This window comes from Alistipes sp. D31t1_170403_E11, from assembly GCF_015553985.1.
GTDB classification, from domain to species: domain Bacteria; phylum Bacteroidota; class Bacteroidia; order Bacteroidales; family Rikenellaceae; genus Alistipes; species Alistipes montrealensis.
The window spans coordinates 345,516-694,033 of record NZ_JADNHQ010000003.1; the positions used below are offsets into that span (position 1 = coordinate 345,516).

A 348,518-nucleotide genomic window follows, 5' to 3' on the forward strand; every position below is an offset into this window, starting at 1 on the left:
GCGGACGTACTCCACGAGGTCCGAAAGCAGCGATCCGCTGCCGAAAACCGCCCCGCCCGAAGTGTTGTCGGAGAGCATCGACGCCTCGTCAACGATGAAAACCGCCCCGCGCTCGGCATTGAGGTTCAGCGAAAATTTCGATTCATAATCGGCATTCGTCCGCTGGCGGTAGATACGTTTATGAATGGTAAGTGCTTTTTCCTGAGCGTATTGAGCCAGCACCTTGGCGGCCCGGCCCGTAGGGGCCAGCAGCACGGGTTTGATTCCCAACTCCTTAAGCGCACCGACGAGTCCGGCGATCAGCGTCGTTTTTCCGGTTCCGGCATAGCCGTTCAGCACGAAAATCTTCGAAAAATCGTCATCTGCAAGATATTCGGACAATTTTTCTATAATTTTTTTTTGTCCGGGAGTTGTTTCGAAACAAATTTTAGCGTAAATTTGGGTCGCGATACGTGTACTGAGCATGCGTCGGTTTTTTGCTGCACAAAATTAATAACAAATATTTATTTAAAATGAAAAAACTCTTTCAAATCATTCTTGCCGTAGCGATCGTGGCCCTGATCTACGTCATCTATGTTCAGATCTCGACACCGATCCGGTTCGAACAGGAAACGAAGGCGAAGAAAGCCAAGGTTATCGACCGCATCAAGGACATCCGTACCGCGCAGCGCTCCTTCAAAACGAAGTATCAGCACTTTACCGCCAGCTTCGACTCGTTGCAGTCGTTCATCCTGAACGACACCCTCGAATTGGAGCGCAAGATCGTCGACGAGGACGACTCGGCAGCTCTGGCTATGCTGCTGAAATCGGGCAAGAAGAATGTGGAAAAGTTCAAGATCGCCGTTATCGACACGATTTTCGCGCCTAAAAAACTCTCGCGTCAGGATGTCGAGAACCTGCGTTTCATCCCCGGAACCGACAACAAGGCCCAGTTCATCATGGAGGCAGGCATCATCACTACCGAATCGAAAGTCGTGATTCCGGTCGTGGAGGTTCGCGCACCCTACAAGATGTTCCTCGACACGGTAGCCTACCGCCAGGAAGTGATCAACCTGATCGACGACGAGCAGAATAACTTCAACCGTTATCCCGGCGTCAAGTTCGGATCGATGGAAGCTGGTAACAATGAGGCAGGCAACTGGGAGTAAAACTCCGCAAACAAATAATAAGGTGTCCATTCAGCTATCGTTGGATGGACACTCTTTTTCGGACCCGGCGCTCTCGGAGCTTCCTGTAAGCGGAGCTTCGGTGACAGTCGAATTGCTGCTGCCCCGTACGATGCTCGTTCCGGCCGAACTCTTCGACGCAGAAAAAGGGGCGGACCTGCTGGCTGCGAACGGCATGCCGCCCATGGCGGAGGAATGCGTGGTCCACAGCGACCCGGAAGCGGCATTCGTCGCCGTCACGGCCATCAACCGCGAGGCGCTGCGGCAGGTAGAAGAGAAACTGGGCGACAGGGCACGGTTCACGACCCCGCTGCTCCATTCGCCCGCAAATACGGCTAAAACCGTATGGATGAGCCGCAGGGCGGGCATCTTATATATAAAGGTATACGATGCCGGCGAATTGCAGTTGGCCGAAGCTTTGCCCGCAGTGACGGAGACCGACATGGCCTACTTTTTCGAACGGCTGGACAGCAGTTTCCCGCTCAAAGGTTATGAACTTCGCATCGCAGGCGACGATCCGAAAGCGGCACGCAAACTGCTCGGCAAACGATTCAAACAGGTGATATGCGAATAGTCAGCGGAAAATACAAGGGCCGGGCGATCAATCCGCCCAAGAACCTGAGGGCGCGGCCTACGACCGATTTCGCCAAAGAGAACCTTTTCAACGTATTGGGCAATCTGGTTGATTTCGACGAATGCGACGTGCTGGACCTCTTTGCCGGGACAGGATCGATCAGTTACGAGTTTGCATCGCGCGGGGCGCGGAGCGTCACGGCTGTCGAGATCAACGCCGTACACTACAACTTCATCAGGCAGACGGCGGCACAGTTAGGAATCGAAAACCTCTATCCGGTCAAAGCCAACGTTTTCCTCTACCTGAAAAGCTGTGCCAAACAATTCGACCTCATCTTTTCTGACGCCCCCTACGACCTGGAGGGCAGCCAGGAGGTCGTAAAATTGGTCCTGGAGCGCAATCTGCTCCGTCCGGGCGGCATCCTGATTTTTGAGCACTCGAAAAAAATGGATTTTTCAGATTATAATGAGTTCTGGCAATTAAGAAGTTACGGAAGCGTACAATTTTCTTTTTTCAAAAAACCGTAAAACCATTTGCTGATTAAAAAAATTACACTATCTTTGCACTCGCAATAACCAGAATGGTGCGTTAGTTCAGCTGGTTAGAATACGTGCCTGTCACGCACGGGGTCAGGGGTTCGAGTCCCCTACGCACCGCAAACCACTCCGGGAGCCGGGAGATGGAAAGGTCGAAGCGAAAGCCGGGGCCGCAAGTGAAGTTCACGATAATACGGGAACTTTGGCTCAAACCAGAAATGGTGCGTTAGTTCAGCTGGTTAGAATACGTGCCTGTCACGCACGGGGTCAGGGGTTCGAGTCCCCTACGCACCGCCAGCAAAGGAAACGAGGTAGTCGATGACTGCCTCGTTTTTGTTTTTATCCCGTCACCATGCACTTCCGGCAGCCCATATATCGTAGTCCGGCTTACAAAAGGTCATGAAATCCTCGTGTGATTTCCCCGCGGTTTTGTATCTTTGTCAGAGGTAACAAGAATCGCAAATGGCAGACAACTATTTAGAACGGAAAATGGAAGAGTACCGGACCCGGACAGCCGGCCAGTCCGGCCGCCGCCCGCTGGTGACGTTAAGCCGGTTGTTGCAGAAAAACCGCAGCTATCGCGGGTACGACACGAGCTTCACCGTACGCGAAGATCAACTCCGGCGCATTATCGAGGTCAATACGAAAACACCCTCGGCCCGCAATCAGCAGGTATTGCGCTTCCGGCCCGTCCTGTCGGACGAAGCCCCCAAAGTGCTGAAGCATATCCGCCTTGGAGGCGCTCTGCCCGAGCTTCACCTACCCTTTCCGGGCACAGAGCCGAATGCCTTTATCATCATCTGCTCGACGGTCGAAGAAGACCGCTATGTCGATATCGATTTGGGCATTTCGGCACAAAGCATGCTCTTGCAGGCAACAGAGATCGGGCTGAACGGCATCTGTATCGGGGCTTTCGACAAAGAATCGATCAAACGGGAATTTAGGTTGGAACCGGACCCGCTACTGATCCTGGCCATCGGCCGGGGTCTCGAAAAAATCGAACTGACGCCCATTCGTGAAGGAGGCAGTCACGCCTATTACCGCGAAAACGGAACGCATTACGTCCCGAAGGTTTGCCTCGACGACCTGATGATCAAGGGATAAAACGACTTTACAAAATTATTCACGCAGAAAAGTTCCGCCATGCGATCATATTACTCAAATAACATCCGCAAATTTTGCCAAGAAACACCAGACTCCATATTAGGCTCCTTGTGCCGCAATCACTCTTTCAATGTCGAGGAGTTGCAAAAAAATGCATGGATTGAGCAAGTGCAGTTATTGCAGCAAACACTAGCAGATTTTCCTCAAGCACAGCTAATGTTTGAATACTCAATTCCACGTATGGGCAAACGAGTCGATAATATAGTACTTTATCGCGGGATTATTTTCGTAATCGAGTTTAAGGTCGGAGATACTGCGTATCACGCACATGCGATTGATCAAGTAATGGATTATGCCACCGACCTCAAAAACTTTCACGCAGGTAGTCATGATCGACTCGTTATCCCAATTTTAGTTGCAACAAAAGCCTCTCAATTTTCGCAAACCATAATCATAGGTCAAAACCGAGTTTCGGAAGTTGTTCTTTGCAATAAGCATAATTTTAGAGACCGAATATCACAAATTGCAACAGTTCATGCGCAACCAGAAATAGATCCAACCGCGTGGGAAAATGCACTTTACAAGCCAACACCCACCATCATTGAGGCTGCACAAGCACTCTATCGCGGACACGATGTATCAGAAATATCGCGATCGGATGGCGGTGCTATCAATCTCAGTAAAACAGCCCAGGCAATAAACAAAATAATCGAGCATTCGAAATCGAGCAACCGAAAGTCAATTTGTTTTGTAACAGGTGTCCCCGGAGCAGGTAAGACGCTCGCTGGGCTCAATATCGCAAACGAACGACACAAATTTGAAGAAGAAGAACACGCCGTGTTTTTATCAGGAAATGGGCCCTTAGTAGATGTTCTTCAAGAAGCCTTGGCTCGTAACGAAATCGAACACAGTGGAATAAAAAAAAGAGATGCGCTAAAAAAAGCAAAAGCGTTCATTCAGGCAATTCACCATTTTCGGGACGACGCTTTGAGTGTTACTACCCCACCCATCGAAAAAGTTGTTGTTTTCGACGAAGCGCAAAGAGCTTGGACACTCGAACAGACTTCAAACTTTATGAAGTCAAAAAAAGGTATTTCCAACTTCAACCAATCAGAGCCAAATTTCCTGATTAGTATTATGGATCGGCATCAGGATTGGGCTACAATTATATGCTTAGTAGGAGGTGGACAAGAGATCAACAAAGGCGAAGCTGGACTTCCGGAGTGGTTCGCGGCACTACGTACCAACTACCCCGATTGGGATATCTACGTATCTCCAGAAATCTCCCAAGAAGAATACACTCGAGGCGAGCAAATCCAGCAGATGGTCGTAGGATTAAATGTGACTTACATAAACGACCTACATCTCAGTACCTCCATTCGTTCGTTTAGGAGCGAAAACGTCTCTAATTTCATAAAAGCACTCTTAGACAATCAGATTCAGGCTGCCCAATCCATTTTTGCAGAACTTACGGATAAATACCCCATCGTTGTTACGCGGAATTTGGCCCAAGCTCGCCAATGGTTAAAACAGCAGGCGCATGGTACAGAACGCATCGGAATCATTGCCAGTTCGGGAGCGATGCGTTTGAAACCTTATGGACTGTGCACGCAAATAAAAATTAATGCCTGTAATTGGTTTCTGAATGATAAAGACGATGTTAGATCATCCTACTACTTAGAAGATGTTGCCTCGGAATTTGATGTTCAAGGGCTCGAACTCGATTGGGTGTGTGTTGCTTGGGATGCCAATTTACGCTACAACAACGAGTGGATATATAAGCAATTCAAGGGTACTAAGTGGTTAAATGCGAATAAAGAAGAAGTCGTACTCTACCTTAAAAACGCATACCGCGTATTGTTAACTCGCGCAAGACAGGGCATGGTATTGTTTATCCCTGAAGGATCTACGACAGACAAAACCCGGCTCCCCGAATTCTACAATGGATTGTATCAGCTACTCACAAACAAAATCGGAATCCCGGAGATATAATCGTTTTTTGATACATCCGATTTCAACAGACCTAAAAACAGCTAAGCAACAAGACCGCTGGCAGTTCGGATTTTTTCGTAACTTTGTAAGACAAGCATACAACGATATGGCAAAATACGATTTCGATGAGATCATTCCGCGCCGGGGCACAAACTCGGTGAAGTGGGACGAGGAACCAGCCGCCGACATCCTGCCGATGTGGGTCGCCGATATGGATTTCCGCACGGCTCCGTGCGTTGTCGAGGCACTGCACCGGAAAGTCGACCACGGCATTTACGGCTATGCAACAGTCCCGAAGAGCTATTACGACGCAGTTACCGGATGGTTTGCGCGGCGGCACGACTGGGCCCCGGAATCCGGCTGGATACTCCCCGTCACGGGCGTGATCCCGGCCCTCTCGGCTATTCTCCGGGCACTGACCCGTCCGGGAGACCAGGTATTGATGCTGACGCCCGTTTACAACCACTTCTTCATCGCCATCGACAACAGCGGATGCAAACCCGCCGAGTGTGAACTGATCTGCCGAGACAATACGTATACGGTCGATTTCGACGCTCTGGAACGTCAGGCGGCCGATCCGGGCGTGAAACTGATGCTGCTCTGCAACCCGCACAATCCTGCAGGAAGGGTCTGGACGCCCGAAGAGCTGCGGCGCATCGGCGACATCTGCCTGCGTCACGACGTATTCGTCGTAGCCGACGAAATCCACTGCGAACTGGTCATGCCGGGATTCCGCTACACGCCGTTCGCCTCGCTTTCGGAGGAGTTCTGCCGTCGTTCGGTCACCTGCGCCTCGCCCAGCAAGGCATTTAACCTCGCCGGATTGCAGGTTGCGAACATCTTTGCGGCCGACGCTAAAATCCGGGAGAAGATCACGCGGGCGCTCGAAATCAACGAAACGGGCATGATCAGTCCCTTTGCCATCGAAGCCCTGACCGCGGCTTACAACGAAGGCGCAGAGTGGCTCGACGCCCTGAATGCTTATCTCCGGGAGAACTACCTCGCGCTGCGGGATTATTTCGCCCGCAACCTGCCGCAATTCCCCGTGCTGCCGCTGGAAGGCACTTACCTCGCCTGGATCGACTGCCGGGCCACGGGATTGTCGTCCGACGCCCTCACCGAAAAGCTGCTCGGCGAAGGCCGCCTGCACGTGAACTCCGGTGCAATGTACGGGGCTGCGGGCGAAGGTTTCATCCGCCTGAATATCGCCTGCCCGCGCAAACTGCTGGACGAAGGTCTCGAACGCCTGAAGAGAACGTTGCTGGACTGACGAAAGATTGCCATTCCGAAAAATATTCCTAACTTTGTAAAGTAACTACATCCATAACCCAATGAAGAAAATAACACTTCTGCTGCTGCTCGCAGCCTGTTTCTCGATGCCGGCATTCGCCGGAAACGGCGCAAAGCCGATCAAACTAATCTCCTACAACCTGCGCAACAGCGGCGGCAAGGACGGCGACAACGCCTGGATGAAACGCCGCCACGCCACGCCGCAGATGATCAGCCAGGAGGCTCCCGACGTATTCGGCGTACAGGAAGGGCTCATCGACCAGTTGCAATACATCGACGCCGAATGTCCGCAGTACGCCCGTGTTGGCGTAGCCCGCGACGACGGCGCCCAGCAGGGCGAAACCATGGCCGTCTACTATCTCCGCGACCGCTTCGACCTCATCGACAGCGGCACGTTCTGGCTCAGCGAAACGCCCGACAAGGTGTCGCGCGGCTGGGACGGAGCCTGTAACCGCACGGTGACGTGGGTCGAACTGAAGGATAAGGAGTCGGGCAAGGAGTTCTTCTACTTCAATACCCACCTCGACCACAAAGGCAAGGTAGCACGCGAAGAGGGCGTAAAACTACTCGTCGAAAAAATCCATGAAATTGCGGGTAAGAAAGCCCCGGCAATCGTCGGCGGCGATTTCAACACCCCGGTCGACAGCCCGATCTTCAAGCCGCTGACCAAATACATGGCTTCGGCCCGCGCCAAGGCCGCGACGACCGACCACAAGGGAACGTTCAACGGGTTCGGCTCGGCGCCCGACACCATCGTCATCGACCACCTCTATTTCCGCGGCAAGCTCAAATGCACGCTTTTCGCCACGCTCGACGGCAACTACGGAGCGCCGTTCATTTCGGACCACTACCCGATCGCAATGGTCTTCACGCTGTAAAACACAAAAATCCCGGAGCGCAAAACTCCGGGATTTTTCATGCCTGCCCGAAACCCTTACGCCTCGATGCCGGTCACGGCTTTCAGCAGGTAACCGATCAGAAAACTGATTCCGGCCACCGAAAAACTCAGCACAGCCATCTCGGTAAACCGGCGGCGGAAACTCTCCCGACGCGCCACGGCGTAATAATAGTTGAACAGTGCGATAATCAGCAGCGCCGCCGCCAGCATAACAGCCAATGCGACAAGTGCATTCGGAATCAGCACGAACGGCAGCACGAGGGCGACGACCGTTATGACGTAAGCAATACCGGTATAGACTGCGGCCTTGACCGGATGCTTGCCCGGGGCGTTGTCGGACTTGGTCGAAAGGTATTCCGACGAGGCCATCGAAAGCGCCGCGGCAATGCCTGTGATACTTCCTGTCAGGGCGATCAGCCGCGAATCGCCGAGCGCCAGCGTGAAACCCGCCAATGCGCCCGTAAATTCGACCAGCGCGTCGTTCAGCCCCAGTACGACCGACCCCATGTACTCCAGCCGCTCTTCGTTGATCATTCCGATCAGGTCCTGCTCGTGCCGCTCTTCGTCACGGGCCATCTGCACGAAATCCGCCATGTCCGGATACCGCGCATAGACCTCCGCGGAAGCCGTCTCGTCCTGCTCCATCCGCCGCACGGTGAAGGTCAGTCCCAGCAGGCGCACCAGCCACATGTAGAGCCACACTTTCCGCCGTTCGGGTGCGACCTCGCGTCCCGTACGAGCACGCAGCAGGGCGTAATGGTGTTTCTCGTCCGCTGCAATGCGGAGCAGCACGTCGCGGTTCGCCGGATCTTTCTCGATGGCCGCCAGCCGCCGGTAGACCTCGTAAGAGGTCGCCTCGTCACGCTGGAGACCGGCTACGTTTTCCAATATCGCATCCATATCATCGGTTGTTTTGAAATTCGGCTACTCTTTGCGGCTCCGCAGGACGACAATCGACACCGCCGCCACGATCAACAGTATCCCCGCCGCACCCTTCGCCGTGAAGGGTTCGGCAAAGACCCAAATACCGATCACCACGGCCGTGACCGGCTCCATGGCCCCGAATATCGAAGTCAGCGTCGGTCCGATGCTCTTGATGGCCTGCACCAGCGCCATGTTCGAAACGGCTGTCGCCGGGATGGCTACTCCGAGGATGTAAAGCCACGTGTGCGGGTCGGTTTCGAGCCGGATGCCGCCTGTCAGGAATCCGCCCGCGGTGAAGAACAGCGCGCCGAAAGCCATCACATAACAGGTCAGCACCGTCGAATTGATCTCTACCGCCCGGCTCCGGCGCACCCCCACGATATAGCCGCCGTAGGAGACGACCGAAACGATCGCCGAAATGATTCCCAGCGTCGTGTCGCCGCGCGTGAAATCGACATTGCCCAGCGACAGCAACACCGCCCCCACGATCGACATGCCGATCGCCGCAAAGGTCCACACCGAGCCGCGCTCGCGGAAAAAACAGATCATCACGCAGGCCACGACGAGCGGATACATGAAGTGAATCGTGGAAGCCACTCCGCTGGCGATGTTCTGATAGGCGAACACCAGGCTCAGCGACGTTACGGCACGAAACAGGCTCAGGAAAAACACCGTGCGCAACTGGGGCCCCGCGAGGCGGAAATTACACCCGGCCAACAGGCCGTAAGCCCCCAGGCAGAGCGAGGCGACTCCCCAGCGGTAGGTCAGCACCTCGAACGAGGAATAACCCACGCCCAGCAGCAACAGGGTAAACAGCGGAGCCAGCCCGAATGTCGACGAGGAGAGGGCCGCCCAGAGAATGCCTTTTATACGATTCATAACTGATTTCGATTTCAGCGCAAAAGTAGGAAATAAATCGCCATTCGATGCTGCCGCGGCCCGAAAACAGCAGGCAGGGAACGGTTTTTGCGCCCTACCCGGCAAAACGTTTCAAATTTTACCGCTATGAGCAGTTTACCCGTCCGGGACCCGAAAAAAGACCGGCTCCTGACTCCCGAAAATTCGGTTCTCGTGGTCATCGACTACCAACCGGCGCAGATCGATTCGGTCAACTCGATGAACCGCGCCGAACTCGTGCGCAACATCCTGCTGGTGGCGCGCATCGCCCGCAACTACCGCCTTCCGGTGCTCCTTTCGACGGTCAACGTCGCCGGCGGCAGCAAGGACACCATCCCCGCCCTGAAACGCATACTGGGCGGCATCCCCTCCTACGACCGCACGTCGATCAACGCCTGGGAGGACATGGAGTTCTACGAGGCCGTCAAGGACACGGGCCGCAGCAAGCTGATCATGACGGCGCTGTGGACCGAGGCGTGCCTCACCTTCCCCACGCTCGACGCACTCGCCGAGGGCTACGAGGTCTACCCCGTCGTCGACGCCGTAGGCGGAACCTCGCGCGCGGCGCACAAGGCGGCCCTGAAACGCGTCGCCCAGGCCGGAGCGCACCTGACGGGCATCGCCCAACTGGCATGCGAACTCCAGCGCGACTGGAACCGCGAAGCGACCGCCCCCGGAATGGTCGAAATCTTCAACGACGCGGGAATTTTTCTCAACCTGGGCAAGTAGATCCGCGGATTTTTTCGCACCTTTGCATCGGTACAACGACGCAATGGACAAGCAGGATATACGATTCCGATTCATCACGCCCGCAGCGGCCCCGGAACTCCATGTTCCGGCGGCCGGCGGCAGTGTGACGGCCTGCGTCGCCGCCTATCCAGAACCCCGAGCCTTATGCTGAAAAACCTCACCGGAAAAACCGCCTTCGTCACAGGCGGAGCCCACGGCATCGGCCGCGGCATCGTCGAAGCGCTGCGCCTCGCAGGCGCCCGAACGGCATTCTGCGACATCAATACAGAGTTGGGCGAAGCGACGGCCCGCGCCGCCGGAGCCGACTTCTATCCTGCCGACGTAGCCGATGCCGACGCCCTGCGCAATGCGCTGGAAGCAGCCTGCGAACGCTTCGGCGATGTCGACATCCTCGTCAACAATGCCGGGATCAGCGAATTTTCACCCCTCGCGGAAACCTCCCTCGAACAGTTCGACCGCATCCTCGCGGTCAACCTGCGGCCCGTATTCGTCACGGCACAGTGGATGGCCGCACGGCGCAATACGCCCGAAGGCCGTACGCGCTACGGACGCATTATCAACATCGCCTCGACGCGCTGGCTTCAGAGCGAACCCGGCTCGGAGGGTTACGCCGCTTCGAAAGGCGGCATCGTATCGCTGACGCATGCGCTGGCCCTCTCGTTTTCCGACTACAACGTCACGGTCAACTGCATCAGTCCCGGATGGATCGACAACGGGAACTTCGGCTCCATCTCCGAGCAGGACCGCCGCCAGCATCCGTCGGGACGCGTCGGGCGGCCCGCCGACATCGCCCGCGCATGCCTGTTCCTGGCCGACCCCAAAAACGACTTCATCAACGGGCAGAACCTCGTCGTCGACGGCGGTATGACCAAGAAGATGATCTACTGCGAATAGGCAAACACATCGGATATCCGACGACATCTCCGGCCGGACCGGCGCACGCTGCAACCAACGTGCGAATCATTTGGAGGTGCGGAATTTAATCGTATCTTTGTTAATCTAAATCCGGATTCGTATGAAATGGTATTCGAAATACCTTCCCGTCTATGAAAAGCCCTTCGCCGAGGTCCCCGCGGATGTCGTCGCCGAAGTGCGCACAAAACTCGCCGAACGACAGTCGGACAAACCATTGGTAACCGTGTCGATCATCGCCTACAACGAAGAAAAGCGGCTGACGGCGTGCCTCTGGTCGCTCGCCGAACAGCAATGCCGTTACCCAATGGAGATCATCGGCACGGACAATATGTCGAAAGACCGCACGGCGGAGGTGTTCGAAGCCCTGGGACTGCCGTGGAAACGCGAAACGACGCCCGGATGCGGCCATGCACGCCTTTGCGGACTGGGCCGCGCCCGCGGCAAATACCACATCAATATCGACGCCGACACGATGTATCCGCCGCGCTACGTCGAAACGATGGTCGAAGCGCTGGAACGCAAGGGCGTCGTAGCCGTCAGTTCGTTGTGGAGCTATATTCCCGACGCCGCACACTCGGCCCTCGGGCTTTGGTTCTACGAACTGGCCCGCGACATGCACCTGTGGCTTCAGTCGTTCAAGCGCCCCGAACTGAGCGTGCGGGGACTGGTCTTCGCTTACAACACCTCCCTGGCCCGCAAAGTCGGCATCCGCACCGACATTATCCGCGGCGAGGACGGATCGCTGGCACTCGGTCTCAAACCCTACGGCCGCATTGCCTTCGTCCGCAAACGCCGGGCACGCGCCGTAACGGGCTACGGAACCGTCTCGAAGGACGGGTCGCTGATGGACAGCTTCCGGGTGCGTGCCGTCAAGGCGTTGAAAAGCCTCGGCGGGGTTTTCACATCGAAATCGGAATACAAGGACGAGGACGACAACCTGCTGAAATAACACATTCCCCGGAAAGAGCCGTATCCCGGCGCTAATAAAAACTCCCGACCTCGAAAGGCCGGGAGTTTTCAGTCAGAAACGCTTGGTGTAAGCGTGACAGTAAGGCTGCGTTCCTTTGCGGTCGTAATAGTCCTGGTGATACCCTTCCGCAGGCCAGAAGGTCGTAGCCTGCGTGACGTGCGTCACGACATCGTAGCCCTTCGCGCGCAGCTCGGCAATCAGTTTTTCGGCCGTTTCACGCTGGGCCGGCGTCGTATAGAAAACCTCGGAGCGATACTGATCGCCGATATCCGGTCCCTGCCGGTCGACCTGCGTAGGATCGTGAATCTCGAAAAAGAGCTTCGCCAACCGCTCATAGGAGACCTTCGCAGGGTCGAACGTCACCCGCACCGCCTCGGCATGTCCCGTACGGTGGCTGCAAACCTGCTCGTAAGTGGGATTTTCGGTGTGACCGCCAATATAACCCGATTCGACATCGAGCACGCCGGGCTCCTTCGAGAGCAGGTGCTCCACACCCCAGAAACAACCTCCGGCGAAGATCGCCGTCTCGGTCTGCTCTTTTTTGGCGGGCTGGAACGCCAGCGACACGGAATTGACGCAGTGGCGCGTGTTCTTGGGCGTAAACCCCTCGCCTGCAAAAACATGCCCCAGATGGCCGCCGCACCGGGCGCAGGTAATCTCCGTCCGCCGTCCGTCGGCATCCACGCTCCGCTTCACGGCTCCGGGAATTTCGTCGTCGAAACTCGGCCAGCCGCATCCCGCGTCGAACTTGTCCGACGAACGGTACAACGGCGCGCCGCACTGCCGGCAGAGATAGGTTCCGGCCTCGTTGTGCTTGTAATAACGTCCCGTGAAGGGGGCTTCGGTCCCCTTGTCCACGATCACATGCTTCTCTTCCGGTGTCAACGGTTTCATGTTCTGTCCATTTACGGCCCCGCACGCAGCGAGGCAAATTATCCATAATAAAATACGCATACGCTTCAACAGTCAAAAATTACGCCGTATACCCTGCCCGCATGCCTGAATTTACACGAATCGGCGTCGCGAAAACCGGGCCGGACGCAAGGTCTGTCCCTGCACTACAAACTGTTTCCCGAGCCGTACTCTTCCCCGCGCAGGAACACCCGGCGGATCAGCGGCGTCTGATAGGCATACGAGAAGAACTCGACGGAAGGCATCGGTTTGGTTATGAAAAAGTTGGCTACCTTACCTAAAGTAATGCTTCCGTATTCGCGGCTCAATCCCATGGCATAGGCCCCGTTGAGCGTCGCGGCGTTGATCGCCTCCGCAGGAGTCATCTTCATGCGGATCGAGGCCAGCGAAACCACCATGCGCATGTTGCCCGAGGGCGACGATCCGGGATTATAGTCCGAAGCCAGCGCCACGCCCAGCCCAGCCCCGATCATCGCGCGCGCCGGGGGATAGCTCATGCCCAGGAAGAAAGCCGCTCCCGGAAGCAGCGTCGGCATGGTCACCGCGCCGTGCAGGGCGCCGATCTCCTCGTCCCCCATGCGTTCGAGGTGGTCGACCGACAGGGCGTTGTACTCCACGCCCACCTGCACGCCGCCCGAAACGGCCAGTTCGTTGGCGTGGATTTTAGCCCGCAGTCCCAACCGACGTCCGGCCTTGAGGATGCGGGCCGTCTCTTCGACGGTAAAGAATCCCTCGTCACAGAAAACGTCGACAAAATCGGCCAATCCTTCGGCCGCCACGGCGGGCAGCATCTCGTTGCACACCAGGTCGACGTACTCCCCCTGCCGGCCGCGGTAGGCGCGCGCCACGGCATGCGCCCCGAGGAACGTGGCGCGAACCTCCAGCGGCGACGTTTCGCGGATGCGGCGGATTACGCGCAGCATCTTCAGTTCGTCTTCGGTCGTAAGGCCGTAACCGCTTTTGATCTCTACGCAGCCCGTACCCATCGCTGCAATCTCCCGCACGCGCTCCATCGCCTGTGCGTAGAGTTCGTCCTCCGAAGTTTCGTGCAGCAGGTCGGCGGAGTTGAGAATACCCCCGCCCCGCCGGGCGATCTCTTCGTAGCTCAGGCCGTTGATCTTGTCGAGAAACTCCTGTTCGCGACTTCCGGCATAAACCAGGTGGGTGTGCGAATCACAGAACGACGGAAAGAGCATGCCCCCTTGTGCATCGACGACTTCGTCGGCGGCAATGTCACCCAGTTCGTCCATGCGTCCGAATGCGGCAAAACGACCGTTGTCGGCCAGCAGCCACGCATCCGCAAGCGTGTCGAGCGTATTCATCTCGGCGCCGCAGACCCGCATACGGCCTGTCGACTCGATGCCGACGATGCGGGCGATGTTCTTTACCAGTAATTTCATAGGCTTTGCAGGAATCGGACCGAGGCTTCGATATGGGGATACATCACCTCGTCGTTATCGATAAAGGGGACCTGTTGGCGGTAATCGGCCAGAATTTGCTCCAATACGGGCGACGTGTGCGCCGGACGGCGGAACTCGATGGCCTGCGCGGCGTTGAACAGTTCGATCGCCAGCACCCGTTCGGTGTTGCAGACCACCCGCCAGAGTTTCGTGGCGGCATTCGAACCCATGCTTACATGGTCCTCCTGCCCCTGCGACGAAGGGATCGAATCGACCGAAGCGGGCATGCAAAGCCCTTTGGACTGGCTCACGATCGAAGCCGCGGTGTACTGCGGAATCATGAAGCCGCTGTTCAGCCCGGGATTCGCCACGAGGAATTTCGGCAGTTCCCGGGCCCCGGAGATCAGTTTATAGGTGCGGCGTTCGGAGATATTGGCCAGTTCGGCCAAGGCAATGGCCAGGAAATCCATCACCAGGGCAATCGGCTGGCCGTGGAAATTACCCGCCGAGACGACCATGTCCTCCTCGGGGAAAACCGTCGGGTTGTCCGTCGTAGAGTTGATTTCGGTGGTCAGCACGCTCTCGACATAGTCGATCGTGTCCTTTGAAGCCCCGTGAACCTGCGGCATACAGCGGAACGAATAGGGGTCCTGCACATGGTGCTTGACCCGGCCGATCAGTTCGCTGCCTTCGAGCAACCGCCGGATATTGCGGGCCGTCGTGAGCTGTCCTTTGTGGGCGCGGATCAGGTGGACCTCGTCGCAGAAAGGCTCGATGCGGCCATCGAACGCATCGAGCGACAGCGCTCCGATACGGTCGGCCCATTCGCTCAGGCGGCGGGCATTGATCAGCGACCAGACGCCGTAGGCGCTCATGAACTGCGTACCGTTCAGCAGCGCAAGCCCCTCTTTCGACTGCAACCGGATCGGTTCCAGCCCCAGCTCGGACAGCACCCCGGCCGAGGGGCGCACTTCGCCCTTGTATTCCACCTCGCCCAACCCCAGCAGCGGCAGGCTCATGTGGGCCAGCGGCGCGAGATCGCCCGAAGCACCCAAGGAGCCCTGCTGGTAAACCACAGGCAGTATGTCGCGGTTGAAAAACTCTACGAGGCGCTCCACCGTCGCCAACTGCACCCCCGAATGGCCATACGAAAGCGACTGGATTTTCAGCAGCAGGATCAGCTTCACGATCTGCGAGGGGACACGTTCCCCGGTTCCGCAGGCATGCGACATCACGAGATTCTGTTGCAGGAGCGACAATTCGTCGCGGCCCACCGAAATGTCGCACAGCGACCCGAATCCCGTCGTGATTCCGTAGATCGGCCGCTCGGTGTTCTCCATCTTGCGGTCGAGGTATTCGCGGCAGCGGACGATGCGCATGCGGGCATCGTCGCTCAGCGCGAGCGGCAGGCGGCGTTCCAGGATTTCGCGGATACGCCCGACGCAAAGGTGTTCCGCAGTGATATGGTGATGTTCCATTTGAAGTAATCGGAATTTAATTAGTCAACTATTTATACCGCTCATCATCCCGGAGGACCTTACTCGCCGCCTGATCATTCAGCGCATTTCGCACCACATCCTCGTCGGCGAAACTGGGGAGTGTAACCCGCAATCCGGGCGTGCGGTCCATTTCGCGGCGGATGGCCTCGACGGCCCCTTCGTTGCGGGCCCAACTGCGGCGGGCGATGCCGTTGTTGACATCCCACAGCAGCATTTCGCGGATATGGCGGTCCGACTCCTCCGAACCGTCGATCACCATGCCGAAACCGCCGTTGACGACCTCGCCCCAGCCTACGCCGCCGCCGTTGTGGATCGAAACCCACGTAGCGCCGCGGAACGAGTCGCCGATGACGTTCTGCACGGCCATATCTGCCGTCAGGCACGAGCCGTCGTAGATGTTCGAGGTCTCGCGGTAAGGCGAGTCGGTTCCCGAAACGTCATGGTGGTCGCGCCCCAACACCACGGGAGCCGTAATGCGCCCGTCGGCAATGGCACGGTTGAAGGCCTCGGCGATCTTCGTGCGGCCCTCGCAGTCAGCATAGAGGATGCGGGCCTGCGAACCCACGACCAGCCTGTTACGCCCGGCCTCGCGAATCCAGTGGATGTTGTCGTCCAACTGCCCCCGAATATCCCCGGGAGCCGTCTTCCGAATCTCTTCCAACACTTCGGCGGCCAGCGAATCGGTCGTTTCGAGGTCCTCGGGAAGCCCCGAGGTACAAACCCAGCGGAACGGCCCGAAGCCGTAGTCGAAGAACATCGGCCCCATAATATCCTGCACATAAGAAGGATAGCGGAAACGTCCGCCCTCGCCCATCACCGCCGCCCCGGCGCGCGAGGCTTCCAGCAGGAAGGCATTGCCGTAGTCGAAGAAATACATTCCCTTGGCGGTCAGCTTGTTGATGGCGTCCACCTGCCGCCGCAGTGACTCCTGCACGCATTCACGGAAGCGCCCGGGTTCCTCGGCCATCATCTTGTTCGAAGCCTCGCAGCTCAGCCCGACAGGATAATAACCGCCTGCCCAGGGGTTGTGGAGCGAAGTCTGGTCCGAGCCCAGATCGACGGCGATCTCTTCCGCAGCCAACCGTTCCCAGAGGTCCACAACATTGCCCACATAAGCCAGCGATACGACCTCTTTTGCCTTGACAGCCTGCCGGATACGGGGAATCAGTTCATCCAATGCTTCATGCAGTTCGTCGACCCACCCCTGCTCGTAGCGTTTCTGCGCCGCCTTGGGGTTGACCTCGGCAATAACGCTCACCACTCCCGAAATGTTACCCGCCTTGGGCTGGGCTCCCGACATACCGCCGAGGCCCGACGAGACGAACAGCATCCCGCGCGTATCGGTGCGCCCCACCGTGAAGCGTTTGCGCGCGGCGTTCATCACCGTGATCGTCGTGCCATGGACGATGCCCTGCGGCCCGATATACATATACGATCCGGCGGTCATCTGCCCATACTGCGACACTCCGAGGGCGTTGAGCCGCTCCCAGTCGTCGGGCTTCGAGTAGTTGGGGATCACCATGCCGTTGGTCACCACCACGCGCGGGGCGTCGGGGTGCGACGGGAACAACCCCAGCGGATGCCCCGAGTACATCACCAGCGTCTGGCGGTCGGTCATCTCCGACAAATACTGCATTGCGAGGCGGTATTGCGCCCAGTTCTGGAACACCGCGCCGTTGCCGCCGTAGGTGATCAGCTCGTGGGGATGCTGGGCGACCTTCGGGTCGAGGTTGTTCTGGATCATCAGCATGATGGCCGCCGCCTGCCGGCAGCGGGCGGGATACTCGCCGATGGGCCGCGCATACATCTCGTAATCGGGACGCAGGCGGTACATATAGATACGGCCGTATTTGCGCAACTCCTCGGCGAACTCCTTCGCCAGAACGGCGTGGTGCTTGACGGGGAAGTAACGCAGGGCGTTTTTCAAGGCCAGCACCTTCTCTTCGTCCGAAAGGATATCCTTGCGCTTGGGCGCATGGTTGATCTGCCGGTCATAGGGTTTCGCGGCGGGCAGCCGGTCGGGAATACCCGCGCGTATGTCATTCTGGAATTCTTCGCGTGTCATATCATCCGATTTTCTGTTCGACGATCTTCAGTATTTCGGCCTCCTCGCGCCGGGCTTCGGTCGCCAGGGCATCCGCCTCGGCGACGAGCGCGTCGGCCTTCGTGCGGTCCTTCAGCCCCGCGGCGTTGATCTTCACATTGAGACAAGCTCCCAGCACGGCGCTGCGGGCCGCCAGCGCGCCCACTCCCGCGTCGGAGACCGAATTGGGATTGCCCTCCGAGGCCATCGCACGCACGATTTCGAAAACCCGCGACGCGGCCTTCATCGTTCGCAGCGGAACCTCGGTGGCATAGAGCGTCGCCTGTTGCAGGGCCGCACTGCGCGCCGCCTTCTCCTCGTCGGTCGATTTGGGCATGGCAAAGACCGCCATAATGCGGTTGAACGCCGCGGTGTCTTCATCCACGAGGTGCAGGAGTTCCGCGAGGACGGCCTGTCCCTTTTCGGCCCAGTCGGAAAACTCTTCCCAGCGGTCGTCCCAGCCCGCCTTGTGCGACGAGAGGTTGGCGACCATCGTGCCGAGGGCCGCGCCCAGCGCACCCATATAAGCCGCAATCGAGCCGCCGCCAGGAGCGGGCGATTCGCTCGCCGTCTCCAAGGCGAACGATTTGCAAGTCATATCGATAAGCCGCTTTTGTTCAACCTCCGCTTCAAGCAGGTATTCGATAACCTTTTCGGCCGGATCGAACGGTTTCAGATCGTCGAGCCCCATCGACTTGACGGCGATGCGGACGATCTCCTCCTCGGCGATACCCGTCGAGCGGTGCTGTTTGCGGAGGTAGTATTTGCCCGCCTCGATAAGGGCGCGCTTCGGAACCAGGCCCACGATCTCAGTCCCCGTAACACGCACGCCGCGGGCGTCGGCCTTACGGCACACCTCGTCGAAAGCGACGTGCAGGGGCGTCGCGGCCAGGTCGGTGATGTTCATCGAAACCTGCGCGATGCCGTACTCCTCGATAAACCACCCGATCGCTTTCGTGGCCGGAAGCGTCCCGGGCTGCATCAGGGGATTGCCGGCGGCATCCTTCACCACCCTGCCCGTGATCGGGTTGCCCTCGCGGACGGGACGGCCCTTCTCGCGCACGTCGAAAGCAATAGCGTTGGCACGGCGCGTGGAGGTGGTGTTCAGGTTGAAATTGACAGCAATCAGAAAATCGCGGGCCCCGACAGTCGTGGCGCCCGTACGGGCTATGCCCTCGTCGAAGGGACGGGCCCCGAAATCAGGCGCAGACTCCTTGCAGGCCAGTTTTTCGGGCAGGGCCTCGTATTCCCCGGCACGGCAGACGGCCAGGTTTTTCCGCTCGGGCCGAAAGGCCGCGGCCTCGTAGGCGTAGGTCGGAATCCGCAGCTCGTCGGCAATGCGCCGGGCCAGCCCGCGCGCCAGGTCGGCGCACTCTTCGAGCGTAATGCCCGCAATCGGGATCAGCGGCAGCACGTCGGTAGCCCCCATGCGGGGATGCGCCCCCTTGTGGCGGCGCATGTCAATCAGTTCGGCGGCTCGCTTCACCCCTGCGAAAGCGGCCTCGACAACCGCTTCCGGTTCGCCGACGAAGGTTACGACCGTACGATTGGTCGCCTCGCCGGGGTCTACGTCGAGCAATTTGACGCCTCCGGAGGCCTTGATGGCTGCGGTGATTTGCCGAATTACGGTTTTATCGCGCCCCTCGCTGAAATTGGGGACGCACTCGATGATTCGTTTGGACATAGGATCGGCTCTTTAAAATTCTTATACTTCCAAAGATAGAAAATAATCGGGATAATTCCGATAAATTCGTAACAAAACAGGCAGTTTTCGCGAAAAACAGAAAGGTCCGGCGCAACAATGCGCCGGACCGGGATTGCAGCCGGACGGGGACGGGAGGCATTCCGCAAACGGACATGTCCCGCCCCCGGAAGCGAAGATTACCTGCCGAGGGTCAGCACCACCCCGCCCGTGCACCAGAAGCCCGGCAGGGGAATACCGCCGATATCGCAGTAGCGCGTATCGGTGATGTTCGTTGTGTCGACATAGAGGCGGCAGATGCCCTTTTCCCATTGCAGGCGTCCGTCGAGCAGGAAATAGGGCTTGTAGTCGCGGTCCTCGCTAAGGGACGCATTGCCCGGCTCGGGATAATGCGTATAGCTGCCGTTGCGGTCGTAGACCGAACCGGTCAGCGCTAGCGACATCCGGCGCAGGAAACGCACCTCCACGGCCAGCGCCGCCTTATGGCGCATGAAATCCATGGCGCTTTTGGCGATGATGTCTGCATTCCGGTCGGTCGTAATATAGCCGTAGAAAAGTGTGATGCGGCGCAGGAAACCCGTCGCTGCGGTGTAACCGCCCGCGAGTTCGACGCCGTAGGTATCGAGGCGGCTCGACTGTTCGGAATGCCATTTGCCGTCCATGTCTTCGCGCCGGACCCAGTCGATGATGTCGCGTCCGGCACGGTAGTAAGCCTGCGCCGAAACGTTCCAGCAACGCTTGAGGTAATCAGCCCCGAAACGATAAGTAACAGCATGTTCCGGTCCCAGATCGAGATTGTTGATCTGGGCCGGGGAAGTGTAGTAGAGGTCCGTGAAGGTCGGCAGGCGCATTGACTGCCACGCCCCGGCTTCGACGCGCAGCCCGGCCGCAGGGACATAGCCCGCCGAAAGGCTCCACAGGGCCGAAGTGCCGTAAGGCGTGAGGCTCACGCCCGCGGAAGCCGCCGCGTCGAAACGCCGCCACTGTTTCGTGTGCCGCAGCCAGAGATTGCCCGTATGGCGCGCTTTGGCATGGGTGTAGTGCCCCTCGGGACGCCGCAATTTCTCGCCGAGGTTGGTACTGTAAATATGATTGAAAGCGTAATCGCCTCCCAGCGAGGTCGTTCCTGCCGCCCAGCCGCAGTCGGCCCAGAACTTCGCCCCGGCATTATCGGTGTTGTGGCGGTTCATGGCCGTGCCGCGGGTCCAGTCGTAGCGGTCGAAGTTCTTGCGGTAACTCGCCGCAGTCCCGAAGGAGAACCGCCCCGCGGTTTTCAGCCACCGCAGCGACGCCAGCGCCGTTGCGGTATGCTCCCACTGGTCGGGATTGTAGGCGGCGTAAAAGCCGTTGGAGCCGAAATCGCGGTCCTGCCACCCGGCCTGCAAGTCGAAAAAACCGGCCCGCCCGCCGTCGCAGGTCGCCCGCACGAAGGCATTGTAGTTGGAGAAATCGGTATTGTGCCGGTAGCCGTCGCTGCGGCGGTACGAGGCCGCACCGAGCACCGAGAAACGGCCCGAGGTCACCGCACCCGAAAGGTTCGTATAGGCGTAGCCGTACTGGCCGCCCGAGCCTTCGAAACGCAGATAAGTCGGGCGCAGCGGCGCGGTACGGATGTTTACCGCTCCGGCATAAGCCCCGACGCCGGGCACACCGTCGATCAGTTCCACGGACGAGATGCAGTCGAGATCGACCGGCAGCGCGTGGGACTGATGCCCGGTGCGGGCGTCCGTAAAATCAATACCGTTGAGAAGGACCATGGTCTGGTCGAAAGAGCCTCCCCGGATGAAGATGTCGGCCTGCGTCCCCTTGCCTCCGCGTTCGCGGACATCGACCGAAGGCGCAAGGCGCAGGGCGGCTTCCAGAGTCTGGACAGGCGCCGGGGCCTGGGCTTTCCGGTCGAAAAGCGGGGTGTGCGACTGGGCGTTGCGCGCGGGAGCCGCCTGGCTCCCTGTAATGCCGACCTCCCGGATCCGCAATGTCCTGAGGACAGCGGCCGTGTCGGCACTCTGCGCGGACGCACCTTGCGTCGCCAGCAGCAGGATCGACATCCCGACAGAGAGAACCCCGATGGTCACGTAGCGCCGAAGGCTCGCAAAGACCGACCAGCCCTTACGGTTCCAGCGCCTGAAGCAGGGGTACTGCTTTGCTTGGATGTTTTCCATGTGTTTAAATTTGGATTAAGAATAAAAAAACAGCGTCTGAACCAGGGTCCGGCTGCAAGTCCTCCCTCATTCAAACGCGGCAAAGGTAACAAAAAAAACGGGCCTGTACAGCCCGTTTTCGGTAAATTGCGACCGCAACACACCGGAAATAACCGGCGAGCGACGATCTATCTTTCAATCCGGCGCAGCCACTCGGGATACTTTTTCAGCACCTTATTGCCCCACGTGCCGTACCACGAGTAGCCCACACGCCGTTCGGCAGGGACTTCGCGCAGGTCGTAGACCTTCACCCCCTCGCGCGTGGCGAAGAAAGGACGGTTATCGGCCAGTTCGCTGTAACGCGGCCACATCGGGGCGGCCCCGGGATCGTCGACCACCACGCGGTCCCTCTTGATCTTCCGGTCCTCCTCCAGCCCTTCGGGCACGGAGACCGTTACGACCTTTTTACCCGTGATTTTCGTACGGTCGAACCACGCGGCGGCGGCTTTGACCGCTTCGACGACCTCGGGCGAAGGTTTTTTGATACGCATGAGCAGCATCGTGATGTCGGCACTCTCGCCGGCCGACAGCGCAGGGAGTTCATAGGCCCGGGCCTTGACGGGCTGCAGCGTCTCATGGTCGTACTGCTGGGCCCAGACGGTCCGGACGCCGTCCTGCACCCACTGGGTTTTCAGAATCAGCTCGATTCCCCGATCCCACGAAGCACGGATGCGGGATTTCAGGGAGTCGTCGACCCACGCATAAAGGGATTTTCCGGAGAGCACCTCGTTCCACGTCGAAAGCACGCCGTAGATGATGCCGTCGTTGAACGTCACGGCGTCGGCGTCCCAGCCCCGCCAGCCGCCGTTGGGATACTGCGCCGCAAGCATGTATTCCATACCCCGGCGGGCTGAATTGCGGAAGAGGGTATCCCCGGTCAGCGCATAGACGTTCGAGAGGTATTCGACCTGCGTGTAGACATTGGCGTTGTCGAGCGTCGAAAGGCGGTGGCGCGGCTTGAGGGCGGCCTTCACCGAATCGGGATCGAGCCTGGCCAGCATGTCGAGATTCTTGGGCCAGCCGCCGTCGGCGTTCTGGTAAGCGACGATGTTGCCGGCGATCTCACGGAACTGATCGGGCTTATAACGCTCGTAAGCCTGCGCGCCGTGCTCCTTGTTCCAATGGTTTACGGCATCGGCGAAACGCCCCGTAGGAACAGGCTGCTGAGCGCCTGCGGAAAAGGTGACTAACGACACGGCTAAAGCAATGATTGTCTTTTTCATAAGCCCGGTTATTTAACAAATCAGTTGAACAGCGCTTCGACTTTCTCCACGACATCGTTTTCGTCGGGGACAAGCGGGAAGACATGGCTCGGTTTGAGATACCACAGCTCCTTGCCCTCCTTGAAATGCTCCTCGCCGCCGCCCGTGATGTTGAGCATGACGGTAGCGTCTTTCTCGATCTTGCCCGCAGCGACCGCATTGACGAGCGAAGCCAGCGCGACGCCCGCCGCCGAGTAGATGTCGACGCCTTCGAGTTCGTGGAACAGTTTGCGGGCCTTGCGGGCCATGGCGTTCGTAGCCACGAAAACCTCGCCGCCGGTAGCTTTCAGGGCATCGAACAGACCGCCCGTGATACTGTAAGGGGGACGGCGGTTCGAGAGCACCTTGGCGTCGATAATCTCCGCATCGCGGCGCGCCTTATCGTCGTCGTAGTGCAGCAATTTGCGCGAATCGGCCTGCCAGGCGTCGTACATCGGAACGAACGGAGCGTTCTGCGACACCATCAGTTTCATCGTATTCTGCCCGAAACGGCCGTCCTCCACGAGACGCATATTGGCCTCCCAGGCGGCGATAGCGCCCGTGCCGCTGCCCACGGCCTGAAAATAGTAGTCGGGAATGCGGCCGATGGTCGTCACGGCAGAAAGCACCGTGCAGGCCATGCCGTCGCGGCGTGCGATGTTCTTGGCGCCGCCCTCGGCGTAGAAACCGGGGCCTTTCAGTGCGATGTCGCTCAGGTTGATGGCATCGAAATAGTCGCCGCCCTTCTCGCAGGAAATGAGTTTCACGCAGGGGTTCAGCGGCTCGTCGAACCACAGGGCCCCGATATTGTCGAAGGGAACCGAAAGCAGCAGTTTGATGTTGTTATCCGAGCAGACCTTGGCGAAGGCACGGGCGGTATTTCCGGCCGAAGCCACCACCAGCACGCGCTGTTCGTCGGCAGCGGCACGGCCGCAGACGCTGTAAGCCTCGGTCTCCTTGAACGAACAGGTCGACATCGTCGCGCCGATGGCCGGATAGTAGCCGTTGAAGGTGATCCAGAGGTTTTCCAGCCCGAGATGTCCGGCAAGTCCCTTGCTCTTATAGGTCACGGGAGCCGACGAACCTTTGAGGATGCGTCGCACGGGCATCCAGTCCGAGAAACGGTACAGACCCCAGTCGGCAGGTTTCACGTCGATCTGCTTGCGGGCGTATTTGGCGCGGACAAGCGACGGTTCTTTGCACTGCGGGTCGGCAAGCATCCAGCCGGCGTCTTCGAATTCGCGGCCCGTGGCAACGCATTCCAGCGTGTAAGGTGTAGGTGTAAAATCTTTCATGAAAAGGTTTGGGATATCTTTGTATAGTTGTTTACGACATGCGGTTTTTGAAATCCTCGTAGCCGAATTCGCGGATGATGTCCGCGCGGCCGTCGCGGCGCACGATGACGATGGCGGGATGGTGAACGCCGTTGAACATCGTAGTCTTGACCATCGTGTAGTGGATCATGTCTTCGAAAACGATGCGCTCCCCTACTTTCAGGTCATGATCGAAAGCCCAGTCGCCGTAGTAATCGCCCGCAAGGCAGCTCGTACCGCCCATGCGCCAGCGTTTTTCACCCTCAGCAGGCTCGTGCGCGCCGACGATAGCAGGTTTGTAGGGCATTTCGAGACAGTCGGGCATGTGGCAGGCGAACGACACGTCGAGCATAGCCGTCGTCACCCCGCCGTTCTCGACGATGTCCTCGACGGTCGAAACCAGATAGCCCGTGCGCCACGTGAAGGCACTGCCGGGTTCGAGGATCAGCCGCAGGTTCGGGTGGCGGGACTTGAAACCGCGGAGCAGGGCGATCAGGCAGTCGCAGTCGTATTCGGCATGCGTCATCAGGTGGCCGCCGCCCATATTGAGCCACTTTACCCGATCGAGCAGATGTCCGAAATGCTTCTCGACGGCCTCCAGGGCCAGCCGCAGGTGCTCGGGGCGCGATTCGCAGAGGACATGGAAATGAAGTCCTTCGATACCTTCCGGAAGGCCGCCGTACGCCGCCAACTGCTCGGCCGTGACGCCCAGCCGCGAGCCGGGAACGCAGGGGTTGTAGAGGTCCGTTTCGACAGGCGAATACTGCGGGTTGATCCTCAGGCCGCACGAAATGCCGTTGATAAGGGCCTTCTGGCCGAAGCGCTCGAACTGAGATACGGAATTAAAAGTGATATGGTCGCTGCAACGCAGGATTTCGTCGATATTGGAGTCCGTGTAGACCGGGGCGTAGGTATGGGCGGGACGCCCGAACTCCTCGAAAACGAGGCGCGCCTCGGCGGCGGAACTTGCAGTCGCACCGTCGGAATGCTTCGCCAACTCGGGAAAAATGCTCCACATGGCGCAGGCCTTCAGGGCGACAATAATTTCCGCACCGGATTCCCGGCGCACACGGCCGATAGTCGCCAGGTTCCGGTCCAACAATTCCTCGTCGAGGACGTAGCACGGTGAAGGCAGTTTCAGAAAGTCAATCATCGAATTGTTTTTAGCTCAAAACAGTTGCAAAAATAGCAAAATCATTGCGAATAACAGCCCTGCGTGGGCTGGTTTTTGGGAGAAATACGCATTTATACTTACACGCAGACCGCGCAAAACGGCAAAGGCCGCAGGTTTGTCCCTTAACAGAGCAGAGCGCGGACGGGACGTATTTAAACGCTCCATTCGCGCCCTGCGAAAGCAAGTGCAGAAATGCCCTATAAAACCGGAGAACTACACTTCGAGGTTCACATCGAACAACTCGTGCCACGGCAAACCCTGTTCGCCCAGTTCGGCGAGGAAAGGATCGGGATCGAACTCCTCGACATTGAACACCCCGGCGCCGCGCCACAGCCCCTTGGCCCACATCGAAGCGCCCAGCGCCGCGGGAACGCCCGTCGTGAACGAAACGGCCTGCGTGCCGGTCTCCTTGAAAGCCTGTTCGTGGTCGCAGTTATTATAGATGTAGTACGTGCGCTCCTTGCCGTCCTTGAGGCCCTTGATGCGGCAGCCGATCGAGGTCTGGCCGTGATAGTTGGCGCCCAGCGACTTGGGATCGGGCAAGACGGCCTTGAGGAACTGGATCGGGACGATCTCGACGCCGTTGTAGATGATCGGGTCGATACGCGCCATGCCGATGTTCTGGATCACACGCAAGTGCGTGAGGTACTCCTGGCCGAAAGTCATCCAGAAGCGCGCCCGCTTGATCGTAGGATAGTTCTTCACGAGCGACTCCAGCTCCTCGTGGTAAATGACGTACGACTCGCGCTCGCCGATACCGGGGTAATTGAGCGGCCGGTGAATCTGGTGCGGCTCGGTCACGACCCACTGGCCGTTCTCGTAGTAGCGGCCCTTCTGGGTCACCTCGCGGATATTGATTTCGGGATTGAAGTTCGTAGCGAAGGCCATGCCGTGGTTGCCGGCATTGCAGTCGACGATATCGAGGTAGTGGATCTCGTCGAAATGGTGTTTGGCGGCATAGGCTGTGAAGATGGCCGTCACGCCCGGGTCGAAACCGCAGCCGAGGATGGCCGTAAGGCCTGCAGCCTTGAAGCGGTCCTGATAGGCCCACTGCCACGAATATTCGAAATGCGCCTCGTCTTTCGGCTCGTAGTTGGCCGTGTCGAGGTAGTTGCAGCCGCATTCGAGACAGGCGTCCATGATCGTCAGATCCTGATACGGAAGCGCTACGTTGACCACGATGTCGGGTTTGAACGAGCGGAACAACTCGCACAACTGCGGCACGTTGTCGGCATCGACCTCGGCGGTCTTCACGCGGTTGCCGCCGATAGCTGCCGCCACGGCATCGCATTTGGATTTGGTACGGCTGGCCAGCATCACGTCCGTAAAGACGGGATTGGCTGCAATTTTCTGCGTCACCACCGTTCCGACGCCTCCTGCACCGATTATTAGCGCTTTACACATAGAATTATTCAGTTTTAAAAGTTTAAATTCATTTTAATGCCTACAAAAATATCTTTTTATTTCGGCAAATCAAAATCCGCGCATCAAATTTCCCGCCCCATCACGTCCGGGCCTGCCGCAAGCAGGAAAATGATTCGCCCGCCGAAAGCAGGAACAGCTAATCGGAAAGAGAAAAAACACACTTTTGCGCAAAAATTGCAGGTCGGGTGTTGCATATTAAAAATAAATCCGTACATTTGCACCACCAAAACGGAAGCGATTCCCATTTTGGTATCGGAGATTCCGTAGCTCAGCTGGTAGAGCACAACACTTTTAATGTTGGGGTCCTGGGTTCGAGCCCCAGCGGGATCACAAAAAAGGAAGGTTAACACCTTCCTTTTTTCGTTTTCGGGAGGGAGAGGCAAAGTCCCTCCAGCGGGTTCCCGCACGTCTGCCGCGTCAGGTTAACGCCCCTCGGAAAGCAGGTCGATGTACTCCCACTCCCGACCACCGGCACGCTTTAGTTTCGGGGGATCGCTGCAACATTGACCGATCACCGAACTACTTATATTGTATTTGGCGGCGGCTTCCCGAAGCGTATCGAATACCTCTCCGGTAGTGATACACCTTACCTTCCTGCTCTGATCATGGGTTCTGCGTGTTTTATTCGAACATCTCGGACAGCCGGTCCTGTCCGACTTCGACACAAGATGGATCGGAGAAACAAGCCATTCATATCCGCATGCTTTACATCTTATCGTTACCTTGGTTTTCATGTTGATGTATTTTGTCAGTGGAATCATGCCGGGTTGCAATAAGTTTAATCTTTCAACGAATTGGTCATGCGTAAGTTGCAAAGTACCGGTACATTTGCGGCATCCCGAGCCCCGGCGTAAAGTAGTCGGCGCCACAGACCATTCATGGTTGCAGACCTTACACCGCACTTTGATTTTATCGTTGGCTTTCGTATATTCGCCGATAACTTCAATTTTATCATTGATCCCGGCCAACTCCGCCTTGAATTCTTCGGTGGTTATCCGCCTTGAATCTTTTTTAGCGCATCTTTTGATCTTCTCCCATTCGCTTATATCGAGATTTGAATCCAGTCCGAATTCGGCAAAGAGGGTTCTTGTCATCTCGATCAGCCGATCCATATTCCGGCGGGCGGCAAGATCGCAAGGCGTCACAAGGCAATCTTCAAAAGGGACAGTCGCAGCGTCATAGTGATCATATACGGTTATAAGCCGGATTCCTCGATCCTTGCACAGCAACTGTTTTTCCAGATCCCTCGCCACCAGATTCTTGTGCCAATACCACGAACCGGGTTCTACGGCCGCCTTCAAGGCAGGGATATAGATGTCCAATTCGGCCCCTATGGCGGTCTTATCCCGCGACAGAACTTCCGATTCGCCGAGCATACGGACAAAGGCGTGGTAAATAAACTGCTCCGGAAAAGAGGTACATGCTCTGTGACAGTTAGGACAACCACGACTGTTCAAAACATCGCTCGGTTTTATTTCGTATTCATATTTGCAGACAGCGCAGCGGAGAGGTATGGATGTAGTATAGTTTATATACTTCCCGCCTTCCCTAACAACAAGATTTCGGTCGATTTTATGCAGACGTTTCAAAAATGTTTCTATTGTCAAGCGCTGAGAGGCTCCCCGGCGGGAATGTCCACATAACGGACATCCCCGGCCGCTGAGGATATGCGCAGGAGTGATATCGCATTCGTGCCCACATTTCAGAAATTTGAATCTGGTTTTTTCGAGCGCTTTCACATACGGGCCGACAATAATCACGTCATCCCTTTTGGATTTCAGGTCCTCTACGAATTCCGCGTGGGACTTCTGCATTGTCCCTCCACATTTGGGACAACCGTGTCCGCGCAATAAACTGCCTCCAATCGGCGCCCACTCCCAACCGCATACATCGCATTTCACGGCAACTCTGAAGAGGCTATTCCGATATGTTCCGAAGACAGTGATTTTGGGCTTCTGCGCTTTCAGCGCACGCACGAATTCCCTGTGGCTCATTTTCTTTACCATACTATCCGATTATGTAGTAAAAAAAGAGCCGGCAAAAGCCGACTCCCGGAATCAGTTCGCTCCGATGGATTGCGGGCGTTTGAGGTGGGCCCAGACGGAACGCACAAAAGCACCGGCGAGGCTCTCGTTGAAGACGATCCGGTGTTTCCAGCGGTTTGTCCACCAGCGGCGGGTCTTGAACCAGACGACACGCAGCAGGCCCGACGGCGCTCTATCCGAAAATGCGGGACTGAGGATTTCGTCCAGCACACGCTCTTCGAGATCGGCATTGCGAACCATACCGGGAACTGCCGCGGGGTCGAGCCCCAGGTAATCGACACAAATGGCATTGAGGCAGTTCAGGAACTCCGTCATCCCGGCATCCCGGGCAGCAGCGTACAAAGCCTCCCAGTCGATCCGGTCGTGGCAGTGCGCAACGAAGACATGCCAGTCGATCACATGCCGCAGTCCGATGTTGATCGCAGCAAAGTGGACGGCAGCATGGCGCAGCAGGAACAGGGCGTTGAGTTGCTCCGAAGGCAGGTATACGGCGACCCCGGCGACGGCAACCGACTCGCCGGGCTGCGCTGCATATTGTTTGAACAGCCGTTCGAGGCGCGCGTTCGAGGCATGCGTCAGCGTGTTGACGAAATCGTAATGGTTTTCGATCATGACGCCATCGATGTCGAACGTCGTATGATGCTCCTTATGTACGTCGACCGGAGCGCCCCACTCTTTGGCGACCAGTTTGTCGGCCTCGGGCTGGCGGCCGAAAAGCCAGATGTCGATGTCCCCGTAGGGGCGGTGCTCCGGAACGGGATAGAAAAGACTCAGTCCATAGCCTTTGAGCACCATCATCGGGATGGCGTGTTCCCGGTAGAACGAGGCGAGTTTGGCGATGACCTTCTCCTGCAGGCGGTAGACCTTTTCGATCTGGTCGACATTGACAGCCCATTGCAGGCGCAGCCCTTTGGGAGGCTGCATCGTTTCAGGCAGGAATTGCAGCCCGTCCCATGCCTGGGCCAGCACGCCCTGGGCCGACGAAAGGTCGTAAATCCCGCGCCAGAGCCCTGCATCGCAGTTTTCGAACAGCGTAGCGTCGTCCATACGGCCGTGCAGCGTCGCCCGCAGCAGGGCGAACAGATTTTCAGCGGCCCGCGTCATCGCACCATGTCCTCCGGCGCCAACGGCGTATAAGGACCGTCCTTGACCTCGAACAGCACCGTGCCGCTTTCGAGAACCTCCAGCGTATGCCACTGCCCTTTCGGAACGTGGATGCCGTATACGCCTTTGCGCGGATCGAGGGCGAAGCGTTCGGTCTCGTTGCCGCGTTGGTCGCAGAAAATCACATCGAAGCGGCCGCGCAGAATAACGTAGGTTTCAGCCGTATGGGGATGGCGGTGAACGGGCAGCACCGTGCCCGGTTCCAGCGCGTTGAGCAGGCGCTGGGCCTTGGCGTCGAGCGAGTCGTGAAGGTTGAAATTCATCCGCAGGCGTTCGCTGTCCTTTGCCCGGGCAGTTACTTCGTCCAGAAGTTTATCGTCGAGAATCATCGTGTCGAGGATTTGAATTAGTCCCGGTAAAGATAGCGATACTTTGCAAAAAAACGGACACGGGAATCGGAAATTCGCAAAAAAAGCGTACCTTCGATCAAAATTATCCGCTTTCCAGCCCCGCAGGACGACCGCGGGGCAGTATAACGACGCAAGGAGATGAAAGGTATCGTTTTAGCAGGAGGCTCGGGAACGCGCCTCTACCCGATAACGAAGGGAGTCAGCAAACAACTGCTCCCGATATACGACAAACCGATGGTCTACTATCCGCTGTCGGCGCTGCTGCTGGCCGGCATCCGCGAGATACTGATCATCTCGACGCCGGCGGACCTTCCGGGCTTCCGGCGGCTGCTGGGCGACGGCTCGGATTACGGCGTACGCTTCGAGTATGCCGAGCAGCCTTCGCCCGACGGGCTGGCGCAGGCTTTCCTGATCGGCGAAAAGTTCATCGGCGACGATTCGGTATGTCTTGTCCTGGGCGACAACATCTTCCACGGGTCGGGATTTACAGGTATGCTCCGGGAGGCCGTGCGCAATGCGGAGGAAAAGGGCTGTGCAACCATCTTCGGCTACCGGGTCGAGGACCCGGAGCGTTACGGCGTCGCAGAGTTCGACGCCCAGGGCAACTGCCTCTCGATCGAGGAGAAACCCGCACAGCCCAAATCGAATTACGCCGTAGTCGGCCTGTATTTCTATCCGAACAAGGTCGTGGGGATCGCCAAGTCGATCGAACCGTCGGCAAGGGGCGAACTGGAGATAACCACGGTAAACCAGGAGTTTCTCCGGGCCGGGGAGTTGAAGGTGCAGACCCTCCAGCGGGGTTTCGCGTGGCTCGACACAGGCACGCACGACTCGCTGGCCGAGGCCTCGATCTTCGTGGAAGTGATTGAAAAACGGCAGGGGCTGAAAATCGCCTGCCTCGAAGGCATCGCCTACCGCAACGGCTGGATCACGGAGGAGAAGATGCGTACGCTGGCCGAGCCGATGCTCAAAAACCAGTACGGCCGATATCTGTTGAAAGTAATCGAAGAATCGAAACGATGAGAGTGATGGAAACGGCGATCCCCGGCGTCGTGATCTTCGAACCGCAGGTGTTCGGGGATGCGCGGGGTTATTTTTTCGAACGCTTTTCGCAGCGGCAGTTCGACGAGGCGGCAGGTCCGGTGCGGTTCGTGCAGGACAACGAATCGAAATCGCACTACGGCGTACTCCGGGGACTGCATTTCCAGAAGGGGGACTTTGCGCAAGCCAAACTGGTATGCGTCGTACAAGGCCGTGTACTCGACGTAGCGGTGGACATCCGGCGCGGGTCGCCGACCTTCGGCAGGCATGTCGCCGCAGAACTCAGCGGCGAAAACAAACGGCTACTCTTCATCCCCCGGGGATTCGCCCACGGATTCGCCGTGCTGAGCGAAGAGGCCATATTCCAATATAAGTGCGACAACTACTACGCTCCCGGCAGCGAGGGCGGCATCGCGTGGGACGACCCTGCGCTCGCGATCGACTGGCAGCTTCCGGCCGGCGACATCCTCCTTTCGGAGAAAGACCGCCGCAACCCGCTGCTCGAGGACGCCCCGGAACTATTCGAATACTCCCAATTATGAATATACTCGTAACGGGCGCCAACGGCCAGTTGGGCCGTGAAATGCAGCGGCTCAGCGCCGTATCGCCCAACAACTACCTGTTTACCGACGTAGCGGAACTGGACATCACCGACGCCGGGGCCGTGCGGCAGGCCGTCGGACAAAACGCCGTCGAAGTGATCGTCAACTGTGCGGCCTACACCAATGTGGAGCGGGCCGAAGAGGACGAAGAGGCCGCCGGACGGCTGAACTGCAAAGCCGTGAAAAACCTTGCGGAAGCCGCGGCTGCGGCCGGGGCGACGCTGATCCACGTCTCGACGGACTACGTCTTCGACGGCACGGCCCACCGCCCCTACGCCGAAGAGGCGGCGACCTCGCCGCTCGGAGCCTACGGGCGTACGAAACTCGCGGGGGAGAAGGCCGTCGAAGCGTCGGGGTGCAAATACCTGATCTTCCGCACGGCGTGGCTCTACTCCGAGTACGGGAACAACTTCCTGAAAACGATGCTGCGCCTGACGGGCGAAAAAGAGCACATGAACGTAGTCTTCGACCAGGTGGGAACCCCGACCTATGCCGGCGACCTGGCCATGACGATCTTCTCGATCATCGAGGGCGGTTATTTTGCCGGAAACGAAGGACTTTACCACTTTACGAACGAGGGCGTATGCTCGTGGTACGACTTCGCCGTGGAGATTGCGGCCGCCGTCGGGCACGACAAATGCCGCATCATGCCCTGCCACACGTCGGAATTTCCGACCAAAGCCGCCCGCCCGGCCTACTCGGTGCTGGACAAAACCAAGGTCAAAACCACGTTCGGCGTCGAAATCCCCCACTGGCGGGAGTCGATGCTCTACTGCCTGAAAAACATGCTGCGATGAAACGCGAAAACCGAATACCCAAGATCATCCACTGGTGCTGGCTGAGCGGCGAACCCGTTCCGGCATTTTTACAGGAGTGCATGGCGAGCTGGAAACGCCGCCTGCCGGACTACACGCTCAAATGCTGGACGCAGGAGAACTTCGACATCCACGCCGTCAAATGGGTCGAGGAGGCCGTAGAGGGGCGCAAATGGGCCTTTGCTGCGGATTACATCCGGCTCTACGCCCTCTACACCGAGGGCGGCATCTACCTCGATTCGGATGTCGAGGTGCTCAAGTCGTTCGACAAACTGCTGGGCTACGACTTCTTCACCGCAGGCGAATACAGCCCGATCCACTATAAGCGCGCCGAGGTCCCGGTCGACGCACAGGGCATCCCCTTCGACCGCGACGCTTTCGTCCCAGCATACGGGTTGCAGGCTGCCATCATGGGCGCGGCGAAAGGAAGCCGGTTCATCCGCGAGTGTATGGACTATTACGAAGGACACCATTTCCGCGAGCCGGACGGCACGCTGCGCGTGGACCTCACCATGCCGCTGGTCACGGCCAAGATCGCCGAACGGCACGGATTCCGCTATCTGGACAAAACCCAGATACTCGACACGGACGCCGGGGAGAAACTATACATCGGCCGGAACAGCCTGCTGCCGAGCTGCATCCACCTGCTGCGCCTGCGCACGATGGCTTTCCACCACTGCGCGGGAAGCTGGCTCGACCCGAAAGACCGCCTGAAAAGGCAGGCGATCGGAAACCAGCGTCTTTTCCTTATTTTGAAATACGCGGCAAAGATGCGATGGTGGCGTTGGCGCCGCTGGCGGGAAAAACGCGCAGAAAACAAGAAAACAACCAAATAACCGGCTATGAAACGCAGTATCCTGATCACCGGCGGCGCCGGATTCATCGGGTCGCACGTCGTGCGGCTGTTCGTCGAAAAATACCCCGATTACCGCATCGTCAACCTCGACAAGCTGACCTATGCGGGAAACCTCGCAAACCTCCGGGACATCGAGGACCGCCCCAACTACACCTTCGTCAAGGCCGACATCTGCGATTACGACGCAATGTGCAGCCTGTTTGCAAAATACGATTTCGACGGGGTGATCCACCTTGCGGCCGAAAGCCACGTCGACCGCTCGATCCGCGACCCGTTCACCTTCGCACGGACCAACGTGATGGGAACGCTGGCGCTCCTGCAAGCCGCCAAAGAGCATTGGAACGGCGCATGGAAAGGCAGACGTTTCTACCATATCTCGACCGACGAGGTCTACGGAGCCCTGCAATTCGACGGGACGCTCTTCACCGAACAGACCCGTTATGACCCGCACTCGCCCTATTCGGCGTCGAAAGCTTCGTCGGACCACTTCGTGCGGGCGTTTCACGACACGTACGGACTTCCGGCTGTGGTGACGAACTGCTCGAACAACTACGGACCGTACCAGTTCCCCGAGAAACTCATCCCGCTGTTCATCAACAACATCCGGCACGAAAAGCCGCTGCCGGTCTACGGCAAAGGCGAGAACGTCCGCGACTGGCTCTACGTCGAGGACCACGCGCGGGCCATCGACCTGATTTTCCACAAAGGGCGCGACGGCGAAACGTACAACATCGGCGGGTTCAACGAATGGCGGAACATCGACCTGATCCGGGTAATCATCCGGACGGTGGACCGTCTGCTGGGACGGCCCGAGGGCACTTCGGAGAAGCTGATCACCTACGTCACCGACCGTGCGGGACACGACCTGCGCTACGCGATCGACTCGCGCAAACTCAAGGAAGAATTGGGCTGGGAACCTTCGCTGCAATTCGAGGAAGGCATCGAAAAGACCGTGCGGTGGTATCTCGCCAACCAGAAGTGGATGGATAAAATCACCTCCGGGGAGTACGAACGGTATTACGAAGAAATGTATACCGGGAGGTAGTCCCGAAAACATCCGTATGGCACTTTCGCGGGAACGTCGCCCGAAAAATGCAGGAAACTCCGGATTTCTGAAAACTATCCCTCGCGGCTGATGTCGGCCAGCGTCGCCCGTACATAGGCCGCCAGGTCGGAAGGGGCGATTTTGAATTGCAGCCCGCGCACGCCCGCACTGATGTAGATAAAGGGATGTCCGGCGGCCGTGCTGTGAATGTAGGTCGGGAACGGCTTTTTCATGCCGACGGGCGAGCATCCGCCGCGGATATACCCCGTCACCGGCAGCAGGTCCTTCATCGGGATCAAATCCACTTTTTTATTCCCCGAAACCTTTGCGGCGGCTTTCAGGTCGACTTCGTGGTGGCCGGGCACGACACAGACGAAATAGCCCGTGCGGTCGCCCCTGAGCACGAGAGTCTTGAAAACCGACTCGATGTCTTCGCCCAACTGCCGGGCGACGTGCGTTGCGGCCAGGCGTTCCTCGTCGACCTCGTAGGGAACCAGTTCGTAAGCAACCTTTGCACGGTCGAGCAACCGTGCGGCATTCGTCTTTTCAACTTTCGTATGTGCCATATTGTTCCTTTTATCTTCTTATCTGCCGCAAAGGTAGTTTAAATTACCCGAATATGCGCTTTTTTGCTACATTTGCCGGGTCATGCAGCTACGGATAATCATATTACTGGCCGGACTTTTCTGGGCCGTCGGCGCTTCGGCGCAAACGACGCGTGTGCGCGGACAGGTGACCGATGCCGCGGACGGAAAACCCCTGCAATTCGTCAGCGTCGTATTTCCGGGAACCACAATAGGAATCACGACCGACGAACAGGGCATCTACGCACTCGAAACCCGCGATACCGTGAGCCGCGTGCAGGCCTCGATGGTCGGCTACGCCACGCAGACCCTGCCGCTGACACCGGGAAGTTTCAACCACGTGGATTTCGCCCTCGAAGCCGTGGAATTCGGCATCGGGCAGGTGGTCATCACCCCGGGAGCGAACCCCGCCTACCCCATTCTCGACGGCGTTATACGCAACAAACCCCGGAACGATCCCGATCAGTACGACACGTACAGCTGCCGCACCTACACCAAGATGGAACTGGACCTCGCGAACATCAAACCGCAGTTCCGGAGCCGGCGGCTCCAGCGCAACTTCGGGTTCGTCTTCGACTACGTGGACACCTCGGCGCTCACGGGACAGGCCTACCTCCCGGCGATGATCTCCGAAGCCACGGCCGACCTCTACCGCAGCAGCCGTCCGGCATTCAAACGCGAGGTGATCCGCGCCAGCCGCATCTCGGGCGTCGAGGACAACTTCGCCATGGCGCAGTTCACGGGCGGCATGCACGGCGACGTGAATTTCTACAACAATTTCATCGACATCTTCAACGTGCGCTTCGCCAGCCCGCTGGCCGACGGCGGACGGGCGTTCTACAACTATTTCCTGGTGGACAGCGTGGTGACCGAAGGACGCAAGGTCTACAAAATCCGGTTCCATCCCAAACGCCTTACCACCCCGGTGCTCGACGGCGAAGTCAACATCGATTCGGCGACCTATGCCCTCCAGTCGGCTTCGGCGCGCATGCCCAAAGGCGTTAACGTCAACTGGGTCAAACACCTGATGCTCGACAACGAGAACCGCCCTACCGCAGAAGGCCGCTGGTTCCGTGTCCGCGACCGCGTGGCGGCGGAGTTCTCTATCGCGACGGCCGATTCGTCGAAACTCACCTCGTTTATCGGCACGCGCGAGGTAGCTTATTCCGACGTACGTATCGGCCAGCCGCTTCCCGACGAGATTCTGCGCATGGACAACAACGTCGTGGTACGGGACGAACAGCCCGAACACAACAAAGAGGAGTTCTGGGCACAGATACGCCCCTACGAACTGAGCGAAAAGGAGAAAGGAATCTACGCCATGGTCGACTCGGTACAGCACGTACCGCTCTACCGGAATATCTACACGTTCATCAACACGGTGATCGTCGGCTACTGGAATACGAAATACATCGGTATCGGCCCTTACTACAAACTGGCCAGTTTCAACAAACTCGAAGGCTTCCGCATGCAACTGGGAGGCCGCACGACGACAAACGTGAGCCGCACGGTGCGCGTCGGGGGCTATGTGGCCTACGGCACGCGCGACGAGGACGTGAAGGGCGGAGGCAGCGTCGAACTGGCCTTCAACCGCCACCTGACCCGCAAGCTGACCTTCACGGCCAGGCACGACGTGATGCAGTTGGGCGCCGGGCAAAACGCCCTGACCGAGAGTAATATACTTTCGTCGATCCTCTCGCGCGGCGACCAGCGGCTTTCGATGGTCAACCGCGGAGAAGCGGTCTACGAACACGAATGGTGTCACGGCGTAAGCACCTTTGCCGGAGCACGCATGCAGCGTATCTTCGCCAACCGCTACGTGCCGATGCTGCGGCCCGACGGCACACTCGTCAACTCGGTGTCCGACGCCGCGGTGCACGTCGGCATCCGCCTCTCGAAAAATGAAACCGTCTACCGCATGCCCTTCGACAAGCAGCACATGGGTTCCGTCTATCCGATCCTGACACTCGGATTCTCGGCCGGGATTCCCGACGTGCTGCGCGGCAGCTACGAATACTACCGCCTCGAAGGAGCCCTCCGCTACCGCCCCGAACTGCCGCCGATCGGCTATTCGGACATCACGGTGCAGGGCGGACGCATCTTCGGCAAAGTTCCCTACCAACTGCTCAAACTCCACGAAGGCAACGGAACCTATTTCTACGACCCTTATGCCTTCTCGTGCATGAATTTCTACGAGTTCGCCTCGGATACGTGGGTGTCGTGGTTCTGGGAGCACCATTTCAACGGCATCCTGCTGGGACGCCTGCCGCTGATCAAGAAGCTGAAATGGCGCGAAGTACTGGTATGCAAAGGGGTCTGGGGCACGCTATCGCGCGAAAACAACGGGTCGCTGGCCGCAACCGAGGCCGACCTGCTCTTCCCCGTGGGCATGACTTCGGTGTCGGACCCGTATGTCGAAGCGGGGTTCGGCGTGGAGAATATATTCAAACTCTTCCGCGTGGACTGCATCTGGCGAATCACCCACCGCGATCCGAAACCCGGGCAGGACATCCAGAACTTCGCCGTCAACCTGAGCCTGCGACTCAAATTCTGACAGGCCGCAGCCGGCGTGTCGGGGATTTTGCCTATCTTTACGGCTCAAAACTCTGAACCACGATGAAGAAAGCAGCTATATTCGATATGGACGGCACACTGGTCGACAACTCCCCGGTGCACGTCCGGGCGTTCGAAATCTTTTGCGCCCGCTACGGGGTAACCGGCTGGAAAGAGAAACTCGACAACGGCTTCGGCATGGGCAACGACGACATCATGCGCCTGGTAATGCCCGAGGAGGTGATCCGCGAAAAAGGACTCGCGGCACTGGCCGACGAGAAGGAGGCCATCTACCGCGAAATATACGCCCCGGATATCCGCCCCGTCGACGGGTTGGTCGAATTGCTCGAAAAACTCCACGCCGCGGGGATTCCGTGCGCCGTGGGTTCGTCGGGCTGCAAAGCCAACGTCGATTTCGTGCTCGATAAGTGTGGCCTGAATCCCTGGTTCGGGGTGAAGATTTCGGGCGACATGGTAGCGCACTGCAAGCCCGATCCGGAGATTTACCTGACGGCGGCCGCAGCGCTGGGCGTATCGCCCGCCGACTGTGTGATCTTCGAAGACGCCAGGGCCGGATTCGAGGCGGCCCGGCGCGCAGGCGCAGGCCGGACCGTAGCCCTTACGACAACCCTTCCGCGCGAGGTACTGGAGGGCGAATCGCTGGCCGACATCGTCGTCGACACCTTTGCCGACATCACCGACATCGACGCGCTGCTGGCCTGAAAGGGCGCCCATCCGGAGCCTGAAAACGGGTCGCAATAATTTTCGCGGCAGAAAGAACGCCGTATGCAAAATTTTGCTACTTTTGCGCGGTCAAAAACGCGTGTCATGTTCAAGGGAATTACCACCATTTTGCTGCTCGTCGTCTCCAACGCCTTCATGACGCTGGCATGGTACGGCCATATCGCCTTCAAATCCAGACTCGAACGGTTCGGAATCCTCGCCATCGTCCTGCTGAGCTGGGGCATCGCGTTGTTTGAATACTGCTTCCAGGTCCCGGCCAACCGCATCGGAAGCGCCGAATTCGGCGGTCCGTTCTCGCTGTGGGAGCTTAAAGTAATACAGGAGGTGGTGTCGCTTACGGTATTCGCTCTCTTCGCGTTACTCTTTATGAAGTCCGATACCTTCCGGTGGAACCATGTCGCAGGGTTCGTCTGCCTGATCCTGGCCGTCTATTTCATTTTCCGCAAATAACGACAGTTCGCCGACGGCCCCGCTGCGGATAAACGGCAGGGCTTTACGGATTTTTCCGGCCGGCCACTCCCACCACCGGATTTCGAGCAGGCGCCGGATCGTGTCGTCGTCGAACCGGTATTTGATCACCTTGGCGGGCACACCGCCCACAATGGCATAGGAAGGTACGTCGCGTGTCACGACAGCCCGCGAAGCGACGATCGCCCCGTCGCCGATCGTAACCCCCGCCATCACGACGGCCTCGTAACCGATCCACACGTCGTTACCGACGACGATGTCGCCCCGGTTATCCCACGCCGAAGCCACTTCCGACTTGTCGATCCCCCACTCCTCGCCCCAGAAAATCGGGAACGGATAGGTCGACAACGACCCCAGCGTATGGTTGGCGCTGTTGAACAGGAACCGCACGCAGCAGGCCAGCGAGCAAAAGCGGCCGATAGCCAGCCTGTCGCCGTTGACGGGATAATGGTAAAGGACGTTGTTGCGCTCGAACTCCTTGGGGTCGTTCACAAAATCGTTGTAAATCGTATATTCCCCGACCTCAATATTCGGATTGCGGACCACCTCTTTCAGATAGACGGTTTGCAGGTCCCCTTCACGGGGATAAATTCTGTTTTTTACCATTGTTCTCAATAAATTTAGCGCAACGATAACAAAGGTAGCAAAAGCGCATTTAAAAACACCTGCCGATCCCGGAGATTTTTTCGGTCAGATGCAGCCGGTTGTAAGTAAGATCAAAAATACTATACAAAAAGAAATCCCATCATGTGAAAGATTGATGGGATTTCTTTTTGATCTTAGTCTTTTGAATGCCTGTCAAAATATTTTTGACCAAACATTTTCTACATTTTTTCGAATATAGAAGGGGCAAAGCAAGCGTATTAGTCAAATATAGATCGGGGAAGAGAATTATACGTTTCATTGTAATAATAGTCCTCCGCGTCATTATCCCACAACGGGTCATGTTCCCGAATAATATCGATAAAATAATATATCAGCATACTATCTGTAAAAGTCATATCATTATATTGAATGGGAGACCGTGGAAAAGCATCAGTTGCAAGAGTATCGATCCGGTCTTTAAAATGTAACAAGACGGCTATCGATGTGTCGACATAATCATTTACTTTAAGACGAGAAAATTCGGAACTATTTATGATTTCAGAAATATGCCGCAATGAATCCTTATCTGCCAACACTAATTTACGCAGATTGAGACTATCTTGAAGAAAATCGCCGACTGAAACATCAATAACTTTCATTAGCCCCCACGGAACCGTATTAGAATTGTAATAAATAATTACTTTCTCGAAATTTTTATCACCGACATTCTTCTCGCGGCAACTTACAGCAAGCAAAAAACAGATCACCGGGATTATATAAGCTATTAGTTTCATCATGCGAACTTAGTTAATTATGTATTGATTATTTGATTCATATATTTTTTTTGAGATTTCGCCCGGTTTCATATTAGAAACATTCAAATTAGCTTGTGTTCCCTTATGATTTTTTCGCGTTGTTTGTTTTGCATTTATATCGCCATGTTTACGGGCTGCACTTTGTTCTGCCCCTTGAATAACACGTCTTTCTTCTTTAGTTGAATATTGGTTATCGGAATTAGGTTTTATCGAATCATTATATTCTTTTTTAGCAGAATCATCATTCTCCCGCACAACCTTATCATATCTCTGAGCATGATCAGCTTCATGTGCCAATGCTGTAGCAGGAGACATTAGAATACCTTCGTCTGTTAATACCAAATGATTAGGATCCCAATTTATAGTTTTAGTCTTAGTATTAAAATTTGTTTTATATACAGATTTAGCTTCGTTTATGTAATATACATTCTCCGAAGCTTCTAATTTTGCCATATTCCCCGAAGTTCCTTTACTATTCATGTATCTGATTGTAGCAGTAAATTTATCTTTAAATTCTTGAGATACCCCATCTGCAAAATAAACTTTTCTACCATCCGGATCAATAAGACGAATTGGATTATTCAAACAAAAAACATACGGACCAACCGGATAATATTTTTCCGCCGACGGATCTACGCTTCCCCAACCGAGCCGGTATTTCGGATCGTACATCCGTGCGCCGTAATCGGTATAGGGAACATTTACAAATGCCTGCTCTTCTTTGCCGTTGTAGCGGTAACGGTTGTCGGAGATCGGAGATGCGGAATTGTCCCAGCGAAGACCGAAGGCGTAGTAGTCGTTGCGCTCGAGGATTTCGCCGTCGGCATCAAACACGACACGAACGCTGCCCAGATGGTCGGTCAGATGGTAGACAGGCGACAGCCCCGAAGCCGTCGCGACAAACCGGCCCCCGCCGAAAGACCCGCTTTCAAGCGAAAGTTTACCGCCCTGTTTCCTATATACCAAAGAACCCAGATAAAACAACCCATTGCCGGAGGCATCCGTCGCCGAGAGTTTCGTGCCATCCGAAAGATACGAATAGTTTGCCTCAATTCCATCCGATCCGCTAACTTTTTCGGTCAGATTCAGCAGGTTGTACGTAAGATCGAGGTTATTCGCTCCGTCGTACGTCATATTTCCGTTGGCGTCGTAAGTGTAGTCGAAGGGAGAGATCGTGCCGGACAACGCAGTCAACTGATTGCCCGAGTAACTATAGACAAGGCTGTCGGCAATCACACCGCCGGAGGTCCGCTTTAGCGTCAGTATATTGCCGTTACGATCGTAGGACAGACCTTTTTCAACAAACCGGTCGTCCGGAACGCCCGCAATATACTGCCGGGTATCCGTCAGTCGCGACAGAGCGTCGTAAGCGAAGCAATAGGTGTTTGGCTGGGAGTCGGCAATGTCGGGTCCCCGGTGCTGCCAATCCCACTCGGTGATATTACCCGTATAGCTCGGCTTCGTATCCGAATGCTGCGGATCATAGTAACGGAGCCGCATTCCGAACCTGTCGCCGCGCTGCTCCGAGAGCCAACCCTGAAGCGTGTACCCGAACTCTTCGGTCAGACCCGCGCCGGTGCTTTCCCGATACACGTCCACTTCCGAGAGCCCGACGCCTGCGCCCGGGAACGGAATCGTAACGACTTCGAGCCTGGGCGATTTGTCCCATGTAAAGTCGCAGTACATCGCAATGGCCCAGGAGACGATCTCCGAATTGAGTTTCTCCATCTGCGGAAGATAGTAATATTCGATCCGGCTATTGGAGGCGTCCGTACAGATAAAGTATTCGGGATTGATTACGTCGCTGTCGTCTTCGATTACAAAATCGTAAATATCGTAATCGGAAAAATGGGAGGAAGAGCCGTAAACCATAATGTCCGAAACCGACCAGTTCGTTTTCAGGGGTTTGGACGTATCGACCTTCAGCCAACGGGTACTGTCTACCCGGACTTTGGCGCTGACGCTCGTTTCGCCACACGTCTTGGTAACGAGACGCCCCTGATCATCATAACCGTACCGCACAACAGCCGGAGCGCTGCCATCGAGAATCGAAACCTCGGACAACAACCGTCCCCGAAGATCGTAGCCGAACCGGGTGGTCTTCGTATCCGGCGGCGTATCACCGGCTTCCGTTTGATGCGATTCGCACTGCGCAAGGATATTTCCCACGAAATCGTACTTGACGCTCGTCCGGCTGATGCCGCCCAGGTGGTTTCGTTCGACCGTCTGAACAACCCGGCCTTTGCTGTCGTAATAATAAGCCCGCTCGACATACGCCTGCGAAATCCCATCGTTTGCAGGGTTCAGCATTAATTGTCTGTCATAGACCTTCAGGCCTGTCGTACGGTTGTCGACATCTGAATCGATAACTACGTCATCCACAGGAGAAAACGCCAGATAAGAGGGAATTTCGAACGCCGAAATACCGGACTGGAACGGACGGACGGATGCCCCGCTCCAAACGGGCAGATACTCATAGCCCCCGTATCTGTCGTCGGACAGAATGTCGATCAATACGAATTCGTTTGTCGGAAACGGTTTGTAGGGATTATCCGATCCTCCCAAAACCGGATAGGAATTATCGAAGTCCGCGGCATCGTAACGGGCTTGCAGGACCGCCCTCGACAACGAACCGCCATTCCGGACCAGACTTCGGGAAACGAAGCGGCCCAGTTTGTCATAAACACAATAAGTCCACTCGTTCCGGAGCCGCTGCTCCCCGTCTTGAGTCAATACAAGACGGTCGGCGTTATCGTAAACCTGATAAATCCATCCGGCTCCCGGAAGTTTGCGTTCCACGACACGATTATAGGGATCATACCTGTACGCATAACCGTATTGCGCGAACTTCGGATCGTCGACACTCATATCAATCCGACTCCTGAGCAAAGAATCCAGCGCCGGAGGAAAGACCATGGCGAGATTGCCCAATTCGTCATACACATAATAGGTATCGAAATACACGCCGCCATCCCCGATCCTTCTCGAAAGAACATCTCTCCCCAGTTGATCCCTGAAAAGGAAACTCTTCCGGCCGTCTTCATCCGCCGATCTGCTCGCAACAAGCTCGCCCGACCCATAATATCCGTCGATCCGGACGCCGTCGGCAGCTTCATTCAGCGCCAGTTTCACGCAATTCCAACCGCCGTCGTTAAGTCCTTCGCTGAATTCCGCAGAATGCCCGGGATGTGCCGGCAATTTTTCGGACGGTATTCCCGACAAATCTTCGGGATCGGGATGCTCATAACCCGTATTTATCGCCACATCGCCGTCATACGGCCCTACGTACGAGAATTCATTTTTGGTGAACAGGTTCCACAGATCGGGCTTCTCGGAGGCTGTGGAAACGTAAAACCGATCTCTGATTTCATACATCATATTGAGCGAAGTAGAGACCTCGCTCTTCCCGGACACTTTACCGGAGTTGTCATAGGTAAAATAAATCAAATTACCGTCAGACGGACAGCCGTCTGCAGAATACAGGACGACCTGGCCGGCTTTGTTATAAATAATCACGGTCCATACATCCGTTCCGGGTACTTTTTTCTCCGTTATCCGATTATACCGATCATAGACATAGGCATAACCGGATGATGCCCGTTCCATATCAGAAGGATCCATATAAGTATATTTTTTAAGAAGCGGAACCAGTTCTGGCGTAATGACCAGACTCGGACCGGATTCATTATAAACATAATAAGTATCCAGAGATTCTCCATTCTCTCCAAACATTCTCGACATCACTATTTTCGACGACAGGTCTTTGTATACAAAAATTTCTTTTCTGTTTTCACCTTCCAGTTTACTCACGGTTAACTCTCCGGGAGAAAAGCAATCTTCGAAATAAGCATAATAGCCGTTTTCAGCTGATTGAATCCTCAAAATATCCGCCTCCGTATTACCCCCGATCGGCTGCCAGACAGATAACTCTCCGGGCTGTGGAATCATATGCTCTTCGTCGGTAAACGTATCGTACCCGGGCTTGTACTGCGCCACGGGATTATTTCCCGGAGAGGCTTCGTAATAGGTCGTCGCAAACGGCGCCGAATCGCCGTGATAGTCACAGATACTCTCCTTCAACGGGGAGGTCAGCGTATTGAACGCGCCGTTTCCTTGCATGATCCACGGCAGCCATTGCGTATCTTTCGCCAGGGATTGCGTGCGCAGATACTCGTTGAAACAGACTGCGTCCCGACCCTCGGGAGTGAACTTCATCTCGATCGTCTGGGAAAGCCGGCCGAAAGCGTCGTAATAACTGATCGTATTTATGGGATTTCCGGCCTGCTTTGCGGTGTATCTCTTTTGAAGCACATAGTTACGATCGCCGGAAAGGGATAAAGACGGCGAAGCGGCATAGACTGCACTCCTGCCGAGGGAATCGGTCGCCGGTGACGGGCAAACGACTGCTGCCGAGACTTCCACACTCGCCCCTATCGGCAGGCTGAGCATGAAAAATGCAATATATCTTTTCATGGTATTATTGGCAATAGTTGTATTGGTACTCTTCCAGAATGTTGTTTTCATGATCCAGGACTCTACTCAATCGTCCCGCATGGTCGTACTCGTAGTTTGTGCATTTCCCCCGGGGATCGGTTATACGGCTGATACCCACGGAAGGTTTGTATTCAAGGGTCGTTACCAACGCGCCGGGAAGCCGGGTCCTCAAATCATTGAGGCTGAGCAGATCGCTGACGCCCGGGAAGAGTCCGGTAAGCATGCGGTTTATCACAGACTGGCCCAACGAGGCGCTTACCTCTGCATAGGTGGCATTCTGTATCTCGGCGATCAACCGGCGGCCACCGTATCCCCACAGGTAAACGGACGTTTTCTCATTGTCGGTGATCTGCACGGGATTCCCCATCACGTCGAATTTGTCGACACGCTGTTTCATGCGCAGTCGATTCAATCCGGGCCCCTCCGAAATGCTCACGGCACGGGGTATCGGATTGCTGTCCGTATTCAGGTATTTCGTTTTGGTAAACCACGTTTTACCGGAAACGGATTTTTCGGCCAGCAACACGGTTGAAAGTATATTATTGTTTATCAACCCGGTACGCCCCGCCTCTTCCCGGGAATCGGCGAACGTCAGATCCTGGGGATACTTGTAGTCCATCACCACGGGATAGGGATCGGCCTGCACCGTTTCTCTCGTAGGATACATGTGATCCGGATTGCCGTATACATAGACAATACTTTTGGTCGAAGTCTTGTTCTCGTCGAACGTCCGGATCGTCTGTTTAGTCAGCCTGTTGCAGCCCGTCGAAATCGAATAAGACGCATAATAGGACAAGCCGTACTCTCCGGGAAGGACATAGCCTTCGCTTTTGAGCACATTGTCGGGGAAATCCGGGTATCTCGACCTCGCCGCAGCATAACACATTCCGAACGGAATGGATTTGTTTTTGTAGAACGCGTATTCGTTCGTCTCCATTCTGATAGGACAGTAGTCGCTCGTTTTAGGATTGTACTTATATTCGGTTTTTTGCAGCAATTTGCCACGCATCCATCCCGACTCGATATCTGCGACCAGCGTAGTGCCGGGAATCCGGGACGAAGAGGAACCTCCTCCGACATCATAAACGTATTCCGTTTTCCCTTTTCCGTCCACGTATTCCGTAACATAGTCGTAACAAACGACCGCCCCGTTCTGAAAAAACAGGTTGTTCAAAGGCGTAGGGGTATAAATCCTGATCCGGGTAATATCCGCCAGCGTATAACTTTCCATATCGCTCGGATATCCGTAATTAAGGTATTCATACATATAATCGTCCAGCGTTACTTCACGACTAAGATACCCTCCTCCGTCCTCGTTCTGGCCGTACTTGAAGGTTCGCGTCACGGTAGCGCCGCTCACCGGATCGAACTCCTCGATCTTCCCGATACGGTTCCCTCCTGTTAACTCCACAGCACCGTCATAATCCTTTCGCCGGTTCTGCTCGTAATGGAAAGTCGATTTTCGTCCGGTCGGAAAGGTCACCGACTTCAAAAGACCGTATTGGGAGCAGTCATTCGGAGATTTGCCGGCGCTCCCTATTTGCAAATGGCGCGTATCGGACCCCGCCCAACCGCCGTCCTCGTGGTAATACAGGCAGTCGATCTCCTGTAAGGGTACTGCCGTGGATGGATTGATGCCGGTGTAATACCCCCAATGGTCGACGCCCCTGCAATTGGCCGCCGGAACACCTTGGGGATTATAGTAATCGAAACTGTACGTTTGATCCAACCGGTGATTTTCGCCGTAAATACGTATTTCGTCCAATTTCTTTTTCGAATACGGGTTCTCTGCGGGCGGATTGAAGGCGGAGTGGGTAAACTCGATCGTTTTAATAACTTTATTGGTCGCCTTGTCGGTAACGGTTATCTTTTCAATGTGATTGGTAACCGAGCCCGCAGCCTTAAAAATATCTACTCGCACGGTTCTGGATTCGACAGAGGTAAGATACCTTTCATGCGACAAGGTATTGGCCGAAGGGGTGGCATATTCGGGCGGTGAATAACAGCTAACCTCATTTTTTTCGTCTTCCAGGATATTGGACACCCGTACCCTTGAAGCCCCGGTCCGCTCGGTCATGAAAGGAAACTTCAGATACTGAATACCGTAATATTTAACAGCCCTGTCCATATCTATATACCCCGGGGTCGCCTTATAAATATCTTCCACTGTAACATAGTCGTCGATCGACGGCAGGTAGATGTTGTAATCCTCCTTGGTGTATCCGAACGAAACGGTGTCGGCCTTGTCCGGAGAGACCACCTCCATGATTTTCCAGGAAGTGCAGAGGGACGAAGCATTCCGGTCGTAGGCATAAATACCCGAACCTTTCAACGACACTCCGAACCGGTAAAAATAGCCTTTGTCATCCCAGATATTGAAAGCCGAAAGATCGGTATTGTTATTGGCGGTAGTTACTTTCACCGGCTCGAAGGGAATAGTCTCGATGACCGGATCCTTATAGTCCGAGGAAGATCCCCGGTTGAAGACGAATTTTCCCGAGTTGGACAACAGTTTGTAATAATATACGTCCGGATACTCGTCTTCCACCCCTTCGGCAAGGTATCTTAGATAGGTAAGGCGATCGCGGTACTTCTTCCAGCCGCCATTACGCATATAACAATAATCATCGGGCATACTGTTTATCTTACGGCCCAAGGACGGTCCGAAATCAAGGCTCCAGCCCGAGCCTATCCGGTTGTTCAGTTCATTCACCTTAAGTCCCGCTCCGTGGTATTTTATCGAGAGGGGAATTTCGATATCGCCCTGCTTGATGACGTACAGGGGTATCTCGACGCTTGCAAGACCATAGGCGAGATCGACCGGATGGTCAATAAACTTGATGATTTCCGCCGTCGCGGGCGGAATTACGGTGGGCGAGAAAGCCTCCGATTGAGAATAAGCCTCCTTGCCTGACAGGCAGAGACAGATAAAAACGGCGATTTTTCTCATGGGTCAAGAATGAATTTTATGGATACGACATATCGGCAGAGCGGGAAGATACCCCATCTGTCTACCATACCAAAAATAATTTATTATTCCGTTCGCCCGACGAAAACAGCCGCTAACAAACAACACGACAAATACTTGACAATCAGCAATATTAGCGCACAAAAATCCTAACAAACACTTTCAAGGGTTAAATGAGGGATTTCGAGGTTGCAAAACCTCAAAAAACATAATTATTCAGCGATTGCCTCTTTGTATCCGTCCCGTTATCCGCAGAGAAGGTCAAGTAAAAAAACTGGCATCAGGATGTGAAATAGTAAAAAAGCGCAGACCGTGCGTTTCTTGGACGCACGGTCAAATGATGTTGCAGGCAAAACTTGTTAGCGGATAAGCCCTATACCGTTCACTGATTTATCGTGACGCCGCCGGTCACGAAATTTAATAAATGCCCTGTTCAGCGGATTGGCAACCGCAAAATTACCGTTACAGCGGGAGTTCCGCCCAGAATGTAGAACCTTTGCCGACCTCGGAATCCACCCCGATGTTCCCGCCCTGCGCATCGACAATCGCTTTGCAGATAGAGAGTCCCAATCCGGTTCCCTGGGCGAAGCCGTTCAGCTTCTCGAAGCGGTTGAATATTTTTTCCCGGCTCTCTTCCGGAATGCCGATTCCAGTATCGGTACAATAAACCCTCAATCGACCACCGTCAACGGTATATCCGATTCGGATGGAACCGTTCTTCGTGAATTTAATCGCATTGTTGACAAAGTTGGTCACAATCTGGCTCAGGCGCCCTTTATCCAGGCAGACATTGTAATTCCCGTCCGGAATCTCGCAGGCAAAAGAAACCCCGGGATTCATCTTCTGGCTGTAAACAGCACCCAAATCCCCGAACAGACCGGCCAAATCGAACTCATCCTTTACCAGGTCGACATAACCGGCTTCGATCTTGGAAAGATCGAGAATATCGTTGATGAGCGTAAGCAGCAGATCGTTATTGGTAGAGATGATTTTCCAGAACTCGTCTTTTTCCTCCTCGCTTTCCGCCGTATGGAGCAACTCGGAAAAGCCGACAATGGCATTGAGCGGAGTCCGTATTTCATGGCTCATATTGGCTACGAAAACCGATTTGAGTTTATCCGACTGTTCCGCTTTTTCCTTGGCCGCAAGCGCTTCGTTACGGGTCATTTCCAACTCATTCTGAATCTGCTTGCGATGGGTAATATTGTCGATACGGAGAATGACACCTTCCACGTCGCCCTGTTCATTCAGCACCGGATTGGCATAGATTTCGAAAATGCCTTCCGGAGTAGTAAATTCGGCATGCTCGACATGCTTGGACGCCATTGCCCGCATCATGGCGCAGCCCTGGCACGGAACGTCCGCGTCACGGCTGCTTCGGTAGCACAATTTTCCGGCCTCGTAGTATCGCTTGCCGTCCGCCTGGGCCGGGAAGATGGAAGAGACATTTTCCCAGATGACCTTATAATCAGGTGAAATATACACCAACCCAGAATTGATATTATTGAGGATCAGCGCATTCTGCTTATTGATCTTTTTAAGTTCCTGGGTCATGCCATACCATTCGGTAACATCCTTCTGCGTACCGGTGAGGCATATTATCTTACCGTTCTTCTTCCTTGGAATAATCTGGCTTTCGTAATAACGGTATTCTCCGTTCTCCGACAAATAGCGGAATACGGCGATCCCTTTTTCCTTTTCGCCCCGAATCACAGCTTCCAACAATTCAATCTGCATCCGGTGATCGTCGGGATGGAGCCTGTTCAGGTTTTCTTCAAAAGTGAGTCCTTCCCCGGCAAGGGCATTGCCCAGAACGGTGTAGAAAATCCGCTTGTCTATATCGTACATCCAGGCAGCCATATCCCCGGCATCCAAAGCCAAAGTCAGGTTCTGGTGGGCTTCCTGCAACTCCTGGTTTTTCTTTTCATAATTGGTCGCATCGGAGACGAGCAGCATGATAGCCTGCACGCCGCCGTTGCTGTCTTTTATTTTCCGGACTTTGCAGTTCAGGAAAATCGATTCGGACAATCCGGTTTCGAAATAGCGTTCCCGGGCCGCGGTTTGCAGGTTGTATTCGAGACTTGCCTCCGTAAGGTCGTTGGTGCGAATCTCGGCCTTGAGGTGGTCGGGAATAATCGGGTCTTCGAACAGATTGATGTGTTTGGCCAAATGGGCCCCGATATCATCTACGCCGAAAATAGAGGCCAGCGCAGGGTTGATGAATTGCTGATAGCCGTCTTTATCGTATATGGCCAGTCCGACAGGAAGCGTTTCGGCAATGGTTTCCCGCTCCCTGTGCAACTGTTCGTAACGGGAACTCAGGTTGGACTCTTCCGTAATGTCCCGGGTGGAAATAATCGTCCCTTCGATTTCGCCCCGTTCGTTCAATATCGGTTTTATGTTGTTCTGGATCCGGATCTTGCCCGAACGAGTACTGTTCGAATAATAATTCTCCTTTTTAAGCAGGTCGAAATCGTAATAGAAATCACAGACACAGGGGCGATACCTGTCGGACTCGTCCTTTATCTGCGATTTGTAGTTCGGGTTGTCATAAAGACATATCCGGCTTTTCAATAAATGCTCCTTGTCCCCACAGCCATAAATCTGCAGCGCGCTTTCATTTATATCGACCAAAATGCCGTCTTTGTCATAATATTCCAAACCGACAGGGCTTGCATCGAAAACCGCATTGTAATCCAATGCGGTTTTCGCAGTTTCCCGATCGTCGTCTCTTCTGTAGTCTGCTTTCCGTGTCGCCATAATTCATTCAAGACCGCCATATGGCATATACGACGCCCTCTTCGTTTGGATATTAGCAAATATACGATAAAATAATCGACTTTTCTATCGTACGGCCTAAAAACAATAGGTCGAATTCGGACGGAGCAGGATAAGGCATTGACAGAGAACCGACAGTAAATCGAACAAGATCGACAGAGGCACATACAATAAACTATATAGCATTAATTATTAAGGTATAATGCCATCGTAATTCTGCATTGAGTAACAAAATAGCAACAAAAAAATGCAATAAAATAGGCAGAAATCAGGGAAGCCGGACAACGGTAACAAAAGATGGAGAATCTGCAAAAACAAGGTATAGCTTTGGTCATCACTTCATCTTCTTGCATTTTCCGCTTATTCGCTCAATATCGAGCCGCAGAATAGCTGTGCGGTGAAATGATTTTTCGGCATATTTCAGCCCCGTGACCTCGAAGTCCGCAGAGTATTTGCCAATTAGGTATTTCAGGGCTTGCATCCGCTCGGTATCGTCGGCAACGACTGCGATTCGTCCGAAGATCAGGACACTCTCATATTCCGTGGTGAATTGTCCGGGCTGGGGCGCCGTATGCCCCACGATGCAAAATGAGGCTCGGTCGCAATGCGCAATGCGTCGCAGTTTCTCGCCCTCGGGGGCGCAGTGAAAGTAAATGCTTGTGCCATGCAGCACGAAATTGATAGGAAGTCCGTAGCCGCTCTTACCGCCCAAGGCGAGAAATCCGTATTCGCCACCGCGAAGTAATTCCAACGCACGATCGAAACCGAGCAGGCGATCCTGACGGCGGACGCCACTATTATCGTAGAGTTTTTCGAGTTCCATGTCGGTAAAGTTAAGGCGCACAGGTGCCAGAAAGCGTAACAGATGTTACTATCCGTAAACATGTACGCTGGCCTGTGCCGAGGGAAGGTAGTTGACGCCGATCCACGTGATCATCAAAAGGATAAACGCCACAGGCAGCACCCAGAGTGTCAGACGCGGATGGTCACTCCGCAGGCGCAGGTGAATATACGCCAGATAAGCTCCCGCCGTGACGAACGCCCATGTTTCCTTCGGATCCCACGCCCAGTAGTGTCCCCAGGCAGCCTTGGCCCAGAAACACCCCATCAGCATGCCGAGCATCAACAGGCCGTAACCGATGTAGACGAGATTATCGGTCAGGGCGTAAAGTTCGGCATCTGGTTTTCCGCGATAGAGTCTGCGAAGCTGGAGCACCGAGGCGATCGTCGCAGCTCCCAGCATGGCGTAAGAGAGGATATAAACCGTTACATGAGGCACAAACCAATAGCTTTGGAGAGCCGGCATCAGACTCTTGGAGTGGATTTCGGGTTTGAAAAGATTGACGCATACGAAGACTGTGGCGACGACAGCCGAGAACGACAGCAGCCACGGGTAACGCCATCGTTTATAGGTAACAAAACCGACAGCAGCGAGGAAGAACGAATACCACAGCCTCGTTTCGCCCATCGTGCGCAGGGGCGGACGTTCGAGCGCCACCCAGAACAGGACGATAAACAGCGCGAAGCCCCCAATACCGGCCAGCATCAGGTAGTCGGCCATGCGGCGCACCTTTGTGTAGACGACCGTTCCGGCTGCCAGCCACAGCACTACAGCCGGGAGTGCGAACCAACCGAATTCATGCCACGTCATTGCGTCTCCTCCTTTCTGCGGCGACCGCTCCAGAGCATTGCGGCCGAACCGGCCATCAGCATCGCAAGGCCTACATACGCCGGCACAAGCCACGGGTCGTAGACCAACTCGAAGCTCGAATAAGCGGACATGCGCCCGGCTTGTTTGTCGTAATCGTACTGGTAGATCATCCAACTGTCGATACGCAACGGACGATTGACTTCCAATGTAGTTTGCACAGTCTGTCCATTCTCGGTATAGGCTTCGATGTCGGAGAGGAATTTTTTAGGTTCGGCGACGGTCATCGCCACGGCATACGTTGCTTCGAGGTTGAGTGTCATGGGAAGTTGTGCCGAATTCCCGGCACAAACCCATCCGTCGCACTCTGCACCCGTCTGTGCGTTGCGGATGCTCACCCTCGCCGCAGGTGATGCTCCGGGCATAAAGACCTGGTGATAGGTGCTGTCGCTGTTGCGGACGGCATCGTGGATATATTCGTCAAGCCGAAATTCCCAGTCGCCGATACGGCCCTCGGGGGCGTCGTCGAGGGCAAAATAGTGCGGCTTTCCGGCCGGAAATGCCTCGCCCGTCGTGCGGTCAATGACGGCTAACTTGGGCGGATACTCTTCGAGACGGAAATCTTTCAGCGAAATGGCTATCGGCAGGTCGAGAATATCACCTTGCTCGTTGTAGACCCGCCATTCGGTCTCGCCCTCACGAACGTGCATCACGTAGCGCTTCATGTCGGCCGCTCCGGCCGCTGCGGCAAAGAGTGCAAGCCACAAACCCAAATGGTTCAAGTAAAATGCATAATCTTTGATTCGAAAGTGAATCAGGCGATGGAGCGCCACTGCACCGAGCGAAAGTAACAGCATGCCATAGATTAGCACGAACGCCCACGAAGCGGTCATGTGGTCGAAGCCCAGCTGTGACGGAATACCTCCCTGCTGTTCGGCACCGAGGAATATCTGAGGCGTAAGCCCCATCACCACGCCCAGCACGACAAAAACCCCTGCGAGCGTCACGGCCAACGGCGTTCCCGCCAGCCAGCGGCAAAAGGCATTACCACTTTTAACCGCCACCAGCACAGCCGCAAGCAACAGCACACCGCCGCAGATCAGATTCGCAGGCCAGCGCAGCAGGCCAATGTCGAACGACCCGGCAGTGAGTTGCAAACTCCACCCGACGGCAACAACGCCCGTCACCACGGCGATACTCTCGCCATAGCTCCACGGGAGTTGCCACATCGCTCGCTTCTGTCGATCAGCCACCGGAGCTACAATAATTTTCCGGTTTCTTTGGCCTTGGCGACCCATTGCGGCAGGACGGTCTGCTTCCATTTATCCTTGTCGGCACGCAGTTTCGCCATATCGAGCCCGATGTAGGCCTGCGCTTTCTCCTTGGTCGAAAGGTCGGGCATCGCCACATCGTTCACGCCGTGTTTGAACAGCACCTTTTGCAGCGCCAACTGTGCCTGTAACGACTTATCAAGGCTGTGGGCCAGAATCCGCTGGATCTCGACCGGAGCGTGGAACGATCCGCCGTGCGACGCCACGCCGAAGTCCCAGCGCCATTGCGCCTGACGCAGCAGTTTCTGTGCATCCTTCATTTCAGCCTCCGTAGCACCGTTGTCCCACGCGGCTTTGGCCATAATATGGGCTTTGGAAAGCTCCTGCTCGATGCGGACGCGGATCTCGTTGGCCTTGTCCTGATACTCGTAGACGTAGCCGCGGAGTTTCTCCTCGCTGTCGCGATGACAGGTCTGGCAAGTCGACGAAATGTTCTTCAAAGGGCTCATCACCTGATGGTTCGAGTATTTGATGCCACCCTCGGCCACATAGGGCATATGGCAGTCGGCGCACCCCAGCCCGCGCTTGGAGTGAGGCCCCAAGAGGAACAGTTCGTAGTCGGGGTGCTGGGCCTTGAGCATCGGCGTGCGGCTCAGCGCGTGCGTCCAGTCGGAGAATTCCGCCTCGTCGTAATATTGCTCCATCGCCTCGACGGTCATGCCCTTGTCCCAGGGGAAGGTGAGGTATTTGCCCTCGCCCTTGAAGTAGTACTCCACGTGGCACTGCGCACAGACGAGCGTGCGCATCTCCTGCGGCGTGGCGTCGTCCACGGAACGGCCCTGACGCTCGAACGCCTCGACAAGAGCCGGACGCGTGATCGTGAGGCTCATCGTCTCGGGGTCGTGGCAGTCGGCACAGCCCAGCGGGTTGACGATCTCCGTGCCCAGTTCGCTCCACTTATGTTTATAGAACTCGGCGATCCCCTGCTCCTGCATCACGCGAGGCACGTCGGGACTTTTGCACGTCCAGCACGTTCCGGGCTGCATGTCGGGCGATATACCATCGGGAGTTCCGGTGCGGAGCGTCGCGCGAATGTCTTCGAGCGTGTAGGCATGACCACGCGGAGCGTCGTAATCGCGGGCAAAAGCATAGCCTGCCCACAGCACCACCATCGCGGGACGCTCGGCCAGGACATCCTGCGGAGCGTTACCCAAGTGCTTGCTGCGGAAATCAGTTTCGGAGGTCTTCTTCCAGGTGTCGTACTCGCGGGGGTAATTCTGACCCCACAGTTCGTTGTGCGGTTCGATCCCGGTGATCTTCACCTTGACGTTGTTGTACAAGGTCGCAATCTCGGCGCGGCGCTCCGTGATGGAGGCGGCCAACAGTCCCAATAGGAATACGCCGCACATGACAACAGCAAGAATCCCCCATCCGATAAGGGGTTTGCGCTTGATCGCTTCGGCTAATTTCTTGAACATAAATCGGGTTATTTATCGGTTTTTTGCATCATTTTCTTCAGCCATGTAGGCACGGGCGACGCAGGCAGCGGCGTAATACCCGGGGCGGGCGACGACGAGAGGTTGCTGATATTCGTATGAGGCACCTGCGCATGACACTCCCAGCAGGCTTTTCCCGCTCCGGCCTCGGCTTCGGTGTAGGAGATCATACCTATTTTGACAAACTCGGTATTGAGCTGCGTATGGCAGCGCACGCAGTTGTTCATGATGACGTTCGAACTGCCGCTGCGCGGGCGGATCGTCTGCGGCTCGGCACGGAAAGTGAAAACCGCGGCGTGATAAAGGCCGTCCATGGCCTTGAAACCATAGGTGTGTACCAGGTTGTCGTGCGGGATGTGGCAGTCGTTGCAGGTGGCCCAGGCCGCGTGGGAAGAGTGATTCCACGACTGGTAATAAGGCGTCATGATGTGGCAGTTGACACAGGCCGCAGGATTGTCCGAGAGGTAGGAATGGGGACGCGACATGTAGATGGCATAAGCCCCCAGACCCGCCAAAACACCACCTATAATAAAGATAGGCAGGATCATCGAATCGGGCAGCAGGGCTAACAACTTCTTCATTCTTGACGGGCTGATTGCTTGTTGTTACAAAATTAACAACATTGTCTCACAAAACTAGTCACCGATGTTACGCTTTTCAGTGAATTTAGCGGCAGACCAACTGAATCAGATCGGTTTTGCGCAGGATCGTGATCCGACGGCGCTCCGCCGCGATCAATCCCTCCTGCTGCATATTGGTCAGCTCGCGTTCGAGCGACGGGCGCGAGACGCCGAAATACTCGGCCAGCGAAGCTTTGGTTTTGATAAGTTCGACCGTGTCCGACTCTTGCTTTCGGGATTGCTCGATGAGGTACATGGCAATCTTCTGTCGGATGGTGCGGAACGACATGAAATGGAGCTTGCGGCTCAGGCGTGCCGCGAAGTCGGCCGAGATGTCGAGGTAGTTTTTCAGAATGAGTTCATTGGCTGCAAGCAGCTGCAAGACACATTGCTTGGGAATGATAACGGCTTCGACCATCTCCCTGGCCGTGGCCTGCACCGGGAAACGGTTGTGGTTACCGAACAGAAAGAGGATAGCCAGCGGATTAGGCGCTTCGATGTCCTCGACCTTGATGAGTTTGCCCGACGGATCGGTCATCTCAGCTTTGACGCTGCCCCGGGTCAGAATGATCAGGCGGTTGACCAACTCATCCTGCATAGCCAGCATCTCGCCTTTGCGGAAACAGCTCTTTGAAATATTCAGGACAGCAAAGATCTTCTCCAGTTCTTCGGCCGGAATGCCTTGAAAGAGCGGGGTTTGGGCAAGTATCGTAAAATCCATAAACTTTGTAAATTGGGTTCGGTACAAACATACGACTTTTTTTCGAGTGTAACAATAGTGACGGTCAGCATGCTGCGATGGTTGTAAATTTGCATTACTTATAAACAACCAAAAACCGAAAAATCATGGGAATGTTCTGTTTTCAATGCCAGGAGGCGGCCGGAGGAAAAGGCTGCACCGTACAGGGCGTCTGCGGCAAACAGCCGCAGACGGCCGGACTGATGGATGTACTGCTCTATGCCGTGCGGGGCACGGCGCTTGTCAACCGCGCTCTGCGCGAGAAGGGCGCGGCGGACAAAGCCGCCAGCCGTCAACTGCTCGACGCTTTATTCTGCACCATCACCAATGCCAACTTCGATGATGACGCAATTCTGCTTCGCATCGCACAGGTGCTGGCGACCAAGAACGAGTTGATCGGCACAGCGAAGAAACACGGCGTCGAGCTGCCGGAGTTTTCCGAAGTATCGTTTCACCCTGCTCCCGCGGAATACGAGGCTTTTGCGGCGCATGTCGGCGTGCTGTCGATGCACGACGAGGACATTCGTTCGCTCAAACAGCTGGTGATCTACGGTGCGAAGGGCGCAGCGGCTTATACGGAGCATGCGCTCAACCTGGGATTCGAAGATGAGGATATTTATGAAATGCTCGAGAATGCGCTGGCCGAAATTTGCCGTCCCGATATCGACGCCAATGAGCTTACAGCGTTGGTGCTTAACGTCGGTGAATGCGGCGTGAAGGCGATGGCACTTCTGGACAAGGCCAACACCACAGCCTACGGCAATCCCGAGATTACAAAGGTCAATATTGGCGTTCGCAAAAATCCGGCTATTTTGGTCAGCGGTCATGATCTCAAAGATTTCGAAGAGTTACTGGAACAGACCGCCGGAAGGGGTGTGGATATCTATACCCACAGCGAGATGCTCCCGGCCAATTATTATCCGGCATTTAAGAAATACCCTCATTTTGTCGGCAATTACGGCAATGCGTGGTGGAGGCAACGCGAGGAGTTCACGACCTTCAACGGTCCTATCCTCTTCACGACTAACTGCATTGTCCCGCCGCTCAAAAATGCAACCTATACGGATCGTATCTACACTACCGGTTCGGCCGGACTTCCTGGCGCGACTCATATCCCTGCACGCAAAGAGGGTAAACCAAAAGACTTTTCAGCACTTATCGCCCACGCCAAGCGGTGTGCGCCGCCCACTGAGATCGAGCATGGGGAGATTGTCGGCGGATTCGCCCATGCACAGGTGTTGGCTTTGGCTGACAAAGTGGTCGAAGCTGTGAAATCGGGCGCCATCCGCAAATTTATCGTTATGGCCGGATGCGACGGCCGCATGAAGTCGCGCGGCTACTACACCGACTTTGCGGCAGCACTTCCCAAGGACACCGTGATCCTCACGGCCGGATGCGCCAAATACCGCTACAACAAACTACCGCTGGGCGACATCAGCGGCATTCCCCGCGTGCTCGATGCCGGGCAGTGCAACGACAGCTATTCGCTGGTGGTGATCGCCCTCGCGCTGCAAAAGGCATTCGGGCTGAAGAGCGTCAACGACCTGCCGATCGTCTACAACATTGCCTGGTACGAGCAGAAAGCCGTTATCGTTCTGCTGGCATTGCTCTCGCTGGGCGTGAAAAACATCCACCTCGGACCGACGCTTCCTGCATTCCTTTCACCCAACGTGACCAAGGTGTTGATCGAGAGATTTGGTATCGGATGCACTTCAACTGTGGAGAAAGATATGGCCGAATGGGTCGGCTAATCATTTCAGACATTCAAGCCGGCGGCCGGGACTTTATCTCCCGGCCGTCGGTTTGTCTTATCCGAAAGGTTTACCTACCTTTGTATGTCAAAGGAACTCTACATTGCTATGACACTCGATATCATCCCCAAAGAAACCACCGAGATCTACGACACGCCTATCGTCCAACAGACTGCGTTCTGGACAAAAGTCAAACAGCGCCTGGGCGTGAACTCCCGTGCATTCGATTTCAAAGCCTACAACCGCGACCTCTATCTGGATGTGGGCGGTTATTCCTCGACACGCAGTGACGTGATCTTTTTCCTGCAACGCCTCAATGCCAACGAAAGCATCGCTTACTTTCCCTATGGCCCCGAGGTCGAACCTTCGGAAGAGAATCAGGGACGGTTTCTTGAAGAACTTTCCGAGTCCCTGCGTCCCTACCTGCCCCATGAGTGCATCGCCCTGCGTTACGATCTCAATTGGCGGTCGCATTGGTGCAAGGAGGGCGACTTCGACGAACAGGGACATTGGAAGGGACTCCCCGAAACCCCGGTTCAGGAGTTTCAGATGAATTACAACACCTGCACATGGAATCTCCGCAAATCGAACAGCAATATCCTGCCTTCGAACACGATCCTGCTCGATCTGCAATGCAGCGAGGAGCTGATATTGGCCCGGATGAAGCCCAAGACGCGTTACAACATCAAAGTCGCACAGCGCAAAGGAGTGCAAGTGCGATCCGAAGAGATCGGAAAACTGGGAGTATGGTATAAATTATACCGGGAGACTGCGGCCCGCAACGGACTCAACATCAATGACGAATTGTATTTCCAGTCGGTATTCGCGGCCCGCATGGAAGCAGTCGGCGACGTGCAGGTGAAGCTGCTGATCGCCTATGCCGACGATGTGCCGCTGGCAGCGATGTTTTTGGTTATGTCTGCTCACCGGGCAACCTACCTCTATGACGCGTCGTCGTCGGAGAAACGCAACCTGATGCCCACCTATGCTCTGCAATGGGAAGCAATCCGCACAGCCAAAACAAACTCCTGTGCCGAATACGATCTGTTCGGTGTGGCTCCATGCCCCGATCCGTCGCACCCCATGTACGGACTCTACAAGTTCAAGCAGGGATTCGGCGGCGAATTGTTCCGCCAGATGGGCTGCTGGGACTATCCGCTCAATGAGGAGCGCTACGATGTACTCCGTGCCTGCGAGATGCGCAGCAAAGGCTATTACCGATAACAATGGGGAGGCTGAATACCTCCCCATTTCGTTTATCAGTCACAGCAGACGCCGCCCGAGGCTGCCGCCGACACATGGGCTGTGCCGTCGATCCAGCTGTGGATACCCTCGATAGTATGCACATAATCCACATATGCGCGCACATATTCGCGTCCTTTCGCAGGTGAAAGATCCTTCTGCCTGGCCAATACCTCTGCCTTGGCATACTTTTCCCGAACAACCTTGGCGATATGTCCGGTCAATTTGGCCAGCAGGCCGTCGATATTGCCCGTATCGAGCGCTTCATCGCTCATCTTAACGATGGGTTTCACGCTCCCTGCCGCTTTCAGCCCGGTATAGGGGACACCCTCCGAGGCGCGGTGCAGACGCACGAGGGTTTCGAGAAAATGTTTTTCGACGATGGCATAAATCTCCGCATCGCCGCCGCGCAGAGCGTAGGTCTTATCGAAGAGCGCGGTGATTTCGGCTTCGTCGGCCGGTGTGATCCATTTGTAGAGCAGCTTCACCTGGTTGGTCTGCAAAGCTTTTTGCGCCTCTTTGATAACCGGCCCGTCAAACAAGTCACAATGGGCAGAAGCCGCTCCAGGCAGCAGAAGGAATGCTGCAGCCATCGCTGCGACGGCACCCCGCATCACAAAACGATTCATAGTCTTCTTCATGGTTTTATGGATTTTGGTTTTATAAAGATCCGAAACCTTTGCGGGAACAACCGTCACATTTGTTACATTCGATTCGGTGCGGAGTTTGTAGCTTTGTCGAAACAATCGACAAAGCTATGAAAGACTACACACAAATGACCGTCGGCGAGATCGTGGCCGACAACTTCGGCAATGCCGCCGTATTCGACCGTTACGGGATCGACTTCTGCTGCAACGGAGCGCGTTCACTGCCCGATGCCTGCCTTGCGGCGGAAGTAGATAGGGAGCAGGTGGTTGCTGACTTGACCACAGTGACTTCGAGGGAATCCGTATTTGCCGATTTCAAATCGTGGGACACCGACCTGCTGGCCGACTACATTCTCAAATACCACCACCGCAACATTCGCACACAAGGGCCGGCTATCGAACACCTGCTTACGAAGGTTTGCAACGTGCACGGAGATAAACATCCGGAACTTTTTGAGGTGCAAGCTCTTTTTCTGAGTTCGCTGGCCGATCTGGAAAGTCATCTCGAAAAAGAGGAGGTGATGCTCTTTCCTTATATTTACGAACTCTGCGATGCCGAGCGTACTCACGGTTACGTCGGAGGCTTCCATTGCGGCACGGTCGAAGCTCCCATTCGCGTGATGATGGCCGAACACGATGCCGAGGGAGAACGGTACCGCGAGATCAGCCGCCTGCTGAACAGCTACTTCGCTCCGGAAAATGCCTGTGCCAGCTACCACCTGCTACTCAAGCACCTGAAGGCTTTTGAGCAGGCGCTCCACCACCATATCCACCTGGAGAATAACACCGTCTTCCCGCGGGCAATCGCACTGGAGGCGAAATTAAAAGCATAACATGGCAACAATCCGCATCAAACGCGTCTACGAAGCACACCTGGCGACGGCTATCGGGTGCTCGTCGACAGGCTCTGGCCGCGGAGATCCGCCCATGCGACACCGTAACCCTGCTTTATGCGGCAAAATCGCCCGACCGCAACCATGCGCTGATACTGCAACGTTTCCTCGCAGATTATTCGTAGCTTTGCGCCCGATGAACCGCATTGAACGCGAAAAAAAGACGATCGGCCAGATGGTCTCACTCTATTGCCGCCGCAAGGAGCACAATCGGGAGTTGTGCATCGATTGTGCCGGGCTGCTGGTCTATGCGCACAAGCGGCTCGACGCCTGCAAATTCGGCAACGCAAAACCCGCGTGTCAGAAGTGCCCGGTACATTGCTATTCCCCCGCACGCCGCATCCAGATTAGGACTGTCATGCGCTACGCCGGGCCGCGGATGCTGCTCTGCTATCCCCTTGCCGCGATTCGGCATTTGCTGAACATGTGATCTCCACACAGCATTTAAGTGACCGTTAGAAAATTTATATGTGGATGAGGTGCATTGCTGTTACGATACTGGTCAATTGCCATACTATTATCATTGGTTTTACCACTTCATCCCCCTGCCTATATTTTGCCGTTGTGGTTCTTTGACCTGTGGACGTGGGTATTGCTCCTCGCATTTTTGCTTGAGCCAACGGGAAATACTGATCCCGTCTATCATCAACCGCAGCTTGGGTACTCGCTTCAATCTTGGCCGTTGAATGATCCGTCTTTAGCCATTTTTCATATTCCGGCGAATAGAGCGAACCTCTAAATCCGACGGATTCCCTGCGTAAAATCTGCGTTGTTAAATCCGCACCGAAACGCACCGCCTTGCAGATTTTCTCGATCCGCAGTAACTCTCCCAACTACCACATCAGGCTGTTTTCGCACAGAATCAGAGATAAAAAAACCGGAATAAATTGGAATACTGCTCTATAAAGGCTATATTTGCAAAAATACATATTAAAGCAGACCCGCCCCAGCAGGGGACTTTTTTTGATGCGACTGGTCTAAAAGCGGGATAATCGTCTTGTGATTATCCGTTTCGGTTGCCTTGTCTGTTTGCACTATTTTATTATTAACCGGTACGGAGACAGCCCTCGTTGTCACCGTATATAAATTCATTATGGTATGATGTGTAAACACCGAACGCTGTTTATTCTTTTTGTTTTAATTTTTTGTGTACTCCAGACAGTATTGGCTGGAGAAAAGCCCAAAGCCCATCTGGGAGGAGCCTTGCGGTTCAACTACAACTACTCCGACTGGAAAGAGGGAAACAAACATCGCGGAGGCGATTTTGGGTTCGATGTTTTTCGGATCAACGTCAATGCCTCCTGGAAAAAGATTCGGCTCGATGCAGAATACCGTTTTTATGCCCGCACCTCGGGCGGAGGTATGCTCAAATACGGCTGGGTGGGCTATCAGTTCAATGACAACCACGTTTTACAGCTGGGACAAAACACCGTGTCGTTCGGAGCAATGCCGTTCAATTCGAATAACTATTTCTTCAGCATCAACTATTATCTCGGGTTAGAAGATGATGCCGACATGGGACTGAAGTATTGTTTCCGAAAAAAAGGCTGGGAACTCGATGCCGCCTTTTATAAGAATGCCGATCTGCTCGATTTCAGCGAAGGAGTCGAAACTTCCGATTCCCGCTATGCCTACGACATCGCAGGGCGCAACAAGGAAGTCAATCAGGGAAATCTGCGAGTCGCTTACAATTGGGGCGAGCGTTGGAAACACCAGATCGGAGCTTCGGCCATGTACGGCGGTATTTACAATCTAGATACCGAAAAAATGGGATCTCGCTATGCCTTTGCCATACATTATACGCTGAACTGGAAGCGTTGGAATCTCAAAGCGCAGTACACGACCTACAAATTCTCGCCAGAGAATAAGGAGGATGAACCTCGGAATCAGATTACCATGACCGCCTATGGCGCGCCCTATGAGATCGCAGCCCATGCCGACACCTATACCGCCTCGCTATGCTACACTTTTCCGATCGACAAGGGCATTCTTGACGAGATACGGCTCTACAATGACTTCAGCATGATGCATAAACGCAAGGCCGGATTCAACGACAGTTTCCAGAACATCACCGGGTGTATGTTGGGCATGGGACCTGTTTTAGTCTACGTCGACTATGCATTAGGGAAGAATCAGCCCTGGTTGGGTAATGATTGGAACGAGGCCTTTACTTCGGCAACGCTGGAAAAAGGCTGGAACGCCCGGCTTAACGTAAATATCGGTTATTATTTTTAAACTATGAGTAAAATAGAGATCAAAAATTTGTTTCTTGTCTTCGGACATGAGAAACAAAAGGCGCTTCGGCTGTTGTCCGAAGGAGTAGGGAAAGACGAAATCCTAAAAAAGACAGGATGCACGGTGGCTGTAAACAACGCTAATCTGCAGATTGCCGAAGGAGAGATATTCGTCATCATGGGGCTGTCGGGAAGCGGAAAATCGACCCTCCTGCGGTGTATCAACCGGTTGATAAAGCCCACATCGGGGCAGGTGGTCATTAATGGTCAAGATATATCGGCGCTCTCCGACAAAGACATGCGCAACGTTCGTCGCAAGGTACTGTCGATGGTGTTTCAGAATTTCGGTCTACTCCCCCACCGGACGGTACTGCAAAACATAGCTTTCGGACTCGAATTGCAAGGCGTACCACGTATCGAGCGCGAAGAAGATGCACTGGTCGCTATGGAACAGGTCGGACTCGCTGGCTATGAAAGCCAAATGATCCGACAGCTTTCGGGCGGAATGCAGCAGCGCGTGGGATTGGCCCGCGCTCTTGCCAGCAACCCCGAGGTGTTGCTCATGGACGAAGCTTTTTCGGCCCTCGACCCCTTGATTCGCATCCAGATGCAGGACGAACTGCTGGCTTTGCAAGCCAAGATGAAAAAGACAATCGTCTTTATTACCCACGACCTGAACGAGGCGATCAAACTCGGCGACCGCATCGCCATCATGAAAGACGGTGAGATCGTACAAGTCGGAACCTCGGAGCAGATACTAACCTCCCCGGCCAACGAATATGTCAAGCGTTTTGTGGAGAATGTCGACCGTACCCGGATCGTGACCGCCTCTTCGATCATGATCGAAAGACCGCATATCGTGCAACTCCGGATGAAAGAAGGTCCCGAGGGCGCGATCCGCAAGATGCGTGAAAACGATCTGAAAGTACTTCCCGTTGTGGACGATGACGGAACATTGCTGGGCGACGTGCAACTGAAAAGTCTGCTGAAGTTGCGCAAAGAACACAATCCGTCCCTTGACGACGCGTTGCGGACCGAAGTGCTTTCCGTAACCGAAGAGGCCATTCTTGAGGATATTCTGCCACTAACTACCCGCACCAACTCCCCGATCTGGGTTGTCGACTCACATCGCAAACTCAAAGGCGTGGTACCTCTGCCATCGCTGATTGCGGAAGTGACAGGTAAAAACCCCGAGGAGATCGACTCCATCATTCAAAATGCTATCGAATTATGATAAACATCGGAAAATATATCGAAATGCTCATCAATTGGCTGACAGAACATTTTGCGCCGTTCTTCGATGCCATGGACTCCGCCATCGGAGGATTTATCAATGGGTTTCAGCACCTGCTCTACCTGATCCCGTTCTACATCACAATTCCCCTGCTGGCGGCGCTGGCCTGGTGGAAAGCCGGACGAGGCACGGCTATTTTCACCTTACTCGGGCTGGGGCTGATCTACGGGATGGGATTCTGGGCCGAGACGATGCAGACTTTGGCGCTGGTGCTTTCATCGACCTCTCTGGCGCTGTTGCTCGGCATTCCGCTGGGAATCTGGAGCGCCCGCAGCCCGAGGTGCAATCAGGTGTTGCGCCCGATACTCGACCTGATGCAGACTATGCCGGCATTTGTCTACCTGATTCCCGCCGTGCTGTTCTTTGGTCTGGGAACAGTTCCGGGAGCATTCGCTACTATTATTTTCGCGATGCCGCCCGTGGTTCGTCTCACAGGACTGGGGATTCGGCAAGTGCCGCGCGAAGTGATCGAGGCTTCACACTCGTTCGGAGCGACTTCGTGGCAACTCCTTTACAAGGTGCAACTGCCTCTGGCGTTACCAACCATTCTCACAGGTATAAACCAGACGATTATGATGTCGCTGTCAATGGTCGTGATCGCCGCCATGATCTCGGCAGGAGGTCTGGGTGAGGTGGTGCTCAAGGGAATTACCCAGATGAAGATCGGGCTGGGATTTGAAGGCGGCATTGCTGTGGTGATTCTGGCCATCGTGCTCGATCGCATCACGCAGGGCTTTGCACAAATGAAAAAATAAAGACCTCTTTAAACAATGAAAAATATGCTTATGAAACGAATGAAATTAGCCGGAGCAGTGCTCCTTACGGCCCTACTCACTGTGGCTTGCGGCCCGAAAACGGACGAAAAGAAGATCGATATTGCCTATGTCAACTGGTCGGAGGGCATCGCCATGACCAATTTGGCCAAAGTGATCTTCGAGGAACAGGGCTATCGGGTTAACCTACTCAATGCTGACCTTGCGCCTGTATTTGCATCGCTGTCGCAAAAGAAGGCCGATGTCTTCCTCGATGCCTGGCTGCCGGTAACGATGGCCGACTATATAACTCAATATGGTGATAAATTGGAAACACTCGGAACGGTCTATGACAATGCCCGTATCGGATTGGTTGTTCCGGAATATGTAACTATCAACTCAATCGAAGAGCTGAATCAGGTTCGGGCGCGCTTCAAAGGCGAGATCGTCGGCATCGACGCCGGAGCTGGAATTATGAAGGCCACCGACAAAGCGATACCCGACTATGGGCTGGATTACAAACTGCTCACGTCGAGCGGTCCCGCGATGACAGCCTCGCTCAAGAAGGCGATAGACAAAAAGGAGTGGGTCGTCGTGACGGGCTGGACACCGCACTGGATGTTCGATCGCTTTGATCTGAAGATCCTCGCCGATCCGAAGGGTATCTACGGCGGTGCGGAGAAGATCCAGGTGCTGGCATGGAAAGGTTTTTCCGAGAAAGATCCCTTTGCCGCCCGATTGCTGAGCAATATGCATTTGACCGATGCTCAGATCAGCTCGCTGATGGCTGCCCTTGAAGAGCCGGGAATAAATGAGACTGATGCTGCCCGCAAGTGGCTGGAAACAAATCGAGATGTGGTGAGCAATTGGTTACCTCAGATAGAATAAGCCCGATATCGCAACTCCTATTACAAAAAGAACGTGCCAGTTGGCACGTTCTTTTTAGTTTAATCTGTCAGATTTGGTATCAAACCGATCGCCTCCTCTTTCTTTTTATCCACGATCTTGGCATAAATTTGAGTGGTCGCAATATTCTCCTTGCGGATGACATCACCCGTATAATAATCCAAGTAGATAGATTGGTTACCGTTGGCAAGCTGCTTGAACCGATCGGCTAAAACAGGAAAACGGCGAAAACAAGAGAAAAGATAGCAAATAAAATAAGATATTGCTTATTAGTTGTTTACAATCAATTTATTCGACTTTCTTTGTCCTTTTTCCACAACTGATACGAATTCACAAAGTTCTGCCAGACGATGTAAGCCGTGGGCGCGATCGAGGCGATCGGGTCGAGGAACGACTGGGCCATCCACACCGCAAGTACCGTGTTTTTCTGGCCCAGCGACTGGCCGCCCGCCGGAGCGTCGCCGTAACGGCGTCCCAGCATGCGGCCCACCTTGAACTGCGCAAGGCAGATCACAAGCGCCGCAAAGGCCAGCCACAGTTCGGTCGAAAGCGAAGCGTCGTGCAGGTCGATGATGAAAGCCGTCGTGCGGCCGATGATGACCAGCAGCGAAGCCAGCCACATGTAAAACGAAATCTGACTGTGGTCGCCGACCCATTTCGCAGCCTTCGGAATGACCATACGGCAGAACTGCGCCGCAGCGAACGGCATCACCAGCAGCGGCGCGATACGGGCCAGGATTTGCGCGAAGGTGCATGCACCCGTTCCCGTAAAGGTCAGGATCACGGGCGCCAGCAGGGCAACGGCCATGTTGCAGAGAAGGCTGTACGTCGCCATCGTAGCGACATTGGCCCCCAGCATGCCACCGATAACCACCGCGGCCATCGCTACGGGGGCCAGCACGCAAACCATCGCCCCCTGCGCCAGGATACCGTTCAGGGGCCGCAGGAGCAGGAAAATCCCGACACAGGCCACGACCTGAACCAGCAACAGCCAAAAATGAAGCATCGAAGGCTTCATCTGGCTGGGTTTCACGCGGCAGAAGGTGACGAACAGCATCAGGAAGATCAACGTCGGGGTGATCATCTGCCCCGTCCACACCTCCAGCGCCGCGATCGGGCGGCACAACAGCGCACCGACGATCATGGCCGAAGGCATGGCAATGGTCTTCACATTGCGGTGCAGGTGTTCCAGCAGGTGCATTTAGGACAGCAACTCCTTGACCTTGGCCGAAATGTCCTTGCCGTCGGCACGGCCTGCGAGGCGTTTCGAAGCCACGCCCATCACCTTGCCCATCTCCTTCATCGACGATGCGCCGACCTCGGCGATAATGGCCTTCACTTCGGCGGCGAGTTCCTCGGCGCCCAGTTGTTTGGGCAGAAACTCCTGGAAAACGGCCACCTGGGCCAGCTCCTCCGACGCCAGGTCGGAACGGTTCTGCTCGGTGAAGATCGCCGCCGAATCGGTTCCCTGCTTGGCGAGTTTGGAGATGATTTTCAGCACGTCGGCATCGGGCAGTTCGGCGATTTCCGGACCCGCGGTCTTGGCCTCGATGATGTATTTCTTCGCATTGCGCAGGGCGCTCAGGCGCACCGTATCCTTGGCCTTCATGGCCTCCATGATTCCTTTCGAAATCTGTTGTTCCAACGACATAATCAATTTATTTGGTTAAGATTAAACTCAATTTTCAATCTGCGGGCCTGCGTACGACGACAATTTCGTCGAAACGCGCCTGCGACGCCGTGCCGCGAACTTTCTCCTTCGCGGGAAACTCCCGGTCGAAAACCTCGGCGGCAGTTTCGTCGACCTCGTAAGCCAAATCCTCGACGTAGCGGCCCCGGACACCGGAAAGGGCCCCTTCGTACAGTTCGCAGACATGGAGCGCCATGGCATACATGTCATCGGCAGTCCGGATGCCGAGCAGTTCGGCCGGGACGAAACCCTGATACAGGTAGTAGTCCGGATCGCCGCAGAGCAGCACGGCCCGGAATCCCATCTCCCGGGCCAGTTCGCGGGTGCGCCCGATCAGCCTGCCGCCGATTCCCTTGCGCTGGTACTCCGGCAGGACCGAAATCGGCCCGAGACTCAGGACCTCGTATTTCACGCCGTCGTCACCCTGGATAACTCCTTTCATGCAGACGACATTGCCGACGATCCGCCCGTCGTGCTCCGCCACAAGATCCAGTTCGGGCACGAAGGCCGGGCTGTCGCGCATGACATGCAACAGGTAGTGCTCGTTGCATCCGGGTGAAAAGTGGTTCCAGAATGCCTCCCGCGTAACGTTCTCCGTTTCCCGGTAATCGGCGGGCTGTTCGGTTCTCAGTTTTATCTCCATATTTTTTATTTTCCAGCCGACAAAAATCGCAGCACGTCACGCATCAGCCGGTCGCGCTGCACCTCGTCGGAGATCGACTCGAACGGGAAACCCGTCACGAAAGTACGTCCCCCGGCGTCGCACGCTACGCCTGCCGTACGGCCGTTGTCGTCGTAACGCATCACGGCAAAAGCCCCGGCGCCCACGGGCTTCAGGGCATCGGCCTGTTCGACGATGTAATGGTGGCGGCCATACCCGGTATTGAACCGGTATTCGCCGCGCGAAAAGTCCGGATGCGAAGTCATGACCCGTACCCTTCCGCGGCCGGAGGCATATCCGCCGTCGGAATCGAGGTGGAGCACCTCGCGGGCAAAGGTGCGGTCCCGGTCCGAAGCCCCTTCGGCCAACAGGTCGGACGCAACATAGCTGCCCGACGCAAAGAGCGTTCCGCCATCGGCGAGATAATGCCTCAGAACAGCCTGGAGTTCGGGCGAAAAGGTCGCGAACGCGGGTTCCTGCACGCCGCGGCCGATCGTCGTCGTGCGCTGTTTGCCGAGGATCAGATCGACCGCCGGATATTGTTCGAGTGCCGCCTCGCCACGCTCTACGGCTTTCAGCGACGCTGAGCAGAAGGAGTACCCCGCCGCTGCCACGGAACGCCCGTGCAGGGCCGGATAGTCGAAGGTGTTGCCGCCGATCACATCGGTCTCGAAATCGCACCCGCAGGCCCCGAGGGCGAGGCTGTCGACATTGCAGCGGGCCTGCGCCAGGTCGAAGACGTGCTGCGCCCCAACGAATGAGATGTCCTGCCGGTCGGGAACGCCGCCGTCGAGGTCGGTACGGAATCCAGCGAGCGAATCGTTCCGCTCGCTCAGCGGAGCGCTCACGCGGTCGAATCCGTTAACGATCAGAACCCTGCCCTTTTCATCGGGCATCCGGCACACGGCAAGGGTCTCGCTCGGAAAACTCTCGCCGCCCTCATTCACCGCCGTCACCCGGTAACTGTAGATACGGCCCGGCTGCTGTTCGACGATCAGGTAGGGCTTATCGACCGGACGGCCGTTGTCGAAACCGCCGTCGTCCACGCGCGTATAAACCACATAACCCGTCGGCGCGGCGCTCTTTTCCAACGGGTCCATCACCGGACTCCACGACAGCGCCACATGATCTGCGGCGGTAAATTCCGCAGCGAACGCCTCGACGGGCAGCGGCTGCACTACATAAGGTAAATCGTATTGCGAGCTGATATAGCGCAAGATACCCTTATAGATCGCACGGCTCACCACAAACTTGAACCGCGGGTCGCTGCCCAGCCGCATGTCGGCGAAATTCTGGTGCGAGAGCAGCTCCAGCAGCATCGTCGGGACACCCGGGACGCGCGCTTCGTAATAGGCCCTGTTCCACAGTCCGCGGCGCTGCCAGCCGGGCTCGAACGTACGGCGGATATCCTCGACGACCTGCGCCTGCACGAGGTCCGTCAAATCACGCGAACGGTAGCGGTCGGCCCCGCCCTGGAATTTACCCTTGTTCTCGCGGGTGTAGTAGATACCCAGCGTGCCGACAATGCCGTCGCCGTCGCGGACGCCCGCATCCGAGTGGAACGCCAGCGCCATATCGACCGGAATATGCAGTCCCGCGGAATCGGGCAGGCGTTCCGAACCGCCCATCAGGGCGTTGACCCAGTGGGCGCGCGACATATAGTCGTCCTTATAGTCGTCGGTATTGTTCTTCGGCGTGTAAACCCCTTCCGGGAATCCGGCCCACTGGAGCCAGTAGCGGGCCCCCTCGCAGAAACGGGGATAACCGCTCGTCTCCTCGATATACTCCGTATCGGGCAGGCGCAGCGAGTCGCAGGGCGTGCGGGCGACGTTGCCGTAACCGCCGCCGATCTTCACGGCATCGGCCGAAACGATGCGCCCGGCCTGCCGCGAGCGGTTCGAGAGGGTCACGACCTCCCGATGCCCCGGAGCGAAAGAGAAACGCCCCAGATAGATCCACGTGCCGCCGCCCATCGTCTGATTGACGGCGAACGAAGTCTCCCCGCCGAGGTGATGCACCGTATAGTGCGCGTCGTCGGCGCTTCCGGGCGTCGATTCGTAGCTCACATAGACCGCATACTCACCCCGTTCGGGGATGTCGGCAAACCATGCGGCGCGGCTCGTGTCGCCGTCGGCAACGGTATGCGCACGGCGCGTCGTGCCCTCGCGAAAAGGATTTTCACCCGTATGATAGACCTGCCGCAGGTGCGCGAACCCCGGACCTCCCGGCTCCCAGGCCCCCTGTTCCGCATATTGCCCTTCGGAATCGTTGTCGGCCAGCACTTCGTGCTTCTGCACGTCGCGCTCGCGCGGCAACAGGACGTTCGCCCCGGCGTTTTCAAGCATCGGGACCAGATACGGCAGCACGTAGCTCTGCGTATAGAGGTCCTCGCAGGTCTGCCAGAGCATCGAACGCTGCCATTTCCAGCGGTTCTCAGTCTGGTCGAAATAGCGTCCGTGACTCTGCCACAAGGCGATATGCCGCTCCGAAAGGCCATGCGCGGGAGTTGCGGCGGCAGAAAGGCGCGTCACAAGCGGCCGCTCGGAACGGTTGGTAAAGAGGACTATTTTTTTCTTGTCGACGAGTTTACGCAACTGCGTGGCATTGCGGCAGGCCAGCGGGATGAGCTCGGAGGCCTCGCGGTTGTCGGTATAGAGTTCGATGTCGGCTTTGCGGAATTCAGACGGCAGCAGGGCCCGCACCGAGTCGCGCATAGCCCGCAGATTATCCTCGCGAAAAGGATAGTAGGACAACCCTACCGAGGTGTAAATCCGCACCCGGCCGCGCGAGGCCTTGACGGCCTGAATCCGTACGTTGGTCGGCTCCGCCTTCTGATAACCGCCCGTAACCTCACGGGAGACGATGCGCGAAAGGGTTCGTCCGATCTCCGCACGCGTTGCGGGAGTGATTTCGGCAGCAGAAACCGCACTTACAGTAAAGAGTAAGGTAATAAGGTATAACAGTCTATTTTTCATGTCGTTTAACGAGCAATAGCATGCCGGCCACGGTAAAGGCGGCGTTGTAAATCAAGAGTTCGAATCCGATCTGGTAATCCCACGCTTTCAGCGCCCACCACTGCACCAGCGCACTCAGCACCGGGGCTGCGAGAGCCACCAGCGGGACCCAGCGGTCGCGAACCTTCAGGCGCGTGAACATCCCGAAGGCAAACATGCCCAAAATCGGGCCGTAGGTATAGCTGGCGACCTTGTAGACCAGGTTGATAACGCTGTCGTCGGCCCAATATTCGAAGGCCAGTATCACACAGGCCATGAGGAGGGCCATCGCAATATGAACCCCTTTGCGGAGGCGTGTGAGGCGCACGTCGCCGTAGCGTTTCGTGCCTTCGAGAATATCCACCGTAAAGGAGGTCGTCAGGGCCGTGAGGGCCGATCCGGCTGCTGAATAAGTACTTGAAATAAGTCCCACAACAAACAGGATACCAACGATAAGCGGCAGTCCTCCTTCAACGGCGACCAGCGAAAAAACCTGGTCGCTCTTGGCGGGCAGGGCCATGCCACTGCGCTCCATATACAAATAGAGCAGCACGCCCAGCACGAGGAACAGGAAGATCACGAAAATCTGGCTGACAGCGGTCAGCACGATGTTCTTCTGCGAATCGCGCGGCGTGGCGCAGCTCAGATTACGCTGCATCATATCCTGGTCGAGTCCGGTCATGGAGATCAGCAGGACGATACCCGCAGCGAACATCTTCCAGAAATAGCGGTCCGAGGCGGGGTCGTCGAAGAAGAAAATTTTCGACATCGGCGAAGCCGAAACTTCACGCGCCGTCTCTGCAAGCGAAAGATTCAGCCCCTGCATGATGAAAACGATCGACAGAATCAAGCTCGCCACAAGGCAGAAAGTCTTGAGCGTATCGGTCCAGATGAGCGATTTGACGCCGCCCTGCTGCGTATAGAGCCAGACGAAAAGCATCGTTATCAAAGCGTTGGCCCAGAACGGGAACCCATAGTGCGAAAAGACCAGCAACTGCATCACGGCACAGACGACGTAGATGCGCAGCGCAGCTCCCAGCATCTTCGAAATAAAGAAGAACCACGCTCCGGTACGGTGGGACTTTACGCCGAAGCGGTCGTCGAGGTATTCGTAAAGCGACACCACCTTCAGGCGATAGAACATAGGAATCAGCACGAAAGCCACGACCATCTGCCCTACCGTGAAGCCTGCGACCATCTGCATGTAGGAAAACGAGTCGGCGGCAACCGAACCGGGAACCGAAATGAAGGTCACGCCCGATATAGCAGCGCCGATCATGGCGAAGGCCGCCATATACCACGGAGTGCGGCGGTTGCCGGTGAAGAAGCCGGCGTTGTCGGCACGGCGGCCCGAGGCCCACGCGACGGCGAAAAGGACGGCTATGTAGCCCAGAACGGTGGCAATAACGGCAGCAGGAGTCATGAATGCGTATTTGGGTTCGATTTACAAAGATACAAAAAAGATGGACACTGCGGCGATCCGGGCCGCATTTTATAAATCCGAAATGGGGATACGGAAGATCGTATGTTTTATTGGACTTTTGGAAAAAATGTTTATTTTTGTTCTCAATTAAAACATTAAACCCTAACGATATGGCATTTTTCAAAGAATTCAAGGAGTTTGCCCTCAAAGGCAACGTGATGGACATGGCCGTCGGTGTGATTATCGGCGGTGCGTTCGGCAAGATTGTATCGTCGCTCGTGAACGACATCCTGATGCCGCCGATCGGCGCACTGATCGGAAATACCGACTTCTCGCAGTTGAAACTCGACATTTCGAAGGTTCGCGACGTTACCTCGAGCGCCATGCAATCGGTGGAAGGCATCGTAGCCGGCGGCAGCCAGGCTCCGACTGCAGCAGCGGAGCCGATTTACTGGAACTACGGCGCATTTATCCAGCAGTGTGTGGATTTCACGATCCTGGCCCTCTGCGTATTCCTGATGGTCAAGCTGATGAACCGGCTGATGCAGAAAAAGGAGGAGGCTCCGGCCCCGGCTCCCGAACCGCCTGCACCGACAAAGGAAGAGCTGCTGCTCACGGAGATCCGCGACCTGCTCAAAGAGCAGAAAAAATAAGCGGAAGTAATTCCCGAAACGAAAAGTCCGGCCTTACGAAGCCGGACTTTTTCGGTTATTCCTTTTTATGGGTATATTCCTGCAGGACATAGGTGGTGAAGATCGGAAAGAACATCATACCCAGCGAGGGAAGCATCACGCAAAAAACCTTACCGACGGCCGTGACGGGGAAAATCTCGGCCCCGACAGTCGTGACGTTCATCCACGCCCACCAGAGTGCATTGCCGAAGCCGTGGAGTTTAGGATTGACAAGCACCTCGTAGTCGTAGAAGACGAGTCCGGAAATATAAGTGAAGACCACGACGGTGAAGATATAGGCGACGAAGAGCCTCCGCATTTTGTTTTTGGAGACCAGCCACCGCACGATGATCACCATGGCCAGGAAGGCCCGCAGCAAGGGCATCAGGCCGACGAGCATGCCCCAGTCGTGGGTCATGTCGGCTCCGCTCCACGCCAGAATGTTCAGGTAGGGAATGGAAATCAGCAGGAAGAGCAGGTTGTGCCAGAAAAAGCGGTTCCGGCGCTCGGCAGCGGCCCAGCGGACGAAAAAATCGCACAGGAAAATCAGACAAACGATGAACTGGATCGTGAGGTAGGCAGAGGAGATGTGAATGTGATCGCCCGCGATAATCTCCCACGAAACCGCCGTGAGGAGCACCAGTCCGGCAATGAGTTTGACGACGCCGAGCGTGTTACGGATATCGGCGCGCGCCGATTCGGAAAGAGACATAGATTTCTGTTTTTCCGTAGCACGTTCAAAATCAATGCCACAGCCCCGGGCGGCAAATTTTGCGGTGTTTTTTTGCCGAAAGATTTTGCACGATTAAAATTTTCTATTACCTTTGCACTCGCTTTTAGCAATGGCGGGTTAGCTCAGCTGGTTAGAGCGCATGATTCATAATCATGAGGTCCCGAGTTCAAGTCTCGGACCCGCTACCAATTAAAAACCAAGCACTTACAACATAGTAAGTGCTTTTTTTGTGTCATTATTTTGTTCTTTCTATATTATTTCAACACCTTTGTAGTGCGCTGTGGGGTATCTTCACAGCAAAACTCTTTTCCTTACTTGCCAACAACCTCTCGTTTATCTCCCGAATGATGCCTCTGCAAGTATCATGCTGCCCAATGGTGTAAGCACATTTCACAGTCATCCCAGCGGCAATGTAGTAGTCGGATCGGGAGCAAATACGCAGGGAGGTACAACTACAACATACGGGTTCACCCAATCACCTTCCCCGGAGAAAGGCAGCAGAAGAGCACGAGTTATGACAGGTTTCATGCCGTTCCATTTTATGTAGTTCAAAATCAGCGACACGGAAAACATGCCCCCTTGTTAGAAATCACCAGTACTTTTTTTGCCGGTGATTTTTATTTTCCTGTTTGCCGTTACGAGGCTGTGATCAAAGCAGGAAGCCGGCAAATATTGGACTAAAAGAAGTATCTTTGACACTCGAAGACGATTTATTGATTCGATAAAAGCAATCAGATTTTGAAAACTGCTGCGAAAGAAAAAAAGGGACGACGCCCGATAGTGTTTTCGTCGGCATTGTGCGCCGGAGTGGCCGCAATGGTAACACTCAGCGGCTGCTCACGGGGATTCAAGACGGATGAAAAAACCATAATAAATGCCGGCGACGGGGAAATCATGCGCGTGCTGACCATCGGCGACCGAGCCGATTCGCTGGTACTGCGCGGCAAAGCCGTCGCGATGACGGCGAAGATGCTCCGGACGGACGACTATGCAACCCTGCGGCGCAGGATGCTCGCGACGGTACAGGACCCGCAGAATACAGGTGTGGGGATTGCCGCGCCGCAGGTGGGGATTCTCCGACGGATAATCGCCGTACAGCGGTTTGATAAGCCCGGCGAGCCGTTCGAGTTCTACATCAACCCGGAGATTGTCGAATACTCGTCCGAGACCGCCCCGGGACGGGAGGGATGCCTCTCCATTCCGGGACTGTCCGGCACAGTAATCCGGGCACGGCAGATCGGCCTGCGTTACCGCGACGAGCAGTTTGCCGAAAAGACGGAGACGATCAGCGGATTCACCGCTGTTATCTTCCAGCACGAGGCGGACCACCTGGACGGGATTCTCTACACCGACCGGACGGAAGAAGAGCCTATGCGGGACGTATAGCGCACCCGGAGTAAGCCCGGACGGCAGCCTCCCCCAGAAAAGCAAGGCCACACAGGGAAAGCGCCGAAAGCCGTTCCGCCGCCCGGTCCGGCAGTCAGACCAGTTCGCGAAGGTGCTTCAGGTTGCTTTTTGCCGTAGCAATAACCTCGTCGGTGCGGCCGGAGAGAATCAGTTTGGTCATCGCCAGCGCAAAGCCTTTCATCTGCGCAAACTCCACCTTCGGGGGCATGGCCAGCGCATTGGGATCGGTCTGGACACTTACCAGGACAGGTCCCGGCGTGTCGAAGGCCTCGGTCAGCACCTCCTCCGCACGATCGGGATCGTCGACCGTAAATCCCTTGATGCCCATCGCCCGGGCGATCATCTCGAAATCGGGATTGCACATATCGGTCTGCCAGTCGGGAAGCCCCGCAACCTCCATTTCCAGTTTCACCATACCCAGCGAACGATTGTTGAAGACGACGATCTTCACCGGGAGTTTCTGTTCGACGATCGTCGCCAGGTCGCCCAGCAGCATCGTGAATCCTCCGTCGCCGCACAACGCCACGACCTCCTGGCCGGGACGCGCGAGGGCTGCGCCGATGGCCATCGGGAGGGCGTTGGCCATCGAACCGTGGTTGAACGAACCGAGCATCCGGCGGCGGCCCGTGGCACGCAGGTAGCGCGCTCCCCAGACACAGCACATGCCGGTATCGACCGTGAAAATCGCGCTGTCGGAGGCCAGCGAGTCGATCAGCGTCGCCACGTATTCGGGGGCGATATTGCCTGCACTACCCCGCTTCGAAGCCACGACGGCCATCGTGTCGCACAATTCACGGTAGATTTTCAGTTGACGGTCGAGGAACGAACTCCCGGAACGCTCCTGCAACATGGGAATCAGGGCTTGCAGGGTATCTTTCACGTCGCCGGCCAACCCCAGCTCAACGCGGGCGCGGCGGCCGATGCGCTCGGGGCGGAGGTCCACCTGCGCGATGCGGCACTCCTGCGGCAGAAAACAGTCGTAGGGAAAATCCGTGCCCAGCAACAGCAGTAAATCCGACTCGTGCATGGCGGTATAGGCCGAAGGAAGGCCCAGCAGGCCCGTCATGCCGACTTCGTAGGGATTGTCGTACTGCACCTCCATTTTCGCCTTGAAAGTATATGCCACGGGAGCTTTGAGCAGTGCGGCGAGCCGCACGACCTCGTCGTGGGCCTCGCGGGCTCCGATGCCGCAGAAGATCGTGATGCGTTCGGCCGAGCCGATCATCGCGGCCAGTTGCCGCAATTCACCGTCCAGCGGGCGGTAGAGGCTGTGCGACGGCAGTGGTCCGGATGCCCCGGGACTTTCGGCACAAGGGCCGGCGGCCACGTCGCCCGGCAGTCCGATCACGGCCACTTCGCGTTTGTGGACGGCATGCTGCAACGCTGCGGGCAGCATCCGCGCAAACTGCGCGGAGGTGACGGCCATCTGGTTGTAGCCGCTGCAATCGTCGAAGAGGCGGATCGGATTGGTCTCCTGAAAATAGCCCGTGCCGAACTGGTCGGAGGGACAGGTCGAGGCGATGGCCAGCACGGAGCAGTTGCTCCGGTGGGCGTCGTAGAGTCCGTTGATCAGGTGGACGTGCCCCGGGCCGCTGCTGCCCGCACAGCAGGCGATTCCGTTGAGTTCGGCTTCGGCGGCGGCGGCGAAGGCTCCGCTCTCCTCGTGGCGCATATGAATCCACCGGACGGTTCCGGCACGCCGCACGGCGTCGTTGACCTCGTTCAGGCTGTCGCCCGTAACGGCATAGATATGGCGAATGCCTGCCCGGTAAATCGTTTCGACCAGTTGATCAGCTACTTTCTTTCCCATAGTGTTTGGATTTTTCGAAGGTTTGGATTTTTCGGACGGGGAGGTTCAAGATCGATGCCACACCTCCGAATAAAAAGTTCCGTCCGCAACACATTCAGGCGCTGCGGACGGAATCGGATTCGGAAGCGATGTATCGTGCTATTCGATCTCCATCAGGACAGCGTCGGTAGCGACGGTCTGTCCCGGACGAACCAGTATCTGTTTTACCGTACCGGCAAAATCGGTCGTAATGGCATTCTCCATCTTCATCGCTTCGAGGATGGCAACTTCATCGCCGGCCTTGACCGGATCGCCGACGTTCACCTTGAGCTCGATGACACGGCCCGGCAGCGGAGCCGTCACGGTATTGCCCGTAATCACGGCCTTCGCCTCTTCGACCGGCTTCTCCTCGGTTTTGACCGCGGGTTCGGCAGGTTTCGAAGCCTCGTATGCCTTCACCTTCATATCGGTGAGGAACGTTTTGGCAACCGCCGGGAAGAGTTCCAGCAGCAGCACCTCCTTTTCGTTGGCGGCAAGCTTCACGCCTCCGGCCTCGGGCAGTTCGGGATTGGGCTGCATCTGGTATTTCGAAGTGTCGTAGGGAGTCTCCTCGCGCACGCCGCAAATCTTGAAACGGAATTCGGGATCGATCTGCACCGGGGTCTTGCCGTATTCGCCCTTCACCAGGCCGACGAACTGCGACGACTTGTTGGTGTACATCGGGCGTCCGGCCTTCTCGTCGAGGGCGCAGTTGACGGCCTGGGCTCCCACGATCTGCGAGGTGGGCGTCACCAGCGGCGGCAGGCCTGCGGCCAGGCGCACCGAAGGAATCAGCTCCATGGCGCGGGGCAGGATTTCCTCGGCCTTGAGCTGCTTGAGCTGGGCGACCATGTTCGAATACATACCGCCCGGGATTTCAGCCTTCTGGACCAGTTCGTTCGGGGCCGGGAAGCCGAAGTAGGCCTCGATCCTGCGGCAGGCGTCGATCGTAGCGGCCTCGTCGTCGCGCTGTGCGGAGGCGATCGCCTTGTCGAACAAGGCGTCGATCTCGGCGGGCAGCGTATCGGTCAACGGGTTGAACGCCTTCGGTTCGGGTTTGTCGGCGCCGAAGACCGACAGGTTCAGTTCCCTGCGGATGTCGCGCAACTGGGTATTGATCTTGGCGACAGCCTCCATGTTCACGCCCGTATCGATACCCAGTTTCTTGCAGAAAACATGGATCAGCTCGATGGCTGGGGCTCCCGTGCCCTCGGCGAAGTACCAGCAGTTGGTGTCCACGATGTCGGCGCCGGCGATAATGGCCGAAAGCACCGACGCCAGTCCGTAGCCCGGGGTGCAATGGGTGTGGAAATCGACGGGAATCGAAATGTTCTTTTTCAGCAGGCGCACGAGCGTAGCCACGCGGCGCGGCGGGATGAGGCCCGACATGTCCTTGATGGTGATCATATCGGCGCCCAGTGCAGCCATCTGCTTGGCCTTGTCGAGGAAATAAGCGTCGGTGAAGACCGGCTTGGGATTCGACTTGCCCGTCAGGCGGGCCCAGAAGCCCAGTTCGGGATATTTCGGGTCCACGGTATAGCAGACCGCACAATCGGCGATGCCGCCGTACTGCTTGACGTATTTGATGGTCGACTTCACGTTGTTCACGTCGTTCAGGGCGTCGAAGATACGCATGATGCCCAGACCGCTCTGGATTGAGTTACGGCAGAAGCCGTCGATGATTTCATCCGTGTAAGGCGCATAGCCGAACAGGTTGCGGCCGCGTGAAAGGGCCGTCAGTTTCGAGACATTGCCGACTGCTTTGTAGATCGTTTCGAGGCGCGTCCACGGATTCTCGTTCAGGTAACGCATCACCGAGTCGGGCACTGCGCCGCCCCACACCTCCATCGCATAGAAATTGGCATCTTTGTAGAACGGCAGGCAGCGGTTGATCTGCTCCTGGTTCATACGCGTTGCAAAGGACGACTGCTGGCCGTCGCGCAACGTAAGGTCTCTGATTTTGAGATTTCTCGCCATTTTGTAATATCAATTTAAGGGTTCTTTGGCATGAATCTATTGTTATTCCAATAACAAAGGTAATAAACCCTCACAAATATACAACTATTTTGCAGGGAATTTTCAGGAAAAGCACCGCATCCGGTTACTTTCTGTAAAAAGAGTCGAAATATCGAACAATCAACCGCCGGATTTACGGCCGGGCACGAACAACTCCTGGTCGGGAAGCCCGTCGAGGTACTTGCGTTTAAAGACATTGACGCAGAAAACGAACATCGCCAGCATCAGCGGACCGAAGATTACACCCATGAATCCGAACAGCGAAAGGCCGATGAATACCCCGAAGATCGTGATGAGCGGATGCGTGTCGGCCATCTTCTTCTGCATGACCATGCGCACGAGGTTATCGACCTGCGTGATCACCAGCGTGCCGTACATCACCAGCCCCACGGCCTGCCCCCAGTTGCCGTCGAGGGCCATATAGGCTGCGAGCGGCAGCCACACGAGGGCTGTGCCGATGATGGGCAGGATCGTCGCGAAGCAGGTCAGCACGCCCCAAAACAACGGCGCGGGAACCCCGAAAGCCAGGTAACCGATATAGGCCACGACACCCTGCGACACGGCCAGCAGCGGAATGACGATAGCGTTCGAACGGACGATCATGTGGATTTCACGCATCACACTGCGTGCTACGCGGCGGTCGAACGGCAGGATTTCGCGGCAATAGGCCTCCATGCGCAGCCCCCCGATAAGCATGAAATAGAGCACGAACAACAGCACGACGAGGTTGACGGCGAAATCCATAATGCCGCCTACGAGCCACTGCCCGGCCTGGGGGATATAGCTCAGCAGCGCACGCTGGTTGCTCTCGGACCAGAGGTCGTAACCGATTTTATGCTGGATAAGGTCGGCAACATGCCTGACGGGCGTAAGAATCGACTGGGGCTCGAGCGCTGCGCCCTGGATTTTGTCGACGATCATCCAGGCGATCAAACTGATCGGAATGAGAAAAAAGAAAATCGCTTCGCCGAGCAGCATCGAGGCTGCAAGGCTCCGCCGCCACCGCCGCCGCTCGCACAGGAACCACATCTGGCGCCGCAGCAACACGTAGATCGTAACAGCCCCGAGCAGGCCGCCCAGGAATGGGGTCATCTCGATGAAAATCGTGACGCCCAACCCTGCAATGAGTATGAAAAGCGAATATCGCCAATATTTTTCCCGTACAGAAAGCATACCGCAGCCCCGCGCAAGGAACGTGCCGCAAGCCCCGGAACAGATTCTCCAAAATGTTGAAACATTGTCAACTAAAAAATTTCAGTGTTCTATTGCGGCGCACAAATATTTGATATATATTTGCCCCATGGAAATTATGGTCGAAATCGTTTATACGAAAACTACAAAAATGAATACCTTCCATTGGCGAAAGCCGCACATAGGGCATATATCATGAATAACGAGGGATGTTCCTGCCGAAGGAGCGTCCCTCGCGGTTTTTGACAATACGGTTAAATTCGAGGTCCGGCACTCCTAAATACAAAGATTGACAATATATTTACACCGAAAAAACTCAAAAATTTTCTTTTATTAACCAAATTCAAAGTCTATGAAGAAACTTTTCCTTCTCATGCTCACGGTCTTCGCCTTCTGCGCAGCCAACGCCCAGGTGACGACTTCGGGAATGAACGGTACGGTAACCGACCAGAACGGAGCACCGCTCGCCGGCGCCACGGTCATTGCCGTACATACCCCTTCGGGAACGCAGTACGGCGCCGTAACGAATAAAGACGGACGCTACAACCTCCAGGGTATGCGTACCGGAGGCCCGTACACCGTGACTTTTTCGTTCGTCGGCTACCAGACCGTCGAGTTTACGGGCATCAGCCTCCAGCTCGGTGAGTATCTGACGCGCGATGCCAAACTGAAGGACAGCCAGGAACTCGAAGCAGTCGTTGTAAGCGGCGTAGCCAACCAGTTCAACTCGAACAAGACGGGCGCAGCGCAGAACTTCAACAGCGCCGTGATCGCTACCGTGCCGACCATCAGCCGCAGCATTTACGACGTAGCCAAACTCACCCCGCAGGCTTCGTCGCCCAAAGGCGGCGGCGTTTCGCTCGGAGGAGGCAGCAACCGTTACAACTCGTTCCAGATCGACGGTATCGTCAGCAACGACGTATTCGGCCTGACCTCGACGGGAACCAACGGCGGACAGACCGGCGCAAACCCCATTTCGCTCGACGCCATCGAGGAGATTCAGGTCGTAGTGGCTCCGTTCGACGTACGCCAGAGCGGTTTCACGGGCGGCGGTATCAACGCCGTGACCAAGTCGGGAACCAACCAGTTCAAAGGATCGGCCTACACCTATTATAACAACGAAGGGTTCTACGGCACGACCCCGGGCAAGGACGTTAAGAAACGCGAGAGCCTCTCGGAGCAGTCGACCCAGATTTACGGCGCCACGATCGGCGGTCCGATCATCAAGGACAAGCTCTTCTTCTTCGTCAGCGGCGAATACTCGAAAGAGACCTACCCTTCGTCCTATTACGTCGGTTATTCGGGCGCCCACGTCAGCAAAGACCTCGCCGAACAACTGGCAAACAAGTACAAGGAGTACACCGGCATGGACGCCGGAGGTTACGGACAGCGCGACATCGACACCAAGTCGGGTTCGGTGCTGGCCCGCGTGGACTGGAACATCAACGCCAACAACAACCTCTCGGTGCGTTACAACTTCCTCGACGCCAGCAAGGACAAGTTCGCCAACTACTCGAACACCTTCAACTTCGGAAGCGCAGGTTACAAGCAGGTCAACCGCACCCACTCGCTGGTCGCCGAGTTGAACTCGCGCCTGTCGGAGAACATCTCCAACGAGCTGCGTTTCGGCTGGACGATGGTTCGCGACTACCGTGACCCGTCGGCCGTCGGCGCTCCGCTGGCCATCATCAAGAACGCCGGCGACGACAACAACACGACGATCAACATCGGAACCGAGGCGTTCTCGGGCGCCAACCGCCTGAACCAGGATATCTACACCTTCACCGACAACCTGACCTTCTACAGCGGCAAGCACGCCATCACGGTAGGTACGCACAACGAGATTTACAACATGTATAATCTCTTCATGCGTAACTCGACGGGTACGTGGACCTTCAACTCGGTGGACGATTTCATGAACGACAAGGCTTCGCAGTACACCTATAACTACTCCGACGAGAAGCTGACCGGAACCCCGGTATGGGGCCCGAGCTTCAAGGCCGGACAGTTCGGCCTCTACGCCCAGGACGAGTGGCGCGCATCGAAGAACTTCACGCTGACCTACGGCCTGCGTATCGACCTGCCGGTGTTCTTCACCCAGCCCACTACCAACGTGGAATTCAACCGCAGCGAGTTCGCGCAGAAGAACGACGTACGCACGGGCGAAACCCCGAACACCAAGGTGCTCTGGTCGCCCCGTCTGGGCTTCCGCTGGTATCTCGACGAGAGCCACAACACGCTTCTGCGCGGTGGCGTCGGCATCTTCACGGGCCGCGTGCCGTTCGTCTGGATTTCGAACAGCTTCACCAACACGGGTGTCGAGATGCTTAGTTCGACCATCTACGGCTCGTCCACCGCAACGGCATACGGATTCGGCAAGGCTCCCAATATCGAGGGTAAAAAATCGAACCCCGAGGTGAACGTGACCTCGAAGGATTTCAAATACCCGCAGGTATTCCGCGCCAACCTCGCCCTGGAGCACAACTTCGGCGCTGGCTGGAGGGGAAGTTTCGAGGCCCTCATCTCCAAAACGTTCAACAACATCTACTACCAGAACCTCGTAGCCGAGGACAACGGCAAGAAGGTTTACGCGGTCAACGAGGCCAATTCCAACGCAGCCAACACGACGACCTACTACGACTCGCCGGGATACACGGACTACTACGGCATCTATTCGCTGACCAACAGCAACAAGGGCTACTCCTACTCGCTGAGCGTAAGCATGCAGAAGCATTTCGACTTCGGTTTGGACCTGATGGCGTTTTACACCTACGGCCGCACGAAGGCTATCAACGACGGTATGTCGTCGCAGGCCGCCAGCAACTGGGGCAAGAACTTCGCACTGCGCACCAACTCGCCCGAACTGGCCTGGTCGTTCTTCGACATTCCCCACCGCGTGACGGCACAGGTAAGCTACACGAAGCGTTACGCACGGTTCTTCGGCTCGACGATCTCGCTGATCTACCAGGGCTACTCGGGACAGCGTTACTCGCTCGCCTACAACGACAATACGGACTTCAACGGCGACACCTACCGCGGCAACTCGCTGATGTATATCCCGACAACGGCCGAACTGGAGGCCATGAAGTTCACGGACATCATGGACGAAAAGGACAAAACGAAGGTCAAAGTCGACGTAGCTACCCAGAAGAAGAATATGGAAGCATGGATCGAGGGCGACAAGGACCTGCGCGACACCCGCGGCAAGTTCACCAAGCGCAACCAGTTCCAGTCGCCGTTCGAGCACCACCTCGACCTGCACTTCGCTCAGGACTTCTACTTCGGAGCCATGAGCGGCCGCAAACTCCAGGTTACGCTCGACATCATCAACTTCGGCAACATGCTCTGCCGCTCGTGGGGTGCTTCCTACACCGACGCGTGGAACCTCTCCCCGGTTACCGTCGCCAAGATCGACAAGGACGCCAACGGCAACGCTACCCCGACCTATCAGTACAAGGGTCAGGAGAACATTCCGAGCGACATCTTCTCGCGCTGGCACATGCAGCTGGGCGTACGCGTGGTGTTCTAACCGGCAACACGCAGACCAAATAAAAAAGAGACCGATTTACATCGGTCTCTTTTTTATTTACAGAGTCGTCGCAGTTAGAGCAGGCGGCGGCGAAGTTCGTCGCACGCTGCGGCAGGATCGTGGTGGTCGAAGACGAAACCGCGGATGCCCTGGGCGGCGGCGGCTTCGATGTTCATCTCCCGGTCGTCGATGAAAAGCGTCTCGGAAGGCGTGAGGCCGTAACGTTCGAGCAGAATCTCGTAAATGCGCGGCTCGGGTTTTACGGTGTGCTCCTCGCAGGAGACCACTTCGCCATCGAAAAGTCCGTAGACCGGAAAGCGGCGCAGGAAATCAATAAATTCGCGCGACATGTTCGAAAGCACATAGAGCTTATACCCCGCTGCTTTCAGGTCACGAACCAGGCTCTCGGTCGGCTTCACGGGTTCCTGCAGGTCGACGGCCAGTTGCAGGACGGCGGCGCAGGATTCATAGGACCGGCCGGTCATCCCGCTGATGGCCCGGGTCACCTCGCTGAGCGTCGACGTGCCGCGGTCGTATTCCTCCCAGAAAAGAGGCATGCGCGGAGCGCGGAGGAAGCTAAAAAATTCGAGCAGTTCAGGGGTGCATTTGCTTTTATCGCGGGCAAAAAGAACCCCGCCGAGGTCAAAAACGATATTTTTCATAGCTGCAAAGATAGTGTAAGACGAGAGGAATGCCAAATTTATTTGAGCCTTCCCGAACCACAGCCGGTCCGGGGCAATGCCGCAGACAGCACACGACGAGGATAATACCGGCTGCCGGGAAGCTCCGCCCGAACCGGAATTTCGGGTTGGTGCGGGATTTGCAGGAGTCAGGATAAACATAAACCTATGAATCACGGAATAAGTATCCTCTTCCGCGCCATTCCCCTCGCAATGGCCGCTTTCTGCTTCGCTTACGGAGCCTATATTTTCTCCGCCGGGACCGATGCGGCACGCCTGACGGCAGGTCCCGTGGTCTTCTACCTCGGTTCGATCTGCATCGCGCTCTACTGCACCGCCGCAACGATCATCCGCCAGATCATCGGCACGTATTCGGCGGCGGCGAAGTATCTCTTTCCGGCGATCGGTTACACCTTCGCCGTACTGACGCTCGTCAGCGGGGCATTTATCATCTCCTCGCAGTGGTCCGGAGCGCTGGTCACCGGGCACGTCGTCTGCGGACTGGGACTGATCACGGCCTGCGTGGCTACGGCGGCAACCTCGTCGACGCGTTTCAGCCTGATTCCGAAAAACTCCGCCGACAATACCTTCTCGGTCAACCCGGCAGGATTCACGCGGGCGCAATCGTCGCTGCTGATTTTCATTGTTTCGGCGGTAGCCGCCATAGCCTGGATCTGGTGTATCCTGCTCTACGTGCGGGGAACGCTGCCGGCCCATATCGTTGCGGGCAGCGTGATGTTCGGCATCGCCTGCGTCTGCACATCGCTCATAGCACTCGTCGCCAGCATTGCCCGGCAGGCCCGCGGGAGTTACTCGATGGAAGAGAAACGCAAGTGGATGGGTCTCGTGCTGACGATGGGTAGCCTGGCGTTCGTACTCGGACTGCTGCTGATCTTCCTGTACTGGGGCGAAACGATCAACTTCGTGGGGTTCGTGCTGATCGGGCTGGCGCTGATCTGCTGGAGTATTTCGAGCAAGGTGATCCTGCTGGCGAAGATCTGGCACGCCGATTTCCCGCTGGCCAACCGCATTCCGATCATCCCCGTGCTGACGGCGCTCACCTGCCTGTTCCTCGCCGCATTCCTTTACGAAGGGGCGCTGTTCGAAGCCAAGTATTTCGTTCCGGCGCGCGTATTGTCGGGATTCGGAGCCATCTGTTTCACGCTCTACTCCATCGTCTCGATCCTCGAAAGCGGAGCCAGCAAGAAATAATTACAGGCTTTAATTATCACAGGGCCAATCTGTTTTTGATTTTAAGCGAGCAAGTTTCGTGCATCCCTCGAACGGGGCGGATGGATAGTACATGAGGTACATTCCATTCGCCCCGTTCGAGGGATGTGCGGAAATAGCCGTTTAAAATCGGAAACGTCAGAATAAATGGAAGGCGACGGTCAGGCCCGCCATCACGATCGCAACCATCGACATCAGCTTGATGAGGATGTTGAGCGACGGACCCGAAGTGTCCTTGAAGGGATCGCCGACGGTGTCGCCGACGACCGTAGCCCGATGACAATCGGAACCCTTGCCGCCGAAATGGCCCTCTTCGACCATCTTTTTGGCATTGTCCCAGGCGCCTCCGGCATTGGCCATGAAGACCGCCAGCACGAAGCCCGAACTGAGGCCGCCGACCAGAAGACCCATTACGCCCGCCACGCCGAAAACCAGTCCGACGACAATCGGGGCGGCAATGGCCAGCAGACTCGGGAACAGCATTTCACGCTGTGCGCCGCGGGTCGAAATCTCGACGCAGCGGGCATAGTCGGGCGTACCTTCGCCCGTGAGGATGCCTTTGATCTCGCGGAACTGGCGGCGTACCTCCTCGACCATACTCTGGGCGGCGCGGCCTACGGCGTTCATCGTGAGGCCGCAGAAGAGGAACGACATCATCGCGCCGATAAAAACACCGATCAGGACCGTGGGATTCATCAGCGACACCCGGTAATACTCCATGAAATCGAGGATCGAAGCATCCTGAACGAAACGCATGGACCCGTCGGACATTTCGAGCATCGTCGTACCGTTGTGGATCAGCCCGATGCGGATTTCTTCGATATAGGAAGCCAGCAGTGCAAGGGCTGTCAGCGCCGCGGAACCGATGGCGAAGCCCTTGCCCGTGGCGGCCGTGGTATTGCCCAGCGCGTCGAGCGCGTCGGTGCGCTGGCGTACTTCCTTGCCCAGGCCGCTCATCTCGGCATTACCGCCCGCATTGTCGGCGATCGGTCCGTAGGCGTCGGTAGCGAGGGTGATGCCCAGCGTCGAGAGCATGCCGACAGCGGCGATACCGATGCCATAAAGACCCATCGACATATTTTGCGGAGCCATCATGTTCTGCACATCGAAACCAATGGCGCAGAGGTAGGCAAGGATGATCGCCACGCCGATCGTCAAGACGGGAATGGCCGTGGAGATCATACCCGAACCGATACCCGCGATGATAACCGTAGCGGGGCCCGTCTGGGCGCTTCCGGCGATCTTCTGCGTCGGTTTGTAGGAGTGCGACGTAAAGTATTCCGTGGCCTGGCCGATAACGATACCCGCCACAAGGCCCGTGATGACCGAGCACGACAGCCCGACCCAGTTTTCGACGCCCAGCAGGTAGAGGATGCCGAAGGTGGCGGCGGCAATCAGCAGCGAGCTGAAATTGACGCCCACACCCAGCGAGCGAAGCAGTTCGCGCATCGTGGCTCCCTCCTTGGCGCGCACGAGGAAAATGCCGATGATCGAGAGCAGGATGCCCACGGCGGCGATCAGCATCGGGGCCAGCACGGCCTTGATCTGCAAAGCCTCGGAACCGGTCGATGAAAAGGCCGCAGCGCCCAGCGCCGCAGTAGCGAGAATCGAGCCGCAATAGCTCTCGTAGAGGTCGGCGCCCATGCCGGCCACGTCGCCCACGTTGTCGCCCACGTTGTCGGCGATGGTCGCCGGGTTGCGCGGGTCGTCCTCGGGAATACCGGCCTCGACCTTACCGACGAGGTCCGCACCGACATCGGCGGCTTTGGTGTAGATGCCGCCGCCGACACGCGCGAAGAGCGCCTGCGTCGAAGCTCCCATACCGAAGGTGAGCATCGTCGTCGTGATGACCACGAGTTTCTGCGGCCCGGCGACTTCGACGAAATGGTTCAGGATAAGATACCAGAACGAAATGTCGAGCAGGCCGAGGCCCACGACCACCAGTCCCATCACCGCGCCGCTGCGAAAAGCGACCTTCAGGCCGCGGTCGAGCGACTGCCGTGCGGCGTTGGCCGTACGGGCCGAAGCGTAAGTAGCGGTCTTCATGCCGAAGTAGCCCGCCAGACCCGAAAAGAAACCGCCCGTGATGAAAGCGAAGGGAACCCAGCCGTTCTGCACACCGGCGCCATAGGCCAGGTAGGCAAAAAACAACGCCAGCACCACGAAGACGATACCGACGACTTTGTACTGCTGCCGCAGGTAGGCCATAGCGCCCTTACGGACGTGCGCAGCAATTTCGCGCATGCGCTCCGTACCCTCGTCCTCGCGCTTCATCAGGCGGTAAAACGCCCAGGCGAAAGCCAGGGCGACGATGGACGCGGCAGGTACGATCCAAAAAATCGAAGGAATGTTCATATCATGAATAAAGTTAGTTGGTTGGTCTTTTTTTGCCAGCGACGGCTTCCCGGCCGGCCTTAGCGCCCGGGCTAAGAACAAATATACAAAAATATCCCGGTCGTTGTTACGGCCGGGATGCTAAAATTGTCGGGATCAACGCTATTTTGCGCTTTTCGGTACACGAAACTCCACGACGACCGGGCGGTGGTCCGAAGCCTTGTCGGTGAAGGGATCGCAGACCGTCACGACATGTTTCACGCCCTCCCAGATTTCATCCGTACAATAGATAAAGTCGATGCGCGCTTTGCCGCCCGTGGTCGAAGGCACGAATTCGCCGGAGAACCAGTCGCCCACGACATCGTGGGGATAGGCAAGGCGCACGAGGTTATGTACGTCGTAGTTGCGCACTCCGTGAAAGGGTTTGTCGAGGGGCGAATGGGAATTGAAATCGCCCATCATCATCCAGTGTTTCTCACCGGCAAATTCGGGATTGAGGATCGTGGCTTCGAGAATCCGCCGCATCTCCCCGACGCGGAACGCTTCACCCCCGTTGTCCTTGCGGGTTTTGTCGCCCATCGAGTAGCGCTGGGGCCAGAGATGCAGCACCACATAGTTGATACCGTTGATCTTCACATGCAGCGCGCCGTGGGAAAGCCCTTCGCCGATGCGCTGCACCACTTCGATCGGATATTTCGAGGTGAAGGCCACCGGATAATTGTCCTGGTAAGGACCGATTGCAGTATAGGGATGTCCCCAGCGCTGCGCCAGCAGGTGCAGGCTGTCGGGCAGGTAACGCGGCATCTGCTCCTTGCTGACGGTCTTCTTCTGCTCGTTCCAGTGGGTAGCCCCCTCGCAGATGGCGAAAACGTCGGGGTCCTGCGTCCGGACCCATTTGGCAAAGCGGTCGTAGTTGTTATACTGGTCGTACCACATGCCGTCGGCAATGTTGTAATCCATCAGGCGCACCGTCTGCGCCTTTTTCTTTGCAGGCCGTTTGGCCTCAGCCGCAGGAGCCGCGGCAAAAACGCCGGCCAGCAACAGCAGCGCGGCGATTTTCAGTTTGGGATTGATCATATCGTAAGGTTTTGAGTCGTATTGTCCGTCGTTCCGTTCAGGCCGATCAGTTGCACGCGCTGCTCGAAATCGCCGATGCCGGGACGCGCATGGCGCTGGGTGACCGAGCGGTAGTTGTAGACGGTGCGGATCGAACAGTGCAGCAATGCGGCGATAGTGGCCGTGTCGGTGATACCCAGCCGGATCAGCGCATAGATGCGCAGCACAGTGGTGAGTTCGCCATCGTGGCGCCCTTCGGTGCGGGCCTCTTCGGTCAGCAGGCCGTTCATCTCGTCGATAAACGAAGGAAAAAGCCCCAGGAAGGTTTCGTCGAAAAGCGTATAAAACTCCTTCAGTTCGTCGTTGCGGACGTTGCTGCGGGCATATTCGCGGCGGAGTTCCGCGATCCGGTCGTCGCGCAGCATCTTGTTGACATACTGATAGGTGGCCGACAGTTTATTGATATACTCCGAGATGGTTTGCAGGAAGCCCCCGATATAAACCTCCTTGATTCGGTTGGCATCGGCGATACGGATGTTCTGGCTGCTCAGGCGGCCGTTCGTCTCGCGCAGGCTCCGGGCCAGCTCGTTCAGTTTGTCGTTCGACATGCGGAGGGTCTGCTGCACGGCATAAAGCCGCCGGTTCTGCGACAACACGTAAAACACCGCGGCGGCCGCGGAAATAAAGAAAAGCAGCACGACGACAATCAGCACGATGTACATCGTGTGCAGCCGGGCGTTGCGCTCGCTGTAAGCCGCTTCGATCTGCGGCAGGATGGCCATATCGCGCCACGAACGGCTCGGGGAGTTGAAAAAACGGGTATCGCTGATCGCCACGCGGATATAGTTCATCGCCCGGTCGACATCGCCGCGGTTGAAAAGTTCCTCGGAGACGGCGCACAGCGACCCGTGGTCACGCACGGCAGACTGGATGTCGGCCAGCGCCGAACGCACGAACCAGGCGAGTTCCCGGTCGGCGTGCCCCGCCTTTCCTTCGAGCAGGGCCTTGTGGTTGGCGGCTTTGGCGTAGGCGTGGGAATCGGAAGGGACGGAGGCCAGCAGGCTGTCGCAGAGGATCGAGGCTTCGGTCCAGTCCTCGCGGAGGATCGCATCCATATACCCATAATAAAGGCCCGTATAGACATCGTCGCTGACTTTTGCCGCATTCACCGCATAGTAATGCTCGCGCCGGCGGAAAACGTCGCGGCGGTCACCCGGTTCGGTCAGGTAGCAGAGTTCGCGGTTCTTGCGGTGCTGGGCGACGTAGTAAGCCAGCAACGTCCGGCGGCTGACGTGCACCGTATCGCGGATACCGCCCAGTATCTCCTCGGCCTCGTAAAAACGGCCGCTGAGGCTGTAACACAGCGCAATCGCGGAGCGGGTCCGCATGATCAGGTCGTTGTCGCCGATCTGCTCGGCCAGCGCGAGGCTCCGCCGCAGGTAGAGCAGCGCGAAATCGCTCTGGTAAGAACCGTAATTTTCGGCGAGCTGCTCGGTCAGGTCGAAGCGCGTGCGCAGCGAAAGCCCGTCACGGGCCAGTGCGCGCTTGAGCGAGTCGATGCGCGCTTCGCGCCGCGCCGTGAACTCGCCGCTGCGGGCGATCACATGGTCGAGCTGACGGAACAGGGCTTGCAATTCGGCCTTTTCATTGCCCGAAACCGGGACCGTCCACAAGGCGGAAAACAAGACGATGAAGGTTGGAAGGATTTTCATTTCAGGTTTCGGTTTAATGCAAACATAGCACTTTAATAGCGCAAAAACAAATTATCGGAAACCGCCTGCACATTACAAATGTATTAAAAAGCAAAATTCGAATACATCGGCATTTACATAACGCATAGGGGTAAAAAAATACAAAAGACTGATAATAAAGCAACTAAGATTTACAAGTATTTACATTTTCATACAACGTCCTTTTTCGAAATTTATTAAGGACTATCTTTGTAATGAAAATATTTTCAATATCCGTCCGAAATTTAACAAAAATTCTTCAAATCTTTTCAGACCAATTAACCTAAATGCTATGAGAACAACTCTATCTCAGAAAATCCCGAAAAGGAGCCTCGCCTCGCTGATCGCGGTACTGCTGCTGGCAGGCACGGTATCGCTGGGCACAGCCTGTGACGACGACAAGGACTTCTCCCGCAGGGAACACATCGAATGGTCGACCACGCCGGACTTCGACTTGCCGGCCGGGACGCTCCATGTGCCCGTCCGAGCGTCCGAGACGGACCCGACGGCGGGATATGTGACACAGATTTACATCAAGGCCAACGTGGAATACGAAGCGATTTTCGAGACCGACGAGGAAGAGACCGAACCCGACTGGATCCGCATCGCCGGAATCAACCGCAATGTCCGCCCGGGAATCGACGAACTGAAACTCGAAATCAAAGCCCACCCGGGAGCGTACGAAGAGCGCAAAGGCTGCATTTCGCTGATCACCGGAGCCGAATACCTGAACGACTTCATCTCGATCGTGCAGGGATTTCCGGCCCGCGTCGAAGGGGATTTCGACTGGCTGAAATACGGTTCAACCAGCCCGCTGGAGACCAAGGGAGAGGCGCTGATCAGCAACTGGACCGCAGAACAAAAGGACAAAGGCTGGGAATCGAATCCCGCCGAAGAGGAGGGCACGGCCTACTGCTACGGCAAAAACGGATACGTCAAACTCGGTGACGGCGACGGACACGGCGCCAGCCTGATGACGCCCTACAAGCCGGACATCCGCGTGGACACGGCGGTCCTGGTACGCTTCAACGCCGTAGCCTACGCCGCGGCCGACGGCACGAAGGACAACAACAAACTGACGGTCAAAGTCGTCGGAGGCGGTGAATTTTTCGACGGTACAACCTCGAAAGACATTACGCTGAACTACATCGACCCCGCGGCCGAAGAGCTTGAAACGGCCATGTGGGAGAACTCCCAGCAGGAGTTCATCCTCGTCTCGCACCCCAAAAACAAGTTTTCGAGCGAAACGCGCGTGGAGGTCATGGCGGGCGACTACGTCATGGAATCGGGCAACACACGCATATTCATCGACAATTTTTACATTTTCCGGCTCCGGTGGTACGACTACCAGTACTTTTTCGATGCTTTTCCCTGGGCGGAAAGATAAAGTGACCCATTAAATCCTAACTGCAATACATACAATGAAAAACTTCGGTACAAAGCGCTTCAGTCTGATCTGCGCCTTCGCCGCCTCGGCCTTACTGCTCGGGGGGGGGTGCAGCGACGATGATACTGAGCCGGTTATAGGTTCAAAGGGCGTCAGCAGTGCGGTCTACGTCGCCAGCGACGCAGGTTCCCGCACCATCAAAGTAGAGGCCAACGGCCCGTGGCAGGTACGGCTCACCCCCGACACCAAACTCTGGGCCTCGGTCGACGGCGCGGACAGCGGCGAAACGGGCGGATCGTTCACCGTCAATTACAGAACCAACAACACGCTTCCCCGCAAGGGAACCATCCTCGTCTCCTCGGGACGCCAGCAGGTCATCGACACGGTTTACCTGATGCAATACGGCACAACGCCGCTCCTGGAGTTCAAGTACATCGGAAAACAATATTCATCCGTAGAAACAATCGACTCTGTCGCAATAGACACCAATATCCCGCTATCCAAGAAAATCTACTGGTCGGTTGCTTACAGCGAAAATTCCGCCGCCGAGCCGTGGGCCGACAGCGTCAGCTACGCACAGGATTTCAAATATTTCCGGTTCCGGATCGCCGACAACAAGAACTTCGAGCCACGCGCGGTACGGTTTCGTCTGCGGTTCCGGGATGACTGGGGCGAAGATCACACAACCGATTTCACAGCCTACCAGGGTATCCCGGGCGGTACGGCGGAAACCCGCGAGGTGACCTTCGAGGAACTGCGCGGGCTGATCGCCGATGCGGAAGGCGAGATCGAGATCGGGCAGGACATCGCCGTAAGCGGCGTGGTCGTCAGCGACCGGAACTCGCCCAACATGGCCGGCAGTCCCATGCTCAAGGCCGCGACGCGGCCCGACCTGGGCATCAACGACCGTACGGCCTACATGCAGAATGCCGACGGTTCGCTGGGGCTCGCACTCCTAACCACCGACGCGCAGCAGAACAACCTGCAACGTTACGACAAACTCAAACTCTGGTGCAAGGGACTCACGCTGACCAAGCAGAGCAACCCCGAGCGCTACACGCTCAGCGGCGTGACACAGGACCACATCGTCACCAAAGAGGCCGGCACGGCCGAAGAACTGCCCGCCAAGCGCCGCTTCATCGACCAACTGACCGACGCAGACCTCTACACCCAGGTGACGCTCAAACGCTGCCAGATGGCCGTACGCACCGGACGTTTCATTCCCGTGCATATCAACTACACCAACAGCTTCAACAACTACTACCCTGCGGCCGTACTCGACCGCCACGGCGACATGATCTACCTGATGACCAACCACGGCTGCGACTGGCGGTTCAAGGAGATGCCCGACGGCGAAGGCACGATCACGGGCGTCATCGTACACGAACCCTACACCTTCTTCGACCGGGGCGGCGACATCGGCCGTTACCAGATCCGCAACGTAACGCGCGAGGACATCGCACTCGACGAATCGGCCGACAACGTCTTCTCGGCCGTGGCCGTAGAGTGGAGCCCCGACGGCAGCAAGGACCCCCGCGCCTATGCGTTCCCGCAGTACCCGCATCCGGGCGTATCGTCGGGACAAGCCCACTGCGTGGCCGCAACGACGGGTTCGGGTCTCTCGTTCATGAGCACCTACGCCTGGCTGGCCGTCGGCAGCGCCTACCGCGCCAAGGAGGACGGACTGACCATCAACAACGCCTCGTGGGGCCACAAACAGTTGTGGGATACGGCCAACAATACGGGACACTCCCTGCTATTCGAATTCTCGACGCAGGGCGTCAGCTCCACGCAGTGCTCCTTCGTCTTCACCTGCCGCTACCACTCGGCACAGGGCGGACTGCGCTACTGGACGGCGGAATATTCGCTCGACGGCGACAACTGGAAGAAACTCACGGATTTCACGGTTCCCGATGCAGGCAACTGGAACAACATGCAGCCCGAACAGCTTTCGGGCGACAAAAGCGTCTGGATGCAGGTTCCTACGGAGATCCTGGGACAGAGCGTGGCCTGGATCCGCCTGCGCCCCGTGAGCAACAAGATCGGCACGGCAACGACCTACGACACGGCGACGATCGCGGCCAACGGACAGGTCGCCAACGCGTTCACCGTCTCCTACGCAGCACTGCGTTACAACAAATAAACCAGCTAACGACATGAAAACATACGATATGATACAGATTCTGCGCCGGCTGGCCTTCGGAGCGACGCTGCTGGCCGCAGCAGCCCTGCTGCCCGCCTGCGACGACGACCCCGCCGCACCGGACGAGGAGCTCAAGACCGACCCCGGGACGAGCGTCCAGCCCGAAACCCTGCGTTTCATCAACTACAACATCCTGGAGGGCATGAAGCTCGACAAAGCCCAGAACTTCGACAATTTCGTGGCCTGGGTCAAGGAGAAGGACCCCGATTTCATGGCGCTCTGCGAGTGCAACAAATTCACCGAAGAGTCGCTCACGGCCCTCGCCAACCGCTACGGACACCCTTACGCCATCCTGTGCAAAGAGACCGGCTACCCGGTGGGGCTGACATCGAAGTACCCCATCGAACTGCGTAACCGTCTGCTCGAAGACGTGCCCCTCTGGCACGGGGCGCTTCACCTGCGTATCAAGGATATCAACGTCGTGGTGCTGCACCTCTACCCGTTCGGGACCTACCCCAACGGTCAGGGCGCGGCAGGCACGGGCGACGCCTACCGCGATACGGAGATCAACTGCATCCTCGACAGCACCATCCGCCGCTACCCGGTGGAACCGCTGTGGCTGATGTCGGGCGACTTCAACTCCTACTCACCCAAGGATGCCGACGTGATGCCCGCGAACACCTACTACCAGACCCACACGACAGTGCTCCGAAGCGGTTATTCCGACGCGCTGCGCGACCGCCACAGCCAATTCTTCCACACCGTTCCGACGGCGTACAGCAGCGGGGACGGCAGTGCGCTGCGGCGCATCGACTACATCTACGCTTCGCAGGCCGTGATGCGCGAAATAACCTATTCGGGCGTCATCTACGACGAATTCACCGCCACGCATTCGGACCACTACCCGGTCATGATCGAATTCCGCCACTACCCTTCGGGGAAATAAGCACAGGAAGTCGCACCTAAAAAATTATTCGCATGAAACAATATATCATAATCCTGATTCTGCTGGTTTCGGGAGCGCTGACGGCAGCGCCTGCCTTCGCGCAGAAAAGCGGAACCAAACACACCGTAACGGGCAAGGTTACGGACCAGAGCGGCGAACCGCTGATCGGCGCGACCGTACTGGTGACGGGCACGCTGACCGGCGCCAGCACCAACGCCACGGGTGAATATTCGATCCAGGTTACCGAAGGCGCTTCGCTGACGTTCCAGTATATCGGCTATGAATCCAAGACCGAAAAGGTCGGTACACGCACGAAAATCGACGTGAAACTCGAACAGAGCAAGCAGACCATCGACGAAATCGTCGTGATCGGCTACGGCGCGGTAAAGAAAACCGACCTGACGGGTTCGGTGGCCAACGTCAAGATGAGCGACATCAAGGACATTCCGGTGGTATCGGTGGACCAGGCCCTGCAAGGCCGTATCGCCGGAGCCGACATCATGGCCACGACCGGAGAGCCGGGCGCCACGACCTCGATCCGTATCCGCGGCACGCGCTCGATCTCGGCTTCGAACGAACCGCTGATCATCGTCGACGGCATTATCGACGGCATCCACGACCTGAACGACATCAACTCGGCGGACATCGAGTCGATCTCGGTGCTGAAGGATGCCTCGTCGACGGCGATTTACGGTGCACGCGGCTCGAACGGCGTCATCGTGATCACGACCAAGAAGGGACGCGGCGTCGACGGACGGCCCAGCATCACCTTCAAGACCGACCTGGGATTCTCGCAGCTTCCGCGCCAGCTCGACATCATGAACGCCACGGAGTTCGCCCGCTACCGCAACGACTACGCCTATTTCTTCGCAAGCGCCGACGGCAACGATAAAATCGAACCCGACTCGCCGATGTCGAAATACCCCTACCCCAATCCCGAAGCCAAAGGCAAAGGCACGAACTGGGTCGACGCCATCACACGCACGGCACTCTACCAGAACTACGACCTGTCGATTTCGGGAGCCACCGCCAAAAGCTCCTACTACGCCTCGGCCGGATATAACGAAACACAGGGCATCATCGACAACAGCGGTCTGAAACGCTACTCGGTACGCCTCAAAGTCGACCACGAGTTCGCCAAATGGATCAAAGGAGGCTTGAATCTGAGCTACTCCTACCGCGACCAGGACGAGAATCTGGCTACGATCGGCGGAACCAACTGGTGGAACGCCGCCGTCTTCCTCAGCCCGTTCCTCACCCCCACGTCCAGCATGAACGACTTGTGGTACTCGGGACAGAAATTCAACAACCCGCGCATCATGCTCGACCACTGTCTCAAAAACGCACGGCGCATTTCGCTCAACAACAGCGCCTACGCCGAAGTTACGCCCGTCAAGGGGCTGAAAGTACGGAGTCAGTTCACCTACTACTCCTACCAGCGCCACGGACGTTACTACGAACCCGGTTACCTGCCCGCCAAGAAGGAGAACGAAGGCGGCTACGCCTCGCGTGACGAGTACGACGAAACGAGTTTCCTGAACGAAAACACCGTCTACTACGAACTCCGGCCCCAGAGCGGCCACAATTTCGACGTGCTGGCCGGCTACACCGCGCAGATCAAGTACGACAACAACCTGAGTGTCACGGGCCGCGGATACACCCTCGACGAACTCACCTGGAACAACATGGCTGCGGTTCCCGACAAGCAGAACACCTCGATCAGCTCCAACCACACCGATTGGACCAAGATGTCGGTACTGGGACGACTGAACTACAACTACAAGGAGCGTTATTACATCACGTTCACGGCCCGTTACGACGGCGCCTCGAACTTCGCGGCCAACAAGAAATGGGGTTTCTTCCCCTCGGCGGCCATCCGGTGGAATATCGCCAACGAGAAGTTCCTGCAAAAAGCCAAATGGATCGACGAACTGGCCCTGCGCGCCAGCCTCGGACGCACCGGAAACGACGCCATCTCGGCTTACCGTTCGCTGGCGGCCGTCGGCAACTCGACGAGCGGCTACCTGCTGGGCGGCACGCAGCAGTTGGCGGTCTATCCCTCGCGCCTCGCATCGCCCGACCTGACGTGGGAGACCTCCGACCAGTATACGGTGGGAACCGACATCTCGTTGTTCGGCGGCCGGTTCAACGTCACGGCCGACGCCTACCTGATCAAGACCCGCGACCTGCTGCTGACCGTACAGGTCGCCTCGCAGACGGGTTACACCAACTACTTCGCCAATGCGGGACGCACGACCAACAAAGGCTGGGAGCTCACGTTCGAGAGCCGCAACATCGTCCGTCCGAAGTTCCAGTGGTCGACGAGCCTCACCCTTTCGCGCAACAAACAGATGGTAGACGATATCGCCTCGGAGGATTTCGTGACCGCCTACTCGTCGCCTTCGTCGTCGGGAACCACCTACATGATGTACGGCTACAAGAAAGGCTATACGCTCAATGCACTCTGGGGATTCCGCTACGGCGGCGTATGGCACAACGAGCAGGAGGTCAACCGCAACAAAATAACCAAGGCCTACGCCTCGGCCAGCGGCAACACCTTCAAGCCCGGATACGCCCGCTACCAGGACATCAACCACGACGGGGCACTGAACAGCGACGACCTGGTGTACCTCGGATCGGCCGACCCGGACGTTTACGGCGGTATTCAGAACACGTTCAACATCCACAACTTTACGCTGGGCATCTACTTCAACTACTCGATCGGCGGCAAGATTTACAATGTCGCGGAACTTTGGATGGGTAACGGTTCGCCCTACACCAACCAGTACCGTTACATGCAGAACGCCTGGCATCCGGTCCGCAATCCGGATTCGAACCTGCCGATGGCCGGCAGCTACGACGCACTGCCCAGCGACCGCATGGTGCACGACGCCTCGTACCTGCGACTGAAGAACATCTCGGCGAGCTACACCTTCGACCTGCGCAAGGCGACTAAGAACCGCCTGAAGGACATCCGGATAAGCGTCAGCGGCGAGAACCTCTACCTGTGGAAGAAATACAACGGATTCGATCCCGACGTTTCGACTTCGAGTTCCAATTCGGCCCTGAGGCGCGTCGACATCGGTGCATACCCCAAGCCCCGGACCATCATTTTCAGCCTTCAGTTAAGATACTAACACTGCCAAAACCATGAAAACATTCTGTTTCCTGAAAAAATACCTGCTGATGCTGGCGGCAACGGCCGCCCTGCTGCTCAGCGCGTGCGACCTGGACGAACACCCCACGTCGTTCGTAGGGCCCAAGGATTACTATAAGACCCGGGCGCAGTGCCTGGCGGGCCTGAACGCCTGCTACATCCCGATCAACAGCATCTACGACTACTGCTTCCTGATCATGACCGAAGGCGTGACCGACCTGATGTACATCGCCTCGGGAACCAAGGACGCCCAGCTCGACATATCCCCCGCAAAACCGCTCAACGGCGCGAAGATATGGACCCAGTGCTACAAAGGCGTGATGTACTGCAACTCGACCATCGCCGCCATCGAACGTTCGCCCCTGAGCGACATCGAAGAGGCGTCGGAGGCGGATAAAAAACCGCTGCTGGCGGAAGGCATGGTGCTCCGGGCCTACTACTACTGGCTGCTGACCTGCGTCTTCGGCGACGTGCCCTTCTACACCAAGGAGGTCTCGGACAACAAGGTGATGATGGAGATCGCCCACATGGGCCGCATGCCGGCGAAGGACACCCGCGATTACCTGATCGACGAATTACAGCGCTACGTGCCCTCCATGGACCAGGTGCGTTCGTCGGAGATCAGCGACAACCGTATGGGCGCCGCGATGGGCTGGATGATGATCGCCAAACTCGCGCAGTGGAACCATCGTTGGGAAGACGCCCTCGAAGCGCTCGGCGAACTGGAGAAAATCTACGGCGACCTGCAACAGTATCCGCTCGAAGACATCATGTTCCGCAACAAGAACACCCCGGAGTCGATCTTCGAAGTGCAGCGCACCTACACCCCCGGCGGACTGGCCGTCACGACCAACGTAGCGGCCATCACCACCCCGAGCCACAACGGCAAAGGCGTATACGACGGCGTGGAGATTCCCGAAATGGGCACGGCCATGACCACCTGGACCTCCATGCGCCCCAACAGCTACTTCTGCGACGGTCTCCAGACCAAAAAGGGCAACGACAAACGCAAAACGCTGAACATGGCGTGGGAATACGACGGCAAGCCTTTCAGCAACGTGGGAACCCGTCCGTGGCTCGGCCCCAAATTCTGGTGTCCGGGCATGCAGAACACCGCCGACTTCACCAACCAGAAGATATTCCGCTATGCCGACGCCATCCTGATGATGTCGGAGTGTTATGCCGAGCAGGAGAACGTCGACGAGTCGATCCGCTACCTGAACATGGTCAAGGAGCGCGCCGGAATCACGGCTTACACCTACAAGAACATGGAGTCGCTCAAGGAAGAGATCCAGAAGGAACGCGGCCGCGAACTGCTGGGCGAGTTCCAGCGCAAATTCGACCTGGTGCGCTGGGGAATCTGGTATCAGATAACTTACGACTACACCAACTACGCCACGCTCAAGGACAACATCCTTCCCTGCCACGAATACTACCCGATCCCCGACAAGGAGGTCGTCTATTCGGGCGGTGCGCTCGACAACAAGGCCTACAACCAATACGGCATGTAAGCCCCCGGAACGAATAAAAAAGCACAACGATGAAAAATAGACTTACAGACAGCATCTACAAAGCGTGGCGCACGGGCATCCTGCCCCTTGTCACGACGCTGCTCCTGCTGACCGGATGCGAGATGGATTCGGCCATGGACCTTCCGCTGAATGTGGATTCCAACAAATACACGCTCACCGCGGACGCCGGTTCCACCCAGGTGCGGATCTACTCCACGGGCGAATGGTCGGCCCACCTGTCGGAAGACGTGGACTGGGCGACGATCGACCGTCTGGGCGGCGAAGGCAACGGATGGATCACCTTCAAATACGCCGCCAACTACGGCGTACCCCGCACTGTGGACATCCTCTTCAACCGCGGCGGCGGCGAACAGGTAATCCGCATGACGCAGGAGGGCAAAGACCCCATCCTGTCGCTCAAGGAGAGCCGCATCGAGATTTTCAGCAACCCGTGGGACCTCAGCGTCGGCATGGAGAACAACCTCAAGGAGGATTACAGGCAGATCAAGGATACGATCGTCTATTCGGTGATCCCCGACGAGGACGACGACGAAACGCCCGAGCCCGACCAGGAGTGGATCGAAAACCTCGAAATCGGCACCGACGCCGTCACGTTCAGCACGCTGGAGAACACCTCGCCGCGCAAGCGACAGGCTGAGATCACGCTGACCTACATCGACGCCAAAGAGAAGAAACACGCCGTTACGCTGACCGTCACGCAGGCGACCGAGCAGGCCTTCATGACCTTCACGCCCGACCGCGCCAAAACCACGCGCAAGGCCACGACCATCAAGGCGGAACTGAAGCACAACCTGGGCAGCCTGCTCGCCAGCGTGGTTTGCACGCCGACCTACAACGAGGCGTCGACAGGCTGGATCGAGAACATCACGCTCGAAGACAAAACACTGTCGTTCGACGTAAAGGAGAACGACTCGGAGGCTCCGCGCAGCGCGTCGATCGCCTTCACGCTCCCGAACGGGACCGGAACGCTCACGCCCGTCGCGCCGTTCGTCGTCGAGCAGACCTACGAGGCCGACTACCGCACGCTGATCAAGGGCGAAAGCGGCCAGGTGGTAATCAACAACCCCGAGGCCTTCTTCGAGGGCATCGTGATCAGCGACAAGGACAACGCCAACGTGGAGTCGACGCCCAACTCGGCGCCCAACGCCACCGACTATACGGTAAACGCCAAGACGGCCTACGTGCAGATGCTCGACGGCAGCTACGGCTACCGGTTGCAGCTCAATTCGGCCGCAGACAACACGCTGGAACGCTACTCGCAGGTAAAGATCGCACTCAACGGCGTGACCCTCACCAAGGAGGCCAACCCCGAGCGGTATACGCTCAGCGGACTTACGGCGGCCAACATCGTCAGCCAGACGCCCGGCACGGCCAGCGATCTCATCCGCAAGGAAAAGTCGATCGGCCAGCTCACCGACGAGGACATCTACACCTACGTTTCGCTCAAGGAGGTCGAATTCGCCCTGCCCGACGGCAGCTACACCAACGTCAACGAAGGCTACTTCGGCACGGCGAACTTCGTCAGCTGCGTACCCCGCGCGCTCTGCGACAAGAACGGCGGCACGATCTCGATGCTGGTCAACAACAAGACTCCCTGGCGCCGCGACGGAAGCGGCATGCCCAAGGGCAAAGGCACGCTCAGCGGCATCATCGTCCACGACCTCCAGCCCCGCTACGGCTACACCAACGAGGGGTACATCGGCCGTTACTCGGTCCGCGTATTGGAAAAGGAGGAGATCGAACTCGCCGCCTCGGAATCCTCGTCCAACCGCAAGACACTCGTGGAGTGGAACTGGAACGACGCCGCGATCAAGACCAATACCGACGGCACGATCGCCCCGGACCTGGGCAGCGGATCGCTCTGGTGCACCGACCCTGCGGCTACCAATGCGCTGGACAACGAGTATAACGGACTCACGACAGGCGCCGGACTGAACAGCAAAAACGCCCTGAAATTCGAAAACACCTACTGGTGGAATTTCAACGAAAACACGGGCTATGCCGTGGCCCTGAAATTCTCGACCGAGGGCGCCGGCGAGAACCTCTCGCTCAACTTCACCAACTCGCAGGGCAACGCCGGCGGCACGAGCATCTACGGCCCCGTTCACTGGCAGGTGGAATACTCGACCGACGGGGTGAATTTCACCGTAGTGCCCGAATCGGGCTTCTGCGCCCGTCCGTTCGTCTTCTGGGCGTCAACGATGACCTACTGCGCGACGCCGGGTTATGCCGACCGCGTGTTCATCCTGCCGGACGCCCTGCGCAACCAGCCGGAAGTCACGCTGCTGATCAAGGCCCGAAGCACGCAGTGCATCGCCTCGAACACCGCCACGGTAGACCAGGGCGACACAGGCACGATCACCTCCGGCATGGCGACTAACAAGCGTTCGCCCATGCGTTTCGGAACCATAGCCGTAAAGAGTAACAAATAAATCGCCCCGGCGGGGAGGGAACGCCCTCCCCCGCCGAAGCGGTAAAACCTAATTTCGAACATGATGAAACAGATAAAATCACGCTGCCGGAAACTGCTGCTCCCGCTGCTGGGCGGACTGATGCTCACGGCCTGCGAAAAGGACAACGGCGAGGAGACCCGCGTCTCCGAATTCGGACCCGTCAAGAAAGAGATCATAGGCCCCTGGAAAAGCGGCACCGTAAACATACCGGTACTCTCCAACCAACCCTACGATATCGCTTTGATCAACCCCGACAACGGCTGGCTCACGCTCGACACCGAAGGCCGCGGAACGCATTTTACGGGCGACGACCTATTCAAGGTCCACATCTCGACCAACGACGGATTCCCCCGCATGGAGGGCATCCGCCTCTGGACCCACGACCGTGCCGACACCGTATATATCAAGCAGGAAGGCTTCATCAGCCCGGAACTGAGCTTCTCGACCCGCAGCATCACGGTGCTCGGCGACGGCGGGCAGGCAACGGCGCAGCTCACCACCAACCTCGAACTGGAGGACCTCGGGCAGCAGATCGTCTACACGAGTTCCGACGAAGGCGGATGGATCTCGGACCTCGACATCAGCAACGGATTCCTGATCCTTCAGGCCGCTCCCAACGCCGACCCCGAGGCCCTGCGCAATGCGCGTATCACGCTCAGCTACCGCGACGGCTGGAACCGCACCACCGAGTCGACGGTCTACATCACGCAGGCCAACGCCAAGAATGAATTCGGCCACGAAATTTCGTTCGGCGAGGTGCGCGACATGGTAGGCCCCGTCAATCGCGACGTTTTCATCGAGGGACGCGTCATCAGCGACATAGGCAACGGCAACAACGGCGAGAATTCGATGAAGACCATGACTTCGATCGACTACACGGAGACCTACCGCACGGCCTACATCCAGAGCCTCGACGGTTCGCAGGGCTTCATGATCAAGACCGCGACCGAAGACGACAACATCTTCGAACGTTACAGCAAGGTCCGCATCCTGCTCAAGGGCGCGACGGTAACGCAGGAGGTAGACCCCGAACGCTACATCATCAGCAACGTTACTTCGGCGATGGTCATGTCTTCGGTTTCGGGATCGGCTTCCGACATCCCGCAGAAGCGCAAGTATTACAACGAACTGACCGACATGGACATCTACACGTGGGTGACGCTCGCCGACTGTGAACTGCCCGTACGCAAAGGCAGCCTGACGCCGATCAACGAAGGCTACGCACGTAGCACCAATGCCAACCGCGAAACGAAATACCCGATGCTGGTGCGCGACAAGAACGGCGACAGCTTCTACATGCTGACCAACACCACCTGCAAATACCGCCGCGACGGACAGATGCTGCCCTACGGTTCGGGCGACATCTCGGGCGTAGTGGTACACGAAACCCACGACCGCTTCGTCTGGATGGGTTCGCAGGGCATGGGCGACATCGGCCGCTACCAGATCCGCCACCTCACGCGCGAGGATATTGCGCTGGAGAAAGATTTCGCGAACAGCTTCTCGGCCCTTCTGACCGAATACCGCTACGGCAAACTCGAAAGCCGCGTCTTCCGCCCCACGACCGGAGACAACGGCTACCTGACCTTCACCCATCCCGACGAGAAATCGGGCGACGCAGGCTCGGGAGTAAGCGACCCGAGCTACCTCGGCCCCATCGGCAACGAATACAACCTCGACAAAGAGAAACCTTGGGGCGGCACCAATAAAGGCAACATCAACGGAAACGGCGTCGTCGAAAACGGCAAACAAATGTGTACTGACCCCGGAACAAACCACGACGGCAAAGGAAATCTGACGAGCGCGGAATTCTCTGCCTGGACCAACAAGTGCCAATGGTGGAACACCGAAACCGACCGCAGCGAAGCATGGCTGCTCCACTTCTCGACGCAGGGCATCTCGACCAACGTGCTCTCGCTGCAAGTGGCCATTCAGAACCGCGTCATCGGAGGTCCCCGCTACATCAAGGTCGACTGGTCGGAACACGGCGACAACAACCGCGACGACTGGAACCCGATCACCGAATTCCAGGTTCCCGACATCGTGAACTGGTCGCTGACCCTGTACTGGCAATGTGCCGGCTACAAGTACATCAACGTACCCCTGCCGCTCGAACTGCTCGGTAAGGAGGATGTCTGCATCCGCTTCTCGGCCGCCAACCAGAAAGCCGGCGGTAAGGAAGACGACGAATTCGACAACCAGATCATCTCGACGGGAGAGATCGCCTTCTCCTACATCGGCGTCCGCTACAACAAATAAAATCAACCGGAAGCACCCCGCCTGCAAGCCTCTTACAGGCGGGGGCTTTTAAACCGCTCAACCAGAAACAAAATCGTGAAATACCTTTTATTCCTGATCCTTGCCATCCAGGCCGTCCTGCCGGGTTTCGCCGCCTGCGACAGCCGTATCCGCATCGTTCCGCGCCCCGCCTCGGTCGAAGAACTGCCGGGCTCGTTCCGTCTGACGCCGCGCACCCCGATCGTCATCGCCGACGAGCGGCTGCGCACTCTGGCGGAGATTTTCGCCGTTGCAGCCGGGAAACTCACCGGAACAATTCCAGCCGTCACCACCGCGCCCGTAAAACATGCCGTGACGCTGCAACTGCAACCCGGATACGAAACCGAGGAATACCGGCTCGAAATCACCAAACGGGGCATTTCGGTCACCGCATCGACCCCACAGGCTGTACTGCACGGCCTGCGGAGTCTCCAGCAGCTGATCGCAGGCGGCGAAATTCCCGCCTGCATCATCCGCGACAAGCCTTCGTTCGCCTACCGCGGAGCGATGCTCGACGTTTGCCGCCATTTCTTTCCGGTCGAAGACGTAAAAAGCTACATCGACATTCTCTCGTTGCACAAGATCAACCGTTTCCACTGGCATCTGACCGACGACCAGGGCTGGCGGATCGAGATCAAAAAATACCCGTTGCTCACAGAGGTCGGGTCCCGGCGTGCCGAAACGCTCGTCGGCCGTTACGACAAGAACAAGGAAGGTGTTTATGACGGTAAGCCCTACGGCGGTTTCTACACCCAGGAGGAGATTCGCGAGATCGTCCGCTACGCCGCAGATCGCCATATCGAGGTGATTCCCGAGATCGAAGTGCCCGGACACGGGCTGGCGGCCCTGACGGCCTACCCGTGGCTCGGCTGCACGGGAGGGCCCTATGCCGTATGGACCCACTGGGGTATCAGCGACGACGTATATTGCGCAGGCAAGGAGACGACGTTCGAATTTATCGAGAACGTGCTTACGGAGGTGCTCGAACTTTTCCCTTCGAAACTCATCCACATCGGCGGCGACGAATGCCCCAAAGGCCGCTGGAAAGCATGTCCCCACTGCCAGCAGCGCATCCGCGAGGAGGGGCTCAAAAACGAATACGAGTTGCAGAGCTACTTTGTCCACCGCATCGAACGCTGGATGCACGCCCACGGCCGGGAAATCATCGGCTGGGACGAGATTCTGCAGGGCGGCATCTCGAAAACCGCGAACATCATGTCGTGGAACGGCATAGAACCGGGCATCAAGGCGGCCCGAAAGGGAAATCCCGTGATCATGACGCCCAAATGGTACTGCTATTTCGATTACAGCCAGACCTCCGATCCCGAGCGTTACGAACCGCTGGGCAATACCCGTTACGTCTCGGTACGGCAGGCCTACCGCCTCGACCCCTGCGATCAACTGACGCTCTCAGAGCGGAAACAGATCATGGGTGTGCAGTGCAACCTCTGGACAGAGTACATCGCAGACATCAAACACGTCCAGCACATGGTCCTGCCGCGCATGGCGGCCCTTTCCGAAGTGGGCTGGGCTTATGACCGCAAGGATTACAACGATTTCGTACGGCGGATTCCCGCGCTGGCAGCCATCTACAAAGCCGAAGGATACAACTACGCGCCCTATCTGTTCGAGGGTATCGAGTAGCGTATTCTGCATTTCACACGGAACACCCCGCAGGTCGCAGGACCCTGCGGGGTGTTTTCGGATGCACTGCACCGACCGCCGGAGACTCGGCGCTGCTCCCGACGGGGATATACAAGGTCCGAGACCCGGAATCGCCGCGGACGAAAGCGGTTATTTTTCAGACACGTAAAACCACCGGCCCCCTTCGAACTCGGCTTTGACCTTCCGGTTCTCCCAGCGGACGGAAAACACGAACAGGTAGTCCCGCCGCCCTGCGGCGGTTTCAATCGGCAACGATATCTCTATCCGGGTGAGCTTATCCGCATCCCGCAGCAGATTCTTGAATACCCACCGCCGGAGGTCGTAACTGTAAAAAACCCGGCTCTTAACGGCGATCGACTCCGAAATGCCAGTTCCTTTCACGACCACGGAAGGAACCTGTGCATCGTGTCTGTCGAGCAACCTCACGCCCCGGTGAAATACGCCCTCCCCGGTATTCGAAATTCCATCCACGAAAACGGCGTCATCCCAGATGATCCGGAAATTGGAGTCGCTTTCATTGGACAGAAAAAAATCGACATGCGTAGGTTCAAAGGTGAAAACGATGCGGATTACGGAATCCCGGTACACGGGCGTCGTGAAACCCTGCTCATTCCCGGGATTGCCGATAACGCCTTCCGGGGCGTTCGCGACCTCGACAGACTCCAAACAGACCCGATAATAGTCCATTTTATACCTCTTCGGCTTGGCCTGCGAGGATAGAGGGAGCGCCAGCAACAGCATGACGAACGGTAAGAAAAGTCTCATAGCTCAATATTCGGAATTCTTCCGAATTTACGGTTTTATTTCCGGTCCGCCAAATTTGGAAACCTCCAAAAATACATCCGGATCCCACTTCGCCGGAAACCGCACCGCCACCGCCGCTTTTTACGCCGCCGTCTCCGTCCGCGACAGCCCCGCTCCGGGGCTTCGGCGGCACGCGGCTATGATCTGCAAATCCCTACGGGGATAAATAAACGAAGAGGAGGGAAGTCTCCGAAAAAATTCAAAACTTCCCTCCTCTTCATTTACACGCCTGCGGCGTTTTGCGAATCATCGTCCCCGTTACGAACCGAAGTTGTCGTAGAGGATATTCTCCGGCGGCACGCCGAGGTTGTCCAGCATCTTGACAACCGATGCGATCATCATCGGAGGTCCGCACATGAGGTAGATGCAGTCCTCGGGAGCCTGGTGGTTCTTGAGGTAATTCTCGTAAAGCACGTTGTGCACGAAGCCCGGCGTATATTTCACCCCGGCGGCGTCTGCCGCGGGATCGGGACGGTCGAGCGCAAGGTTGAACTTGAAGTTGGGGAAATCCTTCTCGATCTGGTGGAACTCGTCGAGGTAGGGAACCTCCTTCAGCGCACGCGCACCGTACCAGAACGACACCGGTTTGCCGGTCTTCTCGGTCTTGAACAAATGCATCAGGTGGCTGCGCATCGGAGCCATGCCCGCACCGCCGCCGATGAAGATCAGCTCCTGCGTATCGGGCAGGTTGTCCGGCAGGAAGAACTCGCCGTAGGGGCCCGAAATGGTCACCTTGTCGCCCGGTTTGCGCGAGAAGACATACGACGAGCAGATACCCGGGTTGACCTTCATGAAGCCGCCCGTAGCCTTATCGAACGGAGGCGTAGCGATACGGATGTTGAGCATGATGATGTTGCCCTCGGCCGGGTGGTTGGCCATCGAATAGGCGCGGAACGTCGGTTCGGGGTTGGTGGTCACCAGGTCCCACATCTTGAACTTGTCCCAGTCCTCACGGAACTGCGGCTCGATGTCCATGTCGGAGAACTTGATGGCGTCGTATTTCGGAATGTCGATCTGGATGTAACCGCCGCTGCGGAACTTGAGGTTCTCGCCCGCGGGCAGTTTCACGACGAACTCCTTGAGGAAGGTCGAAATGCTGCGGTTCGAGACCACCTCGCACTCCCACTTCTTAACGCCCAGGACAGCCTCTTCGACGTGGATTTTCATATTTTCCTTCACCTTCACCTGACAGCCCAGACGCCAGTGGTCCTTGGCCATCTTACGCGAGATGAAGCCCGTTTCGGTGGGCAGGATGTCGCCGCCGCCTTCGAGCACCTGGCATTTGCACATGCCGCACGAACCGCCGCCGCCGCAGGCCGAAGGCAGGAACACCTTGTTGTTGGCCAGCGTCGCGAGCAGCGTCGAGCCGCTTTCGGTCGTGATGACCTTCTCGCCGCCGTTGATGTCGATCGTCACATCGCCCGAAGAGGTCAGTTTCGCCTTCGCATAGAGAAGCAGTGCGACCAGCACGAGCGTGATCACCAAAAAGGCTGCGATCGCTATTAAAATCGTTGTAGTCATTTTTTCAGAATCTCTTTTTAAAGGTTAGAACTGAATGCCCGAGAAGATCATGAAGGCAATGCCCATCAGACCGGTGATGATGAAGGCGATGCCGGGGCCCTTGAGCGCCGCGGGGATATGCGAATAGGTCGTCTTCTCGCGGATGGCGGCCATCATCACGATCGCCAGCCACCAGCCCAGGCCCGAGCCCAGACCGTAGACGATCGACTGCCAGAGCGTCGAAAGCTCGCCGCCGTCGACCTTCTGCTGCATGAACAGCGAGCCGCCCATGATGGCGCAGTTCACGGCAATCAGCGGCAGGAAGATTCCCAACTGGCTGTAAAGCGTCGGCGAGAACTTCTCGACGATCATCTCCACCAACTGCACGAAAGCCGCGATGGTGGCGATGAAGACGATGAACGACAGGAAGTTCAGGTCCACGCCTTCGATGAGCGCATTGGCCTTCAGCACGTATTCGTACAAGAGGTAGTTCAGCGGGACGGTCATCACCATCACGAACGTAACGGCAGCGCCGAGTCCCAGGGCCGTCTTCACGCTTTTCGACACGGCGATGTAGGAACACATGCCGAAGAAGAAGGCGAAGACCATGTTGTCGATAAAGATCGACCGGATAAAGATATTCAATGATTCCATACGTTATCCTCCTATTTTTCCTGTAAGTCCTTGTTACGCGAACGGTGCACCCAGATGATGCAGCCCACGATGATCAGCGCCATCGGCGGGAAGAGCATCAGTCCGCAGTTCGAATAGAAGCCGCCCTCGGCCATGTACCAGCTCTCGGGGATGATGCGGAAGCCCAGAAGGCTGCCCGAACCGAAAAGCTCGCGGAAGAAGGCCACGATCACCAGAATCAGGCCGTAACCGAAACCGTTGCCGATACCGTCGAGGAACGAAGCCCAGGGCTTGTTGGCGAGGGCGAAAGCCTCCACGCGGCCCATGACGATACAGTTGGTGATGATCAGGCCGACGTAAACCGACAACTGCTTCGAGACTTCGTAAACGAAGGCTTTGAGCACCTGGTCGACGAGAATTACCAGCGCGGCGATAACGACGAGCTGAACGATGATGCGGATACGCGAGGGAACGCCGTTGCGCAGCAGCGACATCACGAGGTTCGAGAATCCCGTAACGACCGTAACGGACAATGCCATAACGATGGCGGGCTTGAGCTGTACGGTGACGGCCAGCGCCGAGCAGATACCGAGGATCTGCACGATGACCGGGTTGTTCGCAGAGAACGGTCCCGTCAGGAATTTCAGGTTCTTAGCCGAAAACAAAGGCTCTTTTTCCATCTTACTCATTGTTTTCTACATTTTCTTCGTTAGACACTTCTGCCGAAACGGGAGCCGCAGCGGTACGCTTGGCCTCCAGCAGGGGCAGGTAGTTCGAGAGGCTGTTCTGAAGCATCGCCGTCACGCCGTCCGAGGTCTTCGTACCGCCCGAAATGGCATCTACCTCGTGCGCGAGGTCCTTGGCGCCGCCCTTGCGGAGCTTCACCGAGACGAACTTGTCGCCGTCGAAGATCGTCTTGCCGACGAAATTGGCCTGGTACTTGGGCGTCGAAATCTCGGCGCCGAGGCCCGGGGTCTCGCCCTTGTGGGCCATGATGATACCGGCTACGGTATCCATGTCCTTCTCAAGCGCCACATAGCCCCAGATCGGGCCCCAGAGGCCCATGCCCGTTACGGGAATGACCACGCGGCCGTCCTTGGCCTCGAAGACCGGGAACTTGCCCGCTTCGAAGGTTCCCGGCAGGTCGTTGAGCAGCGCGAAAACGTCTTCGCCGTCGATCCGCTTACCGTCCTTGTCCACGACATAGGCGTCGATATACTCGTCGTAGGACTGATCCTGTGCCGAGAGCGACGCGAGGATGTTCTGCTTCTTCTCGTTCAGGTCGTTAGCATCCTGACGGGGTTTGAGGGCAAGGGCCGCCACGGCCAGTAACACGGCCACGACGACGACCATCACCGTCGAGTACATAATAATATAGGCGTTGCCGTTCTTGTCGCTCAGCAGACCCTTTTTCTCCTGCTTCAGTTCCGTGAACTCCGAAGCGGGAACTCCGCAGACAGGGCAGTTAGCGGGCGCGGCGTCTCCTTCGTGGATATAGCCGCAGACATTGCATCTGAATTTTTTAGTTGCCATAGTCTCCCCTATTTTACGAGTTTAACACGTTTCTTGCGGCGCGAAATATTGGCCTCGACCACGTAGTAGTCCACCAGCGGCGCCAGCGCATTCATAAAGAGGATCGAAAGCATCATGCCTTCGGGATAGGCCGGGTTCACCACGCGGATCAGCACGGCCAGCGCTCCGGTCATCAGACCCACGATATACTTGCCCTTGTTGGTCTGGGCCGAGGTCACGGGGTCCGTAGCCATGAAGACCGCACCGAAGGCGAAACCGCCGACGATCAGATGCCACCAGGCGGGATAGGTCGTCACGCCGAGCGCCTGGAACAGGTAGCCCATCGCCAGTCCGCCGACGAATACCGAAACCATCGTACGCCACGAAGCGATGCCCGTGAAGAGAAGGATCGCAGCGCCGATGAGGATGGCCAGCGTCGAAGTCTCGGCGAACGATCCGGGGATAAAGCCCAGGAAAGCGTCCAGCGGCGAGTAGGCCATGGCGCCGGTCGTCGAGAGCTGCTCGAGGGCCGTTGCGCCCGTGATGCCGTCGACATGTGCGCCCATCATCGTCCAGTCGGAATACCAGACCGTCTCGCCCGACATCGAAGGAGTGTAGGCGAAGAAGGCGAAGGCACGCGCCAGCAGCGCGGGATTGAAGACGTTCATACCCGTACCGCCGAAAACCTCCTTACCGAAGACCACGGCGAAAGCCGTCGAAAGTCCCACCATCCAGAGCGGAGTCGACACCGGCATGATCATCGGGATCAGCAGACCCGAAACGAGGAAACCCTCGTTGACCTCGTGGCCGCGCGCCTGTGCGAATCCGAACTCGATGCCCAGACCCACGATATACGAAACGCAGACCATCGGCAGCACACGCACCAGACCGTAGAAGAAAGCCGTGAAGCCCTCCAATCCGACCTGGATACCCGTATTGTAGCAACCGAAGAAGAACGCCGGCATCAGCGCCACGACGACCATGATCATCGTACGTTTCATGTCGTTGCAGTCGCGGATATGCGCGCCCTTCGAGGTAGTGGTGTTGGGTACGAAGAGGAACGTTTCGAATGCATCGAACGTCGACTCCAGAAAGCCCAGTTTACCTCCTTTGGAGAAGGTGGGCTTGATATTATCCATTAATTTACGCAGTCCCATCTTTATGCCTCCCTGATCATTAAGTTAATACCGTCGCGGATGATCTGCTGAATCTCGATCTTCGAGGGATCGACGAACTCGCACAGCGCGAAGTCCTCTTCCGTGACTTCGTAAATGCCGAGGTTTTCCATCTTGTCGATGTCGCCGGCGAGGCAGGCCTTCAGGAGATACATCGGATAGATGTCCATCGGCAGGTACTGCTCGTAGAGCCCCGTCACGACGAACGGGCGTTCGCCGCCGTTCAGGTTGGTGTCGAGATCGTAAGCTTTCTTCGGGCAGATCCACGAGAAGTAGGCGCGCGATACGGAGAACTTCCCGAAACGGGGCAGCGCCCAGCCCAGCAGTTCGTACTTGTCGCCCTCGGGGATTGCAGTCAGCTGATTGGCGTAGAAGGCGACAAAACCGTCGGCCGGGGTCTTCGTGCCCGTGAGCACATTGCCCGAAATGATGCGGACATGGTCGCCCTCCTTCTGTTTCTTGACATTGCCTTTGAGGATCGAGTCGACCTTGGCGCCCGCAACGACGCGGACGTACTGCGGACGCTCGATCTCCGAGCCAGCTACGGCGATAATCTTCGTCATGTCGACACGGCCGTCGTTGAACAGGCGGCCGATGATGGCCAGATCCTGGATATTGACCGTCCACACCACTTCGCCCTTGTTTACGGGATCTACGTGGTGAATCTGCACACCGACGTTGCCGACGGGGTGTTTTCCGGCAAAGGTGTGCAGCTCGGCGCCCTTGAGCGAAGACATCTGGCCTTCGGCCTTGGCGCGCACCGAGAGGTGCACTTTACCCGGGGTGAGCTTGCGCATCACGTCGATACCCGTCTGGAGGTTCTTCTGTTCGGCCTTGAGGACGAAGTTGTAGTCCGGGGCCAGCGGTGCGGAGTCGAAGGCGGAGATGAAGACCGCTTTCGGCGTGTCGCTGGGATCGGCAATAATGCCGTAAGGACGCTGCACGATCATCGGCCAAAGGCCCGACCGGAGCAGCAGTTCGACGATCTGGTCGCGCGAAGCCGACCCGAGGTCGGTCTTCGGAAACTCCTCGTACTCCTGGGTGGCGTCGGGAGTCACCGTCACGCTGAGAATCTTGCGTTTCTCACCGCGGTTGACGGCGGCCACCGTGCCGCTGACGGGCGACGTGAAAAGCACACGTTCGTTGGTCTTGTTGAAGAACAACGGCGTGCCGGCTTTCACCCGATCCCCCTCCTTAACCAGCAGCTTGGGAGTCACGCCCTCGAAATCGAGGGGCGAGAGGGCATACTCCGAAGCCTGCGGTGCATCCGCGAGCGACTCCTGGGGTTTGCCCACCAGATTGATGTCTAAACCCTTGCGTAGTGTAATGATTTTCGACATGGTTAATGATTTTGATTGTTATGTTTGGAATTTAAGTTCGGCTGTTAGTGTACTAACAATTAATTCGCGTGCGAAAGTACAAATTTTTTCCCGAAATTCCCTATGCATAAACCATTATTTCTTAAATTTACTTAAGATTTAAAACGGCTGCTTTCGGGTCAAAATAAGAATCTTTCGAATGCTTGCGATCCGAAAGAATAACGGAAGAATCCGGGACAAAAACGACCGCCGGAAAGTCTGCCGGAGAGACGACGGCCGGACGGCCGGGTCCGGCGTTAAAAAATTGGCCCCAAATTCGCAATGCTCCCGTTAAAATTCCTAAATTTGCCTGCGCTATGCTCCCCTATGTCAACATACACACCCATCGCCCGACCGGTTCGGGAATCGAACTCCGTACGGAGGGAATACACCCTTGGAATGCTGACATGCAGGATATTGCGACGCTCGGCGAACGCTTAGGCGAGGCGCAGGCCATCGGCGAAACAGGGCTGGATTTCGTACGCGGCGCCGACCGCGCAACTCAGTTGGAGGCCCTGCGCGCCCAGCTCCGGCTGGCCCGTGAGCGAAACCTGCCCGTAGTGCTCCATTGCGTAAAGGCTTTCGAACCCCTGATGCGCGAACTGGCAGCATGCAGCCCGCGTGCCGTAATCTTCCACGGATTCATCGGTTCGCCCGAGCAGGCCCGCAAAGCGCTGGCAAAAGGGTATTACCTCTCGTTCGGGGAACGGGCGTTCGCTTCGCCCAAGACCCTCGCGGCGCTGCGCGAAACACCCCTGTCGCAGCTTTTCCTCGAAACGGACGACAGCCCTGTCCCGATCGAAGACGTATACGTCCGTGCGGCGGGAGCAAAAGGTGTTACGACGGAGGTGCTGCAACAGGCGACACTGGAAAACTACAAACGGATATTCGGATAACTACATGGACAACTGGCTGGAAAGAACGGATTTACTGCTCGGCGGAGAGAAACTGGGCCTCCTGAAAAATGCCCGCGTGCTCGTGGTCGGACTGGGCGGCGTAGGAGCCTATGCCGCGGAGATGATCGCCCGGGCGGGCGTGGGCCGCATGACCATCGCCGACGCAGACGTGGTGAACGTCACCAATATCAACCGCCAGTTAGTGGCCCTCCACTCGACCATCGGCCGGTCGAAAGCCGACGTGCTGGCCGAGCGCCTGCGCGACATCAATCCCGGGATCGAACTCACGGTGGTCAACAAATATATCAAGGACGAGGAGACCTATATCCTGCTCGACGCCGCACGGTACGACTACGTAGTGGACGCCATCGACACCCTTTCCCCCAAGCTGGCGCTGATCGCCGCCGCACTGGAACGGGGCCTGCCGATCGTCAGTTCGATGGGCGCCGGGGCCAAGACCGACCCCACGAAACTCGAAATCGCCGATATTTCGAAAACCCACCACTGCCCGCTGGCCCACATGCTGCGCAAGCGGCTCCACAAAATAGGCATCCGCAAGGGTTTCCGGGCCGTATTCTCGCCCGAGCCGATGCGCGAGGGGGCGATGATCCTCTGCGAAGAGCAGAACAAGAAGTCGAACGTCGGGACGATCTCCTACATCCCGGCGCTTTTCGGCATCGGATGCGCATCGGTGGTGATCCGCGGTCTGATCGGGGAACTGGAATAACCGACCTCCGATTACCGGCTACATTCTTCGAAAGGCATCAAGGGCGCAGCCGGGGCCGAAAATAAAATAACGAACTACAAATAACTGACAATAATCATGGAAGCAAATATTGTTTTTCTGGACGAATCGAGCCTCGGAAGCGCCGACCTCGCACCGCTCCGGGCATTGGGCAGCTACACGGGCTACCCGGCCACCCGCCGCGAAGAGGTGCTCGACCGCTGCCGCGAAGCCGACATCGTAATCACCAACAAAGTACCTTTCCACCGCGAAACCATGCAGGCCCTGCCCCGGCTGCGGCTGATCTGCATTGCGGCGACGGGCATGAACCACATCGACCTCGAAGCCGCCGCCGAACTGGGCGTCACGGTAAAAAATGCCGTGGGTTACTCGACACACGCCGTTACGGAAACCACCATCGGCGCGGCAATCGGACTCCGCCGCCAAATTCTCTATTACGACCGTTACGTCAAGGCGCAGTACGCTGCGAGCGGACAGCAGTTCCACTACGGACCCGCCACCCACCAGCTTTATGGTTCGAAGTGGGGCATCGTCGGCATGGGCAACATCGGCCGCAACGTGGCCCGCATTGCCGAGGCACTGGGATGCGAAGTCCGTTACACCTCCACCTCGGGCATTGCCCGCCGGGAGGACTACCCCGCCCTGCCGCTCGGCGAACTGCTGGCATGGGCCGACGTGGTGTCGATCCACGCCCCGCTCACCGAAAAGACCCGCGGACTGATCGGCGCACGCGAACTGGCGCAGATGAAACCCTCGGCCATCCTGATCAACGTGGCGCGCGGCGGCATCGTCGACGAAGCGGCGCTGGCCGAAGCCCTCGACAACGACCGGCTGGCCGGAGCCGGACTGGACGTTTTCGCCCACGAACCGATCGAACCGGGAAACCCGCTGCTCGCGCTGCGCAATCCCGACCGCCTGCTGCTCTCGCCTCATAATGCCTGGTCTGCCATCGAGTCGCTCAAAGTACTCGTAGACTGCATCGCGCAAAATATCAAGGACTTCTACACCCAAACCCCTAACTGACAAATGGCCCAACCCGAACCCAACCTCACTGTCGTCATCCCGGTCCACAATGCAGCGCGCTACCTCGGCACATGCGTGGAAAGCCTGATGGAGCAGAGTTACACCGATTTCGAACTGATTTTGGTCGAAAACGGCTCGTCAGATGATTCGCGGGAATGCTGCACTCGTTATACCGCAAAATACCCCGGGCGTATCCGGACCCGGACGCTGGATGAAGCGTCGGTATCCGCAGCCCGCAACGCCGGCATCGACGACGCCCGCGGACGTTTCATCACCTTCATGGATGCCGACGACTGGGCCGAAAAGGAATTCCTGGCCGAGTTTTTCCGCGGTCACACCCCGCAGCCCGACATGGTCGTTATACAGGGTATCCGGCTCGACTTCTCCGAAGCTGAGCCGCCCGGACCGGACCAGATACTGTTCGGTTACGACGATGCCGCCTTCACCATCGGGGACAATTCCACCGCGGCCATTGGCCAGCGATTCCTACAAGACGGATGCAGTGTCTGCAAACTCTACCACACAGAAACGCTTCGCCGCCTCGGAATCCGCTTTATCGAGCACCTCTGCTCCCGCGAAGACCATCTCTTCTTTTTCACCTGCATCAGCCGGATGCAGTCGGTCGTCTGGCGCAGCGGCATCTACATGCACTATATGCGCCGTGACCGGAACACACTCAGCACAAGGCCTATGCCGGCCTGGAAACTCATCGATGCCGCCGAACGGCTGGATCGCTTCATACCGCAACTGGCCGAACGTTTCGGCATCGAGGACAAGGCATATCTGTTCGCCCTGCGGCAGAGCCTGGTCCGGGATACGCTGCTCCGGGCGGTGAACAACATCCGTTTCAGCAACCGCAGGAAGGTCCTCGAAGCAATCGCTGCGCGCCCGGAACTGTTCGGCGCAGAAACCTATACGCCCCGCTACCACCCACTGCTGAAACGCACTTTACTGGACTGTATTTTACGGGGAGGATTACCCTGCACACTACTTTATTTCCGAATCGCGCTGCGCAGATCGTCCCTGCGCCTGCGCGGACGTTTTAATGCCTGAACCATGGACCGCAAACAACCTGTTTTCGATTTTCTCGACGCCCACGGCATCCGATACGAGTGGTACGAACACCCCGAAGCCCCGACCATCGAAATAGCCCGTCAATGGTGGCGCGACGACGGCTCGAAGCACTGCAAGAACCTCTTTTTCCGCAACCACAAGGGCAACCGCCACTACCTCGTCTCATTCGATTCGGAGCGGTCGCTGGCCATCCACGACCTCGAAGCGCGCCTGCGGCAGGGCAAACTGTCGTTCGCCTCGGAGCAGCGCATGGAACGCTGGCTGGGATTGCGTCCCGGCTCGGTGTCGCCCTTCGGGCTGATCAACGATCCGGACAACCACGTCCACCTGTTCCTCGACGCCAACCTGCGCGACTGCCCCGCCTACTCGTTCCACCCCAACGACAACCGGGCGACGGTAGTCATCCCGCGCGAAGAGTTCCTGAAATACCTCACGGCCGTCGGCAATTCCTACGAATTCATCGAATTATACGAACAGTAAGCCGCTATTTTCTGAGCACAAAACCCATCAAAACGAAAAATATGAAGAAATTATCACTCGTTCTGCTTCTGCTCGCCGGAACGTTTTTCACACTGCAGGCACAACAGAGCACACAGGACATCATCCGCTCTTATCTGAAAAGCGAAGGCTACACCCCGACAACCGACGAGGACGGACATATTGCTTTTAAAGTACAGGGAATTACCTGCTACGCGATCGCAAGAGAGGTCGGGCTCGGCTGCAACGTTGTCCAGGTAACCACAGCTTTCAAGACGGAAATCCCATACGAAAAATTGCTGGAAAAATCGAATGCCTTCAACCGGAACAAATTTATCGCCAAGTGTATAGCTTCCCGGAGTAACCCGGAAAACTACTACTCCATCAGCATGGAGTTCATCTCCGACAACCAGGCGAATACGGAAACCCAAATTGCATATTCCTTGCAACTGATTCCGATATGGGTCGAAGAATTCAAAACAATGGTTGCCGAAGAGTAACAGACGCACATAATCCGTCGCCTGTTCATTCCGAAATGGCCCGGCAAACAAAAAATCCCGCTCTTTCCGAGCGGGATTTTTTCAGGCAGGAAGGGTTTCCTGTTATTTCAGTTCCACCAGGGCTTTTCCCGTCATCTCGGCAGGCTGCTCCAGCCCCATCAATTTCAGCACCGTAGGAGCTACGTCGGCCAGGATGCCGTCGTGCACGGCCTTCACGCGGTCGGAAACCACCACAATGGGCACGGGGTTGAGCGAGTGCGCCGTATTGGGCGTACCGTCGGCATTGACGGCATTGTCGGCGTTGCCATGGTCGGCGATCTGCACAACCTCGTAACCGTTGGCCTTGGCGGCCTCGACAACCTTCGCCACACATTTGTCGACAGCTTTCACGGCCGTCTCGATAGCTTCGTAGATACCCGTGTGGCCTACCATGTCGCCGTTGGCGAAGTTCAGGCAGATGAAATCGAACTTCTGCTCGTTGAGAGCGGCAACCAGTTTGTCAGCCACTTCCGGAGCCGACATTTCGGGCTGGAGGTCGTAGGTAGCCACTTTGGGCGAAGCTACCAGAATCCGCTCCTCGCCTTCGAACTTCTCCTCGCGGCCGCCGTTCAGGAAGAACGTCACATGGGCGTATTTCTCGGTCTCGGCGATGCGCAACTGGCTGAGACCCTGCTTCGAAACGTACTCACCGATGGTGTTGGGCACGTTGTCCTTGTCGAAAAGGATGTGCAGGCCCGTGAACTTGGCATCGTAGGGAGTCATACAGCAGTAGTAAAGCGGCAGGGTGTGCATTCCCTCGGCGGGCATATCCTCCTGCGTCAGCACGACGGTAAGCTCTTTGGCGCGGTCGTTGCGGTAGTTGAAAAAGATGACCAGATCGTTCGGACGGATCATGCCGACAGGCTGTCCGTTCTCGTCGATACGCACGAAAGGCTTGATAAACTCATCCGTAACGCCCTCGTCATAGGACTTCTGGACAGCTTCGACCATGTCCGACGAGCGCTCGCCAACGCCGTTCACCAGCGCGTCGTAAGCGATTTTTACACGCTCCCAGCGCTTGTCGCGGTCCATGGCATAGTAACGGCCGATGACAGTAGCGATTTTGCCCGTCGATGCCGCCATGTGTTTTTCCAGGTCGGCAACGAACCCCTTGCCGCTGCGCGGGTCGGTATCACGGCCGTCCATGAAGCAGTGCACGAAGGTATTTTCAATTTTGTACTCGGCAGCGATGTCGCAGAGTTTGAAGAGGTGTTCCAGCGAGGAGTGCACGCCGCCGTCCGAAACCAGTCCCATGAAATGAACGTTCACGCCGTTCTTTTTGGCGTACTCGAACGCGGCCTTCACCTCGGCGTTCTGCATGATCGAGTTGTCGCGGCAAGCGCGGTTGATCTTCACGAGGTCCTGGTAAACCACGCGGCCGGCCCCGATATTGAGGTGGCCCACCTCCGAGTTACCCATCTGTCCGTCGGGCAGACCGACGTTCTCGCCGTCGGTACGCAGTTCGGCATGGGGATATTTCGCCGTCATGGCCGAAATGTATTCGGGATGTACGGTCGAAATAACGTCCGCTTTATCGTGACGGCCGTTTCCCCAGCCGTCGAGAATCATAAGTAATACCTTGTTATTCATATCTTGCTCTGTTTTAATTACTACCGTTTTATTGCCTCCGGAGGCTGTATTCGTCGCCTGTGGCGCCGTTTACAAGTCTGACCCCATCCCAAACCCTTCCCTCGGGAAGGGCTTATCGCATCGCGACCGGAATGCGGACGGAAACCACACAATTATTTCACCTGCGCCCCGATCAGCTCCACAGCCTTGTCGATGGCGGCCTGCAAGCCGTCGGGATTCTTGCCGCCGGCCGTTGCGAAGAAAGCCTGTCCGCCTCCGCCGCCCTGGATGAGTTTTGCGGCCTCACGTACGACGGCTCCGGCGTTCACGCCGTGGGCCGTGATCTCGTCGCCCAGCATCACCGTCAGCGTCGGCTTCTCCTCCCAGACGGAACCGACGACAAAGACCAGTTTGGGCGAACGCTGCCGCAGGTTGTAGGCCAAATCCTTCACAAAGTCGGGACGGCGATCGGTCTGCGTGGCGAAAACCTGCATGCCGTGACGCTCGGGCGTCGAAGCAGCGATCTTGTCGGCCCACTGGGCCACCTGCTCGCGGCGCATGGACTCGACCTCCTTCGAAAGGGTCTCGTTGCTTTCGAGCATCTTCTTCACAGCCTGCATGATCTGCGGGTTATTGAGGTACTCGGCGATATTGCGCATCGTATCTTCGGCGGCGTAGAGGATCTTCTCGGCCTGCTCGCCCGTAACGGCCTCGATGCGGCGCACGCCGGCCGAAATGGCGCTCTCCGAAAGGATCTTGAAGAGGCCGATATTACCCGTAGCACTGGTGTGCGTACCGCCGCACAGCTCGACCGAAGAGCCGAAACGGACCATGCGGACCTTGTCGCCGTATTTCTCGCCGAAGAGCATCATCGCGCCGCACTTCTCAGCCTCCTCTTTGGTTGCCTCGCGGTTCTCCTCGAGCGGATAGTTGGCGCGGATAGCCCGGTTGACAAGCTGTTCCACTTCGCGCAACTCCTCAGTCGTAACCTTCTGGAAATGCGAGAAGTCGAAGCGCAGGATTTCGGGCGTAACCATCGAACCCTTCTGCTCGACATGCTGACCGAGCACTTTGCGCAAAGCCTCGTGCATGAGGTGCGTAGCGGTATGGTTGTTGGCCGCGGCCTGTCGTTTCTCGGGGTCTACCTTCGCCGTAAACCCGGCCTCGGGATTCTCCGGGAGCTGGTTGACGATGTGGATGATCAGGCCGTTCTCCTTCTCGGTGGCGACGACCGGGATGCGCTCGTTGGCGCTCTCGATAAAGCCGATGTCACCGATCTGGCCACCCGAATTGCCGTAGAACGGCGTACGGTCGAAAACCAGTTGGTAAGAAGTTTTACCCTTCGAGGTAACGCGGCGGTAGCGGGCGATACGGACCTTTTCGGTCAGCGTGTCGTAACCCGTGAAAACGCTCTCGCGGATCGGGAACAACTCCACCCAGTCGTCGGTATCGACGGCGGCGGCGTTGCGCGAACGCTCCTTCTGGGCCTGTAGTTCCTTCTCGAACGCAGCGAGGTCCACACCGACCCCCTGTTCGCGGGCGATCAGTTCCGTCAGGTCGATCGGGAAGCCGAAAGTATCGTAAAGTTCGAAAGCGTCTTTGCCCGAAATGAGCTCCTTGCCTTCGCTTTTGGTCTTGGAAATCACGCCGTCCAGCAGGTTGATACCCGTGGCCAGCGTACGCAGGAAGGAGGATTCCTCCTCCTCGATCACCTTCTCGATCAGCGACTGCTGCGCCTTCAGTTCGGGGAACTGGCCGCCCATCTGCTCGACCAGTCCGGGGACCAGGCGGCAAAGCGCCGGCTCGGTAAAGCCGAGATACGTGTAGCCGTAACGTACGGCGCGGCGCAGGATGCGGCGGATGACATATCCCGCCTTGACGTTCGACGGCAGCTGGCCGTCGGCGATCGAGAACGCAATGGCACGCAGGTGGTCGGCGATCACGCGCATGGCCACATCGGCCTTCTGGTCCTCGCCGTATTTCTTGCCCGACATCGCGGCAATGCGGCCGATGGTGGGCTGGAAAACATCGGTGTCGTAATTCGATTTCTTGCCTTGCAGGATCATGCACAGGCGTTCGAAGCCCATACCCGTATCGACATTGCGCGCGGGCAGGTCCTCCAACGAACCGTTGGCTTTGCGGTTGAACTGCATGAAGACGAGGTTCCAGATTTCGATCACCTGCGGATGGCTCGTGTTGACCATCTCGCGGCCCGGCTTGAGGGCCACCTCCGCTTCGTCGCGCAGGTCGAAGTGAATCTCCGAGCAGGGGCCGCAGGGACCCGTTTCGCCCATCTCCCAGAAGTTGTCGTGCTTGTTGCCGCGGATGATGTGGTCGGCCGGAAGGAACTGGAGCCAGTAGTCGTAAGCCTCCTGGTCGAACGGCACTCCGTCCTCCTGAGAACCTTCGAACACCGTGGCGTACATTCGCTCCGCGGGCAACCCGTAGACATCGTGCAGCAACTCCCAGGCCCATTCGATCGCCTCTTTCTTGAAGTAATCGCCGTAGGACCAGTTGCCCAGCATCTCGAACATCGTGTGGTGGTAGGTGTCGTGGCCGACCTCCTCCAGATCGTTGTGCTTACCCGACACGCGCAGACATTTCTGCGTATCGGCCGCACGCGGATATTTGCGGGGCGCATTGCCCAGGAAAATATCCTTGAACTGGTTCATACCCGCATTGGTGAACATCAGCGTGGGGTCGCCCTTGACGACCATCGGGGCCGAAGGCACGATAACGTGCCCCTTCGACTCGAAGAAGTCGAGAAAAGCCTGGCGAATTTTATTCGATTCCATGATATATTGATTTATCCTATTTTTCCGTTATTCGATTCGGGTTGCAAAATTACACATTTTAAACTAAATTTGCATCTTAGAATCGGTTTAAATTTATTAAATTCATTCTGTTTATGCTCTTTCACCACTCTTTTTTACTCCTGGATTCGTTAAATAGGAACCACTATTCGCCTCATTCAGGAGTAAAAAATAGCAGTAAAATAGCTATAAAATAATTTCGTTAACAAATTTACACAGATTCTTTAAAGGAGATATTTTCCGCGATGGGGCAAAAACGGCACAGATTCGGGACCGAAACTCTTCGGTCCGGCGCAGGAGAACTGACGCACGAGGCGCAGGCTCTCACGCGCGGCGTGGTGACGGCCCCGTTCCGGCTGCGGACCTACCGCCTGATCCGTAAAATCCTGATCGGATTTATTCTCGTGTCGATCGTCAACGTCGTCTTCTCCTATTTTTTCTACACCCCTAAAATGTACCGCATCCTGCGCGACAACCGCGAGACGGTGATCAAATACCGCATCCTGCAGGACCGCATCCGCACCGCCCAACAGCGTGTCGACGAAATCCGCCACCGCGACAATTACGTCTACCGTTCGCTTTTCTCGACCGATACGCTCTCGATCCCGGGCGTGTGGCAGCCCTACCCCGATTCGAAATACGCCTCCCTGGCCGACGACGACTACGCACCGCTGCTGGTCGGGACCTGGCGGCAACTGGACGCACTGGCGCGGATGATCTATCTCGAATCGGTCTCGTTCGACGAGTTGCAGCAATTCTCGAAAAACAAGGAGCAGCTCTCGGCGGCAGTTCCGGCCATCTGGCCCATCGACCGCTCGGCATTGCATAACAACCACATCGGCGCTTTCAGCGCACGCCGCATGCACCCCGTATTGGGTTACATCCGGCCGCACACGGGCATCGACTTCGGCTGCGACCGGGGAACCCCGGTCTACGCCACGGGCGACGCCGTCGTCGAAATCGCTTCGGCCAACAGTTTCAACGGCGGTTACGGCAAGCAGGTACTGCTCAACCACGAATTCGGCTACAAAACGCGCTACGCCCACCTGAGCGAGGTGCTCGTGGAGCCCGGCGAACGCGTTACGCGCGGACAGATCATCGCCCGGACGGGCAATACGGGCCGTTCGACGGGGCCTCACCTCCACTACGAGGTGATCCACAAAGGCGTGCCCGTCAACCCGATCAACTATTTCAACCGCGACATGAGTCCCGAGGAGTACGAACGCCTGATGGAGAACATCCGCGAAACCAATTTCGAAAAGCTCTGACATGGCAGGAAAGAAGGATTTAGAGCGTCTGCGCAGGCGCAAGCGGCGCAAGCAGCGGATTATCCGCGCCACGGTCCACCTCTTCGTGTGGCTGGGCATGGCCGTGCTCTACTACGTGGGCTTCTCGATCTTCTTCGACACGCCGTTCGAATACCAGATGAAGCACTCGACCGACCGCCTGCGCCGCGAATACGAAACGCTGGCCGAACGCTACGACTCGCTGCAAACGGTCCTCGGCAACCTCTCGGAGCGCGACCGGAACGTCTTCCGCATCCTCTTCGAATCGGAGCCTTACGACTTCGACTCGGAGCACGAAAAACGACTGAGTTCGACCTACGAAAAGATCGTGGGCCGTTCGACGCGCCAGCTCAAACGCGAACTGCGCGAAGGCGTGAACGAGATGGAACAGCGGCTCGAGGCGCTCAACGCCTCATACCTCGAGTTGCAGGCGCGCATCGACACGGCGGGCCGCAAATGCGACAACATTCCTTCGATCCAACCCGTGATCAACAAGCAGCTGACGCTGCTCACGGCATCCTACGGCATGCGTATCCACCCCTTCTACAAGACGCTGCAATCGCACCAGGGCGTGGATTACACCATTCCCGAGGGTTCACGCGTCTTCGCCACGGCCGACGGCGTGGTGCGCGACGTGGGGCAGCGCAATTCGACGCAGGGCCAGACCGTGGTGATCGACCACGGCAACGGCTACGAGACCTCGTACAGCCACCTCTCGAAGATCAACGTCCGCAAGGGCCAGACCGTGCGGCGCGGCGACATCATCGCCCTTTCGGGCGATACAGGCCTCTCGCTGGCCCCCCACCTCCATTACGAGGTGCGGCTGGACGGCATGCGCGTCGACCCGATCCACTACTTCTTCATGGAACTGACCCCCACCGAATACCAACGCCTGATGCGCATTGCCCAGACCGGTATGCAATCGTTCGATTAAAACACGGTCGATATGGACAACGAATGGATTCGGAATTTTGGCTTTTCGCACGAAGAGGTCTTTCGGAACGCACAGACGCAACAGGTAATCCGGCACATCCGCGCCACATGGGGCGACGAGCCTGAATTCCTCTGGGAAAAGTTCCCGGAAAACGCAGTCTTCCGGCGGCAGGACAACGCCAAATGGTATGCGGCGCTGCTGACGGTACAATCGGACAAACTGGGCTTCCCGACGGCAGAGCGAATGGAGATCCTCGACATTCGGGCCGATGCGGAAACCATGGCGCGGTCGCTCGACTTCGAGCGTTACTTCCCCGGCTACCACATGAACAAGCGCACGTGGCTCACCGTCCGGTTGGACGGCGTCGTACCCTTTGCGGAGATCGCCGCGCTGATCGCCCGCAGCTACGAACTGGCGGCCAAAAAATAGGATTCCATGCAGATACGCCTTCTCTTGCTCGACTTCGACGGCACGCTGGCCGACACCCGGCGGGCCAACACGCTCTCCTACGTCGCCGCCCTCGGTGAAGCGGGTTACACACTCACCGAGGAAGAGTATGCCGCCAACTATTTCGGGATGCGGTGCAACGAGTTTCTCACGCGGATCGGGATCGCCGACCCCGCCGAACGCGAACGGCTGCGGCTGCGCAAGATCGCCCTCTACCCCACGTTTTTCGACACCGTGCGGCTCAACGAACCGCTGTGGGAGTTCTGCCGACGGTTCCGCGCCGACGGAGGCCGCGTGTGGGTGGTCTCAACGGGCAGCCGGGCCAATATCGACAACGTGATGCGCCACCTGGGAATTACGGACGGCGTGGACGGCATCCTCTCGGGCGCCGACGTGGAGCACCCCAAACCCGCCCCGGACTGCTTTCTGGAAGCCATGCGCCGCGAAGGCTGCACGCCCCGCGAGACGCTGATCTTCGAAGATTCCGAAATCGGCATCGAGGCTGCGCGCCGCAGCGGCGCGTCGTATTTCGTCGTGAAATTATAGTTTCCGGATCACCCGGCAGGGATTTCCCACTGCGAGGACATTCGCAGGAAGGGATTTCGTGACCACACTCCCCGCACCGACCGTCGTCCCGTCGCCGATCTCGACCCCGGGCAGGATAACGCTCCGTCCCCCGATCCAGACATTGCGGCCGATCGTGACAGGCGCCGTCTGCGACCGCCACAACGGACTCTTTTCCGAAAGCCGTTCGGCAGGTTCCGTAGGATGGAACACGGTGTAGATATGTACCCCGGGGCCTATTCCCGAATAATCGCCGATCGTGATCCGGTTGCAGTCGAGAAAGACGCAGTTCATATTGATCTCGACATTGCGCCCCAAATGAATATTCTCGCCGTAATCGACAAAGAAAGGAGCGGCGATCCAGACATTCCCGCCCCGCGAACCGAGCAGAAGATCGAGCAGTGCGGACAAACGGAGCGTATCGGTCGTCGGCGTAGCATTGTACTGCGACTGCAAACGCTTGGCTTCGTGCCAGCGCGCCAGCAACACGGGGTCCGTACAGTCATACGGCCGCCCGAAAGCATCTTTTCCTTTTCAGTCATCGGTCGTCTTATCGTTTACAGATCAGGTTGAAATCGCAGAACTTGCAGGTGTCGGCGTCCTCGCATTGGCGGAACGGCACGGCCGGGTCGTATAACTCGGAAAGGGTCTCGCGGACAAGCTGTTCGAAAGGTCCGGCGTAGAGCGTATAGCGACCGCCGCGGACACCGGTTTCCCGGTCGTCGAGCGTCGGCAGGTAGTCGGGGCGGTTCATCGCCCGCACGTAGTAAAGCGCAGGCTCGGCGTCGACGCCCCGCGTCCGGTAAAGCATCATGGCATAGAGAAGCGTCTGGAGGATGTTCGAAAGCCGTTGTTTGCCCTCGCCGCGGAAAAGGCTCTCCACCCCGGCAAATTCCAGGTGCGGGGCCCCGGTCTTGTAATCGACTACGCGCAGCGTTCCGTCGTCGAGGGCGTCGATACGGTCGGCGATACCCGCGAATTTGACCCGCATTTCGCGGTCCTGCGCCCGGAACGGAAACGAATACGCCACCTCCTGCTCCAAGCCCGTAACGGTGAAGCCGTCGTGCGCGGCATCGTAAGGCATCACTCCGCCGCGCAGGTAGCGGATGACGATATCTTTGACCAACAGCAGGTTGCCCGTATAATCGTCGGTCGTGGCCGCAGGGTCCTGCAAATAATTCTCGTTGATCGCCGCCTCGACCGCCGTTGCGATCTCTCCCGTGCGGATCATCGCCCGCAGGGTTTCGCCGGGGTGCGCCTCGCCCACGATCCGGGCGTAGAGTTTCTGCACGGCGGCGTGGAGGATCGTGCCGAACATCGGGGCATCGACCTCCTCGGAAATCTCGTCGTCGGCCTGAAGCCGCGCCACGGAGTGGAAGTAGAAGCGAAGCGGACAGGCCACATAGCGGAAAAATGCCGTCGGCGAGAGCGTAGCCTTCGATTCGGGATCGGTGAAGCGTTCGAGGCGTTGCAGGATACCCTCGTCCTTGGCCACCTCGATCGGAGCCGTTTCGGCGAGGTTGACATCGACGCCCACCTCCACTTTGCGGACCGGAAATCCGCTCTCGTAATCGAGCTGGTAGATGTAACGGCTCGGCTCGCCGGTCGATTTGTCGTCGGCATGCGAACAGTAGAGCATCCACACCCGTCCGGCGCGCTGCACGAGGCGGTAGAAATAGTAGGCGTAAACCCCTTCGTGGTGCTCGGGCGTAGGCAGTCCGTAAGCCGCCCGCAGGTTGTAGGGCACGAACGACGCCTGCGCCATGTGGTTGCCCGGGAAATTGTCGTCGTTCATCGAGAGCAGAACAACGTTTTCGAAATCGAGGTTACGCGTTTCGAGGATACCCATGATCTGCACCCCCTCCAGCGGCTCGCCTTCGTAGGGGATGCGCATGGTCTGCAAATGGCGGCGCAGCAGCGACGTGTATACCTCCGGCGTCAGCGAAATGTCGCATTCGTCGAGCGAGTTGCGGAGTTTGGAAATTTCCCCCGAAATTACAGCCAGAAACTCCACCCGCTGCCGCGCATCATCGCCCTCGTAGGGCAACCGGGCCACAGCAGCCACCACCAGCAAGAGCCAGTCGGACAATTCGCGCCACTCGGCGGCAGGCGAAAAGATCAGCCGCAGCAGTTCGTTCCGTCCCAGCCACGCGGCGTCGACCGAAATGCGCCGTTCGCGCACGATTTCGTCCTGCATCGTCCGGGTCTCGCGGGCATCGCTGTCCGAGACATAGGGATGGGCGAGAATACCGACGGCGTCGGCATGGTAGAAGGTGCACCCCGCACCCTTTTTGCGGCGGTGGGCCTGCAACTCCACGAGGCGTTCGATAAACGTGTAGGCCAGGCTGGCCCGCAGCGGATAACCCATCGTGACGTTGACCTTCCCGATCTCGGGCGGCAGGGCGTAGAGCAGCGGCAGGAGCAGGTTTTCGTCCGTCAGCACCACCGCCGTACGTTTGTCCAGCGGCCCCCGGGCTGCCAGTTCGCGCAGGATCGCTGCGGCATGCTTGCACTGCACGGCATTCGACACGGCGGCCACGGCGGTCAACTGCTTCGCCTGCCGCATGTTGTCGTACGACACGGCTCCGCGCGGGGGAAACTGCACGACGTTTTCGCGGACGAACATGCCGGCCTCCTGCTCGGGGTCGTCCTTGTAATAGGAGTCGTAATCCCAGTAAAAATCGGTTTCGGCGGCGGTCGAAAGGAATTTGAAAAGCAGTTTTTCGCACTCCGACAAGGCGTTGAAACCCGCCACGACGTATTGCCGCGGTTCGGGGAACGCATAACCGCCTTCGCGGATACGGTCGGCGGCGGCCCGCTGGACCATGCCGTTGTAGGCGATACCCAGTTCGGCCAACCGTTCGCGGAAACGGCAGTAGACCGGTCCCAGCGTCTTCCAGATCGCCAGGAAGCGGCGCTTCTCCTCCGAGAGGTCGGCCTCGTCTGCGAGCGTCGACCAGAAACGCAGGATTTGCAACTGCGCAGGGGTGAGGTACGAAATATCGGCCTCGATTTCCTTGATCTCCGAGATGTTGCGGAACAGCATCCCAGCGTCGATCCGATACTTGTCGATGGTGTCGAAGTCCGTCAGGAGCATGTCGCCCCAGAAGTAGAATTTGTCGAACGGCTCGGCGTGGTACTCCGAATAGATTTTATAGAGTTCGGTGATCAGCCGTACGCGGTCGCCGGTCCTGAGACCCGATATTTCGGCCATCAGGTCGTCGATCGTCACCCACCGGGGCTGCCACATCGGACGCCCGGCGATACCCGTCAGGGCATCGACGAAAAACAGCCGTGCACGCCGCGACGGAAAGAGCATCGCCCTCTCGGAAAGCCCTTCGCCATAGCGTTCGTAAAGGTCCCGGGCGACTTCGAATAAGAAAGTTTTCATAGCAAAACCAATAAGCCCCCGCCCGAGGCGGGACGGTGGGGACGGGTCAGGCATCCATATGCCGCCGAAAACCGCATATACGCCGCCCGGCAGCAGGACGCCGCCCTGCCAGCATGACCGGAAACCTTATTCCGCACGGGTTATGTCCCCGCCCATGAACTTCGATCCGCTGCGAACGATCGGCGGGACACCCTTGTAAGTGATCTTGCCCCCGGTCGAGGTCTTGCCCTGGAAACGGTCGGTCACCCACAGCGAAGCGGAGCCTGAACTGGTAACGTTGACCTCGGCAGCCATCACCTCCAGCCCTGCGGCGTCGAGTTTCCCGGTCGAGACAAACAGCGAAAGGTAGCGCACGGCGCCTGTCAGCTTCGCCGAACTTTTGCCCGTGAGTTCCATCTTGAGGTCCTTGACATCCATCGCTGCCGTCACCTGCGCCATGCCGCCGACGGTCATGTCGAGCAGCGTCGCCGTGAGCGTTCCCTCGAACGTCGCAACAGCATCGGCGACGGCGATCCGCTCCAGCGAATTGTAGTAGACCGTCACTGCGGTCCGCTCGGGCCTGCGGGCATCGGAGCGTTCCGAGATACGCAGCACTTTATCCTTCACCTCGGCGCGGAATTTGGTCGTATAGGAGCCTTTGGTGTCGTAGACGATTTTGGGGGCTTCGGTATCGGGAACCTGCACGAATTTAACGTCGAGCGGCGCCGATACTTCGACGGCGTTGAACGAGGTGAGCCATTCGCGGCGTTCCCCGGCTTCGGCGGGCTGCTGCGCCCGGCAGAGCACTGCGGCGGCCAGCATCACGGCCGTCAGAATCATTTTCTTCATAACAAGGTCTTGTTTTACCTCCGCTAAATTACAAAATTATTGCGAAGTTCGGGATTTGTTTTGTATTTTTACCCTTTAAAAAGACATTTCGGACAGTGAGAGCGAAGATTCTGAATGCGAGCGCCGGGTCGGGAAAGACCTACCAGTTGGCCTACAAATACGTCCGCGACGTGATCGGCCAGCCCGGTCTCTACCGCCATATCCTCGCCGTAACCTTCACCAACAAGGCTACCGAGGAGATGAAATCGCGCATCCTCAAGGAGATTCACGCCCTGGCGTCCGGCGCCGCAAGCCCTTATCTGGAAAACCTCTGCTGCGAGTTGTCGCTCGACGAACGCTCCGTGCGCAAGCGTGCCGCCGAGGTGCGTTCGAAAATACTGCACGACTATTCGCGTTTCACGGTACTGACCATCGACACTTTTTTCCAGCGCATCCTCCGGGCCTTCATCAAGGAACTGGGCATCGACCTCAATTACAACGTGGAGATCGAGACCTCTTCGGTGCTGTCGAAAGGCGCCGACACGCTCATCGAGCAGATCACCATCGACCGCGACCTACAGCGCTGGCTCACGGATTTCGTACAGGAGCGCATCGACGAAGGCCGCAAATGGGATATCCGCGACGGCATTCTCTCGCTCGCAGGCGAGTTGTTCAAGGAGAAAAACAAGGATGCCCTGAGCCGCTCGCGGTCGCGCGAAGAGTTGGCGAAGATCGTCTCACGGGCGACGGCGAACGCCGAAGCGACCAAAACGCAGATGCAGCAGACCGCCGCCCGAGCCGTCGGGATCATCTCCCGGGCCGGGCTTACGGCAGCCGATTTTTCGGGCAAAAGCCGCAGTTTTGCCAACTACTTCTTTACGGTCGCCGCAGGCGAACTGAAGCCCTACGGCGCCACGGCGGCCAAAATGGCGGCCACGACCGAGGGCTGGGGCGCCAAAGGATCGCCCGCGCAGGCGCTGGCCCCCGAACTGCAACCCCTGCTGCGCGAGATGTGCGACACCTACGACGCCAACGTCAAAAGCTGGAACACCTGCGACCTGCTGCGCGAGAACTACCGCAGTTTCGCCCTCTTGTCGGACCTCTACGCCCGGGTGCAACAACTGTGCGACGAACAGAACATGATGCTCCTTTCGGAGACCAAATACGTCCTTTCGGAGTTCATCGGCCACAACGACGCGCCGTTCATCTACGAAAAGGTCGGCAACCGCTTCGAACGTTTCATGATCGACGAGTTCCAGGATACTTCGGCCAAGGAGTGGGAGAACTTCCTGCCCCTGCTGCAAAACGCCATGGCGCAGTCGGAGGAGACCTCGGTGCTGATCGTGGGCGACATCAAGCAGTCAATCTACCGCTGGCGCGGCGGCGACTGGAAAATCCTCCACGACAAGGCCCAGCAGGCACTGGGTAAGGACGACACCGAAGTCGAGGTACTCCGGGAGAACTACCGGAGCCTTCCCGCCGTGGTCGATTTCAACAACCGCATCATCTCGCATATCGTCGCCGCGGACAACCTCGCGCTCAACGAAACCCTTTCGAAAGCGGCCGACGAGGGGGCCATAGACCCCGCAGAGGCCGCAGCGCTGCGCGACACCCTTGCCGACGCCTACCGCGAACATGCCCAGATACCCCGCCGCAAAGCCGAACACCCGGGCTATGTCTCGGTCGAGACCTTCGCCGAACAACCGCCCGTCGTGGAGCGCATATGCACGCTGATCGACAAGGGGTTTCGCCCGTGCGACATCATGATCCTCGTACGCGGGGCCACCGACGGCGCAAAGGTCGCCGCCGAACTGCTCGACTTCAAACGCCGCAACGAAGAGCCGCGCTACCGCTTCGACGTGATGACGCAGGAGGCCCTGATCGTCGGCAACGCCCCCGTAAGTTCATTCATCGCCGCCGCCCTGCGGCTGGCGCTCAACCCCGACGATTCGCTTTCACGCGCCGTCTACAACCACTACCTCGGCCATCCGTTCGACCGCACGCTCACCGACGGCGAACGCGACTTCTTCCGCTCGATCCGGCTTCTCTCGCCCGAAGAGGCGTTCGAACGGATCGTCATGCAGCACACCCTGCAGGGCGACCGCCGGCAGACGGCCTACCTGCAGGCCATCCACGAGCAGATCATCGCCTTCTGCGCGACGAAGATCGCCGACATAGCACTTTTCCTGCGCTGGTGGGAAGAGACGGGAAAAAACCGCTCGCTGAGCGTCGACGAAAGCGCCACTACGGTCGAGATCACCACCATTCACAAAGCCAAGGGGCTCGAAAAACGGGCCGTCCTCATCCCCTACTGCTCGTGGTCGCCGGACCCCAAATCGAGCGGCACGGTGCAGAATATCGTCTGGGCCGAGGCCCGGGGCGACCAAGCGGAAGAGATCGGCCGCTTCCCGGTAAGATACAAGAAGGCGATGGCCGAATCGGGGTTCTCGGCGGAGTATTTCCGCGAACTGGTCTACGCCCACGTCGACAACATCAACCTGCTGTACGTGGCCCTCACACGCGCCGCCGAATCGCTCCACGTCTTCATCCCGCAGAAGGGAGGCCGCACGGTCGGAGGACTGCTGCTGCAAAGCATCCGCACCGACGGCGACAAAGCCCTGCTGGGCGACACCGAAGGCCGTTACACTGCCGACGAGGCGGGCGAACACTTCGCTTTCGGGGAGTTCGCAGGGCCCGTCGCAGGCGGTGCGAAACGCTCCGAAGCGGAACACGTCATCCTGGAGGACTACCCCACGGCACAGGCCGACCTGCGGCTGCGGCTCCCCTCACAGCGTTATTTCGAGGACGGCGGCGAGGTGGAACTCTCGCCCCGCAACCTCGGCATCCTGATGCACAAAGCCTTCGAGCAGGCCGACGACGAGGCGCAGATCGACCAAGCCGTAGCAGGCATGCAGGCCGACGGCACGCTGTCCGGGACTGAGGCCGAAACCCTGCGGCAGATGATCGCCCGGGCGCTCGCACAGCCCGAAGTCCGCGAATGGTTCGGCGGAGACTGGCAGCGCGTACGCAACGAAAACGAAATCATCATTCCCGGCAGTTCATCGACGCGGCGGCCCGACCGCGTGATGATCGACGGACAGCGGGCCGTCGTCGTCGATTACAAATTCGGCGACCACGACGCCGAACGCTACCGCCGGCAGATGCGCGAATACCTCCACCTGCTCGGAGAGATGGGTTACGCCCCGGCCGAGGGTTATTTATGGTATGTAAAACTGGGTAAGATCGAAAAAATAGAGCCATGAGAAGCATCCTCGAAAGCCTTCCCGCGGCATTCCGCCGCCGGGGCCTCGGCATAGCCGCTACCCTCGTGCTGCGCGCCGTGCTCAACCTGGCGGGGCTTGCCGCCCTGCTCCCGGTGCTGACGCTGGTGCTCGATCCCGCAGGATTCGAGGGCGACGGGGCGTTGGCGCGCGTCTACGCCTGGTCGGGCGCCGATTCACCGCAGGCGTTCGCATTAGCGGTCTGCGGAGCCGTCGTAGGGTTCATCATCGTGAAATGCGGCATCAATTTCCTGCTCGCACGCGCCGAGCGCCGCTATATTTACGACCTCTACCGCACCCTTTCGCGCCGCCTCTACATCGCCTACCACGACCGCGGACTGGCCTTCATCAACAACTCTAACTCCTCGGTGCTGGCACGCAACGTCAACGTCGTCTGCCTGGCATTCGCCGCCGGGGTCCTGCGTCCCGCCGCCGCCATAATCGCCGAGGCGATGCTCCTCATCCTGCTTTTCGCCTCGCTGGCCTTCTATACACCACTCGCAGCGCTGCTGGCCGTGGTGATCTTCCTGCCTGCCGTATGGCTCTACTATGCACTGGTCCGCAACCGGATCAACCGCTACGGCGAGTTGGAAAACCGCGCCCAGCGCGAAAAGGCGCGGCTCGTGGCCGAGACCTTCCGGGGTTTTGCCGACATCGAGCTGAGCAACGCCTTTCCCGGGATGCTCCGCGCCTTCGACCGCACGATGGACGAAGTGGTACGCACCCGTTCGCACGAAGCCGACATCGGCCAGTTGCCCCAGCTGTTCACCGAAATCGGGCTTGCCATAGGCATGGCCCTGCTGGCAGCCCTCAGCTTCGGCGGCGGACAGTCGCAGTTGTTATTCGGCGTCTTCGCTGTGGCGGCCCTGCGGCTGATGCCCTCCGTGCGCGGCATCATGTCGGGCTGGGCCACCATCCGCTACAACCGCTACACCGTCCCCATCCTGCGCGAAGCGGCCCTGCACGAACCGGCTTCCGCACAGCCCGACTCTCCGACGACCGAAACGCTGCCCTTCGAACGCGAAATCGCCGTCCGTAACCTCTCGTTCCGCTTCACCGAAGAAGGACGGGAACTGTTCCACGGCCTTTCGCTCACGATCCGCAAAGGCGAACGCATCGGCATCCGCGGAACCTCGGGAGCGGGCAAGACCACCCTTTTCAACCTCCTGCTGGGGCTTTACGAACCCACGTCAGGTGAAATCACCGTCGACGGCACGCCCCTAACGGCAGCCAACCGCCGGGCGTGGCAAAACCGCATCGGCTACGTTTCGCAGCACCTGTTCCTCACCGACGGAACGTTCGCGGCCAACGTCGCGCCGGGCGTTCCCGCCGCCGAAATCGACCGAAAACGGGTCGTCGAGGCCCTCGAAGCCGCCCAGTTGGGCGAGTTCGTCGCCGCCTTGCCCCGGGGCATCGACACGCCCGTCGGCGAATGCGGCAGCCGCCTCTCGGGCGGACAACGCCAGCGGATCGGCATCGCCCGTGCCCTTTACCGCCGGGCCGACGTGCTCTTTTTCGACGAAGCGACTTCGGCGCTCGACAATCGCACCGAAGGGGAGATCAACCGCTCGATCGCTGCAATCGCAGCGCGAAATCCGGGCCTGACCCTGCTGGTGATCGCCCATCGAGAAACCTCGCTCGAATATTGTGACCGAATCATAACACTTGGAGAATAAATGGAATACACAATCGCAGGCTTACGCCTCAGCCTGCCCGGCACACTCATAAACCGCCATTTCGGCCGTGCGCTGCAACCCTTCGCATCGGCATGTCCCGGCACGCCCGACCTGACGCTCGACGCCGGAACGGAGGTCACGCCCCTGCCCGATTACCGCGAGCTTCACAGCTTCGAGTTTACCGACGCAGACGCCGACTGTCGTTTCGGAGCCGACGCCGACGGCTACCTGCTCGAAATGACGCCCCGCGACGGAAGCGCTCCGGCCCGCTTCCGCATGGCCTACGGCGCAACGACGGCCCAGAGCGACATCACCCCGGAGCACAACCCCGCGCTGTTCCGGTTCGGGGCCTGGACCCTCTTCAACATCGCGGCACTGCCCCACGGGGCCGTGGCCTTCCACTCCTCGGTAATCCGTTACCGCGGCAAAGGCGTGCTATTCCTCGGCGAATCGGGAACAGGCAAAAGCACCCACACACGGCTGTGGCGGGAACATATTCCGGGCGCTGAACTGCTCAACGACGACAGCCCGATCATCCGGGCCACGGAGCGCGAAGCCATCGTCTTCGGCTCGCCGTGGAGCGGCAAAACCCCTTGCTACCGCAACGAAAGCTGTCCGATCACCGCCGTCGTACGGCTTTCGCAGGCCCCGCACAACCACATCCGCCGCCTTCGGCCGATCGAAGCCATCGGAGCCCTGCTGCCCTCCGCACCCCCGGCTTTCGCCCGGGACGAACGGCTCTCGGACGACACCTGTGGCCTGCTCTCCCGGCTGATTGCACAGGTTCCGGTCTACCACTTGGAGTGTCTGCCCGACGCCGCAGCAGCACAGCTCTCCTGCGACACGGTTTTCAACCGGCAGCCACTATGATACTGCTCCCCAACCAGCTCTTTTTCGAGCAGGTCGAAGCGATGCTCGCCGAAGGCCGCGAAGTCCAGATCCGCATGAAAGGCCACAGCATGCGCCCCCTACTGCGCAGCGAGCGCGACCAGGTCGTACTGAGCCCCTGCACCGACCCTGCGCGTCTCCAACCGGGCGACATCGTACTGTTCCGCACTTACGGCCGCCATATCCTCCACCGCATCGTCCGCCGCGACGGGGACCGCCTCACACTCGCCGGCGACGGAAACTACCGCATCACGGAACAATGCACGACGCGCGATGTCGTCGGCGTCGCTACACGGGCCATTCGTGCCTCGGGGCGCACCGTTAGTTTCGATTCACCCGGCTGGCGGCTCCGGTCGCGCCTCTGGCTCTCGATTCCGCCGTGGCTGCGGCGGCAGTTGCTGCGCGTGCTCTGGCACACAGGCTTCAAATAAAAAAGCAGGACTTTGCAGTCCTGTTTTTTTTGAAGACAGCCCGGAGGGTTGCGTGCTTCGCGAAAAAATCCCCGGATGGTAGTACCTGAGTACTTTCCAGCCGGGGATTTCGAGGGATGTGCGGAAATATCCGCTTAAAATCGAAAACTATTCGCCCAGAGCGAAACGCTTGTAAGCGATAACCGTAGCCTCTTTGTCAGCCTTGTGGATGTACTCGGCGATCGTCTCCTTCTCGCCTACCACCGGCTGGGCCAGCAGCGTGTTCTCCTCGAAGAACTTGCGCATCTTACCTTCGGCGATCTTCTCGAGGATTGCGTCGGGCTTGTTGGCGTTCTTGGGATCCTGCTTCATGGCCTCCATGGCGATCTTACGCTCGTGCTCAACGACCTCTGCGGGGCAGTCGGCCTCCGAGATCGAAACGGGAGCCATAGCCGTAGCCTGCATGGTTACGGTGTGGGCAACCTCGGCGGGAATCTCCTTGTTGAAGCCCAGGATCGTACCGAGCTTCTTGTTGAAGTGCACGTAAGCAGCGCAGTAAGGAGCCTCGATACGGCCATAGTAGGCCAGTTCGATCTTCTCGCCCGTCTGGCCCGATTTCTCGGTCACCATCTCTTCGACGGTACGGCCTTCGGCGTTCTTCGAAGCCATCAGCGTGTCGAAGTCGGCAGCATCGTTCTTCACGGCAACCTCCAGCATAGCCTCGGCCGAAGCGGTATACTCGGCATTCTGGGCTACGAAGTCGGTCTCGCAAGCCAGGCAGAGGATGTAAGCCTTCTGGCCTACGATCTTCGTTACGACAACACCCTCGGTAGCGGTGCGGTCGGCGCGCTTGGCGACGATGAGCTTACCCTTCTCGCGGATAATGTCCTGAGCACGTGCGAAATCACCTTCGGCCTCGATGAGGGCATTCTTGCAGTCCATCATACCAGCACCGGTCATCTTGCGGAGCTTCATTACATCAGCAGCTTTGATTTCCATAATTTTGTCCTTTCTCTTAAGGTTCGTAAATACAATTATTCTGCCTTTTCCACGGCTGCCTCGGCAACAGCTTCGGCAACTTCGGCTACCTCGGCAGCAGGCTCCTCAAACGGAGTCTCGACAGCGGCTACAACCTCTGCCACGGCAGCCTCCTCGGCATCTACCGAAGCCTTCACGGCTTTCTTGATGCGGGGCTTGCCCTCCTTCTTAACGGCTGCACCTTCGGCGTCTGCCTCCTGTGCTTCCTTCTCCTTCTCGAGTTTGCGCTCCTCGGTTCCTTCCGCGATAGCGGCGCACATGGCATCGAGAACCACGGCGATCGACTTGGTAGCATCGTCATTTGCAGGGATAACGTAATCAATGTCGGTCGGATCACAACAAGTGTCTACCATTGCAAATACGGGGATGCTGAGACGTTTGGCCTCTTTCACGGCGTTGGACTCCTTCTGAACGTCCACGACAAACAGGGCAGCCGGAAGACGCGTCAGGTCGGCAATCGAGCCGAGGTTCTTCTCCAGCTTCGCACGCTGGCGGGAGATCTGGAGTTTCTCGCGCTTGGAGAAATTATCGAACGTGCCGTCGGTCGCCATCTTGTCGATGGTAGACATTTTCTTGACGGCTTTACGTATAGTGGGGAAGTTTGTCAGCATACCGCCTGCCCAACGCTCGGTGACGTAAGGCATACCGACGGATGCCACCTTTTCGGCAACAATGTCCTTGGCTTGTTTCTTGGTGGCTACGAACAGCACACGGCGACCGCTCTTGGCGATCTGCTTGATGGCTGCTGCAGCCTCATCGATCTTCAGCACGGTCTTGTGCAGGTCGATGATGTGGATGCCGTTCTTCTCCATGAAGATGTAAGGAGCCATTTTAGGGTTCCATTTGCGCTTCAGGTGACCGAAGTGCGCACCGGCTTCCAGTAATGTATTAAAATCTGTACGTGACATTTTAATTCAATTCGTTGATTAATTTTAATTCTCTTTTCTTCAACCCTCCGGGTAGCGGCCTGGCCGGTCCCGGGAAGTTTTCCGCGGCGTGGCAACCGGGCGGTAATACGCGATATATAATATATAGGTAGTCCGCTTGGTTTGTAAACCGACGCCGTGCGTTGCCGAAATTCCGGTCGTGCGTATTAACGCTTGCTGAACTGGAACTTGCGGCGTGCTCCGGGCTGACCGGGCTTCTTACGCTCAACCTCGCGGGAATCGCGCGTGAGGAATCCGGCTTTCTTCAGTACCGGACGCATCTCAGCGTCGATTTCGCACAATGCGCGTGCGATACCCAGACGAGCGGCCGAAGCCTGTCCCGTGATACCACCGCCATCGAGGTTGATGACGATGTCGTAATTCTCAGCGGTGTTGGTAGCCAGCAGGGGCTGCTTCACCTGATACTGAAGAATTTCGAGCGGGAAGTAAACTTCAAGCGCTTTGCGGTTGATTGTAATCTGACCCTTGCCCGGCTTCACGTATACGCGAGCCACAGCGGCCTTACGACGACCTACGGTGTTTACAACTTCCATAACTCTTACTTAATCTCGTTTAATTTAATAGTCTTCGGGTTCTGTGCGACGTGGGGATGCTCCTCGCCGGCATACACCTTCAGGTTCGTGAGCAGTTTATCGCCCAGGCGGTTCTTGGGCAGCATGCCCTTGACGGCCTTCTCGATGATAAACGTCGGTTTCTTTGCCAGATAATCGGCAGGCGTAGCGAAACGCTGGCCTCCGGGGTATCCGGTGTGACGCGTGTAGACCTTGTCGGTCATTTTGTTGCCCGTGAGCTTCACCTTCTCCGCGTTGATGACGATAACATAGTCACCGCAATCGACGTGGGGTGTGTAGCTGGGCTTGTTCTTGCCTCGGAGGATCTTCGCGATCTGCGATGCAAGACGTCCCAATACCTCGTTCGTAGCGTCGATCACCACCCATTCCTTGGTAGCGGTCGCTGCATTCACCGAGATAGTCTTGTAGCTTAATGAATCCACTGTTTTTACGTTTAATTTAACTTATTGTAATCCGTTCCCCGCACATTGCGGGTGCGCAAAGGTACGAAAAAGTTTTCGATCTGCAAAAACAATTGAAAATCAAAATCGAAAACCACGAAAAAAAACCGCAACGGCCCCGTGTTCAAGGGAGTTGCGGTGTCCGGAAGCGCTGTGGGCGGGACTCGATTCACGGCCGGAGGGTCCTGCTGCCGAACGAGGCGCCGGGAACGGGCCACGGCTTGCCCTTCTCGATCCGGAAATCGACGGGAAGCGTGAATTTCACAGGTACGGCCTCGCCGTCCCTGCGACCCGGGGTCCATTCGGGAGCGGTCCGGAGCGCATTTTCGACCTCCCGGGAGAGAAGCTGCGACGGCGATTGGAGAATCTCCACCGCCCCGACCGAACCATCCGCGCCGACGATGAACGACACCAGGACACGGCCCTGGATACCGGTTTTCAGGGCCTCGGACGGGTAACGGACCGTCTCCATCACCCAGCGGCGGAACTCCATCAGGCCGCCGCCGCGGAACTTGGGCTCCACATCGAAAACCGCTGTGGAGTCTTTGGCCGGCCGCTTTTCCGCCTCCCGGAAATCGAGAATCTGCGTGACTTGGAAACGGACTTTTTCACCGGCCAGTTGGGCCGGGGACCACAGCGGGATGTTATCGACAGCCCGTCGCACCAGCTTCGAAAAAGCCGTGTGCTTCATGGAGTGGGCTACTCTGATACCGGTAACCGTACCGTCGCGTTCGACGACGAAGCGCACGACAATCCGGGCCGGAGGTGCAGAAACCGAAGGCCCCAGCAAACTGTCCACCTGCTTATAGACCCAATCGCTGAAATCCTCGAAACTCCCACGTCCATGGAACAGCGGCAGCTTGTCGACCTGCTTGTAAGCCGTATAATCTTCGGAACGAAGCCCTTCGGGCGTGCGATGCAGCAACAGGTTGAAACGCATCTTAAAATAAACGTCATAAGGCTTTTCGGCGGGCGTCCAGTCGGGCGACGACGAGATCGCCCGGCGAATCCGGTTGGCGAAATCCACATCGCTGAACCCCGGCGTGTCGACCTTCCGGACCCGGCCTTTCTTATTGACGCAGAATTCAGCATCGACCCAGCCTTCATCCCCGGGATAGAAGACGTCGTCCTGCAATTCGAGATTGCGGAGCACCCAGCGTTTGAACGCTATCCGGTCGCCGCCCTGAAATGTCGGCATCACCTGCTGCTCGGCTTCCGCATGTACGTTGAAATCAATCGGAATGGTGAACTGAACCCGTACGGGCTCCCCGTCACGCATGCCGGGAGTCCAGACAGGCGACTGCCGCACGACGCGCATGGCAGCCTCGGAAAGCACACGATCGGGCGACGCCAGCGTGGTCACCTCGCCCACCGTGCCGTCGCGTTCGACAACGAACGCGATCACCACACGACCGCGGATACAACTTTCGATCGCCTCGTCGGGATAGACCAGCCGCTCCTGCACCCAATGGCAGAACGCCGTAATATCGCCCCCGTTGAAAGCGGGCATCGGATCGGCAAGCAGGAAAGGCGCATCGCCCGAAAGGGAATCCAAAGTCACCACGGCCACGGAATCGGCAGCCGGAGGATCGTCCGGCGCCGCATGTCCCAAGGACGAGGCGCGCCCGGGAAGGAGTGCGCAAAACACTCCCGCAACCAGGGCAAAACGAATCAGACAGGAACTATTCATCATTCACAATGCTAATGTAGGACCGACTTCAAAAGGTATCCGGAAACAAGCCCACGCCGGATATTGCGTCAATACGAGCGGGAGGCGCCCGGACTCCGGCCGAAATTTCCGGCTCCGGAAGCCTGCGTCCCCGGCGGAATCCGGAAATCGACCGGCAGCGTGTATTTCACCCGGACCGCCCGGTCTTTCTGTATACCGGGCTCCCACAACGGCGATTGTTCCAAGACCTGCACGACCGCGTCCGTAAACAGCGGATGCGACGAACGCATCACCTTGACCGACGAAAGCGCCCCGTCGCGCTCGATGACGAAGGTAACCACAACACGGCCCCCAACGCCCTCCCGGTAAAGTTCCGAAGGATATTTGACGTTCCACATAACCCAACTACGGAACGTATTCAGGTCGCCGCCCTGGAACTCGGGCATCTTCTCGGCAACCAGGTAAGGCGTAGGAAGTCCGCTCGAATCGGCGGCTTCGGCCTTTTCGGATTCGGGACTGAAATCGAGCGATATGGAACTCCGGAAGCGAACCGGCTCACCGTCGATCACGGCAGGGGTCCAGACCGGAACCGCATAGTGGCGTTGCCGCACCTTTTTCGTCGAATAGCCCTTGCCGCGCCGCGCCTGCAAATCGAGGTCCGACATCGTACCGTCGCATTCGACCACGAAGCGGAGCGACACCCGGTACTGCAACTCCTCCACAGAAGTGCCTGTCAAGCTGTCGGCCAGGTGGACCATCCACGCCTGAAACTCCCTGGGACCGCCGCCCCGGAAAGCCGGCGACTTGTCGGCCTGCCTGTAAGCGGCAATATCCCGGGCGCAGAGTGCCCCGGAAGCGTCGCGCACCAGCCGCAGGTCGAAAAGCACCTTCACAGCCTGCGCCTGCGGCTTCCCGCCCTGCATGGCAGGCGCCCATGCAGGCGACGCGGCAATGGCTTTTTCGACACGCCGCGCCAACGCCGATACCCCGAGTTTCGACACGTCGAGTTCCCTGAGCTTTCCGTTTTTAGCCACCACGAACGACACTTCGCCGCGAATTTCATCGCCTTCGCTGAAAAGACTGCCCGAAAGGTCGAGGTTCCGCAGCACCCAGCGTTTAAAGGTGACGGGGCCTCCTCCCCCGAACTTAGGCATCTCAGGCACAGATTGGCCGTCAACTTTCGCCGGTCCGTCCGCAAAGGCGGCGGCATGCAGCAACACGAGGCACACGGTCCATGTAATCAAGCGTTTCATGGCAATCGGGTATTTGAAGAGTTCGGTTTCGTAAATATAGCAAAAAAAGCTACATATGCAATGAACGGAGCGCAAAAAAAGAGGTTCCGGCAAACCGGAACCCCTTCTTATCAGGCACGGGCCCTGCGGCCCGGAATCGATCTCTTATCCGAGGAACGAAAGCAGGATACCTGCGGCAACCGCCGAACCTACCACACCGGCCACGTTGGGACCCATGGCGTGCATCAGCAGGAAGTTCGAAGGATCGGCCTTCTGGCCCTCGGTCTGCGACACGCGGGCGGCCATCGGAACAGCCGAAACACCGGCCGAACCGATCAGCGGGTTGATCTTGTTACCCTCTTTGCTCAAAGCGTTCATCAGTTTGGCCAGCAGCACGCCGCCGGCAGTACCCATCGCGAAGGCAATGACACCCAGCACGAGGATGAACAGCGTCCGCGAATTGAGGAACGCCTCGGCCGTAGCCGTCGCACCCACCGTAAGGCCCAGGAAGATAACGACGATGTTCATCAGCTCGTTCTGTACCGTCTTCGACAGACGGTCCACCACGCCGCACTCCTTCATCAGGTTACCCAGCATGAGGCAGCCGACGAGGGGAGCAGCCGACGGCAGCAGCAGCGCGATAATCACGGTGATGATCAGCGGAAAGAGGATCTTCTCGGTCTTCGACACCGGACGCAGCTGGCGCATCTTGATCTTACGCTCCTTCTCCGAAGTGAGCAGACGCATGATAGGCGGCTGGATCACCGGCACGAGAGCCATGTAAGAGTATGCGGCCACGGCAATCGGGCCGAGCAGTTCGGGCGCCAGGATTGCGGTGAGGTAGATCGACGTAGGACCGTCGGCGCCGCCGATGATACCGATCGAAGCCGCCTGATCGGGCGTGAACCCGAGCGCATAAGCGCCGATGAACGTCAAAAAGATACCGATCTGGGCGGCAGCGCCCAGCAGAAAGCTCTTGGGATTGGCGATCAGCGGACCGAAGTCGGTCATGGCTCCCACACCCACGAAGATAAGGCAGGGGTAAATACCGAGTTTTACACCCAGGTAGAGGTAGTCCAGCAGTCCGGCGCTGGCCACGAAATTGCCCCAGTGGACATGTCCGCCGGCGAAAAGCTCGGTGTGAAACAAGTTAGCTCCCGGGAGGTTCGTCAACAGCATGCCGAACGCGATGGTCAGCAGCAACAGCGGTTCGAATTTATGCTTGATGGCCAGGTACAACAGGAAAAAGGCCACACAGATCATAACCAGGCTGCCCCACCCCATATTGGCAAAAAGGCCCGCCACGCCGGTCGATTCGACAAATGTCTCAAGACTCTCCAGCACGAAGTTGGAGCCGGAAGTCAATACACTCCACATAAGCCTATTCGATTACGATTAAAACGTCGCCTTCCATTACCGTAGCGCCCTGCTGTACGAGGACCTGCTTCACAACACCACCGCGGTCCGCGTCGATGTTGTTCTCCATCTTCATGGCTTCGAGCACTACGAGCGTCTGGCCTGCCGTGATGGTATCGCCGGCAGCGACCTTCACGCTCAGGATCGTACCCGGCAGCGGGCATTTCACGCTGTAACCCGACGAGGGGGCAGCGGGAGCGATACGCGGCGAAGGAGTAGCCGTCGAAGGGGTGATCATGGCGCTGTTTGCCGACTTGGGAGCCGGGGCGACCTGCGGTTTGGAGGCCGAAGAAGACTTGGCGCCCTCGATCTCGACCTCGTAATCCACGCCGTTGACCACGACGTGCGCAACCGTCGAGGTCTCGTTTACGTTGTCGATCTGGACGTTGTAATTATGTCCGTTGATTTTCAGTGAGTAATCTTTCATGTTCTTTTTTGGGTTGTCATGCTCCTACGAAAAGTTCTATTTCCGGTCGGGAAGCTGGGTTAAACCGTGAATTTTCGAATTCCAGGGCGAATAGGCCCGCTTGATGTTGAGAATGGTCAGCACCTCGGACTCCCGATCGTGCAGCGCTCCCTTGTAGATTTTGAGCGCCGTGGCGATGGCGGCGATCTCCTCGTCGCTGATCATCGGCTGGGCGTCGACCTTCTTGCCGCTCGCAGGACGAACCTTGAAGCAGGCGCCGAAACCCTTCATGATGAAGATCAGCGCCACAAGCAGGAAAACTACCAGGCTGAAACCGATCAGCGATACCCAGAGTATCTCGGACCATCCCCAGTTCGTTACAGTCAGTATTATCATCTTCTCAGGCTGTTAGAGGGGAATATTCGAATGTTTCTTCGCGGGGTTCTGCAAACGCTTCGTCGCCAGCGACTGCAGGGCGCGAATCACACGGAAACGCGTATTGCGCGGCTCGATCACGTCGTCGATATAACCGTAACGGGCAGCGTTGTAGGGATTCGAGAACTTGTCGTTATACTCCTTCTCCTTGTCAGCCACGAACTGCGCCTTCTCGGCCGGGTCGGCAATAGCGGCCACCTCCTTGCCGTAGAGCACCTCGACAGCGCCGCTGGCGCCCATCACGGCGATCTCGGCCGTCGGCCATGCGTAGTTGATGTCGCCGCGGATGTGCTTCGAAGACATCACGATGTAAGCGCCTCCGTATGCCTTCCGCAGCGTCACGGTAACCTTGGGAACCGTAGCCTCGCAGTAAGCGAACAGCAGCTTCGCGCCGTGGGTGATCACGCCGCCGTACTCCTGGGTCGTACCCGGCAGGAAGCCCGGAACGTCCACGAGGGTGACGATCGCGATGTTGAAGGCGTCGCAGAAACGGATGAAACGCGCGGCCTTGCGGCTGGCGTTGATGTCCAGCACACCGGCCATGAACTTGGGCTGGTTGGCGATGATGCCCACCGACTGTCCGTTAAAACGGGCGAAGCAGGTGATGATGTTCTTGGCATAACCCGCAGCCGATTCGAGGAACTCGCCGTTGTCGACGATGGCTTTGATGACCTCGGCCATGTCGTAAGGCTTGTTGGCGCTGTCGGGAATGATGTCGTTGAGCGAATCCTCCAGACGGGTGATCTTATCCGTGCAGACGGCCAGCGGAGCATCCTCCATGTTGTTCTGCGGCATGTAGGAGATCAGCTTCTTGATCAGTTCGATGCCCTCCTCCTCGGTGTCGACGGCAAACTGCGCCACGCCCGACTTGGTGGTGTGCATCGCGGCGCCGCCCAACTGCTCCTGCGTCACGTCCTCGCCCGTCACGGTCTTCACGACCTTCGGGCCGGTGAGGAACATGTTCGAAGTCTCCTTCTTCATGATGATGAAGTCGGTCAGCGCGGGCGAATAAACCGCACCGCCGGCGCAGGGGCCGAAGATAGCCGAAATCTGCGGGATGACGCCCGACGACATCACGTTGCGCTGGAAGATGTTGGCATAGCCGGCCAGGGCGTTGACGCCCTCCTGGATACGGGCGCCGCCCGAGTCGTTCATGCCGATGCAGGGCGCGCCGTTGCGCAGCGCCATGTCCATCACCTTACAGATTTTGTCGGACATCGACAGCGACAGCGAACCGGCCGTCACGGTGAAATCCTGTGCGAAAACATACACCAAACGTCCGTCAATCGTACCGTAACCCGTCACCACTCCGTCGCCGAAGGTGTGCTTCTTCTCCATGCCGAAGTCGTAGCAGCGGTGGGTCACAAACATATCGAACTCCTCGAACGAACCCTCGTCGAGGAGCATCTGGATGCGTTCACGGGCGGTATATTTGCCCTTTTCGTGCTGTTTGTCGATCGCTTTCTGACCGCCGCCCATGCGGGCCGTCTCGCGGTTCTCGATCAGTTTGTTGATCTTATCCTGAATCTGGCTCATAATCTCTTATTTGTTTTTGTTTTCGCAAAGCTCCGTCAGGATGCCCTGGGTCGATTTCGGGTGCAGGAAGGCGATGGTCATACCCTCGGCGCCCTTGCGCGGGGTCTTGTCGATCAGGCGGATGCCTTTGGCCTCCGCGTCGGCAAGCTGCTCCTCGATGTTCTCACAGGCCAGCGCCATGTGATGAATACCGACTCCGCGGTTTTCGATGTACTTGGCGATCGTCGACTCCTCCGAAGTGGGCTCCAGCAATTCGATCTTGGTCTGACCCAGCATGAAGAACGCCGTGCGGACCTTTTGGTCGGCAACCTCTTCGATGGCGTAGCACTTCAGGCCCAATACGTTTTCCCAATAGGGAATTGCCTCGTCGAGACTCTTCACGGCAATGCCAAGATGCTCGATATGAGAAACTTTCATAGCAAAAATTAAATTTAAGTTAGTGAATATTTATGTGTATTTTCGCTCGTTGTTATTTTGCGAACACAAAGATAGGCGAATCTTTCAGAATCGCCAAAATTCAACGGACTTTTTTTGGCAATACTTTGGCTTCGAAATTCGCAGGATGTGTCGGAAAGGACGATTCGGGGTCCGACCGGCTCCGGGAAAGTTACGATTCGAAAGCCGGGAATTCCATCCCGCAGGTCCGGACGGAACAGGTAGGCCCGGAAAAATTTTGCGGTTTCGTCTTTTTTTCATAACTTTGTTCATAGGCATCACTAAAACCAAGCACTTATGCAAATGAAAATCACTCCGAACACGGGGGGGGGTCCGAGTACCTGACCCCTGAAATCACCGCTTTCGACATCGCCGTCGAAAAAGGATTCGCCGAATCCGCCCGCCTTCTCGAGGACATCACCTACGACGATTCGTGGGAATCGGCAAACCAATAACTCCGACGGCCATGAATACGAAACCCATCCTCCGCTGCGCCGCGGCTCTCGCGGCCCTTGCAGTGCTCGCCTGCTCGAAAGACGACACGGCCGAACCCGGAACTCCGGACACCTCCGGCTCCACCACCCCCTTCACCATCACCGCCACGATGGACGATGCACCCGAAACCCGCGTCTCGGCATCGGACGACGGTGCTAACAAAATCGAACTCAAATGGCAACGGAACGACAAGATTTATGTCGTCAACAGTGCCGAAACAGGTACCACATCGGCCGGAACACTCTACAAATTTACCGCCCAAAGCATCTCGACCGACGGTAAAACCGCTTCGTTTACAGCTCCCGCGGGATATGAGGGAATGCCTGCCTATGCCGCCTACGCGGGAACCTTATCTTCTTTCTTCAATCCGGCGAGCATAGGCATCGGCATCGGCGCTTATAGAACCTCGGCATCTGGCCTGCCCGAGATCTACCCGCTGTACGCCGCCTACGACGCCGAAACCCGACAGTTGAAATTCAAGCCCCTCTTCGCCGTGCTCAAACTCAACGTCACCCTGCCCGAAGGGGCCTCGGGTGTCCTCTCCCGGCTGAGGATCGGTTCGGAGGACGGCTCTGAAATCTTCTACTACGGTTCTTACGACATCACTTCCGGGGAGGCGGTACGCAAAAGCAGTTCGGTAGCCAACAAAATCATCCAGTCAGGCAGTTCGCCGTTTACCGGCAACACGGAACAATCCGTCTATCTCTCCGTCAATCCCGGGACCGAACTGACGGGAAAGGAGCTCGAAATCGACCTGATCGTCGGAACGAGCGTCTACACCGCCACGGTCAAGGGCGCAAAGCTCGAAGCCGGAAAGTGTTATCCCCTGACACTCGGGACCGCGAAATGGACCGCACGCAAAATCTACGAAGGCGGAACGGGCGCCCAGAACGATCCTTACCGAATCACAACCGAAACGAACCTGCGGGCTCTGGCACGGACCGTAAGAACCGGAGAAACTTATAAAGGCAAATACTTCCTGCTGACAGGGGACATCTCCGGCATCCAAACCTCCGAGGCGGAGCCGTGGCTGCCCATCGGAACGGGTGAATCCTTTTTCGGCGGGAATTTCGACGGAGGGAACCACACCGTCGGCGGCACGTTCCAGTTTTCGGACAAGGACGGAACAAGTCTCGGGCTTTTCGGGTATTGTAGCGGCGGCAGTATCTCGAACCTGACGCTCGCCGGCGATGTAGCTTACAGCGGCACCCAAACAGCTACGGTTCGTTTGGGCGGCATCGCGGGGTATTGCGAGGGCACAATCACCGGATGCACCCATACGGGAGCGCTGACGGCGACAAACGCGCAGGCGAACACGATCTATGCAGGCGGCATTGCGGGGTATTACAGCGGCACAATCATCACCGGATGCACCCAACAAAACGGAAACATCCTGGTGAATGCGGGTAATTCTACCCGTGTCGGGGGCATCGTGGGCTATATGTACAAATCTTCGTCCGCGATGCATACCTGCCACAACAGCGCGAGCAGCATCGTGGCGACTGGACAATATACCGTTAATGCCGGAGCGCTGGTCGGGAGCAACAACGGCACGGTTTACAGCTGTTCGACGTTCACGGGGCTGACGATCACCGAAAAAGGCACGCAGCAGAACCCCGTAAGGGCTATCGGCTACGGCTACCCGGGGCAGGACGTGACCCAGCCGTGTCCCGACGGGCACACCGACTGATCCCGCCCCCCCCCGAAAATGCAGACGGACGGCCCTTCGAAAAGGACCGTCCGTCGTTTTGCCGATCGAGAAAGGGGCTCAAAGAGGGGCGGGCGCAGAACCGGACGGAAAGCGTTGCGCCAAACCGTTCGCATCCTGAAACCGGCGGGTTACAGCGACGTGTAAATCTGCATGAGCCGTTCGGCGACGGCGTATTCGGAAAAGAGTTCCGCACGGCGGCGTTCCCGGTCGCGCATCGTGCGGCGCCACGACTCGTCTTCCAGGGCATTTTCAAGCGCCGCAAGAACCTCGCCCGGCACTTCGGGACGCACATAGGCCGCGGCGTTTCCGGCCGCTTCACGGTTGATCTGCGTGTCGCTCAGCACCATCGGCAGCCCCGCGCGCAGGGCCTCGACCACGGGAACGATCGACGCTTCGGCATCGGCGTCGGGCAGGTAAACAAAGATTCGCGCGAGGCGGAACAGCGCCGGAAGGTCCGCCGGGGTCAGTTCGTAGATAAAATCCACCCGGGTCGCGATATGACGTTCGCGGGCATAGTCCAACAAAAAATCGGAGTAGGCCGTACGGCGGCCGCAGACGACCACCCCGGCGGTGGACTCCATAGCGAGCAGGGCATCGAAAACCGCCTCGTGGTTGTGGCGCGGTTCGACAGTTCCTAACATCAATATAAACCGCTCTGGCAAACCATACTTACGCCTGGTATGTTCAAGTTCCGCTTGAGATGGATTCTCACGCGGCACGGGAGCCGCCAGCGGCATCATGACTTCGATTTTCGACGGGTCGATGCTGAGGCGTTCCGACAACTCTTCGCGGGCCGGAGTGCTGACCGTGATAACCCGGCTGGCCCGCCGCAGCGCACGGCGATAGAGCGTAAGAGCGAAGAGCCGCTCGGAAAGCGTATAAAGCTGAGGGTAACGCAGGAAATTGAGGTTCGGGACCGTCATCACCGAAGGCACGCGCCGCAGGCGGACGGCAAGCGGCAGCGACGGCTTAAAGCCATGGTAGAGGTCAACCTGTTTATATGACTTTCCATCAACGACATATTCATGTTCCGGAGCATAATGAGCCAACACTTTGGCAAGGTGTTGGGAGTAGGTCCCGCGGGGTGTGGCGGGAGCCGTGTCGAGTCCTATTTTCATAACTTGATCCTAAAAAATTGGTCCATATGGCAAATAATTGTTATCTTTATCGAATAAAACGAGGCTCTCTTATGAAGAAAGTGCTGCTTATATGGCTGTTGGCCGCGGGTTTCGCATCCGCAGGCGTCACGGCCCAGAACATCGCCCTCGGCGAACGCGTCCCCGAACTCAAAGCCCAGGCATGGCTCGACGACCGCCAGCCGATCCCGGCCCCGATGACTTACATCGAGTTCTACCATTCGACGAACCCCGCATGCAAAACCTCGCTCGAACGCCTGAAGGAACTCACGGGCAAATTAGGGACCAAACTACGCGTAATCGTCGTAACCAAGGAAGATGCCGCGAAAATCGCCCCGCTGCTGCGCCCCTACCTTTCGGAGCGGCTCACGGTGGTCCTCAACGCCGAAAAGGGTTTCACGGCATTCGGCGTGACCTACCTGCCGTTCGGCGTGCTGACCGACGCCAAAAACCGTGCCCTGTGGATGGGAAACTCACTACAAATCAATGAAAAACTGATCGAACAATCAACCCGGTAACATACCATGTCATTCACCAAGATAGACCACTACGAAAAAGAGTACGCAGACACGCACCACGACACAGCCCTCAACGTCACACAGGGCGTTGAAGATCAACCAATAATAAACCCTTACTTCAAGCGTCGCAAGAAGCAGGCGCTCTCTACCGGAGAGTATGTCGCAGGCATACTCGCGGGCAATATCACCATCCTCTCGCAGGCCATCACGCTCGTCGAATCGAACAATCCCGAGCATTACGCGCAGGCGCAGGAGATCATCGAAGCCTGCCTGCCCCACGCCGGAAAATCGGTTCGCATCGGCATCACGGGCGTCCCGGGAGCCGGCAAGTCGACCTTTATCGAAGCCATCGGCAACATGGTCGTTTCATTGCGGCACAAACTGGCCGTGCTGGCCATCGACCCCTCGTCGGAGCGCAGCGGCGGATCGATCCTCGGCGACAAAACCCGCATGGAGAGCATCTGCAACAACCCCTCCGTCTTCGTGCGGCCCTCGCCCTCGGCAGGATCGCTGGGCGGCGTAGCCCGCAAGACGCGCGAGACGATCGTACTGTGCGAGGCCGCCGGATTCGACGTGGTATTCATCGAGACGGTCGGCGTCGGGCAGTCGGAAACAGCCGTGCATTCGATGGTCGACCTCTTCATGCTGTTACAGATTTCCGGCGCAGGCGACGAGCTGCAAGGCATCAAGCGCGGCATTATGGAGATGGCCGACCTGATGGTCATCACCAAGGCCGACGGCGAGAACATCCACAAGGCTGAACTGGCGCAGACGCAGTTTCAGGGCGCACTGAGGCTCTTCCCCATGCCCGAATCGGGCTGGCGGCCCAAGGTATACACCTCGTCGGCGGTGGCCAAAACAGGTTTGGAGGAGGTTTGGAAGGGAGTGGAGGAATATCTCGACCATATCCAGAAGAACGGCTATTTCCAGCACAACCGCAACCGCCAGAACAAATATTGGATGTACGAATCGATCAACGAGGTGCTGCGCAACAGTTTCTACCGCGACCCGGCCGTAGAGGCCCATATCGGGGAGTATGAAAAGCGCGTGCTGGAAGACAAAATCTCGTCGTTCATCGCCGCCAAGGAGTTGCTGGACATCTATTTCAAGGATACCCGGACACTCGAATAACGGCCCTAAAAACGAAGAACCCCGCCGCCCGAAAGGGAACGGCGGGGTTTTCTATGACGGGAGTCCGGAACCGACGGAAAACAGGGCACGCGCGACCGGACAATCAGCATACCGACCGTCCTCCCGCAATCTAAAACCCGGCGTTTTACGCCGACAGGACGGTTATTTCAGTACCGGAAGGCGGAGTTTGAAAACCACGGCGACGATCCGGACCGCAATGACGCTTACGGCGGCGGCAATTTGGAGCGCGGCGCCCGAAAGCCCCAGCAGTTGGCATCCCCAGAAAACCACGCCGCCGAAAACACAGGCCAGGGCGTAGATTTCCTTGCGGAAGATCAGCGGTTCCTCGTTGATGAGGATGTCGCGCAGGACACCTCCGGCAGCGCCCGTGATCGTACCCATAACGACGGCCACCCACATCGGAAATCCTGCGGCGAGGGTCTTCTCGATCCCCACGACAGTAAACAGGCCCAGGCCGACGGCGTCGAAGATATAAAACGTATTGTCGAGGCGGACGAGGTATTTGCGCAGGCCGATAACGATCGCCAGGGCGAAGGCCGTAACGACCAGGTAATCGCCGTTCAGCATCCAGAACGGCGTCAGGTCCAGCATGATGTCGCGCATCGTACCGCCCCCTATCGCCGTAGTGATTCCCACGACATAGGCCCCGAACCAGTCGAAGCGTTTCGCCGCAGCCAGCCGGATGCCGCTGATGGCGAAGGCCAGCGTACCCACAATTTCGATAACAGAGAAAAAGGTCATAATCCGAATTTGTTACAGCCGGGAGTCCCCGTCTGAATTGGGACTGCAAAGATAGGACAAATCTGCAAAAGAGAAAACACGCCGCACGGAATACGGCAACGATTACCGGGAAAAATCGCACCGCCGCATCGTCACGGAAATATCCATGAACAACGCAGCGGTGCGACGTTACAAAACCGAAACCGGGTTATTCGGGCCAGGCGAACTCCAGCGTGCAGTCGAAGCTGTCGGAACCGTCGACGACCGAAACCTTCGTCGGATAGCCCTCGGCGTCGAACTCATAGCGGAAATCGCGTCCGGCGTTCGACAGCAGGTGCTTCGTGCCCGGCCCCATCACCCCGGCCAGATAGCCGATGTAGCCGAAGCCACTGCCCAGGTCGTCGAACGCATAAACCTCATACACTTCGAAAGGCAGCATCAGGGCAGCAATATTCTCCTTTTGCGAATAGGTGTAGCGAACCTCATTCCAACTGAAAAGAATGCGGTCGCCGCCATCGATCGTCCCGTCGCCGTTGAAATCGGCATCGGGTTTACCGTCGCCATTCTCGTCCCACGGGAAACGGCTTTTGACGTGTTCCGTCACGAGGTCGCCACCACCCCACAAAGTCTGACACATGGCAAAGAAACGCTCCCGGTCGTCGACAGCCTCGTAGAAACCCAGCCGTCCGTCCGGACGATAAGCGAAAGTCACCGTTGCGAGGACTCCCGAAGTGTTTTTCATCTGCATACGCACGGCACGACCCTGAGCGTCGAGCACGAACAAGGCAGCAAGGTCGATGACCTCGCCTTCGACCTCACCCTTTGCCGTAATGATGAGCCGATCGGCGGAGGGATAGCTCAGCGCATAGTTCACCTTGGCAACAGAACCCATACTGCCCTCGGCGGCAGCCAAACGCCCGGCAGGTGACCAGGTAAGATTGTATTCGAATACCCCTTCATCGGGAACCTCGGCCCGGAAACGCTTCAGGCGGCGTCTGGGAGCCCGGTCATCGGTCACAGGCGACGATTTCAGGGACAGGCGGGTTGCAGAACTACCGGCGGGCGTAAAATCGACCGTGGCGCTCTCGGAAGCCAGGTCGGAAAAGACAAGCGTACCGATGGTCGCCAATTCATGATCCCGGAGCGTAAGGGTCCGCAGGTCGCCCGAAACGGAATATGAGCCGGAAATCACCTCGTTTCCGGGAGCATCGGAACGCGCCTTCGCACGCGGAACAAGCACATAGCGCATCGAAGGCATGAAAGTCAGCGATTCGAAGGGCCCGCCCTCACAGCTCCACGTTTTGGAGATGGCATCGGTAAACTTCCCGATCGTCGCGGGATATTCGGTCAACTCGGCCTCCTGCGTTACGGTGAGCGCGGCGCAGGTTTTGCCGCCGGCCTCGATACTGACGGTGGCCGCGTCGGGCTCGCGGTCCGTGGTGTTGGGATCGGCCGAGACGGTGAATTTGCCCGCGGCAGAGATGACTTTGCACCACGCCTTGTCCGACGAGGCTTTCCACGCCAGGTCGGAAGTGACGGTTACGGTGTAACTCTCGGTCGCGGCAGCCGAGAAGCGGATGGGATTTTCACGCGACAGAAGTACCGCAGGAGCCTTATTCGGCGGCGTGGGGGGGGGTGTCGGCGGATCGCCGCCCTTGTCGCCGCAGGCGGTGAAGAGAAGCGGCAGGCTGAGAAGGAAAAGAATTCGTTTCATCGTAAATGGAGTTTGGTGTTTAGTACAAAGATAGCATAATTATTGAATCCGGAGCGGTGAGCTGGATACCCTGCGCAAGGAGCGGCATCGGCATCAGGGACAACAGCAGAAATAGAAGGTGTTTCATGTAAGGTTGGGTTTGGATAACGGTTGCCGAGTCCCTGCGGCCACCCGAACGAAAAAAGGGGATGCGCTCCTGCGATGCAGGCATATAAAAAACGTGGGACTAAACCCTTTATTTGAGTGTGAGGCCTTAGGATACCCTGGTAGTCAAATAAAACAGTAAAGCCCACGCGTGATGCGCGAGCGATCTGCCCTATCCCCGACTACCATCTGAAAGTTCCTAAGTTTCACACAGCAGGAATAAAAGCTGACGCTTCTTATATGTAGAGTCCGTCGCGGACGGACATGCGGACGATGTGTTTTCTAAACGATAGGCGGAGGTTTTAAGGTTATGCAGACAAATTTAATGAAAAATTCCGAATATCAAAAGGACAGCCCGACAACCATCCGCCCGAACGGATGCGAAAAGACGCCCCGGCAGCAAAAATGCCTCGGAACAAAGACGATACAAACAAGCGTTTCACACGGTGTAACGGTATAACGAACGCGGGCGGGGCAGAGCCGGGAGCGAACACCGAAACCGGAACGTGCGGTCAGGCCTCTTGGGCGTGGAGGCTTTCGGCAGTGACAGCGTACCGGGCACGCAGGCGGTCGGCCAGTTCGGGAACGCCCTCGGCGGCGCGTTTGCGGATCACTTCGAGCGGATTACGCACCCCCTTGATCGCCGGGCGGCCGGGATCGACCACGTAAACCGGAATGTCGGGACGCACGCAGCGCACCAGCGAGGCCGCCGGATAGACCGCCAGCGACGTGCCCACGACGACCAGGATGTCGGCTTCGGCAGCCAGAGCGGCGGCCCGGTCGAATTCGGGAACAGGTTCGCCGAAAAAGACGATGTGCGGGCGCAGCAGCGATCCGTCGGGCGCACGGTCGTTGAGCCGCTGTTCGACACCGTCGAACGGCACAATAAGCGACGGATCGGCCGTCGAACGCAGTTTGGTCAGTTCTCCGTGCAGGTGGAGGATATGCGTCGAACCTGCCCTTTCGTGGAGATTGTCGACATTTTGGGTGATGACCTGTACGTCGAAATCGCGTTCCAGGTCGGCAATGGCCAGGTGGGCCGCATTGGGCATGGCTTTGCGCATTTCGGCGCGCCGGTCGTTGTAGAAACGGATCACGCCCCGGCGGTTAAAACCGAGCGCTTCGGGGATACAAACCTCTTCGATCCTGTAATTTCCCCATGTTCCGTCAGAGTCACGGAACGTCGCCAAACCGCTGTCGGCGCTGACGCCAGCGCCGGAGAAGACAACGAGTTTTTTCATAGTAAGATGTAGTTTCGCCGGGTAAAGATAGCAAATTTATGGCATAGTTCATGCAAGATTCGGACGATGTAAACCAAATTAAATTTTTTTACACTATGGATCAACAAAAACACACCACCGAAGACACCCTGACCGACATTTTCGGCTCGAAGGAGATGCGCTCGCCCGCCCCGACGGAGTTCATTCCCAAAAACAAAACCGCGCCCGAAATCGCCTATCAGTTAGTCAAGGACGAGACCTATCCCCAGACCCAGCCGCGGCTGAACCTGGCTACGTTCGTGACTACCTACATGGACGATTATGCCACGCGTCTGATGAACGAGGCCATCAATATCAATTACATCGACGAGACGGAGTATCCGCGCGTTGCGGTGATGTGCGGACGTTGCCTGAACATCGTTGCCAACATGTGGAACACGCCCGAAAAGGCCGAGTGGAAGACCGGTGCACTGGGCATCGGATCGTCCGAAGCCTGTATGCTGGGCGGCGTGGCCGCATGGCTGCGCTGGCGCAACCGCCGCAAGGCCGCAGGCAAACCCTTCGACAAACCGAACCTGGTGATGAGCACCGGATTCCAGGTCGTATGGGAGAAGTTCTGCCAGTTGTGGCAGATCGAGATGCGCACCGTGCCCCTGACGCTCGACAAACCGACGCTCGACATCGACGCGGCGCTGAAGGTCTGCGACGAGAACACCATCTGTATCGTGCCGATCGCCGGTGTGACGTGGACGGGCCTCGACGACGACATCGAAGGGCTGGACAAGGCGCTCGATGCCTACAACCAGAAGACCGGCTACGAAATTCCGATCCACGTCGACGCGGCTTCCGGCGGTTTCATCCTGCCGTTCCTGCGTCCCGAAAAGAAATGGGACTTCCGCCTCAAATGGGTGCTGTCGATCTCCACGTCGGGCCACAAATACGGCCTGGTGTACCCCGGTCTGGGATGGGTCGTATGGAAGGACAAGAAGTACCTGCCCGATGAAATGTCGTTCTCGGTCAACTACCTGGGCGCCAACATCACGCAGGTGGGCCTGAACTTCTCGCGTCCCGCGGCGCAGATCCTCGGCCAGTACTACAACTTCATCCGCCTGGGATTCGAGGGCTACAAGGAGGTGCAGCAGAACTCGATGGACATCGCCAAGTACTGCCACCAAGAGATCGGCAAGATGCCGTGCTTCAAGAACTACGCCAAGGAGGTCGTCAACCCGCTGTTCATCTGGATGATGGATCCCGAGTACGACAAGAAGGCCAAGTGGACGCTGTTCGACCTGCAGGCCGCCCTGCAGCAGAGCGGCTGGATGGTTCCGGCGTACACCATGCCCAAGAACATCGACGATCTGATCGTCATGCGTATCGTGGTTCGCCAGGGTATGTCGCGCGACATGGCCGACATGCTGCTGGGCGACATCAAGAACGCCGTAGCCGAGTTCGAGAAACTCCAGTACCCCACTCCTTCGCGTATCAAGTACGAGAACAAGGAGCACCAGAAGGGTAAGGTTTACACGCACTGATAGACCCGCCGCCCCTTTCGGCGGCAAACGACAGCTCTGCTGCCCCGAAGGACGTTTTCCCGCGGCCGGTAACGGCTGACCGAACATTCAGGGACCTTCCCCGCGACACGCGCCCTCTCCGGGCGGCAGAACACCGGACGGCTCCCGCTTCACCCCCGAAGCGGAGCCGTCTTTTTTGTGTCCCGCCAAAATATCCGCCGCCGAAGCGGGTTTTTCCAGCCCGCGGAACCGGAACCGGGCAACAACCGCTTTCCACCTCCGAAACCCATCCCACGGGCAGGTGGCGAACGCTGCTGCCAAACAGGACAATATACCTGTACACCGGAACTTGTCCGGACCGGAAAAAATACCTATCTTTCGTCCGTTTTATCCCCATCGACTATGAAAGAGAATTTCGACCTGTTCCTGATCGTCATGGCCCTGCTCGCCGCCGTGGTTTATGCCGCACTGCACTTCTTCGAAGCGGGCTACGGCTACCTTTTCGACCGCCGCTACGGACCTCCCGTGCCCAACCGCCTGGGCTGGATGCTGATGGAATCCCCGGTTTTCGTGCTGATGTGCCTGCTGTGGGCTTCGTCCGAGAGGATGTGGCAGGCCGGGCCGCTGGCGCTGTTCATCCTTTTCCAGTCGCACTACCTCCAGCGGGCCTTCATCTTCCCGCTGCTGATCCGCGGCAAAGGCAAAATGCCCCTCGGAATCGTGCTGATGGGCATGGTATTCAACACGCTTAACGCCCTGATGCAGGGCGGCTGGATTTTCTACGTCTCGCCCTCAGGCTATTACGACGACTGGTTCGCACAACCCTACATCTACATCGGCGGGGCGCTGTTCCTGGCCGGAATGGCCGTAAACCTCCATTCGGACCACATCATCCGCAACCTGCGCCGTCCGGGCGACACGCGCCACTACATACCCCGCGGCGGAATGTTCCGCTACGTCTCGTCGGCCAACTACTTCGGCGAACTGCTGGAGTGGACGGGCTTCGCCGTGGCCTCGTGGTCGTGGGCGGGCGCCGTGTTCGCCTGGTGGACCTTCGCCAACCTCGCGCCCCGCGCCGCATCGCTGCGCAGGCGCTACGAGCAGGAGTTCGGCGAGGAGTTTTCACGACTCGGGCGCAAACGTATCATTCCTTTTATTTATTAACCCATGTCCGACCTTTTTACCCCTTACAAATTAGGCCCTGTCACGCTGCGCAACCGCACGATCCGTTCGGCGGCCTTCGAGTCGATGGGCAAGGATTTCGGCCCTACACAAGAACTCAAAGATTACCATGTCGCAGTAGCCCGCGGAGGCATCGGCATGACGACGCTGGCCTACGCCGCGGTGTGCCGCAGCGGGCTTTCGTTCAACAAACAGTTGTGGCTGCGCCCCGAGATCGTCCCGGGGCTGCGTGACATCACCGACGCGATTCACCGCGAAGGAGCCGCGGCGGCCATACAGATCGGCCATTGCGGCAATATGACCCACCTGACGACCGCCGGGCAGATTCCGATCGGCGCCTCGACGGGATTCAACCTCTACGCCTACACCCCGGTCAGGGGCATGCGGCGCAGCGAGATCGAACAGGTCGCCAAAGATTTCGGCACGGCGGTCCGTACGGCCCACGACGCCGGATTCGACTCGGTGGAGGTGCATGCCGGACACGGCTACCTCATTTCGCAGTTCCTCTCGCCCTACACCAACCGCCGGCGCGACGAGTACGGCGGGTCGCTGGAAAACCGCATGCGGTTCATGCGCATGTGCCTGGGCGAAGCCGTCGAGGCCGCGCGTGCGTGCGGCATGGCCGTCACGGTGAAGCACAACATGTACGACGGATTCCGCGGCGGCATCGAAATCCCCGAGAGCCTCGAAATCGCCAAGGCCATCGAGTCGTTCGGCGTGGACGGCATCGTCCTTTCGGGCGGATTCGTCTCGAAAGCCCCGATGGCCGTGATGCGGGGGCTGATTCCGATCTACACGATGAGTTACTACTCGCCGCTGTGGCTGCGCTACTTCATCCGCTGGTGCGGCCCCTTTATGATCAAACAATTCCCCTTCGAGGAGTGCTACTTCCTCGAAGACGCCAAGAAGTTCCGGGCCGCGCTCCGGGGACCGCTGATCTACGTCGGAGGCCTCGTGAGCCGCGAGGGCATCGACCGGGCGCTCGACGCCGGATTCGAACTGGTGCAGATGGCCCGCGCACTGGTCAACGACCCGGCCTTCGTCGAGAAACTCCGCGCGGGCGACGCCTCGACGCGCAGCGCATGCGACCACCGCAACTACTGCATCGCGCGGATGTATTCGGTGGATATGAAGTGCTGCAAGCATTGCGACGGTTTGCCGCGGAAGATTGCCGAAGAACTCAAACGCCTGCCCTGATGAAACGCGGAGCAATCACACCGGGAAGCGCCTGGGCGCTGGTGACGGGCGCCGGATCGGGCATCGGACGCTGCTACGCCCTGCGGCTGGCCGCGCTGGGCTACAACCTCGTACTGGCGGGCAACCGCCGCGAACCGCTGGAGACGGTGAAGGGCGAGATACTCGGCGATCCCACGGCTCCGGGAACCGCCGCCGGGTTCCGGCCCGACGTGCGGACGATCGAAATCGACCTGGCGCGCACGGAAGCCGCCGCGGAACTCTGGCAGGCCGTACGCCGCGAAGGCGCCGCGATAGACGTGCTGATCAACAACGCCGGGATGTTCTCGTTCCTCGACATTCTGCAAACCCCTGCCGAGCGTATCGAACGCATCGTGCTGCTGCACGACCTGACGAACACCCAGTTGTGCCGCCTCGCGGCCGCCGACATGGCGAGCCGCGGCTGCCGGGGCTACATCCTCAACATGTCCTCCTACTCGTTGTGGATGCCCTTCCCGGGGCTGGCGCTTTACAGCGCATCGAAGGCCTACCTGCGGTCGTTCTCGGTGGCCTTCGCAAAGGAAGTAAAGGAACACGGCATCCGCGTCACGGCGGTCTGCCCGGCAGGCGTGGCGACCGATCTTTACGGGCTGACGCCCCGCTGGCAGCGCATCGGCACACGCCTCGGGGTGCTCATCACGCCCGACTCGTGTGCCCGGAGGGGACTGCGCGCCCTGTGGCGGGGCCGCCGCTGCATCGTTCCCGACTGGTGGAACCGCGCATGGATTCCCCTCTGCAAGGTGCTGCCGATGTGGGTGCTGCGGCCGGTAAGGAAGTTCACGATGAAATTCCAGAAATAGGCATATCTAACGAATAGCGAAAAACATGAAAGATTTGATAAACACACGCTGCGGCTGGGCCGGGACAGACGAACTGTACATAAAATACCACGACGAAGAGTGGGGCAAACTCGTTACCGACGACAATGTCCTGTTTGAATTTCTGGTGCTCGAAAGCGCCCAGGCCGGGTTGTCCTGGATCACGATCCTCCGAAAAAGGGAGGGATACCGGAAAGCATTTCACGGCTTCGACGTGAAGAAAGTGGCGCAAATGACCCCGGAAGACATCGAGCGACTGATGCAATTTGACGGGATCGTCAAAAACAGGCTGAAAATCAAGAGTACGATCAACAATGCAAAACTATTCATGGCCATTCAGGAAGAGTTCGGCAGTTTCTATAACTACACCCTGTCCTTTTTCCCCGACGGGAAACCCATCGTCAACGATTTCAAGACCCTGAGCCAGATTCCCGCCACATCGCCCGAATCGGACGCTATGAGCAAAGACATGAAAAAACGGGGCTTCAAGTTCTTCGGATCGACGATCTGCTACGCCCATCTGCAGGCGGCGGGTTTTATCAACGACCATTTGGAAGGCTGTTTCTGCAAATCCACGGCCTGCGACCGGCATTCGTAAACCGCTTATTCCGTACGCAAAACAACAATATCTATGGATAAAATCAAAAACGTCGTCTTCGACCTCGGAGGCGTGCTGGTCGGCATCGACCTCAACCGCTGCATCGCGGCGTTCCGCAAACTCGGCATGGACGCCGTGGCCGAAATCATCAATCCCTACTACCCTGCCGAGATGATCGGACGGCTGGAGCACGGCGACATCACGTTCCACGAAGCCTGCAACCAGATGCGCGCCCTGTCGGGCACGCCGGAGGTCACCGACGACGAGATCGCCCGGGCCTACGGGGAGTTCCTCACGGAGATTCCCGTCGCAAAACTCCGCCAGATCGACGACCTGCGCCGGCGGGGATTCCGCACCTACGTGCTCTCGAACAACAACACCGCGTCGATGGAGTACGTGCGCCGGATGTTCACGGCCGACGGCAAGACGATGGACGACTATTTCGATGCCGTCTACCTCTCCTACGAACTGCACGAACTGAAACCCTCGGAGGCGATTTTCCGCAAGATGATCGCCGCGAGCGGCATGATTCCCGAAGAGACCCTTTTCATCGACGACGGACAGAAGAACGTCGACGCCGCGCAGGCGCTCGGGTTCTCGGTCTACATGCCCGCCTACGGAGAGGATTTCGGACACGTCCTCGAAAACCTCAACAGCTATGAAGAGAGCCTATAAAATCACCCTGATCGTAGTCGCCGCACTGATCGTACTGGTGCTGGCCGTCGCCGTCGCGGTTTCGCCCGTGACCAAAAACTACATCGAAAAGCACGACCGCGAACTGCTGGGCCGCTCGATCCGCATGGAGCGCCTGCGAATCAACATTTTCACGGGCCGCCTGCGTGTCGAAGGCCTGCGGATCGGCGGCACGAACGATTCGACGGTCTTCTTTGCGCTCGACAGTTTCGACATGCGCATGCGCATCCTGCCGCTGCTTTCGAACCGCGTCATAGTGAAGCACCTCCACTTCACGGCCCCCGACATAAAGGTCTACCAGCAGGGCAGCGCGTTCAGCTTCGACGATATTCTCCGGCGTTTCGCGTCGGCGGACACCGTCGCCGCGGCCGAAGAGCCGTCGAAACCGTGGGAAATCGGGCTTTACGACATCCGCATCCGCAAGGGGCGCATTTTCTACAAAGACCTCGAACTCGACGCCATATGGGGGCTCAACGACATCGACCTGCAAATTCCGGGCGTCTACTTCGGCGGCGAAAAGACCGACGTAGGGGCCGTGCTCAACTTTGCGGAAGGCGGTTCGCTGGCGACGAGCGTAGCCTACGACATCGCTTCGTCGGAATTCGACATCGGGCTGAAACTCAAAGACCTGACCCTTACGGGAATGCTGCCCTACTTCCGCCAGTCGCTCGACATCGGAAGCGTCGCGGGACGCCTCTCGGCCGACATCCGCCTCCGCGGCGACACGGAGCACCTGCTTTCGCTGCGCACCGAAGGAACAGCTTCGCTGGCGGGATTTTCGCTGACGGACATGCAGCAACGCCCCGTGGCCGGGGTCGACACGCTGGGCATGCAGTTGGCCGAAGGCGACCTCGGAAAGATGCGCTTCCGCTTCGACCGTCTCTACGTCGGGGGATTTTCGCTCCTGGCGGAACTCACGCCCCAGGGCGACAACCTCTCGGCGCTGATGAAGCCTTCGCCCGAAACCCCTGCCGCATCGGCCGAACCGGTCCCGGAGGCCGCAGCATCCGAAGGAGGCCCTACGCTCCAGATCGCCGACCTCGAAATTGCCGGGGGACGGGTGACGCTGCGCGACCTGACGATGAACCGTCCGTTCGAATACGCCATGACCGATATCCGCATGCGAAGCCGCAACTTCGATCCCTCGGCACGCAACAACCTCCAGATCGAGGCACGGATGCAGCGCACCGGACAGGCGAAACTCCGCTGGGAAGGGACGCTCGACAACCTGAACAACCAGAACATCACACTCTGGCTTTCGAACCTCGACCTGCGTGATTTCTCGCCCTATTGCGAGCATTTCACGGCCTATCCGCTGACACGCGGCAACCTCACGTTCCGCAGCCAGAACGTCATCCGCAACCGTTACCTCGACGGCACGAACCACCTCGACGTGTTCGAACCGCGCGTGGACAAGAAACGCAAGGACCTGAAACCCGAAATGAACATTCCGCTCAAATTGGGGCTTTACGTGCTCAAAGACAAGAAAGGCCACGTCAAAATGGACCTTCCGGTGGGCGGAAACCTTGATTCGCCGGAGTTCTCCTACCGCAAAATCGTGCTCAAAGCCATCGGCAATGTGCTGCTCAAAGTCGTAACGGCGCCCTTCTCGTTCCTTTCGGGCAGCCGCGACAACCTCGAATACATCCCCGTCGATCCGGCGCAGTATGCCTTCACCTCGGAGCAATACGCCTCGTTCGACCAGATTGCCCAGATGCTCAAGGATAAACCCGAGATCCAGATCGCACTGACCCAGCGTATCAACCTCGCCCGCGCCCTGCCCGCACAGGCCGCCAACGCCCTGCGGCTGGCCTACCACAACAGCCTCGCGGCGGCAGATTCGACCGGACAGCGTCCGCAGCTCTCGATGCTCGAATACGAAAAACTCCAGCAGATCGACATCCGCACCCCGGCAGTCGCGGCCTTTGCCGATTCGCTGCTCACGGCGCAGGGACGTTCGCCGCAAGGCATGTCGCCGGATACCAAAGCCCTCGCGCTCTACCGCGAACAGGCCCTCGGACTGCTCCGGCGGATGATGGCCGCACGCGACAAAGCGTTGGCGGAGTATATGTTCACGACGCATGGAGTTCAGCCGCCGTCGTTCCGCCTGCAACCGCTGGATTCGCTCGCGCTGGCGGCCTACACGGGCCGCGACCGCTACACGATCGCCCTGGGCGTCGACGGCGAAACCATCGAGATCGGAGAAGAACAACCCGCGGAGACCGATGCCGCCGGGACTCCCGCAGAATCCGGAGCCGGCACGACGGCGAATCCGCCCGCAATTCCGGCGGATAGTTTGCCGGCAACGACTCCGGCCGCACCCGTTCCGGCGACGAGCGTATCAACGGAAACGACAGCAGGCAACGCTTCGGCGGAGGCTCCCGCAGGCGATGCCCCGGCAGTATCGTCATAACATTTTTCGGGCGAATGCTCCGGCCCCGGAACCTGGGACCGGAGCCGCTTTCAAAACAGCGCCGGAAACGTCTCCGATCCATTAGCCGCGCTTTTCCCGGCAAAAGTTTGCCGGAACGGAAAAAAGCGGTTATCTTTGCACCCCGGAATCGCAAGGTTCCCCCGACCGAAAAAGTCCGGGGATGATCCCGAAAGGATCATTCGCAGGCCTCGAGGCCGGGAACGACGGGGTGTAGCGCAGTCCGGTTAGCGCACCTGCTTTGGGAGCAGGGGGTCGTGGGTTCGAATCCCGCTACCCCGACGAAAATCGAAAAATCCTTAGCCAATCGGCTAAGGATTTTTTTTACAGACACACGGAAAGCCGCAATACATTGCAAGACTGGTTGAAAAACGACAGCAATCAAAGAAAAGTTTTCCGGCGGCACAGCCGAATTGCCCGCAAAGGGTTAATTTTTCCGGATTTTATTTTGACTTTTCGGATTTTCGGCTTATCTTTGTGCGCTCTTAAAACGATAAGGGTACTTGTTCGGGGTGTAGCGCAGTCCGGTTAGCGCGCCAGCTTCGGGAGTTGGAGGTCGCTGGTTCGAATCCAGTCTCCCCGACAAAAGAAAAACCTTTGCTCAGGCAAAGGTTTTTTGTTTTTATACATAGTCGAGCCTGTATATACCGGCAATCTCACGAACATTTACACACGGCAAACGGATTTTTTCCGTATATTTGGACAATGACCCGCAAACCGACACTCATACTCCGCTTCTACCGCTCGACGATGTTCTTCTTCTGCGCAGCGGTGAGCATAGCGTTGGCATGGGTCGCCAAGCGACACGGGGCACAGATCGTTCCGGCGCTGCTACTGGGAAAAATCCTGATCTATCCGCTTTACCTCTATGTGTGGATCGTGCCGCGCTATTCGAACGAATTCCATTACTACCTCAACCTGGGCATCCGCCGCCGTATCCTGTTGGGCGTAAACTGTGCGGTGGATTTCCTGCTGTGTTACCTGTTGTTGAAATGTTCCGTCGCCCTGCTGTATGCCGCCCACTGAAAAACATATCCTCGAAATCGACTCCGTAGAGTTGGCATTCGGCGAACGGAAGATTCTTTCGGGAGTTTACCTGCTCGTCGAAACAGGCGGCGTGACGGCTGTGCTCGGGCGCAACGGATGCGGAAAAAGCTGCCTGATGAAGATTCTTTCGGGGGCACTGAAAGCGGGATTTTGCTCGATGCGCATCGACGGAAAATGGCACAGGCGGTTTACCGAAAAGGAGGTTCGCTACCTTCCGCAACATCCGTTCATTCCCGGATGGCTGCGGCTGGAACGCGTGCTCGGCGATTTCGGACTGCAAAGGGAAGAACTGGAACGGTGGTTTCCGGAGTTTATTCCCCTGCGCGGAACCCGCATCAGGGAGTTATCGGGCGGGGAACAGCGGATTCTGGAATGTTTCATCATCCTGCGCAGCCCGGCCCGGTTCGTCCTGCTCGACGAGCCGTTCTCGCAGATTGCACCCCTGCACGTTGCAACGCTCCAAACACTCATTCGGCAGGAAAAGGCGACGAAAGGGATTTTGCTCACCGACCACATGTACCGCCACGTAACCGGGATTGCCGACCGGATGTACGTGATGGCCGACGGGCAGGCCTATCCGTGCGAAAACGACGAAGACCTGATACGCCGGGGCTACCTGAACCACCTCTGAGCGGTCAGAGCCGGTGGTAATGGCAGTAGAGCAATTCGCCGTCGTCGCCGCGCAGGTGCATGCCGCCGCCCTGGCAGTAGCGGAACATGCCGCAATCGGCGCATTCGCCCTTGCGGGCCCATTCACGGTCGCGGAAGGGTTCGAAACGATGCTGCCACACGTCCCAGAATTTATCCCGGTAGATATTGCCCTGGTGGTAGTTGGCACGGATCGAGGTACAGCCCGAAATGGCTCCGTCGACGCGGATCGAGGCCACCGAGACGCCTGCGGCGCATTGGTAGAACTGGTCGCGGACCTCGGCCTCGTAACCGCCCAGGAAACCCTCGCAGGCATAGCTGGCGTCGATGAGGCTCTCCTGGCGGGTTCGGCGGATAAACTCCAGCAGTTCCCGGAACTGGGCGTCGGTCATTCGCAGCGAAAGATCGTTCCGGGCCCGCCCCATCGGGAAGATCGAGAAAAGCCGCCAGTGGCGCACTCCCTCCGAAATAAGCATATCACGGAAAGCCTCCAGTTGCGGGATCATCGCCCCGGTCACACAGGTCACCACGTCGCAGGAGAGCGACGGTTCGCGGACGACGAGCCGCACGGCATCCAGCGCCCGGTCGTAACTGCGGGGATTGCAGCGGATGTAGTTATGTTCGCGTTCGAAACCGTCGAGGCTTACCGATACGGATTTCAGGCCTGCATCCAGCAGACGCCCGAACCGCTCCGGGGTCAGGGCCAGGCCGTTGGTCACCATGCCCCAAGGATAGCCGCGGCGCGTGACCTCGGCGCCGGCCTCTTCGAGGTCCCCGCGAACCAGCACTTCGCCGCCCGAGAAGATAATCAGCACATCGGCGGGATCGACGTGAGGCGTAACCTCCTCGTCGAGCACCTTCAGGAAGTCGGCCAGCGGCATGTCCGCAACGCCGGGGTCCACGCGGCAGTCGCTGCCGCAATGGCGGCACGAAAGGTTGCAGCGCAGCGTACACTCCCAAAAGAGCGTATCGAGGCGGTGCTCACGCACCTTCGAAGCATAAAGATCGGAAAAAATATTGAGGGCAAGTCGCTTGCGAAGCCCCAGCCGGCGGGACGGCATGGCTTATTTTTTGCCGGAGGAAGGGTCCTCTTCCCGGGGACGTTCGGCCACGGGAGGCAACGTATCGGGGCGCTCCAGGCGTTTGAGCCGTTCCGCCCGGGCGCTGTCCTGCCTGGGCGCAGGCACACCATACATCACAACCACACGGCGGGGAAAATCGGAGGTCCCCTTCACAGCCGTCGTGTCGGCGTCCTTGGGTTGGCGGGTCTCCTCTTTAGGGGCGTTTTTCACCGATGTACAGGCCGTAGAGAATCCCAAAAGGGCTGCCAGTGCAAGTTTGATTTTCCTGTTCATATACGCGATGCGGTTTTACATTCGCCAGGCAAGACGGCGCCGAATCGATCCGACGATGCCGGAACGCAGCTTGCCCGAGCCGAAGTTTATCTCCGGCAAATATAAGAATTTTCCGTTAAAGACAAAAAAACATGCCAAAAAGTTTTGAAAGCCAGTGATTTTTACTTTACTTTGCCGAACACATTAACACTTTAATTCTCTATTTTTATGACAGGTAAGGTAAAATGGTTCGATGGCAAGAAAGGCTACGGATTCATTACAGCGGAGAACGGAAAAGAGATTTTCGTACACTTCTCGGGCATCGCTAAGGACGGTTTCAAGTCACTCAACGAAGGTCAGGCAGTCGAGTTCGAAGTTGGCACCGGAGCCAAAGGCGAACAGGCTATTAACGTAAATGTAGTTGAGTAAATACGCAAACTATATTACAGAGATCAAAAAGGAGGCTACCTCGACGAGGAGGCCTCCTTTTTTCTTGCCCGTTTGAAAAATAAATCGTACTTTTGGGCGTCCGAAACCGAAAAAAAGGTTCTCAAAACATAAAAATTCAAATCATGAAAGAAGCAATCGCAATTCTGACCGGCGGCGGACCGGCCCCCGGCATGAATACAGTAGTGGGCAGCGTCGCCAAAACGTTCCTGCGCCAGGGCTATCGCGTCATCGGCCTTCACGAAGGCTACACGGGCCTGTTCAACCCCTCGCCCCGCACCGTAGACATCGACTACCCGATGGCCGACGGCATCTTCAACCAGGGCGGTTCGTTCCTGCAGATGAGCCGTTTCAAACCCAAGGATACGGATTTCGAAAACAACTTCAACCTCAAGTTCTTCACCGACAACAACGTGAAACTGCTCGTTACCGTCGGCGGCGACGACACGGCTTCGACCGCGAACCGCATCGCCAAGTTCCTGGAGGCCAAACAATACCCCATCGCCAACATCCACGTTCCGAAGACCATCGACAACGACCTGCCGCTTCCGAAGGGCGCGCCGACGTTCGGTTACGAATCGGCCAAGGACAAGGGCGCCGTTATCGCCCGCGCGGTCTACGTCGACGCACGCACGAGCGGCAACTGGTTCGTACTGGCTGCCATGGGCCGCTCGGCAGGCCACCTGGCATTCGGCATCGGCGAGGCATGCCACTACCCGATGATCGTCATTCCGGAGATGTTCGACAAGACGGAGATCACCGTCGAGAAGATCGTCAACCTCGTGATTTCGTCGATCATCAAGCGTAAGATCATGGGCATGGACTACGGCGCCGCCGTCATTTCCGAAGGCGTGTTCCACGCACTGTCGGACGAGGAGATCCGCAAGAGCGGCATCCACTTCACCTACGACGACCACGGGCATCCCGAGTTGGGCAAGGTGTCGAAGGCGCACATCTTCAACGAGATGATCGAGATGAAGCTCAAGGAACTGGGCCTCAAGGTCAAGAGCCGTCCGGTGGAACTGGGCTACGAGATTCGCTGCCAGACCCCGATCGCCTACGACCTCACCTACTGCTCGGAGCTGGGTATCGGCGTCCACAAGCTCTTCGCCGAAGGCAAAACGGGCTGCATGGTTTACGTGGATTCGGAGGGCAACGTGTCGCCGCTCTACCTCAAGGACCTGCAGGACCCCACGACGGGCAAGATTCCGCCCCGTCTGGTGGACATCAAGTCGGACAAGTTCACCTCGGTGGTGGAGACGATTCTCAACGCCATCACCCCGGCCGACTACGAAGCGGCAAAGGCATACGTGCCCAATCCCGAGGAGTATGACTTCCACAAGATCCTGAACTGGAAATAATCCGTCAATGATCCGATAAAATTCCCGGAAGGCTTACTGCTTCCCGGGAATTTTTCTATATTTATAAATCACTCAAGCATCTGAACCCATCATGAAGCAAACCCAGGAACCCGTGTTCGAGCCGATGCCCGAAACACCCCGGGAGCAGGAGTCCCCGGCCCCCGAATCCAACGCCGCCGACCGGCAGGCGGCAGAACTCTCCGAAGCCCGAAAAAACATGACCGCCGGCCTGCTGTGGTGCGGAGGCGGCCTTGCCGTGAGCTTCCTCACCTATTTCCTCGCCTCACAGGGCGGAGGGCGTTATTTCATCGCCACGGGCGCCATCATCTGGGGTTTCATCCAGGCCTGCCGGGGACTTTTCACGTGGTTGAAGATCAAATACCGGAACGGAGAATACACCGCATTCTGGCGCATGCTGGGGGCCGCTGTCTGTACGGTCGTAGCGTTGGGATGGCTGTATACCTTCTCGACGCGTTTGACGGGCGGCGAAGAGGTTGCCTATCTGGATACCGAGCAGACATACGTCTGTGTAGACGCCGGCATACGTTATACGGTTCCGGCAGGCTATACCCCGATCGAAAAAACGGTGAACCCCGAAACCCCGACCTCCTACGCAAACTACCGGATGAGCACATGGAACGATGAAATCGGATTCATGATCGAAGGGGTTCCCGGCTTCATTCCTGCCGAAATCACCTCTATCGCCGACATCCGGGACTACTGCGCAAAACGGGATTCGGCCTATTACGACAAGGAGATCATCGCACCGACACGGCTTATCACCGTCGGCGGACGCGAAATGCTTTGCAGCGAAGGGCGCAGCGAGGAATATCCGGCCCAAATCTATACGGCTTACGATTTGATGAACGGACGAACGCTTATCAGCGTCCTGTTCTTCTACGACGAATCGGCATACGGCAAAACCGCGACCCGCCTACGGATCGAGAAACTGCTCGGAAGACTCGATTTGTTCGAAGTACAACAACCGCAAACGGCAGCGGCTGCCGAATAACACGAAAGACGGGCTTCGGCCCGTCTTTTTTTCAGAACAGCGTCGGAGCGGGAACAGGCAGGCAGGGAGCCTCCGGACGGAGGTTGACAACCTCCAGGCCACGGCGCAAGGCACGGCGAACGGTGTAGTGCGTACCGCCGGACGAGCCGTCGTACCAGGCTACAAGCACCCGGGCATTGTCGGTGAGGTAATTGTTACGGACGGCATAGCAGCCCCGGTGGTAAACCGGGGAGAGCACCACGGTTTCGGCCGCAGCGGCCAGCACGCTCCGGAAACGTTCGCGGTCGGCCGGGGAGAAGCGATTTTCCTGCCCGTGGAACGGAACTGCGGCGACGAGCCGCACACCGTCGCGCTGACGACCGAGTTCCAGCACGGCTTCGGCGGCGGCGAGGTCGAAACCCACGGCCATACCACTCAGGAAAGTGCGGAATCCCCGGTCGTACAACGCCTCCAACATCCGCCGCAGGGCATCGGAAGCCTCGCCGCAATAGGTGCGGTGGCCGGTGAAGGCGACGGATATGCGGGAATCGGCAATCATACGTTCAAAGGTAAGGCTTTGGCCCGGACTTTGCAAGTTCAAATGCTGAATTTAAACTTTCAGCAACTATGAAAAACACAGGAATTGCCATCGTATCGCTCGTGGGCGGCATGATCATCGGTTCGGCCCTCACAATGCTTTTCACGCCCCAGTCGGGCCCTGAACTGCGTCAGAAAATCAAAGACTCGATCGACGACGAGATCGACAAGGTGAAAGGCAAACTCAGCCGGGTGGAGGAGCAGATCGAGGAAGCCCGCTGCAAATGCGACGAGAAATGACCCGCACTACACAGTGTAACGATGGAGAATAAACCTTCCGGCGGCCGTTTTGTGACCGCACTGCTGTTCTTCGTAACGACTGCGGCCATAGCCATCCTGCTGCTGCTCACGGCACTGGTCATCTGGCTTTCGGCCGTAACAGGCTCGTTCATCGCCTCGGCGCTGATCGTAGGCGGTTTTTTCGCCGTCCTCGCAATCGTCATATACCTGTCGGCGATACGCGATGCCGTGGAACAAATCCGCCGGCAGGCCGAAACGGTTTACGAGGTGGCACGTGCAGCGCAAACAGGTTACGAATGGGTCGCCGGAAAGGTTTCTCTCTTTCTAAAGCTCCGCGAGGAGTTACAGAAAAAATGAAAAATGCCGATGCAAGAAAATGCACCGGCATTTTTCAGGCCTTCCGCGAAGGGTTGCGCCGCCATCTCCGCACGGGCCTCTCGAACTTGCACCGAACCGCGTTTCCGATTTCAGCGGTTCGTGTTTCGGCCTAACGTAATCCGGCCTAACGTAATCCGGCCCGGACGAAAAATACAAACGTATTCCCGTTCGGGCCGGACATGTCAGGGCAAAAAAGCCCTGTAAAATCGAAAACTACTTAAAGTAGCGTTTGTAGAGCCCTTCGAAGCCCTTGCCGTGGCGAGCTTCGTCCTTGGCCATCTCGTGTACGGTATCGTGCACGGCGTCGAGGTTCTCCTCCTTGGCCATACGGGCCAGGCGCATTTTGTCCTCGCAGGCGCCGCACTCGGCGTTCATACGCTTTTCGAGGTTGGTTTTGGTGTCCCAAACCACCTCGCCGATCAGCTCGGCGAACTTCGAGGCGTGCTCGGCCTCTTCCCACGCGTAACGCTTGTAGGCCTCGGCGATCTCGGGATACCCCTCGCGGTCGGCCTGACGGCTCATCGCCAGATACATGCCCACCTCGGTGCATTCGCCCATGAAATGATTCTGGAGACCTTCCCAGAGTTCTTTGCTGGCGCCCTTGCCGTCGCCGATCTTGTGTACCGTTACGAAATCCAGGTCGCCCTCGGCCTCAATGAGTTCTACGAACTTCTCTTTGCCGACTTTGCACATCGGGCACTGATCGGGAGCCTCGGGACCTTCGTGAATGTAACCGCATACGGTACAACGCCATTTCTTTGCCATAATCTTTCAAATGTTTAGTGTGTGATGTATTCTGTTTGTAGTGCAAAGATAGCAATTCAGGACGAAGCCCGTATAGATTTCCGATTGTCTTTTCTGATGGCCCGATAAGAAACGCTTATACCCCGGTGCAGAACCGGACAGGGAGCGTATAAACCGCCCGCCGCCCCTAAAGCCCGTCTCCCAGACGGGTCAGGCGTGGCGGTCGATCACCTCCTCGATGTAGGATACATCGGTCGAATCCTTCACCAGCACGCGTTTGTCGCGGTCCAGCAGGTACATCGCCGGAATAGCCCCCAGGTCGTAGAGGCTCTTTTCGCGCATGACACATCCCTTGTCATAGGCATTGATCCACGATGCCGGGATATGGTCGCGGTAGTCGCGCCACTCCCGGAGGTCCTCGTCGGGATAGAGCGCCAGCACCTTGAGCTGTCCCCGTTCGATCATCATCGAAAGCATCGGCGACGAAGTGATGGCTTCGCGGATTTCGCGGCACATCGGGCAGCCGGGATTATTGATGAACAGCAATACATATTCGGCTTTCACACCGTAAAGCGTCCCCGAAGCCCCCGAAGCGAGCGTATAGCGGAAATCGTTGGCGGGCTGCCCGAGACGGTTCTGCATGGCCATGTTCAGGTCGTACTGCGGGGCAATGCGCTCGTATTCGTCGTAAAAAGGGCTGGCAAGCTGCGCCCGAAGCACGGGGATGTAGAATTCGTCGTTGCGCAGCGGCGAGTTGGGGTCGTGCAGCACCTGATCGGCAAGCATCGCGAAATAGTCGAGCATCTGCTTCGACGACGAGGCCCGGTGCATCAGCGAATCCATCGGAGCCGAATCAGCCGGCCGGTCGGAAATCAACGCGATATAGCGGGCGTAGGCTTCGACCATCTGCACGGTGTCGGCAAGGGAGACGAAAAGCGTATCGGCGAAATCGAAGCGGTCCCAGTAGTGCCAGCGGAGGTAGTCGCGCTGCTCTTCCGGGGAGAGGCCCGAGGGGGCGATGGCCGGAAGGAAGACTCGCGGGCGGGACGCGGTGGTCTCGGTCTGCTGCGGGGAGGCGTTCCGGCGGCGGCCGCACGAGGCGACACACAGGGCCGCCAGCAGGAGGATCAGGATGCGTTGCATAAGTATCGTATTTAGGCGCAGAGACACTCCGCGTCGGGAAAAGCCGACTGTGGTCTTCGCCATTCTTTCTTTGGCAAATATAGTTTTTTTCCGGCAAGAATCAAGTGTCTCGACCCCCGAAATAAAGGTTCAAACCCGATTTGCACGGTAGTTGTAACATCCCAAAGCGTCAAAAAACCAAATTAATTCATTATGGATGTAAAGAAAACTACCACAAGTACCGGGTTCAAATTGAGTGTCATGACACTCGCAATTATGAACGTGACTGCCGTAGTGAGTTTGCGCGGACTGCCTGCGGAGGCGGTATACGGACTTTCGTCGGCATTCTATTACCTGTTTGCAGCCATCGTGTTCCTCATCCCGACGGCCATGGTCGCCGCCGAGCTGGCAGCAATGTTCTCCGACAAACAGGGCGGCGTTTTCCGCTGGGTGGGCGAAGCCTACGGCGCACGCACGGGATTCCTCGCAATCTGGCTGCAATGGATCGAGTCGACGATCTGGTATCCGACGGTGCTGACCTTCGGAGCCGTGTCGATCGCATTCATCGGCATGAACGATACGCACGACGCAGCGCTGGCCTCGAACAAGGTCTTCACGCTCTGCATGGTGCTGGCCATCTACTGGATCGCCACGTTCATCGCACTGAAAGGACTGGGATGGGTCGGAAAGATCAGTAAATGGGGCGGTATGATCGGTACGATCATTCCCGCGGGCCTGCTGATCATCCTCGGCATCATCTACATTTCGACCGGCGGACACAACCATATGGATATGTCGCAGGGCTTTTTCCCCGACCTGTCCAAATTCGACAACCTCGTACTGGCCAGCAGTATCTTCCTCTTCTATGCGGGTATGGAGATGATGGGTATACACGTCATGGACGTGAAAAACCCATCGCGAAACTACCCAAAGGCCATCATCATCGGTTCGCTCGTAACGGTCTGCATCTTCGTGCTGGGTACGTTCTCGCTGGGATTCATCATTCCCGCCAAGGACATCAGCCTCACGCAGTCGCTGCTCGTGGGCTTCGACAACTACTTCCACTACCTCCACATTTCGTGGGCCGGACCGATCATCGCCATCGCCCTGATGTTCGGCGTGCTGGCAGGCGTGCTCACCTGGGTGGCAGGTCCCTCGAAGGGTATCTTTGCCGTGGGTAAGGCCGGTTACCTGCCCCCGTTCTTCCAGAAAACCAACAAAAACGGCGTGCAGAAAAACATCCTGCTGATCCAGGGCTGTGTCGTAACACTGCTGGCACTGCTGTTCGTCGTGATGCCTTCGGTACAGTCGTTCTACCAGATTCTCTCGCAGTTGACCGTACTGCTGTACCTGATCATGTACATGCTGATGTTCTCGGCAGCCATCGTGCTGCGCTACAAGATGAAGGGCACGGCACGTCCGTTCCGCCTGGGCAAAGGCAACGGCCTGATGTGGTTCCTCGGATGCCTCGGCTTCTGCGGCGCATTGCTGGCCTTCATCCTGAGCTTCGTGCCGCCCAGCCAGATCGCAACGGGCAGCAACACCGTCTGGTTCTCGGTGCTGATCATCGGCTGCGTGGTAGTCGTAGGCGCCCCGTTCGTCATCTACGCGATGCGCAAGCCGTCGTGGAAAGACCCTCAGGCGGCCGCCGACTTCGCCCCCTTCCATTGGGAAACGCAGGCCAAGGTCGCAGCTCCCGCAGCGGCAACAACCGCTCCGACGCAGAACCCGTCTTCAGCCAATAACAACCAATCAACGAAATAAGTAAATCATGATCCAGAAAATCGACAAACAAGCGGTTCAGGAGGCCATCCAGATGGCTTATGACCGCTGCAAAAGCGAAACCGGCGGCAAAAACGCCGACTATATACCCTACCTGGCCAACGTACCGTCGAACCTCTTCGGCGTCGCAGCCTGCCTGCCCGACGGCGACGTAGTAGCCGTAGGCGACGTGGACTACAAATTCGGTATCGAATCGGTATCGAAGGTCCCCACGGCAATCCTCGCCATGAACCAGTACAGCGGACAGGAGATTCTCGACAAGATCGGCGCCGACGCCACGGGACTCCCCTTCAACTCGATCATGGCCATCCTGCTGGAAAATGACCATCCCTCGACGCCGCTCGTAAACGCCGGAGCCATTTCGGCCTGCTCGATGGTCAAGCCCGTGGGCGACAGCGACGGCAAATGGAAATCCATCATTTCGTTCATCGCCGACCTGGCGGGTTCGGACGTGGAGGTGATCGACGAACTCTACAAGTCGGAGACGGCTACCAATTTCAACAACAAGTCGATCGCGTGGCTGCTGAAGAACTACAACCGCATCTACGACGATCCCGACATGGCGCTGGACATCTACACGCGCCAATGCTCGATCGGCATTACGGCCAAGCAGTTGGCCACGATGGCCGCGACGATCGCCAACAGCGGCGTGAATCCGGTGACGAAAAAGTCTGTATTCAAACCGGAACTCACGCCCAAAATCGCTTCGATGATGGCGACCGTGGGATTCTACGAGCACACGGGCGACTGGCTCTTTACGACGGGACTGCCCGCCAAAACGGGTGTCGGCGGCGGTATCATGGGCGTCGTGCCGGGCGTGATGGGCGTTGCGGCGTTCGCTCCCCCGCTGGATGGAGCCGGGAACTCGGTAAAAGCCCAGAAAGCGCTGGCCTACATCGCCGGACACCTCAACCTCAACATCTTCGGCACGACGCGCTGCGTGATGGCCGGAAAAGAGGCCGTGAAGGCATAAGAATCCGCGGGACAACCCGCAAACGAAAAGGGACGCATTCCATCGCGGAATGCGTCCCTTTTTTTCGGGTCCGTGCAAGCGTCAGAAACGATACCGGGCTCCGACCAGCAGACAACCCGACGTACCGATACCGGCTTCGGCATAAGCCGCGATGCGGCCTCCGACCTCGACGCCGACAGGCGAGACCTGGAAGGCGAAGAGCGTCGATTTTTCGCTCTGGCCGTCAACCTTGGCCTTGGAGAACGCAGCGCCTGCACCGAGCCGCGAATAGAAGGAGACGACTTTCAGATTCAGCCAGTTCCACTTCACGTTGGGCAGCAGCGACCAGTAACGGTTCTTGATCTCCGAACCGACACGTTTGACCTCCTGCGTGTTCGAGGAATAGACAACCTGCGCTCCGAGGCGCAGGCTGCCGATCAGGCGGAAACTGTACCCCACCGTAACGGCGCCCCATCCTTTGAGGTCGGTATCCGAGCCCGAGAAAACCCCGGTCAGGATGTTGCTGTACGAATCAATCCAGTCGGTGACGGGAGCGACACCGTAGGAGACGGAAACCTCGCTGCGGCGCGATCCCTGGGCAAGAGCGGGCACAGCCATCAGTACGACGACTGCAACCATCAGCATTTTTCGGATCATAATTTTCTGTTTTTGGTTTTACAACGACGAATATAACAAAAATCACGCAATGAAACCAATCCGGTCAACCGACAGTAACGCACAGGCGGCAAAAAAGGGAAGGTTCATCACGAACCCTCCCCTCTTCAAACGGGCCGGAACCCGGCTCAATTCTCCTGCTCGACGGCCTTGAACAACGCGACATCCTCCGTCGTGGAGTTCATCACGTAGGTATAGGCCTCCGAAATCTTGCTTTCGGCGAGTTTGCAGAAAATACGTGCCGAAGCGGCATAATCCTCCACCTCGCAGGCCTGGCGGGCCAGCAGATAGGTGATGATGATATGACCGGCGGTCTCGACCAGACGGCGGGCATGGAAATCCTTGAATCCGCAGACCTCCTTGTCCCCGGCCTCGACGCGGGCCTGCATCTCCGAGAACTTCACGGTCAGCTCCTTGAGCTTCGTGACAACGGGACACATCGCCTCGGTGTAGCTCTCGGCGGCGTAACGCTCGATCTGCTCCAGGAACGTGCCCTTCGTCACGGCGTTGATGGCCGCTACGACCTGCAACTGCGAGGTTCCCTCGTAGATATTCATGATGCGCGCATCGCGGTAGAGACGCTCGCAGGGATAATCCTTCATGAAGCCCGAACCGCCGTGAATCTGGATCGCATCGTAAGCCAGTTGGTTGGCGTACTCCGACGAGAACAGTTTCACAAGCGGGGTGAAACCGTCGGCAAGGCGGTTGTAGAACTTCATCTCCTGGCGCTCCTCCGATTCGAGCGAACGCTCCTGTGCGATGTGGCCGTACTGCTTGTAGACCTCGACGAAGCGGGCGGTTTCGTACAACAGCGCACGCACGCCCTGCACTTTGGCCTTCATGTTCGAAAGCATCTCCGAAACGGCAGCGAACTGGATAATGGGTTTGCCGAACTGGGCGCGCTCGTGGGCGTATTTCAACGCTTCGCGGTAAGCGGCCTCGCACGTGCCGACCGACTGCGCGCCGATACCCAGGCGGGCGGCATTCATCAGCGACATCACATACTTGATAAGACCCATCTTCCGGTCGCCGACCAACTGCGCCGGGGCGTTCGTGAAGACCAGTTCGCACGTCGGCGATCCCTTGATGCCGAGTTTATTCTCGATACGGCGCACCTTCACGCCGCCGTCACGCTTGTCATAGACCAGCATCGAGAGGCCGCGGGCGTCGGTCGTACCCTCTTCGGTACGCGCCAGCACGAGCGAAACCTCGCCGTCGCCGTTGGTGATGAAACGCTTCACGCCGTTCAGCAGCCACGTCTGCTTCTCCTCCGACCAGGTAGCCTTCAGCATCACGGCGCCGAGGTCCGAACCGGCATCCGGCTCCGTAAGGTCCATGGCGCAGGTAGCTCCGGCCGAAACCCACGGCAGGTATTTCTGCTTGATCTCCTCCGAGGCGAATTCGTTGAGCGTCTCGGCACAGTCCTGCAAGCCCCAGATGTTCTCGAAGCTAGCATCGGCGCGGGCCACCATCTCGTTGGCCATCACGAAGCAGATGAGCGGGAAGTTCAGGCCGTCGTATTTACGCGGAAGCGTCATGCCGCTCAGGCCCGCATCGACGACCGCTTTCATGTTCACCACCGTACCCGAAGCATACTCCACATGATCGTTGACCACACGCGGGCCTTCGTGGTCCACGCCCTCGGCGTTGGGTGCGATCACCTCGCCGCAGACCTCACCGGCGATCTCCAGCACGCGGCGGTAGTTGTCCATCGCATCGTCGAAATCCTGCGGTGCGTAGTCGTAGAGGTCCTTCTCCGCGAAACCGCGCTCTTTCAGCTCCACGATCTTGCGCATCAACGGATGCTGGAGGTGGAACTGCAAATCCTTATTATCTGAAAAGAAATTAGCCATTACTTCGAGTTTTGTTTGTAGTACTTAATCATCTTGGGGATAATCTCATTGACATCGCCCGTGATGGCGTAGTCGGCGATCTTGTTGATCGGGGCTTCGGGGTCGTTGTTGATCGAAATGACCATCGACGACTGATCCATGCCGGCCGTGTGCTGGATCTGGCCCGAAATGCCGCAGGCGATGTACAGTTTCGGACGTACCGTGACACCCGTCTGGCCTACCTGGCGGGCATGCTCCGTAAAGCCTGCGTCGACAGCGGCACGGCTGGCGCCCACTTCGCCGCCCAGGACATCGGCCAACTCGTGCACGAGTTTGAAGTTCTCCTTCGAACCCATGCCGTAACCGCCGGCGACGATGATGCCTGCACCCTTGATGTCGATCTTGCGCTCTTCGATCTGGCGCTCGATGATCTTCACGGCGAGGTCCGTATCCTTGACGAATTTCTTCCAGTCGATCGCCTTCACCTCACCCGCGCCGGGTTTGGCTGCATACTCCTTGCGCATCACACCCTCGCGGACGGTAGCCATCTGCGGACGGTGGTCGGGATTGACGATCGTAGCGATGATGTTGCCGCCGAAAGCGGGACGAATCTGGTAGAGGAGATTCTTATACTCCTGGCCCGTCTTGGCATCCTTATGGTCGCCGATTTCGAGCTGCGTACAGTCGGCCGTAAGGCCGCTGTGCAGCGCCGACGATACGCGCGGAGCGAAGTCGCGGCCCACGGGCGTAGCGCCGAACAAGGCGATCTGGGGTTTCTCCTGCTCGATCAGCCCGCACAGGACAGCCGTATGGGGCAGTGTGCGGAACGGGGCGAAGAGTTCGTCATCGGCCGTCCAGACGGTGTCGGCCCCGTATTTGGCCAACTCCTTTTCGATGCCTGCGAGGTTGTGGCCCAGCACAACAGCGTCGAGTTTAACCCCGAGCGTCGTGGCCAGTTCGCGGCCTTTGGTAAGCAGTTCGAGACTCACGTCGGCGACCTTGCCGCCCTCCATCTCGATATATACGAATATATTGTTCATCTCAAAAAAACGCATTAACCGAGCGTATGGCTCGCGATGAGTTCAACCATAAGGGAATTGATGTCGTTGTCGGCAGCGGTGAGTTTCTTGGCCTCCTTCGCTGCAAAAACCACGTTCTCGATCTTTTTGACCTTCGTGGGCGAGCCCGTAAGGCCGAGCTGCGACGGATCGGGATCGACATCGGCGGCAGCCCACTCCACGATGCGGAGGTACTCCTTCGCGGCGGCGCGCTGTGCGGCGGGCGATTCGGGCGCTGCGGCGATCTCCGAGCCGGCGAGAGCTCCCTTGTACTTCATCACGCGGCGGGCGTTGCGCGGGCGGCACTCGGCAGCCGAGGCATTGACCGTAACGACCGAAGGAATCGGGCATTCGACAACCTCCGTACCATGCTCCAGGCGGCGCTTGATAACCAGCGCACCCTCCTTGACTTCGAGAATCTCCTCGGCATAGGTCACCTGCGGAAGACCGAGTTTCTCGGCAACCTGCGGACCTACCTGCGCCGTGTCGCCGTCGATGGCCTGGCGGCCTGCGAAGATCACGTCGGGAGCGATTTTCTTCATCGCACACGAAAGGGCGTAAGAGGTAGCCAGCGTATCCGAACCGGCAAATTCACGGCCCGAGAGCAGGTAACCGCCGTCGGCGCCGCGGAACATCGCGTCGCGGATAACGTCGGCGGCACGCTGCGGACCCATCGTGAGGATATGGACCGTAGAACCTTCGACGCGGTCCTTCAACTGCAGGGCAGCTTCCAGCGCATTGAGGTCCTCGGGATTGAAGATGGCCGGAAGCGCGGCGCGGTTGACCGTCCCTTCGGGCGTCATCGCGTCCTTGCCCACGTTGCGGGTATCGGGAACCTGCTTGGCCAAGACAACAATTTTAAGTGGTTTTTTCATATAAGTTAAATGTTACAATTAAGTTTTCTGTTACATTTCCGCCATACGGCACGATCGCGGCATTCGGCCGCGGCAGGAATTTCGGTTGGAATACGGACGGGGATAACGCAAAAACGCATCCCGAACCACTCCTTTCAGGTCGGGATGCGATGCTAGCGAACGATGGTTTCGCCGCGGTCGGGGCCTACGGAAATAATCTTTACAGGTACGCCCGTCTGCCGCTCGATAAACTCCACATAGCGTTTAAACGCCTCGGGGAACTCTTCGTAGCGGGTGAATCGGCGCAGGTCGCACTTCCAGCCTTCGAACTCGGTGTAGACCGGTTTCAAGTCGTCGGTGATCTCGTAGGGGAACTCCGAAGTGCTGCGGCCGCCGATCTCGTAGGCCGTAGCCACCTTGATCGTATCGAAATCGTTCATCACGTCGGACTTCATCATGATCAGCTGCGTCACGCCGTTGATCATGATCGAATATTTCAGGGCTACCATGTCCAGCCATCCGCAGCGGCGCTTGCGCCCCGTGACGGCTCCGAACTCATGGCCGATGCTGCACAGCCTGTCGCCCGTCTCGTCGAACAGCTCCGTGGGGAACGGTCCGCTGCCCACGCGCGTGCAATAGGCCTTGAAGATGCCGAAGACCTCGCCGATACGGTTGGGGGCGATGCCCAGTCCGGTGCAGACGCCCGCGCAGACGGTATTCGAAGAGGTGACGAACGGATAGGAACCGAAATCCACGTCCAAAAGCGTACCCTGGGCGCCTTCGGCCAGGATCGACTTGTTCTGCGAGAGGCAGTCGTTGACGAAATATTCGCTGTCGATGATGTGGAAACGGCGGAGATATTTCACGGCCTCGAACCACTGTTTTTCCAGTTCGGTGATGTCGTATCGGTAGTCGAGGCTTTTGAGAATCTTCTCGTGACGCGCCTTGGCGGCAGCATAGATGCTCTCGAAGTCGGCGCTCAGCAGGTCGCCGACGCGCATGCCGTTGCGGCTTACCTTATCGGTATAGGTGGGGCCGATGCCCTTGCCCGTAGTACCGATCTTGGCGCTGCCCTTCGCAGCCTCGTACGCAGCGTCGAGAATGCGGTGCGTAGGCAGAATCAGGTGGGCTTTTTTCGAAATGCAGAGTTGCTTGGTGAGGTCATGACCGCTGGCGGCCAGCGCTTCGGCTTCCTCGCGGAAGAGGATTGCGTCGATCACCACGCCGTTGCCGATGATGTTGGTCTTGCCGCCCTGGAAAATGCCCGAAGGGATCGAGCGGAGCACGTATTTCTCGCCGTTGAATTCCAAGGTGTGACCGGCATTGGGACCGCCCTGGAAACGGGCTACCACCTCATAGCGGGGCGTCAGCACGTCCACAACCTTCCCTTTGCCCTCGTCACCCCATTGCAGGCCGAGGATAACGTCAACTTTTTTCATTGTATCCGGTTCTGTTTTATGTTTGCAAAAGACATTTTTTGCATTCAAAGGTACGAATTATTATCCGAAACGCCCAAAGCCCCGCACAGACTTTTCAACAAATTATAAAGAAAAACGGTTTGAAAAGGAAAGCGTTTTGTCGAAAAAGGGGAAATAATGCGAACCCGGGACCGGGGAAACGGAAGGCCGGTCCACCGTGCCGGGGCCGATCTCAGTCCCGGACGATTTCGGTCCGCCCGTCGAACGAGACGCCCTGTGCGGCGAGGCAGCGGACAGTCGCCAGGTCGGGATTGCTCCGCACATCGGCACGCAACGCCGAGGCGCAGGCCGTCAGGTCGAGCGTCCCCGCGAGGGCATTGTCCGAACAGTCGAGCGACGCCAGCGAAGCATTCGACTGCAAATCGAGGCGCGGCAGGCGGTTGCCGCTGCAATTCAGGTCCGTAAGGCCGCGCAAGCCGTTCACGTCGAGCGACACGAGGTCGTTGTCCGAACAGTCGAGCCGTTCGAGGCGCGTCATCGTCACATCCAACTGCGAGAGCGTATTGCCCCGGCAATCGAGCCGCTCGAGGCGCGTGAACTCCTTCAGGTCGGAAAGCGACGCAATGCCCCGCTCCGAACAGTCCATGCGCAGGACGCGCTGCGCCTCGTAGCGCGAAATGCGTCCGTCGCCGTCGACATCGAACGCTCCGAGGCAGTAAGTCTCGAAGGCCTTGTCGTAGAATGTCAGGTAGATGTATTTGTTCTTCTCGTCGCGCTCGTCTTCGGCAAGGCCGCAGGCCGTGCCGAGCAGAACAAGCAGGGCGGGAAGGGCGCGAATCATAGGCTGTGTCAGATATTCACGTCGTCGTCGGAATTATCCGCCCCGTCCGAATTGTCGTCGTCGCTCTGGATGTCGTCGGCGCCCTTGATTTCGTCGTCGTAATAGTCCTTCTCGTCGTCTTCGTGCGAATTGTCGTCGACCTTTACATCGACCTTTACCATATACGCTATTTCATCCGTATCATAGGGTACGGCATAGAAAAAATCACCGTTGGGCTTGTCGACACGAATCATCGCATCGGTGAATCCCAGCGGATATTTTGCCTTGACAGCCTCCTGCAACTCGGGGCTGAGGTTATGAAAACTGGTAGCGATATGCTTCTTCACGATATTCTGTTTAGTCATGTTAGTGTCTCGAAATTTTTTGCAATTATAAGCAAAATTTGAATATCGCACCCCATCTGCAATTATTTTTTGCATTTTTTTTGAATTTACGCCAAATTAACTCCTTCTTAAAGACAAAATATGTAACTTTACCCACGTTATTATTCATAATATGGTACGCGAACGGATCGAAGAGCTGCGCCGCCAGCTCGAACTGCATAACTTCAAATATTACGTCGAAAACGCCCCCGAGATTTCGGATTTCGAGTTCGACGCCATGATGCGCCAACTCCAGGACCTGGAGCGCGCGCATCCCGAGTATGCCGACCCCAACTCGCCTTCGGTGCGGGTGGGAAGCGACCTTACGGCTGAATTCCAGACGGTAAAGCACCGTTATGCGATGCTGTCGCTGGGCAACACCTACTCGCTCGACGAACTGCACGAGTTCATCGGCCGCATCGAACGGGAAGCCGGACCGACGGACTACGTCTGCGAACTGAAATTCGACGGCACGGCCATCTCGCTCACCTACGAACACGGACGGCTTCTGCGCGCCGTAACGCGCGGCGACGGCGTCGAGGGCGACGACGTGACGGCCAACGTCCGCACGGTGCGTTCGGTCCCCCTGCGCCTGCGCGGGGAGGACTGGCCCGATTATTTCGAAATCCGGGGCGAAATACTGATGCCCTACGCCTCGTTCGACAGGCTCAACGCCGAGCGCGAGGCCAACGGCGAGCAGCTCTTCGCCAATCCCCGCAACGCCGCCGCCGGAACGCTCAAGCAGCAGTCGTCGGCCGTCGTGGCCAAGCGCGGACTGGATTGCACGCTCTATCAACTGGCTGGCGACGAACTACCGTTCACGAGCCATTGGGAGAGTCTCCAAAAAGCCCGCGAATGGGGCTTCAAGGTCTCGGATGCGGCGCGTATCTGCCACAACGCCGACCAGATCGACGCCTATATCAACCACTGGGACGAGGCGCGGCGCAAACTGCCCTTCCCCACGGACGGCGTAGTCATCAAGGTCAACGATTTCGCCGTGCGCCGTCAGTTGGGCTTTACGGCCAAAGCCCCCAAGTGGGCCGTAGCCTATAAATTCAAAGCCGAACAGGCCTCGACGCGTCTCGACAGCGTGTCGTTCCAGGTAGGCCGCACGGGAGCCATTACACCCGTGGCCAACCTCGAACCGGTATTGCTGGCCGGAACCACCGTGCGGCGCGCGACGCTGCACAACGCCGAGCAGATGGCCCTGCTGGACATCCGCCCGGGCGATACGGTTTACGTCGAGAAGGGCGGCGAGATCATCCCGAAAATCATCGGCGTGGACTTCTCGCAGCGACCCGCCGACAGCCGGCCGTTCGAATACATCACCGTATGTCCCGAGTGCGGAACGCCGCTGGTGCGCTACGAGGGGGAAGCCAAGCACTACTGCCCCAACCAGAGCGGATGCCGCCCCCAGATTATCGGACGCATCATCCACTTCATCCGCCGCAAGGCCCTCGACATCGACGGCCTGGGCGAAGAGACCGTCGAACTGCTCTACGAGAACGGCCTCGTGCGCGACGTGGCAGACCTCTACGACCTGCATGCCGGGCAGTTGGCCCCCCTGCCCCGGCTGGGCGAGAAGTCGGCCGACAACATCATCCGGTCGATCGAACGGTCGAAGCAGGTTCCCTTCCAGCGCGTACTGTTCGGACTGGGCATCCGCTTCGTGGGCGAGACCACGGCCAAGTACCTCGCCGAGCATTTCCGATCGCTGGACGCCGTGATGAAGGCTACGCGCGAAGAGTTGGTCGAGGCCGACGAGGTGGGCGGACGAATCGCCGACGCGATCATCGAGTACTTCGCCGAGGAGGCGAACCTGCGGATTATCCGCCGCCTGCGCGAAGCCGGGCTGCAATTCGAAGCCGAAGCGCGCGAACTGGCGTCGGAAGCGCTGGCGGGAAAGAGTTTCGTGGTTTCGGGCAAGTTCACGCGAAGCCGCGACGAAATGAAGGAGCTGATCGAACTGCACGGAGGCAAGAACCTCGCGGCGGTGTCGGGCAGCGTAGACTACATCGTGGCGGGCGACAACATGGGCCCGGCAAAACTCAAGAAGGCCGAGAAACTGGGCATAAAGATCATTTCGGAAGAGGAATTCATCCGGATGGTCGAAGGCGACGGTCCGGCCGGGGAGGCTCCGCAGCAGGGAGAACTTTTTTGAATGAAGAATTAAGAATTAAAAATTACAAGTATTTATGCTCCAATCCAAACTTTCCGGCGTAGGCGCCGCAATGATCACCCCCTTTACCGCAGACGGCCGTGTGGACTACAAAGCGCTGGCCCGCATGATCGACTACGTGATCGAAGGCGGCGTGGATTATATCGTCGCACTCGGCACTACGGCCGAAACCCCTACCCTCTATATGCCCGAACGCGCCGTGATCGCCATGTTCATCACCAACCAGATCGCCGGGCGCGTCCCGCTGGTAATGGGCTGCGGCGGTAACTCCACGTCGGAGGTGCTCGACCAGCTGCGCGAATTCGACCTGCGCGGCGCCGACGCCATCCTGAGCGTTACGCCCTATTACAACAAACCTTCGCAGGAGGGCCTTTACCAGCATTTCCGTACCGTCTCGGCCCACTCGCCCCTGCCGGTGATCCTCTACAACATCCCGGGCCGCTCGGGCGTCAACATGACGGCCGAAACCACGCTCCGGTGCGCCACCGATTTCAAGAACGTCATCGGCATCAAGGAGGCATCGGGCGACATCTGCCAGATGCAGCGCATCCTGGACAACCGTCCCGAGGGATTCCTCGTGCTGTCGGGCGACGACGGCATGACGCTCGAACTGATGCGCCGCGGCGGCGACGGCGTGATTTCCGTGGCGGCGAACGCCTTCCCGCAACGGTTCATGGAGTGCGTAAACCTCGCCAAGGCGGGCGATTTCGAAGCAGCGGAAAAAATCTACGCCACACTCGACGAAGCCGTACACGCGCTCTTCGAGGAGGGCAACCCCGTGGGGGTGAAATGCGCCCTCTCGGTGATGAAACGCATCGGCGACACGATGCGCCTCCCGCTGGTCGCCGGATCGGAAAAGCTGCGCGAAAAGTTCAAAGGACTGATCGCCAAATACGATTTGCGCTAAATTTGCGTTCGTACCAGAAACGACCGATATGAAACGATTGCTGCTTCTTATGCTGCTGGTTCCGGCACTGGCCGCCGCCAAGGTTCCCGACGAAGAGATGATCCTCGACCGGACGATGAACGCGGAATCGCCCTTCTATTACCCCGGGCTGATGATGCGTTACAACGCCGGCGACGCGACGCTGACCGACGAGGATTACCACTACCTCTACTACGGTTACGCCTACCGGGACGACTACAAGCCGCTGGCCCTGAACCCCGATCTAGACAAACTGCTGATGATGGCTTCGGGCATCGACCCCGACAAACCCGACGCCGCCACGCTGGAAACGATGATTTCGGTGGGGACCGACGCCCTGAAGCACGATCCGTTCAGCCCTAAAATCCTCAACCTGATGTCGTTCGCCTACGGGGCGCTGGGCGACAAGGAGCAGGAAAAAGCCTACTCGGACCGCATGAACGGCGTGATCCGCGCGATCCTCGCCACGGGCGACGGGTTGACGCAGAAGAGCCCGCGTCACGTGCTGATGTTCGACCACGCGCTCGACGTGCTGGCCGCCGAGGGATTCTCCTTCGGTAAAGCCCGCATCATCAGCCGCACGGTGGAATTCGTGCCGCTGACCGTCCCCTATGTGGTCGACGGCAAGAAAATCAAAGGCTATTATTTCGATTTCGGACGCGTTTACCGGAACAAGCCCGAAGGTTACACCTACCAGCGCGACCGCACCTGGCAGTTCAACAACCTCAAACCCCGCACGTATAAATGATGAAACCGCTCCGGCATACGCTCGGCCTGCTCCTGCTGCTGACACTCGCGGCCTGCGAAAAGGACCGCGAATACCGAATACAGATTTCGCCGGAAGAGATTCTCCTGGCGTGCGACGCATCGGCCGAGGCCGTATTCACTGTTTCGGCCGATGCGGCGTGGACGCTGTCGTACACCGGAGAGGGATTCTCGGTCACGCCGGACAACGGCGCCCGCGGGGAGACGAAAGTGACGGTCAGAACGACCGAAGCCAATCCCGCCAACCAGCGCCGCAGGCTGGGCGCAATCACGGTGCACTTCTCGGCCGACAAGGGCGACTACCCGGTCGGGGTCTTCCAGAAACCGGCCGTGGCGGCCCAGACCGTCCTGCTCTACATGCCCGGACGGAGTTTGATCAGCTATTACGAAAACAACATCGAGGGTGTCCGCGAGGCCGTCACCAACCAGGTTCCGGGCGACGGACGCATACTGGTCTGCTACCAGCCCGAAAAGCATTCGTCGGCGGTCCTGCAGGAGATTTATTACGATGCCGTGACCAACCGGTGTGAAACGTCGACGCTGAAAACCTACGACAGTTTCAACGCCGGGTCGGCAGTCCATGTGCAGCAGTTGTTTGCCGATGCGGCGGAACTGGCCCCGGCACAGAACTACGGACTGATCATCGGCTGCCACGGCAAAGCGTGGGTTCCGGCCAGCAGCGGCACGATTCCCTACTCGATGCGGCAGTCGCCGCCGAACGATGTCTGGACCCCGGTTCCGGGCGCCAAGCAGACGCGTTCGTTCGGCGATTCGGGCTACGAACTCAACATCACGGAACTGGCTGCGGCGCTCGAATCGCTTGCCCACCGCTTCGACTACCTGATCTTCGACGACTGTTTCATGGCCAATATCGAGACGCTCTACGACCTGCGTTCGGTCGTCGGGTACATCGTGGCATCGCCCTGCGAGGTCATGGGCGACGGGTTCCCCTATACCCGGATCGTCCCCCGCCTGTTCGAGACAAGTGCGGTTTCGGAGCGGCTCGCAAAAGCCTGCTGGGAGTTCTGGAACCTCTACCAAAACGACTATCAGAATACGAAATGGAAAGAGCAGTCGGGCTGCATATCCTTGGCCGTGATGTCGGAACTGGATGCCCTGGCCGAGGTGATGCAGCGCATCAACGAAAAGGAGAAGCAGGCGTTCGACATCAACGAACTTCAGTATTACAAGGGCGGCAGCACCCCGCTTTTCTACGACCTGGGGCACTATGTCGCCCTGAGCCACAAAAACGAGCCGGCGCTTATCGACGAATTCACAGCACGACTCGACCGTGCATTTCCGGCGGAAAGCCGCCTGCACACAGCGCGGTTCTATTCGGCTTACGGACAGGGCAACCACACCGTCCATCACTATTCGGGCGTCTCCGTGAGTGAACCCTCGACCACATTCGCCGTAGAAAACCGGCAGACCGCCTGGTATCGGGATACGCATTAGCGTGACGGAAGAGAGCTAGTGCGCCGGGCTTCCAGTCCGACCTCCCGCGTGACACCGATATCTTCGACAAATTTCGCATCGTGGGAGATGACCAGCAGCGTTCCCCGGTAATCGCGGATCGTGGCGGTCAGGATAGCAAGGCTCTGCAAATCGAGGTTGTTGGTCGGTTCGTCGAGCAGGAACAGATCGGGAACATGGTCGGAAATCATCAGACAGCAAAGGTACAGCCGCATTCGTTCACCCCCGCTCAGCACGTTGCAGGGCTTGTCCCAAACCTCCTTCGAAAACAGGGCGCGGTGTAACCGCAGTTTGACCTCATGGTCCGAAAGATTGAGCCGGTTATGCTCCCGGGCCAGTTCCAGCACCGACTGCGGAGTATCGACCCGGCTGTACTCCTGGTCGAGACAAACGTGGGAAAAACCCGCCGACTGCACCTCGCCGATTGTAGGCCGCAGTTCCCCGGTCAGCAGTTTCAGCAGCGTCGTCTTGCCGCTGCCGTTATCCCCTGCTAAATGGATGCGCTCCCCGCTCCGGATTTCGATATCGAGGGGATTCTCCCAGAGCAGTCCCCCCGCACCATAGCCGAAATTAACGCCCCGGGCCGAAACCAACAATTTCCCGTCGTGCAGCCGCGCATCGTCGAAATCCAGTTTCAAAGCACACGCAGCGGGCTGTTTGAGACGCAGTTCGCCCAATCGCCGCCGGTTTTCCCCGACAATCTCCGCATGCTTCCCCTGCAATCGCGTGGAGGTCCTTTCACCGTCGTCCTTCGCCTTCTTCCGCATGGCACGGGGCAGTTCGGCCTTGTTCCTTTCGCCCCGCCGGGAACGTTTTTCCTGTCTTTCACGCACCTCCTGCGCCTTTCTGCGGGCCAGCCGCAAAGCGGTCTCTTCAGCCTCGACCTGCCGGTCTAGAGCCTGATGTTCGGTCTCTTTGCAGACTTTGTAGAATTCGTAATTACCGCCGTAGAGCCGCAGTCCGCCGGGGGTGAGTTCGCAGGTCGCCTCCATCAGATTCAACAGCGCGATATCATGGCTTACAACCAGCACGGTCGCCCGGGTATCGGCAATGAAGTCGTACAACTGCCGCCGGCCCGCGGCGTCGAGATGATTGGTCGGTTCGTCGAGCAGGACGATCGCCGGACGGTGGACCGAAATTCCGGCCAGAAAGAGTTTCGTTTTCTCGCCGCCGCTCAGCGAATCGACCGAAGCCGCCAGATCCACATCGGGCAGTCCCCACGAACCGAGCGCAGCCCGGCAGCGGGATTCGACCTCCCAGTCATCGGCCAGAATATCATAATGCACACTGTCGCCGCTGCCGTTGCAGATGGCGTGCAGGGCTTCCAGTTTTGCGTCCACACCCAACGCCCGGCCCACGGAGATACCCCTGACACCGACCTGCTGCGGAACGTACCAGGGCGCCGAAGTACAATGGATACTGCCCGAAGAGGCGCCGAACTCCCCGGCGACCAGTTTCAGGAGCGTGGATTTCCCGGTTCCGTTATTCCCGACAACGGAAACCTTCGCGCCCGCGGTCACGGACAGGCTGACATCCTCGAATAAAGTCTGCTGCTGATAGCGGAAAGATACTCCGCTAAGAATAATACTCATAGATGAACAATTAACAGGGCCTTACGGATAAGGCCATTAAACCGATAAACTTTTGGGTCGTCCCATGGTCGGTTTAATCGAAAACCGACACTGTCAATTGTTTATTCTCATCGGAGTACGTTTAGATTCACGGCAAAGGTAACAACTTGATTCCGATTTGCCAAATTTTTTCATTTCCCCGGAAAACAAGTCCCGGCAACAGGACACGGCGGGATTTCGACGCCAAAGAAACGGATGCCGGCCTGACGAAGCAAGCCCCGGACGGAGCATACCGGAGTATGTTCCATTCGGGGCGAACAAGGCAGGGCGAAAGATGCCCTCTGAAATCGGAATTTATTCGTACTGGCCGGACTTCAGGCGCTCCACTTCCTCACGGGTAAGGAACCGCCACGCTCCGCGTTTGAGGTTCTTTTTCGTAAGGCCCGCGTAGTAAACGCGGTCGAGCTTGGTCACGGTGTAACCCAGGAATTCGAAGATACGGCGCACGATGCGGTTGCGGCCCGAGTGAATCTCGATGCCCACCTCCTGCTTGTTCTCCTTGACGTAGGATATCTCGTCGGCAAAAATCTCGCCGTCCTCCAGCGTAACGCCTTCGGCGATCTTGTCCATGTCGGCGCGCGTCAAGGGTTTGTCGAGCGTCACCTGGTAAATCTTCTTCTTCTTGTAGGAAGGATGCGTAAGTTGCTTGGTAAGGTCGCCGTCGTTGGTGAACAACAGCAGGCCGAGGCTGTTCTTGTCGAGACGCCCCACCGGGTAGATACGTTCCGTGCAGGCTCCGTCGACCAGTTCCATAACCGTCTTTCCAGCGTGGGGATCGTCGAGCGAGGTCACATAGCCTTTGGGCTTGTTCAGCACCAGGTAGACCTTCTTCTCGCCCTGCACGCGGCTGTCGTTGAACTTCACCTCGTCGGTAGGCAGCACCTTGGTTCCCAGTTCGGTGACGATCACGCCGTTGACCGAAACGACGCCTGCCGTGATGAAATCGTCGGCCTCGCGGCGCGAGCAGATGCCCGACTGCGCGATGAAGCGGTTCAGGCGCATCTCGCCCGTCTGCTTCTCAGGATTGAACTTCGGGTAAGGCGCCGGTTTATCGTCGTGCTTCCTGCCGGGTTTGAAAGGTTTGTCGACAAACTTCCGGTCACCGAATTTCCGGTCGCCAAACTTCTTATCGCCGAATTTCTTCTCGCCGAATTTCTTCTCGCTGTAGGGTTTATCGCCGAACTTCTTGGGACCGAACTTCTTCTCGCCGTAGGCCGGTTTGTCGCCGAACTGGCGGCGGGGACGCTCCTCGTCGTTGCGGGGGCGGTCATTATCGCCGAACTGACGGCGCGGGCGGTCGTTATCGTAACGGGGCTTGTCGCCGAACTGGCGGCGCGGACGGTCGTCGTTCTGGCGCGGACGGTCGCCGTACTGGCGCGGTTTATCGTCATACTGGCGACGCGGACGGTCGCCCTCTTCACTGCGGGGTTTGTCGCCGAAACGCGGCTTCTCGAAAGCCGGACGGTTGTCGGGCGTAAAATGAGGGTTGTACGAAGCCCGGCGTTCGGGCCTGTTTTCGAAGGACGGTTGCTCCGAATCGGCAGCATCACGCTGCAAACGCGGGCGACGCTCGACACGCTCCGCCGAAGCTGTCACCATGCGCGCGCGTTTATCGCGCCCGAAACGGGTAAGCGCAGGGGTCGAGTCGTTTTTAGGATCTTTCATTGTTTATTCGTCTAATAAATTATCTGGGCCAAGTCGGTGCGAACCGAAAGCAGGACCGAACGTATTCGTATCATGCCGGGGTGCGGCCTATCTAAGCCGGGTTTTACCCGGCAAAGTTAATCCATTTTTCCAGATTATATCACATAACGTGCCCGATTTCAAACGTTTTGGGAATAATTGGCCCGAAGCGCGACAAAACGACCGGTTTTGCCGTATCTTTACCGAAAATTTATTTTCCAACGACCTGCCGCATTCCGGTAAGAACCGCACGGAACATCATCCGGCGTCCGGTATGGGCAACGACACACGATTCTGCGTCATGAACATGAACCGCGAAATAATGCGCATCGCGCTCCCCAACATCGTCTCGAACATCACCGTACCGCTGATGGGCATCGTATCGACCGCCATCGCCGGACACTGGGGAGCCGACACGGCCGCCACGATCGGCTCGCTGGCCATCGGGGTCTCGATCTTCAACTTCATCTACTGGAACTGCTCGTTCGTGCGCATGGGAACCAGCGGACTTACGGCCCAGGCATTCGGCGCGGGCGATTTCCGCGAGTGTACCAACATGCTCCTCCGCGCGCTGTCGGTGTCGGCGGTGATGGGTGTGCTGATGGTCCTGCTGCAATATCCCGTGGGCGAACTGGCCCTGTGGGCGATGAACGGCAGCCAGATGACCCGCGACTACTTCTACGCCCGCATCTGGGCCGTACCCGCAGGCATCGTGCTCTTCGGCTTCAACGGCTGGTTCACGGGTATGCAGAACGCCGTATTCCCGATGCTGACGGCCATCACAGTCAACGTCGTGCACATCCTTTGCAGCCTTTGGTTCGCATTCGGAATGGACATGGGCATCGTGGGCATCGCCTATGCCTCGGTAATCGCCCAATGGACCGGCGTGGCGCTTTCGGGGCTGCTGCTGGCGATCAAATACCGGTCGGTTCTCACAGGAATAAACTGGCCGGAGGTGCTGGACTTCAAACCGCTGAAAACGTTCTTCATCATCAACCGCGACATCATCCTCCGCACGTTCTGCATCGTGGCCGTCTACACCTTCTTCACCGGGGCGTCGGCACGCATGGACAACCCTGCGTTGCTGGCCGTCAACACCCTGCTGCTGCAACTGTTCACGCTCTTTTCCTACATGAACGACGGCTTCGCCTATGCCGCCGAAGCGCTCACAGGGCGTTTCATCGGTGCGCGCGACGGCACGTCGCTGCGCGACTGCCTGCGCCGCTGCATCTTCTGGGGGACAATCGTATCGGTGGCATTCGTGGGGATTTACCTCATCTGGTGGCGCGACCTGGTCGGACTGTTCGTCGACAGCACGGCGGCCAATGCCGGGCAGATGGTCGAACTGGCCGGGCAGTACATCGTCTGGATCATCCTGATCCCGATCGCTTCGGCCATGCCCTTCATCATGGACGGCATCATGGTCGGAGCCACCGAAACCCGCGTCATGCGCGACTCGATGTTCTGGTCCACGGCGGCCTACTTCGCCATCTACTACGCCTGCTACCCGCTGATCGGCAACAACGCACTCTGGCTGGCCTTCACGCTCTACATGTTCCTGCGCGGCGTGCTGCAATACTTCATGACCGATCACCTGAAGACCATCTACAACAAGGTTCCGTAACGATTTTTGCCATGACACTGCCCGAAGAGATGCTCTACATCAAATACGTCCGGCTGAAAGAAGACGCCGAACGCCCCGACGCCTATCCCTACACGGTTCCGGCGCTGGCGAATTTCAGCGAACTGCATTTCCGCTGTCCCGTGACCTTTATCATGGGCGAAAACGGCATGGGCAAATCGACGCTGCTCGAAGCCATCGCCGTCAAAGCCGGATTCAACGCCGAGGGCGGCTCGCGCAATTTCAACTTCGCCACGCGGCCGTCGCATTCGCAGCTCTGGGAGCAAATCGTATTGGGACGCGGCCTCACCCCGCGCGACGGCTATTTCCTGCGCGCCGAGAGTTTCTACAATGTGGCGTCGGAACTGGAGCAGATCGCCGACGGGGTGCTCCGCTACTACGGCGACCGCTCGCTCCACCAGCAGTCGCACGGCGAGAGTTTCCTCGCGCTGCTCGAACACCGCCTTTTCGGCAACGGACTTTACATTTTCGACGAGCCCGAATCGGCGCTGTCGCCCGCGCGGCAGATGTACCTGCTGTGCCGGATGCGGCAACTGGTCGAACGCGGCTCGCAGTTTATCGTCAGCACCCACTCGCCCATCGTGCTGGCCTACCCCGGGGCCGAAATCTACGAAATAACCGACAGCGGGCTGCGGCTCACCGAGTTGGAGCAGACCTCCCACTACATGCTGATGAAACGCTTCGTCCTCGACCGCGAAAGCCTCCTGCGGCAGATGGACCTCAGCGAAGAGTCATAAAAAAGCCCCGGAAATTCCGGGGCTTTGCATTCCGTCCGTCAGTTGACGAAATCGGTGGACCTCAACGTGGCATAGCGGATATACGACAGCCAGCAGCCGAGCAAAGGGCGCAGGTAGAGATTCGCAAGCGGCTCCCAATCGCCGCGGAACTGCTCCGAACCGGTCTTTTTGGCAAAGACCAGCTCCCAGGGCAGGTAGTCGGCCCGCTCGTCGCGTGTCAGTTCCCGCGACCACTCCACACGCCCCGAACGGTCGGCGCCGGGTCCCGTACATTCGCATTCGGCATAGTAAACGTCGCCCTTGCGGGCCGCGTCGTGCCAGTCGCGCCACCCCTCAGGGCGGATTACGGCGGGGAACTCGCATTTCCACCACACCGTGCGGGCCGTCGATTTCCACGGACGCCCCAGATAGACCTTCGTCACGTCCCCGGCCGCCGTTACGCGGCATTCGTAAAACACGAAACCGTACTTGTTGCGCTCGGTGGTCGAGGCGGCGGTGATGAAACTGTCGGCCTTGCAATGGATTTCACACCCGTCGAAACCGACGATCGAAGGCCCGAAGATGAAATCCGTGGTTCCCTCGATATAGGAATACGTCACGTAGACACGCGAAACATAGCCCCGGGCGAAGAAGGTGTCCTGATCGCCCTCGAGACGGCAACGGTCGATCCAGATGCGGTCGCCGCGGGTTTCAAGCGCCACGGCCTGCCCCACCCGCCCAGCGTCGTTCTCGACCGTAACGTGCTGCAGGAAAACATCGTCCGCCTGCAGCGACATCGTGTAGGAATCGTAGGTGGTCATTTCGTAACCGTCGGCGGCCTTTCCCGAATAGTCGCCCCAGACGACACGCACGTCGCCCTGCCCTACGATCGCGACCTTGTCCTTATAGACATCCAACGTCACTTTTTCGCGGTAGGTCCCGGCCATAATCCGCACGGTGCGCCACTCCGCAGGTTTCGACGGCAGGGCGTCGAAGCAGGCCTGAATGGTTCGAAAATCGCCGCCGCCGTTGCAGTCGACGGTATAGACCGTCTCCGCCGAGGCCCAAAGGCCCCGGCAGAGCAGGATCGAAAGCAGCGCCAGCCGTCGCATGGCCTCAGAGCGTTACACCCGTCTTGAAGATGGCGATCTCCTTGAAGCCCGTCTTCTCGTGCCGGAGGTGTTCGCCGTCGGCCGTAGCCAGCACCTTGTCGATGAAACGATCCAGCACGACCTGCGGCTCCTCGTCCTCGACCAGCGTTCCGGCATTGAAGTCGATCCAGTTGGCCTTGAATTCCGCGAGCTGCGTGTTGGTCGAAACCTTCATCGTGGGCACGAACGACCCGAAAGGCGTGCCGCGTCCCGTGGTGAAAAGCACCATTTGACAGCCCGAGAGGGCCAGCGCCGATGCGGCCACGAGGTCGTTGCCCGGGGCTTGCAGGAGGTTCAGACCGGGTTTTAGGATCGGCTGCGCATAGGTCAGCACGTCGACAACCTGCTGCGCTCCGCCCTTCTGCACACAACCCAGCGACTTCTCTTCCAAAGTCGTGATGCCGCCCTTCTTGTTGCCCGGCGAAGGATTTTCGTAGATCGGCTGGTCGTATTTGCGGAAATAGTGCTTGAAATCGTTGATCAGGCAGACCGTCTCGTCGAAAACCCGGCGGTCCGCGGCGCGGTTCATCAGGATGGTCTCGGCGCCGAACATCTCGGGAACCTCGGTCAGCACCGTCGTGCCGCCCTGGGCGATCAGCCAGTCGGAGAAAAGCCCCACCAGCGGATTGGCCGTGATACCCGAAAAACCGTCCGAACCGCCGCACTTCAAGCCCACCTTGAGGTAAGCGAGCGGAAGCGGCTGACGCTTATCGGATTTCGTCCTTTCGACCAGTTCGCGGCAGATTTCGAAACCGGCCTCGATCTCGTCTTCGACCTCCTGTGCGATCAGGAACTTCACACGCTCGTCGTCCCACTCGCCGATCACCTCTTTGAGGGCCGACACCTGGTTGTTCTCGCATCCGAGACCCAGCACCAGCACAGCTCCGGCATTGGGGTGCTTCACCAGCGCGGCCAGCGCCCGCTGCGTATTGGCATGGTCGTCGCCCAACTGCGAACAGCCGTAGTTGTGGGTGTATACCCGCACGTCGTCGAGGTGCGAGCAGTCGCACTCGCGCTTCACCCGCTCGGCGATGGCCTGCGCCTGTCCGTTGACACACCCCACCGAAGGCACGATCCACAATTCGTTGCGAATGCCCATCGTGTCGTTGCGTCGCAGGTAGCCCATCACCTTCACGTCGCGCTTCGCGTAGTTCACATCGTAGACTTTCGGCGCATAGGTGTATTCGAGGTCGTCGCGCAGGTTGGTTTTCAGGTTGTGGGAGTGGATCCACCCGCCCTGCGGCACGGCCGCCGTGGCATGACCGATGGGATAGCCGTATTTCACGACGTTCTCGCCCCCGGCGATGTCGCGCAGGGCGAATTTATGGCCGCGGGCAATGTCCTCGCGAAGCGTCACGACAAGGCCGTCTACATCGACCGTCTCGCCTTTCGGAAGGTCCGCAAGCGCCACGGCGACGTTGTCCGCAGCATTGATTTTCAGGAATCGTTTCATAGGTTCAGATTATCCAACAGTTAACCGTCGTTTAAACGACGGGGCGGTGAACCGGACCGGGAGCGCCCCGACCGGCCATCGCCCCAAAAAAATCGCTTTTTAAGCGAGGAACTTCTCCAACGCACCTTTCATACCCAGCGCCTCGATGTCGCGGACATAGCCCGCAACGGCCGGAACGAAGCCCGGAACCTCCGAGAAATCGACGGTGAAGATGCCGCTTTTGCCGACGATTTTCGCAATCGCCGCCTCCGGGTCGTTCGAATCCCAGTTCTTGCGGATATACTCCACAAACTCCTTCGTATCGTCGGGTTCGAAACCGCTCTTAGGCCCGTAAAGGGTCATCAGCGCGGCGAACGTAAAGCATTCGCGTTCGGCCAGCTTGTGCGCTTTGAACCAGTTGTCCTTCACGGTCGGATAGTTGCGCGCCTCCCATTTCGACAGCGAGTTGAGCGAAATGGACCGGAGCATGTGCTTGATAAAGGGATTATAGAAACGCTCCAGGATGCCTGCCGCAAACTTCTTCAACTCGTCCTGGTCCTCCTCGATCATCGGAATCACCTCTTCGGCGACCATTTCGTTGACGAAGCATTCGATCGCGGGCGTGTCGAAAGCGTCCATCACCGTCTCGCAGCCCATTTGCAGGGCGATGGGAACCATGCCCGTATGCGAACCGTTCAGGATGCGCACCTTCTTGTCGCGGAACTGCTTGATCGACGGCATGAAGACGACGTGCAGGCCCGCCTTGTCCAACGGAAGTTCCCGCATCACCTCCTTGTAGCCCGGGCCGCCGATGGCCCACAAGTGGTACAGCTCGGCTTTCACCACGAGGTTGTCGTCATAACCGATCTCCTCCTTGATCTGGTCGATCTGCTCGCGCGGGAAACCCGGCACGATGCGGTCGACGAGCGTATCGCAGAAGTGGCAGTTCGTTTCGACCCAGTCGATGAAATCCTGCCCCAGCTTGTGGTATCGGGCGTGTTTGATCACGTATTCGTGCAGCGTCGAACCGTTGTTCTCGATCAGTTCGCAGCAGATGATGCACAGACCTTTCGCCGGATCGCCGTTGAAGTGTTTGAAACGTTTGTACAACAGCGCCGTCATCTTTGCAGGGTACGACTTCGGGGGTTGGGCCCCGAGGTCGTCGCCCTCCTCGTAGCGGATGCCCGCCTCGGTGGTGTTCGAAATGGTGATCTTCAGTTCCGGCGAGAGGAAATACTGTTCGTATTTCGCATAGTCGACGTAGGGGTTGAACGAATCCATCACGCTTTTCACCAGCCGCACGTCCTTCTTGGGCTGTTTGTTCTCGATGCCCTCCAAATAAACATGGTACATGTTGTCCTGCTTGTGGAGCAAGTCGATCATGCCGAGCACCTTGTGTTCGGGGTCGATAATCGGCTGGCAGACAGCGATTCCGGCGTCCATAACGCCTTTTTCATTCGCAATGTCGATCTGCCAGTCGACAAAAGCCCTCAGGAAGTTGCCTTCGCCGAACTGCAGGATGCGGACAGGGCGGCCGACCTTTTCGACGGTCGACTTATTGAGTTGTTTGATCATAGCTAATTAATTGTTATTCAACAACAATAGGTCTATACTTCGGAACCAGGGCCTTCATCACGATCCAACCGATCAGATAAGCCACGGCGCAGATGCAGAAGACCACGAAATAACCGGCCGGTTTGCCTTCGAAGCCCATGTAAGTCATGTTGGTCTCCTCGGCATGTACGAACAGCCAGCCTGCGAACCATTGCAGGATCATCGAGCCGACGCCTCCGGCCATACCGCCGATACCCGTCACGGTAGCGATCGCCGACTTGGGGAACATGTCTCCGATCGTAGAGAAGATATTGGCCGACCACGACTGGTGCGCCGCGCCGCCCAGACCGATCAGGATGATCGGGAACCACGGCGAAATCGTACCCATCGGCTGCGCCAGCAGTACGAGCAGCGGAATGAACGCGAAGATCAGCATGGCACGCATACGTGCGGCATAGGGGTTCAGACCCGTTTTATTGATGATGATCGTCGGGAGCTTGCCGCCGTAGATCGAAAGCATCGTGATGGCGTAGAGCGTAAAGATCAGCGCGATGCCCAGTCCTTCGGAGGTCTTGATTCCGAACTGTGAATTGAGGTACGAAGGCGTCCAGAAAAGGAAGAACCACCACACGCCGTCGGTCATGAACTTACCGAAAGCGAAGGCCCAGGTCTGCTTGAAGCCAAGCGTTTTCCAGAAGGAGATCTTCTCGCCCTCCTGCTCCTTTCCGACGGCTTCGCCGTCGATCACTTCGTGCTGGTCCTGCTCGATGTACTCCAACTCGGCGGCGTTCACCTTCGGATGGTCCGACGGTCTCTTGTACATGAAGACCCAGAAGCCCATCCAGACGAATCCCAGGGCGCCGATGACGATGAAGGCCATCTCCCAGCCCCAGGCCTTGGCCAGCAGCGGAATGGTCAGCGGGGCGAACAGCGCGCCGATCGAAGCTCCGGCGTTGAAAATCGAAGTGGCATAGGCGCGGTCCTTCTTGGGGAAATACTCGGCGGTCACCTTGATGGCTGCGGGGAAATTGCCCGCCTCACCCAGTGCGAGGATGCAGCGTGCGGCGATGAAGAAATACATGCTGACCATGGCGATGGTCGCAGCGAGAGCCGATCCGGCCTCGACGGCACGCAGCGCGGCAGCATTGGGAAGGCCTACCCACGCCTCGGTGGCGACGCCGCACAAGGCATGTAGACAGGCGCCTGCCGACCAGACGCCGATAGCCCACAGATAGCCCTTCTTGGTCCCCATCCAGTCGATGAAACGGCCGGCGAAGAGCATGCAGAGGGCATAGACGAACGAAAAGATCGAAGTGATCAGGCCGTAGTGGTACTCGTTCCAGTGGAATTCGGGTTTGATAAACTCGTCCCACGTCAGCGAGAGCACCTGACGGTCGAGGTAGTTAACGGTCGTTGCGAAGAAGAGCATCGCACAGATGACCCAGCGATACTGCGTCATCTTCCCAGCGAGAGTCGATTTGTTGTTTGTCATTATCGGATTTTTAAAAAGTAGTATCGGGGTTGGGTTAGTCGCAGCGGCGGCGTCCGGCGGCGGCAATCCGCCGCCGAAAACCCGTCTGCGGAATTTACATTCAGCGCACGCGGGCGATTACGTCGAGGGCAAAACGGCACTTTTCAGCAACAGCATTCCAATCTTTTGCCGCTATAACCTCTTTGGGGAAGAGCTGCGAGCCCATGCCCACGCAGTAAACACCGGCCTTGAACCAGGCCGTGAGGTTCTCCTCGGTGGGTTCGACGGCTCCGGTAGCCATAATATTCGACCACGGCAGCGGGGCTTTGACGTTCTTGACGAACGACGGGCCGCCGACGTTTCCGGCGGGGAAAACCTTCGTCAGGTCGCAGCCCAGTTCCTGCGCCTCGCCGATCTCGGTTACCGAGCCGCAGCCGGGCGTATAGGGAACCAGGTGACGGTTGCAGACCTTGGCCACCTCCGGATTGAGGTAGGGACCCACGACGAAGTTGGCGCCGTACTGCATATAAAGCGCAGCCGTCGGGGCGTCGACGACAGAGCCGATGCCGAGAATCATCTCGGGACACTCCTTCGCAGCGAACTTCACCAACTGGATGAAGACCTCCGAAGCGAAGTCGCCGCGGTTGGTGAACTCGAAAGCGCGCACACCTCCCTCGTAGCAGGCTTTGAGCACCTGCTTGGCCACGTCGGCGTCGGCATGATAAAAAACGGGAACCATGCCGGTACGGCCGATGGCTTCCATGACTTGCATTTTTGAAAAACGTGCCATTATCTTATTGCATTTTAATTACCAATCAAATCCATTTTGTCGTCAGGACGAGGCGGATTTCGGTTTTCGCGCCGCAGGACACGGATGGGACATAGTAGCCTATTTCCCATTCGGGGCCTGCAAGGGAAGGCCGAAAGGCGTCCGCCCTCACGGCAAAATCAGCGCTGTACGCGTCCGCTTGCATTACCTCCCGCGAGGCTCTCGACCTCCTCGACCGATACGAGGTTGAAGTCGCCGTTGATCGTATGTTTCAGGGCCGATGCCGCAACGGCGAATTCGAGGGCCTCGCCCTGCGTCGGCTTGGTCAGCAGGCCGTGGATCACACCGCCCGAGAACGAGTCGCCGCCGCCCACGCGGTCGATGATCGGGTCGATGTCGTAACGCTTCGACTCGTAGAACTCCTCTCCGTTGTAGATCATGGCTTTCCAGCCGTTGTGCGTCGCCGAGAACGACTCGCGCAGCGTCGAAATCACATACTTGAAACCGAACGTCGCAGCCATCTGGCGGAAGATGCCCTTGTAGCCTTCGGCATTCGTTTCGCCGCCCTCGACATCGGCGTCGGGTTTGAACCCGAGGCACAGCTCGGCGTCCTCCTCGTTGCCGATACAAACGTCGACGTACTGCATCAGGGGCTTCATGATCGACTGGGCTTTCTCCTTGGTCCAGAGTTTTTTGCGGAAGTTCAGGTCTACGGAGACCGTCACACCGTGACGCTTCGCGGCCTCACAGGCCAGCTTCGTCAGTTCGGCGGCCTTGTCCGAGATCGCGGGGGTGATGCCCGACCAGTGGAACCACTGTGCACCCTCCATGATAGCGTCGAAATCGAAATCGGAGGCTTCGGCCTCGGCGATGGACGAATGCGCCCGGTCGTAGATAACTTTCGAAGGGCGCATCGATGCACCGGTTTCGAGGTAGTAGATACCCACACGGTCGCCGCCGCGGGCGATGAAATCGGTACGGACGCCATATTTGCGCAGTGCGTTGACCGCCGACTGGCCGATCTCGTGCTTCGGAAGCTTCGAAACGAAGTAAGCCTCATGGCCGTAGTTGGCGCACGATACGGCTACGTTGGCCTCGCCGCCGCCATAAACTACGTCGAACGAATCAGACTGAACAAAACGCGTGTTGCCGGGCGTCGAAAGACGCAGCATGATTTCACCTAATGTTACGATTTTCATGGTATTATGATAGCTTAAAAATTGAAATAGTCCTTGGCATTGCGATAGCTGATACCCTCGATGATTTCGCGTCCGATGAAGTCGATTTCGGAAGCGGGCAGCAGGCCGTTCTCGATGTCGTTGCCCACCAAGTTGCACAGCGTGCGGCGGAAATACTCGTGCCGCGGGTACGAAAGGAACGAACGCGAGTCGGTCAGCATACCGACAAAGCGGCTCAAGAGGCCCAGCGTCGAAAGGGCGTTCATCTGTTTCTCCATGCCGTCCTTCTGGTCGAGGAACCACCAGCCCGAGCCGAACTGAATCTTCCCGGCGCCGTAGCGGCCGTCCTGGAAATTGCCGATCATCGTGGCTACGAGTTCGTTGTCGCGGGGATTGAGGTTGTAAATAATAGTCTTCGTAAGGCGGTCGTTGCGGTCGAGCATGTCGAAGAACTTCGACATGGCTTTGCCCACCGTGAAGTCGCCGATCGAGTCGAAGCCCGTATCGGCGCCCAGCCGGCCGAACATGCGGGAATTGTTGTTGCGGATGGCGCCGTAGTGGAACTGCTGGGTCCAGCCCGTCTCATGGTCCATCGTAGCGAACTCGACCATCATGGCGGTCTTAAACTTGAGAATCTCTCCGTGCGTGAGCGCATGTCCGCCGTATACCTTATTAAAAATAGCGTCGATCTCGGCCTGTGTATAATCCTCGGCGTAGAACTCCTCGATGCCGTGGTCCGAAAGGCGGCAGCCGACGGATTCGAAGAATTTGTGCCGTACGCGAAGCGCGTCGATCACATCGGCGAATTTCGTAATCGTAACGCCCGAAACCGCCGAAAGTTTCTCCATATAAGCCCGGAAATCGGCCGGAACCTCCACGGCCATCGCCTTGTCGGGACGCCACGTGGGAAGCATTTTGGTCGTAAAACCGTCTTCGCGAACCTTGATATGGTGTTCGAGCGAATCCACGGGATCGTCCGTCGTGCAAACCACCTCGACGTTGTAGTGCTGCATCAGGCCGCGGGCATGGTACTCGGGCTGCTGCAACAAGGCGGTACAATGGTCGTAAATCGCACGGGCCGTCGACGGGTTCAGCAAGTCGGTCACGCCGAAAGCCGTCTTCAGCTCCAGGTGGGTCCAGTGGTAGAGCGGGTTGCGCATGGTATAGGGAACCGTCTCGGCCCACTTTTCGAATTTTTCCCAATCGGAAGTATCCTTACCGGTGCAGTATTTCTCATCGACGCCGTTGGTACGCATGGCGCGCCATTTGTAGTGGTCGCCTTCGAGCCAGATTTTCGACAGGTTGTCGAAGCGGTGGTTCTCGGCGACATAGCCGGGAATCAGGTGGCAATGGTAGTCGATAATCGGCATTTTGGCCGCGTGCTCGTGGTAAAGGCGCTCGGCTGTCGGGGTCTGCAACAGGAAGTTGTCGTCGTTGAACTGTTTCATAAATTATATCGCGGGTTTAATTTCTATTCATCGGATACGAACCGTCAAAATGCTCTTTTTCACAACGTAAAAGTAGTAACTTTCCACCACTCGGAATATGAAAAATTACCGAATTAAATAGAATATTTGCCGTTTTGGTTGACCAATATACGGAAAAATTGTAAATTTGCCTACAAACAACGGAAAAACTTCAATTCTAATTTTATGAAAAACCCGATTATGTGGGCTGCAGCCGTCCTGATGGCCTCCTGCACACCCGTTTTAAAGGTCGAAGTCGCCAACACGACCCCGACCGAACGCGACGACGAAACCGTCGAAATCGCCTGGTCCGAAGTCGCCGCGCTCAAAGGCGTGACGCCGGAGAACATCATCGTCCTGAACGACGACAACGAGCAGATTCCCTCGCAGGTCGTCTTCCGCGGCGAAACCGAGCCGCAGGCGCTGATCTTCCAGACCGACGCCGACCCGATGGAGAGCAAGCGTTTCGCCCTCAAGACCGGTAAACGGGAGAACTACCCTGCCGAGGCATTCGGCCGTACGGTTCCCGAACGGTACGACGACTACGCCTGGGAAAACAACAAGGTAGCCTACCGCCTCTACGGTCCGGCGCTCGAAACCTCGCCCGAGAAGCTCATCACCCCGGGTATCGACGTATGGGTGAAGAGCACCGAGAAACTGGTGATCGACGAATGGTACGCCCGGGGCAACTACCACCACAACCACGGCGACGGCATGGATTGCTACAAAGTGGGCGTGACGCTCGGTTCGGGCGCTTCGCTGCCCTTCGTCGACGGCAAATTCTGGATGATGGGCCACAACTACGCCACGGCGCAGACGCTCGACAACGGTCCGATCCGCACCTCGGTGAAGCTGACCTACGCCCCGTTCGACGTGAACGGAACGCCCGTGAGCCTGGTCAAGATCATCTCGCTCGACGCCAACCAGCGTTTCAACCGCATGGACAACATCTATGAGGGTACATTTACCGAAATGCCGATCGCCGCGGGCTTCGTGCGCCACGATGTGAAGCAAATCCTCTCGGGCGAAGGCTGGATGGGCATGCGCGAAGCGGTATCGGACTCGAAGAACCCCGTACGCGACGGCGACATCTTCCTGGGTGTAATCCTGCCCGGCGCCGAGATGCTCACGGACACGCTGGGCCACGCCGTAGCCGTCAAGGCCGTGAAACCCGGTCAGGTGCTGACCTACTACGCCGGTTCGGGCTGGAGCCAGGGCGGTGTGGAAGACATGGACGAATGGACCGAAGAGATCACGCAGGCACAGGCCGCCGTCGTGGCTCCACTCAAGGTGACGATCCGCAAGTAAAACAGCATATCCATACGCTGCAAGGCAGTTCAAAGCTCCTTCGGGGATTCACAACCGCCGCCTTTGGCGGCGGTTGCGGCCGGAAAAACCGGAAAGCGGGATGAAAACCCTTGCAGGCTTTGCGAAACAACGCGATTTCTTCTGAAAAGTCCGGTCCAACGACCGGGCTTTTTTCGTATTTTTGTAAGACCTACCACAAAAAAAATTATGAACAAACAAAAGATCGTTACTTTCGGGGAAATCATGATGCGGCTCACACCGCCCGACTACCTGCGTTTCAACCAAACCAACCTCTTCCGCGCCAGCTACGGCGGAAGCGAAGCCAACGTCGCCGTATCGCTGGCCAACTTCGGCCTCGACAGCGAATTCATCACCCGCCTGCCGGACAACCGGGTGGCCGACGCCTGTATCGACGACCTGCGCCGCTACGGCGTCGCCACGGACGGCATCCTGCGCGGCGGAAAGCGGCTGGGGCTTTACTATATGGAAGAAGCCGCTGCGATGCGTTCGTCGCACGTGGTCTACGACCGTGCCGACTCGGCCTTCGACACCCTGCAGCCGGGAATGGTCGACTGGGCCGCGATTTTCCGCGACGCGGCCTGGTTCCACTGGTCGGGGATTTCGGCCGCGGTGAGCGCCGACACGGCTGCCGTATGCGCCGAGGCGATTGCAGCGGCTCGTGCGGCAGGGCTCACCGTCTCGTGCGACATCAACTACCGCAAAAACCTCTGGAAATACGGCAAGGAGCCGCAGGAGGTACTGCCGCCGCTGATGGAGCAGTGCGACATTTTCTTCGGCACGGACGACGAATACGAAAAGGTGCTCGGCATGCAGTTACCGCAGTTCGCGGCCCGCGACGCCGCCTATCAACCCGACACGGCTGGCTACGAACGCGCCTCGGCCGAAGTTGCGGCGCGTTTCCCCCGCTGCCGGGGTATCGTCTTCGGGCTGCGCAGCGTCCTGAGCGCCAACCACCACCTGATCTCGGGAACGCTTTACACAGGCGGGCAGTTGCTCTCCACGCGCGTCTACGACATCGACCCCGTCGTCGACTGTGTCGGCGTGGGCGACGCGTTCGTGGGCGGACTGATTTACGGAATGGCCGTACATCCCGGCGACATGCAGTTTGCACTGGACTTCGGGACTGCGGCCTGTGCGCTGAAAAACACCGTACCGGGCGACTACAACCAGTTCTCGGCTTCGGAGGTCGAACAGTTGGCCCGCGGCTCCGTCTCGGGCCGCATCGCGCGATAATGCGATTAAAAATGAAAAATTAAGAATTAAAAATCAGAAAAGCACCCGATTCCGTTCCCGGAGTCAGGTGCTTTTATTTTGCCCACGACTTTATTCAAAAACAGTCTCCGGAGAGCCTATTCCGGAATAGTCGGAAACAATTCTTAATTTTTAATTCTTAATTCTTAATTGCAAACGAAAAGCCGGCCTCTCGAAGCCGGCTTTTCATTTGACTATTCGATACCTTTCACCTGCTTGTAAAGTGCATTGTAGGTGTTGTACTTGTCCATGATGCCGGGTTCGTCGCGCAGACGGAAGCAAATGGACTTGAGGAACTCCAGCGTGTCGACATCGTCGGGCTTGATCTGGTGGGCCTTCTCGAACCAGGGGATAGCGGCCATATAAACGTCGTTAACGCCTTTCAGGTCGGCATCGTACACCGACTGGCTGCTATACTGCTTCTCGTTCATCTCCTTGTTGAGTCCGTCGCCCTTGATCGTGTAGAAAACTCCGAGGTAGTAGTTACCCTCGAACAGGTCGGGTTTCAGCTCGACAACCTTCTTGAACGAATCGATGCTCTGGTCGTAGTCCTTCAGCGCGTAGAAGATACGGCCGCGGCCGAACCACAGGTCGACGTTCGACGGGTTGTCCTGGATAGCCTTGTCGATCAGCGCGATAAGGTCGGCGGGGTCGCCGATGCCCTGCTCCGAGGTGTAGAGCTGCATCAGGCCGTCGAGGATACGCTCGTTCTTCGGGAACTTCTCGATACCGGTCAGCAGTACGTCCTTCGCCTTCATGACATTGGCCTTGTCGGCCTCCTTCTGGCCGTAGAGGCAGTGGAAGAGGTAGTAGTAGATATTACCTTCCTCGTCGGCGTAACCCAGGTCGATGGCCTTGGTCAGGTACTCGCCGCCGCGGACAAACGATTTGGGATTGTTCGCTCCGTCGACGGTCAGCAGGTAACCGGCATAGTAAAGCAGCGCGGGATCGGCCTTCTCGTAAGCCGGGCTGGACTGCGCTTCGAAAGCCGTCACATAAGCGTCGGCAGCCTCGACATAGTTGCCCGAGTCGATACCGACGTTACCGACCTGCGAGCAGAAATCGCTGATCTGTTTCAGCCCCTCCTTGACCTTGTCAGCCGTCTTGGGATCGAGTTCGTAAGCCTTGTTATAAGCCTCGATGGCCTTCTTGGGAGCGTCTTTCATCACCCACTTGGTCTGCTTCCACGTCACAACCTTGTTGTCCTTGATGTAAGCCGTGAAATAGGGATAAACCCAGGCGTCGTACTCCGTGCCGTTGAGCGTCGCCTTGTCCGTCGACTTGGCTTCACCGACAGCGAGCTTCAGCATCGAAGGCTCCATGTTGACGAAGATGCTCTTCGTCGGCTCCACGGCCACTTCATAAAAAGCCTTGCCGCGGGCGAGCCACGTTGCGGCCTTCGTCGCTTTCTTTTCGTTGGCGATGTCGGCATCGCTCTTTTCGATCTTGGCGAGAAGGGCTTCCTTGTTCACTTTCTGGGCCTGCACGGCGGGAACTGCCACGAGCAGCGCCGCGAGAGCCGTCAAAATCGTTTTCTTCATAGTAAACTGAAATTTTAAAGTTTTTAATGTTCTACAAATCTTTTCTACTCCTCCGCGGGCAGGGTCGTCGTGGGGGTTTCGGTTCCCGTTTCAGCGCCCTCCGCGGACTGCACTTCTTCCTCTTCCCCGGCTGCCGGCACGGCCATCACCGAAGCAATGGCGTCGCCCTCGCGGAGGTTGATGATACGCACGCCCTGCGTAGCGCGGCCCGCGAGGCGGATCTGGCTGACAGCGATGCGTATGGTGAGTCCCGAACGGTTGATGATCATCAGGTCGTTTTCGTCGGTAACGGCCTGGATCGATATGAGTTTGCCTGTTTTCTCCGTAATGTTGATGGTCTTCACACCCTTTCCGCCACGGTTGGTAATACGGTATTCGTCCAGATCGGTACGCTTGCCGTAGCCGTTCTCGCTCAATACCAGTACATCCTGTTTCGAATCGGGTTCCACACAGATCATGCCGACCACCTCGTCCGACTCCTCGATCGAGATACCGCGAACACCGGCGCCGACACGTCCGATCGGGCGCACCGTCGACTCGTTAAAGCGGATGGCCTTGCCGTCCTTGGCGGCGATCATCACCTCGGCGTTGCCGCTGGTGAGCTTGGCCTCGATCAACTGGTCGCCCTCGCGGATGACGATGGCGTTGACACCGTTCTGACGCGGACGCGAGTAAGCCTCCAGCTTGGTCTTCTTGATCGTACCGTCCTTGGTACACATGATGATGTAGTTGTTGTTCACATACTCAGCATCGGCCAGACTCTTGACGTTGATGTAGGCGCGGACCTTGTCGTCCGGCTCGATCTGGATGACGTTCTGGATGGCACGGCCCTTCGACGAGCGCGCTCCCTCGGGAATCTCGTAGACCTTGAGCCAGAAGCAGCGGCCCTTCTCCGTGAAGAAAAGCATCGTATTGTGCATCGAGGCCACGTAGATGTGCTCGATGAAGTCCTCGTCGCGCGTAGCGCTGCCCTTGGCCCCCACGCCGCCGCGGTTCTGCGTACGGTATTCGGCCAGCGGCGTGCGCTTGATATAGCCCATGTGCGAAATGGTGATCACCATATCGTCGTCGGCGTAGAAATCCTCGGGGTTGAACTCCTCCGAAGCGTAGACGATTTCGGAGCGGCGTTCGTCGCCGTATTTCTCCTTCATCTCCAGCAACTCGTCCTTGATGATCTGCATCTGCATGCCGACGTTGGCCAGCACCTCCGTGAGGTGGGCGATCAGCTTCTCCAGTTCGTCGCGCTCGGCGATCAGCTTGCCTCTTTCGAGGCCCGTCAGGGCGCGCAGGCGCATTTCGATGATGGCCGAAGCCTGGATATCCGACAGGTCGAAACGCTCGATCATCGTCTGCTTGGCGGCGTCGGGCGTCTGCGAAGCGCGGATGATGCGCACGATCTCGTCGATGTTGTCCTGCGCGATCAGCAGACCCAGCACGATGTGCAGGCGCTCCTCGGCCTTGCGCTTGTCGAAGCGCGTGCGGCGCACGACAACGTCGTGGCGGTGCTCGATGAAGTATTTGATCAAATCGCGCATCGGCAGCATCTGCGGCCGGCCGTTGACCAGCGCGATGTTGTTCACGGCGAACGACGTTTGCAGCGGCGTATTCTTGAACAAGGTGTTCAGCACCACGCTCGCAACGGCGTCGTGCTTGAGGATGATGATGATTCGCAGGCCGTTGCGGTCCGACTCGTCGTTGATGTAGGAGATGCCTTCGATCTTCTTGTCGTTGATCATGTCGGCGATCTTCTTGATCATCTCGGCCTTGTTGATCATGTAGGGAATCTCCGTGATGACGATGCACTCGCGGCCGGTCGGCGTAAGCTCGATGTCGGTCTTGGCTCGCATCATCACACGGCCGCGGCCCGTCAGCATCGCCTCCTTCACACCCTCGTAGCCGTAGATGATACCGCCCGTGGGGAAGTCGGGACCTTTGACGAAATGCAGCAGCTCCTCGCCCGTGATCTCCGGGTTGTCGATGTAGGCGCAGCAGGCGTCCACCACCTCCGAGAGGTTGTGCGGAGCCATGTTCGTAGCCATACCCACGGCGATACCGCTGGCGCCGTTGACGATCAGCAACGGAATTTTCGTAGGCAGGACCGTAGGTTCGGGGATCGTATCGTCGAAGTTGAGCGTCCAGTCGACCGTTTCCTTGTCGATGTCGGCCATTACTTCGTCCGTGATTTTCTTCATGCGGGCTTCGGTGTAACGCATGGCAGCCGGCGAGTCGCCGTCCATCGAACCGAAGTTACCCTGGCCGTCGACCAGCGGGTAACGCATCGACCAGTCCTGCGCCAGGCGGACCATCGCGTCGTAAACCGACGAGTCGCCGTGGGGGTGGAACTTACCGAGCACGTCACCGACGATACGGGCGGACTTACGGGTGGGTTTGTCGGAGTAGAGGTTGAGCTCCGCGCTCATATCGTAGAGGATGCGGCGGTGCACGGGTTTCATACCGTCGCGCACGTCAGGCAGTGCTCGCGACACGATGACCGACATCGAGTAATCGATGTACGCCGACTTCATCTGCTCTTCGATATTGATGGGGATGATACGTCCCGTCAAACCGGCATTCTTTTCTTCTTCAGTTAACATTATTTCCTTATTAAAGCTCGTTTGTTTTCTTCACAGCGGCCAATGCTGCCGACCGCTTTTGGCGCGGCATTCCGCCGCATTTGCAAATCCGACCCCATTCCGAGCCCTTCCCCGGGAATGACTCGTCGCACGCAGCCGGGATTACCTGCCGGAATCCTCCGGAGTGCTTCCCGACCTCTCGTCCTGCAGGTCTTTTAACGAACAAAAATACGATTTATTTTCGATCTGAGCAACTCTACGGCGATAAATCTGCGTCATGCGCGCGATATTTTCGGCGACGCACCCCGTTTTTGCCCCTTTTCCGGCGATCTGACGCCTTTAAAAAAATCGTCCGGCAGACTGACGGGCAAACACAGGGCCGCGGAGACGGGAAAGTCCGGCCGCAGCCGGACTTTCCGAACCTCATCCGGCATCGGAGGCGGCAACCCAGAGCCGCGAATGCCTGAAGTCGAAAATCACGCGGAACCGCTCGAAGAAAGGCAGCCCGAGGAAAGCGTCGCCGGGAAGCCGCATCGGGGTTTCGAGCAGCAGGACCGGCAGGCCGGTAAAGCCGTAAGCGCCCATGAAAACGGTTTCGGCGGGTTGCAGCACCCGCATCGTCTTACCTGCGGGGGTTACGGCATCCTGCTTCGCAATACGCGACCGGGCGACGAACCGCTTCACTTCGGGCCGATAGGCGAACAGGGCCAGCAGCGTGGCGTTGCCCAGGTCCACGACCAGCCGCACCGGGGCCTCGGTGCGACGGCCGCGGGCGTTGACGAGCGTCAGCGAACCGGCCACGCAATACATACCCGTCCGCTCGTCACGCGTCATGTCATAGGCCGTCCATTCTCCGCCGGGCGCGGGAAGCTCATCCCCGGCGAGCATCCGCAGGCTCCCGCCGCGCATGTCGAGGCAGAAGATGCCGGGCCGGGACACACTGTCGGAGGTGAAATGATTCAGCGGATAGAGCATCTCCGCGCTGTGCTTCCCCAAATCGACCACATAGGTGTCGCGCAGGCTCCGCGAAAGACCGGCGGAAAGGCCCGGCCCCAATTTATAGGAGGCGGTATAGAGGACACCGGCCGCCATGCGGAAACGCACCGGACGGTCCAGTTTTTCGGGATGGAAAAGGTCGGGATGCGACCACACGAGCGCACTGTCGATCAGCGGAAAGGGAATTCCCGATTCGAGCATGATCCGCACCGGAAGCGAATCCTGCAACAACGCCTCGGTATAAAGATGTCCCCGGTGGCTGGTCAGCGGCAGCGTCTGCTGCGCCTGTGCGGGAAATGCCGCAAATAACAGGCAGACCGCCGCACAGAGCCGGCCGAAGCGGCCCCGGACGGCGGAAAACGAAGGTTTCAGCGTCTTCATAAGCAATTCCGGTTTTCAATTTCCGGCAGGCAGGGCCGTCGGAAAATTATTTCAGGCGGTAGAACCATTTACCCCGCAGGCCGAGGCCAAGCACCGGCGGCAGGAGCCACCGGTCGGCAAAAGCCCGGAGATAGTGCAGGCGAAGCATCGTGCCGCCGCGGACGCGTTCCAGACAGCGGTAATAGGCGATCCGGAAAGGATGCTTGCCCCCGCCCTAAATCCCTATCTCAGCAGGGACTTGCGAGTTTGCAGCCAACACGTATACCCGATATAAATTACCTATCTTTAATGAATAAAGATACGATTTATTTTCGAGCTGAGCAACTTTACGGCAAGAAAATGCGTCACGCGCGAACTTAAATTTAACCATACACCCCATTTTGCGCCTTTTCCGTCGATCTAACATTAAAAAAACTCCCGGCAGTTTGTCGGAGAAACGCCGCTGCCCCGGACCCGAAAGACACCGGACATCGCGGCGGAAGCCGGAAGGTTATTTCAGCCAGCAAAAACGCTTACATCGCAAGCCAAATCGGAACCGCCCAAGAAAAGATCAGCATAAATATTAAAATACACCAGTCTTAAATAATTATTTTTTTTATTATAAATCTTACATATTACAAAATAAATTATATATTTACATACAAATAATCTACTCACCCCTAAAAATAAGCCATTATGAAGAAAATTTATTTTCTAATTTCACTAACGCTAATCGCGTTTTCATCATGTAATCGCCACGACGATTTGGATGATCTCCTATTACCTAATGACAAAAATAATCAGGAGATGCCTAAAACAAGAGGCATTAACAACAAAAGCTACCATTCATTAGGAGTTAGCTATGACATCACAGACGAATACCTGGGAATTGACGCAACCAGAGCATTGGTTGTAGATATCGATGCTTTTTTAAAAGATAACCCGAATTCCTATCTTTCGAATACAACCACTGTCGGCGAGAACGAAGTACGCGCAGGGGCAACAGCAAAAGATTTCAGCGAAGAAATTACAAAAAAAATCAAAAACACGAATGCCCTGTCGGGTATAGCAAGTTGGTTCCCGACAGGAAAACTTACTTATGAAAGCGAAACAACAACCAAAAATACGTATTCGAGCAAATACTCATATGCACAAGTAAATTTAAACAAAAGGATAAAAAGAGTAGCTCTTAATGCCACGCCCATCTTACTGCAGAAGTATCTCTACCCAGAATTTATCAGAGACTTAGATCTATATTCCCCTGACGAATTCGTTAAGGTATATGGAACTCATGTTCTATTGGACATAACTTTAGGGGGCCGACTGCAATTCAGTTATCGATCCGAAATATTCCATCAGACAAACACCGTTGAAAAGAAAAAAATTGTCGAAGCGGGTATTGGTGGAATCCTAAAAAAGTTAGTTCCTTTTGATCTATCCATAAAAAGTGAATACATAAACAACACGACATATGCTGAAAAGAATGGAAACTGGGAGATGAAAGTAAAATATATCGGCGGTGAAACTTCTGGTATGGGCAATATTTCATTTGATTCAGAAGCAGGAACTCCGTCTTTAGGTCTTAATCCATCCCAATGGGAGAATTCCGTCAATGAAAAAAATTCAGCCATTGTCGATGTCGACTGGAATAAAACCTACCCGATTTTCGAATTCATTGCCGATCCTACTAAAAAAGCACAAATAAAGGCTGCAGTACAAAAATATATTGATGATAAACGCATAGAAATAATTGATGTTGCTCCTTTATATCGCCTCTTTGACACGAGATCAATCAATGCATTTTATACTAGTTCTTGGGAAGAAGCAGAACGTTATTTGAGAACATACTCATATTGGAGATTAGATCCGGCAATTTCAGGTCAATATATTCAAGGATATGTCTTTACAAAACAAATTCCAGGAACAGTGCCTTTATATAGGCTTTGGAATATAAATGTCAGCAATACCTGGTATACGACTTCATGGACCGAAGCCCAAGATTATATGAACCGATTTGGATACAAACTCGATTATGGATTGGAGCAGAAAGGACATTATATTCAAGGATATATATACAAAGAACAACAGCCTAACACAGTGGCATTATATAGATTATTCGATCGAAATCAACATAATAACTTTTACACAACATCATGGTCAGAAGCACAATATTACGTAAATAATTACAAATATTACTCGCTTGACCCAGGCACTTCCGGACAATACATTCAAGGATATATGATTCCAATCGGGAATCAATAACCATTAAATAATAAAAGTTGAATGAACATGTTCATTCAACTTTTATTTTAGATTCAACGCACGTTATCACAGAATTTCTTCAGCATCACGGTGCAATGCTCTACGTAATTGGTATCGGCGGCGCAAACGATGTCCATATTCTCAGCGGAAATCGATAAATTCGTAACCCTTATAAGCGGCCTTGTCGAAGGGCCGGACATGCCCCGTGAGCGGCGCGACCTCCAGGACCTTTACCAGCACCTGCTCGCCATCGTAGTCGTACGAAAGCGAGAGGGGGCGCATCGTGTCGGTCGAGACCGTCAGCGTCACGTTGCCCGCCGGGGAGTCGTTCCCGGCAGCAGGAGTCAGCCGCACGACGGCACGGCCTCCGGCCTCGGAGACGAGCGACGGCACGTATTCGCTGCCCAGGAAATCGAAGGCCCGGACCGGATTGTTCAGGATATTGCGGCTCGTGGTGTCGACCTCCGTAACGGTCACTTCACGACGGCGGTTGTCGATCTCGTAGCGAACCCCGCCGTCAGCGAACACCTCGGCGTCGCCCAGTGCGAGGTAATAACCCTCCCCTTCGACGACATAGCTGCCGCGGGCCTCATAGTCACCCGAGGAGACCTCGAAATTCACGCCATAGCCGTTCATGGCCCGGAAACCCGCCGCGAGGCGTTCGAGTATCTCCGTGGCGCGGCCGGCGGCCGAAACCGAACAAACACCCGACGCAAGGGCCAGCAGAAGCAGAAATCGTTTCATAATCAATCGGTTTAAAAAAGCCCCAGTTCCTGCAATTTCGCTTCCAGCGAAGGCATGTCGTGGTAGAGGATGTCGCGCGGCTTGGCCCCCTGCTGGCGGCCTACGATGCCGGCGCGTTCGAGCTGCATCATGATGCGGCCCGCGCGGTTGAAGCCCACCTCATAGTTGCGCTGGATCATCGAGGTCGAAATCTGGCCTCCCGAGACTGCGTCGCGGGCGATCTCGGCAAAGAGCGAATCGTATTTCACGGGCGCCGAGGACTCCTCGCTGCCCATTTGTCCGCCGTCGCCGCCATCGGGCGTATAGTCCGGCAGCGGGTAAGCCGCCGTGTAACCCTGCTGTTTGGAGATGTATTCGCAAATCTGCTCGACCTCCCGGGTCTCGACCAGTGCACACTGGATACGCGTCAGGTCGCCGTCCTTCGAAAAGAGCATGTCGCCGCGGCCGATGAGCTGGTTGGCTCCCGGCTGGTCGATGATCGTACGCGAGTCGATCATCTGCATCACGCGGAAGGCGATTCGGGCCGGGAAGTTGGCCTTGATACCGCCCGTAATGACCTTCACGTCGGGACGCTGTGTGGCGATAATGAGGTGGATGCCGATGGCGCGGGCCTTCTGCGCAAGGCGCATGACAGGGCCTTCGACTTCACGGGCCGTCATGATCAGGTCGGCGAATTCGTCGACCACCACCACAATATAAGGCAGATAGCGGTGACCGTTCATCGGGTTCAGCCGCCGCGAAGTGAATTTCTCGTTGTATTCGGCAATGTTGCGCGCCCCGGCCTTCTTACACAGTTCCAGACGGTTGTCCATCTCCGTGCAGAGCGAGTTGAGCGTATAGACCGCCTTCTTGGGGTCGGTGATGATGGCGTCGTCCTCCGATTCCATTTTGGCCAGGAAGTGACGTTCGATCTTGGCATAGAGCGAGAACTCGACCATCTTGGGGTCGATCATCACGAACTTCAACTGCGCGGGGTGCTTGCGGTAGAGCAGCGAGGTGATGATGGCGTTCAGACCCACGGACTTACCCTGTCCCGTAGCGCCGGCAACCAGCAGGTGCGGCATCTTCGCCAGGTCGAAAACGTAGTTCTCGTTCTGGATCGTGCGGCCGATCACCACCGGCAGTTCGGCCTTCGACTCCTGGAAACGCAGCGAGCGCACGGCCGAATACATCGACACGACCTGCTTGTCGCGGTTGGGGACTTCGATACCGATGGTCCCCTTGCCCGGGATCGGGGCGATAATGCGGATACCCAGCGCCTTGAGGCTCTGGGCAATATCGTTTTCGAGGCCCTGGATCTTCGAAATCTTGACTCCCTGCGCCTGCACGATCTCGTAGAGCGTCACCGTAGGGCCTACCGTGGCCTTGATGCGCTGGATCGGAATGCCGAAGTTCTTGAGCGTATCCTCGATCTTGGTCTTGTTCTCGAAAATCTCCTCGTCCGAGACCTCTGAATCGGAAACGTAATCCTCCAAAAGCGTCACGGGCGGCTTGCGGTAGTTCACGAGGTCTTTCAGCGGGTCGTAACTCTCCATGGGGATGGCGGCTTCGTCGACCAGCTTCGCTTCGTTGGCCTCGACCGTCACCACGACCCCTTCGGCTTCGGGCGCATCGTCGGCGACGATGATCTCGGTGAAGGGTGCATCGGGATCGGCCGGTTCAGCCTCCCCGCCGGCAGGTTCCTTCGGAGCAGGCGCCGCAGGCGCAATATCGCGTACCACAGGGCGGTCCAGTTCGATCAGTCCGCTGCGGCCGATCACTACACGTCCCTCGGGACGCGAAAGATCCACTTCGGTAAATTCCCCGTCTTCGACAGGAGCCGCCGTCTCTTCGGCAACGGCATCCTCACCGGCAAGAGGCTCTCCGCCGGGCGTCAGTTCCAGGAAGGGATTGTCGTCATCGACGGATTTCTTCGGCGCGACGGGCTCCGAAGGGCGCTCCACATGGATCGGGGCGGTTTTCGACGCGACGGGTTCGGCGGCTTTCTGCGCCGCAGGCTCCGCGGCCTTCGGGGCTGCGGGCTGCTGCACGACGGGCTTCGAAGCCGGTTTCGGGGCCGGTTCGGGTGCAGGTTCCCCGGCCTCTTCATCCCCCGCCGTACGGATATGCGGCACGACTTTATGTTTGAGAATCTCGACGACCTTCCCACTCTTGTCGACCATCACGTTCCCCGCCTCGTTGACTTTGTTGATGAAGTTGCGGTTGATGAAAACGCCCGTAAGTATCCATCCGCCGAGCAGCAGGATGATCGTTCCGAAAGCCCCGATATGCGTCCGCAGCAGGGCCGAGGTCTCGATGCCGAAAGCACCGCCCCACCCCGTCGAGCAGCAGAGGCTCCAGCGGTCGGCGAAGGCGAACCCCAGCGTCAGCGACCCCAGGATCATGATCAGGAACAACGAAAGGATCGAATGGTTGAACAGCAGCGGCCGCTGGCGGATAATCCTTACGCCGATCAGCACGATCATCACGGGGATCAAGATGCCGAACAGGCCGAACGAATAGTCGACCAGCAGACGCCCCAGCCGGGCCCCGGCCCAGCCGCAGAGGTTTTCCGGCTCGACGCCGAGCGTCGCCCGCTCGTCGGGCGAAAGTTTCAGGCCGCTCTGGTCGGCCGTCCAACTGAAAAACGAGAAGAACACCGCGGCGGCGGCGAACAAGCCGATGAACAACAGCAACAGCCCGGCGATCCAGCGCGCACTGTCGCTGTTGGAACGCTGAACGGCCTGCCGTCCGTTGGAGGATGTATTTTTAGATGCCATTTCCCGAATGTCGATATTATCGAGCGAAGGTACTAATTTTTTCCGACAATTTCGGGGACATTGTGAACTTTCTTGGCGGCTGACCACGATTTTGACCAAAAAGAGACCTTCGGATAAACCGGGTTGAATTACCTTTGCACACAGAAAAAAAGCGGCTCCCGCTCCGAAACCGACGAGGGAGAGCCGACAATCACGAACCCCGAACTGCTATGAATCTCCACTATTTCATCGTGGGGCGGTTCTTCCTGCAGAGAAGGATTTTGCAGCCTTCTGCTCGAGGTGGAGGCGGTAGTTCTCGCCGGCAAAAGTATGGAACGTGAAAACGGGACGGTTGTCCGCCGAAGCATGCAGGCCGTACCGGTCGAGGAGGTCGCCGACCCGGTGGGCGACGGCGGGCGACGGATCGACAATAGCAACGCCGCGGCCGGCGAGGATGCGTTCGAGGAGGTGTATCAGGAAGGGATAGTGCGTGCAGCCCAGCACGATCTGGTCGGCGCCGCGCGCCAGCATCGGCTCCACGGCGGCCCGGACACAGGCCTCGGCCTCGGGAGTATCTTCGCGGTCGGCCTCGACCAGTTCGACGAAACCGACGCCCGGATAGGTCAGGACCTCGATGCCGCTGCCGTATTTGGCGGCCGTGCGGCGGAACAGGTCGCCGTCGAGGCTCCGCTCGGTAGCCAGCACGCCCACCACCCCGCTGCGGGTCGCGAGGCATGCGGGTTTCACAGCCGGTTCCATGCCCACGATGGGCAGGCCGGCATATTTCTCGCGCAAAAAGTCGATGGCGGCGGCCGTAGCGGTGTTGCAGGCCACGACGACCATTTTACAGCCCAGCTCCACGAGCCGCGCAACGGCGGCATCGGCCAGCGCCTGCACCTCTCCGCGGGGCCGCGAGCCGTAGGGGCAGTTGGCGCCGTCGCCGAGGTAAACGAGCGATTCGCCGGGCAGCGCACGCCGGATTTCGCGCCAGACGGTCAGCCCGCCCAGTCCCGAATCGTAAACACCTATGGGTCGGTTGTCAGCCACGGTCGGAAAAGGTTTTGACGATATATTCGACCAGTTCGTCGTCGGACATCGGGTCACAGTCGACGACCAGCGAAGCCTGCGTATAAAAAGGATCGCGCACCGCCATGTCGTTACGCATGAATTCCACCAGTTCGTCGTCGCTGAGGCCTTGCAGGCGGGGGCGCTTGCGGCGTCCGTAGGGGCTCAGGCGGCAGGCGATCTGCTCCGGCGAGCGGCGCAGGTAGACCGTATTGCCCACGGCGTTCATGCACGCCATGTTGTCGCTCCACGTCGGCAGTCCGCCGCCCGTGGAGACCACAACAAAGGGGTTTCCGGCAATCACCTCGTCGAGGACCCGGCGCTCGGCCTGCCGGAAGCGCTCTTCGCCTTCGTAACGGAAGACATCGGCCACGGAAGCGCCTTCGCGCTCCTCGACCAGCGCATCGGTATCGACGAAATCGACACCCAGACGCCGTGCCAACTTGCGTCCCAGGGTGCTCTTGCCGCAACCCATATAACCGACCAGGAATAGTGTTTTCATCGCTGGCGGCCGTTTCAGAACAGGTTCAACTGCTCGGGATCGATCATCTCGTCGGCATCGCCCTTCGCACGCTCGATCTCGAATTCCACGCCCCCGACGATCGTGCCGGGTCGGGGCGCGTCGGCCGGAATTTTCTCCGGAGCGGATTTCGCAACCGGTTTCGCAGCGGCCTTCGGAGCCGCTTTTTCCCCGGCGGCCTCCGCTTCGGGACTTTCCGGAGCATCCGTTTCGGGAACATCGGGCAGTTCGTCGCCGTCGAATTCCTCGTCGTCCGTCGGTTCGGGTTCGGGCGGCAGCTCGGGCTCGATCATCCGCAGGCGGTCGACATCGTAGGTCGTCAGGCGTTTGCCCTTGGCGCGGTGGCTCTTGACACCCACAAATTCGTCGACATCGACCAAATCAGCAGGACGCGTGGCATGCGCACCCTTGTAGGTGATCTCCAACTGCGCGCCGCCGCGGTCGGTGACACAGACAAAATCGGCGTCGGCGTCGAGGAAGTCCTGCATCTTGTCCGACATCTCGGCCGTGAAACGCTTCATGTAGTAATACCGCTGGTCACGGTCGTAATAGCACAGGCTGTAAACCCGGTCGGGTTCATAGCGGCTCACGCGGACGGTGTCGTCGGGGAAGTGCTGGCCCAAGTCGTAGTTGGTGATATAGTACTGATTCTTAGAGGTCCACACGATTAACTTGTCGTCGCCCTTGAACTCGCCGAGCAGCTTGCCGCGGCCGTCGGCATTGAGACGGCGCACGTCCTCGTCGAACCAGATGTTCTGCCCCCCGAGCGTCGAGGTTCCGCGCTCCTTCAGCACGATTTTATGGATGCCGTAACGCGAGAACAAATTGCCCTGGCTCTGGCGGCCCTTGATGGCAAGGGTCGAGAAATCGAGGTCGACGATCACCTTTTTCAGGCGCGGGCGGGGCTTAAAGTAAACCTTTAAGACCTCGGCCTCACCGTTCGGATTGACAGACATATAGAGTATCTCGCTCTTAGGCGTTCCCTTGGTGATGTCGTACTCCTTGTCGCGCGTGATACCCTTGATGGCGCAGCGCTTCATCATGATCGCGCCGTTCTTGCCGTCGCGGTAGAGGACGTTATAGATCGTACGGTCGTCGTTGCGTTTGAAGACCCCGATGTAGTGGATGCCCTTGTCGAAAAAAGCCTTGTCGGAAACCTTGGTGATCACGTAGCGCCCGTCCTTGGTGAAGACGATCACGTCGTCGATGTCCGAGCAGTCGCAGACCAGCTCCGCATCCTTCATCGACTTGCCGATGCCGAAGAAGCCTTCGGCCCGGTCGACGTAGAGTTTGGCGTTCGTAACGGCCACCTTCGTCGCCTCGATCGAGTCGAACTCGCGCAGTTCGGTGCGGCGTTCCTTGCCCTTGCCGTACTTGTCGCGGATACGCTCGTAGTAAGCCACGGTGTATTCGGTGAGGTGGTCGAGGTCGTACTGCGTCGACTTCATGTCCTCCTCGATCTGTTTGATCTCGTTGTCGGCCTTCTCGCTGTCGTAGCGCGAAATACGGATAAACTTCAGTTCGGTAAGCTTCTGAACGTCTTCAAGCGTTACTTCACGTCGCAGCCGTTTCTTGAAGGGTTCCAGGCCTTTATCGACGGCGGCGTAGGCTTCTTCACGGCTCTTGCAGCCCTCGATGAGCTGGTAGAGTTTATTCTCGATGAAGATGCGTTCGAGCGACGCGGCGTGCCACGCCTCGTTGAGTTCGCCCAGCTTGATTTGCAGTTCGAGGCCCAGCAGCGATTTGGTATGCTCGGCCGAACGGCGCAGAATCTCGGAAACGCCCAGGAAGTGGGGTTTCTCGTCCCAGATGACGCACGAGTTGGGAGCGATCGACACCTCGCAGTCGGTGAAGGCGTAGAGCGCGTCGATGGTCTTGTCCGAGGATTCGTCGGGCGAAACCTGGATGACGATTTCGACTTTGTCGGCCGTATTGTCGTCGACCTTTTTGATCTTGATCTTGCCTTTGTCGTTGGCCTTGATAATCGAATCCTTGATCGACTCGGTAGTCGTGGTATAGGGAATTTCGGTGATGGCAAGCGTACGCTTGTCGATCTTCGAAATCTTGGCGCGGACCTTCACCGCCCCGCCCCTCAGGCCGTCGTTATAGCGGCTCACGTCGGCCATGCCGCCCGTCGGGAAGTCGGGATACAACTGAAAATCACGGCCCTGAAGGTGCGCAATGGCGGCGTTGATCAGTTCCAGGAAGTTGTGGGGCAGGATTTTCGAAGCCAGGCCCACGGCAATGCCGTCGGAGCCCTGCGCCAGCAGCAGCGGGAATTTGATGGGCAGCGTGACGGGCTCCTCCTTGCGGCCGTCGTACGAAAGCATCCACTCCGTCGTCTTCTTGTTGAAGACCACGTCGAGGGCGAATTTCGACAGGCGCGCCTCGATATATCGGCCCGCGGCGGCCTCGTCGCCCGTGAGGATGTTGCCCCAGTTACCCTGGCAGTCGATCAAAAGGTCCTTCTGGCCCAGTTGGACCAGTGCGTCCTTGATCGAGGCGTCGCCGTGCGGGTGGTACTGCATGGTCTGTCCCACGAGGTTGGCCACCTTGTTGTAGCGGCCGTCGTCGACGACCTTCATCGCGTGGAGGATGCGTCGCTGAACGGGCTTCAGGCCGTCCTCGACATGCGGCACGGCGCGTTCGAGGATCACGTACGAAGCGTAGTCCAGGAACCAGTTCTTATACATGCCCGTGAGCTTGCGCACGCCCCCTTCCTCCTGCGTCAGGCGGTCGAACTTGCCCGCCTTGGCCGGGGCTTCGGCCACAGGGGTTTCGTCATCGGCGGCATCCGCGGTTTCGGGGGTCGAAGCGTCCTCGCTGAACGCTTCGCCGGGAATCAATTCGTCTTTATCTTTTTCTGCCATATTCCTTTAGCTGATTTTCAGGTCCTGCTCCACGATGTCCTCCTCGATGCGCAGGTTGTCGATGATGAAACCCTGCCGTTCGTAGGTGTTCTTACCCATGTAGAACTCCAGCAGGTCGTGGATCGGGTCGTCTTTCGTAATGCGGACCTTGTCGAGCCGCATGTTCTCGCCGATAAACTCCTTGAACTCGTCGGGCGAAATCTCGCCGAGACCTTTGAATCGCGTGATCTCGGCATTGACGCCGCAGCGGGCCACGGCTTTCAGGCGCTCTTCCTCCGAATAGCAGTAGAGCGTCTCCTTCTTGTTGCGCACGCGGAACAAGGGGGTTTGCAGCACGAACAAATGCCCCTGGCGGATGACCTCGGGGAAGAATTGCAGGAAGAAGGTCATCATCAGAAGGCGGATGTGCATGCCGTCGACATCGGCATCGGTGGCGATGACTACCTTGTTGTAACGCAGGTTGTCCATATCCTCCTCGATGTTCAATGCCGCCTGCAAGAGGTTGAACTCCTCGTTCTCGTAGACCACCTTCTTCGTAAGCCCGTAGCAGTTGAGCGGCTTTCCGCGCAGCGAGAAGACCGCCTGCGTGCGCACGTCGCGGCTCTTGGTGATCGAACCCGAAGCCGAGTTACCCTCCGTGATGAAGATCATCGACTGCTCGGCCAACTCGCTCTTGTCCGTGCGGTGAATCTTGCAGTCGCGCAGTTTCTTGTTGTTCAGGCTTACTTTCTTGGCCGTTTCGCGGGCTTTCTTCTGGATGCCCGAGATCGCCTTGCGCTCCTTTTCGTTCTCGACGATCTTCTTCTGGAGAATCTGCGCCGTCTCGGCATGCTTGTGCAGGTAGTCGTCGAGGTGCTTGGTGAGGAAGTCGGCCACGAAGTTATTCACCGAGACACCCGGCTCGACCTCCTTCGAACCGTATTTGGTCTTCATCTGGTTCTCGAAAATCGGGTCGGTGACCTTGATCGAGATGGCTGCGATGATCGACGTGCGGATGTCCGAAGGATCGTAGTCCTTGTGGTAGAACTCCTTGACGGTCTTGGCAATGGCGGCGCGAAGAGCCGTCTGGTGCGTACCGCCCTGGGTGGTGTGCTGTCCGTTGACGAACGAGTCGTAGCTCTCGCCGTAACCCGTGCCGTGGGTGATCACGACCTCGATGTCCTCGCCCGAAAGGTGGATCGGGGGATAGAGCGGATCCTCGGTCATGTTGTCGTTCACCAGGTCCAGCAGGCCGTTTTTGGAAACATAGCTCTTGCCGTTGAAATTGAGCGTCAGCCCCAGGTTCAGGTAGCTGTAATTGCGGATTTTCTGCTCGACGTATTCGAGGTTGTAAGCGTATTCGCCGAAAATCTCCTCGTCGACGCGGTACGAAATGAACGTGCCGTTCTTCTCGCTGACGCCGCTCTCCCACTTGTCGCTCACTTCGAGGCCCTTGGCGAAGGTCACCGTGCGGGCTTCGCCGTCACGCACCGAACGGGCCGTAAATTCGCCCGAAAGCATGTTGACGGCTTTGACGCCCACACCGTTGAGACCCACTGTTTTCTTGAAGGCGTCGCCGCCGTACTTACCGCCGGTGTTCATCTGCCCGACGGCGGCCGCGAGCGACTTGAGGGGGATGCCGCGACCGTAATCGCGCACCGAAACCACGTTGTCGACGATCGAAATGTCGATCTGGCGTCCGGCGCCCATGATGAACTCGTCAATCGAGTTGTCGACGACCTCCTTGATCAGCACGTAGAGCGCCTCGTCGGGCTGCGAGCCGTCGCCGACCACGCCGACGTACATGCCGGGGCGCAGACGGATGTGCTCCCTCGGAGAGAGGGTCACGATGGCGTCGTCGCCGTAATTTGCTGCGTTTGAATTGCTATTGAGTAAATCTGCCATAATTCGTTATTTGCGGATTTCGGCCAAAGCGGCGCACATCCGTTCCTGCACTTCCTGCATCAGTTCATGGGTCTCCGTCGCAGCGACCTCAGCGGCCGGGACGGGAGGCAGTACGCGGATGGTGATCCGGTTGCCCCAGTTGAAGAGCATATTCTTTTTAATCAGGGTTTTGGTCCCGTCCAGAACGACGGGAAGAATGTCGACGCCCGCCTCTTTGGCCAGCGTGAAGGCCCCGGCCTTGAAGCGGTGGATTTCACCGTCCTTCGAACGCGTACCCTCGGGGAAGATCGCCACGGAAGCCCCGCGCGAAATCCACATCCTGCCGTCGCGGATCATCTGCTCCAGCGCCTCGGTGGCGCGGCCGCGGTTGATGCAGATGTCGCCGTGCAGCAGGAGGTACTGCCCGAAGAAGGGCGTCTTGAAGACCTCGCGTTTGGACACCCAGCGGAAATTGAGCGGGATGTAATAGAGCGCGGGAATGTCAATGACCGTATTGTGGTTAACGACGATGACGTAACGTTTCTTTCGGTCGATCAGTTCGCGGCCGACGACTTTCTGCCGCCAGAAAGGCGGGATGAAGAAGAAAATCCGCACCAGGATGCGCGACAATTCGTGCACCACGCGGCGGCCCCGGTCAAAGGGGTAGCAGACGACCAGGGCAACGGCCGACAAAATCATGAAAAAGGTGCACAGAAGCACTAAAAAAAGGTAGTATAAGGCGCTCAACATTGTGTCTGGGGACAATTAGCCATATTAATTCAATCTGCAAATTTAGGAATTATTTCCCGGGATTCCTACCCTGCCGCCGCGCGATTTTTCAACAAAATTTCGACGGACCTATATTTTATGCAGCGAAACGGGCACAAAAAAAGCGGGCCGGAAAAAAAGTTGCGAAAAAATTTGACCCGTCCCCGGGGGAAGGGTCTATCTTTGCACCGTAAACACTTGCGCAAGGTTTATGAAGACAACGAAAATAAAACTTAAAATCGGAGAGTTTTCCAAACTCAACTTCGTCACCGTCAAGACGCTGCGGCACTACGAACAGATCGGACTGCTGATCCCCAACCACGTGGACGAATGGACGGGATACCGCTATTACGACGTATCGCAGATGCAGCGGATGGGCCGCATCCTCTACCTCAAGAAACTCGGGTTCAGCCTCGAAGAGGTCCGCGAAATCTTCGAGGAGCACGGAGGAGAGCCGCCGCTGGAGATGATCCGTGCGAAAACAGAGGAGTGCCGCACGGAGATGGCGGAACTGCGCCGGCGCATGACCCGGCTGAGCGAGTTGGGAAACAAACTCAAAACACGACAGAAAATGGAAAAAGTCATCATCAAACCGCTGCCGGCGATCGTCGTCGCCAGCCACCGCCGCGTCATATCCGGGTATGCCGAGTTGTTCGACCTGTGTCCCAACATCATCGGCCCCGAAATGGCCCGCCTCGGGTGCGAGTGCCCCGAACCGGGATACTGCTACACGATCGACCACAACAAGGAATACCGCGAGCACAACATCGACATCGAATACTGCGAGCAGGTGGTCGAGAAAAAGCAGGATTCGGAACTGGTCCGGTTCAAGGAGATCGACGCCGTGCCGACGGCCGCCTGCACCAACCACTACGGCAGCTACTCCGCCCTGCCGGAGGCTTTCACCAAGCTCTATGCCTATATCGAGCAGCACGGCTACAAAATCGCCGGAAGCCCCCGCTTCTGCTACATCGACGGCATCTGGAACAAAGAGTCGGAAGAGGAGTGGCTCACCGAAATCCAGGTTCCCGTAACGCGGTAAACACCACGGAACCGACACCTGCTATCCCCGCATCTTCACCAATGCGGGGATTTTCGCCGGACAGAACTTAAAAAAGCGCCCGGACGAGCGGGCGCTCCCATGTGCAAAGATCCTGCGACGGTTACAATCCTTCGGAATCCTTTTCCGTTTTGGAAAGGAGTCGCAGCATTTTATAGCGCAGACCCGAACCGCCCGCCGGCGGGTTCTTGACCGGAATAACAGCGACGAGCAGACGACATTCATATCCTTCCTCGAAATCAAATCCCTCAATAGATCCGACAACCTCCCATTTGTCCGACTTGCCGACCTTCCCAACCAGCGTCGGAATATCCAGCCCACTCTCGCCGTCGTGCATTATACCCTTTTCCGATGCAATGATCATCGAAACAATTTCTCCCCCATCCTTGTCGCAGGAAAAGAATGAAAAAAGGAGCAGACAAAGCGTTAATGCGAATATCCTCTTCATTTTGCCAATCTACTTAAATGCGGTGCTATAACTTTTCAAAGTTAAAAAATTATGGATAATATTCTGTAACTCAAACAGAATATTTATTTCCTTCCCGAAATAATTTAATGCACTTACGCTCGTTTGAAATAGGTATCAAAAATTTTCTGAAAATTTTAGTACTATGTCTTGCATAGTATAAATATTATTACATATCTTTGCATCGACAAATAAAGTGCAAAGCAGAATATTATGAAAAGACTGATCCTCCTTATCGTAACGCTCGCAATGGGCGCAACCCGGCTCTTTGCGGCACACCTCTGCCCCTCGACGGGCCGCGTGGTCGACGAACAGGGAAAAGCCGTCGAATATGCAACGGTCGTATTGCTGAAAGGAACCGAGCAGGTGACCGGTATGGCGACCGACGCGGAAGGCCGCTTCACGCTGAAAGCAGCGCCCGGCGAATACACACTCCAGATTCAGTACCTAGGATTCGATCCCGTAAAAAAACTGGTGCGCGTAGAGCAGGAGAACGACCTGGGCGATTTCGTGATGCGCAACGCGGCGACAGGCATCGAGAGCGTAGTGGTCGCGGCGCAGTTGGTACGGCGCGAGGCGGACCGTTTCGTGGTCGACGTGGCGAACGCCCCGGCGGCGATCGGCAAGGACGGAGTCGAACTGTTGGAACGCGCGCCGGGCGTGTGGATCGACGGCGAGAAGATTTCGATCAACGGCAAGAGCGGCTCGAAGGTCTACATCAACGACCGGGAGCTGAGGATGGAACCCGAGCAACTGCTGACCTACCTCCGATCGCTGCGCGCCGAGGAGATTCAGAAAATAGAGGTCGTACCCACAAGCGGCGCCGATTACGACGCGGATTCGGCGGGCGGAATCATCCGCATCACGCTGAAAAAACGCCGCGAGAACGGCATCGACGGCTCGGTGGCATTCAACACCAGGCAGGGCGAAATGCTCCACCGCTACTCGCCCTCGGCCAACATCAACATCCATTCGGGCCGCCTGGATTTCTACGCCTCGGCGTGGGGAACTTTCGGAAAAGACAAGACGACGACCGACGAACAGACCCTTTACAACGCTGCGGACAAGACGTTGAACGCCCATTCGGAGATGAAAGGCCGCAACCGTAATTTCGGAGCCAGCGCCGGAACGGTGTTCGAAATAAATCCGCGGCACAGCGTCGGCGCAGAGGTGGAATACTGGCACGACTGGGCGCCGGAGCCCAACGACTCCTACACCGATTTCCTCGACGGCGGCACGACGACGCACACGGACAGTTATTACGACAAGTTCGACCGGCGCAACAACATTTCGGCGACGTTCAACTACATCTGGAAAATCGACACCCTCGGTTCGACCCTCAAACTGCTCCTCGACTACACGCGCCGCGAAAACGAAGGACTGAACGACAATTTCAGCCGTATCACGACCCCTGAAGCCGTCGTCGACTCGGTCTACCGCGACAATGCCGTGAGCCGCTACAACATCGCCACCGCAACGCTGGCGCTGGAAAAGAATTTCTCGCCCAAATGGTCGCTCAAGGCAGGCGCCAAATACACCTACAACGACATGCACAACGACGCCCTCTACGAATACCGCAAGGGCGACGCATGGCTGCGCAACGACAACCAGAGCTTCACGATCAACTACACGGAGAACATCGCGGCGGCCTACGGGATCGTGTCGGCGAAACTCGGCGGCTGGAACCTCGTGGCGGGCCTGCGCGGGGAGTACACCCACACGACGGGGAAAGGCGTCGGGCAGGACTACTTTTCGTTGTTCCCCAACGCCAACATATCCTATTCGCTGTCCAGGAAAAAGGGGTATTCGCTGATCGCGCAGTATGCACGGACCATCGAGCGGCCGCGGTTCTGGACCCTCAACCCCCAGCGGATGCAGATTTCGGACTACACCTACCAGACGGGCAATCCGTCGCTCGACCCGTCGTTCAAGCACGACGTGAGCCTGACGCTGGTGATGGCCCACAAATACTCCCTCACAGGAGGCGTGCAGATCGTGAACGACGAGATTCAGCAGACGATGAAGGCCGACCCGGAGAACCCCGACCTGCTGCAACTGGCGTGGGTCAACTACGACGCGACAAAAAGCTATTACGTCTCGGCCAACCTGCCGTTCCAACCTACGAAATGGTGGCAGTTCAACGCCAACCTGACCTACATGCGCCGCGGGCAGCGGGTCGAGCAGCACGGCGCGGAAGAGTTCTTCAACTGGGGCTTCATCAACCTCTCGACGACCTTCACGCTCCCGGCGAAATTTTATATCGACATGTCCTACCGCTACCAAAGCCGCCTCGACCTGGGCAACTGCTGGGTGAAGCCGGACCACAGGGTGCAGGTCGGAGTGAAAAAGCGGTTCGGCGAGCGGTTCACCGCCTCGTTCTCGGTGGAGAACCTGCTGGACCAGGGACAGGTGATCGGAGCGCGCGGCGACGGGTTTGTCCGCACGGTCAACGTGAAGCAGATGTGGAGCAACCGCTCCTACCGCGTCGGGCTGACCTACAATTTCAAGTCGGGAAAGGCCTTCAAGCGCAAAGCCGTCGAGGCGGGATCGGCCGACGAAAAGAGCCGACTGTAACGTCTCCCGGAAATTCGCGCCCCGGGCCGGAACGGTACATAAATTGCTGCATAAGATGGAAAAAAACCTTCTTATGCAGCAATTTCCGTATATAGCCGAAATTTTCGTCATCGGCGGCATCGCTTCGGCGGCCGTCATCGCCGTCGACCTGCGCCAGTGCCGGCAGCCGATGCGCATCATGAACAGCGTATGGATTCTCACGGGTCTCTGGGCCAGTTTTTTCGGGCTATGGGCTTATTACGCCTTCGGGCGGGTGAAGCGCTGCGCGCTCGACGAAAAGCAGGAACACGCGGGAGGCATGGACGGGATGAAGTCCGGCGGAATGGAGATGGACGGAATGCGGATGGGAGAAATGGCGATGCCGCCGCGGAGCCGGTGGCAGTCGGTGGTGCTCTCGACGCTCCATTGCGGGGCGGGATGCACGCTGGCCGACCTTGTGGGAGAATGGTTTCTCTACTTCGTTCCGGTGGCGATCGGCGGCAGTCTGATCGCCGGATCATGGGTGATCGACTACATCCTCGCCCTCGGTTTCGGCATCGGATTTCAGTATGCGGCGATTCGCGGCATGGAGCCGAAGGCCCCGCGCGGAGAGATCGTGCGCCGCGCCGCGAAAGCCGACATCCTGTCGCTGACGGCGTGGCAGGCGGGGATGTACGGCTGGATGGCCGTGGTGATCTTCGCCCTCAACGACGGCTCCGCACTCCCCCGCACCTCGTTCCAGTTCTGGTTCATGATGCAGGTCGCGATGGCGTGCGGGTTCCTCGTAGCGCTGCCGGTCAACATCGGGTTGATCCGCGCCGGGATCAAAAAGGGCATGTAACCGCTACTTCGCGCGGCGCAGGCGCAGGGAGTGGGGCCAGTGGAGGCGCAGGGACTTGCCGACGATGATGAGCGTCACGGCGACGAGGATCAGCACCACGCCCGTCACGATGCGGGGCGTGAGGCGTTCGCCGAAGACCATGACACCGAAAAACAAAGCCGTGACGGGTTCCAGCGCACCGAGGATCGCCGTGGGAGTAGAACCGATACGGCGGATTGCCCCGGCCATCGTTACCAGCGACACGATCGTCGGGAACAGCGCCAGTGAAACGGCATTGACCCACAGTGCAGGAGTCGGAACCGGTTGCAGGCCGGCGCCGAAACGCAGCCGCACGACATAGACGCTCAGGCCGAAAAGCAGGGCGTAGAACGTGAGTTTCTCGGTCGGAAGCAACTTGAGCGACGAGCGGTTGACGCCCACGATATAGATCGCATAGCAGAGCGACGAAAAGATGACCAGCATGACGCCCCAAAGGCTCAGGGTCTGCCCGTCACCCCCTTCGTAGAGCAGGGAGATGCCCCCGAAAGCCAGCGCAATAGAAAGTACCGTAGCGGCCGTGACCCGTTCGTGGAAGCCGACGGCCATGATGACGGCCACCAGCACCGGATAGAGGAACAGAATCGTAGAGGCGATGCCCGCATCCATGTGGTTATAACTCTCGAACAGGAACAGCGACGAGAAGGAGAACAACAGGCCCATGACAGCCAGCGGAGCGATGTCGCGGCGCGTGAGGGCGAACGACTGCCGCCGGAAAAGCATCAGCGCGCCCAGCATCACGACGGCCAGCAGGTAGCGGAAGAAAAGCACGGAATCCACTCCCATACCCGCCCCGTAGAGGGGCAGCGCGAAGAGCGGATTCAGTCCGTAACTGGCAGCGGCTACGGCGCCCAGCACATAGCCGCGTGAACGTTCGGAAGCCATTTAGAAGGCAACCTGCGGGGCGGTCTCGGTCCCTTCGGCCGATTCGAAATAGGGCTTCTGCTCGAAGCCGAACATCCGGGCAACGAGGTTGGCCGGGAAACGGCGCACGGAGACGTTGTATTTCTGCGCCACGTCGTTGAAATCCTTGCGGGCGACGGCGATGCGGTTCTCGGTCCCTTCGAGCTGGGCCTGCAGTTCGAGGAAATTCTGGTTGGCCTTCAGGTCGGGATAGCTTTCCGACACGGCGATAAGGCGGCCCAGCGCGGAACGCACCTGCGCCTGCGCCTGCTGGAACTGCTGGAGTTTCTCGGGCGTCAGGTCGTCGGCCGAAAGGTTGATCGAGGTAGCCTTGGCGCGGGCCTCGATCACTTCATTCAGCGTCTGGCTCTCGTGGGCCGCATAGCCCTTTACGGTGTTGACCAGGTTGGGAATCAGGTCCGCACGGCGCTGATACTGCGTCTCGACGTTGGACCAGGCGCTCTTGAGCCCCTCCTCCTTGTTGACGAAGCCGTTGTACGTTGCATACAGGAAAATTACCACCACGGCGACAACGCCGATCCAAATCCATTTTTTCATAATCCTTATTTTTAAATTCTCAATTTTCACATTTCCTTCGCACTACCATTTCGAGCCGGCTCCGCCGCCGCCGAAGGAACCTCCCCCGAAGCCGCCGCCGAAACCTCCGCCGCCCATGCCGCGGCCGAAGCCGCCGCCGATGATCGTGCCGCCGCCGACGCCACCGCCGAAATTGTCGTCGCGGAGGTTCCGGGCGCGCCGCTTGACCACGGCGCCGCAATTCGAACAGACATAGGTATATTCCACCAGCCGGTAGTTGTGCGTGACGCTCAGCACCTGCTGCGACTCCTGTTTCAGGGTCAGCTTATGGCACTTCGGACAGCGGTGTTTGACATAGTAGTTCACCAGCACGACACCCAGCGGGACCACGATGAAACCGACGACGACCAGGAAGATCGCCCACGCCGGAAGTTCCCCGCCGCCGTCGCCGCTGAGGTCGACCTCGCCGCCTTCGAGAATCGTGGCCGCAGCCGTAACGCCCGCGACCATGCCCGCGCTGTAATCGCCTTCGCGAAAAGCGGGAAGCATATAGTTGAGCTGGATGCGTTTGCAGAGTGCGTCGGGAAGGATGCCTTCGAGGCCGCCGCCCGTGACGAAACGGATTTCCCGCAAATCCTTCACGAGCAGGATGCCCAGGCCGTTGTTGCTTTCGGCGCCGCCCACGCCCCAACTGCGGAACAGCTCGACGGCGAACGAAAACGGATCGCCGCCGGCGATGTCGTCGACGGCAACGACGGCGACCTGAGCAAGGCCCCGCTCGCGCAAGGAAGCGCAAACGGAATCGATGCGCGCCACGGCGCCGGGCGACAGGATGCCGTCGGGATCGGAGACATAACGCCGCCGGTCCATCTGCTGGACATTGGGAACCTGCTCCGGGCGATAAGTCCCCGCAAGGGAGGGTAACGCGCAGGCGAGCAGCAGGCAAAGGATTGCAATTTTTCTCATAACCTCGGGACAAATATACGTAAAAAAGCGGGATTTGGTATCCGGCCGAAAAGTTTTCGGATCCGGCCTGCAGGACCGCCGAAAAATTGCGGAAATATCCGCTGCCAACCACACGGGGCAGAACCGTCAGCGCGTCAGAATCCGGTAGCTCCAGGGCGCCATATCCTCCTCGACGCGGCCGCGCAGTTCGCAGGGCTCGCCCGTCATGGCGTCGGTGTACATTCCGGCGTAAATACCCGTGTAGTAGTCGGCGTGGATAGCGTAGGGCGAAAGGTTCATCACGGCGACGACGCGGTTGCCGTCCGTTTCGCGGACCATCGTCATCAGGCAGTCTTCGGCGTTGTTGCGGATTTCGATCATCGCACTCCCCCGCTCCCCCGCCGCAAGTGCCGGATTGTCGTGCCGCAGCGCCGTGAGGCGGCGGTAAAATTCCGTGAACGAGTTGGCCTCGTAAGCCGGAATCGGGTCGCGGTCGAAGAAGGCGAACGAATGGTCGTAGCCGATCTCCTGTCCGGTGTAGATCAGCGGCAGGCCGCGCGGAACGACGAAGGTGAAGACGGCCATGATCTCCCGCGCGTCGCCCAGCCGGGTGAACTCGGAACCGCTCCACGAATTTTCGTCGTGGTTCGAGGTGAAAGCAAGGCGCATCGCCGAGTCGGGATAGGCGTTGCGGTCATTATAAATATAGTCGCGCAGGGCCGTGACACGGGTCTGCTGCCGGGCTACATCGTTCATCAGGTGGTGCATCTGCCAGGCATAGCAGGCATCGAAAGCACCCTCTTCGAAGAGATTCGGCTCCTCGGCTTCGGCCAGCATGAACAGATCGGGCTTCACCTGCCTGAGGCGCCGCGAGGTCTCGTTCCAGAAGCTGATGGGGACCAGCATCGCCATGTCGCAGCGGAACCCGTCGACGGCATGCTGCGTGATCCAGAACTCCATGGCGTCGGCCTGGGCCCGCCACACGTCACGGTTGCCGTAATTGAGTTTCGCGGTGTCGGACCAGTCCCACGGCACGGCAGGCTGTCCCGAAGGGTCGCGCTCGTACCACGAAGCGGGTTCTTCGGCAATCCACCGCGCGTCGCGGGCCGTATGGTTGGCAACCCAGTCGAGCAGGACTTTCAGGCCGAGGCGGTGGGCTTCGGCGACGAAGGCGTCGAAATCGGCCATCGTGCCCAGTTCGGGGTTCACGGCGCAGTAGTCGCGGATCGAATAATAGGAGCCGAGCGATCCTTTGCGTTCGCGTTCGCCGATCGGGTAAACAGGCATCAGCCACACGGCGTCGATGCCAAGGTCTTTGAGGAAAGGGAGCCGCGCAGCGGCGGCGGCCAGCGTGCCTTCGGGCGTCAGTTGGCGCACGTTCATTTCATACAGGACGGCCTGGTAGCTCCAGTCGGGGTGCAGGTTCATCGGGCAGATTCTATTTTATGGGTTATCCGGGTCCCGACACGGCAGGGAGTGCCGCAGAGGACGATGTCGACGGGTGCGCCTTCGTTCGAGACCCCGACGGCATCGCGGGTGACCTCGACCGTGAGCACGCGGCCCCGGAAATTGATTTTGAACGCAAGGGATTCCCACGCGGCGGGCAGCTGCGGATCGAGCGACAGCACGCCGTCCTTCACACGCATACCCCCGAAACCCTCGACTACCGACAGCCACGATCCGGCCATCGAAGTGACGTGGCAGCCCTCCTCGACCTCGCGGTTGTAGTCGTCGAGGTCCAGGCGCGCCGTACGCAGGTAGAGTTCGTAGGCTTTGTCCAAATCGCCGATCCGCGCGGCGAGGATGGCGTGGACGCAGGGCGAAAGCGACGACTCGTGGACCGTGCGCGCTTCGTAGAAACGGAAGTTGCGGCGAAGGGTTTCGAGGTCGAAATCCTCGCCGAAGAAGTAGAGGCCCTGCAACACGTCGGCCTGCTTGATCAGGCACGAGCGGAGGATGCGGTCCCACGACCATTTCTGGTTGATGGGGCGTTCGGCCGGGTCGAGGTCCTTTGCCAGGACCTGCTCCTTGTCGAGGTAACCGTCCTGCTGGAGGTAGATGCCCAGTTCGCGATCCTCGCCGAGGTACATGTTGTCGGCGATTTCACGCCACCGGGCCGTCTCGGCGGCCTCGTCGAAGGAGCGGTTCGCACAAATGCGGGCGTAGTCGGCGGGACGGTTTTCACGCACCCACCGGGCCGCCTCCGCGGCGTAGCGCATCGACCAGCAGGCGATGTAGGAGGTATACCAGTTGTTATTGACGTTGTTTTCGTACTCGTTAGGGCCCGTAACACCCAGCATGACGTACTTCCGGCGGGCTTCGGACCACGTGATGCGCTGGGCCCAGAAACGCGCGACGGACAAGAGCACCTCCAGTCCACAGTCGGCGAGGTACTGCCGGTCGCCGGTATAACGGATATAATTGTGGACGGCATAGGCGATCGCACCGTTGCGATGGATCTCCTCGAAGGTGATCTCCCACTCGTTATGGCACTCCTCACCGTTGATGGTAACCATCGGATAGAGCGCCGCGCCGTCGCGAAACCCAAGTTTCGCGGCGTTTTCGATGGCTTTATCGAGTTGACTAAAACGGTAGACGAGCAGTTCGCGGGCGACGGCCTGTCCGGCAGTGGCCATGTAGAACGGCAGGCAGTAGGCTTCGGTGTCCCAGTAGGTGACGCCGCCGTACTTTTCGCCCGTAAAACCTTTGGGGCCGATATTGAGGCGGGTATCGACACCCGTGTAGGTTTGCAGGAGCATGAAGATGCAGAAGCGGATGCCCTGCTGGGCCGCGGGATCGCCCCCGATGACGATGTCGCAGCCGTGCCAGCGGGCCGCCCAGGCGGCCTCCTGCTCGCGAAGCAGCGCATCGAAACCCGTCCGGAGGCCGTCGGCGGCGACGCCGCGCGCAGCGGGCATAAGCTCCGCCGGGGCATGGTTGAGCGACGAGCAGATGCCTACGTATTTATACAGGACGGCGGCACAGCCCTTTTCGCGCCGGACCACAGCGGTCGAACGAACCTTTTCGGGGCGGGTCTCGCAGCGCCAGTCGGCCCCGTCGAGTTCGACGGCCTGCGCCCAGGCCGCCTCGAAACCGCTCTTCCGGGTGCGGCTCTGCACAGCGTCGGCGTCGGTCGAGACCTCCTCCCAGAACTTTTCGTCGTAATTGGCGTCGGTATTGCGCACGTCGGCGTCGATATGGGGCGAGAACGTGATCGAGACGGCCCGGTCGAGGGGCGTGACAGTATATTTCACGACGCCCAGTTCACGGCGCGCCAGCGAGAAGAAACGGACAGCCTCGACGGCCACCTCCGCGCCGTTTTTCAGTACGACCCGCATGCGGCGCGTCAGCACCGAGCGGCGCATATCCATTTCGCGGTAAAAGGCCTTTACCTCAGCGGCGGCAAGGTCGAGCGGCTCGCCGTCGACGGCGACATCCACCCCGATCCAGAAAGCCGCGTTCAGGACCTTGGCGAAATACTCCGGATAGCCGTTCTTCCACCACCCTACGCGGGTTTTGTCGGGATAGTAGACCCCGCCGATGTAGTTGCCCTGCAACGAGGGGCCCGAATAGCGCTCCTCGAAATTGGCCCGGCCGCCCATCACACCGTTGCCCAGCGCGAAAAGCGATTCGGAGGACTTTACCCGCGAAGGGTCGAAACGATCCTCGACCAGGCGCCAGGGATCGGTTTTTATAAACTCGTTCATAGCAGATTCATTTTCAGTTCCATCCCGTCGTCCGCCCGGCAAAGCAGGACCCGGGCAGGCGAAATCAGCCGATCGCCGCAATCAGTTTTTCAAACGTAAAACCCTCGAAGGTCATCAGTTGCATCGTGGCCCGGGCCAGCAGCGGACTGCCCCCGACACCCACCGAACGCATGCCGGCGCGCGCTGCGGCCTCGACACCCGCGGCGGCGTCCTCGAAGACCACGCACACGGACGGGTCGGCCCCCACGGCGGCGGCCCCCTTCAAAAAGACCTCCGGGTCTGGTTTGGCCCGTGCGACCTGCGTGCCGTCGACCACGGCGTCGAACAGCGCCCGGATGCCGCACCGGTCGAGGATCGTCCCCGCGTTCTTCGACGCCGAGCCCAGCACCACCCGCGCGCCGTGGCTGCGAACGTCCCGCAAAAACGCCGCCACGCCCGGGAGCACCTCCGAAGGGGTCATCTGCGAAACATAATCCAGGTAACGGGCGTTCTTTTCGGCGGCGAGGCGCTCCTTTTCGGCCCCGGAAAAACGGTTCTCAAGCCCCCCGGCGCGCAGCACGATCTCCAGCGAATCCATGCGGCTCACGCCCTTGGTGGCTTCGCCCTGCGCAGGAGTGAACTCAAAACCCAGTTCACGGGCCAGTGCGGCCCACGCCAGATAGTGGTAGCGGGCCGTATCGACGATAACTCCGTCCAAATCGAATATGCAGCAGTCGGTCATTCTCAAATTTTCGGATATCAAAGATACAATTTTTTTGCAACATCCTACGTATTATGCAACAGATTACATACACACTTGTAAAATATCAATGCCGGATAGCAGGTGTTTTTCAGAATTAATTTATATCTTTGCGCACGTATTATAATCAACGTCTTATTTTAAACATGAAGCAACTCTGCCTCCTTATCGGGACAGCGATCCTCGGTATACTGCTCGTTTCGTGCTCTGCACAGAAACGCGTGTGGTATTTACAGGACGCACAACCCTTCACACCTGAACAAATCGCCGAAAACGGCCAGATCCGCATCAAACCCCTCGACCGGCTGACGATTGTCGTCAACAGCAAGGACCCCGAGCTGGCAGTGCCGTTCAATTCGTCGACCTCCTACAACTCGCTCACGGGAACCGCCATCAGCAGCGCAGCGTCATCCCAGGCGCTCCAGATGCGCACCGTAGACGAAAAGGGCATGCTCGATATGCCCGTAATCGGCAAGATCGAATGCAAAGGCAAGACCCGCAGCGAACTGGCGCAGACCATCGCCGACAAGATCGTCGAAGGCGGATATATCAACGACCCCACGGTCAACGTACAGTTCGCCGACATGAAGATTTCGGTCATCGGCGAAGTGGCGCGCCCGGGCTTTTACGACATTACGCGCGACAAGGTCTCGATCTTCGACGCCCTGGCGATGGCCGGCGACATGACCGTATACGGCGTACGTTCGGAAGTGGCCGTGACGCGCGAAGTGGACGGCGTACGCACGATCGAATACCTCGACCTCACGTCGACCGACATCTTCGACTCCCCGGTTTTCTACCTCCAGCAGAACGACGTGGTTTACGTCAAACCCAACAAGTACAAGGCGCAGGCAGGCGAAATCAGCCAGAACCGCAGTTTTTACCTCTCGCTGGTGGGAACCGCGATTTCGGTGGCGACGCTCATCGTAACCCTCACCAAATAGCCAGTCTCCATGACAGAACAACATATTACCCAGACACAGGCCAATAACGAAGAACAGGCCGGGAGCATCACGCTGCACGACATCATCCGCATGGTGGTCGCCAACTGGTACTGGTTCGTGCTTTCGGCCGTATTCTGCCTCTGTGCGGCCTACTACTACCTGGCCAGCACCCCGAAGATCTACAACCGCACGGCGACCATCATGGTCAAGGACAGCCGCAAGGGCGGCGATGTCGACCTGACGGCGTTCAGCGACCTGGCCGGTTTCCAGAACCGCCGCAACGTCGACAACGAGGTCTTCATCCTCCAGTCGCGCCGCCTGATGACCGACGTGGTCAAGCGCCTGAACCTGACGATCAACTATTCGATAAGCGAGCGCCTTCGCCGGCGCGACCTCTACGGACAGGCGCCGATCGACGTGAAGTTCATCAACGACAACGACAAGCAGTCGCTGTCGATGGAGATCACGCCGCTCGAAGGCGACAAAATCCGGCTGACCGAGTTCAACGACAAATTCGTCACCAAGCACGAGAGCCGCAGCGTCATCACCGCGGCTTACGGAGACACGATCCCGACCCCCGTGGGACAGGTGGTCGTGAATAAGACCCTCTACATGGCCCCCGACTACCTCGACGTTCCGATCCGCGTGAGCAAGAGGTCGCTGAGCCAGACGACCAACGCCTACCGCTCCGCCGTGAAAAGCGACGTGGCCAACAAACAGGCGTCGGTGGTAACCGTTACGATGAACAACTCCGTTCCCCGGCGCGCAGAGGACGTGATCAACACCCTGATCTCGGCCTATAACGACGATGCCATTGAGGACAAGCGCCGCGTATCGGTCGCAACGGCCAAGTTCATCAAGGCCCGCCTGGACGTTATCGGGCGCGAACTGGGCGACGTGGACCGCAATATCGAGGACATCAAGAAGGACAACCGGATGGTGGACATCTCCTCGGAGGCTGCACGCAGCGTGTCGGAGAGTTCGCGGTACAAGACCGAAGGGTTGTCGCTCGAAAACCAGATCAGCGTGGCGGAATATATCCGCGCCTACCTGAACGATCCGAAAAACGCCGGGGAGCTGATTCCGGCAGTAGCGGCGGCGGGAACCAATACGGCCATCGCAAAGCAGATCGACGACTACAACTCGGCCATCCTGCGCCGCGAGAAGCTGCTGGAGAACAGTTCGGACCGCAGCCCCGTCATCCAGGACCTCGACAACCTGCTGGCCGCCGTGCGGCGTTCGATCCTCTCGTCGCTCGACTCGAACATCTCGACGCTCGAAATCCAGCGCGACGCCATGCGCAAGGAGGAGACGCAGGCCAACAACCGGATCTCGACCATGCCTTCACAAGAGAAGGTCATCCTGGGCATCACGCGCCAGCAGAAGATCAAGGAAGAACTGTTCCTCTACCTGCTGAACAAACAGGAGGAGAACCAGCTCAACTACGCCGTAGCCGAAAGCAACTCGCGTTCGATCGACGAAGCCTACGGCAGCAACATCCCCGTTTCGCCCCGTCCGATGATGATCCTGGCCATCGCCCTGATCGTGGGTCTGGCCATTCCGTTCGGCCTGCTCTACCTGATCGGCATGCTCGACACGACCATCCGCGGACGCAAGGATATCGAGGACAACATCAATGCACCGTTCCTGGGCGACATTCCCTTCTATGAAGGCGACAGCAAGAGCGGAATCGTCGTGCGCGAAACAGGCCGCGACGCCCTGTCGGAGGCATTCCGAATCCTGCGTTCGAACATGACGTTCATGGGCGTTTCGGCAGGAACCGACATTCGCACCATCCTCTTCACCTCGTCGGACCCTCACGCCGGTAAGACCTTCGTGGCGACCAACCTAGCGATGACGCTCGCCATGGCCGGGAAACGCGTGCTGCTGGTCGACCTCGACCTGCGCCGTCACGCCCTGTCGACCCAGTTGGGACACGGCAAGAGCAAGACCGGCATCACGGGCTACCTCGCAGGCACGATCACCGATCCGAACAGCATGATCGAAAATACCGGGTTCCACAAGAACCTCGACGTGATATACGCCGGCATTCAGCCGCCCAACCCGACGGAGATGCTGCTTTCGGAGAAACTCGACAAGCTCATCGCCCAAATGCGCGAGCAGTACGACTTCGTCTTCATAGACAGTACGCCCGCCATGTCGGTGGCCGATGCCATCATCACGGACCGGCTCGCAGACCTCTGTATATATATCGTGCGCGAGGGCGTACTCGACCGGCGCCAGTTGCCCGACATCGAGCGCCTCTACCGCGAGAAGAAGCTCCACAACATGTGCATCGTACTGAACAGCACCCGTGCGCGCCGCCACGGCTACGGATATGGTTACGGGTATGGATACGGTTACGGCTATGGCTACGGCTATGGAGACGATTATCAAGAAGTAAGCTACCGCAAGCGCATCAAGCACTTCTTCCGGTCGCTGGGACGTAAAATAAAGAAATAAGACAGTTATGGCGATTCACGATGCTATAATAGCCCTCGATTTCGACGGCACGGTGGTAACGCATGCCTATCCCGAAATCGGGGAGGACGCAGGGGCCGTGCCCGTACTGAAGGAACTGACAAACAACGGCTGCAAGTTGATTCTCTACTCAATGCGCCACGGAAAACTACTGGACCAGGCGGTGGAATGGTTCCGCTTGCGGGGCATTCCGCTCTACGCAGTGAACGAAAATCCGTCGCAGAAGCGCTGGACCTCCTCGCAGAAGATTCATGCCGACCTCTACATCGACGACTGCAACCTGGGGTGTCCCCTGCGGTTCGTCGACGGAGAAAAACGCCCGGTAGCCAACTGGGAGCTGATCCGCGAGCAACTCGTCAAAGAGGGATTCCTGGACTGATGCTTCCAAAACGGGGCGGCCCAACGGCTCCCCGCCGGATAAAAAAAGAAGCGAGACCGACGTGGCCTCGCTTCTTTTTTAATTCGCAGAACGGAATTTACGCCCACAAATTCTTGGGATACTTCCCTTCCGCAATCATCTTCTCGATGGCGGCCATCAGTGCGGGTTTGTCCTCCTTGTAGGTCACGCCGTGCCACTGGGCAGCCGAACGAAGCACACGAAGCGTCGCCGTACCGTCACCGATCAGTTTGTTGACCATCGTCGGGATGTAGAACTCCGATTTGATGTTATCCTTGTTGGCCTCGAACCAAACCTTGAAGTACTCCTTCGAGTAGGCGAAGAAATCGGGCGTAAAGCCGAAGAGGTTCATCGAAACGGGGGTATCCTCGGCGAGAGGCTCGTCGGCGCCGTCGTCGTGGAAAACGATCTTGCCGTCGGGCATACGCTCGATCTGCGTGCGCTCGACCATCGAGGTAAGATCGCCCTTTGCATCGACGCCGCAGACACCGCGCGAAACGGTTCCGTTCTCCGAAAGGGTCTTGTTCAAATCGTAGGCAACCATGCAGTAGCTGTTCTTGCTGCTGCCGAGCTGTGCGAGGTAGTCACCGATAGTCTTGTAGGCCTCGGCTCCGTAGAAGTCGTCGGCATTGATCACGGCGAAAGGTTCGTGAACGGCGTCGGCAGCCATCATCACGGCGTGGTTGGTCCCCCACGGCTTCACACGTCCTTCGGGAACCGAAAGGCCCTCGGGCAGGTAGTCGAGTTCCTGGAAAACGAAATCGACGGCGATGCGGCCGCCGAAGCGGTCGGCCGAGAAGACCTCGCGGAACTCCTTCTCAAAGGAGTGGCGGATAACGAATACGACCTTGCCGAAACCGGCGCGGATAGCGTCGTAAACCGAATAATCGATAATCGCCTCGTTGTTGGGGCCGACTCCGTCCATCTGCTTAAGCGACCCGTAGCGGGAGCCCATGCCCGCAGCGAGTACCAGTAATGTAGGTTTTACCATGTTGTTTTTATCTATTATGACGTTAGTTCAAAACATCCACAAAGGTAAAAAAATTAAGCGCGCGCCGCAAAGGATTAATGCATTTTTACCTATCTTTGTAAAATTAACAAAGAGAAATCGTTCCCGACAGAGATGAAATTTCTGAAATCCATACGGGTATGGTGGCGCAGCATGTTCCGTAAACGCCGCTTCAACATGCTCAACGCCACGGATAACTCCGAAGAATGGCACATGCACCTCTCCCCGGCAAGCATCTTCGCAGGACTGGTGGCATTCGTGCTGATGCTGTTTATCCTCACACTGTCGCTGGTGGCCTACTCCCCCGTGCTGGAATTCCTGCCCGGATACCGCACCGAGGCCGACCGTTCGCGCGAAAGCCTCGTGCAGAACATCATCCGGCTCGACTCGATGGAGCGCATGATGAACGACATGCTGACCTACAACGAAAACATCGCCCTGATCATGGAGGGGCGCAGTCCCGTGGTACGCGAACTCGCATCGTCGGACTCGTCGCGGATCAGCAAGGTGCTGGTGATGCCCTCGCGCGAGGATTCGCTTCTGAGGGCCCAGATGGAAGGCGAAGGCGAATACGCCATCGCCGGGCAGGGCGGCTCGCGCCGGAAGGTGCGCGAAGCGATCGAGCTGGTGACGCCCGTCGAAGGGATCATCACCGGCAAATTCGACATCAAACAGGGTAACTTCGGCGTAAAGATCGCCGCAACGGCAGCCGACCGCATTGCAGCCATCGACAACGGCACGGTGGTCCAGAGCCTCTGGACTCCCGAAACGGGTTACATCGTGGTCCTGCAACATGCCGGAAATCTGATTTCGATCTACAAAAACCTCTCGCAGTCGCTCGTAACAATAGGACAGACCATTCGCTCGGGCGAACTGATCGGCTACAACACCGAAGCGGAAAACGGCGAGGTCAAACTCTTCGAATTCGAACTCTGGAACAACGGGAAACCCGTGGACCCCGAGGGGTATATCGTCTTCTGATAAACACATGAAACAACGACTTGCCATACTGGGTTCGACCGGCTCGATCGGCGTGCAGACGCTCGACATAGCCCGTGAAAACCCCGACCGGTTCGAAGTCCGCGTCCTCACGGCCAACCGCAATTGGGAAAGGCTGGCGCAGCAGGCACGGGAATTCGACGCCGACACGGCGGTGATCGCCGACAAGCAATATTACACACGGCTGCGCGACGCACTCGCAGACACCGACACCAAGGTTTACACCGGGGACGACGCGGTGGCGCAGGTCGCAGCGGGAAGCGGAACCGACGTGGTGGTGAACGCCCTGGTGGGTTACGCCGGGCTCGCGCCCACGGTGGCGGCCATCGAAGCGGGCAAGAAACTCGCGCTGGCGAACAAGGAGTCGCTCGTAGTGGGCGGCGCCTACGTAATGCCGCTGGCGCGGGAGCGGAAAGCACCGGTGATTCCGATCGACTCGGAGCATTCGGCGATCTTCCAGTGCCTCGTGGGCGAACGCGCCCCGGTGCGGCGGCTGATCGTCACGTGCAGCGGCGGCGCATTCCGCGACCTCAGGGCCGAGGAGTTGGCGAACGTCACCGTAGAGCAGGCCCTGCGCCATCCCCAGTGGGACATGGGCGCGAAGATCACGATCGACTCGTCGACGCTCGTCAACAAGGGATTCGAAGTGATCGAGGCTCACTGGCTGTTCGGAACCCCGGCGGACCGGATTTCGGTGCTGCTCCACCCGCAGTCGATCATCCACTCGATGGTCGAATTCGAGGACGGCGCGATCAAGGCCCAGTTGGGCACGCCCGACATGCGCCTGCCGATCAGTTTCGCACTGCTGTTTCCCGACAGGGCGCATCGTCCCGGCGAGCGGTTCAACTTCCTGAACCATCCGCAACTGACGTTCGCCGAAGTGGACCGCGTAAAATACCCGGCGCTGGAGATCGCCTACGACTGCCTGCGGCGCGGCGGCACGGCGGCCTGCACGATGAACGGCTCGAACGAAGTGGCCGTAGCGGCGTTCCTGGCCCGCAAATGCGCATGGCTCGACATCGTGCGCACCATCGAGCACGCCCTGGAACATGCGGCATTCATCCCCTCGCCCACCCTTGCGGACTACGCCGAGGCCAATGCCGAAGCCCGCGCGCTGGCGGCGAAATTCCTTCACCTGTAAACACTTTCCAAAATGGACATTTTAGTAAAAATCATTCAGTTTTTCCTCTGTTTCACCATCCTCATCGGTATTCACGAGTTGGGACACTTCGTCATGGCGCGGGTCTTCAAAATCCGCGTCGAGAAATTCTATATCTTCTTCGACCTGGGATTCTCGCTGTTCAAATTCCGGCGGGGCGACACCGAATACGGCCTGGGCTGGCTGCCGCTGGGCGGCTACTGCAAGATCGCCGGCATGATCGACGAGTCGATGGACACGGAACAGATGAAACAACCCGCCAAACCCGACGAGTTCCGGACCAAACCGGCCTGGCAGCGGTTCCTGGTGATGATCGCCGGCGTGGTGATGAACGTCGTACTGGCGGTAACGATCTACATCGGTATCTGCTACACGTGGGGCGACACCTACTTCTCGAACGCCGACGCCAAATGGGGCTATAACTTCAACGAGGCCGGGCACAAACTCGGATTCCACGACGGGGACCGTTTCGTCTCGATCGACGGCGAAGAGGTGGACGATATCAACAAGATCGTCAATGCCCTGATAATCACCGAAGGCGACCGCAGCGTCGTGGTGGAGCGCAACGGACAGCAGGTCGAACTGACCCTTCCGCTCGACGAACTGATCTCGATGCGGCAGCAGAAGGGATACGAAGATTTAATCGCACTGCGCAGGCCCTTCACGGTGGACAGCGTGATGTTCGAATCGGCAGCCGCGCTGCACGTGGGCGACGAAATTGTCGGGATCAACGACGTAGAGGGACTCGACTTCCCGGCCTACCAGAAATACTTGAAGGCATACGCCGGGGATTCGGTGCTGCTCAAGGTACTGCGCGGAGGCGACGTACTGGAGTTGTCCGTACCCTTGTCGGAAGGGCGCATCGGCGTCATGACCCAATATCCGTTCGAGGTGCGCACGCAGAAGTACACGTTCTGGGAGTCGATTCCGGCAGGTATCCACAGGACCGGAAAGGTAATCTCCTCCTACTGGGACCAGCTCAAGATGATCGTGCAGCCCAAAACCAAGATGTACGAGGAACTGGGCGGATTTATCGCCATCGGCAGCATCTTCCCCTCGACGTGGGACTGGCAGGATTTCTGGATGAAGACCGCCTTCCTGTCGATCATCCTCGCGGTGATGAACATCCTGCCCATTCCGGGACTCGACGGCGGACATGCGATCTTCACCTTCTGGGAGATGATCACGGGACGCAAGGTGAGCGACAAAGTGCTGGAAGCCGCGCAGTACGTCGGGCTGATCATTATCCTGATGCTGCTGCTCTACGCCAACGGCAACGATATTTACCGGTTCTTCATCAAGTAAAACACGCCGGCCATGCTGATGGGGCACGTCCAGGAGATGATCCAGCGTCTTGCCGCCAACCGGCGCGAGGCGAAGCCCCGCAGCAAGAAGGAGAAACTGCTCGACCTGCTCGCAGGCGAACGGGACGGTCATCCGACTACCCGCCCCGAAACGGACGATACGAACAGGCTGCGCCGCACTTTTTAACGCCGCCGAAAGCACAGGACAACCGAAAGGCCCGGATTTTTCGATCCGGGCCTTTTTTTATGACCGGGCCCAACCGCAGGGAATACCCGGACGGCCGAAGATATTTCGCCGTTTTGTAATTTTTTTTGTAATTAAATGAAAAAAAAGTATATTTGACCGCAAAGAGACGCTGCGTTCGCAGCCAGGTTAGTGAATGAGAGACGAAGAAACCATGAACAAGGACGGAACATACGACGGACCGAACGGTTCGGTATGCCGGAATACGGGGGGGGGAAATATACCCGAGTTCTTCCGCACCTATTACGCCATGTTCGTCTCCTTTGCCCGCAATTATGTGCAGAGCCGCGAAGTGTGCGAAGACCTCGTACAGGAGGCTTTCGTAGCGCTGATCGAACAGGGCTGCACCTTTGAAAACGACTACCTCGCCAAAGGGTTTCTCTACAAAACCCTGCGCAACAAATGCCTCAACCACCTGCGCCATGAGCAGATTCGATGCCGCTATGCGGAGTCGCAGGTCGAGCATTACAAACGCGAATGCCGCGAGAAAAAAACCGAAGAATTCTTTATCGACGCCATCGTTCGCGAAGAGTCGTCGCTGATCATCTCGCAGGCGATCGAAAACCTGCCGGCGATGGGTCAGCAGGTGCTCAACATGGCGATAGAAGGCCTCTCCAACCAGGAAATAGCCGATATACTCGGTATCTCGATCAACACCGTGCGCACCCACAAGTCCCGCGCCTACAAAGCCCTGCGCATCGTGCTTTCGAATCAGTGGATGCTCTAAGAACCCGCGCGTTCCGGCGATGAAAATACCGTCGCGAGGTTACGGTTTTACACGCTTCTAACTGATGATCGGATAACTTTTTACATTTTTTTCGCATCCCGTGTCATCCTTTTCCGCTTCCGAAGTGTTATACTAACAGTGTTAGTCGGGAATATCATATCCATGATCAAGGCAGGCAGGCTGCTGGGACGTTTCTTTATATCGAAAACGTCCCCGGCAGAGCGTGAACAGCTCAAACTGCGGCTCAAAGAGTGGAAAAAGGAGGACAAGACGCGCCTTTTCGAAAACATACTCAACGCCGAAGAACTGGAGCGCCGCCGGACGGAACGTGCCGAATGCGACCCCGTGAAGGCCTGGGAGCAGGTTCAGCGCAAACTGGAGGAACGGAAAGACCGGCAGAGGATGAGGCACTACTCCGCAATGATACAAAGCGCCGCTACCGTCGCGGCGGCAGTGCTGATAGCCGCAGGAGCGATTTACTACACGCATGTCGGCCGCCAGAAACGGGTGCTGGCGCAGATCGCGCAGATCAAACCCGAAAACACACACGCGGTACTATTCCTCGCCGACGGCGAGAGCCTCGACCTGCGGATGAAGGATTCCGTAGCGGTAAAGGCCGATGTGGAGATCGTCGGCGAAAACGCACTCGAATACAAACCCCGCAAACGACAGAATCCCAAGGCCGAAGAATACAATACCCTGGTGACGCCCCGCGGCAGCGAATACAGCCTGAAACTGGCTGACGGCACGCAGGTATGGCTCAACGCAGCCTCGCGCCTGCGGTTTTTCACGGCGAACGACGGTGCGGAACGCCGCGTATGGCTCGAAGGCGAAGCCTATTTCGAAGTGGCGCACGACGCCAAACGGCCGTTCATCGTCGAGTCGGGCGGGCAGAGCATCCGGGTGCTGGGCACGCGGTTCAACGTCAACGGTTACGACGGCGACCGGGCCATTTACACCACACTGGTCGAGGGTTCGGTGGCGATCACACCGCTTGCAGGCGGCGAGCAGGTGACGCTGCAACCCGGCCAGCAGGCCACATACAGCCGCCGGAACGACGACCAGATAGCCGTCGCGGCCGTGGATACCTCGCAGGCCACGGCGTGGATGACGGGAACGTTTATTTTCAACCGCGCGTCGATCACGGAGATCATGGAGAGCCTCGCCCGCTGGTACGATTTCGAATTCGAGGTGTCGCCGCTGCTCGACGGACTGCGCTTCAGCGGTCAGTTCCCGCGGTGCGAAGAACTCGATAAAATACTCACGATCATCGCATCGACCGGAACCGGCATGCAGATCGACTACGACGGCAAGCAAATCACGCTGAGATAAGAAAATACCCTTTTAAACAACTAAATTATGACGCAACCTCTACAAGCGAAAAAACGAAAACTTCCGGAAAGAGCCGCTGCGCTGCGCTGCCTGCGGCCATTGGTATTCCCGGCAGTCGTTTCAGTTCTGTTTTCCATGAGCCCCGGCGAGCTGTTTGGACAAGGAACCCACGAACGCGAGGATTTCGTCCGGAATAACTGCCGCACAATATCCGCAGGCGCTGCGGAAGCGAGTTATTCGGGTGAAGAACTACGCAGACTGCATCCGACGAATCTGCTCAAAGCCATACAACTGATCGACCCGTCCGTCTGCGGGACGGACCCCGATGAAAAATACGGAGCGGACCCGAATGCCGCTGCTGCCTCGATGAGCCTCCAGGGTACGAAATCGCTGCCCTGGAAGATGAGCAGCACGGACGCCCTGCCGCTGATCATCGTCGACGGCCACGCCGAATCGATCGACCGTTTGCAGGACTTCGACATCCTGCGCGTTGAAAATGTCACGCTGCTCAAGAATGCAACGGCAACGGCGATCTACGGCGTGCGGGCCGGAAACGGGGTGATCGTCGTCAATACGAAGATTCCGGAGCCCCACAAACTGCGCCTGACCTACAACTTCGACGGCAGTTTCCAGAAAGCGAACCTGCGGAGTTTCGACCTGATGGACGCGAACCAGAAACTCGCGTGGGAGAAGCGCATGGGAGCCTACGACGGAAACGAAGCGCTCTACAACCAGCGGATCGCCGACGTGAAGGCCAATGGCTCGACCGACTGGCTCGACATTCCGGTACGCACCTCTTTTTCGCACCGCCACCGCGTGATGGTCGACGGCGGCGACAGCAGCCTGCGTTACCGCGGCACGCTGTACATGAATCCCGTCAAGGGCGTGATGAAGGGTTCGAAGCGCACGATGTACGGCGCCTCGGCATTCATCGGCTACACGACCCGTTCGCTCCAGATTTCAAACGAACTGAGCGTCGACATGGCCGACGCATCGGAATCGATCTACGGGCCGATGTCCGGCTGGGCGCAGATGAATCCCTATTACACCCCCGCAGACGAACGTGGCAAAGCGTACGATATCCTGGGCGAAGGAACCTTCAGCGAACAGGAATCGCCGCTCTACGAGACCTCGCTCAGCAGTTTCGCCGAAAACAAAATCGCACGCGTGAACAATAACCTGACCGTACGCTGGATTATAGACAACCGTTTCAGCATCGCCGGGCAGTTCAACCTCACGCAGGACCACGACAAACGGTCGGAGTTCACCTCGCCGATGTCGCTCCTGTTCAAGGATTACACCATCGACGAAATCGACCAGAAGGGCCGCTACCGCATCGTCCGCAACCGCCTGGCTTGTTACCAGGAGCGGCTGTGGGCCGACTACCGCCTCGAACGCGAGCGCCACACCCTGCGCGCAACGCTCGGCATGGAGGTCTACTCGGCAACGATGACTGACGACGCTTTCATGGGCGTAGGCATGTCGAGCGACCACATGGACTACGTCTCCTTCGCACAGCGCTACACCCCGGGCCGCCCCGAGGGAACAGAGACTTACGAGCGCGTGATGAGCGGCTACGGAATCGTTTCGTGGAGTTTCGACGGCAAGCTCTTCGTCGACCTCTCGGGCCGGCTGGACAAGTCCTCGATGCTGGCTCCCGACAAGCGCACGGCGAGTTCCTACGGACTGACTGCCGCCTATGACCTGAAAAAGGCCCTGATCGAAAATTCGGAACTGATCGGCAAACTCACCCTGACGGCCGGATACGGCAGTACGGCGGGCTACCAGTTCGACTACGGATTCGTCAATCCGATGTACAGCTATGACACCAGCAATCCCTACCTGAACGGCATGGGAACCGCAAAGCCTTACAACCAGGGGCTCGTGGCGCTGTTCCATACCAACTACTACAACCCCGCACTGAAATGGAAGGCGACACGGAACGTCAACGTCGGCGTAAGCGGGCGCATCAGCACCGTCGACATAGCCGTAAAATACTATAACACACTGTCGAAGGACGTATTGACGTTCGAAGAGCAGAGCACCGCCTTCGGCCCGGGACACCGCTTCGCCAACAGCGGCGCGATCCGCAATTCGGGGCTGGAATTCCTCGTATCGGCCGGGATACTCCGCAACCGCAGCGGCGTCGATCTGACGCTCTTCGCCAAAGGCGTCGTCAACCGCAGCAAGATCACCGAACTGCCCGACTACGCATCGACGCTGTACAACAACAACAGTTTCGCACAGCGTTACTACGGCGGCATGGCCGAAGGCGACGCAGCGGACGGCATCTACGCCCTGCGCTCGGCAGGAATCGACGCCGACACCGGACGCGAAAAATTCTACCTGCGCGACGGTTCGGTATCGGAGACCCCGACGGCAGCCGACCTGGAATACCAGGGCAGCATGACCCCGAAACTGCGCGGTACGTTCGGCGCAACGGCGGCCTACCGCAATTTCGATTTCGCAGCGGTGTTCTCCTACTCGCTGGGCGGGAAGTATTACGACGTTTACACCCAGCAGGCCGTGGACCTGGCAGGTTACGGCGTCAACGTCCCGAAGGCCGCCGAAGGCAAATGGAGCCCCTCGAACAGGAACGCCGCCTATCAGGGCATCGACAATGCGGTCGATTACGCGTCGTCGCGCTTCGTCTCGAAGCGTAACATCCTTTCGCTCTCGTCGCTGCGCATCGGCTACGCCTTCCCCCGAAAAATCGCTTCGGCAATGCGCATGCAGGGGCTGAAAGTGAGCCTCACGTGCGACGACCTCTGGTACTCCTCGTCGGTAAAGACTCCGCACGGACTCTACTACCCTTATGCCTCCAGTTTCATCCTCTCCCTCCAGGCAACTTTCTAAAACAAGCGAACAGTATGAAAAAATTGATATATACGGCACTCCTGCTCCTGGCGGCTACCTCGTGCAACAAGTGGTTCGAAGTGGAACCCAAGGGAGGAGGCACGTCGGGAAGCAAGGTTTTCGATAACGAAGCGTCCTTCCGCGACTACATGAACAGCATTTACGCCGGACTGCGCACCGACGATCTTTACGGCTCGAACCTCACGCTGGGCGGCGTGGAATTCCTCTCCCAGACATTTAGGCCCTACGCCGGGGCCGAGGGCTGGACGAAAATGGATTTCAGCGATCCGACGGCCCGGGAAATCGCCGCAAAGGCATACACCAAACTCTATGCGGCCATCTACCAGTGTAACGACATCCTCGAACTGTTCGCAGCAAAGGGCGATGTCCTGTTCGTGGCAGGCTCGCGCGAAATGATGGTAGCCGAGGCCGAAGCCTTGCGGGCATTCCTGCACTTCGAACTCCTGAGACTTTACAGTCCGGCCTATGCGGTCGACAACACGGTGTCCAACATCCTCTGGATAGACGGCACGAAGAGCGCAGGTGTACAGATGACGACCGCACAACTCACCGACAAGGTTATCAGCGAACTGGCCGCAGCGGCGACCCAGCTGAGCAGGTACGACCCGATCGTGACGGGCGTCTCATACGACGACACCACGCTGATCGGGACCGAACCCGCAAGCCGCGTCTGGAAACTCAACTACTACGCCTGCCGGGCCGCCGAAGCCCGCGCGCTGATGAGCAAAAACTCGCCGGAAAGCTACGGCGAAGCCTACAAACTGCTGGACAAAATCATCACCGAGGGCGGCTACGGCTTCGTACGCACCGTCTCGGGAACCGACTATTCGTTCTCGGCGGAATACATCTTCGCACTGCCCTCTTCGGACAAGGGTTTCTGCGCCCTGTCGGAAGAGTTGTTCGACCCCGCCAAGAAAGGCGTAACCCTCTCGGCGCAACTCGACGTAAACGACCTGAACGCCGACGACCGCCGACGCAACTGGTTCGACAGCGACAACACGATGCGCACGAAATTCGCACCGACGAGCAAACTCGACAAGTGGAACACCGTGCCGGGTATCCCTGTGATCAAGATCGGCGAGGTGTACCTCATGGCCGCGGAAGCCGCCGCCAAATCGAACCAACTGGCAACGGGAATCCTCCGGTTCAACGACTTCGCGGAAGCGCGTAACAGCGAAAGCCTCAAGTTGCCCGAAACAGCCACGGCCGCACAACTGGAAACGGCTGTCGATCTCCAGTATCGCTACGAGTTCATGGGCGAAGGCGTGCGCTTCCACTACTGCAAACGCCTCAACCAAACCGTAACGGCATACGACGGTTCGCAGATCGCCGAAGTCGGCAAAAAGTCACTACCCATCGTCAAATAACCTAAGATTAAGCAGATGAAGAACATCACCTCATACATCACACCACGCGGCGAACGGCCATTCCGGTTGCTCCGGATGTGCCTGCTGGTGGCCATCCTGGCTTGCGCCCGCGCACTCCATGCGCAGGAGGCCAAAGTCACGTTCCGGCTCCAGGAAAAGCCGCTTTCGACCCTGCTGTCCGAGATTCAGAAGCAGACCGGATATAAAATATTTTACAGCGATAACAACGTCGACGTTTCACGCAGGGTGAACGTTTCGGCACGGCAGGTTCCCGTGAACAAAGTGCTCGAATCGATCCTTCCGAAGCTGGGACTCACCTATCAGTTCATCAACAACACCATCGTACTTTCGCAGGACCCCAAAGCCAAGCAGACACAGGCCGGGGGAAGCGTCATGGCCAAGGCAATCCCCGTCCGCACGGTATCGGGCGTAGTTAAGGACGAAGCGGGCAAGCCGGTGGTCGGCGTGTCGGTGGTGGCGAACAAGGACAAGCGCCGCGGAACCTCGACGGCCGCCGACGGCAGTTTTTCATTCCGCGTGCCGACGGACGAAACGCAGATCATCATATCGATGATCGGCATGAAGTCACAGACGCTCAACATCGGCGACAAGCCGCTGGAAATCACGATGAAGGCAGACGTTATCGAATCCGAAGCACTGGTGGTCACGGGCTACGTTCCCAAAGCCAAAAACAGCTTCACGGGTACGGCAACGCAGGTGAAGGGCGACGACCTGATCAAGGTCAACCCGACCAACATGCTCGAAGCGTTGCAGGTTTACGACCCTTCGTTCGTGATTTCGGACCTCAACGGAGAATTCGGTTCGAACCCCAACTACATTCCCGACCGCATCGAAATCCGCGGTGCGAACAGTATGCCCGATATCTCGGAAAATACGCTCCAGACCTACACCACGCTGCCGATTTTCATCCTCGACGGGTTCCAGGTAAATGTCGAGAAGGTTTACAACCTCGACATCAACCGCGTGGAGAGCGTCACGATCCTCAAGGACGCCGCGGCATCGTCGATCTACGGTTCGCGCGCGGCGAACGGCGTGGTCGTGATCGCAACGAAGATGCCCAAGAAGGGCAGCATCCAGATTTCGTACACGCTCAATACCAGCGTCGAATCGCCCGACCTGTCGTCGTACAACCTGATGAACTCGAAAGAACTCGTGCAGTACTACGAGAAGATGAAGGTTTTCTCGTCGTCAAACGGGACCATCGGCAGCGAGGACCCCGAACGGCGCAACCTGTTGATGCTCCTCAAGAAGGAGGCCGAAAACGGCGTGGACACCTACTGGCTCGCACAACCCCTGCGCACGGCCTTCAAACATGCCCACTCGCTCTTCCTCGAAGGCGGTACGGAGGTCGGACAGGAAGGCAGCAACCGCACGCTGCGTTACCAGATCAACCTCAACGGCAACTTCTCGGACGGCGTAATGATCGGCTCGTCGCGCAACACCTACGGCGGCGGCGCAAAGCTGATCTACGACACCCGCAAGCTCCAGTTGACGAGCGACCTGCAGGTGGGATTCACCGACACGAAGGATTCGCCCTACGGCAGCTTCTCGACCTACACCCAGTTGCTTCCGCTGTTCCGTATCAAGGACAGCAACGGCGACTATTTCCCGAGCCTTTCGGCCGGCAATATCCCGATGTTCGGCAACTTCCCCTGGACGAGTATCGGCTCCTCGGTGCTGGGAACGCAGATAAATCCCCTCTACGAGGCAAATTACCTGAACAACTTCTCGCGCGGCGACAACCTGAGCCTGTCGTACCAACTGGGGGCAAACTGGGAGATCGTCGACAACCTGCGCCTCAGGGGATCGTTCACCTACGACCGGCAGGAACGGATGAGCGAGAAGTATGTGTCCCCGTTCAGCGCAGCAGCGACTGAAGACGAGACGACCATCAACAACTCCATCGAACAGCTTTACCGCCGCGGCTCCTACGAAAAAACCAGCAGTACGTCGACCAACTACTACGGCATGGTGAACCTCTCCTACCTCAAATCGTTCGGACGCCACACCGTCCAGGCTGTGCTCGGCGGCGAAATCAAGGAGGATACGACCGAGAGCGACAGCTACAAGGTGACGGGATTCCTCAACGACTCGCAGACGTTCCCCTCCGACGGCGCACAGTATCCGCTCACGGGAGGCCCCGGCGGTGCAAGCAGCATCGTGCGCACGGTAGGCACATTCGGCACGGTCAACTACTCGTTCGACAACCGCTACATGGTCGACGCCAGCTACCGCGTCGACGGCTCTTCGAACTTCGCGAGCAAACAGCGCGTATCGTCGTTCTGGGCCGTGGGCGTGCGCTGGAACCTCGCCAACGAGAAGTTCATGAACCAGGACATCTTCGACAACATCGCCCTGAAAGCCAACATCGGAACGACGGGTAACTCGAACTTCGTGCTGAGCCAGATTCTGAACATGTACAAGTACCTCTCGATGTACGACGGAATCACGGGCGCCGAGCTGATGTCGCTGGCCAACCCCAACCTCAAATGGCAGACGACCCTCAAGCGGAACATCGGCCTCGAACTGGCATTCCTGAAGAACCGCGTGAACCTGGAGTTCAACTACTATTCGAACACCACGGACAACAACATCACGAACGTATCGATCCTGCCTTCGACGGGTTTTGCGACTTACACGGCCAACCAGGGCGACGTGTCGAACAAGGGTTTCGACTTCAACCTGTCGGTAACGCCCCTGCGCACGAAGGTGTGGCAGTTGAACGTGTTCGTCAACGGCCAGCATAACCGCAACAAGCTGACCAACCTTTCGGAAGCGCTTCAGGAGTACAACAAACAGATCATGGAATCGCAGGTAAACGCCAAGGGAACCAAGATCGACAACGTATTCCTCTTCGAAGAGGGCAAATCGCTCTCGGCAATCTATGCCGTACCGTCGGCGGGCATCGACCCCGGAACGGGACAGGAAGTCTTCATCACCAAGGACGGCAAGCGCACCTTCACGTGGAATGCCGCCGACCAGGTGGTCGTAGGCGACACGGAACCCGACCTGCGCGGTTATTTCGGGCTGAACCTCAGCTACAAAAACTGGTCGCTGAACACGAGCTTCGAATATTCGTTCGGCGGCGAGATGTACAACCAGACGCTGGTAGACCGCATCGAGAACACCTCGATGAACACGTCGAACAACCAGATCGCCTACAACATGGACCGCCGGGCGCTGTACGACCGCTGGTCGCAGCCGGGAGACATCGCCAAGTACCGCGGCATCAACGTGACGGGAAAGACCTATGCAAGTTCACGCTTCGTGCAGAAGAACAACTACCTGCGTATGAACTCGCTGCGCATCATGTACAACCTCAACCGCCCCGACAAACGCCTGCTGGGCATGTCGATGCTCCGCATAGCGCTCTCGGCCAACGACCTGTTCTACTCCTCGTCGATCCGGCAGGAGCGGGGCCTGTCGTACCCTTACGCCCGTACGTTTACGCTCAGTCTCCAGGCTAATTTTTAAAACATGACTCCTATGAAAATAAGATATATCGCAACCCTGCTGCTGCTCGCCGTCGGCGCCGTATCGTGCAAAGACTGGCTCGACGTATACCCCAAGTCGGAAATCACCTCGAACAAAGTGTTCGAGAACGAAGACGGCTTCTATTCTGCGCTGGCCGGACTCTACATCAAGATGGCCGACGACGAACTCTATGGATTCGACCTTACGTGCGGTTACATCGACATGATGGGAGGAGCCGTATTTACGGGCGGCGGGGCCTATCTGACCTATTACGCCAACAACTTCTACGCCGACCCGAGTTATGCCGGCATAGTAGCGCCGCTGCAGTTCCCTGCATTCAACCATACCCGCGGACAGATCCGCACCGAGCGGACCGACAACAGGTATGAAATAATCTGGACGAAAATCTACAACATCATCACCAACACCAACCTGCTGCTCGACGAACTCAATAAGGTCGACGGCGGCATGTTCGAAGCAGGGATCAAGGAGTTGCTGACGGGCGAGGCGCTGGCCGTAAGGGCCTACCTGCACCTCGACCTGGTACGGCTGTTCCAGCCGCCCTACCTCTCCGAACAGGGTAAGACCGCCAAGCGGATTCCCTACATGGAGACGCTCGACGCGCTGAAATTCGTACCTTCGTCGACAACCGACGAAATACTGGACAAAGTGGACGCCGACCTGGCCCATGCCGCCGAGATCATGAAGGACAACGACCCCATCAGTTCGGGCAAAAGTTACCACACGCTGATGTTCTCCACCAACCGCCAGTACAAGATGAATTACTACGCCGTGAAATTGCTCCAGGCCCGGTCGTTCCTCTACCGCGGCAAGGACAAAGCGGCTTACGACGCCGCCATGGAGGTTATCGACGCCGCCCAGGGTGCAGGCATCCACTTCATCACCGAAGCCGAACGCAGCCGTGTCGACAGCTACGGAACGCCCGTGGACCGCAGTTGCCCGCAGGAGAACCTCTTTGCCCTGCTCACGGACGAGTTGTCCGAAAACTCGATCGACGCCGTAAAAATAAACGGCAGCAGCAAAAGGCTGGGAATGTACGGTCGTCTGGCTTCGAACAAATGGCTGAGTGCAACGTCCGGACTGATCCCCGAGGCTTTCTTCTCGTCGGCAAGCGACATCCGCATCAACCTCTGGAAAAGGACCGTCTATCCTTCGGGCATGGTGGGTAAATACATCCGCGAATCGAGCGACGCCGAAGACATCGCACTCTACCCCAAGCAGGCCGTAACGCTGCTCAAACTGGGCGAAGCATACCTGATCGCAGCCGAAGCGGCCATCAGCGCCGTCAGCCCGGGCGAAGGACAGCGCATCCTCAACCTGCTGCAGGCCGAACGCCGGGGAGGCATCTACCCCTCGGCAGACGAAGAGGGACTGCGGAAGGAAATCCTGCTCGAATACCGCCGCGAAACGCTCAGCGACGGACAGCTTTTCTACGCCTACAAACGGCGCAACGAACCGCAGTTGACGACACTCTACCAGACTCCGGACTATACGTATTATTTTACGATGGACGACAACAAGTATACGCCCGACATCCCCGACAAGGAGTATAACTCGGGCCGAACCTATTAACGAGATAACAACCATGAAAAAATTTATAATCCCCGTTTTTGCGATCGCCGTCGCCGTTGTCTCCTGCAACAAGGAGGACATACCGGTTTATAATTCGGAACGCCCCTCGCTGAATTTCGTGAAGTCCTTTTTTACCCCGGAGCTGAACGACGACGCCGACATGGACACTCTGAAACTCAACACCGTATACCATGCCGGACAAAACGAGATCCAATTCAGGCTCCCGGTACGCCTGTCCGGGGCCGTTGCGGACCACGACCGGAAGTACACGGTACGCATCTCGGAAGCCAAAAGCTACGGCAACCTGATCGAGGGCGTACACTACACGCTCAGCACAGAGCAGACTTTCCACGCCGGGCAATATGCCGACTCGACGCTTGTACATGCCAATCTGGCCAAACTGGCCGAAGACAAAGTCTCCGGGACGCTGGTGATCGAACTCGTGTCGGACGAAACTTTCGACGCAGGCATCGACAATTTTCAAAGCATCGGACTGGAGATATCGGGCGCAGGATTCGTCAGCCAGCCACCGTTCTGGAACAGGAACGGGCTGGATGCCTACGGAGGCGTCTATTCCGCCGTCAAGGCCGGAAAGTATGCAGAACTGAACGGAGTGACCTCCGACGACTGGCGCGAATACAACACAGCCAAACTCTATGCCTACGGAAAGCGCACGTATGAATGGTTCCGCGACAACCCGACCTACGACAACGGGGTTCTGGTGGTCTTCCAGGGAACGATAATCTACGAATAAACACCTACCGACTATGAAAACATTCAAATACCTGATATTTCTGCTGGCAGCCGCTTTCGCAGCGACGGGCTGCTACGACGACAAGGGAAGCTACAACACCGACCCGTGGACGGACATCGTCTCGGTGGAGGGTATGACCCTGCCCGGCATCGAATCGATGTACATGCTTTCACTGATCGAAGACGAGACCTTCAGCCTCGACCCGACCGTCCTGTTCCGCAAAGATGCGGACGAGTCGTCTTTCACCTACGACTGGGTATTGGGCCGCGACACCATCGCTTCGGGACTCAAACTCGACTGGCGGGTGACCCGCACCGAAAAAATGGAGTTCAGCGCCACAGGCGAAGCCTATTTCTGGCTGGCCATAAACAATACGGCTACCGGCGAGAACTGGCGCTATTATCTCCGAGGCAACAATAACAGCATGCTGAAGGTGAAAATCGTCCCGACGATGACGCCGAAAATCGGCATTTTCGTCTATGAAAAACCGGACGGAACCATCGAATGGGGATCGGTCAAGGGCGGCAACCCGGCATCTCCGGCCGCATTCACCACGCTCTATACCGACCTGTACACCCGCTACAACACCTCGCGTAAAATCGAAGGCAGCGTTGCCGGAGCGACTTTCAGCGGGTCTCACTTGATCGTCTATACCAACCGGGCTCCCGACTACGGCGCATTCGTACAGGCGTCGGAAACGGGAACTTATGCCCTAGGCCTCTTTATGGGTACGGTCAGCAACGAAGTGTTCCAGGGCGAACCGGATGCGGCGATCGCCGGACAGACCTTCTACAAAGGCGCTATGCAGGAGATACTGATCGGCAATTCGCTCTTCATCGCCCCGACCAGCGGAGCATACCAGATGATCCTGCCCAACGCCGTTCCGACGCAGGACAGGGTTGCCCAGATTATGGGCGCCAATCCGTATACGGACATCATGCACTTCTCCGTACAGCGCACCCTGGAGAACGAGATTTACTATTACCGGTACAACGAAAACAAGGGTTACCTGCGCCAGCCGCTGCCGGACGAAAACGGCGCGACGCTCAAAGCCGACCGGATTATCGGCGTATGCCGCCAGCCGACATTCCTTGCAAAGCAGCTCAAAATGTTCGTCACGGTGAAAACAGGCGCAGCCTACTGGCTCTACACCTACACCTACGAACAGAAAGACAGCGGCAACGACATCATCACGTTCGTCGGTAAAACCGACATAACCAACTGGACTGGAGGCATGAGCGACGACTGCGAGATATTCACCAACGCCGTCGAAGTACCGCTCAACTACCTCTACATCGCCAAAGGCCGCGACCTCTGGCGCACGAGCTACGAGTCGCAGACCGCACCCCAGGTGGCAAAGAGTTTCCCGGCGCCGATAACGACCGCGAAAGTGGTTACGAACCTGGCAAAACCGGAAACTGCCGCCAATGAAATCTATACGGCGGTATTCACCTACGACGAAAGTACGAAAACGTCGAAAATGTACGTTCTGGACGGGAAGGCCGCAGACCTGAAAGCGTTCTCCGAAGTGGAGACCCCGATTCCGGGAAAAGCGGTTCGTTACCTGCCTTATCTGTAACAACCGGGACACAACGGGAATTATTTCCGGCAGTCCGGATCGGGCTGCCGGAATTAATCCGTAAAACGCGGGACAGGCCCGCAGATGCAAACCATGAAAAAAATAGCACTTATCATTACACTGCTCGCCGTCGGATGGGAATGTTTCGCCCAGAAACCCTTCCCGCTCGAAACGGGCGACCTGCTGTTCCAGGTGACCGGAAGAAGCGCCTACACCGAAGCCATCAGCAGTGTCACCAGGGGAATCAAAGACCTGAATTTCACCCATGTGGGCGTCGCTTACGTCGAAGACGGGAAGACCTATGTTCTCGAAGCCGTCCCGTACGGAGTGGTCAAAAGCCCGCTCGAAAAATTCTTCCGCGACGCACAGAAAAGCGACGGCAACCCGGTGGTGGTGGTCGGCAGGCTGAAACCGCGGCTGCGCCGGTGTATTCCCGCGGCCATCGGGAAGATCAAAACGCTGCTGAACAAACGTTACGATTTCGTTTTCGACCCCGACGACGACGACTATTATTGCAGCGAACTGATCTACGTTTCGTACCTCAAACCCAACGGCAAGCCGATTTTCAAGATGAAGCCCATGACCTTCAGGGACAAGCAAACCGGAGAGATCAGCCCCCTGTGGGTGGAACATTTCAAACGCTACAAGTGCGAAATCCCCGAAGGCGTGCCGGGCACGAATCCCGGCGACATGTCCCGGTCGAAGGCCATCCGCATCGTACACCATTACTTTTAATCCGACATCTACCAACAATCAACGTCAAATTTATGTTTAAACAACTGCTTGCGCTCCTGCTGTGCATACTGGTCGCCGGAACACCGGTCCAGGCCAAGAGCCCGAAAAGGAAATCCAAAAAGGCATCTACCGAAACTCCGGCAAAGCCCAAAGAGAGCGAATACGACAAGCTCTTCAAGAAAAAGCACGAAGTGGCCGAGGGTATGGTCAAGCTCCACAAAATCGACGGAAAACTCTATTTCGAATTTCCGCAGGCGCTTTTCGGCCGCGAAATGCTGCTCGGATCGGTGATTTCAGAGACCTCGGACAACCTGACGGGCGTCCCGGGGTCGAAATCGTACACGCCGCTCCACATCACCTTCACCAAAACAGGCGAGAACGTGCAGATACGCGAGATCAACGCCGACAACTATACGCTGGGCGTAGACGGCAACATCCTCCGTTCGCTCGACCGCAACAACATCCCGACCATCTTCCGCAATTTCAAGATCGATGCTTACAACGCCGACTCGACGGCTGTGGTTTTCAACGTCACGGATCTGTTTGTCAGCCATGTCAAAGAGTTGTCGCCCTTCTCGTACCTCGGTGCATACGGCGGCTCGGGAACGCCGTCCCTCAGCGAAACGTTCAAAAAGGAACTTTCGTCGCTGGGCGATGTCAAATCCTTTGCCGACAACCTCACGGTAAAAAGTACGCTGAGCTACACCTACTCGGTGTCGCACCCCGTGACCAAGCAGAAGTTGGTGGACAAGGCTCCGTTCACGGCCGTCATGACCCGCACGCTGGTGCTGCTGCCCCGCGAAGCCTACCGCCCGCGCATCACCGACAGCCGCATGTCGGTATTCCCGACCGGAAAATACTTGTACAGCAGCAAGGAACAGCGCGTGAAAGCCATCTACCTGGCCAACCGCTGGCGGGTGGAACCGTCGGACATGGAGGCCTGGAAGCGCGGCGAGCAGGTGACGCCCCTGCAACCGATCGTCTTCTACATCGACCCGGATTTCCCCGCGAAGTGGCAGCCCGCGATCTATGAGGCCGTGACGCAGTGGAACGAGGTGTTCGCCAAAATCGGATTCAGGGACGTGGTCAAGGCGCTGCCCTACCCCACGGACGATCCGGCGTTCGATGCCGACAACATCAAGTACTCGTGCATCCGTTATGCGCCCGTACCCATCGCCAACGCCATGGGCCCTTCGTGGGTCGATCCGCGCAGCGGCGAGATCCTCAACGCCTCGGTCTATGTCTTCCACGATGTCGTGAAGATGCTCAACCGGATGATCTTCGTGCAGACGGCGCAGGCCGACGCCCGCGTGCGGCAGGTCAACATTCCCGACGAGGTGATGCTCGACGGACTCCGCTACGTGCTGACACACGAGGTGGGCCACTGCCTGGGATTCATGCACAACATGAGTTCGTCGGCCGTGATTCCGGTCGATTCGCTCCGCTCGCCGTCGTTCACCCAAAAATACGGCACGACCACCTCGATCATGGACTACGCGCGTTTCAACTACGTGGCACAGCCCGGTGACATGGAACGCGGCGTACGGCTCACCCCGCCGCGCTTCGGCGTCTACGACGATTATGCCGTGAAATGGCTCTACACGCCGGTTCCCGAAGCAAAGACCCCCGAAGAGGAGTATGAAGTGACTTCGAAATGGATCACCGAGGCTTCGGCCGACCCCACGTTCCGTTACGGCAAACAGCAGTTCGGAAGCATCGTCGATCCCAAATCCCAGACCGAGGACCTCGGCGACGACGCCGTGGCGGCATCGCAGTACGGCATCAGGAACCTGCGCTATATCCTCGCGAACCTGGACGAATGGTGCGCCGACGGGGACGACGATTTCTCCTACCGCAACGGCATGTACTCCGACATCGTGAACCAGTATATCACCTACATCGGTCACGTATACGCCAACATCGGCGGCATCTACCTGAACGAAAAGATGGAAGGCGACCCGGTGGAAGCCTACGCCTGCGTGCCGCGCGAAAAACAGCGCAAAGCCCTGAAATTCATTCTCGCGGAGCTCAAGCAGATGGAGTGGCTCGACAACGAGCGCCTGCTGGCGAAGATGTCGATGCTCGGCTCGCCCCGGGACGCCGTGCGGGAAGCCGTCATCAAAGCCGCAGTCAACGCCCCGGCCAAAAAAATCCTCGCGATCAACGCCCAACTGTCGAAGGACCCTTATACACCCGAAGCATGCTACAAGGACGTTTCCGACTTCGTGTGGGAACCCACCGTGCGTAACCGCCGCCTCACCGGGGACGAAATGGCCATTCAGCGCGAGTTCGTCAAGGTCGTAGCCGCCAAAGCCGGGCTGAAGAACTACACCGGAAGCGGCAGTTCGGCATCGGCATTCGCAGCAACGGAAAATGCGGCGGGGAACGAAGCGGAAGACGCCGGATGGGACGCGCTCCAGGTATTCGAAAACCGGACGCCGCGCACGCCGCTGTGCAGCTGCGAAACCTGCTCGCACGGATTCGCACCGGAACCGCAGCCTGCATCCGTCTCGGGATTCGGTTCGCCCAGATTCCAGTATTTCACGCAGAAGGATATCTCGATGCTCTACTACAACGACATCCTGCGTATCCAGAACCTGCTGCGCGGAAAGGTCGGGTCGGCAACGGGCGAAACCCGCATGCACTACCAGTACCTGCTGCACAACCTCGATAAAGCCCTCAAAAAATGATGCGTCCAGCCATGAGAACACCCCTGAACAAACCAGGCACGCTGCTGCTTGCCCTGCTTCTGGCGGCAGTTATGCTGCCCGGGCCGGCGCACGCAGCCGCAAAGGGCCGCAAAGACAAGAAAAAGAGCGAGCAACCTGCCCCCAAGAAGCCGACGGCCTACGAAAAACTCTTCAAGGACAAGGAGTGCAAGACCGCAGACGGGCTTTTCAAACTCCACCTTATCGAAGGAAAACTCTACACGGAGATTCCGCTCGACATCCTCGAACGGGAATTCGTCATCAACACCTCGATCGAGGAGTCGTCCGAAGCGAACTACGGACTCTCGGGCCAGCAACCGCTGCCGCCCTACCACATCACCTTCACCCGCAAGGATTCGCTGATCCGGATGCACGAAGTGCCCCAGCGGACGCTGGCCGACGGCGATGCACAGATCGAAAAGGCGCTGGAGATCAACACGGCGCGGCCGATCGTCGCCAGTTATCCGATCAAGGCCTACAACGCAGACTCGACGGCCGTAGTGATCGAGAACACGGCGCTGTTCATGAGCGACAACGAGCACCTCAAGGCGTTCGAGCCCCGCGGCATGAGCCCGCTGCACATCTCGACTGCGGCCTACAAGTCGGACCTTTCGCTGCTCCGCGACGTAGAGGGCGGAAAAGGGTATGCCTCGGTCCTGAGCGACATGACCTACGGCGTGACGACGCAGTACTTCATCTTCATCATCTGCAAGGACAAACCTTTCACGGCCCTGGCCCGCCGCACCGTGACGATGCTTCCCGAGCAGTGCGCGCCCGCACGCATCGCCGATCCGCGCATCGGCGTGATGCCCGTACCCTTCACGCGTTTCACCACCGGAAAAGGCAGCGAACCCGCCTACTTCGCCTCGCGGATCAACTTCCGCCCGGAGGGGAAAATCCGCCCGGTGACCTTCTACATCGACACGCTCTTCGCCCCGGCATGGCAACAGGGCATCCGCCGCGGCATCGCGCTGTGGAACGAGGCCTTCCGAAGGATCGGCATGGGCGACGTGCTCAAAGCCGAGACTTACCCTGCAGGCGGTTTCGACAGCAACAGCCCCGAGGGATTTTACGTGAAATACGTGGCTTCGTCGAATACGCGCACGACGGTCAACATCGTCGCCGACCCGCGCAGCGGCGAGATCACGGGCGGACGCATCCACATCCCGGCCAACATCGCCGACGAGATTCGCACCCGCCGCTTCATCGATCTCTCGGCGGTAGACCCCGCGGCCCGCGACATGACGCTCGACGAAGAGGAACTCGCCTCGTCGCTGGCCGTCTACACGGCACGCGGTGTCGCCCAACTGCTCGGACTGGCGACCAACTATGCCGGAGCGGCGGCTTATCCGACCGACTCGCTGCGTTCGGCGGCATTCACCCGCGAAAACGGGCTCTGCTCGTCGATCACGGCACTCAACAGCTACAACTACCTGGCACAACCCGAAGACAAGGGCGTACGGCTGGTAAACGACTGCCTCGGCAAATACGACTACTTCGCCATCCGCTGGCTCTACGGCGACATCGAAGGAGCCGAAACGCCCGCCGAAGAGCAGAAAGCACTCGCACGGATGCTTCTCGACAAAGCCGGGGACCCGGCTTATTACTACGGCAACTACTGGTACGACTATTACTTCGGCGACGTGCGCCTGGCTTATTATAACCTGGGCGACGATCCCGTGAAGCGCACCCGCTACAGGCTCAGCAACCTGCGCTACATCGCCGAGCACGCCCCGGAGTGGCTCGAAGGACGCGACAAGGACGGAAGCTACCGCGAGGAAGCCATTTCGGCCGTTGCAACGGGCGTAAGGGAGATGATCTCCTACCTGGCGGCCTACATCGGCGGCTCGTACTATACCGAGACGGCCGAAGGCGACGGACAGACCATGCTCCGCGTTGTGCCGAAAGAGGAACAACGCCGTTATGTGAAAGAGACGCTCAAGGCACTCGAAGACCTCTCGTGGCTCGACACGAAACTGACGGAAGGCCAGATGGTGAACCTTTCGGAATCGGTGTTGTCGGACTGCCTGGGAACGCTGATGAAACGGCTGGAGACCCTGCCCCGCTACCAAAACGGACTGCCGGGGGCTTACACGCCGGCCGAGATGTCGGCCGACATGGCCGAATACATCTTCAGCAAGGTAAAGGCCGGACGCAAACTCTCGGATTACGACCGGTTGCTCCAACGGGCGTTTACGGGCATCGTTATCGGAGCCTCAAAAGTGCTGGCCGAGCCGAAAGCCGCCCCGAAAACGGCTTCGGCCGGCTTCGCCGAAGATGACGAAAGTTTCATGCAGCCTGCCTACCCCTCGGAAGCCGCCGCGACGCTGGCCCCGGTGAGCGCTTACGGGAAATACAGGATGCGGTTCTATGCCAAGGATTTTTCGGAGCACGTCTACTACGGCATGCTCCTCGAAATCCGCGACATCTACCGCCGGGGGGCAGCCGTGGCGCAGGATGCTGCATCGCGCGACTTCTGCCGCTACATGCTCCGCAGGATCGAAGAGAGCCTGCGCGTCAGCTGAGGCGGCGGATATGCAAACGAAAAAAGAGGCATGGAACATTCCATGCCTCTTTTTTCAGGGGCGATGCGACGAACGAACGATTTTGCAGGAACCGGAAAATAGTTTACCTTTGTATGACGTTATACGTATCGCTGACAACTGTTCCCAATGGCAAATCAAACAGCAGAAAAACTGGAAGCCTGCGCCGCGGCACTGCGGCGACACCATTTCGAAGCCGAGGTCGTAAAAGACACCGAAACGGCTTTCGGCGTGATGAAAGCCGTCGTGGAAGCGGAACGCCCGCAGCTCGTGTCGTTCGGCGACTCGACGACGATGCGCGCAACGGGCATCATCGAGTGGATGCAGGACGACGGACGGCTGAAGGTGCTCGACGGATTCGACGCCTCGATGCCCTATGACGAACGGCTCGAAATCCGCCGCCAGGCCCTGTTGTCGGACCTCTTCATCACGGGCGTGAATGCCATAACGGAGCAGGGAACGCTCCACTGGCTCGACAAGGTGGGCAACCGCATCGCCCCGGTGGCGTTCGGACCCCGCAAAGTGATTATCGTGGCGGGCCGCAACAAGATCACGGCCGACCGCGAAAAGGCCGAAGAGCGCATCCGCCGGATCGCCGCGCCGCAGAACGTCGCACGCCATCCCGGATTCCGCACGCCCTGCGCCAAAACAGGCCTCTGCATGGACTGCAATTCGCAGGACCGCATCTGCAACACGCGGATGGAAATGTTGCGCTGCTGGCCTGACAAGCGCGTGCTGGTGGTGCTGATCGATCAGGATTTAGGATTATGACAAAACAACTGAAATATTGCGCAGCCTGTCTGTTGCTGCTGGGCGCGACCGCCTGCGGAGACGACTCGGACGCGTTCTACACGACGGCATACCCCGTCGTGCGTGTCGAGGCGGAAATCACCGTCCCGACACCCGACCCCGATCCGGAAGAGCCGACCGACCCGGAGGAACCGACTGATCCGGAGGAACCGACTGATCCCACCGATCCTACGGACCCGGCGTCCGAAACGAAAGCCGGCGAAGGAGAACCGGACCCGGTGATCGAACAGATCAAGGCGGAGATCGTTGCGGCGGCCCCCGTGAAGGCGGGAGGGGGTTACACGCTGTCGTTCACCAAGTACAACGGCGGGCAACTGCGAATCAACACGGCGGCAGAGGCCGGCGAGGTGAAGGGCGTCTTTTTCAAAGACCCGGGAGCGACCGACATTTTGTTCTACTGCCCGGAACCGGCGATGGAGTACACCTGCACCGTCGCGACCTACAAAGCGGAGGACGGCACGAGCAAAGCCGTGTTGACGGTCGACCTGACCGGGCAGTACCAGGCCCTCTACCCCGATGCCGGAATCACGAAAGCCGTGCGCAAGGAGTACACCTCGGCAAACGCTAAATAGTCGGGTTATGGCAAAGGTCAAGAAAGCATTTTTCTGCAAAAACTGCGGATTCGAAGCCCCGAAATGGCTGGGACGCTGCCCCTCGTGCGGCGAGTGGAACTCATTCACCGAGGAGATCATCGCCCGCGAAAGCGGTTCGGTTCCGGCAACCGTGGCGGGGCCCCTGCCTGTGGCAAAGCCCCAGCGCGTGAGGGACATCCGCGAAAGCGAGCACATCCGGCTGGATCTGGGGAACCCCGAAGTCAACCGGGTGCTGGGCGGCGGCATGGTTCCGGGATCGCTGATCCTGGTGGGCGGCGAGCCGGGAATCGGCAAATCGACCCTCTCGCTGCAAATCGCGCTGGCGGCGAACGGACTGAAAACCCTCTACGTATCGGGCGAGGAGTCGGCCGAACAGATCAAGATGCGCGCGGGGCGTATCGGCATCGGCAACGACGAATGCCTGATCTACCCCGAAACATTGTTGGAAAATATCGTTGCACAGATCGCCGAGCACCAGCCCGACCTGGTGGTGATCGACTCGATACAGACCATTTACACCGATCTCCTGGACTCGTCGGCAGGGAGCGTGTCGCAGATACGCGAATGCGCGGCGACGCTGCTCAAATATGCCAAATCGACGGGAACGTCGATCTTCATCATCGGACACATCACCAAGGACGGTTCGATAGCCGGCCCCAAGATACTCGAACACATCGTCGACGTGGTTTTGCAGTTCGAAGGCGACAGCAACAACATCTACCGCATCCTGCGGGGTATTAAGAACCGTTTCGGCGCAACGTTCGAAATCGGGGTTTTCGAGATGCTCGACGCCGGGCTGAGGGGTGTGGACAATCCTTCGGAAATACTGCTGACCCACTACGAGGAACCGCTCAGCGGCATCGCGGTAGGCGCTTCAGCCGACGGCGTAAGGCCTTACCTGATCGAGGTGCAGGCGCTGGTGAGCGGCGCGGCGTACGGCACGCCCCAGCGCTCGACGACGGGATACGACGCCCGGCGCATGAACATGCTGCTGGCCGTGCTGGAGAAACGCGTGGGGATGAAGATGTTCCAGAAGGACGTATTCCTGAATTTCGCGGGCGGATTCAAGGTCGCCGACCCGGGGCTGGACCTCGCGGTCGTGGCGGCGGTGATTTCGTCCTACTACGACCGTCCCGTAGCCGAGGGTGTCTGCTGTGCAGGCGAGATCGGCCTCTCGGGCGAAGTACGCCCCGCCCCCCGCACCGAACAGCGCATCAGCGAAGCGGCCCGGCTGGGATTCCGGCGCATCGTCGTATCGGGCTACCTGGCCAAAGGCGGCAAACGCCCCAAAGGCATCGAGGTCGTTTCGATCAACAGCGTCGACCAACTCCCCAAAGCGCTATTCGTAGAATCCCTTTAAAGGGATTTTAACAGTAGGTCATACGATCTGATTCCGGCAAGACGCGCAGAAGTGCGGCGTCTGCCGAATTGCCGTCAATATGGAATAAAATTTGCTCTTCTTCCCGTAAAAAGGGAAGAGAGATGCAAAAGAGAGTAGTCATACTGGGCGGCGTGGGATTCATCGGGACCCACCTGTGCCTGCGTCTGTTGAACGACGGGCACGAAGTCTTCTGCGTGGACATACGCGACACCGCCAATTCGCCGCTGCTGCGCGACATGCCGCCGCACCCGGAATTCCGGTACGTCCGCCACAATATCATCAACGCTTTCGGTATCCGCTGCGACGAGATTTACAACCTCGCTGCGCCGTCGCGCGTCCGTTACAACAAGGCCCTGCCTGTCGAGACGCTCAAAGTCAGCGTACTGGGGTCGATAAACGCCCTCGACACGGCCCGTGCGGAACATGCCCGCATCCTCTACGCCTCCACGGGTGACGTTTACAATACGGGCTATCGCGACACGACCGTCGAGGCCGTAAACTGCTGTTCGACGCACCACATCCTCGCCGAAGGAAAACGGGCGGGCGAAGCCCTGCACCGCGCCTACCAGTATGAATTCGGGGTCGACGCACGTATCGCACGCATCTTCAACACCTACGGCAGCGGCGCCGACCTGATGGACCAGCGCGTAGTGATGAAGATGATCGTAGCGGCATTGCAGAACCGCGACATCCTGATCAACGGCAGCGGCGAGCAGTTGCGGACCTTCTGCTGGGTGGAGGATATCGTGGACGGGCTGGTGCTGCTGATGGAGGCCCCGCCGACGGAGACGACGCGCACGGTCAATTTCGGCAGTAACCACGAAGTGACGATCCGCGCGCTGGCTGAAAAGATCGTCGCCCTGACGGGCAGCCGCTCGAAGATCGTCCACGCCGAAGCGCGTATCGACGACAGCCGCCGCCGGACGCCCGACATCTCGGCGGCACGCCGCGAACTGGGATGGACGCCCCGAACTCCGCTCGTCGAGGGACTGCGGCGCACGATCGGCTATGTCGAAAAAGAGCTTTCGGACAAGGCCTACGCAGGAATATCGTGGGTGGAAATAAGCTGAGAATATACGAACGGAATGCAATCACACCGAGAAAATATGACTGACTTTGATAAGATTATCTGGCGGGACGCGCTGACGTTCATCGACTTTTTCGCCACCTGGTGCGGACCGTGCCAGTTGATGCGGCCCGCCGTCGACAAATTCCAGGAACGGATGAAAGGCCGGGTCGATGTCTATGCAATCGACATCGACGACCCCGAGATGTCCGAAATCGTGCGGCGATACAACATCATGTCGGTTCCGACACTGATGTTTTTCTGCCGCGGGGAGGTATTGTGGCGCGAGAGCGGCCGCGTCGGCTACGACCATCTGGTCAACGTGCTGGGCGAACTCGAAAAGCGCGAGCAGGTGATGCAGCCCTAAACCTCCAATCGCCAGGCCAGCTCCTCGTGGACGTAGTCTTCGGCAGGGAGCGAGCCCAGAGAACCGGCCGCGCGAAATACCGCCTGCCGGCTCTCTTCGTTTCGGACGCCAAGGGCCGTGAACAGCGCCACGGCTCCCTGCGCCAGCAGGTGCGCCTCCGCAGCGCCTGCGACGGCGGCACGATGCACGGCTGCGGCAGCCGGATCGGCCCACGCCGGGGAAGGCTGCGGGACACGGGCAGCGGCCATCAGAACCGCATACTGCCGCAGATATCCGGCCTCGGGAACGATCCACTCCCCGAACAGCCGGGGGAAATTCCCGATGCGGTGCAGCAATGCGAAAGCCGCCTCCCCGGCCATCTCGGAGTTGAGAAGCCCGTCGCCCCAGAAAGCGAACTCTTCGGGCGTAAGGCGTGCAGGATCGGCGATATGCAGTGCCGCGAGGCGCAGGCAGCGTACGTCCTGCCGCCAGAGGTATTTGGCAAAATCGTAGTCGGGAGCCTCGGCGCGGGCCAGCGTGCGGAGCGTTGGGAGGCTCACGCCGTAGTTCAGCCCGTAAGGCATACCGTAGAAGCGCATCGAATCGGCAACAGCACCGTTGCGCTCGCGGCGGAACGCCCCGAGCAGTGCCGCCATGCGGGAGGTAAAATCCATCGGAATTTTTTTATTTGCGGCGCGGCAGGGCGACGTTGATCGTACGGCCGAATTCGAAGATCGGGAGCACGGCGCGAGCATATTCGCGGCCGCCCGAAATCACGATGCAGGTCGAGGGATCGGCCACGCGGCATGCCACGACGTTGGTCTCCTTCGGGCCGGCTTCGAGGTCGCTCTTCGCAGCGCCCGAAGGCTCGATCTGCAACAGCACGATGTCGCCCGAAAGGTCGGTGTCGGGAAGCAGTCCGGCGGCCGGGCTGAAACGGCAAACGATGTATTGTTTCTTGTCGGCCTGCGGATAGACCACATAGCGGCGGGTTTCGGTCGAAACGACACGCTTGCCGAGGAACAGTTCCAGGTAGCTCTGTTCCATGCGGTCGATCTCCTCCAGCGCAGCCTTGAGGCCTTCGCCGAAAACGTTCTCCCCCGCTTCGCCCGTAACGAGTTCGATACGGTGGCGGCGCAGCGAGAAAATCTGCGTAGCGGCGGCGCGTGCGGCATCCTCCAGCGCAGGCGTCGTCATGTCGGTCTTGTCAGGCTGCAGGCGGGCGAATTCCTGGTCGGAAGAGGCGTGCGAGAACACACGGGCCGACGCCGGGGCGGGCGCCGCAGCATTGAGATAGGTGTCGCCGTCCAGCAGGGCGATCTGCGCCCCCGTGACGCTCCACGTCGTTTTGTCCGTAAGCGGAGCGCGCACTCCGAGGTATTTCTGCGCATAGCGCGCATAAGGGCCGCTGAGGGTCACGTCGCACTCGACGGTAACGTCGACAGCAAGGATAGTCCGGGGCTGGGCAACGGTAATGCCGCCGGCGGTTTCGTTTGCACCCTGCAGGGCGATGTATGGATTCTGGGCCGAAATGCCGCCCGAGAGCAGCAGGGCAAAAGCCAAAAGTCTGAGTTTCATGGTCCGAAAATTTTAATGCGGTTTTACAAATGTAGCTTATTTTCGCGTGTCGTCAAAATTTCAGGTAAAAATCGCGGGTCAAGGCACGGTACTCCGGGGTATAGCATTCGTGCTGGCCCGTACCGATGACCAGTTCGGACAGGTCGGGAGCCGCGGCGGTTTCACCCGCACGGGAAAACTCCATCAAGGCCCTTTTGGCCGGGCGGCGCGGCGTGGTTCGCACGTCGGTGCGGCGCAAGAGGCCGAGCCGGCCAAAGCAGATCCCGAGAAAACGGTCGGCTTCGGTCGTGGGGAGAACGACGGCGAAACGGCCCCCGGGCGCCAGCAGGCGCAGGACAGCGTCGCGCAGTTCGTCGAAGGGAAGGTGCACGGCATGGCGGGCCGTGGTGCGGCCCTCGTCGGGACAGGTGAGCGAGTCGACGAAAAACGGCGGGTTGGAGACAATCAGGTCGAACGGCTCCGGGGCTTCGAACTCCTGTACGGGGCACTGCCTGAACGCGACCCGGTCACCCCAGGGCGATGCGGCGGCATTCTCGCCGGCCTGCGAGACATCGTCGATGTCGACGCCCGTAACCAGCGCACCGGGCGCACGCTGGGCCAGCATCAGGGCAATCAGCCCCGTACCCGTGCCCACGTCGAGAATTCGTTCGTCCTGCGGCCGCACCGCGGCCCATGCGCCCAGCAGGACCCCATCGGTGCCGACCTTCATCGGGCAACGGTCCTGACAAATCGTGAATTGTTTAAACCGGAAGATAATTCTTAATTTTTAATTCTTAATTCTTAATTGCGGCTATCGCAGATAGCCGTCAATGCCGGCGCCAAACAGCGAAAAATCGTACCGCGCGGGGTCCCCGGCATCGAACACGCGCAGGGCGGCCGTCAGCTCCTCGACGGCACGCCAGTCGTTCTGGCGGCGGGCAAGCAACCCAAGCGCCCGCGCCATGTCGCCGACATGAACGTCGAGCGGCAGGTAGAGGGCCGACATCGGAATCGCCTGCCACTCACCGAAATCCACGCCCCTGTCGTCGCGGCGCACCATCCAGCGCAGGTACATGCAGAGCCGTTTGCAGGCCGCTCCCTTCTCGATCGACGAGAGGTGCTTCTCGCAGCGCGGCGCATGGTCCCCGGCGAAAAATTCGCGGCGAAAGTCGGCCAACACGGCGGGCATGCTCTGCACGGCCTCGTAACGGCTCTCGAAAAAGGCCCCGATACCGCCGTGGCGCTCCTCCATGCGCCGCAGGGCCAGCACGAAATCGCGCAGGTCCTGGCCGTTGAAGGTGCGGTGGACATAGGACGAGAGCAGGGCCAGTTCGCGTTCAGAAGCATTGCGCACGAAATCCGCCGGGGCATCGTCCATGAAGTGCATCATACGGTGGCCGCTGCGAACGATGGCTTTGCGGTTGCCCCATGCGATCGTAGCAGAGAAAAAGCCTGCGATTTCGCGGTCGGCGCGGTCCGTATAGCGGTGCGGAACCGAAATCGGGTCGTCGGCAATGAAATCGGGATTGTTGTACTTGTCGTGCAGTCGTTCGAGCAGTTCGCGGAGTTGTTCCATACTATCGAAGCTGTTTCAGAATAAATTCGGTTCGGGGAACGCCGTAACCAATTTCGCAGTCGGGAGCGGCCGCATTCGTCGCCGAAGCCTGCAACAGGCGAATCAGCGATTCGCGCTCCATACGGCGGTATTCGAGCAGGCAGGCGCAGAGGCCCGAGATGACGGGAGTCGAGAAAGAAGTGCCTATCGGGGAGGCTCCGACGACCAGATCGGGTTTTACATAACCGGCATCCTCGCGTCCGACGCTGCTGGAACGGTAACGCGAATCACCGCCGAAGTCACACGCCCCGACGGTAATGACCTGCCGGACATCGGCCGGAAAGCAGATATACCGCCATTTTTTGTTGCCCTCGTTGCCTGCGCTCTGCACGAAAACCAGGTCGGGACGCGCCGTAAGCAGGCTGTCGAGGTAGCGCGAGAGCACCGAGGTGCGGCCATCGAGCATTCCGGGCGTATAGCCGTCGAAATCGTCGAACGTCGTATAGCTGAGCGACGAAGAGATCACGTCGACATCGTGCGAGAGAAGCCATTCGATGCCGCGGATCATCTGCTGTTCTTCGGCGCGCGGCTCCACCGGAGCGCAATCCGTTTTCGCAAGGTAATACACCGCACCCCATGCCAATCCGCAGATCGTATCGCCCGAACGCCCTCCGAGGTTGACGCAGACTTTCGTGCCGTGGTCCTCGGAACCGGCGTCGAAAAGGGCATCGTCCCCACCGCCCGTGAAATCCTTCCAGGCGGCGACATGCAGCGACTGCGTCCAGCGGTTGGTGCGGAATCCACCGAAACCCGCGTCCAGCACCCCGATGCGGATATTCCGCCCACTGAGGTTCAGCGAGTCGAACGCCCGGCACATGGTCTGCCCGACAGCGTGCGAATAGGTTCGGGAATAGTCCGAGGTCCAGCTCCCGCGCACTTCGCGCACGATGTCCCACAGGCCATAGCCGACAAGACCTAGCAAGAGCAACCAAAGCAGTTTCTTCATGTTACCGGACCGTTTCGCCGCAGAGGATCAGCCCGTCGGACATGGTGATCTTCCGGTCGGCCATGGCGGCGAGGTTTTCGTCGTGGGTGACGATCACGACTGTTTGGCCGAGCCGTTCCCGGAGGTCGAAAAACAGGCGGTGGATTTCGTCGCGGTTGTGCGAGTCGAGGTTGCCCGAAGGTTCGTCGGCCAGGAGCACCGCAGGCGAGTTGACCAGTGCGCGGGCGATGGCCACGCGTTGCTGCTCACCGCCCGAAAGCTGTCCGGGTTTATGGTCGCGGCGTGCCGTAAGCCCCATCATGCCGAGCAGTTCCGCGGCGCGGCGTTCGACCTCGGCACGGGGACGCCGGCCGATCAGCCCCGGGATGCAGACGTTCTCGAAGGCCGAAAATTCGGCCAGCAGGTGGTGGAACTGGAAGACGAAGCCGATGTGTTCGTTGCGGAACTGCGACAGGGCTTTGTCGCCCAAGGCCGAAACATCGCGGCCGTCGATCTCCACGCGCCCGCTGTCGGGGCGCGACAAAGTGCCGATGATTTGGAGAAGCGTGGTCTTACCCGCTCCGCTGGCCCCTACGATAGAGACCACTTCGCCCGCGGCCACGTCGAGCGAAACGCCTTTCAGTACTTCGAGCGAGCCGAAACACTTGTGTATATCCGTGACTTTTATCATTCGAAACGGTATTTTTCGTTAATGGCGGCAATGGTTTTCGCGACACCGGCAATGTCGCTCCGCAGATAGTCGGGATAGCCGACATAGTAGGTCGACATGCCGATGAAACTGTTGCACAGCGGATCACGGAGCAGCGCCCGCCACAACTGGCGCGAGTCCATATGAAAATCGGCATGGACATCGCTGGCGGAAAAATGGTTTATCGCATTTATCTTGCTCTGGTTGTACGAATCGACCCGGTCCGCAAAAGTCCCCAGTTGCCGGTAACAGCCCAACACCTGCATCAACAACTCCTTATCCCCGACAAACTGAATCACACCCGAACTTTTCAACACTTCGAAAGCGTCGTTCTGAACTTCGACGCTGCGCATCGTGCCCAGCAGCGACACGTAACGGTCGAGCGAATCCATCGGTATGAGGTCTACGTTCCGTCCGTAATGATCGAACATCAGCATTCCGTCCTGATCGAAACGCAGCTTCTCGCAGCAGTTGTCACGCAGGCCGAGGTTGGTTTTCAACTCTTCATAAACCAACAACATAGTCGTGCGAACCTGCCGCTGGCGCTGCCAGCGTTCGATCAGGCCGCTGCCCGCAAAAGTTATCACGATACCGAGGATCACTACCGACAACTGAAGCATATATTCGCGCCAGGTCCAGCGACCCGGTTTCCGGGTCGGGGCACTCCCCGATTGCCCGGAACGAGGACCCGAACGGCCGGAACGGTGTCCGCTGCGCCGGCCGGACGGTTTTCCGGGGGATTTTTCCGCGGCATTCGCCGCAGGTCGTTCGTTTGCCATAACTATCTACGGTTTTGTCTGTATGCTTCGAAAAGCCGGATCGTATCCACAGCCTCCCGCACGTCGTGGACACGCAAAATCGCCGCACCCTGGCGCAGGCACTCCCAGCCCAGGGCAACGGTTCCGGCGAGCGATTCGGCGGGTGTCGCATCGAGCACCTTATAGATCATCGACTTACGGGAAAGGCCAGCCAGCACGGGATACCCCAGCGCGCAGAGGCGGTGCAGGCCCGCGAGCAATTCGTAGTTCTGCTCCGTGGTCTTGGCGAAGCCGAACCCGGGATCGAGAACGATATTTTCCCGCCGGATACCCGCCGCGAGCATCGTTTCGGTACGGCGGCGGAAGTAGTCCACGACTTCGGTGGTGATGTCGCGCCGGTAGTCGGTCTGCGACTGCATCGTCTTGGGGTCGCCCTTCATGTGCATCGCGATGTACGGCACGCCGTATTTCGCCACGACGGAGAGCATCTCAGGGTCGAGTTCCCCGGCCGAGATGTCGTTGACGACGAGCGGGCCGAACGTATCGACGGCTTTCGCGGCGACTTCCGAGCGGAAGGTATCGACCGAAACGGCCATGCCGGGAGCCACCCTCCGCACGGTCTCCACGCCTAGTGTCACGCGCCGCCACTCTTCATCGGGCGAAACCTCCCCGGCCCCCGGGCGTGAAGAATACCCTCCGACATCGATCAGCTCCGCCCCTTCGGACACCGCCTCACGGACGCGCCGTTCGATGGCTTCGGCCTCCGGGGTACGGCTGCCGGCATAAAACGAATCGGGGGTGACGTTCAGGATCGCCATCACCCGCGGTATGGAAAAATCAGGCATTACGGGCTTCATGGCTGAAAATACGATCGAGTTTCACAACGGCGGGTTCGAGGTCTTCCTCGAAAATATTGACTACGACGTAATCGGCTTTTTCGCTCAGCACATCGTCGTCCATCTGGGCGGCAATGCGGCGGCGCACCTCTTCGGGATCACGCTTGTCGCGGCGGCAGGTGCGTTCGATACGCAGCTCCTGCGGTGCAAGGACAGCGACCGTGCGGTCGACATCGCCGTCGAATCCTGCATCGAACAGGATGGCGCTTTCGAGGATCACATAGTCGCCCTCCTGCCGCTGGGCCCATGCCGCAAAATCGGCCCGGACAGCCGGGTGGACGATGGCGTTCAGGTCGGCGAGGGCCTGTGCGTCGGAGAAGACTTTCCCGGCGAGGTAAGCGCGGTCGAGCTCCCCTTCCGAATAGGCTTCGGCGCCGAAGCGGGCAGAGATGCGCGCACGCAGGTCCGGATCGGCGGTCATCAATCGCTTAGCCCCGGCATCGGAGTCGTAGACCGCAACGCCCCGCAATGCAAAAAGGCGGCAGACAGTACTCTTGCCACTGCCGATGCCGCCTGTGATTCCGACCTTCATCATGGGTTCTCAGGAGTGTTGATTTCGGGAATGTCGCCGACAGAGATGATCTTGATGTCGCTGAAGCGCGTTGCGAGGGCATTTTGCAACGACTGGGGGTCGATGATGAGTTTACCTTCGTGCCCCTCCTCGTGCGAACGTTTCGTCTTGAGTTCCGCAAACGGAATACGCAGCGTCTTGCTCATATAGACCCGGTAGCCGAAGAGGTTCGTGCCGACGCCCTCGACCACGCACGTCACCTCGAAAGGCTGTCCGTCGACACTCACCCTGACGATCTGTTCGGTGGTGTACGTATAACTCAGTTTCGCGATATACCACAGGATGAACGACGCGACGAGCAGCGCCAAAAAGACCGGCGACACGTAGCGGTGCATCCATTTCAACCAATTTTCCATAATGCGGGACATAATATCTGTATTGCAAAGATAATACAACCCGGGAGCAATGCCAAATTTATTTGAACGTCCGGGGCCGCAGACCGTCGCCGATGTAAAAAAAACGGACCGCACCTTTGGGCGCGGTCCGTTTCTGTCGTATATAAAGAGGTATTACTTCTCCTCGTCGATCTTGGCGCGTTTGGTCATCAAGTCGTAAGCGATCGGCGTTGCGAGGAAGATCGTGGCAGCCGTACCTACGACCACGCCGATGATCAGCGCGAAGATGAAGCCGCGGATCGTCTCACCGCCGAAGAAGAAGATAGCCAGCAGCGTCACGAGCGTCGTACCCGAGGTGTTGATCGTACGCGACAGCGTCGAGTTGATGGCGTTGTTCACGTTCTCCTTCAGGTTACGCTTGGGATACAGGCCCAGGTATTCGCGGATACGGTCGAAGACCACCACGGTGTCGTTGATGGCGTAACCGATGATCGTCAGGATCGCGGCGATGAACGCCTGGTTGACCTCCAGGTTGAAGGGCAGCAGACCGTTGAACATCGAGAAGATACCGATGATCAGCAGGGCGTTGAAGGCCAGGGCTGCGGTAGCGCCCGTAGCCCACTGCCAGCGCTTGAAACGGAAGGTGATGTAGAGACCGATGGCGATGAGCGAGAAGAGCACCGAGTAGATGGCGTTCCACGTCATGTCCTTGGCAATCGAGGGGCCGATCTTGTCGGCTGTCAGGATACCGTTTTCGTCGGTCTGGGTATTGCGGAACTGCTCGAAGGTGATGTCGTAGGTGTAGAGCGGTTTCAGCGCGTTGTAGATGATCTGCTCGACTTCGGCCGTAGCTTCGTCCGAGGTATCGTCGTAACGGTACTGCGTCACGATGCGCATCTGGTTCTCCTTACCGTACTGCTTGACTTCGGAACTGATCGCCGAAGCGTCGGCATCGGCAATCTCGGCGAAAGCCTTCTCTACGTTCGAACGCACCTCTTCGGCCGAAACGGCCTTGTCGAAGCGAACAACGTAAGCGCGGCCGCCGGTGAACTCGGCGCCGAGGTTCAGGCCGCGGGCGAAGAACGAAACGCACGACAGAATCATCAGGGCGACGGCGATGTAGTAAGCGACCTTGCGAACGCGGATGAAATCAAAACGCGTATTGTTCAGGAAGTTCTCCGACCACTTGCGCGAGAAGGAGATATGACCCCACTTGCCGACGATCCATTCGATCAAGAGACGCGTGATGAAGATGGCGCAGAAGAACGAGGTGATGATACCGATGATCAGCGTCGTAGCGAAGCCCTGAACCGGACCGTTACCGAAGATGAACAGCACGATACCCGTGATGATGGTCGTCAGGTTACCGTCGATGATAGCCGAATAGGCTTTCGAGAAACCGTCCTTGATGGCCAGCGAAAGGCCCTTGCCGCCGCGAAGCTCCTCCTTGATACGTTCGTAGATGATCACGTTCGCATCGACGGCCATACCCATCGTCAGCACGATACCCGCGATACCCGGAAGGGTCAGCACGGCCCCGAACGAGACGAGCACGCCCATCAGCAGGAAGACGTTGGTCAGAAGCGCGATGTCGGACATCCAGCCCGCCGTCTTGTAGAACAGGCCCATGTACAACAGCACGAGGATAAAGGCCAGCACGAACGAAAGCATACCGGCATTGATCGATTCCTGGCCCAGCGAAGGACCTACGACGGTATCCTGGATGATCTTGGCGGGAGCGGGAACCTTACCCGAGTTGAGCACGTTGGCAAGGTCCTTGGCCTCCTGGATGGTGAAATCGCCGGTGATCTGCGACTGTCCCTTGTCGATCTTGGAGTTGACGCGGGGTGCGGAGTATACGTAGCCGTCGAGAACGATAGCGATACACTTGCCGATGTTCTCGCCCGTCATGCGCGACCATTCCGAAGTACCCTCGGCGTTCATGGTCATCGAAACCTCGGCCGTAGCGCCGCGCTGGGCGTACTGCTCGGTGGCCTCCGTAACGACCGAACCGTCGAGCGGAGCCTTGCCGTCGGGCGTCGAAACCTTGATGGCATAGAGGTAGAAACGGCCGTCGATCTTGTCGTCGCCCTTGACGCCCCACTTGAACAGAACGTCGGCGGGGAACAACTCGCGGACGGCGGGCTGGGCGAGGTACTCGTTGACAGCGGCCATGTCGGCCTTATAGGCGGCGCCGATAGCGGCTCCGCCTGCATAACGCGGATTGAGGACTGCAAAAAGCGGGTTCACGGCGCGGTCGAAGTTGCCTTCCTGTACGGCACTCTCGGCCGTAGCGGTCGAATCGGCGGCGCCGACCTCGGCGATCAGGCCGTCGGCCTCGGCAGCGGGGGTTTCAGCGGCAACGGCGGCCTCGGCAACGGTAGTCTCGGGAGCGCCGGCTGCGGGAGCCTGTGCCAGTTCGGCCTTGATGAGCTTATCGGCTGCCGACAGAGCGGGGAAGATTTCGTTGGCGTCGTAGGTAGTCCAGAACTCCAGCGATGCGGTTCCCTGCAGCAGGTCGCGGACACGCTGCGGCTCCTTCACGCCCGGAAGCTCGACCAGGATGCGGTGCGAGTTGGGCAGGCGCATGATGTTGGGCTGCGTAACGCCGAAGTGGTCGATACGGCTGCGCAACACGTTGAACGAAGCACCGATAGCGGCCTCGGTCTCCTTCTTGAGGATCTTCTCGACATCGGAATCGGAGCTTTCGAGCGTAATGTCCTTACGATCGGGGCTTACGAAAAGCTCGGCGATGGGACGGCCGTTCGAAATGCGCGAATACGCCTTCACGAAATCGGATACATAGTCCGTCGAAGAGCCCTGTTTCATTGCCTCGTTGGCCACGCCGATCGCCTCGATGAAAGCGGGGTCGTTCTGGCTGTCGCCGGCCAATGCCTTCACGACATCCTCGACCTGCACCTCCAGCATGACGTTCATACCGCCCTTGAGGTCCAGACCCAGGTTCAGCTCCTTCTCCTTACACTCCTTGTAGGTGAATTTGCGGAAACCCAGGTTGTAAACCGGCAGGTTCTGCACCGAATCGAGGTAATGCTGCTCCGCATCGGCCCGCTGGTCGATGGGGAACTGCGCGGCATAAGCAGCCGCCTTCTTCTCTACGCCACGTGTTTTGAACGTAAACGAGAGTTGATAAACACAAGCGAGAGCCAGCAGGACCGCAATGAGTTTAATGAAACCTTTACTTTGCATTTGAGTAAAAAATAGTTGTTATTATTTGTTGTAATTGTTGTCATTACGCACAATAGCACGCAAAGATAGAAAAAAAGAATTAAATAATAGGGCCCGCAAGGGAGGAAAATGGCGTCAAACGGCAAAAAATCCGTATTTTTGGAGCCGCATGACAAAATACACGGAATACAAATACCACATTGCGGCGCTGTTCACAGTGACGGTGTGGGGCGCGACGTTCGTTTCGACGAAGGTCCTCATCGCCAATTCGCTGACCCCGGCGGAGATCTTCTTCCTGCGCTTCGCCATGGCCTACGTCTGCATTTGGCCCTTCGCCCGCAAGCGCCTGTGGGCCGCGAACCTGCGCGACGAACTGTTGCTGGCAGCCGCAGGACTGAGCGGCGGATCGCTCTATTTCCTGACTGAAAACATCGCCCTGGAATACGCCCCGGCCTCGAACGTCTCGCTGATCGTCTGCACGGCTCCGGTATGGACCGCCGTACTGCTGAGCCTGCTCTACCGCAGCGAACGGATGACGCGGCGGCAAATCACAGGGTCGGCGCTGGCATTCGCAGGCATGGTGCTCGTGGTGTTGAACGGCCACTTCGTGTTGCGCCTCTCGCCGCGGGGCGATATGCTGGCGCTCTCGGCGGCGTTGCTGTGGATGGTCTATTCGCTGGTAATCAAACGCATCGGCGGCCGCTACCCCGCTATTTTCATCACCCGGAAAGTCTTTTTTTACGGACTTCTGACGATCCTTCCGGTCTTTGCCTTCCAGCCTTTCGACGTGAGCCGGGAGGTGCTGTCGCGCCCCCTCGTATGGGGCAACCTGCTCTTCCTGGGCGTCGTCGCATCAATGCTCTGCTATGTGCTCTGGAACGCCGCGATGCACAAGCTGGGAGCTGTGCGGACAACCAACTATATCTACATCAATCCGCTGGTAACGATCGTCGTGGCGGCACTCTGCATCGGCGAGCGGATTACCCTCGCAGCACTGGCCGGCGCGGCGCTGATCCTCTACGGAATGTGGCGGGCGGAACGGGCCTAGTGCACCATCTTCAGGCCGACGATGCCGATGAAGACCAGCGACAGGAAAAACATCCGCCAGAAGGTCACGGCATCGTGGAAAAAGACGATCCCGAGGATCACGGTCCCCACGCCGCCGATACCCGTCCAGATCATATAGGCCGTACCCATCGGAATCGTCTTCTGGGCCAAGTACAGCAGCCAGCCGCTTATGCCCATCGAAACGACCGAAACGGCCAGGAACAGAAAATGGTAACGCGGATTGAGGTCCGCCAATTTAAAGCCGAGGGGCCATCCCATCTCGAAAAGCCCCGCAAAAATCAGATACAACCAAGCCATCGGAATCAATTTTTGAAGGCGAATATAGCGATTTTTACCTCCCCGGCAAAAAAAGAGCGCAGTCCCGTTTCCGGAACCGCGCTCTTCGCGTTATGATTGGCGGGGTGTCGCCCCGGAGATTTTACTTAACCTCTTCGAACTCCACGTCCTCGGGCTGGCCGTCGTTGCCGCCGCCCTGCTGGCCGGCATTGTGCGCTTCGTGGCCTGCGTCGGCTCCGGGCTGTGCACCCTGCTGGGCCTGCTGCTGGGCGTAGATGTCCTGCGAAGCTGCCTGCCATGCGGCGTTCAGCTCGGCCATGGCGGTATCGATAGCGGCTACGTCGGCATTCTTGTGCGCTTCCTTCAGCTTGGCCAGAGCGCCCTCGATGGCGGCCTTCTTGTCGGCGGGCAGTTTCTCGCCGTACTCCTTGAGCTGCTTCTCGGTGGTGAAGATATTCGAGTCGGCGGCGTTGACCTTGTCGATACGCTCCTTCTCGGCCTTGTCCTTCTCCTCGTTGGCCTTGGCCTCGTCGCGCATGCGCTGGATCTCCTGCTCGGTAAGGCCCGAAGAAGCCTCGATGCGGATCTTCTGCTCCTTGCCCGTGCCCTTGTCCTTGGCCGAAACGTTCAGGATACCGTTGGCGTCGATGTCGAACGTGACTTCGATCTGCGGCACACCGCGCGGTGCGGCGGGAATGCCGTCGAGGTGGAAGCGGCCGATCGACTTGTTGTCGCGGGCCAGCGGACGCTCGCCCTGGCAAACATTGATCTCCACCGAAGGCTGGTTGTCGGCAGCCGTCGAGAAAACCTCCGACTTGCGGGTCGGGATGGTGGTGTTGGCGTCGATGAGCTTCGTCATCACACCGCCCAGGGTCTCGATACCCAGCGACAGCGGCGTAACGTCGAGAAGCAGCACGTCCTTCACCTCACCCGTCAGGACACCGCCCTGGATAGCCGCGCCGATAGCCACGACTTCGTCGGGGTTCACCGAGCGGTTCGGAGTCTTGCCGAAGAACTCCTCGACGATCTTCTGGATCGCGGGAATACGGGTCGAACCACCCACGAGAATCACTTCGTTGATCTGCGAGGCATCCAGGCCTGCATCGCGCAGCGCCAGCTTGCAAGGTTCGATGGTCTTGCGGATCAGATGGTCGCACAACTGCTCGAACTTGGCGCGGGTAAGCGACATCACGAGGTGCTGCGGAATGCCGTTGACGGGCATGATATACGGAAGGTTGATCTCCGTCGTAGTCGAGGACGAAAGTTCGATCTTCGCCTTCTCGGCAGCCTCCTTCAGACGTTGCAGGGCCATCGGGTCCTGGCGCAGGTCGATCTGGTGCTCGGCCTTGAACGCCTCGGCCATGTAGTCGATCAGCACGTGGTCGAAGTCGTCGCCGCCCAGGTGCGTGTCGCCGTTGGTCGACTTCACCTCGAAGACGCCGTCGCCCAGTTCGAGGATCGAAATATCGAACGTACCGCCACCGAGGTCATACACGGCGATCTTCTGGTCGTTCGACTTCTTGTCCAGACCGTAGGCCAGTGCGGCGGCCGTCGGCTCGTTGATGATACGGCGGACCTTCAGGCCGGCGATCTCACCCGCCTCCTTCGTAGCCTGACGCTGCGAGTCGGAGAAATAAGCCGGAACCGTGATGACGGCTTCCGTAACCTCCTGACCCAGGTAGTCCTCGGCCGTCTTCTTCATCTTCTGCAGGATGATGGCCGAAATCTCCTGCGGAGTGTACTGGCGGCCGTCGATGTCGACACGCGGGGTGTTGTTGTCACCCTTGACGATCGCATAGGGAGCGCGTGCGATGTCGGAGGTCACCTTGTCGTAAGCCTCGCCCATGAAACGCTTGATCGAGAAGACCGTACGCTTGGGGTTGGTGATAGCCTGACGCTTTGCGGGGTCTCCGACCTTACGCTCGCCGTCGGCGGTGAACGCCACGACCGACGGGGTCGTGCGGTGTCCCTCGGAGTTGGGGATTACAACGGGCTCGTTGCCCTCCATCACTGCTACGCAGGAGTTCGTGGTTCCTAAGTCAATACCAATAATCTTTGCCATAATAATAAATATGTTTTAATTGTTTATTTTTCGGTTTCGTATTCGGCAGGCCCGGGCTTCTTCGGACTCCGGCTGCCGGTTACGCCCTTAAATCGAACAAAGGTCGTACCAATCGGCAATCTCTGCCAAATTGTCAGCCGGATGGCAGAAAGAATGCCATGCAGCGGGTTGTCGCACGGCATTTTGACAGCCCGCTTAAGAAGCAGGGTTCAGGCGGGCAGAAGAATTGAAAACAAAAAGGCCTGCTCAACGCAGGCCCTTACCGGCAGATGCCGGACAAATAAATCGTATAGCTGTTACTGCTCGCTCAGGATGCGCATCGCAACGTCGAGAATCGTCGTATCGTCCAACGTGACAACACCGCCGTCCGGCCCCGCTTCGAAGTGCACACCGACGCATTCCTTTGCCTCATGCTTGCCTCCGAAGTAGTTGCGGACTGTGTCTACATCGATTCCTAACTCATCTGCAATGCGCTGCGAGCTGCCGCTGGGCAACCGGTCCTTGATACGGCGCAACTCGTTAAATGTGATAATCATATCCGTTGAATTTTTGGTTGATAGTTCTGCACAACTAAGTTAATACAATTTTGCGGAACTGCAAAATTTCTGCCTGAAAAAGTGCAATAAATATAGCCGCAGAACGAAAAAAAGCGGAAGTCCCACAGTTACAAAACAAAAGCCCCTGCCGAAGCAGGAGCTTTTTATTTTTCCGGGGCACGGAAAACTTTCCGCAGCCGGCAGAAGATTTATTCCTCGGGCTCGATGTAGATCTGGAAAATCATCGGCGTGAAGGGCGGAATATCCGTATACACTTCGGTCGTGGTCGTAGTCTCGCCCGAATCGTAGTAATCGCCGTAACCGCCGTAATAACCGCCGCCGTAACCATAGCCGCCCAGACCGCCGTAACCGTAATAATCGCCGTAATAACCGCCGTAATAGCCGTTATTGCCGTAATAGCTCTGCGAATAGTTCAGGTAGTTCAGGTAATCGTAGTAGCTCGACGTATAACCGCCCGAAGTGGACGTATTCGTACCGCCGCTTTTGCCGGTCGTACCGTAGGCATTGGTCGACGTGGTGATAAACGCCGCCCACTGGCCGTATTTGAGGTTGGGAACGGTATAATAGAATGCGGTTATCAGATCGGGATTCTGCACGTCGTACGAGTGCGCCGAACCGGTTGAGCGCACCTCGCCGTAGATAATCTGCTTCACCTCGTCGATATTCGTATCGAAGATGAAACCGTCGAGGAAGCGGCCGATATACCAGATCTTGGCCGTGCCTTCCATTCCGACGGAGTCGGCTTCGAGGTCCGCAACACCCTTATAGGCTTCGTAGTCGTCGCCCTCGCCGTGGAACCGTTTTACGAGCGCCTCAGCGATCTTCTTTTCCAAGTCGGAACCGTTGTAAGGCTCGAAGTCTACGTTGTACGGCTCATTGCGTTTCGTTCCGACGGGGAACGAGAAGGAAAACTTATCGCCGGCAATCTCCTTGGACGGATCGTAGCGGACATCGACATAGAGCTGTGCCACGGTGTCGCAGGCGCTTACCCAGCGCTCGGCGCGTTTGTAGGGATGCTTTTCGTCTTCGGGATCGGTCGGACGCTTCTCCGAATCGTCCTCGCCGTCCTTGGTGAACATCACGACCCCGCCGTTGGCCTCGCAAAATGCGTCGACCACCGTACCCTCGGCTTCCAGCGGATTCTTGACCGTATCGCAAATCTCCATTTCGACGATGAACGGACGCTTGGAGCTGAGCGTAAACTGGCCCTCATAGCCGCCGTCGCCCTCCACGCCGCCGGAACCGACGATGCGCGAAGGCATGTAAAGCCGGATCTTGGAGCCTTCACGCAGCAGGAACTCGGGATCGACCTCCTTCGAAGCGGCATAGTCCGGATCGAGGTGCAGCGTATTGCGCATGGCGAGGTAAGTCCCCTCCATCAGGCTCGTATTCTCCGTACCGCAATAGCGGTAGAAAGGCACATAGTGGGTATATTTGGTGAACGTTCCGACCTGGTAGGCCTCGCCGGCACGGCGCGTGAGAACGATATTGCCGCTCAGGTCGCGGCCCGAGAAATCGAATTTCACCCAGCAGGCGGTATCGTTTACCGGGGCAGCCTGCGCATCTCCGGCCTCAAGGACTTCGACGTAGTAACCGCCTTCGGATTGGTAGTTCTTCAGCAGGTCCTTGCGGTGCTGCGTCATCCACGCCTCGAGGGCCTGGTTCTCGAATTTGTCGTACGACTCGGTCTGCTCTTTGGCGCAGGATGTCAGCAGCATGATGCCGGCTGCCGAGAGGTAGAGAAAACGGGTGATCAACTTCATATCTTGTTCTGCAATTCTATATATTCGGTGTTCTGTTTATTCGTCGTATTCCACTTGGCTGATCTCGAAAAACCAGGCGACAGGGCTCTCTTTCGGAATTACACTCACATATTTGTCCCCGAAAGCCATGTTATAAGTCATGTAAGCTTCGACCTGGTCATTCTCGCGACAACCAAGTAACGCATGCCGGAGACCGTTTAGTATGTCGCCGCGCATATCGAGTGTAATCGGTTCGAACGACCACGCTCCGGGCGTCAGCCCCGCATCCTCCAGGGCCTTCTGCCAGTTCGGATCGTTCGTGTAGAAAGGCGCGGTGGTATCGGAGATAGTCGCATAGTTGAAAATGTAGGCCCGAAAGGTAATGGTCACCTTCGCCGAGGCGGTAACCTCCGGATTGCTGTCCCGGTTTTCCCGGTAGAAATTATCGATATACCTGTATACCGTATTGCCTGAAACCGTGTAGAATGCCTGCGTGCTGCCCTCTTCGAGCTGCGAATCCGGAATCAGCGTCGGCGCATGGCTCTTTTCGAGGAACGACACGATCTTCGTACGCTGTTCGGGAAGGATGTCCTCCTCCTCCGAGCAACCGCAAAACAGCAGGGGCAGGGCGCAAAAAAGTGTAGTGAGTATTCGTTTCATCGGCATACAATCGTGCAAATTTACAAAAACAATCCGATTTACGAAGAAGAAACGTAAAAAATCGCCCGCTTTGCATGCGGGCGTGTCGAAAAAAGAGGAAAAATCGGTTATTCCTTTTTCCTGTAATAATCCTTACGCGGGTTGGTAAGTCGCTGCAACTTGCGCTGCTTCCACGCAATAGCAATGATAGTCAACACAATAGCAACGGCAAAGAAGCCGAGCAGGATAAAAATAAATCCAAACGGAATCCCTTCCATAGAAATTAAAGAGGCTTATTTTGTTAGGCGTCGCAAAGATAAGACAAAATCCAGCCAAAACAAAGTTAAGTCAGACTTTCGGAGGGTTATTTTCAAATAAATTAAATTTACAACTACACAAATGGTATTTTTTTTCGGCTATCCGGACTTTTTTTAAAGATTTTTGAGCGCCATGCGGATCAGCTCCTCGACCGAAGCCGCGGGCGAAGAGCGCAGGACCGAACGCAGCACCTTTTCGGCCGAGGCGCGGGCGAAGCCCAGCATGACCAGCGCGGCGAGGGCCTCGTCGAAGTTGCCGCCGACAGCGGGCAGCGCCTCGCCGGCATCGGTCCCCAGCGCCACGAGCTTGCCGCTCAGTTCGACAATGATCTTCTGCGCCGTCTTGAGGCCCAGCCCCTTGACATTCTTCAGCAGCACGGCGTTGCCCGCCGTGATGATCCCCTGCAACTCGCGCGGCGAGTAGGTCGAGAGGATCATGCGGGCCGTATTGCCGCCTACGCCCGAAACGCTGATCAAAAGGCGGAACAATTCGCGTTCGGCCTTCGTCGAGAAGCCGTAGAGCAGTTGCGCATCCTCGCGCACGACATAATGGACGTAGAGTTTGGTCTCGGTATCGTGTTCGATCGCGGAGTAGGTTTCGAGCGAAATATGGAGGTAGTAGCCTACCCCGCCGGCGTCGATAACTGCGTATGCGGGAGCCACTTCGGCGACTGTGCCTTTGATGTATTCGTACATGGATTTCAAATTTTATTGCGGGTTGGGCAAAAGTAAAGATTTTTTTTTACCTTTGTGTCTCAAATGCTGAATAATTAACTAACAAACAAAAATTCAATATGAAAAGAACTCTCTTTCCGGCGCTGGCTGTAGCCCTTGTCCTCGCGGCCTGCGGCACGAAGACCACGGAGCAGGCCGAAGCTGCGGCTGAAACCGCGGCGCAGCAGGTTGTTTCGAGCGACATAGCTTATGTCCAGGTCGAAGCCGTGCTGGCTCAGTGCGATCTTTACAAAAACGAAGGCGTAGCGCTCCAGGAAAAGACCGAAAAGGCCCAGAAGAGCTGGGCCCAGCGCGAGCAGGGCCTCCAGGCCGAAGCCGCCCAGTTGCAGCAGAAATACGAGAAGGGGCTGATTACCTCGCGTGACGCACAGGCACAGCAGGAGCGTCTCCAGCAGCGCGCCGCGTCCTACCAGACGAACGCCCAGAAGGAAGCCCAGACGCTCGACGAGGAGAACTACGTATTCACCAACCGCGCACAGGACCTGCTGCACCGCGCCGTGCAGGAGATCAACAGCGGCAAGCAGTACAAGCTGATCATCAACGCCTCGGCGCTGATCGACGCCGACTCGACGCTCAACATCACGCCTACCGTGCTGGCTAAGGTCAACGAGCTGTACGCAGCCGACAAAAATGCCCCGAAAAAGTAGCCCCGCCCACGGAGAATAAAAACCGGCTTCCCCATAAGGTGGAAGTCGGTATTTTTTTAGTACATTTGCAAAGATAAAACGCTGCCCGGGCAGACGCACCCGGCAACGCCCGAATAAATTTGGCATTGCAGCAGGCAAGCATTATCTTTGTACGATAACTGAAACCTGATAAATTTTCTGACACACGATGGGATTCGTTCCGTTTACATTCGTCGACCTGATAGACATCATCCTGGTGGCTGTGATCATGTACTGGATATACCGCATGACCAAAGGAACCAATGCGCCGTATATCCTTTCGGGGATCATCGCCGTCTACCTGCTGTGGGTAGTCGTGCGGGCCCTGAACATGGAACTGCTGTCGACGATCCTCGGGCAGTTGATTTCGGTAGGAGCCATTGCGCTGATCATCGTCTTCCAGCCCGAACTGCGGCGGTTCCTCCAGATGATCGGCATGCGCCAGAAACATTTCAACTTCATCACCCGCATCTTCTCGACGGGCGAGGACACCGTGCAGACCAACGTCGTGCCGATCGTCACGGCCTGCCGCGAGATGTCGGACACGAAAACCGGAGCGCTGATCGTCATCGGCCAGCAAAGCGACCTGCGGCTGATCGCCGAAGGCGGCATCGCCATCGACGCCAAGGTTTCGACGGCGCTGCTCAAGAACATTTTCTTCAAAAACGCCCCGCTGCACGACGGTGCGGTGCTGATCGAAGGCGACCGGATCGTGGCGGCGAAGTGCATCCTTCCGGTGACGCAGAGCGACGTGCCCAAGTCGTTCGGCACGCGCCACCGCGCAGCGATCGGCATGAGCGAAATTTCGGACGCCATCATCGTCGTCGTCTCGGAGGAGACGGGCGAAATATCCATCGCCCAGGCCGGTGAAATACGCCAGCGGATCGACCCCGTCCGGTTGCAGCAGACCCTGCAACGCTACCTGACCATCAATTCGCGCAAACGCTCGAAAAAGGAGGTCGCCGAGTAACCGGCGCAAAGCGCCGGATTTCAGGGGAGAGGCAATGGAGCAACACGGTTTCGGTCTCGCTCCGCAGGCATAAGGCGCCGGATTCGACAGACGACAGAACGACATAAGACCGATCCGCCCTACACCGCTTAACCAAAATACCGATCGGCAATATAACGACAAAACAGGGATTATCCGGTTCATGTTCCGCCGTTTTACCAGAAGGACAGGAGGTTCCGAAAAATACGCAACGATGTTATTCCCACCCAAAACGCCCCGCCTCGCGCTGCGCGCATGGCGGGAGAAAGACCTGCCCGAATTTGCTGCCATGAACGCCGACGAGCGCGTCATGGAGTTTTTTCCCGCACCGCTCACCCCCGAAGAATCGGCACAAATGCTCGACCGCATCCGCGACGAATTTTCGACTGAAGGATTCGGAGTATACGCCGTCGAACGCCTTTCGGACGGTGAACTGCTGGGATTTACGGGCCTGCACCGGATCACGTTTTCCGGCGGCCTGGAGGGGCAGATCGAAATCCTCTGGCGCCTGCGCTACGACGCCTGGGGACAGGGCTACGCCACAGAGGCCGCCCGGGCCTGCGTGGCCTTCGCCGCGAAACTCGGCATTCCGGAACTGAGCGCCTTCGCCTACGTCGGAAACGAACGCTCCCGGCGCGTGATGCAGAAGATCGGCATGGAGTGCATCGGGGAGTTCAACCACCCCGCACTGCCCGAGGGGCATCCCCTGCGGCGACACGCCTTGTATTACATCCTTACGGAATAAAAGAAGTCCGCGGCCCCGAAGGGTCGCGGACTTTTCATTCGAAGCCTGCCGGCTATTTCAGTTCAAACCCGGCCGTGCCGCGGATATCGTCCGAAGCGACGCCGACATAGGCCGTGAAGGCTCCCGGTTCGCAAACCCACGCACCCTTCGTGTCGTCGTAGTACTGCAACATATCGGGTGTAATCTCGAAAGTCACCGTCTGCGTCTCGCCGGGGTTCAGCGATACCTTTTCAAAGCCTTTCAACTCTTTCACCGGACGCGGCAGCGACGACTCCTCGTCGCCGATATAAAGCTGGACGACCTCTGCACCGGCACGGTCGCCCGTGTTGGTCACCTCGGCCGAAACCCGGATGCGGCCGTTCGCCGCAAGCGTCGCGCGGTCGGCTTTCACGTTGCCGACGGAGAAAGTGGTATAGCTCAGACCGTGGCCGAAGGCGAACAGCGGCTTGAGCGCCTGTTTGTCGTGCCAGCGGTAGCCGACGAAAATGCTCTCGTTATACCGCACCGAATCCGTACCGGGATATTCGCCCAGCGCATGCGCGCTGTTGTCCTCCAGCCGCACGGGGAACGTGAAGGGCAGCTTCCCCGAGGGATTCACCGCACCGAACACCACGTCGGCCAACGCATTGCCCGTCTCCGAGCCCGAGAACCAGGCCTCCAGCACCGCCGGAACGCGTTCGATCCACGGCATCGCCACGGCATTGCCCGAAATGACCACTACCGCCAGGTTGGGATTCGCGTCGGCAAGCGCCTCGATCACCCGGTCCTGTGCATAAGGAAGGCCGTACTGGGTACGGTCGTCGCCCTCGCTGTCCTGGTGGCCGCTCTTGTTCAGACCGCCGATGAAAAGCACGACATCGGCTTTGCGGGCAGCAGCTACGGCATCGGCGATCAGCGCCTCCTCGGAACGTTTCTCCGAAAGGTCCTGACCCGTTTTCACGCCGTTGTAGTCGCCCGTCACGTCACCGACGTAACCGCGCTCGTAAATCACTTCGGCCTTATCGCCCACAGCGGCACGGATGCCCTCGAGCGGCGTATATTCGTGGCGGACCTTGAGCGACGAGGAACCTCCCCCGACGGTCATCATCTTGACGGCATTCTCACCCACGACGGCGATCGTTTTTACGCTGGCAAGGTCGATGGGAAGCACTTTCTTGTCGTTTTTCAGCAACACCATACCCTCGCCGGCGATGCGGCGCGCAGCGGCCGTGTGTTCGGGCGAATTGAGCGATCCGAAGGGTTTGCGCGAATTCATCGCCGTGCGGAAAATCAGGCGCAACACGCGGCGGGCCTTGTCGTCGAGCACGTCGGTCGAAGCCTCGCCCTTGCGAAGCAGGTCGAGGTAGGGATTGGCGAGGTAATAATTATCGTAGGCGTTGCTGGCTCCCCAGTTCAGGCCGTTGGTCCACGACCCGAACTCCATGTCGAGACCGTTCTCGACAGCCTGTTTCGTATCGTGCACACCGCCCCAGTCGGAAATAACCACGCCGTCGAAGGCCCAGTCGCGTTTCAGGATGTCGTTCAGCAGGTACTGGTTGTGGCAGCAATGCTGGCCCTTATATTTATTGTAGGCGCCCATAATGGCCCACGTGCCGCCCTCCTCGACCGCGGCTTTGAACGCCGGAAGGTAGATTTCGTTGAGCGCACGGTCGTCGACGATAACGTCGATGCCGTGGCGGTGCACCTCCTGGTTGTTCAGTGCGAAATGCTTGACGCAGGCGGCCACGCCGTTCTGCTGCACGCCCTGGACATAGGGAACGACCATGCGCGACGAGAGATAGGGATCTTCACCCATATATTCGAAATTGCGGCCGTTGAGCGGCGTGCGGTAGATGTTCACGCCCGGGCCCAGCAGGACATCTTTTTCGCGGTAGCGGGCCTCTTCGCCGATGGATTTGCCGTAAAGGGCCGACATGGAGGGATTCCACGTCGCGGCCAGACACGTCAGGGCGGGAAAAGCCGTACACGAGTCGTTGGTCCAGCCGGCCTGGTCCCACTCGTCCCACAGCACTTCGGGACGGATTCCGTGGGGGCCGTCGGTGCACCACACCTCGGGAATGCCCAGCCGCTGAACGCCTGCCGACGAAAATTTCGACTGGGCGTGGAGCAGGCCGACTTTCTCTTCGAGCGTCATGCGCGCGAGGGCGTCCTCGACCCGTTTTTCGATGGGCTGCGACTCGTCGAGGTAAACCGCAACGCCGCTCTGCGCCTGCTGTCCGCCGCCGCAGGCGACGGCCGTAAAGGCACAAAGCGCAGCAAGGCCCTTTATCAATGTTCTGTTCTTCATTTTGGGAAAAAGATTATGTGTTTGCAAACGGAGTGCGCAGTCGAGAGGCTGCGCACTCCGTGATGCAAAATTAGTAATTATTTCTTAACCATCGACAGAACGGGCTTGTCATTTCCGGCCGTCACGTCGAGCGTCAGGCAGTAGGTCGCACCCTCGTCGAGCGTAACTCCCGAAGCGATCTCGATATTTCCGTCCCCGGCGATCGACAGGAAAGCCTCCGTGCCCGGCGCCAGCGAGAACGTACCCAAGCCGTCCCAGCCGCGGTTCTTGAAGAACTTGCCGCTCCAGCCGCTTACGCGGAAGCGCTGACCGAGGGTCGTACTGCCCTCCAGTCCTGCCTGCGCCGTCATCTTATAGATACCGGGTGCGGATTCGGGCACGCAAACACCCTTCTCCGTAGTCCAGCCGGGCTGGTCGGCCGCCGCGGGCGAACCGATGCCGTAACCGATGAAATAGACCGCTCCGTGGCCGTCGTCGCCCAACGTGGCAAGCCCCGAGCCGTCGGCTTTGAGCACCAGTGCGTCGATCACCTTGGTCGCAAGATTGGCCGTGATACGGTACTTGCCTGCGACGGGAACCAGTTTGACGCTCGTCGCGGAAACCGCTTCGAAGAAATCGGGATTGATCCACGCCGGGGTGAAAGCGTCGCCGCCGCCCAGCGTCAGCGTCTGGCCCTGCGTCAGGTCGAGTTCCAGTTGGTAGTTATCCACATCGATCTGGGTCATCTGCGTCCCGTTGACGGTGATGTCGGCAGGCGGAAGCTGCTGCTCACCCACCTTCTCGACGGTCAGCACAGCAGCCGTATTGCCGCCCGTAACGTCCACCGTGAAGCGGTAGATGCCGCCCAGGTCGAGCGTCTTGCCTTCGACAAGGCCCAGGTTGCCCGAATCGTTGATTTTCACGATGTCGCTCGCGGTCGTAATGTCCTTGCCGCCGAACTCGCCGCCCCAGGTCTTCTGGTGGAAGAACTTGAAGTCGAACGACGAAGCGTTGATCGAGATGCCCGCGACGAGCGTCAACTGGTACTTCTTGTCGGCGACGCGCGCCAGACACATGCCGCCGTCCTCAGGACTCCAGCCATACGCATTTTTCAGCGTCGGTTTGCCGACCTCCGTACCTCCGATGGCCCAGATAGCCCCCGAGCCGTCGTCGTTGAGCGTAGCGAGTTCGGTTGCCGACTTCATGGCCTCGATCTTCAGGTAGCTGTGCTTGAAGTTGGCCGTCACCTTGTACATGCCCGTCATCGGCAGGAAGCTCAGTTCTTCGGGGTTCGAAGCGTTCTTGCGCTCGAAGAAGTCGAGGTCGACGTTCCAGTCGGCGAAATCCGCAACACCCGTCAGCGTGTAGGCCTGGTTCTGCGTCAGCGTGGTAACGATGTAATAATTGTCGTTATCGAGCATCGTCATCTCCGTGCCGTCGAAGAGCAGTTTGATAAAGGGCGAGCCTTCGAAGGTCTTCAGGTTGAAGGTGATCGTAAACTCCCCGGCGTTGGAATTGGCGTAAGGAATCGGGTCGGTCGAGTCTGCCACGATGCCGGCGGTCTCCGTATCGTAACCGAAAGTCACCACCGAACCCGCGTCGTCGAGTTCCGGCGTCGAAATATAACCCTGCGGCTTCTGCGGGAAATCGTCCGTCACGGCGTACTCGTAGTCGTTGCCCGTAGGCTCCATGCGGTACTCCACGTCGTTGAGTACGAAATTCAGGTAAGCGGGTTTGGGACGCGACACGGCGAGCGGGCGCTCGACGGTCGTCTGTCCGAAGCGGATGTTCTGACCCACGAGGCGCAGCGTGGCCTCGCCGTCGGGAATATTCTTATAGAAGGGAAGCGTCACGGCTCCTTTATAGGTTCCGTCGGTCTTGGTGCGGATCACCTCCTCGGCGACCATTTCGTCGTCGAAGAAAATCTGCGCCTTGAGCGTCGAAAGCGGATAACGGTCGGTCATCGCCACCTCGAAGTCGACCTTGCCGCCGTAGACGCCCGACGCATCGACCGAAACGACGGTCATCTCGGGACCGATGTCGGTGGTTTGCAGTTCGGGATCGTCCTTGCACGCCGTCGTGCTGGCCGCAACGAGCAGCGACAAGGCAATGTATTTCAGCGTTTTCATGTTCTGCGAATTTTAAAGGTTAGTTTTCGGCCCCTGCTCCCCAGCGGAACGAGGCGATCGACTTGGCCGGGATGGTGTATTTGAACGAGCGGTCGGCGGTTTCGTATACGGCGACGGTCTGCTCGGCCGTGCCCTTGTTGAGCGCGATGAAAGCCTTCGAGCCGTCGGGATTGCTGAATGCCAGGTAGCTCAGTCCCGAAGCCGCATAGCCCGATGCACCGATACGTACGGCCCCCGGCTGAATGACTTTGGCGCATTGCGCCAGGTCGTAGTAGTGGCTGTTGTACTTGAGCGTCTTGTAGTCCGACGAGCTGATCTCGATAGCGCCGTAGCAGGTCGTGCAGCCTCCGGGGCGGTTGGGCGCGCCCTTGTCGTCGAGCATCAGGTTCCACAGCAGCACGCCCTTGCCCATGCGGCTCAGCGTCCCCATGAAGATCGACTCGAAATCGTCGATCACGCAGCTTTCGAAATTGTAGTTCCACGTGCCGATCGAAGCCTCGGTGAAGTAAATCGTCTTGTCGGGAGCCGCCCGCAGGATGTTGTCCAGTTCGGAGACGCTGCCGCCATAGTTGTGCCATGCCGAACCGTCGATCCACTGTGAAGCATCGCCGTCGGCGTAGATGTTGAGCGGATAGTTCTCCTGACCCGAAACGCCGTCGTAGTTGTAGTTGTGGTCGTAGCAAAGTATCTTGGTTCCGATGCCTGCCTTTTGGAATGCGGGGCCGAGCTTCCTGACGAAATCCCGCTGGTCTTCCCACGGCATGTAGAGCGACATCGAGTTGCCCTTGTTCAGCGGTTCGTTCTGCATCGTGACGGCGTAGATCGGGAAGCCGTTTTCTTCCATCTCGGTCACCCACTGCACGAAGTACTCGGCATAGTCGTCGTAATAGGCGGGATTCAGGCGGCCGCTGGTCCACGCGTTGTAGGGCTTCGAAGGATCGGTGAGCGTGCCTTTCATCCACCGGGGACACGACCAGGGCGAACCCATGATCTTAACGTCGGGGTTGATGGCCAGAATCTCTTTCAGGACGGGGAAGATACCCTCCTTCTCAACGGCGGGAATGGCGAAGAACTCGATGCCTTCCTGGTCGCAGCAGGTGTATTCACCCATCGAGAAGTCCGAGCCGCCGATATGTACGCGGATGAAACTGAATCCGGCGCCGGTCTCGGGATCGAAGCATTTTTTGAGAATCGCCGTGCGGTCGGCCTGCGACATCTTCATCAGGTTGTAGCACGTGGCGCCGGTGATGGCCGGACCGAACCCGTCGACGGTCTGGTAGGTCGTCGAAGGATCGAGCGTCACCCGGTAGGGCGACATCGAGACCTTCGAATAGTCGAGCCTCTCCTCCGTGAAAAGGCGGTTGCCGTTGGCCGAGGTGACATAGGAATAAACGTCGGACCCAGCCGGCACGGGATCGGGTCCCGGCGTAGGGTCGTCGCCGTTTCCGCTGGAGCAGCAGACCGCTCCGGCAAGCAACAGCGAACAGGTCAGCAGGCGCAGGTTGTTATTGATCGTGAATTTCATGGTTGAATCGTATTTTTAAGGTTAATAGCCCAGGTTTTGCTCGATGTTGGTATTGTCCTCCAACACCGAAGTCGGAACCGGCATCAGCACGCGGTTGTCGTTCATCGCACGGCGGGACTGGAAATAAGAGTCATAGGAAGCGGAACCCTTGATGTTGACGCCGTCGCAGATTTCGAACAACTTCGAATAATTGTCGCCGTAGCGCATCAGGTCGAACCAGCGGAAGCCCTCCATGGCCAGCTCCAGGCGGCGTTCGTGCAGCACGGCTGCGCGCATCAGGTCGGCCGAAGCGCGCTGCGACGCGGTCAGTTTGTCGATACCGGCGCGGTCGCGGATCTCATCCACGATGTCGGCGGCGCCGCCCGGATCGTCCGTGTTGGCCAGCGCTTCGGCGTGCAGCAGTTTGATCTCGGCCAGACGCATCACATAAACCGGCGTCACGTTGGTCGGGAATTTGTGCATGAAGGCATACGCATCGCTGGGATACCGGTACGACCAGCCGCATTCGTCGTAGATGACCGAAGCGTCCTTGCGCTCGGTGTCGCCCTCGGCATCGTAGGCCTTCGTCAGGTTACGCGACGGCGTACTCCACTTGCCCCACGAGAAACTGTCGCTCGGAACGTAGGCGTTGCGGTGGAACATCATCCACATCCACGAACCCGAAGTCTGGCTGGTCCACTGCACTTCGAAAATCGACTCGCGGGTGTTTATGGCCGCCATACCCGTATCGCCGGTGGTGTAGGCCCACAGGTCGCCGTACTTGTCGCAGAGGCTGTACCCCATGCCCTCGACCGCCTGGCAGGCCGTGATCACCTTCGACCAGTCGCGGAACTCGCGCATGGAGTAGAAGCGGGCCATCAGGCCGTAGGCGAAGCCCTTGGTAATCCTGAATTTGTTCGAGGCGTCCATGTCCGGGGCATACTTGCAGGCATACTCCTCGATGTCCTTGACGATCTGCTCGCCGACAGTCTCTTTCGACACGCGTGCAGGAAAATAGAGCGGATAGACCTCCTCGATGTTCCCGGCGTTGATGGCGGGCGGAATCTCGGTCAGCATCGGAATTTCGCCGAAGAGCTGCATCATGTTCATCCAGATATAAGCGCGCCAGCAGAGCGCTTCGGAGAGCCACTCCTGGTACTCCTTCTCGGTGAGCGACGGATCGTTCTCCTTCACCACGTCGATGTTGCAGATAACCTGGTTGGCATAGTCCACGGCATTCATCGAATAGTTCCACAGGTTCGAGGCGAATTCGTTGTCGCTGTCGATCAGGTTCTGTTCGATCGTCATGGTCTTGGCTTCGTTCGCCGCTCCGTAAGCATTGTCGGCACGGCTTTCGGCCAACGTGATCAGCTGATACCAGTAGGTCTGAAGGTCGCCCTTCATGTAGTTGTACATGGCCGTAAGCTGGCCTTCGAGCAGTTCGCGGGTGTTGATGGCCGTCTCGGCATCACCCGTACCGGACGTATTGTTCTCGGCATACATCGTATCGGGGAATTTCTCAAGGCTGCACGACGTGGTGGCAACCCCCAGCGAGAGACCCGCGACAATTAAAAATATCTTTTTCATAATCGGTTCTGTTTTCTGTGGTTAGAAAGTGAGGTTCAGGCCCACGACGACCGTGCGCACGTTGGGATAGGTTCCCCAGTCGATGCCCATCTGCGTCGCGCTTTCCGACTGGCTTACCTCGGGGTCGTAACCCGAGTAGCCGGTCCAGGTAATGAAGTTCTGGAGCGAAATGTAGGGCTGGATACGCGTGATATTGATGCGCTTGAGCTTGGGCGAGGTGATGTCGTAGGACAGGGTGATGTTCTTCACCTTGAGATAGGAGCCGTCCTCGACCCAGTAGGTCGAGTTCTTCACGTTCCACGAAGGGTTGTTCGAGCGGAACACGTCGGTCTGCTGTCCCGGAATACGCCAGCGGCGCAGCACGGTGGTCGTCTGGTTGTTGCCCGAAGCCATGCCCTCGGTCTCGATGCGCGAGGCATTGAAGATGTCGTTGCCATAGGAACCCGTGATCAGGATGTTCAGGTTGATGCCCTTCCACGAGAAGTTGTTGGTCATGCCGAACGTGAACTTGGGATTGGCGTTGCCGATCCAGGTCTTGTCGAGCGGCGTAATCTCGCCGTCGCCGTTGCGGTCCTCGTAAACGAGGTCGCCCGTTTCGGGATCGACGCCCTTGGAGACGTAGCCCCAGAACTTCGAAAGCGACTGGCCCGGCGTCATGCGCACGACATTGTCGTTGGTGGCGTCGGAGGTCGTAGCGTAGTAGTAAACCTGCTTCAGTCCGAGTTTTTCGAGTTTGTTGCGGTTGACCGAAACGTTCAGGTCGGTCGACCAGTTGAAATCCTTCTTGGCGATGTTGACCGACGAAAGCGTGATCTCGAAACCCTGGTTCGACATCTCGCCGTCGTTGCGCATGATGTTCGGATAGGGCGACGGCAGGGGCACGCTCATCAGCATATCCTTGGTATACTTGTAATAATAGTCGAGCGAAAGGCTCAGCCGGTTATTCAGCAGGGCGAAATCGACGCCGATGTTCGTCTGCGAAGAGGTCTCCCACGTAAGGTCCTCGTTTTTGATGTTGCTGCGTCCGCCGACGGTCGGCACGGCCTGGGCGTTCTCGGTCAGCGTCCAGTCGTAGTAGTTGGTTCCGTACTGCTGCATCCAGCCGTACTCCGTAAGGCCTGCCTGGTTACCCGTCTGGCCCCAGCCGGCGCGCAGTTTCAGGTCGTTGATCCAGCTTACGTCGCGCAGGAACTTCTCGCCCGAAATGCGCCATGCGGCCGAGAACGAGGGGAAATAACCCCAGCGGTGGCCGGGAGCCAGTTTCGAGGAACCGTCCGCACGGAAGTTGGCCGTCACGAGGTACTTGCTGTCGTAGTTGTACGACACACGGGCCAGGTACGACATGATCGACCACTCCGACTTGCCGTAGCCCTGGCCGCGGACGCCGCCGTTGTTACCGCCGTTCAGGTTGGGAATGGCGTTGTTGTTGGTCGACGAGAAATAGGTGCGCGAACCGCTCAACTGCTCCCACACCGAAGTCGTGGCCGACGTACCGGCCATCACTTCGAGGTTGTGGCGGTCGAAGGTCTTGTTCCAGGTGAGAATGTTGTCGTAGATCATGCGCATGTCATCGGAACGGGTATCCGAAGCCGTGCCGTGCAGCGTGCGGCCGTAGGTCGTACGGATCGGGTCGAGGAACGACGACGAGTGCACCCAGCGGCGGTCCATCGAGACCGTCGATTTGAAGGTCAGGTTCTTGGCCAGGTAGAACGTCAGGCCGCCGGAGAGCAGCAAGCGGTCGGTGACATCCTGGTTATAGTCCGTACGGGCCATATTTTCGAGCGGCGAAGTGAGGTTGGCGCCGTAAAAATTGTTGTAGTACTGCTGGGGATTCTCGGAGTCCCAGATCGGCGCATAGGTCGGCGTGGTGATGGCCGAAACCACGACGCCTGCGCGGTTGGCGCCCTGCCCCGAGATGATCGAACCCTTGGAAGTGTAGTGCGAAAAGGTCGTCGAAGCGTTGGCCGAAATCCATTTGAATATCTTCTTCTCGAAGCTGGCTTTCACGTTGTAACGCTCCGAAGAGGTGGTGTTGATAATACCCGTTTCGTTGGTGTAGCCACCGCCCAGGTAGTAGGACGAATTTTCATCGCCGTTGGAGATCGAGAACTGGTAGTTCTGGTTGACACCCGTCGAGTAGGTCTCGTCGAACCAGTCGGTCACGTCGGCCAGCGTGGCCGGAAGTCCCGCCACGGCGCCATTCTCCTCCATCAGGTCGCGGTACTGCCGGGCGTTGAGCACGTCGTAGCTCTTGGTCACCTTCGATACGCCGACGAAGGTCGAGAACGAAATCTCGGGGCCTTTTTTCCGGCTGCCCTGCTTGGTGGTGATGAGCACTACGCCGTTGGCGGCACGTGAACCGTAGATGGCGGCCGACGAGGCGTCCTTGAGCACCTGCATCGACTCGATCTCGTTGGGAGAGAGGTAGGCGATGGCGTAGTTGCCTTCGCCTACGGGAACGCCGTCGACCACATAGAGCGGGTCGTTGCTCGACGTGATGGACGAAGCGCCGCGGACGCGGACTACCATGCCCTGGCCGGGCGCACCGTTGGGCTGGATGACCTGCACGCCGGCCGCTTTGCCCTGGAGGGCTCCCGAAGCCGAGGTGATCGGACGCCGCGCGAGGTCGTCGGTCTTAACGATCGACACGGCCGTCGTAAGGTCCTTCTGCTTGACCGTACCGTAACCGATGGCTACCACGGCATCGAGCGCCACGGCATCCTCAGCGAGTTTTACGTCGATCTTCGTGCGGCCGCCGACGGGAATCGTCTGCGAAACGAATCCGAGCGACTGGAAAACCAGGCTAGCAGAATTCCCCCCCCCTCTGAGTTTCAGGGTATAAGAGCCGTCCACGCCCGTCGTAGTTCCGTTCGTAGTTCCCTGCTCGATGATCGTGGCTCCGATAACAGGCTGTCCCGACTGGTCGGTGACGGTTCCCGTTACTGTAAGTTGCTGCGCGACGGCAGCCGGTGCGAAGGCGGTCAGCATCGCCGCCAGCACCAGCATCCATCCGATCCGGCAGCCCGCTTGCAGTTTCATGCAAAAATGTGCCATAGGAATTTAAAGGTTTTAAGTTATAAGTTAATATAAATAGGTAAGGCGCGGTTCTTAAAATATTAGCGTTTAATCGCCTTGTTTCCGCTTAAATAAAATTAACCAACCTGAATGACATGAAAAAAAATTAAACAGGAAATTGTAGATCGAAAACCCATTCATCAAAATATAATTTACTAATAATCAGCATATTAATTATTTTACGATTGTAAAAAAAAGTAGACGGATCGGAATCCTTGCGAACCGATCCAATCGCCGGAAAAGTCTTATAAACCATTTTAACCCTGCAAAATCGGCCCGTTCGACGGCAAAACCGGACGACCATCCCGGATCCGAATCCGGGTTTTGAGGACATCCGTTGATTTTCCGGAGATTATTGTTATCTTTGTTTAGATCAAACTTGAGAACCGTCCGCACATGAGAAACCTACTGCTTACCGTACTGCTGCTCGCCGCAACGCTGCCTGCCACAGCCCAGGACGACCTGAAAAGCGTGCTCTCGCAACTCGACGCCACCCTCTCGCACCGCGACTCCTACATCGCCAGCCGCGAACAACGGATCGAATCGCTGAAAACCATCCTCAAAAAATCCGATTTCTCGGACGCCCAGCGTTATATGCTCAACCAACAACTGATCGACGAATACACCCCCTACCAGGCCGATTCGACGATCGACTACCTCTACCGCAACATCGAACTGGCAAAGCGCATGCATGACACGGGACACCTCAACGAGAGCCGCATCCAACTCGCCTACCTGTACAGTTCGGCGGGCATCTACCTCGAAGCGGCGAACATGCTGCAACAGATCGACACCACGACGCTCGACCGCAAACAACTGGTCGATTACTACGTAGCCCGGCACAAACTCAACGACGAACTACAACTCTACTCCCACGATTCGATGCAGGGACACGAGTCGTGGCGGCTCACGGTGGCCTACGCGCAGTTGATCGTGGACAACACCGATCCCACGTCGGTCACACACCTCAATTTCCGGCTCCGGCAGGCGATCGGCGATCGCAACTATCCGCAGGCCGTCGAGATTTCCGAGCAGTTGTGCAACACCATCCAGCCCCTTACGCGCGACTACGCCGAAGCATCGTACATGCGGGCCCTCGTCGCCGACCTGATGGGAGACACACCCACGGCACAGGTGTGGTTCACCCGTTCGGCGATGACCGACATTCAACTGGCGATACGCGACAACGCCGCGCTGAAAAGCCTTGCCAACACGCTTCTCGACGACGACAACATCCAGCGCGCCATGCGTTACATGCGCATCGTGATGGACGATGCGCGGTTCTTCAACTCACGCCTGCGCCCTTGGCAGGATGCGCTGGCGCTCCACGTCATCGAAGAGGCCTACCGGGTCCGGCGGCAGCGGATGGATACCATGTACAACATTTTCGTCGTGTCGATCGCCTGTTTCATGCTGCTGGCCCTGGGCGGCGTGATTTTCGTCCTGCGCCAGAACCGCAAACTCAGCCTCGCCCGGCTCGAATTGCAGCAGGCCAACAACCGTCTCAACATCTCGAACAACGACCTCAAACACATCAACACCCGGCTCGCCGGGCTCAACAACCAAATTTCCGAAGCCAACGAAGTGAAGGAGGAATACATCGGCATTTTCCTGACGATGTGTTCGGAATACATCGACAAGATCATCGACTCGCGGCGGCACGTACGCCGCCTGCTGCGCGACGGACGCATCGACGAACTGCGGAAAGAGTACTCCCCGACCGACGGCGACAGCCGTGAACTGGAGGAATTTTACCGCAACTTCGACACCACGTTCCTACAACTCTACCCCACCTTTATCGAGGATTTCAACTCCCTGCTGGACAAAGAAGCGCGCATCGAGCCGAAAAAGGGCGAACTGCTGACAACCGAACTGCGCATCTTCGCGCTGATCCGGCTGGGTATCAACGATTCGTCGAAGATCGCCGCCCTGCTGCGTTACTCCGTGAGCACGATTTACAACTACCGATCGAAGATCAAGGGACACACGCTCGTCTCGCGCGACGATTTCGAGGAACGCATCAAAACCATCGGGGCATTCAGTCCCCAGCACCTCTGATCACTCACCGGAAACATAAAAAGCCATGGATTGTCCATCCATGGCTTTTTATTTAAAGGTCGCTCCGTTGCGAAAATCGGTCCGGCAGAAAAACCGCCGCGGATGAAAGTCACGACAACTCCGCAGCGGGAAGCTCCTTCGGTCCCGAAGCATTCGGTCCGGCAGAAAAAAAAGACCGCGGAAAAACCGCGGTCTTCTATGATGGGGTCTGCTTTGCCGCCCCGGGGAACTACTGAGCCTGCTCCTGCTGCTCGGTCTGTCCGGCAGCGGGGATCTCAGCCTGCGGCATCGTAGCGGGAACCTCGCTCTCGAGCACACGCTCCTGAAGCGCCTTGGCATCCTTCGAAATCTCCGAATTGCTCTCGGCAACCAGGCCGCGGTCCATAGCCAGCGTAGCAGCGAGGCTCAGCACCACGATGGCGATAGCCATCGCCCAGGTGAATTTCTCCAGGAAGTTCGTAGTTTCGCGCACACCCATTACCTGGTTCGACGCGCCGAAATTGGCGGCCATGCCGCTCTTGGGGTTCTGCACCAATACCGCCAGGATTACCAGTACGCTCGCAACGAGTATCAGGGCAATGCAAATCGTGTATAACATATTACTTAAATTTTAATATTGTTTTCTATTTTGCCAATAAGTTCGGCAAAGTAAACACTTTTTTCGGGATTTCGCAAACTTAATTTGCGATAAATCGCTACGGACTTGTCACGAAGGCCCTGAGCGAGATAGATTTCGGCAAGTTCCTCGGTAACAACCTCGTCGTCGTCATCCAGTTGGGCCTGCATCACGATCTCCTCCTCGGGTTCGCCGTCACCGGCGACGATGCGCAGGTCTTCCTCCTGCAGGAAACGGTCGATGATCTCGTCCGAGGTCGGCCGTCTGAGCACCGAGGCATCGACGGCAGGCCTGCGCAGCGAACTTTCGGCACGCCACGGAGCCATCAGCGCGACCCGCGGATCGGATTCGCCCGTAAGCCCTTCGCGCAGGATACGCGCCGGGAGAAACCACGGGAAGCGCGCCACAAGGGCGTCTGCCTCCGCAACAGAGGGCGCTTCCACCGTAGCAGGCGCCGCAAAGCAGTTTTTCAGGTCAGCCATCTTGCATCGGGGATTACCAGTTGGAGGCCGCGGCCTGGAAGATGTCGGTCACGATCTTGTCGACGATCTGCGGAATCAGTTCGCCCTCGACCTCCGTGAGCAGTTTGGTCGAATCGTAGTCCTCATAAGCCGTGAAGGTGCGGTTGAACGACATCTTCTCGTCCAGCGCATTCGTGAAGCGCACCTTGACGGTGATCGTCAGGCGGTTCAGCAGGGCGTAGTCGTCGCTCGACACCGAAGTCGTCGTCGAAGTGTAGTTGACGATCTCGCCTTCGAAAGCGAAGTCGCCGCCCTCGTCGACCTGCATCAGGCGCGTGCGGCGCGTGAACATGTCGACCAGCGCCTCGGTGAGCGTAGAACTCAGGATCGGCGTAACCATGGTGGCGTTGTTGGGGAAGTAGGCCACCGAGAAGGTCTTGGCGTCGGGCGGAATCGAAGCGCCCGACAGCGAATATTTGACGGTCACGCCGCAACCCGCCACAAACGCGACGCAAAGCGCCAGTATGATAATTCTGATCTTCATAAGCTAATTTTCCTCTATACCTAACTCTTTTATTTTGCGGTATAGTGTACGTTCCGACATAAATAGTTCGGCGGCAGCCTCCCGGCGGCGGCCGTTGTTACGGCGCAGGGCGCGGATAATCTGTTCGCGCTGCATGTCGGCCTTGGTCATCTCCCGCGGCGGCTCGTCGGTAACTTCCTCGCTCTCGGCATAAACCGGGGCCGAAGACTGCGAGTAGTCCGCAACGGCCGGGACATAGCTGCTCTGCGCCGTAGTCGGCAGCAGGCCCTTGATGTCGCGGACCGGCTCGGCGCAGGCCACGCCGCCCTTCAACAATTCGGAAATCATCCGCTTGAGGTCGTTGATGTCGGCCCGCATGTCGAAAAGCACCTTGTAGAGCAGTTCACGCTCGGTCGACATCGTGTCGTCCATACGCACCGACCCGGCAGGCATCGGAGCGCCTCCGCCCTGCGGGGGCAGGTATTTCGCCAATACCTCGGGGGTGATCACCCGGGTTTGTTCGATAGCCGAAATCTGTTCGGCAACGTTCTTCAACTGGCGGATATTCCCCCGCCAATAGTAATTTTTCAGCATTTCACGGGCCGCATCGTCGAGCGTCACGGCGGGCATGCGGTACTGCACGGCCACGTCGGCGGCGAACTTGCGGAACAGCAGCGGAATATCCTCCGGACGTTCGCGCAGCGAGGGGACCGTGATGGGGACCGTCCCCAGGCGGTAGTAGAGGTCCTCGCGGAAACGGCCCTGGACAATAGCCTCCTGCAGGTTCATATTCGTGGCGGCGACCACGCGGACATTGGTCTTCTGCACCTTTGACGAACCGACGCGGATGTATTCGCCCATCTGGAGCACGCGCAGCAGGCGCGCCTGGGTCGAATGCGGCAGCTCGGCCACCTCGTCCAGGAAAATCGTGCCCCCGTCGGCCTCCTCGAAATAACCTTTGCGAGCTTCCACAGCGCCGGTAAAGGCGCCCTTCTCGTGGCCGAACAACTCGGAGTCGATCGTACCCTCGGGAATCGCCGCACAGTTTACGGCAATATATTTATTGTGCTTGCGCGCGGAGTAGGCGTGGATCACCTGCGGGAAAAACTCTTTACCTACGCCGCTTTCGCCCGTGACGAGCACCGTCAGGTCGGTCGGAGCCACACGCAGGGCCACCTCCAGCGCCCTGTCCAGAAGCGGGGAGTTGCCGATAATGCCGAAGCGCTGTTTTACGGTGGTGATCTCTGTCATTTATTCGGGTTGTTCGGGTTGGGATACAGCGACCGGGGTTTCTGCGGCCGCCTGAGGCTGTTCGATATATTCCGCATCGGCCTGCTTTTCCCGGGCGTCGCGCCAGAGGCCGAAAGCGATAGCCGCCACGGCCAGCACTGCGGCGATCACGGCGATCCAGATAAAACGGTCGGCGCGGCGGCGCGGCGCACGGTCGACATAACGATAGGCATCGGTGCTCTTCGGCGGTTTGCCGTAGCGCAGGCCGCGTACCGAAGGATCGGGATTCATCTTCGCCGAGGTCGACACGCGCGGTTCGGCAAACGCCGTCTTCACGGCTTCGGCCACCTTCTCGGGCTGCAACGACGAACGCTTCGCACCGGCAGGTTCGTCCTCCGCAGCGGGCTCAGCCTCGGGCTGCGGCTCGTAGGCGAAGGCGATGGTGGCGTTAGGACCGGGTTTCATCACCCCGAATCCCTCCAGCCGGAACTCTGCGCCGTGTTCAACGGCATGGCGGATCTCGAAGACGAAGCGGTCGATTTCACCCGCAGCCTCCAGTTCGCCCATCCCTTCGGCGCGGAGAAGCCCTCTCAGCACACCATCGTCGCGTTTGAGCAGTTCCGAGAAGACAACGCTCCGGCCCGGCTCCTTGACGATGAACGTTCCGAGTTGGGGTACGACAAGCCGCTTATTCGACTTCAGATATTGTATGAGAGTATCTATCAGCACGGTTGAAAATCCTTTTAATCCGGGTTCAAAATTACCCTTTTTCAAAGAAAAAAGCAATAATAAAGGGGGCTTTTTCAAAATAATCGAACAAAGTGTTGGTTATCCGGAAAATATTCATCTACTTTGCATCCCGAAATTTTTAAAAATCCGGGCGAGCTACTTTCGCCCGAAAATTGCAAAGTAACCGAGCCGGATTGTAAAAACTTTACCGAACGAACCATGAAAGACAAGTACATCGACCTGATCGAACAATCGTTCGATTTCCCGCAGGATGAGTTCACCGTCGAGGACAACGAGCTGAATTTCCACGACATTCCGCTGATGGAACTGATCAAACAGTACGGAACCCCGCTCAAAATTACCTACCTGCCGAAGATCTCCCAGCAGATCAACCGCGCCAAGCGCATGTTCAACGTGGCGATGGCAAAGGTCGATTACAAGGGTTCGTACAACTATTGCTACTGCACCAAGTCGAGCCATTTCTCGTTCGTACTGGAGGAGGCCATGAAGAACGACATCCACCTGGAAACCTCGTCGGCCTACGACATCCACATCATCAACGCGCTCTACGAAAGCGGCATCATCGACAAGGACCGTTACATCATTTGCAACGGCTTCAAACGGCCGCAGTATGTCGAGAACATCGCCCAACTGGTGAACGACGGCTTCTCCAACACGATTCCCGTGCTGGACAACAAGGAGGAACTGGAGCTGTTCGAGGATTCGTTCACCAAGAAGTGCAAGGTCGGCATCCGCATCGCCTGCGAAGAGGAACCCAAGTTCGATTTCTACACCTCGCGGCTGGGAATCCGCTACAACGACATCGTCGATTTCTACAAGGCCAAACTCAAAAACAGCAAGAAGTTCCAGCTCAAGATGCTGCACTTCTTCATCAATACCGGCATCAAGGACACGGCCTATTACTGGAACGAGTTGTCGAAGTGCCTGAACGTCTACTGCGAACTCAAAGCCATCTGCCCCGAGTTGGACAGCCTCAACATCGGCGGCGGTTTCCCGATCAAGAACACGCTCAACTTCGAATACGACTACGAGTACCTCACCGAGGAGATCATCAGCCAGATCAAGAACATCTGCGAGCGCAACGGCGTCGAGGAGCCCAACATCTTCACCGAATTCGGTTCGTTCACCGTCGGCGAAAGCGGCGCAACGCTCTACTCGATCGTCAACCAGAAGCAGCAGAACGACCGTGAAAACTGGTATATGATCGACTCGTCGTTCATCACTACCCTGCCCGATACATGGGGCATCAACCAACGCTACATCATGCTGGCCGTGAACAACTGGGACAAGGAGTACCAGCGCGTGCTGCTCGGCGGACTGACCTGCGACAGCGAAGATTTCTACAACTCGGAGTGTCACACCAGCGCCATTTTCCTCCCGAAGCTCGAGGCGGGCAACACGCAGTACATCGGATTCTTCCACACGGGAGCCTACCAGGAGTCGCTCGGCGGCTTCGGCGGCATCCAGCACTGCCTGATTCCCGCGCCCAAGCACGTGATTATCGACCGCGACAAGTCGGACAACGAGTATTACACGCGCCTGTTCGCCAAGGAGCAGTCCTACCGCTCGATGCTACGAATACTCGGCTACTAAATAGACCGCAGTACGAAGCGCGTGTAATACACCGGGCAGACAATCCTCCCAAGTCCTCCTTCTCAAAGGAGGGCTTTCGCGGGCGGCCTGTTTACCAAGGAACAGTCCTGCCGCCCGATGCTACGAATATCCAAATCTCCAAAAAGCCCTCGCCGACACATCGGCGGCGGGCTATTTTTATTATTTATAAGTCCTCAATAGATTACTTTAAGGAAAATTTCGTAACTTCGGCGGCAAAATGTGAATTCGAGCCTCAATGGAAAATAAAATACGGATATGGAAAGCGGCAATTCTTGCAGGAGGCCTGTTTTTCCTTTCCGCCAAAGCCGGTGCAGAAGAACTGCCGTCCGGAACTGCCCATAACGACCAAACGACCGCCAGTGCGTCCGGAGCGAAACCGGACAGCATCGTCTACCGCGACAACTTCCGCAACGACGACTACCTGAGGGGATACAAGGCGGGTTACCGAGCCGGGGTCCAGGACGGACAGCAACGGCGCAACTTCCGCCCGGAACGCCGCTACGCCGATGGAGCGATCGTCCGCAGCCTCGACACGACCGCCTCCGGGCGCCGTTTCATGCACCGCCTCAGCGCGGAATTCCGCCCCGAACACATCTTCCCGACCAACCCCTTCGTCGAAGGCGAGAACCGGGCGGGACAGCCCATCGACCTCTCGCTCTCGGGACACCTGCGCTATTCGTTCCAGTTCCGCCCCGGATCGCTTCCCGACCAAATTTACGGCGGGGCCTACCAGGGCATCGGCGCGGCTTACTACGACTTTGGAAATCCCGACGAGCTGGGCAGCCCGATCGCCGTCTACCTCTTCCAGGGAGCGCGCATTGCACGGATCAGCCCGCGGCTGTCGTTCAACTACGAGTGGAATTTCGGTCTTTCGTTCGGCTGGAAGCCTTACGACGACATCGAAAACTCCTTCAACAAGATGATGGGATCGAAGATGAACGCCTACCTCAACGCAGACTTCTTCTTCGACTGGCGGGTGACGCGCGAAGTGGATTTCACGGCGGGCCTGAGCCTCACGCACTTTTCCAACGGCAACACCAAATTCCCCAATGCGGGGCTCAACGCCATCGGACTGCGGGCGGGCCTGAGTTACAATTTCGGCCGGAAATCGGCCGAGATGGCCCCGCGCATCCTAAGCCCGGCATTCCCGCGCCATTTCAGCTACGACCTCACGCTGTTCGGCTCGTGGCGTCGCAAAGGAATCGAGGTCGGCGACAAGCAGTACGCCGCGCCGGACGCCTACACGGTCCTGGGATTCAACTTCGCCTCGATGTATAATTTCGGCTACAAGTTCCGCGCAGGCGTATCGCTCGACGGCGTATACGACGGCAGTGCCAACCTGGTCATGGCCGACCAGATCGTGCCGATGGGCGGCAGCGCGGACCTTGAAGTGGAGAAACCCGGCATCGACAAACAGATGGCGCTCGGCGTTTCGGCCCGTGCGGAGTTCGTAATGCCCTATTTCAACATCGGCGTAGGCCTGGGAACCAACTTCCTGCACAAGGGCGGCGACCTGAAAGCCTTCTACCAGATGCTGACGCTGAAAATCGCCGTGACGCGCAGTTCCTACGTCCACATCGGTTACAGTCTCCGCGACTTCCACATGCCCAACTTCCTGATGCTGGGCGTCGGTTACCGCTTCAACAACAAATATCCGCGACACCGCTGACACGAAAAATCCCCGGCCGACTGGCCGGGGATTTTTTCATTCCTGCGCCGGGGCGTTACACCCCGAACAGGAAGACGAAGGGTTTGGCGCTCTTGCGGAATTTCGCCGTAACGTCGCCCGTGCAGGCCGGGGCTCCGACGAGCGTGAGGGTCCGCTCGCCGCTGCCTTTCGAGAAGTCGATCGCCGCGAGGTCAACCCAGAAAGTCTCCATAGCCAGCGTCGGCTCGAAATAATAGACCCTATTCTTCTGGTCGCAGACCGTGCGCCAGCGTGTCGAAGAGATGTGCGGCTTATCGGGTGTGGAGATGCCGTAGGGAACCGAGACATTGCGCATGACCGACATTACGGCCGGCACGGCGATCTTCGGATCGGCAGTCTGCACAACGGCGTTGATGTAGAACGACGCGCGCACGAAACGGTCCGGGGCGCGGTTGGTTCCGGGCAGCATCGTAAGTCCTCCGATCTGCTGCCAGTAGCCGAGGATGGCCAACTGGTCGTCGTAGAAAGGCGAATTGGTCATCACCTGGTACTGCCGCCCGTGGTGAACTTCCAGCCGTCCGTCGCGGTACTCGAAGATCGCACTGTCGCCCGAGGCGTCGGAGATGGCCAGGTGCAGGCGCGACTGGACGCCGTTGGGCAGGTCGGGGGCGTCGATACGGAACTTTTCCTTCGACAGTTCGGCCACCGCCTCGTCCACCGTCGCGAAATTGTCGAGCACATACTGCGTCCAGATACTCAGGCCCATGACGGGGCGCGTATCGCCTGAACGGTCGTAGACCGACTCGGGCAGGAACAGCAGGTTGGCGACCAGCCCGGCTTCGTTCATGCCGTCGGTAATGCCGATATCGTAGCCGGCAGCCGAGAGCGTACCGTATTTCGAAGTCCAGAAAACGGTGTTGTCCGTATTCGCCCCGCGGCGCTCCGTCCCGCGCGGGAAAATGTAGAGGTTGGTGAGCGGGTCCTCGCGCCAGTCCATGGTGCGGCCCGTAACGGTCATGCCGTCGGGCCCGAGGTAAACGGCGCGGGTGCAGGCATCGGCCTGCGGAGCAAAGACGGCCAGCGCACCGGCGCACAGCATCGTCAAAGAATGGATTTTCATAGACAGAAACATTTTAATATTAAACGTATCGCTTCAAATTGAGTGCAAAACCTCGGTTTCCGGAAGAAAAAATTTGGCGTTTCATCCAGTTTGCCCTACCTTTACGGAAAACTACATTTTCCGAGATGAAATCATTGCTGCGTATTCTTTTGCCGGTCGCCTGCTGCGGCCTGCTGCTGGGCGCCTGCGCACAGCGTCCGACGACCCTGAAATTCATGAGTTACAACATCCGCAACGGCCGCGGCATCGACAATGTCCAGGACCTCGGGCGCGTGGCGGAGGTCATCAACCGTACGGCTCCCGACATCGTGGCCCTGCAGGAGGTGGACAGCGTGACCGGGCGCATGTCCGGGCGCTTCATCCCCGCCGAGTTGGGCGAAATGACGGGCATGCACGCCCGGTTCTGCCGCGCCATCGACTACGACGGAGGCGCCTACGGCATCGGCCTGCTGTCACGCAGCGAACCGCTCGCCATGCGCCGCATTCCGCTTCCGGGACGCGAGGAGGCCCGGGTACTGCTCGTCGCCGAGTTCCCCGATTACGTGGTCTGCGTCACCCACCTCTCGCTCACGCGCGAAGACCAGCTCGCTTCGCTGCCGATCATCCGCACGGTCACCGACACCTGCCGCAAACCGGTACTGCTGGCCGGAGATTTCAACATGAAGGTCGCCCGAACCGTACTCGACGGACTGGGCGGCGAATTCCGGCCCCTTTCGGACACCACACAGATGACCTTCCCGTCGGACAAACCCTCCATCCGCATCGACTACATCCTCGGCCGCGGACTGCCCGTATCGGCTGTCGTCACCGAACCGACCGTGGATCACACGACTACGGCTTCGGACCACTGTCCGCTGTGGGTAACGCTCACGTGGGAATAAGAACCGCATCGGCCTGCTTTCTACAAATATAGGCAAAAAAGCATGACTTTCAAAATGCGCTGCCGGGATGCGGCGGACGGGGATTTCGCAACGGCCTGCCGTTTCCCGCGAACTCCCCGCAAACTCTTCTTCATGCACCCCCAGGGCGATTTTCCACTTTGTGCCGCCCGTCCTCCGGCTCCCTGACAACCAATCCTCCGACCGCCGTTCCCGGCCTTCGAATACCGCCGCAATCTTTTCGGCCCGATTTCTACCATAGATCCCGGCTCCCCCGACCAACCATCCTCGAATCCGGCCCCCGTCGGCCTTCCCGGCCAATAACCGTCTTCCTGACTCCGCTCCCGGCCTAATCGCCCCGACAACCCGGCCTCTGACCATCGACCGCCGACAGGCCGAATCCAACCCAGTCAGCCGCCCCGCCTCTTGTCCTCCGCCGACAGTCCCCTCCCACAAAAAAACACCGGAAAATTTGCAATTCCGGATTTTAGCCTTAACTTTGCATCACAAAGTACTTTTTACTATGCAGCAGAAAGAAGGCAACGAGGTCTATTCGACCCTGACAGAGATACGAACGCTGATGAACCGTTCGTCGCGTTTCCTCAACGTGAGCGCCTATGCCCCGATCGTCGTCGGGATACTGGCGCTGGCGGCCGTGTGGGCCGTCAACCGGGCTTTCAGCGGCGGATGGGACATCGCCCCGATGCTGACGGTCAACACCTATGCGCGCATCTATGCCCTGCTGGGCGCAGCCGTCCTGCTGATCGTCCTCTGCCTGGCGACCGCCGTCGGGCTGAGCTACTACGAAGCACACCGCAACGGCTCGAAAATCACGATCGACGCCACGGCGCGCCGCCTGTTGTGGAACTTTTTCCTGCCGCTGATCGTCGGCGGCATCTTCAGCCTAGCGCTCTTCGTCAACGGCTATTACGGGCTGACCTCCTCGATCATGCTGATATTCTACGGCATGGCGCTTATCTCCGCCTCCAACCACACGTTCAGTTCGATCCGCTACCTGGGTTATGCGGAACTCGCACTGGGACTCGTCGACAGTTTCTACCAGGGTTACGCCCTCGTTTTCTGGGCGGCCGGGTTCGGCGCGCTGAACATCCTTTACGGAGTCGTTTTCCTCGCAACAAAGAACAAGCGGTGAACCTGAACCTCGAAAATATCGACAAGACGCTGGAAAGCAAGGTCCGGCTGGGCATCATGGCCGTGCTGATGGTCAACGACAGCATGGACTTCAAATCGCTGCGTTCACTGCTCAACCTGACCGACGGAAACCTGGTGACCCATACGCGGACACTGGAAAACGCCGGCTACATCACTTCGTCGAAGCAGTTCATCGGACGCATGCCCAACACCACCTACCGGGCCACGGACCAGGGACGCGAAGCGTTCCGGCGCCATTTGCAGGCCCTCGAATCATTTATCGACGCCACTTCACGGCCGGCCGGAAAGTGACCGTCTTTTTTTTCGCCAATTCACTTTGCAATTAAAAGTACTTTTTAAAAATCAAAACAATTATGGAAACCACTCCCGAAATCACCCCGACTCCGCAGGTTGCGGCCCCCGAACCCGAAAAGAAAGCGAAAGCGAACCCGCTGACCCTGAAAATCGTCTTTATCGGCATCATCATGCTGATCCTGCTGATCCCGGGCGGCATGATCATGTCGCTGATCGTCGAACGGCGCGAAATGATGGAAAGCGCACAGGAAGAGGTCGCCCGGATGTGGAGCGCCGAACAGCACATCACGGGTCCCGTCGTGACGATCCCCTACGAATACACCGTAACGGACGAATCCGGGAAACGGACGACGGCCCGCAGTTGGCTCACCGTCCTGCCCGAGAAACTCACCGTCGACGGCAACGTCGCCTGCCAGCAGCTCCGGCGGGGACTTTACGACACGAATGTTTACAATTCGGAAATCACCCTCGCGGGAACGTTCGCAAGCCCCGAAGAGCTGCGGACCCTACTGGACAAGGGGGCCCGGATCGACGCCGAAGCAGTAAGCGTCGGCGTCGGAATCTCCGACCTGCGCGGCATCGAAGAGAGCATCGTGATCAACTGGAACGGCAAGGATCACCCCACCGTCACCGCCGCAGACAACGACTGCTTCGAAGTCGGCGTCGCCGCAAAAATCGCCCTGGGCGAATGGATCAGAAAACCGGGCGAGACCATTCCGTTTACACTAAAAATAAAGCTCAAAGGCTCGGTTGCGCTCTATCTCGCGCCCGTCGGCAACCAGAACACGATCCGGCTCGGCTCCGACTGCCCTACCCCGAGTTTTATCGGCAACTTCCTGCCCTCTTCGCGCGAAGTGACCGAAAGTGGGTTCACGGCCGAATGGAAGGTCGTGGCGCAGAACCGCAACTATGCACAGGTGCTCGGAGTCGGCAACCACCAACGCACCATCTCCCGGAGCGAGTTGGGCGTAAACCTGCTCGTGCCCGTCACCCAGTACCAGCAGGCCATGCGTTCGATCAAATACGCCGTGCTGGTGATCCTGCTCACCTTCATCGGGGTACTGTTCGTCGAGATGACCCGCAAGAAAAACATTCACGCCTTCCAGTACCTGCTCGTCGGACTGGCACTCATCCTCTTCTACTCGCTGCTGGTCTCGATCTCCGAGCACCTCAGTTTCGGACTGGCTTACCTGGTCGCCGCGGTGATGACCACCGCCCTGATTACGGCCTACATCTACGGCGCCATCCGCATCCGGGGCACGGCACTCTGCATCGGGGCCCTGCTGGCGATCCTCTACACCTACGTTTACGTGCTGCTGCAACTGGAGACCTATGCTCTGCTGGCCGGAAGCATCGGACTGTTCGTCATCCTGGCCGCCGTCATGCGTTATTCGCTGAAAATGGAGTGGACGGCCGGGAAGTGAAAACCGTGAAAATTTGGTTCGCCGGAGGGATTGCACTATCTTTGCACAAAACCAGAGACCGATGCAGATCACCAAAGCCGAATTCAAATGCTCGTCCGAGCGCATTTCACAGGTTCCGAAAGACGACCTGAAAGACATCGCCTTCATCGGGCGGAGCAACGTCGGCAAATCGTCGCTCATCAACATGCTCACCTCCCGCTCGGGGTTGGCCAAGGTATCGGGAACGCCCGGGAAAACGCGCCTGGTAAACCATTTCCGCATCAACGACACCTGGTATCTGGTCGACCTGCCGGGCTACGGATATGCCCGCACGTCGAAGTCGCAGCGCAGCGAATTTTCGAAGCTGATCACCGACTACGTGCTCAAATGCGAGAAAATGCACTTCCTGTTCGTGCTGGTGGACATCCGCCTCGAACCCCAGAAGATCGACCTGCGGTTCATCGAGATGCTCGGCGAGAACGGTATTCCGTTCGGCATCATCTTTACCAAGGCCGACAAACTCTCGAAAACCCAGTGTGAGAAGAGCATGGAGCGGTTCCGCACCACACTCGCCGAACAATGGGAGGAGCTGCCGCCGATGTTCGTCTCCTCATCGGAGAAGGGCGCCGGACGCGAGGAAATACTCGCATTCATCGGCGAATGCCTCCGGGAAAACTAAGCCGGAGGGGATACGGGTAAAAAGATCCCGGCGCGCCGGCGCAGGACAAAAAAACGCCCGCCGCCTATAAAGTTTAACCGAATGTTGAAAAAACACGTCCTCCGGGGCGTGTTTTTTCGGCGTATTGTCCTATCTTTGCAACGTCAAAAAAATCCTCGAAATCTATGGCTATCCACAAAATCAAAATTTTCACCGGTCGCGATTCGGAGTATCTGGCCAAAAAGATCGCCGCAAGTTTCGGCACGACGCTCGGACAGTCGGAAGTCCTGCGTTTCAGCGACGGCGAGTTCCAGCCCTGTTACAACGAGTCGATCCGTGGCTGCACGGTCTTCATCATCCAATCGACCTTCCCACCCTCGGACACGCTGATGGAACTGCTGATGATGATCGACGCAGCACGCCGCGCTTCGGCCCACCAGGTCGTAGCCGTAATGCCCTACTTCGGCTGGGCGCGCCAGGACCGCAAAGACCGTCCCCGCGTGCCGATCGGCGCCAAACTGGTGGCCAACATGCTGATGGCCGCAGGTGTCGACCGCGTGATGACGATGGACCTGCACGCCGACCAGATTCAGGGATTTTTCGATGTCCCGGTCGACGCCCTCTACGCCAGCGGCATTTTCGTACCCTACATCAAAAGCCTCAACATCGAGGATCTCTCGATCGCAGCGCCCGACATGGGCGGCGCCAAGCGGGCAAACACTTATTCGAAACTGCTCGGCACGCCGATCATCATTTCGCACAAGGAGCGCGCCAAGGCCAACGTCGTGGGTAAAATGACTGCCATCGGCGATGTCGAAGGCCGTAATGTGCTGATCGTCGACGACATGATCGACACCGCCGGCACGATCTGCATGGCAGCCGACATGCTCATGGCCCGCGGAGCGAAGAGCGTTCGCGCCGCCATCACCCACCCCGTGCTTTCCGGCCCGGCCTACGAGCGTATCAACGAGAGCGCCCTCGAAGAGGTGATCGTGACGGACACCATTCCGCTCAACCCCGACAAGGACCTGCACAAATTCACGGTGCTGTCGGTCGCCGACCTCTTTGCCGACGTGATCGAGCGCGTGCACAACTACAAGGAAATCTCTTCGATCTTCTCCAAATAGAAGGACCGATCCGATAAACACACACCCGGGGCCTGACGGCTCCGGGTGTGTTTTGTCAAAGGGCCGGACGAACTATCCTGCCTTCTCGCCCTTGCGGCTGCGGACATACTCCGTGGGCAGGCATCCGACGTGCTTCTTGAAACTCGTGGCGAAGTACGACGGAGAGTTGAAGCCCACCATCGAACTGATCTCCGAAATCGAATATTTGCGGTCCAGGAGCAACTTGCAGGCATAGTTGAAGCGGATCTTGCGGATGAACTTCGTCGCCGATTCGCCCGTGATGGACTTCATCTTCAGATGCAGGTTCGAACGGCTCATGCAGAGCGCCTTGCTGAAATCGTTCGACGAGAACTCCTCGTTGTCCATATTCTCCTCGACGATGCGTATAGCCTTCTTGAGGAACTCGCCGTCCAACGAATTGGAGGTGATCTTGTCGGGATCGATCTCCACGTCGTCGGAATAATGGTGCTGCATGCGGTAATGGGCCTTCATCAGGTTCTGGACCTTCGCAGCGAGCAGCGAAATGGACAACGGCATGGGGAGGTAGGCGTCGGCGCCCGCTTCGATGCCGGTAATCTGCTCTTCGACGCCGCCCTCGGGAGCCAGCAGCACCACGGGGATGTGGCACGTGCGGATATTCTGTTTTATCATTTGGCAGAGTTTCAGCCCGTCGATTCCTGGAAGGACCCGGTCGGCGATCACGATCCGGGGTTCGAGCGCTTTGAGTCGTTCGAGCGCCTCGTTGCCGTCAGCTACCGTGTGGACCGTGAAGTGCTGCTTGAAGTAGTCGGCAATGTAGCGGGCCACCTCGTCGTTGGCCTCGACGATCAGCATCGTCTCACGCTTGGCGTCGGACTGCTCCCCGCCGGAGACAAACCCCTCGTCGTCTCCCGACCACTCGGCGGAAAGGTACTGCTCGGCGTCACGGATGATCGAACCGCGCACGTCGTCCTCCTTGGCGCGCTTCTCCACGGGGTAGACCTCGATGTCGTCGGGCAGCGTGATGACGAATTCCGAGAACCGGTTCGGCTCGCTCTGCACGGTGATCGTCCCCTGGTGCATTTCGACGATCAGGCGCACGATCGACAGGCCGAGGCCGCCGCCCGAATGCGATTCATTGGCCTGGTAGAAACGTTCGAAAACCTGCTGCTGTTGTTCGGGGGTCATACCGATTCCGCTGTCGTGGACCACGAGGCGGAAACACCCGTCGCCGCGTTGCAGGGTGACACGGATGATACCGCCGTCGGGCGTGAACTTGAAGGCATTGGACAGCAGGTTCGTGAGCATCATTTCGAGGAACATCCGGTCGACAGGCAGGGCTTCGCCCCGCAGGTCGGAACTGAGGATGTAGTCCATATCGCGGTTCTGGGCCACCTCCTCGAACATCGAGAAAGCCTCGCCCACGATGGCGTCGACATCCTGCACCGCGACACGCATGCGAAACGCCCCGGTCTCCGCCTTGCGGTAGTCGAGCAACTGATTGACAATGTGCAGCAACTTAAGGCTGTTGCGGTAGATGTAGTTGAGCCGCGTACTGACGTATTTGTCCGCCGCGCCGTACTCGCGAATCTCCTGCAAAGGCGACATGATCAGCGTCAGGGGCGTGCGCAGTTCATGCGACAGGTTGATGTAGAAACGGATTTTCTCCTGGCTCAGCCGCCCGATCGACTCCTTCTCCAGGCGTTCCAGCCGCAACTGCATCCGCATCTTCATGCGACCGAATACCGCCGCGATCACCCCGGCGACGAAAGCCAGCGCCAGCAGCCCCCAGAGAATCCGCGCCGCTGCAGTCTGCCACCACATCGGCAGCACGCGTATTTCGACCGTAGCGGCCCCGTCGCTCCAACGGCCGTCGTTGTTCGCCGCACGGACCCTGAAAACATAGTGCCCGGGCTTGAGGTTCGAATAGTTGGCTTCGAGGTTCGAAGTCTCGTACCAGCGGGTATTGAATCCCTCTAATTTGTAAGCGAACGTATTCCGGCCACCCGAGAGCGGGTTGACCGCCACAAAACGCACCGTGAAAATGTTCCGCACCGAAGGAAACGCCGCCCGGACGACACGCCCGATGGAGTCGCGTTCGACGCGCACCCGTTTATCGCCGTCCGAATCGGCTACGTCGACACCCGTAACCTGCGCTTCGGGTGCAAAGGGATTGTCTACCAGATCGTGGGGCCGAAACCAGGTGATGCCGCCGATACCGCCGAACCAGAACACCCCGTCGCGGCTCCGGCAATAAGAGTAAGGATTGAACTGGTTGTTGGCGATGCCGTCGCGCAGCGTATAGTTACGGAACGTGTTCTTCTGCGGGTCGAAGCAGACCAGTCCCGCGTTGGTAGAAATCCACAGCCGGGCCAGTTCGTCTTCCAGGATGCCGTAAACAAAGTCGTTGGGCAGTCCGTCGGCCACCGAAAAGCGCGTGAAGGAGTTGTCCGAGGCGTTGAAGCGGTAGAGTCCGTTGCGCGTACCAGCCCAGATATTACGGTGCGAGTCTTCGGCGACGCACATGACGGCAATATCCCGGGGGGGGGTAATCCCCTCCTTCACGGGAGCCAGTTCGCACGTCATCACCTGCCGTGATTCGGGCTGGAAAACATACAGCCCGGCCCCGGTTCCGATCCACACGCGGCGTTTCGAGTCGCGGAAAAGCGTCGTGATCTGCAACGACCCCAGCCGGGGCTCGTACTCGGCACAGAGGTGGCGCGAAAAACTCCCCGAGGCAATATCGAACGACAGCAGGCCGTTGAGCGTGCCGACCCACAGCGAACCGTCGCCCCCGTCGAGCAGCGCATAGCAACTGTTGTTGATCGGAATCGAAGCATTGACCGGATAATGGCGCATGCGGCGCGAAGCGGCGTCCATCGAGCTCAGGCCCCCGGCATGCGTCCCGATCCACACGCGGCCCCGGCCGTCGGGCAGGATACACTTGACGTTGTTCGACAGCAGCATGCCGTTGGAGGTGTTGAACTCCGCAAACCGGCCCGTGCGGCGGTCGTAAAGGTTCACGCCGTCGTCGTTGGTCCCGATCCACAGGTTTTCCGATGAAGGATCCTCGACGATACTGCTCACCGTGTTGTCGCCCAGCGAATTGCGCGATGGATCGTAGCGCAGCACCCCGAAACGGCGGGCCAGCGGATGGTAATAGTTCACGCCGCCATAGTATGTTCCTAGCCAGACGCCGTGCTGGGCGTCGATGAAGATGGCGCGGATCGAGTTGTGGCTCAGCGACCCGGGTTCCGAATTGTGGACATAGCGTTCGAACCGTCCGCTGTGCGGGTCGCGGATCGAAAGGCCGTCGAACGTACCGACCCACAGGCGGCCCGAAGCGTCGGTTTTCAGTACACGGATATAATCCGAAGCCAGCCCGGGATTTGCGGCGGCCGTATAGCTCGCCGTAACCTGCAACGCCCCGTCGAGGCGGTAGAGCCCGTTGCCGTGAGTGGCGACCCAGTAGCCCTCGCCGTCGGTAACGATGCTCGCAATATCGTAACGGGCCATCTGCGGCAGGATGCGCGTGATGTTGCCGTAGGTCGACGAATAGGTATAAACGCCACTCGACGTACCAACCAGGAATCCGTCGCGCGACGGACAGACGGCGTGCACACTGATGCCCGTGAGGTAGGTGCGTATCTCCAGCACACGGCGCTGTTTATCGAAAAGCACGATGCCCAGATCGGTGGCCAACAGCAAGCTGCCGTCCGCCGTCGGGGCGATGTCGGAAACCTGCATGCTGCGCCCTTCGAGGCGGAAATTTTCAAAGGACTGCGTTGCGGCGTCATAGCACGAGAGCCCCGACGCCGTGCCGATCCACAGGCGGCCTCCCTCGGCAAACAGCGCACTGACCGAGTTGTCGCCCAAGCTCTGCGCATTGCCCTCTACATGGCGGAAAACCGTGAAGGCGTATCCGTCGTAGCAGTTCAGGCCATCCTGCGTACCCATCCAGATGCGCCCCTGCAGGTCCTGTGCGATAGCCAGCACAGTACTCTGCGAAAGTCCCTCGTTGACCGACAGGGTACGAAATTCGATATCGGAGGCAAGAACGCGAAAAAAGGTGAGGCAGGCAACGAGGTACAAAAGCGTATGTTTGATTCTCAGCATATTATTCAGGCTTGGGAGTATAAATATACACCTTTTTTTCGGATAACCGAACATGCGGCGTTTTTTCGGGTCCGAAAAAGCCGCCGGGCGCAGCGGCGTCCGACGGCAATTCGCAACGAGAGGGGCTCAGCGCACCGAGGCGGGAACCACATCGACCAGTTCGCGGTCGGGTTCACCTTTTCGCCGGACGACGGTGCTGCCCCCGGTTTTCGAAGCCGGAGTGTTGTAGAGCACGGCGTTGCCGCGACGATCGGTCACTGAGAGCGACGCGGGTTTCGAGGCGTCCAGTTCCGCGTCCAGGGTCCATCCGCCCACCGTCACGCGGCCCTTGGCGTCGCGTTTCAGCTCCAACGGCTTCCGGCCTTCGGGCGTGATGCGGAAGACGGCCAGGAAACGCTGCGCACGGCTTTTTCGGGCGGTCGTAAACTCCGAATGCCACTGGTTCGTGTACTCCTGAACTTTGCCGTCGGGTCCTGTGCGTTTCTTCCAGTTGATTGCCGGGGAGAAGAACCGGTCGGTGAGGTTCAGTTCCAAACCGCCTGAAGTAAAGAGGTCCATCCGCCCCTGGGCCAGCCCGTTGGATGCGCCGACGGCATTGTCCGACACCCGCAGCAGGGGGTTGTGGCTGTGCAGCAGCCACGTCCACGCAACCGGCCCGCGAGCTGCCAGTTCGTCGTAAACGACGATCACATCGGGTTTCAAAAAGAGGAAATGGCGGCGGAAACGGGTGATCCCGGGATCGCCGAAACCGTTCTCGCGCGTGTATTCCACGCCCGATTTCTCCATACGGTCGATCCAGAACGGCGTACGGATCGAGTCATAGGCATGCGAGGCGTCGCCCAACGTATAGGTCAGAGCCTCGTTGTCGGCAAAGCGCGCCAGCCAGCCGTAACCGTTTTCGCCGATCACCTGCGCCATGCCGTCGGCGAGAATCGTGTTGTGGCCCCGCGTACGGTAGTGCATCAGCGTGTGCTTGTCGTTGAAGTTGGAGTAATACCCCGTGCCGCCGAACAACTGGCGACCTCCGTAGTTGATCGTGAAGCCGTTATGCGCCGCGTGGGCATGTCCCGTCGAGCCGAACGGCAGGGCAAAGAAAGCCGCCATCAAGTCGTCCGACGCATCGGCCGGATCGGTGTGCATCAGCGAGAAGCCCGCATCGGGATAGAAGCGCGACGTGTTACGCGCAGGGGCCTGCGGGGCCACGCTGTCAATCGGTTTGTCGGTCAGAATGCGGTAGAGCGTGAACCCCTTCGAACGGTAGAGTTCCCTGGGATCGTTGCCGATCAGTCGGTCGGCATACCACCGCGCCTCGGGACTGGAAAGTTCGCGGGCCAGCGCATCGGCAAAACCCATGTAAAGCTGCGACGGGGAGGTCATCTTCTCGTAGTCGTCGCCGAAGCCCGTGGCATAGGAGCCCTTCGGGAAGGAATAGACCAGAAACGACGGAAGGTTGCGATACCACGGCAGGTCGAAGAAATCGACACCCGTCAGACGCGTAAGGACGAACGGCACGTAGATGAACGTCACCAGGTTGGCCTGCATGTAGCTGCTGCCGTCGTGCCAGCCGCCGTCGTCGCCGCCCAGGATCGGGAAACGCGCGCACCACACCTCGTAGCAGTAGCGGAACCACTTTTCGGCTTCGGGCAAATCGCCCAGCGTAGCGATCGAAGCGAAGAAGAAATTGCGAAAGGTATGCTGCCAGACATGGTTGTCCATCGAATGACACTCGAAATCTTTGACGTAATGTTTGTAGAAGTATTCGCCGCGGACACGGATGGCTTCGAGCACCGCAGCGCGCTCCTCGGGCGTCATACGGTCGCAGGCCGTGTCGTAGCCCAGCGCCAGCCCGTACATGATCGCCGAGCGGTTGAAATCCTCCGCCGTGGCGTCGCTGTCGACGGGCAGTGCGGCTACATGCAGGGCATGCCGTACCACGGCGTCACGAAAAGGCTCCTCGCCAGTCAGCAGGTAGGCCACCGAGAAATCGACGACGGGCTGGGTGACGACCTCGCCGAACTTGTGGTACATGAAATTGACGAGTGACCTCTTCTCGAAGGGCGACATGCCCGTCGTGTCGCGCGGACGCGTCGGGGCCACGGGCACGGGAGCCATACCGAGCTTTGTGCGAGCCTGACGCACCAGCCCGCGGGCCTCGGGATTCCGCTGCGCCCGGGCGCGGAACGCCCCAACACCGTCGCGGGAGACATAGAGGCGATGGTGCGGCATCGCAGCGACACGGGCGGCGAGTTCAGGGCCCGTCGGAGTGGCGACACGCCGGGCCGAAGCATCTACGTCGAATGCGTTCACCGCCGACCAGCGTTCCCTGCCGCCCGGTTCCGTCACGGACCACTGCCAGTACCAGCGCCCTTCGGAGAGGGGCTTGTGACAGGCATAAGCCGCCCATTCGAAGGGTTCGGAGACCGTTGCCCCGGCGAAGGTGCTGTCCTGCGACAGCCGCAGGCGGTAAACAGCCGCTTTCGCATCGGCCGAAGCGGGCCAGAGCAGCGCCGGGGGATTCTGTGTCACGATGACACAGCCCGCAGGCTGTGCCCATTCGCGGTAACGGGGCCGCAGAGAGCGTTTGTCGAGCCGTATCTCGGCGGGAAGCTGCGCGGCGGCGGAGAAAGCCGCGAAAAGCGGTATCAGAAGGAAGATTCGTTTCATGGTCAGCGGGTTTTATCCAGCACGAGGCCCGCGGCGCCCAGGCATCCGGCACGGTTGCCCAGCACGGCCGCGACGATCTCGGTGTCGCCGCCGCAGACCTCCATCGCCTGCCGCCGGACTCCTTCGCGGAGTTTTTCGAGGTAGAATTCGCCGGCTTCGGAGATGCCGCCCCCGACCACCACGCGCTGCGGGGCGAAGAGGTTGACCATCGACGCGATACCGTGCGAAAGGTAGTTCCAGTGCTCTTCCATAGCCTCGACAGCAGCCGGATTCCCCTCCTTGTAGAAGAAAACCACATCCTTGCCGTCCACGTCGGCATCCTTGCCGTTGCCGCTCAGCTCACAGAAACGCCGCACGAGCGCCGAGGTCGAAGCGTAGTGTTCCAGACACCCCACGCCGCCGCAGGCACACGCCTCGCCGTCGCTCCTGACGGTGATGTGCCCCATCTCCATGCCGCTGTTGCGGTAGCCCCGGTAGAGGCGGCCGTCGATAAGCAGTCCGCAGCCGATGCCGGTCCCGACGGTGACGAAGACCACGTCGGTAGCCCCTTTTGCGGCCCCGAACAGCGTCTCGCCCAGCGCCATGACATTGGCGTCGTTGCTGGCGACGACCGGCAGCCCCGCAGCGGCTTCGACACGGTCGGCCAACGGGATATTTTCCCAGCCCGCGATGTTTTCCGCGCCGCCCAGTACCGTCCGGCCGTCGGCCGAGACCACGCCCGGAGTTCCGATGCCGATCCCGGCCAGTTCCAGGCCCTCGCCCGCGGCATACTCCCGGCAGGCGGTGATGCCGCTCAGAAGTTGTTCCAGCACGGCTTCCGGCCCATCCTGCGCAAAGGCAGGCAGTTGGCCGTTGAAAAGCACCTCCCCGGAGGAGGCGACCACGGCGTACTTCACCGAAGTGCCGCCGAGGTCTATTCCGATTGCATAGCGTTTCATCGTCATGCCCTTTCGACCCAGATCGGCGAGCTCCAGCCCCACTGGCCGTCGCGCTGGCGCACACGTACATAATAGTAATCCGTATCGCGCTGAGCCTTGTCGTCGACCATATAGTGGCCCACGCAGAAGGCCGCTTCGGGCTGCGCGCGTTCGAACTGGACGGCTTCCGACAGCCAACCCCGCAGGAAATGGGCGCGGGCGCCTTCGAGAAGTTCCCCGATCGTGTGTTCGTAGGTACGGCCGTTGAACTCGGCGACGAGTTTGGCTGTGCGCGGAGCCGTCACATCGAGTACGACGCCCTGCATGGCGGGAGTCATCACGTTGGGGTTCTTCGACGAGTACATGTCGAGCGCGACATGCTGCCGGTCGTGCTCCACGACCCGGTTGACCCGCGTGTGGAACTCCGTCTCACCCGGCTGGGGCGAGGTGAAGGCCGCGCCGCGGAAGCAGGTCTGCATATCGTCGATCGTCCCGTCGGTCAGCCTCAACCTACCTGTCCAGTGGACGTACTCCTCCTCGCGGTTCCAACCGAAGTTGACCTTCACTTTGGTGCGGATCACATCGTCGTCGGGAGCCGCGGCGCGGTGCGGACCGTTCAGGCGCGCGATGCACTGCCCGTTCTTGATCAGGTCCACGTAGTCGATGGCATTCTGCCCCTCGACATTGAGGTAAATCTCGCGCCGGGCGGCCTGGATCACGTCGCCCGAGGCGCCGCTGTTGATGCGGAAGTCGATCTTGATCTTATCGCCCGTAACGCCGCAGACGTGGCGTTTGCCCATGTGCTCCCAAATGGCGTCGCGGTCCAGCGCCGGAGCGTACACGCCGATGCGGCCGTCGCCGTAGCTGCCCGGATAGCCGGCGTGCTGGTCGGTCGAGCACATCAGGCCGAACTTGTGGCCCTGCTCCAGACCGTACTGGATCGAACCCTCCCAGATGCGAGGACCCATGTCGTGGAGGTAGTCGTAGTCGCCCGTGTCGCTCTCGGCCAGCCCGTGACGCGAGAACATCTCGACGAAGGGCGTCTGCCGGTCCTGCCGGAAAGCCGCCCAGTTGTAACCGCGAAAACCCGTCATGTAACCCATGTGATGAGGCGTGATGTAGCAGTCGTAGTCCTTGAGTTTCTCCTTGAGGTCGGGAACCGAGGTGCACTCCACCAACGGCGCGTTGAAGTCGTGGAACAGCGCGACGTGGTCGCCATGCTCCATGCTGTGGCACTCGTAGGAGGGGAAGGTGAGGAACTCACCCGGACGGTCGGCCGCCTCGACGGCCGCGAGGTATTTGTCGTAGCCCCCGGCCCGCAGGCGCTTGAAGGCTTCGGTATGGTAACCGATAACCCAGTTAAGGCGCGGATCGTTCTCGCCCGGAATGTCGGGCCACAGGGCATGGGGCGTCACCGAGACGAAATCGAGTTGCTGCCGGGCGGCGGCAAGGGCGTCCGAGAGGTCGCCGTGGCCGTAGGTCACGTTGCAGTGGTTGTGCACATCGCCCCAGAAGACCTTTAGGTCCTTGAGCGAGGGGAAGCCATTTTTCAGGTCGGCGGGCAGCGAATCCTTGCTGCCGAGGCCCTTGCAGCCGGGCATCGCGCCTGCGGCCGCAAGGCCGAGCAGGGTCCAGCCCGAGGCTTTCAGAAATTTTCTTCTATCCATTGTATTGGTGTGTTTTAGGTTGTTCTTACAGTTGGTCCGCGCCGCGGAAAAATTCAGATTCCTTTTCGCAGGGGTCCGTGTCGCGGCACTCCTGCTGAAGCTGTTCGAGCCGGGCGTGCATGTCGCTGCGCACGGCGGTATACTCCGGGTCGTTGTAGACGTTGCACATCTCGTGCGGGTCCTTTTTCAGGTCGTAAAGCTCCCACTCGTCGACATCGTTGTAGAAGTGGATGAGTTTGTAATCGGCGGTCCTGACGCCGTAGTGGCGTTTCACCGAGTGCCACGAAGGATATTCGTAGTAATGGTAGTAGACGCCCGTGCGCCAACCTTCGGGAACAGCGCCGCCCGAGGTGAGCACCCCTTTGAGCGAACGGCCCTGCATGTCGGCGGGAACCGGCAGCCCGGCCATGTCGACGAACGTCGGCGCAAGATCGATGTTCATGGCCAGCGCTTTGGTATGCGACCCCGCGGCAACGGCCTTCGGGTAGCGCACCAGCAGCGGCGTGCGCTGGCACTCTTCGTACATGAACCGCTTGTCGAACCAGCCGTGCTCACCCAGGAAAAAGCCCTGGTCGGAGGTGTAGACGATGATCGTATTGTCCAGTTCGCCGGTCTCTTCGAGGTATTTCAGCAGGCGGCCCACATTCTCGTCGACGCCCTTGATCACGGCGCAGTAGTCCTTCATGTACTGCTGGTATTTCCAGCGCACCAGTTCATCGTGCGACAGCGTGTCCTTGATCCGCCGGTATTCGGCGATGCGCGGGGCATAGGCCTTGTCCCAGGCGGCGCGCTCCCCGGGGGTCATGCGGTTGTAGGCGGCCTGGTACTGCATGACGCTGCTGCGCCAGTCGTTGGCGCGCTTCACGTCGTCCTTGTTGGCGTCGCCCGAGTTGCCCAGCTCGTAGGACCGGGCCAGTTCTTCGGGGGTCATCAGCTTGAGGTCCCACTCGGGCCACATGTCGCGGCCGATCTCCATGGCCTGTTCGCGGGCGGCGCTTCCGCGGCCCGAATAGTCGTCCAGCAGGTTGAACGGCTCGGGATAGACCCGCGTGTCGTTGATGCCCAGGTGGCGCTGGGCCGGCATCCAGTTACGGTGCGGGGCCTTGTGGTAATAAAGCATGGCGAACGGACGCGACCTGTCGCGCTGTTCGAGGAACCCGATCGCCTTGTCGGTGATCACGTCCGTCACGTACCCCGGTTCGGTCCGCTCCACACCGTTCTCGATGAACAGCGGCGAATAGTACTCGCCCTGCCCCACGAGGATGCTCCAGTAGTCGAAGCCCTGCGGTGCGGAATTGAGATGCCACTTGCCGATCATCGCCGTCTGGTAACCGGCGTCGTGCAGCAGCTTGGGAAATGTCTGCTGGTCGCCGTCGAAGGTCCGCGAGTTGTCCGTGAAACCGTTCACATGGCTGTATTTTCCCGTAAGGATGCAGGCCCGCGAAGGTCCGGAAATGGCGTTGGAGACGTAACAGCTCTCGAAGAGCATGCCTTCGCGGGCCAGGCGGTCGAGGTTGGGTGTTTCGACCAGCAGGCTGCCGTAACAGCTCATGGCCTGCGCGGTGTGGTCGTCGGTCATCATCACGATGATGTTAGGGCGCCGGGGCTGCCCCTCGCTGCAACCAGCCAAGGCTGCCAGCGTCAGCGGCACGGCAGCATAACGCACGCTGCACCGCATCGGGTCGAGGTTTTTCATAATAGGTCGTATTCAGTTTGTCGTTATTCGGGTCGGGCGAAAGGCCGCATGTTGCGCACGAGTTTCGGATCGCCGATACGCACGCCCCAGTCGTAGAGGGCACGGCGCATGTGACGCAACTCGCCTTCATAGCGGCGGTCGACGGCCAGGTTGACCATCTCGCCGGGATCGGTTTCGAGATCGTACAGCGCCTCGCGGTTGCGCCCCCACTGGTAGAGGACGTATTTATAACGCTTGCCGACGATGCTCCAGCCGCGCATGCCGACGCCCGAGAGCAGCGTCTCGACGAAAACCACGTCATGCAGTTCCGCCTGCCGGCCCTCGGCCACGGGGCGCAGGCTCCGTCCGCGGTAGCGTTCGGGATCGGGCACTACACCCGCATAGTCGCAGACCGTGACGTAGAGATCGAGTCCGACATTCGACAGCGCCTCGTCGTTGCACACACCCCGCAAACCCGTACCTTTGGGCGGTTTGACGATCAGCGGCACATTGACGACCTCCTCCTGCAGGTTCCACTTCTGATTCCAGCCGTGGGCGGCAACACCGTCGCCGTGGTCCGAGAGGAAGATGATCACCGAGTCGTCGTAGACCCCGCGGACCTTGAGCACCTCCACGATGCGGCCCACCTCGCGGTCGACGCGCTCCACAAAGCGGTAGTAAGCGTACAAGTAACGCCGCCAGTCGTCCTGCGTGTAGGTGGCCGTATTGTGATAGCGCGGCGAAGCTGCGCTTTCGAGCGCAAGGGCTTCGGGCGCATAGGTCGAAGGCATGAAATTGGCCGGAAGGTTGGGACACTCCGCGGTCGGGAAAGGCTCCAGTTCGCCGTATTGCAGCGTCTCGTTGCGCCCGTACTCGCAGATTTCATGGGGATTGAGCAGCGAAGCCACCAGGAAGAGCGGTTTGCGGCCGTCGTACTCCTTCAGCGCGGCGTCGCAGGCGTCGGCCAGCGTCGGGTCGCCCATCTTCGAGATGCGGCGGAATCCCGTGCCCGAGTCGGGCAGGTTGATCTCCGGGACATGCCATTTCCCGGCATAGAGGCACTCGTAACCCGCCCCAGCGATGCGGTGGCCGATGCCGGCCTGCATGTCGGCCTCGTAAGGGCGGTCGGCGTTGTCGAAGGCCCCTACCTCGAAGGGCATGCGGCCCGTGATGAGCGAAGCGCGGCAGGGGCCGCTCAGCGGATAGGGGCAATAGGCGCGCGTGAAACGTACGCCGTCGGCGGCCAGCGCATCCATCGCCGGGGTCTCGACCCACGGATTTCCGGCGCACGACATGGCCCCGGCGGTCTGCTGATCGGTCATGATGACGATAATGCCGGGCCGCTTGCCGGCAGCAGGCTTGTTTTCGGGGGATGCAGAAGCGTCGGCAGCCACCGTCAGGGCGGCGAGCGAAGCCGCCAGTGCGGAATAGTTCAGGTTAGTCATAAGTCGGTTTTCAAGCAATACAAAATTACCACAAACCCGCGACCGGGGCCGCGGGGATTGTCGCTAAAAACGTAAATCATGTGCAAAAGCCTTTCGATTTTGTAGAATCGAACCTTAAATTTGTCCTACGGGACCCTCCGAAGCCGCTCCGAAGGGCAGCATTCAACAAATGCGGCATCGGATTGCACAAAACTGAAACCTCTTTGCAGAATATCGGAAAAGGATTGGCGGTTATTTATAACAGGTCCCGGGGCATTGTCGTATCTTTGTCCTGGATGAAGCCCGGCCCCGCGCCCGGCCCGTCCGCTCCCCGCAACACCTAAAACTACGCCATGAAACCTCTGAAATTACTTTTCGCGCTTGTGCTGGCCACCCAGCCCGTCGTCCTGCGGGCCCAGGCCGACACCTCGGTTTTCGGACTGCTCGACCTCACGCGCCCCGGACTAGAACGCGTCGCCGAACTCCATGCCGCGGGCAACGACCCGGCAGCGGCCGAAGCTCTGCTGAACTACTACCGCCACCGCACGGGCGTCGTCAGCCCCGATGTCGACCTCGCGAATATTTCGATTACGCCCGACGAACAGCGTTGGGCCGACGAGGCGATGGAGCACCGTTTCTTCGTCCACGCGGGCTACCAGCCCTCCTATTTTTACGGCGACGACATCGACTGGCAATACTGGCCCGTGAAGGACAACGAACTGCGCTGGCAGTTGCACCGCATGAAGTGGTGGGTGCCGATGGGCAAGGCCTACCGCCTTTCGGGCGACGAGCATTACGCAGCGGAGTGGTGCGCCGAATACCTCGACTGGATGCGCAAGAATCCGCTCACGGACTACCGCGACAACGAAGCCACGAACTGGAGTCAGGCCCGGAACGTCTATTTTGCATGGCGGCCGCTCGAAGTGAGCGACCGGCTGGAGTTTCAGATCCAGCAATTCATCTATTTCCTGCCCGCCAAGGCGTTCAGCAGAGATTTCCTGCTACACTTCCTCGACAACTACCACCGCCACGCCGAGCACATCACAGGCCACTTCTCGGCCTCGGGCAACCACCTGCTGTTCCAGGCCCAGCGGCTGATCTTCGCGGGGGTTTTCTTCCCCGAGTTCCGCGACGCGGCCCGCTGGCGCGCGACGGGCGTCGGAATCCTCAACCGCGAGATCGGCAAACAGGTCTACGACGACGGCATGCAGTACGAACTCGACCCGCACTACCACCTCGAATCGATCAACATCTTCTTCAAGGCGTTGCAGATGATGGACGCCAACGGTTACCGGGGCGATTTCCCCGCCGGATACCTCGCCACCGTCGAGCGGATGATCGACGCCTTCCTCAACTGCTCGTTCCCCGACTACTCGACGCCACTGTTCAGCGACAACCGGGCCCATACCAGGGAGGAGATACTCGCCGACTACCGGGCGTGGACCGAGGTCTTCCCCGAAAACGCCGCCATCCGCCGCCTGGCCACCGAAGGGCGCGAAGGAGCCGCGCCGGAGTACCTTTCGCGGGCGCTGCGCACCTCAGGATTCTACATCCTGCGCAACGGCTGGGAGACGGACGCCACGGTGATGATTCTCAAGGCCGGACCGCAAGGTTTCTGGCATTGCCAGCCCGACAACGGGACCTTCGAACTGTGGCGCAGGGACCGCAACTTCCTGCCCGACTCGGGCTGCTATGTCTACGCAGGCGACAAGGAGGTAACCGCCCAGCGCAACTGGTTCCGGCAGACGCAGGTGCACAACACGCTGACGATCGACGATCGCAACCTCGAACACACCGACTCGAAATGCGTACGCTGGACGACGGACGGCGCGACGGACATTCTGACGGTCGAAAATCCCTCCTACGAAGGCCTCACCCACCGTCGCACGGTGTGGTTTGTCGACCGGGAGTTCTTTGTCATCGCCGACGAGGCCTCCGGCAAGGCACAGGGCGAAGCGGGGCTGCACTACAACCTCCTGGAATGCAATCCGGCGGAGGATATTGCGGCATGCGCCGTGGCAACCCGGTTCGACGACGGTAACAACCTGCTGCTGAAAGTATTCGGCGCCGAAAAAATGGAACGCCGTGAAGGCTGGGTGTCGCGCACCTACCGCAACCGCACCGAACGCCCGGCCTACGCCTTCACCGCGCATAAAGAGCCCGGACAGACCGTGCGTTTCGTCACGGTGCTGCTGCCCGCGGCCGACGCAGCGGCGCAGCGCGTCGTGGCGTCGTGGCGCGGCGGCAAACTGCACGTCGAAATCAACGGCAAGAAATACGAACTGAAATAACATACCCTATGAAACGAATCCTGATGACCCTCTGCGCCGCGCTGGCAATCGGCACGGCCTGCGCAGAACCGACAGCCGCCGCAGGCGGCGAAAAGTCGCTCTACGATCTGCTCGACCTCGACCGCCCGGGGCTGGAAGCGGTGAAAAAAGCCGTCGCCAAAGGCAATGTCGCCACGGCGGACAAGGAACTGCTGAAATACTTCCGCACACGCAAGCCCGTAACGCTCTTCGGCCTCGACATGGACAACGTCAAGGTCAGCAAACTGGAACAGAAGCAAGCCGACGAATCGCTGGAACACAAGTTTTACGCCCACAAAGGCTATCAGCCCTCCTACTTCTACGGCGACAACATCGACTGGCGCTACTGGCCCGTGAAAGACAACGAACTGCGCTGGCAACTGCACCGCCACTACTGGTTCATCCCGCTGGCCAAATGTTACTACACCACCGGCGATGCGAAATACATCGACGCATGGATCAGCCAATACACCGACTGGATTCGCAAGAACCCCCTGGACGGAGTGGAAAAACTCAAGGCGGCGGGCGCTTCGAAGGAAGCCATCGACGCCGAACGGGAAAACATCCGCTTCGCATGGCGTCCGATGGAGGCCGGCCGCCGGTTGCAGGACCAACTCGTACAATTCGCCCTCACAATCCAGTCGCCGCGTTTCACGCCCGAGTTCCTCGACCTGTTCCTGTCGATGCTCCACCAGCATGCCGACTACGTGCTGCACAACTACTCCAAACAGGGCAACCACCTGCTGTTCGAGGCACAGCGCATGATCTTCGCGGGCATCTACTTCCCGGAGTTCAAAGACGCAGCGGCATGGCGGGAAAGCGGCATCGACATCCTCAACCGCGAAATGGGCGTCCAGGTCTACCCCGACGGCATGCAGTTCGAACTGGACTTCGGCTACCACATCGCCGCCATCGACATTTTCCTCAAGGCGCTGGGCATGGCCAAAGCCAACGGCATGGAGAGCGAATTTCCGGAGACCTATACCCGAACCATCGAAAAAATGACCGAGGCGACCTACAACCTGATGATGCCCGATTATACGAATCCGATGTTCGGCGACACGAAACTGCATGACAAATCGTCGCTTACGCGGCAGTTCGCAGCCTGGGGCAAGGTGTTCCCCCAAAACGAGCAGCTCAAATGGTTCGCCACGGACGGCAAAAAGGGGATGAAACCCGCATATGATTCCTACCGCCTGCCCAACTCCGGATTCTACATCTTGCGCACGGGCTGGGACAAAGAGGCCACGGTGGTGATCGTCAAGGCGGGGCCTCCGGCCTTCTGGCACAACCAGCCCGACAACGGGACCTTCGACTACTGGCGCCGGGGGCGTAACTTCTTCCCCGACTCGGGCAGCTACGTCTACGGCGGCGACAGCGCGGTGCTGGCCCAGCGCGACTGGTTCCGCCAGACCCGCGTCCACAACACCGTGACGCTCGACAACCGGAACCTCGAAACGACCGATTCGAAACTCCTCTTCTGGGATGTAACACCCTCCCTGACGACGCTCGTCACCGAAAACCCCTCCTACGGGGGCTTCACCCACCGCCGTGCGATGTTCTTCACCCCGGAGGGGCTGCTGGTGATCGCCGACCAGGTGTCGGGCACAGCCGAAGGCGTCACAGGCGTGCATTTCCAACTTTGCCCCTGCAAGGTGGAATACGCCAAGGACGGGACCGTACGCACGCTGTTCGGCGACGGCAACGACATCCGCATCAAGACCTCGGCGTCCGTTCCGGTGCAAATCCGCGAAGAGGAAGGCTGGGTATCGACCGCCTACCGCAAGAAGGAGGAGCGCCCGGCCTATGCGGTCGAGGCTTCAAAAGCCGCGAATCAAGACCTTCTCTTCATCACCGTGATCGCCCCGGACACCCCGGAATACAAAGGTTCGATCGCCATCGTCCCCGAGAAAGGCCCGGTGAGCGGTACGCTTCGCTTCGCGGTGCGCGTGGGCGCCAAAACGTACAACCTGGGATATGAACTCAAATAAGACTCCGATGACACTATTGTATCCCCTGCTGCTGCTGTTGGCCTGCACGCCGGACACCGCCCGGGAAAAAGAGGCTCCGAAAGGCTTCGTGCCGCTGCCCGAACGGGTGAACGTACAGGCCGACTCGGCCCGAATGAACCAGGTGATCGACGGCGAGTGGGTCGCCGTAGGCATCCGCAAACCCGAAGCACTCGGGCACGACTACTCCCGCATGTACTCGGGAAAACCCTCCTACCGCTTCACCCTCGGGCGCGACGACAACACGCTCGAAGGCTACGCCCCGGGCGAGACCAAAGGACGCTCGGAACTCTCCTGGTGTTATGCCACGGCAGCCGACTTCGCTCAGAAACCCGCCAACGTCTACACCGACGCGCAGCGGATGAAGACCGTCTACCACCACGGCAAAGGCATCTGCCCGCAGGGCACGTCGTGGAGTTACACCTTCTCGGTCTACATTCCGTCGGAACTCGCCGGCGACATATCGACGATCTTCGCTCAGTGGCACGGGATGCCCGACCGCACGTTGGTGACGGCTCCCGACGGCCGCGTGATAAAACTCCCGACCGAAGAATTCCTCGCCATGCAGGACACCGTCATCATCAAGAAAGACACGGCTTATGAGCGCGTGGAATACACCGATAAAAACGGCAACAAAGCCTGGAAAGCGGGCGCTCCAACCGGGTGGAAAATCGAACAGGGCGGCTATCCCCCGCTGGCATTCGGATTCTCGGGTGGCTGGTTCTACATCAAGGCCAACTCCGACCGCCGCTGGTTCACCGACAAAACCGACCGCTGCAACGCCAATCCCGCTAAAGCCGGGGTGATGCAGCCCGTTACCTCGGAGTTCAAAGCCTCGACGATCGCCGCGCGGATGCCTTTCAGCGAGTTCCCGAAGGAGTGCTGGGTAACCTTTACCGTGGAGATCGACTGGACGCAGTACGGCGGCCAGGCCGAAACCGTCGTGCGTCCCGGACGTCTCGACGTATGGATGGCTTACAGCGGCCTGACGCGTCATATCGTTGACAACGAGCAAATTCTGATCGGCCGTAACGACGAAGACGGCTACTACTTCAAATTCGGCATTTACCGCGTAGGCGACAGCACCGAACCGGTCAGCTACAACCTGGCCGGATACTCGCAGCGCCAGCGCTGACATACCCCGCAACGGCAAAACGAGTGAGGCAGGATTTCAGTCCTGCCTCACTCGTTTTACGGAATGAACGCCGGGCGGCCTCCCACCGCCCGGCGTTCATTCCGGTTATTGGCCCCAACCGGGGTTCTGCTTGCACTTCTTCATCAGGTCGAGGTCACGCTGCGGGATAGGCAGCAACTCGTGACGGCCCTCGATGATATATGTCCGGACCGAATAGTTGGCGTTCGAGAACCAGTCGGCCAGTTCCTGCGCCGTCTCGACGATGCTCTTGTAGTAGATGCCCCAGCGGATCAGGTCCTGCTTGCGGTGTCCCTCGAAGCAAAGCTCGTAGGCCCGCTCCTTGCGGATTACCTCGCGCAGTTCTTCGCGCGACAGGCCATAGGAGAGGTCGTGCTGCGTATCGCCGAAACCGCGGCGGCGCACAGCGTTCACGGCGTCGATCGCATCGGCCATCGAACCGCCCGATTCGTTGAGTCCCTCGGCAAAGAGCAGCAGCACCTCCGAATAACGCAGCACATACCAGTTGACGTTCGATTTGTCGTTGTTGATGATGTAGTTGGCCGACCCCACGTATTTCTCGGTATCCCATTTGGCCGGCGTAAAGAGCTGGCGCTGCTTGTTGAGGTTATCCTCCGAAGGGTTGGTCACCGTCGAGAAGTAAGTCACCGGGATTTTATCGTCGTTCGGGTATTTGTAGTCGGCGATCGAAAGCGCCATGCGGGGATCGTTGTGCTTCGCCCATTCGCGGGTGAAATTGTAGGTCACCTTCCAGTTACCCACGTTGCGGCCGCGCATGCCTTCGACGGTCGTCGCCACAACGCCGTTCCACTTGCCGATACGCCCGGCAGTGTTGTCGGAGTCGAGGCCCGTCGGCGAGTAGAACGACACTTCGATCAGACTCTCGCCGGCATCCCAGATGCCGTTGCAGGTGTTGTACCAAACCGTCTCGTAATCGGGAATCAGGCGGTGCTTGCCCGACTCCACGACGCGGCGGGCAGCCTTGGCAGCCTCTTCCCACTTCGACTCGTCGCGCACGGGATAACCGGCCCACGTACAGTAGACCTTGGCCAGCAAGCCCAGCGCCGAGCCTTTGGAGAAACGGTAAGCCGTCGAAGAACGCTTCGTATCGTCGACAGCCCACGGGAGAACTTCGGAAGCATATTTCAGGTCCTCCTCGATGAACGCATAGACTTCGGCGGGACTGGCCTGCACATACTCCGTAGCCGGAAGGTCCGACTCGGCCGTCGACTTCATCAGCACGATGTTTCCGTACCAGCGCACCAGTTCGAAATAGAACAGCGCACGCAGCGCACGGGCCTCGCCCAGGTAGATTTCGGCCAGCTCGCGGTTGCTGGCTCCCCAACTGTCCTTGCGGGCTGAAACGGTCTCGATAAAATCGTTGGCCGCATAGATCGAAGCGTAGAGTTTCTGCCACGTCCGCATGATCTCGGCGTTGCTGGCGGTGTGTGAGTTGGTCGGGATTTCTCGGAAACTCGTGTTCGCACTGCCCTCGCACTGCGCGATGTCGGTCGAGATGGTGAACAGCAACGACAGGTGGTAGGAATAGAGGTACTCGTTCGCCAGATTCTTGTAAACGCCCATCAGCACGGTTTCGGCCTCGGACGCATTGTTCACATAGTTGTCCTTGCCGGTTTCGATGTAGGACTCCTCCTGCAACAAGTCGGAGCACGAAGCCAGCAGCAGGCAGAGCATCGGTATACTATATAATATTTTTTTCATGGTTCTTGCGTTTTTTTAGAAGGTCAGGTCGACACCAAACGTATAAACTTTACTCTTCGGATAGGCGCCCCAGTCGAGCGACGGCGTCATGGGATTCGACGCACGCATGCTCACCTCGGGATCGTAGCCCGTATAGCCCGTCACGACGAAGAGGTTCTGGGCCGTGAAATAGATGCGCAGTTTCGAAACGTAGAACTTGCGCGTCCACAGCTGCGGGAAGGTATAACCGACCGTCAGGTTCTTCAGGCGCAGGAACGAACCGTCCTCGATGAAACGGGAGTAAATCTCGTTCTTTATATAACCGTTCCAGGCGGGAACCGAATTGGAAGCGTTGGTCGCCGTCCAGCGGCCAGCCGTCTCGGCCATCATGTTCGAACGCTGGTCCTGCGTCTGCGAAGCGTAAATACGCGTAGCATTGTAGACCTCGTTGCCGTAGTTGAACTGGAACAGGAAACTCAGATCGACGCCCTTGAACATAAAGGTATTGGTGATACCTCCGTACCATTTGGGCGTACCGTTGCCGATCGCCGTACGGTCGCCGGTCGTGATCTTGCCGTCGCCGTCCTGGTCCTTATACTTCACCATACCGGGGCGCACGGCGACTCCCGCATGCTCGGAAATGTCCGTCACGCCGTCCTTGAGCACGAGCTGGCCTGTAGCGGCGTCGACGTTGAAGTCGGAACTCTGGTAGACGCCGTCGAACTGGTAGCCGTAAATCTGGCCCAGCGACGATCCGATCTGTGCGATATAGTCCGAGGTCGAGTAGTCGCCGTTCCAACTCGAATTGACATCCATACTCGAAGCTCCGTCAGCCAGCGAACGCAGTTCGTTGCGGATAAACGAGATGTTGAAATCGGTGGTCCAGCGGAATCCGCTCTGCGATGCGATGTTCGTCGAGTTGATTGCCAGTTCGATACCTTTGTTGCGGATCTTGCCCACGTTCTTCCACTGTGAGGCGAAGCCCGAGACGTAAGCCTTGTTCGAAGCCATCAGCAGGTCCTTCGTATCCTTCAGGAAGAAGTCGGCCGTAATGTTCAGGCGGTTGTTGAACAGGCCCAGGTCGATACCGAGGTTGGTACTCTGCGAAGCCTCCCATTTGAGGTCCTTGTTGGCCAACTGCTTGGGCGAAAGCACCGTGATGATGCCGTTGCCGTAGCCGTACTTGCCCTGCGAATAGAGGTCCATCGAGAGGTAGTTGGAGATGCGGTCGTTACCCACGATACCCCATCCTGCACGCAGTTTGAGGTTCGAGATGACCTCCTGCTGCTTCATGAAATTCTCCTCCGAGATACGCCACGCGGCCGAGAACGCCGGGAAGAAGCCCCACTTGTGATTGTCGCTGAACACCGTCGAACCGTCGGCACGGACCGTCGCCGAGAGCAGGTAGCGGCCCTTGTAACTGTAATTGGCACGGGCAAAGAACGAAATGAGCAGTTTCTCCTCGAACGACGTGTCGACCTTGCTGGGCGTAGCGCCCAGGCCGAGGTTGTCGTTGCCGAGGTTGTCGAACGGGAAGTCGGTAGACTCGCCCAGCAGGTATTCCGAATTGTTGTAGGAGGTCTCCTGGCCGAGCAGCACGTCGAATTCGTGGTTGCTCTTGCCCTTATAGGTGTACATCAACTGGTTGTAGTTGGTCCAGCGCACGTTACGGGCCATGCGGGTCGAGCCGAAGGGGGTCTGGCCGTTGCGGTAAGCCTCTTTCGAGCCATCGCGGTAAAAAAGGTCCGTGCGCGTATTGGTCGTATTGTAGGTTCCGGCCGTCTTGAAGCTCCAGCCACGGCCGAAGTCGACGGTCAGCGCCATGTTGGCCGACCACATCTCCGCCCGCTTGGTGTTGGTCACCGATTGGGCCTGCTTGATGGGGTTCACCTGCGACAGCGACTCGGAAGATTCCAGTTCCAGAGGATCGATCGCCGCGGCGAGCAGTTCTTCGTCGGTCATTCGCAGGCCGCCCGTGGGACGTGCGCGGAGAATCTGCGCCAACATGTTGAAACGCCCGTTGTCGCCCGAAGTACCCATACCACGTTTGTCGGTATTGGCGTAGTTGACCGTAGCATCGAGGGTAATACGCTTCGTAATCTTCTGGTTGATACGCATTTTCGCCGTGATCTTATTAAACGAGCTGTTGGTGAAGATACCGTTTTCGAGGAAGTCGGAGAATGCGAACGAATACTTGGTCTTGTCCGTACCGCCCGACACCGAAACATTGTGGTCCTGCGACCAGGTGGGACGGAAGGTCTCCGACTGCCAGTCGACACCGCCCAGGCCGATGTAGTCGTCGATCGACTGGTAGCGGTAAGGCAGGCCGTTGTCGTCGTCGCCCTCCTTGTAGTAGGTCGTGCTGAACTTGTCGGGCCACGCCTCGGTCTGGAGTTTCACGAACTCGTAGGGCGAGAGCAGGTCGAGCGTCTTGGAAATCTTGCGGTAGCTGGCCGAACCGTTGTAGGTCACGATCGGACGGCCTATCTTACCCGACTTGGTGGTCACCATCACCACGCCGTTGGCGGCGCGTGAACCGTAGATGGCAGCCGACGAAGCGTCTTTCAGGAAGTCGATCGCCTCGATGTCCGAGTTGGAGAGGTAGTCGATATTGTCGACCTGGAACCCGTCGACGATGAACAGCGGCGACGTGTCGCCGTTGACCGAACCCACGCCGCGGACCTTGATGTCGAATCCGGCTCCCGGCGTACCGTCGGTCGAGGTAATTTGCACACCGGCGACCTGGCCGCCCAGCGCTTCCATCACCGAACCCGACTTATAACCTTCGATCCCCTTGGCCGAGACCGACGCCACGGCGCCCGTAAGGTCGCCGCGTTTCACGGCGCCGTAACCCACGACCACCACTTCGTTCATCACGTTCTCCTCGGGTTCGAGTTTGATCTCCAAGCGCGTCTGGGCTGCGATCTTCACCTCCTGAGACTTGTAACCCAGGTAGGAGAAGACCAGCACGTCGCCTTTCTTGACCGCGATCGAGAACGTTCCTTTCACGTCGGTCGAAACGCCCTGCGTCGAACCTTTGACGATGATGTTGGCGCCGATCGCAGGCTGGTTGTTCTCGTCGACGACCGTACCCGTCACCTTGTTCTGGGCCGCCGCCGTGAAGGCCAGCACCAGGGCGAGAAGGGTCAAAACCCCTCTCAGCCCGGCAGCCCGGTATATGCTTTTATTCATTGGTTTCATGTTCAGTTAGGTTTAAAATTTCTCGTCGAACCAAATCCACGCGGGGAAGATTTTTCCGCCGTCGTTGACGCCGCTTTCGTCGCCGTTGGTCACGAACGTAATCTGGCCCATCAACGCACCGTTGGCGGCAACACCGTTGGCGTCGATCCACTTATTGGAATTCACCACGATCGACTTGGTCGTCTGGTCGACATAGAGCATGGCCAGGTTCAGGTTGGCCTTGTTGGCGAAATACGACAACGGATCCTTCGCCCCCGTACCGGCAGGTTTGGTAATGCCCGTCTGCGCATTGTAGACCGCCCACATCTGGTTCATGAACGAATTCGCAACGTTGGGCTGGCCGTCGATGTGCGACTCGGGACCGCCGATGTTGTAGTAGGTGAATGTACGGCGGTAGTCCATCAGCATCGACGAGAGGTTCGACACGCCGCTGATATCCGGCGTCTGGGAGGTAATGCCCTTGCGCGGGTTGACCTGAATAACGAACGGCTTGTAACGCACCGTCACACCGTTTACGGCGACGTGGAAGGAGAAGAACACGGGAACCGTGACCGTAGTCTCGCCCACCATGCCCTTACCTGCCGTAGCAGTCACGAGAATCAGACCGCCATTGCCGGACTTGTAGCCGTCGAGGGAGATAACACCCGTCGCAGGGTCGATCGTCGTACCGCCGCATTGGTGCTTGGTCTTGACCGACCACAGAATTTCCGTACCCGCCTTGGCATCGGTAGTCGGCGTCAGGGGTACGATATCCTCCTGTGTGGGGAAATAGAACTGGTTGGCATAGTTCGCCACGGGCGTCAGGCCCAGGTTGTTGCCGTAGGTGATCGTCGTAAAGAAATAGGGATTCTCCCTGACGGTCAGCGAAATGCTGGTTTCGGCCGTACCCTTGGCATTGGTGGCGACCACGGGAACGGTATAGGTTCCGATGGGGATCGAATGGCCCTTTTTGGCCGAAACGGCGCCGGTCTCCGCATTGACAGTGAGTTGTCCGACCAGCTTGGCGTCGAGCGTACCCAGCGAGAAGGTCACCTCGTCGCCGACGAAACCGTCCTTCTTCGAAGCCGTGAATTCACCGCCCTGGATCGCCTCGACGGGATCATAGGCAAACTTGTCGGCCTCGATGGGCGCGATGTAGTCGATCACGGTCAGCGTATAGACGCCTTCGAAATCGGTCGACCCGTAGCTGTTCGAAACCGTCACGTCGACGATATACTGCCCGTCGATCGGAAGGCCGTTGCCGGCTGCAACCGACAGCACACCCGTAGCGGCGTCGATCGTGAAGACATCGGTTTCGGGCGCAACGCCCTTGACCGCCCACCTCACCTCTTCGGGCGAACCCTTCAACACGGGTACAGCGCTCTGGAAAGCCATGTCGTGCTCCATACGGCCCGTAGCGGGGGTATAAGTCACCGAGAGCGGTTCGCTGGTGATCCTGGCCGTCAGCAGGTTCTCATAAACGGCCGAACCGGCATGCGTCGAGACTTTAATCGGCAGCGGGTAAACGCCCGGCAGGATCTCGCCTTTGAACGAGCTGTTGAGCGTGACGACGCCCAACTTCGAAATCGAGAAGTAGTTCTGGTCCTCCGGCTGCACGAGCTCATAGCCCGTGACGGCCACCGACTCGCCGAGCGGCGCGACGGATACCGACTCTTTGGAGGTAGCGACCTCGGTGTAGGGAATCGTCAACGTCGGGGAACTGACCTCGATCTCCACCGGGGTCGAGGGTAACATGCTGACCTCGAAGATGTCGCGGAAAGTGTAAGCCGCGCCGTTGGCCTGGCACGTAATGGTCAGTTTGTAGAGTCCGGTCGCAATGCCGTCGGTATTGGAGATGCTCACGGCGCCCGTTTCGGCGCTGATCGTGAAGCTGTCGCTCGTAACGGCTGTGCCGTCGAGGGTGATGCCCGCAATGGCGAAATTCGAGGGCGCAGGGCCGTAATAGGTCGGCACACCTGAAATAAAGCTCATCGAAGGACCGATGTTGCTGACCGCCGGATAGTAGAGCCGCAGGTCGCCGCCGCTGGTTTTATCGTCTTCGCAGGCCGCAGCCGCCACCGCCAACAGGGCGACGGTCAGCCAGGCGAAACATGCGTTTCGGAGTTTTGACACGTTGTTCATATCGGTTAATTTTTTAGGTTACAGCGTATAGGTGAGCTTGTAGTTCGTTTCGCCGATGGTAACCCGGACGACAGCACCGTTGGCCGACCAGGCATCGGCCGTAACGTTCACGGTCTCGGACTGCGGATCGGACGAAGGCAGCAGGATGGTAATGAAACGCGTCACGGGCTCGTCGGCCGTCTTCACCACATTGAGCTGGTAAGCCTGACGGTCGGCCGACTTGTCGATGTTGTAGGAGACAAAGCCCGCCTTTTCGACGAAAGTGCCCGCCTTGCTGGACTTGGTGCGCACCAGCAGGTTGTTGCCGTCGGAGAAGGCCGTATGGAAACCTCCCTTGGCCGGATCGAGCACCACCTGCGCGTCGGTTCCTTCGGTGATATTGAAATTCAGGTTGACGGTTCCCTCTGCCGAACCGTAAGCCTCGTCGAGGATCACGTAGAACTTGTCGGCCACCATGAAGACGGCACGGCGGTGCGTCAGGTTGGCGTACGACGGGTTTTCGAGCACCAGCACCTCGTAATCGAACGACGAAGTCGATTTCGACTCCTGCAGGAGCATCCTGCCTTCGCCGGAGACGTTCTTGCCGTTGAGCGTCACCGTATTGTGCGCCGTCGAAGCGGCGTATTTGTTGCGGGTCGAACCGGTCGTATAGGTATAGCAGCCCGAGTCGGGGAAGAAGTTGCGCCCCTTGCACCAGAATTCAAACGTGTTGTTGTCATACTGGCGATGCCATTTCTTCGAAGGACCTTCGGGGGTGTTTTGCACGACCATCATCATGTCGGACTTCGTCCAGCCCGTACGCATCACGTAATAACCCGCATCGGGGAAGGTCTTGACCTTGGTCCCGGGCTGCGTACCCGAGACACCTTCGGTCGCCATCCACAGCATCTGCGTGTTGTCGGGGAAGAGGTTGGCGTAGTTGGTCAGGTTGCGCTTGAGCACGCTCTTGGTCCACGTATCGCGGCGCGTATCGGTCATGTTGGGAACCGTGTAGTCGGGATAGACCATGTTCATCACCACCTCGGTCATCTTGCGCATCGACTCGACATAGCTCGCCGGGAAGCGGTTGGACTGTCCGTTGAGCTGGGCGACGAGCATCGTCGAACGGAAATCCTCGATGCCGGCGATGTGGTAGTGCAGGTCGCCGTCCTTGAGCCATCCGTCGGGGAAATACTGCGCGGTAACCTCGTTGTTGAGCACCGTGGAACCGCTCTCGACCCATTTCGAGGCGTTTTTCAGCTCGGGGAACAGCACGCCGGCAAACGTCACGGCCTGGGCCTGCGTAATCAGGTGGTTCGAGGTGGTCGAGTAATTCTTAATGATGTGGTTCACCTGCTCGTCGAGATGCCAGTACACCGTCGAAAGCCAATCGATGTCGATCGTCTCCGACTGCTGGTAATACTCCAGCAGCGAGCACTGGTCGTTCACGCGGGCCGCCACGTCGAGCGGACGCCACGACCAGCCGGCATTGCGGTATGCGGGAGCCTGGTTCTCGGGATAAAGCGTATAGTCGAGGTCGACATCGGGTTTGGGATTCTGCTTCAGCCAGTCGCCATAGACCTCGATCCAGTTGGCGACGTACTTCTCGTCCTTGGTGTCGTAGTAGGTCTTGGCCTGCGGGAGCATCCACTGGTGGCGGTGAAGCTGGTAACGCTCCTCCTGGTCGGGTTTCGAAGGCCAAAGCTGCCAGTCGATGCCATCGCCGCTCTTGTACGAATAGGGAATCTCGGTTCCGGCCGCCTCATCGAAATAGTTCTTCACATAGAACCGGAAGTCGTTTTCCCGAAGCGCGTTATCGGCCCACTTGCGCTCGTTGTCGGTCGCTTTCGAAGTCGCCAGGTCGACGTTGGGATTCAACCCATGGGTACGTGTACGGTAGTAGTTGAGCACCTCTTCGAGGGCCTTGTAGTAGTCCTTGATATCGTAAGCACGCTTCACCTTGGTAAGGCCGCCGTATTCGAGATTCAGCACGTCGAAGACACGCGTGTCGAGCCCCTCGTTCATCGAGCCGGAACCGCTTTCGACCCATGCGGCGGCATTCTTCATCTCGGGGAAGATCGTACCGGCGCGGAACACGGCATGCGCCTGCTTGGTCTTTACGGCCTCGTCAGCGGAGTAATGCGCCCTGACGTGCTCGACCTGCTCGGCCATGTTGTTCAGGAAAGCCGAAAGCCACTGCGGCGTGAAGTTCGAGGACTGCATGAAGTAATAGATCAGATCGCACTGGTCCTCAACACGGTAAGCGACATCTATCGGACGCCAGGCATAGAGCTGGTCGCGAATCTCGGCCGGCTGTGTCGAGGGGTCCTCGTAGTCCACATCGCCCGTCGGGCGGGGGAATTTCTCCAGCCAGTCCTTGTAGACCGCCACCCACTCCGTCGTGTAGGTTTCATCGAGCGACGTGCGGTAAGCCTTGCCCTGCGGAACCATCCATTGCAGGCGGTGCAGGCCGAAACGCTCCCCGGCCGATGCCGAAGAACGCTTCGTCCAGTCGAGTTTGTTCGAAGTCAGGTACGAATAAGGCTTGTCGCCGTCAGAATAGCCCTCGTTGTAGAAGCGGTATTCACCTTTGGAGAGCGCATAGTCGGCCCACAACTGTTCGTCGGCTGAGATCGAAGGCGCTATCAGATTCACGTTGCCGTTGATAACACCCGTACGGCTGCGGTAGTATTCCAGCAGGGCCTGGGCGGCCAGGTAGTACTGGTCGGCCTCGTAGTAAGCCTTCACGGCGGCAAGTCCGGGATAATCGAGGTTCAGGGCCTCGAACACGCCCGCCTCGATCACGCTGTTGCCGGGGATCGTCGGTTCCGTGGAACCCGGGCCGTTGCCGTTGCCCGAATTATCCGTGTCGTCTTTCAGACAGCCTGTAGAAAACAGGACTGAAGCCACGAAACAGAACGCCGAAATTTTCGTCAAAATGTGTTTCATAATATATAGGTGGTTTTAGGTTTTTTGTAGCCGGAATCAAATCCGCTGCGGGTCGAGGCCGCGCAGCGCAAGGTAACGCCCGATGGCTTCGAGGTAGTAGTAATCCGCGTAGTTGAGCGGGGTGTCGATCTCGCTGTCGGCAGGCAGGTGGCCGACGCTGTGCATCAGGATAAAGCCCCCGTTCGAACCTTTCGGCGCGAGGTAAGCATCCGACGAAAGGTTCACCAGCAGCATTTCGGCATAGTCGAAATACGCCTTGCCCCGGGCCTCGGGAACCATCGTCGAAAGTTCGAACAGCGCCGACGAAACGACGGCAGCGGCCGATGCGTCGCGCGGAGCGTCGGGAATGTCGGGAGCGTTGTAGTCCCAGTAAGGAATGCGGTCGGCGGGGGTATTCGGGTGGTGCATGATGAAGTCGGCGATACGCTCGGCGTGTTGCAGATACTTCGCGTCGCCCGTCTCGCGGTAGCACATCGTGTAACCGTAGAGACCCCAGGCCTGTCCGCGGGCCCACGCCGAAGAGTCGGAATAGCCCTGGAACGTGCCCCGGCTCTCGACCGTACCATCGGCATTGTAACTCACGACATGGTAGGAACTGGCATCGGGACGGAAGTGATTTTTCATCGTGATGTCGGCATGGCGGACGGCCACGTCTCGGTAAACGGGATCACCCGTGTACTTCGACGCCCAGAAAAGCATTTCGAGGTTCATCATGTTGTCGATGATCACCGGGTAGTTCCACTCGCCGAAATCCCACGAGCGGATCAGCCCGATCTGCGGGTCGCAGCGCGAAATGAGGCTCTTCGAAGCCTCGACGATCACCTCGGCCGAATGTTTGTCATGCAGGGCCTGCTGCTGCTGGCCGAAACTGCAAAAGACCATGAAGCCCAGATCGTGCGTCCCTTTATAATATTGTATGCCCTCCAGACGGGCGGTGAATTTTTCGGCCTCGGAAAGCAGTTTCTTGTCGCCTGTCAGACGATAGCCCTCCCAGAGCGAGCCGGGGAAGAATCCGCTCGTCCAGTCCTTGGGTTCCACGACCTTGAACTTGGGCATCAGCGACCGAGGAAATCCCGGCAGCGAGTCGAACTCGGCGGCGGCCTGCTCCAATTGGAGGCGGGCGACATCGACAGCGCGTTTCACGGCAGCGACTTTAGGGTCGCTCCCGGAAGAACAGGAGGCCAGCGCGAAGAGGGACAAAAGACACAGAATCGGGAGAAAATTTTTTCTCATAAAATGGTTCAGGTTTAAGTTCAGGTTTAACATTTTTTCGGTAAACAAAATTACCGATAAGCCCCGGCACACACCCTGAGAATTGGAGAATTGATTTTAAAAACCGCTCAAATAACCTTTGATTTTGTGCAGTCCGATACTGAATTTGTCCAAAAGCCGGCTCCGGAAGGGCTCCGGAGCCGCTCCGCATTTTCGGCCGATTGTCCGGCGAAAAAACTTCCGACAGGTAAAAGGGGAAACAAAAAAGCGGGAGCCCGCAAAGGTTCCCGCACATTTTTCGGATTCCGGCTATTTGAAAGGCGAATCCGGCTCCTTGGACATCACCAGGTAGAACATACGGTCGAGGAACGCAGGGGCGAATTTCTTGACAAAGTGCGTCGCCCGGCCTTCGTTCTCCATCAGGCAGAGGCGTTTGCGTTTCAGAATACCCTTCGCCACAATGCGGGCCACCTCGTCGGCAGTCATCATCTTCGCCTCGTCGCGCGGGGTTTCGCCCTGCTGCGAACCGTCGGCCGTGAGAGCCGAAAACCGAACGTTCGAAGCCGTGAAGCCCGGGCAGGCGATCATCACGTGGAGACCTTTTTTAAGGTTCTCGATGCGCAGCGTTTCGAGGAAGCCCGTCATGGCGTATTTCGATGCCGAATAACCCGTACGGCCCGGCAGTCCGTGCAGGCCCGCAACGGACGAGATACCCACGATCGAACCTTTCGACGCCTGCAGGTAGGGCAATGCGAATTTGCAGCAATTGACCGTACCCCAGAAGTTGACATCCATCAGTTGATGAAGCACGTCGAGGTCCACGTCGTCGAAGATGGCGCGCATCGAAATACCCGCGTTACAGATCAGCACGTCCACCCCGCCGAACTCCCGCACGGCGGTTTCGATCAGCTCCCGGCACTCCTCGGGCTTCGTCACATCCATTCCGCAGTAGGCGGCCTGTCCGCCCTTCGCGCGAATATCGCCCGCAAGAAGCTGTAATTTCTGCACGCTGCGCGCCCCGAGCACTACCTTTGCACCCTGCGCGGCATATACTTTGGCCATCGCCTCGCCGATACCCGACGAAGCCCCCGTAATAACGATGGTTTTATTTGCTAATGTCTTCATGTATCTGTTCTATTAACTTTTCATAGTTCCAACCGCTGTTTTCGCCGCCTTCGGCGTCGTTTACAAGTCTGCCCCTCCCAAACCCCTCCCTCGGGAGGGGCTTATCGCACGCGACCGGAATGCGGACCTAAATATCAGGGATATCCACCTCAAGCATATCATAAGCCAGCCGCACGCCCGGCGGAAGCGTCGGTTCCGTCGCGGCATGCAGGCCGATTTCGTGGGACATGTGCGTAATATAGGCTTCGCGCGGCCCGATGCGGCGGATCAGCCCCAGGGCCTCTTCAAGGTTGAAATGCGACGGATGGACAGCCATCCGCAGCGCGTTGACCACCAATACCTCCACACCGCGCAGTTTCTCTGCTTCGGCATCCTCGATGGTTTTAAAATCCGTCAGGTAAGCCAGCGGCCCGATGCGGAAACCCGTGACCTCGAAGCGCTCGGAATGGTGGCCCGAAACGGGTACGATCTCCACCTCCCCCACCCGGAACGGCTTCGCGGTGTCGATCTCGTGTAATTCGATCTCCGGAACGCCGCGGTATTTGTCCTGCGCGAAGGCGTAGTCGAAGTCCTTGCGTACGCACTCCAGCGCCCGCGGAGCGGCATAGATGTGGACCTTGTGGATGGCGGGCGGATAATCGACGAAATTAAAGGCCCGAACGTCGTCCAGTCCGCCGATATGGTCCTTGTGCTCGTGCGTCAGCAGGATGGCGTCGAGATGCCGCACGCCCGTACGCAGCATCTGGTAACGGAAATCGGGCCCGGCATCGATGACGATGCGCACGCCGTGCGTTTCGACCATCGCCGAAGTGCGCAGGCGGTTGTCGCGCCGGTCCGCCGAAGTGCAGACCTTGCAGCGACACCCGATGACGGGCACGCCCTGCGAAGTACCGGTTCCCAGAAAGGTGAGTTTCATGAATGCAAATGTAGAAAAATTAGCGCAAATTGCTGCATTTTATAAAGCAATGCTTCCTGAAAATATGCCGCAAATGGCGCGCATCGTAAAAAACGGGGCGGATGGAGTGTACCGATGTACGCCCCTTTTGTTTTTCCGAAGACGCCAAAAGAATAAATATTAAATTTTCAACGAATCGATATTTGCATGAATTTTCTTCTTATGAATAAACTAAGCATAAAAAGGCAATCTTAGATGAGGTTGCAATTTTCAAATCCTCATTTCATCTTTTTTGCAGCGTTTTAGCATAAGATATTAATTTACAGAATATTCAATTCAACTCCATCTTAACAGACATCTCTGAGAAAATTAGTTTCATCCCTTCAATTTCACTAGAGTATGCACAACACATTCAAAGTTCTGTTCTACCGTTAAAAGGACAAAAAAAGTTCAGCTAGTCGTAGCGGTTACTGAGCATATTACCGTCAACGGTACGATTGCTCAGTTCAGCACCAAACTCAACGCTCTTCATTGAGCCGAAAGGCGTTCAACTCGAGAAAAATGGTATAGTTGAGAAAATAGAGATCTATCGTAAAATTGTTCAGTTTTGAATAAAACTGGTTCTTTGTAAGAAACCACATTTTACTACACAAAAGTATGGAAAAATGTTTAAACGGCCAAAGAAATCGGTTTAAATCTTAGTCTGAAAAATCCCCCCCCCTCAAAAAAACGGCCTATATATTAAGCATTTATGTCATTACTAGATTGTTAATATGGCCTAAAAAGACAACTAATTGTTCTTTTCATGGCATCCACCTCGTTGATGTGATAAATCATTCAAAAACTAGAACGGGTTCGAATATTTAAAACCAATAATAATAACAGATAATCCATATATATGATACCCAGAACCTTAACTCCGACTATGGTTTCTTACAAAGAAACCTGTCGGACTCACGGTCCTCATCACGTTTGTCGGGATTGATCCGGGGTGTCGGAATGTGCACATTGCACCAAGCGACCGAGTTCTTCCTGCTACGCATGAAATTCTATGCGAGTATGGGGAGATTATGTGGTTATGTGATCAATCGAGGGTTTACTCAACAGTATATGGACAACGAATTGCCAGAAACTCATTGGTATGCGATACGGGCTTTTCACAATAAGGCAAGGAGCATAAAAGCGCAGGTGGACAAAGACGGTCTGCAAAGCTATGTACCGATGCGTACTGTCGAGAAAACCAATAACAGCAATACTATTTATAGTAAAGAGCCGGTTATTCCTTCGCTGATTTTCATCCGTGCCGACCAGGGCTATATCGAGAATATCCGAAAAGACCCGGCAAGTTATGCCGGCGTATATTGCTACCCCGGAACATCGACGCCTGCCGTGATTCCCGACCGCGAAATGGAGATGTTCATTTTTGTCACAACCGTCGGGAGCCGGAATCTGGAAGCCATCGACATCTCACTGGCCAAAGGCGACCGGATACGGGTTACGAACGGGATATTCAAAGGAGCCGAAGGATATATCACCCGGGTTCACAATGCGAAACGATTGATCGTCGTCATCGAGGGAATTGCAGCCATAGCGACGACCTATGTTCCGAAGGATTATGTCGAGAAGATCATAGAATCACGATCCTAGTATCTTGCATGCCGGATTGAGACCGTAAAATGCAAACCCGCCAGGGTATTTACTTTTCAAATATTACAATCATGACCGAGAAAGACATACGGGAGTTTTTTCCATTCCTGTGTAATCATCGCATCACATCGCAGCGTGCTGTGCGGCTCGATGCGCTTTCACGGATGTGTATTGCCTATAACGATTTGATCTGTATGCTGGCCTGCAACGATTATGAACACCGGCGGAAAATCACCCGCAAGATCGACTCGCTCTACCACGTCATGGACGGCTCCTCGATTAATGGTCTGGTCCAAAAATACAGGCTGACGAAAGAGGTCACCATGGCCGCCTATGGTCCGAAAGACGAAGCGTGCAGCGAACTGTATTACAGGCTGATCGACAAATACCTGAAACGTCCTGCGACGGCGGATGAGATCTCCGTGATGCAATGCGTCGTATACGAAATCGGCAATATCGCGGAAAACAATACCGAATTTGATTTTTATCCCTGGTTCCGGGAGCGTTGCGGGCAATGGATTTCAGAATTAGACGGAAACGGTTGTTGGCAAGGGTTACCGGACGAAACAGCCTTGCGGCGGTTGCGGTTGTTGCAGGATAACAGCCGTACATTCCGCGATACGAGTCTTGATTCCGATATTTTTAGGGCATACAATTATTACAAGGCACACATAGTCTATCCGGGGCAAATAACCGCTGAAGACTTACCGGTGTTGGGTGCATGGTATGATTTGCTGCGTATTCCCGGCATTGTGCCTTACGAACCGGCATTGCTGCAACAGATCGCCGGACTGTTGACCGATTTTGCAGCGACGGCAGAACCTCGCTCGGACGCATGGTATTTCGCCACGAGTTATGCCGTCACGCAATGTTGCGCTGATTTGATTGATCAGGCGCAACGCGAGATGATGCAACAAATCGCATAGCGCCCAAAACAAGCGCTGTACTCTTTTATTTACCGTATTTCCAACAATTGCGACGGGGAGGCTTTCCTCGTTGCAAAATGTTCCCGACATCCGTTCGGGAGCGTCTGCCACACCGATTTATCTGGATTTCCATATATGCGTCACTGTAATTAGCAATCTATCCGGATCTAACTTCGTCTCCACATGCTTTATCATTTATTGTCAGGTTTAGGAATCGAGAAGTACGTTTCGTCACGTTACTTTTCGTCGTGGCTTATCC

275 protein-coding genes, 6 tRNA genes and 2 pseudogenes (1 of these 283 only partly in view) are annotated in these 348,518 nt (G+C 58.0%); 131 read left to right on the forward strand and 152 right to left on the reverse strand.

Translation table 11 applies throughout. The features are described from left to right. Window positions 1-465, reverse strand: the 5' end (the start) of a protein-coding gene (locus I2E69_RS07855; protein WP_195460545.1) for an ATP-dependent RecD-like DNA helicase. The gene continues 951 nt to the left of window position 1, outside the view; only the first 465 of its 1,416 coding nucleotides appear in the window; it begins with the start codon at window positions 463-465; its stop codon lies beyond the left edge, outside the window. 47 nt (window positions 466-512) lie between these two features. Here I2E69_RS07855 and I2E69_RS07860 point away from each other — a divergent pair, with 47 nt between their 5' ends. The 9 genes from I2E69_RS07860 (at window position 513) to I2E69_RS07900 (ending at window position 7,540) form a co-directional block, all read left to right on the forward strand. Continuing rightward, the gene (locus tag I2E69_RS07860; RefSeq protein WP_195460547.1) at window positions 513-1,148 is read left to right on the forward strand and encodes a hypothetical protein; all 636 of its coding nucleotides are present in this window, start codon (window positions 513-515) and stop codon (window positions 1,146-1,148) included. Window positions 1,149-1,170: 22 nt separating this feature from the next. Beyond that, window positions 1,171-1,740 carry a hypothetical protein gene (locus tag I2E69_RS07865; protein WP_288331344.1) on the forward strand — a complete coding sequence of 190 codons (570 nt, stop codon included), beginning with the start codon at window positions 1,171-1,173 and terminating at the stop codon, window positions 1,738-1,740. Next, complete coding sequence (locus I2E69_RS07870; RefSeq protein ID WP_195460548.1) at window positions 1,731-2,267, forward strand: RsmD family RNA methyltransferase; 537 nt, start codon at window positions 1,731-1,733, stop codon at window positions 2,265-2,267. The genes I2E69_RS07865 and I2E69_RS07870 overlap by 10 nt, the downstream gene beginning before the upstream one ends. A 55-nt stretch (window positions 2,268-2,322) precedes the next feature. Further along, window positions 2,323-2,396 (forward strand) — tRNA-Asp (locus tag I2E69_RS07875). Window positions 2,397-2,496: 100 nt separating this feature from the next. After that, a tRNA-Asp gene (locus tag I2E69_RS07880) sits at window positions 2,497-2,573 on the forward strand. Window positions 2,574-2,738: 165 nt separating this feature from the next. Further along, complete coding sequence (locus I2E69_RS07885; protein WP_195460549.1) at window positions 2,739-3,380, forward strand: nitroreductase family protein; 642 nt, start codon at window positions 2,739-2,741, stop codon at window positions 3,378-3,380. A gap of 39 nt (window positions 3,381-3,419) precedes the next feature. After that, window positions 3,420-5,372, forward strand: coding sequence for a DUF2075 domain-containing protein (locus tag I2E69_RS07890; protein ID WP_195460551.1), 1,953 nt, complete (start codon window positions 3,420-3,422; stop codon window positions 5,370-5,372). Window positions 5,373-5,478: 106 nt separating this feature from the next. Next, window positions 5,479-6,642, forward strand: a complete 1,164-nt coding sequence (locus I2E69_RS07895; protein WP_195460553.1) for a MalY/PatB family protein — start codon at window positions 5,479-5,481, stop codon at window positions 6,640-6,642. 61 nt (window positions 6,643-6,703) lie between these two features. Further along, window positions 6,704-7,540 (forward strand): endonuclease/exonuclease/phosphatase family protein, encoded by an 837-nt coding sequence (locus tag I2E69_RS07900; protein WP_195460555.1) that lies wholly within the window; start codon window positions 6,704-6,706, stop codon window positions 7,538-7,540. A 56-nt stretch (window positions 7,541-7,596) separates the two neighbouring features. On the opposite strand, the gene I2E69_RS07905 is transcribed toward I2E69_RS07900, so the two are convergent. Both I2E69_RS07905 and I2E69_RS07910 read right to left on the reverse strand, forming a co-directional pair. Then, window positions 7,597-8,460: a VIT1/CCC1 transporter family protein gene (locus I2E69_RS07905; protein WP_195460557.1), complete on the reverse strand. Its 864-nt coding sequence runs from the start codon at window positions 8,458-8,460 to the stop codon at window positions 7,597-7,599. 24 nt (window positions 8,461-8,484) lie between these two features. Then, window positions 8,485-9,363, reverse strand: coding sequence for a DMT family transporter (locus I2E69_RS07910; protein WP_195460559.1), 879 nt, complete (start codon window positions 9,361-9,363; stop codon window positions 8,485-8,487). Window positions 9,364-9,489: 126 nt separating this feature from the next. Here I2E69_RS07910 and I2E69_RS07915 point away from each other — a divergent pair, with 126 nt between their 5' ends. From I2E69_RS07915 to I2E69_RS07925, 3 genes are all read left to right on the forward strand, one after another. Beyond that, entirely contained in the window at window positions 9,490-10,110 is a 621-nt protein-coding gene (locus tag I2E69_RS07915) for a hydrolase (RefSeq protein WP_195460561.1), read from the forward strand. Window positions 10,111-10,275: 165 nt separating this feature from the next. Further along, window positions 10,276-11,025 carry an SDR family NAD(P)-dependent oxidoreductase gene (locus tag I2E69_RS07920; protein WP_195460563.1) on the forward strand — a complete coding sequence of 250 codons (750 nt, stop codon included), beginning with the start codon at window positions 10,276-10,278 and terminating at the stop codon, window positions 11,023-11,025. A 121-nt stretch (window positions 11,026-11,146) separates the two neighbouring features. Further along, the gene (locus I2E69_RS07925) at window positions 11,147-11,995 is read left to right on the forward strand and encodes a glycosyltransferase family 2 protein (protein WP_195460566.1); all 849 of its coding nucleotides are present in this window, start codon (window positions 11,147-11,149) and stop codon (window positions 11,993-11,995) included. Window positions 11,996-12,067: 72 nt separating this feature from the next. On the opposite strand, the gene I2E69_RS07930 is transcribed toward I2E69_RS07925, so the two are convergent. From I2E69_RS07930 to I2E69_RS07980, 11 genes are all read right to left on the reverse strand, one after another. After that, window positions 12,068-12,910: a bifunctional methionine sulfoxide reductase B/A protein gene (locus I2E69_RS07930; RefSeq protein ID WP_195460568.1), complete on the reverse strand. Its 843-nt coding sequence runs from the start codon at window positions 12,908-12,910 to the stop codon at window positions 12,068-12,070. Window positions 12,911-13,074: 164 nt separating this feature from the next. Further along, the gene (gene hutI / locus I2E69_RS07935; RefSeq protein ID WP_195460570.1) at window positions 13,075-14,328 is read right to left on the reverse strand and encodes an imidazolonepropionase; all 1,254 of its coding nucleotides are present in this window, start codon (window positions 14,326-14,328) and stop codon (window positions 13,075-13,077) included. Continuing rightward, complete coding sequence (gene hutH / locus I2E69_RS07940) at window positions 14,325-15,806, reverse strand: histidine ammonia-lyase (protein ID WP_195460572.1); 1,482 nt, start codon at window positions 15,804-15,806, stop codon at window positions 14,325-14,327. The genes hutI and hutH overlap by 4 nt, the downstream gene beginning before the upstream one ends. 28 nt (window positions 15,807-15,834) lie before the next feature. Next, entirely contained in the window at window positions 15,835-17,892 is a 2,058-nt protein-coding gene (locus I2E69_RS07945) for a urocanate hydratase (protein ID WP_195460574.1), read from the reverse strand. Window position 17,893: 1 nt separating this feature from the next. Then, window positions 17,894-19,594, reverse strand: a complete 1,701-nt coding sequence (gene ftcD / locus I2E69_RS07950; protein ID WP_195460576.1) for a glutamate formimidoyltransferase — start codon at window positions 19,592-19,594, stop codon at window positions 17,894-17,896. A gap of 197 nt (window positions 19,595-19,791) precedes the next feature. After that, window positions 19,792-21,774, reverse strand: coding sequence for a TonB-dependent receptor (locus I2E69_RS07955; protein ID WP_195460579.1), 1,983 nt, complete (start codon window positions 21,772-21,774; stop codon window positions 19,792-19,794). A gap of 167 nt (window positions 21,775-21,941) precedes the next feature. Beyond that, the gene (pelA, locus tag I2E69_RS07960) at window positions 21,942-23,036 is read right to left on the reverse strand and encodes a pectate lyase (protein WP_195460581.1); all 1,095 of its coding nucleotides are present in this window, start codon (window positions 23,034-23,036) and stop codon (window positions 21,942-21,944) included. A 20-nt stretch (window positions 23,037-23,056) separates the two neighbouring features. Further along, window positions 23,057-24,349, reverse strand: a complete 1,293-nt coding sequence (locus I2E69_RS07965) for a cysteate synthase (RefSeq protein WP_195460583.1) — start codon at window positions 24,347-24,349, stop codon at window positions 23,057-23,059. A 31-nt stretch (window positions 24,350-24,380) separates the two neighbouring features. Then, complete coding sequence (gene nspC / locus I2E69_RS07970; RefSeq protein WP_195460585.1) at window positions 24,381-25,520, reverse strand: carboxynorspermidine decarboxylase; 1,140 nt, start codon at window positions 25,518-25,520, stop codon at window positions 24,381-24,383. A gap of 234 nt (window positions 25,521-25,754) precedes the next feature. After that, the gene (locus I2E69_RS07975; protein ID WP_195460587.1) at window positions 25,755-26,945 is read right to left on the reverse strand and encodes a saccharopine dehydrogenase family protein; all 1,191 of its coding nucleotides are present in this window, start codon (window positions 26,943-26,945) and stop codon (window positions 25,755-25,757) included. An 83-nt stretch (window positions 26,946-27,028) separates the two neighbouring features. Then, window positions 27,029-27,250 (reverse strand): hypothetical protein, encoded by a 222-nt coding sequence (locus I2E69_RS07980; protein ID WP_195460589.1) that lies wholly within the window; start codon window positions 27,248-27,250, stop codon window positions 27,029-27,031. On the opposite strand from I2E69_RS07980, the gene I2E69_RS07985 reads away from it, so the two are divergent. Continuing rightward, a tRNA-Lys gene (locus I2E69_RS07985) sits at window positions 27,224-27,296 on the forward strand. The two genes, I2E69_RS07980 and I2E69_RS07985, sit on opposite strands and share 27 nt — an antisense overlap. A 92-nt stretch (window positions 27,297-27,388) precedes the next feature. Here the strand turns inward: I2E69_RS07985 and I2E69_RS07990 are convergent. The 3 genes from I2E69_RS07990 to I2E69_RS08000 are packed head-to-tail and all read right to left on the reverse strand — an operon-like array spanning window position 27,389 to window position 30,504. Further along, entirely contained in the window at window positions 27,389-28,972 is a 1,584-nt protein-coding gene (locus tag I2E69_RS07990; protein WP_195460591.1) for a hypothetical protein, read from the reverse strand. A 51-nt stretch (window positions 28,973-29,023) separates the two neighbouring features. Then, the gene (locus I2E69_RS07995; RefSeq protein WP_195460593.1) at window positions 29,024-30,115 is read right to left on the reverse strand and encodes a nucleotidyltransferase family protein; all 1,092 of its coding nucleotides are present in this window, start codon (window positions 30,113-30,115) and stop codon (window positions 29,024-29,026) included. After that, the gene (locus tag I2E69_RS08000) at window positions 30,112-30,504 is read right to left on the reverse strand and encodes a WbuC family cupin fold metalloprotein (RefSeq protein ID WP_195460595.1); all 393 of its coding nucleotides are present in this window, start codon (window positions 30,502-30,504) and stop codon (window positions 30,112-30,114) included. Before I2E69_RS08000 ends, I2E69_RS07995 begins: the two co-directional genes overlap by 4 nt. Before the next feature lie 159 nt (window positions 30,505-30,663). On the opposite strand from I2E69_RS08000, the gene rfbA reads away from it, so the two are divergent. The 5 genes from rfbA to rfbB are packed head-to-tail and all read left to right on the forward strand — an operon-like array spanning window position 30,664 to window position 34,884. Continuing rightward, complete coding sequence (gene rfbA, locus I2E69_RS08005) at window positions 30,664-31,548, forward strand: glucose-1-phosphate thymidylyltransferase RfbA (RefSeq protein WP_195460597.1); 885 nt, start codon at window positions 30,664-30,666, stop codon at window positions 31,546-31,548. Further along, entirely contained in the window at window positions 31,545-32,108 is a 564-nt protein-coding gene (gene rfbC, locus I2E69_RS08010) for a dTDP-4-dehydrorhamnose 3,5-epimerase (protein WP_195460599.1), read from the forward strand. The genes rfbA and rfbC overlap by 4 nt, the downstream gene beginning before the upstream one ends. Then, window positions 32,105-32,965: a dTDP-4-dehydrorhamnose reductase gene (gene rfbD / locus I2E69_RS08015; protein ID WP_195460601.1), complete on the forward strand. Its 861-nt coding sequence runs from the start codon at window positions 32,105-32,107 to the stop codon at window positions 32,963-32,965. Before rfbC ends, rfbD begins: the two co-directional genes overlap by 4 nt. After that, the gene (locus tag I2E69_RS08020) at window positions 32,962-33,819 is read left to right on the forward strand and encodes a glycosyltransferase family 32 protein (protein WP_195460603.1); all 858 of its coding nucleotides are present in this window, start codon (window positions 32,962-32,964) and stop codon (window positions 33,817-33,819) included. The genes rfbD and I2E69_RS08020 overlap by 4 nt, the downstream gene beginning before the upstream one ends. A gap of 6 nt (window positions 33,820-33,825) precedes the next feature. Then, the gene (gene rfbB, locus I2E69_RS08025; protein WP_195460605.1) at window positions 33,826-34,884 is read left to right on the forward strand and encodes a dTDP-glucose 4,6-dehydratase; all 1,059 of its coding nucleotides are present in this window, start codon (window positions 33,826-33,828) and stop codon (window positions 34,882-34,884) included. 74 nt (window positions 34,885-34,958) lie between these two features. Here the strand turns inward: rfbB and ybaK are convergent, their stop codons facing one another. Continuing rightward, window positions 34,959-35,450: a Cys-tRNA(Pro) deacylase gene (gene ybaK, locus I2E69_RS08030; RefSeq protein ID WP_195460607.1), complete on the reverse strand. Its 492-nt coding sequence runs from the start codon at window positions 35,448-35,450 to the stop codon at window positions 34,959-34,961. An 82-nt stretch (window positions 35,451-35,532) separates the two neighbouring features. Between ybaK and I2E69_RS08035 the strand changes: the two genes are divergently transcribed. From I2E69_RS08035 to I2E69_RS08045, 3 genes are all read left to right on the forward strand, one after another. After that, complete coding sequence (locus I2E69_RS08035) at window positions 35,533-38,022, forward strand: DUF5686 and carboxypeptidase-like regulatory domain-containing protein (protein ID WP_195460608.1); 2,490 nt, start codon at window positions 35,533-35,535, stop codon at window positions 38,020-38,022. A 62-nt stretch (window positions 38,023-38,084) separates the two neighbouring features. Beyond that, window positions 38,085-38,744 carry an HAD family hydrolase gene (locus I2E69_RS08040; RefSeq protein WP_195460610.1) on the forward strand — a complete coding sequence of 220 codons (660 nt, stop codon included), beginning with the start codon at window positions 38,085-38,087 and terminating at the stop codon, window positions 38,742-38,744. Window positions 38,745-38,849: 105 nt separating this feature from the next. Continuing rightward, window positions 38,850-39,215 carry a DMT family protein gene (locus I2E69_RS08045; RefSeq protein ID WP_195460612.1) on the forward strand — a complete coding sequence of 122 codons (366 nt, stop codon included), beginning with the start codon at window positions 38,850-38,852 and terminating at the stop codon, window positions 39,213-39,215. On the opposite strand, the gene I2E69_RS08050 is transcribed toward I2E69_RS08045, so the two are convergent. The 11 genes from I2E69_RS08050 to I2E69_RS08100 form a co-directional block, all read right to left on the reverse strand. After that, window positions 39,123-39,839: a CatB-related O-acetyltransferase gene (locus I2E69_RS08050; protein ID WP_195460613.1), complete on the reverse strand. Its 717-nt coding sequence runs from the start codon at window positions 39,837-39,839 to the stop codon at window positions 39,123-39,125. The genes I2E69_RS08045 and I2E69_RS08050 overlap by 93 nt on opposite strands. Before the next feature lie 257 nt (window positions 39,840-40,096). Continuing rightward, window positions 40,097-40,615, reverse strand: coding sequence for a hypothetical protein (locus I2E69_RS08055; RefSeq protein WP_195460616.1), 519 nt, complete (start codon window positions 40,613-40,615; stop codon window positions 40,097-40,099). A gap of 6 nt (window positions 40,616-40,621) precedes the next feature. Continuing rightward, window positions 40,622-45,106: a DUF6443 domain-containing protein gene (locus tag I2E69_RS08060; protein WP_195460618.1), complete on the reverse strand. Its 4,485-nt coding sequence runs from the start codon at window positions 45,104-45,106 to the stop codon at window positions 40,622-40,624. 4 nt (window positions 45,107-45,110) lie between these two features. After that, complete coding sequence (locus I2E69_RS08065) at window positions 45,111-48,077, reverse strand: hypothetical protein (RefSeq protein WP_195460620.1); 2,967 nt, start codon at window positions 48,075-48,077, stop codon at window positions 45,111-45,113. 480 nt (window positions 48,078-48,557) lie between these two features. After that, window positions 48,558-50,855 carry an ATP-binding protein gene (locus I2E69_RS08070; protein WP_262894105.1) on the reverse strand — a complete coding sequence of 766 codons (2,298 nt, stop codon included), beginning with the start codon at window positions 50,853-50,855 and terminating at the stop codon, window positions 48,558-48,560. A 352-nt stretch (window positions 50,856-51,207) separates the two neighbouring features. After that, window positions 51,208-51,696, reverse strand: coding sequence for a pyridoxamine 5'-phosphate oxidase family protein (locus I2E69_RS08075; protein WP_195460624.1), 489 nt, complete (start codon window positions 51,694-51,696; stop codon window positions 51,208-51,210). A 48-nt stretch (window positions 51,697-51,744) separates the two neighbouring features. Beyond that, window positions 51,745-52,524: a cytochrome c biogenesis protein CcsA gene (ccsA, locus tag I2E69_RS08080; protein WP_195460626.1), complete on the reverse strand. Its 780-nt coding sequence runs from the start codon at window positions 52,522-52,524 to the stop codon at window positions 51,745-51,747. Then, window positions 52,521-53,774: a cytochrome c biogenesis protein ResB gene (locus I2E69_RS08085; protein WP_317191089.1), complete on the reverse strand. Its 1,254-nt coding sequence runs from the start codon at window positions 53,772-53,774 to the stop codon at window positions 52,521-52,523. The genes ccsA and I2E69_RS08085 overlap by 4 nt, the downstream gene beginning before the upstream one ends. 5 nt (window positions 53,775-53,779) lie before the next feature. Beyond that, window positions 53,780-55,270, reverse strand: coding sequence for an ammonia-forming cytochrome c nitrite reductase (nrfA, locus tag I2E69_RS08090; protein ID WP_195460627.1), 1,491 nt, complete (start codon window positions 55,268-55,270; stop codon window positions 53,780-53,782). A gap of 8 nt (window positions 55,271-55,278) precedes the next feature. Then, the gene (gene nrfH, locus I2E69_RS08095; RefSeq protein WP_195460628.1) at window positions 55,279-55,869 is read right to left on the reverse strand and encodes a cytochrome c nitrite reductase small subunit; all 591 of its coding nucleotides are present in this window, start codon (window positions 55,867-55,869) and stop codon (window positions 55,279-55,281) included. A gap of 85 nt (window positions 55,870-55,954) precedes the next feature. Next, window positions 55,955-56,629 (reverse strand): Crp/Fnr family transcriptional regulator, encoded by a 675-nt coding sequence (locus tag I2E69_RS08100; protein WP_195460629.1) that lies wholly within the window; start codon window positions 56,627-56,629, stop codon window positions 55,955-55,957. 131 nt (window positions 56,630-56,760) lie between these two features. On the opposite strand from I2E69_RS08100, the gene hcp reads away from it, so the two are divergent. Both hcp and I2E69_RS08110 read left to right on the forward strand, forming a co-directional pair. Beyond that, window positions 56,761-58,398: a hydroxylamine reductase gene (gene hcp, locus I2E69_RS08105; RefSeq protein ID WP_195460630.1), complete on the forward strand. Its 1,638-nt coding sequence runs from the start codon at window positions 56,761-56,763 to the stop codon at window positions 58,396-58,398. A gap of 108 nt (window positions 58,399-58,506) precedes the next feature. Further along, entirely contained in the window at window positions 58,507-59,622 is a 1,116-nt protein-coding gene (locus tag I2E69_RS08110) for a lipid II:glycine glycyltransferase FemX (protein WP_195460931.1), read from the forward strand. Between the two features lie 35 nt (window positions 59,623-59,657). Here I2E69_RS08110 and I2E69_RS08115 read toward each other — a convergent pair whose 3' ends face one another. Next, window positions 59,658-60,281, reverse strand: coding sequence for a DUF6448 family protein (locus I2E69_RS08115; RefSeq protein WP_317191090.1), 624 nt, complete (start codon window positions 60,279-60,281; stop codon window positions 59,658-59,660). A gap of 116 nt (window positions 60,282-60,397) precedes the next feature. On the opposite strand from I2E69_RS08115, the gene ric reads away from it, so the two are divergent. The 3 genes and pseudogenes from ric to I2E69_RS08130 all read left to right on the forward strand — a co-directional run bounded on the left by ric (window position 60,398) and on the right by I2E69_RS08130 (window position 61,610). Continuing rightward, complete coding sequence (gene ric, locus I2E69_RS08120) at window positions 60,398-61,120, forward strand: iron-sulfur cluster repair di-iron protein (RefSeq protein WP_195460634.1); 723 nt, start codon at window positions 60,398-60,400, stop codon at window positions 61,118-61,120. A 1-nt stretch (window position 61,121) separates the two neighbouring features. Next, window positions 61,122-61,305, forward strand: a pseudogene (locus I2E69_RS08125) (DUF488 family protein). A gap of 11 nt (window positions 61,306-61,316) precedes the next feature. After that, complete coding sequence (locus I2E69_RS08130; RefSeq protein WP_195460636.1) at window positions 61,317-61,610, forward strand: nitrous oxide-stimulated promoter family protein; 294 nt, start codon at window positions 61,317-61,319, stop codon at window positions 61,608-61,610. A 34-nt stretch (window positions 61,611-61,644) separates the two neighbouring features. Here I2E69_RS08130 and I2E69_RS08135 read toward each other — a convergent pair whose 3' ends face one another. After that, window positions 61,645-62,013: a hypothetical protein gene (locus I2E69_RS08135; protein WP_195460637.1), complete on the reverse strand. Its 369-nt coding sequence runs from the start codon at window positions 62,011-62,013 to the stop codon at window positions 61,645-61,647. Window positions 62,014-62,278: 265 nt separating this feature from the next. Between I2E69_RS08135 and I2E69_RS08140 the strand changes: the two genes are divergently transcribed. From I2E69_RS08140 to I2E69_RS08155, 4 genes are read left to right on the forward strand one after another with little or no spacing between them, the layout of a single operon-like run. Next, the gene (locus I2E69_RS08140; protein ID WP_195460638.1) at window positions 62,279-63,415 is read left to right on the forward strand and encodes a hypothetical protein; all 1,137 of its coding nucleotides are present in this window, start codon (window positions 62,279-62,281) and stop codon (window positions 63,413-63,415) included. Window positions 63,416-63,418: 3 nt separating this feature from the next. Beyond that, a complete protein-coding gene (locus I2E69_RS08145) occupies window positions 63,419-64,648 on the forward strand; it encodes a glycine betaine/L-proline ABC transporter ATP-binding protein (protein WP_195460639.1) in 1,230 nt (409 codons plus the stop codon). Continuing rightward, window positions 64,645-65,463: an ABC transporter permease gene (locus I2E69_RS08150; protein WP_195460640.1), complete on the forward strand. Its 819-nt coding sequence runs from the start codon at window positions 64,645-64,647 to the stop codon at window positions 65,461-65,463. The genes I2E69_RS08145 and I2E69_RS08150 overlap by 4 nt, the downstream gene beginning before the upstream one ends. A gap of 30 nt (window positions 65,464-65,493) precedes the next feature. Then, window positions 65,494-66,348, forward strand: a complete 855-nt coding sequence (locus I2E69_RS08155; RefSeq protein ID WP_195460641.1) for a glycine betaine ABC transporter substrate-binding protein — start codon at window positions 65,494-65,496, stop codon at window positions 66,346-66,348. A 301-nt stretch (window positions 66,349-66,649) separates the two neighbouring features. On the opposite strand, the gene I2E69_RS08160 is transcribed toward I2E69_RS08155, so the two are convergent. From I2E69_RS08160 to I2E69_RS08180, 5 genes are read right to left on the reverse strand one after another with little or no spacing between them, the layout of a single operon-like run. After that, a complete protein-coding gene (locus tag I2E69_RS08160) occupies window positions 66,650-67,567 on the reverse strand; it encodes a transporter (RefSeq protein ID WP_195460642.1) in 918 nt (305 codons plus the stop codon). Further along, window positions 67,568-68,017 carry a GatB/YqeY domain-containing protein gene (locus I2E69_RS08165; RefSeq protein WP_195460643.1) on the reverse strand — a complete coding sequence of 150 codons (450 nt, stop codon included), beginning with the start codon at window positions 68,015-68,017 and terminating at the stop codon, window positions 67,568-67,570. It abuts the gene before it with no gap. Window positions 68,018-68,051: 34 nt separating this feature from the next. Next, window positions 68,052-68,699, reverse strand: a complete 648-nt coding sequence (locus tag I2E69_RS08170) for a GNAT family N-acetyltransferase (RefSeq protein WP_195460644.1) — start codon at window positions 68,697-68,699, stop codon at window positions 68,052-68,054. Window positions 68,700-68,704: 5 nt separating this feature from the next. Further along, window positions 68,705-71,692 (reverse strand): fibronectin type III domain-containing protein, encoded by a 2,988-nt coding sequence (locus I2E69_RS08175; RefSeq protein ID WP_195460645.1) that lies wholly within the window; start codon window positions 71,690-71,692, stop codon window positions 68,705-68,707. Then, window positions 71,682-73,133: a sodium:solute symporter gene (locus I2E69_RS08180; RefSeq protein WP_195460646.1), complete on the reverse strand. Its 1,452-nt coding sequence runs from the start codon at window positions 73,131-73,133 to the stop codon at window positions 71,682-71,684. Before I2E69_RS08180 ends, I2E69_RS08175 begins: the two co-directional genes overlap by 11 nt. Before the next feature lie 170 nt (window positions 73,134-73,303). On the opposite strand from I2E69_RS08180, the gene mscL reads away from it, so the two are divergent. Then, a complete protein-coding gene (gene mscL, locus I2E69_RS08185; RefSeq protein ID WP_195460647.1) occupies window positions 73,304-73,786 on the forward strand; it encodes a large-conductance mechanosensitive channel protein MscL in 483 nt (160 codons plus the stop codon). Window positions 73,787-73,841: 55 nt separating this feature from the next. On the opposite strand, the gene I2E69_RS08190 is transcribed toward mscL, so the two are convergent. Further along, window positions 73,842-74,516, reverse strand: a complete 675-nt coding sequence (locus I2E69_RS08190) for a potassium channel family protein (RefSeq protein ID WP_195460649.1) — start codon at window positions 74,514-74,516, stop codon at window positions 73,842-73,844. Window positions 74,517-74,648: 132 nt separating this feature from the next. Here I2E69_RS08190 and I2E69_RS08195 point away from each other — a divergent pair. Continuing rightward, window positions 74,649-74,725 (forward strand) — tRNA-Met (locus I2E69_RS08195). Window positions 74,726-75,353: 628 nt separating this feature from the next. Continuing rightward, window positions 75,354-75,923 (forward strand): peptide deformylase, encoded by a 570-nt coding sequence (def, locus tag I2E69_RS08200; RefSeq protein WP_195460651.1) that lies wholly within the window; start codon window positions 75,354-75,356, stop codon window positions 75,921-75,923. A gap of 94 nt (window positions 75,924-76,017) precedes the next feature. On the opposite strand, the gene I2E69_RS08205 is transcribed toward def, so the two are convergent. The 3 genes from I2E69_RS08205 to I2E69_RS08215 all read right to left on the reverse strand — a co-directional run bounded on the left by I2E69_RS08205 (window position 76,018) and on the right by I2E69_RS08215 (window position 80,961). Beyond that, the gene (locus I2E69_RS08205) at window positions 76,018-77,754 is read right to left on the reverse strand and encodes a thiamine pyrophosphate-dependent enzyme (protein WP_195460653.1); all 1,737 of its coding nucleotides are present in this window, start codon (window positions 77,752-77,754) and stop codon (window positions 76,018-76,020) included. Between the two features lie 138 nt (window positions 77,755-77,892). Then, window positions 77,893-79,749, reverse strand: coding sequence for a biotin/lipoyl-containing protein (locus I2E69_RS08210; RefSeq protein ID WP_195460654.1), 1,857 nt, complete (start codon window positions 79,747-79,749; stop codon window positions 77,893-77,895). A 159-nt stretch (window positions 79,750-79,908) separates the two neighbouring features. Next, window positions 79,909-80,961, reverse strand: coding sequence for an AI-2E family transporter (locus I2E69_RS08215; protein WP_195460656.1), 1,053 nt, complete (start codon window positions 80,959-80,961; stop codon window positions 79,909-79,911). A gap of 370 nt (window positions 80,962-81,331) precedes the next feature. On the opposite strand from I2E69_RS08215, the gene I2E69_RS08220 reads away from it, so the two are divergent. Next, window positions 81,332-84,508 carry a TonB-dependent receptor domain-containing protein gene (locus I2E69_RS08220; RefSeq protein ID WP_195460658.1) on the forward strand — a complete coding sequence of 1,059 codons (3,177 nt, stop codon included), beginning with the start codon at window positions 81,332-81,334 and terminating at the stop codon, window positions 84,506-84,508. Window positions 84,509-84,582: 74 nt separating this feature from the next. Here the strand turns inward: I2E69_RS08220 and I2E69_RS08225 are convergent, their stop codons facing one another. Further along, window positions 84,583-85,170, reverse strand: coding sequence for an HAD family hydrolase (locus tag I2E69_RS08225; RefSeq protein WP_195460660.1), 588 nt, complete (start codon window positions 85,168-85,170; stop codon window positions 84,583-84,585). 186 nt (window positions 85,171-85,356) lie between these two features. Between I2E69_RS08225 and I2E69_RS08230 the strand changes: the two genes are divergently transcribed. Further along, the gene (locus I2E69_RS08230; RefSeq protein ID WP_195460662.1) at window positions 85,357-86,400 is read left to right on the forward strand and encodes a DUF2776 family protein; all 1,044 of its coding nucleotides are present in this window, start codon (window positions 85,357-85,359) and stop codon (window positions 86,398-86,400) included. A 156-nt stretch (window positions 86,401-86,556) separates the two neighbouring features. On the opposite strand, the gene I2E69_RS08235 is transcribed toward I2E69_RS08230, so the two are convergent. From I2E69_RS08235 to I2E69_RS08245, 3 genes are all read right to left on the reverse strand, one after another. After that, a complete protein-coding gene (locus tag I2E69_RS08235) occupies window positions 86,557-88,773 on the reverse strand; it encodes a sodium-translocating pyrophosphatase (RefSeq protein ID WP_195460663.1) in 2,217 nt (738 codons plus the stop codon). A gap of 141 nt (window positions 88,774-88,914) precedes the next feature. Continuing rightward, window positions 88,915-89,829 (reverse strand): endonuclease/exonuclease/phosphatase family protein, encoded by a 915-nt coding sequence (locus I2E69_RS08240; RefSeq protein ID WP_195460665.1) that lies wholly within the window; start codon window positions 89,827-89,829, stop codon window positions 88,915-88,917. Further along, complete coding sequence (locus tag I2E69_RS08245; RefSeq protein WP_195460667.1) at window positions 89,826-91,520, reverse strand: DUF6377 domain-containing protein; 1,695 nt, start codon at window positions 91,518-91,520, stop codon at window positions 89,826-89,828. Before I2E69_RS08245 ends, I2E69_RS08240 begins: the two co-directional genes overlap by 4 nt. A gap of 310 nt (window positions 91,521-91,830) precedes the next feature. Between I2E69_RS08245 and I2E69_RS08250 the strand changes: the two genes are divergently transcribed. From I2E69_RS08250 to I2E69_RS08285, 8 genes are all read left to right on the forward strand, one after another. Further along, window positions 91,831-92,925, forward strand: coding sequence for a hypothetical protein (locus I2E69_RS08250; RefSeq protein ID WP_195460669.1), 1,095 nt, complete (start codon window positions 91,831-91,833; stop codon window positions 92,923-92,925). Between the two features lie 34 nt (window positions 92,926-92,959). Next, on the forward strand, window positions 92,960-95,068 hold the full coding sequence (locus I2E69_RS08255; protein WP_195460671.1) for a DUF5689 domain-containing protein: 2,109 nt from the start codon (window positions 92,960-92,962) through the stop codon (window positions 95,066-95,068). 28 nt (window positions 95,069-95,096) lie between these two features. Then, window positions 95,097-96,014 (forward strand): endonuclease/exonuclease/phosphatase family protein, encoded by a 918-nt coding sequence (locus I2E69_RS08260; RefSeq protein WP_229095427.1) that lies wholly within the window; start codon window positions 95,097-95,099, stop codon window positions 96,012-96,014. A 32-nt stretch (window positions 96,015-96,046) separates the two neighbouring features. After that, complete coding sequence (locus I2E69_RS08265) at window positions 96,047-99,151, forward strand: SusC/RagA family TonB-linked outer membrane protein (RefSeq protein ID WP_195460675.1); 3,105 nt, start codon at window positions 96,047-96,049, stop codon at window positions 99,149-99,151. A gap of 13 nt (window positions 99,152-99,164) precedes the next feature. Continuing rightward, the gene (locus tag I2E69_RS08270; protein WP_195460677.1) at window positions 99,165-100,682 is read left to right on the forward strand and encodes a RagB/SusD family nutrient uptake outer membrane protein; all 1,518 of its coding nucleotides are present in this window, start codon (window positions 99,165-99,167) and stop codon (window positions 100,680-100,682) included. 29 nt (window positions 100,683-100,711) lie between these two features. Further along, window positions 100,712-103,135, forward strand: coding sequence for a BACON domain-containing protein (locus I2E69_RS08275; RefSeq protein ID WP_195460679.1), 2,424 nt, complete (start codon window positions 100,712-100,714; stop codon window positions 103,133-103,135). A 60-nt stretch (window positions 103,136-103,195) separates the two neighbouring features. Beyond that, window positions 103,196-105,415: a BACON domain-containing protein gene (locus tag I2E69_RS08280; RefSeq protein ID WP_195460681.1), complete on the forward strand. Its 2,220-nt coding sequence runs from the start codon at window positions 103,196-103,198 to the stop codon at window positions 105,413-105,415. Between the two features lie 75 nt (window positions 105,416-105,490). Next, complete coding sequence (locus I2E69_RS08285) at window positions 105,491-107,077, forward strand: beta-N-acetylhexosaminidase (protein WP_195460683.1); 1,587 nt, start codon at window positions 105,491-105,493, stop codon at window positions 107,075-107,077. A gap of 150 nt (window positions 107,078-107,227) precedes the next feature. Here I2E69_RS08285 and I2E69_RS08290 read toward each other — a convergent pair whose 3' ends face one another. The 7 genes from I2E69_RS08290 to I2E69_RS08320 all read right to left on the reverse strand — a co-directional run bounded on the left by I2E69_RS08290 (window position 107,228) and on the right by I2E69_RS08320 (window position 114,062). Further along, window positions 107,228-107,863 carry a hypothetical protein gene (locus I2E69_RS08290; RefSeq protein ID WP_195460685.1) on the reverse strand — a complete coding sequence of 212 codons (636 nt, stop codon included), beginning with the start codon at window positions 107,861-107,863 and terminating at the stop codon, window positions 107,228-107,230. A 297-nt stretch (window positions 107,864-108,160) separates the two neighbouring features. Continuing rightward, the gene (nqrF, locus tag I2E69_RS08295) at window positions 108,161-109,423 is read right to left on the reverse strand and encodes an NADH:ubiquinone reductase (Na(+)-transporting) subunit F (protein WP_195460687.1); all 1,263 of its coding nucleotides are present in this window, start codon (window positions 109,421-109,423) and stop codon (window positions 108,161-108,163) included. Window positions 109,424-109,447: 24 nt separating this feature from the next. Further along, entirely contained in the window at window positions 109,448-110,056 is a 609-nt protein-coding gene (gene nqrE, locus I2E69_RS08300; RefSeq protein ID WP_195460688.1) for an NADH:ubiquinone reductase (Na(+)-transporting) subunit E, read from the reverse strand. An 11-nt stretch (window positions 110,057-110,067) separates the two neighbouring features. Next, window positions 110,068-110,715, reverse strand: coding sequence for an NADH:ubiquinone reductase (Na(+)-transporting) subunit D (locus I2E69_RS08305; protein WP_195460932.1), 648 nt, complete (start codon window positions 110,713-110,715; stop codon window positions 110,068-110,070). A 1-nt stretch (window position 110,716) separates the two neighbouring features. Then, a complete protein-coding gene (gene nqrC / locus I2E69_RS08310) occupies window positions 110,717-111,568 on the reverse strand; it encodes an NADH:ubiquinone reductase (Na(+)-transporting) subunit C (protein WP_195460690.1) in 852 nt (283 codons plus the stop codon). Between the two features lie 8 nt (window positions 111,569-111,576). Beyond that, window positions 111,577-112,686, reverse strand: coding sequence for an NADH:ubiquinone reductase (Na(+)-transporting) subunit B (nqrB, locus tag I2E69_RS08315; RefSeq protein WP_195460692.1), 1,110 nt, complete (start codon window positions 112,684-112,686; stop codon window positions 111,577-111,579). Between the two features lie 20 nt (window positions 112,687-112,706). Further along, window positions 112,707-114,062, reverse strand: a complete 1,356-nt coding sequence (locus tag I2E69_RS08320) for a Na(+)-translocating NADH-quinone reductase subunit A (RefSeq protein WP_195460695.1) — start codon at window positions 114,060-114,062, stop codon at window positions 112,707-112,709. 335 nt (window positions 114,063-114,397) lie between these two features. On the opposite strand from I2E69_RS08320, the gene I2E69_RS08325 reads away from it, so the two are divergent. From I2E69_RS08325 to I2E69_RS08350, 6 genes are all read left to right on the forward strand, one after another. Then, complete coding sequence (locus tag I2E69_RS08325) at window positions 114,398-114,976, forward strand: TatD family hydrolase (protein WP_195460697.1); 579 nt, start codon at window positions 114,398-114,400, stop codon at window positions 114,974-114,976. Window positions 114,977-114,980: 4 nt separating this feature from the next. After that, on the forward strand, window positions 114,981-115,703 hold the full coding sequence (locus I2E69_RS08330) for a ThiF family adenylyltransferase (protein WP_195460699.1): 723 nt from the start codon (window positions 114,981-114,983) through the stop codon (window positions 115,701-115,703). Between the two features lie 96 nt (window positions 115,704-115,799). After that, window positions 115,800-116,744 carry an NAD(P)-dependent oxidoreductase gene (locus I2E69_RS08335; RefSeq protein WP_195460701.1) on the forward strand — a complete coding sequence of 315 codons (945 nt, stop codon included), beginning with the start codon at window positions 115,800-115,802 and terminating at the stop codon, window positions 116,742-116,744. Window positions 116,745-116,747: 3 nt separating this feature from the next. Further along, entirely contained in the window at window positions 116,748-117,797 is a 1,050-nt protein-coding gene (locus tag I2E69_RS08340) for a glycosyltransferase family 2 protein (RefSeq protein WP_195460703.1), read from the forward strand. 3 nt (window positions 117,798-117,800) lie between these two features. Continuing rightward, window positions 117,801-118,298: a prolyl-tRNA synthetase associated domain-containing protein gene (locus I2E69_RS08345; RefSeq protein WP_195460705.1), complete on the forward strand. Its 498-nt coding sequence runs from the start codon at window positions 117,801-117,803 to the stop codon at window positions 118,296-118,298. Window positions 118,299-118,339: 41 nt separating this feature from the next. After that, complete coding sequence (locus tag I2E69_RS08350) at window positions 118,340-118,795, forward strand: YbjN domain-containing protein (RefSeq protein ID WP_195460706.1); 456 nt, start codon at window positions 118,340-118,342, stop codon at window positions 118,793-118,795. A gap of 102 nt (window positions 118,796-118,897) precedes the next feature. Here the strand turns inward: I2E69_RS08350 and gpmI are convergent, their stop codons facing one another. Both gpmI and alaS read right to left on the reverse strand, forming a co-directional pair. Then, the gene (gene gpmI, locus I2E69_RS08355) at window positions 118,898-120,424 is read right to left on the reverse strand and encodes a 2,3-bisphosphoglycerate-independent phosphoglycerate mutase (protein WP_195460708.1); all 1,527 of its coding nucleotides are present in this window, start codon (window positions 120,422-120,424) and stop codon (window positions 118,898-118,900) included. 152 nt (window positions 120,425-120,576) lie between these two features. Beyond that, window positions 120,577-123,198 (reverse strand): alanine--tRNA ligase, encoded by a 2,622-nt coding sequence (alaS, locus tag I2E69_RS08360; protein WP_195460711.1) that lies wholly within the window; start codon window positions 123,196-123,198, stop codon window positions 120,577-120,579. 263 nt (window positions 123,199-123,461) lie between these two features. Here alaS and I2E69_RS08365 point away from each other — a divergent pair, with 263 nt between their 5' ends. From I2E69_RS08365 to I2E69_RS08380, 4 genes are read left to right on the forward strand one after another with little or no spacing between them, the layout of a single operon-like run. After that, window positions 123,462-124,484, forward strand: a complete 1,023-nt coding sequence (locus I2E69_RS08365) for a M23 family metallopeptidase (protein WP_195460713.1) — start codon at window positions 123,462-123,464, stop codon at window positions 124,482-124,484. 1 nt (window position 124,485) lies between these two features. Continuing rightward, window positions 124,486-125,436 (forward strand): M23 family metallopeptidase, encoded by a 951-nt coding sequence (locus I2E69_RS08370; protein WP_195460715.1) that lies wholly within the window; start codon window positions 124,486-124,488, stop codon window positions 125,434-125,436. A 12-nt stretch (window positions 125,437-125,448) separates the two neighbouring features. After that, a complete protein-coding gene (locus tag I2E69_RS08375) occupies window positions 125,449-125,865 on the forward strand; it encodes an MmcQ/YjbR family DNA-binding protein (RefSeq protein WP_195460717.1) in 417 nt (138 codons plus the stop codon). A gap of 6 nt (window positions 125,866-125,871) precedes the next feature. After that, window positions 125,872-126,429, forward strand: a complete 558-nt coding sequence (locus I2E69_RS08380; protein ID WP_195460719.1) for an HAD family hydrolase — start codon at window positions 125,872-125,874, stop codon at window positions 126,427-126,429. Here the strand turns inward: I2E69_RS08380 and I2E69_RS08385 are convergent. From I2E69_RS08385 to I2E69_RS08395, 3 genes and pseudogenes are all read right to left on the reverse strand, one after another. Further along, a pseudogene (locus I2E69_RS08385) lies at window positions 126,424-126,989 on the reverse strand (sugar O-acetyltransferase). The gene I2E69_RS08380 and the pseudogene I2E69_RS08385 sit on opposite strands and share 6 nt — an antisense overlap. A gap of 8 nt (window positions 126,990-126,997) precedes the next feature. Further along, window positions 126,998-129,838, reverse strand: a complete 2,841-nt coding sequence (locus tag I2E69_RS08390; protein WP_195460723.1) for a PD-(D/E)XK nuclease family protein — start codon at window positions 129,836-129,838, stop codon at window positions 126,998-127,000. A gap of 126 nt (window positions 129,839-129,964) precedes the next feature. Continuing rightward, complete coding sequence (locus I2E69_RS08395) at window positions 129,965-130,666, reverse strand: head GIN domain-containing protein (RefSeq protein WP_195460726.1); 702 nt, start codon at window positions 130,664-130,666, stop codon at window positions 129,965-129,967. 95 nt (window positions 130,667-130,761) lie between these two features. Here I2E69_RS08395 and I2E69_RS08400 point away from each other — a divergent pair, with 95 nt between their 5' ends. From I2E69_RS08400 to I2E69_RS08415, 4 genes are read left to right on the forward strand one after another with little or no spacing between them, the layout of a single operon-like run. Beyond that, window positions 130,762-133,908, forward strand: coding sequence for a UvrD-helicase domain-containing protein (locus I2E69_RS08400; RefSeq protein WP_195460728.1), 3,147 nt, complete (start codon window positions 130,762-130,764; stop codon window positions 133,906-133,908). Then, window positions 133,905-135,602 (forward strand): ABC transporter ATP-binding protein, encoded by a 1,698-nt coding sequence (locus I2E69_RS08405; RefSeq protein WP_195460730.1) that lies wholly within the window; start codon window positions 133,905-133,907, stop codon window positions 135,600-135,602. The genes I2E69_RS08400 and I2E69_RS08405 overlap by 4 nt, the downstream gene beginning before the upstream one ends. Then, window positions 135,603-136,472: a hypothetical protein gene (locus tag I2E69_RS08410; RefSeq protein ID WP_195460731.1), complete on the forward strand. Its 870-nt coding sequence runs from the start codon at window positions 135,603-135,605 to the stop codon at window positions 136,470-136,472. Continuing rightward, window positions 136,469-136,921: a S24/S26 family peptidase gene (locus tag I2E69_RS08415; protein WP_195460733.1), complete on the forward strand. Its 453-nt coding sequence runs from the start codon at window positions 136,469-136,471 to the stop codon at window positions 136,919-136,921. The genes I2E69_RS08410 and I2E69_RS08415 overlap by 4 nt, the downstream gene beginning before the upstream one ends. Window positions 136,922-137,068: 147 nt before the next feature. Here I2E69_RS08415 and tsf read toward each other — a convergent pair whose 3' ends face one another. The 11 genes from tsf to mce form a co-directional block, all read right to left on the reverse strand. Next, window positions 137,069-137,899 (reverse strand): translation elongation factor Ts, encoded by an 831-nt coding sequence (tsf, locus tag I2E69_RS08420; RefSeq protein ID WP_195460735.1) that lies wholly within the window; start codon window positions 137,897-137,899, stop codon window positions 137,069-137,071. A 35-nt stretch (window positions 137,900-137,934) separates the two neighbouring features. After that, window positions 137,935-138,846, reverse strand: coding sequence for a 30S ribosomal protein S2 (rpsB, locus tag I2E69_RS08425; RefSeq protein ID WP_195460736.1), 912 nt, complete (start codon window positions 138,844-138,846; stop codon window positions 137,935-137,937). A gap of 185 nt (window positions 138,847-139,031) precedes the next feature. Then, the gene (gene rpsI, locus I2E69_RS08430) at window positions 139,032-139,418 is read right to left on the reverse strand and encodes a 30S ribosomal protein S9 (protein WP_022061029.1); all 387 of its coding nucleotides are present in this window, start codon (window positions 139,416-139,418) and stop codon (window positions 139,032-139,034) included. Window positions 139,419-139,423: 5 nt separating this feature from the next. Continuing rightward, window positions 139,424-139,879, reverse strand: a complete 456-nt coding sequence (gene rplM / locus I2E69_RS08435) for a 50S ribosomal protein L13 (protein ID WP_195460738.1) — start codon at window positions 139,877-139,879, stop codon at window positions 139,424-139,426. 187 nt (window positions 139,880-140,066) lie between these two features. Next, window positions 140,067-141,590 carry a TonB family protein gene (locus tag I2E69_RS08440; RefSeq protein WP_195460740.1) on the reverse strand — a complete coding sequence of 508 codons (1,524 nt, stop codon included), beginning with the start codon at window positions 141,588-141,590 and terminating at the stop codon, window positions 140,067-140,069. Window positions 141,591-141,655: 65 nt separating this feature from the next. After that, the gene (locus tag I2E69_RS08445; protein WP_195460742.1) at window positions 141,656-142,819 is read right to left on the reverse strand and encodes an energy transducer TonB; all 1,164 of its coding nucleotides are present in this window, start codon (window positions 142,817-142,819) and stop codon (window positions 141,656-141,658) included. 144 nt (window positions 142,820-142,963) lie between these two features. Then, entirely contained in the window at window positions 142,964-144,175 is a 1,212-nt protein-coding gene (locus tag I2E69_RS08450; RefSeq protein ID WP_229095428.1) for a sodium ion-translocating decarboxylase subunit beta, read from the reverse strand. 4 nt (window positions 144,176-144,179) lie between these two features. After that, entirely contained in the window at window positions 144,180-144,641 is a 462-nt protein-coding gene (locus tag I2E69_RS08455) for a biotin/lipoyl-containing protein (RefSeq protein WP_195460744.1), read from the reverse strand. A gap of 36 nt (window positions 144,642-144,677) precedes the next feature. Continuing rightward, a complete protein-coding gene (locus I2E69_RS08460) occupies window positions 144,678-145,016 on the reverse strand; it encodes an OadG family protein (RefSeq protein ID WP_195460746.1) in 339 nt (112 codons plus the stop codon). Between the two features lie 12 nt (window positions 145,017-145,028). Continuing rightward, window positions 145,029-146,591 (reverse strand): acyl-CoA carboxylase subunit beta, encoded by a 1,563-nt coding sequence (locus tag I2E69_RS08465; protein ID WP_195460747.1) that lies wholly within the window; start codon window positions 146,589-146,591, stop codon window positions 145,029-145,031. Window positions 146,592-146,597: 6 nt separating this feature from the next. After that, the gene (gene mce / locus I2E69_RS08470; RefSeq protein WP_064976574.1) at window positions 146,598-147,008 is read right to left on the reverse strand and encodes a methylmalonyl-CoA epimerase; all 411 of its coding nucleotides are present in this window, start codon (window positions 147,006-147,008) and stop codon (window positions 146,598-146,600) included. A gap of 484 nt (window positions 147,009-147,492) precedes the next feature. On the opposite strand from mce, the gene I2E69_RS08475 reads away from it, so the two are divergent. Then, complete coding sequence (locus tag I2E69_RS08475) at window positions 147,493-149,211, forward strand: hypothetical protein (RefSeq protein WP_195460749.1); 1,719 nt, start codon at window positions 147,493-147,495, stop codon at window positions 149,209-149,211. Window positions 149,212-149,360: 149 nt separating this feature from the next. Here the strand turns inward: I2E69_RS08475 and I2E69_RS08480 are convergent, their stop codons facing one another. Further along, window positions 149,361-150,350, reverse strand: a complete 990-nt coding sequence (locus I2E69_RS08480) for a glycosyltransferase family 4 protein (RefSeq protein ID WP_195460751.1) — start codon at window positions 150,348-150,350, stop codon at window positions 149,361-149,363. Between the two features lie 71 nt (window positions 150,351-150,421). On the opposite strand from I2E69_RS08480, the gene I2E69_RS08485 reads away from it, so the two are divergent. Next, the gene (locus tag I2E69_RS08485) at window positions 150,422-150,886 is read left to right on the forward strand and encodes a hypothetical protein (protein WP_195460752.1); all 465 of its coding nucleotides are present in this window, start codon (window positions 150,422-150,424) and stop codon (window positions 150,884-150,886) included. A gap of 6 nt (window positions 150,887-150,892) precedes the next feature. Then, the gene (meaB, locus tag I2E69_RS08490; protein WP_195460754.1) at window positions 150,893-152,017 is read left to right on the forward strand and encodes a methylmalonyl Co-A mutase-associated GTPase MeaB; all 1,125 of its coding nucleotides are present in this window, start codon (window positions 150,893-150,895) and stop codon (window positions 152,015-152,017) included. 162 nt (window positions 152,018-152,179) lie between these two features. On the opposite strand, the gene I2E69_RS08495 is transcribed toward meaB, so the two are convergent. From I2E69_RS08495 to I2E69_RS08505, 3 genes are all read right to left on the reverse strand, one after another. Beyond that, window positions 152,180-152,782: a trimeric intracellular cation channel family protein gene (locus I2E69_RS08495; protein WP_394369665.1), complete on the reverse strand. Its 603-nt coding sequence runs from the start codon at window positions 152,780-152,782 to the stop codon at window positions 152,180-152,182. A gap of 184 nt (window positions 152,783-152,966) precedes the next feature. Next, window positions 152,967-154,472, reverse strand: a complete 1,506-nt coding sequence (locus I2E69_RS08500) for a BACON domain-containing protein (RefSeq protein WP_195460758.1) — start codon at window positions 154,470-154,472, stop codon at window positions 152,967-152,969. Between the two features lie 656 nt (window positions 154,473-155,128). Continuing rightward, window positions 155,129-155,857: an SIR2 family NAD-dependent protein deacylase gene (locus I2E69_RS08505; protein ID WP_195460759.1), complete on the reverse strand. Its 729-nt coding sequence runs from the start codon at window positions 155,855-155,857 to the stop codon at window positions 155,129-155,131. Window positions 155,858-155,952: 95 nt separating this feature from the next. Here I2E69_RS08505 and I2E69_RS08510 point away from each other — a divergent pair, with 95 nt between their 5' ends. From I2E69_RS08510 to I2E69_RS08560, 11 genes are all read left to right on the forward strand, one after another. Continuing rightward, window positions 155,953-157,368, forward strand: a complete 1,416-nt coding sequence (locus tag I2E69_RS08510; RefSeq protein WP_195460762.1) for a glutamate decarboxylase — start codon at window positions 155,953-155,955, stop codon at window positions 157,366-157,368. Between the two features lie 381 nt (window positions 157,369-157,749). Further along, the gene (locus I2E69_RS08515; protein ID WP_195460763.1) at window positions 157,750-158,511 is read left to right on the forward strand and encodes a DUF1295 domain-containing protein; all 762 of its coding nucleotides are present in this window, start codon (window positions 157,750-157,752) and stop codon (window positions 158,509-158,511) included. Window positions 158,512-158,514: 3 nt separating this feature from the next. Next, window positions 158,515-159,726: an NADH:flavin oxidoreductase gene (locus I2E69_RS08520; RefSeq protein WP_195460765.1), complete on the forward strand. Its 1,212-nt coding sequence runs from the start codon at window positions 158,515-158,517 to the stop codon at window positions 159,724-159,726. Beyond that, entirely contained in the window at window positions 159,726-160,562 is an 837-nt protein-coding gene (locus I2E69_RS08525) for an SDR family NAD(P)-dependent oxidoreductase (RefSeq protein ID WP_195460767.1), read from the forward strand. The genes I2E69_RS08520 and I2E69_RS08525 overlap by 1 nt, the downstream gene beginning before the upstream one ends. Window positions 160,563-160,587: 25 nt before the next feature. Further along, window positions 160,588-161,178 carry a DNA-3-methyladenine glycosylase I gene (locus I2E69_RS08530; RefSeq protein ID WP_195460769.1) on the forward strand — a complete coding sequence of 197 codons (591 nt, stop codon included), beginning with the start codon at window positions 160,588-160,590 and terminating at the stop codon, window positions 161,176-161,178. A 33-nt stretch (window positions 161,179-161,211) separates the two neighbouring features. Then, entirely contained in the window at window positions 161,212-161,853 is a 642-nt protein-coding gene (locus tag I2E69_RS08535; protein ID WP_195460771.1) for an HAD family hydrolase, read from the forward strand. Then, window positions 161,837-164,284 carry a DUF748 domain-containing protein gene (locus I2E69_RS08540; protein ID WP_195460773.1) on the forward strand — a complete coding sequence of 816 codons (2,448 nt, stop codon included), beginning with the start codon at window positions 161,837-161,839 and terminating at the stop codon, window positions 164,282-164,284. Before I2E69_RS08535 ends, I2E69_RS08540 begins: the two co-directional genes overlap by 17 nt. Before the next feature lie 225 nt (window positions 164,285-164,509). Next, a tRNA-Pro gene (locus I2E69_RS08545) sits at window positions 164,510-164,584 on the forward strand. Between the two features lie 226 nt (window positions 164,585-164,810). After that, window positions 164,811-164,885 (forward strand) — tRNA-Pro (locus tag I2E69_RS08550). Window positions 164,886-165,007: 122 nt separating this feature from the next. Further along, window positions 165,008-165,328 carry a hypothetical protein gene (locus I2E69_RS08555; protein WP_195460775.1) on the forward strand — a complete coding sequence of 107 codons (321 nt, stop codon included), beginning with the start codon at window positions 165,008-165,010 and terminating at the stop codon, window positions 165,326-165,328. Beyond that, window positions 165,315-165,980: an ATP-binding cassette domain-containing protein gene (locus I2E69_RS08560; RefSeq protein WP_195460777.1), complete on the forward strand. Its 666-nt coding sequence runs from the start codon at window positions 165,315-165,317 to the stop codon at window positions 165,978-165,980. Before I2E69_RS08555 ends, I2E69_RS08560 begins: the two co-directional genes overlap by 14 nt. 4 nt (window positions 165,981-165,984) lie before the next feature. On the opposite strand, the gene I2E69_RS08565 is transcribed toward I2E69_RS08560, so the two are convergent. Further along, window positions 165,985-167,058 (reverse strand): TIGR04133 family radical SAM/SPASM protein, encoded by a 1,074-nt coding sequence (locus I2E69_RS08565; protein ID WP_195460779.1) that lies wholly within the window; start codon window positions 167,056-167,058, stop codon window positions 165,985-165,987. A 3-nt stretch (window positions 167,059-167,061) separates the two neighbouring features. Continuing rightward, complete coding sequence (locus I2E69_RS08570; RefSeq protein ID WP_195460781.1) at window positions 167,062-167,352, reverse strand: hypothetical protein; 291 nt, start codon at window positions 167,350-167,352, stop codon at window positions 167,062-167,064. Between the two features lie 207 nt (window positions 167,353-167,559). On the opposite strand from I2E69_RS08570, the gene I2E69_RS08575 reads away from it, so the two are divergent. The 3 genes from I2E69_RS08575 (at window position 167,560) to I2E69_RS08585 (ending at window position 170,151) form a co-directional block, all read left to right on the forward strand. After that, window positions 167,560-167,760 (forward strand): cold-shock protein, encoded by a 201-nt coding sequence (locus I2E69_RS08575; protein WP_195460783.1) that lies wholly within the window; start codon window positions 167,560-167,562, stop codon window positions 167,758-167,760. Between the two features lie 143 nt (window positions 167,761-167,903). Next, window positions 167,904-169,139: a 6-phosphofructokinase gene (locus I2E69_RS08580; RefSeq protein WP_195460784.1), complete on the forward strand. Its 1,236-nt coding sequence runs from the start codon at window positions 167,904-167,906 to the stop codon at window positions 169,137-169,139. A gap of 91 nt (window positions 169,140-169,230) precedes the next feature. Then, the gene (locus I2E69_RS08585; protein WP_195460785.1) at window positions 169,231-170,151 is read left to right on the forward strand and encodes a hypothetical protein; all 921 of its coding nucleotides are present in this window, start codon (window positions 169,231-169,233) and stop codon (window positions 170,149-170,151) included. Window positions 170,152-170,182: 31 nt separating this feature from the next. On the opposite strand, the gene I2E69_RS08590 is transcribed toward I2E69_RS08585, so the two are convergent. Then, on the reverse strand, window positions 170,183-170,689 hold the full coding sequence (locus I2E69_RS08590; protein ID WP_195460786.1) for an SLOG family protein: 507 nt from the start codon (window positions 170,687-170,689) through the stop codon (window positions 170,183-170,185). A gap of 68 nt (window positions 170,690-170,757) precedes the next feature. On the opposite strand from I2E69_RS08590, the gene I2E69_RS08595 reads away from it, so the two are divergent. Together I2E69_RS08595 and I2E69_RS08600 are read left to right on the forward strand one after the other, a co-directional pair. Continuing rightward, the gene (locus I2E69_RS08595) at window positions 170,758-170,967 is read left to right on the forward strand and encodes a YtxH domain-containing protein (RefSeq protein ID WP_195460787.1); all 210 of its coding nucleotides are present in this window, start codon (window positions 170,758-170,760) and stop codon (window positions 170,965-170,967) included. A gap of 21 nt (window positions 170,968-170,988) precedes the next feature. Further along, window positions 170,989-171,324: a hypothetical protein gene (locus I2E69_RS08600; RefSeq protein WP_195460788.1), complete on the forward strand. Its 336-nt coding sequence runs from the start codon at window positions 170,989-170,991 to the stop codon at window positions 171,322-171,324. A gap of 234 nt (window positions 171,325-171,558) precedes the next feature. On the opposite strand, the gene I2E69_RS08605 is transcribed toward I2E69_RS08600, so the two are convergent. Continuing rightward, window positions 171,559-172,110, reverse strand: coding sequence for an NADH peroxidase (locus tag I2E69_RS08605; RefSeq protein WP_195460789.1), 552 nt, complete (start codon window positions 172,108-172,110; stop codon window positions 171,559-171,561). Window positions 172,111-172,299: 189 nt separating this feature from the next. Beyond that, entirely contained in the window at window positions 172,300-173,232 is a 933-nt protein-coding gene (locus I2E69_RS08610) for a DUF5106 domain-containing protein (RefSeq protein WP_195460790.1), read from the reverse strand. Between the two features lie 192 nt (window positions 173,233-173,424). On the opposite strand from I2E69_RS08610, the gene gadC reads away from it, so the two are divergent. Both gadC and glsA read left to right on the forward strand, forming a co-directional pair. After that, window positions 173,425-174,975, forward strand: a complete 1,551-nt coding sequence (gene gadC, locus I2E69_RS08615) for a putative glutamine/gamma-aminobutyrate antiporter GadC (protein WP_353885380.1) — start codon at window positions 173,425-173,427, stop codon at window positions 174,973-174,975. 7 nt (window positions 174,976-174,982) lie between these two features. Next, window positions 174,983-175,966 (forward strand): glutaminase A, encoded by a 984-nt coding sequence (glsA, locus tag I2E69_RS08620; protein ID WP_195460792.1) that lies wholly within the window; start codon window positions 174,983-174,985, stop codon window positions 175,964-175,966. Window positions 175,967-176,047: 81 nt separating this feature from the next. Here the strand turns inward: glsA and I2E69_RS08625 are convergent, their stop codons facing one another. The 7 genes from I2E69_RS08625 to I2E69_RS08655 form a co-directional block, all read right to left on the reverse strand. Beyond that, entirely contained in the window at window positions 176,048-176,602 is a 555-nt protein-coding gene (locus I2E69_RS08625; protein ID WP_195460793.1) for an outer membrane beta-barrel protein, read from the reverse strand. A gap of 146 nt (window positions 176,603-176,748) precedes the next feature. After that, the gene (locus I2E69_RS08630) at window positions 176,749-178,473 is read right to left on the reverse strand and encodes an acyl-CoA dehydrogenase family protein (RefSeq protein ID WP_195460794.1); all 1,725 of its coding nucleotides are present in this window, start codon (window positions 178,471-178,473) and stop codon (window positions 176,749-176,751) included. Beyond that, a complete protein-coding gene (locus I2E69_RS08635) occupies window positions 178,473-179,492 on the reverse strand; it encodes an electron transfer flavoprotein subunit alpha/FixB family protein (protein ID WP_195460795.1) in 1,020 nt (339 codons plus the stop codon). Before I2E69_RS08635 ends, I2E69_RS08630 begins: the two co-directional genes overlap by 1 nt. A gap of 14 nt (window positions 179,493-179,506) precedes the next feature. Beyond that, a complete protein-coding gene (locus tag I2E69_RS08640; protein ID WP_195460796.1) occupies window positions 179,507-180,385 on the reverse strand; it encodes an electron transfer flavoprotein subunit beta/FixA family protein in 879 nt (292 codons plus the stop codon). A gap of 152 nt (window positions 180,386-180,537) precedes the next feature. Continuing rightward, window positions 180,538-181,803, reverse strand: a complete 1,266-nt coding sequence (locus I2E69_RS08645; RefSeq protein ID WP_195460797.1) for an adenylosuccinate synthase — start codon at window positions 181,801-181,803, stop codon at window positions 180,538-180,540. A gap of 211 nt (window positions 181,804-182,014) precedes the next feature. Beyond that, window positions 182,015-182,623 carry a leucine-rich repeat domain-containing protein gene (locus tag I2E69_RS08650; protein WP_195460798.1) on the reverse strand — a complete coding sequence of 203 codons (609 nt, stop codon included), beginning with the start codon at window positions 182,621-182,623 and terminating at the stop codon, window positions 182,015-182,017. Window positions 182,624-182,631: 8 nt separating this feature from the next. After that, on the reverse strand, window positions 182,632-182,967 hold the full coding sequence (locus I2E69_RS08655) for a hypothetical protein (RefSeq protein WP_195460799.1): 336 nt from the start codon (window positions 182,965-182,967) through the stop codon (window positions 182,632-182,634). 151 nt (window positions 182,968-183,118) lie between these two features. On the opposite strand from I2E69_RS08655, the gene ligA reads away from it, so the two are divergent. Genes ligA through I2E69_RS08675 form a run of 4 tightly spaced genes read left to right on the forward strand, consistent with a single transcriptional unit; the run spans window position 183,119 to window position 188,309 of the window. Then, entirely contained in the window at window positions 183,119-185,146 is a 2,028-nt protein-coding gene (ligA, locus tag I2E69_RS08660) for an NAD-dependent DNA ligase LigA (protein ID WP_195460800.1), read from the forward strand. Between the two features lie 34 nt (window positions 185,147-185,180). Further along, window positions 185,181-186,071 carry a 4-hydroxy-tetrahydrodipicolinate synthase gene (gene dapA, locus I2E69_RS08665; protein ID WP_195460801.1) on the forward strand — a complete coding sequence of 297 codons (891 nt, stop codon included), beginning with the start codon at window positions 185,181-185,183 and terminating at the stop codon, window positions 186,069-186,071. 28 nt (window positions 186,072-186,099) lie between these two features. Then, the gene (locus tag I2E69_RS08670; protein WP_195460802.1) at window positions 186,100-186,837 is read left to right on the forward strand and encodes a DUF4919 domain-containing protein; all 738 of its coding nucleotides are present in this window, start codon (window positions 186,100-186,102) and stop codon (window positions 186,835-186,837) included. Further along, window positions 186,834-188,309: a clostripain-related cysteine peptidase gene (locus tag I2E69_RS08675; protein ID WP_195460803.1), complete on the forward strand. Its 1,476-nt coding sequence runs from the start codon at window positions 186,834-186,836 to the stop codon at window positions 188,307-188,309. Before I2E69_RS08670 ends, I2E69_RS08675 begins: the two co-directional genes overlap by 4 nt. Here I2E69_RS08675 and I2E69_RS08680 read toward each other — a convergent pair. Both I2E69_RS08680 and I2E69_RS08685 read right to left on the reverse strand, forming a co-directional pair. Beyond that, the gene (locus I2E69_RS08680; protein WP_195460804.1) at window positions 188,306-189,919 is read right to left on the reverse strand and encodes an ABC-F family ATP-binding cassette domain-containing protein; all 1,614 of its coding nucleotides are present in this window, start codon (window positions 189,917-189,919) and stop codon (window positions 188,306-188,308) included. The two genes, I2E69_RS08675 and I2E69_RS08680, sit on opposite strands and share 4 nt — an antisense overlap. Before the next feature lie 333 nt (window positions 189,920-190,252). Continuing rightward, the gene (locus I2E69_RS08685) at window positions 190,253-191,623 is read right to left on the reverse strand and encodes a pseudouridine synthase (protein WP_195460805.1); all 1,371 of its coding nucleotides are present in this window, start codon (window positions 191,621-191,623) and stop codon (window positions 190,253-190,255) included. A 319-nt stretch (window positions 191,624-191,942) separates the two neighbouring features. Between I2E69_RS08685 and I2E69_RS08690 the strand changes: the two genes are divergently transcribed. Together I2E69_RS08690 and I2E69_RS08695 are read left to right on the forward strand one after the other, a co-directional pair. Beyond that, complete coding sequence (locus tag I2E69_RS08690; protein ID WP_195460934.1) at window positions 191,943-193,265, forward strand: MATE family efflux transporter; 1,323 nt, start codon at window positions 191,943-191,945, stop codon at window positions 193,263-193,265. 11 nt (window positions 193,266-193,276) lie between these two features. After that, window positions 193,277-194,020 (forward strand): AAA family ATPase, encoded by a 744-nt coding sequence (locus I2E69_RS08695; protein WP_195460806.1) that lies wholly within the window; start codon window positions 193,277-193,279, stop codon window positions 194,018-194,020. Between the two features lie 38 nt (window positions 194,021-194,058). On the opposite strand, the gene I2E69_RS08700 is transcribed toward I2E69_RS08695, so the two are convergent. From I2E69_RS08700 to uxaC, 7 genes are all read right to left on the reverse strand, one after another. Continuing rightward, window positions 194,059-195,111, reverse strand: a complete 1,053-nt coding sequence (locus tag I2E69_RS08700) for a pectinesterase family protein (protein ID WP_195460807.1) — start codon at window positions 195,109-195,111, stop codon at window positions 194,059-194,061. Window positions 195,112-195,115: 4 nt separating this feature from the next. Beyond that, window positions 195,116-196,603, reverse strand: coding sequence for a UxaA family hydrolase (locus I2E69_RS08705; protein WP_195460808.1), 1,488 nt, complete (start codon window positions 196,601-196,603; stop codon window positions 195,116-195,118). Window positions 196,604-196,702: 99 nt separating this feature from the next. Beyond that, window positions 196,703-198,157 carry a tagaturonate reductase gene (locus I2E69_RS08710; RefSeq protein WP_195460809.1) on the reverse strand — a complete coding sequence of 485 codons (1,455 nt, stop codon included), beginning with the start codon at window positions 198,155-198,157 and terminating at the stop codon, window positions 196,703-196,705. Between the two features lie 13 nt (window positions 198,158-198,170). After that, window positions 198,171-199,595, reverse strand: coding sequence for an MFS transporter (locus tag I2E69_RS08715; protein WP_394369666.1), 1,425 nt, complete (start codon window positions 199,593-199,595; stop codon window positions 198,171-198,173). A gap of 133 nt (window positions 199,596-199,728) precedes the next feature. Next, a complete protein-coding gene (locus I2E69_RS08720) occupies window positions 199,729-200,397 on the reverse strand; it encodes a bifunctional 4-hydroxy-2-oxoglutarate aldolase/2-dehydro-3-deoxy-phosphogluconate aldolase (RefSeq protein ID WP_195460811.1) in 669 nt (222 codons plus the stop codon). Between the two features lie 158 nt (window positions 200,398-200,555). After that, window positions 200,556-201,575, reverse strand: a complete 1,020-nt coding sequence (locus I2E69_RS08725; RefSeq protein ID WP_195460812.1) for a sugar kinase — start codon at window positions 201,573-201,575, stop codon at window positions 200,556-200,558. 14 nt (window positions 201,576-201,589) lie between these two features. Continuing rightward, window positions 201,590-203,002 carry a glucuronate isomerase gene (gene uxaC, locus I2E69_RS08730; protein WP_195460813.1) on the reverse strand — a complete coding sequence of 471 codons (1,413 nt, stop codon included), beginning with the start codon at window positions 203,000-203,002 and terminating at the stop codon, window positions 201,590-201,592. A gap of 204 nt (window positions 203,003-203,206) precedes the next feature. On the opposite strand from uxaC, the gene I2E69_RS08735 reads away from it, so the two are divergent. Then, window positions 203,207-204,328: a DUF4861 family protein gene (locus I2E69_RS08735; protein WP_195460814.1), complete on the forward strand. Its 1,122-nt coding sequence runs from the start codon at window positions 203,207-203,209 to the stop codon at window positions 204,326-204,328. A gap of 207 nt (window positions 204,329-204,535) precedes the next feature. Beyond that, window positions 204,536-205,582 carry a sugar kinase gene (locus I2E69_RS08740; protein ID WP_195460815.1) on the forward strand — a complete coding sequence of 349 codons (1,047 nt, stop codon included), beginning with the start codon at window positions 204,536-204,538 and terminating at the stop codon, window positions 205,580-205,582. Window positions 205,583-205,794: 212 nt separating this feature from the next. Here I2E69_RS08740 and I2E69_RS08745 read toward each other — a convergent pair whose 3' ends face one another. The 3 genes from I2E69_RS08745 to I2E69_RS08755 all read right to left on the reverse strand — a co-directional run bounded on the left by I2E69_RS08745 (window position 205,795) and on the right by I2E69_RS08755 (window position 211,091). After that, window positions 205,795-207,141 (reverse strand): tetratricopeptide repeat protein, encoded by a 1,347-nt coding sequence (locus tag I2E69_RS08745; RefSeq protein WP_195460816.1) that lies wholly within the window; start codon window positions 207,139-207,141, stop codon window positions 205,795-205,797. Window positions 207,142-207,185: 44 nt separating this feature from the next. Further along, on the reverse strand, window positions 207,186-209,735 hold the full coding sequence (gyrA, locus tag I2E69_RS08750) for a DNA gyrase subunit A (RefSeq protein ID WP_195460817.1): 2,550 nt from the start codon (window positions 209,733-209,735) through the stop codon (window positions 207,186-207,188). A gap of 402 nt (window positions 209,736-210,137) precedes the next feature. Further along, the gene (locus I2E69_RS08755) at window positions 210,138-211,091 is read right to left on the reverse strand and encodes a hypothetical protein (protein WP_195460818.1); all 954 of its coding nucleotides are present in this window, start codon (window positions 211,089-211,091) and stop codon (window positions 210,138-210,140) included. A 675-nt stretch (window positions 211,092-211,766) separates the two neighbouring features. On the opposite strand from I2E69_RS08755, the gene I2E69_RS08760 reads away from it, so the two are divergent. Continuing rightward, complete coding sequence (locus tag I2E69_RS08760) at window positions 211,767-213,332, forward strand: MAC/perforin domain-containing protein (RefSeq protein WP_195460819.1); 1,566 nt, start codon at window positions 211,767-211,769, stop codon at window positions 213,330-213,332. A 141-nt stretch (window positions 213,333-213,473) separates the two neighbouring features. Here the strand turns inward: I2E69_RS08760 and I2E69_RS08765 are convergent, their stop codons facing one another. The 7 genes from I2E69_RS08765 to I2E69_RS08795 all read right to left on the reverse strand — a co-directional run bounded on the left by I2E69_RS08765 (window position 213,474) and on the right by I2E69_RS08795 (window position 223,882). Beyond that, window positions 213,474-214,076, reverse strand: coding sequence for a LolA family protein (locus tag I2E69_RS08765; RefSeq protein WP_229095429.1), 603 nt, complete (start codon window positions 214,074-214,076; stop codon window positions 213,474-213,476). Between the two features lie 11 nt (window positions 214,077-214,087). After that, on the reverse strand, window positions 214,088-216,835 hold the full coding sequence (locus tag I2E69_RS08770; protein ID WP_195460820.1) for an FtsK/SpoIIIE family DNA translocase: 2,748 nt from the start codon (window positions 216,833-216,835) through the stop codon (window positions 214,088-214,090). A gap of 225 nt (window positions 216,836-217,060) precedes the next feature. Beyond that, the gene (gene murI / locus I2E69_RS08775; protein ID WP_195460821.1) at window positions 217,061-217,861 is read right to left on the reverse strand and encodes a glutamate racemase; all 801 of its coding nucleotides are present in this window, start codon (window positions 217,859-217,861) and stop codon (window positions 217,061-217,063) included. Then, window positions 217,854-218,381, reverse strand: a complete 528-nt coding sequence (locus tag I2E69_RS08780; RefSeq protein ID WP_195460822.1) for a shikimate kinase — start codon at window positions 218,379-218,381, stop codon at window positions 217,854-217,856. The genes murI and I2E69_RS08780 overlap by 8 nt, the downstream gene beginning before the upstream one ends. 14 nt (window positions 218,382-218,395) lie before the next feature. Beyond that, a complete protein-coding gene (locus tag I2E69_RS08785) occupies window positions 218,396-221,269 on the reverse strand; it encodes a DNA gyrase/topoisomerase IV subunit A (protein ID WP_195460823.1) in 2,874 nt (957 codons plus the stop codon). A gap of 6 nt (window positions 221,270-221,275) precedes the next feature. Continuing rightward, entirely contained in the window at window positions 221,276-223,153 is a 1,878-nt protein-coding gene (locus I2E69_RS08790; protein WP_195460824.1) for a DNA topoisomerase IV subunit B, read from the reverse strand. Between the two features lie 6 nt (window positions 223,154-223,159). Next, the gene (locus tag I2E69_RS08795) at window positions 223,160-223,882 is read right to left on the reverse strand and encodes a lysophospholipid acyltransferase family protein (protein ID WP_195460825.1); all 723 of its coding nucleotides are present in this window, start codon (window positions 223,880-223,882) and stop codon (window positions 223,160-223,162) included. 229 nt (window positions 223,883-224,111) lie between these two features. On the opposite strand from I2E69_RS08795, the gene I2E69_RS08800 reads away from it, so the two are divergent. Further along, window positions 224,112-224,942 carry a MerR family transcriptional regulator gene (locus I2E69_RS08800; RefSeq protein ID WP_195460826.1) on the forward strand — a complete coding sequence of 277 codons (831 nt, stop codon included), beginning with the start codon at window positions 224,112-224,114 and terminating at the stop codon, window positions 224,940-224,942. A gap of 121 nt (window positions 224,943-225,063) precedes the next feature. On the opposite strand, the gene I2E69_RS08805 is transcribed toward I2E69_RS08800, so the two are convergent. Continuing rightward, window positions 225,064-225,408 carry a DUF4377 domain-containing protein gene (locus tag I2E69_RS08805; RefSeq protein ID WP_195460827.1) on the reverse strand — a complete coding sequence of 115 codons (345 nt, stop codon included), beginning with the start codon at window positions 225,406-225,408 and terminating at the stop codon, window positions 225,064-225,066. Window positions 225,409-225,639: 231 nt separating this feature from the next. Between I2E69_RS08805 and I2E69_RS08810 the strand changes: the two genes are divergently transcribed. Together I2E69_RS08810 and I2E69_RS08815 are read left to right on the forward strand one after the other, a co-directional pair. Next, window positions 225,640-228,000 carry an outer membrane beta-barrel family protein gene (locus I2E69_RS08810; protein ID WP_195460828.1) on the forward strand — a complete coding sequence of 787 codons (2,361 nt, stop codon included), beginning with the start codon at window positions 225,640-225,642 and terminating at the stop codon, window positions 227,998-228,000. A gap of 73 nt (window positions 228,001-228,073) precedes the next feature. After that, window positions 228,074-228,820, forward strand: coding sequence for a DUF4396 domain-containing protein (locus I2E69_RS08815; protein WP_195460829.1), 747 nt, complete (start codon window positions 228,074-228,076; stop codon window positions 228,818-228,820). A gap of 3 nt (window positions 228,821-228,823) precedes the next feature. Here the strand turns inward: I2E69_RS08815 and I2E69_RS08820 are convergent, their stop codons facing one another. From I2E69_RS08820 to pgmB, 6 genes are all read right to left on the reverse strand, one after another. Continuing rightward, window positions 228,824-229,741 carry a DMT family transporter gene (locus I2E69_RS08820; RefSeq protein WP_195460830.1) on the reverse strand — a complete coding sequence of 306 codons (918 nt, stop codon included), beginning with the start codon at window positions 229,739-229,741 and terminating at the stop codon, window positions 228,824-228,826. After that, a complete protein-coding gene (locus I2E69_RS08825) occupies window positions 229,742-230,317 on the reverse strand; it encodes a LemA family protein (RefSeq protein WP_195460831.1) in 576 nt (191 codons plus the stop codon). 42 nt (window positions 230,318-230,359) lie between these two features. After that, window positions 230,360-231,262: a TPM domain-containing protein gene (locus tag I2E69_RS08830; protein WP_195460832.1), complete on the reverse strand. Its 903-nt coding sequence runs from the start codon at window positions 231,260-231,262 to the stop codon at window positions 230,360-230,362. Window positions 231,263-231,388: 126 nt separating this feature from the next. Continuing rightward, window positions 231,389-232,669, reverse strand: coding sequence for an alpha-amylase family glycosyl hydrolase (locus I2E69_RS08835; RefSeq protein ID WP_195460833.1), 1,281 nt, complete (start codon window positions 232,667-232,669; stop codon window positions 231,389-231,391). Next, the gene (locus tag I2E69_RS08840; protein ID WP_195460834.1) at window positions 232,666-234,948 is read right to left on the reverse strand and encodes a family 65 glycosyl hydrolase domain-containing protein; all 2,283 of its coding nucleotides are present in this window, start codon (window positions 234,946-234,948) and stop codon (window positions 232,666-232,668) included. Before I2E69_RS08840 ends, I2E69_RS08835 begins: the two co-directional genes overlap by 4 nt. A 64-nt stretch (window positions 234,949-235,012) precedes the next feature. Further along, window positions 235,013-235,669, reverse strand: coding sequence for a beta-phosphoglucomutase (gene pgmB / locus I2E69_RS08845; RefSeq protein WP_195460835.1), 657 nt, complete (start codon window positions 235,667-235,669; stop codon window positions 235,013-235,015). A gap of 164 nt (window positions 235,670-235,833) precedes the next feature. Between pgmB and I2E69_RS08850 the strand changes: the two genes are divergently transcribed. From I2E69_RS08850 to I2E69_RS08860, 3 genes are read left to right on the forward strand one after another with little or no spacing between them, the layout of a single operon-like run. Continuing rightward, window positions 235,834-236,631: a polysaccharide biosynthesis/export family protein gene (locus I2E69_RS08850; protein ID WP_195460836.1), complete on the forward strand. Its 798-nt coding sequence runs from the start codon at window positions 235,834-235,836 to the stop codon at window positions 236,629-236,631. 9 nt (window positions 236,632-236,640) lie between these two features. After that, on the forward strand, window positions 236,641-239,094 hold the full coding sequence (locus tag I2E69_RS08855) for a GumC family protein (protein WP_195460837.1): 2,454 nt from the start codon (window positions 236,641-236,643) through the stop codon (window positions 239,092-239,094). A gap of 7 nt (window positions 239,095-239,101) precedes the next feature. Next, entirely contained in the window at window positions 239,102-239,491 is a 390-nt protein-coding gene (locus tag I2E69_RS08860; protein WP_195460838.1) for a hypothetical protein, read from the forward strand. Window positions 239,492-239,588: 97 nt separating this feature from the next. On the opposite strand, the gene I2E69_RS08865 is transcribed toward I2E69_RS08860, so the two are convergent. After that, entirely contained in the window at window positions 239,589-240,500 is a 912-nt protein-coding gene (locus tag I2E69_RS08865; protein WP_195460839.1) for an NDP-sugar synthase, read from the reverse strand. 132 nt (window positions 240,501-240,632) lie between these two features. Between I2E69_RS08865 and I2E69_RS08870 the strand changes: the two genes are divergently transcribed. From I2E69_RS08870 to I2E69_RS08965, 20 genes are all read left to right on the forward strand, one after another. After that, on the forward strand, window positions 240,633-241,499 hold the full coding sequence (locus I2E69_RS08870; protein WP_195460840.1) for a murein hydrolase activator EnvC family protein: 867 nt from the start codon (window positions 240,633-240,635) through the stop codon (window positions 241,497-241,499). Window positions 241,500-241,506: 7 nt separating this feature from the next. Further along, window positions 241,507-242,658 carry a 1-deoxy-D-xylulose-5-phosphate reductoisomerase gene (locus I2E69_RS08875; protein ID WP_195460841.1) on the forward strand — a complete coding sequence of 384 codons (1,152 nt, stop codon included), beginning with the start codon at window positions 241,507-241,509 and terminating at the stop codon, window positions 242,656-242,658. A gap of 12 nt (window positions 242,659-242,670) precedes the next feature. Further along, window positions 242,671-243,981 carry an RIP metalloprotease RseP gene (gene rseP / locus I2E69_RS08880; RefSeq protein ID WP_195460842.1) on the forward strand — a complete coding sequence of 437 codons (1,311 nt, stop codon included), beginning with the start codon at window positions 242,671-242,673 and terminating at the stop codon, window positions 243,979-243,981. A 12-nt stretch (window positions 243,982-243,993) separates the two neighbouring features. Further along, window positions 243,994-244,167 carry a hypothetical protein gene (locus I2E69_RS08885; protein ID WP_195460843.1) on the forward strand — a complete coding sequence of 58 codons (174 nt, stop codon included), beginning with the start codon at window positions 243,994-243,996 and terminating at the stop codon, window positions 244,165-244,167. Window positions 244,168-244,360: 193 nt separating this feature from the next. After that, window positions 244,361-244,951, forward strand: a complete 591-nt coding sequence (locus tag I2E69_RS08890) for an RNA polymerase sigma-70 factor (RefSeq protein ID WP_229095430.1) — start codon at window positions 244,361-244,363, stop codon at window positions 244,949-244,951. Window positions 244,952-245,113: 162 nt separating this feature from the next. Then, window positions 245,114-246,283: a FecR family protein gene (locus I2E69_RS08895; protein WP_195460844.1), complete on the forward strand. Its 1,170-nt coding sequence runs from the start codon at window positions 245,114-245,116 to the stop codon at window positions 246,281-246,283. 27 nt (window positions 246,284-246,310) lie between these two features. Then, window positions 246,311-249,139, forward strand: coding sequence for a TonB-dependent receptor plug domain-containing protein (locus I2E69_RS08900; protein ID WP_195460845.1), 2,829 nt, complete (start codon window positions 246,311-246,313; stop codon window positions 249,137-249,139). Between the two features lie 14 nt (window positions 249,140-249,153). Continuing rightward, window positions 249,154-250,527, forward strand: coding sequence for a RagB/SusD family nutrient uptake outer membrane protein (locus I2E69_RS08905; RefSeq protein WP_195460846.1), 1,374 nt, complete (start codon window positions 249,154-249,156; stop codon window positions 250,525-250,527). 15 nt (window positions 250,528-250,542) lie between these two features. Continuing rightward, complete coding sequence (locus tag I2E69_RS08910; RefSeq protein ID WP_195460847.1) at window positions 250,543-254,022, forward strand: SusC/RagA family TonB-linked outer membrane protein; 3,480 nt, start codon at window positions 250,543-250,545, stop codon at window positions 254,020-254,022. A 12-nt stretch (window positions 254,023-254,034) separates the two neighbouring features. After that, window positions 254,035-255,615, forward strand: coding sequence for a RagB/SusD family nutrient uptake outer membrane protein (locus tag I2E69_RS08915; protein WP_195460848.1), 1,581 nt, complete (start codon window positions 254,035-254,037; stop codon window positions 255,613-255,615). A 13-nt stretch (window positions 255,616-255,628) separates the two neighbouring features. Continuing rightward, a complete protein-coding gene (locus I2E69_RS08920) occupies window positions 255,629-256,369 on the forward strand; it encodes a DUF4843 domain-containing protein (protein ID WP_195460849.1) in 741 nt (246 codons plus the stop codon). 13 nt (window positions 256,370-256,382) lie between these two features. Beyond that, complete coding sequence (locus tag I2E69_RS08925) at window positions 256,383-257,948, forward strand: hypothetical protein (RefSeq protein ID WP_195460850.1); 1,566 nt, start codon at window positions 256,383-256,385, stop codon at window positions 257,946-257,948. Between the two features lie 93 nt (window positions 257,949-258,041). Further along, window positions 258,042-258,683 carry a YiiX/YebB-like N1pC/P60 family cysteine hydrolase gene (locus I2E69_RS08930; RefSeq protein WP_195460851.1) on the forward strand — a complete coding sequence of 214 codons (642 nt, stop codon included), beginning with the start codon at window positions 258,042-258,044 and terminating at the stop codon, window positions 258,681-258,683. Between the two features lie 32 nt (window positions 258,684-258,715). Further along, a complete protein-coding gene (locus tag I2E69_RS08935; RefSeq protein ID WP_195460852.1) occupies window positions 258,716-261,373 on the forward strand; it encodes a zinc-dependent metalloprotease in 2,658 nt (885 codons plus the stop codon). A gap of 11 nt (window positions 261,374-261,384) precedes the next feature. Beyond that, complete coding sequence (locus I2E69_RS08940; RefSeq protein WP_195460853.1) at window positions 261,385-263,916, forward strand: zinc-dependent metalloprotease; 2,532 nt, start codon at window positions 261,385-261,387, stop codon at window positions 263,914-263,916. Window positions 263,917-264,063: 147 nt separating this feature from the next. Beyond that, window positions 264,064-264,705, forward strand: coding sequence for a lactate utilization protein (locus I2E69_RS08945; protein WP_195460854.1), 642 nt, complete (start codon window positions 264,064-264,066; stop codon window positions 264,703-264,705). Then, a complete protein-coding gene (locus tag I2E69_RS08950) occupies window positions 264,702-265,316 on the forward strand; it encodes a hypothetical protein (RefSeq protein WP_195460855.1) in 615 nt (204 codons plus the stop codon). Before I2E69_RS08945 ends, I2E69_RS08950 begins: the two co-directional genes overlap by 4 nt. Before the next feature lie 7 nt (window positions 265,317-265,323). Then, window positions 265,324-266,697 carry a DNA repair protein RadA gene (gene radA, locus I2E69_RS08955; RefSeq protein WP_195460856.1) on the forward strand — a complete coding sequence of 458 codons (1,374 nt, stop codon included), beginning with the start codon at window positions 265,324-265,326 and terminating at the stop codon, window positions 266,695-266,697. Between the two features lie 122 nt (window positions 266,698-266,819). After that, the gene (locus tag I2E69_RS08960; protein WP_195460857.1) at window positions 266,820-267,788 is read left to right on the forward strand and encodes an NAD-dependent epimerase/dehydratase family protein; all 969 of its coding nucleotides are present in this window, start codon (window positions 266,820-266,822) and stop codon (window positions 267,786-267,788) included. 36 nt (window positions 267,789-267,824) lie between these two features. Then, entirely contained in the window at window positions 267,825-268,151 is a 327-nt protein-coding gene (locus I2E69_RS08965; RefSeq protein ID WP_195460858.1) for a thioredoxin family protein, read from the forward strand. Here the strand turns inward: I2E69_RS08965 and I2E69_RS08970 are convergent. From I2E69_RS08970 to secDF, 11 genes are all read right to left on the reverse strand, one after another. Beyond that, window positions 268,148-268,804: a DNA alkylation repair enzyme gene (locus I2E69_RS08970; RefSeq protein WP_195460859.1), complete on the reverse strand. Its 657-nt coding sequence runs from the start codon at window positions 268,802-268,804 to the stop codon at window positions 268,148-268,150. The two genes, I2E69_RS08965 and I2E69_RS08970, sit on opposite strands and share 4 nt — an antisense overlap. A gap of 10 nt (window positions 268,805-268,814) precedes the next feature. Further along, window positions 268,815-269,708 carry a DUF4831 family protein gene (locus I2E69_RS08975; protein WP_195460860.1) on the reverse strand — a complete coding sequence of 298 codons (894 nt, stop codon included), beginning with the start codon at window positions 269,706-269,708 and terminating at the stop codon, window positions 268,815-268,817. A gap of 52 nt (window positions 269,709-269,760) precedes the next feature. Then, entirely contained in the window at window positions 269,761-270,417 is a 657-nt protein-coding gene (locus I2E69_RS08980; RefSeq protein WP_229095431.1) for a tRNA1(Val) (adenine(37)-N6)-methyltransferase, read from the reverse strand. An 81-nt stretch (window positions 270,418-270,498) separates the two neighbouring features. Next, entirely contained in the window at window positions 270,499-271,263 is a 765-nt protein-coding gene (locus I2E69_RS08985; RefSeq protein ID WP_195460861.1) for a TIGR02757 family protein, read from the reverse strand. Between the two features lies 1 nt (window position 271,264). After that, window positions 271,265-272,248: a S8 family serine peptidase gene (locus I2E69_RS08990; RefSeq protein WP_195460862.1), complete on the reverse strand. Its 984-nt coding sequence runs from the start codon at window positions 272,246-272,248 to the stop codon at window positions 271,265-271,267. A 1-nt stretch (window position 272,249) separates the two neighbouring features. After that, window positions 272,250-272,918, reverse strand: a complete 669-nt coding sequence (locus I2E69_RS08995) for an ABC transporter ATP-binding protein (protein WP_195460863.1) — start codon at window positions 272,916-272,918, stop codon at window positions 272,250-272,252. Next, a complete protein-coding gene (locus I2E69_RS09000; protein WP_195460864.1) occupies window positions 272,915-273,556 on the reverse strand; it encodes a hypothetical protein in 642 nt (213 codons plus the stop codon). Before I2E69_RS09000 ends, I2E69_RS08995 begins: the two co-directional genes overlap by 4 nt. 161 nt (window positions 273,557-273,717) lie before the next feature. Beyond that, complete coding sequence (folP, locus tag I2E69_RS09005) at window positions 273,718-274,512, reverse strand: dihydropteroate synthase (protein WP_195460939.1); 795 nt, start codon at window positions 274,510-274,512, stop codon at window positions 273,718-273,720. Window positions 274,513-274,531: 19 nt separating this feature from the next. Next, window positions 274,532-275,122, reverse strand: coding sequence for a dephospho-CoA kinase (coaE, locus tag I2E69_RS09010; protein WP_195460938.1), 591 nt, complete (start codon window positions 275,120-275,122; stop codon window positions 274,532-274,534). After that, entirely contained in the window at window positions 275,122-275,517 is a 396-nt protein-coding gene (locus I2E69_RS09015) for a hypothetical protein (protein WP_195460865.1), read from the reverse strand. Before I2E69_RS09015 ends, coaE begins: the two co-directional genes overlap by 1 nt. 153 nt (window positions 275,518-275,670) lie before the next feature. Then, window positions 275,671-278,703, reverse strand: coding sequence for a protein translocase subunit SecDF (gene secDF / locus I2E69_RS09020; protein WP_195460866.1), 3,033 nt, complete (start codon window positions 278,701-278,703; stop codon window positions 275,671-275,673). Window positions 278,704-278,851: 148 nt separating this feature from the next. Here secDF and I2E69_RS09025 point away from each other — a divergent pair, with 148 nt between their 5' ends. Continuing rightward, entirely contained in the window at window positions 278,852-279,730 is an 879-nt protein-coding gene (locus I2E69_RS09025; protein WP_195460867.1) for a DMT family transporter, read from the forward strand. Here I2E69_RS09025 and I2E69_RS09030 read toward each other — a convergent pair. The 7 genes from I2E69_RS09030 to ruvA form a co-directional block, all read right to left on the reverse strand. Further along, complete coding sequence (locus I2E69_RS09030) at window positions 279,727-280,047, reverse strand: DMT family transporter (protein WP_195460868.1); 321 nt, start codon at window positions 280,045-280,047, stop codon at window positions 279,727-279,729. The genes I2E69_RS09025 and I2E69_RS09030 overlap by 4 nt on opposite strands. A 121-nt stretch (window positions 280,048-280,168) precedes the next feature. Continuing rightward, complete coding sequence (gene dnaK / locus I2E69_RS09035) at window positions 280,169-282,088, reverse strand: molecular chaperone DnaK (protein ID WP_195460869.1); 1,920 nt, start codon at window positions 282,086-282,088, stop codon at window positions 280,169-280,171. A gap of 296 nt (window positions 282,089-282,384) precedes the next feature. Beyond that, window positions 282,385-282,624, reverse strand: a complete 240-nt coding sequence (locus I2E69_RS09040; protein WP_195460870.1) for a DNA-binding protein — start codon at window positions 282,622-282,624, stop codon at window positions 282,385-282,387. A 209-nt stretch (window positions 282,625-282,833) separates the two neighbouring features. Then, window positions 282,834-284,408: a hypothetical protein gene (locus I2E69_RS09045; RefSeq protein WP_195460871.1), complete on the reverse strand. Its 1,575-nt coding sequence runs from the start codon at window positions 284,406-284,408 to the stop codon at window positions 282,834-282,836. A 36-nt stretch (window positions 284,409-284,444) separates the two neighbouring features. Further along, entirely contained in the window at window positions 284,445-285,047 is a 603-nt protein-coding gene (locus I2E69_RS09050; RefSeq protein ID WP_195460872.1) for a hypothetical protein, read from the reverse strand. A 107-nt stretch (window positions 285,048-285,154) separates the two neighbouring features. Beyond that, entirely contained in the window at window positions 285,155-285,304 is a 150-nt protein-coding gene (locus tag I2E69_RS09055) for a hypothetical protein (RefSeq protein WP_195460873.1), read from the reverse strand. A gap of 153 nt (window positions 285,305-285,457) precedes the next feature. Further along, window positions 285,458-286,039: a Holliday junction branch migration protein RuvA gene (ruvA, locus tag I2E69_RS09060; protein ID WP_195460874.1), complete on the reverse strand. Its 582-nt coding sequence runs from the start codon at window positions 286,037-286,039 to the stop codon at window positions 285,458-285,460. A gap of 98 nt (window positions 286,040-286,137) precedes the next feature. On the opposite strand from ruvA, the gene I2E69_RS09065 reads away from it, so the two are divergent. The 3 genes from I2E69_RS09065 (at window position 286,138) to I2E69_RS09075 (ending at window position 288,476) form a co-directional block, all read left to right on the forward strand. Beyond that, window positions 286,138-286,725, forward strand: coding sequence for an OmpH family outer membrane protein (locus I2E69_RS09065; RefSeq protein WP_195460875.1), 588 nt, complete (start codon window positions 286,138-286,140; stop codon window positions 286,723-286,725). Between the two features lie 187 nt (window positions 286,726-286,912). Continuing rightward, complete coding sequence (gene cdaA, locus I2E69_RS09070) at window positions 286,913-287,713, forward strand: diadenylate cyclase CdaA (RefSeq protein ID WP_195460876.1); 801 nt, start codon at window positions 286,913-286,915, stop codon at window positions 287,711-287,713. Between the two features lie 232 nt (window positions 287,714-287,945). Then, entirely contained in the window at window positions 287,946-288,476 is a 531-nt protein-coding gene (locus tag I2E69_RS09075; protein WP_195460877.1) for a GNAT family N-acetyltransferase, read from the forward strand. A 52-nt stretch (window positions 288,477-288,528) separates the two neighbouring features. On the opposite strand, the gene I2E69_RS09080 is transcribed toward I2E69_RS09075, so the two are convergent. From I2E69_RS09080 to I2E69_RS09100, 5 genes are all read right to left on the reverse strand, one after another. After that, window positions 288,529-290,763 (reverse strand): glycoside hydrolase family 3 C-terminal domain-containing protein, encoded by a 2,235-nt coding sequence (locus I2E69_RS09080; RefSeq protein WP_195460878.1) that lies wholly within the window; start codon window positions 290,761-290,763, stop codon window positions 288,529-288,531. Window positions 290,764-290,840: 77 nt separating this feature from the next. Further along, window positions 290,841-292,871, reverse strand: coding sequence for a DUF5125 domain-containing protein (locus I2E69_RS09085; RefSeq protein ID WP_195460879.1), 2,031 nt, complete (start codon window positions 292,869-292,871; stop codon window positions 290,841-290,843). Between the two features lie 19 nt (window positions 292,872-292,890). Further along, window positions 292,891-294,396 (reverse strand): glycoside hydrolase family 30 protein, encoded by a 1,506-nt coding sequence (locus I2E69_RS09090; RefSeq protein ID WP_195460880.1) that lies wholly within the window; start codon window positions 294,394-294,396, stop codon window positions 292,891-292,893. 21 nt (window positions 294,397-294,417) lie between these two features. Further along, window positions 294,418-295,962: a RagB/SusD family nutrient uptake outer membrane protein gene (locus tag I2E69_RS09095; RefSeq protein WP_195460881.1), complete on the reverse strand. Its 1,545-nt coding sequence runs from the start codon at window positions 295,960-295,962 to the stop codon at window positions 294,418-294,420. 21 nt (window positions 295,963-295,983) lie between these two features. Beyond that, window positions 295,984-299,016 carry a SusC/RagA family TonB-linked outer membrane protein gene (locus tag I2E69_RS09100; RefSeq protein ID WP_229095432.1) on the reverse strand — a complete coding sequence of 1,011 codons (3,033 nt, stop codon included), beginning with the start codon at window positions 299,014-299,016 and terminating at the stop codon, window positions 295,984-295,986. Window positions 299,017-299,433: 417 nt separating this feature from the next. Here I2E69_RS09100 and I2E69_RS09105 point away from each other — a divergent pair, with 417 nt between their 5' ends. Continuing rightward, the gene (locus I2E69_RS09105) at window positions 299,434-301,095 is read left to right on the forward strand and encodes a DUF6377 domain-containing protein (protein ID WP_195460882.1); all 1,662 of its coding nucleotides are present in this window, start codon (window positions 299,434-299,436) and stop codon (window positions 301,093-301,095) included. A gap of 229 nt (window positions 301,096-301,324) precedes the next feature. Here I2E69_RS09105 and secG read toward each other — a convergent pair whose 3' ends face one another. From secG to I2E69_RS09130, 5 genes are read right to left on the reverse strand one after another with little or no spacing between them, the layout of a single operon-like run. Then, window positions 301,325-301,693, reverse strand: coding sequence for a preprotein translocase subunit SecG (secG, locus tag I2E69_RS09110; RefSeq protein ID WP_195460883.1), 369 nt, complete (start codon window positions 301,691-301,693; stop codon window positions 301,325-301,327). Between the two features lie 5 nt (window positions 301,694-301,698). Further along, on the reverse strand, window positions 301,699-302,193 hold the full coding sequence (locus I2E69_RS09115; protein WP_195460884.1) for a hypothetical protein: 495 nt from the start codon (window positions 302,191-302,193) through the stop codon (window positions 301,699-301,701). Between the two features lie 13 nt (window positions 302,194-302,206). Next, window positions 302,207-302,716: an LptE family protein gene (locus tag I2E69_RS09120; RefSeq protein WP_195460885.1), complete on the reverse strand. Its 510-nt coding sequence runs from the start codon at window positions 302,714-302,716 to the stop codon at window positions 302,207-302,209. 3 nt (window positions 302,717-302,719) lie between these two features. Next, window positions 302,720-303,946, reverse strand: coding sequence for a sigma-54 interaction domain-containing protein (locus I2E69_RS09125; RefSeq protein WP_195460886.1), 1,227 nt, complete (start codon window positions 303,944-303,946; stop codon window positions 302,720-302,722). Further along, on the reverse strand, window positions 303,947-304,654 hold the full coding sequence (locus tag I2E69_RS09130; RefSeq protein ID WP_288237884.1) for a hypothetical protein: 708 nt from the start codon (window positions 304,652-304,654) through the stop codon (window positions 303,947-303,949). Window positions 304,655-304,873: 219 nt separating this feature from the next. On the opposite strand from I2E69_RS09130, the gene I2E69_RS09135 reads away from it, so the two are divergent. Both I2E69_RS09135 and I2E69_RS09140 read left to right on the forward strand, forming a co-directional pair. Continuing rightward, window positions 304,874-306,268 carry an arginine decarboxylase gene (locus tag I2E69_RS09135; protein ID WP_195460887.1) on the forward strand — a complete coding sequence of 465 codons (1,395 nt, stop codon included), beginning with the start codon at window positions 304,874-304,876 and terminating at the stop codon, window positions 306,266-306,268. 256 nt (window positions 306,269-306,524) lie between these two features. Beyond that, window positions 306,525-307,958 (forward strand): acyloxyacyl hydrolase, encoded by a 1,434-nt coding sequence (locus tag I2E69_RS09140; protein WP_195460888.1) that lies wholly within the window; start codon window positions 306,525-306,527, stop codon window positions 307,956-307,958. Between the two features lie 55 nt (window positions 307,959-308,013). Here I2E69_RS09140 and I2E69_RS09145 read toward each other — a convergent pair whose 3' ends face one another. Beyond that, window positions 308,014-309,057, reverse strand: coding sequence for a linear amide C-N hydrolase (locus I2E69_RS09145; protein ID WP_195460889.1), 1,044 nt, complete (start codon window positions 309,055-309,057; stop codon window positions 308,014-308,016). 125 nt (window positions 309,058-309,182) lie between these two features. On the opposite strand from I2E69_RS09145, the gene I2E69_RS09150 reads away from it, so the two are divergent. The 6 genes from I2E69_RS09150 (at window position 309,183) to I2E69_RS09180 (ending at window position 314,590) form a co-directional block, all read left to right on the forward strand. Continuing rightward, entirely contained in the window at window positions 309,183-309,938 is a 756-nt protein-coding gene (locus tag I2E69_RS09150; protein WP_195460890.1) for an endonuclease/exonuclease/phosphatase family protein, read from the forward strand. A gap of 520 nt (window positions 309,939-310,458) precedes the next feature. Further along, window positions 310,459-311,088, forward strand: coding sequence for a hypothetical protein (locus I2E69_RS09160; RefSeq protein ID WP_195460892.1), 630 nt, complete (start codon window positions 310,459-310,461; stop codon window positions 311,086-311,088). Beyond that, complete coding sequence (locus I2E69_RS09165; protein WP_288237890.1) at window positions 311,085-311,399, forward strand: winged helix-turn-helix domain-containing protein; 315 nt, start codon at window positions 311,085-311,087, stop codon at window positions 311,397-311,399. The genes I2E69_RS09160 and I2E69_RS09165 overlap by 4 nt, the downstream gene beginning before the upstream one ends. A 62-nt stretch (window positions 311,400-311,461) precedes the next feature. Next, window positions 311,462-312,826 (forward strand): cell envelope integrity protein CreD, encoded by a 1,365-nt coding sequence (gene creD, locus I2E69_RS09170; RefSeq protein ID WP_195460893.1) that lies wholly within the window; start codon window positions 311,462-311,464, stop codon window positions 312,824-312,826. A gap of 61 nt (window positions 312,827-312,887) precedes the next feature. Beyond that, window positions 312,888-313,484, forward strand: coding sequence for a ribosome biogenesis GTP-binding protein YihA/YsxC (yihA, locus tag I2E69_RS09175; RefSeq protein ID WP_195460894.1), 597 nt, complete (start codon window positions 312,888-312,890; stop codon window positions 313,482-313,484). A gap of 164 nt (window positions 313,485-313,648) precedes the next feature. Then, window positions 313,649-314,590: a ribose-phosphate diphosphokinase gene (locus I2E69_RS09180; protein ID WP_195460895.1), complete on the forward strand. Its 942-nt coding sequence runs from the start codon at window positions 313,649-313,651 to the stop codon at window positions 314,588-314,590. A gap of 72 nt (window positions 314,591-314,662) precedes the next feature. On the opposite strand, the gene I2E69_RS09185 is transcribed toward I2E69_RS09180, so the two are convergent. From I2E69_RS09185 to I2E69_RS09210, 6 genes are all read right to left on the reverse strand, one after another. Then, a complete protein-coding gene (locus tag I2E69_RS09185; protein WP_195460896.1) occupies window positions 314,663-318,685 on the reverse strand; it encodes a hybrid sensor histidine kinase/response regulator transcription factor in 4,023 nt (1,340 codons plus the stop codon). A 126-nt stretch (window positions 318,686-318,811) separates the two neighbouring features. Further along, entirely contained in the window at window positions 318,812-321,349 is a 2,538-nt protein-coding gene (locus tag I2E69_RS09190; protein ID WP_195460897.1) for a DUF4962 domain-containing protein, read from the reverse strand. Window positions 321,350-321,351: 2 nt separating this feature from the next. Further along, window positions 321,352-322,287, reverse strand: a complete 936-nt coding sequence (locus I2E69_RS09195) for an ROK family protein (protein WP_195460898.1) — start codon at window positions 322,285-322,287, stop codon at window positions 321,352-321,354. A gap of 2 nt (window positions 322,288-322,289) precedes the next feature. Continuing rightward, window positions 322,290-323,933, reverse strand: coding sequence for a Tat pathway signal sequence (locus tag I2E69_RS09200; RefSeq protein WP_195460899.1), 1,644 nt, complete (start codon window positions 323,931-323,933; stop codon window positions 322,290-322,292). Window positions 323,934-323,958: 25 nt separating this feature from the next. Next, window positions 323,959-325,611 (reverse strand): sulfatase, encoded by a 1,653-nt coding sequence (locus I2E69_RS09205; protein ID WP_195460943.1) that lies wholly within the window; start codon window positions 325,609-325,611, stop codon window positions 323,959-323,961. 41 nt (window positions 325,612-325,652) lie between these two features. After that, a complete protein-coding gene (locus tag I2E69_RS09210) occupies window positions 325,653-327,053 on the reverse strand; it encodes a sulfatase (RefSeq protein WP_195460900.1) in 1,401 nt (466 codons plus the stop codon). A 332-nt stretch (window positions 327,054-327,385) separates the two neighbouring features. Between I2E69_RS09210 and hepC (I2E69_RS09215) the strand changes: the two genes are divergently transcribed. Genes hepC (I2E69_RS09215) through I2E69_RS09225 form a run of 3 tightly spaced genes read left to right on the forward strand, consistent with a single transcriptional unit; the run spans window position 327,386 to window position 332,485 of the window. Then, window positions 327,386-329,323, forward strand: coding sequence for a heparin-sulfate lyase HepC (hepC, locus tag I2E69_RS09215; protein ID WP_195460901.1), 1,938 nt, complete (start codon window positions 327,386-327,388; stop codon window positions 329,321-329,323). A gap of 8 nt (window positions 329,324-329,331) precedes the next feature. Next, on the forward strand, window positions 329,332-331,332 hold the full coding sequence (locus tag I2E69_RS09220) for a heparinase II/III family protein (RefSeq protein ID WP_195460902.1): 2,001 nt from the start codon (window positions 329,332-329,334) through the stop codon (window positions 331,330-331,332). Window positions 331,333-331,339: 7 nt separating this feature from the next. Next, window positions 331,340-332,485: a heparin lyase I family protein gene (locus tag I2E69_RS09225; RefSeq protein WP_195460903.1), complete on the forward strand. Its 1,146-nt coding sequence runs from the start codon at window positions 331,340-331,342 to the stop codon at window positions 332,483-332,485. Between the two features lie 105 nt (window positions 332,486-332,590). Here the strand turns inward: I2E69_RS09225 and I2E69_RS09230 are convergent, their stop codons facing one another. The 7 genes from I2E69_RS09230 to I2E69_RS09260 form a co-directional block, all read right to left on the reverse strand. Continuing rightward, window positions 332,591-334,225, reverse strand: a complete 1,635-nt coding sequence (locus I2E69_RS09230; RefSeq protein ID WP_195460904.1) for a RagB/SusD family nutrient uptake outer membrane protein — start codon at window positions 334,223-334,225, stop codon at window positions 332,591-332,593. A gap of 15 nt (window positions 334,226-334,240) precedes the next feature. Further along, complete coding sequence (locus tag I2E69_RS09235) at window positions 334,241-337,396, reverse strand: SusC/RagA family TonB-linked outer membrane protein (protein WP_195460905.1); 3,156 nt, start codon at window positions 337,394-337,396, stop codon at window positions 334,241-334,243. A gap of 21 nt (window positions 337,397-337,417) precedes the next feature. Next, window positions 337,418-339,526, reverse strand: a complete 2,109-nt coding sequence (locus I2E69_RS09240; protein ID WP_195460906.1) for a surface glycan-binding family protein — start codon at window positions 339,524-339,526, stop codon at window positions 337,418-337,420. 18 nt (window positions 339,527-339,544) lie between these two features. Then, window positions 339,545-342,454, reverse strand: a complete 2,910-nt coding sequence (gene hepC, locus I2E69_RS09245) for a heparin-sulfate lyase HepC (protein ID WP_195460907.1) — start codon at window positions 342,452-342,454, stop codon at window positions 339,545-339,547. Between the two features lie 36 nt (window positions 342,455-342,490). Beyond that, the gene (locus tag I2E69_RS09250; RefSeq protein WP_195460908.1) at window positions 342,491-343,687 is read right to left on the reverse strand and encodes a glycoside hydrolase family 88 protein; all 1,197 of its coding nucleotides are present in this window, start codon (window positions 343,685-343,687) and stop codon (window positions 342,491-342,493) included. A gap of 288 nt (window positions 343,688-343,975) precedes the next feature. Beyond that, window positions 343,976-344,791, reverse strand: coding sequence for an SDR family oxidoreductase (locus I2E69_RS09255; protein ID WP_195460909.1), 816 nt, complete (start codon window positions 344,789-344,791; stop codon window positions 343,976-343,978). Window positions 344,792-344,918: 127 nt separating this feature from the next. Then, window positions 344,919-345,707, reverse strand: coding sequence for an MBL fold metallo-hydrolase (locus I2E69_RS09260; protein WP_195460910.1), 789 nt, complete (start codon window positions 345,705-345,707; stop codon window positions 344,919-344,921). 1,089 nt (window positions 345,708-346,796) lie between these two features. Between I2E69_RS09260 and I2E69_RS09265 the strand changes: the two genes are divergently transcribed. Both I2E69_RS09265 and I2E69_RS09270 read left to right on the forward strand, forming a co-directional pair. Further along, window positions 346,797-347,333 carry a UpxY family transcription antiterminator gene (locus tag I2E69_RS09265; protein ID WP_195460911.1) on the forward strand — a complete coding sequence of 179 codons (537 nt, stop codon included), beginning with the start codon at window positions 346,797-346,799 and terminating at the stop codon, window positions 347,331-347,333. A 71-nt stretch (window positions 347,334-347,404) separates the two neighbouring features. Then, on the forward strand, window positions 347,405-348,259 hold the full coding sequence (locus tag I2E69_RS09270; RefSeq protein ID WP_195460912.1) for a hypothetical protein: 855 nt from the start codon (window positions 347,405-347,407) through the stop codon (window positions 348,257-348,259). The last annotated feature ends 259 nt before the right edge of the window (window positions 348,260-348,518 follow it).

Excerpts from the sequence above, each read along its gene's own strand:
- I2E69_RS07895 (WP_195460553.1), top strand. The coding sequence starts at position 5,479 with ATGGCAAAATACGATTTCGATGAGATCATTCCGCGCCGGGGCACAAAC.
- I2E69_RS08655 (WP_195460799.1), bottom strand. The coding sequence starts at position 182,967 with ATGACTAAACAGAATATCGTGAAGAAGCATATCGCTACCAGTTTTCAT.
- I2E69_RS09085 (WP_195460879.1), bottom strand. The coding sequence starts at position 292,871 with ATGAAAACGCTGAAATACATTGCCTTGTCGCTGCTCGTTGCGGCCAGC.
- nqrF (WP_195460687.1), bottom strand. The coding sequence starts at position 109,423 with ATGACTACAACGATTTTAATAGCGATCGCAGCCTTTTTGGTGATCACG.
- I2E69_RS09200 (WP_195460899.1), bottom strand. The coding sequence starts at position 323,933 with ATGGATAGAAGAAAATTTCTGAAAGCCTCGGGCTGGACCCTGCTCGGC.
- I2E69_RS08060 (WP_195460618.1), bottom strand. The coding sequence starts at position 45,106 with ATGAAAAGATATATTGCATTTTTCATGCTCAGCCTGCCGATAGGGGCG.
- I2E69_RS08590 (WP_195460786.1), bottom strand. The coding sequence starts at position 170,689 with ATGATTGCCGATTCCCGCATATCCGTCGCCTTCACCGGCCACCGCACC.
- I2E69_RS08625 (WP_195460793.1), bottom strand. The coding sequence starts at position 176,602 with ATGATCCGAAAAATGCTGATGGTTGCAGTCGTCGTACTGATGGCTGTG.
- pgmB (WP_195460835.1), bottom strand. The coding sequence starts at position 235,669 with ATGACCGACTGCTGCATATTCGATTTGGACGGAGTTATCGTCGATACG.
- mscL (WP_195460647.1), top strand. The coding sequence starts at position 73,304 with ATGGCATTTTTCAAAGAATTCAAGGAGTTTGCCCTCAAAGGCAACGTG.
- I2E69_RS08810 (WP_195460828.1), top strand. The coding sequence starts at position 225,640 with ATGAAAAGACTGATCCTCCTTATCGTAACGCTCGCAATGGGCGCAACC.
- I2E69_RS08365 (WP_195460713.1), top strand. The coding sequence starts at position 123,462 with ATGGGGCAAAAACGGCACAGATTCGGGACCGAAACTCTTCGGTCCGGC.
- hutH (WP_195460572.1), bottom strand. The coding sequence starts at position 15,806 with ATGGAACATCACCATATCACTGCGGAACACCTTTGCGTCGGGCGTATC.
- I2E69_RS08375 (WP_195460717.1), top strand. The coding sequence starts at position 125,449 with ATGGACAACGAATGGATTCGGAATTTTGGCTTTTCGCACGAAGAGGTC.
- ric (WP_195460634.1), top strand. The coding sequence starts at position 60,398 with ATGAAAGACTACACACAAATGACCGTCGGCGAGATCGTGGCCGACAAC.
- I2E69_RS08510 (WP_195460762.1), top strand. The coding sequence starts at position 155,953 with ATGGATCAACAAAAACACACCACCGAAGACACCCTGACCGACATTTTC.
- I2E69_RS08370 (WP_195460715.1), top strand. The coding sequence starts at position 124,486 with ATGGCAGGAAAGAAGGATTTAGAGCGTCTGCGCAGGCGCAAGCGGCGC.
- I2E69_RS09080 (WP_195460878.1), bottom strand. The coding sequence starts at position 290,763 with ATGAAGAACAGAACATTGATAAAGGGCCTTGCTGCGCTTTGTGCCTTT.
- I2E69_RS08155 (WP_195460641.1), top strand. The coding sequence starts at position 65,494 with ATGAAACGAATGAAATTAGCCGGAGCAGTGCTCCTTACGGCCCTACTC.
- nrfA (WP_195460627.1), bottom strand. The coding sequence starts at position 55,270 with ATGTTCAAGAAATTAGCCGAAGCGATCAAGCGCAAACCCCTTATCGGA.
- I2E69_RS08165 (WP_195460643.1), bottom strand. The coding sequence starts at position 68,017 with ATGTCGTTGGAACAACAGATTTCGAAAGGAATCATGGAGGCCATGAAG.
- I2E69_RS08525 (WP_195460767.1), top strand. The coding sequence starts at position 159,726 with ATGAAACGCGGAGCAATCACACCGGGAAGCGCCTGGGCGCTGGTGACG.
- I2E69_RS08210 (WP_195460654.1), bottom strand. The coding sequence starts at position 79,749 with ATGGCGAGAAATCTCAAAATCAGAGACCTTACGTTGCGCGACGGCCAG.
- I2E69_RS07930 (WP_195460568.1), bottom strand. The coding sequence starts at position 12,910 with ATGAAACCGTTGACACCGGAAGAGAAGCATGTGATCGTGGACAAGGGG.
- I2E69_RS08755 (WP_195460818.1), bottom strand. The coding sequence starts at position 211,091 with ATGAAGACGCTGAAACCTTCGTTTTCCGCCGTCCGGGGCCGCTTCGGC.
- ruvA (WP_195460874.1), bottom strand. The coding sequence starts at position 286,039 with ATGTACGAATACATCAAAGGCACAGTCGCCGAAGTGGCTCCCGCATAC.
- I2E69_RS08170 (WP_195460644.1), bottom strand. The coding sequence starts at position 68,699 with ATGGAGATAAAACTGAGAACCGAACAGCCCGCCGATTACCGGGAAACG.
- I2E69_RS07975 (WP_195460587.1), bottom strand. The coding sequence starts at position 26,945 with ATGTGTAAAGCGCTAATAATCGGTGCAGGAGGCGTCGGAACGGTGGTG.
- I2E69_RS08515 (WP_195460763.1), top strand. The coding sequence starts at position 157,750 with ATGAAAGAGAATTTCGACCTGTTCCTGATCGTCATGGCCCTGCTCGCC.
- I2E69_RS08805 (WP_195460827.1), bottom strand. The coding sequence starts at position 225,408 with ATGAAGAGGATATTCGCATTAACGCTTTGTCTGCTCCTTTTTTCATTC.
- I2E69_RS08220 (WP_195460658.1), top strand. The coding sequence starts at position 81,332 with ATGAAGAAACTTTTCCTTCTCATGCTCACGGTCTTCGCCTTCTGCGCA.
- I2E69_RS08560 (WP_195460777.1), top strand. The coding sequence starts at position 165,315 with ATGCCGCCCACTGAAAAACATATCCTCGAAATCGACTCCGTAGAGTTG.
- I2E69_RS08760 (WP_195460819.1), top strand. The coding sequence starts at position 211,767 with ATGAAGAAAATTTATTTTCTAATTTCACTAACGCTAATCGCGTTTTCA.
- I2E69_RS08610 (WP_195460790.1), bottom strand. The coding sequence starts at position 173,232 with ATGCAACGCATCCTGATCCTCCTGCTGGCGGCCCTGTGTGTCGCCTCG.
- I2E69_RS09150 (WP_195460890.1), top strand. The coding sequence starts at position 309,183 with ATGAAATCATTGCTGCGTATTCTTTTGCCGGTCGCCTGCTGCGGCCTG.
- rfbC (WP_195460599.1), top strand. The coding sequence starts at position 31,545 with ATGAGAGTGATGGAAACGGCGATCCCCGGCGTCGTGATCTTCGAACCG.
- ligA (WP_195460800.1), top strand. The coding sequence starts at position 183,119 with ATGGTACGCGAACGGATCGAAGAGCTGCGCCGCCAGCTCGAACTGCAT.
- I2E69_RS08445 (WP_195460742.1), bottom strand. The coding sequence starts at position 142,819 with ATGAAACGCTTGATTACATGGACCGTGTGCCTCGTGTTGCTGCATGCC.
- I2E69_RS08945 (WP_195460854.1), top strand. The coding sequence starts at position 264,064 with ATGGCAAATCAAACAGCAGAAAAACTGGAAGCCTGCGCCGCGGCACTG.
- I2E69_RS08270 (WP_195460677.1), top strand. The coding sequence starts at position 99,165 with ATGAAAACATTCTGTTTCCTGAAAAAATACCTGCTGATGCTGGCGGCA.
- I2E69_RS08785 (WP_195460823.1), bottom strand. The coding sequence starts at position 221,269 with ATGGCAGAAAAAGATAAAGACGAATTGATTCCCGGCGAAGCGTTCAGC.
- ybaK (WP_195460607.1), bottom strand. The coding sequence starts at position 35,450 with ATGGCACATACGAAAGTTGAAAAGACGAATGCCGCACGGTTGCTCGAC.
- I2E69_RS08410 (WP_195460731.1), top strand. The coding sequence starts at position 135,603 with ATGGAATACACAATCGCAGGCTTACGCCTCAGCCTGCCCGGCACACTC.
- I2E69_RS08330 (WP_195460699.1), top strand. The coding sequence starts at position 114,981 with ATGGACAACTGGCTGGAAAGAACGGATTTACTGCTCGGCGGAGAGAAA.
- I2E69_RS08705 (WP_195460808.1), bottom strand. The coding sequence starts at position 196,603 with ATGAAACGATTCCTGAAAATCAATGCTGCGGACAACGTCGCCGTGGCG.
- cdaA (WP_195460876.1), top strand. The coding sequence starts at position 286,913 with ATGGGATTCGTTCCGTTTACATTCGTCGACCTGATAGACATCATCCTG.
- creD (WP_195460893.1), top strand. The coding sequence starts at position 311,462 with ATGGAAACCACTCCCGAAATCACCCCGACTCCGCAGGTTGCGGCCCCC.
- I2E69_RS08320 (WP_195460695.1), bottom strand. The coding sequence starts at position 114,062 with ATGTCGAAAATCATTACACTACGCAAGGGTTTAGACATCAATCTGGTG.
- hepC (WP_195460901.1), top strand. The coding sequence starts at position 327,386 with ATGAAACCTCTGAAATTACTTTTCGCGCTTGTGCTGGCCACCCAGCCC.
- I2E69_RS08890 (WP_229095430.1), top strand. The coding sequence starts at position 244,361 with ATGAGAGACGAAGAAACCATGAACAAGGACGGAACATACGACGGACCG.
- I2E69_RS08395 (WP_195460726.1), bottom strand. The coding sequence starts at position 130,666 with ATGAAGAAAATGATTCTGACGGCCGTGATGCTGGCCGCCGCAGTGCTC.
- I2E69_RS08190 (WP_195460649.1), bottom strand. The coding sequence starts at position 74,516 with ATGTCTCTTTCCGAATCGGCGCGCGCCGATATCCGTAACACGCTCGGC.
- I2E69_RS08735 (WP_195460814.1), top strand. The coding sequence starts at position 203,207 with ATGAAAAACCCGATTATGTGGGCTGCAGCCGTCCTGATGGCCTCCTGC.
- I2E69_RS08685 (WP_195460805.1), bottom strand. The coding sequence starts at position 191,623 with ATGAAAGATCCTAAAAACGACTCGACCCCTGCGCTTACCCGTTTCGGG.
- I2E69_RS09115 (WP_195460884.1), bottom strand. The coding sequence starts at position 302,193 with ATGGCTGACCTGAAAAACTGCTTTGCGGCGCCTGCTACGGTGGAAGCG.
- I2E69_RS09210 (WP_195460900.1), bottom strand. The coding sequence starts at position 327,053 with ATGACTAACCTGAACTATTCCGCACTGGCGGCTTCGCTCGCCGCCCTG.
- I2E69_RS08950 (WP_195460855.1), top strand. The coding sequence starts at position 264,702 with ATGACAAAACAACTGAAATATTGCGCAGCCTGTCTGTTGCTGCTGGGC.
- I2E69_RS08305 (WP_195460932.1), bottom strand. The coding sequence starts at position 110,715 with ATGGAAAAAGAGCCTTTGTTTTCGGCTAAGAACCTGAAATTCCTGACG.
- I2E69_RS08925 (WP_195460850.1), top strand. The coding sequence starts at position 256,383 with ATGAAAACATTCAAATACCTGATATTTCTGCTGGCAGCCGCTTTCGCA.
- I2E69_RS08930 (WP_195460851.1), top strand. The coding sequence starts at position 258,042 with ATGAAAAAAATAGCACTTATCATTACACTGCTCGCCGTCGGATGGGAA.
- I2E69_RS08935 (WP_195460852.1), top strand. The coding sequence starts at position 258,716 with ATGTTTAAACAACTGCTTGCGCTCCTGCTGTGCATACTGGTCGCCGGA.
- I2E69_RS08045 (WP_195460612.1), top strand. The coding sequence starts at position 38,850 with ATGTTCAAGGGAATTACCACCATTTTGCTGCTCGTCGTCTCCAACGCC.
- I2E69_RS08205 (WP_195460653.1), bottom strand. The coding sequence starts at position 77,754 with ATGGGAAAGAAAGTAGCTGATCAACTGGTCGAAACGATTTACCGGGCA.
- I2E69_RS09205 (WP_195460943.1), bottom strand. The coding sequence starts at position 325,611 with ATGCGGTGCAGCGTGCGTTATGCTGCCGTGCCGCTGACGCTGGCAGCC.
- I2E69_RS08815 (WP_195460829.1), top strand. The coding sequence starts at position 228,074 with ATGCAGCAATTTCCGTATATAGCCGAAATTTTCGTCATCGGCGGCATC.
- I2E69_RS08865 (WP_195460839.1), bottom strand. The coding sequence starts at position 240,500 with ATGGTAAAACCTACATTACTGGTACTCGCTGCGGGCATGGGCTCCCGC.
- I2E69_RS08290 (WP_195460685.1), bottom strand. The coding sequence starts at position 107,863 with ATGAGACTTTTCTTACCGTTCGTCATGCTGTTGCTGGCGCTCCCTCTA.
- I2E69_RS08940 (WP_195460853.1), top strand. The coding sequence starts at position 261,385 with ATGAGAACACCCCTGAACAAACCAGGCACGCTGCTGCTTGCCCTGCTT.
- I2E69_RS09225 (WP_195460903.1), top strand. The coding sequence starts at position 331,340 with ATGACACTATTGTATCCCCTGCTGCTGCTGTTGGCCTGCACGCCGGAC.
- I2E69_RS09090 (WP_195460880.1), bottom strand. The coding sequence starts at position 294,396 with ATGAAATTCACGATCAATAACAACCTGCGCCTGCTGACCTGTTCGCTG.
- coaE (WP_195460938.1), bottom strand. The coding sequence starts at position 275,122 with ATGAAGGTCGGAATCACAGGCGGCATCGGCAGTGGCAAGAGTACTGTC.
- I2E69_RS09195 (WP_195460898.1), bottom strand. The coding sequence starts at position 322,287 with ATGAAACGCTATGCAATCGGAATAGACCTCGGCGGCACTTCGGTGAAG.
- I2E69_RS08180 (WP_195460646.1), bottom strand. The coding sequence starts at position 73,133 with ATGACTCCTGCTGCCGTTATTGCCACCGTTCTGGGCTACATAGCCGTC.
- I2E69_RS08460 (WP_195460746.1), bottom strand. The coding sequence starts at position 145,016 with ATGATAATACTGACTGTAACGAACTGGGGATGGTCCGAGATACTCTGG.
- I2E69_RS07890 (WP_195460551.1), top strand. The coding sequence starts at position 3,420 with ATGCGATCATATTACTCAAATAACATCCGCAAATTTTGCCAAGAAACA.
- I2E69_RS08740 (WP_195460815.1), top strand. The coding sequence starts at position 204,536 with ATGAACAAACAAAAGATCGTTACTTTCGGGGAAATCATGATGCGGCTC.
- I2E69_RS08895 (WP_195460844.1), top strand. The coding sequence starts at position 245,114 with ATGATCAAGGCAGGCAGGCTGCTGGGACGTTTCTTTATATCGAAAACG.
- I2E69_RS08555 (WP_195460775.1), top strand. The coding sequence starts at position 165,008 with ATGACCCGCAAACCGACACTCATACTCCGCTTCTACCGCTCGACGATG.
- mce (WP_064976574.1), bottom strand. The coding sequence starts at position 147,008 with ATGAAAGTTTCTCATATCGAGCATCTTGGCATTGCCGTGAAGAGTCTC.
- I2E69_RS08875 (WP_195460841.1), top strand. The coding sequence starts at position 241,507 with ATGAAACAACGACTTGCCATACTGGGTTCGACCGGCTCGATCGGCGTG.
- I2E69_RS08075 (WP_195460624.1), bottom strand. The coding sequence starts at position 51,696 with ATGGAACTCGAAAAACTCTACGATAATAGTGGCGTCCGCCGTCAGGAT.
- I2E69_RS07945 (WP_195460574.1), bottom strand. The coding sequence starts at position 17,892 with ATGACACGCGAAGAATTCCAGAATGACATACGCGCGGGTATTCCCGAC.
- I2E69_RS08745 (WP_195460816.1), bottom strand. The coding sequence starts at position 207,141 with ATGAAGAAAACGATTTTGACGGCTCTCGCGGCGCTGCTCGTGGCAGTT.
- I2E69_RS07955 (WP_195460579.1), bottom strand. The coding sequence starts at position 21,774 with ATGGAAAACATCCAAGCAAAGCAGTACCCCTGCTTCAGGCGCTGGAAC.
- I2E69_RS08215 (WP_195460656.1), bottom strand. The coding sequence starts at position 80,961 with ATGCTTTCTGTACGGGAAAAATATTGGCGATATTCGCTTTTCATACTC.
- I2E69_RS08920 (WP_195460849.1), top strand. The coding sequence starts at position 255,629 with ATGAAAAAATTTATAATCCCCGTTTTTGCGATCGCCGTCGCCGTTGTC.
- dnaK (WP_195460869.1), bottom strand. The coding sequence starts at position 282,088 with ATGGCAAAGATTATTGGTATTGACTTAGGAACCACGAACTCCTGCGTA.
- I2E69_RS08710 (WP_195460809.1), bottom strand. The coding sequence starts at position 198,157 with ATGATCAAACAACTCAATAAGTCGACCGTCGAAAAGGTCGGCCGCCCT.
- I2E69_RS08635 (WP_195460795.1), bottom strand. The coding sequence starts at position 179,492 with ATGAACAATATATTCGTATATATCGAGATGGAGGGCGGCAAGGTCGCC.
- I2E69_RS08100 (WP_195460629.1), bottom strand. The coding sequence starts at position 56,629 with ATGGATTTTACGATACTTGCCCAAACCCCGCTCTTTCAAGGCATTCCG.
- rseP (WP_195460842.1), top strand. The coding sequence starts at position 242,671 with ATGGACATTTTAGTAAAAATCATTCAGTTTTTCCTCTGTTTCACCATC.
- I2E69_RS08485 (WP_195460752.1), top strand. The coding sequence starts at position 150,422 with ATGAAGAAAGTGCTGCTTATATGGCTGTTGGCCGCGGGTTTCGCATCC.
- I2E69_RS08520 (WP_195460765.1), top strand. The coding sequence starts at position 158,515 with ATGTCCGACCTTTTTACCCCTTACAAATTAGGCCCTGTCACGCTGCGC.
- I2E69_RS09230 (WP_195460904.1), bottom strand. The coding sequence starts at position 334,225 with ATGAAAAAAATATTATATAGTATACCGATGCTCTGCCTGCTGCTGGCT.
- I2E69_RS08630 (WP_195460794.1), bottom strand. The coding sequence starts at position 178,473 with ATGGCTAATTTCTTTTCAGATAATAAGGATTTGCAGTTCCACCTCCAG.
- I2E69_RS08960 (WP_195460857.1), top strand. The coding sequence starts at position 266,820 with ATGCAAAAGAGAGTAGTCATACTGGGCGGCGTGGGATTCATCGGGACC.
- I2E69_RS08860 (WP_195460838.1), top strand. The coding sequence starts at position 239,102 with ATGGCGATTCACGATGCTATAATAGCCCTCGATTTCGACGGCACGGTG.
- I2E69_RS08650 (WP_195460798.1), bottom strand. The coding sequence starts at position 182,623 with ATGATTCGCGCCCTTCCCGCCCTGCTTGTTCTGCTCGGCACGGCCTGC.
- I2E69_RS08530 (WP_195460769.1), top strand. The coding sequence starts at position 160,588 with ATGAAAGATTTGATAAACACACGCTGCGGCTGGGCCGGGACAGACGAA.
- I2E69_RS08820 (WP_195460830.1), bottom strand. The coding sequence starts at position 229,741 with ATGGCTTCCGAACGTTCACGCGGCTATGTGCTGGGCGCCGTAGCCGCT.
- I2E69_RS09100 (WP_229095432.1), bottom strand. The coding sequence starts at position 299,016 with ATGGCACATTTTTGCATGAAACTGCAAGCGGGCTGCCGGATCGGATGG.
- I2E69_RS09050 (WP_195460872.1), bottom strand. The coding sequence starts at position 285,047 with ATGAAACGAATACTCACTACACTTTTTTGCGCCCTGCCCCTGCTGTTT.
- I2E69_RS08280 (WP_195460681.1), top strand. The coding sequence starts at position 103,196 with ATGATGAAACAGATAAAATCACGCTGCCGGAAACTGCTGCTCCCGCTG.
- I2E69_RS09250 (WP_195460908.1), bottom strand. The coding sequence starts at position 343,687 with ATGAGAAAAAATTTTCTCCCGATTCTGTGTCTTTTGTCCCTCTTCGCG.
- I2E69_RS08645 (WP_195460797.1), bottom strand. The coding sequence starts at position 181,803 with ATGAAAAAAGTTGACGTTATCCTCGGCCTGCAATGGGGTGACGAGGGC.
- I2E69_RS08700 (WP_195460807.1), bottom strand. The coding sequence starts at position 195,111 with ATGCGACGGCTGGCGCTGCTTTCGATCCTGCTCTGCCGGGGCCTTTGG.
- I2E69_RS08965 (WP_195460858.1), top strand. The coding sequence starts at position 267,825 with ATGACTGACTTTGATAAGATTATCTGGCGGGACGCGCTGACGTTCATC.
- I2E69_RS08390 (WP_195460723.1), bottom strand. The coding sequence starts at position 129,838 with ATGAAAACTTTCTTATTCGAAGTCGCCCGGGACCTTTACGAACGCTAT.
- I2E69_RS09015 (WP_195460865.1), bottom strand. The coding sequence starts at position 275,517 with ATGGAAAATTGGTTGAAATGGATGCACCGCTACGTGTCGCCGGTCTTT.
- I2E69_RS09105 (WP_195460882.1), top strand. The coding sequence starts at position 299,434 with ATGAGAAACCTACTGCTTACCGTACTGCTGCTCGCCGCAACGCTGCCT.
- dapA (WP_195460801.1), top strand. The coding sequence starts at position 185,181 with ATGCTCCAATCCAAACTTTCCGGCGTAGGCGCCGCAATGATCACCCCC.
- rpsB (WP_195460736.1), bottom strand. The coding sequence starts at position 138,846 with ATGTCACGTACAGATTTTAATACATTACTGGAAGCCGGTGCGCACTTC.
- ccsA (WP_195460626.1), bottom strand. The coding sequence starts at position 52,524 with ATGACGTGGCATGAATTCGGTTGGTTCGCACTCCCGGCTGTAGTGCTG.
- nqrE (WP_195460688.1), bottom strand. The coding sequence starts at position 110,056 with ATGGAATCATTGAATATCTTTATCCGGTCGATCTTTATCGACAACATG.
- I2E69_RS08380 (WP_195460719.1), top strand. The coding sequence starts at position 125,872 with ATGCAGATACGCCTTCTCTTGCTCGACTTCGACGGCACGCTGGCCGAC.
- I2E69_RS08565 (WP_195460779.1), bottom strand. The coding sequence starts at position 167,058 with ATGCCGTCCCGCCGGCTGGGGCTTCGCAAGCGACTTGCCCTCAATATT.
- I2E69_RS08070 (WP_262894105.1), bottom strand. The coding sequence starts at position 50,855 with ATGGCGACACGGAAAGCAGACTACAGAAGAGACGACGATCGGGAAACT.
- I2E69_RS08225 (WP_195460660.1), bottom strand. The coding sequence starts at position 85,170 with ATGAAAAATATCGTTTTTGACCTCGGCGGGGTTCTTTTTGCCCGCGAT.
- I2E69_RS09000 (WP_195460864.1), bottom strand. The coding sequence starts at position 273,556 with ATGCTTCAGTTGTCGGTAGTGATCCTCGGTATCGTGATAACTTTTGCG.
- I2E69_RS08570 (WP_195460781.1), bottom strand. The coding sequence starts at position 167,352 with ATGAACAGGAAAATCAAACTTGCACTGGCAGCCCTTTTGGGATTCTCT.
- I2E69_RS08600 (WP_195460788.1), top strand. The coding sequence starts at position 170,989 with ATGGAGAATAAACCTTCCGGCGGCCGTTTTGTGACCGCACTGCTGTTC.
- I2E69_RS08680 (WP_195460804.1), bottom strand. The coding sequence starts at position 189,919 with ATGAGTATTATTCTTAGCGGAGTATCTTTCCGCTATCAGCAGCAGACT.
- I2E69_RS08345 (WP_195460705.1), top strand. The coding sequence starts at position 117,801 with ATGGACCGCAAACAACCTGTTTTCGATTTTCTCGACGCCCACGGCATC.
- I2E69_RS08980 (WP_229095431.1), bottom strand. The coding sequence starts at position 270,417 with ATGAAGGTCGGCACCGATGGGGTCCTGCTGGGCGCATGGGCCGCGGTG.
- I2E69_RS08145 (WP_195460639.1), top strand. The coding sequence starts at position 63,419 with ATGAGTAAAATAGAGATCAAAAATTTGTTTCTTGTCTTCGGACATGAG.
- I2E69_RS09025 (WP_195460867.1), top strand. The coding sequence starts at position 278,852 with ATGACAAAATACACGGAATACAAATACCACATTGCGGCGCTGTTCACA.
- I2E69_RS08450 (WP_229095428.1), bottom strand. The coding sequence starts at position 144,175 with ATGTGGAGTGTATTGACTTCCGGCTCCAACTTCGTGCTGGAGAGTCTT.
- I2E69_RS08235 (WP_195460663.1), bottom strand. The coding sequence starts at position 88,773 with ATGAACATTCCTTCGATTTTTTGGATCGTACCTGCCGCGTCCATCGTC.
- I2E69_RS08840 (WP_195460834.1), bottom strand. The coding sequence starts at position 234,948 with ATGAACGAGTTTATAAAAACCGATCCCTGGCGCCTGGTCGAGGATCGT.
- rpsI (WP_022061029.1), bottom strand. The coding sequence starts at position 139,418 with ATGGAAGTTGTAAACACCGTAGGTCGTCGTAAGGCCGCTGTGGCTCGC.
- I2E69_RS07900 (WP_195460555.1), top strand. The coding sequence starts at position 6,704 with ATGAAGAAAATAACACTTCTGCTGCTGCTCGCAGCCTGTTTCTCGATG.
- nspC (WP_195460585.1), bottom strand. The coding sequence starts at position 25,520 with ATGATTGACTTTCTGAAACTGCCTTCACCGTGCTACGTCCTCGACGAG.
- I2E69_RS08260 (WP_229095427.1), top strand. The coding sequence starts at position 95,097 with ATGATACAGATTCTGCGCCGGCTGGCCTTCGGAGCGACGCTGCTGGCC.
- I2E69_RS08800 (WP_195460826.1), top strand. The coding sequence starts at position 224,112 with ATGAAGACAACGAAAATAAAACTTAAAATCGGAGAGTTTTCCAAACTC.
- I2E69_RS09125 (WP_195460886.1), bottom strand. The coding sequence starts at position 303,946 with ATGACAGAGATCACCACCGTAAAACAGCGCTTCGGCATTATCGGCAAC.
- I2E69_RS08575 (WP_195460783.1), top strand. The coding sequence starts at position 167,560 with ATGACAGGTAAGGTAAAATGGTTCGATGGCAAGAAAGGCTACGGATTC.
- I2E69_RS08900 (WP_195460845.1), top strand. The coding sequence starts at position 246,311 with ATGACGCAACCTCTACAAGCGAAAAAACGAAAACTTCCGGAAAGAGCC.
- nqrB (WP_195460692.1), bottom strand. The coding sequence starts at position 112,686 with ATGGATAATATCAAGCCCACCTTCTCCAAAGGAGGTAAACTGGGCTTT.
- I2E69_RS08230 (WP_195460662.1), top strand. The coding sequence starts at position 85,357 with ATGAATCACGGAATAAGTATCCTCTTCCGCGCCATTCCCCTCGCAATG.
- I2E69_RS08970 (WP_195460859.1), bottom strand. The coding sequence starts at position 268,804 with ATGGATTTTACCTCCCGCATGGCGGCACTGCTCGGGGCGTTCCGCCGC.
- I2E69_RS07915 (WP_195460561.1), top strand. The coding sequence starts at position 9,490 with ATGAGCAGTTTACCCGTCCGGGACCCGAAAAAAGACCGGCTCCTGACT.
- I2E69_RS08000 (WP_195460595.1), bottom strand. The coding sequence starts at position 30,504 with ATGATTCTCGACGATAAACTTCTGGACGAAGTAACTGCCCGGGCAAAG.
- I2E69_RS09120 (WP_195460885.1), bottom strand. The coding sequence starts at position 302,716 with ATGAAGATCAGAATTATCATACTGGCGCTTTGCGTCGCGTTTGTGGCG.
- I2E69_RS08990 (WP_195460862.1), bottom strand. The coding sequence starts at position 272,248 with ATGAAGAAACTGCTTTGGTTGCTCTTGCTAGGTCTTGTCGGCTATGGC.
- I2E69_RS08540 (WP_195460773.1), top strand. The coding sequence starts at position 161,837 with ATGAAGAGAGCCTATAAAATCACCCTGATCGTAGTCGCCGCACTGATC.
- I2E69_RS09095 (WP_195460881.1), bottom strand. The coding sequence starts at position 295,962 with ATGAAAAAGATATTTTTAATTGTCGCGGGTCTCTCGCTGGGGGTTGCC.
- yihA (WP_195460894.1), top strand. The coding sequence starts at position 312,888 with ATGCAGATCACCAAAGCCGAATTCAAATGCTCGTCCGAGCGCATTTCA.
- I2E69_RS08500 (WP_195460758.1), bottom strand. The coding sequence starts at position 154,472 with ATGAAACGAATTCTTTTCCTTCTCAGCCTGCCGCTTCTCTTCACCGCC.
- nrfH (WP_195460628.1), bottom strand. The coding sequence starts at position 55,869 with ATGAAGAAGTTGTTAGCCCTGCTGCCCGATTCGATGATCCTGCCTATC.
- rfbD (WP_195460601.1), top strand. The coding sequence starts at position 32,105 with ATGAATATACTCGTAACGGGCGCCAACGGCCAGTTGGGCCGTGAAATG.
- hcp (WP_195460630.1), top strand. The coding sequence starts at position 56,761 with ATGTTCTGTTTTCAATGCCAGGAGGCGGCCGGAGGAAAAGGCTGCACC.
- I2E69_RS08855 (WP_195460837.1), top strand. The coding sequence starts at position 236,641 with ATGACAGAACAACATATTACCCAGACACAGGCCAATAACGAAGAACAG.
- uxaC (WP_195460813.1), bottom strand. The coding sequence starts at position 203,002 with ATGAAACAGTTCAACGACGACAACTTCCTGTTGCAGACCCCGACAGCC.
- I2E69_RS08175 (WP_195460645.1), bottom strand. The coding sequence starts at position 71,692 with ATGAAAAATAGACTGTTATACCTTATTACCTTACTCTTTACTGTAAGT.
- secDF (WP_195460866.1), bottom strand. The coding sequence starts at position 278,703 with ATGCAAAGTAAAGGTTTCATTAAACTCATTGCGGTCCTGCTGGCTCTC.
- I2E69_RS08150 (WP_195460640.1), top strand. The coding sequence starts at position 64,645 with ATGATAAACATCGGAAAATATATCGAAATGCTCATCAATTGGCTGACA.
- I2E69_RS07885 (WP_195460549.1), top strand. The coding sequence starts at position 2,739 with ATGGCAGACAACTATTTAGAACGGAAAATGGAAGAGTACCGGACCCGG.
- I2E69_RS09030 (WP_195460868.1), bottom strand. The coding sequence starts at position 280,047 with ATGGCTTGGTTGTATCTGATTTTTGCGGGGCTTTTCGAGATGGGATGG.
- I2E69_RS08585 (WP_195460785.1), top strand. The coding sequence starts at position 169,231 with ATGAAGCAAACCCAGGAACCCGTGTTCGAGCCGATGCCCGAAACACCC.
- I2E69_RS08130 (WP_195460636.1), top strand. The coding sequence starts at position 61,317 with ATGAACCGCATTGAACGCGAAAAAAAGACGATCGGCCAGATGGTCTCA.
- glsA (WP_195460792.1), top strand. The coding sequence starts at position 174,983 with ATGATCCAGAAAATCGACAAACAAGCGGTTCAGGAGGCCATCCAGATG.
- nqrC (WP_195460690.1), bottom strand. The coding sequence starts at position 111,568 with ATGGCAACTAAAAAATTCAGATGCAATGTCTGCGGCTATATCCACGAA.
- I2E69_RS08835 (WP_195460833.1), bottom strand. The coding sequence starts at position 232,669 with ATGAACCTGCACCCCGACTGGAGCTACCAGGCCGTCCTGTATGAAATG.
- I2E69_RS09045 (WP_195460871.1), bottom strand. The coding sequence starts at position 284,408 with ATGAAGTTGATCACCCGTTTTCTCTACCTCTCGGCAGCCGGCATCATG.
- hepC (WP_195460907.1), bottom strand. The coding sequence starts at position 342,454 with ATGAAACACATTTTGACGAAAATTTCGGCGTTCTGTTTCGTGGCTTCA.
- I2E69_RS08265 (WP_195460675.1), top strand. The coding sequence starts at position 96,047 with ATGAAACAATATATCATAATCCTGATTCTGCTGGTTTCGGGAGCGCTG.
- pelA (WP_195460581.1), bottom strand. The coding sequence starts at position 23,036 with ATGAAAAAGACAATCATTGCTTTAGCCGTGTCGTTAGTCACCTTTTCC.
- I2E69_RS09055 (WP_195460873.1), bottom strand. The coding sequence starts at position 285,304 with ATGGAAGGGATTCCGTTTGGATTTATTTTTATCCTGCTCGGCTTCTTT.
- I2E69_RS08720 (WP_195460811.1), bottom strand. The coding sequence starts at position 200,397 with ATGGCACGTTTTTCAAAAATGCAAGTCATGGAAGCCATCGGCCGTACC.
- I2E69_RS09160 (WP_195460892.1), top strand. The coding sequence starts at position 310,459 with ATGCAGCAGAAAGAAGGCAACGAGGTCTATTCGACCCTGACAGAGATA.
- I2E69_RS08140 (WP_195460638.1), top strand. The coding sequence starts at position 62,279 with ATGATGTGTAAACACCGAACGCTGTTTATTCTTTTTGTTTTAATTTTT.
- I2E69_RS08765 (WP_229095429.1), bottom strand. The coding sequence starts at position 214,076 with ATGAAACGATTTCTGCTTCTGCTGGCCCTTGCGTCGGGTGTTTGTTCG.
- I2E69_RS07965 (WP_195460583.1), bottom strand. The coding sequence starts at position 24,349 with ATGAAAGATTTTACACCTACACCTTACACGCTGGAATGCGTTGCCACG.
- I2E69_RS09135 (WP_195460887.1), top strand. The coding sequence starts at position 304,874 with ATGAAAGACAAGTACATCGACCTGATCGAACAATCGTTCGATTTCCCG.
- I2E69_RS07990 (WP_195460591.1), bottom strand. The coding sequence starts at position 28,972 with ATGGTAAAGAAAATGAGCCACAGGGAATTCGTGCGTGCGCTGAAAGCG.
- I2E69_RS08995 (WP_195460863.1), bottom strand. The coding sequence starts at position 272,918 with ATGATAAAAGTCACGGATATACACAAGTGTTTCGGCTCGCTCGAAGTA.
- I2E69_RS08465 (WP_195460747.1), bottom strand. The coding sequence starts at position 146,591 with ATGAGCCAGATTCAGGATAAGATCAACAAACTGATCGAGAACCGCGAG.
- I2E69_RS08975 (WP_195460860.1), bottom strand. The coding sequence starts at position 269,708 with ATGAAACTCAGACTTTTGGCTTTTGCCCTGCTGCTCTCGGGCGGCATT.
- I2E69_RS08825 (WP_195460831.1), bottom strand. The coding sequence starts at position 230,317 with ATGAAAAAATGGATTTGGATCGGCGTTGTCGCCGTGGTGGTAATTTTC.
- I2E69_RS08035 (WP_195460608.1), top strand. The coding sequence starts at position 35,533 with ATGCAGCTACGGATAATCATATTACTGGCCGGACTTTTCTGGGCCGTC.
- I2E69_RS08830 (WP_195460832.1), bottom strand. The coding sequence starts at position 231,262 with ATGAGAAAAATTGCAATCCTTTGCCTGCTGCTCGCCTGCGCGTTACCC.
- I2E69_RS08770 (WP_195460820.1), bottom strand. The coding sequence starts at position 216,835 with ATGGCATCTAAAAATACATCCTCCAACGGACGGCAGGCCGTTCAGCGT.
- I2E69_RS08670 (WP_195460802.1), top strand. The coding sequence starts at position 186,100 with ATGAAACGATTGCTGCTTCTTATGCTGCTGGTTCCGGCACTGGCCGCC.
- tsf (WP_195460735.1), bottom strand. The coding sequence starts at position 137,899 with ATGGAAATCAAAGCTGCTGATGTAATGAAGCTCCGCAAGATGACCGGT.
- I2E69_RS08725 (WP_195460812.1), bottom strand. The coding sequence starts at position 201,575 with ATGAAAATCGTAACATTAGGTGAAATCATGCTGCGTCTTTCGACGCCC.
- I2E69_RS08780 (WP_195460822.1), bottom strand. The coding sequence starts at position 218,381 with ATGAAAACACTATTCCTGGTCGGTTATATGGGTTGCGGCAAGAGCACC.
- I2E69_RS08335 (WP_195460701.1), top strand. The coding sequence starts at position 115,800 with ATGGAAGCAAATATTGTTTTTCTGGACGAATCGAGCCTCGGAAGCGCC.
- I2E69_RS08475 (WP_195460749.1), top strand. The coding sequence starts at position 147,493 with ATGAATACGAAACCCATCCTCCGCTGCGCCGCGGCTCTCGCGGCCCTT.
- I2E69_RS08690 (WP_195460934.1), top strand. The coding sequence starts at position 191,943 with ATGAACATGAACCGCGAAATAATGCGCATCGCGCTCCCCAACATCGTC.
- folP (WP_195460939.1), bottom strand. The coding sequence starts at position 274,512 with ATGGCGATCCTGAACGTCACCCCCGATTCGTTTTATGCCGGCAGCCGT.
- rfbA (WP_195460597.1), top strand. The coding sequence starts at position 30,664 with ATGAAAGGTATCGTTTTAGCAGGAGGCTCGGGAACGCGCCTCTACCCG.
- I2E69_RS08910 (WP_195460847.1), top strand. The coding sequence starts at position 250,543 with ATGAAGAACATCACCTCATACATCACACCACGCGGCGAACGGCCATTC.
- I2E69_RS08535 (WP_195460771.1), top strand. The coding sequence starts at position 161,212 with ATGGATAAAATCAAAAACGTCGTCTTCGACCTCGGAGGCGTGCTGGTC.
- I2E69_RS09190 (WP_195460897.1), bottom strand. The coding sequence starts at position 321,349 with ATGAAACGAATCTTCCTTCTGATACCGCTTTTCGCGGCTTTCTCCGCC.
- I2E69_RS09260 (WP_195460910.1), bottom strand. The coding sequence starts at position 345,707 with ATGAAACTCACCTTTCTGGGAACCGGTACTTCGCAGGGCGTGCCCGTC.
- I2E69_RS08350 (WP_195460706.1), top strand. The coding sequence starts at position 118,340 with ATGAAGAAATTATCACTCGTTCTGCTTCTGCTCGCCGGAACGTTTTTC.
- I2E69_RS09040 (WP_195460870.1), bottom strand. The coding sequence starts at position 282,624 with ATGATTATCACATTTAACGAGTTGCGCCGTATCAAGGACCGGTTGCCC.
- I2E69_RS08795 (WP_195460825.1), bottom strand. The coding sequence starts at position 223,882 with ATGTTGAGCGCCTTATACTACCTTTTTTTAGTGCTTCTGTGCACCTTT.
- I2E69_RS09145 (WP_195460889.1), bottom strand. The coding sequence starts at position 309,057 with ATGAAAATCCATTCTTTGACGATGCTGTGCGCCGGTGCGCTGGCCGTC.
- I2E69_RS08715 (WP_394369666.1), bottom strand. The coding sequence starts at position 199,595 with ATGACGCAGTATCGCTGGGTCATCTGTGCGATGCTCTTCTTCGCAACG.
- radA (WP_195460856.1), top strand. The coding sequence starts at position 265,324 with ATGGCAAAGGTCAAGAAAGCATTTTTCTGCAAAAACTGCGGATTCGAA.
- I2E69_RS08050 (WP_195460613.1), bottom strand. The coding sequence starts at position 39,839 with ATGGTAAAAAACAGAATTTATCCCCGTGAAGGGGACCTGCAAACCGTC.
- I2E69_RS07925 (WP_195460566.1), top strand. The coding sequence starts at position 11,147 with ATGAAATGGTATTCGAAATACCTTCCCGTCTATGAAAAGCCCTTCGCC.
- ftcD (WP_195460576.1), bottom strand. The coding sequence starts at position 19,594 with ATGTCCAAACGAATCATCGAGTGCGTCCCCAATTTCAGCGAGGGGCGC.
- I2E69_RS09270 (WP_195460912.1), top strand. The coding sequence starts at position 347,405 with ATGACCGAGAAAGACATACGGGAGTTTTTTCCATTCCTGTGTAATCAT.
- I2E69_RS07920 (WP_195460563.1), top strand. The coding sequence starts at position 10,276 with ATGCTGAAAAACCTCACCGGAAAAACCGCCTTCGTCACAGGCGGAGCC.
- I2E69_RS08505 (WP_195460759.1), bottom strand. The coding sequence starts at position 155,857 with ATGAAAAAACTCGTTGTCTTCTCCGGCGCTGGCGTCAGCGCCGACAGC.
- I2E69_RS08240 (WP_195460665.1), bottom strand. The coding sequence starts at position 89,829 with ATGATCAATCCCAAACTGAAAATCGCCGCGCTGCTGTTGCTGGCCGGC.
- I2E69_RS07905 (WP_195460557.1), bottom strand. The coding sequence starts at position 8,460 with ATGGATGCGATATTGGAAAACGTAGCCGGTCTCCAGCGTGACGAGGCG.
- I2E69_RS08870 (WP_195460840.1), top strand. The coding sequence starts at position 240,633 with ATGAAATTTCTGAAATCCATACGGGTATGGTGGCGCAGCATGTTCCGT.
- I2E69_RS08275 (WP_195460679.1), top strand. The coding sequence starts at position 100,712 with ATGAAAAATAGACTTACAGACAGCATCTACAAAGCGTGGCGCACGGGC.
- I2E69_RS08640 (WP_195460796.1), bottom strand. The coding sequence starts at position 180,385 with ATGAAAAAACCACTTAAAATTGTTGTCTTGGCCAAGCAGGTTCCCGAT.
- I2E69_RS08255 (WP_195460671.1), top strand. The coding sequence starts at position 92,960 with ATGAAAAACTTCGGTACAAAGCGCTTCAGTCTGATCTGCGCCTTCGCC.
- I2E69_RS08905 (WP_195460846.1), top strand. The coding sequence starts at position 249,154 with ATGAAAAAATTGATATATACGGCACTCCTGCTCCTGGCGGCTACCTCG.
- I2E69_RS08325 (WP_195460697.1), top strand. The coding sequence starts at position 114,398 with ATGCTCCCCTATGTCAACATACACACCCATCGCCCGACCGGTTCGGGA.
- I2E69_RS09180 (WP_195460895.1), top strand. The coding sequence starts at position 313,649 with ATGGCTATCCACAAAATCAAAATTTTCACCGGTCGCGATTCGGAGTAT.
- I2E69_RS08040 (WP_195460610.1), top strand. The coding sequence starts at position 38,085 with ATGAAGAAAGCAGCTATATTCGATATGGACGGCACACTGGTCGACAAC.
- alaS (WP_195460711.1), bottom strand. The coding sequence starts at position 123,198 with ATGGAATCGAATAAAATTCGCCAGGCTTTTCTCGACTTCTTCGAGTCG.
- hutI (WP_195460570.1), bottom strand. The coding sequence starts at position 14,328 with ATGAAATTACTGGTAAAGAACATCGCCCGCATCGTCGGCATCGAGTCG.
- I2E69_RS08695 (WP_195460806.1), top strand. The coding sequence starts at position 193,277 with ATGACACTGCCCGAAGAGATGCTCTACATCAAATACGTCCGGCTGAAA.
- I2E69_RS08160 (WP_195460642.1), bottom strand. The coding sequence starts at position 67,567 with ATGCACCTGCTGGAACACCTGCACCGCAATGTGAAGACCATTGCCATG.
- I2E69_RS08440 (WP_195460740.1), bottom strand. The coding sequence starts at position 141,590 with ATGATGAATAGTTCCTGTCTGATTCGTTTTGCCCTGGTTGCGGGAGTG.
- def (WP_195460651.1), top strand. The coding sequence starts at position 75,354 with ATGGTAACACTCAGCGGCTGCTCACGGGGATTCAAGACGGATGAAAAA.
- I2E69_RS09235 (WP_195460905.1), bottom strand. The coding sequence starts at position 337,396 with ATGAATAAAAGCATATACCGGGCTGCCGGGCTGAGAGGGGTTTTGACC.
- I2E69_RS08340 (WP_195460703.1), top strand. The coding sequence starts at position 116,748 with ATGGCCCAACCCGAACCCAACCTCACTGTCGTCATCCCGGTCCACAAT.
- I2E69_RS07870 (WP_195460548.1), top strand. The coding sequence starts at position 1,731 with ATGCGAATAGTCAGCGGAAAATACAAGGGCCGGGCGATCAATCCGCCC.
- I2E69_RS09240 (WP_195460906.1), bottom strand. The coding sequence starts at position 339,526 with ATGAACAACGTGTCAAAACTCCGAAACGCATGTTTCGCCTGGCTGACC.
- I2E69_RS08580 (WP_195460784.1), top strand. The coding sequence starts at position 167,904 with ATGAAAGAAGCAATCGCAATTCTGACCGGCGGCGGACCGGCCCCCGGC.
- I2E69_RS08915 (WP_195460848.1), top strand. The coding sequence starts at position 254,035 with ATGAAAATAAGATATATCGCAACCCTGCTGCTGCTCGCCGTCGGCGCC.
- I2E69_RS08415 (WP_195460733.1), top strand. The coding sequence starts at position 136,469 with ATGATACTGCTCCCCAACCAGCTCTTTTTCGAGCAGGTCGAAGCGATG.
- meaB (WP_195460754.1), top strand. The coding sequence starts at position 150,893 with ATGTCATTCACCAAGATAGACCACTACGAAAAAGAGTACGCAGACACG.
- I2E69_RS09140 (WP_195460888.1), top strand. The coding sequence starts at position 306,525 with ATGGAAAATAAAATACGGATATGGAAAGCGGCAATTCTTGCAGGAGGC.
- I2E69_RS08055 (WP_195460616.1), bottom strand. The coding sequence starts at position 40,615 with ATGATGAAACTAATAGCTTATATAATCCCGGTGATCTGTTTTTTGCTT.
- I2E69_RS08675 (WP_195460803.1), top strand. The coding sequence starts at position 186,834 with ATGATGAAACCGCTCCGGCATACGCTCGGCCTGCTCCTGCTGCTGACA.
- gyrA (WP_195460817.1), bottom strand. The coding sequence starts at position 209,735 with ATGTTAACTGAAGAAGAAAAGAATGCCGGTTTGACGGGACGTATCATC.
- secG (WP_195460883.1), bottom strand. The coding sequence starts at position 301,693 with ATGTTATACACGATTTGCATTGCCCTGATACTCGTTGCGAGCGTACTG.
- I2E69_RS08405 (WP_195460730.1), top strand. The coding sequence starts at position 133,905 with ATGAGAAGCATCCTCGAAAGCCTTCCCGCGGCATTCCGCCGCCGGGGC.
- I2E69_RS09220 (WP_195460902.1), top strand. The coding sequence starts at position 329,332 with ATGAAACGAATCCTGATGACCCTCTGCGCCGCGCTGGCAATCGGCACG.
- I2E69_RS08245 (WP_195460667.1), bottom strand. The coding sequence starts at position 91,520 with ATGAAAATCCTTCCAACCTTCATCGTCTTGTTTTCCGCCTTGTGGACG.
- I2E69_RS09255 (WP_195460909.1), bottom strand. The coding sequence starts at position 344,791 with ATGAAGACATTAGCAAATAAAACCATCGTTATTACGGGGGCTTCGTCG.
- gpmI (WP_195460708.1), bottom strand. The coding sequence starts at position 120,424 with ATGAATAACAAGGTATTACTTATGATTCTCGACGGCTGGGGAAACGGC.
- I2E69_RS08885 (WP_195460843.1), top strand. The coding sequence starts at position 243,994 with ATGCTGATGGGGCACGTCCAGGAGATGATCCAGCGTCTTGCCGCCAAC.
- I2E69_RS08480 (WP_195460751.1), bottom strand. The coding sequence starts at position 150,350 with ATGAAAATAGGACTCGACACGGCTCCCGCCACACCCCGCGGGACCTAC.
- I2E69_RS08455 (WP_195460744.1), bottom strand. The coding sequence starts at position 144,641 with ATGAAAGATTACTCACTGAAAATCAACGGACATAATTACAACGTCCAG.
- I2E69_RS07910 (WP_195460559.1), bottom strand. The coding sequence starts at position 9,363 with ATGAATCGTATAAAAGGCATTCTCTGGGCGGCCCTCTCCTCGTCGACA.
- I2E69_RS09185 (WP_195460896.1), bottom strand. The coding sequence starts at position 318,685 with ATGCTGAGAATCAAACATACGCTTTTGTACCTCGTTGCCTGCCTCACC.
- I2E69_RS09075 (WP_195460877.1), top strand. The coding sequence starts at position 287,946 with ATGTTATTCCCACCCAAAACGCCCCGCCTCGCGCTGCGCGCATGGCGG.
- I2E69_RS08605 (WP_195460789.1), bottom strand. The coding sequence starts at position 172,110 with ATGGCAAAGAAATGGCGTTGTACCGTATGCGGTTACATTCACGAAGGT.
- gadC (WP_353885380.1), top strand. The coding sequence starts at position 173,425 with ATGGATGTAAAGAAAACTACCACAAGTACCGGGTTCAAATTGAGTGTC.
- I2E69_RS08110 (WP_195460931.1), top strand. The coding sequence starts at position 58,507 with ATGACACTCGATATCATCCCCAAAGAAACCACCGAGATCTACGACACG.
- I2E69_RS08595 (WP_195460787.1), top strand. The coding sequence starts at position 170,758 with ATGAAAAACACAGGAATTGCCATCGTATCGCTCGTGGGCGGCATGATC.
- I2E69_RS08985 (WP_195460861.1), bottom strand. The coding sequence starts at position 271,263 with ATGGAACAACTCCGCGAACTGCTCGAACGACTGCACGACAAGTACAAC.
- rfbB (WP_195460605.1), top strand. The coding sequence starts at position 33,826 with ATGAAACGCAGTATCCTGATCACCGGCGGCGCCGGATTCATCGGGTCG.
- I2E69_RS07860 (WP_195460547.1), top strand. The coding sequence starts at position 513 with ATGAAAAAACTCTTTCAAATCATTCTTGCCGTAGCGATCGTGGCCCTG.
- I2E69_RS07995 (WP_195460593.1), bottom strand. The coding sequence starts at position 30,115 with ATGACGCGGGCCGCTGAAAATCTGTTCGCCCTGCTGCGGGCGACGCTG.
- I2E69_RS09065 (WP_195460875.1), top strand. The coding sequence starts at position 286,138 with ATGAAAAGAACTCTCTTTCCGGCGCTGGCTGTAGCCCTTGTCCTCGCG.
- I2E69_RS08115 (WP_317191090.1), bottom strand. The coding sequence starts at position 60,281 with ATGAAGAAGACTATGAATCGTTTTGTGATGCGGGGTGCCGTCGCAGCG.
- I2E69_RS08065 (WP_195460620.1), bottom strand. The coding sequence starts at position 48,077 with ATGAGAAAAATCGCCGTTTTTATCTGTCTCTGCCTGTCAGGCAAGGAG.
- I2E69_RS09265 (WP_195460911.1), top strand. The coding sequence starts at position 346,797 with ATGGACAACGAATTGCCAGAAACTCATTGGTATGCGATACGGGCTTTT.
- I2E69_RS08020 (WP_195460603.1), top strand. The coding sequence starts at position 32,962 with ATGAAACGCGAAAACCGAATACCCAAGATCATCCACTGGTGCTGGCTG.
- I2E69_RS08850 (WP_195460836.1), top strand. The coding sequence starts at position 235,834 with ATGAAGCAACTCTGCCTCCTTATCGGGACAGCGATCCTCGGTATACTG.
- I2E69_RS08790 (WP_195460824.1), bottom strand. The coding sequence starts at position 223,153 with ATGGCAGATTTACTCAATAGCAATTCAAACGCAGCAAATTACGGCGAC.
- I2E69_RS08250 (WP_195460669.1), top strand. The coding sequence starts at position 91,831 with ATGAGAACAACTCTATCTCAGAAAATCCCGAAAAGGAGCCTCGCCTCG.